Origin of the sequence: Bradyrhizobium sp. dw_78 (genome assembly GCF_018449525.1) — a bacterium.
Taxonomy (GTDB): Bacteria; Pseudomonadota; Alphaproteobacteria; order Rhizobiales; family Xanthobacteraceae; genus Bradyrhizobium.
In genome coordinates this window covers 802,909-1,241,169 of record NZ_JAAVUS010000001.1, presented here as the reverse complement: position 1 = coordinate 1,241,169, position 438,261 = coordinate 802,909, and the positions used below count along the sequence as shown (strand labels likewise).

434 protein-coding genes, 5 tRNA genes, 1 other RNA gene, 5 pseudogenes and 1 riboswitch are annotated in these 438,261 nt (G+C 62.6%); of the genes and pseudogenes, 202 read left to right on the top strand and 243 right to left on the bottom strand.

Translation table 11 applies throughout. The features are described from left to right. The first annotated feature begins 410 nt into the window (after nucleotides 1-410). The 4 genes and pseudogenes from HB630_RS05845 to HB630_RS28290 form a co-directional block, all read left to right on the top strand. Complete coding sequence (locus HB630_RS05845; RefSeq protein WP_213770644.1) at nucleotides 411-752, top strand: hypothetical protein; 342 nt, start codon at nucleotides 411-413, stop codon at nucleotides 750-752. 14 nt (nucleotides 753-766) lie between these two features. Further along, nucleotides 767-961, top strand: coding sequence for a hypothetical protein (locus HB630_RS05840; protein WP_213770643.1), 195 nt, complete (start codon nucleotides 767-769; stop codon nucleotides 959-961). 10 nt (nucleotides 962-971) lie between these two features. After that, nucleotides 972-1,358 carry a response regulator gene (locus tag HB630_RS28295; RefSeq protein ID WP_249780646.1) on the top strand — a complete coding sequence of 129 codons (387 nt, stop codon included), beginning with the start codon at nucleotides 972-974 and terminating at the stop codon, nucleotides 1,356-1,358. 24 nt (nucleotides 1,359-1,382) lie between these two features. Next, nucleotides 1,383-1,694 (top strand): annotated as a pseudogene (locus HB630_RS28290) (HWE histidine kinase domain-containing protein); the annotation flags it as partial. A 64-nt stretch (nucleotides 1,695-1,758) separates the two neighbouring features. Here the strand turns inward: HB630_RS28290 and HB630_RS05830 are convergent. Continuing rightward, nucleotides 1,759-1,914, bottom strand: a complete 156-nt coding sequence (locus HB630_RS05830) for a hypothetical protein (RefSeq protein WP_213770642.1) — start codon at nucleotides 1,912-1,914, stop codon at nucleotides 1,759-1,761. A gap of 635 nt (nucleotides 1,915-2,549) precedes the next feature. Here HB630_RS05830 and HB630_RS05825 point away from each other — a divergent pair. Further along, nucleotides 2,550-3,236 (top strand): Crp/Fnr family transcriptional regulator, encoded by a 687-nt coding sequence (locus HB630_RS05825; RefSeq protein ID WP_213770641.1) that lies wholly within the window; start codon nucleotides 2,550-2,552, stop codon nucleotides 3,234-3,236. Nucleotides 3,237-3,251: 15 nt separating this feature from the next. Here the strand turns inward: HB630_RS05825 and HB630_RS05820 are convergent, their stop codons facing one another. Both HB630_RS05820 and HB630_RS05815 read right to left on the bottom strand, forming a co-directional pair. Then, nucleotides 3,252-3,455, bottom strand: coding sequence for a hypothetical protein (locus tag HB630_RS05820; RefSeq protein WP_213770640.1), 204 nt, complete (start codon nucleotides 3,453-3,455; stop codon nucleotides 3,252-3,254). After that, nucleotides 3,442-3,618, bottom strand: a complete 177-nt coding sequence (locus tag HB630_RS05815) for a hypothetical protein (RefSeq protein WP_213770639.1) — start codon at nucleotides 3,616-3,618, stop codon at nucleotides 3,442-3,444. Before HB630_RS05815 ends, HB630_RS05820 begins: the two co-directional genes overlap by 14 nt. Nucleotides 3,619-3,907: 289 nt before the next feature. Between HB630_RS05815 and HB630_RS05810 the strand changes: the two genes are divergently transcribed. Further along, a tRNA-Gln gene (locus HB630_RS05810) sits at nucleotides 3,908-3,981 on the top strand. A gap of 70 nt (nucleotides 3,982-4,051) precedes the next feature. Here HB630_RS05810 and HB630_RS05805 read toward each other — a convergent pair. From HB630_RS05805 to HB630_RS05795, 3 genes are all read right to left on the bottom strand, one after another. After that, nucleotides 4,052-4,687: a class I SAM-dependent methyltransferase gene (locus HB630_RS05805; RefSeq protein ID WP_213770637.1), complete on the bottom strand. Its 636-nt coding sequence runs from the start codon at nucleotides 4,685-4,687 to the stop codon at nucleotides 4,052-4,054. Between the two features lie 226 nt (nucleotides 4,688-4,913). After that, nucleotides 4,914-5,111, bottom strand: a complete 198-nt coding sequence (locus tag HB630_RS05800) for a hypothetical protein (protein WP_213770635.1) — start codon at nucleotides 5,109-5,111, stop codon at nucleotides 4,914-4,916. 118 nt (nucleotides 5,112-5,229) lie between these two features. Then, nucleotides 5,230-5,556, bottom strand: a complete 327-nt coding sequence (locus HB630_RS05795; protein ID WP_213770633.1) for a hypothetical protein — start codon at nucleotides 5,554-5,556, stop codon at nucleotides 5,230-5,232. Between the two features lie 487 nt (nucleotides 5,557-6,043). On the opposite strand from HB630_RS05795, the gene HB630_RS05790 reads away from it, so the two are divergent. Further along, the gene (locus HB630_RS05790) at nucleotides 6,044-7,792 is read left to right on the top strand and encodes an ATP-binding protein (RefSeq protein WP_213770631.1); all 1,749 of its coding nucleotides are present in this window, start codon (nucleotides 6,044-6,046) and stop codon (nucleotides 7,790-7,792) included. A gap of 61 nt (nucleotides 7,793-7,853) precedes the next feature. Further along, nucleotides 7,854-8,441 (top strand): peroxidase-related enzyme, encoded by a 588-nt coding sequence (locus HB630_RS05785; protein ID WP_213770629.1) that lies wholly within the window; start codon nucleotides 7,854-7,856, stop codon nucleotides 8,439-8,441. A 50-nt stretch (nucleotides 8,442-8,491) separates the two neighbouring features. On the opposite strand, the gene HB630_RS05780 is transcribed toward HB630_RS05785, so the two are convergent. Next, nucleotides 8,492-9,118 carry a ParB-like protein gene (locus tag HB630_RS05780; protein WP_213770627.1) on the bottom strand — a complete coding sequence of 209 codons (627 nt, stop codon included), beginning with the start codon at nucleotides 9,116-9,118 and terminating at the stop codon, nucleotides 8,492-8,494. Nucleotides 9,119-9,244: 126 nt separating this feature from the next. On the opposite strand from HB630_RS05780, the gene HB630_RS05775 reads away from it, so the two are divergent. The 7 genes from HB630_RS05775 (at nucleotide 9,245) to HB630_RS05745 (ending at nucleotide 15,236) form a co-directional block, all read left to right on the top strand. Then, nucleotides 9,245-10,129, top strand: coding sequence for an ion channel (locus HB630_RS05775; RefSeq protein ID WP_213770626.1), 885 nt, complete (start codon nucleotides 9,245-9,247; stop codon nucleotides 10,127-10,129). Nucleotides 10,130-10,219: 90 nt separating this feature from the next. Next, entirely contained in the window at nucleotides 10,220-10,570 is a 351-nt protein-coding gene (locus HB630_RS05770; protein ID WP_213770625.1) for a hypothetical protein, read from the top strand. 331 nt (nucleotides 10,571-10,901) lie between these two features. Next, entirely contained in the window at nucleotides 10,902-11,189 is a 288-nt protein-coding gene (locus HB630_RS05765; protein ID WP_213770624.1) for an acyl carrier protein, read from the top strand. Between the two features lie 9 nt (nucleotides 11,190-11,198). Further along, nucleotides 11,199-11,672 (top strand): 3-hydroxyacyl-ACP dehydratase FabZ family protein, encoded by a 474-nt coding sequence (locus tag HB630_RS05760; RefSeq protein WP_213770623.1) that lies wholly within the window; start codon nucleotides 11,199-11,201, stop codon nucleotides 11,670-11,672. Further along, nucleotides 11,665-12,873: a beta-ketoacyl-ACP synthase gene (locus tag HB630_RS05755; protein ID WP_213770622.1), complete on the top strand. Its 1,209-nt coding sequence runs from the start codon at nucleotides 11,665-11,667 to the stop codon at nucleotides 12,871-12,873. The genes HB630_RS05760 and HB630_RS05755 overlap by 8 nt, the downstream gene beginning before the upstream one ends. Before the next feature lie 28 nt (nucleotides 12,874-12,901). Further along, entirely contained in the window at nucleotides 12,902-14,182 is a 1,281-nt protein-coding gene (locus HB630_RS05750; RefSeq protein WP_213770621.1) for a beta-ketoacyl-ACP synthase, read from the top strand. Nucleotides 14,183-14,303: 121 nt separating this feature from the next. Further along, nucleotides 14,304-15,236, top strand: coding sequence for a lipid A biosynthesis lauroyl acyltransferase (locus HB630_RS05745; protein ID WP_213770619.1), 933 nt, complete (start codon nucleotides 14,304-14,306; stop codon nucleotides 15,234-15,236). 57 nt (nucleotides 15,237-15,293) lie between these two features. On the opposite strand, the gene HB630_RS05740 is transcribed toward HB630_RS05745, so the two are convergent. The 11 genes from HB630_RS05740 to HB630_RS05690 all read right to left on the bottom strand — a co-directional run bounded on the left by HB630_RS05740 (nucleotide 15,294) and on the right by HB630_RS05690 (nucleotide 28,617). After that, nucleotides 15,294-16,358 (bottom strand): polyamine ABC transporter substrate-binding protein, encoded by a 1,065-nt coding sequence (locus HB630_RS05740; RefSeq protein WP_249780704.1) that lies wholly within the window; start codon nucleotides 16,356-16,358, stop codon nucleotides 15,294-15,296. 59 nt (nucleotides 16,359-16,417) lie between these two features. Continuing rightward, a complete protein-coding gene (locus tag HB630_RS05735; RefSeq protein WP_213770616.1) occupies nucleotides 16,418-17,581 on the bottom strand; it encodes an aminotransferase in 1,164 nt (387 codons plus the stop codon). A gap of 7 nt (nucleotides 17,582-17,588) precedes the next feature. After that, nucleotides 17,589-17,921 carry a rhodanese-like domain-containing protein gene (locus tag HB630_RS05730; RefSeq protein ID WP_213770615.1) on the bottom strand — a complete coding sequence of 111 codons (333 nt, stop codon included), beginning with the start codon at nucleotides 17,919-17,921 and terminating at the stop codon, nucleotides 17,589-17,591. 136 nt (nucleotides 17,922-18,057) lie between these two features. Next, the gene (locus HB630_RS05725; protein WP_213770614.1) at nucleotides 18,058-19,983 is read right to left on the bottom strand and encodes a potassium transporter Kup; all 1,926 of its coding nucleotides are present in this window, start codon (nucleotides 19,981-19,983) and stop codon (nucleotides 18,058-18,060) included. 123 nt (nucleotides 19,984-20,106) lie between these two features. Further along, a complete protein-coding gene (locus HB630_RS05720; RefSeq protein WP_213770613.1) occupies nucleotides 20,107-22,005 on the bottom strand; it encodes a potassium transporter Kup in 1,899 nt (632 codons plus the stop codon). 209 nt (nucleotides 22,006-22,214) lie between these two features. Further along, on the bottom strand, nucleotides 22,215-23,045 hold the full coding sequence (locus HB630_RS05715) for a flagellar motor protein MotB (protein ID WP_213770612.1): 831 nt from the start codon (nucleotides 23,043-23,045) through the stop codon (nucleotides 22,215-22,217). A 29-nt stretch (nucleotides 23,046-23,074) separates the two neighbouring features. Beyond that, on the bottom strand, nucleotides 23,075-23,848 hold the full coding sequence (locus HB630_RS05710; RefSeq protein WP_213770610.1) for a MotA/TolQ/ExbB proton channel family protein: 774 nt from the start codon (nucleotides 23,846-23,848) through the stop codon (nucleotides 23,075-23,077). Nucleotides 23,849-24,117: 269 nt separating this feature from the next. Then, nucleotides 24,118-24,837, bottom strand: coding sequence for an RraA family protein (locus HB630_RS05705; RefSeq protein WP_213770608.1), 720 nt, complete (start codon nucleotides 24,835-24,837; stop codon nucleotides 24,118-24,120). A 115-nt stretch (nucleotides 24,838-24,952) separates the two neighbouring features. Further along, a complete protein-coding gene (locus HB630_RS05700; protein ID WP_213770606.1) occupies nucleotides 24,953-25,837 on the bottom strand; it encodes a phosphatidylcholine/phosphatidylserine synthase in 885 nt (294 codons plus the stop codon). 76 nt (nucleotides 25,838-25,913) lie between these two features. After that, the gene (locus HB630_RS05695) at nucleotides 25,914-26,612 is read right to left on the bottom strand and encodes a phosphatidylserine decarboxylase (protein WP_213770604.1); all 699 of its coding nucleotides are present in this window, start codon (nucleotides 26,610-26,612) and stop codon (nucleotides 25,914-25,916) included. A gap of 58 nt (nucleotides 26,613-26,670) precedes the next feature. Beyond that, a complete protein-coding gene (locus tag HB630_RS05690) occupies nucleotides 26,671-28,617 on the bottom strand; it encodes an ABC transporter ATP-binding protein/permease (protein ID WP_213770603.1) in 1,947 nt (648 codons plus the stop codon). A gap of 215 nt (nucleotides 28,618-28,832) precedes the next feature. On the opposite strand from HB630_RS05690, the gene HB630_RS05685 reads away from it, so the two are divergent. Beyond that, the gene (locus HB630_RS05685) at nucleotides 28,833-29,435 is read left to right on the top strand and encodes a TIGR00730 family Rossman fold protein (protein ID WP_213770602.1); all 603 of its coding nucleotides are present in this window, start codon (nucleotides 28,833-28,835) and stop codon (nucleotides 29,433-29,435) included. Nucleotides 29,436-29,443: 8 nt separating this feature from the next. Here HB630_RS05685 and HB630_RS05680 read toward each other — a convergent pair whose 3' ends face one another. From HB630_RS05680 to cysS, 4 genes are all read right to left on the bottom strand, one after another. Continuing rightward, a complete protein-coding gene (locus HB630_RS05680; RefSeq protein ID WP_213770601.1) occupies nucleotides 29,444-29,821 on the bottom strand; it encodes a VOC family protein in 378 nt (125 codons plus the stop codon). Between the two features lie 214 nt (nucleotides 29,822-30,035). After that, nucleotides 30,036-31,634, bottom strand: a complete 1,599-nt coding sequence (cimA, locus tag HB630_RS05675) for a citramalate synthase (RefSeq protein ID WP_213770600.1) — start codon at nucleotides 31,632-31,634, stop codon at nucleotides 30,036-30,038. Continuing rightward, nucleotides 31,631-32,143, bottom strand: coding sequence for a GNAT family N-acetyltransferase (locus HB630_RS05670; protein WP_213770599.1), 513 nt, complete (start codon nucleotides 32,141-32,143; stop codon nucleotides 31,631-31,633). The genes cimA and HB630_RS05670 overlap by 4 nt, the downstream gene beginning before the upstream one ends. Nucleotides 32,144-32,194: 51 nt before the next feature. Further along, nucleotides 32,195-33,634, bottom strand: a complete 1,440-nt coding sequence (gene cysS / locus HB630_RS05665; RefSeq protein WP_213770598.1) for a cysteine--tRNA ligase — start codon at nucleotides 33,632-33,634, stop codon at nucleotides 32,195-32,197. Between the two features lie 293 nt (nucleotides 33,635-33,927). Between cysS and HB630_RS28285 the strand changes: the two genes are divergently transcribed. Next, the gene (locus tag HB630_RS28285) at nucleotides 33,928-34,236 is read left to right on the top strand and encodes a hypothetical protein (RefSeq protein ID WP_249780644.1); all 309 of its coding nucleotides are present in this window, start codon (nucleotides 33,928-33,930) and stop codon (nucleotides 34,234-34,236) included. Between the two features lie 151 nt (nucleotides 34,237-34,387). Then, nucleotides 34,388-35,572 (top strand): DUF2865 domain-containing protein, encoded by a 1,185-nt coding sequence (locus HB630_RS05655; RefSeq protein WP_249780643.1) that lies wholly within the window; start codon nucleotides 34,388-34,390, stop codon nucleotides 35,570-35,572. A 20-nt stretch (nucleotides 35,573-35,592) separates the two neighbouring features. On the opposite strand, the gene HB630_RS05650 is transcribed toward HB630_RS05655, so the two are convergent. From HB630_RS05650 to HB630_RS05635, 4 genes are all read right to left on the bottom strand, one after another. After that, complete coding sequence (locus HB630_RS05650; RefSeq protein ID WP_213770594.1) at nucleotides 35,593-37,350, bottom strand: NAD+ synthase; 1,758 nt, start codon at nucleotides 37,348-37,350, stop codon at nucleotides 35,593-35,595. Between the two features lie 44 nt (nucleotides 37,351-37,394). Next, on the bottom strand, nucleotides 37,395-37,748 hold the full coding sequence (locus HB630_RS05645) for a diacylglycerol kinase (protein ID WP_213770592.1): 354 nt from the start codon (nucleotides 37,746-37,748) through the stop codon (nucleotides 37,395-37,397). A gap of 1 nt (nucleotide 37,749) precedes the next feature. Then, a complete protein-coding gene (locus HB630_RS05640) occupies nucleotides 37,750-39,138 on the bottom strand; it encodes a 3-deoxy-7-phosphoheptulonate synthase class II (protein WP_213770591.1) in 1,389 nt (462 codons plus the stop codon). A gap of 834 nt (nucleotides 39,139-39,972) precedes the next feature. Continuing rightward, nucleotides 39,973-40,896, bottom strand: coding sequence for a hypothetical protein (locus HB630_RS05635; protein ID WP_213770589.1), 924 nt, complete (start codon nucleotides 40,894-40,896; stop codon nucleotides 39,973-39,975). 549 nt (nucleotides 40,897-41,445) lie between these two features. Between HB630_RS05635 and HB630_RS05630 the strand changes: the two genes are divergently transcribed. After that, nucleotides 41,446-42,369 (top strand): hypothetical protein, encoded by a 924-nt coding sequence (locus HB630_RS05630; protein ID WP_213770587.1) that lies wholly within the window; start codon nucleotides 41,446-41,448, stop codon nucleotides 42,367-42,369. Between the two features lie 53 nt (nucleotides 42,370-42,422). On the opposite strand, the gene HB630_RS05625 is transcribed toward HB630_RS05630, so the two are convergent. Both HB630_RS05625 and HB630_RS05620 read right to left on the bottom strand, forming a co-directional pair. Beyond that, a complete protein-coding gene (locus HB630_RS05625) occupies nucleotides 42,423-43,481 on the bottom strand; it encodes a phosphotransferase (protein ID WP_213770585.1) in 1,059 nt (352 codons plus the stop codon). A 196-nt stretch (nucleotides 43,482-43,677) separates the two neighbouring features. Further along, on the bottom strand, nucleotides 43,678-44,913 hold the full coding sequence (locus tag HB630_RS05620; RefSeq protein WP_213770583.1) for an acyl-CoA dehydrogenase family protein: 1,236 nt from the start codon (nucleotides 44,911-44,913) through the stop codon (nucleotides 43,678-43,680). A gap of 355 nt (nucleotides 44,914-45,268) precedes the next feature. Between HB630_RS05620 and HB630_RS05615 the strand changes: the two genes are divergently transcribed. After that, entirely contained in the window at nucleotides 45,269-45,943 is a 675-nt protein-coding gene (locus HB630_RS05615) for a TetR/AcrR family transcriptional regulator (RefSeq protein ID WP_213770581.1), read from the top strand. A 47-nt stretch (nucleotides 45,944-45,990) separates the two neighbouring features. On the opposite strand, the gene HB630_RS05610 is transcribed toward HB630_RS05615, so the two are convergent. The 6 genes from HB630_RS05610 to HB630_RS05585 all read right to left on the bottom strand — a co-directional run bounded on the left by HB630_RS05610 (nucleotide 45,991) and on the right by HB630_RS05585 (nucleotide 52,026). Beyond that, complete coding sequence (locus HB630_RS05610) at nucleotides 45,991-46,488, bottom strand: DUF2059 domain-containing protein (RefSeq protein ID WP_213770579.1); 498 nt, start codon at nucleotides 46,486-46,488, stop codon at nucleotides 45,991-45,993. A 95-nt stretch (nucleotides 46,489-46,583) separates the two neighbouring features. Beyond that, the gene (locus HB630_RS05605) at nucleotides 46,584-47,813 is read right to left on the bottom strand and encodes a CaiB/BaiF CoA-transferase family protein (protein ID WP_213770577.1); all 1,230 of its coding nucleotides are present in this window, start codon (nucleotides 47,811-47,813) and stop codon (nucleotides 46,584-46,586) included. Between the two features lie 163 nt (nucleotides 47,814-47,976). Further along, a complete protein-coding gene (locus HB630_RS05600) occupies nucleotides 47,977-48,864 on the bottom strand; it encodes a 3-keto-5-aminohexanoate cleavage protein (protein ID WP_213770575.1) in 888 nt (295 codons plus the stop codon). A gap of 29 nt (nucleotides 48,865-48,893) precedes the next feature. Continuing rightward, nucleotides 48,894-49,919 (bottom strand): UDP-3-O-(3-hydroxymyristoyl)glucosamine N-acyltransferase, encoded by a 1,026-nt coding sequence (gene lpxD / locus HB630_RS05595; protein WP_213770573.1) that lies wholly within the window; start codon nucleotides 49,917-49,919, stop codon nucleotides 48,894-48,896. Nucleotides 49,920-50,351: 432 nt separating this feature from the next. Next, nucleotides 50,352-51,551: an ABC transporter substrate-binding protein gene (locus HB630_RS05590; protein ID WP_213770571.1), complete on the bottom strand. Its 1,200-nt coding sequence runs from the start codon at nucleotides 51,549-51,551 to the stop codon at nucleotides 50,352-50,354. A gap of 160 nt (nucleotides 51,552-51,711) precedes the next feature. Beyond that, nucleotides 51,712-52,026, bottom strand: coding sequence for a hypothetical protein (locus tag HB630_RS05585; RefSeq protein WP_213770570.1), 315 nt, complete (start codon nucleotides 52,024-52,026; stop codon nucleotides 51,712-51,714). 254 nt (nucleotides 52,027-52,280) lie between these two features. Between HB630_RS05585 and HB630_RS05580 the strand changes: the two genes are divergently transcribed. Together HB630_RS05580 and HB630_RS05575 are read left to right on the top strand one after the other, a co-directional pair. Next, nucleotides 52,281-54,632, top strand: coding sequence for a TonB-dependent siderophore receptor (locus tag HB630_RS05580; RefSeq protein WP_346656038.1), 2,352 nt, complete (start codon nucleotides 52,281-52,283; stop codon nucleotides 54,630-54,632). A 522-nt stretch (nucleotides 54,633-55,154) separates the two neighbouring features. Beyond that, nucleotides 55,155-56,561 (top strand): PAS domain-containing protein, encoded by a 1,407-nt coding sequence (locus tag HB630_RS05575; protein ID WP_346656037.1) that lies wholly within the window; start codon nucleotides 55,155-55,157, stop codon nucleotides 56,559-56,561. A gap of 42 nt (nucleotides 56,562-56,603) precedes the next feature. Here the strand turns inward: HB630_RS05575 and HB630_RS05570 are convergent, their stop codons facing one another. Beyond that, nucleotides 56,604-56,927 (bottom strand): hypothetical protein, encoded by a 324-nt coding sequence (locus tag HB630_RS05570; protein ID WP_213770568.1) that lies wholly within the window; start codon nucleotides 56,925-56,927, stop codon nucleotides 56,604-56,606. Nucleotides 56,928-57,093: 166 nt separating this feature from the next. Between HB630_RS05570 and HB630_RS05565 the strand changes: the two genes are divergently transcribed. Together HB630_RS05565 and HB630_RS28280 are read left to right on the top strand one after the other, a co-directional pair. Beyond that, entirely contained in the window at nucleotides 57,094-57,381 is a 288-nt protein-coding gene (locus HB630_RS05565; RefSeq protein ID WP_213770567.1) for a BA14K family protein, read from the top strand. Between the two features lie 53 nt (nucleotides 57,382-57,434). After that, the gene (locus HB630_RS28280; RefSeq protein ID WP_249780642.1) at nucleotides 57,435-57,743 is read left to right on the top strand and encodes a hypothetical protein; all 309 of its coding nucleotides are present in this window, start codon (nucleotides 57,435-57,437) and stop codon (nucleotides 57,741-57,743) included. Here HB630_RS28280 and HB630_RS05555 read toward each other — a convergent pair. The 6 genes from HB630_RS05555 to HB630_RS05530 form a co-directional block, all read right to left on the bottom strand. Then, nucleotides 57,716-58,174, bottom strand: coding sequence for a hypothetical protein (locus HB630_RS05555; protein WP_213770566.1), 459 nt, complete (start codon nucleotides 58,172-58,174; stop codon nucleotides 57,716-57,718). The genes HB630_RS28280 and HB630_RS05555 overlap by 28 nt on opposite strands. A gap of 71 nt (nucleotides 58,175-58,245) precedes the next feature. Continuing rightward, nucleotides 58,246-58,319: transfer RNA gene (locus tag HB630_RS05550), tRNA-Gly, on the bottom strand. Nucleotides 58,320-58,849: 530 nt separating this feature from the next. After that, nucleotides 58,850-59,095: a transcriptional regulator gene (locus HB630_RS05545; protein WP_213770564.1), complete on the bottom strand. Its 246-nt coding sequence runs from the start codon at nucleotides 59,093-59,095 to the stop codon at nucleotides 58,850-58,852. Nucleotides 59,096-59,195: 100 nt separating this feature from the next. Next, nucleotides 59,196-59,405, bottom strand: coding sequence for a cold-shock protein (locus HB630_RS05540; protein WP_213770779.1), 210 nt, complete (start codon nucleotides 59,403-59,405; stop codon nucleotides 59,196-59,198). 372 nt (nucleotides 59,406-59,777) lie between these two features. Then, nucleotides 59,778-60,986: an ABC transporter substrate-binding protein gene (locus HB630_RS05535; RefSeq protein WP_213770563.1), complete on the bottom strand. Its 1,209-nt coding sequence runs from the start codon at nucleotides 60,984-60,986 to the stop codon at nucleotides 59,778-59,780. Between the two features lie 264 nt (nucleotides 60,987-61,250). After that, nucleotides 61,251-62,246 carry a tripartite tricarboxylate transporter substrate binding protein gene (locus tag HB630_RS05530; RefSeq protein WP_213770562.1) on the bottom strand — a complete coding sequence of 332 codons (996 nt, stop codon included), beginning with the start codon at nucleotides 62,244-62,246 and terminating at the stop codon, nucleotides 61,251-61,253. 963 nt (nucleotides 62,247-63,209) lie between these two features. Between HB630_RS05530 and HB630_RS05525 the strand changes: the two genes are divergently transcribed. From HB630_RS05525 to rlmB, 3 genes are all read left to right on the top strand, one after another. After that, nucleotides 63,210-63,295, top strand: a tRNA-Tyr gene (locus HB630_RS05525). Nucleotides 63,296-63,421: 126 nt separating this feature from the next. Then, complete coding sequence (locus HB630_RS05520; RefSeq protein WP_213770561.1) at nucleotides 63,422-63,559, top strand: hypothetical protein; 138 nt, start codon at nucleotides 63,422-63,424, stop codon at nucleotides 63,557-63,559. 14 nt (nucleotides 63,560-63,573) lie between these two features. Beyond that, nucleotides 63,574-64,410, top strand: a complete 837-nt coding sequence (gene rlmB / locus HB630_RS05515) for a 23S rRNA (guanosine(2251)-2'-O)-methyltransferase RlmB (RefSeq protein WP_213770560.1) — start codon at nucleotides 63,574-63,576, stop codon at nucleotides 64,408-64,410. Between the two features lie 163 nt (nucleotides 64,411-64,573). On the opposite strand, the gene HB630_RS05510 is transcribed toward rlmB, so the two are convergent. Beyond that, nucleotides 64,574-65,137, bottom strand: a complete 564-nt coding sequence (locus HB630_RS05510; protein ID WP_213770559.1) for a hypothetical protein — start codon at nucleotides 65,135-65,137, stop codon at nucleotides 64,574-64,576. Nucleotides 65,138-65,154: 17 nt separating this feature from the next. Next, on the bottom strand, nucleotides 65,155-65,688 hold the full coding sequence (locus tag HB630_RS05505) for a hypothetical protein (protein WP_249780641.1): 534 nt from the start codon (nucleotides 65,686-65,688) through the stop codon (nucleotides 65,155-65,157). Between the two features lie 483 nt (nucleotides 65,689-66,171). Between HB630_RS05505 and HB630_RS05500 the strand changes: the two genes are divergently transcribed. Further along, entirely contained in the window at nucleotides 66,172-66,774 is a 603-nt protein-coding gene (locus HB630_RS05500) for a hypothetical protein (protein ID WP_213770558.1), read from the top strand. Between the two features lie 101 nt (nucleotides 66,775-66,875). Here HB630_RS05500 and HB630_RS05495 read toward each other — a convergent pair whose 3' ends face one another. Then, nucleotides 66,876-67,163: a hypothetical protein gene (locus tag HB630_RS05495; protein WP_213770556.1), complete on the bottom strand. Its 288-nt coding sequence runs from the start codon at nucleotides 67,161-67,163 to the stop codon at nucleotides 66,876-66,878. A gap of 208 nt (nucleotides 67,164-67,371) precedes the next feature. On the opposite strand from HB630_RS05495, the gene HB630_RS05490 reads away from it, so the two are divergent. The 10 genes from HB630_RS05490 (at nucleotide 67,372) to fabI (ending at nucleotide 81,221) form a co-directional block, all read left to right on the top strand. Beyond that, a tRNA-Thr gene (locus HB630_RS05490) sits at nucleotides 67,372-67,446 on the top strand. Between the two features lie 231 nt (nucleotides 67,447-67,677). Further along, entirely contained in the window at nucleotides 67,678-68,151 is a 474-nt protein-coding gene (locus HB630_RS05485) for a hypothetical protein (RefSeq protein ID WP_249780640.1), read from the top strand. A gap of 263 nt (nucleotides 68,152-68,414) precedes the next feature. After that, the gene (locus HB630_RS05480) at nucleotides 68,415-69,422 is read left to right on the top strand and encodes an HlyD family efflux transporter periplasmic adaptor subunit (RefSeq protein ID WP_346656036.1); all 1,008 of its coding nucleotides are present in this window, start codon (nucleotides 68,415-68,417) and stop codon (nucleotides 69,420-69,422) included. Further along, nucleotides 69,419-72,178: a ribosome-associated ATPase/putative transporter RbbA gene (gene rbbA, locus HB630_RS05475; protein ID WP_213770554.1), complete on the top strand. Its 2,760-nt coding sequence runs from the start codon at nucleotides 69,419-69,421 to the stop codon at nucleotides 72,176-72,178. The genes HB630_RS05480 and rbbA overlap by 4 nt, the downstream gene beginning before the upstream one ends. A 5-nt stretch (nucleotides 72,179-72,183) precedes the next feature. Continuing rightward, nucleotides 72,184-73,308 carry an ABC transporter permease gene (locus HB630_RS05470; protein WP_213770775.1) on the top strand — a complete coding sequence of 375 codons (1,125 nt, stop codon included), beginning with the start codon at nucleotides 72,184-72,186 and terminating at the stop codon, nucleotides 73,306-73,308. Between the two features lie 14 nt (nucleotides 73,309-73,322). Beyond that, nucleotides 73,323-75,704 (top strand): HAD-IC family P-type ATPase, encoded by a 2,382-nt coding sequence (locus HB630_RS05465; protein ID WP_346656035.1) that lies wholly within the window; start codon nucleotides 73,323-73,325, stop codon nucleotides 75,702-75,704. Nucleotides 75,705-75,891: 187 nt separating this feature from the next. Beyond that, nucleotides 75,892-77,709: an alpha/beta fold hydrolase gene (locus HB630_RS05460; RefSeq protein ID WP_276571582.1), complete on the top strand. Its 1,818-nt coding sequence runs from the start codon at nucleotides 75,892-75,894 to the stop codon at nucleotides 77,707-77,709. Between the two features lie 13 nt (nucleotides 77,710-77,722). After that, nucleotides 77,723-79,156 (top strand): bifunctional enoyl-CoA hydratase/phosphate acetyltransferase, encoded by a 1,434-nt coding sequence (locus tag HB630_RS05455; RefSeq protein WP_213770552.1) that lies wholly within the window; start codon nucleotides 77,723-77,725, stop codon nucleotides 79,154-79,156. A gap of 2 nt (nucleotides 79,157-79,158) precedes the next feature. Then, on the top strand, nucleotides 79,159-80,355 hold the full coding sequence (locus HB630_RS05450) for an acetate/propionate family kinase (RefSeq protein ID WP_346656034.1): 1,197 nt from the start codon (nucleotides 79,159-79,161) through the stop codon (nucleotides 80,353-80,355). A gap of 65 nt (nucleotides 80,356-80,420) precedes the next feature. Beyond that, nucleotides 80,421-81,221: an enoyl-ACP reductase FabI gene (fabI, locus tag HB630_RS05445; RefSeq protein WP_213770550.1), complete on the top strand. Its 801-nt coding sequence runs from the start codon at nucleotides 80,421-80,423 to the stop codon at nucleotides 81,219-81,221. Nucleotides 81,222-81,353: 132 nt separating this feature from the next. Here fabI and HB630_RS05440 read toward each other — a convergent pair whose 3' ends face one another. Beyond that, the gene (locus HB630_RS05440; protein ID WP_213770549.1) at nucleotides 81,354-81,614 is read right to left on the bottom strand and encodes a hypothetical protein; all 261 of its coding nucleotides are present in this window, start codon (nucleotides 81,612-81,614) and stop codon (nucleotides 81,354-81,356) included. A 249-nt stretch (nucleotides 81,615-81,863) separates the two neighbouring features. Here HB630_RS05440 and HB630_RS05435 point away from each other — a divergent pair, with 249 nt between their 5' ends. Both HB630_RS05435 and HB630_RS05430 read left to right on the top strand, forming a co-directional pair. Further along, nucleotides 81,864-82,241, top strand: coding sequence for a hypothetical protein (locus HB630_RS05435; RefSeq protein WP_213770548.1), 378 nt, complete (start codon nucleotides 81,864-81,866; stop codon nucleotides 82,239-82,241). Between the two features lie 76 nt (nucleotides 82,242-82,317). Beyond that, complete coding sequence (locus HB630_RS05430; protein WP_213770547.1) at nucleotides 82,318-82,521, top strand: hypothetical protein; 204 nt, start codon at nucleotides 82,318-82,320, stop codon at nucleotides 82,519-82,521. Here the strand turns inward: HB630_RS05430 and HB630_RS05425 are convergent. After that, nucleotides 82,518-82,679 carry a hypothetical protein gene (locus HB630_RS05425; RefSeq protein ID WP_213770545.1) on the bottom strand — a complete coding sequence of 54 codons (162 nt, stop codon included), beginning with the start codon at nucleotides 82,677-82,679 and terminating at the stop codon, nucleotides 82,518-82,520. The two genes, HB630_RS05430 and HB630_RS05425, sit on opposite strands and share 4 nt — an antisense overlap. Nucleotides 82,680-82,837: 158 nt before the next feature. Between HB630_RS05425 and HB630_RS05420 the strand changes: the two genes are divergently transcribed. After that, complete coding sequence (locus tag HB630_RS05420; RefSeq protein ID WP_213770543.1) at nucleotides 82,838-84,328, top strand: PAS domain S-box protein; 1,491 nt, start codon at nucleotides 82,838-82,840, stop codon at nucleotides 84,326-84,328. Then, the gene (gene fixJ, locus HB630_RS05415) at nucleotides 84,315-84,920 is read left to right on the top strand and encodes a response regulator FixJ (RefSeq protein ID WP_213770542.1); all 606 of its coding nucleotides are present in this window, start codon (nucleotides 84,315-84,317) and stop codon (nucleotides 84,918-84,920) included. The genes HB630_RS05420 and fixJ overlap by 14 nt, the downstream gene beginning before the upstream one ends. An 18-nt stretch (nucleotides 84,921-84,938) precedes the next feature. On the opposite strand, the gene HB630_RS05410 is transcribed toward fixJ, so the two are convergent. The 5 genes from HB630_RS05410 to HB630_RS05390 all read right to left on the bottom strand — a co-directional run bounded on the left by HB630_RS05410 (nucleotide 84,939) and on the right by HB630_RS05390 (nucleotide 90,976). After that, a complete protein-coding gene (locus tag HB630_RS05410) occupies nucleotides 84,939-86,048 on the bottom strand; it encodes an MlaD family protein (protein ID WP_213770541.1) in 1,110 nt (369 codons plus the stop codon). A gap of 8 nt (nucleotides 86,049-86,056) precedes the next feature. Further along, on the bottom strand, nucleotides 86,057-86,815 hold the full coding sequence (locus HB630_RS05405) for an ATP-binding cassette domain-containing protein (protein ID WP_213770540.1): 759 nt from the start codon (nucleotides 86,813-86,815) through the stop codon (nucleotides 86,057-86,059). Further along, nucleotides 86,815-87,948: an ABC transporter permease gene (locus tag HB630_RS05400; protein ID WP_346656033.1), complete on the bottom strand. Its 1,134-nt coding sequence runs from the start codon at nucleotides 87,946-87,948 to the stop codon at nucleotides 86,815-86,817. The genes HB630_RS05405 and HB630_RS05400 overlap by 1 nt, the downstream gene beginning before the upstream one ends. 113 nt (nucleotides 87,949-88,061) lie before the next feature. After that, entirely contained in the window at nucleotides 88,062-90,515 is a 2,454-nt protein-coding gene (locus HB630_RS05395; RefSeq protein WP_213770539.1) for a GNAT family N-acetyltransferase, read from the bottom strand. Further along, complete coding sequence (locus tag HB630_RS05390) at nucleotides 90,497-90,976, bottom strand: CBS domain-containing protein (protein WP_213770538.1); 480 nt, start codon at nucleotides 90,974-90,976, stop codon at nucleotides 90,497-90,499. The genes HB630_RS05395 and HB630_RS05390 overlap by 19 nt, the downstream gene beginning before the upstream one ends. Before the next feature lie 267 nt (nucleotides 90,977-91,243). Between HB630_RS05390 and HB630_RS05385 the strand changes: the two genes are divergently transcribed. The 4 genes from HB630_RS05385 (at nucleotide 91,244) to HB630_RS05370 (ending at nucleotide 94,558) form a co-directional block, all read left to right on the top strand. Then, nucleotides 91,244-91,498, top strand: coding sequence for a hypothetical protein (locus HB630_RS05385; protein ID WP_213770537.1), 255 nt, complete (start codon nucleotides 91,244-91,246; stop codon nucleotides 91,496-91,498). Between the two features lie 142 nt (nucleotides 91,499-91,640). Further along, entirely contained in the window at nucleotides 91,641-92,474 is an 834-nt protein-coding gene (locus HB630_RS05380; protein ID WP_213770535.1) for a universal stress protein, read from the top strand. Between the two features lie 11 nt (nucleotides 92,475-92,485). Further along, a complete protein-coding gene (locus tag HB630_RS05375) occupies nucleotides 92,486-93,715 on the top strand; it encodes an ion transporter (RefSeq protein ID WP_213770534.1) in 1,230 nt (409 codons plus the stop codon). A 114-nt stretch (nucleotides 93,716-93,829) separates the two neighbouring features. Next, on the top strand, nucleotides 93,830-94,558 hold the full coding sequence (locus tag HB630_RS05370) for a CBS domain-containing protein (RefSeq protein WP_213770533.1): 729 nt from the start codon (nucleotides 93,830-93,832) through the stop codon (nucleotides 94,556-94,558). A 38-nt stretch (nucleotides 94,559-94,596) separates the two neighbouring features. On the opposite strand, the gene HB630_RS05365 is transcribed toward HB630_RS05370, so the two are convergent. From HB630_RS05365 to atpD, 9 genes are read right to left on the bottom strand one after another with little or no spacing between them, the layout of a single operon-like run. Continuing rightward, nucleotides 94,597-95,442 (bottom strand): F0F1 ATP synthase subunit gamma, encoded by an 846-nt coding sequence (locus HB630_RS05365; protein WP_213770532.1) that lies wholly within the window; start codon nucleotides 95,440-95,442, stop codon nucleotides 94,597-94,599. Then, nucleotides 95,439-96,986, bottom strand: a complete 1,548-nt coding sequence (locus HB630_RS05360) for a F0F1 ATP synthase subunit alpha (protein WP_213770531.1) — start codon at nucleotides 96,984-96,986, stop codon at nucleotides 95,439-95,441. Before HB630_RS05360 ends, HB630_RS05365 begins: the two co-directional genes overlap by 4 nt. After that, the gene (locus tag HB630_RS05355) at nucleotides 96,970-97,713 is read right to left on the bottom strand and encodes an ATPase (RefSeq protein WP_213770530.1); all 744 of its coding nucleotides are present in this window, start codon (nucleotides 97,711-97,713) and stop codon (nucleotides 96,970-96,972) included. The genes HB630_RS05360 and HB630_RS05355 overlap by 17 nt, the downstream gene beginning before the upstream one ends. A 4-nt stretch (nucleotides 97,714-97,717) precedes the next feature. Beyond that, nucleotides 97,718-97,963, bottom strand: a complete 246-nt coding sequence (locus HB630_RS05350) for a F0F1 ATP synthase subunit C (RefSeq protein ID WP_213770529.1) — start codon at nucleotides 97,961-97,963, stop codon at nucleotides 97,718-97,720. Continuing rightward, a complete protein-coding gene (locus HB630_RS05345) occupies nucleotides 97,960-98,673 on the bottom strand; it encodes a F0F1 ATP synthase subunit A (protein WP_213770528.1) in 714 nt (237 codons plus the stop codon). Before HB630_RS05345 ends, HB630_RS05350 begins: the two co-directional genes overlap by 4 nt. Next, the gene (locus tag HB630_RS05340) at nucleotides 98,670-98,969 is read right to left on the bottom strand and encodes an ATP synthase subunit I (RefSeq protein ID WP_213770527.1); all 300 of its coding nucleotides are present in this window, start codon (nucleotides 98,967-98,969) and stop codon (nucleotides 98,670-98,672) included. Before HB630_RS05340 ends, HB630_RS05345 begins: the two co-directional genes overlap by 4 nt. Continuing rightward, nucleotides 98,966-99,259 (bottom strand): AtpZ/AtpI family protein, encoded by a 294-nt coding sequence (locus HB630_RS05335; RefSeq protein ID WP_213770526.1) that lies wholly within the window; start codon nucleotides 99,257-99,259, stop codon nucleotides 98,966-98,968. Before HB630_RS05335 ends, HB630_RS05340 begins: the two co-directional genes overlap by 4 nt. Continuing rightward, entirely contained in the window at nucleotides 99,256-99,678 is a 423-nt protein-coding gene (locus HB630_RS05330) for a F0F1 ATP synthase subunit epsilon (protein ID WP_213770525.1), read from the bottom strand. The genes HB630_RS05335 and HB630_RS05330 overlap by 4 nt, the downstream gene beginning before the upstream one ends. After that, on the bottom strand, nucleotides 99,675-101,099 hold the full coding sequence (gene atpD / locus HB630_RS05325) for a F0F1 ATP synthase subunit beta (RefSeq protein ID WP_213770524.1): 1,425 nt from the start codon (nucleotides 101,097-101,099) through the stop codon (nucleotides 99,675-99,677). Before atpD ends, HB630_RS05330 begins: the two co-directional genes overlap by 4 nt. A 247-nt stretch (nucleotides 101,100-101,346) precedes the next feature. Here atpD and HB630_RS05320 point away from each other — a divergent pair, with 247 nt between their 5' ends. Continuing rightward, nucleotides 101,347-101,541: a hypothetical protein gene (locus HB630_RS05320; protein WP_213770523.1), complete on the top strand. Its 195-nt coding sequence runs from the start codon at nucleotides 101,347-101,349 to the stop codon at nucleotides 101,539-101,541. A gap of 36 nt (nucleotides 101,542-101,577) precedes the next feature. Here the strand turns inward: HB630_RS05320 and HB630_RS05315 are convergent, their stop codons facing one another. Next, complete coding sequence (locus tag HB630_RS05315; protein WP_249780698.1) at nucleotides 101,578-103,905, bottom strand: phosphoketolase family protein; 2,328 nt, start codon at nucleotides 103,903-103,905, stop codon at nucleotides 101,578-101,580. A 322-nt stretch (nucleotides 103,906-104,227) separates the two neighbouring features. Here HB630_RS05315 and HB630_RS05310 point away from each other — a divergent pair, with 322 nt between their 5' ends. Genes HB630_RS05310 through HB630_RS05290 form a run of 5 tightly spaced genes read left to right on the top strand, consistent with a single transcriptional unit; the run spans nucleotide 104,228 to nucleotide 106,282 of the window. After that, the gene (locus HB630_RS05310) at nucleotides 104,228-104,902 is read left to right on the top strand and encodes a CBS domain-containing protein (protein ID WP_213770520.1); all 675 of its coding nucleotides are present in this window, start codon (nucleotides 104,228-104,230) and stop codon (nucleotides 104,900-104,902) included. A 25-nt stretch (nucleotides 104,903-104,927) separates the two neighbouring features. After that, nucleotides 104,928-105,065, top strand: a complete 138-nt coding sequence (locus HB630_RS05305) for a hypothetical protein (protein ID WP_213770518.1) — start codon at nucleotides 104,928-104,930, stop codon at nucleotides 105,063-105,065. A 17-nt stretch (nucleotides 105,066-105,082) separates the two neighbouring features. Next, nucleotides 105,083-105,367, top strand: coding sequence for a hypothetical protein (locus HB630_RS05300; protein WP_213770516.1), 285 nt, complete (start codon nucleotides 105,083-105,085; stop codon nucleotides 105,365-105,367). Beyond that, a complete protein-coding gene (locus tag HB630_RS05295; protein WP_213770514.1) occupies nucleotides 105,364-105,831 on the top strand; it encodes a phage holin family protein in 468 nt (155 codons plus the stop codon). The genes HB630_RS05300 and HB630_RS05295 overlap by 4 nt, the downstream gene beginning before the upstream one ends. A gap of 40 nt (nucleotides 105,832-105,871) precedes the next feature. After that, nucleotides 105,872-106,282 (top strand): hypothetical protein, encoded by a 411-nt coding sequence (locus tag HB630_RS05290; protein ID WP_213770512.1) that lies wholly within the window; start codon nucleotides 105,872-105,874, stop codon nucleotides 106,280-106,282. Nucleotides 106,283-106,504: 222 nt separating this feature from the next. On the opposite strand, the gene HB630_RS05285 is transcribed toward HB630_RS05290, so the two are convergent. Next, entirely contained in the window at nucleotides 106,505-106,978 is a 474-nt protein-coding gene (locus HB630_RS05285; protein WP_213770510.1) for an Hsp20/alpha crystallin family protein, read from the bottom strand. A gap of 127 nt (nucleotides 106,979-107,105) precedes the next feature. Here HB630_RS05285 and HB630_RS05280 point away from each other — a divergent pair, with 127 nt between their 5' ends. From HB630_RS05280 to ccoS, 15 genes are all read left to right on the top strand, one after another. Beyond that, nucleotides 107,106-108,089, top strand: coding sequence for a zinc-dependent alcohol dehydrogenase family protein (locus HB630_RS05280; RefSeq protein ID WP_213770771.1), 984 nt, complete (start codon nucleotides 107,106-107,108; stop codon nucleotides 108,087-108,089). Next, entirely contained in the window at nucleotides 108,089-109,648 is a 1,560-nt protein-coding gene (locus tag HB630_RS05275; protein WP_213770508.1) for a bifunctional aminoglycoside phosphotransferase/ATP-binding protein, read from the top strand. Before HB630_RS05280 ends, HB630_RS05275 begins: the two co-directional genes overlap by 1 nt. Beyond that, the gene (locus HB630_RS05270) at nucleotides 109,645-110,517 is read left to right on the top strand and encodes a CHAD domain-containing protein (RefSeq protein WP_213770506.1); all 873 of its coding nucleotides are present in this window, start codon (nucleotides 109,645-109,647) and stop codon (nucleotides 110,515-110,517) included. The genes HB630_RS05275 and HB630_RS05270 overlap by 4 nt, the downstream gene beginning before the upstream one ends. Nucleotides 110,518-110,601: 84 nt before the next feature. Continuing rightward, nucleotides 110,602-110,856: a hypothetical protein gene (locus tag HB630_RS05265; RefSeq protein WP_213770504.1), complete on the top strand. Its 255-nt coding sequence runs from the start codon at nucleotides 110,602-110,604 to the stop codon at nucleotides 110,854-110,856. 420 nt (nucleotides 110,857-111,276) lie between these two features. Beyond that, the gene (locus HB630_RS05260; RefSeq protein ID WP_213770502.1) at nucleotides 111,277-111,537 is read left to right on the top strand and encodes a hypothetical protein; all 261 of its coding nucleotides are present in this window, start codon (nucleotides 111,277-111,279) and stop codon (nucleotides 111,535-111,537) included. Between the two features lie 89 nt (nucleotides 111,538-111,626). Next, nucleotides 111,627-112,958 carry an oxygen-independent coproporphyrinogen III oxidase gene (gene hemN, locus HB630_RS05255; protein ID WP_346656032.1) on the top strand — a complete coding sequence of 444 codons (1,332 nt, stop codon included), beginning with the start codon at nucleotides 111,627-111,629 and terminating at the stop codon, nucleotides 112,956-112,958. A 188-nt stretch (nucleotides 112,959-113,146) separates the two neighbouring features. Beyond that, on the top strand, nucleotides 113,147-113,536 hold the full coding sequence (locus tag HB630_RS05250) for a DUF6455 family protein (protein WP_213770498.1): 390 nt from the start codon (nucleotides 113,147-113,149) through the stop codon (nucleotides 113,534-113,536). Nucleotides 113,537-113,672: 136 nt separating this feature from the next. Then, entirely contained in the window at nucleotides 113,673-115,298 is a 1,626-nt protein-coding gene (ccoN, locus tag HB630_RS05245) for a cytochrome-c oxidase, cbb3-type subunit I (protein WP_213770770.1), read from the top strand. Between the two features lie 8 nt (nucleotides 115,299-115,306). Further along, entirely contained in the window at nucleotides 115,307-116,041 is a 735-nt protein-coding gene (ccoO, locus tag HB630_RS05240) for a cytochrome-c oxidase, cbb3-type subunit II (RefSeq protein ID WP_213770496.1), read from the top strand. Between the two features lie 13 nt (nucleotides 116,042-116,054). Continuing rightward, on the top strand, nucleotides 116,055-116,219 hold the full coding sequence (locus HB630_RS05235; protein ID WP_213770494.1) for a cbb3-type cytochrome c oxidase subunit 3: 165 nt from the start codon (nucleotides 116,055-116,057) through the stop codon (nucleotides 116,217-116,219). A 6-nt stretch (nucleotides 116,220-116,225) separates the two neighbouring features. Next, the gene (gene ccoP / locus HB630_RS05230; RefSeq protein ID WP_213770493.1) at nucleotides 116,226-117,098 is read left to right on the top strand and encodes a cytochrome-c oxidase, cbb3-type subunit III; all 873 of its coding nucleotides are present in this window, start codon (nucleotides 116,226-116,228) and stop codon (nucleotides 117,096-117,098) included. A 107-nt stretch (nucleotides 117,099-117,205) separates the two neighbouring features. Further along, a complete protein-coding gene (ccoG, locus tag HB630_RS05225) occupies nucleotides 117,206-118,660 on the top strand; it encodes a cytochrome c oxidase accessory protein CcoG (protein ID WP_213770492.1) in 1,455 nt (484 codons plus the stop codon). A gap of 21 nt (nucleotides 118,661-118,681) precedes the next feature. Continuing rightward, complete coding sequence (locus HB630_RS05220) at nucleotides 118,682-119,182, top strand: FixH family protein (RefSeq protein ID WP_213770491.1); 501 nt, start codon at nucleotides 118,682-118,684, stop codon at nucleotides 119,180-119,182. 11 nt (nucleotides 119,183-119,193) lie between these two features. Beyond that, the gene (locus HB630_RS05215) at nucleotides 119,194-121,386 is read left to right on the top strand and encodes a heavy metal translocating P-type ATPase (protein ID WP_213770490.1); all 2,193 of its coding nucleotides are present in this window, start codon (nucleotides 119,194-119,196) and stop codon (nucleotides 121,384-121,386) included. Then, on the top strand, nucleotides 121,386-121,538 hold the full coding sequence (ccoS, locus tag HB630_RS05210) for a cbb3-type cytochrome oxidase assembly protein CcoS (protein WP_213770489.1): 153 nt from the start codon (nucleotides 121,386-121,388) through the stop codon (nucleotides 121,536-121,538). Before HB630_RS05215 ends, ccoS begins: the two co-directional genes overlap by 1 nt. A 13-nt stretch (nucleotides 121,539-121,551) precedes the next feature. Here the strand turns inward: ccoS and HB630_RS05205 are convergent, their stop codons facing one another. Next, on the bottom strand, nucleotides 121,552-121,782 hold the full coding sequence (locus tag HB630_RS05205) for a hypothetical protein (RefSeq protein WP_213770488.1): 231 nt from the start codon (nucleotides 121,780-121,782) through the stop codon (nucleotides 121,552-121,554). Nucleotides 121,783-122,030: 248 nt separating this feature from the next. Here HB630_RS05205 and HB630_RS05200 point away from each other — a divergent pair, with 248 nt between their 5' ends. Next, on the top strand, nucleotides 122,031-122,708 hold the full coding sequence (locus tag HB630_RS05200) for a helix-turn-helix domain-containing protein (RefSeq protein WP_213770487.1): 678 nt from the start codon (nucleotides 122,031-122,033) through the stop codon (nucleotides 122,706-122,708). Nucleotides 122,709-122,951: 243 nt separating this feature from the next. Here HB630_RS05200 and ftsH read toward each other — a convergent pair whose 3' ends face one another. Further along, nucleotides 122,952-124,796 carry an ATP-dependent zinc metalloprotease FtsH gene (gene ftsH / locus HB630_RS05195; protein ID WP_213770485.1) on the bottom strand — a complete coding sequence of 615 codons (1,845 nt, stop codon included), beginning with the start codon at nucleotides 124,794-124,796 and terminating at the stop codon, nucleotides 122,952-122,954. A gap of 255 nt (nucleotides 124,797-125,051) precedes the next feature. On the opposite strand from ftsH, the gene HB630_RS05190 reads away from it, so the two are divergent. Then, a complete protein-coding gene (locus tag HB630_RS05190) occupies nucleotides 125,052-125,270 on the top strand; it encodes a ChaB family protein (RefSeq protein ID WP_213770483.1) in 219 nt (72 codons plus the stop codon). A 163-nt stretch (nucleotides 125,271-125,433) separates the two neighbouring features. On the opposite strand, the gene minE is transcribed toward HB630_RS05190, so the two are convergent. The 3 genes from minE to minC are packed head-to-tail and all read right to left on the bottom strand — an operon-like array spanning nucleotide 125,434 to nucleotide 127,241. Further along, entirely contained in the window at nucleotides 125,434-125,727 is a 294-nt protein-coding gene (gene minE / locus HB630_RS05185) for a cell division topological specificity factor MinE (RefSeq protein ID WP_213770481.1), read from the bottom strand. Further along, nucleotides 125,724-126,539: a septum site-determining protein MinD gene (gene minD / locus HB630_RS05180; protein ID WP_213770479.1), complete on the bottom strand. Its 816-nt coding sequence runs from the start codon at nucleotides 126,537-126,539 to the stop codon at nucleotides 125,724-125,726. Before minD ends, minE begins: the two co-directional genes overlap by 4 nt. An 18-nt stretch (nucleotides 126,540-126,557) precedes the next feature. Beyond that, complete coding sequence (minC, locus tag HB630_RS05175; RefSeq protein ID WP_213770477.1) at nucleotides 126,558-127,241, bottom strand: septum site-determining protein MinC; 684 nt, start codon at nucleotides 127,239-127,241, stop codon at nucleotides 126,558-126,560. Nucleotides 127,242-127,979: 738 nt separating this feature from the next. Between minC and HB630_RS05170 the strand changes: the two are divergent. Then, nucleotides 127,980-128,213 (top strand): annotated as a pseudogene (locus tag HB630_RS05170) (hypothetical protein); the annotation flags it as partial. Nucleotides 128,214-128,326: 113 nt separating this feature from the next. Here the strand turns inward: HB630_RS05170 and HB630_RS05165 are convergent. From HB630_RS05165 to HB630_RS05150, 4 genes are all read right to left on the bottom strand, one after another. Next, nucleotides 128,327-128,566 (bottom strand): DUF6719 family protein, encoded by a 240-nt coding sequence (locus tag HB630_RS05165; RefSeq protein WP_213770475.1) that lies wholly within the window; start codon nucleotides 128,564-128,566, stop codon nucleotides 128,327-128,329. Between the two features lie 167 nt (nucleotides 128,567-128,733). Next, a complete protein-coding gene (locus HB630_RS05160) occupies nucleotides 128,734-129,447 on the bottom strand; it encodes an outer membrane protein (RefSeq protein ID WP_213770473.1) in 714 nt (237 codons plus the stop codon). A 253-nt stretch (nucleotides 129,448-129,700) separates the two neighbouring features. Next, a complete protein-coding gene (locus HB630_RS05155; protein WP_213770768.1) occupies nucleotides 129,701-130,075 on the bottom strand; it encodes a hypothetical protein in 375 nt (124 codons plus the stop codon). Nucleotides 130,076-130,432: 357 nt separating this feature from the next. Further along, entirely contained in the window at nucleotides 130,433-130,711 is a 279-nt protein-coding gene (locus HB630_RS05150; RefSeq protein WP_213770471.1) for a hypothetical protein, read from the bottom strand. A gap of 279 nt (nucleotides 130,712-130,990) precedes the next feature. Here HB630_RS05150 and HB630_RS05145 point away from each other — a divergent pair, with 279 nt between their 5' ends. Continuing rightward, entirely contained in the window at nucleotides 130,991-131,539 is a 549-nt protein-coding gene (locus tag HB630_RS05145; RefSeq protein ID WP_213770469.1) for a tetratricopeptide repeat protein, read from the top strand. Between the two features lie 89 nt (nucleotides 131,540-131,628). Here HB630_RS05145 and HB630_RS05140 read toward each other — a convergent pair whose 3' ends face one another. Continuing rightward, the gene (locus HB630_RS05140) at nucleotides 131,629-133,134 is read right to left on the bottom strand and encodes a peptidase S10 (protein WP_249780696.1); all 1,506 of its coding nucleotides are present in this window, start codon (nucleotides 133,132-133,134) and stop codon (nucleotides 131,629-131,631) included. A gap of 441 nt (nucleotides 133,135-133,575) precedes the next feature. On the opposite strand from HB630_RS05140, the gene HB630_RS05135 reads away from it, so the two are divergent. The 3 genes from HB630_RS05135 to HB630_RS05125 all read left to right on the top strand — a co-directional run bounded on the left by HB630_RS05135 (nucleotide 133,576) and on the right by HB630_RS05125 (nucleotide 135,633). Beyond that, complete coding sequence (locus tag HB630_RS05135; protein WP_213770468.1) at nucleotides 133,576-134,355, top strand: NAD kinase; 780 nt, start codon at nucleotides 133,576-133,578, stop codon at nucleotides 134,353-134,355. A gap of 135 nt (nucleotides 134,356-134,490) precedes the next feature. Then, entirely contained in the window at nucleotides 134,491-135,033 is a 543-nt protein-coding gene (locus HB630_RS05130; RefSeq protein ID WP_213770466.1) for a response regulator, read from the top strand. A 21-nt stretch (nucleotides 135,034-135,054) separates the two neighbouring features. Then, entirely contained in the window at nucleotides 135,055-135,633 is a 579-nt protein-coding gene (locus tag HB630_RS05125) for an Hpt domain-containing protein (protein ID WP_213770464.1), read from the top strand. Nucleotides 135,634-135,692: 59 nt separating this feature from the next. On the opposite strand, the gene HB630_RS05120 is transcribed toward HB630_RS05125, so the two are convergent. The 5 genes from HB630_RS05120 to folE all read right to left on the bottom strand — a co-directional run bounded on the left by HB630_RS05120 (nucleotide 135,693) and on the right by folE (nucleotide 141,763). Continuing rightward, nucleotides 135,693-136,868, bottom strand: coding sequence for a DUF2336 domain-containing protein (locus tag HB630_RS05120; protein WP_213770463.1), 1,176 nt, complete (start codon nucleotides 136,866-136,868; stop codon nucleotides 135,693-135,695). 188 nt (nucleotides 136,869-137,056) lie between these two features. After that, complete coding sequence (locus HB630_RS05115; RefSeq protein WP_213770462.1) at nucleotides 137,057-139,126, bottom strand: phospholipase D-like domain-containing protein; 2,070 nt, start codon at nucleotides 139,124-139,126, stop codon at nucleotides 137,057-137,059. 208 nt (nucleotides 139,127-139,334) lie between these two features. Continuing rightward, on the bottom strand, nucleotides 139,335-140,336 hold the full coding sequence (locus HB630_RS05110; protein WP_213770461.1) for a transglycosylase SLT domain-containing protein: 1,002 nt from the start codon (nucleotides 140,334-140,336) through the stop codon (nucleotides 139,335-139,337). Nucleotides 140,337-140,572: 236 nt separating this feature from the next. Then, entirely contained in the window at nucleotides 140,573-141,001 is a 429-nt protein-coding gene (hisI, locus tag HB630_RS05105; RefSeq protein ID WP_213770460.1) for a phosphoribosyl-AMP cyclohydrolase, read from the bottom strand. A 36-nt stretch (nucleotides 141,002-141,037) separates the two neighbouring features. Continuing rightward, nucleotides 141,038-141,763, bottom strand: a complete 726-nt coding sequence (gene folE, locus HB630_RS05100) for a GTP cyclohydrolase I FolE (protein WP_213770459.1) — start codon at nucleotides 141,761-141,763, stop codon at nucleotides 141,038-141,040. A gap of 262 nt (nucleotides 141,764-142,025) precedes the next feature. Between folE and HB630_RS05095 the strand changes: the two genes are divergently transcribed. Next, entirely contained in the window at nucleotides 142,026-142,523 is a 498-nt protein-coding gene (locus HB630_RS05095) for an iron-sulfur cluster assembly scaffold protein (RefSeq protein ID WP_213770458.1), read from the top strand. Between the two features lie 145 nt (nucleotides 142,524-142,668). On the opposite strand, the gene HB630_RS05090 is transcribed toward HB630_RS05095, so the two are convergent. After that, nucleotides 142,669-143,580 carry a hypothetical protein gene (locus HB630_RS05090; RefSeq protein WP_213770456.1) on the bottom strand — a complete coding sequence of 304 codons (912 nt, stop codon included), beginning with the start codon at nucleotides 143,578-143,580 and terminating at the stop codon, nucleotides 142,669-142,671. Nucleotides 143,581-143,821: 241 nt separating this feature from the next. On the opposite strand from HB630_RS05090, the gene yidD reads away from it, so the two are divergent. Further along, nucleotides 143,822-144,181, top strand: a complete 360-nt coding sequence (gene yidD, locus HB630_RS05085) for a membrane protein insertion efficiency factor YidD (RefSeq protein WP_213770455.1) — start codon at nucleotides 143,822-143,824, stop codon at nucleotides 144,179-144,181. Between the two features lie 154 nt (nucleotides 144,182-144,335). Beyond that, a complete protein-coding gene (locus HB630_RS05080; protein ID WP_213770453.1) occupies nucleotides 144,336-144,503 on the top strand; it encodes a hypothetical protein in 168 nt (55 codons plus the stop codon). 54 nt (nucleotides 144,504-144,557) lie between these two features. Here HB630_RS05080 and HB630_RS05075 read toward each other — a convergent pair whose 3' ends face one another. Then, nucleotides 144,558-144,899, bottom strand: a complete 342-nt coding sequence (locus tag HB630_RS05075) for a hypothetical protein (RefSeq protein WP_213770451.1) — start codon at nucleotides 144,897-144,899, stop codon at nucleotides 144,558-144,560. Further along, complete coding sequence (locus HB630_RS05070; protein ID WP_249780639.1) at nucleotides 144,896-146,077, bottom strand: MFS transporter; 1,182 nt, start codon at nucleotides 146,075-146,077, stop codon at nucleotides 144,896-144,898. The genes HB630_RS05075 and HB630_RS05070 overlap by 4 nt, the downstream gene beginning before the upstream one ends. 159 nt (nucleotides 146,078-146,236) lie before the next feature. Here HB630_RS05070 and thrS point away from each other — a divergent pair, with 159 nt between their 5' ends. Both thrS and HB630_RS05060 read left to right on the top strand, forming a co-directional pair. Then, on the top strand, nucleotides 146,237-148,285 hold the full coding sequence (gene thrS / locus HB630_RS05065; RefSeq protein ID WP_213770449.1) for a threonine--tRNA ligase: 2,049 nt from the start codon (nucleotides 146,237-146,239) through the stop codon (nucleotides 148,283-148,285). Between the two features lie 94 nt (nucleotides 148,286-148,379). Beyond that, entirely contained in the window at nucleotides 148,380-148,943 is a 564-nt protein-coding gene (locus HB630_RS05060; protein WP_213770765.1) for a nitroreductase family protein, read from the top strand. A gap of 99 nt (nucleotides 148,944-149,042) precedes the next feature. Here HB630_RS05060 and HB630_RS05055 read toward each other — a convergent pair whose 3' ends face one another. Then, nucleotides 149,043-151,529 carry an EAL domain-containing protein gene (locus tag HB630_RS05055; protein WP_213770764.1) on the bottom strand — a complete coding sequence of 829 codons (2,487 nt, stop codon included), beginning with the start codon at nucleotides 151,527-151,529 and terminating at the stop codon, nucleotides 149,043-149,045. Between the two features lie 600 nt (nucleotides 151,530-152,129). Next, nucleotides 152,130-153,173: a hypothetical protein gene (locus HB630_RS05050; protein ID WP_213770447.1), complete on the bottom strand. Its 1,044-nt coding sequence runs from the start codon at nucleotides 153,171-153,173 to the stop codon at nucleotides 152,130-152,132. A 236-nt stretch (nucleotides 153,174-153,409) separates the two neighbouring features. Here HB630_RS05050 and HB630_RS05045 point away from each other — a divergent pair, with 236 nt between their 5' ends. Further along, the gene (locus tag HB630_RS05045; protein ID WP_213770444.1) at nucleotides 153,410-154,462 is read left to right on the top strand and encodes a patatin-like phospholipase family protein; all 1,053 of its coding nucleotides are present in this window, start codon (nucleotides 153,410-153,412) and stop codon (nucleotides 154,460-154,462) included. Nucleotide 154,463: 1 nt separating this feature from the next. Here the strand turns inward: HB630_RS05045 and HB630_RS05040 are convergent, their stop codons facing one another. The 3 genes from HB630_RS05040 to HB630_RS28275 all read right to left on the bottom strand — a co-directional run bounded on the left by HB630_RS05040 (nucleotide 154,464) and on the right by HB630_RS28275 (nucleotide 156,373). Next, nucleotides 154,464-154,892 carry a CBS domain-containing protein gene (locus HB630_RS05040; protein WP_213770443.1) on the bottom strand — a complete coding sequence of 143 codons (429 nt, stop codon included), beginning with the start codon at nucleotides 154,890-154,892 and terminating at the stop codon, nucleotides 154,464-154,466. Between the two features lie 202 nt (nucleotides 154,893-155,094). Beyond that, nucleotides 155,095-155,904, bottom strand: a complete 810-nt coding sequence (locus HB630_RS05035) for a rhomboid family intramembrane serine protease (RefSeq protein ID WP_213770442.1) — start codon at nucleotides 155,902-155,904, stop codon at nucleotides 155,095-155,097. Between the two features lie 289 nt (nucleotides 155,905-156,193). Then, nucleotides 156,194-156,373, bottom strand: coding sequence for a hypothetical protein (locus HB630_RS28275; protein WP_249780638.1), 180 nt, complete (start codon nucleotides 156,371-156,373; stop codon nucleotides 156,194-156,196). A gap of 538 nt (nucleotides 156,374-156,911) precedes the next feature. Here HB630_RS28275 and HB630_RS05025 point away from each other — a divergent pair. Continuing rightward, nucleotides 156,912-157,469, top strand: a complete 558-nt coding sequence (locus HB630_RS05025) for a PAS domain-containing protein (RefSeq protein ID WP_213770440.1) — start codon at nucleotides 156,912-156,914, stop codon at nucleotides 157,467-157,469. 208 nt (nucleotides 157,470-157,677) lie between these two features. Here the strand turns inward: HB630_RS05025 and HB630_RS05020 are convergent, their stop codons facing one another. Further along, entirely contained in the window at nucleotides 157,678-157,914 is a 237-nt protein-coding gene (locus HB630_RS05020; protein WP_213770439.1) for a hypothetical protein, read from the bottom strand. 155 nt (nucleotides 157,915-158,069) lie between these two features. After that, entirely contained in the window at nucleotides 158,070-158,876 is an 807-nt protein-coding gene (locus tag HB630_RS05015) for a transglutaminase family protein (RefSeq protein ID WP_213770438.1), read from the bottom strand. 358 nt (nucleotides 158,877-159,234) lie between these two features. On the opposite strand from HB630_RS05015, the gene HB630_RS05010 reads away from it, so the two are divergent. From HB630_RS05010 to HB630_RS04995, 4 genes are all read left to right on the top strand, one after another. Continuing rightward, nucleotides 159,235-159,504, top strand: coding sequence for a hypothetical protein (locus HB630_RS05010; protein WP_213770436.1), 270 nt, complete (start codon nucleotides 159,235-159,237; stop codon nucleotides 159,502-159,504). Continuing rightward, entirely contained in the window at nucleotides 159,497-159,793 is a 297-nt protein-coding gene (locus HB630_RS05005; RefSeq protein WP_213770434.1) for a hypothetical protein, read from the top strand. The genes HB630_RS05010 and HB630_RS05005 overlap by 8 nt, the downstream gene beginning before the upstream one ends. A gap of 83 nt (nucleotides 159,794-159,876) precedes the next feature. Then, nucleotides 159,877-160,071 carry a hypothetical protein gene (locus HB630_RS05000; RefSeq protein WP_213770763.1) on the top strand — a complete coding sequence of 65 codons (195 nt, stop codon included), beginning with the start codon at nucleotides 159,877-159,879 and terminating at the stop codon, nucleotides 160,069-160,071. Between the two features lie 84 nt (nucleotides 160,072-160,155). Further along, on the top strand, nucleotides 160,156-160,440 hold the full coding sequence (locus tag HB630_RS04995) for a DUF1488 family protein (RefSeq protein WP_213770431.1): 285 nt from the start codon (nucleotides 160,156-160,158) through the stop codon (nucleotides 160,438-160,440). A 192-nt stretch (nucleotides 160,441-160,632) separates the two neighbouring features. Here HB630_RS04995 and HB630_RS28605 read toward each other — a convergent pair whose 3' ends face one another. The 3 genes from HB630_RS28605 to HB630_RS04985 form a co-directional block, all read right to left on the bottom strand. After that, the gene (locus tag HB630_RS28605; protein ID WP_276571581.1) at nucleotides 160,633-160,767 is read right to left on the bottom strand and encodes a hypothetical protein; all 135 of its coding nucleotides are present in this window, start codon (nucleotides 160,765-160,767) and stop codon (nucleotides 160,633-160,635) included. Between the two features lie 332 nt (nucleotides 160,768-161,099). Then, nucleotides 161,100-161,300, bottom strand: a complete 201-nt coding sequence (locus HB630_RS04990; RefSeq protein ID WP_213770762.1) for a hypothetical protein — start codon at nucleotides 161,298-161,300, stop codon at nucleotides 161,100-161,102. 163 nt (nucleotides 161,301-161,463) lie between these two features. Continuing rightward, the gene (locus HB630_RS04985) at nucleotides 161,464-162,444 is read right to left on the bottom strand and encodes a tripartite tricarboxylate transporter substrate binding protein (RefSeq protein ID WP_213770429.1); all 981 of its coding nucleotides are present in this window, start codon (nucleotides 162,442-162,444) and stop codon (nucleotides 161,464-161,466) included. A gap of 268 nt (nucleotides 162,445-162,712) precedes the next feature. Here HB630_RS04985 and HB630_RS04980 point away from each other — a divergent pair, with 268 nt between their 5' ends. The 4 genes from HB630_RS04980 to HB630_RS04965 all read left to right on the top strand — a co-directional run bounded on the left by HB630_RS04980 (nucleotide 162,713) and on the right by HB630_RS04965 (nucleotide 165,632). Further along, on the top strand, nucleotides 162,713-163,327 hold the full coding sequence (locus tag HB630_RS04980; RefSeq protein ID WP_213770428.1) for a PilZ domain-containing protein: 615 nt from the start codon (nucleotides 162,713-162,715) through the stop codon (nucleotides 163,325-163,327). Nucleotides 163,328-163,657: 330 nt separating this feature from the next. After that, on the top strand, nucleotides 163,658-164,278 hold the full coding sequence (locus HB630_RS04975) for a transglutaminase-like cysteine peptidase (RefSeq protein ID WP_213770427.1): 621 nt from the start codon (nucleotides 163,658-163,660) through the stop codon (nucleotides 164,276-164,278). 373 nt (nucleotides 164,279-164,651) lie between these two features. Next, a complete protein-coding gene (locus HB630_RS04970) occupies nucleotides 164,652-164,954 on the top strand; it encodes a hypothetical protein (RefSeq protein WP_213770426.1) in 303 nt (100 codons plus the stop codon). Between the two features lie 231 nt (nucleotides 164,955-165,185). Then, a complete protein-coding gene (locus tag HB630_RS04965) occupies nucleotides 165,186-165,632 on the top strand; it encodes a hypothetical protein (protein WP_346656031.1) in 447 nt (148 codons plus the stop codon). Between the two features lie 259 nt (nucleotides 165,633-165,891). Here HB630_RS04965 and HB630_RS04960 read toward each other — a convergent pair whose 3' ends face one another. The 3 genes and pseudogenes from HB630_RS04960 to HB630_RS04950 all read right to left on the bottom strand — a co-directional run. Next, the gene (locus HB630_RS04960) at nucleotides 165,892-167,451 is read right to left on the bottom strand and encodes a sulfatase-like hydrolase/transferase (protein ID WP_213770424.1); all 1,560 of its coding nucleotides are present in this window, start codon (nucleotides 167,449-167,451) and stop codon (nucleotides 165,892-165,894) included. Then, nucleotides 167,444-168,841 carry a class I SAM-dependent methyltransferase gene (locus HB630_RS04955; protein ID WP_249780637.1) on the bottom strand — a complete coding sequence of 466 codons (1,398 nt, stop codon included), beginning with the start codon at nucleotides 168,839-168,841 and terminating at the stop codon, nucleotides 167,444-167,446. The genes HB630_RS04960 and HB630_RS04955 overlap by 8 nt, the downstream gene beginning before the upstream one ends. Next, nucleotides 168,841-169,032 (bottom strand): annotated as a pseudogene (locus HB630_RS04950) (dienelactone hydrolase family protein); the annotation flags it as partial. The gene HB630_RS04955 and the pseudogene HB630_RS04950, both read right to left, overlap by 1 nt. Nucleotides 169,033-169,351: 319 nt before the next feature. On the opposite strand from HB630_RS04950, the gene HB630_RS04945 reads away from it, so the two are divergent. Next, nucleotides 169,352-169,588, top strand: coding sequence for a hypothetical protein (locus HB630_RS04945; protein WP_213770421.1), 237 nt, complete (start codon nucleotides 169,352-169,354; stop codon nucleotides 169,586-169,588). 162 nt (nucleotides 169,589-169,750) lie between these two features. Here the strand turns inward: HB630_RS04945 and HB630_RS04940 are convergent, their stop codons facing one another. Continuing rightward, the gene (locus tag HB630_RS04940; protein ID WP_213770420.1) at nucleotides 169,751-170,089 is read right to left on the bottom strand and encodes a hypothetical protein; all 339 of its coding nucleotides are present in this window, start codon (nucleotides 170,087-170,089) and stop codon (nucleotides 169,751-169,753) included. Between the two features lie 320 nt (nucleotides 170,090-170,409). On the opposite strand from HB630_RS04940, the gene HB630_RS04935 reads away from it, so the two are divergent. Continuing rightward, entirely contained in the window at nucleotides 170,410-170,640 is a 231-nt protein-coding gene (locus HB630_RS04935; RefSeq protein WP_213770419.1) for a hypothetical protein, read from the top strand. A 46-nt stretch (nucleotides 170,641-170,686) separates the two neighbouring features. On the opposite strand, the gene HB630_RS04930 is transcribed toward HB630_RS04935, so the two are convergent. Together HB630_RS04930 and HB630_RS04925 are read right to left on the bottom strand one after the other, a co-directional pair. Next, the gene (locus tag HB630_RS04930; RefSeq protein WP_213770418.1) at nucleotides 170,687-171,217 is read right to left on the bottom strand and encodes a gamma carbonic anhydrase family protein; all 531 of its coding nucleotides are present in this window, start codon (nucleotides 171,215-171,217) and stop codon (nucleotides 170,687-170,689) included. A 118-nt stretch (nucleotides 171,218-171,335) separates the two neighbouring features. After that, nucleotides 171,336-171,665, bottom strand: coding sequence for a hypothetical protein (locus HB630_RS04925; protein ID WP_213770417.1), 330 nt, complete (start codon nucleotides 171,663-171,665; stop codon nucleotides 171,336-171,338). Between the two features lie 222 nt (nucleotides 171,666-171,887). Here HB630_RS04925 and HB630_RS04920 point away from each other — a divergent pair, with 222 nt between their 5' ends. Then, nucleotides 171,888-172,610 (top strand): hypothetical protein, encoded by a 723-nt coding sequence (locus tag HB630_RS04920; RefSeq protein ID WP_213770415.1) that lies wholly within the window; start codon nucleotides 171,888-171,890, stop codon nucleotides 172,608-172,610. A 44-nt stretch (nucleotides 172,611-172,654) separates the two neighbouring features. Here HB630_RS04920 and HB630_RS04915 read toward each other — a convergent pair whose 3' ends face one another. Both HB630_RS04915 and cysE read right to left on the bottom strand, forming a co-directional pair. Beyond that, nucleotides 172,655-172,873, bottom strand: coding sequence for a DUF3126 family protein (locus HB630_RS04915; RefSeq protein WP_213770413.1), 219 nt, complete (start codon nucleotides 172,871-172,873; stop codon nucleotides 172,655-172,657). A gap of 282 nt (nucleotides 172,874-173,155) precedes the next feature. After that, nucleotides 173,156-173,983, bottom strand: coding sequence for a serine O-acetyltransferase (gene cysE, locus HB630_RS04910; RefSeq protein ID WP_213770411.1), 828 nt, complete (start codon nucleotides 173,981-173,983; stop codon nucleotides 173,156-173,158). A gap of 324 nt (nucleotides 173,984-174,307) precedes the next feature. On the opposite strand from cysE, the gene HB630_RS04905 reads away from it, so the two are divergent. Next, nucleotides 174,308-175,639: a hypothetical protein gene (locus HB630_RS04905; RefSeq protein WP_346656041.1), complete on the top strand. Its 1,332-nt coding sequence runs from the start codon at nucleotides 174,308-174,310 to the stop codon at nucleotides 175,637-175,639. Here the strand turns inward: HB630_RS04905 and HB630_RS04900 are convergent. Both HB630_RS04900 and HB630_RS04895 read right to left on the bottom strand, forming a co-directional pair. After that, nucleotides 175,625-176,377, bottom strand: coding sequence for an alpha/beta hydrolase (locus HB630_RS04900; protein ID WP_213770410.1), 753 nt, complete (start codon nucleotides 176,375-176,377; stop codon nucleotides 175,625-175,627). The two genes, HB630_RS04905 and HB630_RS04900, sit on opposite strands and share 15 nt — an antisense overlap. A 61-nt stretch (nucleotides 176,378-176,438) precedes the next feature. Next, on the bottom strand, nucleotides 176,439-177,587 hold the full coding sequence (locus HB630_RS04895; RefSeq protein WP_213770409.1) for a hypothetical protein: 1,149 nt from the start codon (nucleotides 177,585-177,587) through the stop codon (nucleotides 176,439-176,441). Between the two features lie 246 nt (nucleotides 177,588-177,833). Here HB630_RS04895 and HB630_RS04890 point away from each other — a divergent pair, with 246 nt between their 5' ends. Then, on the top strand, nucleotides 177,834-178,079 hold the full coding sequence (locus tag HB630_RS04890) for a zinc-finger domain-containing protein (RefSeq protein WP_213770408.1): 246 nt from the start codon (nucleotides 177,834-177,836) through the stop codon (nucleotides 178,077-178,079). Nucleotides 178,080-178,086: 7 nt separating this feature from the next. Then, nucleotides 178,087-179,289 carry an FAD-dependent monooxygenase gene (locus HB630_RS04885; RefSeq protein WP_213770407.1) on the top strand — a complete coding sequence of 401 codons (1,203 nt, stop codon included), beginning with the start codon at nucleotides 178,087-178,089 and terminating at the stop codon, nucleotides 179,287-179,289. 31 nt (nucleotides 179,290-179,320) lie between these two features. On the opposite strand, the gene HB630_RS04880 is transcribed toward HB630_RS04885, so the two are convergent. Further along, the gene (locus HB630_RS04880) at nucleotides 179,321-179,773 is read right to left on the bottom strand and encodes a twin-arginine translocation pathway signal (protein ID WP_213770406.1); all 453 of its coding nucleotides are present in this window, start codon (nucleotides 179,771-179,773) and stop codon (nucleotides 179,321-179,323) included. A 182-nt stretch (nucleotides 179,774-179,955) separates the two neighbouring features. Between HB630_RS04880 and HB630_RS04875 the strand changes: the two genes are divergently transcribed. From HB630_RS04875 to HB630_RS04865, 3 genes are all read left to right on the top strand, one after another. Then, a tRNA-Leu gene (locus HB630_RS04875) sits at nucleotides 179,956-180,042 on the top strand. 194 nt (nucleotides 180,043-180,236) lie between these two features. Next, complete coding sequence (locus HB630_RS04870; protein WP_213770405.1) at nucleotides 180,237-180,650, top strand: hypothetical protein; 414 nt, start codon at nucleotides 180,237-180,239, stop codon at nucleotides 180,648-180,650. Nucleotides 180,651-180,914: 264 nt separating this feature from the next. Continuing rightward, a complete protein-coding gene (locus tag HB630_RS04865) occupies nucleotides 180,915-181,778 on the top strand; it encodes an alpha/beta hydrolase (RefSeq protein WP_213770403.1) in 864 nt (287 codons plus the stop codon). A 240-nt stretch (nucleotides 181,779-182,018) separates the two neighbouring features. Here the strand turns inward: HB630_RS04865 and HB630_RS04860 are convergent, their stop codons facing one another. Continuing rightward, on the bottom strand, nucleotides 182,019-183,614 hold the full coding sequence (locus HB630_RS04860) for an ABC transporter substrate-binding protein (protein ID WP_213770401.1): 1,596 nt from the start codon (nucleotides 183,612-183,614) through the stop codon (nucleotides 182,019-182,021). Nucleotides 183,615-183,872: 258 nt separating this feature from the next. Here HB630_RS04860 and HB630_RS04855 point away from each other — a divergent pair, with 258 nt between their 5' ends. From HB630_RS04855 to HB630_RS04820, 8 genes are all read left to right on the top strand, one after another. Then, nucleotides 183,873-185,003 carry a M20/M25/M40 family metallo-hydrolase gene (locus HB630_RS04855; RefSeq protein ID WP_213770400.1) on the top strand — a complete coding sequence of 377 codons (1,131 nt, stop codon included), beginning with the start codon at nucleotides 183,873-183,875 and terminating at the stop codon, nucleotides 185,001-185,003. 193 nt (nucleotides 185,004-185,196) lie between these two features. Beyond that, nucleotides 185,197-186,138, top strand: coding sequence for an ABC transporter permease (locus HB630_RS04850; protein WP_213770399.1), 942 nt, complete (start codon nucleotides 185,197-185,199; stop codon nucleotides 186,136-186,138). 12 nt (nucleotides 186,139-186,150) lie between these two features. Next, nucleotides 186,151-187,041 carry an ABC transporter permease gene (locus HB630_RS04845; protein WP_213770398.1) on the top strand — a complete coding sequence of 297 codons (891 nt, stop codon included), beginning with the start codon at nucleotides 186,151-186,153 and terminating at the stop codon, nucleotides 187,039-187,041. Between the two features lie 115 nt (nucleotides 187,042-187,156). Next, nucleotides 187,157-188,806: an ABC transporter ATP-binding protein gene (locus HB630_RS04840; protein ID WP_213770397.1), complete on the top strand. Its 1,650-nt coding sequence runs from the start codon at nucleotides 187,157-187,159 to the stop codon at nucleotides 188,804-188,806. Between the two features lie 163 nt (nucleotides 188,807-188,969). Continuing rightward, nucleotides 188,970-190,511 carry a M81 family metallopeptidase gene (locus tag HB630_RS04835; RefSeq protein WP_213770396.1) on the top strand — a complete coding sequence of 514 codons (1,542 nt, stop codon included), beginning with the start codon at nucleotides 188,970-188,972 and terminating at the stop codon, nucleotides 190,509-190,511. Nucleotides 190,512-190,516: 5 nt separating this feature from the next. After that, a complete protein-coding gene (locus HB630_RS04830; protein ID WP_213770394.1) occupies nucleotides 190,517-191,689 on the top strand; it encodes a M20 aminoacylase family protein in 1,173 nt (390 codons plus the stop codon). Then, nucleotides 191,682-193,103, top strand: coding sequence for an amidase (locus HB630_RS04825; RefSeq protein WP_213770392.1), 1,422 nt, complete (start codon nucleotides 191,682-191,684; stop codon nucleotides 193,101-193,103). The genes HB630_RS04830 and HB630_RS04825 overlap by 8 nt, the downstream gene beginning before the upstream one ends. 119 nt (nucleotides 193,104-193,222) lie before the next feature. Further along, on the top strand, nucleotides 193,223-194,113 hold the full coding sequence (locus HB630_RS04820) for a crotonase/enoyl-CoA hydratase family protein (protein WP_213770390.1): 891 nt from the start codon (nucleotides 193,223-193,225) through the stop codon (nucleotides 194,111-194,113). 134 nt (nucleotides 194,114-194,247) lie between these two features. On the opposite strand, the gene HB630_RS04815 is transcribed toward HB630_RS04820, so the two are convergent. Next, the gene (locus tag HB630_RS04815; protein ID WP_213770388.1) at nucleotides 194,248-194,856 is read right to left on the bottom strand and encodes a 2-hydroxychromene-2-carboxylate isomerase; all 609 of its coding nucleotides are present in this window, start codon (nucleotides 194,854-194,856) and stop codon (nucleotides 194,248-194,250) included. Nucleotides 194,857-195,028: 172 nt separating this feature from the next. After that, nucleotides 195,029-195,736 carry a glutathione binding-like protein gene (locus HB630_RS04810; RefSeq protein WP_213770386.1) on the bottom strand — a complete coding sequence of 236 codons (708 nt, stop codon included), beginning with the start codon at nucleotides 195,734-195,736 and terminating at the stop codon, nucleotides 195,029-195,031. 126 nt (nucleotides 195,737-195,862) lie between these two features. Here HB630_RS04810 and HB630_RS04805 point away from each other — a divergent pair, with 126 nt between their 5' ends. Further along, entirely contained in the window at nucleotides 195,863-196,885 is a 1,023-nt protein-coding gene (locus HB630_RS04805; RefSeq protein ID WP_213770384.1) for a methionine synthase, read from the top strand. Between the two features lie 47 nt (nucleotides 196,886-196,932). Here the strand turns inward: HB630_RS04805 and HB630_RS04800 are convergent, their stop codons facing one another. From HB630_RS04800 to HB630_RS04790, 3 genes are all read right to left on the bottom strand, one after another. Continuing rightward, nucleotides 196,933-197,577, bottom strand: a complete 645-nt coding sequence (locus tag HB630_RS04800; RefSeq protein ID WP_213770381.1) for a hypothetical protein — start codon at nucleotides 197,575-197,577, stop codon at nucleotides 196,933-196,935. A 245-nt stretch (nucleotides 197,578-197,822) separates the two neighbouring features. After that, entirely contained in the window at nucleotides 197,823-198,350 is a 528-nt protein-coding gene (gpt, locus tag HB630_RS04795; RefSeq protein WP_213770379.1) for a xanthine phosphoribosyltransferase, read from the bottom strand. A gap of 43 nt (nucleotides 198,351-198,393) precedes the next feature. After that, the gene (locus tag HB630_RS04790) at nucleotides 198,394-199,131 is read right to left on the bottom strand and encodes a molybdopterin-binding protein (RefSeq protein ID WP_213770378.1); all 738 of its coding nucleotides are present in this window, start codon (nucleotides 199,129-199,131) and stop codon (nucleotides 198,394-198,396) included. A gap of 264 nt (nucleotides 199,132-199,395) precedes the next feature. Here HB630_RS04790 and HB630_RS04785 point away from each other — a divergent pair, with 264 nt between their 5' ends. The 5 genes from HB630_RS04785 to HB630_RS04765 all read left to right on the top strand — a co-directional run bounded on the left by HB630_RS04785 (nucleotide 199,396) and on the right by HB630_RS04765 (nucleotide 204,557). Next, nucleotides 199,396-200,814: a circularly permuted type 2 ATP-grasp protein gene (locus HB630_RS04785; protein ID WP_213770376.1), complete on the top strand. Its 1,419-nt coding sequence runs from the start codon at nucleotides 199,396-199,398 to the stop codon at nucleotides 200,812-200,814. 16 nt (nucleotides 200,815-200,830) lie between these two features. Beyond that, nucleotides 200,831-201,775: an alpha-E domain-containing protein gene (locus HB630_RS04780; RefSeq protein ID WP_213770374.1), complete on the top strand. Its 945-nt coding sequence runs from the start codon at nucleotides 200,831-200,833 to the stop codon at nucleotides 201,773-201,775. 101 nt (nucleotides 201,776-201,876) lie between these two features. Further along, nucleotides 201,877-202,710, top strand: coding sequence for a transglutaminase family protein (locus HB630_RS04775; RefSeq protein ID WP_213770373.1), 834 nt, complete (start codon nucleotides 201,877-201,879; stop codon nucleotides 202,708-202,710). A 316-nt stretch (nucleotides 202,711-203,026) separates the two neighbouring features. Then, entirely contained in the window at nucleotides 203,027-203,785 is a 759-nt protein-coding gene (locus HB630_RS04770) for a proteasome-type protease (RefSeq protein ID WP_213770372.1), read from the top strand. A gap of 13 nt (nucleotides 203,786-203,798) precedes the next feature. After that, entirely contained in the window at nucleotides 203,799-204,557 is a 759-nt protein-coding gene (locus tag HB630_RS04765; protein ID WP_213770371.1) for an SDR family oxidoreductase, read from the top strand. 155 nt (nucleotides 204,558-204,712) lie between these two features. On the opposite strand, the gene HB630_RS04760 is transcribed toward HB630_RS04765, so the two are convergent. Further along, nucleotides 204,713-205,951 carry an MFS transporter gene (locus HB630_RS04760; RefSeq protein ID WP_213770370.1) on the bottom strand — a complete coding sequence of 413 codons (1,239 nt, stop codon included), beginning with the start codon at nucleotides 205,949-205,951 and terminating at the stop codon, nucleotides 204,713-204,715. A 192-nt stretch (nucleotides 205,952-206,143) separates the two neighbouring features. Here HB630_RS04760 and HB630_RS04755 point away from each other — a divergent pair, with 192 nt between their 5' ends. After that, nucleotides 206,144-207,436, top strand: a complete 1,293-nt coding sequence (locus HB630_RS04755; protein ID WP_213770369.1) for a nucleoside transporter C-terminal domain-containing protein — start codon at nucleotides 206,144-206,146, stop codon at nucleotides 207,434-207,436. 120 nt (nucleotides 207,437-207,556) lie between these two features. On the opposite strand, the gene HB630_RS04750 is transcribed toward HB630_RS04755, so the two are convergent. Next, nucleotides 207,557-208,102 (bottom strand): cupin domain-containing protein, encoded by a 546-nt coding sequence (locus tag HB630_RS04750; protein ID WP_213770367.1) that lies wholly within the window; start codon nucleotides 208,100-208,102, stop codon nucleotides 207,557-207,559. Nucleotides 208,103-208,316: 214 nt separating this feature from the next. Further along, a complete protein-coding gene (locus HB630_RS04745) occupies nucleotides 208,317-208,601 on the bottom strand; it encodes an usg protein (RefSeq protein WP_213770365.1) in 285 nt (94 codons plus the stop codon). Between the two features lie 379 nt (nucleotides 208,602-208,980). On the opposite strand from HB630_RS04745, the gene HB630_RS04740 reads away from it, so the two are divergent. Further along, complete coding sequence (locus tag HB630_RS04740) at nucleotides 208,981-209,295, top strand: co-chaperone GroES (RefSeq protein WP_213770363.1); 315 nt, start codon at nucleotides 208,981-208,983, stop codon at nucleotides 209,293-209,295. Between the two features lie 36 nt (nucleotides 209,296-209,331). Beyond that, on the top strand, nucleotides 209,332-210,978 hold the full coding sequence (groL, locus tag HB630_RS04735) for a chaperonin GroEL (RefSeq protein ID WP_213770362.1): 1,647 nt from the start codon (nucleotides 209,332-209,334) through the stop codon (nucleotides 210,976-210,978). Nucleotides 210,979-211,706: 728 nt separating this feature from the next. Here groL and HB630_RS04730 read toward each other — a convergent pair. The 4 genes from HB630_RS04730 to HB630_RS28740 form a co-directional block, all read right to left on the bottom strand. Beyond that, complete coding sequence (locus HB630_RS04730) at nucleotides 211,707-212,804, bottom strand: DUF2778 domain-containing protein (RefSeq protein WP_213770361.1); 1,098 nt, start codon at nucleotides 212,802-212,804, stop codon at nucleotides 211,707-211,709. A gap of 466 nt (nucleotides 212,805-213,270) precedes the next feature. Next, entirely contained in the window at nucleotides 213,271-214,785 is a 1,515-nt protein-coding gene (locus HB630_RS04725; protein WP_213770360.1) for a glycosyltransferase family 39 protein, read from the bottom strand. Continuing rightward, entirely contained in the window at nucleotides 214,782-215,915 is a 1,134-nt protein-coding gene (locus HB630_RS04720) for a glycosyltransferase family 2 protein (RefSeq protein ID WP_213770359.1), read from the bottom strand. The genes HB630_RS04725 and HB630_RS04720 overlap by 4 nt, the downstream gene beginning before the upstream one ends. A gap of 276 nt (nucleotides 215,916-216,191) precedes the next feature. Further along, a complete protein-coding gene (locus HB630_RS28740; RefSeq protein ID WP_346656030.1) occupies nucleotides 216,192-216,749 on the bottom strand; it encodes a hypothetical protein in 558 nt (185 codons plus the stop codon). 63 nt (nucleotides 216,750-216,812) lie between these two features. Between HB630_RS28740 and HB630_RS04710 the strand changes: the two genes are divergently transcribed. After that, a complete protein-coding gene (locus HB630_RS04710) occupies nucleotides 216,813-216,992 on the top strand; it encodes a hypothetical protein (protein WP_213770358.1) in 180 nt (59 codons plus the stop codon). A gap of 32 nt (nucleotides 216,993-217,024) precedes the next feature. On the opposite strand, the gene HB630_RS04705 is transcribed toward HB630_RS04710, so the two are convergent. The 3 genes from HB630_RS04705 to HB630_RS04695 all read right to left on the bottom strand — a co-directional run bounded on the left by HB630_RS04705 (nucleotide 217,025) and on the right by HB630_RS04695 (nucleotide 218,262). Beyond that, nucleotides 217,025-217,261 (bottom strand): hypothetical protein, encoded by a 237-nt coding sequence (locus HB630_RS04705; RefSeq protein ID WP_213770357.1) that lies wholly within the window; start codon nucleotides 217,259-217,261, stop codon nucleotides 217,025-217,027. A gap of 136 nt (nucleotides 217,262-217,397) precedes the next feature. Further along, on the bottom strand, nucleotides 217,398-217,844 hold the full coding sequence (locus tag HB630_RS04700) for a DUF2214 family protein (protein ID WP_213770355.1): 447 nt from the start codon (nucleotides 217,842-217,844) through the stop codon (nucleotides 217,398-217,400). 238 nt (nucleotides 217,845-218,082) lie between these two features. Further along, nucleotides 218,083-218,262: a DUF2934 domain-containing protein gene (locus HB630_RS04695; protein WP_213770353.1), complete on the bottom strand. Its 180-nt coding sequence runs from the start codon at nucleotides 218,260-218,262 to the stop codon at nucleotides 218,083-218,085. 219 nt (nucleotides 218,263-218,481) lie between these two features. Here HB630_RS04695 and HB630_RS04690 point away from each other — a divergent pair, with 219 nt between their 5' ends. Then, nucleotides 218,482-219,303, top strand: a complete 822-nt coding sequence (locus tag HB630_RS04690) for a DUF72 domain-containing protein (protein WP_213770352.1) — start codon at nucleotides 218,482-218,484, stop codon at nucleotides 219,301-219,303. Between the two features lie 167 nt (nucleotides 219,304-219,470). On the opposite strand, the gene HB630_RS04685 is transcribed toward HB630_RS04690, so the two are convergent. The 11 genes from HB630_RS04685 to HB630_RS04635 form a co-directional block, all read right to left on the bottom strand. Beyond that, nucleotides 219,471-220,385 carry a PhzF family phenazine biosynthesis protein gene (locus tag HB630_RS04685; protein ID WP_213770351.1) on the bottom strand — a complete coding sequence of 305 codons (915 nt, stop codon included), beginning with the start codon at nucleotides 220,383-220,385 and terminating at the stop codon, nucleotides 219,471-219,473. Nucleotides 220,386-220,431: 46 nt separating this feature from the next. Next, on the bottom strand, nucleotides 220,432-220,842 hold the full coding sequence (locus tag HB630_RS04680; RefSeq protein ID WP_213770350.1) for a DUF2000 family protein: 411 nt from the start codon (nucleotides 220,840-220,842) through the stop codon (nucleotides 220,432-220,434). Nucleotides 220,843-220,914: 72 nt separating this feature from the next. Continuing rightward, a complete protein-coding gene (locus HB630_RS04675) occupies nucleotides 220,915-221,325 on the bottom strand; it encodes a DUF4189 domain-containing protein (protein ID WP_213770349.1) in 411 nt (136 codons plus the stop codon). 210 nt (nucleotides 221,326-221,535) lie between these two features. Beyond that, nucleotides 221,536-223,164, bottom strand: coding sequence for a molybdopterin-binding/glycosyltransferase family 2 protein (locus HB630_RS04670; RefSeq protein WP_213770348.1), 1,629 nt, complete (start codon nucleotides 223,162-223,164; stop codon nucleotides 221,536-221,538). Next, entirely contained in the window at nucleotides 223,161-223,865 is a 705-nt protein-coding gene (locus HB630_RS04665; protein WP_213770346.1) for an XdhC family protein, read from the bottom strand. The genes HB630_RS04670 and HB630_RS04665 overlap by 4 nt, the downstream gene beginning before the upstream one ends. Nucleotides 223,866-223,867: 2 nt before the next feature. Then, on the bottom strand, nucleotides 223,868-224,203 hold the full coding sequence (locus tag HB630_RS04660) for an XdhC family protein (RefSeq protein WP_213770345.1): 336 nt from the start codon (nucleotides 224,201-224,203) through the stop codon (nucleotides 223,868-223,870). Between the two features lie 18 nt (nucleotides 224,204-224,221). Then, on the bottom strand, nucleotides 224,222-225,418 hold the full coding sequence (locus HB630_RS04655) for a VWA domain-containing protein (protein ID WP_213770344.1): 1,197 nt from the start codon (nucleotides 225,416-225,418) through the stop codon (nucleotides 224,222-224,224). Nucleotides 225,419-225,527: 109 nt separating this feature from the next. Next, a complete protein-coding gene (locus tag HB630_RS04650; protein WP_213770343.1) occupies nucleotides 225,528-226,436 on the bottom strand; it encodes a MoxR family ATPase in 909 nt (302 codons plus the stop codon). Between the two features lie 37 nt (nucleotides 226,437-226,473). Next, nucleotides 226,474-227,280: a xanthine dehydrogenase family protein subunit M gene (locus tag HB630_RS04645; protein WP_213770342.1), complete on the bottom strand. Its 807-nt coding sequence runs from the start codon at nucleotides 227,278-227,280 to the stop codon at nucleotides 226,474-226,476. Between the two features lie 68 nt (nucleotides 227,281-227,348). Beyond that, complete coding sequence (locus HB630_RS04640; RefSeq protein ID WP_213770341.1) at nucleotides 227,349-227,834, bottom strand: (2Fe-2S)-binding protein; 486 nt, start codon at nucleotides 227,832-227,834, stop codon at nucleotides 227,349-227,351. A 190-nt stretch (nucleotides 227,835-228,024) separates the two neighbouring features. Further along, a complete protein-coding gene (locus HB630_RS04635; RefSeq protein WP_213770340.1) occupies nucleotides 228,025-228,471 on the bottom strand; it encodes a carbon monoxide dehydrogenase subunit G in 447 nt (148 codons plus the stop codon). 159 nt (nucleotides 228,472-228,630) lie between these two features. Here HB630_RS04635 and HB630_RS04630 point away from each other — a divergent pair, with 159 nt between their 5' ends. The 3 genes from HB630_RS04630 (at nucleotide 228,631) to HB630_RS04620 (ending at nucleotide 231,516) form a co-directional block, all read left to right on the top strand. Continuing rightward, nucleotides 228,631-230,001: a 3-carboxy-cis,cis-muconate cycloisomerase gene (locus HB630_RS04630; protein ID WP_213770339.1), complete on the top strand. Its 1,371-nt coding sequence runs from the start codon at nucleotides 228,631-228,633 to the stop codon at nucleotides 229,999-230,001. Nucleotides 230,002-230,202: 201 nt separating this feature from the next. Continuing rightward, on the top strand, nucleotides 230,203-230,985 hold the full coding sequence (gene pcaD / locus HB630_RS04625) for a 3-oxoadipate enol-lactonase (protein WP_213770338.1): 783 nt from the start codon (nucleotides 230,203-230,205) through the stop codon (nucleotides 230,983-230,985). 144 nt (nucleotides 230,986-231,129) lie between these two features. After that, complete coding sequence (locus tag HB630_RS04620) at nucleotides 231,130-231,516, top strand: carboxymuconolactone decarboxylase family protein (protein WP_213770337.1); 387 nt, start codon at nucleotides 231,130-231,132, stop codon at nucleotides 231,514-231,516. Here HB630_RS04620 and HB630_RS04615 read toward each other — a convergent pair. Together HB630_RS04615 and HB630_RS04610 are read right to left on the bottom strand one after the other, a co-directional pair. Further along, a complete protein-coding gene (locus tag HB630_RS04615; RefSeq protein WP_213770336.1) occupies nucleotides 231,484-231,993 on the bottom strand; it encodes a hypothetical protein in 510 nt (169 codons plus the stop codon). The two genes, HB630_RS04620 and HB630_RS04615, sit on opposite strands and share 33 nt — an antisense overlap. Nucleotides 231,994-232,211: 218 nt before the next feature. Next, nucleotides 232,212-232,349: a hypothetical protein gene (locus tag HB630_RS04610; protein ID WP_213770334.1), complete on the bottom strand. Its 138-nt coding sequence runs from the start codon at nucleotides 232,347-232,349 to the stop codon at nucleotides 232,212-232,214. A gap of 313 nt (nucleotides 232,350-232,662) precedes the next feature. Here HB630_RS04610 and HB630_RS04605 point away from each other — a divergent pair, with 313 nt between their 5' ends. Genes HB630_RS04605 through HB630_RS04590 form a run of 4 tightly spaced genes read left to right on the top strand, consistent with a single transcriptional unit; the run spans nucleotide 232,663 to nucleotide 236,490 of the window. Then, the gene (locus tag HB630_RS04605) at nucleotides 232,663-233,577 is read left to right on the top strand and encodes a branched-chain amino acid ABC transporter permease LivH (RefSeq protein ID WP_213770333.1); all 915 of its coding nucleotides are present in this window, start codon (nucleotides 232,663-232,665) and stop codon (nucleotides 233,575-233,577) included. A gap of 11 nt (nucleotides 233,578-233,588) precedes the next feature. Continuing rightward, nucleotides 233,589-234,917: a high-affinity branched-chain amino acid ABC transporter permease LivM gene (gene livM, locus HB630_RS04600; protein ID WP_213770332.1), complete on the top strand. Its 1,329-nt coding sequence runs from the start codon at nucleotides 233,589-233,591 to the stop codon at nucleotides 234,915-234,917. After that, entirely contained in the window at nucleotides 234,914-235,747 is an 834-nt protein-coding gene (locus HB630_RS04595) for an ATP-binding cassette domain-containing protein (RefSeq protein ID WP_213770331.1), read from the top strand. Before livM ends, HB630_RS04595 begins: the two co-directional genes overlap by 4 nt. After that, nucleotides 235,744-236,490: an ATP-binding cassette domain-containing protein gene (locus HB630_RS04590; protein WP_213770330.1), complete on the top strand. Its 747-nt coding sequence runs from the start codon at nucleotides 235,744-235,746 to the stop codon at nucleotides 236,488-236,490. Before HB630_RS04595 ends, HB630_RS04590 begins: the two co-directional genes overlap by 4 nt. 16 nt (nucleotides 236,491-236,506) lie before the next feature. On the opposite strand, the gene HB630_RS04585 is transcribed toward HB630_RS04590, so the two are convergent. Beyond that, a complete protein-coding gene (locus HB630_RS04585) occupies nucleotides 236,507-236,755 on the bottom strand; it encodes a hypothetical protein (RefSeq protein ID WP_213770329.1) in 249 nt (82 codons plus the stop codon). A 14-nt stretch (nucleotides 236,756-236,769) separates the two neighbouring features. Between HB630_RS04585 and HB630_RS04580 the strand changes: the two genes are divergently transcribed. After that, on the top strand, nucleotides 236,770-237,888 hold the full coding sequence (locus tag HB630_RS04580; RefSeq protein WP_213770327.1) for a branched-chain amino acid ABC transporter substrate-binding protein: 1,119 nt from the start codon (nucleotides 236,770-236,772) through the stop codon (nucleotides 237,886-237,888). Between the two features lie 51 nt (nucleotides 237,889-237,939). Here HB630_RS04580 and HB630_RS04575 read toward each other — a convergent pair whose 3' ends face one another. Next, nucleotides 237,940-238,326: a response regulator gene (locus tag HB630_RS04575; RefSeq protein ID WP_213770325.1), complete on the bottom strand. Its 387-nt coding sequence runs from the start codon at nucleotides 238,324-238,326 to the stop codon at nucleotides 237,940-237,942. Nucleotides 238,327-238,676: 350 nt separating this feature from the next. Here HB630_RS04575 and HB630_RS04570 point away from each other — a divergent pair, with 350 nt between their 5' ends. Both HB630_RS04570 and HB630_RS04565 read left to right on the top strand, forming a co-directional pair. After that, nucleotides 238,677-241,412 (top strand): PAS domain S-box protein, encoded by a 2,736-nt coding sequence (locus HB630_RS04570; RefSeq protein WP_249780693.1) that lies wholly within the window; start codon nucleotides 238,677-238,679, stop codon nucleotides 241,410-241,412. A 79-nt stretch (nucleotides 241,413-241,491) separates the two neighbouring features. Next, nucleotides 241,492-242,487 (top strand): P1 family peptidase, encoded by a 996-nt coding sequence (locus tag HB630_RS04565; protein ID WP_213770321.1) that lies wholly within the window; start codon nucleotides 241,492-241,494, stop codon nucleotides 242,485-242,487. Between the two features lie 39 nt (nucleotides 242,488-242,526). Here the strand turns inward: HB630_RS04565 and HB630_RS04560 are convergent, their stop codons facing one another. Continuing rightward, nucleotides 242,527-243,276 (bottom strand): EF-hand domain-containing protein, encoded by a 750-nt coding sequence (locus HB630_RS04560; protein ID WP_213770319.1) that lies wholly within the window; start codon nucleotides 243,274-243,276, stop codon nucleotides 242,527-242,529. A gap of 335 nt (nucleotides 243,277-243,611) precedes the next feature. On the opposite strand from HB630_RS04560, the gene rpe reads away from it, so the two are divergent. Continuing rightward, nucleotides 243,612-244,313, top strand: a complete 702-nt coding sequence (rpe, locus tag HB630_RS04555; protein WP_213770318.1) for a ribulose-phosphate 3-epimerase — start codon at nucleotides 243,612-243,614, stop codon at nucleotides 244,311-244,313. 67 nt (nucleotides 244,314-244,380) lie between these two features. Here rpe and HB630_RS04550 read toward each other — a convergent pair whose 3' ends face one another. Further along, the gene (locus HB630_RS04550) at nucleotides 244,381-244,977 is read right to left on the bottom strand and encodes a TetR family transcriptional regulator (protein ID WP_213770316.1); all 597 of its coding nucleotides are present in this window, start codon (nucleotides 244,975-244,977) and stop codon (nucleotides 244,381-244,383) included. Between the two features lie 490 nt (nucleotides 244,978-245,467). Here HB630_RS04550 and purB point away from each other — a divergent pair, with 490 nt between their 5' ends. After that, a complete protein-coding gene (purB, locus tag HB630_RS04545; RefSeq protein ID WP_213770314.1) occupies nucleotides 245,468-246,775 on the top strand; it encodes an adenylosuccinate lyase in 1,308 nt (435 codons plus the stop codon). A gap of 21 nt (nucleotides 246,776-246,796) precedes the next feature. On the opposite strand, the gene HB630_RS04540 is transcribed toward purB, so the two are convergent. Then, nucleotides 246,797-249,226: a DUF2235 domain-containing protein gene (locus tag HB630_RS04540; RefSeq protein ID WP_249780636.1), complete on the bottom strand. Its 2,430-nt coding sequence runs from the start codon at nucleotides 249,224-249,226 to the stop codon at nucleotides 246,797-246,799. 155 nt (nucleotides 249,227-249,381) lie between these two features. Between HB630_RS04540 and murI the strand changes: the two genes are divergently transcribed. Beyond that, complete coding sequence (murI, locus tag HB630_RS04535) at nucleotides 249,382-250,176, top strand: glutamate racemase (RefSeq protein ID WP_213770310.1); 795 nt, start codon at nucleotides 249,382-249,384, stop codon at nucleotides 250,174-250,176. Nucleotides 250,177-250,282: 106 nt separating this feature from the next. Then, the gene (locus HB630_RS04530; RefSeq protein ID WP_213770309.1) at nucleotides 250,283-250,669 is read left to right on the top strand and encodes a cupin domain-containing protein; all 387 of its coding nucleotides are present in this window, start codon (nucleotides 250,283-250,285) and stop codon (nucleotides 250,667-250,669) included. Between the two features lie 90 nt (nucleotides 250,670-250,759). Here HB630_RS04530 and HB630_RS04525 read toward each other — a convergent pair whose 3' ends face one another. Next, on the bottom strand, nucleotides 250,760-251,665 hold the full coding sequence (locus HB630_RS04525; RefSeq protein ID WP_213770308.1) for a LysR family transcriptional regulator: 906 nt from the start codon (nucleotides 251,663-251,665) through the stop codon (nucleotides 250,760-250,762). Nucleotides 251,666-251,763: 98 nt separating this feature from the next. Between HB630_RS04525 and HB630_RS04520 the strand changes: the two genes are divergently transcribed. Continuing rightward, entirely contained in the window at nucleotides 251,764-252,972 is a 1,209-nt protein-coding gene (locus HB630_RS04520) for an MFS transporter (RefSeq protein ID WP_213770307.1), read from the top strand. 109 nt (nucleotides 252,973-253,081) lie between these two features. Here the strand turns inward: HB630_RS04520 and HB630_RS04515 are convergent, their stop codons facing one another. Beyond that, the gene (locus tag HB630_RS04515; protein WP_213770306.1) at nucleotides 253,082-253,318 is read right to left on the bottom strand and encodes a hypothetical protein; all 237 of its coding nucleotides are present in this window, start codon (nucleotides 253,316-253,318) and stop codon (nucleotides 253,082-253,084) included. A gap of 167 nt (nucleotides 253,319-253,485) precedes the next feature. After that, nucleotides 253,486-253,846: a transfer-messenger RNA gene (gene ssrA, locus HB630_RS04510) on the bottom strand. A gap of 260 nt (nucleotides 253,847-254,106) precedes the next feature. On the opposite strand from ssrA, the gene HB630_RS04505 reads away from it, so the two are divergent. The 3 genes from HB630_RS04505 (at nucleotide 254,107) to HB630_RS04495 (ending at nucleotide 257,077) form a co-directional block, all read left to right on the top strand. Continuing rightward, nucleotides 254,107-254,880 carry an acyltransferase gene (locus HB630_RS04505; RefSeq protein ID WP_213770305.1) on the top strand — a complete coding sequence of 258 codons (774 nt, stop codon included), beginning with the start codon at nucleotides 254,107-254,109 and terminating at the stop codon, nucleotides 254,878-254,880. A gap of 243 nt (nucleotides 254,881-255,123) precedes the next feature. After that, nucleotides 255,124-255,741, top strand: a complete 618-nt coding sequence (rpsD, locus tag HB630_RS04500; protein ID WP_213770304.1) for a 30S ribosomal protein S4 — start codon at nucleotides 255,124-255,126, stop codon at nucleotides 255,739-255,741. 268 nt (nucleotides 255,742-256,009) lie between these two features. Further along, nucleotides 256,010-257,077, top strand: a complete 1,068-nt coding sequence (locus HB630_RS04495) for a threonine aldolase family protein (RefSeq protein WP_213770302.1) — start codon at nucleotides 256,010-256,012, stop codon at nucleotides 257,075-257,077. Here HB630_RS04495 and HB630_RS04490 read toward each other — a convergent pair. From HB630_RS04490 to grxD, 4 genes and pseudogenes are all read right to left on the bottom strand, one after another. Beyond that, nucleotides 257,048-258,340, bottom strand: coding sequence for a serine hydrolase domain-containing protein (locus HB630_RS04490; RefSeq protein ID WP_213770301.1), 1,293 nt, complete (start codon nucleotides 258,338-258,340; stop codon nucleotides 257,048-257,050). The two genes, HB630_RS04495 and HB630_RS04490, sit on opposite strands and share 30 nt — an antisense overlap. 22 nt (nucleotides 258,341-258,362) lie before the next feature. Further along, nucleotides 258,363-259,649 (bottom strand): serine hydrolase domain-containing protein, encoded by a 1,287-nt coding sequence (locus HB630_RS04485; RefSeq protein WP_213770299.1) that lies wholly within the window; start codon nucleotides 259,647-259,649, stop codon nucleotides 258,363-258,365. A gap of 42 nt (nucleotides 259,650-259,691) precedes the next feature. After that, nucleotides 259,692-259,997: pseudogene (locus HB630_RS04480) on the bottom strand (macro domain-containing protein). Further along, complete coding sequence (gene grxD, locus HB630_RS04475) at nucleotides 259,998-260,336, bottom strand: Grx4 family monothiol glutaredoxin (protein WP_213770297.1); 339 nt, start codon at nucleotides 260,334-260,336, stop codon at nucleotides 259,998-260,000. Between the two features lie 311 nt (nucleotides 260,337-260,647). Between grxD and egtB the strand changes: the two genes are divergently transcribed. Beyond that, nucleotides 260,648-261,901 (top strand): ergothioneine biosynthesis protein EgtB, encoded by a 1,254-nt coding sequence (egtB, locus tag HB630_RS04470; protein ID WP_213770296.1) that lies wholly within the window; start codon nucleotides 260,648-260,650, stop codon nucleotides 261,899-261,901. A 48-nt stretch (nucleotides 261,902-261,949) separates the two neighbouring features. Further along, nucleotides 261,950-262,921 carry an L-histidine N(alpha)-methyltransferase gene (gene egtD, locus HB630_RS04465; RefSeq protein ID WP_213770295.1) on the top strand — a complete coding sequence of 324 codons (972 nt, stop codon included), beginning with the start codon at nucleotides 261,950-261,952 and terminating at the stop codon, nucleotides 262,919-262,921. Here egtD and HB630_RS04460 read toward each other — a convergent pair. Both HB630_RS04460 and HB630_RS04455 read right to left on the bottom strand, forming a co-directional pair. Then, entirely contained in the window at nucleotides 262,897-264,102 is a 1,206-nt protein-coding gene (locus HB630_RS04460) for a low temperature requirement protein A (RefSeq protein ID WP_213770294.1), read from the bottom strand. The genes egtD and HB630_RS04460 overlap by 25 nt on opposite strands. Before the next feature lie 17 nt (nucleotides 264,103-264,119). Further along, entirely contained in the window at nucleotides 264,120-264,356 is a 237-nt protein-coding gene (locus HB630_RS04455; RefSeq protein ID WP_213770293.1) for a BolA family transcriptional regulator, read from the bottom strand. A gap of 233 nt (nucleotides 264,357-264,589) precedes the next feature. On the opposite strand from HB630_RS04455, the gene HB630_RS04450 reads away from it, so the two are divergent. Then, entirely contained in the window at nucleotides 264,590-264,949 is a 360-nt protein-coding gene (locus HB630_RS04450) for a DUF427 domain-containing protein (protein ID WP_213770292.1), read from the top strand. A 115-nt stretch (nucleotides 264,950-265,064) separates the two neighbouring features. On the opposite strand, the gene HB630_RS04445 is transcribed toward HB630_RS04450, so the two are convergent. Beyond that, nucleotides 265,065-265,238 carry a DUF1328 domain-containing protein gene (locus HB630_RS04445; RefSeq protein WP_213770754.1) on the bottom strand — a complete coding sequence of 58 codons (174 nt, stop codon included), beginning with the start codon at nucleotides 265,236-265,238 and terminating at the stop codon, nucleotides 265,065-265,067. A gap of 204 nt (nucleotides 265,239-265,442) precedes the next feature. On the opposite strand from HB630_RS04445, the gene HB630_RS04440 reads away from it, so the two are divergent. Next, nucleotides 265,443-266,603, top strand: coding sequence for an acyltransferase (locus HB630_RS04440; protein WP_249780691.1), 1,161 nt, complete (start codon nucleotides 265,443-265,445; stop codon nucleotides 266,601-266,603). Nucleotides 266,604-267,084: 481 nt separating this feature from the next. On the opposite strand, the gene HB630_RS04435 is transcribed toward HB630_RS04440, so the two are convergent. The 3 genes from HB630_RS04435 to HB630_RS04425 all read right to left on the bottom strand — a co-directional run bounded on the left by HB630_RS04435 (nucleotide 267,085) and on the right by HB630_RS04425 (nucleotide 269,384). Next, nucleotides 267,085-267,753: a siderophore-interacting protein gene (locus HB630_RS04435; RefSeq protein ID WP_213770289.1), complete on the bottom strand. Its 669-nt coding sequence runs from the start codon at nucleotides 267,751-267,753 to the stop codon at nucleotides 267,085-267,087. Between the two features lie 83 nt (nucleotides 267,754-267,836). Next, nucleotides 267,837-268,577: a class I SAM-dependent methyltransferase gene (locus HB630_RS04430; RefSeq protein ID WP_213770287.1), complete on the bottom strand. Its 741-nt coding sequence runs from the start codon at nucleotides 268,575-268,577 to the stop codon at nucleotides 267,837-267,839. A 177-nt stretch (nucleotides 268,578-268,754) separates the two neighbouring features. Further along, on the bottom strand, nucleotides 268,755-269,384 hold the full coding sequence (locus HB630_RS04425; protein ID WP_213770286.1) for a TetR/AcrR family transcriptional regulator: 630 nt from the start codon (nucleotides 269,382-269,384) through the stop codon (nucleotides 268,755-268,757). Between the two features lie 89 nt (nucleotides 269,385-269,473). Here HB630_RS04425 and HB630_RS04420 point away from each other — a divergent pair, with 89 nt between their 5' ends. The 3 genes and pseudogenes from HB630_RS04420 to HB630_RS04410 all read left to right on the top strand — a co-directional run bounded on the left by HB630_RS04420 (nucleotide 269,474) and on the right by HB630_RS04410 (nucleotide 272,817). Continuing rightward, the gene (locus HB630_RS04420; RefSeq protein WP_213770285.1) at nucleotides 269,474-270,619 is read left to right on the top strand and encodes an FAD-dependent monooxygenase; all 1,146 of its coding nucleotides are present in this window, start codon (nucleotides 269,474-269,476) and stop codon (nucleotides 270,617-270,619) included. Nucleotides 270,620-270,623: 4 nt separating this feature from the next. Beyond that, nucleotides 270,624-271,568, top strand: a pseudogene (locus HB630_RS28735) (NADP-dependent oxidoreductase). Between the two features lie 55 nt (nucleotides 271,569-271,623). Beyond that, nucleotides 271,624-272,817 carry a TCR/Tet family MFS transporter gene (locus HB630_RS04410; RefSeq protein WP_213770283.1) on the top strand — a complete coding sequence of 398 codons (1,194 nt, stop codon included), beginning with the start codon at nucleotides 271,624-271,626 and terminating at the stop codon, nucleotides 272,815-272,817. A 90-nt stretch (nucleotides 272,818-272,907) separates the two neighbouring features. On the opposite strand, the gene HB630_RS04405 is transcribed toward HB630_RS04410, so the two are convergent. The 3 genes from HB630_RS04405 to HB630_RS04395 form a co-directional block, all read right to left on the bottom strand. Next, nucleotides 272,908-273,723, bottom strand: coding sequence for a helix-turn-helix transcriptional regulator (locus HB630_RS04405; protein WP_213770282.1), 816 nt, complete (start codon nucleotides 273,721-273,723; stop codon nucleotides 272,908-272,910). A 179-nt stretch (nucleotides 273,724-273,902) separates the two neighbouring features. After that, the gene (locus HB630_RS04400; RefSeq protein WP_213770281.1) at nucleotides 273,903-274,223 is read right to left on the bottom strand and encodes a DoxX family protein; all 321 of its coding nucleotides are present in this window, start codon (nucleotides 274,221-274,223) and stop codon (nucleotides 273,903-273,905) included. A gap of 1 nt (nucleotide 274,224) precedes the next feature. Beyond that, nucleotides 274,225-274,605: a DUF4267 domain-containing protein gene (locus HB630_RS04395; RefSeq protein WP_213770280.1), complete on the bottom strand. Its 381-nt coding sequence runs from the start codon at nucleotides 274,603-274,605 to the stop codon at nucleotides 274,225-274,227. 127 nt (nucleotides 274,606-274,732) lie between these two features. Here HB630_RS04395 and HB630_RS04390 point away from each other — a divergent pair, with 127 nt between their 5' ends. Further along, a complete protein-coding gene (locus HB630_RS04390) occupies nucleotides 274,733-275,344 on the top strand; it encodes a TetR/AcrR family transcriptional regulator (RefSeq protein ID WP_213770279.1) in 612 nt (203 codons plus the stop codon). Between the two features lie 130 nt (nucleotides 275,345-275,474). On the opposite strand, the gene purL is transcribed toward HB630_RS04390, so the two are convergent. After that, the gene (gene purL, locus HB630_RS04385) at nucleotides 275,475-277,694 is read right to left on the bottom strand and encodes a phosphoribosylformylglycinamidine synthase subunit PurL (RefSeq protein WP_249780632.1); all 2,220 of its coding nucleotides are present in this window, start codon (nucleotides 277,692-277,694) and stop codon (nucleotides 275,475-275,477) included. Between the two features lie 179 nt (nucleotides 277,695-277,873). Between purL and HB630_RS04380 the strand changes: the two genes are divergently transcribed. Then, complete coding sequence (locus HB630_RS04380) at nucleotides 277,874-278,353, top strand: PaaI family thioesterase (protein ID WP_213770277.1); 480 nt, start codon at nucleotides 277,874-277,876, stop codon at nucleotides 278,351-278,353. A 32-nt stretch (nucleotides 278,354-278,385) separates the two neighbouring features. Here HB630_RS04380 and HB630_RS04375 read toward each other — a convergent pair whose 3' ends face one another. The 4 genes from HB630_RS04375 to purC form a co-directional block, all read right to left on the bottom strand. Beyond that, the gene (locus HB630_RS04375; RefSeq protein ID WP_213770275.1) at nucleotides 278,386-279,990 is read right to left on the bottom strand and encodes an ABC transporter substrate-binding protein; all 1,605 of its coding nucleotides are present in this window, start codon (nucleotides 279,988-279,990) and stop codon (nucleotides 278,386-278,388) included. 195 nt (nucleotides 279,991-280,185) lie between these two features. Further along, nucleotides 280,186-280,887 (bottom strand): phosphoribosylformylglycinamidine synthase subunit PurQ, encoded by a 702-nt coding sequence (purQ, locus tag HB630_RS04370; protein WP_213770273.1) that lies wholly within the window; start codon nucleotides 280,885-280,887, stop codon nucleotides 280,186-280,188. Between the two features lie 3 nt (nucleotides 280,888-280,890). Beyond that, nucleotides 280,891-281,133, bottom strand: coding sequence for a phosphoribosylformylglycinamidine synthase subunit PurS (gene purS, locus HB630_RS04365; protein ID WP_213770271.1), 243 nt, complete (start codon nucleotides 281,131-281,133; stop codon nucleotides 280,891-280,893). 7 nt (nucleotides 281,134-281,140) lie between these two features. Further along, nucleotides 281,141-281,908: a phosphoribosylaminoimidazolesuccinocarboxamide synthase gene (gene purC / locus HB630_RS04360; RefSeq protein WP_008974302.1), complete on the bottom strand. Its 768-nt coding sequence runs from the start codon at nucleotides 281,906-281,908 to the stop codon at nucleotides 281,141-281,143. A 329-nt stretch (nucleotides 281,909-282,237) separates the two neighbouring features. Here purC and HB630_RS04355 point away from each other — a divergent pair, with 329 nt between their 5' ends. Continuing rightward, on the top strand, nucleotides 282,238-282,561 hold the full coding sequence (locus HB630_RS04355) for a DUF1476 domain-containing protein (protein WP_213770269.1): 324 nt from the start codon (nucleotides 282,238-282,240) through the stop codon (nucleotides 282,559-282,561). Nucleotides 282,562-282,599: 38 nt separating this feature from the next. Here HB630_RS04355 and HB630_RS28210 read toward each other — a convergent pair whose 3' ends face one another. The 3 genes from HB630_RS28210 to HB630_RS04340 all read right to left on the bottom strand — a co-directional run bounded on the left by HB630_RS28210 (nucleotide 282,600) and on the right by HB630_RS04340 (nucleotide 284,964). Continuing rightward, nucleotides 282,600-282,986: a hypothetical protein gene (locus tag HB630_RS28210; protein ID WP_218625994.1), complete on the bottom strand. Its 387-nt coding sequence runs from the start codon at nucleotides 282,984-282,986 to the stop codon at nucleotides 282,600-282,602. A gap of 223 nt (nucleotides 282,987-283,209) precedes the next feature. After that, the gene (gene cynS, locus HB630_RS04345; RefSeq protein ID WP_213770267.1) at nucleotides 283,210-283,692 is read right to left on the bottom strand and encodes a cyanase; all 483 of its coding nucleotides are present in this window, start codon (nucleotides 283,690-283,692) and stop codon (nucleotides 283,210-283,212) included. A 75-nt stretch (nucleotides 283,693-283,767) separates the two neighbouring features. After that, nucleotides 283,768-284,964, bottom strand: a complete 1,197-nt coding sequence (locus HB630_RS04340) for a TrmJ/YjtD family RNA methyltransferase (protein WP_213770266.1) — start codon at nucleotides 284,962-284,964, stop codon at nucleotides 283,768-283,770. 378 nt (nucleotides 284,965-285,342) lie between these two features. On the opposite strand from HB630_RS04340, the gene HB630_RS04335 reads away from it, so the two are divergent. Next, the gene (locus tag HB630_RS04335; protein ID WP_213770265.1) at nucleotides 285,343-286,557 is read left to right on the top strand and encodes an NADP-dependent isocitrate dehydrogenase; all 1,215 of its coding nucleotides are present in this window, start codon (nucleotides 285,343-285,345) and stop codon (nucleotides 286,555-286,557) included. Between the two features lie 223 nt (nucleotides 286,558-286,780). Further along, complete coding sequence (locus tag HB630_RS04330; protein WP_213770750.1) at nucleotides 286,781-287,281, top strand: DUF3455 domain-containing protein; 501 nt, start codon at nucleotides 286,781-286,783, stop codon at nucleotides 287,279-287,281. A gap of 71 nt (nucleotides 287,282-287,352) precedes the next feature. Here the strand turns inward: HB630_RS04330 and alaS are convergent, their stop codons facing one another. Then, the gene (gene alaS, locus HB630_RS04325) at nucleotides 287,353-290,031 is read right to left on the bottom strand and encodes an alanine--tRNA ligase (RefSeq protein ID WP_213770264.1); all 2,679 of its coding nucleotides are present in this window, start codon (nucleotides 290,029-290,031) and stop codon (nucleotides 287,353-287,355) included. Nucleotides 290,032-290,232: 201 nt separating this feature from the next. After that, a riboswitch (glycine riboswitch) is annotated at nucleotides 290,233-290,320 on the top strand. A 144-nt stretch (nucleotides 290,321-290,464) separates the two neighbouring features. Between alaS and gcvT the strand changes: the two genes are divergently transcribed. From gcvT to gcvP, 3 genes are read left to right on the top strand one after another with little or no spacing between them, the layout of a single operon-like run. Then, a complete protein-coding gene (gene gcvT / locus HB630_RS04320; protein WP_213770263.1) occupies nucleotides 290,465-291,613 on the top strand; it encodes a glycine cleavage system aminomethyltransferase GcvT in 1,149 nt (382 codons plus the stop codon). 17 nt (nucleotides 291,614-291,630) lie between these two features. Continuing rightward, nucleotides 291,631-291,996 (top strand): glycine cleavage system protein GcvH, encoded by a 366-nt coding sequence (gene gcvH / locus HB630_RS04315; protein ID WP_213770262.1) that lies wholly within the window; start codon nucleotides 291,631-291,633, stop codon nucleotides 291,994-291,996. A 10-nt stretch (nucleotides 291,997-292,006) separates the two neighbouring features. Then, on the top strand, nucleotides 292,007-294,880 hold the full coding sequence (gene gcvP / locus HB630_RS04310; RefSeq protein ID WP_213770261.1) for an aminomethyl-transferring glycine dehydrogenase: 2,874 nt from the start codon (nucleotides 292,007-292,009) through the stop codon (nucleotides 294,878-294,880). A gap of 147 nt (nucleotides 294,881-295,027) precedes the next feature. Here gcvP and HB630_RS04305 read toward each other — a convergent pair whose 3' ends face one another. The 3 genes from HB630_RS04305 to HB630_RS04295 all read right to left on the bottom strand — a co-directional run bounded on the left by HB630_RS04305 (nucleotide 295,028) and on the right by HB630_RS04295 (nucleotide 298,092). Continuing rightward, nucleotides 295,028-296,014 (bottom strand): DUF1835 domain-containing protein, encoded by a 987-nt coding sequence (locus HB630_RS04305; RefSeq protein WP_213770260.1) that lies wholly within the window; start codon nucleotides 296,012-296,014, stop codon nucleotides 295,028-295,030. A 123-nt stretch (nucleotides 296,015-296,137) separates the two neighbouring features. Then, nucleotides 296,138-297,226 carry a recombinase RecA gene (gene recA, locus HB630_RS04300; RefSeq protein ID WP_213770258.1) on the bottom strand — a complete coding sequence of 363 codons (1,089 nt, stop codon included), beginning with the start codon at nucleotides 297,224-297,226 and terminating at the stop codon, nucleotides 296,138-296,140. A gap of 194 nt (nucleotides 297,227-297,420) precedes the next feature. After that, entirely contained in the window at nucleotides 297,421-298,092 is a 672-nt protein-coding gene (locus tag HB630_RS04295; protein WP_213770256.1) for a hypothetical protein, read from the bottom strand. A 112-nt stretch (nucleotides 298,093-298,204) separates the two neighbouring features. Here HB630_RS04295 and HB630_RS04290 point away from each other — a divergent pair, with 112 nt between their 5' ends. Then, the gene (locus HB630_RS04290; protein ID WP_213770255.1) at nucleotides 298,205-298,459 is read left to right on the top strand and encodes a hypothetical protein; all 255 of its coding nucleotides are present in this window, start codon (nucleotides 298,205-298,207) and stop codon (nucleotides 298,457-298,459) included. An 8-nt stretch (nucleotides 298,460-298,467) separates the two neighbouring features. Here HB630_RS04290 and HB630_RS04285 read toward each other — a convergent pair whose 3' ends face one another. Beyond that, nucleotides 298,468-299,322 (bottom strand): hypothetical protein, encoded by an 855-nt coding sequence (locus HB630_RS04285; protein ID WP_213770254.1) that lies wholly within the window; start codon nucleotides 299,320-299,322, stop codon nucleotides 298,468-298,470. Between the two features lie 501 nt (nucleotides 299,323-299,823). Between HB630_RS04285 and HB630_RS28260 the strand changes: the two genes are divergently transcribed. Further along, complete coding sequence (locus HB630_RS28260; protein ID WP_249780631.1) at nucleotides 299,824-300,294, top strand: hypothetical protein; 471 nt, start codon at nucleotides 299,824-299,826, stop codon at nucleotides 300,292-300,294. 497 nt (nucleotides 300,295-300,791) lie between these two features. After that, nucleotides 300,792-301,388: a hypothetical protein gene (locus HB630_RS04275; RefSeq protein WP_213770253.1), complete on the top strand. Its 597-nt coding sequence runs from the start codon at nucleotides 300,792-300,794 to the stop codon at nucleotides 301,386-301,388. Here the strand turns inward: HB630_RS04275 and HB630_RS04270 are convergent. The 3 genes from HB630_RS04270 to HB630_RS04260 form a co-directional block, all read right to left on the bottom strand. Beyond that, the gene (locus HB630_RS04270; protein WP_213770252.1) at nucleotides 301,385-301,702 is read right to left on the bottom strand and encodes a hypothetical protein; all 318 of its coding nucleotides are present in this window, start codon (nucleotides 301,700-301,702) and stop codon (nucleotides 301,385-301,387) included. The two genes, HB630_RS04275 and HB630_RS04270, sit on opposite strands and share 4 nt — an antisense overlap. Before the next feature lie 721 nt (nucleotides 301,703-302,423). Beyond that, nucleotides 302,424-302,603: a hypothetical protein gene (locus HB630_RS04265; protein ID WP_213770251.1), complete on the bottom strand. Its 180-nt coding sequence runs from the start codon at nucleotides 302,601-302,603 to the stop codon at nucleotides 302,424-302,426. Between the two features lie 159 nt (nucleotides 302,604-302,762). Continuing rightward, nucleotides 302,763-303,047 carry a PilZ domain-containing protein gene (locus HB630_RS04260; protein ID WP_213770250.1) on the bottom strand — a complete coding sequence of 95 codons (285 nt, stop codon included), beginning with the start codon at nucleotides 303,045-303,047 and terminating at the stop codon, nucleotides 302,763-302,765. A gap of 98 nt (nucleotides 303,048-303,145) precedes the next feature. Between HB630_RS04260 and HB630_RS28600 the strand changes: the two genes are divergently transcribed. Beyond that, entirely contained in the window at nucleotides 303,146-303,271 is a 126-nt protein-coding gene (locus HB630_RS28600) for a hypothetical protein (RefSeq protein ID WP_276571580.1), read from the top strand. A gap of 184 nt (nucleotides 303,272-303,455) precedes the next feature. Here HB630_RS28600 and HB630_RS04255 read toward each other — a convergent pair whose 3' ends face one another. The 4 genes from HB630_RS04255 to HB630_RS04240 all read right to left on the bottom strand — a co-directional run bounded on the left by HB630_RS04255 (nucleotide 303,456) and on the right by HB630_RS04240 (nucleotide 304,798). Beyond that, entirely contained in the window at nucleotides 303,456-303,686 is a 231-nt protein-coding gene (locus HB630_RS04255) for a hypothetical protein (RefSeq protein WP_213770249.1), read from the bottom strand. A gap of 162 nt (nucleotides 303,687-303,848) precedes the next feature. After that, nucleotides 303,849-304,157 (bottom strand): hypothetical protein, encoded by a 309-nt coding sequence (locus HB630_RS04250; RefSeq protein WP_213770248.1) that lies wholly within the window; start codon nucleotides 304,155-304,157, stop codon nucleotides 303,849-303,851. Between the two features lie 71 nt (nucleotides 304,158-304,228). Continuing rightward, on the bottom strand, nucleotides 304,229-304,357 hold the full coding sequence (locus HB630_RS04245; RefSeq protein ID WP_249780630.1) for a peptidylprolyl isomerase: 129 nt from the start codon (nucleotides 304,355-304,357) through the stop codon (nucleotides 304,229-304,231). Between the two features lie 210 nt (nucleotides 304,358-304,567). After that, nucleotides 304,568-304,798 (bottom strand): hypothetical protein, encoded by a 231-nt coding sequence (locus HB630_RS04240; protein WP_213770746.1) that lies wholly within the window; start codon nucleotides 304,796-304,798, stop codon nucleotides 304,568-304,570. Between the two features lie 209 nt (nucleotides 304,799-305,007). On the opposite strand from HB630_RS04240, the gene HB630_RS04235 reads away from it, so the two are divergent. Then, nucleotides 305,008-305,415, top strand: a complete 408-nt coding sequence (locus HB630_RS04235) for a hypothetical protein (protein WP_213770247.1) — start codon at nucleotides 305,008-305,010, stop codon at nucleotides 305,413-305,415. 40 nt (nucleotides 305,416-305,455) lie between these two features. Here the strand turns inward: HB630_RS04235 and HB630_RS04230 are convergent, their stop codons facing one another. Next, entirely contained in the window at nucleotides 305,456-306,823 is a 1,368-nt protein-coding gene (locus HB630_RS04230) for a globin-coupled sensor protein (protein WP_276571579.1), read from the bottom strand. Between the two features lie 172 nt (nucleotides 306,824-306,995). On the opposite strand from HB630_RS04230, the gene HB630_RS04225 reads away from it, so the two are divergent. After that, nucleotides 306,996-307,199 (top strand): hypothetical protein, encoded by a 204-nt coding sequence (locus HB630_RS04225; protein WP_213770246.1) that lies wholly within the window; start codon nucleotides 306,996-306,998, stop codon nucleotides 307,197-307,199. Nucleotides 307,200-307,219: 20 nt separating this feature from the next. Beyond that, the gene (locus HB630_RS04220; RefSeq protein ID WP_249780629.1) at nucleotides 307,220-307,954 is read left to right on the top strand and encodes a Crp/Fnr family transcriptional regulator; all 735 of its coding nucleotides are present in this window, start codon (nucleotides 307,220-307,222) and stop codon (nucleotides 307,952-307,954) included. A gap of 85 nt (nucleotides 307,955-308,039) precedes the next feature. Here HB630_RS04220 and HB630_RS04215 read toward each other — a convergent pair whose 3' ends face one another. Further along, the gene (locus HB630_RS04215; protein ID WP_213770244.1) at nucleotides 308,040-310,295 is read right to left on the bottom strand and encodes an EAL domain-containing protein; all 2,256 of its coding nucleotides are present in this window, start codon (nucleotides 310,293-310,295) and stop codon (nucleotides 308,040-308,042) included. A 337-nt stretch (nucleotides 310,296-310,632) separates the two neighbouring features. Between HB630_RS04215 and HB630_RS04210 the strand changes: the two genes are divergently transcribed. From HB630_RS04210 to HB630_RS04190, 5 genes are all read left to right on the top strand, one after another. Beyond that, the gene (locus HB630_RS04210) at nucleotides 310,633-312,183 is read left to right on the top strand and encodes an ABC transporter substrate-binding protein (protein ID WP_213770243.1); all 1,551 of its coding nucleotides are present in this window, start codon (nucleotides 310,633-310,635) and stop codon (nucleotides 312,181-312,183) included. Nucleotides 312,184-312,236: 53 nt separating this feature from the next. Then, a complete protein-coding gene (locus HB630_RS04205; RefSeq protein ID WP_213770242.1) occupies nucleotides 312,237-313,208 on the top strand; it encodes an ABC transporter permease in 972 nt (323 codons plus the stop codon). Further along, a complete protein-coding gene (locus tag HB630_RS04200) occupies nucleotides 313,205-314,044 on the top strand; it encodes an ABC transporter permease (protein WP_213770241.1) in 840 nt (279 codons plus the stop codon). Before HB630_RS04205 ends, HB630_RS04200 begins: the two co-directional genes overlap by 4 nt. 2 nt (nucleotides 314,045-314,046) lie before the next feature. Then, nucleotides 314,047-315,681: an ABC transporter ATP-binding protein gene (locus tag HB630_RS04195; protein WP_249780628.1), complete on the top strand. Its 1,635-nt coding sequence runs from the start codon at nucleotides 314,047-314,049 to the stop codon at nucleotides 315,679-315,681. 211 nt (nucleotides 315,682-315,892) lie between these two features. Then, a complete protein-coding gene (locus HB630_RS04190) occupies nucleotides 315,893-317,077 on the top strand; it encodes a GNAT family N-acetyltransferase (protein WP_346656029.1) in 1,185 nt (394 codons plus the stop codon). A 5-nt stretch (nucleotides 317,078-317,082) separates the two neighbouring features. Here HB630_RS04190 and HB630_RS04185 read toward each other — a convergent pair whose 3' ends face one another. Then, the gene (locus HB630_RS04185; RefSeq protein WP_213770239.1) at nucleotides 317,083-317,748 is read right to left on the bottom strand and encodes a DsbA family oxidoreductase; all 666 of its coding nucleotides are present in this window, start codon (nucleotides 317,746-317,748) and stop codon (nucleotides 317,083-317,085) included. 91 nt (nucleotides 317,749-317,839) lie between these two features. Next, nucleotides 317,840-318,574 (bottom strand): SET domain-containing protein, encoded by a 735-nt coding sequence (locus tag HB630_RS04180; protein WP_213770238.1) that lies wholly within the window; start codon nucleotides 318,572-318,574, stop codon nucleotides 317,840-317,842. 328 nt (nucleotides 318,575-318,902) lie between these two features. On the opposite strand from HB630_RS04180, the gene HB630_RS04175 reads away from it, so the two are divergent. After that, nucleotides 318,903-319,199, top strand: a complete 297-nt coding sequence (locus tag HB630_RS04175; RefSeq protein ID WP_213770236.1) for a hypothetical protein — start codon at nucleotides 318,903-318,905, stop codon at nucleotides 319,197-319,199. A 143-nt stretch (nucleotides 319,200-319,342) separates the two neighbouring features. On the opposite strand, the gene HB630_RS04170 is transcribed toward HB630_RS04175, so the two are convergent. Further along, nucleotides 319,343-320,998, bottom strand: a complete 1,656-nt coding sequence (locus tag HB630_RS04170) for a fumarate hydratase (protein WP_213770235.1) — start codon at nucleotides 320,996-320,998, stop codon at nucleotides 319,343-319,345. Between the two features lie 268 nt (nucleotides 320,999-321,266). Here HB630_RS04170 and HB630_RS04165 point away from each other — a divergent pair, with 268 nt between their 5' ends. Then, nucleotides 321,267-321,761, top strand: coding sequence for a hypothetical protein (locus HB630_RS04165; protein WP_249780627.1), 495 nt, complete (start codon nucleotides 321,267-321,269; stop codon nucleotides 321,759-321,761). 177 nt (nucleotides 321,762-321,938) lie between these two features. Next, nucleotides 321,939-322,121, top strand: a complete 183-nt coding sequence (locus tag HB630_RS04160) for a hypothetical protein (protein ID WP_213770233.1) — start codon at nucleotides 321,939-321,941, stop codon at nucleotides 322,119-322,121. A gap of 157 nt (nucleotides 322,122-322,278) precedes the next feature. Here the strand turns inward: HB630_RS04160 and HB630_RS04155 are convergent, their stop codons facing one another. The 9 genes from HB630_RS04155 to flgB all read right to left on the bottom strand — a co-directional run bounded on the left by HB630_RS04155 (nucleotide 322,279) and on the right by flgB (nucleotide 330,444). Next, complete coding sequence (locus HB630_RS04155) at nucleotides 322,279-322,983, bottom strand: glutathione S-transferase (protein WP_213770231.1); 705 nt, start codon at nucleotides 322,981-322,983, stop codon at nucleotides 322,279-322,281. A 157-nt stretch (nucleotides 322,984-323,140) separates the two neighbouring features. After that, on the bottom strand, nucleotides 323,141-324,091 hold the full coding sequence (locus HB630_RS04150) for a Tim44-like domain-containing protein (RefSeq protein WP_213770229.1): 951 nt from the start codon (nucleotides 324,089-324,091) through the stop codon (nucleotides 323,141-323,143). A gap of 192 nt (nucleotides 324,092-324,283) precedes the next feature. Then, nucleotides 324,284-326,842, bottom strand: coding sequence for a PAS domain-containing protein (locus HB630_RS04145; RefSeq protein ID WP_213770227.1), 2,559 nt, complete (start codon nucleotides 326,840-326,842; stop codon nucleotides 324,284-324,286). 156 nt (nucleotides 326,843-326,998) lie between these two features. Further along, nucleotides 326,999-328,069, bottom strand: a complete 1,071-nt coding sequence (flhB, locus tag HB630_RS04140; RefSeq protein WP_213770225.1) for a flagellar biosynthesis protein FlhB — start codon at nucleotides 328,067-328,069, stop codon at nucleotides 326,999-327,001. Nucleotides 328,070-328,082: 13 nt separating this feature from the next. Continuing rightward, complete coding sequence (fliR, locus tag HB630_RS04135; RefSeq protein WP_213770224.1) at nucleotides 328,083-328,853, bottom strand: flagellar biosynthetic protein FliR; 771 nt, start codon at nucleotides 328,851-328,853, stop codon at nucleotides 328,083-328,085. Nucleotides 328,854-328,870: 17 nt separating this feature from the next. Beyond that, nucleotides 328,871-329,134 (bottom strand): flagellar biosynthesis protein FliQ, encoded by a 264-nt coding sequence (fliQ, locus tag HB630_RS04130; protein ID WP_213770223.1) that lies wholly within the window; start codon nucleotides 329,132-329,134, stop codon nucleotides 328,871-328,873. A gap of 117 nt (nucleotides 329,135-329,251) precedes the next feature. Beyond that, a complete protein-coding gene (fliE, locus tag HB630_RS04125; protein WP_213770222.1) occupies nucleotides 329,252-329,572 on the bottom strand; it encodes a flagellar hook-basal body complex protein FliE in 321 nt (106 codons plus the stop codon). Between the two features lie 17 nt (nucleotides 329,573-329,589). After that, complete coding sequence (gene flgC, locus HB630_RS04120) at nucleotides 329,590-330,021, bottom strand: flagellar basal body rod protein FlgC (protein ID WP_213770221.1); 432 nt, start codon at nucleotides 330,019-330,021, stop codon at nucleotides 329,590-329,592. 24 nt (nucleotides 330,022-330,045) lie between these two features. After that, nucleotides 330,046-330,444, bottom strand: coding sequence for a flagellar basal body rod protein FlgB (flgB, locus tag HB630_RS04115; protein ID WP_213770220.1), 399 nt, complete (start codon nucleotides 330,442-330,444; stop codon nucleotides 330,046-330,048). Between the two features lie 410 nt (nucleotides 330,445-330,854). On the opposite strand from flgB, the gene HB630_RS04110 reads away from it, so the two are divergent. Then, entirely contained in the window at nucleotides 330,855-331,820 is a 966-nt protein-coding gene (locus HB630_RS04110; protein WP_213770219.1) for a flagellar biosynthetic protein FliO, read from the top strand. Then, nucleotides 331,817-332,572: a flagellar type III secretion system pore protein FliP gene (fliP, locus tag HB630_RS04105; RefSeq protein WP_213770218.1), complete on the top strand. Its 756-nt coding sequence runs from the start codon at nucleotides 331,817-331,819 to the stop codon at nucleotides 332,570-332,572. The genes HB630_RS04110 and fliP overlap by 4 nt, the downstream gene beginning before the upstream one ends. Before the next feature lie 50 nt (nucleotides 332,573-332,622). Here the strand turns inward: fliP and HB630_RS04100 are convergent, their stop codons facing one another. The 6 genes from HB630_RS04100 to fliL form a co-directional block, all read right to left on the bottom strand. After that, entirely contained in the window at nucleotides 332,623-332,859 is a 237-nt protein-coding gene (locus HB630_RS04100; protein WP_213770217.1) for a hypothetical protein, read from the bottom strand. A 95-nt stretch (nucleotides 332,860-332,954) separates the two neighbouring features. Continuing rightward, a complete protein-coding gene (locus tag HB630_RS04095; protein ID WP_213770216.1) occupies nucleotides 332,955-336,728 on the bottom strand; it encodes a tetratricopeptide repeat protein in 3,774 nt (1,257 codons plus the stop codon). A 104-nt stretch (nucleotides 336,729-336,832) separates the two neighbouring features. After that, a complete protein-coding gene (locus HB630_RS04090) occupies nucleotides 336,833-337,609 on the bottom strand; it encodes a flagellar protein FlbB (protein WP_213770215.1) in 777 nt (258 codons plus the stop codon). After that, nucleotides 337,606-338,094 (bottom strand): DUF6468 domain-containing protein, encoded by a 489-nt coding sequence (locus HB630_RS04085; protein ID WP_213770214.1) that lies wholly within the window; start codon nucleotides 338,092-338,094, stop codon nucleotides 337,606-337,608. Before HB630_RS04085 ends, HB630_RS04090 begins: the two co-directional genes overlap by 4 nt. Beyond that, nucleotides 338,091-339,287, bottom strand: coding sequence for a flagellar motor switch protein FliM (gene fliM, locus HB630_RS04080; RefSeq protein WP_213770212.1), 1,197 nt, complete (start codon nucleotides 339,285-339,287; stop codon nucleotides 338,091-338,093). Before fliM ends, HB630_RS04085 begins: the two co-directional genes overlap by 4 nt. Before the next feature lie 18 nt (nucleotides 339,288-339,305). Beyond that, entirely contained in the window at nucleotides 339,306-339,809 is a 504-nt protein-coding gene (gene fliL, locus HB630_RS04075; RefSeq protein WP_213770210.1) for a flagellar basal body-associated protein FliL, read from the bottom strand. 368 nt (nucleotides 339,810-340,177) lie between these two features. Here fliL and flgF point away from each other — a divergent pair, with 368 nt between their 5' ends. From flgF to flgH, 4 genes are read left to right on the top strand one after another with little or no spacing between them, the layout of a single operon-like run. Continuing rightward, complete coding sequence (gene flgF, locus HB630_RS04070) at nucleotides 340,178-340,939, top strand: flagellar basal-body rod protein FlgF (RefSeq protein WP_213770208.1); 762 nt, start codon at nucleotides 340,178-340,180, stop codon at nucleotides 340,937-340,939. A gap of 25 nt (nucleotides 340,940-340,964) precedes the next feature. Next, nucleotides 340,965-341,753 carry a flagellar basal-body rod protein FlgG gene (gene flgG / locus HB630_RS04065; protein WP_213770207.1) on the top strand — a complete coding sequence of 263 codons (789 nt, stop codon included), beginning with the start codon at nucleotides 340,965-340,967 and terminating at the stop codon, nucleotides 341,751-341,753. 11 nt (nucleotides 341,754-341,764) lie between these two features. After that, nucleotides 341,765-342,829, top strand: coding sequence for a flagellar basal body P-ring formation chaperone FlgA (gene flgA / locus HB630_RS04060; RefSeq protein ID WP_213770206.1), 1,065 nt, complete (start codon nucleotides 341,765-341,767; stop codon nucleotides 342,827-342,829). A gap of 47 nt (nucleotides 342,830-342,876) precedes the next feature. After that, entirely contained in the window at nucleotides 342,877-343,587 is a 711-nt protein-coding gene (flgH, locus tag HB630_RS04055) for a flagellar basal body L-ring protein FlgH (protein ID WP_249780626.1), read from the top strand. A gap of 685 nt (nucleotides 343,588-344,272) precedes the next feature. Here flgH and HB630_RS04050 read toward each other — a convergent pair. Continuing rightward, nucleotides 344,273-345,475, bottom strand: a complete 1,203-nt coding sequence (locus tag HB630_RS04050; protein WP_213770204.1) for an MFS transporter — start codon at nucleotides 345,473-345,475, stop codon at nucleotides 344,273-344,275. A gap of 381 nt (nucleotides 345,476-345,856) precedes the next feature. Here HB630_RS04050 and HB630_RS04045 point away from each other — a divergent pair, with 381 nt between their 5' ends. Next, nucleotides 345,857-346,312, top strand: coding sequence for a hypothetical protein (locus HB630_RS04045; RefSeq protein ID WP_213770203.1), 456 nt, complete (start codon nucleotides 345,857-345,859; stop codon nucleotides 346,310-346,312). Between the two features lie 558 nt (nucleotides 346,313-346,870). After that, nucleotides 346,871-347,158 carry a hypothetical protein gene (locus HB630_RS04040; RefSeq protein ID WP_213770202.1) on the top strand — a complete coding sequence of 96 codons (288 nt, stop codon included), beginning with the start codon at nucleotides 346,871-346,873 and terminating at the stop codon, nucleotides 347,156-347,158. Between the two features lie 47 nt (nucleotides 347,159-347,205). Here the strand turns inward: HB630_RS04040 and HB630_RS04035 are convergent, their stop codons facing one another. Together HB630_RS04035 and HB630_RS04030 are read right to left on the bottom strand one after the other, a co-directional pair. After that, nucleotides 347,206-348,324 carry a 2OG-Fe(II) oxygenase gene (locus HB630_RS04035; protein WP_213770200.1) on the bottom strand — a complete coding sequence of 373 codons (1,119 nt, stop codon included), beginning with the start codon at nucleotides 348,322-348,324 and terminating at the stop codon, nucleotides 347,206-347,208. A 205-nt stretch (nucleotides 348,325-348,529) separates the two neighbouring features. Beyond that, nucleotides 348,530-349,315 carry a fumarylacetoacetate hydrolase family protein gene (locus tag HB630_RS04030; protein ID WP_213770199.1) on the bottom strand — a complete coding sequence of 262 codons (786 nt, stop codon included), beginning with the start codon at nucleotides 349,313-349,315 and terminating at the stop codon, nucleotides 348,530-348,532. Between the two features lie 270 nt (nucleotides 349,316-349,585). Between HB630_RS04030 and HB630_RS04025 the strand changes: the two genes are divergently transcribed. Together HB630_RS04025 and HB630_RS04020 are read left to right on the top strand one after the other, a co-directional pair. Continuing rightward, a complete protein-coding gene (locus tag HB630_RS04025; RefSeq protein ID WP_249780625.1) occupies nucleotides 349,586-349,825 on the top strand; it encodes a hypothetical protein in 240 nt (79 codons plus the stop codon). Between the two features lie 18 nt (nucleotides 349,826-349,843). Beyond that, complete coding sequence (locus HB630_RS04020) at nucleotides 349,844-350,077, top strand: DUF2933 domain-containing protein (protein ID WP_213770198.1); 234 nt, start codon at nucleotides 349,844-349,846, stop codon at nucleotides 350,075-350,077. A gap of 55 nt (nucleotides 350,078-350,132) precedes the next feature. On the opposite strand, the gene dksA is transcribed toward HB630_RS04020, so the two are convergent. Both dksA and HB630_RS04010 read right to left on the bottom strand, forming a co-directional pair. After that, the gene (dksA, locus tag HB630_RS04015) at nucleotides 350,133-350,498 is read right to left on the bottom strand and encodes an RNA polymerase-binding protein DksA (RefSeq protein ID WP_213770197.1); all 366 of its coding nucleotides are present in this window, start codon (nucleotides 350,496-350,498) and stop codon (nucleotides 350,133-350,135) included. Between the two features lie 211 nt (nucleotides 350,499-350,709). Then, nucleotides 350,710-351,321: an NAD(P)-dependent oxidoreductase gene (locus HB630_RS04010; RefSeq protein ID WP_213770196.1), complete on the bottom strand. Its 612-nt coding sequence runs from the start codon at nucleotides 351,319-351,321 to the stop codon at nucleotides 350,710-350,712. Nucleotides 351,322-351,429: 108 nt separating this feature from the next. Between HB630_RS04010 and HB630_RS04005 the strand changes: the two genes are divergently transcribed. Then, nucleotides 351,430-351,804, top strand: coding sequence for a winged helix-turn-helix transcriptional regulator (locus tag HB630_RS04005; protein ID WP_213770195.1), 375 nt, complete (start codon nucleotides 351,430-351,432; stop codon nucleotides 351,802-351,804). Nucleotides 351,805-351,900: 96 nt separating this feature from the next. On the opposite strand, the gene HB630_RS04000 is transcribed toward HB630_RS04005, so the two are convergent. Then, the gene (locus HB630_RS04000; protein WP_213770194.1) at nucleotides 351,901-352,314 is read right to left on the bottom strand and encodes a flagellar assembly protein FliX; all 414 of its coding nucleotides are present in this window, start codon (nucleotides 352,312-352,314) and stop codon (nucleotides 351,901-351,903) included. Nucleotides 352,315-352,575: 261 nt separating this feature from the next. On the opposite strand from HB630_RS04000, the gene HB630_RS03995 reads away from it, so the two are divergent. From HB630_RS03995 to HB630_RS03985, 3 genes are read left to right on the top strand one after another with little or no spacing between them, the layout of a single operon-like run. Next, nucleotides 352,576-353,709: a flagellar basal body P-ring protein FlgI gene (locus tag HB630_RS03995; protein WP_213770193.1), complete on the top strand. Its 1,134-nt coding sequence runs from the start codon at nucleotides 352,576-352,578 to the stop codon at nucleotides 353,707-353,709. Further along, nucleotides 353,709-354,074 carry a flagellar assembly peptidoglycan hydrolase FlgJ gene (gene flgJ, locus HB630_RS03990; RefSeq protein WP_213770191.1) on the top strand — a complete coding sequence of 122 codons (366 nt, stop codon included), beginning with the start codon at nucleotides 353,709-353,711 and terminating at the stop codon, nucleotides 354,072-354,074. Before HB630_RS03995 ends, flgJ begins: the two co-directional genes overlap by 1 nt. Nucleotides 354,075-354,106: 32 nt before the next feature. Continuing rightward, nucleotides 354,107-354,598 carry a hypothetical protein gene (locus tag HB630_RS03985; RefSeq protein WP_213770189.1) on the top strand — a complete coding sequence of 164 codons (492 nt, stop codon included), beginning with the start codon at nucleotides 354,107-354,109 and terminating at the stop codon, nucleotides 354,596-354,598. A gap of 68 nt (nucleotides 354,599-354,666) precedes the next feature. Here the strand turns inward: HB630_RS03985 and HB630_RS03980 are convergent, their stop codons facing one another. After that, nucleotides 354,667-356,703 (bottom strand): TonB-dependent receptor, encoded by a 2,037-nt coding sequence (locus tag HB630_RS03980; RefSeq protein ID WP_249780686.1) that lies wholly within the window; start codon nucleotides 356,701-356,703, stop codon nucleotides 354,667-354,669. A gap of 506 nt (nucleotides 356,704-357,209) precedes the next feature. Here HB630_RS03980 and nikR point away from each other — a divergent pair. Continuing rightward, a complete protein-coding gene (gene nikR, locus HB630_RS03975) occupies nucleotides 357,210-357,668 on the top strand; it encodes a nickel-responsive transcriptional regulator NikR (RefSeq protein ID WP_213770185.1) in 459 nt (152 codons plus the stop codon). 25 nt (nucleotides 357,669-357,693) lie between these two features. Here nikR and HB630_RS03970 read toward each other — a convergent pair whose 3' ends face one another. Continuing rightward, entirely contained in the window at nucleotides 357,694-357,843 is a 150-nt protein-coding gene (locus HB630_RS03970; RefSeq protein WP_213770184.1) for a hypothetical protein, read from the bottom strand. A gap of 89 nt (nucleotides 357,844-357,932) precedes the next feature. Between HB630_RS03970 and HB630_RS03965 the strand changes: the two genes are divergently transcribed. After that, nucleotides 357,933-358,298, top strand: coding sequence for a hypothetical protein (locus tag HB630_RS03965; protein ID WP_213770183.1), 366 nt, complete (start codon nucleotides 357,933-357,935; stop codon nucleotides 358,296-358,298). A gap of 37 nt (nucleotides 358,299-358,335) precedes the next feature. On the opposite strand, the gene flaF is transcribed toward HB630_RS03965, so the two are convergent. From flaF to HB630_RS03950, 3 genes are all read right to left on the bottom strand, one after another. After that, nucleotides 358,336-358,704 (bottom strand): flagellar biosynthesis regulator FlaF, encoded by a 369-nt coding sequence (flaF, locus tag HB630_RS03960; protein ID WP_213770182.1) that lies wholly within the window; start codon nucleotides 358,702-358,704, stop codon nucleotides 358,336-358,338. A 263-nt stretch (nucleotides 358,705-358,967) separates the two neighbouring features. Continuing rightward, nucleotides 358,968-361,694, bottom strand: a complete 2,727-nt coding sequence (locus tag HB630_RS03955) for a DUF1522 domain-containing protein (RefSeq protein WP_213770181.1) — start codon at nucleotides 361,692-361,694, stop codon at nucleotides 358,968-358,970. A gap of 202 nt (nucleotides 361,695-361,896) precedes the next feature. Then, complete coding sequence (locus tag HB630_RS03950) at nucleotides 361,897-364,611, bottom strand: DUF1522 domain-containing protein (protein WP_213770180.1); 2,715 nt, start codon at nucleotides 364,609-364,611, stop codon at nucleotides 361,897-361,899. Nucleotides 364,612-364,973: 362 nt separating this feature from the next. Between HB630_RS03950 and flbT the strand changes: the two genes are divergently transcribed. Next, entirely contained in the window at nucleotides 364,974-365,387 is a 414-nt protein-coding gene (gene flbT, locus HB630_RS03945; RefSeq protein WP_213770737.1) for a flagellar biosynthesis repressor FlbT, read from the top strand. Nucleotides 365,388-365,491: 104 nt separating this feature from the next. Here flbT and HB630_RS03940 read toward each other — a convergent pair whose 3' ends face one another. From HB630_RS03940 to HB630_RS03895, 10 genes are all read right to left on the bottom strand, one after another. After that, nucleotides 365,492-367,003 carry an aspartate aminotransferase family protein gene (locus HB630_RS03940; protein WP_213770178.1) on the bottom strand — a complete coding sequence of 504 codons (1,512 nt, stop codon included), beginning with the start codon at nucleotides 367,001-367,003 and terminating at the stop codon, nucleotides 365,492-365,494. After that, entirely contained in the window at nucleotides 367,000-368,262 is a 1,263-nt protein-coding gene (locus HB630_RS03935; protein WP_213770177.1) for a hypothetical protein, read from the bottom strand. Before HB630_RS03935 ends, HB630_RS03940 begins: the two co-directional genes overlap by 4 nt. Further along, nucleotides 368,252-369,025, bottom strand: coding sequence for a hypothetical protein (locus tag HB630_RS03930; RefSeq protein ID WP_213770175.1), 774 nt, complete (start codon nucleotides 369,023-369,025; stop codon nucleotides 368,252-368,254). Before HB630_RS03930 ends, HB630_RS03935 begins: the two co-directional genes overlap by 11 nt. Nucleotides 369,026-369,106: 81 nt before the next feature. Then, entirely contained in the window at nucleotides 369,107-370,651 is a 1,545-nt protein-coding gene (locus HB630_RS03925; RefSeq protein WP_213770174.1) for a tetratricopeptide repeat-containing glycosyltransferase family protein, read from the bottom strand. Between the two features lie 156 nt (nucleotides 370,652-370,807). Further along, a complete protein-coding gene (locus HB630_RS03920) occupies nucleotides 370,808-372,055 on the bottom strand; it encodes a hypothetical protein (protein ID WP_213770736.1) in 1,248 nt (415 codons plus the stop codon). A gap of 45 nt (nucleotides 372,056-372,100) precedes the next feature. Continuing rightward, nucleotides 372,101-374,428 (bottom strand): flagellar hook associated protein, encoded by a 2,328-nt coding sequence (locus HB630_RS03915; RefSeq protein WP_213770172.1) that lies wholly within the window; start codon nucleotides 374,426-374,428, stop codon nucleotides 372,101-372,103. Nucleotides 374,429-374,438: 10 nt separating this feature from the next. After that, a complete protein-coding gene (gene flgK, locus HB630_RS03910; RefSeq protein WP_213770170.1) occupies nucleotides 374,439-376,301 on the bottom strand; it encodes a flagellar hook-associated protein FlgK in 1,863 nt (620 codons plus the stop codon). A 49-nt stretch (nucleotides 376,302-376,350) separates the two neighbouring features. Continuing rightward, nucleotides 376,351-378,972, bottom strand: coding sequence for a flagellar hook-basal body complex protein (locus tag HB630_RS03905; RefSeq protein ID WP_213770168.1), 2,622 nt, complete (start codon nucleotides 378,970-378,972; stop codon nucleotides 376,351-376,353). A gap of 204 nt (nucleotides 378,973-379,176) precedes the next feature. After that, nucleotides 379,177-379,695 (bottom strand): peptide-methionine (R)-S-oxide reductase MsrB, encoded by a 519-nt coding sequence (gene msrB / locus HB630_RS03900; RefSeq protein WP_213770166.1) that lies wholly within the window; start codon nucleotides 379,693-379,695, stop codon nucleotides 379,177-379,179. 115 nt (nucleotides 379,696-379,810) lie between these two features. Further along, nucleotides 379,811-381,226: an FAD-binding oxidoreductase gene (locus HB630_RS03895; RefSeq protein WP_213770164.1), complete on the bottom strand. Its 1,416-nt coding sequence runs from the start codon at nucleotides 381,224-381,226 to the stop codon at nucleotides 379,811-379,813. A 97-nt stretch (nucleotides 381,227-381,323) separates the two neighbouring features. Between HB630_RS03895 and HB630_RS03890 the strand changes: the two genes are divergently transcribed. The 3 genes from HB630_RS03890 (at nucleotide 381,324) to HB630_RS03880 (ending at nucleotide 383,276) form a co-directional block, all read left to right on the top strand. Next, a complete protein-coding gene (locus tag HB630_RS03890; RefSeq protein ID WP_213770163.1) occupies nucleotides 381,324-381,866 on the top strand; it encodes a histidine phosphatase family protein in 543 nt (180 codons plus the stop codon). Nucleotides 381,867-382,065: 199 nt separating this feature from the next. Further along, a complete protein-coding gene (locus HB630_RS03885) occupies nucleotides 382,066-382,491 on the top strand; it encodes a universal stress protein (protein WP_213770162.1) in 426 nt (141 codons plus the stop codon). A 224-nt stretch (nucleotides 382,492-382,715) separates the two neighbouring features. Continuing rightward, entirely contained in the window at nucleotides 382,716-383,276 is a 561-nt protein-coding gene (locus HB630_RS03880; protein ID WP_213770161.1) for a carboxymuconolactone decarboxylase family protein, read from the top strand. A gap of 45 nt (nucleotides 383,277-383,321) precedes the next feature. Here the strand turns inward: HB630_RS03880 and HB630_RS03875 are convergent, their stop codons facing one another. After that, nucleotides 383,322-383,978 carry a hypothetical protein gene (locus HB630_RS03875; RefSeq protein WP_249780624.1) on the bottom strand — a complete coding sequence of 219 codons (657 nt, stop codon included), beginning with the start codon at nucleotides 383,976-383,978 and terminating at the stop codon, nucleotides 383,322-383,324. Between the two features lie 30 nt (nucleotides 383,979-384,008). On the opposite strand from HB630_RS03875, the gene HB630_RS03870 reads away from it, so the two are divergent. Further along, the gene (locus tag HB630_RS03870; RefSeq protein ID WP_213770160.1) at nucleotides 384,009-384,443 is read left to right on the top strand and encodes a hypothetical protein; all 435 of its coding nucleotides are present in this window, start codon (nucleotides 384,009-384,011) and stop codon (nucleotides 384,441-384,443) included. A gap of 80 nt (nucleotides 384,444-384,523) precedes the next feature. Here the strand turns inward: HB630_RS03870 and HB630_RS03865 are convergent, their stop codons facing one another. After that, the gene (locus tag HB630_RS03865) at nucleotides 384,524-385,468 is read right to left on the bottom strand and encodes a fatty acid desaturase (protein ID WP_213770159.1); all 945 of its coding nucleotides are present in this window, start codon (nucleotides 385,466-385,468) and stop codon (nucleotides 384,524-384,526) included. Nucleotides 385,469-385,537: 69 nt separating this feature from the next. On the opposite strand from HB630_RS03865, the gene HB630_RS03860 reads away from it, so the two are divergent. Further along, nucleotides 385,538-385,705: a hypothetical protein gene (locus HB630_RS03860; protein ID WP_213770157.1), complete on the top strand. Its 168-nt coding sequence runs from the start codon at nucleotides 385,538-385,540 to the stop codon at nucleotides 385,703-385,705. Between the two features lie 26 nt (nucleotides 385,706-385,731). Here the strand turns inward: HB630_RS03860 and HB630_RS03855 are convergent, their stop codons facing one another. Further along, nucleotides 385,732-386,238, bottom strand: a complete 507-nt coding sequence (locus HB630_RS03855; RefSeq protein WP_213770734.1) for a ferritin-like domain-containing protein — start codon at nucleotides 386,236-386,238, stop codon at nucleotides 385,732-385,734. Nucleotides 386,239-386,644: 406 nt separating this feature from the next. Between HB630_RS03855 and HB630_RS03850 the strand changes: the two genes are divergently transcribed. Beyond that, complete coding sequence (locus HB630_RS03850) at nucleotides 386,645-387,745, top strand: YbhN family protein (RefSeq protein WP_213770156.1); 1,101 nt, start codon at nucleotides 386,645-386,647, stop codon at nucleotides 387,743-387,745. Between the two features lie 223 nt (nucleotides 387,746-387,968). Beyond that, nucleotides 387,969-389,942, top strand: a complete 1,974-nt coding sequence (locus tag HB630_RS03845) for a hypothetical protein (RefSeq protein WP_213770155.1) — start codon at nucleotides 387,969-387,971, stop codon at nucleotides 389,940-389,942. A 64-nt stretch (nucleotides 389,943-390,006) separates the two neighbouring features. Here the strand turns inward: HB630_RS03845 and HB630_RS03840 are convergent, their stop codons facing one another. Further along, on the bottom strand, nucleotides 390,007-390,573 hold the full coding sequence (locus tag HB630_RS03840) for a DUF2147 domain-containing protein (protein ID WP_213770154.1): 567 nt from the start codon (nucleotides 390,571-390,573) through the stop codon (nucleotides 390,007-390,009). Nucleotides 390,574-390,753: 180 nt separating this feature from the next. After that, entirely contained in the window at nucleotides 390,754-391,782 is a 1,029-nt protein-coding gene (locus tag HB630_RS03835) for an NAD(P)/FAD-dependent oxidoreductase (RefSeq protein WP_213770153.1), read from the bottom strand. Nucleotides 391,783-392,008: 226 nt separating this feature from the next. Here HB630_RS03835 and HB630_RS03830 point away from each other — a divergent pair, with 226 nt between their 5' ends. Further along, complete coding sequence (locus tag HB630_RS03830) at nucleotides 392,009-392,476, top strand: thioesterase family protein (protein WP_213770152.1); 468 nt, start codon at nucleotides 392,009-392,011, stop codon at nucleotides 392,474-392,476. Between the two features lie 40 nt (nucleotides 392,477-392,516). Here the strand turns inward: HB630_RS03830 and HB630_RS03825 are convergent, their stop codons facing one another. Both HB630_RS03825 and HB630_RS03820 read right to left on the bottom strand, forming a co-directional pair. After that, entirely contained in the window at nucleotides 392,517-392,837 is a 321-nt protein-coding gene (locus tag HB630_RS03825) for a 2Fe-2S iron-sulfur cluster-binding protein (RefSeq protein ID WP_213770151.1), read from the bottom strand. Nucleotides 392,838-392,980: 143 nt separating this feature from the next. Further along, nucleotides 392,981-393,358, bottom strand: a complete 378-nt coding sequence (locus tag HB630_RS03820) for an Hpt domain-containing protein (RefSeq protein ID WP_213770149.1) — start codon at nucleotides 393,356-393,358, stop codon at nucleotides 392,981-392,983. Between the two features lie 406 nt (nucleotides 393,359-393,764). Here HB630_RS03820 and HB630_RS03815 point away from each other — a divergent pair, with 406 nt between their 5' ends. Then, entirely contained in the window at nucleotides 393,765-398,780 is a 5,016-nt protein-coding gene (locus HB630_RS03815; RefSeq protein WP_213770148.1) for a hypothetical protein, read from the top strand. A 515-nt stretch (nucleotides 398,781-399,295) separates the two neighbouring features. Here HB630_RS03815 and HB630_RS03810 read toward each other — a convergent pair. The 4 genes from HB630_RS03810 to HB630_RS03795 all read right to left on the bottom strand — a co-directional run bounded on the left by HB630_RS03810 (nucleotide 399,296) and on the right by HB630_RS03795 (nucleotide 402,556). Then, nucleotides 399,296-399,553, bottom strand: coding sequence for a c-type cytochrome (locus HB630_RS03810; RefSeq protein ID WP_249780684.1), 258 nt, complete (start codon nucleotides 399,551-399,553; stop codon nucleotides 399,296-399,298). Between the two features lie 197 nt (nucleotides 399,554-399,750). After that, nucleotides 399,751-400,626: an MlaD family protein gene (locus HB630_RS03805; protein WP_213770144.1), complete on the bottom strand. Its 876-nt coding sequence runs from the start codon at nucleotides 400,624-400,626 to the stop codon at nucleotides 399,751-399,753. A gap of 23 nt (nucleotides 400,627-400,649) precedes the next feature. Next, nucleotides 400,650-401,420: an ABC transporter ATP-binding protein gene (locus HB630_RS03800; RefSeq protein WP_213770142.1), complete on the bottom strand. Its 771-nt coding sequence runs from the start codon at nucleotides 401,418-401,420 to the stop codon at nucleotides 400,650-400,652. A gap of 2 nt (nucleotides 401,421-401,422) precedes the next feature. After that, the gene (locus tag HB630_RS03795) at nucleotides 401,423-402,556 is read right to left on the bottom strand and encodes an MlaE family lipid ABC transporter permease subunit (RefSeq protein ID WP_213770140.1); all 1,134 of its coding nucleotides are present in this window, start codon (nucleotides 402,554-402,556) and stop codon (nucleotides 401,423-401,425) included. A gap of 149 nt (nucleotides 402,557-402,705) precedes the next feature. Between HB630_RS03795 and dgcA the strand changes: the two genes are divergently transcribed. Next, nucleotides 402,706-403,701 (top strand): N-acetyl-D-Glu racemase DgcA, encoded by a 996-nt coding sequence (gene dgcA / locus HB630_RS03790; RefSeq protein WP_213770139.1) that lies wholly within the window; start codon nucleotides 402,706-402,708, stop codon nucleotides 403,699-403,701. Here dgcA and HB630_RS03785 read toward each other — a convergent pair. Further along, nucleotides 403,671-404,864, bottom strand: a complete 1,194-nt coding sequence (locus HB630_RS03785; protein ID WP_213770138.1) for an MFS transporter — start codon at nucleotides 404,862-404,864, stop codon at nucleotides 403,671-403,673. The two genes, dgcA and HB630_RS03785, sit on opposite strands and share 31 nt — an antisense overlap. Nucleotides 404,865-404,940: 76 nt before the next feature. Between HB630_RS03785 and HB630_RS03780 the strand changes: the two genes are divergently transcribed. Continuing rightward, nucleotides 404,941-406,143 (top strand): hypothetical protein, encoded by a 1,203-nt coding sequence (locus HB630_RS03780; RefSeq protein WP_213770137.1) that lies wholly within the window; start codon nucleotides 404,941-404,943, stop codon nucleotides 406,141-406,143. Between the two features lie 14 nt (nucleotides 406,144-406,157). Here the strand turns inward: HB630_RS03780 and HB630_RS03775 are convergent, their stop codons facing one another. The 4 genes from HB630_RS03775 to thiD all read right to left on the bottom strand — a co-directional run bounded on the left by HB630_RS03775 (nucleotide 406,158) and on the right by thiD (nucleotide 410,222). Continuing rightward, a complete protein-coding gene (locus HB630_RS03775; protein WP_213770136.1) occupies nucleotides 406,158-407,147 on the bottom strand; it encodes a threonine/serine dehydratase in 990 nt (329 codons plus the stop codon). A 44-nt stretch (nucleotides 407,148-407,191) separates the two neighbouring features. Continuing rightward, nucleotides 407,192-408,244 carry a glycosyltransferase family 1 protein gene (locus HB630_RS03770; protein WP_213770135.1) on the bottom strand — a complete coding sequence of 351 codons (1,053 nt, stop codon included), beginning with the start codon at nucleotides 408,242-408,244 and terminating at the stop codon, nucleotides 407,192-407,194. Continuing rightward, nucleotides 408,244-409,059 (bottom strand): UDP-2,3-diacylglucosamine diphosphatase, encoded by an 816-nt coding sequence (locus HB630_RS03765; protein ID WP_213770732.1) that lies wholly within the window; start codon nucleotides 409,057-409,059, stop codon nucleotides 408,244-408,246. The genes HB630_RS03770 and HB630_RS03765 overlap by 1 nt, the downstream gene beginning before the upstream one ends. Nucleotides 409,060-409,421: 362 nt before the next feature. Continuing rightward, the gene (gene thiD / locus HB630_RS03760; protein WP_213770133.1) at nucleotides 409,422-410,222 is read right to left on the bottom strand and encodes a bifunctional hydroxymethylpyrimidine kinase/phosphomethylpyrimidine kinase; all 801 of its coding nucleotides are present in this window, start codon (nucleotides 410,220-410,222) and stop codon (nucleotides 409,422-409,424) included. Between the two features lie 242 nt (nucleotides 410,223-410,464). Here thiD and HB630_RS03755 point away from each other — a divergent pair, with 242 nt between their 5' ends. Continuing rightward, a complete protein-coding gene (locus HB630_RS03755) occupies nucleotides 410,465-410,710 on the top strand; it encodes an Lrp/AsnC ligand binding domain-containing protein (protein WP_213770132.1) in 246 nt (81 codons plus the stop codon). A 26-nt stretch (nucleotides 410,711-410,736) separates the two neighbouring features. Here the strand turns inward: HB630_RS03755 and HB630_RS03750 are convergent, their stop codons facing one another. After that, nucleotides 410,737-411,678, bottom strand: coding sequence for a cytochrome c (locus HB630_RS03750; protein WP_213770130.1), 942 nt, complete (start codon nucleotides 411,676-411,678; stop codon nucleotides 410,737-410,739). A 186-nt stretch (nucleotides 411,679-411,864) separates the two neighbouring features. Here HB630_RS03750 and HB630_RS03745 point away from each other — a divergent pair, with 186 nt between their 5' ends. Further along, nucleotides 411,865-412,290: a CHRD domain-containing protein gene (locus HB630_RS03745; RefSeq protein ID WP_213770128.1), complete on the top strand. Its 426-nt coding sequence runs from the start codon at nucleotides 411,865-411,867 to the stop codon at nucleotides 412,288-412,290. 154 nt (nucleotides 412,291-412,444) lie between these two features. On the opposite strand, the gene HB630_RS03740 is transcribed toward HB630_RS03745, so the two are convergent. The 7 genes from HB630_RS03740 to HB630_RS03710 all read right to left on the bottom strand — a co-directional run bounded on the left by HB630_RS03740 (nucleotide 412,445) and on the right by HB630_RS03710 (nucleotide 421,914). Next, nucleotides 412,445-412,891, bottom strand: a complete 447-nt coding sequence (locus HB630_RS03740) for a cytochrome c (protein ID WP_213770126.1) — start codon at nucleotides 412,889-412,891, stop codon at nucleotides 412,445-412,447. 101 nt (nucleotides 412,892-412,992) lie between these two features. Further along, entirely contained in the window at nucleotides 412,993-415,302 is a 2,310-nt protein-coding gene (locus tag HB630_RS03735) for a xanthine dehydrogenase family protein molybdopterin-binding subunit (RefSeq protein ID WP_213770124.1), read from the bottom strand. Nucleotides 415,303-415,388: 86 nt separating this feature from the next. After that, nucleotides 415,389-416,918, bottom strand: coding sequence for a murein biosynthesis integral membrane protein MurJ (gene murJ / locus HB630_RS03730; protein WP_213770122.1), 1,530 nt, complete (start codon nucleotides 416,916-416,918; stop codon nucleotides 415,389-415,391). A gap of 201 nt (nucleotides 416,919-417,119) precedes the next feature. Continuing rightward, the gene (locus tag HB630_RS03725; protein WP_213770120.1) at nucleotides 417,120-418,271 is read right to left on the bottom strand and encodes a DegT/DnrJ/EryC1/StrS aminotransferase family protein; all 1,152 of its coding nucleotides are present in this window, start codon (nucleotides 418,269-418,271) and stop codon (nucleotides 417,120-417,122) included. A 24-nt stretch (nucleotides 418,272-418,295) separates the two neighbouring features. Next, complete coding sequence (locus HB630_RS03720) at nucleotides 418,296-419,306, bottom strand: Gfo/Idh/MocA family oxidoreductase (protein WP_213770118.1); 1,011 nt, start codon at nucleotides 419,304-419,306, stop codon at nucleotides 418,296-418,298. 200 nt (nucleotides 419,307-419,506) lie between these two features. After that, nucleotides 419,507-420,919 (bottom strand): mannose-1-phosphate guanylyltransferase/mannose-6-phosphate isomerase, encoded by a 1,413-nt coding sequence (locus HB630_RS03715; RefSeq protein ID WP_213770117.1) that lies wholly within the window; start codon nucleotides 420,917-420,919, stop codon nucleotides 419,507-419,509. Between the two features lie 5 nt (nucleotides 420,920-420,924). After that, nucleotides 420,925-421,914 carry an NAD-dependent epimerase gene (locus tag HB630_RS03710; RefSeq protein WP_213770116.1) on the bottom strand — a complete coding sequence of 330 codons (990 nt, stop codon included), beginning with the start codon at nucleotides 421,912-421,914 and terminating at the stop codon, nucleotides 420,925-420,927. A gap of 215 nt (nucleotides 421,915-422,129) precedes the next feature. On the opposite strand from HB630_RS03710, the gene HB630_RS03705 reads away from it, so the two are divergent. Both HB630_RS03705 and HB630_RS03700 read left to right on the top strand, forming a co-directional pair. Beyond that, the gene (locus HB630_RS03705) at nucleotides 422,130-423,089 is read left to right on the top strand and encodes a lysylphosphatidylglycerol synthase transmembrane domain-containing protein (protein ID WP_213770114.1); all 960 of its coding nucleotides are present in this window, start codon (nucleotides 422,130-422,132) and stop codon (nucleotides 423,087-423,089) included. A gap of 17 nt (nucleotides 423,090-423,106) precedes the next feature. After that, nucleotides 423,107-424,123, top strand: coding sequence for a glycosyltransferase family 4 protein (locus HB630_RS03700; protein WP_213770113.1), 1,017 nt, complete (start codon nucleotides 423,107-423,109; stop codon nucleotides 424,121-424,123). Nucleotides 424,124-424,130: 7 nt separating this feature from the next. On the opposite strand, the gene HB630_RS03695 is transcribed toward HB630_RS03700, so the two are convergent. From HB630_RS03695 to rfaD, 5 genes are all read right to left on the bottom strand, one after another. Further along, on the bottom strand, nucleotides 424,131-425,330 hold the full coding sequence (locus tag HB630_RS03695) for a glycosyltransferase family 4 protein (protein WP_213770112.1): 1,200 nt from the start codon (nucleotides 425,328-425,330) through the stop codon (nucleotides 424,131-424,133). Between the two features lie 27 nt (nucleotides 425,331-425,357). Further along, on the bottom strand, nucleotides 425,358-427,274 hold the full coding sequence (locus HB630_RS03690; protein ID WP_213770111.1) for an SDR family NAD(P)-dependent oxidoreductase: 1,917 nt from the start codon (nucleotides 427,272-427,274) through the stop codon (nucleotides 425,358-425,360). Nucleotides 427,275-427,347: 73 nt separating this feature from the next. After that, on the bottom strand, nucleotides 427,348-428,604 hold the full coding sequence (locus HB630_RS03685; RefSeq protein WP_213770730.1) for an O-antigen ligase family protein: 1,257 nt from the start codon (nucleotides 428,602-428,604) through the stop codon (nucleotides 427,348-427,350). Between the two features lie 32 nt (nucleotides 428,605-428,636). Further along, nucleotides 428,637-430,109 (bottom strand): D-glycero-beta-D-manno-heptose-7-phosphate kinase, encoded by a 1,473-nt coding sequence (rfaE1, locus tag HB630_RS03680; RefSeq protein ID WP_213770110.1) that lies wholly within the window; start codon nucleotides 430,107-430,109, stop codon nucleotides 428,637-428,639. A 22-nt stretch (nucleotides 430,110-430,131) separates the two neighbouring features. Further along, nucleotides 430,132-431,112: an ADP-glyceromanno-heptose 6-epimerase gene (rfaD, locus tag HB630_RS03675; RefSeq protein WP_213770109.1), complete on the bottom strand. Its 981-nt coding sequence runs from the start codon at nucleotides 431,110-431,112 to the stop codon at nucleotides 430,132-430,134. Between the two features lie 165 nt (nucleotides 431,113-431,277). Here rfaD and waaF point away from each other — a divergent pair, with 165 nt between their 5' ends. Continuing rightward, entirely contained in the window at nucleotides 431,278-432,339 is a 1,062-nt protein-coding gene (waaF, locus tag HB630_RS03670; RefSeq protein WP_213770108.1) for a lipopolysaccharide heptosyltransferase II, read from the top strand. A 116-nt stretch (nucleotides 432,340-432,455) separates the two neighbouring features. Here the strand turns inward: waaF and HB630_RS03665 are convergent, their stop codons facing one another. Further along, nucleotides 432,456-433,565: a glycosyltransferase family 4 protein gene (locus HB630_RS03665; RefSeq protein WP_346656028.1), complete on the bottom strand. Its 1,110-nt coding sequence runs from the start codon at nucleotides 433,563-433,565 to the stop codon at nucleotides 432,456-432,458. 130 nt (nucleotides 433,566-433,695) lie between these two features. On the opposite strand from HB630_RS03665, the gene galE reads away from it, so the two are divergent. The 4 genes from galE to HB630_RS03645 all read left to right on the top strand — a co-directional run bounded on the left by galE (nucleotide 433,696) and on the right by HB630_RS03645 (nucleotide 437,742). After that, nucleotides 433,696-434,709: a UDP-glucose 4-epimerase GalE gene (gene galE, locus HB630_RS03660; RefSeq protein WP_213770107.1), complete on the top strand. Its 1,014-nt coding sequence runs from the start codon at nucleotides 433,696-433,698 to the stop codon at nucleotides 434,707-434,709. Nucleotides 434,710-434,829: 120 nt separating this feature from the next. Next, entirely contained in the window at nucleotides 434,830-436,638 is a 1,809-nt protein-coding gene (locus HB630_RS03655) for an ABC transporter ATP-binding protein (RefSeq protein WP_213770105.1), read from the top strand. A gap of 46 nt (nucleotides 436,639-436,684) precedes the next feature. Then, the gene (locus tag HB630_RS03650; protein ID WP_213770104.1) at nucleotides 436,685-437,389 is read left to right on the top strand and encodes a fumarylacetoacetate hydrolase family protein; all 705 of its coding nucleotides are present in this window, start codon (nucleotides 436,685-436,687) and stop codon (nucleotides 437,387-437,389) included. 59 nt (nucleotides 437,390-437,448) lie between these two features. Beyond that, nucleotides 437,449-437,742, top strand: coding sequence for a hypothetical protein (locus HB630_RS03645; protein ID WP_213770102.1), 294 nt, complete (start codon nucleotides 437,449-437,451; stop codon nucleotides 437,740-437,742). 8 nt (nucleotides 437,743-437,750) lie between these two features. Here the strand turns inward: HB630_RS03645 and HB630_RS03640 are convergent, their stop codons facing one another. Next, on the bottom strand, nucleotides 437,751-438,080 hold the full coding sequence (locus tag HB630_RS03640; RefSeq protein ID WP_213770101.1) for a hypothetical protein: 330 nt from the start codon (nucleotides 438,078-438,080) through the stop codon (nucleotides 437,751-437,753). Nucleotides 438,081-438,261 lie beyond the last annotated feature (181 nt).

Sequence of the window (438,261 nt, the reverse complement as noted above, 5' to 3'; positions counted from 1 at the left end):
TCTAGACGTCAATAAATCGACGTCAATAGGATCAGGTCTAAATATAGATCGCATTTGAGGAACTTCGTATCGCGGCCGTTGTTGTCAATTGATCCCCGAGCGTAGCGGGATCGGCGACCCGCCACAGTCAGCATCCCAAATGATCAAATCTCTCACGGCCCTAGCGATATTCTCGCTTTTGGGAACGGCAGTTATTGCTTTGCCAGCCTTGGCTCCTCAAGCGAAAGCCAGCGAAACAGCCGCGTTGCCGAAAGGGGACCGGCTGGCCGTTCGCCCCGTCGTCCGAAATTGCACGAGCCAGGTCTGGCCCGACTTTGACGCGTCCTGCCTCCGCGATAGCGGTTCAGGGGCCTCGGTCCAACAAGCGCGTTTGGTACACTAATCAATAATTACCGGAGAAAGATAAAAATATGCAGATACGAAAAATGTTCGCTTTCAGCTTCGTCGCGGCCGCGCTCCTGGCAGGACCGGCAGTTGCACAGACGCCTTACGATGGTCTCTGGAACGTGAAAATTCAGACCAGGACCGGCAGTTGCGAGCCTTCCAGCCAGTATCCGCTCACTGTTCTCGACGGCAGGGTTTCCGGCGCCGGAGATGTGATGGGTAAAATCGGGCGTGAGGGCATCGTGAAGGTATCGATCCAGGGCGTCTATGCCAGCGGCCAGCTCAACGGCAACGCCGGCTCGGGCAGGTGGAATGGCGCCTCCCTTGGAATTGCATGCAGCGGCCGCTGGGAAGCGGCCCGTGATTGACAAAGGGATTTGCCATGTCTCGCCACAACACGATGCCGCCCGTTCCAGCCGCTAATCGCAGCCACAAGGGGACCGGAGACGATGTCGAGGTGACCAAGGACACCCCGGCCAACAAAGCAAACATTAATGCAGCGGAACAGGGCGAAACTGCCAACATCAGGCAGAACACCACCAACGCCGGCTTCTTCGGCGGAAGACGTATCAAGTGAGGCCGCTGTGATGACGCTTATCGATCGCTCCGCAACCGCGCGAGCTGTTCTCGTCGTTGAAGACGAGTTTCTCTTGCGCATGCAGGCGGTCGATATGGTGGAAGATGCCGGCTACACGTCGATCGAGGCCGTGGACGCCGACGAAGCTTTTGCGATACTCGAGTCCAGATCCGATATTGCCTTGCTGTTCACCGATATCCAGATGCCCGGCAGCATGGACGGGCTCCGGCTTGCCCATGTCGTCCACAAGCGGTGGCCGCCCATCAAGATCATTCTGGTTTCGGGGCAATTGAGGCCGTCTGGAGGCGATATTCCGCGCCTAAGCCGGTTTTTCGGAAAGCCGCTCGTATCCGGCGAAATGGTTCTGGAAATGCGGAATATGATGGACCACGCCTGATCGCCCGCTGCACCGAGCGCAGAACATGTTCAGCACGCGATTGCAGGCCGATTGCTCGCTCTTGGACGAGCTCATGACCTCCTGCTGCAGGCACGGTGGACCGGTACGGACTTGCAAACCCTCATCCGAGGCGCGACCGAGCCATTCGATGATCCGGATGCAGCGAAGTTCTCAATTCAAGGATCCGACATCCAGATCGCATCCGAAGCCGTCATTGCGATCGCCATAACACTCGACGAACTTTGCACCAATACGACAAAATTCGGTGCTCTGTCGGCGCCTGCCGGCCAGGTCGAGATTACGCGGGTCACGGATGAACCGGCATTGAAAAGCTAAAATGGAAACGACCAGACGCTGGAGCAATTCCTTTCTGATCTGGAACTGAGGCAGCCTTTCACGTTCAGTGCTTCATATCCCTGACGACGCCGGCCAAGTGGTCGATAAAGTTCTTAACCCAAAGGTTTTCGCTCTCGATTGCTTCTAATCTCAGCTTCAACTCCTCGTCGCCCGTTAATGGCACAGGCGGCGGCTCAATTTTCTCCATAAAAATCATCATGAGTTGATACCCTTCCTGATGAACCAAGTGTATCCAGGGTAGATGGTTCCTTGAAGAGCGAAACGCTTAAAGCAAGCGGTCGATAAAGGCGATGTTTGAAAAAATGGAAATCTCAGATCGTTGGGTTGAAAACTTCAAATGTCGCCAGTGTGGCAGGGCTGGGACCGCCAACCTTGCGCGCCACAATGGGCTTGAGATAACGCTTGTTCATGGCGAATTCTTAATCACCGTCGATAGCCTACCCGAAGGCTTTATGGTCTCAGGTGCCCCTCAGGACATCGACGTGATTTGTATAAAGTGTGGGGTCTCTGCATGGCCCTGAAGAATCGCGGACTGCGGATGACAGCTCCCGGCAGAGCGCGTATTCGAAGACCGGTGCTCCCCAAAAGGACCAATAACCATCTTCAGGATGGAAGGGAGTCAGTATCTAAATCGACAAGAGCGCGGCATGCGGCACGCCCCGTGCTCGCGGAAACCAGGCGCCGCCTTGAACGCATTGGCGTGGTCGCTGGTGCTATCTGAAGACTAATGGAACATTGCTCCGCTTGCGGTATTACCCCCTTATCACCCGTCCACCTTCGGTATCTACCGGTGACTGAGAGTGTCTTGCTCCCGCCCAATGACGGAGCAGCACTATGTCCAAATCTCCACAAGGTCCAAAAGAGTTCAATCCGCTCGCTTTTCTTGGCAGGGTTGGGGCAGGCAAGACGATCAAGCGATACCGGAAAAATCAGAAGATCTACAGCCAGGGAGACACCGCCGACGCGGTCTTTTTCATTCGCAACGGCAAGGTCAAGCTCACCGTCATATCCGAACACGGGAAGGAAGCGGTCATCGGGTTATTGAAAGAGGGGCAGTTCTTCGGCGAAGGATGTCTCGACGGAGCCGAATTACGCGGCGCTACGAGCCATGCTGTGGAAGGGTGTCAGATCACCTGCATCACAAAGACCGCAATGTTGGCGGCCTTAGCCAAAGAACCGAAGTTCTCAGCATTCTTCCTGGCCTATCTGTTGTCCCGAAACACCCGAATAGAAGATGACTTGATCGACCAGTTGTTCAATTCCAGCGAGAGGCGCCTCGCTCGTCTTCTATTGCTTCTGGCGAATTTCGGGGAGGAGGACGGCCCAGTTCCGATCCCGGTAACCCTCAGTCAGGAGACACTGGCGGAAATGATAGGCACCACTCGCTCGCGGGTTAGCTTCTTCATGAACAAATTTAGAAAACGGGGATTCATCAATTACAATGGAAAAATCGAGGTTCATCGTTCCTTGCTAGACGCTGTGCTGCGCGACAAGCCTCAAATCAGAGAGGACGACGAGTAGTGGGACGGAAACGCCTCAATCCTGCCCCTGGTACTGCCTGACCTGCGCGCGGCATAGCGCCATCGCAAGCATCATCACCAAGCCGCCGATCTGCGGCAGAAAGACCATACCAGCGATGCGCGCCGTGGCGACGTCATCCGGCGTGATCGGCAGAAAGCCCCCGGTGAGCCAGCGGGCGAGTTGCGCAGCGGCGTCGGCCTGGGGATCAGCCTCGGTCACCGCCGATCTCCATCGCAAGGTCATGCAGTTCGGCGTCGATAGCAGCTCCCGCTGGCTCAACGATACGGCAGAAGGTCGCATCATCTGCCGCCGATGGAAGGAATGGGTTGCCGCCCAGGTCAAGAAGTACGAATGGGACATTGATCCCGATGATGCCGACCATCCCACCATCCACGGGCTGCGCGGGACCGTATCCTCGCCTGTGCCGAACAGGGATATGAGGTCGACCAGATCGCCAACGACATCGGCATGTCGCGGCAGAACGTGGAGCACTACATGCGCTTCAAGGATCAGATGAAGGTCGGTGCCGACGGCCAGAAGCGGCTGAGGGTGGTGAGCAACGAGGACTAGACCACGAACGCCGACACCGCTATATCACCCCTACAAATCGTCGGGTTTGGAAAAATCCTCGCGGCGATTAGAAAAAAGAATTGATAATTCAATCGCTTAATTGGGGAATGGTGTAACGGTAGCACAACAGACTCTGACTCTGTTTGTCTAGGTTCGAATCCTAGTTCCCCAGCCAACCCAGCGGCATCGTGGAAAGCCCGATCATACGGGCCTTCTCGAAGGCCCAAAACGCCCCACCACACGCTTCAACCGCACCTCACAACGTAGGCCCGATGGCACATGAACCGCTCGGGCCACAGCGCCACCACCGCGTCCCGCACCAGCGGTACACGGGCGGCGACTGAGGCCGCCAAGCCCCCAACGCCGGGCCTGCGATAGGCGTAGACGTTGCGCCAGTTGATCAGTCCCAGGCCGTAGCGATTGAAGGTCTCCAAGAGTTCCTCATGCGTGAAATACTTCCCGCCGATGATCGGGGCAGACATGATGAACGTGCCCCTGTGCTCCTTCGCGAGCTTGCGGAAGAATGCCTCGCGCTCCTCCAGTGACAAATAGTAGATGCATTCGAGCGCGGCGATCACGTCCCGGCCCTCGAAGCTCATGCCCATGAAGTCCTGATCGACGAACGTCGCGTTCGGCAAGCGGCGCTCCGAGGCGCGGAGGATCGCCACGGCGCTGATATCGACGCCCGTGACCCAACTCGCTTTGCTGAATATGGTCGCCGTCAGATGGCCCTCGCCGCAGCCAAGCTCCAGCACGGTCTTGCCCTCGACGTGAGGCGGGATGACCTTCGCAAGCCCCCTGTCGCGCCGCGTGGCCCTGTCAGTCCCCCACGGGTCACGGCGCTCCAGATAGAGCCTGTTGAAGTCCGCCGCGCTCCTCATCCCGCTCTCCGCATGACCGCCGCCACGGCCGTATATCTTCGTCTTTAAGGTGGATGTAGGGACGCGTCGCCCTGAAGTCGTTATGGCCGGCGAATTCTGCGCGTTGTCCACACAAGGCACACTGTCCGCACAGGAGATCTTGCGAAATCCATTACGGCGCTCACTGCCGGCATATAGCGATTGATGATTGATCGTCTTGCCGGCAGAACGTCCCCGTAAGCGGCGCCTATTTGCCGGTGTCGAGCGCTTCCCGGGCCGCCACCAGTTTCTCGAGTTCGCTCGTTTGCTCTGCGATACGATCGGAAACCCTCGCCTCATCGCCCGCTCCCGATTGCGCGGCGGCCTGCTCGACAAGCTGACGGATATTGTCGCGCAACATCGCGATCCGATCGTCCAATTCGGAAGCTGAAAAAATATCTGACATCACGAACTCCCGATCCGGTTACGGCGACATCCGGGACTCTCCCGCAGCGTTCGCCCCGTTCGAGCGGAAGCTTCCCAAGGCGGCATGCCGACGTCAACCATTCCGACGCCGATGCGTTTCAATTCCCTGGCTTTTTGTCACTCGGCTTATTGTCGCTTGGCTTTTTGGCCTTTGACTTTCCCGGCGTTTTATCATCTTGCGCTTTCTCAGGCCGAAGATTTTCCTTCAGGCGCTCGCGCACGGTGGGCAGCCGGTCAGTGCCGCCAGCGGCCTTCCACCGGCCGACAAGCGCCACCATTTCGGTCCGCATCTTCAACAGCCGGAATGAGGAATCCGCATAGTCCAGATCTTGCTTGATCCGATCACGGATCGCAGCTTCAGCCGCCAGCATCTCTGCCCGCAAGGCACTGATCTTACGCCGCGTTTCATTAATTCTGTTGTCCATATTGTATCGGAACAAAAATAGAACACATAGTCAAGTCACGAATTCAGGAATTAAGGCGGCCCCTCGATCTTGGTGGTGTCCAATTACCTTAAATTGCCGCCGCGCCAAGCCCCTCCGACCGATCGGCGAAAAGCGGAGACGCTTCGCGCCCGAAGCCGCGCCGCGTTCGATCTGCCTGATATCAGGCCATCGGGAAACCAGTGGGTCAGGCTTTCGCCCGAAACGCGATAGACGGCTCTCCTTAGCCAATGGTGAACCAGAAATTAAAGCGCCATCTACGCCCGCAATAAACGCGCGGACGCTAAAGATCAGGATTCTCCAGCCATATTCAGCAATATGCGCCGGGATGACGGCATGGGACCATGCGAAGCTCCGGCCAAGTGCGGCAGATTTTACAAAGCTCCGGCCTTGCCGGTTTAACCGTTTATGCAACCACGGTCTGCATAGTTCATCACCATAGCGCGTGCGGGCGCGCCTTTCTCATGTGATGGGCTTGACCACTGTGACATCCTTCGGACGTGTGATTACGGTGCGCGGGTCGCTTGCCCGGGTCGGACTTTTGGCGACAAGCCAAATGGGTACCTCGGAGATACGGGCCACGGTCGGTCGTTTCGTCTGCCTCCGGGGCGCGGTCTCCACCATCGTCGCCATGATCACCGAAGTATCCAGCGAAAATTTGCCGGTCTCGGACAATTACATCGCCAGCGCCTCGGTGGATTTGCTGGGCGAAATCCTCGGGCCGGCTGATCGGCCCAAATTTCAGCGCGGCGTCACCAACTATCCGACGATTGGCGATACCGTCGATCTGATCACCCATCAGGAACTGCGCACGGTCTACGCGCCTTCCGGATCGGACCAGATCGATGTCGGCACCCTGCAGCAGGATCCCTCCATCACCGCCTATGTCGATGTCGAGGAAATGCTCTCCAAGCACTTCGCGGTGCTCGGCTCGACCGGCGTCGGCAAGTCCACCGGCGTGTCGCTGCTTCTCAACGAAATTCTCAAGTCCCGGCCGAACCTGCGCATCTTCCTGCTCGACGTTCATAACGAATACGGCCGCTGCTTCGGCAGCCGCGCGCAGGTTCTCAATCCACGCAACCTCAAGCTCCCGTTCTGGCTGTTCAACTTCGAGGAAATCGTCGATGTGCTGTTTGGCGGCCGCCCCGGCGTCCCCGACGAACTCGACGTTCTCGCCGAAGTCATTCCGGCGGCAAAGGGCCTCTATACCCAATACCAGAATTCCGATCGCCTTGGATTGAAGCGCGCCGATTCCAGGACAGTCAGCTATACCGCCGATACGCCGGTCCCCTATCGCCTGGTCGATCTGATCTCGCTGATCGACGAGCGCATGGGCAAGCTCGAGAACCGCTCGTCGCGCATCGTCTATCACAAGCTGATTTCGCGCATCGAGACCGTGCGCAACGATCCGCGCTATACGTTCATGTTCGACAGCGCCAATGTCGGCGGCGACACCATGGCGGAAGTCATCAGCCATCTGTTCCGCCTGCCGTCCAACGGCCGGCCGATGACCGTCATGCAGCTGGCCGGCTTCCCCGCCGAAGTGATCGATTCCGTGGTCTCGGTGCTGTGCCGCATGGCGTTCGATTTCGGTCTGTGGAGCGACGGCGTCTCGCCGCTGCTGTTCGTCTGCGAAGAAGCCCATCGCTACGCTTCCGCCGACCGCAGCATCGGTTTCGGCCCGACGCGCAAGGCGATCTCACGGATCGCCAAGGAAGGCCGCAAATACGGCGTCTATCTCGGCCTCGTCACCCAGCGGCCCGCCGAACTCGACGCCACCATCATCTCCCAGTGCAACACCCTCTTCACCATGCGCCTTGCCAACGAGCGCGACCAGTCGCTGTTGCGCTCGGCGGTCTCCGACGCCGCGGCCAACCTATTGTCCTTTGTGCCTTCGCTTGGCACCCGCGAAGTGCTCGCCTTCGGCGAAGGCGTGGCGCTGCCGACCCGGCTGCGGTTCAAGGAAGTTCCCGCGCATCAATTGCCGCGCAGCGAGGCCACGATCGCGACGTCGCCGTCGGTCACTGCCGGTCACGATCTGCATTTCGTCGGCGCCGTGCTCGAACGCTGGCGCGGCGCCACGTCGAATCGCGACGTTTCCGGCGATTCCGGCTTCAGCGAGCGGCCGGTGTCGCGCGCGGTGGAAGCCCCGATGCTGCAACCGTCGATGGGTCTCGATCCCGACCGCTTTTCGCTGTTGAAAAAGCCGCTGCGCTGATCGCGATCTTCGACTATGGTTCGGGCTGCCGCACGATGCGGCTCGAGCCGGAATCCATCGCATGACGCCTATCGCGACACCCGCCGCCAAGCGCTTTCCCGTCCCCGCCATCGACGCGCTGCCGGAGGATATCCGTACCCGCATCCTCGCGGTGCAAGAAAAATCCGGCTTCGTCCCGAACGTCTTTTTGACGCTGGCCTGTCGTCCCGACGAATTCCGCGCGTTCTTTGCCTATCACGATGCGCTGATGGAGAAGGATAGCGGGCTGACCAAGGCCGAGCGCGAGATGATCGTGGTGGCGACCAGCGCCGCCAACCAGTGTCATTATTGCGTGATCGCGCACGGCGCGATCCTGCGCATCCGGGCGAAGAATCCCGTGATCGCCGATCAGGTCGCCGTCAACTACCGCAAGGCCGACATCACGCCGCGCCAGCGCGCGATGCTCGACTTCGCCATGAAGGTCAGTACGGAAGCGAACAAGATTTCCGAACAGGATTTTGCCGATATCGCCGGCCACGGCTTCAGCGACGACGACATCTGGGACATCGCCGCGATCTCGGCTTTCTTTGCGCTGTCGAACCGCATGGCCAACGTGACCTCCATGCGCCCGAACGACGAATTTTACATGATGGGGCGCTTGCCGAAGTAAGACGCCCGTTCCGGAAGCCCGGCTCCAATTCAATCAGAACCGATCAGGCCTTAATCATCCGACGCCGGCCCGCACCAGCCCGGCAAATAGATGGCGTCCTTGCTTTTCCCGAACAGCAGCGCCTTCTCGATCGATTTTTCGAAATTGTCCTCTATGCCTTTGCGCGACATCTTCCGGCGCAGGAAATCCGCCCACAGGAACTCGCTGAACGGAGTGGTATCCTTGGCAAAGCCGCCGACGCGCCGCAGTTCGCCGGCCAGGCTGCGGAACGGATCGTCCTTGAGGTCCGTCACCGACTTCGGAAGATCGCGGAAGTGCCGGCGCTCGCCCTTGGCGTCATAGGGATAGACCCATCTCTTGTTGTCCATCACGCCCCAGAACGCCTCGCGCTCGACCATGGTGAGATCGCCGATGACGGTGACCAGAATATCCTTCACGCCCTCGTCGTGCAGCGCGCGCGCCAGATGATGATGGTCGACCACATAATAATTCTTGTCCGGTCCGAGAACGACAGGGATCATGTGCTTCCCCAGCAGCTCGGCCTGCTTTTTCTTTGATTTGTGCTCACGCCAGCGCTTGCGCTTTTCCTTGACCTCTCTCATTCCGACAGTCATCTGGGTCGGGCGGAGGGAAAGGATCGGCACCGGCTCCAGAAGTGGTTCACGCGTGTTGGCCATGACTGGTACCCTCGTGTTTCGGCGGCAAAAAAGCCTCTTAAATCGCTGTGATTATGCCATGATGGCAACGTCATTCACAACGTCAATCAAATCTCCTTAGCTCAAGGACGTCTCCAGATTCTGAACATGAACAAAAGCCGGAGCGAGCACAGATCGAGGACGCGGATCGTTCAGCTTGGCCGCCGCGAGATCGTCGCCGAGGGCCTTCACCTCAACTTCTGGGCCGATATCAGCCATCGCTGCATGACCGCCTCCTGGCCTTCCTTCATCGGCGGCGCCGCGCTGGTGTTCATCCTGTTCAACGCAATTTTCGCCTTGTTTTACTGGATCGGCGATCAGCCGATCTCAAACGTGCCTGGCGGCGCCTATATCGACTATCTCTATTTCAGCATCGAAACGCTTTCGACCGCCGGCTACGGCGACATGCATCCGCAAACCCATTACGGGCATTTCATCGCGGCGGTGGAGCTGTTCACGGGCATCTTCTCGATGTCGTTGATGACCGGGCTGGTCTTTGCCCGCTTCTCGCGGCCAAGTGCGCGGCTGTTGTTCGCCGACAATCCGGTGATTTCAACGCATGACGGCAAGCCGACCCTGATGGTTCGCCTCGCCAACGAGCGCCACAACATCATCGGCAACGCCACGGCCAAGATGTGGTTGCTCAAGGATGTCGTGAGTTGCGAGGGACGGTCGTTCCGGAGATTTTACCAGCTGCCGCTGGTGCGGAACGAGCACCCTGCTCTGGCGCTGAGCTGGACGCTCTATCATGTGATCGATGAAGACAGCCCGCTCTATGGACAAACGGCCGATGACCTCGCTGAATCCAGCGTCGGTCTTGTCGTGGTGGTGTCCGGGTATGATGTTGTTGCAGCGCAAACCGTCCATGGACGACGGTCGTATGATTACGGCGATATTTTATTCGGGCATCGCTACGCGGATATTCTCGGCGAGATGGACGACGGCCGCCTTCGAATCGATTACGGCAGGTTCCACGACACCGTGCCGGGATAGATCGCGGCCATCCCAGCCGTCTCAACATTTTCTGGGACACGCGTCGCGGCCGTGCTAATTTGAATTCAAGATGTCGCGGAGCTGACAACGGTGAAAACCCAGCGGCCCATTGTGGCGGAGGAAGAAGAGCACCGCGTGCTTCAATTCCGGCCGCGCAAGCCGGTGCTGACGCCGGGCTGGCGGAGAGACCTGAACGCGCAAGGCGGGCGGGAGGACAATCCGCCGGAACCGAACGATCTGTCCCGCTATGAACGGCCCCGCGAGGTGCCGGATGATTTCCGCCAGCGCATGCTGACCAACATCGCCGGCTTCGCCTTCGTCGTCGCGCTGACAGCCATCGGGATATGGCTCGTCATGAGCATTGCCGACCTGCGGCGGACTCAGGATTGCGTGCTGCTGGGACGGCGTGACTGCGTTCAAATCACGACTCCCTCGATCTAGCGCATGATCCGGAAAAGCATGCCCTCGGACTACGACCCGATGGGTGGACACCGGCTTTTACGAAAAGATCATGCTCGAACAGAAAGTTAGAGCTGGATGACGATTCGAGGAAAAGCCATCCCGCGCTAACGTTTTCAAAGCCAGGGGGGCTGGGCTTGGTGGCCTTGAATTCGATCCTGCCGGGACCCTGCGAGCCTCCATTGAACTCGGGGCGGCGCTCCGATATACGGGCAGTCGACTCTGGGCGACGGATCGGGCATTCGGGGGGGCGCGATGCCCGGTCGTCACGCTGTCGCCGAAAAATTATCACCAATGTATCAAAGGCTTAGTGATGTCATCCACATTCGATCAGGTCGCCACGATTATCGCCGAGACCTGCGACATACCGCGTGACACGATCACGCCGGAGAGCCACGCCATCGACGATCTGGGGATCGATAGCCTCGATTTTCTTGACATCGCGTTTGCCATCGACAAGGCATTCGGGATCAAATTGCCGCTGGAAAAATGGACCCAGGAGGTCAACGACGGCAAGGCGACCACCGAACAATATTTCGTCCTGAAAAACCTCTGCGCGCGCATCGACGAATTGGTCGCGGCCAAGAATGCGGGCACCTAACCGCCTGCCATGCACCTCGAATATTTCCAGCTGATCGACCGGATCGTCGACATCAACATCGGCGCAAAGACCATTACGGTCGAAGCGCAGGTCCCTCAGCACAACACCATCTTCGAGGGACACTTTCCGGGCTATCCGATCATGCCCGGCGTGTTGCTGATTGAAGCGATGGCGCAGACCTCCGGCTGGCTGTTGATCTCGCTGATGAAGTTCGAGCGCATGCCGTTTCTCGCCGCGGTCAAGGAAGCCAAGATGCGCGGCTTCGTTGCTCCCGGGGAACTGCTGACGATCGACGCCAGCATGGTTTACGAAGGCTCCGGCTATGCGATAACAGAAGCCAAGATCAAAGTCGGCGGCAAGCTGAGGACCAACGCGACGCTTACCTTCAGCCACATCCCCTTCCCCAACGCGGATTTGCGCGGACACATGGACGCCGTAGCCAAGCGCATCGGCTTTCCGCAACAGGCCATTACGAATGACTGAGACTACATCTGCGACGTCGGGACCGGCGGAAGTCTGGATCACCGGGATCGGTCTTGCCACTTCGCTTGGCGAAGGGCCGGACGCGAACTGGAATGCGCTCGAGCAACGTCGCATCAATGTCGACGAAAAGAACTTTGCGCCCTACGTCGTTCATCCCTGGGCACCGGTCAATCTCGATACGCAGATCCCCAAGAAAGGCGATCAGCGTCAGATGGAAGCCTGGCAGCGCATCGGGACTTATGCCGCGGGGCTGGCGCTGGATTCCGCCGGCGTCAAAGGCAACAAGGAAATCCTCGGACGGATGGACATGATCGTCGCCGCCGGCGGCGGCGAGCGCGATCTCAAGGTCGACTCCGGAGTTCTGACGGCGGAAGCCCAGGGTAATTCCGATCCCGGCCTTCTGAACGAGCGCCTGATGAGCGATCTGCGTCCGACCCTGTTCCTGGCGCAGCTTTCCAACCTGCTGGCCGGCAACATCGCCATCGTGCATGGCGTGTCCGGCACGTCGCGCACCTTCATGGGCGAGGAAGTCGCTGGCGTGGACGCGGCGCGGATTGCGCTGGCGCGGATCGCCTCCGGCCAAAGCGACATCGCGCTGATCGGCGGCTCGCATAATGGCGAGCGCAGGGATCTTTTGCTGCTCTATGAATTCGGCGACTACAATCTCAAAGACAAGTTCGCACCGGTTTGGTCACGCCACGAGCACTCGGGCTTTGCGTTGGGCTCGGCGGGAGCTTTCCTCGTGATCGAATCCAGGGCGCATGCCGAAGCGCGGGGCGCCAAGCCCTACGCGCGCCTGACCAACGTGGTCGCCGACATGTCGCGGCGCAAGCAGCCGGGCGACATGAAGACCACGCTTGAAAAGCTGTGGTCGCAGCTCGGCAAGCTCGACGGCGGCGAAGCGATCGTGACCGGGGCGACCGGCGCGGAGCCGGCCACATCGGAGGAACGGGCGTTTCTGTCGGAGCATCCGGATTATGCGGTACGCGCGACCGGCACCGTGTTCGGCCACACGATGGAAGCCCAGTTTCCGCTGGGACTTGCCGTGGCGGCTCTCTCGATTTCACGCGGCGCGTTGTTTCCGCCGACCGATTCCTCCGGCGTGGAGATTGAAATGTCCAAGCCGCCTGCCCAGATTGTAGTAATCGGGGCCAGTCACTGGCGGGGTGAAGGCATGGCCCTGGTCGAGGCGATCAAGTGAGCATAGCGGCCTGACCGGTAGGGGAACCATGACAGCATCACGCGACAAATTTGGAAGGCCGATCGTCGTCGTCACCGGCATGGGCGTCGTGACATCGCTCGGCGCCGGCAAAACCGATAATTGGGCGAAACTGACCGCGGGCGAGTCCGGGATCCGGACCATCACGCGTTTCCCGATCGAAGGCTTGAAGACCACGATGGCGGGAACGGTCGATTTCGTCACCGTCGATCCGTTCTTCTGCTCGCCCGGACTTTCGCAGCGCCTGGCCGAAATGGCCGCCGAAGAAGCGCTCGAGCAGTCCGGCCGCGGCAGCAAGGGCGACTTCCCGGGACCGTTGTTTCTGGCGGTGCCGCCGGTCGAGCTCGAATGGCCTCAACGGCGGGAATTGAGTCACGACACCGGAAAGCAGGAATTGGACTACAACGATCTGCTCCGCGTGTGCGGCGGCGGAAAGTACAACTCCTATCATCGCCGTTTTACGTTCGGATCGGTGGCGAGCTATCTGGCCGAAACATTCGGCACCAAGGGATCTCCGATTTCGCTGTCGACCGCCTGCGCCTCCGGCGCGACCTCGATCCAGCTCGGCGTCGAAGCCATCCGCCGCGGCGAGACGGATGCCGCGTTGTGCGTGGCGACCGACGGTTCGGTCAATCCGGAGGCGGTAGTCCGGTTTTCTCTTTTGTCGGCCCTCTCCACCCAGAACAACCCGCCCCAGGGCGCGTCCAAGCCGTTCTCGAAGAACCGCGACGGCTTCGTCATGGCGGAAGGCGCTGGCGCGCTGGTGCTCGAAAGCTACGATGCCGCCATCGCGCGCGGCGCGCCGATCCTCGGCGTTCTGGCCGGCTGCGGCGAGCTGACCGACTCCTTCCATCGCACCCGCTCCAGCCCCGACGGCAAGCCGATCATCGGCTGCGTGCGCAAGACGCTGGCCGACGCCGGCATGACGGCGGAGCAGATCGATCATATCAATGCCCACGGCACCGCGACCCCGGAAAACGACAAGATGGAATATCTGGCGATTTCCACGGTGTTCGGCGAACATGCCGGGAAAATCCCGGTGTCCTCGAACAAGTCGATGGTCGGTCACACCATCTCGGCGGCGGGCGCGGTCGAGGCGGTATTCTCGTTGCTGACGCTTGAACATCAGCGGATTCCTCCGACGATCAACTATGAAACGCCGGATCCGACGATTCTGTTCGATGTCGTCGCCAACAAGGCCCGCGACGCCCGCGTCACCGCCGTGATGTCGAATTCGTTCGGCTTCGGCGGCCAGAATGCCTCGCTGATCTTGACGCGCGAACCGATCTGACCGCAGGCAGTCCGATGCCGGCGGTCGATAGGATGCCACCAAGCGGCGATGCGCATGCTGCCGGCGCATTGAAGCGGATGGAAGACCGGGAACTTCACGGCAAAACCGGCGCCGGTTTTTGATGGCTCCCGTTCTCGCTCGCAGCAAGGCCCGTATTCGCGCGGCCACCAAGCCGCTCGGGGAAGCCGCGGTCGGCGCGCTGACGGTCGGCATGCTGCGCACCACGCGCTATTTCGACCCCATCAAGACGGCAAACCTGTTCAGCCGCGTCACCCGTTTCATCGGCCCTGCGCTTCGTGAACAAAGAATCGGCCGCGCCAACCTGACGGCTGCGTTCCCGGAAAAATCCCCCGAAGAGATCGAGGCGATCCTGGCCGGAGTTTGGGACAATCTTGGCCGTGTCGGCGCCGAATTCGCGCATCTCGATCGGGTCTGGGATTTCGACGAGGCCCATCCGGAGGCAAGCCGTATCGAAGTCTCGCCGCGCAGCCTTGAGCTGTTTCATCAATTGCGGCTCGACGGCAAGCCGGCGCTGATCTTTGCCAGCCATCTCGGCAATTGGGAATTGCCCGCGGTTGCCGCCGTCGCGCACGGGCTTGATGCCGCGATCCTGTATCGCCGGCCGAACAGCGCTTCCGCCGATCGCATCATCCAGGAGATGCGCGCGGTTAAAATGGGAACATTGATTCCGGCCGGCCGCGACGCACCGCTCAGGCTCGCGGACGCGCTGCAGAAAGGCCAGCACGTCGCCATGCTGGTCGACCAGTATCTGACCGGTGGCGTCGAGGTCACCTTTTTCGGCCGCAAAACCAGGGCCAATCCGATGCTGGCCCGGCTGCTGCGGCAGGTCGAGTGCCCGATCCACGGCGTCCGGATTATCCGCCTGCCCGGACATCGTTTCCGCATCGAAGTCACCGAGGAGGTGAAGCCGGTACGCGATGCTTCGGGCAAGATCGATGTTCAGGGAACGACGCAGACGATCACCTCGGTGATCGAGGGCTGGATCCGCGAATATCCGGAACAGTGGCTCTGGCTGCACCGCCGCTGGCGATAATCACACCGGAAAGTCATTCCGAGGCGATGCTTCGCACCGAAACCGGAACGGCGATTGTCACCTGCCCGTTTTCACCCTGGTCCAGAGACGGTTGATGATGCGCTGGGTCGCCGGATCGCGCGCACTGATGACAAAGAGCTTCTTCAGCATCGTTTCGTCCGGATAGATGTTCCTGTCGTTGAGGATTTTCGGGTCAACCAGCTTCTGGCTCGCCAGGTTGCCGTTGGCGTAGGACAGGAAATCGGAATTCCTGGCGGCGACGTCAGGCCGGTACAGATAATTGATCAGCTCATAAGCTTCCGCGACATGGCTGGCGTCGGCCGGGATCGCCAGATTGTCGAAGAACATCTGCGCGCCCTCTTTCGGGATCGCATATCCGATCTCGACGTCGCTTTTGGCTTCCGCGGCGCGGCTGCGCGCCTGCATGATGTCGCCGGACCAGCCCACCACGAGGCAAATCTCGCCGGTGGCCAAGGCGTTCAGATATTCGGATGAATGAAACTTGCGGACATAGGGCCGGATCTTGAGCACGACATCGGCGGCTTTTTCCAGGTCGGCCTGTTTGGTCGAATTGGGATCGAGCCCGAGATAGTTCAGCGCCGCCGGAAAGATGTCATCGGCGGAATCCAGCATGTGGACGCCGCAATCCCTGAACTTGGCCAGGTTCTCCGGCTTGAACACGATGTCCCAGCTATCGATCGTGGCGCCGGGACCGAGAATTTTCTGCACCGCCTTGACGTTGTAGCCGATGCCGGTCGTGCCCCACATGTAATTGGCGGCATAGGCGTTGCCGGGATCGTAAGTGGCAAGCCGCTGCGTGACCTCCGGCCACGCATTGACCAGATTAGGCAATTTCGACGCGTCGAGTTTTTGAAAGACATGCGCGGTGATCTGGCGCTGCAGGAAATAGCCGGTGGGAACGACGACGTCGTAGCCCGATTTTCCCGCCAGCAGCCTTGTCTCCAGTGTCTCGTTGGCATCGAACGTGTCGTAGACCACTTTGATGCCGGTTTCCCTGGTGAAGTTCTCGAGCACCTCCGGCGCGATATAGCTCGACCAGTTGTAGAAATTGACGACGCGCTCCTGCGCCCTCGCCGGTAACGCGATGGCCGTCAGCATCATGGCGATCGCGGCCACACGCCGGATACGGCAGCAAGGCGATCGGCGCATGATATCCCCTCCTATCGGCGATGGATCGCATCCGACAAGCGCTCCAGCGCCGTGTCGAGGGTGGCATCCTTCTTGGCAAAGCAAAATCGCACCACCGAGGTCACGGCATCCTGCTCGTAAAAAGCCGATACCGGAATAGCCGCCACCTTGTAGTCGGTCACGATACGCCGGCAGAAGGCTTCATCGGTCTCGTTGAGACCAAGCGGCGACAGATCGACGGTGAGGAAATAAGTGCCCTGCGACGGCAGCACGGGGAAGCCGAGGCTCTCCAGCCCCTTGGTGAGGCGGTCACGGCTGCGCGCCAGATCCTTGCGCATGTCGTGGAAATATTCCGCCGGCTTGCCGAGGCCATAGGCGACCGCCACCTGGAGATTCGGCGCGGTCGTGAAGGTGAGAAACTGGTGTACTTTCGCCGCCACCCGCAACAGCGGCGGCGCGGCGCAGACAAAGCCGATCTTCCAGCCCGTCAGCGAGAAGATCTTGCCCGCCGACCCCACCTTGATGGTGCGGTCGCGCATTCCCGGAATCGTAATCAGTGGAATGTGCTCGCGGCCGTCGAAGATCACGTGTTCCCAGACCTCGTCGCAGATCGCGACCGCATCGAACTCCTGACAAAACCGTGCCAGCAATTCCAGATCCTCGCGCGGATAGACCACCGCGGCAGGATTGAGCGGATTGTTGAACAGAACTGCCTTGGTCTTGTGGTTGAAGGCGCCGCGCAGCATCTCTTCGGAAAGCCGCCAATGCGGCGGCTCGAGGCGCAACAGCCGCGGGATGCCGCCGGCCTGGCGGATGATCGGAAGGTAAGAATCATAGACCGGCTGGAACACGATGACCTCGTCGCCCGGCTCGACCACGGCGAGGATTGCCGAGGTCAGCGCTTCGGTGCCGCCCGAGGTCACCATCACCTCGGTCATCGGATCGAGATCGAGCCCGTGCCAGCGCCCGTAATGCGAGGCGACGGCCTGCCGCAATTCGGGAATCCCCAGCATCGAGGGATACTGGTTATTGCCGTCCAGCACTGCATCCGCCGCCGCGCGGCGAATGTCCGCCGGCCCCGGATCGTCCGGAAAACCCTGGCCGAGATTGATGGCATTGTTGTCGCGCGCAAGCTGCGACATGGCTTCGAAAATGGTGACAGGAAGGTCTGCGAAGACCTTGTTCATCGAAATCATGGATCGATCAGCCGCCGGTCTTGATCGGCAGCCCGGCGGCCTTCCAGCCCAACATGCCTCCCGCAAGGTGCTTGTCGTAAGGCAGCCCCGCGGCCTGCGCCGCCAGCGACGCCGTCACCGACCGCTTGCCGGAGCGGCAGGCGAACACCACCTGTTTGCCCTGCGGATCGGGAATATTTTTCGGATCGAAGCTCGACAACGGAACAACCACGCCGTCCGGATAGGCTTCGACAGCAACCTCATTCGGCTCGCGGACGTCGACCAGGAGATAGCGTCCCTCCGCTATGCCGTCCGACACGTCCTGCGGGGTTAGATCTTGTACCTGGTTCGCCACGCTCATCCTCCCGACGATTCAATTTGAAGGGCAAATCCGGCGCTGCCGATGCCCTTCGGCCGGGGGCCAAAGTCGCCTCTTGCGCGGAAAAAATCAAGCGCCGCGAACGGTTTATGAGGCGAGCTCAATCCAGACGGTGAATCTAGACAGTGACCTGGGTTCCGACCTCGACCACACGTCCCGTCGGGATCTGGAAATAGTCGGTCGCGTCATTGGCGGTGCGGCTCAGCGCGATGAACAGATGATCCTGCCAGCGCGGCATGCCGGAATGCGCCGCCGGCTTCAGCGCACGCCGCGACAGGAAGAACGAGGTCGACATGATGTCGAAATGCCAGCCAAGCTTGCGGGCGATCGCCAGCGTCTTCGGCACGTTTGGCGATTCCATGAAGCCGAACCGCAGCGTCACCTTGGAGAAGGTCTGGCTGATCTCCTCCAGCCGTACCCGTTCGGAGGGATTGATCCGCGGCGTCGGCGCGGTCTCGATGGTGAGAATGACGTTCTTCTCGTGCAGCACCTTGTAGTGCTTCAGGCTGTGCATCAGGGCGGTCGGCGCGCTGACGGGATCGCTGGTCAGGAATACCGCGGTGCCGGGGACGCGCTGCGGCGGCCGCTTCTCCAGCATCGCCACCAGGTCGGCGAGCGGAAATTCCAGCTTGCGCGATTTCTCGAACAACAGCCGGCTGCCGCGCCGCCACGTATACATCAGCAGCATCACCACCGCGCCCAGCGCCAGCGGCACCCACCCGCCTTCAAGCACTTTCAAAAGATTTGCGGCGAGAAAAGTAAGATCGAGGAACAAGAACGGCGCGATCAGCGCTGCGGCCGCGACCGCCGACCATTTCCACACTTTCCAGATGACGACGAAACCCATCATGCCCGTCACCACCATGGTGCCGGTCACGGAGATTCCGTAGGCCGACGCCAGCGCGCTCGACGAGCGGAACATCAGCACCAGCAGCGTCACGGCGACCAGCAGCAGCATGTTGATGCGCGGAATGTAGATCTGGCCGGAATGGGATTCGGAGGTGTGGCGGATTTCAAATCGCGGCAAAAGCCCGAGTTGAATGGCCTGGCGGGTCAGCGAATAGGCGCCGGTAATCACCGCCTGGCTCGCGATCACGGTCGCAATGGTGGCAAGCGAAACCATCGGCAGCAACGCCCAATCCGGAAACATCAGGAAGAACGGGTTTTCGACGGCCTGCGGATTTGCAATCAGCAATGCGCCCTGGCCGAGATAATTCAGCGCCAGCGACGGCAGCACGATCAACAGCCACGCGGTCTGGATCGGGCGTTTGCCGAAATGTCCGAGATCGGCATAGAGCGCCTCGGCGCCGGTGACGGCCAGGAACACCGCGCCCAGCGTCACAAATCCGATGATGCCGTGATGAAGCATGAACCAGACAGCGTGAAACGGATTGAGCGCAAACAGCACCTCGGGATGCCGCATGATCGGGGTGATCGCCGCGATCGCGATGACGGCGAACCAGATCGCCATGATCGGACCGAAGAAGGCCGCGACGCGCGCCGTGCCGCGCGACTGAACCGCAAACAGCACGAGCAGGATGACGATCGTGACCGGCACGACATAGGGATCGAACGCCGCGGTGACGAGCTTGACGCCTTCGATCGCGGAAAGCACCGACAGCGCCGGCGTGATCACCGCGTCGCCATAGAACAACGCGCCGCTGATGATGCCGAGCAGCACGATCGTGCCGGCGGCACGCGTCACCGCACGTTGCGCCAGCGCCATCAGCGCCAGCGTTCCGCCCTCGCCGTTGTTATCCGCCCGCAGCAGGATCACCACGTATTTCAGGGTCACCACGACGATCAGCGCCCACAGGATGAGCGACAAAACACCGAGCACCGCCTGCGGCGAGATACTGCCGGCGCCACCGCTGGCGGCAATGACGGCTTCGCGCAGCGCGTAGAGCGGGCTGGTGCCGATGTCGCCATAGACGACGCCGATGCTGCCCAGCATCAATGCCTTGAAGCCGGCCGTGGAATGCGCGTCGCCATGACCGTTTGCCGCCGGCATTTCCGCGGCGGTCGCTACAACATCACTCGTCATGAGAATGGACGCCTCGAAAATGCTTCACTGCACGATAGTAAAGCGACGCGGCTTATAGTCCTGCGTCCGGAGCATAGCATAGCCCGATTTCGGGCCAGCGTCATGCAAAAAATGCATGGCTTGTTAGATAGTCACCTGGGTCCCGACTTCAACCACCCGGCCGGTCGGAATCTGGAAATAATCCGTGGCGTCGTTCGCCGAGCGGCTCATCGCGATGAACAGGTGGTCCTGCCATTTCGGCATTCCGGACTGCGCCGACGGTTTCAGCGAGCGCCGCGACACGAAGAACGACGTCGACATGATGTCGAACTGCCAGCCAAGCTTTCGCGCGATCACCAGCGCCTTCGGGACATTCGGCGATTCCATGAAGCCGAAGCGCAGCCGGACGACGGCGAATTTATCGCTGACCGTTTCCATGCGGACGCGTTCGGCCGGAACGACCCGCGGCGTTTGTGCCGTCTCGATCGTCAGGATCACGTTGTGTTCGTGCAGCACCTTGTTGTGCTTGAGATTGTGCAGCAGCGCGGTCGGAACGAAATTGGGATCGCTGGTGAGAAAAACCGCGGTCCCCCTGACGATGTGGGGTGGGCGCTTTTCGAGGCTTGCGATCAGCTCCTTGAGCGGCACTTCAGTGCGCCGGGTCTTGGCGAGCAGGATCGCGGTGCCCCTGCGCCAGGTCCAGATCATGATCGCCAGAACAAGGCCGAACAACAGCGGCACCCATGCGCCTTCGAACAGTTTCAAAAGGTTCGCGCAGAAGAATGTCATATCGACGACGACGAAGGGAATGATCAATGCCGCGGCGCTCGCCGCACGCCAATTCCACAGCTTCCAGATCACCACGAAGCCCATGATGCCGTCGGCAACCATGGTCGTGGAAACGGCGATGCCGTAGGCGGAGGCCAATCCGCTGGAGGTGCGGAACAGTAGCACGAGCAGCAACACGCCGATCAGCAGCAGCCGGTTGACGCGCGGCAGATAAATCTGGCCGGCATGGGTCTCGGAGGTGTAACGGACCTCGAAACGCGGCAACAGGCCGAGCTGCACGGCCTGGCGGGTCAGCGAATAGGCGCCCGTGATCACCGCCTGGCTTGCGATCACCGTGGCGACGGTCGCCAGCACGACCAGCGGCAACAGCAATATTTCCGGCACCATCCGGTAAAAGGAATTCTCGATCGCGGCGGGATTGGAAAGTACCAGCGCGCCCTGACCGAAATAATTGATCAGGAGCGACGGCAGCACGAAATAGAGCCATCCGCCCTGGATCGGCTTGCGGCCGAAATGCCCGAGATCCGCATAAAGCGCCTCGCCGCCGGTGACCGCGAGAAACACCGCCCCCAGCGTCACCATTCCGACGGTTCCGTGCGACAGCAGGAAATCGATCCCGTACCACGGGTTGATCGCGGCCAACACCGAGGGATCGTCATTGATGTTGACCAGGCCCATCGCCGCGAGGCAACCGAACCAGACCACCATCACCGGCCCGAAAGCCGATGCAACCCGCGCCGTGCCGCCTCTCTGGACCGCGAACAGCAGGACCAGAATAAAGATCGTCAGCGGCACCACATAATGTTCCAGCGCCGGGGTCGCGAGCTTGAGGCCTTCGACGGCCGAAAGCACCGAAATGGCCGGCGTGATCATGGAATCGCCGATGAACATCGACGCGCCGATCACACCCAGCGTCAGCAGCAGCAGACTTCGCCGCCCGATCGCGCGCTGGCCCAGCGCCATCAGCGACAACGTGCCGCCCTCGCCATTATTGTCGGCGCGCAACAGCAGCAGAACGTATTTGGCGGTGACGACGATCAGAAGCGCCCACAGGATGAGCGACAGAACCCCGAGCACGATGGTCCGGGTAATCGGATGTCCTTGCGCGGCCCCGGCGACGGCTTCGCGAAACGCATAGAGCGGCGACGTTCCGATATCGCCGAAAACCACGCCGATGCTTCCGAGCGTCAAGGCCCAAAAGCCCGCCGTGACCGGCCCCTCCTCGGCTTCGGTGGATGTGACGCTGAGAGCCATTGCGCGGGAAAATGCTCGGTCGATTGATTTGGTCCGGGTCGGCTATCGACGCTTCCGGAAAGGCTGTCAACCGATCAACCGTGGCAGGACATGATGCCGGACCGGCCAGACGGCGCCCCGAATCCGGACTTTGCGACAGCCGGCGGGTCCAGATCATGCTCCCGGCAACGCCCAAAACTGAATTTACGGTAATATAATAAGGTAACGGACTACGGCTTCAGACCGGGCGGAATCGCCGGATCTTCGCGCATCAGCGTGATGGTGACGCGGCGATTCGCGGACATCGAGGGATCGTCGGGGAACAGCGGCTGGGTGTCGGCCTTGCCGGAGACGGCATAGATATGAGCCGCTGGCACCCCTTCCCGCGCCAGAATCTGGCGCACCGCGTTGGCCCGATCGGCCGACAGGTCGAAGGCGTCATAGTCGCTTTGCGTCGGCACGAAACCCGAGGCGGTATGACCGACGATCGAGATGCGCAGCGGCGTCGCCTTGAGCGGACCGGCAAGCTTCTCGATCAGCCGGCGGGTGCGGTCGTAGGGCACCTTGGAGCCGTCGGCGAACATCGAACGGCCGTCCTGATCGACGATCTCGAGATTCAGCCCCTCCTTGGTCTCCTCGAACATGATGTGCTTCGAGATCTCGGTCAGTTCCGGCATGTCCTGCAACGCCTGCCGCAGCGACGCCGAAGCCAGCGCGAACTCGCGGTCCTTGTCGAGCCGTTCGCCCTCGGTGAGGCTGTTGTCATGCTGATCGGGCGTCGGCGTGTTGGAGGCCTCCTCAGGATTGATGTGCTCAACGTGCTTGAGTTTCGGCTTGGTGGGCACGCCGTCGGATTCGAGAATGCCGGAAAAGCGGCTTTCGGATTGCACGCCGAAAGCATCCCGCATCGAGCCGGCGACGATCTTGAGCTTGTTGTTGTCGGTGGTGGAGAACGCGACGAGCATCACGAAGAAGCTCATCATCAGGCCCATGAGGTCGGCGAAGGTCACGAACCAGCCGTGCCCTCCTCCATGCGCATCGCCCCGTTTTTTCTTGGCCATTGCGGTTGTTCCGGACCGGGATCGGCCAACTAGGCCGGGACCGGTTCACCCTCTTCGTGGCGGTGTTTTTCCGGCAGATAGGCCAGCAACATCTCCCGGACCAGCGCCGGGCTCTTGGAGTCCCGGATCATCAGAATGCCGTCGATGATCAGCGTGCGGTTGGTCTCCTCGTCCAGCAGCTTGCCATGCAGCTTGTCGGCGATCGGCAGGCAGAACAGATTGGCGACCAGCGCGCCGTACAGCGTCGCGAGCAATGCGGTCGCCATGAACGGGCCGAGCTTGGAAGGGTCGGTCATGTTGGCGAACATCTGCACCATGCCGATCAGGGTGCCGATCATGCCGAAGGCCGGCGCGCAATCGCCGACCGCACGGTAGATCTTGCTGCCCTCGTCGAGATGCATCAGGAAATTGTCGCGGTCGCGCTCGAGATTGTCGCGGATGAATTCGAGATCGTAGCCGTCGGCGACATAACGGATTCCCTTGGCCAGAAAGGGCTCGTTGGTTTCGACCTTTTCCAGTCCGACCGGCCCCTGCTTGCGTGCGATCTCGGCGATGCGGGCCAGTTCGTCGACCAGTTCGTGCGCCGACAGCCGGCTCATGGTGAAGGCGAATTTTGCGCCGAGCGGCAAGCCGTGAACGAGCGCGCTGAGCGGAAACCGGATCATGGTGGCGGCGATCGATCCGCCGAAGATGATGATCACGGCATGCTCGCTGACGAACAGGCTGAGATCGCCGCCCAGCAGCATCATCGTCGCAATGACGATTATACCGCACACGAGCCCAATGCCCGTCATGATATCCATGAGGAACTCCAACGCGGTCGCGAATGTCCGGCCATCCTGGACGGAGGCGCGGCCCACCTCGAACCGCACCACCAAACCCTAGGTGGCTGCAATTAAAGACGCGTTACCGAATTTGGTAGGCATAATAATTGGTAAACAATTTAAGCTGCCGCAGGCTCGAAAATGCAGGAATTACCGCCACGGCTGCCAGCCTGTCGGTCCCTTGAGCGCGGAGGCGGCGAGTATGCCGCCCGCGCTTCGCGGATTCTCATGCCTATCCGTTTTCGCGGCTAATGGATTTCGGCCGAGCGCTTCAACGCCTCTTTCAGTTTTTCGAGCGTGAAGTCGGGGCTGCGCGCGATATCCAGGATCGGCGTCTCGCGGCGTCCACAGAGTTCGGCGGCATCGGGCAGTTTGGCGGCGAGATCGTGCGGAATCACGATGGCGCCGTGGCAATCGGCATGAATGAGATCATCCGACCGCACCGTCATGCCGGCCACCCGCACTTCGCCGCCGAAGCTTTCGGCATGGACCCAGGCGTGCGAGGGGCCGATCGAACCGGCCAGCGCCTGAAAACCCTCCGCCCATTGCGGAATGTCGCGGATCGATCCATCGGTGATTACGCCGAGACAGCCGAGCGCCTTGTGGACGTTGCTTTGAACCTCGCCCCAGAACGCGCCATAACCGACATCGGCGCCGTCGATATCCTGGATCACGGCGATACGCGGACCGTGTCCGGTCCCGACATATTCGTAATATTCGATCCGCCGCATGGCCTGTTCGGCGGCGGGCAGCCCAGACTGGAGCACCGAGCGGATCGTCACCGTCCGCGCATAACCGACCATCGGCGGCAAATCAGGAAACGGACACACCAGCGGCTTGGTGGTGTAACCGATCAGCCGGCGCTCCGGCGCCACGATCTCCATCGCATTGCAGATCGTCGGCGTGTCATAGCGCGCCAGGGCTTCAAGCACGGAAGCGGGCAGCGGCGCGGATGCGGATGTCGTCACGGCGTTCTCTCCTGATCTTTTGATTATATGCGATCAGGCTATAGCCGAGATCGGGAGCGAACCCAACCGGCCGATCCATCATGCCAGATATTTGAAGAACGCCCTACGGGCGGGATCAGTTCAGCCGGGTCGGCCGATCGTCCGGCGCGGATTCGGAGACCGGCGACGGATAGGGCGACGACGGCGTTGAAGGCGCGGCGGCGGCCGGCATTGGCGTTTGCGCCGCGGCCCTGCGGGCGTGGTCGCGGTAGGACTTCCAGCCTGCCGGCAGGCTCAGGAGATAGATCACCGCACCCACGGAGAGGATATGCCAGGGATAACCGATCAGGAGCGCGATGAAGAGAACGACGGAAACGAAAAGCGGCAACACCATTTCCGGCGGCACCCGCATGCGCACGGTCTTGCCGGAAAATACCGGCAAGCGCGAGACCATCAGGAACGCAATCAGCAGCGTGTAAAGCGCCGTCAGCATCGCCGGAGGTTTTGGCACGCCGAGGAATGCCAGATAGATCGGGAGCAGCACCGTGATCGCGCCGGCAGGCGCCGGTACACCGGTGAAATAATTCGCGGCAAATACCGGCTTGTTGGGATCGTCGATGCTCGCGTTGAAACGCGCGAGCCGCAGGCCGCCGCTGATCGCAAACACCATCGCGGCGATCCAGCCGCCGTTATTCAGGTCGTGGAGCTGCCAGAAATAAAGGATCAATCCCGGTGCCACGCCAAAATTGACGAAGTCGGCGAGGCTGTCGAGTTCGGCGCCGAATTTCGACTGGCCCTTGATCATGCGGGCCACCCGGCCGTCGATACCATCGAGGATGGCCGCGAACACGATCGCCGCCACCGCCAATTCGGTCCGCCCCTCGGTGGATAGCCGGATCGCCGTCAGCCCCGCGCAGATCGCGAGCAGCGTGATGACGTTCGGCACCAACATGCGCACCGGAATCGGACGAAACCGGCGGCGACGCATTTCGGCATAGTTGGGATCGAAATTTATCGGCATGGCCTAATAGATATAGCAAGCGTAGCGTCGCTCCGCCATCGCTACGGCGGGCCGATCTTCCGGCAGACCGGACAGGTTAATCGGTCCGGTAGGTCCGGGTGGGATCGCCCGACCTGAAATCGGCCAGAATCGTCTCTCCGGCGATCGCCGTCTGGCCTTCGGAGACCAGCGCCCCGGTTCCCTCGGGCAGGTAAACGTCGAGGCGCGATCCGAAGCGGATCAGCCCAAACCGCTCGCCGGCGCCGATCGACTGCCCTTCGCGCACAAACGACACGATCCGGCGCGCGACCAGTCCCGCAATCTGGACCACGCCGATCCGGCCGTTCGGTGTCGAGATCACGAGCGAATTGCGCTCATTGTCTTCGCTTGCCTTGTCGAGTTCGGCGTTGATGAAGGCGCCGGGCCGGTACGCAATCCGGTCGATCTGACCCGCCACCGGACTGCGGTTCACATGGCAATTGAACACGCTCATGAAGATGGAGATGCGCAGCAGCGGCCGGTCGCCAAGCCCGAGTTCGGCGGGCGGCAAGACCGGCGCGATCATCGAAACGCGGCCGTCGGCCGGCGCCACGACGAGCCCTTCCCGGACCGGCGTAACCCTGACCGGATCGCGAAAGAACAGCGCGCACCAGATCGTCAGCACCGTGCCGATCCAGCCGAGCGGCGACCAGAGCCAGAACAGGATCAGGCTGGCCAGCGCAAAGCCGCCGATAAACGGATAGCCTTCGGGATGGATCGGCGGAATCTGCGCGCGGATGGACTTGGCTATCGACATCAAAACTATCCTTGAGAACTATCCTTGCCCTTTCCCTCGCGGGGACGGGTCATTGCAATCATTCAGCGGCGGCCAGCGCGTCATCGATCGGCGGCGGCAACCGGCCGGGCGCCTCGTCGTCACCGGTCCGCGCCAGCCTTTCGCGAGCTTCCTCGGCCTCGCGCTGCCTGTTCCACATACTGGCATAGAGGCCGCCGGTTGCCAAAAGCTGGGAATGCGTCCCGCGCTCGGCGATCCGGCCCTGGTCCAGTACGATGATCTCGTCAGCGCCCACGATCGTCGATAGCCGATGCGCGATCACAAGAGAAGTGCGGTTGTGCGACACCCGTTCGAGCGCCCCCTGAATTTCATGTTCGGTGTGGCTGTCAAGTGCGGACGTCGCTTCGTCGAGCACCAGGATCGGGGGCGCCTTCAGCACGGTGCGCGCAATCGCCACGCGCTGCTTTTCGCCGCCCGACAGTTTCAGGCCGCGTTCGCCGACCTGGGTTTCATAGCCCTTCGGCGACATCCGGATGAAGTTGTCGATCTGGGCCAGTTGCGCGGCCTGCTCCACCTCGTCGTCGGTCGCATCCCAGCGGCCGTAACGGATATTGTAGCGGATGGTGTCGTTGAACAGCACGGTATCCTGCGGCACCATGCCGATCGACGCGCGCAGCGAGGATTGCGTGACATTGCGGATGTCCTGACCGTCGATCAGGATCTTGCCGCCGGAAACATCATAAAGCCGGAACAGCAGCCGTGAAATCGTCGATTTGCCGGCTCCGGAGGGACCGACGATCGCGACCGTCTTGCCGGCCGGCACCTCGAAACTGAGACCCTTGAGGATCGGGCGATCAGGATCGTAGGCGAACCGCACATTGTCGAAGCGGACATGGCCCGAGGTCACGACCAGCGGCATGGCGCCCGGAATATCCTTCACCTCCGGCTTCTGCGACAGCACCGCGAACATCTTCTCGATATCGATGATCGCCTGCTTGATCTCGCGATAGACCATGCCCATGAAATTCAGCGGCTGGTAAAGCTGGATCATCATGGCGTTGATCATGACGAAATCGCCCACCGTGTTACGGCCGCTGCGCACGCCCATGGCGCACATCAGCATGGTCGCCGTCAGGCCCGCGGTGAAGATGATCGCCTGCCCGGTATTGAGCACTGCCAGCGAGGTGTAGGTTTTCACGCTGGCGCGTTCGTAACGCTCCATCGAGTGGTCGTAGCGCGTGGCCTCGCGCTCCTCGGCGCTGAAATATTTGACCGTCTCATAATTGAGGAGCGAGTCGATAGCCTTGGTATTCGCCTCGGTGTCGGAATCGTTCATCTTGCGGCGAATCTCGATCCGCCATTCGGTCGCGATATAGGTGTAGTACATGAAGATCACGACCATGATCATCGTGCCGATCACATAGCGCCAGTCGAACTTCCACAGCAGCACGCCCATCAAAAGCGTGACCTCGACGATGGTCGGCACCAGTTGCAGGATCACCATCCGCACGATGGTCTCGATGCCGGTGCGGCCGCGTTCGAGCACGCGCGTCAGCCCGCCGGTCTTGCGCTCCAGATGAAAGCGCAGCGACAATTCATGCATGTGGACGAAGGTGAGATAGGCCAGCTTGCGCACCGCGTGCATGGCCACCTGGGCGAAGATGCCGTCGCGCCATTGCGTCAGCACCGCCATCAGCACGCGCAAGCCGCCGTAGCTCGCGGTCATGATCAGGGGCGATGCCACCACCCACATCATCCAGTTCGACGCCTGGACGGGAGCGGTATCGGCTCCGGTCAGCGCATCGGTCGCCCATTTGAAGGTAAAGGGCACCACCAGCGTCGCGAACTTCGCTACCAGCAGAAGCACTACCGACCAGACCACCCGCATCCGCAGATCGGCACGGTCGCCGGGCCAGATATAGGGCCAAAGATGCACCAGCGTCCCGGTCAGGGTCGCCTGCTCAAAGGACTTGTCGGAAACAGGCAGCGGCCTGCCGGCGCCCCGGCGCGAATCTGTGTGGGCCATCAGTGAGAATCCGCAGGCGAAACCGCGCGCCGCTTCGGGGGCGCCTGTATTTTTTCGTTCATGTACATTCGCTACGTCATATAGGACGTTTCGACCGCCTGCACAGGCTTGCGGGGTAATTCTTTCGTAACTTCCGGCGTTTAGGGGGGCATTTCTATTAGTGTTACCGATTCGCACGCCTTGACGCTTTTACGTTGCAGTGCCACATGGCAGTCATGAACAAAATCAAAACCGTCTGTGTCTATTGCGGATCCGGGCCCGGTACCAATCCCCTCTTTGTCAAAACCGCCACCGAATTCGGAAAGATCCTTGCAGAGAACGATGTCCGCCTCGTCTACGGCGGCGGGTCGTTCGGATTGATGGGCGCCGTCGCTAAATCCGTGCTGGATCATGGCGGCTTGGTCACCGGTATCATTCCCGATTTCCTCAAGGCGCGTGAGCACGCCTTGACGCGGGTCCAGGAAATGATCGTCACGCCCGACATGCATGAGCGCAAGCGGCTGATGTTCGAGCATTCCGACGCCTTCGTCGCGCTGCCCGGCGGGATCGGAACCCTTGAGGAACTGGTGGAGCAATTGACCTGGCAGCAACTCGGCCGGCACTCGAAGCCGATCCTGATTGCGAACATCGGCGGCTTCTGGGAACCGCTGCTGGCGCTGCTCGCGCATATGCGCGCAACGGAGTTCATCCGGCCTTCCCTGGCGGTCGATATTCTCAAGGCCGAACGGGTCGAAGATATCCTGCCGAACCTTCGCGCCGCAGCGGCGCAAGCGCCCAGCAACAAGCAGATGCCGCCCGAGATCGCCGACCGGCTGTAGTCCCGCGATCATTCGTCCGGAAACGTCACCGCCTCGATGCGGTTGCCGTCGGGATCGATGATGAAGGCCGCATAATAGCGCACGCGATCATGCGGACGCAGCGACGGCGCGCTTTCCGAGGTTGCGCCGGCGGCAAGCGCCGCGGCATGAAAAGCATCGACCTCGGCCGTCGACCTGGCGCGGAGACAGACGTGGACGCCGTTATCCGGTGCAAGGCGTTGCATTCCGCTGCGCAGATTGATCCAGACTTCCGGATAGCTCTTGCCGAAACCGACCATGGCGGGACGGGTCACGAGCCTTGAGATCCCGAGCGCGGCGAACGTTCGTTCGTAGAACGGAACCGCGCGCTCCAGGTCACTGACGGCCAGCGAGACGTGGTCGATCATCTGACGGCTTTCTCAACCCAATATGGCAAACAGCCATAGCCGTACCTTTCTCCGTCATTGCGAGGAGCCACCGGATCGGCGCGAAGCGCCGCCCGATGACAGGCTCCGCGACGAAGCAATCCAGAAGTTGAGCATCGCATTCGGCGCATGGATTGCTTCGCTCCGCTCGCAATGACGACGTAGATCTCCTCGGTGAGTATCTTTAGGTCAGTCGTCACGCCGGCGCGCCGGATTTCACCAGCTTGTAGATCACCGAATCCATCAGCGCCTGGAACGATGCGTCGATGATGTTGGGCGACACGCCGACCGTGGTCCAGCGCTCGCCCGCCTCGTCCTCGCTCTCGATCAGCACCCGCGTAACAGCCTCGGTGCCGCCATTGAGGATACGCACGCGGTAATCGATCAGCTTCAGGCCTTCGATATAGCGCTGGTACTGGCCGAGATCCTTGCGCAGCGCCACGTCGAGCGCGTTGACCGGACCGTTGCCTTCGGCGGCCGATATCAGCTTCTCGCCGGCGACATCGACCTTCACCACCGCCATCGCCACGGTGAGGCGCTGGCCGTTGGAATTGTAGCGCTGCTCGACATTGACATCGAATTGCTCGACCTGGAAATATTCCGGCACGCGCCCAAGCGTTCGCCGCGCCAGCAGTTCGAACGATGCGTCCGCCGACTCATAGGCATAGCCGGCGGCCTCGCGCTCCTTCAGTTCCTCGACCAGGCGCGCCAGTTTCGGATCGTTCCTGTCATAGGAGATGCCGATGCGATCGAGTTCGGCGATGACGTTGGAGCGGCCGGCCTGATCGGAAACCAGCACCTTGCGATGATTGCCGACCGATTCCGGCGGCACATGCTCATAAGTGTGCGGGTCCTTCAGGACGGCGGAAGCATGAATGCCGGTCTTGGTGACGAAGGCGCTTTCACCGACGTAAGCCGCATGCCGGTTCGAGGCGCGGTTGAGCATATTGTCCAGCGTCCGCGATACCTTCATCAGCGTCGCCATCCTGTCCACCGACACCCCGATCTCGAAGGCGTCGGAAAACTCGCGCTTCAGCAGCAAGGTCGGGATCAGCGAGCACAGATTGGCGTTGCCGCAGCGTTCGCCCAAGCCGTTCAGCGTGCCCTGGATCTGCCGCGCGCCGGCACGCACCGCCGCCAGCGAGTTGGCGACGGCCTGCTCGGTATCGTTGTGGGCATGGATGCCGACATGGTCGCCGGGGATGTGCCTGACCACCTCGCCGACGATGGTCTCGATCTCGTGCGGCATGGAGCCGCCATTGGTGTCGCACAACACCACCCAGCGCGCCCCGGAATCATAGGCCGCCTTCGCGCAGGCGAGCGCAAACTCCGGATTCTCCTTGTAGCCGTCAAAGAAATGCTCGCAATCCAGCATCACCTCGCGGCCCGCGGCCTTAGCGGCCATGACGCTATCGCGGATCGAGGCCAGATTCTCCTCATTGGTGGTCTCGAGCGCCACCCGCACCTGATAGGCCGAGGATTTCGCGACAAAGCAGATCGCGTCGGCCTTGGCCTCCAGCAGTGCCGCCAGCCCCGGATCGTTCGAGGCCGAGCGGCCCGGACGCCTTGTCATGCCGAACGCAGTGAAGCGCGCATGATCGAATTTTGGTTTCGCCGCGAAGAATTCGCTGTCGGTCGGATTGGCGCCGGGATAGCCGCCCTCGACATAGTCGATGCCGAGATCGTCGAGCATCTGCGCGATCAGCCGCTTGTCCTGCAGCGTAAAATCGACGCCGTTGGTCTGCGCACCGTCGCGCAGCGTGGTGTCGAACAGATAGAGGCGTTCGCGGCTCATGGCTGCATTCCGGGTGCAGCGTCATCGGCCAAGGTCTTCTGCATGGTGGTGTTGGCCAGCCATTCACCATTGACCGTGACGCTGTTGCGCTGTTTGGCGACATAGCCGCGCCTGGCAAAGAAACCTTGCGCATTGTCACTGGCATCGACCGTGAGGCTTTTGGCGCCGCGGGCGCCGGCAAGCCTTTCCAGCGCCTCGCACAGCGCCGAGCCGACGCCCTGCCCGGCCACACTCGGATGCACGTAGAGCATGTCGATGTGATCGGCGCCCTTGAGCGCGGCAAAACCGACCGGCGAATTTTGCAGCGTGGCGATCAAGGTGAGTTCGCCGGCGAGACGCTTGCCGAATTGCTCTTCATCGTCGGCGGACGCCGCCCACGCGGCCTGCTGGACCTCGCTGTAATCCTCGCCGGTCAACTCCTCGATGGCGGCAACGAAGATCGCGGCCAGGACAGGCGTATCCGCCGGCAGGAACGGCCGCAATGCGGGTTTTGGTAAGGCTTGTCCCATCGCGTCAAAACACTCCGAACAATCTCAAGGCAGCCATGAGTTCAGATGCGATCATCGCGCGACCTCCCAGGTGGTGCCTTCCTTGGAATCCTTGATGACAACCCCCATCGCCGCAAGTTCATCGCGGATGCGATCGGACTCCTTGAAATCTTTTCGGGCGCGCGCGGCTTGGCGGTCAGCAATCAGCTTTTCAACATCAGCGGCCTCAATAGCTCCGCTCGAGGCTCGCGCCGTTGAAACTCCATCAGACGTTCCTGTGGCAACAGCTACACGACCGATTTTATTGCGGTCGCCGGAAAATCCCAACAGGCGAAGCGCGGCTCGCAACTCGCGCTTCTTGCCTGACCGGTGCAGGCCATGCATGGCTGCGATCATCTGCGGCGTATTCAGGTCATCGCATAGCGACGCAACGATATCGGCAGGCAGTTCAGAAAGCGGCTCGACAGACGCCAGGCCCTCATACCATGTCCACAAGGTCTTGTGAGCCTCATCCAGTCCTTCGAGCGTCCAGTCGATCGGCTGGCGGTAATGCGTACGCAGCATGTTCAGGCGCAAAGCTTCGCCCGGCCAGCCATAGCCTTGCCAACCACCAAGCAATTCCCTGATCGTGACGAAGTTGCCAAGGCTCTTCGACATCTTCTCGCCTTCGACCTGCAGGAAGCCGTTATGCATCCAGATATTGGCCATGCGGCCTTCGTGAAAGGCGCAGCAGCTTTGCGCGAGTTCGTTCTCGTGATGCGGAAATACCAGGTCGATGCCGCCGCCATGAATGTCGAACTGCTCGCCGAGATGTTTCCACGCCATCGCCGAGCATTCGATGTGCCAGCCCGGACGGCCCTCCACCTTGATGCCGGCCGGCGACGGCCATGACGGCTCGCCGGGCTTGGAAGGCTTCCACAGCACGAAATCGGTGGCGTCGCGCTTGTACGGCGCGACATCGACGCGGGCGCCTGCGATCATCTCGTCGAGGCTGCGGTTGGCGAGCGCGCCGTAACGCGGCAGCACCGAATTGGCGGCATTCATCGCCTGCGGCGAGAACAGCACGTGATCTTCGGCGACATAGGCAAACCCGCCCGCCACCAGCTTCTCGATGATGGCGCGCATCTCGACGATGTGCTCGGTCGCGCGCGGCTCGACCGTCGGCCGCAGGCAGCCCAGCGCATCGACATCTTCATGAAATTGCTTCTCGGTCTTTTCCGTGACTTTCCGGATCGCCTCGTTCAGCGGCAGGCCGGGAAAGTCCCGCGCGGCGCGGTCGTTGATCTTGTCATCGACGTCGGTGATGTTGCGGACATAGGTGACGTGATCGGCACCATAGAGATGGCGCAGCAGCCGGAACAGCACGTCGAACACGATGACGGGACGCGCATTGCCGATATGGGCGAAGTCGTAAACCGTCGGCCCACAGACATACATGCGCACATTGTTGGGATCGAGCGGCACGAAGGTGCGCTTCTCCCTGGTCAACGTATCGTGAAGGTGCAGTTTCATGGATACCCCATCCCTTGCGGCCGGGCGTCCAGTGATCTCTTTTGAGAAAAGACGGCCTCAGCCAGCGAATCGCTAGCGCGTAATCTCGCGGCAAATGCCGCAAATGGCGAGGAGACCGTACATCCGAGTTACCTATGGGGCAGTGCGGGGGACCGCGTCAAGGGCCATCCGGCCGCCCGATTTCGGCCATCAAGCCCGGGCAACCCATTAGCACCCTGTCCATGGTTAATCATTGTTAACCTTTTGGACCTATCGAGGTGGGAAGCAACATTCCCCTCATTCTCCGGTGCAGTATGCGATCCATTTCAGCGTTTTTGGCCGGCGCTCTCGTTTGTGCCGCGTCGGCCGCCATGGCGGACAGCCGCGTTTTCATCATCGAAAATCAGGCGGACGGCTATGGGGTCGACCAGTGCCTCGCCAAAGGCGAGAAATGTGGCGAACATGCCGCATTATCCTATTGCAGATCGCGGGATTTCGCCCAAGCTTCGTCTTACCGGAGCGTCGATCCGGACGAGATAACGGGATCGCTTCCCAAGGCGGCGGCCGCCAATTGCTCCCGGGCGGCTTGCGGGGAGTATATCGCGATTACCTGTCAGCGCTGATCCACCGGCCCGCCGCAGCGTCAAGTGACCCGCCCGCCACACCGGCGCCGCGGAAACGACGTGACGATGCCCAGAGAAGCGGCTATGTGATGCCGCGTCGTCCGCGCTTTTGAGGTTTCCACGCCGCGCGGAATCGCCCTGTTGGCCGGATATGCCCGAAACCCTGATTCCCCCCTTCCCCACACCGACCTTGAAATGGATCCTGGCCTGCATGGCGTTGCTCGGCGTTGTTGCGCCGGGCGCTGATGCGTTGGCGCAAACGAGTCCGAATTCCCCGCCGCCACCGTCACAGAGCGCGCCAGCCTCGAACCCGATGTGCGTACGGCTGGAAGCACAGCTCGCAACGATCGATCATGGCGGCACCGGCGATCCCGCGAGGGACGACCAGATCCGCCGCTATCAGGATGCCGCGGCCAAGCAGCAAAGCGAACTCGATCGCGTGACGGCGCAGGCCAAACGGATGGGCTGCGAGAGCTCCGGATTTTTCTCGCTGTTCAGCGGCCAGTCGGCGCAATGCGGCCCGGTCAACACCCAGATCCAGCAGATGCGGTCCAATCTCGATCAGATCACGGGCAGCCTTGAGCGGCTGCGTGGCGGCGGCGGTTACGGCGACGACCGCGACAATCAGCGCCGTTCGGTGCTGACGGCGCTGGCGCAGAATAATTGCGGGCCGCAATACGCCAACGCGCTGAACAATAGCGGCGGCGGCCCGGGCAATTTCCTGAGCAATCTGTTCGGCAACAACAATCCCAATCCCGGCTCGGCTGTGCCCGGTGCCCCCGATAATGGGGCGCAATCCGGAACGTATCGGACGGTCTGCGTCCGCTCCTGCGACGGCTTCTATTTCCCGATCTCGTTCGCCACCGTTCCGGCGCGTTTCCCCGACGACGAAAAAACCTGCAAGGCGCTGTGCCCGGCGGCGGACGCCACGCTCTTCACCTATCGCAATCCCGGTGAAGACATGAACGCGGCGGTCTCGATCAGCGGCCAGTCCTACACCTCCACCCCGAATGCATTCCATTATCGCCAGGAATTTAATCCGTCCTGTTCCTGCAAGGCCGCCGGACAGACCTGGGCCGACGCACTGAAGAATATCGACGACAAGGCCACCGCCGAACAGCAAGGCGACATCATCGTCACCGAGGAGAGCGCGAAGAAGATGTCGCGGGTGCCGACCAAGCCGGTTCAGGCCTCGGCCCGGAAAGGCGGCGCGCCCGACAGCACGGCGCCGGCGGCGGCCGACGATCCGGCCAACGCCGCGGCGGCACCCTCCACCCCCACGACCGACAGCAAATCGGTGCGGACGGTCGGACCGACCTTCATCCCCGCGCGCTGAATTTTCCCTCAAACGCTTCTTTATCCCTCGAACGCCTCTGCCGATCCGCGGCTTGCCCGCGACACCAGCGTGTCGTCGGGTTCGGGCAGCGGCTTGCCGGCATCGCGGAAGCGGTTGGTGATGGGATAGCGGCGGTCGCGCCCGAAATTCCGCCGTGTCACCTTGACGCCGGGCGCCGCCTGCCGCCGCTTGTATTCGGCGATATTGAGCAGCCGGTCGACCCGCGCCACCACCTCGCGATCGAATCCGGCCGCAACGATCGAGGCCAGCGGCTCCTCTCGTTCGACCAGGCGTTCCAGGATCGCATCGAGCATGTCGTAAGGCGGCAGCGAATCCTGGTCGGTCTGGTTTTCGCGCAGTTCCGCGGTCGGCGGCTTGGTGATGATGTTCGGCGGGATCACTTCGCCGGACGGGCCGAGCGCGCCGTCCGGCTTCCACGCATTGCGCAAATCGGACAGCCGGAACACCTCGGTCTTGTAGAGATCCTTGATCGGGTTGAAGCCGCCGTTCATGTCGCCATAAAGCGTGGCGTAACCGACCGACATCTCCGACTTGTTGCCGGTCGTGACCACCATCGCGCCGGTCTTGTTGGAGATCGCCATCAACAGCGTGCCGCGCGTGCGCGCCTGCAAATTTTCTTCGGTGATGTCGCGCGGCAGCCCGGCAAAGGGGCCGGACAGGATTTCCTCGAACCCGGTCACGGCCTTGGCGATCGGCAATATCTCGTAGCGGATGCCGAGCGCGGCGGCGAGCTTGGCCGCGTCATCGAGCGATGCCTGCGCGGTGAAGCGAAACGGCAGCATCACCCCGCGGACGCGGTCCGCGCCCAGCGCATCGACCGCGATCGCCGCGCATAGCGCGGAGTCGATGCCGCCGGAGATGCCGAGCAGCACGCCGGGAAAACCGTTCTTGCCGACATAGTCACGCAGCCCGAGCACGCAGGCCGCATAATCGCCCTTGTCGCCCTCGGGCAGCGCGACAATCGGGCCGGTGCAGCGCCAGCCGGTGTCGGTCCTGTTCCAGCGCAGGGTCGTGATGTTTTCCTCGAACGCCGGAAGCTGCGCCGCCACCGAAAGATCGGCATTCAGGGCGAACGAGGCGCCGTCGAACACCAGTTCATCCTGGCCGCCGACTTCATTGAGGTAGATCAGCGGCAGCCCGCTCGTGGTGACCCGCGCCACAGCGACCGAGAGCCGGATATCGTTCTTGTTGCGCGCATAGGGCGAGCCGTTCGGCACCACGATGATCTCGGCGCCGGTTTCCGCCTGACACTCGACGACGTCTTCGTAGTCTTCCGATTCCTCGAGCCAGATGTCCTCGCAGATGGGAACGCCGACCCGGACGCCGCGGACGGTTACCGGCCCAGCGGCAGGTCCGCGCGCGAACAGGCGTTTTTCATCGAACACGCCGTAGTTCGGCAGATTGGCCTTGAAGCGAAGGGCACTGATGCGGCCATCGTCCAACAGGGCGCAGGCATTGTAGAGCTTGCCGTCCTCGACCCAGGGCGTACCGATCAGCATCGCCGGGCCGCCGTCGGCGGTATCCCGCGCCAGCTCCTCGATGGCGGCGCGGCAGGCCGACTGGAAGGCCGGCTTCAGCACCAGATCCTCCGGCGGATAGCCGGCGATGAAAAGCTCGGAAAACACCACCAGGTCGGCGCCATCGGCGCGCGCCTTGACGCGCGCGGCGCGCGCCTTGACGGCGTTGCCGGTGACGTCACCGACCGTCGGGTTCAACTGGGCCAGCGTGATCGAAAATTGAGCAGCAGGTTCGGTCATTGCCGGATGGTGCCTCGCGCGGGCGGAAACTGCAATCGCATGCTTTATATCGCGCCCATGCGTTCGGCGATGGCGAACAGCCAGAACGCGCCGGTCATCAAAAGCGAGACGCCGACCGCCGCCGAGCCCATGTCCTTGACCCGGCCGATCTGCGCGTCGTGGTCGGTGGTGAGCCGGTCGGCGAGCTTCTCAATCGCCGTGTTGAGCAGCTCGACGACCAGAACCAGCGCGACGGCCGCAACCAGTTCGACCCGGCGCATGATGGTGGCCCCGACCACCCACGCCAGCGGCACGGAGAGCAAGAGGACAAACAGTTCCTCGCGCACGGCCTGTTCGGATCGAATCGCGAAAGCCAGGCCGTTGCGCGAATTGATCGTGGCCCGCCACAGCCTCAGCAACTCAAAGTCCCGCTACGGCCGGCATCGACTTGAGCTTGTTGCCGCGGTCCTGCTTGAGCAATTCCGCGATCAGGAAAGCCATGTCGATCGACTGCTCGGCGTTGAGACGGGGGTCGCAAACCGTGTGATAGCGGTCGTTGAGATCCTCGTCCGTGATGGCGCGCGCGCCGCCGATGCATTCGGTGACATCCTGCCCAGTCATCTCCAGATGGACGCCGCCGGCATGGGTGCCCTCCGCGGCGTGGATGGCGAAGAACGACTTCACCTCCGACAGCACGCGGTCGAACGGGCGGGTCTTGTAGCCGTTGCTCGAAGTGATGGTATTGCCATGCATCGGATCGCACGACCACACCACCGCATGACCCTCGCGCTGCACGGCGCGGATCAGGGACGGCAGATGATCGCCGATCTTGTCCGAGCCGAAGCGGTTGATCAGCGTCAGCCGTCCGGGCTCGTTGTCCGGATTGAGCACGTCGATCAGCCGTAGCAATTCATCGGCTTTGAGCGACGGGCCGCATTTCAACCCGATCGGATTCTTGATGCCGCGGAAATATTCCACATGGCCGTGATCGAGCTGACGGGTACGATCGCCGATCCAGATCATGTGGCCGGAAGTCGCGTACCAATCGCCGGTCGTCGAATCGACCCGCGTGAAGGCCTGCTCATAGCCGAGCAGCAGCGCCTCGTGGCTGGTGTAGATGTCGGTGGCGCGCAGTTCCGGATGGCTCTCGAGATTGAGGCCGCAGGCGCGCATGAAATTGAGCGCGTCCGAGATCCGGTCGGCCAGCTCCTTGTAGCGGCGCGACTGCTGCGAATCCTTGATGAAGCCGAGCATCCATTGATGCACGCTGCCGAGATTGGCGAAGCCGCCGGTGGCAAAGGCGCGCAACAGGTTCAGCGTCGCCGCCGACTGGCGATACGCCATCAACTGCCGCTGCGGATCGGGCGTGCGCGCCTCGGCCGTGAACGCGATGTCGTTGACGATGTCGCCGCGATAGCTCGGCAGTTCGACGCCGTTGATCTTTTCGGTCGGCGAGGAGCGCGGCTTGGCGAATTGTCCGGCGATGCGGCCGACCTTCACCACCGGCAGCGCGCCGGCATAGGTCAGCACCACCGCCATCTGCAGCAGCACGCGGAAGAAGTCGCGAATATTGTTGGCGCCGTGCTCGGCGAAGCTCTCGGCGCAATCGCCGCCCTGAAGCAGAAAAGCCTCGCCGGCCGCGACCCGTCCGAGCGCCCGCTTCAGATTGCGCGCCTCGCCTGCAAAAACCAGCGGGGGAAACGTGGCCAATTGCGCCTCGACCTCGGCCAGCGCCTTCGCGTTGGGATAATCGGGGATCTGCACCACCGGCTTGGCGCGCCAGCTGTCTGGTGTCCACCGCTCGGACATGACGTCAACTCCTGAGCAAAAACCGCCACTTACGCGAAGCAGCGAAGGGCCGGTTTATACACAGGCCCGTGGCGGACCGCCATCGGATTTCTAGCTTCGGGCGCAAGCCCTTGCGGCCGCTGTCGAATTCAGCCTCGCCGGGAACCTGCGAAAGAAATAGCCCAGAACTCGGTCATTCCGGGGGCGCCCCCGCAAGGCTGAACCCAAAAATCCATGGTCCAGCAGAAAATGCAGCACAATGGATTCCGGTCATGGATCGGCTGACAGCACACCGAGACAAAACTTCGCATCCCCGCGACGCAGAGTGCGTCCGAGCTTTTGCAAGAATCCTTCTCCCTCTGAAAACAGAGGGCGCAGGCGACCCTCAAGAGAGGGCGCAGGGAAAGCCGGGTGCCGGTTGCACCCGCAGCCTCGCGTGCAAAATAGATAAGCACACGAGTTCGTCACCACAGGTACACCGGGACAACCCGGCCTTCCCTGCGCAATGGTTTTAACGGCTTACTCCGCGCTCTCCCCGGTGACCGGGCTTTATTGTCACCGTCATCCGCGAGACGCGGCAACGCGTCTTCGCGAGCTTGACGCCAGCGTCGGGGCGTCAGGACCACACGGCTTCGCCGTCCGCGTTCACCGGCGTTCGTCTCTCGCCGCTGCCGCGTCCACCGCTTCCCGCATCCAACGTCCGTGACGATCGCGATACGCCCCTCTTGCGGGTGCGGGATAACGCGGGACATAGAGGTGTTTCTACCGGGCTGAGAAGCGGAATATTTTTAAGAAGAGGGCTGGACAGGCAAATCACCTGTCAGCCCGCCGGGCACATCACCCCGGAACGGCGCGTCATCGCCAGATGTGAGGCTTGCCAATCAGCGCCACCGCGTCCGACGCCCCGCTTACGACCGCCGCTTCGGTGCGATGGCGCGGGAGATGGTCCTCGACCGAATAGAAAACGCACAGCGCAAGGCTGGCCCAGACCGCCGCGCTGAAATAAAGCGTCATCCAGGCGATCTCTTCCTTCCATTCAGCAAGGTCGTGCGTCACGACCCAGCGCGTGCTTACGTCACGGAGCCCTTCGAGAGGCCGCAGAAGCGTGCCGCCGTCGGTGACCCGCCATCGGCCCAGATACATCGGCACGTCGACGGTCATCAGAAACACCAGATAGAAGGCGATCCCCGTGATCGCGACAGCGAGGACCACGCGAACCAGACCGTCGAACGCCGGCAATAAGCGGCAAAGGCCAATCCCGACGACGCCAAAGGCAACGGCCCATATCGAATTTTCGATGGCGTTGCCCAAATAATTGGTGGTCAGCACCGCATACCAGGAGAAGCATTCGGCGATGAGGATCAACGGCACGATCACCCATGCGGCGTTCAAGGTGGCGTCGGCTTCCGAGATCCTGCCCAGCTGATGCAGCATAATCGCCCACTGCGCCGCGAAGCAGACCTCCGCCACGGTTGCGACCGAGCGGCCGACCACAACACTCGACAGCCAGGTATCGAACAAACAGATCCGCTGAACGTCGGCACGCGGAAGCAACGACCGGAATGCGCAGCCAAAAACATAGGCCGCGCAAAGCAGCAGCATCGGCTCGATGCTGGAGGTGCGGCCAAGACTGCCGACCTCCGGTTCGTGGAGCTGGCCGTACAGCAGGAACCAACCTGCGATATTTACGCCGCTGACCAGGGTCAACAGACCCCACCACCAGGCCAGCGGATTTGACCAAGCCAGGGAACTTGACCGCGCCCGCCATTCCAGACTCATGGACTGCTCCACCTGTAACAGGCCCGACATTTGACTGTAGTAGTTTTGTCATAAATCAGGCCCCGTCACGACAAAAAACCGTGTGCGGGAGCTTGCGGGATGGCGGTGTGATGGCGCGCCGCCCTATCCGGCGCCTTGGACGAGTCAATTTTTCTCTTCCACCGTGTCATTCCGGGACGACGCGTCAGCGTCGGGCCCGGAATCCATAACCACCATTGTAAGAATGGATTCCGGGTTCGCGCGATCCAAGTCGAGTAGCCAAACTCGGGTAAACCCGAGTTTGGGCGACGCGCCCCGGAATGACGGTGGGATTGGAAGCGACGTAAAATTGAAAAAGGCGTGCCCCAGAGATCACGCCCTGGATTGTTACACCGCCCCGGCCTTCTGCGCGTATTCCAGTATGCCTTCGACAGCAGCACTACGCCACGAACAACATCAAGGTTGTGCAGTTGCTCGGCCCCTAATTCATTGCTACAAAATTGCCGCAATCTCTGGTCGTTTTTCAATCCACATTAAACTCCGATCGTATTGCGAAACAACGCGCATGGCGTGCGCGAGGATGAAATTCCAGTTGCGAACCGGAAAACTTTTATGAGCATAGCTTGCGAGCCTCAACCGAAGCTGCCGTTCTGGGAAACCGTCAGTCTTTCTTATTCAACCTATTTCAGTCATTTCATCGACTCATTGCGCGCATCCTGGTTATGGCTCATCGTGGTTGCCACGTTCACGGGTTTCGTAAGCTGGCAGCAACGGTCCTGGACGGCCACAGCCGTGACGAACCTGAAGCCCGGCCAAGCGCCCCAGGCGCCAAAGCCCGGAATGACGGCGCTCTTGGAAATCGACAACATTCTTTTGCTGCTTGCCGGGGTAAGCATCGCTGTCGCGTGGCACCGGCTTATGATTCTGAACCAACGTCCGGGCTTGAGCGGCAGCAACGTTGCGACAAAGGACCTGTGGCGCTACATCGTCGTGGCCATTGCGCTGTTTCTGACTCTGTTGCTGTCGATAGCAGTGGTCATGCTTCCGACATTCTATTTTCTGCTTCCAGCACCGGGAGTTCGAACCTCGCTGCCTCCGGTATTTTTGCCATTAATCCTGATGCTCCTTGTGGCCTACGTGGTGGGTACAGCCGTTACGCTTCGCCTGACCCTGCTACTCCCGGCACGGGCGATCGGGAACACCAACCTGACCTTCAAGCAAACGTGGAATCGCACCCGCGGAAATATCTGGCGGCTTTTTTGGGGCATTGTGGTCACGACAATACCGCCTTGGTTGATTGCGGAGATCGGTTTCCTATTAATAATCGGATTCCCTCGTCCTGCTAACTTGGCGAGCGATGATTTCGTGGCGCAAATGACCGTTTCAAGCACAGTCTTTACAGTTTATTATCTGCTCATCGTGCCGATCGGGATCGGCTTTCTCTCTCACGCCTATCGGCATTTCTTCCAGGCGCCGATAGAACCCGCGGAATAGAACGAAAGTAGCAAACTAAAAAGGCGCGACCTATGAGATCACGCCCTGGATTGTTACACCGCCCCGGCCTTCTGCGCGTATTCCCAGGACGCCTTCGACAGCGGCACGGTGCGCTTGGCCGATTCCATGGCCTTGGCGCTCGCCGCGGTGCCGTCGCGAATCCGGCCGGCGATACCCTGGGTGATGCCGGCGAGCCGGAACAAATTGTAGGAAAAATACCAGTTCAAATCCGGAACGGCGGTGCCGGTGACGTTGCAATAGATCTGCGCGGCCTCGGCCATGTTCGGAATGTTGAGCGTCTTCAGATCCGCGTCGGCGAGGCCGGGCATGGTCCATTGCATCAACAGATAGGTGAAGTCGGCCATGGGATCGCCCAACGTCGACAACTCCCAATCCAGCACCGCGATCACGCGCGGCTCCTTGAAGTCGAAGATCATGTTGTCGAGGCGGTAATCGCCGTGAACGATGGAGACGCGCTCCTGCTTCGGCAGCGTGCGCGGCAGCCATTCGATCAGCTTTTCCATTTCCGGAATATGCTGTGTCTCCGACGCACGGTATTGCTTGGTCCAGCGATCGACCTGACGCGCGAAATAATTTCCCGGCTTGCCGAAATCGCCAAGTCCGATCGCCTCCGGATCGAACTTGTGCAGCCGTGCCAGCGTCTCGATCTTGCTGGTGAAAATTTTCCAGCGCGTCTCCGGCGGCTCGGCCGGCAGTGTCGGATCCCAGAACACGCGGCCTTCCACCATCGACATGATGTAGAAGGCCGAACCGATCACGGCGTCGTCGGAACACAGCGCATAGGCCTTCGCCACCGGAAAATCCTGTTTGCCGAGCGCGGCGATGACGCGGAATTCGCGATCGACCGCATGCGCCGACGGCAGCAATTTGCCGAACGGCTTGCGCCGCATCACGTAGGAGCGTCCTGGGGTATCGAGCCGGTAGGTCGGGTTGGACTGGCCGCCCTTGAATTGCAGGACGGTCAGCGGCCCCCGATAATCTTCGACGTGATCGCGCATCCAGGCGTCGAGGCGCAGCTCATCGATGCGATGCCGCTCCTCGACCGGCTTGGTGCCCGAAAACTCCTCGTCGGTCTTGACGCCTTCGGCCACGATGACGCTCCCTTACTTCTACTTCTTATATTCTAATTGCTCGTCATTCCGGGACGATGCAAAGCATCGAACTTCGACGTGCGATTGCACATCGGAGAATCTCGAGATTCCCGATGCGCAATTGCGCATCTGCGGTCTGGTCCTTCGGACCATCCCAGAATGACAGCATGAGAGTGCCGCGACCGCGCTCCCTTATCTACTTCGCAGGAGAATTTGCATACTTCCGAAGTTCAAGTCTGGCAATGGCGCGGTTGTGAACCTCGTCCGGACCGTCCGCCAGGCGCATGGTGCGCATGGAGGCATAGTCCCGCGCCAGACCGGCATCGTCGGAAACGCCGGCCCCGCCGAACGCCTGGATCGCGTTATCGATGATCTTCAGCGCCATGTTGGGTGCGGCGACCTTGATCATGGCGATCTCGAGCTGCGCGGTCTTGTTGCCGACCTTGTCCATCATGTCGGCGGCCTTGAGGCACAACAGACGGTTCATCTCGATATCTGTACGGGCCTCGGCGATGCGCTGTTCCCAGATCGAATGCTCGATGATCTTCTTGCCGAAGGCGGTGCGTGACGAGAGCCGCTTCACCATCTTCTCCAGCGCCTCCTCGGCCTTGCCGATAGTGCGCATGCAGTGATGGATGCGGCCGGGACCGAGACGGCCCTGCGCGATCTCGAACCCCCTGCCCTCGCCGAGGAGGATGTTGCTGGCGGGAACGCGGACGTTCTCCAGCAGCACCTGGGCGTGGCCGTGCGGCGCATCGTCGAAGCCGAACACCGGCAGCATCTTCTCGACGGTGATGCCGGGGGTATCGAGCGGCACCAGGATCTGCGACTGCTGCTGGTGACGCGCGGCGCCGGGATCGGTCTTGCCCATCAGGATCGCGATCTTGCAGCGGGGGTCGCCGACGCCGGACGACCACCATTTGCGGCCGTTGATGACGTAATGATCGCCGTCCCGCTCGATCCGGGTCTCGATATTGGTGGCGTCGGAGGACGCGACCGCAGGCTCGGTCATCAGGAAGGCGGAGCGGATCTCGCCGTCCATCAGCGGGCGCAGCCATTTGCGCTTCTGCTCCCTGGTGCCGTACCGCATGAACACTTCCATGTTGCCGGTATCCGGCGCGGAGCAGTTGAACACTTCGGAAGCCCAGCTGATATGGCCCATCTCCTCGGCCAGCAGCGCGTATTCCAGATTGGTCAATCCCGCGCCGCGGAATTCGTCGTCTTCATGCGCGTTCGGCGGCATGAACATGTTCCAGAGGCCTTCGGCCTTGGCCTTCTTCTTCAGTTCTTCCAGGACCGGGATCACCTTCCAGCGCGGCCCCTCGGCGTCCTGCTGCTTGTAGATCGGCACCGCGGGCCGGACATGGTTTTGCATGAAGGCCTGAACGCGGTTGAGCCATTCCTTCTGGCGGTCTGACATCGTGAAATCCATGGGACACTCCTCCACCTTCGTTTTTCAAACCGTTGCGCCGCACTGTCGTCCCGCCGCCGATCCGTCGCAAGACCGCCGAGCGCGCCGGCCGGCAGGACAACAAACGGGCAGGACCGTAAGCGAGGCAGACCGGCCGAACCGCCCATGCCCAGCGCATTGACTTTCCGGCCTTCAAACCATAGTTTCATACAAATGTTTGAATTGCAACTCGGCTGCATTCTCGTCATTCCGGGGCAGCCCGTCAGGGCTGAACGGAATCCAGAGGTGTGGCGGCGCCAGATTCCCCGATGCGCCATTGCGCAGCTGAGGCTCGCGACTTCGTCGCGTCCCGGAATGATGGAAAAGGCTGAAGGCCATGGCGACGGATCAGACGCGAACGGCCATCCTGAACGCCGCCGAGCGGCTTTACGCCGACCGCGGTTTCGGCGACGTGACGCTGCGCGACATCGTCGCCGCGGCGGACGTCAATCTCGCGGCGGTGAATTATCATTTCGGCTCCAAGGACGAACTGATCGCCGAATTGTTCGTCACCCGCAGCATCGCCACCAACCGCGCACGGCTCAATGAATTGAAGGCCGCCGAAGAAGCCGGCGGCGGCCGCGCCGATATCGATGCCGTCCTGCGCGCGCTGGTCGGCCCGACCTTGCGCGGTTGCCTCGGCCCCGAGCGCGAACGCTCGACCGCGGCACGCTTCATGATCCGCGCCTCGATCGAGGCGGTGCCGCCGATCCGCCGCATCAGAAACCGCGAGATCGATCATTTGCGCAAATTCATCGCCGCGATGCGGCGCTCGCTGCCCGGCCGCAGCGACGTCGATCTCTATTGGGGGCTGCATTTCGCGCTGGCGATGGCGCACCAGACCATCCGCGACAGCGAGCGGCTGACCAAATTGTCGGAAGGACTGTGCGACCTCGATGACGTCCAGGGCGTCATCGACCGCGTGGTGGCGGTCGCGGCGATGGCGCTGACGGAAGGCGAAACCGCAAGGAAGGCGCCTGCCAAACTCGTAGCCCAGGACGCGCGGCGATAGTCCGGAGCGAAATCGCAAGACAATCAGGTTCCTCGCCGGCCACGCTCTCAGATCGAATGGCCCCTGTTGCGAAGCTCATCCACCATCTGTTTTTGCGCTTCCGCGCCGGCGATCTGCCCGAATTTCGCGCCGGCCGCCATCGTCTGCTGGGTGACGAGCGGCGTTTTCTCCAGCAGCTTCTGCCCGAGCGGCGTCTTGTAGAAGGCGATCAACGCGCGCAGCTCATCGGCGGTGAAGTTGTCGGCATAGATCAGGACGATGGACTGTTCGAGTTCGCCAAAGCGCGCGTTCATTTTCTGCATCAGCAGCGGCACCAGCGCGTCGAAATCGCGCTCGACATCGGGACGATTCTGGACGATCGCCGGCTTCAAATTCTTGAAAATCATCGGCAACAGAGCCTTGAACCGATCCGCCAGCTTGATGGTGTCGACCAATTCCTTCGCCGCCACCTCGGCGTCGGATTTTGGCGATTGCGCCCGGACCGGCGCGGCAAGCAGCAACGTGACACTAAAAAGAAATGCTATTCGGGCAAACGACGCGCGCATCAAATCCTCCTGCACCGGCGGGTACGGGTTGTATCAGAAAAGGATGCATCCGGTGCAGCGAAAATGCACAGGCGATCATCGCCTGGATGGTCGCCTCAGATGATGCCCTGCTTCTTCAGCGCATCGAGCCTGGCCTCGTCATAGCCGAGCTTCGAGGTCAGCACCTCCCTGGTGTTGGCGCCGAGCAGCGGCGGCGCGCGATAATCCTTGACCGGCGTGCCCGAGAACGTCAGCGGATTGCGGATCAGCGACAGCTGCGGTTCGAACGGATGGTCGACCTTCACTTCCATGCCGCGCTCGCGCACATGCGGATCGGCGAACACCTGGGCGAAGTCGTTGACCGGCCCGCACGGCACGCCCGCCTTCTCCAACCCTTCCAGCCAATGGGCCACCGGCTGCTTCAGGAACAGTCCGGCGAAGATCGCCATGATCTCCTTGCCGTGACGGACGCGGTCGTTGTTCTTGACGAACTTCGGATCGTCCGCGAGCCCCGGCTCCCCGAGCACGGCGCAGGTCCGCGCGAATTGCGCGTCGTTGCCGACCACCAGCATCAGCTCGCCGTCGGTGCAGCGGAATACGCCGGCCGGCATGCCGCCATTGCCCCAGGTGCCGCGCCGCGGCGGCGTCTGGCCGTTGACGAGATAGATCTGCGCATAGTGCGACAGCGAGGCAATCACGGTATCGAGCAGGCAGACGTCGATATGCTGGCCCTCGCCGCCATTGGCATCGCGATGGTAAAGCGCGGCCAGGATGCCGATCGAGGTATTCATGCCGGTCATGTAATCGACGATCGAAGGGCCGACCTTCATCGGTCCCGCGCCCGGCTCGCCGTCGATATGGCCGGTGACGCTCATCAACCCGCCCATCGCCTGGAAGATCGCGTCATAGCCGGCGCGCGGCGCGTAAGGGCCGGTCTGGCCGAAACCGGTCACCGAGCAATAGATGATTCCGGGATTGATGGCGCGGATCGATTCGTAATCGAGCCCGTAGCGCTTGAGATCGCCGACCTTGTAATTCTCCATGAAGATATCGGCGTCCTTTGCCAGTTCGCGGACGACCTGCTGCCCCTCGGGCCTGGCGATATTGAGGGTGACGGATTTCTTGCCGCGGTTGGCGCAGAGATAGAACGAGTTGTTGTTGTTCTCCTTGCCCTCGGGATCGACCAGATAGGGCGGACCGAAGGCGCGCGCATCGTCGCCGGTGCCGGGCCGTTCGATCTTGATCACCTCGGCGCCAAGATCGGAAAGCATCTGCGCCGACAGCGGCCCCGCCAGTACGCGCGTCAGATCAAGGATTTTGATGCCCGAAAGCGGCAAAGCCGACATGAATGTTTCCTCAGTGGTTTATGATCTTGGGGCACGGGAACGATCCCGGCCCTGCATAACCTAGCGGATACACCATTTTGCGGCGTCCAGCCCTGCGTCTATGGCATGAAGCCATCCCGCTGCGTTCTGCGCCGGCGGGAACGCACGCGGACGACAGCGGGCGCTACGACAGTCCGAGCATCGCGCGGGCGTCGGCCGCGGAGGCGATCGTAGCCCCCACGCTGCGCAGGATGTCCGCGGCGTGTACGACCAGTTCGGCATTGGACTTGGCCAGCACGCCCTTCGACATATAGAGGTTGTCCTCCATGCCGACGCGGACATGGCCGCCCAGCAGATAGGCCTGCGCCACCATCGGGAATTCGGAACGGCCGATGCCGAAGCCGGTCCAGATCGCGCCCGGCGGCAGCAAATCGCGGCCATAGATCATGGTTTCCGGCGAGGCGTTGAAACCGTATTTGACGCCGAGCACCAGCGAGAACAGCCCTGGCCCCTTCAAGGAGCCGTCCGCGAACATGTCGCGCGCCAGATGGCAATCGCCGCTGTCGAACAGTTCGATCTCGGGCAGCACGCCCACCGCCTTGATGCGCTCGGCCATCTTGCGGACGTTGCGCGGCGTGTTGATCACGACCTCGCCGCCGGAATTCATGGTGTTGAGATCGAGCGTGCAGATATCGGGGCGCAGGATCTCGACATGCTCGACCCGCTTCTCCGGCGCCATCAGGGTGGTGCCGGGCGCGGCGACCTTCGGATCATCCTCCGAGGGCACGAAGCGGCCGCCGGGTCCCGTCGTCAGGTTGATGACCAGTTGTGCGTTGCGGGCGCGGATGCGGTCCACCACGTCGCGGTACAGGTCGAGCGACATCGAGGGACGGCCGGTTTCGGGATCGCGCACATGGATATGGGCGATCGCGGCCCCCGCCTCCGCCGCTTCCAGCGCGCTGTCGGCGATCTGCTGCGGGGTGATCGGCAGATAAGGCGACTGCTCCGGCTTGGTCAGGTTGCCGGTGACCGCGCAGGTGATGATGACCTTCTGCTGGGGATTGGATGCCATCGGGAATGCCTTCCGCCTTCACATCTACTTTATCCTTCGCCCTTTACCATCTTCTTGAGGGTGGCGATTTGCCGGAAGAATTTCTTTTTTGGCTGAGCAGGGCTTCCAAGCACGGTCTCACCTGGAGCGATATCCGAAATGACTCCGGCCTGCCCTCCGATCTTCGCACCCTGACCGATCCGAAGATGCCCGGCCATCGCCGCCTGCCCCCCGACGCGGACGAAATCCTCCAGCACGGTCGACCCCGAAATACCGACCTGCGCAACGATGACACAACACCGGCCGAGGATAACATTGTGTCCGATCTGCACGAGGTTATCGAGACGGGAACCGGCACCGATCACCGTGTCTCGCGATGACCCCCGATCGATCGTGCTATTGGCGCCGACCTCGACATCGTCTTCCAGGATGACCCGCCCAAGCTGGGGGACCGATAGAAATCCGTCCTTGGTGGAGGCGAATCCAAAGCCTTCCTGTCCGATCCGCGCGCCGGGATAGACATAGACGCGCGCGCCCAAAAGCGCGTGGCTCAAGCTCGCATGCGCACCAATCCGGCAGTCCCGGCCGACAATCACGCCGCTTCCGATAACCGCGCCAGATCCGATCCGGCAGCCAGGACCGATCTCTGCTCCGGTCTCGATCACACACAGCGGTCCGACCTCCGCCGACGGATCGACCAGCGCCCCTTCAGCGATAATCGCCGACGGGTGAATACCTGGAGAGACCGGCGGTGCGGGATAGAACAGCGCCGCAACGCGGGCCCAGCCGGCATAGGGTTCGCGCGTCAGGATCGCCGCCGTCCCGGTGGGCACCCGCGCCGCCATATCGGGATGCACGATCACGGCGCCGGCCAACGTCTGATCGAGCGCCGATGCATAACGCCGGTTGTCCAGAAAACTCACCTCATTCGGGCCGGCCGTTTGCAGGGGGGCCAATCCTTCGAGCAGCAGATCGAACTCATCCGCAATCCCGCGTGCGGCTCCCGCGACAATCGCCAGAGTATACGGTCCGCTTCGGCTAAAGAACCTTGGATTGCCTGTAGTTGATTTGACCATTTTTGTTCCCGGCTAGCGAACCGAATCCAGCTAGCATTTCGATAACGGTGCGCCGTGAGCGAAAAATCCGGAAGCGGGATGCCTGCTCAACCACCCGTGACTAATGGTCAGATTTTCCAAGCTGCGTCCATTCCCCCGGCCTGCGCTGCATATCGAAAGATTATGTTAATTCAGCTCACCGACATAGCCGCTGTTTGTTTCCGGCCATTTCTCACGATGAGGCGCTCGACATGAGGAAACACAAGCGCGCTCCAGGCCTCAGATCACCGAAAATAATCGACCATCGACGGAAGCGGTGAAGACCTCCTGCGCCTCCCAGGCCGGACGAAGAGTTCAACAAGCTCAACCGCGGATGCGGGAGGAGAGAGTTGAAGCGGTTTGTCCCGCCCGACGCGGCGCATCGCAACGACGCGCCGGCCGCGGACGGATCGGTCACTGAGTCATCTTGCATTCTGTCCCGGCCGTGAACGCGGTCGCCGCGGGTACGGTCGCCAGCACGTCGTACCAGGCATGCGGCTCCGGCAGCTCCGCCGGCGTTCTGACCTTCACGACATAGAGATCATGCACGACCATATGGTCGCCCGCGCGAAACTCGCCATTATGGGCGAAAAGATCGTTGAACTTGTGGCCGTCCAGCGCCTTGATGACCGCATCGGCATCCGTGGTTCCGGCGGCGCGCACCGCATTCAGCCATTGTGTTGTCGCCGAATAGTCCGCGGCTTGCGTTTCGGTCGGCCGGTTGCCGTTATGCGCAGCGGCGAACCGGTCGGACCACGCCCGGGCCGCGGCGTCGAGATTCCAGTACCAAGGCACTGCCGCTTCCACGCCGGCATAGCCCGTTTGCACCCGATCAACGTCGGAGAGATAGAGCAGCGACATTGTCGTAATCGCCGGAAGCCCTGCCCCGGTCACGGCTGACACGCCGTCATCGCCCTTCGCGCCGGCATTGATGACCGCCACCACGCCGGGGTTCAGGCCGCGTATTTCGTCAAGGATGGGTGCGTAATCGCTCGTGGCCGGCGGCGTAAGATAGGACTTGATAACCTGCCCGCCATGCGCGGCGATGAACGGCGTCATGGTCGCAAGGCCGCTGCGGCCGAAACCGCTATCGTCCGAAATGAATACCCAGCGCTTGCCCTGCGCTGTCTGCGCCAGGTAGTCGGCGGTCGTGGTCTGAATCGCCGGAAGGTCAAACGAGTAATGGTAGACGTAGCGGCTACAGGCGCCCCGGGTAAGGCCGGGAGCGGCCGAGCCGGTGCTGATCGCCAATTTGTGCCGTTCGTTCGCCACCTTGGCGATGGCCAGCGCAATCGGCGAGTTCTGCACATCCATCAGCAGGTCGGCCCCCGCATCATAGGCCTGCGTCGCAAGCCCCGGCGCTTCCGCAGGCTTGTTATGATCGTTCAGGGCATCGACAATCACCGGCCGGCCCAGAACCGTACCGCCGAAATCGGCGACAGCCATCCGGGTTGCGTCCACGCCTCCACGGCCAGATCGAGCATCGTAAAGATCGTCATCCAGATCCGAGATGACCGTGATGTGGACCGGCGCCTGGTCGGCGGCATGCGCAACGCCAACGGAGCCGGCAAAACTGCATGTGGCGAGCAGCACGACCCTTAATCTAGCGAGCATGAAATTGCCTTTCCGGTAATGACCAAGCATCTGGGTAAGCAACCACTGGCGGGTAAGCAACCACTGGATGGTGTAGCGCTGATGACGCCTTTTCACCGTGTACGGATCGGCACGGCGCCTGCTGTTCACGCCCTCGCGGCGCGTCCCTGATCTTGGATGCTCACACCGCGTTCATGCAAGAAAATATGCTCATTGACAGGTTAAACATATTTAATAGAGCGTTTTCGAGCGAAGTGGGCGCCGGTTCGCGTGAAGAAAACGCGTCAATATAACAGTCAGCGGGTGACGCATGAACACCTTGCCGATTCACATCGCCGATGTCCGGGAATGGATCATTCGCGTCGATTCCCCCTGTTGACGACCAGCGTGTCCTGAACGGCGTCTCTTGAGTCTTGTCTTGAGTCTTGCCGTCCGATTGTTCCCTGGCGATCTCCAGTGCTGCCACGGATATGTTTTGAATCATTCCAGATGACATCAGAACAATCTCGCCGCTGGCCCGAATTCATCCTGCGATCGCTGTGCGCGCCTGTGATGCACGTTGAACGTGCCGTTTGATTCATTCCAGATTTGAACCGTTCGAAAGAGAGATGACATCTTAGCAACACCCGTCAACGCAATGCCTCGTTTTAATAGCTTCTAAATGCGGAACGATGTGTAACGAAATGGATTCGCGTTAGAGCGCCCTCACGCAGTTTTCTCGCTGCTAAGAATCTTTGAGGGCTTTTCGAAGTGAATTTGATCTGGAAGAAAAACAGGGTCCGCGCTCTCTATGTCATCAGCTGTATCGCGTTAAGCATCTGTCTGATCCAGGAAGCGTTCGCGCAAACCGACGCACCGGGTCGAGCTTCTGAACCGACCGCGCTGCCGCCGGTCGTCGTGCAAAGCCCGGCGGCGAAACGGGCCAAGCCCAAAGTCTCGCAACGCGCCAACCGCTCGCGCGCGGCGTCCGAAACCTCCCGCAGCACCGGCCGCGGTAACGGCTCATCGGAGACGGCAAGCGGCGCCGGCGCAGGCACGCGGCGAACCGAATCCGCCTGGGGACATGTTGACGGCTATGTCGCGTCCCAGAGCGCCACCGGCACCAAGACCGATACGCCGCTGGTCGAGACGCCGGCCGCGATTTCCGTCGTCACGCAGGACCAGATCCAGGCACAGGCGGCGCAAAACATTCCGCAGGCGGTGCGATATACCTCCGGCACGAGAGGAGAGGTCGCGGGCGCCGACGGTCGCTTTGACTATGTTTATGTGCGCGGGTTTCAGGCCGACCTGTACCTCGACGGCATGAAGCTATTCACGACCGGTTTCTCATCGCCGATCGTCGAGCCGTTCAACCTCGAGCGCATCGAGGTGCTGCACGGTCCGGCTTCGGTGCTCTATGGCCAGGCCTCACCCGGCGGCGTGGTCGACATGGTCAGCAAGCGCCCGACCGAAGATCCGTATCACGAGATGTTCCTCTCGACTGGAAGCTATGGCCGCATCCAGGGTGGCGTCGATCTTTCCGGTCCGATCGACAAGGACAAGCAATGGCTCTATCGCTTCACCGCATCGGGCTTTGATGTCGGCAGCCAAGTCGACTTCACCCGGTATGAGCGAGTCTCGATCGCACCGTCGCTGACCTGGCGGCCCGACACCGATACGACGGTCACGTTCCTCGGCACCTACCAGAACGATCCGAAGGCCGGCTTCTACAATCAATTGCCTTCGAAAGGGTACGGCACGCTATTTCCGCTGGCGAATGGCCAGTTCATTCCGACAAGCTTCTATCCCGGTTCGCCAGGCAGCGATCAGATGAGTCGCGAACTCGGACAGGTCGGCTATCTGGCCGAGCATCGCTTCGACAATGTCTGGACGGTCAGGCAAAATCTTCGTTACAGCGATATCAGCAGCGAGATTTCGACGATTTATCCGACCGGCACTTCCCCAACCGATCCCAACAGCCTGGCGCGGGCGGGATTCTTCGAGAACGACAAGCTACGCACCTTCGATATCGACAACCAGGCCGAGGCCAAATTCGCGACCGGCCCCTTCAGCCATACCGTGCTGTTCGGTGTCGACTATCAAACCGGCACTTTCAGCTATGGAGCCGGATCTCCTCCGCCAGGCTCCACGGTGCCTCCCATCAGCGTCGTCGATCCCAACTACAACATCCCGATTCCGCTGGTGACGTCATCGACGAACAACCAGAGCTTCAATCAGGTCGGGCTCTATGCGCAGGACCAGATCAAACTCGATCACTGGGTCGCGCTGCTCGGGGTCCGCTGGGATGACGCGGATTCCAGCTCGCAAACCCAGGCATTCGCGACCGGAGCGACGACGACAACGCACCAGTCGAACCAGGCCACGACCAAACGCGGCGCCCTGCTCTACAAATTCGACAACGGCATCGCGCCCTATATCCAGTACACGGAATCGTTCCAGCCGCAGACGACCGGCGTAGCCTATGGCGGCGGTCTGTTCCGGCCGACCACCGGCCAGCAGGAAGAGGCCGGCATCAAATACCAGCCGAACGCCAAGTCGCTCTACACCATCGCGGCCTTCAACCTGTTGCAGCAGAACGTGTTGACGCCCGACCCGGATCCCACACATGTCAATGACAGCGTACAAACCGGCGAAATTCGTTCACGCGGCATCGAGGTCGAAGGCAAGACCGAAATCGATCGCAGCCTGTCGCTGCTTGCCTCCTATACCTATCTCGACGACGTCGTAACCCGAAGCAACACGCCCTACGAAACCGGCCGCCGTTATATCGGCATGCCGATGAATTCGGCCTCGCTATGGGCGGATTACACGTTCCATGGCGGCAAGCTGGACGGCTTCGGTATTGGCGGCGGCGTCCGCTATCTCGGCGATACGCCCGGCAACCTCGCGGGGCCGACGGTGCTCGACGTGCCGGCAGTAACGTTGTTCGACGCGGCCGTGCATTATGATTTTTCTGCGCTTGGCCCGCAGTTCAAGGGCTACACGCTCCAGCTCAACGCGTCGAACCTGTTCGACAAGACCTATGTGGCGCTCTGTCAGGATAACGGCTGCTATTACGGCCTGCGCCGTCAGGTGATGGCGACCTTGCGCTACAAGTGGTGAGCCGAACCGGCAGCTTGACCGCTCGCACGCGGTCAGGTTGCCCGCCTTCATCCACGGGTAGCGGCGTTCATCCCCGGCGGAAGCGCCGCAGCATCCGTTATTCCGCCACGCGGCACTGACATTGCGTGGCCTGCGGGCCCGCCCGATCCGTTCCAACTTTTCAGACGATTGAGATCGCTGTGGAATTTCTTTCGGCAGGACGGCGGGCAAGCGAACCGGTTCGATCTCGGATCAATTTTATCGACCTGCCATACTTCCGATTGCCTATATTGATATTCGAGATGTCGGGGATAGGGGGTTTTCGCTATCCTTCCAGCACTCCGGGGCCAGGGATTCCCACGTTTACGGCAATAACCGCCACCGCATGGACCGCCTTCGCTAACGATCAAGATCAAACCGCTCCATCGCGTCCGGCTCCAAAAGTCCTTGGCACCTGATTGAAAACAAGGTGTAGGCTCGATCAATGCATCGATGGGTGGGTTGCAGATCATAGACCGTGAATCGCCGGAGGGGCCCTTGTTCGTGAACGAGGCAGACAGCGACGTGAGCCCGGCTCAGCCGATCTCCCTGCCCGGATTGCCGTTTGCCGAACAGCCGGCGCTGCAACTCATCTACGACACCGCACCGATCGGGCTCGCCTTCCTCTCGCCCGACTGCCGCTACGTCCATATCAATCAGCGCCTCACCGAAATATGCGGCATTCCCATCGAGGGGCATCTGGGGCGAACGGTGCGGGAATGCGTGCCGGGGCTGGCCGATACGGTCGAGGCCATCGTTCGCTCGATCATGGCAACCGGCGAGCCGGTCACCGGAATCGAAGTATCCGGCCAGCGCCCCGGCCACAACGAAGACCGCGCCTGGATCACCTACTGGCATCCGCTTCGGGGGCCGGATGGCAGGATTGCGGGCGTCAACGTCGCTGCCGAGGAGATCACCGAACGCAACCGCACCGAAGCGGCGCTTCGGGCCAGCGAACGGCAATTTCACATCCTGGCCGATTCCATCCCGCAACTGGTCTGGATGGCCGAGGCCGACGGCCGGATCTTCTGGTTCAACAGCCATTGGTACGACTACACGGGCGTCGCGCCCGGTGGCGACACCACTTCGCATGACTGGCAGGCCATTCTCGCCCCGGCTTCGCTGGCGAAGGCCCGCCGGCGCTGGGTACAGTCGCTGCAAACCGGCACGGCGCTGGAAATGGAATTGTCGCTGCTCGGCAAGGACGGGCAGTATCATCCGTTCCTGACCCGGGTGATTCCGCTGCGCGACGCGACCTCGACGATCTACCGCTGGATCGGAACCCATGTCGATATCAGCGAGCAGAAGCGCCGCGAAAAGCATATCCGCTTCATCATCGACGAGCTCTCCCACCGCACCAAGAACCTGCTCGCGGTCGTCATGGCCGTCGCCAACCAGACCGCGCAGCACGCCAGCGACGTAAAGCAGTACCAGACGCGCTTCGCGGAGCGGTTGCAGGCGCTCGCGCATTGCCATGATCTGCTGGTCAAGGACAGCTGGCACGGCGCCTCGCTGCACGATCTGGTGTCGGCGCAAATGCGGCCGTTCAGCGAAGCCAATGCCGGCAGGATCGACGCGTCCGGGCCATGCGTGATCCTCAATCCCGATGCCGTCCAGCATCTCGGCCTGGCCTTGCACGAACTGGCGACCAATGCCTCGAAGCACGGCGCGTTGTCGGGACCCTACGGCACGGTGTCGATTCGCTGGCAGGTCGAGGAAGCCGACAACAGGGTCCGGATCGATTGGTGCGAAAAGAATGGCCCGGCAGTTGCGCCGCCGCGACGGCGCGGTTTCGGCCACGTCGTGATCGAGCAGATCGTGCCTCGCGCTCTCAACGGAAGCGGCGTATTGGATTTCTCGCCCGAGGGCGTGAACTGGACGTTTGAATTCAGCCAGCGCCCTTGCGAGTGACGGGCGCGGCAGCGGCGCTATTTACCCGTCAGCCCGTTTTCATCAGTTCTTTTGCTTTTTGACGGGCTTCTTTGCCGGCTTTACCGGCACCGGCTTTGCCGGCGCTTCTTCCACCGCTTTCCTGATCGACCGCGCATAGCTGTCGGCGGCGTTCTCCGCCGTGACCTGCAGCCGCCTCACCGCCGCCCCCGCCAGCAGCAGCGTGTTCTTGGCAATGTGCTTGTAGCGCGCCTTGGTCTCTTTATCCTTCGCCTTGGCGGCCAAGCCCATCAACCGCCCGTGCCGTTTCTTCGCGGCGTCCGTCAGGCCCTTGATCTGCTTTTTCGCCATCGACCGGATGACAACGTCCAGATCGGCTTCGGCCATTTTTATTTCCCGCGATTCGACATAATCAGGTCTGATACACTGCTTGTCTGCCTCAATCAATTTGCAGGCCGGCTTGCAGGGAAAATCGGCGACCGTTTGAGGCAGATCAAGGCCGGAATATCCATCCAGAGGAAAGTTTGCGCCTCTTCAATGGAGAAAACCGACAATGAAAAAATCAACTCTACTGGGTACGATGGCCATCGTCGCGGCCGCGATCACGTCGCCGGCGCTGGCTCAGAATGGTGGAATGCCCGGGCCGGGAAGCAGCTACGGCCTGGAGCCTGCCCCGACCTACAACCAGAACGATGAAGATCGCTTCGCACCGTCGCTGAACGGCAATGGTTCCTATGCCAGGATGCCGAACGAGAGCTTCTGCGCCCAGCGCTACCGGTCTTACGACCCGCGCTCAAGGACGTTCCTGGGACGTGACGGGCAACGACATCCCTGTGAATGACAATGCGACATGAATAACGGTACAAAGGGCGGCTTCCGGAGCCGCCCTTTTTGTTGAGCGAAGCATCCCGCGCGGATCGCATTTACCCGCCCGGCCACGGTCTCGGCGATCATGGCCTCTATATCATTCGTCTGCACCAGATCGCATCGCACGGTCATGACGCGTCCGCCAGCCGCCTCGATCTGTTGGGCGACACGTTCCGCGCCATCTCGATCGCGGGCATAGGCGACCGCCACATGCGCGCCGGCTTCGCCAAATGCTTCGGCGACACTGGCGCCGATCGAAGCTCCGGTGACGAGAGTGACCTTGCCTGCAAGCCGTCCACGAGGCGGCTTTATTCATTCGAGCGAAGCGCCCGATAAGCGACCGGCTCAATCTTCGGAATGACTGCATCAAGAAACGCGAACAACGTCTCCTTCGCCGGGAAAGTCTTCGAGCCGGTCACGCGGTACTCAATCTCTTTCACCTGATAGTGGTGGTTAAGCAGATCGATAGCAGCCAAGTATTCTTCGACAATCGGCGAAACGGAATTTGACCCGGCCGCAATTACCGGGCGCGCTGTCCTTGCGAGGTTGTGACCCAGTTTCTTTTTTAGCGTTCCGGGGCTGGCCCCGTTCGCCAGCAGAAACGACTTCAGCGCCACTTCTATCGAATGCCCCAGCAAGTAGTGGGTCGGCCGCTGAACCTTCCGAACCTTCGAATCATGCAACGGCTTTGCCGCCGCCAACATCTCTTTGGCGTCCGTAAGGAGGCCCATCGCGGACGTTCGGTCCGCGTCGGATATTTCATTCATGAGACTTCCGGCAGGACAATTGCCACTACAGTTACCACCAGACAGACTCGTGGCTAAGTAGCTGATTTTAGTGGAGCGGGTGAAGGGAATCGAACCCTCGTATTCAGCTTGGAAGGCTGCTGCTCTACCATTGAGCTACACCCGCATCTCAACCGATCCCCTATCATGTCACGCGGGCGGCCTCAACCATCCCCACACGCCGCCTTGTGGCCGGTCCAAGGCCCCCGTTTCCAGGGATCAGAAAGGCCGCTGTTGCGGCCGCCTTCGCGGCGGGGCCCTTAACATGCGGTGATTCCCTACCTATACTTGGGTTTCCATCAACAATGAAAGGAGGTGATCCAGTGTCTTATACCAAGCGCTGTCACCTCGCTGGGATCGCCCGCTAAGCTTGTTCAAGCTTCGCAACGGGGCGCTCTCAGCCCTGGACCAGCGAGTGCAACAATCGGGGCGCGACGGGGAAACCCGCCGCGCCTTCTTGTTTTTTCCAGAGCCTGATCGGTTCTGATTGAATCAGAACCGGGCTCACCTGCTTTGTTTTGTCGTGACGCGTTTTCTTCACGCGAACCGGAGTCCACGTCGCTTGAAAACGCTATAATTTGTCTGGAATTGTCGATATTTGCTCCGGCAAGGCGCCCGCGGGAAGCGAGCCGGGAGCCCTTCGGTTCTGAACGCGATCTACCGGGAAACGCGCTTCTTTCGTTTCGCGCCGGTGGTCGTGTTGGCCGTCGCGATGCTGTTTCGAACCGCTTCGGCCTCCGCAGCCTGTCTTAAGCTGCGCAGACGCTCCATGTTCTTGCGTACCGCAACAGCCTGTTTCTCAAGCTCGGCCATCGCCTGCACGCCTTCCTGCGCAGCGATGCGCTGCCGGTTCGCGCGAGCGACGGTTTCGGGAGAAGGATCGCTCAATTTCTTGCCAGCCATAGGCCCTCCCTCCAATCCGGAAAACAACGATGCCCGCCCGACCCGGAAGGTCGAACGGGCAGCAACACCATCTCAGTACATCCGTGAAATGGGTAGCGGCTTAGCCGAGCGAAAGATTTTCCGCACTGGTCTTGCCACGCTTCTTGTCGTCCTTGATCTCGAAATTGACCTTCTGGCCTTCAGCCAGGCCGGAAAGACCCGCCCGCTCGACCGCGCTGATATGCACAAACACATCGTTGCCGCCGTCGTTGGGCTGAATGAATCCAAAACCTTTTTGACCGTTGAACCACTTGACCGTACCTGTCGCCATATCTCTTCTCCAAAGCGCATCTGCGCTGTTCGCATGAACACCATGCGATTCAATCCAATTCAACGATGTCTTCGGAAAAAGAGCCCGTAGGCGCAGTCAACAAGGCAAAGCGGCAATCGAACGGACACAACATATAGATTTGCCGCAGTATTACAAGTCTCCGCGCCCAACTAAATGCCAGGATGGACCAAGACTGCATAGGCTAGGTTAATGGGCGCCAAGTCAAGGCAGACCAAGTCAACCTGACAACTGGTCCGTCCACGGGAGATTCCGGCCAGACGACCGGGGCGCGACGGGAACCCGCCCGCCTGCTGCGCAACGAAGGCGGGTTCCGCCGCGATCCCCAAGACCACAGCGGCATTCCTTCCCGGCCTATTTGCTGGCCAGATAGGGGCACCCTCCCTCGGCCATCGGCCGGAACGCCTCGTCGCCCGGTACGGTCGAGAGATATTCGTAGAGATCCCATTTCTGCTTCGACTCCTCGGGCTTCTTGATGCGCATCAGGTACATGTCATGGACCATGCGGCCGTCCTCGCGGACCTTGCCGCCCTGCGCGAAGAAATCATTGACGGGAGTCTTGCGCATCTGCGCGATCACGGTTTCCGGATCGACCGAATTGGTCGCGGCGACGGCCTTGAAATAATGCCGCAGCGATGAATTGACGCCGGCCTGGTAGGCGGTCGGCATCGCGTCATGCCGCTTGAAGAATTCATTGCTGAATGCCCGCGTCTCCGGCGTGCGGTCCCAATAAAAGGAATCGGTGAACAGCAGATCATGCGCATGCGCCAGGCCGAGCGCGGGCACGTCGGTCAGCGTCACCTGCAGCGCGACCACCTGCATGCTCTGGCGGATGTTGAATTCATCGGCCTGCGCGACCGCGTTGCGAAAATCCGCACCGGCATTGGCGAGCGCGAGAATTTTGGCGCCGGACGACTGCGCCTGCAGCAGGAACGAGGAAAAATCCGCGGTGTTGAAGGGATGGCGGACCTCGCCGGTCACTTGTCCGCCGGCGGCCACGACGGACCTGGACGCATCACGCTCCAGCGCCTGACCGAAGGCATAATCGGCGGTGAGGAAAAACCACGGCGTGCCGCCGCGCGCCACCACCGCCTTCGCCGTTGCGTTGGAGGACGCATAGGTATCGTAAGTCCATTGCACGCTGGTCGGCGAACATTGCTTGCCGGTCAGATCGGACGAACCGGAGCCTGAGATCAGAAACAGCTTTTTTCGCTCGCGCGTCAGATTCTGGATGGCGAGCGCCACGGCGGAATTGACGCCTTCGGCGATGACGTCGACGCTCTTGTTGTCGATCCAGTTGCGCACGATGCCGACGGCGACATCCGGCTTGTCCTGGTGATCGGCGGAGATAATTTCGATGCGGCGGCCGGCGACCGTTCCGCCGATTTCATCCGCCGCCATTTGCGCCGCAACGACGGAGCCGGTTCCATTGCCGTCGGCATATTGGCCGCTCATGTCGGTGATGATGCCGACGCGCAACACGCCTTCCTCGGCACACGCCCAATTCGAAGCGCCCAGCGCCACCAGGCCACATGCAATGGCCTTGACCCTGCCAAACTTCATCGCGATTCCTCCCTGCCCTCGTTTAAGGCTTCTTTTGCTTGAGGTCCGGCCGGTATGCTGCCCGCCGCGACCCGAACGATGCCGTCTACAAACTACCGGGCGGCTTAGCAATGCTCCTGCGGCTCATGGCCGAAGGCCGCGCAGCCGGCCCAGCGAACCAGCAACGCCGGAACAGTAATCTAGGATCGAGGCGATCGAGAGATCTGCGTTGCCATCATAGATGCTTCAGCCAGGCCACGAGGACGGCAACGCAAAAGAACATTGTCATTGCACCGTTGCGCCGGATATTTCGACCAGCTTTTTCCATTTGATCAGTTCGCTGTCGAGAAATGCGTCAAACTCCGCAGGCGTTCCACCGACCGGTTCGCTACCTTGTTCGGCGAGCTTTTCCTGCACTTCCTTGGAGTGAAGCGCATCGTCCGTGGCGCGGTTGAGGCGCGCGATGATGTCCGGAGGCGTAGCCGCCGGGGCGAGCATGCCATTCCAGGCTGTTATTTCGTAGCCTGGCAGTGTTTCCGCGATCGTCGGAACGTCGGGCAGAAGCGAGGATCTTTTGACTGTGGTAACGCCGAGCGCTTTAACCGTCTCCGCGCGTACTTGCTGGATCACTTCGGCCAAGGGCTCGAACATGACCTGGATCTGGCCGCCGAGCAAATCAGTGAGGGCCACGGCGCCGCCGCGATAGGGAACATGGGTCATGTTCACGCCGGCGAGCACATTGAACAACTCACCGGCGATATGAGGCGAGGTGCCGTTGCCGGATGATCCGAAATTCAGCTTGCCGGGATTGGCCTTTGCGTAAGCGATGAAGTCCGCGACATTATTGCCGGGCACAGACGGATTGACGACGAGAACGTTCGGAATGCGGGCCGTTAACGCGATCGGCGCGAAATCCTTCTTCACGTCGAAGGCCAGCGTTTTGTAGAGGCTCGGATTGACCGCTAACGTGCCGTTCGTCGTCAATAACAACGTATAGCCATCAGGGTCGGCCTTAGCCACGGCTTCCGCCCCGATGTTGCCACCGGCCCCCGGTCGGTTCTCGACGAAGACTTGTTGCCCCAGACGCTCGGACAATGCCTGAGCGACAACCCGGGCCGTCACATCGGTGCTTCCGCCTGCCGCAAAGGGGACGATGATCCTGATGGGTCTCGTCGGCCATTTTGTTTCGGATTTTGCGGTCTCGGCGCTTTTAGTTTCAGTTCCCGCCGCAACAAAAAAAACCACGCTCAACGCGACTGCGAGCAACCATCCACGGCGCATTATTCATCCCCCCATTATTTCGGGTGTCTTAGGCGCCCTTGCAACACGGCGTCAAGGCGGCTCTGCGCTCGGTCACCCCCTTCGATCGGAGCAGACAGCAGTCAGTTACGACGTCGACGGCGCGCCGGGATAGCCCGACAACTCCCATTTAGGAGAACGACGAGTCGAGTCATGTCGCAACAGCAAACCGAAACTTGCGGACGGCGTGATCGTCAACATAAGCCGAGAACGATAAAAGAGCGGAGCGGTGTGACGCCCTCTCGGTTCGTTCGTCTCAGGACGAGGCCCAACGCCATCGTCGTGACTCAAAGCGGCCCCGGAGCGGAGTAGTCAGGCAGCATCCAATCGACGGAGCGGAGCAGAAAGCTTTCCGGGAGGGAGTTTCGCGGGCTTCGAGACTGACTCCATCTTCTCGATGCGATCGCACGTCACACAATGGAACACGTGCAAGATGACGATTGGATATTTCTCGATCAGTTCTGAGCGTACCCACGTCATCGGAACGTTGCAGGCGGAACAGATCGGTGACTCAAATCCTTCAAGCGAGTCCTTTAACCTGTCAACCATGCGAGTTTTCATGACCAGATTACGAGGATACCATTGGTAGATTAGGGCACTGCCAAAATCAAACTTGGACAGCCCCTCAAATTCTCATGCCACCTCCCCGAACGCGCCGCGCTGAAATGCACCGAAGCCCGCAATAGCCGCGCGCGGTGTGCATCCAGATCGCTCTCGGCCGCGCGGAAGGGGCGTCGACCGTAGTCCCGCCTTCTCGCCGAGGTCGGCGCAAGCGTAATGCCTCGCCCTGATTGTCTATTTTACGCTTTCCCTTGGTTGACTTTGCCATGGCCCTTCGCCCATAAACCGCCGGACCGCGAGCCCCGTGATCGGGTTTCGCGGTCTTCACGTCTCCACGGCTCGTCCCATCGCTGTTCCAGCGGATGGAGTTGGACGCCGTCGAGCGGGGGAGTGTCCCGAGTGGCAAAGGGAGCTGACTGTAAATCAGCCGCCTCATGGCTTCGAAGGTTCGAGTCCTTCCTCCCCCACCAATTTGATTTTGTTGATGAATTTTGATTGGCGAAGGCCCATCCGGCCAAAGTAATTCGACATCTTTCGACACGTTTTGTTCTCTGGGGTCTGTTCTGTTATTGTTCTCTCCCCAAGGGGGACCCATCATGACCAGCAAATATGCCAGGGGATACCGTCGGCAACAGCGTGCCGAAGCGGCCAAGCAGATCTCGAGCCTCGACCGAGAAATGCTGGACCTGATGGGTAGTTGCGGCTCCCAAATTGCCATTCTCCGGAACCCGTGAGACAAGCTCGCTCCATGGGTGATCGCGACCGAAAGCAGCAGTTCCGCCGTGGAGGCGGCAAACCGGGGGGAAAACGCCAGGAATCCGGCCATCAATCCGGCCGTCCGGCGTGGCGTGACCGCGGAGAGGCCGGTGACGGGCCGGTCATCCTCTATGGTTGGCATACCGTGACGGCGGCGCTCGCCAACCCGCAGCGGCAGATCCGCAAGCTGTGGCTGTCGGAAAACGCGGCGCGGCGCCTCGCCGACGAGCAGATCGACAGCCGCGTGACGCCGGACATCGTCCGGCCGTCGCTGATCGACCAGCGCCTCGGCCCCGACGCGGTACACCAGGGCCTGCTGGCCGAAGCCGATCCCCTGCCCTCGCCGGATATCGATACGCTGCCGACCGACGGCATCGTGCTGGTGCTCGACCAGATCACCGACCCGCACAATGTCGGCGCGATCATGCGTTCGGCCGCGGCCTTCGCGGTCAAGGCCATCATCACCACCGCGCGGCACAGCCCGGAGGCGACCGGCGTGCTGGCGAAATCAGCCTCCGGCGCGCTGGAACTGGTGCCGCTGGTCACGGTGCAGAATCTGGCGCGCGCGCTCAACGAGATGAACGAGCGCGGCTTCATGACCGTCGGGCTCGACAGCCAGGGCAGCGAAAATCTGGCCGCGGTGAATTTGCAACAGCCGCTGGCGCTGGCGCTGGGCGCCGAAGGCAAAGGCCTGCGGCAATTGACGCGCGAGACCTGCAGCGTGGTGGCGCGGCTCGACATGCCCGGCGAGATCAAAAGCCTGAACGTCTCGAACGCCGCGGTGCTGGCGCTCTATATCGGCGCCAGCCGGCTCGGCCTAATGCGCTAAGGCGTTTTTCAAGCGAAGTGGATTGCGGTTCGGGTGAAGAAAACGCGTCGAAATGAGAATCTGGAACTTCGATCCTGATTCAATCAGAACCGAAGCTCTGGAAAAGCCGCGTCCACCCACGCATTCGGCGCGAGCGGACGCCAATGACGGGTAAGCCCGCGCGTCAGCGATAGACGTGATAGCGATGCCGCATGGCGTGGTAGCCAGCATGCGACGCATAGCGGTGATGGGCGAAGTAGCCGTAACGGATGCTGCGATGTCCCCAATGGCGATAGCCATAATGGCTGCGCCAGGGGCGAACGCGATGATAGCCGCGATAGGTGTAGATCACCGGGCCCTGGACGTATGGCGCGCCATCATAATAATGGTTGGTGGCATTGGCATAACGGCCACCGTCATAGCCGTAATAATAAGGCGCCTGCCGATACGCGTTCCAGCCGGAAACCGCGCTCTCCTGATAGGTCGGATACGGCGCGAAATCGCCGGGGCCGGTATAGGTCGGGCCCTGGTTGACATAGTAATATTGCGGCGTCGCCACCGGATAGCGATGATATTGCTGCACCGGATCGGGCAGCCGCTCATAGCCCCAGCCGCAACTATAGCAGCCTGAATAGACCGGCGTGTAGCTCTGTACGCACGGGCTTGCAAACCCGCACGCCATCGCCGGCACGGCGCTCGCAGCCATCATGGCCACGGCAATGGCCAATCCTGAAATCGTCTGACGCATTACGCTCTCCTGTCGAACTATTTTCTTGTTGTGGTGGATCTCGTTCCGCGGGCTTGCGATGTCCTTGAAGACAAAGGTCGTGGCGTGGCCCGGGGCGGTCTGCGGTTCTGTTCCGAGCTCTGGTCCTGATAATTCGACTGCGGCGCGACCACCACCGCCGGCGGATAAGGCGACACCAGAGGCTGCTGCGCCTGCGGCGGCGCGGATTGCGCGGACCAGGATTGATGATAGCTCTCGGCCGGCTTTGGCAGGACACGGTTCGGCGGCGGCTCGATTTCCAGACGTCCATAGCCGGGCGCGTGGCCAAGCGTCGGATAATAATGGCCGACCGGCGGCTCCGGCTCGACCGGATGGCCGCCATAGACCGTGACCGGTGGCTGATAGTTTTTGCCCAGCCCCCATTCGCCTTCGACGACGGCGTAGGAAGCATCGACCCCGTTGATGATGATCGGCACGCCGGGGCGGCCGGGAATCACGATTTCAAAACCTTCGGCCGCGACGGCCGGCAGCGCCGTTCCGATCAAAAAGGCCAGTGCCAACCCAGCGCGCATCTGCTCGAAGCCCCGATTCGCGCGAACCCTAGCCGAAGGTTCGAACCGAAGGGTTAAGGTCGCGGCCCGAACCGCGGGTAAGCCTAACACGCAAGCCTTCGCATTCGCTCAATTGCCGGTGATCGCGCTATCGAAACGTTAACGACGGCGCGAATGATGCGCGTGGCCGCGCCGATGCCGATGACCCGGACGGCGGTCGCGATAAGGCAGCGATGCTGTGCGGAATCGCGATTTTGCCCGCGATCGGCGCCGGATTCCCGGCCTTTATAGCCCGGCTTTCCGCACCGTCGCCGGAACCGGCCCTCACATCGGTTTGAAAACATACACGCGATCGTTTCGGAACATCCGTTGCCGGAAACGGTTCTGACCGCGCGACCTTTTCGCCGCAACGCGCCGGCTGGAGTCCGCACGCAATCGGCGGACATCCCAAAATGTCATTCCAACCCGCGCATCTCATATCTCTCAGCACAACGGAGACGACATATGACGAAATTCAAGCTTCTTGGCGCAACCGCCGTGGTTCTTGCATCGACGCTGGCGGGCCCGGTGATGGCGCAGCAGGTGATCGACAATCCCGGCCGCTGCGCGCAATTTTATCCAAGCGCCAATTGCCTGAATAAAGGACCCGGCAATCCCTATACGGGCAACGGCTATCGGCACCGCGTCGCCTACAGGGACAGGGCCTATCAAAATACCGCCGCGCGCAACGATGGCTGGAACAACGACAACTGGAACAGCGGCTGGCATGACACGTGGAATGACAATCAGTGGGACCGCCACGATTCGGGCTTCTGGCCCGGCGATGTCGCGGCCGGCGTGGTCGGCGGCGCAGTGGGTGTAGCCGGCGCGGCGGTGGGCACGGCCGGCGCGATCGCCGCGGCGCCCTTCCATCGCGATTCCTATGCCCGCGATTCCTACGCCTATTATGATCCCAATATGCAAGCCAACGCTGGCTATAATGGCGGCTGGAACGGCTGGTACGGCTACAATGGGGACATCCACACCTATGCCGAGCGTAACGGCATCGTCTGCATCCCCGGCACCTGGTTCAAGGGCGCCGATGGCTTCCGGCACATTTGCCAGTAAGCCATCGCCCCCCTGCGCTTGCGGCGCAGGAACGGAGGAAGGCGGCTTCGGCCGCCTTTTTCTTGTCCTCATGTTCCTGTCCGCTACCCGCGGTTTCGGGATCACCGGCCGGCGCAGGCCGTCAGATCATGGCTGCGCGCATCCCTCTCGGCGCCGGCCGCGTCAGCGGACACGCCGAGACACCATTCGTAATGGACCGAAAACTCCGCCGACCAGCGCATGCCCTGCAATCCCGCGCCACAGCGCGGATTTTCCAGCGCTTTGCGCACCTCGGCCAGCGCCGCCCGGGCATATTGTTTGCAGAAAGCCGGATCTGCGGCACGGGCGCCGGTCGGTTCCGAGATCAAGGCCAGCGACAGCACCGCAACGGAAAGCGCCCTGCCGGTCATATCGCGCGCTCCCGCTGCCCCGATTCCGCCCGCTGGAATGTAACATCCCGCGCTGGCCGGGTGTTCACAAAGCGCGTGTTCGCGCCTGTAGCCCTTGGCAACCAACTCTGGTATTTGACGGCGCATCTCCCGGCTACCCCCGCCGGTCGCGGGGAGAAAAATGACAAAACGGCTTTGGATATCGATCGATATCGGAACGGTTTTGTCGGCCGGTTTAGCTCAGCGGTAGAGCAGCGGTTTTGTAAACCGAAGGTCGGGAGTTCAATCCTCTCAACCGGCACCAGCAATCTGGCCGGCATTTTCAATCCGGCGCCGCGATCTGATGGATTTTCGATTTGCCCCGAATCCAGAACGACCACAAAAACGACGATGTCAGTTTGAAGCGGCTGTCCTGTTCGCTTTGGGTATACGGTCTGCAAATCGGCCATGTCACCAAGCTTGATCCACATCAACCTGTTGCTTCGGCAAGCTCTCGATAAATAAACTGGATGATCGCAGCCGTGAGGAGATGAAGATGCCGCGTTTTGCCTGTCTGGCTGTGCTTGTGGTGCTGGGGATTTCCCTTCCAAATCTGGCCTGGCCCCAGGCTCCCAACGTGCTGACGGAACAGAGGGGTTATGTGCCCCATCTTTCCGAGATCATGTCCACGCTGCAATCACGCCACATCAAGCTCTGGTTCGCGGGCAAGTCCCGGAATTGGGAGCTGGCCACCTACGAACTGCAGCAGATCGATCAGAGCTTCTCCGATGCGGGCTCGTTCTATCCCGGCATTCCGGTCGCGGACATGACGCCGCTGACCGAACCGGCGCGCGAAATCGGCGAGGCGATCGGAGCCAAGGATTCCGCCAAGTTTGCGGCGGCCTTCAACCATCTCACCACCGCCTGCAATGGCTGCCATCAGGCGATCGGCCGCGGGTTCATCGTGGTGCAGGTGCCGGCCGCCTCGCCATTCAGCGACCAATCGTTCGCGCCGAAGGCCGGACACTGAAGCAAATATCGGAAAACCCGCCGCGAAAATAACCGCCACGCGGGACAGAGCGTTCAATCCCGACACTTAGTCGTGAGGCGGCAATTGAGGTGCCTCAATAGGCCGGTCGTGCTACCGTGCAACGTTCATTCGTCGCTACGTTTTGACGGAGAAATACGGTGGATGTGCAGGAGCTCGGGAAGCAGGAGAAGCCGGACGGCAACGCTTCGCCTCATGACCAAGTGAGTCAACCGGGCCCCGGCCATGATCCAAGCCGGTTACCGGTGCCTGTACCCGCCGGAAAACGCGTGCGGAATCGTCGCAAATGGATCGGCATCGCGCTTGTTCTCGCAGTAGCTGCGGCCGGCGGCGGCGGCGCCTATTGGTGGAAATATTATCATTCGCGGCTGCCGGACGGCATCGCGTTCGGCAACGGCCGGATCGAATCGGACGAGGTCGACATCGACACCAAATTCGCCGGCCGGATTTCCGAATTGCGGGTGGACATCGGAGATATGGTGACGACGGGACAGCTGGTCGCGCGCATGGACACGCGGGATTTGCAGCAGTCGCTGGAACGGGCTCAGTCACAAACCCGCCAGGCCGAGCGGGCGATCGCCGAAGCCACAGCCAATGTCGAACAGCAGCAGACCCAGCAGACCCTCGCCACGCAGGAGATGGACCGTGCGAAAGAACTGCTCAAGAACGGCTGGACCACGCAGGAGGTGTTCGATCAGAGGAAGCAGCAGCTCGATGCCGCCAATGCCGCGCTGATCGCCGCCAAGGCCAGGGTGGAGGAAAACGAGCATGCGCGGCAGGCGGCCGAACATGACGCCCAACTCTATACCGTCAACATCAACGACAACGACCTGATCGCACCGAAGGACGGCCGCATCCAGTACCGGGTCGCCAATATCGGCGAGGTGCTGCCGGCTGGCGGCAAGGTCTTCACGATGCTCGATTTCGACTATGTCTACATGGACATCTATCTGCCGACGATGGAGGCCGGCAGAATCAAGATCGGATCGGATGCGCGCATCGTGCTCGACGCCTATCCGGATCGCGCTATCCCCGCAAAAGTCTCGTTCGTCGCCAGCCAGGCGCAGTTCACGCCGAAGACGGTTGAAACCCAGACCGAGCGCGAAAAGCTGATGTTCCGGATCCGGGTCAAGATCGACCCGGAACGGCTGCACGAGCACCGGGACGCGATCAGAAGCGGGTTGCCGGGCCTGACCTATGTCCGCTGGGATCCCGCCACCGCCTGGCCGGACGCCTTGCGGGGCGAGCCATGACCGGGCAAGCGCCCGCGCTTGCCTCTCTCCGCGAAGTCACGCAGCGCTACGGGAAAGTCACAGCCCTCGACCGGATGACGATCGAGATTCCCGGCAATTGCATGGTCGGGCTGATCGGTCCCGACGGCGTCGGAAAATCGTCGCTGCTCGGCATCATCGCCGGCGCGCGCCGCTGCCAGTCGGGCGGCGTGACGGTCCTCGGCGGCGACGTGTCGGACGCGGCGCACCGGGCGTCGGTGTGTCCGCGCATCGCCTACATGCCGCAGGGACTGGGAAAGAACCTCTATCCGGATCTCAGCGTGCGCGAGAACATCGAATTCTTCGCGCGGGTGTTCGGCCAATCGCACCAGGAGCGTGAGCGGCGCATCGCCGAATTGCTCGACAGCACGGCGCTCGCACCGTTCGCGGACCGGCCGGCGAAGAAATTGTCGGGCGGCATGCGCCAGAAGCTCGGCCTGTGCTGCTCGCTCATTCACGACCCGGACCTCTTGATCCTCGACGAGCCGACCACCGGGGTCGATCCGCTGTCACGCCGGCAGTTCTGGGAATTGATCGACCGCATCCGGGCCCGCCGCGAGGGCATGAGCGTGCTGGTGGCAACCGCCTATATGGAAGAGGCCGCGCAGTTCGACTGGCTGCTCGCGCTGAATGCGGGAAGCATCCTCGCCACCGGCTCGCCGCAGCAGCTTCAATCGCAGACCGGAACGTCGAACATCGAGGATGCCTTCGTCAGCCTGATGCCGGGATCGCCCGGAAAGGAGAAAAGGGACGCAAGCACATCGGCGGTGCCTCCGCGCGTCGTGTCCGACGAGCCGCCGGTGATTGTGGCGAAAGACCTGACCTGCCGGTTCGGAGACTTCACCGCCGTCGACCGCGTCAATTTTGAAATCGGCCGCGGCGAGATCTTCGGATTCGTCGGCTCCAACGGCTCGGGCAAGACCACGACCATGAAGATGCTGACAGGCCTTTTGCCGGCGACCGCCGGACAGGCCTATCTGTTCGGCAAGCCGGTCGACGCCGGCAGCATGGAGACGCGCAAGCTGGTCGGCTACATGTCGCAGTCGTTTTCGCTCTACAGCGAACTGACCGTGCGGCAAAATCTCGAGCTTCACGCCCGGCTGTTCCATCTGCCCTCCGCCGTCGCGAAAGCGCGGATCGCCGAACTGGTCGAGACCTGCGGCCTGTCGGCTCATATCGACGATGACGCCGCCGAATTGCCACTGGGTATCCGGCAGCGGCTGTCGCTTGCCGTGGCGATCGTCCATAAGCCGCAACTGCTGATTCTGGATGAGCCGACCTCCGGCGTCGATCCGGTGGCGCGCGACCAGTTCTGGTCGCTGCTGATCGACCTGTCGCGGAATCAGGGCGTCACCATCTTCGTCTCGACCCATTTCATGAACGAGGCCGCCCGGTGCGACCGTCTCTCGCTGATGCATGAGGGGCACGTCCTTGCCACCGACACGCCCGAAGGGCTGGTCAGGGCGCAGGGAGCGCCAACGCTGGAAAGCGCGTTCATCCGCTATCTCGAACACGCAACCAACCTGTCCGGCTCCGCTTCGCAGCCACCGCCCGCGCCGCCGCTCCCGGCATCCCTGCTGGCTCCGGACAAGCGTCGGGACTCGCGCCGGTCCTATTTCAGCCCACAGCGCCTTCTCGCCTGCACCATTCGCGAAAGCCTCGAACTGACGCGGGATCCGATCCGGCTGATGTTCGCGCTGTTCGGGACCGCGTTCCTGATGATCGTTTTCGGCTTCGGCATCTCGACCGATGTCAACAACCTGTCCTTTGCGGTGCTCGATCGCGACCAGACCCCGGAAAGCCGCGCCTATCTGGAGGAGCTGCGAGGCTCGCCCTATTTTTCCGAAAAACCGCCGCTCGCGGATTATGCCGAGCTCGAGCGGCGTCTCCAGGCCGGCGACATCAAGGCCAGCATCGAAATCCCCCCGAACTTCGGCTTGAACATCAAACGCGGCCGGCCCGCCTGGGCTTCGGCCTGGATCGACGGGGCGATGCCGTTCCGGGCGGAAACGATCCGCGGCTATCTTCAGGGCATGCACCAGCTCTACCTCGCGGACCCCGCGGTCAAGACCACGGTGCCGACGACAGGCCCGCCCGCGGACGTCGAGATCCGGTTCAAATATAATCAGGATTTCGACAGCATTTACGCCATGGTGCCGTCGACGATCGCGATGCTGCTGGCGCTTTTCCCGGCGATCCTGATGGCGCTCGCGATCGTGCGCGAGAAGGAGCTCGGCTCGATCACCAATCTCTACGTAACGCCGGTGACGCGGCTCGAATTCCTGATCGGCAAGCAGCTTCCCTATGTCGGCGTCGCCATGATCAACTTCACGATCATGTTCGCGATGGCGCTGTTCCTGTTCGATGTGCCTCTCAAGGGAAGTTTCCTCACGCTGTTGATCGGCGTCATCATCTACGTGATCACGACGACCGGATACGGCATGTTCATCTCGACCTTCTGCCGGACCCAGATCGCGGCGCTGTTCGGCACGGCGATCCTGACCATCCTGCCGGCGTCGCAATTTTCGGGAATGCTGACTCCGGTATCGTCGCTGTCCGGATTCGGGCAGTTGATCGGACGCGCCTTTCCCATGACCTATTTCCGGCCGATCAGCGTCGGCACCTTCACCAAGGGCCTCGGCTTTACCGATCTCGCAACCAGCCTGCTGGCGCTGGCGGTCTTCATCCCGGTCCTCACCGCCGGGAGCCTGCTGCTGCTTCGCAAGCAGGAGGCGTGAAGCTGATGTGGTCGCTGTCGAACATCTTCTGGCTGGGCACGAAGGAACTGCGCAGCTTCATCCGCGATTATGTCCTGCTCGGCCTGGTCGTCTACTCGTTCTCGCTGGCGGTGATCAGCCAGGCGCAGAGCAACTCGCAGGAACTGCACAACGCATCGATCGCCTATGTCGATGAGGATCACTCGGAACTCTCGCGCCGCATCGCCCGGGCATTCCTGCCGCCCTACTTCAAGCCTCCGGTCCCGATCAGCGAACACGACATCGACCACCTCATGAACAACGGCCAGTATACGTTCGTGATCGACATTCCTCCCAATTTCGAGCGCGACGTGCTCGGCGGCCGCCAGCCGGCGCTTCAGGTCGATGTCGATGCGACGGCCATGGTGCAGGCCGGGCTGGGGTCCGGCTACGCGTTGCAGATCATCGACACCGAGGTTGCGGATTTCCTGTCGCGATCGGAGGGTTCACCGCCTCCGCCCGTCAACCTCGCGATCCGGATCGCGTTCAACCCGAATGTCGATACCGCCTGGTTCACAAGCGTCATGGGCATCATCAACAACGTCACCATGCTTGCGATCATCCTGGCCGGCGCTGCGATCGTCCGGGAACGCGAGCACGGAACGATGGATCACCTTCTTGTCATGCCGCTGACGCCGTTCCAGATTGCGATGTCCAAGATCTGGGCAAACGGGCTCATTATCGCGATTGCCGTGGCTCTTTCGCTGTATCTGGTGGTACGGTTGCTTCTCGGAATACCGATCGCGGGCTCGATCCCCCTGTTCATGGTCGGCGTCGTCATCTATCTCTTCTTCGCGACTGCGATCGGCATTTTCCTCGGCACGGTTGCCCAATCGATGCCCCAACTCGGTCTGCTCTATATGCTGATTGCCGTGCCGATGAACCAGTTATCGGGAAGCGCGACGCCGCTCGAAAGCATGCCGGTGTGGCTGGCGACCGCGATGCAGGCGTCCCCCTCGACGCATTTCGTCTCGTTCGCGCAGTCGATCCTTTATCGCGGCGCCGGCATCGATGTCGTCTGGCCGCAGTTCCTCGCGGTCGCGACGATCGGCGCCGGGTTTCTCGGCCTGTCGATCTGGCGCTTTCGAGCCGTCGTCGCGCAGTCCTCATGATGGGGGATCCGGACGTGACGAAGCAGGCTGCAAATATCGAAGCGGCCGACCCTTCATCGGCCGGTCGTCCGGTTGTCGGCGACGCGCATGACGCCGACGGATTGAGCAGCGTTGAGGCGACGTCGCGGATTCAGCGTTTCGGCCCCAATGCCACCCCGGACGCCGACCGGAATCCGCTGCGTCAAATCCTCGGCAAGTTCATCGCGCCGGTACCCTGCCTGCTCGAAGCGGCAATCGTGCTGCAACTGGTGCTCGGCGAATATATCGAAGCCTCGATCATCGCCCTGCTTCTGGTGTTCAACGCGGCGCTCGGGCTGTTTCAGGAAGGCCGCGCCCAGGCGACGATCACGGCCCTGAAGTCGCGGCTGGCGCTGAACGCCTCGGTTCGCCGCGACGGCGCCTGGACGATCCTGCCCGCCACCGCGCTGGTGCCGGGCGACATCGTCAAGCTGACGCTCGGCAGCGTCGTGCCGGCGGACGTCCATCTGCTTGAGGGAAACGTCCTGCTCGATCATTCGATGCTGACCGGCGAATCGATGCCGATCGAGGCCACCGGCGGCGCCGAGACCTATGCGGGCGCGCTGGTGCGGCGGGGCGAGGCCGTCGCAACCGTCACCGCGACCGGCGTACGGACAAAGTTCGGACGGACCGCCGAACTCGTGCGCACGGCGCATGTGGCGAGTTCCGAGCAGAAAGCCGTATTCCGGGTCGTGATCTACCTTGCCGCGATCAATGGCGCGATCACGGCCTGCCTGATCGGCTATGCCGTTTTCATCCATATGCCGATCACCGAAGTCATTCCGCTGGCGCTGGTCGCCGTGCTCGGCTCCGTCCCGGTCGCGCTGCCTGCGACCTTCACGCTGGCGACCGCGATCGGCGCCAGGCTGCTCGCCCGGCAAGGCGTTCTGCCCACGCGCCTGTCGGCGGTCGACGAAGCGGCCACGGTGAACGTGCTTTGCGTGGACAAGACCGGGACCTTGACGCGCAACGAACTGGCCGTTTCCGCCATCGTCCCGATGCCCGGCCATGACGAAGCGCAGCTTTTGATGCTGGCGCGGCTGGCCAGTTCCGACGCCGGTCAGGATCCGGTCGACGCGGCGGTTCGTGTGGCCGCGATCGCGGCTTCCGCCGACGATGCGCCGAAGCTGACAAAATTCGTCCCGTTCGATCCCGCCACCAAGATGGCAGAGGCCTTGGCGACGGATTCGGCTGGTGCGGCGCTCAGGATCGTCAAGGGCGCCTTTGCGATCGTCGCGAGTCTTTCGCAGGCCCCGGCCGAAGCTACAGCAAAGGCGAACGAATTGGAGACGCAGGGCTTCCGGGTTCTCGGCGTTGCTTCCGGCACCGGCACGTCTTTGAAATTCGCCGGCTTACTGGCGCTCAGCGATCCGCCGCGCGCGGACTCCGCGGGCTGTATCGCCGATCTGCGCCAGCTCGGCGTGTCCGTCGTGATGGCGACGGGTGACGCGGCAACGACCGCCGCCGTGGTGGCCCATGCCGTCGGGCTCGACGGTCCCATCGCCCCTGCCCGATCGATTCCGGACCGCCTCAATCCGGATGATTTCGCCGTCTTCGCCGGGGTGCTGCCCGAGGACAAATACGCGCTGGTCAAGGCGTTCCAGAAAGCCGGAAACACGGTGGGAATGTGCGGCGACGGCGCCAACGACGCGCCCGCACTCCGGCAGGCGCAATTCGGCATTGCAGTGTCGACGGCAACCGACGTCGCCAAGTCGGCTGCCGGCATCGTCCTGACGGAAGCCGGGCTTTCGGGAATTCGAACGGCCGTATTGGCTGGACGCGTGGCGTTCCAGCGCATCCTGACCTACACGCTGCGATCGATCGTGCATAAGGTCCGCCAGGTGCTGTTTCTGGCTGTCGGCCTGGTGATCACGGGTCACGCGATCCTGACGCCGATGCTGATGGTGATCTCGATGGTCACCGGCGATTTCCTTGCGATGTCGTCGACCACGGACAATGTGCGTCCGTCTCCCAGACCGAACAGCTGGCGGATCGGCCGGCTGACACGGGCGGGCGCGGTCATGGGCGTCGTCGATCTCGCGTTTTGCGTCAGCGTGCTGGCGATCGGAAAATACCGGCTGCAATTCGATATCGATACGCTGCGAACCCTGACGCTGGTCACGCTGGTCTTCAGCGGACAGGCCCTGTTCTACGTCGTGCGCGAGCGCGAGCATTTGTGGTCGTCGAGGCCGAGCGCGATCGTCGTGCTGTGCTCGATGGCCGACCTGCTGATCATCCCGTCGCTTGCCGTTAACGGGATTTTGATGGCGCCGCTGCCGATTGCCGTCGTGCTCTCGATATTCGGCGCGGCGATCATGTTTGCCTTCGTCCTCGACGCGGTCAAATCAGTGACCTTCCGGCTGTTCAAGGTGACGTGATGACGGCAGTCCTGGCAAAGGGTCAAATACAAGCTATTGGCCGAAAATAACTTTCATCATCCGGTGATATATCGCGGCAAGCGTGTGCCGAACCTGGCCGCCCTATTTCGTTGACAAGGATCAAGCAGATTCTGCTACGGCCGGCTTATTGAGCATCAAGGCCCCGATGCTTCGCCCAGGTGATTTCATGCTCCAGACAAGTGACGCTGTCCTACCCCACGATGCCACCGCCGACAGCAACAAGCACGCTGAACTGGTCCCCGCGGCGCCGCGATCCGTCGTTCCGCTCGGACCTGTGCCCCGCCATCCGGCCGGCATGGCCGATGGCAGGTCGTTCGACCGGCTGCTGCACGCCTGGCAGGCCAAGGCAACCGGATCGCTCTCGCCCATTTCATTGATGCTTGCCTATCTCGACTGGTCCCTGCACCTCGCCGACGCGCCCGAACGGCGGCTCGGGCTCGCGGTCAAGGCCGCCAAGCAAGCGCAGCGCCTGCTGTCCGCTGCCGACTGGACACAGCCCGAGCCTGAAGACCACCGCTTTCGCGACGAAGCCTGGTCGCAGCCGCCTTTCAATACGATCGCGCAGGCCTTCCTGTTGACGGAAGAATGGTGGAAGGAAGCGACCACCGGACTTCCGGGCGTCACCAAGTCGCACAGCGACGTCGTCACGTTCGACGCCAGACAGCTTCTCGACATCTTCTCGCCGTCGAATATTCCCTGGCTCAACCCGGAGGTATTGCGCGCCACCGTGCAGCAGTCCGGCGGCAATTTCGTCAAGGGATTTATGAATTACGCCGAGGATATGCGGCGGATCGCGAGCGGACGCCTTATCGACGACGTGGAAGGCTTCGCTGTCGGAGAGAACCTCGCGGTGACGCCGGGAAAGGTCGTCTTCCGCAACGACCTGATGGAGCTGATCCAGTATGAGCCGGTGACTCCCACCGTTCGTCCCGAGCCGATCCTGGTCGTGCCGGCGTGGATCATGAAATACTATATTCTGGATCTGTCGCCGGGAAACTCCTTCATTCGCTATCTGGTGTCGCAGGGCTTCACCGTGTTTTGCATTTCATGGCGAAATCCGGGGCCGGAGCTGCGCGAGATGTCCTTTGACGACTACCGCCAGCTCGGGGTGATGGCGGCCATCGACGCGGTTCGCGCGATTTGCGGCGACGAGAAAATTCACGCCTGCGGCTACTGCCTGGGCGGCACGCTATTGTCGATCGCCGCGGCGACGATGGCCCGCGAGGGCGACGACCGCCTTGCGACCGTCACGATGCTCGCCGCCCAGACCGACTTCACCGAGGCCGGCGAGTTGCAGCTTTTCACCGACGAAGGCCAACTCGCACTGCTGGACGACGTGATGTGGCGTCAGGGTTATCTCGACAGCACGCAGATGTCGGGCGCGTTCCAGATGCTGCGCTCCAACGATCTGGTCTGGTCCCGCATGATCAAGAGCTACCTGCTCGGCGAGCGCGACCACCCCAACGATCTCATGGCGTGGAACGCGGACGCGACCCGGATGCCGTACCGGATGCATTCGCAATATCTGCACGCGATGTTCCTCAACAACGACCTCGCCGAAGGCCGCTTTCAGGTGGACGGACGGCCGATCGCGATCCAGGAAATTCACGTGCCGCTGTTTGCGGTGGGGACCGAGACCGATCACGTCGCGCCGTGGCGATCGGTCTATAAAATTCACCTGCTGAACAATGGCGACATCACGTTTGTCCTCACCTCGGGCGGGCATAATGCCGGCATCGTCAGCGAACCCGGCCACCGCCATCGTCATTACCGTTTGGCGCATCGGCCGCGCCGGGGCCTGTATCTTGCTCCGGAAGAATGGATGTCGGCCGCAGCTCCGCAAGAGGGGTCCTGGTGGCCGGAATTGGTCAAATGGCTGGCCGGTTATTCCGGCGCGCCGGTGATGCCGCCACCGCTCTCCTCTCCGGAGATGGGCTATCCCGCCGTCTGTGATGCGCCCGGCAGCTATGTCCGGGAAAGCTGAAGGAGCGCTCGATATGGACGCCGTAATATCCACGACCAGCGAATTCATCGAGAACCGGACCTATGACGAGGTCGCGGTCGGCGATCAGGCCAGTCTTTCCAAGACCATCAGCCAGCAGGACATCGATCTGTTCGCGGTGGTTTCCGGCGACGTCAATCCGGCCCATATGGACCCGGCCTATGCGCGGACCGACATGTTCCACCGCATCATCGCCCACGGCATGCTCAGCGCCGGGCTGATCTCCAGCGTGCTCGGCACCAGATTGCCCGGACCCGGCACGATCTATCTGGGCCAGGATCTTCGCTTCCTGCGGCCGGTCGATATCGGCGACACCATCACCGCCAGCGTTATCGTCAAGGAAAAGCATCCCGAGAAGGGCGATCTGGTTCTGGAGTGTCGCTGCGTCAATCAAAGCGGCGAAGTGGTCGTAACCGGGACCGCGCATGTGCGGGCGCCGACCGAAAAAGTGCGCCGGCCTCGCATCGAACTGCCGAGCGTCCGCCTCAGCCGCCACGAACGATTCCATGCCGTGATCGGCGAGGCGACCGCCGGCAGCGGCCCACCCGTCCCGACCGCAATCGCCCATCCTTGCGATCCCGAATCCGTCGGCGCCGCGGTCGAGGCCGCCTCCGCCGGGCTGATCGAACCGATCCTCGTCGGCCCGAAGGCGACGATCCTTGCAGCGGCGAACACGGCGAAACTCGACATTTCCGCATTCCGGCTGGTCGATACCGCCCCCCATGAAGCGGCGGCCGCAGCGGTCGGTCTCGTCCGCAAAGGCGAAGCCGCGCTGCTGATGAAGGGCTCCCTGCACACAGACGAGCTGCTTCACGCGGTGCTGGAGCCCGGCAGCGGATTGTCCATCGGTCGCCGGCTAAGCCACGTCTATCTGATCGACGTGCCCGGATATCCGCGGCCGCTGCTGATCACCGACGCCGCCGTCAATATCGCGCCCGACCTCGATCAGAAGCGCGACATCGTGCAAAACGCCATCGACCTCGCCCATGTCATGGGAATCCAGTTGCCGCGCGTGGCGCTGCTGTCGGCGGTCGAGACGGTCAACCCGAAGATCCGCTCCACGCTCGATGCGGCGGCGCTCTGCAAGATGGCCGATCGAGGCCAGATCACCGGAGCCCTGGTCGACGGTCCGCTGGCGTTCGACAACGCGATCAGCCCGGCCGCGGCAAAGGAAAAAGGGATCGTCTCCGAGGTCGCGGGCCGCGCCGATATCCTGGTCGTTCCGGATCTCGAGGCCGGCAACATGCTGGCGAAGCAATTGACATTCCTGGCCGGCGCCGACGCCGCTGGCGTCGTGCTTGGCGCGCGCATCCCGATCATCCTCACCAGCCGGGCCGATGCCGAGCGCACGCGGCTCGCCTCATGCGCCGTTGCGGTCCTGATCGCGCGCAATCGCGCCGCCGCGGCGCAAAAAGCGGCAGGAGTCTAGAGGTGACGCAAGCAATCCTCACGCTCAACGCCGGCTCCTCGAGCATCAAGTTCTCGCTGTTCGAAATTGGGGCCGGAGACACGATGACGCTTGTCTCCAAGGGCGAGGTCGAAAGCATCGGCAGCGCCCCGCATTTCATCGCACGCGATATGCAGGGAAAGATCCTGGCCGAACGCCGCTGGGCGAAGGCCGATGAGGACTTCGGCCCGCTGCTCGAGGAGATGATCGCGTGGATCGAAAAGGATCTGGGAGGCGATACGCTGATGGCGGTCGGCCACCGCATCGTCCACGGCGGCCCGGATCACGATCGGCCCGAACGCGTGACCCCAGACCTGTTGAAATTGCTTGAGCGGCTGACTCCGCTGGCGCCGCTGCACGAACCGCACAGCCTGGCGCCGATCTACGCCATCGGCAAGATCCGGCCCCAATTGCCGCAGGTCGCCTGCTACGACACCGCATTCCATCACGCCCTGCCGAAGGTGGCGACGCGCTTCGCGCTGCCGCGCGAGTTCGAGGCCGAAGGCGTGCGGCGCTACGGCTTTCACGGCCTGTCCTACGAATATATTTCCCGTCAATTGCGCAAGCTTGCCCCGGATCTCGCGAATGGCAAGGTCATCGCCGCCCATCTCGGCAACGGCGCCAGCCTGTGCGCCATGCAGGGAGGCCGGAGCATCGATACGACCATGGGCTTCACTGCGCTGGACGGGTTGATGATGGGAACGCGGTGCGGGTCGCTCGATCCCGGCGTCGTCCTCTATCTGGAGCAGGAGAAAAAGATGACCGCCAAGCAGGTCGAAGATCTGCTTTATCGCAAATCCGGCCTGCTCGGGGTTTCGGGAGGCCTTGCGAGCGACATGCGCACGCTGCTCGCAAGCCAGGACGTTCACGCCAGGGAAGCCCTCGAACTCTTTGTCTATCGCATAGCCCGCGAGGTCGGCGCCCTGACCAGTTCGCTTGGCGGGCTGGACGGCATCGTCTTTACCGCCGGGATCGGCGAGCACGCGCCGCCGATCCGGGCGTGGGTGTGCGAGCGGCTGCGCTGGCTCGGCGTGATCCTCGACGAGAAGGCCAATGCCGACGGAGCCGATGTGATCAGTTCCCCGCAGAGCCGCATCGCCGTTCGCGTGATCCCGACAGACGAAGAAGCGATGATCGCCCGCCACACCCTCGATATCGTGCGCGGAGTGTCTCCAGCCTAGAGCACGATCTTTTCGAAAACGCTTCCCATGTTCAGGATCATGCTCCGGTCATAAGGACTATCTCGATGGCAAACGCCGATGTCACGCCGCTGGCCACTCCCCTTGTCGATCTGCGCGGCAAGAAGGGTCTCGTGATCGGGATCGCCAATGAGCACAGCATCGCGGCCGGATGCGCCGAGGCTTTTGCCCGCAGCGGCGCCCGTTTGGCCGCAACCTACCTGAACGACAAAGCCGAGCCCTTTGTCCGCCCGGTCACCGACCGGCTCGGTTGCGAATTGCTGCTGCCCTGCGATGTCCGGATTCCCGGCCAACTGGAAGACGTGTTCTCCCGCGTCCAGGCCGCCTGGGGCGGCCTCGACTTCCTGCTGCATTCGATTGCCTTCGCGCCCCGTGATGACCTGCATGGCCGGGTGACCGACTGTTCCGTCGCGGGCTTCGATATCGCGATGGAGGTCTCGTGCCACTCCTTCATCCGGATGGCGCATCTCGCCGAACCCCTGATGGCGGGCGGCGGCTGTCTTCTGGCCGTGACCTTTTACGGCTCCGAACATGTGGTCAAGAACTACAACCTGATGGGGCCGGTGAAGGCCGCGCTCGAGAGCAGCATGCGCTATGTGGCCGCCGAACTCGGGCCCAAGGGCATTCGTGCCCACGCGATATCGCCTGGCCCGATCAAAACCCGCGCCGCCAGCGGCATCGACCAGTTCGACGAGTTGCTGGAAGCCGCCGCCTTGCTCGCGCCGGAGCATCATCTGGTGGAAATCAGCGACGTCGGAAATCTGGCGGCGTTCCTCGTCAGCGATGCCGCCCGCCGCATTACCGGCACGGTGATTCCGGTCGATGGCGGCGCCCACATCACCGCGTAATTCGCAAAATCTGCCTATCGGGTCTTCGGACGAAAGCCTGCCCCATGCCCGGATGGCGGAGTGGCTTCCGGTTTGCACAACAAACACGGGCCGGAACGCCCGACCCGATCCAAGGCAACCATCGAACTAAAGTTACGTGTTGTTTTTCCGCATACGGCGCGCATCGCGTGCCATTTCGAGGCAGATCTTCAGTTCGACATAGCTGGGCGTGCCGTCCATGCCGGTTTCCTGCAGGCACTCGCGCTGGTCGTGGGCGATGAAACCCGACCATTCCGGCTGCAATGCGTCGCGCGCCGTCTGTTCGTCGGACACGCATTGCTGCAGCGACTCGGAGACGCCGGAAATGGTCGATATCTCGGCGCGGCAATTGGCAGTGATGTCGAATTGGGGCATCGCAGCGGCCGCCCCGGCCGCAGGGTGGGCCGCAATCATAAGATGCGAAGTGGCAAGCAGTACCGCGAAGGTAGGAAACACATTGCTCTCCTGTCGTTTGGCTGTGAGCAATATTGGACCACGACCAGCCCCGCCTTTTGACCAGCATCAATTGGGCCGCCGACTTTCTCCGCTTGAATGTTGATTTAGCTCAATATCGCCGCTTCGCGGAGCGCCTAGCGTTTAAACAAAGTAGCACAGGAGACGAGCATGTCCGAGCAGGAGAATGTGACGAGCTTAACGCCAGCTTTCGCTGCTGCGCTGCACCAACGTTCGGCCCAAGCCATGAATATCCAGGCCGAATTCGGCAGGAAACTGGTCGAGGTGAACAGGCACTGGTTTGAACAGATTCAGATCGAATCCAGCCAGTGCTGGGATGTGCTCTGGAAAGCCAGCGCCGCCACCTCGTTGACCGACAAGGCGAAGATATTTCAGGACTATTTGCGGGACTTCACCAAACGCGCGACCGACGACGCAAGCTACATGATGGAGAACGCTCGGGCGCTCGGGGAGATCGAGACCCGGATTTTCGCGCCTTCGGGACGGGCAGCAAGCGATGCCGCGGCCACGCCCGCCGAGCCGTCATGACGTCAGCCTGGATGTGAATCCGCCGGGCCAAGCAGAGCCCGTAGCTTAACGCCTCATGAAAGGGTGGGAATTTGTAATGGATACCAATCGGCGCTGGCAGGCGATCACGACAGCGCCGTTCGGGCGAGATCTTGAACTTGCGGTCATTGAAGGCGACGATGTTCACCGGCTGGTATTTCCATGTCGGCGGATACTCAGCGGATGGACAAACACGATCACGCAGGCTCCGGTCCACGTCAATCCGACGCATTGGCGGCCGTGGGAGGAGAAGACCGACTAGGCAGGCTTCTGGAGGCCATCAGTTGCCAGCGGACCTGCAACCTTCGCCTCTTCTTCGGCAAGCAGCCGTTCAATAATACCCCGTTTCTTAGGGTCGGTTTCGGCTTCCAATAGTTTCTTGAAATGCTCAATGTTCAGGCTAGCGACGGTCCTGTCCATTGGGATGTCTCCTTGCAGACCCTGCCCGTGAAACATTGCACGACGTTCCGGAGGGAACAAGGGATGATAGATGAGGATTCGGATAGGCTAGTGACGGCCCGTTACAGACAGGATACCCAATAGCTGTCTTTCCTTTCCGTTCCATGTCACGATGTCCGATGAAAGCCTCCAATAACGCATCCCGTCCCCCGTCCAAGCCGGGTTCGGCCGGGCAGGGTCGCGTCTTGTATCGATACGGCACGGCGGCAGCCGTGGTCGCGCTGGCGCTGGCTTTCCGTTTTCTGCTGCGGGCCGATTTCGAAGGCCGTGCTTTCACAGCCATGTACGTGCCGGTGGTCATTTTCTCGACATTTGCTGGGGGCCGCGGGCCTGCCATTTTTGCAACGGTTCTATGCATCGCGATCAGCATCGGCTTTCTCGGACCTGTCCAGTCCCTGGAAACCGCCAATCTCATCGACATCACGTTCTTCGCGGTGCTGGGCCCGGTTATCGGCGTGATCGGCGACCGGCTGCTGCGCGAGTCCGAAGATGCAAGCTACCGGCAGGCGCAGCTTCAGTCGATTCTCGACACCGTTCCGGAGGCGATGATTCTCATCGACGATCGCGGCAACATGCGCTCTTTCAGCGCGGCTGCCGTGAGGCTGTTCGGCTGGTCTCCCGACGAAGTAATCGGCCGCAACGTGTCGCTGCTGATGCCCTCGCCCTACCGCCAGGAGCACGACCATTATCTCAAGCGCTACAGGGATACGGGTGAGAAGCGCATTATCGGCATCGGCCGTATCGTGGTCGGCGAACGACGGGACGGCTCAACCTTTCCGATGGAATTGGCCGTCGGCGAAGCCGAAGTCCGCGGCGAGCGATTTTTCACCGGATTCATTCGCGACCTGACCGAGCGCCGGACGCAGGAGCGGCGGATGCAGGAATTGCAGTCCGAACTCGGGCACGTCTCGCGCCTGACGGCCATGGGCGAGATGGCCTCCTCCATCGCCCATGAACTCAATCAGCCGCTCTCGGCCATCACAAACTACGTCCGGGGCGCCGCCGTCCTCCTGAACGCCTCGCCCCCGGATACGCACCGGCTGCGCGATGCGCTGGACCGCACCGCCGTCCAGGCGTTGCGCGCCGGCGACATCATCAAGCGTTTGCGAGAGTTCGTCGCCAAGGGCGAGACGCAGCATACGCTGGAGAATCCCGCGACCCTGATGGAAGAAGCCGCCGCGCTCGCGCTGGTCGGCGCCAAGGAGCAGAACGTCCGCGTCGCCTTGCAGTTCGACAGCGAATTGCCGGCCATCGCCGTCGACAAAATTCAAATTCAGCAGGTCGCGCTCAACCTCATCCGCAATGCGATCGAAGCGATGGAGACGACCGAACGGCGCGAGCTGACCCTGACTGTGGCCCGCGACGAGAACATGATATTATTTTCGGTCGCCGACACGGGAATGGGGATCAATCCGGCCGTCGCTGAGCAGCTTTTTCAGCCATTCCTGACAACAAAAGCGAGCGGAATGGGCGTCGGACTCTCGATCTGCCGCTCCATCATCGAAGCCCACGGCGGACGGATCTGGACCGAACCCGGCGAGGCCGGCGGCACGCGTTTCCAGTTCACGGTGCCATTTGTGGAGACAGAAGCCGGTCATGACGACGCATAAGCCCACGATCCACGTCATCGACGACGATCCCGCCATGCGGGATTCACTTGCCTTTCTGCTCGACGTCCACGGCTTCGACGTGAAGGTTCACGATTCCGCCAATGCCTTCCTCGATCAGGTGCCGGGCGCCAGCCTCGACTGCGTCATCTCCGACGTCCGCATGCCCGGGATGAGCGGCCTGGAGCTGGTGCGCAAGCTGAAAGCCGACGGCATCGCCTGCCCGGTCGTCATCATCACCGGCCACGGCGACGTCGCGTTGGCGGTCGAGGCGATGAAGGTCGGCGCCGTCGACTTCATCGAAAAGCCGTTTGACGACGACATCCTTCTCAGCGCGGTGCGCAGCGCGCTCACCGTCCGCGCGCCGAATGACGACGGACAGCGCCGGGCCGCCGAAGCCCGCCTCGCCGAACTATCGCCGCGCGAGCGCGACGTGTTGAGCGGCCTCGTCGCCGGCAAGATCAACAAGGTGATCGCGCACGATCTCGGCATCAGTCCCCGCACCGTGGAAGTCTACCGCGCCAATCTGATGGCCAAGACCGGCGCGCGCAGCATGTCCGAACTGATGCGGCTGGCCCTGGCGGCAGGGCTATAACGAACGCCCCGCCCGCCACTACAATTGGTGCGCGGTCCAGCTCACGAGATCCTTTGCCGCATTTCCGAATGCACTGTTGAAGGCGAGAGCCGCCGACGCTGGATCGAGTGCGGCGATCGCGCTGTCGCCCTGGAAGACGCGCGCAGCCTTGACCACGTTGGCGCTGTCGACCAGCTTGGCGGAAAAGCTGACCACGGCATGCGGCGACGGCTCCATCTGGACTTCGAACTGGCGCAGATCGAGAACCAGCCGGTTCCCGGAATCCGCCCCCGGTTCGGAGCGGAGCGGCGCATGGGCGATGTCATAGTTCTCGAAGCTTTGCAGCACGCGCGCCTGAAGCAGGATCGGAAGGCTGTCGCTCCACTGGGCGTCGTCAAATCCGGAATGGTCCGCATCGGGCGAGAACAGGAAGCGCTGCGTTTGCAGCCGCGCCACCGCGCTGGGCTCGGAGACCGAGAACTCCGCCTTCAGCGGTATCCGCGGCTCGTCGAATTTGCCGACCGCCGACAAATCATAGGTGGTTTTGCGCGCGGCCGCCGGACCGCCGCCGGTCATGCGTTCGAGACCTGTCATGATGCCGTCGAGCTGCGGCGTATTCCGCGCCAGGCCGTCGGCGAAGGTGCTGAGATTGGCAATGGTGTTGTGGAGGTTGTCGGCGTTGTCGCCGAGGATCGTATCGACACGCTGAAGCGCATTGCGCGCCGCCTGTGTCATGCTGGTCCCGGCGCCCTTTTCGGCCACCAGCGTACCACCTTCATCAAGCGCTGCGGTGCCGGCATTGCCACCTTCGAGCGCGACCACCGGAACGCCGGTCAGCCCCTGAAAATCGAGCCCGACCTTGGTGTCCTTGCGCACCGGCGTATGCTGCTCCACCGCGATCGTCGCGCGAACGGCGCGGGGCTGATCCGGCACCAGGCCGAGATCAGTCACCTCGCCGACGCGAATGCCGTTGAAGAGAACCGCCGCGCCGGTGAGAAGGCCGGGCACGGGCTCCTCGAACGCGATATGATAGCTATCCCGCTTTCCCACGCCTCCGGAATTATTCAGCCAGTAGACGAAGCCGAACACGGCTCCGATCGCGATGATCACAAAGGCGCCGACGATGACGAATGGTGCACGAGTTTCCATGATGGTCTCTAGGGTTGGTGGGGGGCGTGAATCATCTCGGCCCGGGCGCCGTGGAAGTAGGCTTTGACCCAGGGATGATCCGAAGCGCGGACTTCGGGAAGCGGCCCGAGGGCGACGATCCGGCCGTCAGCCAGCGCGGCGACACGGTCGCAGATCGTGGCAAGACTTGAGAGATCGTGCGTCGCCATCAGGACCGTGAGGCCGAGCGTTCGTTGCAGGATGTTGATCAGCGTATCGAATTCGCCGGCCGCGATCGGATCGAGGCCGGAGGTCGGCTCGTCGAGAAAAAGAATCGCCGGATCCAGCGCCAGCGCGCGCGCCAGCGCCACGCGCTTGGTCATGCCGCCCGAAAGCTCTGACGGCATCTTGTCGCCGTCTTCGCGCGAAAGCCCGACCATCTCCAGCTTGGCGGTCGCGATCTCGTCCAGTAATTGCTCCGACAAAGAAAAGCTTTCCCGCAGCGGCACCTGGATGTTCTGCCGCGCATTCAGCGACGAGAACAACGCGCCCTGCTGAAACAGCACGCCCCAGCGCCCGGCGGCCGGCCGCCCCTCGGCCGGCGCCACCGCGATGGTGCCGCTTCGCTTCGGCAACAGCCCGATGATCGTCCGCATCAGCACGGACTTGCCGCCCCCGGATGCGCCCACCAGACCCATGATCTCGCCGCTCATGACATCGAGCGACAAATGGTCGATCACGGTATGGCGGCCGAATCCAACCACCAGATCCTGCACATGGATCGCTACTTCGTCTGTCCCGTCCGTCATCACATTCCAATCGATGCAAAGAAGACCGCGAACAGGCCGTCGAGGACGATCACCAGAAAGATCGATTTGACGACCGAGGACGTGGTCTGGCGGCCGAGCGACTCGGCGCTGCCCTCGACACGAAGACCCTCCATGGCCGCGACAAGACCGATCACCAGCGCCATGAACGGCGCCTTGATGATGCCGACCTCGAATTGCGTCACCGAGACCGCTTCGTGCAGACGCGCGATGAAGATCGCGGGACTCATGCCGCCATAAAGCCACGCAACAAGCCCGCCGCCATAGAGCGCAGCCAGCGAGCCGATGAAGGTCAGGATCGGGAGCGCGATCACGAGGGCGATGATGCGCGGAACGATCAGCACCTCCATGGGATCGAGCCCCATGGTCTTGAGCGCGTCGATCTCCTCGCGCATCTTCATCGACCCGATTTCGGCCGTGTAGGCGCTGCCGGAACGCCCGGCGACCATGATCGCGACGATCAGCACCCCGATTTCGCGCAGCACCAGGATCCCGACCATGTCGACGACATAGGATTCCGCGCCAAAGCGGCGGAAGTGGAAAATGCCCTGCTGCGCAATGATGGCGCCGATCAGGAATGTGATCAGGGCCATGATCGGAACCGCCTGCCAGCCGACCAGCGAGAGCTGGTACACGGTCGAGGTGAGCCGGAACGAACGCGGATGGCGCAGCAGGCGCCACAGCGCCGCGCTGAACGCCCCCAATATGTCGAGAAATTCGATGACATCGATTCGGGAGGCCCAGACCGTGCGGCCCAGCATTTCCAGCCATGCCACCACCCGATGACCGGAGGAGACCGCAGCCGGACGGCTTCGATTCAGGCCGTGCATCTCCTGCATCAGGCCGGCCATCGGCGCCGCCAGATTGGTCACCGCGGCAGCCTGATCGGCTCCGGTGAACCGCGTCATCTTTTCGATCAGCCATGCGCCGACGGTATCGAGCTGGCTCACCGCCGAAACATCGATGCGGAAGCGGCGGGTGCGTTCGAGCAGCCCTGCATTCCGGTCGAACAGGGATTCAAGCGCTTCGGCATGGACCGCCGTCCACGCTCCGCTGGCGCGCAGGATCAGCGGGTCGCCCTCGACGGCGCGCAAATCTGGTACTTCATCCGTCACGATATTCCTCGCGCAAGTTGCGGCTACGTCAATAACGGTCGCGCAGCCCCTGTTGTTGACCCATCGCAATCCCGGACGCGAAGCAGCGCCGGCATCTTCTCCTGCCCACCACCCTAACCTTGCGTCAGCTCCAGCGTCACATTGACCAGGCCGCCGTCCTCGGCATCGGTCTTGGCCGAAAAGCCCAATTCGCGGCACATCGCCAGCATGGGGGAGTTTTCCTGCAGGACCTGGCCGGTCAGCCGCTTCAGCCCCTCGCTGCGCGCATAGCGAATCAAAAGCTCCATCAGGCCCCAGCCAAGACCTTTGCCCTTCAGGTCCGAGCGCAGCAGGATCGCATATTCGGCGGCCTCATACAGGGAATCGGAGTGCAGCCGCGCGACACCGATGACGTCCCGGCCTGCTTTGTCAAATGCGACAAAGGCCATGGCCCGCGCGTAGTCGAGCTGGACCAGCCGCGCCAGAAAAGCGTGCGGAAATTCCTTGATCGCGTCCAGGAAACGCAGCCTCAAATCGCTCAGATCCACCCGTCCGAGGAAACCGCGGATATCCGGTTCGTCTTCGGGCCGGATCGGCCGGACGAAAACCCGCCAATCGTCGTTCAAGGTCAGATCGGTCTCCCACTCCACCGGATAGGGACGAACGGCAAGACGCGTGTTGCCGGCGAACAAAACCGCCGGTTTTCCCACGCCGATCGCGGCATCGAAAGCGAACAGGCCGCCGTCCGCGAAACGAAGATCGATGCCGAGTTCACGAAGCGCGGGAAAATCGCCGATCATCTGGGACAATTTGACGACGGCAATGGCTGCCTCGTCGATCGCGACGGACGGCGGATCGGCGCAAGACAGCGCGATCGCTCCCTGAACGAAATCGCGCGCCAGACTCATGTCCATCGGCGGCAGGGCGAACGACCGGCCGTCTCGCCGCGCCACAGCGCGTCCATCGCGATCCAGCGTCATGACCGGACCAAAGACCGGATCATCGAACATCCCGATCAAGAACCCGCCATCAGCGCGAACGGCGTCGCCTGCCTTCGTCGGTAACGACGCTATCTCGTAGGCCGCCAGCAGTTCGGCGACTTCGCCGGAATCGAGCCGAGAACGGCCCTCGGCCATGGCGGCTGCGATGATCCGTTCGGCAGCGGCGCGATTTGCCTTGAATTCACCCGAAACACTCGGCGGCGTCACCGTCAGGAGGTCCATCGTTTCACGGTGGCGCACCAGATGCATGAAAGCGCGTATGGCCTCGTCTTCGACGGCGAAATGCGGGACGCCGGCCTGGTCGAGAATCGCCGTCGCCGCGGCATCGGCCCCGACAAACGAGGCGAGCACGGGCTTGGCCGAGGCGTGCCACAGCCGGCGATTCGCGGCGATGCATTCGCTCACCGCCGTGGCAATGGCGGCGGTGTCCGTTACGGCGGTGGCAACATGGATCACGACGACGCCATCGACCGCGGACTCAGACAGGAGAATGTCCAGCGCGGCCGCATACTCCGCCGGCTCCGCATCGCTTGCGATATCGACCGGGTTTGACGCCGGACCGCCAGCCGGCAGCGCGTCCTCGAGCCGGCGCTGTGTCTCGGGCATCAGCTCCGCCCGAACGCCGCCAAGCTCCTGCAGTTCGTTGATGGCGAGCACGCCGAGCGCGGCGCCATCGGTTAGAACGGCAAGACGTTTGCCCGCGGGCAACGGAGCCCGCCCCAGCACTTCGGCGCTGCAGAACATCTCGCCAAGACCAGCCATCCGCAGCAGTCCGGCCCGGCGAAACGCCGCGTCATAGACGGCATCGGACCCGATCGAGGCCTCGCCGTCCCTGCCCTCAGCCCCGTCGTTTTGCGCCACACATCCGGATCTGACGACCACGACCGGCTTCAATCGCGCCGCCGCACGCGCCGCCGACATGAACTTGCGGGCGTCCCTGACGGATTCCAGATGGAGCAGGATCGCGCGCGTCTTCTGGTCGAGCGCGAAATAATCGAGGCAATCGGCGATATCGACATCGAGTTCGTCGCCAACCGACACCAGGCCCGAGAAGCCGATCTGCCGTTCCGCCGCGCATCCGATCGCGGCCGCGGCGATATCGGCCGATTGCGAGATGAAGGCGAGATTGCCGCTTCGGGGCGAATGCGCGCCGAGGCTGGCGTTGAGTTTTGCACCCGGCATCGCGATGCCCAGGCTATTCGGGCCGACGATCCGCATGCCGGTCTTGCGCGCCGCCTGCCTGACCTGTTCCCACCGCGCGCCTTCGCCGCGATCAAAGCCCGAACTCAGGATCACGGCCCCCGCCACGCCGCGCGCGCCGGCCTCGGCCAGGATCGCCGGAACCAGCGCTGCGGGCGCCGTAACCACGATCAGGCCCGGAACGAATCCAAGCGCGGATAGTTTCGGCTGCGCCGCCAACCCGCCCACTTCCGCACGGTGAGGATTGACGACCCCGATTTGTCCGCCAAAGCCCGCGTCAAGAATATTGCGGATTACGGCCCGGCCGGGCGAGCGAAGGCACTCGCTTCCGCCTACCAGCGCGAGCGAGCGCGGCGCAAATAACCGGTCTAGGCGATATATAGACACTGCAAGGGTTCTGGCGCTCCAGGCTGCTGTCGGTCACGCTGCTCGCTACAACGATCGAGCGCGCGGAGGACATCGCTTCGTGCGATAATGCCGACGAGACACCCGGCCTTGTCAAGGACCGGAACGCTTTTCAACCGCTGTGTCACCATCATCTGCAACACGCGCTGGAGCTTCGTCTCCACATCGACGAAAACAACGTTGCGGCTCATGATCTCGTCCACCGTCGTTCCCACCAGATCATCATAATGCGGCAGGATGCAATCCGGCGTAAACGCAAACGGCTTCATCGCGTCGAATTTTGACACCAATCCGACGACGACATCATCACGCAAAACCGGATAAGCATCGAACTCGTCGACGGCGAACAGCCGATGAAGATCACCCACGGTCGTTTCCGGTGCGACGCACTTCACATGCCTCGTCATATTGTCCGCGACCGTCTCCTGAAGGAACTCGTACATGCCGGAGTCTCCTGTTCAATGGGCATGAACCATGCATTGAACTTTAGGACAGACATACCGATCAGCCTTGACAAGGATCAAGCCTCCACCTCCAGGCATGGGCCTATCGAACAATGCGGAACCATCGAAGACGCCCGCACCGGTGAAAGAAGCGGGCTCCCTTAACCATTGTTAAGAATCGTCTCGATCGAGATTCCTACCTAAGGAAAACACCTGAATAGCGAGTCACAGCGAAAGCAGTCATCGTCGCGCCGCATGGATACGATCATGACAAAACGATTGTTCTTTTTCGCGCTGGTGAGCGGGCTTTGCTGCGCGCTGTTGCTCGTCCTGTATCATGTCGCCTTTTCGGACCTCGGCTCCGGAATTGCGGCACAGCCGCGGGGATGTCGGGAGCTGGCTTTCGTTGTGGCCGTGGCCGCCTATGTCTGCGGTACGGCATCGTTCCTGTCCGCGCTCGGATTTGTCACCCTGATCGGGCGTGCGGCTGCAAGGAAGCACGACAACATTTCCGCGGCCTGATCGGGACTCGAAAATACGTCCGTGCTGAATCGGGCCACGTCCGGAGAACCTCTTGCGGTTGTGAGCTAAATCAAATCCGGATAGTGGCATTCCGGCTAAATTTTATCGTATGACTTGCTCAACCGGCAGGAGGAAAACCGAGATGCTGAAAAATATTCTTGTCCATATTCCCTCAGAACGAGCGGCGCGACCGGTCATTGAGGGCGCGATCTCGATCGCAACCAGCCGAAACGCCCAACTGGACGCCCTCTCCATCGGCTATGAACTCACCAGCGTCGCCTTTGTGGCCGACGGCGCGGCGGCGATGGCGGCCGTTTACGATATCGAACGCGAACGCGCCATGGAGCGCGCCAACAGCGCGATGGCCGAATTCAACACCGCCGCCGCCAAGGCCGGAATTTCCTACAGCTGCCGCGCATTGACGGCTTCTCCAAACGAGGCCTGGACCATCGCCGGCGGAGCCGCCCGCCTTCATGACCTGACCATCGTGCTTCAGCCGGACCCGGAATCCGCGTCCAACGACAATGCGATGGCGCAGGAAATCCTGTTCCAATCGGGCGGACCGGTGCTTGTCCTGCCCTACACGCATAAGGGTCCGTGTACCCCGAAACGGATCGGCATCGCCTGGGACGGAAGCCGGGCTGCGGCCCGCGCGCTGCGGGATGCCACGCCGTTCCTGAAAGAAGCCGACACGATCACGATCATCAGCGCCAACGACGATGAAGCGGCCAGCGAAGTGAACGCGGAGGCCGCGAAAACCTGTCTCGCGCGTCACGGCCTTACGGCGGTCGTGGAACGACTGACGGCCGGTCATGCCGACATCCAGCCCATGCTTCTCTCCACCGCCGCTGATCTCAGCCTCGATCTGCTGGTAATGGGCGGCTATGGCCACTCCCGTTTGCAGGAGGGCCTTCTCGGCGGCGTGACCAGGGCGATGTTCCAGTCGATGACGGTTCCGACCCTGATGTCGCATTGACGGTGCAGCCCGTGAGCCGGCAGCTTCTACGGGCGCGGTGGAAAGCGTGGCGGCGCCGGCTCTATGCGATCCTCGAACAGGACTCCAGCAATGACGGCGCCAGTCTCGCCGTCAACGGGCTGCTTGTTTTCCTGGTCGTCATCACGCTTACTGCAACGGTGCTGGAGTCAGTACCGCGGCTCGCGATCACCTATGCTGAGCCGTTCCGCGGCATTGAAATCGTCGCCACTGCCGTTTTTACGCTCGAATACCTTGCGCGTCTCTGGTGCGCGCCCGAACATCCGCCGTTCCGGCGCTACGGGCCGTTGCTGTCGCGGCTCCGCTACGTCACCGGCCTCTCGGGCCTGATCGATCTGGGCGCGCTGCTGCCGCTCTGGCTCGGCTTCTTCATCGCGGCCGATTTCAAGACGCTGCTCGTCCTGCGGCTGGTGCGCTATTTCAAGCTCACCCGCTATTCTCCCGCGATACGTTCGCTCCTGGAAGCGCTGTATTCCGAACGCCATGCGCTGACGGGATGCTTCGTCATCCTGTTCGGAGCGGCGTTGATCGCCGCCGCCGGCATGCATCTGGCCGAACGCGATGCCCAGCCGGCCGTATTCGGAACGATCCCCGACGCCTTATGGTGGGCGGTCGTGACGCTTGGGACGGTCGGCTATGGCGATGCCGTTCCGGTCACGCCGATCGGGCGGATGCTGGCCGGCTTGACCATCTTCGCGGGACTATTGATGATGGCGCTGCCGATCGGCATCGTCGCCAGCGCCTTCGCCGACGAGGTCCACCGCAGGGACTTTGTCATCACATGGGGCCTTGTGGCGCGAATCCCGCTGTTCAGCGAATTGAGCGCGGCGGAGATCGCCGAGGTGATGAAGGTCTTGCGGGCCCAGAAACTGGAGAGCGGCGCGGTCATCGCCCGCCGCGGCGAGCAGGCCCGCGCGATGTATCTGATCGCCGATGGCGAGGTGGAAGTCCGGCTCCGCCACAAGCGCTTCCGGCTCGGAACCGGACAGTTTTTCGGCGAGATTGCCGCCTTGCGGCGCACGCGCCGATCCTCGACAATCGTGACGGTCGCGCCCACACGGCTGCTCGTACTGGATACGCTGGACCTCCATGCGTTGATGGACCGGCAGCCCGAACTCGCCCGGCGGATCGAAAGCGCCGCTCGGGAAAAGTTGGGGCGGGACCTGGAAGAACCGGACCTGGATATCGCCGAGAGCGAACTCGCCGGTTCGCCCGCCCCTTGATTCCGTCCTCCAATTCCTTGGGGAGAACTTCGGCGGCCGGTCCCGGTTGCGATAGGTCAAAATGCAATGGCAGGCGCCTGCTACTAACTTAACATCCAAGCAAGGGAGATTTTCATGCGCGCCCATCAGGTCATGACGCAGAACGTAATTACGGTGACACCCGAGACGCCGATCGTGGAAGCCGCGAACAAGATGCTGCAAAATCACATCAGCGGCCTGCCCGTTGTCGACAAATCGGGAAAACTGGTCGGCATCGTCTCCGAGGGTGATTTCCTGCGCCGCTCCGAGATCGGCACACAGCGCAAGCGGCCGCGCTGGCTTCAATTCCTGATGAGTCCGGGACGCGATGCCGACGAATTCACCCGTGAGAGCGGCCGCAAGATCGAAGACGTGATGACCTGCGATCCCGTCACCGTCGACGAGGAAACGCCGCTCGAAGAACTGGTGAAGTTGATGGAGAAAAAGGGCATCAAGCGGCTTCCGGTGCTGCGGGGCAATGACATGGTCGGCATTGTGACCCGGTCCAATTTGCTTCAGGCCGTCGCCAGTCTGGCGCGCGATGTTCCGGATCCGACCGCCGATGACGACCATATCCGCGACCGGATCACGCGGGCGATCGAGAAAGCCGATTGGCATCCGCTCGGCCTCCAGGTCACGGTGCGCAACGGCGTCGTCCATCTCCACGGCATCGTCATCGACGAACGCTCCCGTCAGGCCAGCATCGTCGCCGCCGAGAATGTGGAGGGCGTCAAGGAAGTCCACGATCATTTGTGCTTCGTGGATACCTATTCAGGTTTCTACATCGAATCGCCGGAAGACGAAAAAGCGGCGCGGCGGGCATAAAGGATCCAACAGGATCACTGGAATATTCCACCGGCCGCTTATCTGCGGCTGGCGCTTTCTCCGGCCGCCAGTTCGATGATCTCCGCGGTGATTTCGTCCTGGCGGACCAGTTGCTCCCGCGCTTGCAGCGCGGTGAGCTGGCGCTCGATATGGCTGCGCGCCGAGGCCATTGCCTCCATACGGGCCTCGTTTTCCGCGGCGAATGCATGCAGCGCCGCATGACAAAGCCGGGCGTAGATGTAATCCGCCGTAAGCGCCCCCAGTAACGCGTCCGGCTCAAGGTTGACCAGCGGAGCGTCGGCGGCAACCGCCGTCGCGAAAGCCTTGCGGTCGAGCGGAAAAAGATTGATGCGCTCGACGGCAAAGCCGCGGCCTGGTTGCCAGCGCGTGAACATTGTATCGAGCCGGGTCACCTCGTGGGCGGCGACGCGGTCGTACACGGCCGAGGCAATCCGGTCGGCGAGTTTGGGAATCCCGAGCGAATTGGGCGGCATCGCATCGTTCCAGCCGACGGCGAGATTCCGTTCCGCCGCGACCGCACGACCGCGGGTTCCGACCAGGAACAGGTCGGAAGAGCCGGCGTCGTTGCCGATCGCGTTCAGCACCCGCTCGCTGAAGGCCCCGGCAAATCCCTGCTCGGCGCAAAAAACCACGATACCGAGGCGGCCGGATCCCTCGCCCGCCGGCTCGCGGGCGGACGGAACCAGCGCCAGACTCCTGCCTATCGCGGCCGCCACCGTCGCCGCAAAGCCGTCGACGGCGACAAGCTGGCCCCGCGCCTGCTGGACTCGCGCCGCGGCCATGCTGCGCATGGCGTTCACCACCGCATCGAGCTGGCGCACCCCCCCGATCCGGGCGCGAATATCGGCGAGACGTTCGGTCATGACGCCGCCGCTCCCGGTGGCCCGTTGCCGGGCTGCAAGGCCGCAGCATATTTTTGCAGCGCCTCGATCAACCCGGCCCTGCCGGACTGGTCGAGCGAGCCGGCCCGGTTGATGGCCCGCACGATGGCAGGAACATCCCGGTCGAGCATCGCGGACAGCCCGGCGCGGAAGGCGGCCAATGCCGCTGGGGCCAGCCCGTCGAGGATTCCGCTCTGGACCGCTGTCACCAGCGCAACCTCATCGGCGAGTTGCAGCGGCTGGTGCTGTCCCTGGGCGAGAGCCGTGCGAATACTCGCGCCGCGGCTCAATTGCTGACGCACGCGCGCATCCGGCATGCCGCCGAACCGGGTGAACATCTCCAGCTCCAGGAACTGGGTGTAATCGAGACGCAAGGTCGCTGCGGCCTCGCGAAGCGCCTTCGCCTGCGTCTTGCCCCCGACCCGGCTGACACTGGTGCCGACATCGACCGCGGGTTTCTGCCCCTCGTGAAAGAGCTTGGTGTCGAGCACGATCTGGCCGTCGGTGATCGAGATCAGGTTTGTCGGAATATAGGCGCTGAGATTGCCCGCGTCGGTCTCGGCGATCGGCAACGCCGTCAGCGATCCGCCGCCCTTCTCTGCGGACAGCTTCGCGGCCCGCTCCAACAGCCTCGAATGCACATAGAACACGTCGCCCGGATAGGCCTCGCGGCCCGGCGACTGACGGGTGAGCAGCGCGATCTCGCGGTGGCAGGCGGCGTGCTTGGTGAGATCGTCGACGACGATCAGCGCATGCTGGCCGCGGTCGCGGAAATATTCGGCCATCGTGAAACCGGCAAAGGGCGCGATCCACTGCAAGCCCGCCGGGTTGGCGGCGCCGGCGACGACGACGATGCAGCGATCGAAGGCGCCGCCGGACTGGATCGCATCGATGGCGCGCTTGACGTTGGAGCTTTTCTGCCCGATCGCGACATAGACGCAGATGATATCGCTGGTCTTCTGGTTGATGATGGTGTCGACCGCGATCGTCGTCTTGCCGGTCGAACGGTCGCCGATGATCAATTCACGCTGGCCACGGCCGAGCGCAAACAGCGTATCGACGACAACGAGGCCGGTCTGGACCGGCTGGCTGACCAGATCTCGGTCGATGATGCCGGGCGCCGGGCACTCGATCGGCTCGCGTTCGCCGGCGATCGGCTCCTTGCCGTCGAGCGGACGGCCGAGCGGATCGACGATGCGGCCGAGCAGCGCCGGCCCCACCGGCACCCGCACCACGTCGCCCGTGCCCCGCACCATGTCGCCGGCTTCGACCGTATCGCTGCCGTCGAGCAGCACGCAGCCGACGGTATCGGTCTCGAGCACCTGGACAAAGCCGAACTGGCCGTTGTCGAAACGCAGGAGCTCGTCGAGCCGCGCGCTTGGCAGCCCGGAGATCAGCGCGATGCCATCTTCGATCCGGACGACCTTCCCTACTTCCTCCACATGCGGCCCGAGCTGCGCGCGCTCCAGCTTCGACCGGGCGCGGTCGAGCCAGAGATCCGCCGGTGCGTCACGATCGGCTGTCATTCGTGATATCCGCCAGGATGTGCGACAGGTCGGCCTGCCAGCTGTTACGCATGATGATGCTTGGCCCGCGCAGCTCGAGGCCGGCAATCAGCGCGGGATCGGCGGTGAAATCAAGCTGCACGGTGGCGTTCAAGGCCTGGCCGATCCGGACGCCGCAACGCGCCTGATCGTCGGCACTGAGCGGGGCCGCGCTCGCCAGGACGAGCGTGACGCCCGGAGCGGTCAGCCCCTCGCGGACCGCGATCGGCAATTTGCCGATATCGGCAATGAGCCAATCGAGGAACGCCGTTTGCACAGCGGCGCCGTCGAGACGCGCGGCCAGCCGCTGCGCAATCTCTATCGCCAACCGGCCGGCGCGCTCGGTCCAGGCCTTGTCGGCGGCCTTCTTGCCCTGGTCGATCGTCGCTTGCGCCGCCGCACGCAACGCCGCGGCCTCGTTCTCGCCCTGGGCAACGCGCTCATGGCGCAGCTTTTCGGCCGCCTCCTCGGCGGAAGCGAGGATCGCCTGGCGTTCGCCGTCGAAACTCATGCGCGTCCGCTTGATATCGGCCAAAGCGGCGTCGGCCTCGCCGCGCTTCGCCTCGGCCTCGGCCAGCGTTTGCTGCACGGCCTTGCGCCGCTCCTCGATCATGGCCGCCACCGGCCGCCAGAAGAAGCGCGCCAATAGCCAGACCAGAACAAGGACATTGACGGTCTGAAGCCCAAGGGTCCACCAATCGATGGTCATGCGATCATTTCAGCAAGGGATTGGCGAACAGCAGCAGCAGCGCGATCACCAGGCAGTAGATCGCCATGGTCTCGATCATCGCGAGGCCGACGAACAGCGTCCGCGAGATGGTGTTCGCGGCCTCGGGCTGACGGGCGATCGCATCCATGGCGGCGGCGACCGCCCGGCCTTCGGCGAGCGCCGGGCCGATGGCGCCGAACGATACCGCCATCGCGGCCGATACGATGCTTGCGAGTGCTAGCCAGTTCATGGATGTGTCCCCGGAATTAGTGAATCTGGATTTGATGATTCTGGATCTTCCTTGCCTTCGCTGACCGTGCCGGCGATGAAAACCATGGCCAGGACCGCGAAGATATAGGCCTGAACCGCGCCGGTCAGCAGATCGAGCGCCATCAGCGGAATCGGAACCAGAAGTCCCGCCAGCGACAGCACGATACCGATCACGAAGACGCCGCTCATGACATTGCCGAACAGCCGGACCAGCAGCGAGAACGTGCGCGTGATGCTCTCAAGGAAGTTGAGCGGGATCATCAGCGGGCTCGGCGTGGCGAACGTCGCGAGATAACCGCGCACGCCGCCGGCCCGGATGCCGAACCAGATCACGGCGAGGAAGACGATCAACGCCAATGCGGCGTCGGTCTCGAGATGGGCGGTCGGCGGCTCGACACCAGGGATCAGCGAGGACCAGTTCGCGACGAAGATAAAGGCGAACAATGTCCCGATGAACGCACGGTAAGGCGCCGGCCCGACCCGCATCGTATCGCGTATCTGGGCATCCACGGTCTCGACGACCAGTTCGAAGACCGCCTGGGTGGCCGAAGGGACCAACTTCAGACAACGAGACAATGCGATCGCGCCCAACACCAGCGCGGCCATGATGACCCAGGTCACGGCCACCGCCGAACTGATCGGGACGGGCCCGATATGAAACAGCGGAATCGACGAGAGCGGCGAGTTCATGCGACCGCCTCGCGGGCTCGGCGCAGGACAAGCCGGCGGGCGATCTCGAAACTGGCGGCGAGCGTCAACAATGGCAGCGCGCCTTCGCGCGCGGCCAGGACGAACAACACCGCGACAAGCCCGAAACGCCCCGCCGTCAGCGCCAGCGACAACACCACGCGCCCCCCGCCCACCAGCAGCCCCACATTGCGGCGCAGGGCATGGAAATACAGAAGGCCGAGGCCGATCCCCGCGAGCAGGTGCAGAGCGAGGACCAGCGCCGTCATCCATGACGGGTTGAATGAAAAAATGCTCATGCGGTGTTCACCCATCGCCAGGCCGACCAGCAGCCGAGCCCGAGCCCGAGCATCAACAACGGCGCGGTGTAGAAAATGCCGGTATTGAAGGCGCCATCGAGCCACCGGCCGGCGAAGATGCCGACCAGCATCGGCACCACGACAATCCAGCCCAGCACGCCGATCTGCGCCAGCCGCCGGGCGACCGACGACTCGCCCTCGCGCAGCCAGTGCTGATGCCGCTGGTTGCGCAACCGTGCGCCGCGCACCAGTTCGTCGCCCTCATCCGGATCGACCTGCGGCGCGGTCATGGAAACATATTCCCTGCTCCACGGTGGTCGGGACGGAGATGCTGCATGATATAGCGAATGGCGTTGACCTGAAGCCGCATGCTGTCGACCCGGCTTTTGCGCTGCTCTTCCAGATCCTCGCGGAAGCGGCGAAGCACCTCCTGATCGAGCGCGGCCAGATCGTCGCCGGCGATCGCTTCCCGCGACGCGATAGCGACCTCCTGGCCATGATTGACCGTAAGAATGCCGCCGCGGACCGCGCAATAGGAGCGCCGTCCGTCATGGCGCTGCCAGCTCACGACCGACGTCGCGAGGCTGGTCAGGAAATCGGCGTGGCCCGGCATGATGCCGAAGCTGCCGCTGGCGTCTTCGGCCCTGACGGCGCGAACCGCGTCCTCATCGACGACAAGCGATATGGGCGTGGTGATGCGCAATCTCATGCCGGCGCCCTCGCCTTGGCCGCGGCCGCTTCCTTCTGGCGCGCTTCATCGATGGTTCCGACCATGTAGAGCGAACTCTCCGCCCAGTCGTCGGTTTCGCCGGCGAGAATGGCGCGGCAGCCGGCAAGGGTTTCCTCGCGCCGGACACTTCGGCCCGGCGTGCCCGTGAAAGCCTCGGTCACCGCGAACGGCTGGGCCAAAAAGCGCTGCAAACGCCGCGCCCGCCTGACGAGCACGCGATCGGCCGCCCCTAACTCCTCCACACCGAGAAGGGCAATGATGTCCTGAAGCTCCTTGAGCCGCGCCAGCGTCTCGCGCGTCTGCTCGGCGATCCGGTAATGCTCCTCGCCGACCACCAGCGGATCGAGCAGCGCCGAGGACGACGCCAGCGGATCGACGGCGGGATAGAAACCTTCGGCGGCGAGCTCGCGCGACAGCATGATGGTGCTGTCCATATGGCTGGAGATCGCGCTCACCGCCGGATCGGTGAAATCGTCGGCCGGCACGTAAACGGCCTGGATCGCCGTCACCGACGCGCCTGCCACCGAGGCGATCCGCTCCTGCAGCGAAGCCACTTCGGTGGCGAGCGTCGGCTGATATCCGACGCGCGAAGGCAGCCGGCCCAGCAGGCTCGAGACCTCGCTGCCAGCCTGCACGAAACGGAATACGTTATCCATCAACAGCAGCACGTTCTGATGCTTCTGGTCGCGGAAATATTCCGCAATGGTCAGCGCCGTCATCGGCACCCGCCAACGGGCGCCGGGCGGCTCGTTCATCTGGCCATAGACCAGGACGGTCCGCTCCAACACGCCGGAGCTCTGCATGTCGGTCAGCAGTTCATGACCTTCGCGGGAACGCTCGCCGACGCCTGCAAAGACGGAGATACCTTCGTATTTCTCGACCATGGCGTGGATGAGTTCCATCACCAACACTGTCTTGCCGACGCCCGCTCCGCCAAACATCGCGGCCTTGCCGCCTTGCGCCAGCGGCGCCAGCAGGTCGATCACCTTGATGCCGGTTTCGAAGATCGACCGGGTCGCGGTCTCCTCCGCCAGCGCCGGCGGCGCGTGATGGATGGAGCGCCGCGGGGTCGACGCGGGAAACGCCTCGCCCCGATCGCAGACCTGGCCGAGCACATCGAGCAGCCGCCCCAATACGGCCTCGCCGACCGGGACCGCAATCGGGCCATCCTGGACATCGACGTCAACACCGCGCGCCAGCCCGGACGTGCTTTGAAGCGCGATCGCGCGAATCCGCGATCCGTCGAGATGGGCATGAACTTCAAGCACAAGGGTTTCCGGACGGTCCCAGCGCACGCTCAGCGCCGTATTGATCGGAGGAAGCCTGCCCCCGGCGAAGCCGACATCGACGACCGCCCCGCGAACGGAAATAACGGTGCCTTTTCGTGCAACTTCATCCATCCTCAAACCATGCGCAAAGGAAGTCCCGACTCAGTTCACGAAAGCTAATCGTAGGCGATGAACCCGTCTTGATGCGGATCAATGCGATTCAAATCACTGTTACGATAAATGGTTTTGGTCTATTCGGATCGTCGGGATTCAAAGCGAACCGGCAAGATAGCCCGCTCACATGTGCAGTTCGGACATCTTCAGTTCAGGCATCGCGCACAAGTGACCGATCGGGAGGCCACAGCACGGGAGCATCCAAATGGCCAATTATCGCGTAAAATTCTTCAAAATAGCCCCCGGCTCGACCGGCCATAAACATCTTCAGCAACAATTCGACGTCGTATCGGAAAGCCCATCCGGCGCGCTGGTTCTGGCGGAAGCGCAGGTAAAGGACGCAGCCGACCTGCTCGACTGCATCGAGGTGGAACGGCTTTCCGACCACCCCGCCCGCTAATGCTTCGGTTCTGATTGAATCAGAACCGACAAGGCTCTATGCCCTGCGCTGCCATTTCCAGCCCGAGATTTCCGGCATGTCCTCGCCATGCGCGCGGATATAGCGCTCATGCTCCACGAGCTTGTCGCGGATCATCTGCTTGACGTAGACGGCTCTCGGTCCCAGCGACGGCACCCGGTCGACGACGTCGGCGACGAGATGGAAACGATCGAGACGGTTTCTCACGACCATATCGAACGGCGTCGTCGTCGAACCTTCCTCCTGATAGCCGCGAACATGCATGTTGTGGTGGTTGGTGCGCTTGTAAGCCAGGCGATGGATCAGCCAGGGATAGCCGTGATAGGCGAAGATCACCGGCCGGGCCGTGGTGAAAAGCGCATCGAAATCATTGTCGCTCAAGCCATGCGGATGCTGCGACTTCGGTTGCAGCGTCATGAGATCGACCACGTTGACGACGCGGACTTTCAGCTCGGGCAAATACTGGTGCAGCAACTCGACCGCGGCCAGCGTTTCCAGGGTCGGAATATCCCCCGCGCAGGCCATCACGACATCGGGCTCGCTGCCGCGGTCGTTGCTGGCCCATTCCCAGATCCCGATACCTTGCGTGCAGTGCTTGATCGCTGCATCCATGTCGAGCCATTGCAGTTGCGGCTGCTTTCCCGCGACGATGACATTGATCCGGTTCCAGCTGCGAAGGCAGTGATCGACGACATAAAGCAGCGTGTTGGCATCCGGCGGGAAATAGACCCGGACCGTATCGGCCTTCTTGTTGACGACATGATCGACAAAGCCCGGATCCTGATGGCTGAAGCCGTTGTGATCCTGACGCCAGACATGGGAGGTGAGCAGATAATTCAGCGAGGCAATCGGCCGCCGCCACGCCACCTCGCGCGAGGTCTTGAGCCATTTGGCGTGCTGGTTGAACATCGAATCCACGATGTGGATGAACGCTTCATAGCAGGAGAAGAAACCGTGCCGGCCGGTCAGCAGATAGCCCTCCAGCCAGCCCTGGCAGGTGTGCTCGCTCAGGATCTCCATCACCCGGCCGTCCGGCGCCAGATGATCGTCATCCGGGATGGTTTCGGCATCCCAGGCGCGGTTGGTGGCTTCGAAGATCGCCTGAAGCCGGTTTGACGCGGTTTCGTCCGGGCCCCAAACCCGGAAATTACGATTTGTCTCATTCTCGCGCATGACGTCGCGCAGGAATTTGCCGGCGATATAGGTCGCCTCCGCTTCCGACTGGCCCGGATCCGTTACCGGCACGGCGTAGGCTTCAAACTCGGGCAGCCGCAGCGGACGCATCAACGCACCGCCATTGGCGTGCGGATTGGCGCTCATCCGCCGGTTTCCAACGGGCGCGAGCGCGGCGATCTCGGCGCGCAGCCGGCCGCTGCCGTCGAACAGCTCCTCCGGAACATAGCTGCGCATCCAATGGTCAAGCAGCTCCAGATGGCCGGGCTTCTTCATGTCGCTGAACGGCACCTGGTGCGAACGCCAGGACCCCTCCGCCTTCAACCCGTCGACGGTCTTCGGGCCGGTCCAGCCTTTCGGCGACCGCAGCACGATCATCGGCCACAGCGCGCGCGTCTTGGTCTTGCCCTCCCGCGCAGCCTTCTGAATGGCATCGATCCGGGAGAACGCCGTGTCGAGCGCCGCCGCCATCTTCTGATGCATCGGCATCGGATCGTCGCCCTCGACGAAAATCGGGTCATAGCCGTAACCACGCATCAGGCTTTCAAGCTCGGCCGGACTGATCCGGGCCAATACCGTGGGATTGGCGATCTTGTAGCCGTTGAGATGCAGGATCGGCAGCACGGCGCCGTCGCTGGCCGGATTGAGAAACTTGTTGCCGTGCCATGAGGTCGCGAGCGGGCCGGTTTCGGCTTCGCCGTCGCCGACGACACACGCCACGATCAGATCCGGATTGTCGAACACCGCGCCATAGGCGTGCGACAAGGAATAGCCCAGTTCACCGCCCTCGTGAATCGATCCCGGCGTTTCCGGCGCGGCATGGCTCGGTATTCCGCCCGGAAACGAAAATTGGCGAAACAGCCGGCATATGCCGGCCTCATCCTGCGACACATCGGGATAGAGCTCGCTGTAAGTCCCCTCGAGCCAGGTATTGGCGACGACGCCGGGGGCGCCGTGTCCCGGCCCGGCAATGAACAGAATGTTCCTGTCCTGCGCCTTGATGATGCGGTTGAGATGAACATAGATGAAGTTGAGACCGGGCGTGGTGCCCCAATGGCCGAGCAGGCGCGGCTTGACATGCTCCAGTGTCAGCGGCTCGCGCAGCAATGGATTGTTCAGCAGGTAAACCTGCCCCACCGAAAGATAATTCGCCGCGCGCCACCACGCATGCATCAAACTCACGTCTTTCGAAGACAACGAGTCTTTTGGGGATAAAGACCCCGCCTGAGGAACCACCCGCCCGCTGATCTCTGCCGCCATGCTCGTTCTCCTGTCGGAAGCAACCATACTTCGTGAGTTCGCATGTAGTTCATGATGTGCGTCAACGTTTGCCGCCTCAATTGGTGCCGCGGTGGGCAGGTGGCCGAACGATCATCCGTAGAATCCCCTAAGGGAAAATTCCGGGCGTCTCGCGACAAGGCGCGATAACAGCGTGTCATAAAAGACTGACATGATCGACTCCAATTGTCTGAACATACCTCGAAGGGACAAGGCCATGAAAGCGATCGATGTGATGACCCGTGAAGTTGTCACGGTGAGTCCTGATGTGTCCGTCGTGGATGCCGCCAAATTACTGACGGAATATGACGTCAGTGCCCTGCCGGTGGTCGATGACGAGCTTCACGTCGTCGGCATTTTAAGCGAAGCCGACCTGATGCGCCGCGAGGAGATCGGCACCGAGCGGCAGCGCCCGTGGTGGCTGGAGGCCATGACGATGCCCGATACGCTAGCGAAGGAGTTCGCGGCATCGCATGGCGCAAAGGTATCCGAACTCATGTCGTCCTCGGTGGTCTCGGCATCGGAGGATACCTCTCTCGAAGAGATCGCAACGCTTTTCGAGCGCCACCGGATCAAGCGCGTTCCCATCCTGCGCGACGGAAAGCTGGTGGGCATCGTGAGCCGGGCGAATTTGATTCAAGCCCTCGCTTCCGCAAACATCGCGTCGAAATCGAATCCGGATCCCGATCGGGCGATTCGGCGCGACATCCTCGACAGGCTGCAACAGCAGTCCTGGACGGATTTCGGCAAGCGCAACATCATCGTCAACGACGGCTCCGTCCACATCTGGGGGCTTGTGAACTCCGAGCAGGAGCGAAAGGCGCTGCTGACGCTGGCTGAAAGCGTACCCAACGTCAAAAGCGTGATCGACGAAATGATTCCCGCCTATTGAACAGACGCTGCGGCGAATTCACGTCATGTTCACGCCGGTTCGCCGTGGCAGCGGCGATCCGGCGGGCAATCTGGATCATTTTGACGGATTCCAATACACCGGGCAGTGCTCAGCCGCTGAATTTTTGACGCAGATCAAGATTGCCAGTGACTGCTGGCCATAGCCTCCATTGAGAGGAGTATGGCGATGACTCACGGCAGCGAGATTGTGGACGAGCTTCATCTGCTCAGGCAGGAAGCCAGTCGGCTGCTCGGCGCGGGGGCTGACGAATGGCGGGAATTTTCGGCCCAAAAGGCCAAGACGCTCGCAAACGACGTTAAAGCCTTCCTTACCGATTTGCGTACCTCTGTTGAAATGGACGAGCGAGAAATCGAGCACGCGATCGCCGGAAAAACGGCGACCGCGCTGGTCACCGCGCTCACGCTCGGCATCGTTATCGGTTGGGCCATGAGGAAAAAACCATGAACGTCAGCCGTCTTGTCGACCACGCGCGCGTGCTGTGGCGAACCGACCGGATCATTGCCGAGCTTCGCTTGAAGCGGCTTTTGAGCGGATTGGGCCTTCAGGCGCTGGCGGCGTTGATCGCGTCCTTTGGTCTGCTGCTGTTCGAGCTCGCCGCCTATTTCGCCCTGGTGCAGGTGTGGAATGCGATCTGGTCCGCCGCCGCGCTCGGGCTTATCAATATTCTGATCGCGGGTCTTTTGGCCCTGTTCGCGTTGCGCCGGCCGGTCGGCCATGAACTCGCGCTTGCGACCGAAGTGCATCATCAGGCAATCGCCGCGCTGGAAGCGGAAATCAAGAACCAGGAAAGCGGAGCCGCCTCGCTGGCATCAGCCCTTGCCAGCACGGCGATCCCGCTGCTGCTGCCGCTCATTCCGCTGCTGGTCCAGCGCCTCCGCTCGCGCAAGGCCGACATGGATCCTGTCTGACCCTCCTGAACTTCACGTCCCCCCCCCCCCGGAATTTTCGATGAATCGTCACGCCTTCAAACGGTTCCGCAACATCGCCCTTCCCCGCGCATTCCGGCAAATCCGGCTGGAGCGGGCGCGGGATCACGATCATCCCAAAGGCGATTCCGAAATCGCCTACGTGATCACGGCGCCGCTTGACGCAGCCTCGCGGGTCGATGCCGACCTGTGGAAGCTTCACAAGGAAGCCTGCCGGGTTGCGCGGCAGCGGCCGGTCGGAAACGACCAGCTCGGCCATATCATGCATGGGCCCGGCGGCAACTGGCGCTTTCACTACGACGTAGCCGGCGACTTGCCCGATGAAGCCGGCCACCATCTTGGCGACGAGCGCTTCGAGCCGGGCGAATATGTTTCCATCCACGAGGCCGACGGCATGCATCCCTATCTCGTCGTGGCCGTCACGCCGCTCTGAAGTGCGCCAAGCCTGAATCGCTTCAGTTCAGATCAGACCCGATGCTTCGCGTATCAAGCTTCGCTCGTCAGCCAAAACCAATGCTGAGCGCGCGAATATACCGTGCAACCCCCGTGTCAGCACAGACGAAGAGCGCGACAGCGGCTCGACCTACCGCCCTCGCGCTCCTGATCGGCAAAAGCTCGACTGACGCGGCATCTTGCCGGCGACGCCTTTGGAAGGTCAGGCCGCGGCCTTGATCTCGATCTGCTTGCTCTGCTTCGGCGCCGGCTTCTTGACGGTCACCTTGAGCACGCCCTTTGCGATTTCAGCGGTGATATCTTCCGACTTGACGCCTTCCGGCAACTGGACCGAACGGGCGAACGAGCCGAAGCTGCGCTCGACCAGATGATAATCCTTGTTCTTTTCCTCGCGCTCGTTCTTCTTCTCACCACGAACGGTCAGGACATTGTCCGCAAGGTTAAGCTGAACGTCCTTGGTTTCAAGTCCGGGCAGTTCGGCAGTGATTTCGATCACCTTGTCGGTCTCGCCCACATCCATGCGCGGCAGCGCCGCTCCGCTGGTGGTGAAGGCCGGGAAATTGCGGCTAAAGCCGTCGAACAGCCTGTCGATTTCCTGTTGCAGGAACGCAAAGGGATTGGCTTCCTGGCGCGCCACGCTACGTTCGGTACCAACGGGAATTACAGATTTGGTCATGTTTGCCTCCTGGTTAAGTTAGCATAATTACGTTTAAGGAAGTCACACGACTTCGGCGTTGACCAAGATCAAACCGCCCGGCGACTTCGCCGCCAAAGTGAATGTCAACTGTGAGGAACATTTTGCCATGCATGCGATGGTGCTTGCGGCGCCCGGCGCGCCGCTGACATGGGTGGAACGTCCGGACCCGGTTCCCGCTGCCGGCGAGGTCCGCGTCAAGGTAAGCGCCTGCGGCGTCTGCCGTACCGATCTCCATGTCGTCGACGGCGAACTTCCCGACATCGCCTATCCGATCATCCCCGGACATGAAGTTGTCGGCCGGGTTGACGCGCTGGGTCCCGGCGTCAGCGGCCTGAAGCTCGGCATGCGGGTCGGGATTCCCTGGCTCGGTTCGACCTGCGGCGTCTGTCGATATTGTCGAAACGATGAGGAAAATCTTTGCGATCATCCGCAGTTCACCGGCTATACGCGCGACGGCGGGTTCGCCAGCCATTTGATCGCCGACGCACGCTATTGTTTCCCGCTCGGCGAAACCGGCGAGGACACCGCGATGGCGCCGCTGCTCTGCGCCGGACTGATCGGCTGGCGGTCGCTGACGAAGGCAGGCGACGGCAAGGATCTCGGCATTTACGGCTTCGGCGCGGCCGGACACATCATCGCCCAGGTCGCGCGCTGGCAGGGGCGCAATATTTACGCGTTCACGCGCAAGGGCGACGAGGACGCGCAGCTTCTCGCGCGCTCGCTCGGGGCACGCTGGACCGGGGCGTCGGAGGATGCGCCACCCGTTGAACTCGATGCCGCCATCATCTATGCGCCGGTCGGCCCGCTGGTGCCGCAGGCGCTGCGCGCGGTCCGCAAGGGAGGCCGGGTGGTGTGCGCCGGCATCCACATGTCGGATGTTCCTTCGTTTCCCTACAGCATCCTTTGGGGTGAACGGCAGATCGTCTCGGTCGCCAATCTGACCCGCCACGACGGCACCGAATTCCTGAAAACCGCCTCCGAGGCGGGCGTTCACACCCACACCACGGTTTTCCCGCTTGAGCAGGCCAACGAAGCGCTGGCCCGGCTGCGCGAAGGTCGGCTCGTCGGCGCCGCCGTGTTGCAGCCGTGATGCGGTCGACCAAGCCCGAGAACCCGCCCGAGACAGCCGGTCAGAACGCGGTGCTCGATTTTCTCGCCGGGCGCCATCGCAACGGAGCGGTGAAACGCATCGATACCCACGCGTCGATCGTCTTCCTCGAACCCGATCGGGTGTTGAAGATCAAGCGGGCCGTCTGCCTGCCCTTCCTGGATTATTCGACCCTCGAAAAGCGCAAGCGCGCTTGCGAGGAGGAACTTGCGGTCAACCAACGCTACGCCCCGGCGCTCTATCGGCGCGTCCTGCCGATCACGCGCGGAGCCGCGGGGCCGGAGATCGGCGGCACCGGCCCGCCGATCGAATGGGCGGTCGAGATGGCGCGGTTCGACGAGCGGCAGACGCTCGATCATCTGGCGGCCATCGATGAGGTCGCGCCAGAACTGGCCGACGCGCTGGCCGAGGTGATGCGCGCGTCCCATGCGGACGCGCCGGTCGCGGACCGCTCCGAATGGCCCGCTTCAGTCGCCGGCATCATCGACCGCAACACCAAGAAGTTTCGCGGCCAGACGGCCCTCGCGGGTGAAGCCGTCGAACGGCTTCACGCCCTGAGCCATCGACAGCTTGCCGAGCATCTCCCGTTGATGAAACAGCGTGCGGAAGCGGGCTTAGTGCGCCACTGCCACGGCGATGCCCATCTCGGCAATATCGTCCTGGTCGGCGGCAAGCCCGTGCTGTTCGATGCGATCGAGTTCGATCCCGCGATCGCGACCACCGACGTGCTGTATGACCTCGCCTTTCCGATCATGGATCTCATCCATTTCGGCAGGTATGTCGCCGCCAACCGGCTGTTCAACGACTATCTGCAACCGGCCTGGCGCGAACATGCCGATGCGCTCGGGCTGCTGCCGCTATTCCTCTCGATACGGGCCGCGATCCGCGCCCATGTGCTGTTCACGACATGCGAGCAGTCCCACAACGATGCCGCGCCGATCGCGCAAGCGAAATCCTATTTCGATCTGGCGCTTGAACTGATTGCGCCCGGCGCACCTTCGCTGATCGCGATCGGAGGCCGGTCGGGAACCGGCAAGACGGCGCTGGCCCGCAGCCTCGCCGGCCTGGTTACGCCTTTACCCGGCGCGGTGATCCTGCGTTCGGACGTGATCCGAAAGGAACTGTTCGGCGTCGATGCGCTCGTGGCCCTGCCGGCGACGGCCTATAATTCCGAGACATCCGCGCGCGTCTACCGGACGATGGCCGAACGCGCCAGGGCGATCATCGGCCAGGGACTTTCCGTCATCCTGGACGCCGCGTTCCTGCGCGAAGCCGAGCGGAACGCGCTTGCGCTCGCCGCCCATGAAACCGGCACGGCCTTCCGCCCGGTTTTTCTTAGCCTCGACTGCGATGAGCGCCTGAAGCGCGTCGCCTCGCGACGGCGCGACGCCTCCGACGCCACGCGGGATGTCGCCCTTCAGCAGGAAAGCATCGACATTGGCCGGATGGACTGGCCACAGGTCGATGCCTCCGGCTCGCCCAAGGAGACGATCGAACGGAGCGTCCCGCATCTGGGACCGGCAATCAGGGGACCGCGATGAGAAATCAGCCCCCGATCCGCGGCGGCCACGCCACCCCTCCGGCGCAGCTGCCGGAGCTGACGTCAACGCCGCTGGATTGCCAGACCGCGTTCCAGCACATCGCCGATCACGCCATCCGGGATATCCGCAGGCATCACCCGGCGGCATGCCAGCGTGACGCTGAGGCGATTCACGGGATGAGGATTGCACTCACGCAATTGCGGGCGGCGGTCGCGTTTTTCGCGCCGATCACGCACGACCGGGTATGGCCATTGCTCAAGCGCGAGCTGGCCTGGCTGAATTCGGAGCTTGGGAAGGCGCGCGACTGTCACGTCACGTTGATCTACGCGGCACAGCTTGATCCCGATTGGGTGCAAAGCGGCAATTGTTCGCTGGTGCAGGCAAGCGCCGAATGCGACCGGCTGGCCGCCCAGGCGTTGTGCTCAAGCCGCTACCAGCGCTGGATCGCCGCGGTCAGCCGCTGGATCGTGAACGGCCCGTGGATTCAGGAAGCTTTGCCGGGTCACCGGATGGAATCCGCCGCGTCCTATGGCGAGCGCCGGTTCCGGCACTGGAAAAAGACCTTGCTGCGAAACGGCAGGGAGCTCCGGGCATTAAGCTCCGGACAGATGCACCGGCTGAGAATCAAGGCCAAGCGCTTTCGGTACATGGCCGATGCATTCGAGAAATTGGGCATGCTGTCTCCGGCCTGGACCGGCACGGCCTATGACGGCGCCAAACGTATCCATCGCGCCCTCGGCGACCTTCGCGATTTGAAGCGTCTGCGCAAGGCGGGGCGTGGCCGCCCGCCCGGTTACGGCAAGCGAAAGCGGGCGCTCTTGAAAGAAGCCGCCGATGCGCTGCGGCGATCGGCACCACGGGGCAAATAAATCGCCGCGCGATTCTACGGAAAGATACGGAATAGCGCGCAGCCGACCGCCGTGGCACGGTTGCCTCGGAACATGGAGGTAGCGATGGCAAGGCGGTTTATCTTCATCATCGTTGCGGGCGCGTTGTTGTCGGCGGCGCTGGCTCTTTTCTGTCGGTTTGTGTTTCCTGATGTCCTGCCTTACGCGGTTGGCGAGAACGCCAGAATGGCTTGGCAACGACAGGAAGCCTTCCTGGTTACGACGATCGCATGGCTGGCGGCAGAGGTTTCGGCGGCCTTTGCGATCGGACTGGTGGCCTTGCTCTGGAGCAACCGGTCCGCCAAGATTCGCCAATCCTAAAATCCGATGATCGGGAGATCCGTATATCTTACAAATGGATCACGGACCGGCCGGTTGCACCACAGTAGTCCGAAATACCGTTAGCGTGAGCCGTGGCGGGCATCCGTATTCGAACGGACCGGAGCCGTCGAATTGGGTGTCGATAATTGGGCCCATGCCATGGTGATGGCGAAAGCCGCGAACATCGCGCAGACGATTGCGAGCACAATGATGGTCGAGATGGGCATTGCTGGGGCTCCCTCCTATCGGCTTTGTGATCGCATCAGACTGCCAATGTGAAGCTCCGGCGCGTTGACCTGCATCAACCGATACGCGCCGACGGACTCTCCGATAGCCGACGACGCCACCGCATTTTTGACCTTCGTCAAAGCGACGAAGCCGGAAACATGTCAGGCAATCATTTGAAGACGGGAGATCGTCATGCGGTCATTCTACGTTCGGTTCTTGAAGACCATCTGTGACCATTCAGGTCACGAACATCATACGTGTCAGGGCAGCTTCCTGATTCAGGCCGGCACGCTGGCGGAGGCCATCCAGCAGGCGGAGAAAGATTTCTGCCTTCAGAAGCAGGTCAAGGACTGGACGATGTTTGCCGACACCGTGGAGCTTTGCGGTCCGTCGGATTCGGCCGCAGGCGCGGCGGCGCACAAGCGGCACGCGGACCATATCCACGCGATCTGAACATTGGACATAGCCCAGCCATCACGACCATGACCGCTATTCTGACGGCATCATCAGCCCCATCCCATGAGGCACATGACAGCGCTTCCGTGGAGGGAATTATCCATCGCTATGCGCATCTGAACGTCCCGCGCTACACCTCCTACCCGACAGCGGCGGATTTCGGCCCGGTGACGGCAAATGAGCACACAGCCTGGCTTCGCCACCTCGAGGCTCAAACGAGCGTTTCGATCTATCTGCATGTGCCGTATTGTCGCGAGATTTGCCTCTATTGCGGCTGCAATACCAAGATGGCGGTTCGCGATGACGTCGTCGCCAGCTACCGCCGCGCGCTCGAAGCCGAGATCGCTCTCGTCGGGGGCCTGATCGAAAACCGTGTTACGATCGGACGCCTGCACTGGGGCGGCGGGACGCCGAGCATCCTTGGGGTGGCGGGATTGCATTCGGTCCTCGAGACACTTCGGGATCGATTTTCAATCGAGCCTGACTTCGAACATGCGATCGAACTGGATCCCCGGCATGTGACGGCTGAACTGGCGGACGGTCTTGCGGCGCTCGGCGTTACCCGCGCCAGTCTCGGAGTCCAGGACATCAATCCACTGGTGCAGGCCGCCATCGGGCGGCTGCAACCGCTGGACATGGTCGAAACCGCGGCCCGCCGGCTGCGGTCCGCCGGCATCCGCAATTTGAGTTTTGATCTGATGTATGGGCTGCCGATGCAGACGATCGACTCGATCCGCAAGACCTGCGCGTCGGTCACATCGATCTCGCCCGATCGGATCTCATGCTTCGGCTACGCCCACCTTCCCCGCCTCAAGGCCAACCAGCGCCGCATCGACGAAGCAAGGCTTCCCTCGCAGGACCAGCGCATCGATCAGGCCAATGTCATCGCCGAGGAGCTTGCGCGCAGCGGCTATCGGAAGATCGGTATCGATCACTTCGCCAAACCGGCCGATGCACTGGCGCAGGCGGCGGCGGCCGGGCGGCTGCATCGCAATTTCCAGGGCTATACCGACGACGACCGCCAGGTGCTGCTCGGCTTTGGCGCCTCCTCGATTTCAACGCTCCCTGAAGGAATTGTTCAAAACGTAACGGACGTGCCGACCTATGTTCGCACCATCGCGGCCGGTTCTCTCGCCTCCGCCCGCGGCTTTCGGCTCACGCCTCAGGATCGGCAGCGCGCCCGGATCATCGAAAGACTGATGTGCGATTTCGAGGTCGATCTGGAACAGATCGGCCCTGGCCTCGATTTTACCGAAGAACTCACCATTCTCGCCCCGATGCAGAAAGAAGGCCTCGTCACCATCGACGGGAGAAAGCTTTCCGTCACAGCGGCCGGCCGGTCCGTCGTCAGGGTGATTGCCGCCGCCTTCGACGTTTTCAGGCGCTCCCCGGCGGCTCAATTCAGCACCGCCGTTTAATCACCTCGTCCGTTGGCTGCCGCACGGCATTTCTTCGGTTCTGATCGCATCAGGACCGAAGCTTCATGTTCCTTGCATTGACGCGTTCTCTTCCCGCGAACCGGAAGCCACTTCGCCCGGTTTGATCTGGATCAACCGCGCGCCCCTCCCGCCGCGTTATGTGAACTTAAAAAAGGGGCAAGCGAGCGATGTTTTGGGATTTGCTGAGGCGGGCGCGGCAAGCGATTTCTCATCGGGATGAAATTGGCCATCTAAGTCTGGACGAAATCGAGGGCATTGCGCGCGACGTGCATGTCTCGACTCCGGAATTTGTTTCCCTCGCCACAGGAGCATCCGTCTCCACCGCACTCCTCGATCGCCGCCTCGCGCGATCCGGCCTGTCCGAGAGCATCTCGGCCGCCCGGCGCGGCGAGGTGTTGCGCGATCTACAGCGCGTTTGCGGGCAATGCCGCGCCAGGAACCGCTGCACCGCCGATCTTGCCAGCGGCGGGCAGTTGAAAGAGCAACCTGAATATTGCCCCAACGCGCTCACCTTGCGGGCGCTGATGCGCGAATCGACGCGGCATTCGGCGGCCTGATCGTGCGTTTTCAACACCAGTGCATTCCGAAACTTGATTTCAGTCAAATTGTCTACGTTACGCATGTGCTTCCCTCGAACCGTCAGCCCGGAAAGAAAGTCGAGCTATGATAAACGCCTCCCCTGCATCGAAGTCGATGACGATCGGCGAAGCTGGCCTCTCCTCGATTTTCGTCGTGTTGTCGTTCCTGTGCCTGATGGGAGCGGCGATGGCGCTCGACAGCGCCTTCGCCTTCCACGCTTCGCTGGGCGCTGCGGCCAGCCTCGCGGCGGCGTTCGCCATCATCAACCGTTACTATGACCGGCCGGCCGAACTTCCGCCGCAGGAAATCAATGGCCGGCCGAACTACAATTTCGGCCCCATCAAGCTCGCAACGGTGCTGGCGGTGTTTTGGGGCATCGCCGGTTTTTCCGTGGGGCTGCTGATCGCGTCGCAACTAGCGTGGCCGTCGTTGAATTTCGATCTGCCCTGGACGACCTTCGGCCGGTTGCGGCCGCTGCATACTTCGGCGGTGATCTTCGCCTTTGGCGGCAACGTCCTGATTGCGACCTCGTTCTACGTGGTGCAAAAGACCAGCCGTGTGCGCCTCGCGGGCGATCTGGCGCCCTGGTTCATCGTGCTCGGCTATAATTTCTTCATCGTGATCGCGGGGACCGGCTATCTGCTCGGCGTCACCCAGTCGAAGGAATATGCTGAGCCGGAATGGTATGCGGACCTCTGGCTGACGATCGTGTGGGTGACCTATCTTCTGGTGTTCCTGATGACGCTGATCAAGCGCAAGGAGCCCCACATCTACGTGGCGAACTGGTTCTACCTTGCCTTCATCATCACGATCGCCGTGCTGCATCTCGGCAACAACCCCGCGATACCGATTTCGCTCGTCAGCTCGAAATCATATGTCGTCTGGGGCGGCGTGCAGGATGCCATGTTCGAATGGTGGTATGGGCATAATGCGGTCGGCTTCTTCCTGACCGCCGGATTCCTTGCGATCATGTATTATTTCATTCCGAAGCGCGCGGAGCGGCCGGTCTATTCCTATCGGCTTTCGATCATCCATTTCTGGGCGCTGATCTTCCTCTACATCTGGGCCGGCCCGCATCATCTGCACTACACGGCGCTGCCGGACTGGGCGCAGACGCTGGGCATGACGTTCTCCATCATGCTCTGGATGCCGTCATGGGGCGGCATGATCAACGGCCTGATGACCCTGTCGGGTGCCTGGGACAAGCTGCGCACCGATCCGGTGCTGCGGATGCTGGTGGTTTCGGTCGCCTTCTATGGCATGGCGACATTCGAAGGGCCGATGATGGCGGTCAAGGTGGTCAATTCGCTCAGCCATTACACCGACTGGACCATCGGCCACGTGCATTCCGGCGCGCTCGGCTGGGTGGGCTTCGTGTCGTTCGGCGCCTTGTATTGCCTGGTACCCTGGCTCTGGGAGCGCAAGGGCCTCTACAGCCTCAGGCTGGTCAGCTGGCACTTCTGGATCGCGACCATCGGCATCGTGCTCTACATTTCCGCGATGTGGGTATCCGGCATCCTGCAGGGACTGATGTGGCGCTCCTACACATCGCTCGGCTTCCTCGAATATTCCTTCATCGAATCTGTCGAGGCCATGCATCCCTTCTACATCATCCGCGCCGCCGGCGGCGCCCTGTACCTGATCGGCGCGCTGATCATGGCCTACAATCTCTGGATGACGGTCAATGCCGGCGAAGCCGAGGAAACCCAGGACGCTAGTTTGCTCCAGCCTGCCGAATAGGTCATCGCATGTCCCTCTGGAACCGACACGCTATCTTCGAGAAAAATTCGATCTTCCTGATCGCGGGAATCCTCGTGGTCATCGCCATCGGCGGGCTGGTCGAGATCACCCCGCTGTTCTATCTGAAAAGCACGATCGAGGTGGTGGACGGCATGCGCCCGTATACACCGCTCGAACTGACTGGCAGGAACATCTACATCCGCGAAGGCTGCTATCTCTGCCATTCGCAGATGATCCGCCCGCTGCGCGACGAGGTCGAGCGCTACGGACATTATTCACTCGCCGCCGAGAGCATGTACGACCATCCGTTCCAATGGGGCTCGAAGCGCACCGGTCCGGATCTCGCCCGCGTCGGCGCCAAATATTCGGATGACTGGCACGTTCGTCACTTGACCGATCCGAGATCAATCGTGCCCCAATCGGTCATGCCCGGATATCCGGCACTGGCGGAAACCGAGGTCGATATCGACGATATCGCGGCTCATCTTCGGACCAACCGGGTCGTCGGCGTGCCGTATACGGACGAGCAGATCGCCAATGCCAAGGCCGATCTGAGGGCCCAGGTCGATCCCGACAGCGCGGACGCGGATGCCTTTCAGAAGCGCTACCCGAAGGCCGTGGTTCGTAATTTCGACGGCAAGCCCGGCAACCCCACCGAACTCGATGCGCTGATCGCCTATTTGCAGATGCTGGGCACGCTCGTCGACTTCAAGCTTTACGACGAAAAAGCCAATTTACGCTGAAGGAGGGATCGATATGAACGCGATCGTTTCTATTGAGAATCTGGCGTCGCATCTTGTCCTGACCTTCTGGACGCCGATTTTCGTCGCCATCTTCCTGGCCATTGTTTTTTATGCGCTGCGGCCCCGTAACAAGGCGATTTTTGACGATGCGGCAAGAATGCCGCTGCGGGAGGACTGACCGCTGATGACCGAGCACAACGACATCGATCATGTTTCAGGACGTTCGACCACCGGCCATGAGTGGGATGGCATCCGGGAACTGAACACGCCGCTGCCGCGCTGGTGGATCCTGACCTTCTACGCCACCATCATCTGGGCGATCGGATACTGGGTCGTCTATCCGGCCTGGCCGCTGGTTCACGGATACACCACGGGAATCCTGCACTATTCGTCCCGCGCGACTGTCGACAGCGAACTCTCCGATCTCGAGAAGCTGCGCGGCGAGAAAATGGCGGTGCTCGGCGCCGCCTCGCTGGCGGATATCGAGAAGGATCCGGCGCTGCTGTCGCTGGCGCGGGCGCGAGGCCGGACCGTATTCGCGGACAATTGCGCCCCGTGTCACGGCAGCGGCGGCGCGGGCGCCAAGGGATTCCCGAATCTAAATGACGACGATTGGCTGTGGGGCGGCTCGCTCGACCAGATCATGCAGACGATCCAGTTCGGTGCGAGGTCAGGCAATCCCAACGCCCATGAGGGACAGATGCTGGCGTTCGGCCGCGACGGAATGCTGAAGAAGGACGAGATCGTCACGGTCGCGAACTATGTCCGCTCGCTCTCGGGACTTCCGACCGCGCCCGGCTTTAATGCCGCCGCGGGGGCGAAAATCTTCTCGGACAATTGCGTCACCTGCCACGGCGAAGGCGGCAAGGGAAACCAGGAAGTCGGAGCGCCCAACCTGACCGATCAGATCTGGCTGTACGGTTCGGACGAGGCAACCATCGAGGAGACCATCACCAACGGCCGCGCCGGGGTGATGCCGACATGGTCCGGACGCCTGGATCCCATCACCATCAAGGCATTGACGGTTTACGTGCATTCGCTGGGCGGCGGCAAATAGGGAAAAGCCCGTAGACTGCACGGCGGCTGGCGCGGCGGTTGATCTGGCTCAACCGCCGCCGCGCCGCCGAAATGTAGGTTCAGCCAGGGACGCATCGGGCCTCGGGTATGAACAAACCTGTTTCACCAAACGAATTGCTGGACGCTGAAGGGCCGCTCTATGCGGCCCAGAAGAAGATTTATCCGCAAAGCGTCTCGGGTACATTCCGCAGGATCAAATGGGGGCTGATGGCGGCTTGCCTCGGCGTCTATTACCTGTTGCCTTTCCTGCGCTGGAATCGCGGCCTCGGCGCGCCGGACCAGGCGGTGCTGATCGACTTTCCGAACCGGCGCTTCTATTTTTTCTTCATCGAGCTATGGCCACAGGAAGTCTATTATTTCACGGGCCTGCTGATCCTGGCCGCGCTCGCGCTGTTCCTGATGAATGCGCTGGGAGGCCGGATCTGGTGCGGCTATCTGTGCCCGCAGACGGTCTGGACCGATCTGTTTTACGCGGTCGAGCGCTGGGTGGAAGGCGACCGGCGCGAGCGGATCAGGGCCGATGCCGCCGGCATGAACCTGAAACGGGCCGCCAGGCTGGCGTTGAAACATGCGATCTGGCTCGCGATCGCGTGGTGGACCGGCGGCGCCTGGGTTCTCTATTTCTCCGACGCCCCTACCCTCGTTAAAGAGCTCATCACGTTTCAGGCTCCCGCGCTCGCCTATATCTGGATCGCGATCCTGACTTTCACGACCTATCTGCTGGCCGGCTTCATGCGCGAGCAGGTCTGCGTCTACATGTGTCCGTGGCCGCGGATTCAGGCCGCCCTGACCGACGAATGGGCGCTGAATGTCACCTATAAATATGATCGAGGCGAGAAGCGTTGCTCGTTGAAAAAGGCGATCGAGCTTCGTGCGCTGGGCGAGAAGATCGGCGACTGCATCGACTGCAACCAGTGCGTGGCGGTCTGCCCCACCGGAATCGATATCCGCAACGGGCCGCAGCTCGGCTGCATCCAGTGCGGGCTTTGCATCGACGCCTGCGATACCGTGATGACGAAGATCGGCCGCCAAACCCGGCTGATCGGCTACGACAACGATATCAATATCCAGCACCGGATCGCCGGCCAGCCGGAGGTTTTCAAGCCGGTGCGGGCGCGAACCGTCGTTTACGCCGTCCTGATCGCCGGCGTCTGCGCTGTGATGCTTTACACGCTGCTGACGCGGACTCTGCTCGACGTCAATGTGCTGCACGACCGCAACCCGGTCGCGGTCATGCTCAGCGATGGCTCGATCCGCAACGGCTACACGCTGCGCTTCCTGAACAAGCGCGGCTTCGACCGCGTGATCGCGATCGACATCGACGGCCCGCCTGACGCGCAGGTCCACATCGTCGGCGCGGATTCCGTGACGCCGGAACGGCCGACGATCATCCTTGGCCGCGACCAGACCACCGAATTGCGCGTGCTGGTGACCGTTCCCTCCAGCGAAATAACGGAAAAATCGGTACCGCTGAAATTCCGCGTCACCGACATCGGTCTCGGCGAGGCCGCCTCCGCCACCGACAATTTCGTAACACCATAACTAACGCCGACGAGGGTCTCCATGACGGCATCCGCTCCTACTGCCCGGCCATTGACCGGCCGCTTCGTACTCATCGCGATCGTCGCGTTCTTCGCGGTCGTCATCGGCGTCAATGTACTGATGATGCAACTTGCGATCACGACACTGCCCGGCACCGAGGTCGACAGCGCCTATAGCGCCAGCCTCGCTTACGAGGGGGAAATCCAGGCGGCCCGGCAGCAGGATCTGCGCAAATGGCAGGTCGATGAACATATCGAGCGCCGGCCCGACGGCACCGCGACCTTGACCGTTCACGCCAAGGACGCGAACGGCACTAGCCTTGCCGGGCTGAATTTCTCCGGAAGGCTCGAGCGACCGACCGACCGGCGCGCCGATCAGGCCATCGACATGGTGGACAGCGGCAACGGGACCTACCGCGGCACGGCGCAGGACATCGCAGCGGGGCTATGGGATCTGGTGATCGAGGCCGACACCAAGGGCCAGCGCATGTTCCTGTCGCGAAACCGGGTCGTCCTGAACTGACGAGGTGGCACATGCAGACCGCTCTGGATTTTTCGCATTATCTGAAGAGCGCCGGACCCGGCGTGCTCCATCTCGATCTGGCGGTCGAGGGCATCAGCTGCGCCGGATGCATGGCCAAGATCGAGCGCAACCTGTCGAAAATTCCCGACGTGACCAAGGCGCGGGTCAATCTCACCGATCACCGTCTGGCGGTCGAATGGAAGGCTGGAGCGATCGACCCGGCGGTGTTTGTCGATCGCCTCGCCGAGCTCGGCTACAAGGCCTACCCGTTCGAGCGGGCCGGCGCCGAAACGCAGGAATCCGAACGCGCCAAATCGCTGTTGCGCCGTCTCGGCGTCGCCGCGTTCGCCGCGATGAACGTCATGATGCTGTCGGTGCCGGTCTGGTCGGGAAATGTCAGCGATATGCTTCCCGAGCAGCGCGATTTCTTTCACTGGCTGTCGGCGCTGATCGTGCTGCCGGCCGCGGCCTATTCCGCGCAGCCGTTCTTTTCGTCGGCGTTCGGCGCGCTTCGGGCGCGCAGCGTCAACATGGACGTTCCGATCAGCATCGGGATTTTCCTGGCGCTGGCGATGTCGCTGGTCGAGACGGCCTCGCACGCCGAGCACACTTATTTCGATGCCGCCATCATGCTGATCGCCTTCCTGCTCGCCGGCCGCTATCTGGACCAGAACATGCGGCGGCGGACGCGCGCCTTCGCCGGCAATCTCGCGGCGCTCAAGGCGGAAACGGCGACGAAATTCGTCAGCGCCGATGAAATCCGCACCGTGCCCGTGGCTGCGATCGAGCCCGGAGATATTGTCCTGCTGCGCCCCGGCGAGCGTTCCGCGGTCGACGGCAACGTCATCAACGGGCGATCCGAGATCGACCAAAGCCTGATCACGGGCGAAACCATGCCGATCACGGCGGTCCCCGGAACCGCCGTTTTCGCCGGCACGCTGGTTCGGTCGGGCACGCTGCGCGTCCGCGTCGCCGCCGCTTCGGAAGACACCTTGCTGGCCGAAATCTCCCGCCTGCTCGAGAATGCCTTGCAGTCGCGTTCCCGATACCTCCGGCTGGCCGAGCGCGCATCGCGGCTCTATGCGCCGGTCGTGCATGCGACCGCGCTTCTGACCATGCTGGGCTGGCTCGCCTATGGCGCGAGCCTCCACGACTCGATCATCATCGCCATCGCCGTCCTCATCATCACCTGTCCTTGCGCGCTGGGACTGGCGATTCCCGCGGTCCAGACCGTCGCATCCGGCGCCTTGTTCAATTCGGGCGTGCTGCTGAATTCCGGCGATGCGATCGAGCGCATCGCCCAGATCGACCGGGTCATCTTCGACAAGACCGGGACTTTGACCTTGCCCGAGCTGGATGTCGCCAACGCCTCCAGCATTCCCGCGGAAGTCGTCAGTCTGGCCGGACGGCTCGCGCTTTCCAGCCGTCATCCGGTGGCGGCCGCCGTGGCGCGGGCCGCCGGCGCCAAATCTCCGTTGCCGGGAATCGAGGAAGAGCCGGGACAGGGCGTGAGAGGCCAGTTCGAGGGTCAGGAAATCAGACTCGGCAGGCCATCTTATTGCGGCGCCGACGAACTCGCCCATGAAATTCTCGGTCACGATCCCGAAGCCTCGGTGGTCGCGTTCCGGCACGGCGAGACCCGCCACGTCCTTGCGGTACGGCAGCGCCTGCGCCCCGATGCCGCCGCCGTCGTCTCGCAGCTCCAGCAATATGGCATCGGCGTCGAAATCGTTTCCGGCGACCGCGAAGCGGCCGTGAAAGCCGCCGCACAGTCGCTGGGCATTCACGAGTGGCGCGCCGAGGTGACGCCCGTCGACAAGATCGCGCGCATCGACGATCTCACCCGCCACGGCTTCAAGGTGCTGATGGTCGGAGACGGCCTGAACGATGCCCCCGCCCTCGCCGCGGCCTACGCGTCGATGTCGCCGATCACCGCAACGCATATGAGCCAGACCGTCGCCGATGCGGTCTTTCTCGGCAACCGCCTGGCCCCGGTCAGCGCCGCCGTCGCGATTTCACGGAAAGCGCTGTCGCTGATGCGGCAGAACCTTTGGCTCGCCGTCGTCTATAACGCGGTGGCCGTGCCGATCGCGATTGTGGGGCTGGTCACGCCGCTGATCGCCGCGGCGGCGATGTCCGGCTCCTCGCTGCTGGTCATGCTCAATGCGCTGCGAGCACGCAACCGCACGAGGAAAGCAGCCTGATGGAAATCCTGATCTACCTTGTGCCGCTCGCCTTGACGCTCGGATTTGTCGGCCTGCTCGGTTTCCTGTGGGCGATGAAGAGCGGCCAATACGACGATCTCGACGGCGCGGCCTGGCGGGCCATCGCCGACGACGATCCGCCGGGCGAGTAAACTATATTCCCGATCAGCAGCAGGCGCGGAAATTGAGGTCGGGATTCCAGTAGCGCCAATGTGTCGCCCGGATCTGCACCGGCCGCATGGTCGTCGCATCGATCCAGCCGTCGGCGTTGCGGATACAGGGCGCTTCGGCCGCATGGACGCCGCTGTCAATCACCGCCAGTTCAAGCGTGCGGCGGTGCGGTGCGGTGGAAATATCGCGCCACTCATTGCCAAACAGCCTCGCGAGAATCCGCATCCACCGCATCGGTCGCCCACTGCCAAACCAGCGAATGCAGCTTCGCAGCGCCCTGAAATAAGACCTTGATTTACATCAATAATCTGCGCGCTCTTGCGTGAGATGGTAGGAGTGGTGGCCGGTTCGCGGTTGGGCCGGCCGGCTGGCAATTCCGGGATACTACTTAGGGGAAATATCCAAATTTTCGCGGCTGCTCAGGCAAGGCATCGTGGGTTCCATCGAAGGTCAAGCCCCACGGAGCTCCTCCCATGCTGAACGCAGCGCTTTCCACTTCCACCTCGCGCCACCCCGTCCCCGCCTCGATCAAATGCGGCAGCCCCGAGCCCAGGAGCCCCCTTTCGCTGATGGGCGCGCCGATGCGCTACCCCCGGAATACCGAAATTTTCGGCGAAGACGAGCCAGCGGAATATCTCTATCAGGTCGTCAGCGGCGCGGTCAGAACCTACAAAATGCTCGACGACGGCCGCCGCCAGGTCAGCGCCTTCTACCTGCCCGGCGACGTGTTCGGATTTGAAGCCGGCGAAACTCATGCCACCTCGGCCGAAGCCATCAGCGACTCCCAGATTTTGGTCATCAAGCGCAGCGCCCTGATGGCCCGCGCCGACCACGAAAAGGATCTCGCCCAGCAACTCTGGACCCTCACCGCCCGCGAGCTTGAACGCACGCAACGGCATGTCCTGCTTCTGATCAAGCGCGCGGAAGAACGCGTCGCGGGCTTCCTGCTTGACATGGAACGGCGTGCCGCGAAGGCGAAGGCGGTCGAACTGGCCATGTCGCGTCAGGACATCGCGGATTATCTCGGCCTCACCATCGAGACCGTTTCCCGCACCCTCACCCAGCTCCAGCAGACCGGCGTGATCTCGCTGTCGTCGTCCCGCTGCGTGGAATTGCGTAACCGTACCGCGCTGGCCCAGCTCAACGCCTGAATGAACGTGGCGGGGAAACCCGCCGCCGATCGGCTCCGGATATGACGATCGAGTTTCATATCCGGATGGGAGCCAGATGTTGAAAGCAAGACTTGGTGCCAGCTCAGTCTTGACGACGGCCAAGTCCGCGTCCTGGCACGCTGTCCTGCCAAGTCCCACTCAAGTCCTTGGCCACTCAAGTCCTGGCTTCTGTCGATCCCCTTACATCCAAACAACCCCTCACCTGTCGCAAGCTTCCAGAAATCAGGCCGCCGCCTGTTCGTCTCCGGCGGCGCCCGAGGATCGCAGCGGCGCGAACTGCTCGGCGGTCAGGGTCTCGTTGGCGAGCAGCAGCTCGACACCGGCCTCAAGATCAGCCCGCCGCTTTTCCAGGATCTGCCGCGCGCGCACATCGCCTGCATCGATCAGATCTCTCACCGCAAGATCGATCTCGCGGCCCGTCGCCTCCGCGGCGCTCACGATCGTATCCTGCGCCGCCGGAATGAAGGTCTGGGGTTTCGGCGCGTAAGTCCGCTGGCCAACCTTGGCGTCCATGCCGTATTTCGTCACCATTTCGATCGCGATCTCGGTCGCGCGCTGAAGATCGTCGGCGGCTCCGGTCGATACATCGCCATCGAAGATAAGCTGCTCGGAGGCTCGGCCGCCCATCAGCACCGCGATACGGTTCTTGAGCTCGGTGATGGTCAACAGGAACCTGTCCTGGGTCGGCCGCTGCATGGTGTAGCCGAGCGCGCCGATTCCGCGCGGGATGATGGAGACCTTCTGCACCGGATCGACGCCGGTGAGGCTCGAAGCGACGAGCGCATGGCCCATTTCATGATACGCCACCCTGCGGCGCTCGTCCTTGCTCAGCACCCGGCTCTTCTTCTCGATTCCTGCGACAATGCGTTCAATGGCGACGGTGAAGTCGGAGAAACTGACTTCCTCGGCGTTGCGCCGGGTCGCAGCGATCGCGGCCTCGTTGATGAGGTTGGCGAGATCGGCCCCGGTGAAGCCGGTGGTGAGGCCCGCGACCTTGTCGAGATCGACATCGTTGCCGACCCGGATCTTGCGCACATGCACCTTGAGGATGGCGATGCGGCCGGCCTTGTCGGGCCGGTCGACCAGAACCTGGCGGTCAAACCGGCCGGCGCGCAACAGCGCGGGATCCAGGATTTCGGGCCGGTTGGTCGCCGCCAGCAGGATGACGCCGGAGCTCGGGTCGAAGCCATCGAGCTCGGCAAGAAGCTGGTTCAGGGTCTGCTCCTTTTCATCATAGCCGCCGAAAGCGCCGGGCGAGCGGCTGCGCCCCAGCGCGTCAAGTTCGTCGATGAAGATGATGCAAGGCGCCGCCTTGCGCGCCTGTTCGAAGAGATCGCGGACGCGAGCCGCGCCGACGCCCACGAACATCTCGACGAATTCGGAGCCCGAAATGGAGAAGAATGCGACGCCGGCCTCCCCGGCCACGGCGCGGGCGAGCAATGTTTTTCCTGTGCCCGGCGGTCCGACCAGCAGGATGCCCTTGGGCACGTGGGCCCCGAGCCGGCCATAGCTTTTCGGATCCTTCAGGAAGGAAACCACTTCCTGCAATTCGAACTTGGCTTCCTCGACGCCGGCCACGTCGGCGAAAGTGACCTTGGTGTCTTTTTCCACATAGACCTTGGCGCGCGACTTGCCGATCGACATCAGGCCGCCGAACCCTTGCCGGTCGGCGAGACGGCGTCCCAGGAATATCCAGATCAGATAGAAGAAGAACATGGGCACGACCCAGGACAGAATGGTCTGCAACAATCCGCCCGAGGGAACGCCGGTGACCGCCACGCCCTTGGCCTCCAGCTTCTCGGCCAGAGCCATGTCGACCCGCGCGGTCACGAAGGCCGACTTGCCGCTCGGCAGTTTATCCTTGAGCTTGCCCTGAATGACGTCCTGCCCCACCGACACCTCGGTCACCTTGTCCTGCGCGACCAGTTGCTCGAATTCGCTGTAGGGAATGGTGTCCACGGTGTTGTAGGTGGTGAACAGCCATTGCAACAGCAGCACGCCCATCGCTGCGGCAAAGATGTAACCGACCGCAATGCTCTGCTTTCGGGATGAAGGGTCGGTGTTCATTGCGCTCTCCGGTTAATATCCATGCCGCCGCAGTCGGCCTGCCAATGGCTTGAAAGCTTAGAGGGCCCGGATGGTCAGGGTTTGCGGAGGATCAATTGAGCGGCTCGCGGATCTGCTTGGATGACAGCATGATCCGGAAAAGTGGGTACCGGTTTTCCTCGCGACAAACCCGGAACGCATTTGCGCGGAGATCATGCTCAGGGGATGCAATGCTGGCCGCATCGCTGAGTTCCGCTTCCATCCGAAGAGACGCCATTGCCTTACGCATCCACCGAGGACCTGCCACCGTCCATTCGCAACCATCTGCCGGTACACGCCCAGGAGATCTACCTGGGCGCATTCAATCATGCCTGGATCGAGTATGGTGAACGCGAGCCGGCGCGGGTCGAGGAAATCGCCCATCGGGTGGCATGGGCGGCCGTGAAACGCCGATACGAGAAGTTCGGCGACCGCTGGATCGAACGCGATTCCTGACCGCCGGCCGTGGCCGACGATCCATTTCGCTCGAAAACACCGTCAATATTGGGGCTCGCCGGCGACGGCGCTTGAGACACAGGATGAACAAACGCCGGTAGAGGCCGCCGGGATCAAGCTTATCCTTGTCCCATTTTCAGGCCAAACGGCCCTGCCTGTCAGGTCACGCCAGCTGATTGGCCGGCAGCCGGGTCCGCTGCTCGAATCCGTGCGGCAGTTCGATATCGACTTCGAGCGTCGATACGCTTTTGCCGCGATCCATTTTGACCAGCACCTTATCCGGGTCGAGCGTGACATGCCGAGAGACCACGGCCAGGATCTCTTCCCGCAAGATCCCCACCAGATCCGGCTGGCCGCGCATCCCTCGCTCATGCGCGAGCAGGATCTGCAACCTTTCCCGGGCAACCGGCGCGCTGCCGGTGCGGCGCCCGAGCAGCCGCATCAAGCTCAAGCTCATGCCGCCCTCCGTCCCAGCAACCGGTTCATGAAGCCCCTGCGCTCGACCGGCACCGTCATGGCGACATCCTCGCCATTCAGACGCCGCGCCGCGTCGAAATAGGCGCGCGCCGGCGCGCTGGCCGCGTTGTTGAGGGTAACGGGCGATCCGATATTCGACGCCCGCAGCACGTCCTGGCTCTCGGGGATGATGCCCAGAAGCGGCGTCGCGAGGATGTCGAGAATATCGTCGATGCCGAGCATCTCGCCGCGCATCGCGCGCGCGGAATCATAACGGGTGATCAGCACGTGCTTGGTCACCCGCTCACCCCGCTCGGCCCTTGCGGTCTTGGAGTCGAGCATGCCGATGATACGGTCGGAATCCCGCACCGACGACACTTCGGGATTGGTCACAATCACGGCTTCGTCCGCGTAACGCATTGCAAGCGTCGCCCCGCGCTCGATACCCGCGGGACTGTCGCAGATCACCCAGTCGAACTTGGTTCGCAGGTCGGCAATGATGCGCCGGACACCGTCGTCGGTCAGGGCATCCTTGTCCCGGGTTTGCGACGCCGGAAGCAGCCACAGATTTTCCAGGCGCTTGTCGCGGATCAGCGCCTGCGACAGCTTCGCGACGCCCTGCACCACATTGATGAGATCGAACACCACCCGCCGTTCCGCGCCCATGACCAGGTCGAGATTGCGCAGGCCGACGTCGAAGTCCACGACAACGACCCGCTCGCCGTTTTGCGCCAGCGCCGCGCCAAGCGCGGCTGTCGATGTGGTCTTTCCAACGCCGCCTTTGCCTGACGTCACGACCAATACCTTGGCCATCCTTAACTCCTCCCTCACTCAGTTCAGCGGTGTGATTCTCATGATATTGCCGTCAAGCCACGCTTGAGCCGGCTTGTTCCTTAGCCTGCCGTCGATCTCGTCCGCGGTCTGGTAATAACCGTCGATCGCGAGCAGTTCGGCTTCGATCTTCTGGCAGTAGATCCGCGCCGACGAATTGCCATTGACGCCGGCCATCGCGCGGCCGCGCAGCGTCCCGTAGACATGGATGGAGCCGCCGGCGACGATCTCCGCGCCAGAGCCGACCGAACCCAGCACCGTCACGTCGCCTTCCGTGAACACGATCGACTGTCCCGATCGCACCGGCGTCTCAAGCAGCAGTGAGCCGGACGGCGCCTTGGTTTTCGGCCTGGCGTCCTCGACCGAACACTGACGGCCGCCGGTCAGCACCGGCGGCATGCCCGAACCGAGCTGGGCTTCGTCGACGCCCTCGATTCCGAGGACGCGGATACTGCGTTCCTGAAGGCTCGCGATGAGGTGGGCAATGGCGGATTGGCTGAGTTCGAGCGCCGAGAGATCGAGCACCACCGGCCGTCCGGCGAAAAACCCCGGCGAGCGCGCCAGCGTGGCGTCCAGCTCTTCGAGCCAGCCCATGATCGGGACGACCGGAGAAAACACGAAGGCGACAAAAGACCGGCCGCGAAAGCGTAATAGCTGACGTTGTGGCTCCGCCGTGGCGCTCATGACTGCTCGACTCGCTTCCCGATCGTTAATTTCGTTAAGGATTGGGCGATCTTGGTTAACGGAGGGTTAATGATTTCAGTTTGGTGACGATCGGTACGACGGCCCCGGCACGGGCCTGGGAAGCCGATGAAGGCGCGGAAGCGATCGGGATGTCCGAGCAAAGGCGACGACGCGGCAGCGGGAGGTCGCGTGACCGGGGAATAACGGCCGGGCCAACGGGCGCCTAAATCACGCTCCGACTCAATCTGATCGGATCACGATCTCCTCGCAAGCGCGTTCCGCGTTTGTCGCGAGGGAAAGCCGGTTCCCACTTTTCCGGGTCATACTCTATAGCCAGGCGCATATCAGCGCCAGATTGGCCGCGCAGGCTCCCAGCAGCACCACCGCGAGGGCGACGTGCAGGCGTTCACAGGAGGTCTGGAGGATCGTTCCCGTCATGCCGAAAACATCCGGCGATTCTAGTCCGGGAGTCTCGGATGATATTTTTTGCGGGATTCAGGACTCGTTTACGACTCAGGGACTCCCGGCCAGCCGGCCGCCGCGACTCGCTTGGATATGAAATGTCACCCCGGCGTGAACCATTATCTCCGCCAGCGCCGAAACCCGATCTGCCTCCAAGGCGTTGAGCCGGTTTATGGCGCTTTCAAGCGAAGCCGCCTCGGGCCTGGATAGCGGGGCGGATTCCGATTCACGGCAAGAAAACGCATCAAAACAAAAAGAGAGCCCGGAGCTTGTCCGATGCCCTACGCGCTGTTCTGCAATGAGGCCAGGCTAAGCAAGGCCTATCCGACCGAAGCGGATGTCTGGAAGCTCGCGCGGCGGAGCGGGCTCGTGGTTGACACGGTCTCGGAGGGGGAAAAGCCTCTCCGGCCGGTGCTCGACAATGGCTACGAGATCAGGCCCTGCTCACTCGATCCGCAGGAAGATCCCGCCAAGAACCAGGCCGAAGCCGAGCGCGAGGCCCCGCTGGAATTTCGGCTCCGTTCCCAAATGCGAGATTCCCCGTTGCGAGCTTCCCAAGTGCGAGATTCCGCTGCGCTGACCCACCCCACCCGGTCCCCTGAGGCAACGCCGAAAAAGCAGGCCTAAGGCGTCGCCACCGCAAGCGACGCCTGTTCAGCGGCGAGCGCGACGCAGGCCTTCCTGCGGTGAAGCCCCCGGATCGCGCCGGTGACCTTGAGGACCTTCCCGGACGGACAGGACGCGTCCTGCACGAAGGCGACCTCATAGGGCGCGAGGGCGAGAGGTTCGGATTTCAGGATAGTCTGGGCAAGACACGGCAGGGCAACCGCCGAGAAAATCAGCCCTAACGCCAAAGCACGCATGTTCGTTGTCCACCAACCGGCGGACAGCACCATAATCGATCTCGTGTAAAATTTTCACCGATGGCGAAAATTATTTTTTACCAAAGCGGCCCGCCCGCGCCCTCCGGCCAAAAAACAAGGCCGGCGGGAAAGCCGACCTTGTTTCGGGTGAAATGGCGGCCTCCCGGTCAGTACCGGGCGGCAACCGGGCCGCCCCAGCCGAAGCGATAGTTCAGGCCGGCCTTGACGGTGTGCTCGTCGTCCCGGAAGCGGGATCCGACAATCTCTGCGGGTCCACCGGTGAAGGTCGTATTGCCGAAGTTGTAATATTGGTACTCGATCTTGGCCGACCAGTTCGGGGCGAACATGTATTCGAGCCCGGCGCCGACGGTGTAGCCGTCCTTATGGTTGCCGTCGGTGGTGAAATCCACCGGCGTACCCGCGAAGGCGACGCCGACATTGGGGTTGTCGCGCCAAGCATAACCGCCCTTGGCATAGACCAGCGCCGGGCCCCAAGTATAACCGATCCGGCCGGTGGCCGAGCCGAGCTGGTCGCTATTGCCGGTTATGACCGTGCCGGCCGGAAACGCGACGCCCGAACCGCTGTTATTCGCAAGCCAGCTATATTGGGCTTCAGCGCCGATCACCCAGTTGGGGGCGAACTGATAATCGAAGCCGCCCTGCACGCCGCCGAAAAAGCGGCCGTCGCTGCCTTCCAGGGCATCGTTGCCAGCGAAAGCGCCGCCGACATGGCCACCGATATAGAAGCCGGTCCAGTTATAGACCGCCTCCGGCGGCGTATAGGCAGGCGCCTTCGTATAGGTGCGCGCGGGCAAGTCGGCCGCGAATGCCGGAGCCGCCAACACAAAGACAGCGGCCGTTCCGAGCAGAATTCTTTTCATGAGCAGATCCCCATTATGGTCGTCATATCCGACCCTCATTAAACAACGTGGCCTCAATTTGGTTGCTTCGCGGCAACGCCAGTGCGCCAACGTTCCATAACCATAGCGCCCCGCTGCCAAACCGTTTTGATCCCGCTCAACACAGCTATAAGCGGTGTCGGGCGGTTAAAGTTCCGGTTCAACGCCTCGCCGAAAAGTGATTGATTGTTGCGGCAAAACGGCGCGCGGCCGTCCATGATCTCAAGAGCCGATCTCAGCGCGTCAGCTTTTCCAGCTCCGGAAACGGCGCATAGACCGCGCCCGCACAGACGTCTGCGGCCTTGTCGACGATATGATCCAGCCGGCCATCGACATAGACCACGGCACGCTCGCGCGGCTCGCGGTAGCTGCCGTCGGTGTCCTGCGCCGAAAACCGCAGGCAACTGACATAGCGCTGCCGCCCGCCGACGGTGCGCTGCACCGGCTCGGCCATGACGGCATCATGCACACCGACCGGATTGTTGAGATAGGTCCGCAGAAACGCCAGCAATTCGACGCGGTAGTTGGCGGGAAAGGGCTGGACAGCGTTATCGCGGTCGCCGCTATAGCTGAAGCTGCCGCCCTCGCCGCTTGCGCAGGCAGTCAGCATCACCGGCAACAACAGGATCGCCGCGCATTTCGCCGATGTCTTCACACGCAACCTGTCGTCCCCGATTTGCCGCTTGCGAATGCTTGAGACCTTGCGGTTCTGATGGAATTAGAACCGAAGCTCATGTTTTGTTTTAACGCGTTTTCTTCGCGCCAACCGCAAAGCCACCCCGCTACCCAAGTCCGGGGCAGGCCTTCGTTCGAAAACGCTATAGACCGTCCCCCGGCGAAATGGAATTCGTCTCTCGGTGATTAAAAAGCCGGCCCGCGACCATTGGGGAAGCAATGGCGCGGGCCGTCTTGATACCGCAGGCGGCGGCGGGGCAACGTGAAACAACCGCGCGCCCGCGGTTCAACATCAGCCGCGCTTGACGGGAAGCGTCACATGCTTGGCGGTGACCTTGGAGAATTCATGCGTCTTCAACGCACCGATCTTCTTGTGGAAACGATGATGCCGGTAGTGCTTGCGATGATGCCGCTCCATTTTGGCATTGGCGTTCAGCACGCTCGGCTTCATTTGTCCGGTCCTGACCGCTGGCGCATGCGTGGTCTTGACGGTGGCAGCCGCGGCGGGCGAGACGGCAGGCGCGGCGAGAACGGCAACGGCCAGCAGCGCGGCCGAAATGGTCTTCAACATGATGATCTCCTGGTGGTGATCGCGGGGGTGACGGCCGGATGGCCGGGCTCGCCGATCGTATCGGGCGACCCTACCCGCCCCGCGCTGAACCCATCCTGAAGCGCAACAGCAGGCTTCGTTCATCTGCATGACGGTTTCGTCACGTTGCGGCGGCCGGCCGAACCTGGCCGGCAGGCTGAACAAATTGTGACGCTCGCTCGGGAATGTCTCCACCCGCGAGGGGTTCACACCCATAGGCTTCGGTGTAGGATCGTTGCATTGGAAATTCGGGAGAGATGCATGCGCAAATCCGCGATCAGGTTTTTGATGTTGGCCCTTGTCTCAACAACGCTGGTTGCCGTGCCGGCGATCACAGCGGCCTATGCCGCAGGCGACGACAATCCGTCGCCGCCGGCGTCGAGCAGCAAGAAGGGCAAGAAGAAGAGCGACGACAAGAGTTCAAGCCTGAACGATCCGCGTTTCGTCTCGGGCTATCATACCGCCTACACCACCATCTACGATCGCCATGACTACACGTCCGCCATCGATCAGTTGAAAGCGCTCGGTCACGACGACAACGCCGCCGTCGCCAACCTGATTGGCTACTCCTATCGCAAGCTCGGCGACTACAAGCTCTCGCAGGTCTGGTACGAGCGCGCACTCCAGGCCGATCCGAACCACCTCAAGACCTGGCAGTATTACGGCCTGTGGCAGCTCGAACAGGGCAATCGCGAACAGGCGCAATATCACCTGAACAAGATCGCTTCCCTGGCCGGCACCGACAGCCCGGAATACCGCTCGCTGGCCGAAGCCATGGCAAACCCCCCCGGCACCGGCCTCGTTTACTGATCGCAACGGAATCGAACAAACCGGCGCAGTCCTTGGGGCTGCGCCGGTTTTATTTTGGGCTGCCATGAAATCGGGCATCCCGTTCAGCTTCATTTCATCAGCGCTTCGACCTCGGTCCGAAACGCCCGGCGCGAGGCGTCACGCGAATAGAACATGTGCCCGCCGGGATAGACCACGAGCTTCACCCGCTCCGGTGATGCGTAGGCCGGCAATTGATCGAGCAGGATCTGCGAACCGAAATAGGGTGTCGCGAGATCGAACAGCCCATGCCCGACCAGCAGCTTCAGCTTGGGATCGAGCGCAAGAATCTGGCGCAACTGCGAGATCGACTCCACGGGATTGATGCCGCGGCCGTAATTCCAATCCTTGTTGACCTCCAGGTTGAGCAAGCGATAGGAGCCATCCGGCCGCCAGTTGAGCTTGCGCGTGGTGAGATCGACTACCGCGCTGGTCAGCGGCGCGATCAGGGGTTCGCCGGACGGATCCTCGAAATTAAAGGAGCTCGAATCCGGATCGGGATCGAAGCCCAATACCGACGCGTCGTAGCGTCCCGTCACCTTGCCTGCGCGCCGGTCGAATTCGCGGCGGAATTCGTCGACATCGAAACGCCCGGCGAGCCTGCGGCTCACCGCCTGATCGATCCCGGTCAATGCGGCCACGCGGTCGGCAAGGCGCGTCGTAGCGTCGGTATCCGCCTCGCCCTTGACCAGATCGTTCAGGAAATCGCCGCGCGCATAGTGCTCGACGTCGGCCATATCGGTCCGGGTCACCGGCCCCTTGGCTTCTCGCGCCACCGCAGCCATCGTCGGCAGGCTCGCGACATATTGCAGCAGGCTGGAGCCGGAGAATTCGCGGAAGTCGAGCACAGGAGATATCAGGATGAGGCCCTTCACCCCGACCCCCTGATGCACTTGCAGCTCGCGCACCACCCGCGGCCCGCGGATGCCGCCATAGCTTTCACCGGCGACGAATTTCGGAGACAGCAAGCGGTTCGATTTTTCCAGCCAGCGGCGGATCGTCAGCGCAATCGAACTGACATCGCCTTGGGTCGAGAAAAAGCGCTTGCGTGCGTCTTCATCGGTCACAATGAAACGGCTGTAGCCGGTGCCAACGGGATCGATGAAGACGAGATCGGTGAAATCGAGCCAGGTCTCGGCGTTGGACTCGAGACCGGGCGAGGCGGAGGAGACCGCGGCAGCGCCGGTGATCGGCAGCCGCCACGGCCCGGCATTGCCGAGCTGCTGATAGGCGGAGGCCGCGCCCGGCCCGCCATTGAAAATGAAAGTCACCGGCCGGGTCGCCGGATCGGCGCCATCCAGTTGATAGGCGGTGTAAGCGATGTCGGCCTGCGGCTCGCCCTTGTCGTTGAACAGGCGGATCGAGCCTGCGGTCGCCGAGAAATCCAGCGTGCGCCCCGGAAGCACCACGGTCTGCTTGGTCGTGGAATCCGGCGGCAGGCGATGTTGCTCGGCCGCGGCCAGCGAAGCGGAAACATTGGCGCGCTCGCCTCTTCCCTCAGGCCTCTGGGCCGAAGGCGCCGCGGCGGATGAGGATTCGGACGGCTGCGGCGCATCCTGCGCGCGAGCATTCGCCATAAAAGAAAATGCCACAAGCGCGAGCGCGAAGCGGGTGCTACGGGTAACAATGAAGGCGGCAGCCATATTCATTCCTCTTTCATTCCTCTCCTCGGCCCCGCCCTTTGGCCAGTCCCTTTGGCCAAGTATCAAGCATGGCGGCTTTTAACCGGTTATTCTGCTCAAAATTGCGACAACCGGACGTGACCGGCAAACCCGCAATTTGCGTTAACGCCGATATCGAGGGCCCGCTTGATTCCGATCAAACCGGGCTCCGATCTTCTGTTTTGACGCATTTTCTTCACGCGAAGCGGTAACCACCCCGCTCGAAAGCCCATTCAGGACATTGTACAAACGGTGACATTCTTCTGGCAGGCTGGCTATCTCGACAGGTACAGCCCGGGCCTATAGACGACCCCGGCGCAACCGCCTCCATCCGCGCTAACATGAGCTTGCGATCCCATGACCACGTCCCAGCGATATGACCGGATCGCCTTTGTCGCGAGCGGCAGCGTGGAAGCCCAGCAGGCGCTTGCGGAACTGGAGAAAATCTACGGCAATCATGATTCCGCCGACGCCGACGTCGTGGTGGCGCTCGGCGGCGATGGATTGATGCTGCAAACGCTGCACCGCTACATGCGTTCGGACAAGCCGATCTACGGCATGCATCGCGGCACCGTCGGCTTCCTGATGAACGAGTACAGCACCCACGACCTCCACGCGCGCCTGGCTGCGGCGCGGGAATCGGTGATCCATCCGCTCTTGATGCGCGCCACCGATGTTCACGACCAGGTACACCTGCATCACGCCATCAACGAAGTCGCGCTGTTCCGCCAGACCTATCAGGCGGCGCGCCTGAAGATCCTGATCGATGAGCGCGAACGCATGTCGGAATTGATCGCCGACGGCGTCCTGGTGTCGACGCCCGCGGGGTCGACCGCTTACAATCTCTCTGCGCAGGGGCCGATCCTGCCGATCAACGCGGCGCTGCTGGCGCTGACCCCGATCAGCGCCTTCCGCCCGCGGCGCTGGCGCGGCGCGCTGCTCCCCGACACCGCCTTCGTCGTCATCGAGGTGCTCGAAGGCGACAAACGGCCGGTCGCCGCCGTCGCCGACCACGACGAGGTCCGCGATGTCCGCCGGGTCGAGGTGCTTTCCGACAAGACCATTTCGATGCGGATGCTGTTCGATCCCGGCCACAGCCTGGAAGAGCGGATCCTGAGCGAACAATTCGGCTACTGAACGCCCGCGCTCCCGCTTCTCTCCACTTCAACGCGGCGAGCAAAAAAGACCGATCGCAACCCTTCGTTAACGGTGCGCGGCATATGGTTAACTCGGGGTATATCGGGACGTCCGATACCGGTTTAGAGCCGTGCCATGTTCCGCATCGATTTCAACAAGCTCCGATTTCTCGTGTGCGACGACAATCCGCACATGCGGCGCATTTTGCGCACGCTGCTGCATTCCTTCGGCGCACGCGAGGTCTATGAGGCAGAGGACGGCGCGACCGCGCTCGAAATGTACACCCATTACATTCCCGACATCGTCATCACCGACTGGTCGATGCCGATTTTCGACGGCCTCGAACTTTCGCAGATGATCCGGCAACCGGAGTCCAAGGGCAATCCGTTTGCGCCGATCATCATGCTCACCGCCCATTCCGAGAAGCGCCGCGTCACGGTGGCACGCGATGCCGGCGTGACGGAATTCCTCGCCAAGCCGATCTCGGCCAAGGCGCTCTATCAGCGCATCATGAACGTCGTCGCCAACCCGCGTCCGTTCATCAAGACCAAAACCTATTTCGGCCCGGACCGCCGCCGCAACACCGCCGCCTATATCGGCCCCGAGCGCCGCGTCGGCGGCGAAATGGAAGTGTTGCAGCAGCCGTCATTGCTCGACAAGGCACGTTCCGCGATCTAACGCAGCGCCGAGGAAATTCTGATGGCCAAAAACAAGCCCGCGCCGATCGAGATCAAGGCCTTCGCCGATCATCACGTGATCACTCAGCCCAATCCCCTGCGCAAGGTGCTGCGCCGCATGGCCGAGACCGATCTCGACGATCCGGTCGCGCGCGCGGAAAAGGCCCTGGCCGGGCTCTCCGGCGAGTTCAAGACGTGGATGATCGTCGAAACCGACCGGCTCGCCGCCGCTCACGCCGCGGCCCTCAAGGAGGGCTTTACCAAGGCCACCAGCGAGGAACTGTTTCGCGCGGCTCACGATATCAAGGGCGACGCCGCGACGTTCGGCTACCCGTCCGCCGGCATTGCCGCCGAAAGCCTGTGCCGGATCATCGAGCATGCCCCCGATCTCGGCAAGGTTCCGGCCGAGCTGATCAACCATCACATCAACGCCATCGAGGCGATCGTGCGCGAACGCACCAAGCTCGACACCGTAGCAACCTCCAACGCGTTGAGCCGGAGATTGCGCGGCATCACGGACGAATATCTCACGCACGCCAACCGCGACCGCCCCGAACATCTCGAAGCGATCCTAGCCCCGAGCATCGTGCCGACGGAGTGAGACTGGCGGCGTTTCTCGCCGTTCTCGCTTTCGCAACGACGACGACGAGCGCGTGGAAATCAAGCCGCGATCAAATCATACGGTATCGGCGCAATGGCGTCGTCCGCGACCAGTTCGTCGCAGAACATGCGCGCTTCTTCCCGCGCCGATTCCGTGGCGAAGCGCCGCAACAGGATCAATAACGGCCCGGCCGCCTGCCCGTCGCTCTCGCAATGCGTCAGCACGCGTTCGACCATCTGGCGGCGCAACCTTGCCGCCCCATCGACGGTGTCGACGAAACCGATTTCATGGCTCGCTTCGAGCGCCACGCGGAACGCGGCGAAGGTCGATTCCGGCAAGCCGGCGCGCGACAGCAGCGCCTGCAGGCTGGCACCACTGCGGTCGTGGAGCAGCGCGGAGACGCGGGCCGGCGGCAAGCCGGACAGTTCGGCGAGCGCGTGATCGAACAATTCGAGATTGCCGGACAGCAGCGCCCGCAGGATCCATCCCGCGGTAAGCTGGCCGGTGACGCGCAGATGCTGCACCAGCCCCTGCATGTCGTCGCCGCGCGAAGACGCCGCGATATTCACCGTCGAGCGGTCGCGCGCTTCACTTGCGATCCGGCCCGCCCGGTCGGGGCTCAGCCAATTGCGGGCAACGACGAATTGCGCCAGCGTGTCCGAGAGTTTGGCGACCAGCGCTGCCCGCGTCGCCGCGGGTAGATCTTCCAGCACCAGCATGGCTTCCCTGATCGCGGCGAGTTGGCCGTGACGCTCGACGATGCGGTCCCAGGAAAACGGCGCGAGTTCAGCGTGGGGGTTTTCGATCAGTTCAAGCGCCGCCGAGGCGCTGCCGACTTCCGCAATCGCCGCACCGACCGAGGCCGGAAGATTGATGCGGCGCGCGATCGCGCATTGCATCGCGCTATCGCCGGTCGCGACGATGTCCACCAGATCGGCGTCGATCAGCAGCGGCGAATGTTCGAGGACCGGAATCGCCACCGACGGCTGGTCGGTCGATAGCGCCCGGACGATCGCCGCCGGCGCATCCATGCTGCGCGCGAACACTTCGGCCATCGCCTGACGCACCAGCGGCGAGGTGTCGTCGAGCAGCATCAGCAGCGCGCCTTCGGCGGCGGCCCGATCCTCGGAGGTCAAATCCGAAATGAGCCAGGCCCGGGCCAAGGCCCGTGTAGCCTCGGACCGCTCCCCTGCCGGAGCCGTCCTTACCCAGCTGATAAATTGCCGAACGATCATGCCCCTGCCGGCTTACGCGACTTCAAAAGCGCCGTGATGCAGGCGCCACCGTCAGATAAAATAAACCATGACGCTTAACAAAGCGTTCACCATAACCGGCTGGTTTTATTGACGTTTTATTAAGGGTGCGAGGACGTTTCGAACGGCTTGAACAGGCTCGCCTGCCCTGTATGCCGGATGGCCGGACATCACCGCCTGTTCGATTTCTTTGCCTTCTTCGCTTTCGCGGCGCGCTTGTTTTTTGTCGCAGCCTTCTTCTTTTTCGCAGGCGCCTTCCGTTTGGCCGGCGCTTTCTTTCTCGCCGCGGCTTTCTTCACCGGCTTCTTTTTGACTGACGCCTTCTTTCTCGCCCCCGTCGTTTTCTTCGCCGACGAAGTCTTCCCCGGCGCTGGCCCTCCATCGTCTGCAACAGGTGTTGTGTGTACCGGCACACCAGCTACGGACGACGCAACTGTCATGCCCGCAGCCGGCTGATGCAATCCAAGCCAAAACCGGATTTCGGCCAGATCCTCGCCGGCAAGAAAGCTGTCCTGCCAGGAGTCATTGTCCACGAGGCCGTGCCAGACCTTCGGATCCTGCCGGTGCGCCTCGACATAGGCGTTCCAGCGATAGGCTTGGTAGATCGCGATGATGTTGACCGCATACGCCGCCGCAAGCGGCGCATTGCCTTCGATGATCATCAGGTTGTCGTCATTGGCGGTCGAGGCCTTGTAGCCGAGATTATGCGATCCGGTCATCACCACCGGCTTGTCGCCGAAAGGATCGAGCACGATGACCTTGCTGTGAATGTGAACACCGGCGCCCAGGATTTCCGTGGCCCAGTTGTGAAAGACGTCCTTGATGTTCTTGGGCACCATCGACTCGTAGCCGAGGTGCTGCGGCGGCTGCTTGCCGCCTTTGAACAGCGTGACCGGGGTGCCGGATGACGGATCGAGCGCCGCGTGCGTCGATGGCCCGGCTTTGCCTTTCGACTCCGTGGTGAGATTGGCGATCTCCTGGTTCACGACGCCGCGGATATAAAGCCCGTCGTCGAAATTGGCGGTGCCCTGATGATGCCGGAACAGGATGTTTTGCAGCAGCGTCCATTTCTCTTCCGGCTTTCCCGGCGCGACGAACGCGCCCGGATTGAAGAACAGGAACAGGATGCCCTGTTTCGCGGCGTTGATCAGCTGGCGCGCATAATCGAGATCTTCCCCGACCCTGGTCGGCGCGAACCATTGGGTAATGGCGCCGCCATCGATCTGGAACGTTTTCGCTTTCGAGTTGGCCGCAGCGAGGCTCGGCGGATAGGCATTTCCGGCATCCTTCAACAGATTCCATTCGGCGAGGAAATCCGCCGCCAGATCCGGATCGTCGACGATGATGCCGTTATTGGCCTGCGTGCAGAGCCCGGTCATGGTCCAGTTGGTGCTGCCGGAAAGGACCCGCTGCGGCTTTCCTTTCGCATCGCAGCAGACGACGAATTTGTTGTGCGCAAAATGCCTGCCCGTCACCAGACGGTTATGCAGGTCGACAACACCCTTCAGCTGCGCGCGAACCTGCTTGTTCTCGTCATTGGCTGGCGGCCTGAAGGCGCCGTTCGCCAGTATCAGGTGGCATTTCTGGCCGAGCGCCTTGAGGCGATCCAACAATTCGGGATCGTTGAGTTCATACAGAGCCGCGTAGATCTCGCCATTATTGCTCTTCACCTCGTCGAGCATCGCGAGCAACTGCAGACGCAGAAGCCCGCTCAATTCGTTTCTCAGCGCGTTACCCGGAAGCCCGTCATGCGGAGGCCGGGTATCGGCAATCAGGTCGGCAATCTTTGGATTCTTGCCGAGCGCCCCAAGCGCCCGCGAGACCCACTGCGCCGCCACGATCCCCTTGTTGAAGTAGGCCGACACGTTTGATGTCGCGCGGCCAGAAACCGTCATCGGCGGCGTCAAGGCGCTCGCCGCGGCCGTCGACAATTGCAGATGATCCTTGTCCGGCCCCACCACCGGCACCACCGAATACTGCACGACGTCGCCGGGCGACACGCCGTAGTCCCACCACATGTAGCGCTGGAGCGCGAACTTCCACGGCGCCGCGGCATCGAGCGTGTCGTCGTCGGAAAATCCGACAAAACCGTGCAAATAGTTTTCGGTGCTCTTGGCGTCGTTTTTCAACAGGCGGTGGATCGTGAAGCCCCGGCATTGCGGAATCGGCTTGCCGTCAACGGGCAACCACACAACGCATGTATGATCGCCGTTGTCGTAGACTTTTACATCCATGGACATGGCCAACTCCTGCCGCAGCAGACACAAGCTTGGCCGCGAACCTAGCTATCTATTCAAGGTTGTACAATATTTTGAATACACGCAGCTGTCATAAAGCGGTCTTGAACGGCCGGCTGCGTGTACGGTTCCGATGGAATCAGAACCGTGTCTTTGTCCTTTGTCTTGATGGGTTTTCTTGATGCGAACCGGCGATCGCGAAGGCGGCCGCTTAGCTGCTGAACGTGCCGTTGCGATCGCTGAAGAGATCAAGCGGCTGCGGCGCGCCGACATCGGATGCCGAGGACGAATCGTCGGTCGACGCCGTGGCGCCCCACAATTTCTGAATGGTCGGCGAGACCGGCTGGGTCCGTTCGTCGACCTGGAACAGCGAACGGAAACTCATCCCCGCTGACGAGGAAACATTGGTTGATGCCGATGCGCTCGTGACGGGCGCAGCGGCGTTTGGAAAACTCGACAGATAGGCGGCGTTGTCGATCGCCGCCGCTGGCGGAGCCGCACTGGCGACTGCCGTACTGCCGGGCGTATCGCCGACCGCCGCCATCGCGCTGCGCGTCGTCGACGAATTGGCGGCGGCGGCGTAGCGTGACGTCAGCACCGAATAGACTTCGGAGACGGTGCGCGCGCGCCCGGAGCTGTCGTAAAAGATCGAGCGGTTTGCAGCGGCGGCGTTCGGAAACAATTGCGCGCCCGAAGCCTGCGGGTCGTCTTCCGCACTCGATATCAGCTTCGCGGCGCCGCCGGCGCCCATGAAATGCGCCATATAAAGTTCGGCATCGGTCGGGCGGCGGCCGATCATGCCGGTGAGCTTGAAACTGTTGGATTGCGTCAGGACGCCTGCCATCGCCGAACTGGCGACGGGATCGTCGCGCAGCTTCATGATCTCGTTTCGCGCGGAGGGGTCGCTGACCGAATAGTCGCCGGAGGAGGATTTGTTGATGGCGTCGGCATATTTGCCGTAGCCGAGCAGCGAACCCGCTTCCTTCACGGTGCCGAGCCAGGTCTGCTGGATGAATTGGAACAATCCGCTCGCCGACGAGGTCGAAGCGCTCGCCTGCGGATTGAAGTCGGATTCCATTTTCGCGGTGGTGAGCAGATATTGGAAGCTGGTGCCGGTGGTGTTGGCGGCCTGCTTGATCGCACCGGCAACCCGCGTGCGCGACGGATCGGCCGCAGCCATTGCCGCAGCGTTTGAAGTATCGACAACAGTCATCGGTTGGTGCCCCGCTCCCCGCGAAACGCCCGTGTGTGTTTTGCGAATATGAGGCGCCCTTCTCCCAAAAGGCGCTCACTCCACCGTCACATTGCGGCGATTATGGTTAATGGCAGGTTAATGGGCTTCCTCGCAGATCATTCCGGGAAGCGCCTGTTGGCGCAAGCCAGGAATCCGGAGGTTATGGCGCGAGATTCCGGGTCTGGCGCCGACGCGTCGTCCCGGAATGACGACTGCTATTTGCGATAAACCGTCTTGGGATCGAACAGCCGGTTCGAATCGACGAACGACAATTTCACGCCGCCCTCGCCGTCCGCGACCGCACGGTAGAAACAGGAGCGGCGGCCGGTGTGGCAGGCAGCACCGGTCTGCTCGACGCGGATCCAGACGGCGTCCTGATCGCAATCCATCCGCATCTCGACCACGCGCTGGGTGTGGCCGGAGGTTTCGCCTTTACGCCACAGCGCGTTGCGCGAGCGGCTGAAATACCAGGCGTCGCCGCTTTCGATGGTCTTGCGCAGGGCTTCGTCGTTCATGTGGGCGACCATCAGCACGTCGCCGCTGGCGGCGTCGGTGGCGACGCAGGTCACAAGCCCGGCGGCGTCGAAACGGGGCCGGAACGCCAGCCCCTCTTCGAGGTCATGGATATCGGTCGATGTGGACACGGCAACGGCCTCTCGTAGCGTCAAGCGAGGGGCCGGTCAGCGCTGCGCCGCTCGCACCATGGACAGGAAACGCGACTGCTCCGCCGGATTGTCGCGGAACATGCCGGTAAAGCGGCTGGTGAAGGTCAGTGCCCCGTGCTTGGCAACGCCGCGCACCGACATGCAAGTATGCTCCGCCTCGATCATCACGGCAACGCCGCGGGGCTTCAGGATCTCGTCGATCGCCGCCGCGATCTGGGCGGTGAGATGTTCCTGGGTCTGCAAGCGGCGCGCGAAGATGTCGGTCAGGCGCGCCAGCTTCGACAAGCCCACCACCCGCTCCACCGGCGTATAGGCGATATGCGCCTTGCCATAGAACGGCATCATGTGATGCTCGCATTGCGAGGTGAATTCGATGTCGCGGATCAGCACGAAATCGTCATAGCCCGCTGTCTCGCCAAAGGTGCGGTTGAGAACCTCGGCCGGCGACTGATGATAGCCCTGATAAAGCTCGTCGAAGGCCTCCACCACCCGGCGCGGCGTGTCGAGCAGGCCCTCGCGGCCGGGGTTTTCGCCGATATAGTTCAGCAACGTATGGACGGCCTGTTCGGCTTCCGCGCGCGACGGCCGCGGCTGGTCCGCACGCACGGCGGCGGCGAGGAACTCGGACGGGTCGAGCTCCCCGGGACGACCTTCGGGAATTTTCGATTCCGGCGTCCTCGGATCGGCAGATTTGCCATCCGAAAGCTTGTTGGGGCGGATGGATTTAATCAAAGCGTCCATGTCAACTCCGTTCGACCGGCCTTTGGGACCGGAGTGTCACCGGCAGACGGGGCGGCTTGCCGCCGGACGCCTGAGTACCAAGATATCAAGACCGCAGCGGACCGGCTGGTTTCCATCTCTCAGGCCACTTCGGAAAACGGCCGACTGTATTTTGGCCATTTCCGTCCCTATATAGGACGGCAGGCCGCGCCCGCCAAGGGTGATCGCAGGGGGGCAGCGACCCGCGGCTCCGAGATCCCCCGCGGCTTCGAGACCCAAACTCATGCTGAACGACATCTATAACAAACGCATCATCGAGCTGGCCGGCAATATCCCGCGGCTGGGACGGCTCGCCACCCCCGACGCCAGCGCCACTGCCCATTCCAAACTGTGCGGCTCGACCGTCAAGATCGACCTCAAGATGGACGGGCCCGTCGTCACCGACTTCGCCCATGACGTGAAGGCCTGCGCACTTGGCCAGGCTTCATCGTCGATCATGGCAAGCCATGTCGTCGGCTCGACCGCGAGCGAATTGCGCGAGTTACGCGAGACCGTTCGCAAGATGCTGAAGGAAAACGGCGCGCCGCCGCAAGGCAAATGGGCCGACATCGCCTTTCTGGAACCGGTGCGCGACTACAAGGCGCGGCACGCCTCGACCATGCTGACCTTCGATGCCGTGGTCGATGCGATCGGCCAGATCGAAGCCAAAAATGGGAATAAGGGTGGGGATAAGGGCGCAGACAAGGCCGAAGCGAAACAGCCGGCCGCCGCCCAAGGCTAAAAAGAAGGCGGCTGAGAAGGTGCCATCATTCCGGGGCGCGCGTTCGCGCGAACCCGGTGTCCCTCGGCATCCTCTCTGGATTCCGGGTTTGCTCGCGCTGGCGAGCTCCCGGAATGACGAGTTCATATTCTACGGCTGACCGCCGCTACTTCGCCGGGCCCGCCGCCGCGACGCCGCCGGTCGGCACGATCGCTTCCGCCGTCTTGGTTGACTTCACGGCAGACGAAACACTCTCGGCCTGCGCCGCACCGCCGGCGAAGCGATCCTGGACCTGCTTGGCTGAAAGCTCGGCGACGGGCGCCGTGACTTCGGCTGGCGGCAGCACCTCGGCCACCGCGTCGGTGGTGACGAGATTGGTCAGCCGCAATTCTTCCGGCGACAATTCATGCAGATCTTCCCACGGCGGCACGCTGAGCGCCAGCGACAGCAGATCGCCTGCTCCGCCCATATCGAAAGTGTATTTGGCGAGCCGGCCGACGTCACGTTCGACGATCATCAAATCCTGCGCGGAATAGCTCGCCGCCTTGGCGTCGTCGGCGCGGTCGCCCATCCAGATCTGATGCACCCTGACATGCGCCCCCTCGGGCACGTAGCGCGTCTTGCCCGACAGCAGCAGGAACACGCACATCGACTCGCAATAGGCGTCGGGCATGATGCTTCCACGCTCGCCTTGGGCGGTGTGATCGAGAACGCTGGTTCCGACCGTCGTCAACAGGCCGAGACCGCGCCAGCGCCGCCCAAGCGCGATGGCATCGTTGACCGAACCGCCGCTGGAATCCAGCACCAGCGTCGCGCCGGCAAGATGGCGTCCACGCGCGAAGTCGTCGAACTCCTTGGGACTGTCCTGGGTCACGATGCCGACCGCGCTGATCCAGCCGCGGCAATGGGGCTCGCAGGCGACCCAGCTAAAACGCATCGGCAGCTTTCGCTCCTCGGGCGCAACGCCGGCTTGCGCGGAATGACCTGGTGTCGCGGCAACACCGTACAGTGCGATCGAAAGCGCCATGGCGCCGAACAGCGCCCAGCCTCGAATGTTAAGCGACCTCACGAGCGTCAATTTGGTTCCTTTCCGCAAACCCCTATATCGGGGTGGCGACGGTCCCGCTCACGCCAGCTTATTTCGTCACGCTGACGTCATTAAAAACGTATCGGGACGATTCCTGATCGTCCATAGGGACTTGCTGCAACGCCGCGTAAAACATGCGATTTTCCTTAAAATGTGGCGTAAAAACATAATCCTGCCGGTTCCGTGATTGGGAACCACGCACATCCCTGTGTACAATTTCGGCAAGCCGCGCATGAAGCACGCATTCTTTCATTCGTCCCGCCGTTCTTCCTGCGACTGCGCCAACACAGCGCGGCGGCTGCCGCGCAATGGCGGACGCGCGCTGATCTGGATCTACCGGCACAGCCTGTCGCCGCTGGTCGGCTACAATTGCCGTCATCTGCCGACCTGCTCGGTCTATGCCGACGAGGCGATCGCGCGCTTCGGCTTGTGGGGCGGCGGATGGATGACGCTGGCGCGGCTGCTGCGCTGCCAGCCCTGGGGCACCTCGGGCATCGACAACGTGCCGTCGGCAAGGCCTGACGGCGCAAGATGGTATCTGCCCTGGCGGTTCGGACGCTGGTGCGGCGTCAACGCGCCCGATTCCGATTGAATTAGAATCCTTTGGTCATTTGTCTTGAAGCGCTTTCTTGAAGCGGCGCGGCATGCACCGCAATAGCTGCGCTTAAGCTAAATCCGTGGCGACGCCGGGAACTACCGTTTGCGTTTCGCATTGATCCCGCGCTTCCATTCGGGAGGGCCAAACAATGCGCTGGAAAATCAGCCGCCACGGTCATGATCCCCGCCAGATCGACCTGATCGCCATCTGCGTCCTGATCGTCGTCATCGTCGCCGCGTACCGGTTTTACGTCCGCGATCCCGAGCCGCCGAACCATGCGGATTTCATCGTCCCGAGCCAAAGCGTTCGCTGGTAAGGCGGATTGGCCCGACCGTACCGGTTCTGATTCAATCAGAACCGATTCCTGCTCTTAGAATTTCGGTATCTTCTCCGCGAAGCCGTTGTAGCAGGCCAGCCGCTCGTCTTCCTCCTTGGTGAAACGGCAATCCGCGACACGGTCCGCGGCCTTTGCCTTCGGGTTCGGCCTGGGCGCGAAAACCGCATCGTAGCAATCCAGGCGGCCCTTCGTCCCGTCGTCAATCTCGAGACAGGCCTGAAGCTTGCCCGCAATCGACGTCGGTTTGGCCGGCGCAGGCGCGCCGTGCGGCTTCACCTGGACCAGCGGCTTTCCCCCGATCGTCGGCGGCGGGCTGTTCTGGGCCATGGCAGTGGCCGAATAGAGGACCGCGACAAGCGCCAGCATTCGTCTCATGTAATCTCACCCCATTGTTGTCCGGCATGCGACCTTGTTCGCATCACCGTCAAAAGCGCCAGCGCGACAAACCCCATCGCCACATAGCCGGCGCCATATAACAAACCGCGCGCGTATAACACACCGCCGATGGCCGAACCAATGGCCTGCCCGATATAGAGCACCGACGTGTTGAGCGCGACGGAAGCCGACGCCAGCGGCGGCGCCGCGGCGACTAGACGGGCCTGCTGCATCGAGTTTGTGGAGGCAAAACCCAATCCCCAGACCGCGACCGATCCGGCCATCAGCGGATAGATACCCGCGCTGAGCGCCCACCCGGTCAGGCCTGTCAGCAGCAGGGCCGTGAACAGCAGCGAGGTTTTGTAAGTCCCCCAGGAATCGACGATCCGGGTCGCGACCGCCATTCCGATGAAGCCGAACACGCCATAGAGCGCGAACACCAGCCCGATCGCGTCAGGGCCAGCCTGCGTCAGCCTGCCCAGCAGCGGCCCCATGAACGTGAACACCACGAACTGACCGGCCATCTGTAAGGTCGTGATCAGCAGCAACAGCACGATCAGCTGGTTGCGCCCGATATCGGTCCACGTCTTCAGGTCCACGGGCGCGCCGAGCAGCCCCCGCGGCAGACGCCAGGCCAGAACGAGGCAACTTAAACAGCCGACCAGGCCAATGCCGCCATAGGCCGCGCGAAAGCCGTAGCGGCTGGCGATGAACGTAACCAGGGGCAGACAGAGCGCGACCGCGATCGACCATCCGAGAAAGACATAGGCGATGGTGCTGCCGCGCTTTTGCGCGGGCACGATCAGGGCGGCGGCGCCGGCCGCCTGCGGCGTATACAACGCGCCGATCGCCAGCATGACCAGGCGGATCACCAAGAGCGCCGTGAAATCGGGCGCGAAGGCCGAGGCGATGTTGCCGAGCGCGAACACCGCGAGCGTTCCCGCAAGCAGCGTGCGGCGCTCGATGCGGCTGGTCAGCCACGCCGTCAGCGGCGAGCCGATGCACAGAACCACGGCGCCGAAGGTCAGGAGCAGCGCCGCGACGCGGACGCTGACGTCGAGGCCCGCCGACAATTCGTTCAGCATTCCCGCCGGCGCGAAAACTGACGTGCCGGTGACGATATTCCCGAACATCAGGGCGGTGGGGGCGTAGCCGCGGGCAACGGAGACCTTTTCCATGCAAATGCATCTATAGCAACCCCGCACCGAAGGAAAGGTCCGGCGGCACGGCCCCCGATTTTGTCGGGACAGGTTGATTGCGTTGCCCGAATCGCCTGCTATATCCCTGCTTTCCGCTTACCTGCGCTCGTTCGCAGGAGTGAGCTTCAGGAGACACGCATGACCGACGACCACAAATCCGAATCCGGATTCCAATACAGCATCACCAATTTGAGACCAGCCGAGACGCCGCTGAAAATCACCCTCACCTTTCCGGACGGCGCCAGCCGCGAATACGCCAGGGACATCACCGGGCTCGATATCGCCAAGGGCATCTCGCCCTCGCTCGCCAAGCGCACCGTGGCGATGGCGCTGGACGGCGTCGTCGCGGACCTCGGCGATCCCATCACCCATGACGCCAAAATCGAGTTCATCAACCGCGACGACGCCCGTGCGCTGGAATTGATCCGCCATGACGCGGCCCATGTGTTGGCCGAAGCGGTGCAGTCGCTGTGGCCGGGCACCCAGGTCACGATCGGCCCCGTGATCGAGAACGGCTTCTATTACGATTTCTTCCGCAACGAGCCGTTCACGCCGGAAGACTTCGCTGCGATCGAAAAGAAGATGCGCGAGATCATTGCGCGCGATAAGCCGTTTACCAAGGAAGTCTGGAGCCGCGAACAGACCAAACAGGTGTTCCGCGACAAGGGCGAGAACTTCAAGGTCGAACTGGTCGACGCCATTCCCGGCGACGAGCCGATCAAGATCTATTTCCAGGGCGACTGGTTCGATCTGTGCCGCGGCCCGCACATGACCTCGACCGGCAAGATCGGCAACGCGTTCAAGCTGATGAAGGTGGCGGGCGCCTATTGGCGCGGCGACAGCAACAATCCGATGCTGACGCGCATTTACGGCACCGCCTTCGCCAAGCAGGAAGAGCTCGACGCCTACCTGAAGCAGATCGAGGAGGCCGAGAAGCGCGACCACCGCAAGCTCGGCCGCGAGCTCGACCTGTTTCATTTCCAGGAGGAAGGCCCCGGCGTGGTGTTCTGGCACCCCAAGGGCTGGACCATCTTCCAGGCGCTGATCGCCTATATGCGCCGCCGACTGTCGGGCGATTACAGCGAGGTCAACGCGCCGCAGATCCTCGACAAGGTGCTGTGGGAGACCTCGGGCCATTGGGACTGGTACCGCGAGAACATGTTCGCGGCGCAATCCGCCGGCGACGAGGCCGAGGACAAGCGCTGGTTCGCGCTAAAACCGATGAACTGCCCGGGCCACGTCCAGATCTTCAAGCACGGTCTGAAGAGCTATCGCGATCTGCCGCTGCGGCTGGCGGAATTCGGCGTCGTCCACCGCTACGAGCCGTCCGGCGCGATGCATGGCCTGATGCGCGTGCGCGGCTTCACCCAGGACGACGCCCATGTGTTCTGCACCGAGGCGCAGCTCGCCGAGGAATGCCTGAAGATCAACGAGCTGATCCTGTCGACCTATGCCGATTTCGGCTTTACCGGCGATCTCACGGTGAAGCTGTCGACCCGGCCCGAAAAGCGCGTCGGTACCGACGAGATGTGGGACCATGCCGAGCGCGTGATGGCGACGGTGCTGTCGCAGATCGAGGCGCAAGGCGATGGCCACCGCATCAAGACCGCAATCAATCCGGGCGAAGGCGCATTCTACGGGCCGAAGTTCGAATATGTGCTGCGCGACGCCATCGGCCGCGACTGGCAATGCGGCACCACGCAGGTCGACTTCAATTTACCGGAGCGGTTCGGCGCGTTCTACATCGATGCCGACGGCTCGAAAAAGGCGCCGGTCATGGTGCATCGCGCGATCTGCGGCTCGATGGAGCGCTTCATCGGCATCCTGATCGAGCACTTCGCCGGCAATTTCCCGCTCTGGCTGGCGCCGGTGCAGGCCGTCGTCACCACCATCACCTCGGAAGGCGACGAATACGCCAAGGTGGTCGCGGCCGCGGCGCGGCGCGCGGGCTTGCGCGTCGAACTCGACCTGCGCAACGAGAAGATCAACTACAAGGTCCGCGAGCATTCGCTGGCGAAGATCCCGGCGCTTCTGGTGGTCGGCAAGAAGGAGGCCGAGACGCATTCGGTCTCGGTGCGCCGGCTCGGCAGCGATGGCCAAAAGGTGATGTCGACCGAGGCCGCGCTGGCGGCACTGGTCGAGGAAGCCACGCCGCCGGATGTGAAGCGGGCTCAGGCGGCGGACTGACCATTCATAATCGGTCTAAACCGGCTTCCGATCGCCCGTTCGCGCCCTATCTGCTTTGGCAGGCTGCTTGGCAGCATGATGTAGGAAAATGACCGTGCCCGATGCCATCGAACTCCTTAAAGCCCGCCGCTCCGTCAAGCCGCGCGAGATGAGCGGCCCCGGCCCCTCGCCCGCCGAACTCGAAACCATTCTCACCATCGGCGCGCGGGTGCCGGACCACGGCAAACTGACGCCGTGGCGCTTCATCGTGTTCGAAGGCGACGCCCGGGCCCGCGCCGGCGAAATCATCGCCAAGGTGTTCGCGCGGAAAAATCCGGGCGCGCCGACCGCGGATGTCGAAGCCGAAAAGCGCCGGTTGATGGAGGCGCCGCTGGTGATCGGCGTGGTCAGTTTCACCAGGCCGCACCCCAAGGTGCCGGCGTGGGAACAGGAATTATCCGCCGGCGCCAGCGCGATGAACATCGTCACCGCAGCGACCGCGCTCGGCTACGGCGCCAACTGGCTGACCGGCTGGTTCGCCTTCGACCGCGACGTGCTGGACGGGCTGGGATTGAAGGCGGACGAAAAGCTGGCGGGCCTCATCCATATCGGAACGCCTTCAAAACCGAGCGAGGACCGTCCCCGCCCTGATCTCACCGATATCGTGACGCGGTTTTGAGAGTTCTCAGTCGCTGCCATTGCCGGGCTTGACCCGACAATCCATCAAAAAAATCTTTCAAGATCGATGCCGGATCAAATCCGGGCATGACGAAGCGCGTCACGCGGCCTGCGACGCACGCCGGCCGAATTTGAACAGCAGTTGCTGGATTTCGCTCGCCGGCCTGGCGGCGCTGAACAGATAGCCCTGCACCTGGTTGCAGCCCTCGGCTCGCAGCCAGTCGAGCTGGTCGATGGTTTCGACGCCTTCGGCTGTCGTCGTGATGTTGAGGCTGCGGCCGAGGCCCGAAATCGCCCGCACGATCGCAACGCAATCGGGACGCTGCACCAGATCCTTCACGAACGAACGGTCGATCTTGATCTTGTCGAACGGAAAGCTTCTGAGATAGCTGAGGCTGGAATAGCCGGTGCCGAAATCGTCCAGTGAGATGCTGATGCCGAGTTGGCGCAATTGATGCAAGATGGCGAGATTGGCCTCGGTCTCCGCCAGGAAGATCGACTCGGTGATTTCGAGCTCGAGCCGCGTCGGCGACAGGCCCGATTGCGCCAGCGCCGAGATCACCATCTGCACGAGGTTGCGGCTGCGGAACTGGACCGGCGACAGATTGACGGCGATCTTGATGTCCGCGGGCCACTTCGCGGCCTCGGCGCAGGCTTCCCGCAACACCCATTCGCCGAGCGCCACGATCAGCCCGATATCCTCGGCGACGGGCACGAATTCCGCCGGCGAGATCATGCCCTTCTCGGGATGGCGCCAGCGCAACAACGCTTCAAATCCGTTGATCCGGTCGGAGGCGATATCCACCAGCGGCTGGTAATGCAGCTCGAACTCGCCATTGGCGAAAGCGCGGCGCAGGTCCAGTTCCAGGTCGCGGCGCTTCTGCGCCTGCAAATCCATTTCCTTTTCGAAGAAGCGATGAACGCCGCCGCCCTCCTCCTTGGCGCTGTACAGCGCCATATCGGCGTTGCGCATCAGTTCCTCGCTGGTGTCGCCGTCATCGGGTGAAAGCGCGACGCCGATGCTGGCGCCGATCACCACTTCCATCTCGTCGATGCCGTAGGCCGCGCTCAGGACCTTGATCAACCTGACTGCATAGTCGCCGGTCTCGCTCATCGTCATGTCCGACGCCAGGATGACGGCGAATTCGTCGCCGCCGAGCCGCGCAACCAGATTGTCGTCACGCGCCTCCGACCGCAGCCGGTCCGCCACCATCGTCAGCAGGCGGTCGCCTATGGGATGGCCGAATGAATCGTTGACGTTCTTGAACAGATCGAGATCGACATACAGCACCGCCACATGCTTGTTGCCGGACCCGGCCTGCTCCAGCGCCTTCTTCAGATGCTCCTGAAATAGCGCCCGGTTCGGCAGATTGGTCAGACCGTCATGATGCGCCATGTGGGCGATCCGGGCCTCGGCCCGGCGCCGCTCGGTGATGTCGACAACGGCGACCAGAAAAGCCTCGCGGCCGCCGAACGCGACGCGGCGCCCATAGGTCAGCACCTCGATCTCGCTGCCATTGGCCTTGATGTGTCGCCAATTGCGGCTGTTGTAGTGCGTATCGCCAATCTGCTGCACCGCCTGGGAATGGCTCGACCATTCATCCTGCGGCCAGATCTCCCGCAGCGTCATCGACAGGAATTTATCGCGGCTGTATCCGTAGTGCTGAACTGCGGCGTCATTGACGTTGAGGAAGCGCATCGTTTCGGCGTCGAACACCCACATCGGCATCGGATTGTTGTCGAACAACAGGCGAAACGAAGCCTCGCGCTGCTTGAGCGCGGTGACATCGGTGACGGTCAGCGACAGGATGTCGCCGAACGCGGTCACCCCGAGCTTCAGGTTGCGGTCGTCGCTGTCGACCTCGAACTGATCGCCATTTCCGTTTTCGACGACGCCGAGCAGCCTCCCGGTCACTTCCGGCAGGCACAGAAGATTGCCGCCGTCGCTGAGCCTGCGCCAGAGCAGTCCGGCAGCCGGCACCTTGAGCAGACGGCAGGCACCCTGATTGTGGTGAACAATCTGGAAGTCGAACGGCCGCCCGCCCGCATCGCGGAGCGTCGCAAGCGAAAGCACGCCGTCATCCGTTTGCGCGAAAATCGCGTCCAGCAGATTGTACTGGGCGCTGCGCTCGTTGACATAGGCGCCGATCAGCGTGCCGCCCCAGCGCGAAGAGGTCGGCAAGGCCAGGATATCGTAGGCCTGCACGATGCCGTCGCGCACGCAATGCGCCACGGCGAGATGGGGACGGCGCTTCTCCAGGGCGTTGGCCGCGGCCTCGCCGAGCGCGGTCGCGCAATCCGGCGACAGCGCCGTCAGGGGAATGTCCCAGCGGTCGTCGTTCAGCCATTTCTGGGCGTAGCGTCCGGTGCGCGACACCCCGAATGTTTTATTATCAAGTGTTTCGTTGTCGTGCTTCAAAAGGACGATGTGGTCCGCCAGCCGGCCAAGGCTCCCGAGCATCACATCTTCGTAGCTGGGCAATCTTCCGTCCGGCCGCAATGCGGCCTGCCATTTGCGCTGCAGGATCGAAATATCATTGAACATTTCGGAACTGACTTTTCCGGATGTTTCCTTGGCCGCAATCATGACGCCCCGCAACGCGTACACCAGATCATGATCCGGCTGGATTGAATCGGATCGTGATCTCGTCTCTCTGGTTCGATCATGATCTTTCGGAAAGCCGCTTTGCGCCTTGCGCTGGCGCGGCCCTCAAGGTCCGGATCATGTTCCAGTCCCCGCTTTATCCAACGCAGGCGGGCTTAATGCGGTGTAAAAATCACAGGTCTCGCAGGATGAAGCGGTGATTATGACAGTTTTAAGCCGCCGGATGGTTAGCGGGCGTTAGTGACTGTGACATTACCCCCAAGGATACTTCCGAATATGCCTGTATGCGACCGGAATGACAGCAAAGCATAGTAAATCGACCGCAAATTTTGGTACGATCAACTTCCGATCATCTTAACGAACATCCCGATATCGACAGAAACCGCCCGACCGGCAACTCCTGTTTCCACCAGGTCTCTTGCTGGACTTTCAGGGCCGCATTTTGCGGGGCTTTTTCTTCTTGCAGGAGTCCGGCGGCGAAAGCGGCGCGGCGGTCAATGGCCTTCCGCATCGGCCAATGGCCGAGCCATCCTGCAATCTGGAATATTGAAATGAAAAAGCGCGCGTCGCCGGCGTCGGCAATTAACGCGCAATGACCTCGACTTCACTGTCGACGCCGTTGACGACGTTGAAGGGGCGTTCGTAGACCTTGCCCTCGTTCTTGGCGATGGCGCGATATTCGCCTTCGGACAGGATGACGCGGGGAAATGCGCCGATCGATTCCTTGATGACGTCGCCGCCCGGCGTGATTACCGACCACGCGGTGTTGGCCAGCGCTTCGCCGCCCTTGTCGCCGACCAGTTTTAGCGTGATCACGGCTGCGCGGTGGGTAATGGTCACCTCGGTCAGCTTGCTGGCCTGCACGCGGATATCCGAGCGCACCACGGAATTGGCGTCGCCGTAATTGGAAACGATGTAGTAGGTCCCTTCCGGCAGCAGCACGAGATCGCCCGGAAAGACATTCGGCACCAGCGCCGCGCGTTCGCCGGTTTCGAACTGGCTACCCTTGAAGATCGAGAACGCAATCTGATTCGACGGAATCTTGCTGGTGCCGACCCGGCCCTCGATGCGCAGGCCGCCGGCCGGGAGCACGAAGGCCTCGCGGTCGGTCTCGGCTCTCACGGTCACCGGCCGAACCGCGCTCACAAGGCCCAGCGCGACATGAACCACATAGCTGCCGGGCGGAAGCACGATGTTGGGCGTCGCGCCGTGATCCTCACGAATCAGTTTGAACGCGCCGGTTTCGTCCGGCCGGTCCGCAAACACCCGCCACACCAGTCCGCTGCCGATGACCGGCAGATCCTTGCCGTAACGCGCCGTCAGGGAAAGCACCGCCTGGCCAGCCGTCGCCGTGCCCGGCGAAGCAACCGGCGGGATCGAGGCGATGGGTGGCTGCGTCAGCGGCGCCGGCAGGCTCGGAATCGACGCCGCAGGCCCGGATGGGGCCAGGTTCAATGCCGCATCCGGCGCTTCCGGAACCGCCCCGGGAGGGACCGGCGGCGGACTCTCGGTGAACATCTGCGCCGATCCGGCAGCCGGAATCAGCACAGCCAGCGCAGCCGCGAAAGCAAACGCCATCGCGGAGCGCCGGCCCGATCCGCCGATACCGTTACCCCCGAAAATCATGACAAATGCTTTTCACCGAAAACGCGGCAAATTCAAGCCGTCCAGCCGATTCACGCCGCTCGTCTGCCGGATGTGCGAAAAAGCACGCTACCCTCCGGGCCGCGTTCCAGTCACATTTCCTGCCTAACCCGGATCCCTGCCCAGGCCGGCCTGCACCACAGCATAAAACATGCGCGTGGTAGGGTTCTGGCAAGGACGGGCTATTACGAATAGGCTTGCCTTCAAGGAGAAGCGCAGTGCTGGAGAATCTGATCAGGCGCGGCCATGCGGCGGCGAATGGAAACGGAAAAATAGGGCTCGGCAGCGTCAGGCGGCCAGTGATCGGCCTTGCTTTGGGCGGCGGCGCGGCGCGCGGTTTTGCCCATATCGGTATCCTCAGAACGCTGCTTGCCCACGGCATCGTGCCCAATGTCGTGGTCGGAACTTCGATCGGCGCGGTGGTCGGCGGCGCCTATGCCGCGGGGCATCTCGATACGCTGGAGGAATGGGCGCGCGGCCTGCAACCGCGGAATATCCTCAGCTATCTCGACATTCGCCTCAACGGCTCAGGCCTGATCGGCGGCACCAAGCTGGCGGCCCAGCTCGAAGCCGCGATGGGCTCGACCCTGATCGAGGACATGCCGATCAAGTTCGCGACGGTGGCGACCGAAGTCCGCACCGGCCATGAGATCTGGCTGACCCGCGGCCGCATCGTCGACGCCATGCGCGCCTCCTATGCCCTGCCGGGAATATTCGCTCCGGTTCTGGTGGATGACCGCTGGCTCGTCGACGGCGCGCTGGTGAACCCGGTGCCGGTATCCGCGGCGCGCGCTTTCGGCGCTGAGATCGTGATCGCCGCCAATCTTTCCAGCGACGTGTTCGCCCACAGCACCACGATTTATGCCCACGGCACCGCCGAGGTCACGGTCGCGTCGACGCCCGAGGTGCTGGACCCTGCCCCGCCGCCGAAACGCGGATTCAGCAGGCTGTTCTCGCCCGAACGCACCGTGAAGCGCGAGTTTTTCGGCGGCGGCGGCCGGCCGGGCATCTCCACCGTCATGGTCGACGCCTTCAATATCATGCAGGACCGCATCACCCGCGCGCGTTTGGCCGGCGATCCGCCGGATCTCCTGATCTCGCCGCGCGTCGGCCAGATCGGCTGGTTCGATTTCCATCGCGCCGACGACCTGATCGCCCACGGCACGCGCGCCGCCGAGCGCGCCATCGATTCCATTCAAGAAGCGATCGATATTCTGGTGCCGGCACCGGCCAGGACAGCCGCGACGCCCGACAAGACCGAGAAAGAATAGATCAGGCGGTCTTGATGTAGTCGCGCAGCGCTTCCTGCTCGCGCTCATATTCCTGCACGCGCTGCTTGACGATGTCGCCGATCGAAATCAGGCCCACCACCCTGCCGTCCTCGACGACGGGCAGATGCCGGAACTTGCCGACCGTCATCATCTCCATGATCGCGCTGACGGTGTCCGATGGCTTGCAGCTGACCACCTTCCGCGTCATCACCGCGCTGACGGGTTGGTCGAGCACGCCGGCGCCGCATTCGCCGAGCACGCGCACGATATCGCGCTCCGACAGGATGCCTTCGATGCGCCCCTCCTTCATCACCAGCAGCGCGCCGATCTTTCGCTCGCCGAGCGTCCTGATCGCAACCGAGAGATTGACCTCCGGCCCGGCGCTCTGGATCTGATGGCCTTTGGAATCGAGAATTGCACGTACCGTCATTGCCGCCTCCCTGACACCGATCGCGCCCTTGAGCGAGCGCGGTCTTTGTTCATTCGAGTTTTCAATCAACAGTTCAGCGCCGGTTTCGTTGCAGGCGCATTCGGCAAACGCGGCGATCAGACGCCGCCTGTTTACGGGCTTGATGCCTAGCCTCGTAAGAGACCCGATGATGAATCAAATCGGGCTGTGCCGCAAGCGACCTTCAGTCGTGCGGCGATGCGTCCGGCCATGACGCATCTGCAGCATGGGGCGGCAGGTGCGGAACCGGATCGAACAGCGAAAACAAGAAAAGCCCTGCGAAGAACCCGCCGATATGCGCCTGCCAGGCGACGGTGGCGCCCTCCGTGCCGATCGCGATCGATCCGATGCCGAAGATGATGTTGACGCCGAACCAGACCGCGAGAAAACCCAGTACGCGGCCATTGCTCAGCGCACGCAGCAGCGACAACGCCGGCACCCGCGCTGCAGCATCGGCGTCGCCGCGGCTGAACGACAGGAAACTGCCCTGCACGAAAGCAAAGCGGATCGCGGCCGCCATCGCGCCGGACACCGACGCCGACGCGCCGATCATCGGCGCGATCCCATGCTCGTGGGTGACGAGATGCGCCAGCGCGCCGGCCGCGGCCGTCATCGCCATGAACAGATAGAACCGGAGCGCGCCGAAACGGCGCGCCAGCGCGCTGCCGAACGGCAACAGCCACAGCACGTTGAATCCGATGTGACTGAGATTGGCGTGCAGCAGCGAATAGGTCACGAAACTCCAGACCTTGGCGCCGGCACCGCCGGGAAACGCGACGTCAAGCAACGTCGAATCGTAACGCTTGGGAATGAAACCGAAGATCTGGATAATGAGGTCGTCGATATCGTCCGGCAGCAGCATCCGCACGCCGTGGATCACGGCAAGCAGCAAGATATAGGAGGTCAGGGCGCGCGGCAGCGTCAGCAGCGGCTCGCGCGGCTCAGGCAGCAATTCCGGCCGTGATTCAAACGGGGCTTCCGGTGGAGATTCCAAGGAGTCGAGCACCTTAGGCAACGGCTCAGACGAGCGACTGCGCCCCAATAGGCGGCTTGGCCGCGCTGTGCAAGTACACAACGCGCAAAGCCTTGTCCTGGAGACGAACCGGAGAAGAGGCGAACCGGTGAAAGAAAAACCTGGGAAGTTTTTCCTGATCTCCGACCGTACCGACGGAACCTGGGCCACGATCCGATCAGGCTTTAATCGGGTCGCGATCTCATTTCCTCATCCGGGCGTGATCTTTTCGGCCCCGCATTGTGATGGCGCGGCCGTCAGGGTCACGCAGCTAATGCATCGTCAGACCGCAGCACGGCTGACCGAGACGAGCGACCAACGTATGAAGCTGATGCAGCTCGGTCTCCAGGTGCTCGTTCACCAGCAGGAGGGCCTCAAGGGCGCCCCGCATGTCGCCCTCGCATGCCTCGATGATTTCCTCGATAGCGACCTCGGTACTTTTGGAACTCATTTGCGATACCCTGCCAACTACTAAATGCCGCGCCCGGACAGTATCCGTCGGCAATTAAGGCAGAATTCCGCATCTAATCGATGACCCACCAATTTCTTATGCCCTCATTCACAGTAAAAAATGAGGAGCCGCGCCGGCAAGGCGGGCACAGGGAAGGTCACCCCCCAAAGAGCCGAAGAAAAAGGGAGGGCCTGAGAAGCCCTCCCTTGTCCGTCCTGATCTTTTCCGCGCGGGGCGATATCCCCACCCCTCCCCGCGCGTCGACCAAACTGTTTGAACCAGCCCTGTTTTAATTCGTATCCGCAACAGCCCTGGAGAAAACCGCGGCGGCAACACGCGCACCTTACCCGTCTCGCGTGCGCTGCCAACCGCATAGTTAACTTAACCTTAACGGCTGAAAACCCCCGCCAGACCGGCAGAAGTCCGCCTATGGCATGGACGCTGCACCGCCCCTTGGGCAAAACGAACACGGGAATGCGCATGCGCGAAAGCGGGACAGATCTGTCCCGCCAAGCCCGGCGCAGGGGCGGGTCAGAGTATGAAACATCCTTCGAATCGCGAGTTTTTCGCATATTGGGACGGCAAGCGCGGCGGCGAGCGGGCGCCGGACCGCAGCGACATCGAACCCGGCGCGGTGCGCGAACTGCTCGGCGATATCTTCGTGCTGTCCTACAATGGCGATGCCGGCTATCCCTTTCGGGTTGCAGGAACGCGGGTTTGCGCCCTGGTCGGGCGCGACCTCAAGGATAAAAGCTTCTCCGCGCTGTTTGCCGCGGAAAGCCGCCAGGAGATCGAGGAAATCGTCGCCGTCGTCGCCGACGAACTGCTGGGCGCGGTCGCCGGCATCACCGCGACATCGCAGGATGGCACGCCGGCGCATCTGGAATTGCTGCTGCTGCCGTTCAGCACCCGCGCGCACACGCCGATCAGCCTGACCGGGCTGCTGGCGCCGTTCGGCGACATGCAAGGCGTGCTCTCCGAATTCAAGCTGACATCGTGGCGCTACCTCGCCCACCCGCCGCAGCGCTTCGTGCCCCGCGTGCTGAAGAAGCTCGCCATCGCGCGCGGCCTGATGGTGTATGAGGGACTGCGCTAGAGCATGATCCGGAAAAGTGGAAACCGGTTTTCCGAAAAGATCATGCTCAAATAAGGACCTAGAGCGGAATGACGATTCGAAGAAAAGTCGTCCCGCTCTAAGGCGCGGGATCTGAGGCCCGCCCGGCGATCCAGCGGGTGCGCCTGTGGCGAAAGCGGCCATCCCTTCCCGGACGCCAGAAATCCCGCCAGCGGGCTATGTCTTCAGGCTATTTCTTCTTGGCCCCTACCCTCGAAATGCTTTTTATCTCAAGCGGCGCCCGACCGGACTTTTCAGCGATTTCCCGATCCTGCTGCATGATATAATCACGTGCTGGCTCGTCCTTGTCCAACCCGTCGAGCAGCTCGGCCGGAACGCGCCGGTTGGAGCGTTGCGAACCATCCTCGTAGAGGACATTGAAAAAGGCGAATTCGCCTTTCGGATTTGTTCCGGGTTTTTTCGCCATGGCCAAGCTTTTGGCCGATACGTCCGACGATGTCAAAGCCAACTTATCCGTGATCCGGCGCTTCCATTGCGGGCGAATCGCTGCATCAAACCGGCATCGATATCGTCAATCGGCCGCTTCAACCGCGCTCAGGAAATCGATGTAGCGCCGAACATCTACGCGATCTCGTCCGTCCAGACTTTGAAGCTGACCAGCGTGTTCGGCCCGAAAGTTTGGGTAATCGGAACGTCCGCGGCATCGCGACCTTGAGCGATCAGGACACGGCCGATCCGCGGGATATTGTTGCGGGCATCGAAGGTGTACCATTTGTTGCCGATAAAGGCCTCGAACCATCCTGCGAAATCTCCCGCGGCATAGGGCGGAGGCATTCCGATATCACCGAGATAGCCGGTGCAATATCGCGCCGGAATGTTCATGCAACGGCAGAACGCGATGGCAAGATGGGCGTAGTCGCGGCAAACGCCTTTGCGTTCGTTGAACACTTCCCATGCCGTCATGGTCGCGCGCGCATATTCGTAACCAAACGCGATGTGGTTGTGAACGAAATCGCATATCGCCTGGACCCGCGCCCAACCCGGCGGCGTTTGCTGGAATAATTTCCATGCCGTGTCGGAGAGCCGGTCGGTCTCGCAGTAACGGCTGCCGAGCAGATAGACGATGGTCTCCGCCGGCAATTCCTCAATGGCGTGTTGTGCGGCCGAGGGAACAATCACATCGGGCAGACCGCTATCGCGCACCGTGCCGTCTGCCGAGAGCCGCATGCGGCCGGCCGGCGCGACCATCCGGCTGCACCAGTTGCCGAAGCCGTCGCGATACGCCGTGATCGGCACCGAAGGACTGGTGGTCAAATAATCCGGCACGATGATATCGGACGCCCGCGTGAAATGCGTGCCCAGCACTGCGATCAACGGAGTCGGTTGCGGGAAATCGTAAATCATCTCGAACCCGACACGAATCTTCATATGAAACACCCAATCCGGTCGGAGTCATCTGAGTCGGAGTCATCTAAGAAAGGCATGCCACCTTCACCGAGCCATATCGAAATGGCTTCGAAGCAAATCTTGAAATGAAGTTTGCAGGCATGACCAACAGCGCCGGCCGGTCGCGTGACCCATCCGACCCGATAATACAAAATCGTTCCGGCGCACTGCGAAGATGGCGACGAAGGCCGCATAGTACAAGGCGTGGCCGGGGTTATTCGCCCGCGGCCATCAATAATCCCGCAAGAAAGAGATAGCTAATTGGGTCGAAAGAGCGCAGGGTCAACATCATGCACAATTATGGCGCGGGGGCGGAGCTGTCTGCGAAAGGCAATCACGCATGACCATGCGCTCGCGACGGGAAACCATCACCTTCAAACACCCTTTCCAGATGCGGGGCATCGATCGACTGCTGCCCGCCGGGAATTATGAGGTCATCACGGATGAAGAGATGATCGAAGGACTTTCCTTCGCGTCATTCCGCCGTGTTGCGACCATGATTATGGTGCCTGGGGCCGCACCGCGCAGTTCAACGGTGGAGATGGTGTCGATCGGCTCGGTCGATCTGGCGGATGCGCAGCGGATCGACGCCAGCGCGCCCAATGACTGACAAACCGCTCGATCTCGACAAGCATCGCGGCGTGGCCGCTCAGAAAGCGACCGGCATCCGGCGTGCCCTGGCGGAGATCGAGAACAACGCAAGGGAGCTGCGGGATCGGCAGGCGATCCTCGAAAGCCAGCTTCTGTCGGCTTCAGCGGCCTCCTGGCCGGAGGCGGCAGCCAAGGCGCGTTACATCCTGAATTTATACGCCGCGGGACTGGCGCCGGACGACACCCATCATCGCGATCTCGTTGCGGCCGTACTTGAGGACTTTGCCCGGCTCTCCAACGAAACCTGAACCAATGGTTGTTCGCCGAACAACCGGGAAGCTCACCCTTTGCGCTCGATGAGGATCGACGCCGACCTGAAAGCAGATACTCCATGCAAAATCTTTCGCCACGCCATGTCAAAACCGAAGAATCCCTTCGGCTCGGTGTCATTTCAGGCTGGTACAGCACCAAGGTGAGCGGAACGTTCGTTTCGGGGCCACATGATTCCGAAGCCGATTGCCTGCGCAAGATCGCAGAGATCGACCCGCCGCCGCCAAAAGACGCAAAACGCAAGCGCGCCGTATAACGGATCCGACAGGCCAAGGACGTCTCGCGCGATCGAGACGTCCCGCTCTCGAAGAAAAGCAGCCTCCCTGAAGGAGTCGATCAAATGGCACTTACACGCGGTAGCTTTCTCGGCTACGAATTCGACCGAATGGTCATCTTGTTTTCGATGGTCGACGGCCAGCGAGAGGTACGGTGTGCGATCTCCACCTCCGCCATGGATGATCTGGAAAACCTGACGCGAACCAAGGCAGACGAGCGCGAGGCTCAGTTCATGCGACTGCGCGATCGGATTGAAAATTGCGCCGCCAACAAATTCCAGGCGAAGGAATTCGAAGGCACGCCTCCGGGCATCATCTTGCGCGGCATCGATTTTCGCAAGAGCACCTGAGCCTTATTGGTTCTGATTGAATCAGAACCGGCTCTCATATTTTTTGACGCATTTTCTTCGCGCGAACCGCAAGCCACTTCGCTTGAAAACGCGATAGAACTCCGCGCCATTGCTAGTCCCGTCGCGCCCGCGGGAATCCCTTTTCGCAGATTGTTTAAACACTGCGCCGGGGATCAAATACGCCAGCCATCGCTATTTCTTTTTCCCGGAGGACAAGCCCGGCTGCCATCCGGAAGCCTTCTGGCTTGGCGCGGCTGCAATTGTCTTGATCTTCTCTTTTTTGGGCTTCTTGGCTTCCCGATTACCTTTTTGCTCGCCTTTGGCCATGATGATCTCCGTTGGTTTGGTGATGATGAAATCGTTGAATCAGGGCGTCACATCGCGGCTCGACCGCCCGAACGCACAGCGCCGGAAACAAGCTTCTCTGCGCGACACAAGAACCTGCATGTCGAGACTGTGCGCTCATTGTCTCCGAATAGCTACGGATTAGTTGGCGCGCATTTCGGCTATCCCAGACGTGGAAACCGTCGAAGCTTTTTCGGTTCGCCCGGTCGGGCGTTACGCGTCCGATATCTATCTTGTTTGAGCATGATCTCCGCGCAAACGCGTTCCGCGTTTGCCGCGAGGGAAAACCGGTGCCCACTTTTCCGGATCATGCTCTAGCTTTTTGACAGGACGCTTTCCTCGCCGCTGATGGCGCGGTCCAGCGCGTCGATCAGCCCTTGAATCTCGATGAATTTGTTGCGCGCCCGCTCCGCCTTGTCCCGGTCAAAAGGAGCCGCCAGCACCTTCGCATGCACATCCCTGTCTTCGATCATACGCTCGCGGGCTTTCTTCAGCGTCTCAAGTCGCTCGCTCATGGAGGCTCCATTGCTTGAAGGGCGTGTGGCAAATGATCCGGTCATTCGCCTTCCCATGTGTAGACGAATCCGATGGCGTTGAGCGCCTTTTTAAGGGACGCTCTGCGACCTCTCGTCCCGCTGCGCTTGACGAGCGTCTGCCTCAGATCATTACCGGTTCCGATTAGATCGGTTGAATTCCCGCGAACTTGACCACCCTGGCCCACTTCGCGGTCTCCTCCGCGACGAGTTGCGCCATCGCCGATGGCGGGCCTCCGATCACCGCGCCGCCGAAATCGGATAGCCGAGCCTTGAACGCCGGGTCCGCGAGCACCGCGTTGGTTTCCGCGTTGAGCCTGTCAATGATCGCGGCGGGCGTCTTGTTCGGCGCGCCGATGCCGTACCAGGTGCTCATCTCGTAGCCCGGCACGAAATCGGCCATCACGGGAACCTCGGGCAGCGCCTCCGAGCGGGTCGCGCCGGTCACCGCGAGCGCACGCAACCTGCCGCTTTTGACATACCCGATTGACGAAGACAGGCTCCCGAACACGACCTGAAGCTGACCGGCCAGCAAGTCGGTGATCGCAAGCGCCTCGCCGCGATAGGGCACATGCACCAGATTGACGCCGGCCATCATCTTGAACAACTCGCCCGCCATGTGGACCGGCCCGCCATTGCCGCCGGAGCCCATGTTGACAGTGCCCGGATTGGCCCTGGCATAGGCGATGAACGCCGTGACGGAACTGGCGGCCGGGAATGAAGGATTGATCAGCATGACGTTGGGCGCGCGGAGAAGCGCCGCGACCGGCGCGATGTCGCGGATGAAATCGAAATTGAGCCTGTTGTAGAGCGAGACGTTGACCGTGTTGGCGGTGTTCGCCAGCAGCAGGGTGTAACCATCTGCCGGCGCATTCACCACCGCCTCGGTGGCAATGTTGCTGCCGGCCCCGGTGCGGTTCTCGACCACGAAGGACTGACCGAACCGCTCGGACAGCCACTGGCCCGTCAAGCGCGCGACAACATCCGTTCCGCCGCCGGCGGCGAAGCCGACCACCACGCGAACCGGCCGCGACGGATAGGTTCCCGCGCGCGCTACGCGCGAGGCTGCTGAAAGCACCGCGGCACCGGCCCCGAGACACAGAAAGTGACGGCGCTGCACCTTCATGACGACGCCCTCGAAATTGCGAAAGACTATCCCACGCTCTTCTCTTCCTGCGGAACAGGTCTACACGGTCATCGATGATCTCTGATCCATGGACGTTCCCTCTTTTGCTTTTTTGGCTTTTGCTTTTCCTGTTGCCGTTCACGACGGATCCCCGGCGGCGGCAAAGACGGCGCGATCTTAATTCACGCCGCGCGCGCTAACCACCCATTAACCCTGTCGGCCGTAGGGTCTTGAACGACGGCCGAAGGCCGGCTGTCGGGTGGCGATGATGGCGTTAACGCACAAGAAATCTATCCTTCCGGCCGCCGAGGAGCGACGACGCTTTCAACGCGTGAAGGTTCACCTGCTCGGCCGTTACATGCTGCCGGACCGCCGCGAATTTCCCTGCCAGATCGTCAATATGTCGCCGGGCGGACTGGCGCTGCTGGCGCCGGGGATCGGCAATGTCGGTGATCGCGTGATCGCCTATCTCGACCATATCGGCCGGGTCGAGGGCAGGATCACCCGCATCATCGACAACGGCTTTGCCATGACCATCGGCGCCACCGCGCGCAAGCGCGACAAGCTGGCGGCGCAGCTGACCTGGCTCGCCAACCGCGACATCCTCAACTTGCCGGAAGATCGCCGCCACGATCGCATCATACCGCGCAACCCGATCGCGGTGCTGACGCTCGAGGACGGCACCAAGATGACCTGTCGGGTCATCGACATGTCGCTGTCCGGCGCGGCCATTGCCGCAGAGAACCGCCCGCCGCTGAAATCCATCGTGATGCTCGGCCGGGTCCAGTCCCGGGTGGTGCGCAATCTCGAGGAAGGCTTCGCCCTCGAGTTCCTGCACGAGCAGCTCGTCGAAACGCTCGAAGACAGCGTTACCGCGCGGTAAAGCGCGAAAGACCCCACCTTCCCCTTTGAGCGGTTTTCGAGGCGGCCTTCCCGGCGCTCCATGCCGCCTTTGCACCCTCCGGCATGTGCCGCGGCCGGTTAACGGCGCCGGCTGCGATCGCCCAAAGCGCTGCGCTGGCACTGCAGCGCGGGTTAATGCATAAATTTTGAATCAATTGCAGTTATTTCAAATTTTACGCAAATTATATTCAAGTATAGATCGAATTCGCCGCAGCTTTTACTTTCATTCGCGTCAAATGTACTTGCTTGATTTAGCGGCGGCGCAAAACCTTTGTGCGAAACGTGGTCCCAACAAGAAACGGGGGCCACAATGTTTGGTTTCAGGGGACAGGGGACAGGGTTGGCGATCGTCGCCGTCCTGTTGGCAATGAGCACGTCGGCGCGAGCCGGCGGTGAACGGGTTCTATATGCGAGCATTGGCGACACCACGCGCGCGCCGATCGGTTGGGTCGAATTCTGCGGCGACAACCCCGGGGAATGTCCGCGCGGCACGTCGCAACCACGCGATATCGTGATGTCGCAGACGGCATGGCGGGATCTGGTGCGGGTCAATCGCTGGGTCAACGAGACCGTCAAGCCGATGACCGACATGGAGCATTGGGGCGTGGTCGAGAAATGGTCGTTGCCGACGGACGGTTACGGCGACTGTGAGGACTACGTGCTGCTGAAACGCAAGATGTTGATCGACGCCGGCTGGCCGCGCGAAGCGCTGCTGATCACGGTGGTGCGCGACAGGAACGACGAAGGTCACGCGGTACTGACGGTGAAGACGGACAAGGGCGAGTACATCCTCGACAACCAGAACGAAAACGTCGTGGCCTGGACCGAGACCGGCTACCACTTCATCAAACGCCAGTCGCAGAGCGATCCGAATGCGTGGGTTGCGCTTGGCGACAGCCATCCTGCGGTCGCTACCGCCAGCGCCCGCTGACGAAAGAACAGGAAAGAACAGGACGGAACACGCGACCCGGTCACATCCCCACCCCTCCCCGTCCCAGACCGGATCGCGCGCGGCCGAGCCTCCCCCAAGGCTCGGCCGCACCTTTTTTAACTGGAGCTCTTAACTGAAGCGTTTTTGAGCGAAGTGGATACCGGTTCGCGCGAAGAAACGCGTCAAAACAAGAAGCTCGAGCTTCGGTTCTGATTCGATCAGAACCCATCATGCTCTAATGTTATTGGGCACTTCGGTGCCCAAGCGGAACGGGTCCGCGCCTGGTTTGACCTGATCTGCATCACCATCGGGCCTGCAGGGACCGCCTTCGGGCGGTCTTTCTGTTTCGGCGGCGTGTTCGTATAAGCGGCCGATGGAAAAGCTGTTACTTATCGCAGCGCTCGCATGCCAACCGGGCGAACGCACCCTCGATTTGGCTGGCAAGGTCCCGCGCGGCCTAAAACATATGGATGTCGTCGTTTCCGTGGAGCCGTACTACACGCGTCTGTATCTCTATCCGCTTGGATATCCCGACCAATTCCAACAATGCTGCAGTGGTAAACCGACCTCGGTCCTGACGGTGCCGATCGGGAATGGCCAGTTTTGTGTCCGGCAAAGTCAACCGCAGATGAAATGGCACGTCCGACTCATTCTGCGACCTGATGTCGAGATGTGATGTCCGCCCTGTTCTTCCGCCGCCAAGTCCTTAACCGCTGTTTTTCCAAAACACCGAGATATCCCCAGCCGATCTAAAGCCCGCGGAAGTTCATTCCGCGCCGCCGGAACTTTCGCGGCGCGCCGCGCTTTTAGTTCCATGATCGATCTCCATCCGGACGCAAGGGCGAACGGCTTGGCGCCGGCCGGAGCGCAACCGATCGCTCTCGCCGCGGTTGCGCTCGGAATCGTGGTGGCCGGCGCCGCATCGATCGTGCTGTGGCGCGCCTATACCGGCCAATCGCCCGAACAGGACCGCTCCGCCATGGCCGCCCGCCAGATCGAGGCCCGCACAATTCAGGTGTCCGAGCAACTTGTCGAGAAAACCACGGCCCTCGGTCAGTCGCAGCAGGATTCGATCGATCAATTGCAAGTGCTTCAGGATCAAGTGCAGACCGTAAAGCACCTGCTGGCGGAGCAGCAGAACGACTCCAAGCGGTTGTCGGATCAGGTTGGAAGCCTGACTGCGGCCATCGAGAACCTCAAGCAGTCGTTTGCGAGCGCCCAAGCCGCCGAGACGCCCAGCCAGCCTTCCGTTCAACAGGCAGCGAGCCGGCCAAAACCCCACACGGCCAGAGCCGCGCCGCGAACCAGAACCGTGCCAAGAACCGCGCAGGGGCATGGTAAATCAAAAAGCTGATGGCCAAAACAACGGCCTGCGGGACAGACGGTCTGGTCGCCTCGCTTCAAGAGCCATTCGGCTTTTTTGGACCGTTTGTGAAATGGATCACATCCGTCCGGATGGGAACCGGGCATGATGTTTGGACCGGGTGGCGCAAGCCGATTTTAATATCCGGGCAGGGCAAGGCCGACCAGGCGTCAATATTCCGCCGGCGGCCTTGTTTTTTCCAGGCTCTCTTCAGATCCGTCTTTCGGAAACCCCTGCGCTCGAAAACGCTTCAGTCGGAATCCATCCTGTACTCGTGAACGCTCGCCATATCGGCATGCGACACGACAAACTGCCGGGACGCCCGGTCCGGCAGATTGCCGTCCGAAATGCAGTTCAGGACCCGGACGAACGTATTGACGAGATCGACGGTCCCCAGCGTATCCTTCGAACAGGCCGCGGGCACGCGAAGCGCGTTCAAGGCGCCGAATCTTTCCTTTAGATCCAATTGGTCCCAGGCATCGAACGGCTTGTGGAACTGGCCGCGAAACGCCGTGCCGTGATCGGACTGAACTACGACGATCGCCTGGGGGTCTTTTTGCACAACGGCCTTCAGAAGCACCATCGCCTCGTTGTTCACGCAAATCAGCTGATCCACGAATGCGGATTTTTCCGTTGCATCCCATTCCACCAGATTGGGCGGGACAAGCCTGTCCGAGCAGTCGCGCCTGAACCGCACTGGCGGATGCGGCGCCAGAATGTGGGCATACAGGAAGAAGGGCGCACCATGTTCGGATACCCTGGAAAGGTCGTCGGTCAGGTCATGAACCGCGCCCCTCATGAAGGGCGAGGTTTCCCCGGACCGCTCAAGCAACGTCATCAGATCGATGACCGGCGTTCTCGACAGAATGGCGAGGTTGAACTCGTCGAGCGGAATCGCGCTATCGTCGGACTGGACATTCCCCTTGATGCAAATGGAACCTTCGATCGGGCATCGGGTCAGATTGTCATATCCGTTCTCGAAATGAACATAGCGATAGCCCAGCGCTCGCACGGTATTGACGACAACGTTCTGGCCGCGAACGTCGCGGTATAATTCAGCAAGCGGCGGCAGCCTGGCCGAGGTCCCGGCACCGCTGACCAGAAACCCCATCGAAGTCGTGCTTGATATCGAAAAGATCGTCTCCGGATAACTTGCGAGTGCGCGGTCATAGACGGTGAAGTCGAGCGCTTTCAGGCCCTCCACGAAAGACCCGTTGTCGAAATCAAAGAATTGCTGAAGAACGTCCTGGCGTGGATAGCCGTCCAGTACAATCCAGTACACATTGGGATCGCGGCGCGCCACCAAGGCAAGCGCTTTAGGATCGTTCACGACGACCGGATGCGAACGTGCATCGATCAGGCTGATCGCAGCGGGTACGATGTAGACGATCCCGACCAGTGCCATGGTCGGCAGCAACACCGCACTCCCTGACAAGACGCCCACCAGCACGGCCGCCAGCACGATCGCAACCACCCAGCAGCCGATCGCGAATGGCACGAGATTATGGCCACCGACCAGGGCCCTTATCTCATCGTGGGAGAGCAGCAGTTTTATCTCATCGTAAGAAAACGCCATGAAGGATATGGCGGCTGCGATCAGAAATATCCTGGCGATCGGAAACGACCGAAAAACCACCTTGGCCGCCAGCGAGATCGCGACCGCGACCGCAAGCACCACAAAATACCAATGAAGGACGCGCGACGGCCCATCGAGGCTGTCGAGATTTATCCGGTAAAAATTGAGAAAGGCGACGCCCGAGAACAGCGCCAGCATGACAACGGACAGCAGCAGATCGAATGCCTTACGCATGCGAGGCGCTTTTCGCGTAGATGTAGAGTGTCCGGCCCGATGAGGAGATCACTTCCTTTTTCTCGATGGCCGCGCGTTTCGTCAGTTCGCCTTCGAATTCGGCCTGCGAGTAGTGATCGAAGATGTCCGGCCGGATGCTTAGCATGCGCTGGATCGTCGGATCTTCCTTCGGCACGAACTCCACAACACCGCAATCCGCCAAGCCGGTCATCCAGTCCATCAGCATGGGAAGCGGAACATTGTGAGCGATCGCGATATGGTGCTCGATCGCCAATGCCAGGAGGGCGTTCGGCTTGCCCCGCGACGTCAGGCCGGATCGCTCTTTCTGATTCCATCCCTGGTCCGGGCTGGGGTTGCACGCATCCATCAAAAGCGGCAGGAATTTAAGGTTGCCCTGAACCGCGCGCCGGATGGCAAGATTGAGCGCGCCGTGATCGCTGTCGAAGCCGACGACATATTGCGCGCCGGCCCGCAGAGCCGTCTCGCTGTAAAGGCCGGTGTTGCAGCCGACATCCCAGACGGTTTGCGGCCGCAGGCGCTGGACGAAATCCGACACGAAGGCCTGTTTGCGCCTGCCCTCTTCCGGCAGATAGGAATTTTCGATCTCATAGCTGCTCCAGGCCGTCTGTTCCCTTGCAAAGGGATCGCGCATACCCGCGATCCATGACCTGAGATTGCGCAAGATGAATTGAAAGGCACTCATCGGCAATTTTCGTTGCTTTGCCGCCACGGCTTTTGAAGGATCGTATCGCGCTGACCGTTGCAGCCGGACCGGAATCAAAACCTCCGACCAGATTCGCCACGACAATTTGTGCTTCGGGCGGAGCGCGCGCGCGAGATCGCCGGACGGAATCCCCTCGAGCGAGCCGCGATACCAGGCGTTGAACGGAATCTTCAGCAGCGAGGTGAACAAAAGCGGATTGAGAAATTGTTCGCAGAACTGGCGCTGGCCAAACCAGAACTGGCCTTCGCTGTACGACACCAGCGACAGCGGATCGATGAAGATCGGCTTGGCGCCGATGAATTGGACGTTGTAGGCGCTGGCATCAGTCAGCGTGAAGCCGGAGTCGAGCGCCAGCAGATGAAGGTCCAGATGAAACAGCGCCGCGCGCTTCAGGAGCTCGAACGGCCACTCATAGGGGTAGGATATGAAATCGATCGGCCGGTGCTCTAGGACGCGTTGCGACAACCCCTGGACGGCCGGCTCCGAAGACACGTCGGTCGGCACAAGCCATTTATTCGCGACCAGCTCGGCCAGGAAGCCGGACGATTTCAGCCATTCAAACGAGCTGAACGCATCCTCCCGCAATATCCTGAAGATCCTGTCGCCATAATGCGCAACGTAGCCTGACGGATCGCGAAACGATCCATGGTCACGCACGATCATCATCAGCCAAGCACTTTGTAGGTCTTGAACCAGGCCTGCATCTGCTTCCGCGCATCCCCGGCCGCTTCCTTGCGATAGCTCGCGCGGTAATTGGCATGGAAGCCGTGCGGGGCGCCTGGATAGATCTTGAATTCGGCATTGTTGGCCTTTGCGAGCACCGCTTTCAACGCCTCGACGGCCGCAACGGGAATGCCCGCTTTCGTCAGTCCAATCACATCGGATGTCGAGAGTTCGGCGCCCATTGCGGCTTCCTTGATGTCGTTTCCTTGGAGGCCGTTTCGGCAGGTTTGCTGCAAGACGCCTTCAGCAAAGTCGCTTCGTTGGGCGCAAATCACCACGAGCAAACGACGCGGCTAGTTCTTGAACAAACGCCTCCGGCGCGCCGGTCGCTACGCGTGCCCCCATAAGAAGAGAACGTCTCAATCCAGCACCGAAATCAAATTAAATAAAGTTCATCTCTGAAGATGAAAAGCTTCATTGACGGTGTGCGTCGCAGCACTGATAGTCCGCGAGATGAACAAAAAAACAAAATACGTCTTGCTGTGTTTCGGGCTCTTGAATTTTACGATTGCAGGCGTGACGGATGCCGCCGCCTATCTGGATCCTGGAACCGGAAGCATTATTTTTCAGGGCATTATCGCGGTTGTGGCTTCCGGTGTAGCCATTTTTGTTACGGCCTGGAAAAGTGTGCTGCAATTTTTCAACGGATTCTTCAACGGCAATACCAAGAAACAATCCGACAAAGAGTAATCGACGCTTAGCGTTTTCGAACGAAAGCCTGCCGGGACTTGGAAAGCGGACTGGATTCCGTTTCGCGTGAAGAAAATGCATCAGAACAATAATCTAATCTAGAGGAAGGACTGCAATTCCGAAGCACGGAATATTGCAGTCCCTCTTCAGGCCGGCGCCTGCTCAGTCGCAGATTTCGACGGGCCTGATCCGCCAGCCACGCGGCGTATGGACGCGTCGCCGAACGACGTAGCAGCCGCCGCCATCGTAACCATCGTCGTAATACGGAGAGCCGTAATAGCCATACGGTCCATAGAGTCCGTAGCCCAACGCCGCACCCGCTCCGAGCGCGCCAAGACCCCAGCCCCAACCGCGGCCACCGCGCCAGCCGCCGCCATGCCAGCCACCGAAGCCGCCATGAAAGCCTCCTCCATGGAAGCCACCGCGGGCCAGCGCGGCATCTGGCGCTATCACGCCGATCGAGGCGATCGCGGCCAGCACGAAAAAGGTCTTACGCAACATTATCGTCCCTCCATGGGTCATCAGATACGAACTTCCGAGATCGTGATGCTCGGAGCCGGGACAATGTCGCAAATTCAATGCGTTTCGAGGAAATAAAATCGCTCAATTCTGCGCGACCGAATGCAGTGGATTGCTATCCCGTTGCAAGGGTTAACAACCGCTGCAACGCCGCAATGCGATTTGCTTCGTCGCCGACACTGATTGTAATGCCTGTTGTCGTGCGACGGCCTGCAGGCAGACACCAATCCCTCGCCGGAACGATTTTCCTCGATGGCGATTGGATGAACGTCCTTATCTCTTGCGGGGAATCGGAGCGAGGCATGCGTAAGCTGATCGCATTCGACGACGACACGTTCGACAAGCTGAAGCAGCTTGGACACGACCGCATGGCGACGCTTCAGGAATTGGCCGATGAAGCCTTTGCCGATCTTTTGAAGAAGCACGGCATTCCCGTCGACCTCAAGGACGCGCTGCGCAAGAGCGCGGCGCTTCCAAAAGAAGGGGCTCGCGCCAAAACGGGATTCACCCATTCACGAAAGTCGGGCTCTTGAAACAAGAGCTTCGGTTCTGATTCCAGTAGACACCAAGAGCCTCTAGCTAGCCGATCTTCTTCAGGCCGTTTTTGAAACGGGGCCCGTTCGACTGATAGGACTTCGCAGCACTTCCCATCGCTTCGACCTGCGCGGGCTCGAGCGTGCGGATCACCCGCGCCGGCGCGCCGATGATCAGGGAGTGTTCGGGAAACTGCTTTCCCTCGGTAATGACGGAGCCCGCGCCGACGATGGAGCCGCGGCCGATTCTGGCGCCGTTCATCACGATCGAGCCCATCCCGACCAACGCGCCCTCTTCGAGCGTGCAGCCGTGCAGGATGACGTTGTGACCGACCGTGCAATTCCTTCCGATCGTCAGCGGAAAGCCGCGATCGGTGTGGCAGGTCGAATTGTCCTGCACATTGGCGCCTTCACCGACCTCGATCCATTCATTGTCGCCGCGCAACACCGCGCCGAACCAGACACTGGCGGCATTCAGCAGGCGCACCTTGCCGATCACGGCCGCCGTTTCAGCGATAAAATAGTTTCCGTCCGCGGGAAGGTCAGGCCCCTGCCCGTCAAGTTCGTAGATCGCCATGCTCTGTCAATCTCCTGTTTCGAGAAGACCTTGGCATGGCGACAGCAATGATTTCAAGGAAGGCCCGCCTGCGACCGGACTTCAGGCCGGACAAACCGCATCAGGTAGGGCTGAAGGTTCAGGCCAGCAGACCGGCCAGGCGCAACGTCATCAGGAAAAACGTGCCGGACATCAGGCTCCAGAAGCCAGCCAGCACGGTGGCCATCATCACGAATTCGAAGCGGCGGCGCTCGATCCGCGCGCCGCGCAACGTGTTCCGCATGATGATAAAGGGCGCGGCGAAGACCAGAAATGGCACCGCGGCGAAGGTGCTGGGAGCCACGCCTTCCTGCAGCAAGCCAAATCCGGCCGGGCGCTCCGCCAACAACTGATACCCGCTGGTCAGCGCGCCTGCGAGCGCAAAGCCGAGGCAAAGGGAAAACAGCGAATTCAACGCATCAGGCGACATCGGGGATTTTCCACTACGCAACAACGCCCTGCCTGTTTCGCAAACTTGGCCGCCGACCGCCAGACTATACTTAAGGAAAGGTTAATGCAGCCGGCCGGAACCGCGCTTGCCACATGGCTCGCTCCCTGTGGGTCTTGCAACGCGTTGCGAAAAATCGCCTTTCACATGGCATATTCCGGAAGCTGATTCGTCCCCTCCCGATGTTTCCAAGATGCAGCGTTCATGACGTCCTTCTCCGCCGCCCGGCACTCCCCCCGCAGACCGCGCCGGCATCGCCGCGGACACATGCTTCCGATCATCGCGGCAGGCGCGATCGCTACGGCTGCGATTACGGTGGTCGCCTATCTGCTGTGGCCCACCTGGGGAGCGCAGGCCTCGATCGGCCCGGACCGGCTGCCGGTCAGCGTCGGAGCCACCCTCTTCAATGTGCCGCCCAAGGCGATCCGCATGAAGATCCAGCGGCATTCGGGGCCGCAGGAGCGGATCGATCTAAGCTTCGCCTATCCCTCGCTTGACGTCCCCGAGGCGCCCAAACGCGTCAGCGCCGAGACCGTGGAACAACAGGCCATGCAGCCCATCGACCGGATCTTCCTGTCGATTGCCGCGCACCATGATTCAATGGCGCCGGATACGCTCGTGAATACCATCTATCCGCGCTATCTCGAACAGACCTCAAGCGCCGCGCAGGACGGATTGAGCATGCGCCGGTTTCGCGACGGCACGCCCTACAATGGCGAGGATCTGTTTTTTGCGGATGCGCCAAACCTCGATCTCAGCGCGCGCTGCACGCGCGACGCAGCGACACCGGGCATGTGTCTGAGCGAGCGCCGCGTCGACGGCGCCGATCTGACCTTTCGCTTTCCGCGAAGCTGGCTCACGCAATGGCGGGACGTAGCCAATGCGATGGACCGGCTGACGGCGCGGTTGCATGGATCGAGAGGATGACCGTCGCGCGATGACGCCGGTTCGGGACGGCGCAGGATTGCGCTTCAGTCCTGCTCCACCAGATCGTCCTCGAGGATCGCCATCTGGAACTGGAACGAGCGGTCGTCATCTTCATCGTCAACGAACAGCACGCCGATGAATTCCTCGCCGATATAGACCTCGGCGGAATCATCCTTTTTCGGCCTCGGCACCACGCGGATCCTGGGATTGCCGAATACACGCTTGAGATATGCGTCGAGCTTCCTGACTTCCTGAACGTCCACGGCGGTCTCCCACTGAGATTGCGATTTGGAGAAGTTTCTAGGACGAGACGAAGCTGAGCGCCAGCCATATCCTCGAAACAACACATATCCTCAAAACGACACATGCGATTCATGCGGCCGGAATTCCGGCGAAATGACGGTTCAGACCTTATCGATTCTGATGCCATCAGAACCGGTCTGCAATTTTTCGTTTTGACGCGTTTTCTTGCCGCCAACCACATCCACCCGCGCTATCCAAACGCGGGGCAGCTTCGTTCGAAACCGCGATAGGCGCCTTAAAAATCAGATTCCGATCGCGTTGAGCATCTGATCCATGGTGCGCGACGGCTCGGCGCATCCGGCCTCACCGACGATCTTGGCGGGCACGCCGGCCACCGTCACATTGTGCGGCACCGGCTTCACCACCACCGATCCGGCCGCGATGCGGGCGCAATGGCCCACCTCGATATTGCCGAGAATCTTCGCGCCCGCCCCGATCAACACGCCATGACGAATTTTGGGATGGCGATCCTCGTTCTCCTTGCCGGTGCCGCCGAGGGTGACATCGTGCAGGATCGAGACGTCGTCTTCGATCACAGCGGTCTCGCCGCACACGAAGCCGGTGGCATGATCGAGGAAGATGCCGCGTCCGATTCGGGCCGCGGGATTGATGTCGGTCTGGAACACCGAAGAGGACCGGCTTTGCAGATAATATGCAAAGTCCTTGCGGCCCTTTTTATAGAGCCAGTGCGCCAGACGATGGGTCTGGATCGCATGGAAGCCCTTGAAATAGAGCAATGGGTCGATGAAGCGCGACGTCGCGGGATCACGGTCGTAGACTGCCACCAAGTCGGCGCGGAAGGCATTGCCGATGTCGGGATCGTCGCGCAGCGCTTCGTCAAAGGTCTGGCGGATCAAATCGCCCGACAGCGCCGAATGATCGAGACGCTCCGCGATCCGATGAACCACGGAATCTCCCAGACGCTCGTGATGCAGCACGGTCGAATAGATGAAGGAAGCGAGTTCGGGCTCGCGCCGAACGATATCTTCCGCCTCCTGCCGGACGCGATCCCAGATCGGATCGAGCGCCGCCAGCTTCGTACCCTGCGGATTGACCTGATGCACTGCCATTTGCTGATCTCGAAAATTCGATTACTGGATGTAATTATAACACAACGCGGCAACTTCTGTCTCAGGCCGGATGCCGCTGATGGTGAATGTCACGTCTACCCAACAGACACTCTAAGCCATTGAAGTGACATATTTTCTTCACTGAGACCAAAATCCGCCGGCGCTGGCAGGGTTGCCTCAAAGTGGTCGGGAATTCCGGGAAATCAAGCAGCAAGACATCCAACTATTTACCGATTCCGGCCCGCGGCCGGGGCAGGCAAAGTAACTCAAACGGGGAGAAGCAGCATCACCACAGAGACTTTAACGGCGCGCCGGACCGGTTCGATCTGGGTCTGGGCGTCAGCGCTGGCCATTCCGCTGATGTTGGTCATGCCGGCGATCTGGAATCGATACCCGCTGCTCGAGTGGGATACCGGCGGCTATCTGGCAAGGTGGTACGAAGGCTATCTGGTTCCCAGCCGTTCCACCGTATACGGTCTCTATCTGCATCTCGGCGAGCCTTCCGGCTTCTGGGTCAATCTCGGAATTCAGGCGCTGGCGACGCTCTGGATCCTGCAATTGACGCTGCGCGTGTTCGGCATGGCGCGCCCGGCGCGGCTGATGGCCGTCGGCATCGCCCTGGTCCTGACCACGGCGCTGCCGTGGCTCGCAAGCCTGCTGCTGACCGACATCTTCGCCGGCCTGTCGGTGCTGTCGCTCTTTATCCTGGTCCTGCACGGCGACAAGACTTCCACGGCTGAAAAAATCCTGTTGTTTGCATTCACCGCCTTCGCCGGCGCCACCCACAGCGCGACGCTGGCCGTGCTTCTCGGATTATGCTGCGTGGGCTGGCTGGCGCGACCGTTGCTGCGGAAACGAATTGCCGTTTCCGGACTCGTGCAAGGCAGCCTCACCATTGTGGCCGGCGCCTTGATGCTGCTTGCCGCGAATTTCGCATTGTCTGGACAATTGGCGTGGACGCCCGGCGGTTACGGCGTCGCATTCGGCCGGATGATGCAGGACGGCATCGTCGCACGCTATCTGCGCGAACATTGTCCCCAGCAACAGCTTAAACTCTGCCCCTACGCCAACGAGTTGCCGGCGACCGCGGATGAATTTCTATGGGGCCATAGCATGTTCGACAAGCTCGGCCGGTTTCAGGGCTTGAATGACGAGATGGGCTTCATTGTCCTGCATTCGCTGGCCGACTATCCGGCCTGGCAGGCCGAAGCGGCGATCGCCGCCACCGCGCAGCAACTGGTTCATGTCGCCACCGGCGAGGGCAGCGACACCTGGCTTCCTCATACTTACGGCATCATCGAACGCTACATTCCGAAACAGGCCAAGCCCATGCACGCCGCGCGTCAGCAGCGCCGGGAGATCAATTTCACTCCGGTCAACTGGGTCCACGTTCCGGTCGCGCTGGCCTCGATGCTGGCGATCGTCGCCCTCCTGACATCCGCGATCTGGCGGCAGCAGCTTGACGATCTCACGCTGCTCGCGGCGACAGTCGGTCTTGCCCTGCTCGGCAATGCCGTGGTCTGCGGCGTGATATCCGGGCCGCATGACCGTTATGGCGCACGGATGGTGTGGATCGCGACCCTGACGGTGTTGATCGCCGCGATCAGGCACTTCGCCGACGGCGACAAGACCGGCGACGAGTCACTTTCGCTGTGAGAGAAATTCCAGCACACCGGTTTTGTAGACTTTGTCGCCGACCGCGCGCATGTGGTCGCGGTTGGGGATATCGAGCACCTTCGAGCCGGGAATGATCTTTCCGAGCGCCGGCGCCGATCCCGCGATCTCGTCTGCGGTCCCCACCGCGACCAGCACGGGAACGCTGATGGCGGCGGCTTCCTCCCTCGTCATCAGCCGGCGCGAACCGCGCAGGCAGGCCGCGAGCGCGCGGCGATCGGAACGGGTCTGATCGGCGAAAGCGCGGAACGTCCGCCCCACCGGATCGGTCACGTCATCGAGCGAATCCGCCTCCAGTGCTTTCGCCACGTTTTCGCCGGGGCCGCCGCCCTCGATCAATCCCATCGCGATGCCGCCGAGGATCGCCGAGCGCAGCCGCTGCGGCTCCCGGTGCGCGAGCCAGGCCGTCATCCGGCCGCCGAGCGAATAACCCATGATGTCGGCGCGCTCGATCTTCAGATGATCCATCAGCGCGGTGATGTCGCTGGCCATGATGCCGATGTGATATTGCTCGGGATCGTAAAGCTTCGTGGAATCGCCATGGCCGCGATTGTCGTGCGCGATGACGCGGTAGCCATGCTTCTTCAGTTCCGAGACCCAGGTCGGATAGACCCAGTTCACCGTCTTGCTCGACGCAAAGCCATGAACGAGCATGATCGGATCGCCCTCCCCTTCATCGAGATAGGCAATTTCAACATCGCCGTGGTGAAAGCTCGGCATCGGTCATTCCGTGTTTTGGGGAGGGGTTGGACTTGAAGGCTTATAAGTGGCCTTGGCTAACTTAGCCTTGGGCGGCGACGCCTGCCAGCGGCGGGTCAGGCGCCAAGGCCACGGCTGCCATCTGTTTTCGCAACCGTCGCGCCTTCCTGTGATTCAGCCACGACCATGTCAGGCGTTCGGTGGTGGCCTTGATCGATGACAACAGGCCAAACAGCGCCAGCACCGCGCCAAACACCCACAGCGTGAGATCGAACGCGCCCGCCGCCAGCAGTAACGCGCCGCGGCCGAGCATCTTGAGGATCGCGCGGGTCTGCCCGCCCTTGGATTCCGCCAACCGCGCGGCGCGGGCGACATCCTCGGGGCCTTCGGCGATTTTCAGCGTATCGAACGCACCGCGCAGGCCGGCTTTCTCACCGACGCGTCCGACATCCTTGCCGAGCCGAACCAGCCCGGCCGCCTGTTCGGGACGAAACGCCGCCTTGATGGCCGTGGCGGTTTGACCGGGCCGCAGCACTGAGGCGGACTCAACCGCGTTCTCCAGCATCGGCATATCGACGATGTCGCGGGCGGAACGGCCGGCCCACAGCGTCAGCCCCTCTCCCATCCGCCCGGCCTTGCCGGCATCCTTGACCAGCGTGAGGCCCGCGCGCACCGGCGCCGCGCCACCGGCGGAGACGTAGGTTGCCGCGGTGATCGCCAGGCCCGCGGCGGCAAGGCCCAGCACCAGCCGATCAGTCTCCTCGCCCATCGCCAGATGCTTGCCCTCGCGCACCACATCCCTGATATCGCCGAACACGAAAAGATCGCCGGCAACGGTGCCCGACATGCTGGCGACATCATCGGCATTTCCGGTCAGCAGACCGCTGGCAAAACCCTTCGCGACATGCGGCGCCGAATTCTGTTCGTCCACGGCATCGCCGACCCGCCGCAATAATCGATCGTCGAGGCGAATATGTTTCGCCTGCGCCAGATCGACAAAACTGTTGGCGAGATCGGCGTCATGCGCGGCCAGCGCCGCCTCGATATTTCCGGTTATAACGAAATCGTTATTTCTCAAGGCGGAGGTGATCTGGATATCCGAAAGCGCGCCCGGATCGTCCTGTGCGGCAAGCAGGGCAGCCGCGTCGCGCGCGTGCGGCCACGACAGCATGCACGCGACCGCGCACACTGCCGTACCGATAATCGCCGAACCGAGCCACAACCGCTTCATCCAGGAAACCTTCACCCCGGAAACCCTGATATGTTCGCCGCCCTGAAATGGTGTGCCGCTTTTAAGACACAACAGCCCCGACGAAAGAAGGGCTTCTCTTGACGACAAGATTGTGTCGAATTTGCATGAGCAAAACAGCGGCCGGGGCCTAGGAATCAACCCTACCCGTCAGTATGGTGCGCGGCATTTCAATGCTGCTCCGTGTGTTGATCGCGTCCGCCTGCATTGCTATCCAAGGTGAATATTATGTCCGACCATGTCGTTCCGCACTTTCACAATGACGCCGGCGTTCCGGTGATTGAAATCGGATCGAAGGAATTCATGTGCGTTGGCGCCAACCCGCCATTCGATCATCCCCATGTTTTCCTCGATCTCGGCAACGACAACGAAATCATCTGTCCCTATTGCTCGACCCTCTATCGCTATGCGCCGGACCTCGCTCCCGGCGAAGCGCGGCCACCCGAATGCGTGCTGAAGGATAAGGTCGCCTGATCGGCCGGTGGCGGTTTCACGCACTATTTTTATCGCCGGCGCCGGAATCGGAGGACTGACAGCAGCTCTGGCGCTGGCTCAACGTGGTTTTCGCGTCGTTGTGCTCGAGAAGGCCGAACGCCTCGAGGAAGCCGGAGCCGGCTTACAATTGTCACCCAACGCCAGCCAGGTATTGATCAACCTGGGATTGCAGTCACGATTAAACTCGCGCGCCATCATTCCCGACGCCGTCAGCATCATGAGCGCCCGCGCCGGCGGCGAAATCGCCCGCCTGCCGCTCGGTGAAGCCGTCTCCTCTCGCGCCGGCGCACCCTATTGGGTGATGCACCGCGCCGATCTGCAGGCTGCGTTGCAGGCCGAGGTCAGCGACAATCCCGACATCGAATTGCGGCTCGGATGCCAGTTCGAGGACGCCGCTCCGCACGCCAAGGGGCTGACCGTGGTCCAGCGCAGCGGCACGGCACGCCGGCAGGATGTCGCGCTGGCGCTGGTCGGCGCCGACGGGGTCTGGTCGACGGTCCGCAGTCATTTATTTCCACAGGCGCAGCCGCAATTCTCCGGACTGATCGCCTGGCGCGGCACGTTCGAAGCCACACAGCTGCCGCGCGAATATACTTCGCGCCGGGTACAGCTCTGGATGGGCCCCGGCGCGCATCTGGTCGCCTATCCGATCTCGGGCGGGCGCAGGATCAATGTCGTGGCCGTGGTGCCGGGAACATGGAACAGGCCCGGCTGGAGCGAGCCCGGCGAGGTCGCCGAGATCAAGAACGCGTTCGCGCCCTCGCAATGGCCGCCGGCCGCGCGGATGCTGATCGGCGCCGTCGATGAATGGCGAAAATGGGCCTTGTTCGCGGTCACCGGCCTCGGTGCGTGGAGCAACGGAGCCGTCGCCCTGCTCGGCGATGCCGCGCATGCGATGCTGCCGTTCGCCGCGCAGGGCGCCGGAATGGCAATCGAGGACGCGGCCGTGCTGGCCAAATGCCTCGGCGAGTCCCGGCATGACGAGGCGTCGGCAATAGCAGCCGCGATGCAGCGCTATGCGCGCCTGCGCCGGCCGCGGGTGGCACGGGTTCAGCGCGCCGCGCGGCAGGCGGGACGGATTTATCACCTCACGGGAGCGGCGGCTTACGCGCGCGACCTTGCGATCAAGGCGATGGGCCCCCAGCGCATGCTCGCGCGCCAGGACTGGATCTACGACTGGCGCGCGTGAGCGGGCCCGGCGCGGCGTTGACCGCTTTTCATCAATTAACAGCGGCGCCGGATCGCGCCGGCGGACGCGCGCCTTTCTGCTTCGCGGACGACGCGGAAGCTGGCACGGGCACAGCGCTTGCGGCAGACGGCGGCGATTCGTGGCACTTGTTGCGCTGCCAGTTCTCATCCGCCAGCTTGGCTTGGGCGCGGACCGCGATGTAATCGTTGCGATAAACGACCTCGCCCACGACCGAGCCGCCGACGCCGGTATTGGCCTTCGCGATCAGCCCCTGCAACTCCGCCGAGCGGGTAGCAAGCTTCTTGCGCTCGTCCTCCAGCTGCTTGCAATCGTAATAATCATATCTGGCGGGATCGACGAACGCACCGGAGGCAAAACTATCCCCCAGATTCGCGCAGCCGGACAGGCCCGCACCGGACACGAGCAGCGCCAGCGCTGCGGCGGACCGCCGGAGCGGTTTGAAACAGGTAATGGAAGCGGTCATGGGGCCTTGGTAACCAGACAAACTTGCGCTTGCGTAAAGCAGGCGCTGGTGTCGGCATTGAGGCTTTGCCTTGCACCGCGCGCCGCGCTGTGGAAAGGAGGTTCAGCTTGAACCTATCCCATTTCCCGTTCGCCGGGAAACACGCTAGATGAACGCGCTAAGCCTCTGATCTCATAACCAAAGCGGACGTGGCGGAACTGGTAGACGCAAGGGACTTAAAATCCCTCGATGGCAACGTCGTGTGGGTTCGAGTCCCACCGCCCGCACCAGAACTGACCCACATCAGGACTGACCCGCCGCGGCCATTCCAATCAGCAGCCATTCCAATCAATGACAAGCCTGGTTTTCACCACGGCGGGCTTTCATAAAACGTTAACTTCATCACGCGGCAACGGCAACCGCTAGCTGTATTTTTGACTACACTCGCACCACTTATTAGCTCTTTCCGTGCGAGGGCTGTCTCATGCTCGAAGATGGCGAATATGCTGCGTGGTTCAAAAACCCTCGGGGCGAGGGCACCGGCATCGTATTTCTTGCAAATGGCGTGATCACCGGCGGCGACAGCGTGCTGACCTATTCCGGCTCATATAAAGTCGACCAGGATTGTTTTACCGCCGTGCTGTTCACCAAACGGCATACCGCTGGGCATGTCTCCCTGTTCGGTATCGACGAGATCGAATTGAAGCTCACAGGGAAGTCGACCGGAACGACAGCTTCCTGCTCCGGGATCGCCAGGCAAGCGCCGGAATTACCGTTTCAGGCAACGCTCATTCGCGTTCAGGCCCCTCCGCTCGTGTCATCCGCCGGCAAACCAAGATTGGCCGGCTCGACGGCCGCTCCGCGAAAGCCGTTCGTGCTGCGCTCGGCGAGCAAATAGCGCAGAGACAAGCGACGGCGGCGTTCATTCGCCTGTTTCCTCCGTGTCGGCAAGACATGTCGGCACCAGCGTTCCCTGCGCGCCGACGCTGCGTTTCGCGAGCAATGGTAATTTATTACTAATACGCCCATCGATGCGTTTTCGTCGTCCGTGCGGATGGACATGCGGGGTCTAACTCCGCTCAATGCGAAGTTGTACGGGTCCGAGTCGGACCGCCCGCATCAGTGGCCGCGCCAATGCGTCCCCGCATCGGAAATCACGTCCATGATGTCTCAGCTCGAAAAAATCGCGATCGCCCCTCACCTCGTCTTCGACGCGCTTACTTGCGGCGAGCGAGGCGCGCCGCTGGTACTGCTGCTGCACGGTTTTGCGGGATCCATGAATTGCTGGCGGGCGCAGACCACGTTGCTTGCAGCCGCGGGCTGTCGCGCGGTGGCGCCGAACCAACGCGGCTACTCGCAAGGCGCGCGGCCGGACGCCGGCGATAGCTCGAATTATCAGATCGAGCGCATGATGGACGATGCGCTGGCGATCGTCGCGGCCTGCGGCTATGGCGACGCCCGCTTTCATCTCGTCGGGCACGACTGGGGCGGCAGCGTCGCCTGGGCGTTGGCCGACCGCCATCCGCAACGGCTGGCGTCGCTCGCGGTGCTGTCACGGCCGCATCCCAATGCCTTCAATCGTGCGCTGCAAATATCCGACGGCGATCAGGCGCGCCGGTCGCGGCACCACGCGGCTTTCCTCGAACCCGACGCCGCCGACATGGTTCTTGCCGATGACGCCAAATGGCTCCGCGAGCGGTGGGCCGCCGCTAGCGTCCCGCCCGCCGCCATGCAGGAGCACCTCTCCGTGATCGGCAACAAGGAGACGATGGAGGCCGCCTTGGCCTGGTATCGCGCCCGCGGCGCGGTCCGCGGCCCGCTCGGTCCGATTCGCGTGCCGACGCTCTATGTCTGGGGCGATGCCGACGACACCGTCGGACGGGACGCCGCCGAGGGAACGGAAGACTTCGTCGCCGCCCCCTATCGCTTCGAGGTTCTTCCCGGCGTCGGCCATTTCGCGGCGGACCAGACGCCCGAACGGGTCGGCGAATTGTTGCTTCAGCACGTCGCGGCCTTCCCGGCCTGACGCGATTTATCCGCGAGGCCGGAACTTCGTATCCGCAAAAACGTTGTCATGCAGCAAAACGGAGCATGACGTCATGGCCGGAGACAATACCGATCGCACAAGCGATGAACGCGAAAAGCGCGTCGGTGCTCGCCCGGGCTCGCGGTTGCCGCAGCAAAACGGCCCACCGCTTTTCAGCGACGGGCCGGAATTGCTCCGCGACAATCATTGCTGATCGCGCCAGGCGCGAATTCGTTTCGCCTACTCTGATTTGTCGATATTCCAGAAGATCGGCGTCGCCGGGCCATCGAGCACGCCGGTCAGCGATTTCCGCCACACGCTCGGGGCCAGATACTGGCCGAGCGGGATGTAGATCACCTGATCATAGACTTCCTTCTGGATATCGGCCGCAATCTTCTTCTGTTCGTCGGGCGAAGTGGACCGCGCGAAGGCGTCGCGCATCGCTTCCAGCTTGGCATCTTCCGCCCAGCCGAACCAGCCGCCTTTCAGGCCCCGGCCGCTCACCGACGCGTTGACGACGGGGTTCACGATATCGGCGCCGACCCAGTTGGTGAAGAACATATCCCAGCCGCCTTCGCTGTCGGGCTTCTGGCTGGCGCGGCGCGAGACCACGGTCTGCCAGTCGGTCGCCTGCAGGTCGACCTTGAAGCCGGCCTCGCGCAGCAACTGGGCGGCGACGATCGGCTGCGCCTTCAGGGTACTGACATCGCCAGGCGCCATGATCACGACCGGCGTGCCGTCATAGCCTGACGCGGCGAGTTCTTTTTTCGCTTCGGCCATGCCGTTGCCCTTGATCAGCGATTCCGCGCCGACATCGCTCTCCATTGGCGTGCCGCAGCCAAACACCGCGCCGCAGATCTTATAATATTCGGGATTGCCGACCAGTGCGTCCAGCACGTTCTTCTGGTTCAGCGCCAGGAAGGCGGCGCGGCGCACCTTTACGTTGTCGAACGGCGGATGGATGAAGTTCATCCGCCCGAGCGTCTGGGCGCCGAGCTTGTTCAACACGTCGATCTTCAGATCGGGGTTGGAAGCAAGCACCGGAAGCAGGTCAAACGACGGGTTCTCCAGGAAATCGATGTCGCCGGACTCCAGCGCGTTGATGGCGGTCTGGGCATCCGGCATCGTCACCCATTCCACACGGTCGACCTTCACCACCTTGCCGCCGGCGGTCCAGCTCGACGGCTCCTTGCGCGGCACGTAGTCGGTATTCTTCACGAACACCGCCTTCACGCCGGGCTGGAATTCCTCCTTCACGAACTTGAACGGACCCGAACCGATCTGCTCGGTGATCGATTTGTCCGGCGGCGTCTCGGCAATGCGCTTCGGCATCATGAAGGGCACCACCGACGAAGGCTTGCCGATCGATTCCAGCACCAGCCCGTAGGGCTCCTTCAGTTTCAGCGTAATGGTCTTGGCGTCGGTGGCCTCAAGACTCGCGGTGAAATCCATCAGCTTCTGGCCCATGCCGTCGCGCGCGCCCCAGCGCTTCAGCGACGCCACGCAATCCTCCGCCGTGACCGGCGTACCGTCATGCCACTTCAAGCCATCGCGCAGCGTGAAGGTGTAGGTCAGCTTGTCGTCGGAAACCTTGTAGTCCGCCATCTGCGGCTGGACCTTGAAATTGGAATCCATCGCCAGCAGCGTGTCATAAACCATGTAGCCATAGTCGCGCTGGATGTAGGCGGTGGTGATGATCGGGTCGAGCAAGCGCAAGTCGGAATGCATGACCGCGGTAATCGTCTTGGCGGCGGCCAGCGACGGCGTTGCCAGCGCAGCGGAAAGCACGATAGCCGACGCTAGGGTGGCACGCTTCCAACGCGAGATGTGGAACATTCGATCTCTCCTGACGTAAAACTGGTCAAACACCGATCATAGTTTATGCAAGTGGTCCGCTATTTAGGCGCTCTAACGCGCTGTAAAAACGGAACATTTAAGAGTTGCATCAAGCATGCCACGCGTCAATCGCGTTTTGACTTATCGCCGCGCCATCAAACCGCGCCGACCGCTTATCGATGTTTTACTTTACAAATTGATCGCGATCATTCTCGTAGGCGCCGTGCAACGTCCCGTTCAAAACCCGATGAGATGCCCATGAACCCCGCCAACCTTCCCTTCGATTCCGAAACCATGCTGCAAGGCTTGCGCAAGTGGGTGGAATGCGAAAGCCCGACCTGGGATGCGAACGCCGTCAACCGCATGCTCGACCTCGCGGCGCGCGACATGGCGCTCATGGGAGCCTCGATCGAACGCATCGCCGGACAGCAAGGCTTCGGCGGCGTCGTTCGCGCCCGCTTTCCGCATCCCAAGCAAGGCGAGCCCGGAATTCTGATCGCCGGCCATTTCGACACCGTTCATCCCGTCGGCACGCTGGAGAAGCTGCCGTTCCGGCGTGAAGGCAACAAATGTTATGGTCCCGGCATCTACGACATGAAGGGCGGCAATTACCTGACGCTGGAAGCGATCCGGCAATTGGCACGAGCCGCGTTCACCACGCCGCTGCCGATCACCGTGCTCTTCACTCCGGATGAGGAAGTCGGCACGCCGTCGACCCGCGACATCATCGAGGCCGAGGCCGCGCGCAACAAATATGTGCTGGTGCCGGAGCCCGGCCGTCCGAACAACGGCGTCGTCACCGGGCGCTATGCGATTGCGCGCTTTAATCTCGAAGCGACCGGCAAGCCGAGCCACGCCGGCGCCACCCTCTCCTCCGGACGTTCCGCGATCCGCGAGATGGCGCGTCAGATCGTCGCCATCGATGGCATGACCACCGACGACTGCACGTTCAGCGTCGGCATCGTGCATGGCGGCCAATGGGTCAACTGCGTCGCAACGACCTGCACCGGCGAAGCGCTGAGCATGGCCAAGCGCCAGGACGATCTCGATCGCGGCATCGAGCGGATGCTGGCGCTGTCCGGCACCGCCAATGACGTCACCTTCAAAGTCACCCGCGGCGTCACCCGTCCGGTCTGGGAGCCTGATGCCGGGACCATGGCGCTGTATGAGAAGGCCCGCGGCGTCGCCAAACAATTGGGCGTCGAGCTTTCCCATGTCAGCGCCGGCGGCGGCTCCGACGGCAATTTCACCGGCGCAATGGGCATCCCGACCCTCGACGGACTCGGTGTTCGCGGCGCCGATGCCCATACGCTCAACGAGCATATCGAAGTCGACAGTCTTCCGGAGCGCGGCCGTCTTATGGCGGGCCTACTGGCGACATTGGACTAGCAACCGCGGCAGCTATCATCTTTCGCGCGGGTTGAACCACAGGGATTGTGACAAGGTTTGTCGTGTCACAATCCCTTTTGACGGTTGCCCGCAGAGGTCTAATGGCACAGGATTTGCTCGCTCGCTGTCTACGGGCGGGAACAAAGTCCGCGCTGGCCGGGGCCGCCGGTTAACGCTTGTGTGATGGGTAACGATGCTCGGATATCTGCTTCGCCGTGTGCTGGCCGCCATTCCCGTCATGGGCGTGGTAGCATTGTTCGTGTTTCTGCTGCTGCGGCTGACGCCGGGCGACCCCGCCGCGATTCTGGCCGGCGACAACGCTACGCCCGCGCAGCTCGAACGCATCCGCACCTCGCTCGGGTTGAATGAGCCGCTTTATGTCCAGTTCATCACCTGGATCGGCAAGCTTCTGCATGGCGATCTCGGCGTTTCCCTGATTTCCAACGTGCCGGTGCTGCAAATGGTCGGCCAGCGCATCGAGCCGTCGATCAGCATTGCCTTGTCAACGATCATCCTCAGCATCCTTGTCGCGGTGCCGCTCGGCGTGATCGCAGCATGGAAGCACGGCACCTGGATCGACCGCTTCGTGATGGGTCTCTCGGTGCTCGGCTTCTCGGTCCCGGTGTTCGTGATCGGTTACGTGCTGATCCAGATCTTTGCCCTCGATCTGCGCTGGGTGCCGGTGCAGGGATTCCGCAGCATCACCTCGGGCCTTGGACCGTTCTTCGAACGGATCATCCTGCCGACCATCTCACTATCCTTTATCTATATCGCGCTGATCGCCCGCATGACCCGTGCGGCGATGCTGGATGTGCTGGGCGAGGATTACGTGCGCACCGCGCGCGCCAAGGGGATCAACGAATCGGGGGTGCTGATGCGGCACGCGCTGCGCAATGCCGCCGTGCCGGTGATCACCGTGATCGGGACCGGATTCACGCTGCTGATCTCGGGCGTCGTCGTCACCGAGAGCGTGTTCAACCTGCCGGGGATCGGACGCCTCACCGTCGATGCCGTGCTGGCGCGCGATTATCCCGTGATCCAGGGCATGATCCTGTTGACCTCGTTCGTCTATGTTCTGGTCAACCTGATGATCGATCTCGCCTATACTCTGCTCGATCCCAGAATCCGCTACTAAAGGCCGATATTTATGGCGATCGAAACCCTTCCCGAGCCGTCCATCCCGATCACCACGCCGCTGCGGCCGCGGTTCGGATTCCTGACTTCAACGCCGATCATCGCCGCCGCCACGGTCTGTCTCGGGCTGATCATCGCCTCTGCGATCCTGGCGCCGTTACTGGCGCCGCACGATCCGCTGCTGCTCGCGCCGGCGCAACGGCTGAAGCCGTCCAACGCGCAATTCTGGCTCGGCACCGACGCTTACGGCCGCGACGTGCTGTCACGGACGCTCTATGGCGGACGAATTTCGCTGGTGATCGGTCTGGGCGCCGCCATCTTCTCCATCATCATCGGCCTTGCCGTCGGTCTCGTCTCCGGCTTCTTCAAATGGGTCGACGCGGTGATGATGCGCATCATGGACGGCCTGATGGCGATGCCCAGCATCCTGCTCGCCATCGCCGTAGTCTCGTTGTCGGGCGCAAGCCCAGCGACGGTGCTGATCGCCATTACCATCCCCGAAATTCCGCGGGTGGCGCGGCTGGTCCGCGCCGTGGTGCTGTCGGCGCGCGAGGAACCCTATGTCGAAGCCGCGATCTCCGTCGGCTCCAGCCTGCCCAAGATTATGTGGCGGCACCTGATGCCGAACACGATCGCGCCGCTGATCGTGCAAGGCACTTACGTCTGCGCCTCCGCCATCCTCACCGAAGCGATCCTGTCGTTCCTCGGCGCCGGCATCAACCCGGAGACGCCGACCTGGGGCAACATGATGGCGGAAGGCCGCGCCTATTTTCAGATCAAGCCGTCACTGATCTTCTGGCCGGGCTTGATGCTGTCGATTGCGATCCTCAGCATCAATCTGATCGGCGACGCCGCGCGCGACGCGCTGGATCCCCGCATGAAACAGCGCGAGGGCGGCAAATGAATTTGGTGGAAATAGCCACGTCATTGCGAGCGCAGCGAAGCAATCCATCGCGCGGCGAGCGGAAGCAATGGATTGCTCCGTCGCTGACGCTCCTCGCAATGACAAGAGTAATCGCATGACCGACACCGTTCTCGACATCAACAATCTCGTCGTCGGCCTCGGCAAGGCCCCGCAGGCGCAACGCATCATCGACGGTCTCTCTTTGACGGTGAACAAAGGCGAGACGCTGTGCCTGGTCGGCGAAAGCGGATCGGGCAAATCCGTCACCTCGCTCACGGTGATGGGACTGCTGCAAAAGGGTTCGCTGGCGCCGTCCAGCGGCAGCATCAAGCTGGTCGGCGAAGAGCTTCTTGCCGCCAGCGACCGGCGGCTGCGCCAATTGCGCGCCACCACCATGGCGATGATTTTCCAGGAGCCGATGACGGCGCTCAATCCGGTGGTGCCGGTCGGGCGCCAGATCGACGAAGTGCTGCGCGCCCATACCTCGCTCGATGCGCGCGCCCGACGCAAGCGCATTCTGGCGATGATGGAGCAGGTGCGCCTGCCCGACGTCGCGCGCATCTTCGCGTCCTACCCGCATCGCCTCTCCGGCGGCCAGCGCCAGCGCATCATGATCGCGATGGCGCTGGTGCTGGAGCCGAAGCTTTTGATCGCGGACGAGCCGACCACGGCGCTCGACGTCACCACGCAGAAGCAGATCCTGACGCTGATCCGCGACCTGCAACGCGATCACGGCACCGCCGTGCTGTTCATCACCCACGACATGGGCGTGGTGGCGGAGATCGCCGATCGCGTCGCGGTGATGCGGCATGGCAAGCTGGTCGAAACCGGCACGCTCGACAACATCCTGCGCACGCCCACGATGGAATATACCCGCAAGCTGCTCTCCGCGGTGCCGAGCCTGGTGCCGCGCACGCCGCGCCCGGAATCGAAAGAGCCGATTGTGCTGGAGGCTTACGAACTCGGCAAGGTCTATCGCGAGCGCTCGCTGTTCGGCAAACCGCGCGAGGTCGCCGCGGCGCAGGACGTCACGCTCACCTTGCGCAAGGGCCGCACGCTCGGCATCGTCGGCGAAAGCGGATCGGGCAAATCGACGGTAGCGCGTTGCATCGTGCGGCTGATCGATCCGACCTCCGGAAGCATCCGTCTGGTCGGCCGCGAAATCTCCGAATTGTCGCGCCGGCTGTTGCAACCGCATCGCAAACGCATCCAGATCGTGTTCCAGGATCCCTATCGCTCACTCAACCCGCGCGTCACCATCGGCGAGACCATCGCCGAGGGGCCGATCAATTATGGCATGCCGCGCAAGGAGGCGCTGGCCAAAGCACGTGAACTGCTGGAACTGGTCGGCCTGCCCGCTGATGCCGTCTCGCGCTATCCGCACCAGTTCTCCGGCGGCCAGCGCCAGCGCATCGCCATCGCGCGCGCACTGGCGCTCGACCCCGATGTGCTGGTGGCGGACGAAGCGGTCTCCGCGCTCGACGTTTCGGTGCAGGCGCAGGTGCTGGAACTGCTCGACGAAATCCAGACCCGGCTCGGCATCGCGCTGTTATTCATCACCCACGACCTGCGGGTGGCGGCGCAGATCTGCGACGACGTCGCCGTGATGCAGCATGGCCGCGTCGTCGAACAGGGACCGGCGGCGCAGGTCCTGACCAATCCGAAACAAGCCTATACCCGCGCACTGCTCGATGCCGCGCCCGGACGGCAATGGGATTTCGCCAACTTTCGGCCCGTTTCTTCCGACGCCGTGGCGACCGCCTGACGCACCTTGATGGCGGGTGGCGGCGCGCACGAATGCGCCCGAGGGCTCCGCACAGCAATCCGAAAATGGTTCGAGGCCATGCGGGGGCGGATTGCCTGGCAGCTTGCGCGGCCCTCGATGACGGGGCTAACGTCGCGCAATTTCACGGACCGAGACTGACGTCATGACCCGGATCGCCATTGGCGGTTTCCTGCACGAGACCAACACCTTCGCGCCGACGAAGGCGACCTATGAGGCTTTCGTGCATGGCGGCGGCTGGCCGGCGATGGCGCGCGGCCCCGACGTGCTGAAGGTGATGCGGCATATCAATGTCGGGCTGGCGGGTTTCGTCGAGGCTGCGGACGCCAATGGCTGGGAACTGGTGCCGACCATCTCATGCGGCGCCAGTCCTTCGGCGTATGTCACCGAAGATGCGTTCGAGCGCATTGTGAACGTGATGGTCGATGGCATCAGGAGCGCAGGACCGCCGCTCGATGCCGTCTATCTTGATCTGCACGGCGCCATGGTCACGGAACATTTCGACGACGGCGAAGGCGAAATTCTGGCGCGCGTGCGCAACGTGATCGGCAAGGATCTGCCGCTGGTGGTCAGCCTCGACCTGCACGCCAATGTTACGCCGGCCATGATCGAACACGCCGACGCGCTGATCGCCTACCGCACCTATCCGCATGTCGACATGGCCGACACCGGCCGCGCCGCCGCGCGGCATCTTTTGCTGTTGCTGCAATCCAAACAGAAATTCGCAAAAGCATTCCGGCAATTGCCGTTCCTGATTCCGATCAGTTGGCAATGCACCAACGACCAGCCCACCAAGGGCATCTATCAAAAATTGGCGGCGCTGGAGAGCGAGGCGGTGCCGACGCTGTCCTTTGCGCCAGGCTTTCCAGCCGCCGACTTTCGAGATTGCGGACCGAGCGTGTTCGCCTATGGCCGGACCCAGGCCGATGCCGACGCCGCGGCCGATGCGATCACGAACATCATTGTCGGCCACGAAAACGATTTCGACGGCCGGATCTATTCGCCCGATGACGGCGTGCGCCACGCGATGGAATTGGCGAAGACGGCGCGGAAGCCGATCATCATCGCCGATACCCAGGACAATCCCGGCGCCGGCGGCGACTCCGACACCACCGGCATGCTGCGGGCGCTGGTGCGCAACAAGGCAACCAAAGCCGCGATCGGCGTGATCTACGATCCCGAAGCCGCCAGGGCGGTTCATGCCGCAGGCGTCGGCGCCACCGTGACGCTCGCGCTCGGCGGCAAGTCGGGCATTCCCGGCGACGCGCCTTACGAGGAAAGATTTTTCGTCGAAAAACTGTCCGACGGACAATTCATCGCACCGGGCCCTTATTATGGCGGCCGCGACATGGACATGGGACCGTCGGCGGCGTTGCGGATCGGCGATGTCCGGGTGGTCGTGAGCTCGCACAAGGCCCAGCTCGCGGATCAATCGATGTACCGTTATGTCGGAATCGAACCGACCGAGCAATCGATCCTCGTCAACAAGAGTTCGGTGCATTTCCGCGCCGATTTCGAGCCGATCGCCGAACGGCTCTTGATCTGCGCCGCGCCCGGCGCGATGCCGGCCGATACTGCGGCGCTGCCCTGGCAACGTTTGCGTCCGGGCATTCGCATTAAGCCCAATGGTGCCCCCTTTACGCCTGCGACAAAATCAGCTTCACCCTCCTCCTCCGCCATCGGATAACAGACATGCCCAATATCGACCGCATCGAAGGCTTTGCCGACGAACTCACCGCAATCCGCAGGGATCTGCATGCGCATCCGGAGATCGGCTTCGAGGAAGTCCGCACCTCCGGCATCGTTGCCGACAAGCTGACGCAATGGGGCATCGAGGTGCATCGCGGCCTCGGCGGCACCGGCGTCGTCGGCGTACTCAGGGGCAAGGGCGATAGCGGCAGGCGCATCGGGCTGCGTGCCGACATGGACGCGCTGCCGATGGAAGAAAACACCAATCTGAAATGGCGTTCGACCATTCCCGGCCGTTTCCACGGCTGCGGCCATGACGGCCACACCACCATCCTGCTCGGCACCGCGCGCTATCTCGCCGAAACCCGGAATTTCGACGGCACCGTGCATTTCATCTTCCAGCCGGCGGAAGAAGGCCTCGGCGGCGCGCGGGCCATGATCAAGGACGGGCTGTTCGACAAGTTTCCCTGCGACGAGATCTACGGGCTTCACAACGCCCCAGATCTCAATCACGGTGAGCTTGCGGTAATGCCGGGACCGGCGATGGCCGGCGCGGACTTCTTCGACATCGTCATCCACGGCTATGGCGCGCATGGCGCGATGCCGGAGCGGTCGAAAGACGCAGTCGTGATCGCGATGACGGTCGGTCAGGCGTTGCAGACCATCGTCAGCCGCAACGTCGATCCCCTGCAGTCGGCGGTGCTGTCGATCACGCAGATCCACTCGGGCTCCGCCTACAATGTAATTCCCGGCGAGGCCAGGCTGTGCGGCACGGTGCGCGCGTTTTCCGACGAGGTGCGCACGCTGATCCGCGAGCGGATGCGGGCGATCTGCGCCGGCATCGCCAGCGCCTTCCAGGTCGAGATATCGGTCGACATCCGCGACATCTTCAGCGTGCTGGTCAACCAGGAAGAACATTCCGGCGTGGTCGAAAACGTCGCGCGCACGATCGTGGATCCCGCCAAGGTCATCACGCGGTCGCATCCCAAGATGGGCAGCGAGGATTTCGCGGACATGTTGCACGCGGTGCCCGGCGCCTATTTCTGGATTGGCCATGAAGGTTCGGTGCCGGTGCATAATCCCGGCTACGTGTTCGACGACAAGGTGATCCCGATCGGCGCCAGCATGTTCGCGCGCATCGTCGAAACCCGCTTGCCGGTGGCCGCCCATGCATAAACCAACATCGGAGGACGCGGTAACGCCGCTGTACGATCTTTCCGCCGTCGATCTGCTGGCAGGATATCGCAGCAAACAATTTTCGCCGTCCGATGTGCTGGAGGACGTACTGGCCCATGTCGCGGAGTGGGAACCGCACATCAAGGCGCTATATGCGTTCGATCCGGAAGGCGCCATCGCCGCTGCGAAAGCATCGACCGAGCGCTGGCAGAACGGCGCGCCATCCGGTTCGCTCGACGGCATTCCCGTCACCATCAAGGAGAATATCGCGACCAAGGGCGTGCCCATTCCGCTCGGAGCGGCCAGCAACAAACTGGTCCCGGCGGCGGTGGATGCGCCGCCTGCGGCGCGGTTGCGCGAAGCCGGCACCATCATCTTCTCCAAGACCACGATGCCGGATTACGGCATGCTGTCGTCCGGCCTGTCGAGCTTCCATCCCCTCACCCGCAATCCCTGGGACCTAGCCAAGAATCCGGGCGGATCGAGTTCCGGCGCCGGTGCGGCGGCCGCGGCCGGCTATGGCCCGCTGCATCTCGGCACCGACATCGGCGGCTCGGTGCGGCTGCCAGCGTGCTGGTGCGGCCTGGTCGGCCTGAAACCCAGCCTTGGGCGGGTTCCGATCGATCCGCCCTATGTCGGCCGCGTCGCTGGCCCGATAACCCGCACCGTCGACGACGCTGCACTGATGATGGCCGTGCTGTCGAAACCCGACCGCCGCGACGGCATGAGCCTGCCCGCGCATGACATCAATTGGAAGGCGCTCGAAAAATCGCCGCGCAAGCTGCGGCTCGGGCTGATGCTCAATCTCGCGGTCGGACAAAAGCTGGAAAAGGAAGTCCGCGAGGTCGCCGTCAAAGCAGCCAAAGCGTTCGAATCGGCAGGCGCCGTGGTCACCGAAGTCGAAGGCATATTGACGCGCGAGATGCTCGAAGGGCTGGACAATTTCTGGCGCGCCCGGATGTGGGATGATTTGTCGAAGCTCGCGCCGGAAGAGCGTGCCAGGACGCTGCCCTATATCTCTCAATGGGCGGAGCGAGGCGCGAAGTTGTCGGGCGTCGAGGTGGTTCGCGGCTTCAATGCCACAATGGCGATCCGGTCCGCCGCCGCCAAGCTGTTCACCGACCTCGACTATGTGATCTCGCCGGTATCGCCGGTGGTGAACTTCGCCGCCGAACTCGCCGCCCCGATCAACGATCCCGAAAAGCCGTTCGAACACATCTGCTACACGGTGCCGTGGAACATGTCGGAAAATCCGGCGCTGTCGATCAATGGCGGCTACGACAAGAAGGGGTTTCCGATCGGCGTGCAGATCATCGGCCGCCGCTTCGACGACATCGGCGTGCTCGGCATGGCCAAGGCGTTCGAGGCGCTGCGGGGGCCGCAAAAGCCGTGGCCGAAGCCGCCGAAGAAGTAACGGACGCGGCAGGCTCGCCTGTCATGCGCGGGCCCGACCCGCGCATCCATCTTCTTCACAACGATGGATTGCCGGGTCAAGCCCGGCAATGACGAGAAGAATAACAGAGGAAACACCCGATGGCATATGAGACCATCACCTATGAGGTCGCGGACCGGATCCTGACCATCACGCTGAACCGGCCCGACAAGCTCAACGCCTTCAACGCCACCATGCAGAAGGAATTGATCGACGCCTTCGACGCGGCCGATAAGGACGACGACGTTCGCGCCATCATCGTCACCGGCGCCGGCCGCGGCTTCTGTGCCGGCGCCGATCTTTCCTCCGGCGCCGACACCTTCGACCGCGACGTCAAACGCGGACCGGTGAAGCGGCTCGCCGACGGCAAGGTCGACTACAGCGATCCCAAGGTGCGCGACGGCGGCGGCCAGGTCACCTTGCGCATCTTCAAATGCCTGAAGCCGGTGATCGCGGCGGTCAATGGCCCGGCGGTCGGCATCGGCGTCACCATGCAGCTTGCGATGGACATCCGGATCGCCAGCGAGGCTGCGCGGTTCGGCTTCGTGTTCTCGCAGCGCGGCATCGTGCCCGAAGCCGCATCGAGCTGGTTCTTGCCGCGCATCGTCGGCATCTCGCAGGCGCTGGAATGGTGCTACACCGGCCGGGTGTTTCCGGCGCAGGAAGCACTCGCCGGCCGCCTCGTCAGCAAGGTGGTGCCGCCGGATGAATTGCTGCCGGCCGCCCGCGCACTGGCGCGCGAGATCGCCGACAAGACCGCGCCGGTATCGGTGGCGCTGATCAGGCAGATGATGTGGCGCATGCTGGGCGCCGACGATCCGATGGAAGCGCACAAGATCGACAGCCGCGGGATCTATACCCGCGGCCGCTCCGACGACGTCAAGGAAGGTGTGTTGTCATTCCTGGAAAAGCGGCCGCCGGTTTTCAAGGACAAGGTGTCGGCCGACCTGCCCGACTATTTCCCGTGGTGGGACGAGCGGGAGTATGAGTAGATAAAGTCGTCATCCGCATCGTAGGGTGGGCAAAGCAAAGCGTGCCCACCGTTCAAACCAAGGCTTCGCGGATAGGTGGTGGGCACGGCGCAGATGCGCCTTTACTCACCTACGGCGTCATCACCCACTCACATCTAGGCCGCGCGTTCTTTACGGCGCTGCAACGCTTCGCGGATCAACGGCAGACGGTCATTGCCGAAATACATATCGGTCTTGTCGAGGAAGATGGTCGGCGAGCCGAACCCGCCGCGCGCCATCACTTCATCGGTGTTGGCCTTGAGCTGGTCCTTGATCGCCTGCTGGCTGATCCCTGCGAAGAATTTTTCGGGATCCACGCCGGCGCGCTGGCAGACTTCCATCAACACCGCGTCCTGTGAGATATCCTTGTCCTCGCCCCAATAGATCTCGAACACCGCGCGCGCAAACGGCAGTATCTCCTCAGCCAGCCAGATACAGCCGCGCATCGCCTTGACGCTGTTCACCGGAAACACCGTCGGCGGCATCTTGATCGCAAGCCCCGCCGAGCGCGCCCAATCGGCAAGATCCTTCAGCATGTAACGCGCCTTCAACGGCACCGGCTTCTCGCGCGAGGCATAGACGCTTGGATTCGCCGTGTTGAAGATGCCGCCCACGAGAATGGGCCGCCACGAAATCTCCGCGCCGAACTCCTTCGCCAATGGCTGGATGTTGTGGAAGGCGAGATAGGTCCAGGGACTGGAGCAGTCGAAGAAGAATTCGATCATGGCGTTTCCTTTCGTATTCTTTCTGATTGCGTTCTTGCTGATTGTGTTCTTGCGGTCTTCGTCCTGAGGAGCGCGCTTTTTGCGCGCGTCTCGAAAGATGGGCGGCGCCGGCTCTGTTGCATCCGGCCTCATGGTTCGAGACGGCGCAAGAGCGCCTCCTCACCATGAAGAACTAGGATTTTCTCCCCGCCACTTCCTTCGCTTTCTGCCCGAACATATTTTTTCGTGCCTCTTCATCGAAAGGTTCCTTCACGAATTTGCCGATCGCAAGCCCCGCCTGCACCTGAGGCCGGGCGCGGATCGCCGCGTACCAGCGCTTGATGCCGGGATAATCGTCGAGCGAAAAACCCTGCGCCTTGTGGGTCATGGTCCAGGGAAAGCAGGCGATGTCGGCGATCGTGTAATCGTCGCCGGCGATAAAGCTTCCGGTCTTGCCCAGTTGGGTATCGAGCACGCGGTAAAGCCGTGCCGCCTCGTCGCGGTAGCGCTCGACGGCGTAAGGGATTTTCTCCTGCGCATAGAGCGCGAAATGCCCGTGCTGGCCGAGCATCGGCCCGAGCCCGCCCATCTGCCACATCAGCCATTGCATCACATTGGACCGCGTCCGGATCTCCGTGGGCAGGAAACGGCCGGTCTTGTCGGCCAGATAGATCAGGATCGCGCCGGTTTCGAACACCGAAAAAGGCGGTCCGCCATCGGCCGGCGCGTGATCGACGATCGCCGGAATGCGGTTGTTCGGGCTGATCGCCAGGAACTCCGGCCTGAACTGCTCGCCGGCCCGGATGTTGACCGGAATGACCCAATAGGGAAGGCCCAGTTCCTCCAGCATGATCGAGATTTTCCAGCCATTCGGCGTCGGCGCGTAATGCAGGTCGATCATGGCTTCCCTCGCCGTCACCCCGAACGGCGTCCGGATATTCCCGGCGCCGGCGACGTTTGTTGTTCTGTACCTGGATCATAAGTCATGGCACACAGGCGCTCAATCACAACCGACCGGGAGGCTTTCATGCTGTTTCCAACCACCATCGCCGGCTCCCTGCCGAAACCGGAATGGCTCGCCGAGCCCAACACGCTATGGGCGCCCTGGAAGTCGTCCGGCGAGGAACTGGCGCGCGCCAAGCGCGACGCCACGGTGCTGGCGGTGAAGCTGCAGGAAGATGCCGGCGTCGACATCGTCACCGAGGGCGAGCAGGCGCGCCAGCACTTCGTCCACGGCTTCCTCGAGAAGGTCGAGGGCATCGATTTCGCGCACAAAGTCGAGATGGGAATCCGCAACGACCGCTACAAGGCGATGGTGCCGCAGGTGGTGGCGCCCCTGCGCCTCAAGAGCCGCGTCCACGCCGAAGAGGCGCGCGTCGCCCGCACCCACACCACGCGCAAGCTGAAATTCACCCTACCCGGCCCGATGACCATCATCGACACCGTCGCCGACCGCCATTATGGCGACCGCGTCAAGATGGCATTCGCCTTCGCCGAACTGCTCAACGAGGAGGCCAAGGCGTTGCAGGCCGATGGCGTCGACGTCATCCAGTTCGATGAACCCGCCTTCAACGTCTATATGAGCGAGGTCAGCGACTGGGGCATCGAGGCGCTGGAACGCGCCGCAGAAGGGCTGACCTGCACCACCGCGGTTCACATCTGCTACGGCTACGGCATCAAGGCCAATACCGACTGGAAAGAGACGCTGGGCAGCGAGTGGCGGCAATATGAGGATATCTTTCCGGCGATCGCCAACAGCCCGATCCAGCAGGTCGCGATCGAATGCCGCAACTCGAAAGCGCCGCTGGATTTGCTGGCGCTGCTCAAGGGCAAGGTCGTGCAGGCCGGCGTGATCGATGTCGCCAGCGACACCGTCGAGACCGCGGAAGACGTCGCCAAGGTGATCGACGCGGTTTCGAAATTCGTGCCCAAGAGCAACATCGTCGCCACCACCAATTGCGGCATGGCGCCGATGCGCCGCGACATCGCCGAAGCCAAGCTGATGGCGCTCGGCGCCGGCGCGAAGCTGGCGCGGGAGCGGATGGGGTGAGTGTTTTTGATCCAACCTCGCTCAACACGAGGCGATGAGCCCTCTTCCTAACCCTCCCCCACAAGGGGGGAGGAAACGTTGCGCACGCTCGGATGCAGCAGCGGCCGATAGCCGGCGGCCAGCGCACGCAGTGTCGAGGGTGGCGTCAGCAACATCACCTCCCCGACCGGCTCGCTTGCCGCACGATAACCGGCCGGCGACCATTTGAACGCCCTGCCCTGCGCGATCAGACAGCTTTCGTCGCCGCTCAGCACCATCGCGCCGTCGGGCAGTTTCTCAAGCCGCAGCGGCAACGGGTACAAGCGCTTGTTCCGGCCGGACAGCCGCTCGCGATGCAGCACCGCATCGATGTCGCGCACAAGCATGGGGCCGACCCCATTGCCTTCCTGCCATGCCGCGCGAAACCGGTTGGCGTCGTCACGGCGACAGAAGAAGCACGGCCGGTGTCCGGCCGCGAACGCGGTAGCCTCATCAAGAAAGAACAGTTCGGTCCAGCTCCGGCCGCCCATCACCTCGCGCCGACGTCCCCTGAATTCGCAGACACAGGTCAGCCAGGCCGGGCTCGACCAGCGCCTGTTCAGCAGGGTTTTGGTGGCGGGGTCGTGGATGATGCCGCGATTGCCGGTGAACATCCCGCGATGCGGGGTCGTGATGATATCGCCTTGCGGCGTAACGCGGTTTTGCAGCGGCATGGCGAACCACTTGACTATCAATCGCAAGCGTCACGCGAGAAGCGTGAACGACATATGGCGTTTCTTCGTCATTCCGGGGCATCGCGTAGCGATGAACCCGGTATCCATTCCGCCACGCTTTCTGCTGAACGATGGATTCCAGGCTCGTTATCCAAGTCGGCCATTGCCGACTTGGATAATTATATTGCCGACCTCGGGTAAACCCGAGGTCGGTTCGTCGCGCCCCGGAATGACGAAAAATAATATCACGCCACGCTATCGCGGATCGGCGGCTGGAAAGAGAGCGCGGTGTCCCAGGGAAAGAAAATCCAGGTGTCCTGCGACACTTCGGTGATGAAGGTGTCGACCAGCGGCCGCCCTTTCGGCTTGGCATAGACGGTGGCGAAATGTGCCTCCGGCATCATCTCGCGCACCATTCGTCCGGTCTTGCCGGTGTCGACGAGGTCGTCGACGATCAGCAATCCCTTGCCGGTGCCACCGCCGAGTTTCGCGGTGTCATCTGAAATGCCCTTCAACACCTGCAAATCGCCCTGCTTGGTGTGATCGTAGCTGGCGATGCAGACGGTATCGATGACGCGCACGCCGAGTTCGCGGGCCACGATCGCCGCCGGCACCAGGCCGCCGCGGGTGATCGCGATCACCGCGTGAAACGGCCCGACTTCGTTGAGCCGCCAGGTCAGCGCCCGGCAATCCCGGTGAAACTGGTCCCAGGACACCGGGAAGGCTTTGCCTGCCCGCTCCTGCGCGATGAGTGTCGAATCTTTTTCAACCATGCTGTTTCCGCTTCGATCCAATCAATCTGCTACCGGCAATCTGCTACCGGGCCGCGTGCAAGCTCGCCAGCATTTCCTTCACCGCGGCCATCGCGGCATTGAGCTTTTCCGGGTCGCGGGAACGCACCACCAGATTGGTGTTCGGCTTCTTGTCCTCGTCCGTGAACGGATAGCTGCCGATGATGGTGTCGGGATGCGCCAAGGCAATGCTGCGAAGCGGGCCGCCGATGTCGCCTTCGCGCGCATCGGCGCGGACCGATTCCGACAGCATCCGCACGCCCGACTTCAGCTTCGGCGCCACGATGTCCATCATCGCCTGCATGATCGCGGGAATACCGGCCATGACAATGACGTTGCCGAGCTTGAAGCCAGGCGCCAGGATGGTCGCGCTCTGGATCAGTTCGGCGCCGTCGGGAACGCGGGCCATGCGCAGCCGCGCCTCGTTCAGATCCTGCTCACCCCAGCGTTCGCGAAATCGCGCCACCACTTCCGGGTGATGGTCGATGCCGACGCCGAACGCCTTCGCAACGCTGTCGGCGGTGATATCGTCATGGGTCGGCCCGATCCCGCCGGTGGTGAAGATGTAGGTGTAGCGGTGGCGCAGCGCATTCAGCGCCGCGACGATCTCGGCCTCCTCATCCGGCACGACCCGGACTTCCTTGAGGTCGATCCCGATATTGGTCAGGTATTCCGCGATGAAGCCGATGTTCTTGTCCTTGGTGCGCCCGGAAAGGATCTCATCGCCGATCACCAGAATTCCCGCCGTAACGATATCGCTCATGACCTCTCCTTGCCGTCGCCACCCGTCCCGGCAAACTAGCCGGAAAACACACAGGACGTCCCCACTCAACACAACATTTCGGCGTCACCGGCGTCCCCGCATCATGCCGCCGAAATAATCACTGCACAGCCCCTTTTTCGGGCAGATCCTGGAACATCCCTAGCAAATGCGTTTTACCAATGCATATCGCTCTGGCCCGGCCCTTGCTACCGTCCCCTATAGTCATGCACTGTTGCATGGGACGTCGGAGAGCAATCAGGATACATGGCCGTTGCGTTCGATGAAATGAGTGGGCCCGGCGGCGACCTCCGCCCGGCCTACCAGGAGCTCTCCCGCTGGCTCAAGGAAACGCCGCCGGAAGCCCTGGAATATCGCCGTCAGGAGGCGGAGCTGCTGTTCCGCCGGATCGGGATCACCTTTGCCGTCTACGGCGATTCCGAGGCCCAGGAGCGGCTGATCCCGTTCGACGTGATCCCGCGGATCATCTCGGCCAAGGAATGGACCGTGCTGGAAAAGGGCCTGAAGCAGCGGGTCCGCGCGCTGAACATGTTCCTGCGCGATATCTACCACGGCCGCGACATCCTGCGCGCCGGAATCATCCCCGACGACCTGATCTTCCAGAACCCGGTGTTCCGCCCGGAGATGAACGGCCAGGATGTGCCGCACGACGTCTATGTCCACATCGCCGGGATCGACATCGTCCGGGTCGACGCGGAAAACTTCATCGTGCTGGAGGACAATGCCCGCACGCCGTCCGGCGTCTCCTACATGCTGGAAAATCGCGAAATCATGATGCGGCTGTTTCCGGACCTGTTCGCCCGGCACCGCGTCGCGCCGGTGGAGCGGTATCCGGACGAATTGCTGGCGGCGCTGCGCTCGGTCGCGCCGCTCAGCGCTTCCGCCGAACCGACGGTGGCGCTGATGACGCCCGGCGTCTACAATTCCGCCTATTACGAGCATTCATTCCTCGCCGACAAGCTCGGCATCGAACTGGTCGAAGGCCGCGACCTCATCGTCAAGAACGACGAGGTGTTCATGCGCACCACCGAAGGCCTCAAGCGCGTCGACGTCATCTACCGCCGGGTCGATGACGATTACCTCGATCCCCTGACCTTCCGCCCCGATTCCGCGCTCGGCGTCCCCGGCCTGATGTCGGCCTACGCGGCCGGAAACATCACGCTGGCCAACGCGGTCGGCACCGGCATCGCCGACGACAAGGCGATCTATTCCTACATGCCGGACGTCGTGAAATTCTATCTCGGCGAAGAACCGATCCTGAAGAACGTGCCGACCTGGCGCTGCCGCGAGCCGAAGGATCTGTCCTACGTTCTCGACAATCTCGACGAACTGGTGGTGAAAGAGGTTCACGGCTCCGGCGGCTACGGCATGCTGATCGGACCCGCCGCCACCAAAGCCACGATCGAAGCCTTTCGCGATAAATTGAAGCGCGAACCGGAGGGCTTCATCGCCCAGCCGACGCTGGCGCTGTCGACCTGCCCGACCTGCACCGCCTCCGGGCTCGCGCCGCGCCATGTCGACCTCCGGCCGTTCGTTCTGACCGGCAGCAAGAGCGTTACCATCGTGCCCGGCGGTCTGACCCGCGTCGCGCTCAAGGAAGGCTCGCTGGTGGTGAATTCGAGCCAGGGCGGCGGTACCAAGGACACCTGGATTCTGGACGAGTAGAGAGCAAAATACCCGCATGCTGTCGCGTACCGCCGAAAACCTGTACTGGCTGGCCCGCTATGTCGAGCGCGCGGAATATCTCGCGCGCACCATCGACGCGACCCTGCGCGTCACCGCCCTTCCCGCCGCCTATATCGGCAAGACCAATGAATGGGATTCGGCGCTGCTGACCGCCGGGATCAGCGCCAGCTTCTACGAAACCTATCAGGAAGCCAACGAACAGAACGTCGTCGAATATCTGTCGTTCTCGCCGAACAACCCCTCCTCGATCAGGAACTGCATCGAGGCCGCGCGGCTCAATGCCCGTTCGGTGCGGACGGCGCTGACCGGCGAGATGTGGGACACCATCAACAGCGCCTGGCTCGAGCTTCAGCAGGTCTGGAGCAAGGGCGCCAAAAGCCGCGAGGAATTGGCCAAATTCCTGCGCTTCGTGCAGGAGACCTCGCTGCGCTTCGACGGCTCGGCCTACCGGACCATGCTGCGCAACGACGCCTATTGGTTCTCGCGGTTGGGGGTACACCTGGAGCGCGCCGACAACACCGCGCGGATTCTCGACGTGAAGTATCACGTGCTGTTGCCCGAGGAAGAGCATGTCGGCGGCCCGCTGGACTTTTATCAGTGGACCTCGATCCTGCGCTCGGTCTCGGCGCTGACCGCCTATCACTGGGTCTATCGCGAGACGCTGAAGCCGTGGCTGATCGCGGATCTCTTGATCCTCAACGATACGCTGCCGCGGTCGCTGGCGAGTTGTTACGGCAATCTGGTGCGCAATCTCGACCAGATCGGTGTCGCCTATGGCCGCCAGGGGCCCTCGCAGCGCCACGCCCGCGGCATCCGCAATCGGCTGGAACACAGCCACATGGACGATATTTTCCAGCATGGCGTGCATGAGTTCATCCAGGAGTTCATCGCGGATAATTCGCGGCTGGGCGAAATCATCACCAAACAATATTTGCTCTGAGGTTAGGATAAACGCATTGACGATGCGATCCGGACGCTTTGATCCTCTCCGCTAGCCGGTCCCGTTCCGCCATGCCGCTCCGATCTGACTGGAATTCTTCCATGCGCCTGCGCATCGCCCATTCCACCACCTATCGCTACGATCCGCCGGCCTCCGGCGTGATCCAGATCCTGCGGATGACGCCGGGCAGCCATGACGGCCAATACGTGGCCGACTGGCAGATCGACATCTCGACCGACTCGCGGCTCGACATGCATGAGGATGCCTTCGGCAACATCACGCACCTGCTGACCCACGGACCGATCGCCGACCTAACCATCAATGTCGAAGGCCTGATCGAGACCCACGACACCGGCGGCGTGCTCAAGGGCAGCAATGAGCGCTTTCCGCCGGGCCTGTTCCTGCGCTCGACGCCGCTGACCGAAGTCAATCCGGCGATGGCGAATTTCGTCCGCGAGCTCCGGGCGGAAGCCGACACCGACGTGCTCGGATTTCTCCACGCGCTGATGATGCAGATCAGCGAACACATGACCTTCGACGAGGACCCCACCAACAGCGGCACCTCGGCGGTGGAGGCGTTCGGCCTCAAGCGCGGCGTCTGCCAGGACTACGCGCATATCTTCATTGCCTGCGCGCGCAATGGCGGCGTGCCCGCGCGTTTCGTGTCCGGGCATTTCCTGCGCTCCGACGGCATGGTCAACCAGCAGGCCGGTCACGCCTGGGCGGAGGCGTTCGTGCCCAACCTCGGCTGGGTCGGCTTCGATCCGGCCAACGCCATCTGCACCACCGACGCCTTTGCCCGGGTCGCGATCGGGCTGGATTATCTCGGCGCGGCGCCGGTGCGCGGCACCCGTTACGGCGGCGGCGACGAAACCCTGACGGTCTCGGTCAAGGTCGATCAGGCCGGCCGGCAAGGCCAATGGCAGTCGCAATGAGGCCGTGCGACGCGGCTTGAGGACAGCTGAATCTCCTGGTTGGGTGTTTTGTCGAAGGCCCGGCCGATGATCCGCCGCGGCGTCGATCTGTCAAGCCGCGTGCCGGTCCGATTGAAAGCGCTGGGCGGGGATGGTGGATTCGTCGCCCCAAGCCCGGGAAGCGCCGAATGGGGTTGGAGGCCTCCCGGAAATTGGCTATAGCGTTTTCAAGCGAAGTGGCTTCCGGGTCGCGTGAAGAAAACGCGTCAAAACAAAAACATAGAGCCTCGGTTCTGATAATTTTGCAGTTCGATAATCTGCTGCTCGGGGAACGGAAATGACCTATTGCTGCGGAGTGCTGGTTCGGGACGGGCTGGTCATGATCGCGGACACCAGGACCAATGCCGGCCTCGACAATGTCTCGACCTTCCGCAAGCTCCACATTTTCAGCCAGCCGGGCGAACGCATCATGGCGATCGCGAGCGCCGGCAACCTCGCGATCAGCCAATCGGTGCTCTCCACCCTGACCGAGGGGCTCGAGGATCCCGACACCGGCGAGATCGAAACGCTGATGAACGCGCCGACCATGTTCCAGGCCGCGCAGCGGATCGGCCGCGCCATCCGCAGCGTGCATGCGATGGAAGGTGATGCCTTGAAGTCGGAAGACGTCAGCTTCGACGTGTCGTTCCTGTTCGGCGGCCAGATCAAGGGCTCGCGGATGCGGCTGTTCATGGTCTATACCGCCGGCAACTTCATCGAATGCACCACCGACACCCCCTATTTGCAGATCGGCGAGCACAAATACGGCAAGCCGGTGCTCGACCGCGCCATGCATTACGACGTCGAACTGTATGAAGCGCTCAAGACCAGCCTGATCTCGATGGACTCGACCATGCGCTCCAATATCGGCGTCGGCCTGCCGATCGACGTGCTGGTGGTGCGCACCGACGCCTGCGAGGCCGATCTCAACCACCGCATCGAGGCCGGCGAGCCCTATTTCCACGACCTGCGCTCGCGCTGGTCGGCGGCGCTGCGCGCGGCGCACCAGAATATTCCACGACCACCCTACAAGAACGAAACCAAGCCAAAAACCTGAAGGCAGGAAGCAAATGACGGAAACAAACAACAGAATTGCGCTGGTAACGGGCGCCGGCACCGGCGTCGGACGCGCCGCCTCGCTCGCGCTGATGGGCGCCGGCTTCAAGGTGGTGCTGGCCGGACGGCGGCTGGACAAGCTCGAGGAAACCAAGAAGCTCGGCGAGACTATCGGCGAGAGCCTGGCGGTTTCCGCCGACATGACCGACCCCGGATCGATCGCGGCGCTGTTCGCCAAGGTGATCGATGTCTACGGCCGGCTCGATGTGCTCTTCAACAATGCCGGCATGGGCGCGCCGCCGGTGCCGTTCGAGGATCTCGGCCTCGCGCAGTGGCAGGCGGTGGTCGCGACCAACCTCACCGCGCCGTTTTTGTGTACCCAGCACGCGTTCCGGATCATGAAGGACCAGAGCCCGCGCGGCGGCCGCATCATCAACAACGGCTCGATCTCGGCGCATGCGCCGCGGCCGTTCTCGTCCGCCTATACCTCGACCAAGCACGCCATCACCGGCCTGACCAAGGCCACCAATCTCGACGGCCGCGCCTATGACATCGCGGTCGGCCAGATCGACATCGGCAACGCCGCGACCCCGATGACCGACCGCATGGTCGACGGCGTGTTGCAGCCCGATGGCCGCAAGATTCCCGAGCCGCGCATGGACGCCAAGGCGGTCGGCGACGCCGTCGCCTATATGGCGGGCCTGCCGCTCGATGCCAACGTGCTGTTCATGACGGTGATGGCGAGCAAGATGCCGTTCGTCGGACGGGGATAGGCGTCGACCTATTCCGCGATCCAGGCCGTCATTCCGGGGCGATGCAAAGCATCGAACCCGGAATCCATTCCACCACTTGCGCCTGCCGCTCAATGGATTCCGGGCTCGCGCTACCGCGCGCCCCGGAATGACGGCCGAGACGGGCTCTCGGCTCCCTACTCCAGCTTCTCCACATTGCGCAGCGTCGGAAACAGCTTCATCCACAACAGCGCGATCGCGACCGTGGCGACGCCGCCGATCACGGCCGCGGGCATCACGCCGAACAGAGCGGCGGTGACGCCGCTCTCGAACTGGCCGAGCTGGTTGGAGGCGTTGATGAACAGGAAGTTGACGGCGCCGACGCGGCCGCGCATCTCGTCGGGCGTGGCCAACTGGACCAGTGAAAACCGGATCACCACGCTGACCGTATCGGCGGCACCCAGAATCGCCAGCGCCAGGACGGAAAGCCACATCCAGTAGGAAACCGCGAAGACCGTCGTCGCCACCCCGAACACGATCACGGACTGGAACATGCGCATGCCGACGCGGCGCTCGATGCTGCGGCGCGCCAGGATGGCGGTCATCAGCAGGGCGCCGACCGCGGGCGCCGCGCGAAGGATCCCGAGCCCCAGCGGACCGGTCTGCAGAATGTCATGCGCGTAGATCGGCAGCAGCGCGGTGACGCCGCCGAACAGCACGGCGAACAGGTCGAGCGAGATCGTCCCCAGGATCGCGGAATTGCTCCTGATGAAGCGGACGCCGGCGAACAGATCGTCCGGCGTCGCGGAATCCCTGGGTGCGATATCCTTGGGCGTCTGCGGTTGCAGGAGGCGGATGGCGCCGGCGAAGATCATTCCGAGCAGCCAAAACACGACCATCGTGCCGTAGGGCAGACCGGGCGAGACGGCATAGGCGAAACCACCGAGCGCGGGGCCCGCGATGGTCGCGACCTGGGCGGCGCCGCTCGACAGCGCGGTCGCGCGCTGCAGCGATCCCTGCGCCGTGACCAGCGGCAGCAGCGCCGCCGTCGCCGGGCTTTCGAAGGCGCCGGCCGTCCCCAACACCGCGGTCGCCAGGAAGATATGCAGTTCGGTGAGCCAGCCGGCCCAGGAGCCCCAGGCGAGAAACAGCGCCGTCAGGGCTTCCACAAGCTGGCAAAGCTGCAATACCCGCTTGCGCTCATAGCGGTCGGCGGCATGTCCGGCGACAAAGACCAAGAGCGCGGTGGGCAGAAACTGCACCAACCCCACCATCCCCAGATCGAACGCGCTGCCGGTGAGATCATAGATCTGCCAACCGATCGCAACCGCCCCGACCTGGCTGGAAAAACGTGAGAGGCTTCGCGACAGCAGAAAGAAGATCAGCGATCGCTGCTTGAGAAGGGTGCCGGCGCCCGCTGGCATCGTGGAGGACATTATCGGCCGGTTCCTGAATTCTCCATCCGTGGGAGCGCTCGCCGCCCCACGCCTTTATCGTTGGCTGTGCCGTGACTGACGGCGGCTTCGATGTCAATGGCAAGATTGTCAATGGCCCCGTTGCCGGCGCATGCGCCATTGCGCCTTGAAGCAGGCCGCGGCGATCATCAGAATGGGATTTTTGGGGGACGCATGCTTCAACTGCAATCGGCGTTCGGCGTCATCGCATTGCTTGCGATCGCCTGGGCGTTCGGCGAGAATCGCCGCGCGGTGTCACCGAGACAGACGGCGATCGGGCTTGCCGTGACGGTCCTGACCGCGATCGTGCTGACCAAGCTGCCCTTTGTCACCCACGCGTTCGGCGCCGTCAACGACGCCGTCGGCGCCATCGCCGAAGCCTCGCGCGCCGGCACCTCCTTCGTGTTCGGCTATCTCGGCGGCGGCGCGCTGCCGTTCGACCTGAAAGCACCGGGCGCGGATTTCATCCTGGCGTTCCAGGCGCTGCCGATCGTCCTCCTGATGAGCGTGCTGACCACGCTGTTGTTCTATTGGCGCGTGCTGCCGCCGGTCGTGCGCGGCATGGCGTGGCTGTTGGAGCGTACGCTCGGCGTCGGTGGCGCGGTGGGCTTGTCGACCGCCGCCAACATCTTTCTCGGCATGGTGGAAGCCCCCTTGTTCATCCGGCCCTATCTGGCGCAGCTGACGCGCAGCGAATTGTTTCTGGTGATGACCGGCGGCATGGCGGGAATCGCCGGCACCGTGCTGGTGCTTTACGCCACGCTGCTGGCGCCGCTGATCCCGGACGCGGCGGCGCATTTCGTCATCGCCTCGGTGCTGGGCGCGCCGGCTGCGATTCTCGTCAGCCTGATCATGGTGCCGGAAACCGTGGACCGCCGCACCGGCGGCTCGCTCGTCGATCCCCGGGGCGCGCTGCGCGATCCGGGAGTCGCACTGCGCGATCCCGATATGCACGTGTCCAGCACCATGGATGCGATCGTCAAGGGTACGTCGGCCGGGCTCGAGCTCCTGCTCAACATCGTCGCGATGCTGATCGTGCTGGTGGCGCTGGTGCATCTGATCAACACCGTTCTCGGACTGCTGCCCGGGATCGGCGGCGGGCCGGTTTCGTTGCAGCGGCTGCTCGGCTACGCGATGGCGCCGATATGCTGGCTGATGGGCCTGCCCTGGCCGCAGGCGATCACGGCGGGAAGCCTGATGGGCACCAAGACCGTGCTGAACGAACTGATCGCCTATGTCGACTTTTCGAAACTCGCGCCTGACGCGCTCGATTCCCGTTCGCGCCTGATCATGCTGTATGCGATGTGCGGCTTCGCCAATTTCGGCAGCCTCGGCATCATGATTGGCGGGCTCGGCACCATGGCGCCGGACCGCCGCGAGGAGATCAATGCGCTCGGGCTGAAGTCGATCGTCTCGGGCACGCTGACGACCTGCCTGATGGGCGCGATCATGGGAGTGCTGACGTAGCCGTCATTCCGGGATGCGTGCGCAAGCACACAGGCCCGGAATCCATTCCACCAGGTGCGATTGCGGCCCGATGGATTCCGGGCTCGACACTTCGTGTCGCCCCGGAATGACGAACCTGAATTACGCCGTCAACTCCACCGTCCTGAATTCCGCCGGCAGGATCACTTCGAGCAGTTCGACGTCGTCGGAATAGTCCAGGATCATGTGCTTGATCTTCGGCGGCTGGGTCCAGGAACTGCCCTGCTGCATCAGGGTTTCGCCCTGCCCTTCCATGTAGGTTTTCACCCACCCCTTCAGCACATAGACCATCTGGAAGTCGACATGATGGAAATGCAGTTTTGAAACCTGGTCCGGATTGCACGGCCCGATCAGCCGGATCACATGCGCCTGCGCCAGACCATGGCTCGCGGCGGCGACGCCGAGATCGCGATAATGCGCATAGGCGCGCAGGCCGTCGGCCTTGAAATCCTCGTCGCGGTAATGGCTGACGGCGATGCGCTGTTTCGGACGCGCCCGCTTGGCCGGTGCCGGCGTGCGCCCCTTGCCCTTGATCGGCTTTCGCGCGCTCGACTTGGCGGCGGCCTTGCGGGCCGGCGACTTTTTCCGGGCGGCGGTGCGGGCCGCAGCACGCGAGATCGGCTTCTTTGTGGGCTTCTTTCCGGCCATCGACGTTCTCCCTTTCCGTTATCTGGAAAGGTTAGCACGGATCGCGTGGTTCAGGGATCGGTTGCGAAGGCTCCGTCGTCATTCCGGGAGGGTCCGAAGGACCAGACCTCAGATGCGCAATTGCGCATCGGGGAATCTCGAGATTCCGGATCGCCGCTTCGCGTCGTCCGGAATGACGACAGTGCTTAATGCGCTACGAAGTTAGCCAGGATCGCTAATGCAGCTGGAGCACGCCGTCGACAGCGCGGAGTTCGGCGGGCTTGATCAGCTTGGAGTGCGCCACCGTGACCGAGAACAACGGCCCTTCCAGCTTTTCCTGCCAGAAGGCGAGGAAATCGTTCAGCGCCGGGAATTTCGGAAACAGATCGTAGTTCTGCCAGACATAGGTTTGCAGCAGCGCGGGATGATCGGGCAGTCGATAAAGAATTTGCGCCGTCGTCAGCCCATAACCTAGCACCTGCTTCCGGAAATCCTCGGAAACCCCAACCCGCGAGACCATGCCAACCTCCATTGAAGGAGCGCATTCACGTGGTGGCCGACCAGCCGGAGCCACCCCGGCGGAGATGCGCTCACATGAGAGAAATGTGACGCACACGACCCGCCTATCACAAGCCTAAATGTTTAATGAATTGTTGAAATTTGCTGCATTGGCAGCAGCTTACCGCAAGTGCTAATGGACAGCGACAGGCCGTCCTCCGGCCATTAATGATGATGGATAAATTCGGCAGACCGCGATTTTGACCGCCAATTTTTCTGCTAGAAGCCCTTGTCCCCCGCATGGCCTTCCACTATCTCAGCATTGCGTCCGCTGGCACTCGCCGGCGTAGACTGCTAACCCATAAAACTTAATAGCATCTTCAATATCTTAGGAGGACTGCATGAAATTCCGTCCGCTTCACGACCGCGTCGTGGTCAAGCGCATCGACGCCGAAGAGAAGACCGCAGGCGGCATCATCATCCCGGACAGTGCCAAGGAAAAGCCCTCGCAGGGTGAAGTCACTGCCGTCGGCCCCGGAGGCCGCGACGAGAGCGGCAAGCTGATCCCTATCGACCTCAAGGTCGGCGACCGCGTGCTGTTCGGCAAATGGTCGGGCACCGAAGTCAAGATCGACGGCCAGGAGCTGTTGATCATGAAGGAAAGCGACATCATGGGCGTGCTCGACGAGCCCGCCACCAAGAAGAAGGCTGCTTAAGCGCCTTTTCCCTCCCCCCTTGCAAGGAAGCAAAATATGTCAGCTAAAGAAGTGAAATTCGGCGTCGACGCGCGCGACCGCATGCTGCGCGGCGTCGATATTCTGGCCAACGCGGTCAAGGTGACGCTCGGCCCCAAGGGCCGCAACGTCGTGCTCGACAAGTCGTTCGGCGCTCCCCGCATCACCAAGGACGGCGTCACCGTCGCCAAGGAGATCGAGCTCGACGACAAGTTCGAGAACATGGGCGCGCAGATGGTGCGCGAAGTCGCCTCCAAGTCCGCTGACGCGGCCGGCGACGGCACCACCACCGCTACCGTGCTGGCGCAGGCGATCGTCCGCGAAGGCGCCAAGTCGGTTGCCGCCGGCATGAACCCGATGGACCTGAAGCGCGGCATCGACATGGCGGTGGAAGCCGTCGTCGCCGACCTGCAGAAGAACTCCAAGAAGGTCACCTCCAACGAGGAAATCGCCCAGGTCGGCACCATCTCGGCCAATGGCGATGCCGAAATCGGCAAGTTCCTCTCCGACGCCATGAAGAAGGTCGGCAACGAGGGCGTCATCACGGTCGAGGAAGCCAAGTCGCTCGAGACCGAACTCGACGTCGTCGAGGGCATGCAGTTCGACCGCGGCTACATCTCGCCCTACTTCGTCACCAACGCCGACAAGATGCGCGTTGAAATGGACGACGCCTACATCCTGATCAACGAGAAGAAGCTCTCCTCGCTGAACGAATTGCTGCCGCTGCTTGAAGCCGTGGTGCAGACCGGCAAGCCGCTCGTCATCGTCGCCGAAGACGTCGAAGGCGAGGCTTTGGCCACGCTGGTCGTCAACCGCCTGCGCGGCGGCCTCAAGGTCGCGGCCGTCAAGGCTCCGGGCTTCGGCGATCGCCGCAAGGCTATGCTGCAGGACATCGCGATCCTGACCGGCGGCCAGGCGATTTCGGAAGACCTCGGCATCAAGCTCGAGAACGTTACGCTCGCCATGCTCGGTCGCGCCAAGAAGGTGATGATCGACAAGGAGAACACCACGATCGTCAACGGCGCCGGCAAGAAGGCCGACATCGAGGCGCGCGTGGCGCAGATCAAGGCGCAGATCGAGGAGACCACCTCGGACTACGACCGTGAGAAGCTGCAGGAGCGTCTGGCCAAGCTCGCAGGCGGCGTCGCGGTGATCCGCGTCGGCGGCGCGACCGAGGTCGAGGTCAAGGAGCGCAAGGATCGCGTCGATGACGCGATGCATGCGACCCGCGCGGCGGTCGAGGAAGGCATCGTTCCGGGCGGCGGCGTCGCCCTGCTCCGTGCTTCCGAGCAGCTCAAGGGTCTGCGCACCAAGAACGACGACCAGAAGACCGGCGTCGAGATCGTTCGCCGCGCGCTGTCGGCCCCGGCTCGCCAGATCGCGATCAACGCGGGCGAAGACGGCTCCGTCATCGTCGGCAAGATCCTCGAAAACAAGTCGTATGCCTACGGCTTCGATTCGCAGAGCGGCGAGTACGGCAACCTGGTCACCAAGGGCATCATCGACCCGACCAAGGTGGTCCGTGCGGCAATCCAGAACGCAGCCTCGGTTGCGGCTCTGTTGATCACGACCGAAGCCATGGTGGCCGAACTGCCGAAGAAGAACGGCGGCGCTGGCGCCGGCGGCATGCCTCCGGGCGGCGGCATGGGCGGCATGGACTTCTAAGAAGCCCTGCCCGCTTCGGCGATTATCCGAGAGATGCAAAACCCCGGCAGCGATGCCGGGGTTTTTTGTTTCCAGAGCATGATCGCTTCTAATTGAATCAGAACCGAAGCTCTGGATTGTTGTTTTGACGCGTTTTCTTCACGCCGACCGGTATCCGCTTCGCTCGAAAACGCTCTAACAATTCGAAATATCAATGGACCATCAAACCCATGCGCTCGGTACGAAACCTTGATCCGACGCCGGCCGGATCGCGGCCGATCGAAAAGAAGATCATTCCCGCACGGCCAATGATACTGGAATATTGAAAGGCTGGAACAGAAACGAACGAACCAGAACCGGAAGGGACAACATAAGAACCATCAGGATAAAGCTGAGAACGACGAGTGCTCCGGTCGCCCACGCGATTCTGATTGGGCCACCTGAACTTACGTCATGACTTCGTTCCCCACATGCGGCCCGGTAAAAATGAGCGAAGACCGAACCAAGCGCAATCTCGAATTAAACATCTCCCTGTCTGAGGCAGGACATCCATATCCGGTAAGGGCAGGACAATCGAAGAGCCGCCCTTGGGTGCCTCTTCTCCTCGCGGCAGCAACAAACCGGCGCGACGCCGGGGTTTTTGTTTGCTTCATTCACCCCCCGTCATTGCGGGGCGGAGCGTCGAGCCCGGAATGACGGCGGTGGCGGGCGCGGCGCAGATACGCCCTGCCCCCATCTGTACGCGCAGATCAGAGACGCGCGACCACCGCAAGCCGCCTGATCTCGCCGCTGCGATAGGCTTCGAGGAAGCGGTTATAGTCCCTGAACGAGACGCAGCCGTTGGAATCGCCGTTCGGGCCGAGCATGTAGGTGTGGGCGAGCAGGCCCGACCGCCCGTAGATCGCGCTCTCGCCGCCGACCGGATTGAGCCGCAGCGCCGGCACGCCATGAAACAGCGCCTCGCGCGGCTTGAGATCGTAGAGATGCGGCGGCGTCACGCCGCGCATTCTGACGTTGGCGGAGCCTGGATCGTCGAGCTTGGAGCCGAGACCCGAATGTGCCTCCAGCCTGGTGCCGTCGGGCAGATAAACCATATGCGCGGAGATGTCGTAGACCGCGGTCTGGCGATCATACATCGGCATCGTGCCGGCCGTGCCGATGTTCTGGCTTGAACCGAGCGAGGACGTGCTGCTGGCGTCCGCGGAGGCATAGGCCAGCGCCGACGATCCGGTCGATTGCAGCTTACCGAACAGCCGCTCGAAGATCGTCGGCGGCTTCTCGGCGGCAGCGACCGATATCGCCTTGGCGCGCTGCGCCAAATCGCGAACGGAAGCGCCGGGATGTTTTTCGGAGCGCGCTTCGGCGGGGCGCGGCGATGGCATCGGCGTCATAGCGGCCTGACGCTCCGGCGCCGATAGTGGCGCGAGCGCGGCCACCTGCCGATCCGGCTTCGGCGGCGCGGCCGGCAGCGGTTGCGGCGCGATGGATTGCGGAGCCGCCGCGGCAAAGCGATCCTCGAACGACAGCGATGGAGATTTTGACGTTGTCGCGGACGAAACCATCGCCGGCGCGGCGGAGACCGGCGCCGATTCAACCGCCACCGAGTTGTCGACAGCGGCCAGTCTGCTGCGGCCAGGCGCGCGCTTGACGACGACGGCATTGAAATCGCCGCCGCCCACCGACGGATACATGCCGGCAGCGAAAATATTCGAATAGACTGTCCACGAACATCCCGCGACGAGGCAGGCGATCGCAGCGCCGCTCAGGAAATTGCGGGGAAGGACAGCTTTCCGGGAATTCTTTCTGGAAGTGTGGGCCGCAAAACCATAATACGCACTCGTACTCATACGCCTTGCATCCAGACTGGTACCACCATCTTCCCCTTCCAGGCTGTGTTCGATCTGCGAACCCAAGGGCTTCCCCAAAGGCTGCTTCGAACGCCAGCCTGCGTACGAAACGCTACCGTCAAAAAAATGGCAGAAAGCATTTCGCAGAAGGGCGGAGCGTCATTAAGGCGAGTTTTAGTTAAATGCGGATTAAGTCGGGGCGGTTGTTCGACATGGTTAATTCTGTTCCGCAATGAGACAGATTGCGGAATTTTGGCGCGGCCAAACCCTTCAACGGGTTCGGTAATTCAGCTTTCATGCCGCGCCCCTTCCGGAGTGACATCCAAAGCCGTCCAAATCGCCCGTCACATCGGGTGCGCCACGCGGATCCTATCCATGATCGGCTGAAGCTTGATTCAGCTCGTCGCCCCAGAAATGCCTGATTATGACACCGTGCGTGCCGCTCCGCCGTTCCCGTCCTCCTCCGCTATTCCAGTTCCGGCGGCGGGGAATGGTCGAGCACGTCGCCCCTGGCGCCGTCGAGCAGATCGAGCTCGTAAGTCTCGATCGTGAGCGGCCCGCGCTTGCGCGGCAGTTCCGCAACCCGTTCGACATGCGCGAAGTTATCATTGAGATCAGGACGGCCTCCGGCGCGCACCTCATCGACATACAGCAGCTTGCCGGCCAGCAGCGCCGGATCAGGCTCGGGCATGTTGATCCAGCGGATGCGCTGCGTCGGCTGCACGACGCAAGTTCCCTTGGGCAGATAGAAGGCGAGCCAACTGACGGTGCCGTAATCGGGCGCCAGGACGCAGTTGGCGCCGACGCGTACACGAACCGCCTCGATCTCGCCGGCGAGCTCGCGCCAGCCGACGCCAACGCTGCGCACGGTGGTATCGCGGCGGTAGCCCGACAAGATTCCGGTATCGGCCTGCACGATCAGCAGCACGAACATCGCGATGCCGGACGGCGCCGCCCAGCGCAGGCAAAAATCGGCGACGCGCCGCCAGCGTGGGTCCCATCGTGTCAGATGCGCGGCCACGGCGGCGGCGACGGCCAGGGCGGGATAGACCGGCGCGAACCAGTTGGCCTCGACGCGGGCGTGCAGCGAATGCCAGACGAAATAAAGCGTGATGACCCAGAACATCACGTTGACCAGCATCCGCGCGGCCGGCGTACCGCCGCTCCGCCGCGCCAGCGCGTACAGGCCCATCGCGCCGAGCATCCAGACCAGCGGGGTTGCGAACGCAATCTGGGTCGGAATCAGCTCGGCGATGTAAGCGGGCCGGAAATCCTCGATCCGGGCGCGGCCGAACTGCTTGATGAAGGAGACCCAGTGGTGATCGGCGTTCCAGAGGATGACCGGCGCGAAGATCGCAAACGCCACGACGCCGCCGAGATAAGGCCAGGGCGAAACCAGCCAGCGCCGCAATTTAGGTACAGCGACGAGCCAGATCAGGATCGCGGCGCCGAAAAACAAGGCGGTATATTTGGACAGCAAGGCGACGCCGACCGCGGCGCCGACGGCGAGCCACCACGCGCCCCGTCCGGTCTGTAGCACCTTCGCGAGAAAAAACAGCACGAAGCTCGAGGCGACCAGCAACGGCGCGTCCGGCGTGACGATCAGGGTGCCGACCGCCGCCATCAGCGTGATGTTGAGCAGGATCGCCGCGGTCGCCGCGACGCGCCGGTCGCCGAACAGGATCTCGGCGGCGCGATAGACCGCAAAGCTCATCGGCAGCGCCAGCAGGATCGACACCAGCCGCACGCCGAATTCGGTGTCGCCCGCGAGCATCGTGCCCAGGCGGATGACGACCGCGACCATCGGCGGGTGATCGTAATAACCGCCCGCCAGATGTTTCGACCACATCCAGTAATAGGCTTCGTCGAAAGTGATCGGCGTGAACGCCGCCGCGACCAGCCGCATCGCCACCAGCGCCACAATCGCAAGCGCGGTGTTGCGGGCGAGCCGCGCCTCCTGTGGGCTTGCGGCTGGTGTCATCGCTTGCGCCAGACGAACAGCCCGGACATCGCGTAATTCCACACCACGCCCATCAGCGCGCCGGCCGCGCCGGCGAGCCACCAGATCGGCTCCTGCGCATAGACCGAGAACGCGACGCCGACATTGGCAGCAAGCCCGACGCCACACACGAGGTAGAAGATCACGAGCCCGCGCAGGATCGCCCAGCCTTTCAGGCGCTGGTCGCGGTAAGTGAGAAAATTATTCAGGATGAAATTGCTGGTCATGGCGGAAACCGCGCCAAAGCCCTGGGCCACCGCGAACGGCAGATCGAAGCCGCGCAGCGCGATGAACAGTCCGGCGAAATGCACGAACACGCCGATCGATCCGACCATCGCGAACATTAGAAAACGCAGCGACACCGCGTCGTTGGTCAGCTTGGCCAGCACCAGCCCTAAGAAATCCAGCACCACCATCGAATCGAGCTTGCTCTCGCCATGCAGCCGCGAGCCGAAACTGTAAGGAATTTCCTTGATGCGCAGCCCGCCGCGCGCGGTGGCGACAATATCGAGCAGGATCTTGAACCCCTGCGTCGAGAGCTGTGGCGCCAATTGCTCGAAACGATCGCGGCGGATCATGAAAAAGCCGCTCATGGGATCGGCGATCCTGACCCGCAGCACGCGCCTGGCGATCTCGGTTGCGAACGCGCTGGCGCCGGCGCGCTGCTTGTTGAAACTGTCGGCGCTGCCGCCTTCGACGTAGCGGCTGCCGACCACGAGGTCGAATTCACTGCCTTGCAGCAGCGCCAGCATCTTCGGCAGCTGGGTTTCGTCATGCTGGAGGTCGGCATCGATCACCGCGGCGCAGGGTGCGCTCGAGGCCAATATGCCTTCGATGCAGGCGCCGGACAGGCCCCGCCGTCCGATCCTGCGGATACAGCGGACCCGGATATCCTGGCGCGCCAACCCCCGCACCACGTCCCAGGTGCCGTCGGGGGAATTGTCGTCGACAAAGATGACTTCCCAGGCCACGCCCGCGAGCGCCGTTTCCAGCCGCCGCAACAGGGTGACGACGTTGTCGCACTCGTTGAAGGTGGGCACGACGACCGAAAGCTGAGGCGGACTCACAGCCTGCAACGATGTCTCCGCGCCCGGTCTGATGGCTTCATTCATGGCCGCCAGCGTATATCCGCAGCCCCTGGGGAAGCCAAGGCGTGCAGTTCCGATAGCGGGGGGAAAGGAACCAGGGGAGCCGAAAACGGCCCCAAAATGCCAACGACCACGAACAACAGGCGCGCGTACATCCGGCGCAACCGAGCTATTTCGTGGTCGTCCCAGCGCCGGAGCTATCAAGCATCAACGTCGCCGTTGGATACAAGATGGGGACGATGCCGGCATTCCGCAAGGGCCTCCCTTTAACCCACCGACCAACCGGTCTGCCAGGGACCGCTATTTCGACGCGGCCTTGCGATGGAGGAAGGCCGTCACGACGTCCTTCTGCGCCAGCGCGATGGCATCGTTGGCGGTCGTCATATGCGACCCCGCATCGTCGCCGGGGGATTGCACCGCCAGATAATCGACCAGCGCGGCCCGGAAATATTGCCGCTCCGACGGGCATATATCGGCGACATGCCGGGTAAAATCTTCTCCCGACATGGCTTTGTTGCTGTCCTGCACATACTCTTGGGCGAGGCAGGTCCAGTAGATGTCGCGTCCCTGCAACGCCAGCCGATGGGCGTCGTCGATTTCGTCGGCCATCGCGCCCGACGCCGCCAGCACCAGCGCCGCCACAACCATCCATCGCATTCCGGTGGTCTTTTTCCGCAATCTCATCTCTTTGTTTATCTTTGTTTGAGTATGATCTCCGGGCAGACGCTTCGCGCTTGTCCAGAAGGAAAGCCGGCTCCCGCTTTTTTGGATCATGCTCTTGAACGTCCGGGCCGCGCAAGCCGCCCTGCCCGGTTCCGTCCGCATGTCCGGGAACCCGAGCGCAATATTGACGAACATTTCATCCGCGCGGGCGGTTGGTTCGATCCGCCTTGCTGCTTAGCTCCAGCACAGGAGGCCATTATGAAACAGTCCGATCATTTCCGCGAAAATGCTGAAAATTGCGCGCAGTTCGCGGAGCGGGCGACCGATCATCCGACTTATCTCCGTTACAAGCGCATGGAAGCCGCCTGGCGCTCGCTGGCGGCCGAACAGGACTGGCTCGACGGAGAGACGCCGCCGGTCGCCATCGCGGTGACCTGACGCACGGGCCGCGTTGCGGTTGGGAGCAGGCTTTATCGAGGCGGGCGGTAGTCAAGGCGCGCTATAGGCTCGACCTGCCTTGATACACGCGGCTTGCTGGCACGGCTGGAAAACAACGACATCAGCGACAGCCTCGCCGCCATGACGGCCGGATTGTCCATCCTGATCTGCCAAAGCTGGCCATGAACCGCGCTGCCCACGCTCCACAGAATGGTGGGCGCCGACTTCCAGAGCAGGCAAAGCTGGAGGTTGTGCAGGTCCACCATCATGTGGAACGCCATCCGGCTCGAGGGGTGCTCGCATCATCCGACCCCGAGACAATACACGCGGTTGCCTTCGGTTGCGGTCACTAGCCGGTGTCACATCTTCACGTTTGACGGAGCTCGCGTCACGCGCCTGTAACAATCAAAGCTCGCCATGCGCCATCCAGGTGGCGAAGAACGGTGCGAGAAGCAGCAAAGTCATCTCGACACGAATGATCATTTGAATCGTCTTGAATCGGTCGCGGGCCAATTGTTGCCCCTTGCCCGCGCGCGTATCGGACCGCCAGCGCAGATACACGATGGTCGGATAGATCGACAGCAGCGCTGCGATGATGAACAGCCCGAACAGGATATGAAATCCGATATGGTGATTGTAGTAGGCAAGGCCCTTTTCCAGGAACATGCGCATGACCCCGGTGATCAGGACGACAGTCGCCGAGCCGCCATAGACGAGATCAAGCCGCTGAATGGTCCTGGCCTCGGCGGCCGCTAGTTCCGGCTTCAGCAACAGATGCTCGCCGAGCAGGCTCGCAATCATCAGCATGATCGAGACGTAATGAATCCAGGCAACGATGATAGGCCACGCCATAGATCGTCCTCTTGGCAACGCGCCCGGCTGTTTAGAGCATGATCCGGAAAAGCGGGCACCGGTTTTCCCTCGCGACAAACGCGGAACGCGTTTGCGCAGGAAGATCATGCTCAAACAAGAAGATGGACCACGAGCATGATTCAACTCACGCTGTAGCGCAAAGCCGTGACCGCGCAAAGACGAAGCCTATCGCGGTTTCGAGCGAAGTGGATTCCGGCTGGCGGGAAGAAAACGCGAACTATCCGGGCAGCACGCCCGGCGTTTCGAGCGCGCCGGGAACGAGCCCCTGCCCGCTCTCCTGCTGCAACTCCCGTTCAGCCTGATGCCAAAATTCCTCGTCCCTGCCATCCGGCCGGTGATGGCGCTCCCAGATTTCATGGGCGCGTTGACGGATCTGATCTTCGGTCGGTTTTTCCATGGTGCGCCTCTGGCACTGGGCTTTGAAGAGCACGGCCCCGCCGTGGGGGCTGGGGGTTCTGTAGACGGGGCCGTGCAGGCCATGCTTCCAAACCTGGCCCAGCGATCAATTCTGAAATCCGTGACTTGTTCCTGCCTGCGGCCAAGTGGCCAACTGGCCAATGGCGGCTGATTTGATTAGGCTCGCGCCCGCAACATTTCCTCTCGCAGAGAACCGCACGTGACCCAAGCTCCGACGGCCTCGCAAAAATCCGGCAATATCTATATCGGCATCGGTGGCTGGACATTCGAGCCGTGGCGCGGGGTGTTCTATCCGGAGAAGCTCACGCAGGCGAAGGAACTGGCCTACGCCGCCTCGAAGCTGACCTCGATCGAGATCAACGGCACCTATTACGGCTCGCAGAAGCCGGAAAGCTTTCGCAAATGGGCGCGCGAGGTGCCCGACGGATTTATATTTTCGCTGAAGGGACCACGCTTCGCGACCAATCGCCGCGTGCTGGCGGAAGCCGGCGATTCCGTGAAACGGTTCTATGATTCCGGGGTGCTGGAACTGGGCGACCGGCTCGGCCCGGTGCTGTGGCAATTCGCGCCGACCAAGAAATTCGACGAAGCCGATTTCGGAAAATTCCTCGAATTGCTGCCGCGCCAGCTGGAAGGCCGCGCGTTGCGCCACGTGGTCGAAGTCCGCCACGACAGCTTTTGCACGCCCGCCTTCATCGCGCTGTTGCGCCGGTTCGAGACGCCGGTCGTGTTCGCCGAACACCACACCTACCCTGCGATCGCGGACGTCGTCGCCGATTTTGTCTATGCGCGGCTGCAGAAGGGCAATGACGAGATCAAGACCTGCTACCCGCCGAAACAGCTCGATGCCTGGGCCCGGCGGTTTCAGCTTTGGGCCGCGGGCGGCGAGCCCGACGACCTGCCGCGCGTGGACGAGACGAAGCTGAAAAAAACGCCGCGCGACGTGTTCGCCTATGTCATCCACGAAGGCAAGGTGCGCGCGCCCGCCGGCGCGATGGAACTGATAGAGCGCGTGAAATAATCAGGGCGGCGGGTGGCCAAGCTCGGGCAATGGCGATATCCGCAACCGGCATCGCATCACCTTGGAGCCTTTATCGGTTTTGATTGAATCAGAACATGGCTCTAACATTTTGTTTTGACTCGTTTTCTTCACGCCAACCGGAATCCACTTCGCTCGAAAACACTATATTATTCGGCACCCGCCAATCGAAACGTGCCTTCCATCATCTGCACGCAGCGGCCGCCAACATGGCTGGCCATAACGGCGGCGTTCTCCTTGCGCACGCGCGTCAGCAGCAGGCTCGGACGGCCCATATCGACACCCTGCCCGATCCGCAGCGACAGCTCGGCGTTTTGCGTGCCGTCGAGGTCGGCGAGCAGCGCCGCGGCCGCCGCCGTCGCGCTGCCGGTCGCGGGATCTTCGCTGACGCCGCTGGCGCCCGGATGAAACATCCGCGCCTGCAAGTCATTGGGCTTTTCCTGCAGCGGCACATCGCTTGTATAGAGATAGACCGCATCGCTTTCATCGCGCGGAAAAACATGGGCAGACGCCGCAGGGTCGGGCCGCGCCCGCCGCAGCGCCTCCCGCGTGGCCAGTTCCACCACCAGAAACGGCAGCCCCACCGAGACGATCTGCGGCGGATGCCGATCGATCCGGACATCGGCCGGTGACAGCGAGACGCAGGCCGCCGCCTGCTCCGCGCTCATTTGGCTCAACCGCCGCAAGGGTTGCGGCGCGGTGAGTTCGGCCCCGATGACCTCGCCGCCCTGTTTCAGGATCTCGACCGGCACTAGACCGGCCTTTTCCTCAAACAGCAGCCGCGCGGACATCTTGGCGGCTTGCGTTGCCAGCACGAAGGCGGTGCCGACATTGGGATGGCCCGCGAACGGAACCTCGGAACGCACGGTAAAGATGCGAACCTGCGCGTCATGGGCGGCATCGCGCGGCGGCAGCACGAAGCTCGTCTCCGAATAATTGAATTCTGTGGCGATGGCCTGCATCTGCGCGGTCGAAAGCCCGCCGGCATCCAGCACCACCGCGAGCGGATTGCCGCCGAAGGGCCGATCGGTGAAAACGTCCACGGTGATGTAACGCCGCTGCATCCGGCCCTCCTCGCTTGCGTCTGATTCAGTGGAATTGAATCCGACTTTAGCTGTGAAACTTGAGCCCATCGACGATCTTGTCGATCACCTTGCGCTCGGCACGCATAGCGAGCCCGACCAGATTGAGTTCGGCGCGGATCACGGCCTTGACCGCCTCGCGGTTGGCGGCGTCATGCGTGGTCTTGAACATGTCCTCGGTGTAGATCGCGGGCTTCACGTTGCGCGCCAGCGCCCGTTCCAGCGCACGGGTGAGCGCCGGCCGGTCGGCGCCGTAGATCAGGACCGGCTGGCCGATCAGCGACAGGTATTTGGTACCGGAACCGTCCTCATAAGCCTCGCCGACGCATTCGGGAAACGCCGCGGCGATGCCGCTGGCGAGGAACGCTGAAACATTGAGCTTCTGCCACACTTCCAGGTCGGTCCGGATGACGACCGCGATCTTGGTATCGAATTGCATGATCTGCTCAATTCATCGGTGTCATTTCCGGATGGTGCGCCGGCACCAGACCCGAAATGACGATCGTAAAAACTAGCCCTTGGCGTCGCAGGCCCAGGCGCGGATCACGCATTCCTTGCCGCCGAATTCGTAACATTTGCGCGTCGCCGCATTGAGCGAACTCGAAATCCGCGGCTCGACCGCATAGCCGTGGGCGCCGCAGGGATTGGTCAGGTCGATCGACAATGCGGCACAGGCCCGCTTCATGGTCACGGCCGTGCAGTCGCCCTTGCATTGCTTGAGCGCCGCGGCCCGCGCACCCGCCTCCGCGGCAAAATCAAAGGCTTCGCCATAGGCACCGCATTTGCCGACGGCGAACGCGCCGGCTGCCCAGGCTTCCGTGACGAATCGCGTTCCCGCCAGCGTCAGGGTCAGCGCCAAGATGAACACCGCGCGGCGCTGCAAAGCAGTCAAAGACTTCAAGGCCCATCCCCCCAAAGGCATGGTTCGGACCCGGAAGGCCGCGTTAGCGCAAAGTGGGCACCGATTCCGAAAGATCATGCTCAAACAAAAAGATGAGATCATGATCCGATTCAGCTTGGTCGGATCGTGATCTCAATCGTCGGGCGAAAATCTAGCTCAGGGGTCTTTCAACTTGGTGAACGCCAGGTTGAAAATGGACGAAGCGGACGCGCGTGTCGCCGTCCTTGCGGGTTACGACAGCCGCTCCGGCTGCCGCCTGTCCTGCCGCGCGGCCGCAAGCGCCTCCGGCGTATCGATATCGAGAAATGCGCCGTGCCCCTCGACCGCGACTTCGGCCACGGCCTCGCTGTGTTTGGCGATCAGGTGGCGCGCGCCGATATCGCCGTCCAGCTTCGTCAATTCGTCGAAGAACCGGCGCGACCACAGCACCGGATTGCCGCGCCTGTTGTCGCTGACCGGCACCACGATCAGGTTGCCGCTATCCGGCGCAAACGCTTCGATCAGCCGGTCGATCAGCCGCGCCTCGATCAGCGGCATATCGCCGAGGCACACCACCGCACCGTCGGCATTGCCCGGCACGGCCGCGATGCCCGCTTTGACGGAGCTCGCCAGCCCGGCGACGAAATCCGGATTGCGCACGAATTTCACCTTGAGCCCGGCCAGCGCCTTCTCGACCTCGGCCGCCTGGTGTCCGGTCACCACGATGACATCGGAGGCTTTGGAAGCGAGCACCTGTTCGGTCACGATCCGGACCAACGGCTTGCCGCCCAGTTCGGCCAGCAATTTATTGGGACCGCCCATGCGCGTGGAACGCCCGGCGGCGAGGATCACGGCCGCGATCGCGTGATTACCTTCGGCCCCCGCAGGCTTCCGCAGCTGCGGCCGGGTGACGATCTCCATCAGCAGGCCGCCGACGCCCATGCCGGTCAGGTCCGCGCGCGTCACCTTGATGCCCGCCAACAGGCGCATCAGCACCCAGTCGAAACCGTTTTCCACCGGCGAGCGCGCACAACCCGGCGCGCCCAGCACCGGCACGCCGCCGGCATTGCCGATCAGCAGGAGATTGCCGGGATCGACCGGCATGCCGAAATGCTCGATGGTGCCGCCGACCCGTTGAAGCGCCGCCGGAATCACATCGCGCCGGTCGGCGATCGCGGACGCGCCGAAGACGATCACCAGTTCCGAGCCGAGGCCAAGCAATTCCTTGATAGCCGCCGTCAGCGCGGCCTCCTCGTGCCGCACGCGGCGCTCGGCGATGATGGTGGCGCCGGCCGGCTCCAGGCGATCAGCGGTCACCCGCAGGGTCTTTTCGATCACTTTCGGCGCCAGCCCCGGCAACAAGGTCGAGACGATGCCGACGCGCTTGATCTTGTAGGGCGCGACCCGCATCGGGCCGGTCCTTGCCGCCGCCACCGCCCGTTCGCATAAGTTAGCTTCGATACCGAACGGCACGATCTTGACGGTCGCGATCATCTCGCCGGGCACCACCGCCTTGAACGGCGGCAGCGTCGCGAAGGTGATCGCTTCATCGACGCGGTTGATGTTGTCGACCGCCTTGCGATCGACCACCAGCACGCCGGCCTGCGCCGCGAACAGATTGGACCTTCCGGTGAAAGCGCGCTCGACATCGACGCCCTCGCCGGCGATGGCGCGCGCGATGCCGCCGGCGGCAATATCCTCGGAGATATCGCCCTCTTCGAGCCGGACCACGACGATTTCCTTGACACCGGCCTTGTCGAGCGCCTCGACTTCAGAGGGGCCGATCGTGGTGCCTTTCTTCAGCACCAGCGCACCCTGGCGCAGGGTGTGAACGGTGACGCCGCCAATCGCGTCTCCCGGACTGGCGGGACCGAATTTCATGCCGCTTCTTCTTTTTCTTTCGGCGGCAGCCGCAACTGCGCCGTGATCTCGGCCATGATCGCGACCGCGATCTCGGACGGCGAGACCGCGCCGATGTTCAACCCGATCGGTGCGTGGATACGTGCAATATCGGAATCCTTGGCGCCCTGCGCCCTCAGGCGCTCGGCGCGCTTGGCATGGGTCTTTCGCGAGCCCAGCGCGCCGATATAGAAGCAGTCACGCTCGAATGCGTGCAACAGCGCCGGATCGTCGATCTTGGGATCGTGCGTCACCGCGACGAACGCCGTGTAGTGATCGACGTTGAGCGTCGGCAGCGCCACATCGGGCCATTCGGCGATCAGCGGCACGTCCGGAAACCGCTCGGGGCTGGCGAACGCGGTGCGCGGATCCACCACCGTGACATCATAATCCAGCGCGCGCGCCAGCGGCGCCAGCGCCTGGCTGATATGGACCGCGCCGATGACGACGAGGCGCGCGGTGGGTGCGTAGACATTGAGGAACAGTTTCCTGCCGTCGGCGGCTTCGATCATGCCGCTCTTGCCCATGCGCAACTGCTTTGACAGTTCGGCGCGCAACGGATCCGCGACGATGTCGCTGGCCTTGACCAGCCGCTGCGCGCCATTGGCGGTGTCGGTGACCAGGATCACCGGCCGCCGCGCGGCGCGCTCGGCGTTGAGTTCTGCAAGCGTCTCGGTTTTCACGGCTAGCCACCGACCTTCTCGACGAACACCCGGATGGTGCCGCCGCAGGACAGGCCGACATTCCACGCGGTCTCGTCGGCGACGCCGAATTCGAGCATTTTCGGCTGGCCGTTGGCGATCACGTCCAGCGCCTCGGTGACGACCGCGCCCTCGACGCAGCCGCCGGAAACCGAGCCCAGGAAGGTGCCGTCATCATTGATGACGAGGCTCGAGCCCGCCGGCCGCGGCGCCGAGCCCCAGGTCTCGACCACGGTGGCAAGCGCAACGCCGTGACCGGCCTTTTGCCAGTCCTGAGCCGCCTGCAGGATGTCTTCATCGCGATTGAGCGTGGCGGGCATGGGCACCTCTTTCAGGTTTCAGGCTGCGGGGCGGATCAGGCTGCGATGATGTGGCGGGATGGAAGAAAGCGCCGCGATCAGTCCCTGGATTGAACTCAAATTATGCACCGGACGGAATTCGTCAACGTGCGGCAGCATCATTTTGATGCCCTGCGCCTTGGCCTCGAAGCCGCCATAGCGCAACAGCGGATTGAGCCAGATCAGGCGGCGGCAGGACCGGTGCAGCCGGTCCATCTCGAAGGCGAGCTTGTCATCCGCCTCGCGCTCCAGCCCGTCGGAGATCAGGAGCACGATCGCGCCCTGCCCCAGCACCCGGCGGCCCCATAATTTGTTGAACGCATGCAGCGAGGTGGCGATCCGCGTGCCGCCGGCCCAGTCCTCCACCCTTGAGGTGCAGCTTGCCAGCGCCTCATCAGGATCGCGCGCCCTTAGGCTGCGCGTCACATTGGTCAGCCGCGTGCCGAACAGGAACACCGAGACGCGCTTGCGGGCATCGGTGATGGCGTGCAGGAAATGCAGGAACAGGCGGGTATATTCGCTCATCGAGCCGGAGATATCGAGCAGCGCCACGATCGGCGCCGGTTTGTCGATCAGGCCAAGCCGATGGATATCGATGACGTCGCCGCCGGTGCGCAGGGAGCCGCGGAGCGTGCGGCGCATGTCGAGCCGCAGGCCTCGCGCGTCCGGCTTGTAGCGGCGGGTGCGAAGCTCGGCCTGCGGCAGCTTCATCTGCGCGATGGCGCGCGTCACTTCCGCGATCTCGGCCGCGCTCATCTGTGCGAAGTCTTTCTTTTGCAGCACTTCCTTGTCGGACACCGACAGCCGGACTTCCTGATCCTGCGCCTGCGGCGCCTCGCTGACCGGCGGCTGCGCCATCGCTTCCTGGACCCGGCGCGAGGCCGGCGGCGGCTTCTTCCGGGCTTCGTCCGGCAGCGGCACCGAATCCAGCATCTGCTTCCAGTCCTCGGCGGCGCGGAAGAACAGCGCGAAGGCCTGCTCGAAAATCAGCGCATGTTCATGACGCTTGACGAAGATCGCTTCCAGCGTGGCATAGACGTCGGCACGGTTGCCGATCTCGATCACCTGAAGCGCATTCATCGCATCGATCACGGCGCCGGGTCCGACCGGAAGCCCGGCCGCACGCAACGCGCGGGCAAAGCCGACAACGTTATCGGCGATTTGACCGGTGACGGGCATGGTGGTCGGCGTGGTCATTCTTGCCCTCGTCATTCCGGTCCGCGCGAAGTGTGGACCCGGAATCCAGAGATTGCGGTGCGAGATTCCGGGTTCGCGACTTCGTCGCGCCCCCGGAATGACAAATTGGTCAATTCTCGCTCGTCGCTTCCTTGAGCACGTTCTGCAAGGTGTCGCCCTGCATCCGCGCGATGTCGTCCTGATACTTCAAGATCGCGCCGAGCGTGTCGCCGACCAGTTGCGGCGTCAGCGAGCGGGCATCGAGTTCGGTGAGCGCGGTCGCCCAGTCGATGGTCTCGGCGACGCCGGGCGATTTGTAGAAATCCTGATCGCGCAGCGCCTGCACGAATTTGACGACCTGCTGCGACAGCTTTGCCGAAATGCCGGGGACGCGGGATTTGACGATCGCAAGCTCGCGTTCGGCCGAGGGATAATCGACCCAGTGGTAGAGGCAGCGGCGCTTCAGCGCGTCATGAATCTCGCGGGTGCGGTTAGACGTGACGATGACGATCGGCGGCTGCGGCGCCTTCACCGTGCCGAATTCCGGGATCGTGACCTGGAAGTCCGAGAGGATCTCCAGCAGATACGCCTCGAACGCCTCATCGGCGCGGTCGAGTTCGTCGATCAGCAGCACCGGCGCGCCGGTGACGTCCGGCTCCAGCGCCTGCAGCAGCGGGCGCTTGATCAGATAGCGGTCGGCGAAGATGTCGCTGGAGAGTTGGTCGCGGTCGGTATCGCCGGTGGCTTCCGCCAGGCGGATCGCGATCATCTGGGCGGCGGTGTTCCACTCATAGACCGCGGAGGCGACATCCAGGCCTTCGTAACATTGCAGCCGGATCAGCCTCCGGCCCAGCGCCGCCGACAGCACTTTCGCGATCTCGGTCTTGCCGACGCCGGCCTCGCCTTCCAGAAACAACGGCCGGCCCATGCGCAGCGACAGGTAGGTCACGGTCGCGAGCGACCGCTCCGCGAGATAGCCGCGCGAGGTCAAGAGCTCGAGCATCGCATCGACGGATTTCGGTAACACCGATGCGCTCATGGGCAAGCCAGTCCCGATCGAGGAAAACGAAGCAACGTTACTCTTTTGCGTTTGCGGTTTCGACGGCGCGGCGCGCCAGCACGCCGATCAGATGTGCGCGATATTCGGCGCTGCCATGCAGGTCGCTGTTCAGGCCCTCCGCCGGCACCGTCAAACCGTCCAGCGCCTTGGGCGAAAAGCGCTTCTTCAGCGCCTCTTCGAATGCGGTGACGCGGAACACGCCATCGGCGCCGGCGCCGGTGACGGTCACGCGCACATCCGACGGCCGCCTGGCGACGAACACGCCGACCAGCGCATAGCGCGACGCCTGGTTGCGGAATTTGACATAGGCGGCCTTCTTCGGCAGCGGGAACATCACCTTGGTGATGATCTCGTCGCTCTCCAGCGCGGTCGTGAACAGCCCCTGGAAGAACTCTTCCGCCTTGAGGCGGCGCTTGTTGGTGACGATGGTGGCGCCAAGCGCGAGCACAGCGGCGGGATAATCCGCGGTCGGATCGTTGTTGGCGATCGAACCGCCGATCGTGCCTTTATGGCGCACGGCGGGATCGCCGATCATTCCGGCGAGGTCGGCCAGCGCGGGGATCGCCTCGCCGACGGTCGGCGACGTCGCGACATCGGCGTGCTTGGCGGTAGCGCCGATCACCAGTGAACGGCCCTTGACCTCGATGCCGTCGAGCCCCTCGATATGGGAGAGATCGACCAGATGCGGCGGGCTCGCCAGCCGCTGCTTCATCACCGGCACCAGCGTATGCCCGCCAGCGATCAGCTTGGCGTCTTCATTCTTGACCAAGAGGTTGGTGGCCTGCCGCACGGTCGCCGGACGATGATATTTGAATTCGTACATGAGAAATTCCTGATCGCGGTCGCGATGACTTCAACTAAGCGAGATCGAAAACCAAGCGAGATCAGCAGCTAAGCCAGATCAGACTTGGCCATCGCCTTGGCGCCCGCCGCGATCGACAGAACGATGTTCTGGTAGCCGGTGCAGCGGCACAGATTGCCCTCGAGTTCTTCACGAATCGTGTGTTCGTCGAGATCGTGGCCCTTGCGGTGAACCAGATCGACCGCGGTCATGATCATGCCGGGCGTGCAGAAGCCGCACTGTAAGCCGTGGTTCTCCCGGAAAGCCTCCTGCATCGGATGCAGCGGCGCGCCATCCGGCGCCAGCCCCTCGATCGTCCTGACCTCGTGCCCATCGGCCATCACCGCAAGCGTGGTGCAGGATTTGACGGCCTTGCCGTCGAGATGCACGACGCAGGCGCCGCATTGCGAGGTATCACAGCCGACATGGGTACCCGTCAGCCGCAGATTCTCGCGCAGAAACTGGACCAGCAGGGTACGGGGGTCGATATTGGCGTTCACGGGGTTGCCGTTCACGATCATGGAAATCTTGGCCATCGGCACTCTCTTCAACTGCACTGCCGCATATCGGCAGAAGCAGGCGTTTAAAATCATTCCAACAGCCATAATATGAGCCATCCCGGTCATGAGCAACCTCACCTGGGGGATAGCCTGATATGACTTGCGGGGGAGCAGCTCTGGCGACCGGCCTTCCGGCTTGGCCTTTTCCTTAGGCTTGCACAGCCATTCAGCCTTGCACAGCCTTGGCGAAATTACTGAAAAATTCGTCCGCCAGTTTCTTGGCCGAACCGTTGACCAACCGCTGCCCAAGCTGGGCGAGCTTGCCGCCGATCTGTGCCTCGACGTTATAGGTGAGCAGCGTGCCGCCGTCCTTGTCGGCCAGCGCCACCGTCGCACCGCCCTTGGCGAAGCCCGCGACGCCGCCCTCGCCCTCGCCCGTGATCTTGTAGCTGTTGGGCGGATCGAAATCGCTCAGCGTGACCCGTCCCTTGAAGCGAGCCGAGACCGGTCCGACCTTCATTTTGGCGACCGCGCGAAAGCCGTTTTCCTCGGTCGCTTCCAGTTCCTCGCAGCCGGGAATGCAGGCCTTCAACACTTCCGGATCGTTTAATTTCGCCCACACGGCCTCGCGCGGCGCTGGAAGCTGGACTTCGCCGGTCATCGTCATGGCCATGTGATTCGTCTCCTTGTAATGCCTGTACAGACCCTCAAGTAAAGCACGGAAAGCCCGAAGGAAAGGGTCCCGTCGGCCTGATAGCGATGCATATTCGCAAGCGCAACCAACGAAAGGATTTGGCAGGGACCCGGCTGTAATGCTTAGGTCGCGGGCATCATGAGCACCGCCCTTTCGCCCCTGCTCGCGCCGATGCTGTCGAGCGCCGCCATGCGCGCCATCTGCGACGATATGGCCTATCTCCAGCACATGCTGGATTTTGAAGCCGCGCTTGCGCGCGCGGAAGCCACGACCGGCGTTATCCCCGCAGAAGCGGCCGGCCCGATCGAGCGGGCCTGTCAGGCGAAGGCCTTCGACATCGCCGCGCTGGCGGAAGCCGCGACCAGATCCGGCAATCTCGCGATCCCGATGGTCAAGGCGCTCACCGCCGCGGTCGCCAAGTCCGAGACCAAGTCCGAGACCGGCGCGGGCGCCGCGCGCTATGTGCATTGGGGCGCCACCAGCCAGGATGTGATCGATACCGCCACCATGCTGACGGTTCGCGCCGCCATCGATACGCTGCTTGCCGATATCGGTCGCGGCATCGCCGGATTTGCCGGGCTGGCACGCCGGCATCGCGCGACGCCCGTGGTCGGCCGCACATGGTTGCAGCACGCGCTGCCGATGCCGTTCGGGTTGAAGCTTGCGGAATATGCCGCGGCGCTCCATCGCTCAAAACTGCGGCTCCTGCGCCTGCGCGCGGAAGCGCCGGCGCTGCAATTCGGCGGCGCTTCGGGCACGCTGGCCGCGCTCGGCGACAAGGGATTGCTGGTTGCAGAGGAACTCGCGCGCGAGCTTGGGCTGCCGCTGCCCGACGCGCCCTGGCACACCCATCGCGACCGCATCGCCGACACGGCCGCGGTGCTCGCCATCGTGGCGGGCACCTGCGGCAAGATCGCCCGCGACGTCTCCCTGATGATGCAGACCGATGTGGCGGAAGCGTTCGAACCGGCCGGCGAAGGCCGCGGCGGCTCATCGACCATGCCACACAAGCGCAATCCGGTCGCGGCCGCCACCGCGCTCGCCGCCGCCACCATGACGCCGAATCTGGCGGCGACGATTTTCGCGGCGCAAGTGCAGGATCACGAGCGCAGCGCCGGACCCTGGCATGCGGAATGGCCGACTTTGCCTAGCCTGCTGCTCGTCACCTCAGGTGCGCTCGCGGCCATTGTCGACATCGCGGAAGGCCTGGAAGTGGACGCCGCGCGGATGCGGGCCAACCTCAACGCGACGCATGGGCTCATCATGGCCGAGGCCGTGAGCTTTGCGCTCGCCGGGACGATCGGCAAGGGCGGCGCGCATCTCGTTGTCGAGGCCGCAAGCAAGAAGGCGGTCGCCGAGAACAGAGATTTGCAGGATGTGCTGGCCGAAGACGCAATGGTCGCGGCGCATCTCGATCGCAAAAGGCTGGCGAAGTTGTTCGATCCGATGGCCTATCAGGGCTCCTCGCAAGCCCTGATCGACCGGCTGCTCGCCTCACTCGACAAGTAGAGGTTGCGGCCGGTCCCGTCAAAAAGTCGTTGCCTGGCTTGACCCGGCCATCCATCATCGCTGAATAGACTTTTTTCGATGGATGCGCGGATCATCTGGTGTAAGACGCGCTTCGCGCTTTCCTGGTGTAAGACGCATCTCACGCTTTCGTGGTGTAAGGCGCAGTTCGCGCCTTTGCCCGCACACGACAAGGAACATGCCATGCCGATGATCGACGCCGACGGTTGCCTGCTCAACGTATCGGTCGAAGGCCGCGAAAGCGGACCGACCCTGATGCTGTCCAATTCGCTCGGCTGCGACATGCAGATGTGGGAACCGCAGATGAAGGCGTTTACGCAGCTTTTTCGCGTGATCCGCTACGACTGCCGCGGCCACGGCAAATCCAGCGTCCCGCCCGGCCCCTATTCCATCGAACGCTTCGGCCGCGACGTACTGGCCATCCTGGACGATCTCAATATCGGGAAGGTGCATTGGTGCGGGCTGTCGATGGGCGGTATGATCGGCCAATGGCTGGGAGCCAACGCGCCGGAACGCTTCGACCGGATCATCCTTTCCAACACCAGTTCCTATTATCCCGATCCCACCAACTGGCTGAATCGCATCAAGGCGGTGAAGGAAGGCGGCCTTGCCGCGGTCGCCGACACCGTCCTCCCGGGCTGGCTGACGGCGGACTTCCGCGAGCGCGAGCCGCAAATTACCGAGAAGATGAAGGCTATACTGCTCGCCACGCCGGTACAGGGCTATATCGCCACCTGCGAGGCGCTGAGCACGCTCGATCAGCGCGCGCTGCTGCCGAAGATCAAGAGCCCGACGCTGGTGATCGCCGGGCGCAACGATATGTCAACGCCGCTGGCGGCAGGCGAGTTCATCCGCAGCCAGATCCCGGGCGCCAGCCTCACCATTCTCGATGCCGCTCATATCTCCAATGTCGAGCAGCCGCACGCCTTTGCCGACGCCGTGATCGGTTTCCTGACGCAGCGCTGATTCCCATAATGTCATTGCGAGGAGCGTAAGCGACGAAGCAATCAAGACTGCTTTCCGGGGTGAGTTTTCTGGGTTGCTTCGCGGAGTCTGTCATCGGGCGCGCGTTCGCGCGACCCGTTGGGTCGCAATCACGGGGAGGTTTAAATGGAAGATCAAAAGCGCCGGGACGACGGCATGGTTCAGCGCCGCAAGGTGCTCGGCGATGCCTGGGTCGACAAATCAATCGCCAACCGCAATGCCTTCAGCGCCGATTTCCAGGATCTGATCACGCGCTATGCCTGGGGCGAGATATGGACCCGGCCGCATTTCGATGAACGCACGCGGCGGGTGCTGGTGATCGGCACCATGGTCGCGCTCGGCCAGTGGGACGAGTTTCGCCTGCATGTGCGCGCAGCCCTCACCGAGGGCGGCTTCACGCCTGACGATATCAAGGAAATCCTGTTGCAGCAGGCGATCTATTGCGGCGTGCCGGCGGCCAACCACGCCGTCAAGGAGGCGTCAGCGATCGTGCAGGAGCTGGGACTGGGATAGCTGAACCTGCGGTGCGGCGGCCTGGGCCGGACGTTCGCACAGCATCACGATCGCAGTGCCGAGCAGCATCAGCAGTTCCGTCGCATGCAGCCGCAGCGCCGCCGCCTCGCCGACCTCCGAGGCCATCATCATGCTGGCAAAACTGATGACGCTGCCAATGGTCAGCGCGATCGCCAGCGCCTCGTCGCTTCCGCCGGTCTTGCGGACGGAGGCGCGGGCGATGAAGACGAGAAAGATCGCAAAGAACGCAACCACCGTGAGCTTGCCGAGCGCCAGCAGCCACGCCACCCGCACCGTCGCCACCGTGGCAAGTTGCAGATAATCGCTGACGAACAGCGCGACCGAAACGTTCGGCTGCTCGAAAAGGCCGTGGATCGGCGAGACCATGATCCGGAAGGCGACGACGGTCCAGGTCGGAATGAAATAGGCCGCCAGCAGCGCGCCGCTGAATGAACTGATCCGCCAGTCCCTGAACATGTCGCTTCCCACTTCTCGCAACACCCCGAATGAGGTCTCGAACGAGACGGAGGCGCCGTCAGTGAGGTAACGCGCTTAAAGTGCGACGGGCAATTTAAACCATTTATTTACCTTAACGGCGGCGGAGCCGGATCGCTGCGCACCTTCGGCCGACCGTCTCAATGCGGAAAATCCCGCCTCGCGGCGGGACTTTCCTGCTTTCGCATGATCCGAACGGACTAGCGATCCTTGTTGGGGTTCTGGCCCTGGCGGCTCGGCTCCTGCTGTTGCTGGCCGGGCTTGTGCCCACCGCCCTGCTGTTGCTGCTGGCCGGGTTTCTGACTGGGGTTCTGATTTGGCTGGTTCTGGTTGGACATCAGAGTCTCCCTTGTTGAACGCTAACCGAGGGTAATTCAGAGAGCTCTCCAATGGTTGCATTAAAACTGCGGGTTCCAGTTTGATCTTCGCGTGGCATTGCCGCGGCGCCGGAACTCTAGCCAAAACTACCTATGCACAAAGCCTGCCCGCCGCGGCGCGCGCTGTTGCCGCCCCCGGTTCCCACTGTTAGAAAACGGGACGGCGCGCCGTTCCGGCTGCCGGGGCCATCGCCGCGGAAGTTGTTAAAGCGCCCATCTCCTTCACGGCAAACCGGACCGCTTTGCCGGAAAATACTCCAACCGGCGGCAACGCATGGACTATTTCGCCCAGCAAGTCATCAACGGCATCGTGCTCGGCTCGATCTATGGCCTGATCGCCATCGGCTATACGATGGTCTACGGCATCGTCGGCATGATCAATTTCGCCCACGGCGATATTTTCATGATCGGCGGCTTTATCGCGCTGATTTCGTTCCTGGTGCTGGTTTCGATCGGCCTCACCGCGATTCCCCTGATCCTGCTGATCGTGCTTCTGGTATCGATGGCGATCACCGCGCTCTATGGCTGGACCGTGGAGCGCATCGCCTACCGGCCGCTGCGGCATTCGTTCCGGCTGGCGCCGATGCTGTCGGCGATCGGCATGTCGTTCGTGCTGTCGAACTTCTCGCAAGTGGCGCAAGGCGCCCGGGTCAAGCCGGTGCCGCCGATCATCACCGGCGGCTACACCCTGCTGGAACAGAACGGCTTCGCGGTGCGGCTCTCCAACGCACAGATCGTCGTCGTCGTCACCACCATCGTGCTGCTGGCGATTTTCACCTGGCTGGTGTCGCGGACGCGGCTTGGCCGCGACATGCGCGCCTGCGAACAGGACCAGACCATGGCGGCGCTGCTGGGCGTCGATGTCGACCGCACCATCTCGATGACCTTCGTGATCGGCGCCGCGCTCGCGGCCGTCGCCGGCATGATGTACCTGCTCTATTACGGCCTGGTCGATTTCTTCATGGGCTTCGTCGCCGGCATCAAGGCCTTCACCGCGGCCGTGCTCGGCGGCATCGGCTCGCTGCCCGGAGCGATGCTGGGCGGGCTTGCGATCGGGCTGATCGAGACGCTGTGGTCGGCCTATTTCTCGGTCGAGTACAAGGATGTCGCGGCGTTCTCGATACTGATCATCGTGCTGATCTTCCTGCCCACGGGCCTGTTGGGCCGGCCTGAAGTCGAAAAAGTTTGACGGACAACGGCGTGACAGCATCCGCGCCCGAGAGAACGTCAACGTCGCGCGCGACTGGCGCAGCCTTCATCTTCAAGAAAGCCCTGATCAGCGCCTTGGTCGCGCTGGTGCTGTTCTCGCTGATGATCGGAATCCGCACCGAGGCCGGCCCCACCGGGCAATTGATCTACTGGACGCGGTTCGGCGATCTGGCTTCGATGGTCGCCATCGTGTTCGGCGGCAGCATCGTGGTGGAATTGCTGCGGCAATGGTGGGGCGCGGCCGGCACCACCATCAGGGTCATTCCGCCGCCCGTGCAAACCACGCTTGCGGTCGCCGGACGCCTGGTGGCGCCGGCGCTTCTGATCTTCGCGCTGTTGGTGCCGGTGATCTTCTACCACCAGCGCTACATTCTCGATCTCGGCATCCTGGTGCTGACCTATGTGATGCTCGGCTGGGGATTGAACATCGTGGTCGGCCTCGCCGGCCTGCTCGATCTCGGTTACGTCGCGTTCTACTCGGTCGGCGCCTATTCCTACGCGCTGCTGTCGACCAATTTCGACCTGTCGTTCTGGGTCTGCCTGCCGCTGGCCGGCATCCTCGCCGCGTTCTGGGGCGTGCTGCTGGGCTTTCCGGTGCTGCGGCTGCGCGGCGATTACCTCGCGATCGTGACGCTGGCCTTCGGCGAAATCATCCGTCTCGTCATCATCAACTGGCAAAGCCTGACCGGCGGTCCCAACGGGATCAGCGGCATTCCGCGCCCGACATTTTTTGGCATTCCGCTCACTGCCAGCGACAACGGCCTTGCCGCGAAACTCGGCATTCCCTTCTCGCCGACCCATCGCATCGTGTTCCTGTTCTATCTGATCCTGGCGCTGGCATTGCTCACCAACTGGGTGACGATCCGGCTGCGCCGCCTTCCGATCGGGCGCGCCTGGGAAGCGCTGCGCGAAGACGAAGTCGCCTGCCGCGCGCTCGGCATCAACACCACGACAACGAAGCTGACGGCGTTCGCGACCGGCGCGATGTTCGGCGGCTTCGCCGGCGCGTTCTTCGCGACGCGGCAGGGCTTCATCAGCCCGGAATCCTTCACCTTCCAGGAATCGGCTTTGGTGCTGGCGATCGTCGTGCTCGGCGGCATGGGCTCGCAGCTCGGCGTCGCGCTCGCCGCACTTGCCATGATCGGCGGCTTCGAACTGTTTCGCGGTCTCGAGCAATTCCGCATGCTGGTGTTCGGCCTTGCGATGGTGCTGTTGATGATCTGGCGGCCGCGCGGGCTGATCGGCCACCGCGCGCCGACGGTTTTCCTCAAGCAGTCGCAGGCGATCTCGTCCGACCTCGTCAAGGAGGGGCATGGATGAGCGGCGGCGACATTCTCAGCGTCGATCACCTCACCATGCGGTTCGGCGGCATCGTCGCCGTCAACGACCTGTCGTTCGCCGCCGGGCGGGGTGAGATCACGGCGCTCATCGGGCCGAACGGCGCCGGCAAGACCACCGTGTTCAACTGCGTCACCGGCTTCTACAAGCCAACCTCCGGCGCCATTCGCCTGACGCCCGCCAACGGTACGGCTATCCAGCTTGAACGGCTGAACGATTTCCGGATCGCAAGACAGGCCAAGGTCGCCCGCACCTTCCAGAACATCCGGCTGTTTCCCGGCATGACGGCGCTGGAAAACCTGATGGTCGCGCAGCACAACGCGCTGATGCGCGCCTCCGGCCTGACCTTTCTCGGCCTGATCGGCGCGCCGTCCTGGCGCAGTGCCGAGAAGCACGCGATCGATCAGGCCAAACTCTGGCTCGACCGCATCGGCCTGCTCGACCGCGCCGACGACGCCGCCGGCAATCTGCCCTATGGCGATCAGCGCCGCCTCGAGATCGCGCGCGCGATGTGTACTGGACCGGTGCTGCTTTGCCTCGACGAGCCGGCCGCCGGACTGAACGCGCGCGAAAGCGCCGGCTTGAGCGAATTGCTGCTGTCGATCCGCGCCGATTACGGCACCTCGATCCTGTTGATCGAACACGATATGTCGGTGGTGATGGAAATTTCCGACCGCATCGTGGTGATGGACTACGGCGTCAAGATCGCCGAAGGCGCGCCGCGCGAGGTGCGCGACGATCCGAAGGTGATCGCCGCCTATCTCGGCGCCGACGAAGAAGAAGCCATCGCGGTGATGGAGAGCGGCACGTGACCGCTCCGTCCGTCAAGCCCCTGCTCGAGATCCGGGGCCTGCGCGCAGCCTATGGCAAGATCGAAGCGCTGAAGGGCGTCGATCTCGACATCAACCCGGGCGAGATCGTGGCCCTGATCGGCGCCAACGGCGCGGGCAAGTCGACGCTGATGATGACGATCTTCGGCCGGCCGCGCGCCCGCGCCGGACAGATCCGGTTCGATGGACGCGACATCACCGGCATGGCGACGCATGAGATTGCCCGATTGCGCATCGCGCAATCGCCCGAGGGCCGGCGGATTTTCCCGCGCATGAGCGTGGCGGAAAATTTGCAGATGGGCGCCGACGCCACCGAGTGCAGCGAGGCCGATCGCGCCACCGGGCTGGAGCGCGTCGTCACGCTGTTTCCACGGCTCAAGGAACGCATGGCCCAGCGCGGCGGTACCCTGTCCGGCGGCGAGCAGCAGATGCTGGCGATCGGCCGCGCGCTGATGAGCCGCCCTCGCCTGTTGATGCTGGACGAGCCTTCGCTGGGGCTGGCGCCGCTGGTCGCACGCCAGATCTTCGACGCCATCCGCACCTTGAACCGGCAGGACGGCCTCACCGTGCTGATCGTCGAGCAGAACGCCAATCACGCGCTCAAGCTCGCCCATCGCGGCTATGTCATGGTCAACGGCCTGATCACGCTGAGCGGAACCGGCAACGAATTGCTGCAACGTCCGGAAGTCCGCTCCGCCTATCTGGAAGGCGGCCGGCGCGGGTAATTCACTTATGAACCTGCTACCGTCCTTCCAGGGTGATGCGCAGCATCGAACCCGGAATCCATTCCGCCGCCTGCGCATGTGGCCCGATGGATTCCGGGCTCGCGCCAAGAGGCGCGCCCCGGAATGACGTTGATGAATGACGAAGTGGCCGCTCTACCCCGAAAATTGCCGATGACTTCACCGCAAAGCTGCCCGAAATTTGCCGATGACTTGGCGGTAAATTCAGCCGACAATGGCGGAAATCTTCAGCCGCATGGCGATCCACCGCGAGGACTCCTGATGACACCATTGAAGCTGATCGGCCTGGCATTCGGCGCATCGCTGCTGTTTTCGACAACGGCGCTGGCGCAGGACATCACCGTGGCGGTGGCGGGCCCGATGACGGGCGGCGAATCCGCATTCGGCCGGCAGATGAGGAATGGCGCCGAACAGGCGGTGGCCGACTTCAACGCCGCCGGCGGCCTGCTGGGCAAGAAACTCGCACTCGATGTCGAGGACGACGCCTGCGATCCCAAGCAGGCGCTCTCGGTCGCGGAAAAAATCGGAAGCGCGAGAATTCCGTTCGTGGCCGGCCACTATTGTTCTTCATCCTCGATTCCGGCGTCGGAAGCCTATGAAGACGGCAATGTATTGCAGATCACGCCGGCTTCCACGGCGACGAAATTCACCGACGGCAAGCTCTGGAATGTCGCACGCGTCTGCGGCCGCGACGATCAGCAAGGTCCGGCCGCCGCCGCCTACATCATCAAGGCATTCGCCGGCAAGAACGTCGCGATCCTCAACGACAAGACCAGCTACGGCAAGGGTCTCGCCGACGAAACCAAGAAGGCGCTGAACGCTGCCGGCTTCACCGAGAAGATGTTCGAATCCTACAACAAGGGCGACAAGGATTTTAACGCCATCGTATCGCGCCTGAAACTTGAAAATATCGATCTGGTCTATGTCGGCGGTTACCACCAGGAGGCCGGGTTGATCCTGCGCCAGATGCGCGACCAGGGCCTTAAGACCGTGATGATGGCGGGCGACGCCCTCAACGACAAGGAATTCGCGTCGATCACCGGTCCTGCCGCGGAAGGCACGCTGTTCACCTTCGGTCCCGATCCACGCAACAACCCCGCCGCCAAGGCGATCGTCGAGGAGTTCAAGGCCAAGAACATCGATCCCGAAGGCTACACGCTCTACACTTACGCCGCGATGCAGGTGTGGTCGCAGGCGGCAGCGAAGGCCGGCTCGACCGATGCCCAGAAGGTGATGAACGTGATCAAGGCCGGCACGTGGGATACCGTCATCGGCAATTTGTCGTTCGACGCCAAGGGCGACATCAAGCAGAACGCCTATGTGGTCTGGAAGTGGGACGCCAACGGCAACGCCGCCGAGATCAATCCGAAGGGATCGTAAGGCTTTCAACGCTGTCGCGACGTTCAACGTCCCGGTTCGCCGGGGCGTTTGTCAAAGGCCTGTCGCAACCTGGGATCGGCACTGCCCTTGCGCGGCTTCGATCGCGCGAACCAGATCGTTGGGACGAAACGGCTTCTGCAAACACACGATGTCGGACAATTCGGGCGACGCGGAAACGAAGTCGAACGTCGTCATGCCCGAAATGGCGATCACCGGCAGGTCCGGAATGCGTTCGCGCATCATCTGGATCAATTCGAAGCCGTTCGTTCCATGCAGGAAGATGTCGACGATCGCGAGATCGAAGTTCGAATCCTCGAACGCCTGCAATGCCGCGGCCGCGGTCGCAGCCTCCACGATCTCGAAACGCTGGACTCGGAGCACGATGGAAATCATCGCGCGCACGTCGGATTGGTCGTCTATTACTAAAATGCGGGGCATGGGCGCTCCGGGACCGGCCTTACACCAGCCTATATCGCCTTCCCGGCATTGATCAGACCTTCGCGACATTATTGAGCCGGTGAGTAAAGACCCGGTTACTCTTAACGGTCGAACTCGGCCCGGATTAACAAATACATAACCTTGGGTTGCCACGACCTGGAGCAGGACTCACGGGAGCGATCGCGCCGGCCAACGCCGTGTCAAGGCAAGGCCCTGCAAAATCGTCCCCGGCTGATATGGCATATCGGCTAAATGGGCGGTTTCAACGGGCGCGCTAACATGCCATGCGATGCCGGTTGCAGGAGGCGACGGTGCAGTCGGACGACGACCACAAGCTCTTCCTCTCGACCATGCCGGCGACACGCCGCGAACATGCGACGGCGCTCGCCGTCGTCGGCGTCTCCGCGATCCTGTTCGCATGCGTGGTGCCCTTTGCCGGCATGCAGCTCACACCGATCCCGTCATTTGTCGCCAGCTATCAGTCCGCGCTCGCGGTCAACGATCTCATCACCGCGCTGCTTCTGTTTTCGCAATTCAACATCTCGCGCTCATGGTCGCTGCTGCTGCTCGCCAGCGGATATCTGTTCACCGCGGCCGCCGCGGTCGCCCACGCCCTGACGTTTCCGGGTGTGTTCGCGCCCACCGGCCTCTTCAACACCGGCCCGCAGAGCACGGTCTGGCTCTACATGGCCTGGCACGGCGTCTTCCCGCTGCTGGTGCTGGGTTATGCGTTGCTCAAGGACAGGCAGGCCCGGGTACGGGGACCGGCCGTCCGGGCGATCCTGGCGAGCGCCGTCGCCGTCGGCGTTGCGACCGCCGCATTGGTCTGGGTCGTCACCAGCAGGCACGATATCCTGCCCACGCTGTTGAGCGAGGGCCACCACACCACCGTCATGGTCGGCGTCGTGACCGCGATATTGCTGTGCTGCTTCGCGGCGCTGCTGGCGCTGCTGCTTCGGCGGCCGCACAGCCTGATCGACATCTGGCTCGTCGTCGTATTATGCGCGTGGCTGTTCGACATCGCATTGTCCACGATGGTCAATGTCGGGCGGTTCGACCTCGGTTTTTATGCCGGTCGCCTCTACGGGCTCAGCGCCGCGAGTTTCGTGCTGGCGGTGCTGCTGTTCGACAATGTTGCGGTTCAGGCCCAGCTGTCTCGCCTGCTGCAGACCCTGCGCCGACAACAGGCGTCGGAAAGGGACCGGCATGGCGAACGCGAACGGCTGTTCAGCGCGGTCGTGGAATCGTCCAACGACGCCATCATCACCCAGGCATCCGACGCCACCATCACCGGCTGGAACCGCTCCGCCGAGCGCCTGTTCGGATTTACCGCCGCCGAGGCCGTCGGCAGCCGCATCGACATCATCGTGCCGCCCGACCGGCGAGCCGAACTGGACGGGATTTTCGATCAGATCGGCCAGGGCGAAACCGTCGAGCAGCACGAGACGGTGCGTCTGCACAAGGATGGACGGCAGGTCGAGGTCTCTCTGACCATCGCTCCGATCCGGTCGGCGAGCGGCGAGATCATCGGCATTTCCAAGACCGCGCGCGACATCGGCGAGCGCAAACGGACACAAAGGGCGCTCAACCGCGAGATCGAGGAGCGCCAGCGCATTTTCGAAACGTCGCAGGATCTCATCCTGGTGACGGATTCGGCCGGAAATTTCGTTCAGGTCAGTCCCAGTTCGCTTGCCATCCTGGGTTACCAACCTTCGGAAATGATCGGACACAGCGCGGTCGAATTCATCCATCCCGGCGATCTCGAAGAGGCGCGTAACGAGATGCGCGCGGCGCGGCGCGGCGCGCAGCTGCGCAATTTCGAGACGCGCTACATCCACAAGGACGGCCGCGAGGTGGTGCTGAACTGGATGGGCACATGGTCGGAGCCGGCCCGGCGCCACTTCGTCATCGGCCGGGATCTCACCGAAAAGCGGGCGGCGGAAGCGCAACTGCGCCAGGTCCAAAAGATGGAGGCGGTCGGCCAGTTGACCGGCGGCGTCGCCCACGACTTCAACAACATCCTGACCGTCATCACCGGCACCATCGGAATCCTGGCCGAGGCGGTCACCGATCGCCCGGAACTCGCGGCCATCGCCAAGATGATCGACGATGCCGCCGAACGCGGCGGCCAACTGACCAAGCATCTGCTCGCCTTTGCCCGCAAGCAGCCGTTGCGGCCGCGCGAGATCGATGTCAACGCGCTCCTGGTCGAAACCGTGAAACTGCTGCGCCCGACGCTGGGAGAGCATATCCAGATCGAATCGTTGCTGGCCGAGGACGCCTGGACCGCGCTGGTCGATCCGAGCCAGCTCACCACCGCCGTCCTCAACCTCGCGCTCAACGCGCGCGACGCCATGCCAGGCGGCGGCAGTCTCGCGATCGAGACCAAGAACACCTATCTTGATCAGGCCTATGCCGACATGAATATCGAGGTCGCGCCGGGTCATTACGTCATGATCGCCGTCAGCGACACCGGCTCCGGAATTGCCGCCAAAGACCTCGATCGGGTTTTCGACCCCTTCTTCACCACCAAGGAAGTCGGCAAGGGCACCGGCCTTGGCCTCAGCATGGTCTATGGCCTCGTCAAGCAATCCAACGGCCACATCAAGATCTACAGCGAGCAAGGACACGGCACTTCCGTCAAACTGTATTTGCCGCGGGCGTTCGGACTGGATCAGGACTCAGGCGAAGTGTTGTCGTCCTCGTCCCCGCAGGGGGGACACGAGGCGATCCTGGTCGTCGAGGACGATACGCTGGTGCGCAAATATGTGATTACCCAGATCCACAGCCTCGGCTACTCCACGCTGGAGGCGGGCAACGCCAAGGAGGCGCTGGCGCTGATCGACAGCGACGCGGCGATCGATCTGTTGTTCACCGACGTCATCATGCCGGGCACGATGAACGGCCGCCGGCTCGCCGACGAGGCGCTGAAGCGGCGGCCCTCGCTCAAGGTCCTGTTCACATCGGGATATACCGAAAACGCGATCGTCCATCACGGGCGTCTCGACGCCGGCGTGCTGTTGCTCGCCAAGCCCTATCGCAAGCCGGAGCTGGCGAAGCTGATCCGGATGGCCCTCGACAATTGAAGCTTTTTTCGCGACTGTCGGATCGCGACGACGAACGATCGAGGGGCATGACCGGATCATGCTTCGATGGAATGGCTCCGTGAAAAACCTTCTCACCGATATTGCAGGCGTTCGCGTCGGCCATGCCGACGATGCCGCACTCGGATCCGGCGTTACCGCGGTGATTTTCGACACCTCCGCCGTCGCCTCGATGGATGTGCGCGGCGGTGGTCCCGGCACCCGCGAAGGTTCGCTGCTCGATCCCGTCAGCACCGTCGAGCGGATCGACGCCATCGCGCTCTCGGGCGGCTCGGCCTTCGGGCTGGAATCCGGCGGCGGCGTTCAGGCCTGGCTCGCCGAACAGGACCGGGGCTTCCGGATCCGCGAAGCCGTGATTCCGATCGTGCCCGGCGCGATCTGCTTCGATCTGTTGAACGGCGGCAACAAGGCCTGGGGCCGCTTTTCGCCGTACCGCGATCTGGGTTATGCGGCTGCCGCCGCGGCAGCGACGGATTTCGCGCTCGGCAGCGTCGGCGCCGGCCTCGGCGCCACCGTGGCCAACTTAAAGGGCGGTCTTGGCTCGGCCTCGGCGACAACACAGAGCGGCATCAAGGTCGCCGCACTTGCGGTGGTCAACGCCGTCGGCAGCGTCACGGTCGGGGACGGACCGTGGTTCTGGGCCGCGCCGTTCGAGATCGGCGGCGAATATGGCGGGCGTGGACTGCCGGCCTCGTTCACGCCCGACATGCTAGCGCCGCGCCTCAAGGGCGGCCCGGCGGCGACCGCCGTGGAGAACACGACGCTGGCGGTGGTCGTGACCGATGCCGTGCTCACAAAAACCCAGGCCAAGCGGCTCGCCATGATCGCGCAGACCGGCTTTGCCCGTGCGATCTATCCGGTGCATGCGCCGCTCGACGGCGACGTGGTGTTCGCCGCCGCCACCTGCGAAAAACCGATCGATCCGCTGTACGGCCTCACCGAACTCGGCATGGTCGCCGCCAACGTCACGGCCCGCGCCATCGCGCGCGGCGTTTATGCCGCGACCGCACTGCCCTTCCCCGGCGCGTTGCCGGCCTGGAAGGATCGCTTCGGATAGCCGGAATTTTTCCGGCTCTGATTGAATCAGAACCCGAACTCAGGCGTGGAGCGCCAACATCGGGGATCCGCGTTGAAACATCTGCTCGGCCGCATTGTAGGACATGGTCGCAGCGCCGGACGCGCCCAACGATACCGGCGTCAGCGACGAGGTATTAGCCGGGATCAGCGACGCCGAACTCAATGAATTGTCGTTCGATGCCGCGGCAGACGAGGCCTGAAGCGCCTGAAGAAACGGATCGGTGCTCGGATCGGTACTGCTGGAGCTGGACCCGCCGGCATGATGTCCGTGGCCGCCGCCTTTGCCGGATCCCTTCAGCGCCTGCGACAATTCGCTGAGGTCCACCGAACCGTCGCCATTCGCGTCGAGCTTGCTGAACACATCATCGGCCTGCGCGAGGTTGGTGCCACCGGCGCCCAGCGCGCTCTCGAATTCCGATTTGGTGATCTGGCCATCGCCATTGCCGTCGATCTGCGAAAACAGATCCTGCAACGACGCTTTCGGGCTTTCCGAAGCCGAGGTCGTTGTCGACGACTGGCCCTGGGCCGCCAGCAGCGCCTGCATCGTCGCCGGCGCGATCTGCGACGTGGAGGTCGTAGAGAAACCGGTCGCCTTGGGCGCGGCCGTCTGCGGCGAGGCTGCCTGAGGTGAAGCGGAACCGGACATTTCGAACGGGTCCGCCCCGCTCGCAAAAAAGCCGGTGGACTGGGTCGAAGACGACGCCGACGAGGAGGCCAGCTTCTGAATCGTATCCCACGCGGCCGACGCGGCGCCCAAGGCCATCAGCATGATCAAGCTCCGATACAAGCCGCAAAAATACGGCCAAGGCTTTCATCACCGATATGTCAGCAAGCGCCGTGCCATGCTGAAAAGCCCGGTAAAACCTCGGGTTTTTGGATTCCGGGTGGAGCGAGAGCCCGGCAATTGATGCCACCACGGCAGAATTTTCCGCCTCCATGCGAAGGTCTTGCCAGGCGTGGTCTTTTGCCGGGCCTCTCGCCACGCAATCCCGGTCACATTGCCCCCGGGCTTTGCGCATGTTACGCGAGGGCCGTTCCGCATGTTCTTGAAGTCGAAGTGGTTTTGAAGTCCGGATGGTTTCGGAACCCAAAGGGAAAACGCACATGTCCCAGCAATTTGCGTCACGCCCCCTGATCATCGCCCCCTCGATCCTGGCGTCGGACTTCTCGAAACTGGGCGAAGAGGTCCGTGCCGTCGATTCGGCCGGCGCCGACTGGATTCATCTCGACGTGATGGACGGGCATTTCGTCCCCAACATTTCCTACGGCCCCGACGTCATCAAGGCGATGCGGCCGCACACCAAGAAGACCTTCGACGCGCATCTGATGATTGCGCCTGCCGATCCCTATCTCGAGGCGTTTGCGAAAGCCGGCTGCGACCACATCACGGTGCATGCCGAAGCCGGTCCACATCTGCACCGCTCGCTGCAGGCGATCCGCGCGCTCGGCAAGAAGGCCGGCGTCTCGCTCAATCCGGCCACGGCGATCTCGGCCATCGAATATGTGATCGACATGATCGATCTGGTGCTGGTGATGTCGGTCAATCCCGGCTTCGGCGGCCAGGCCTTTATTCGTTCGGCCGTGGGCAAGGTCGGCGATCTCAGGGCGATGACCGCGGGACGGCCGATCGATATCGTGGTCGATGGCGGTGTCGGGGCCGATGTTGCCGGCCCGCTCGCCGCCGCCGGCGCCAATGCGTTCGTGGCGGGCTCCGCCGTGTTCAGGGGCGGCACCCTGGAAAGCTATAGGGCGAACATCTCCGCGATCCGCAATGCGGCCGCCTCAGCGCGCGGCGAGATGGTTTAAAGCGCATCGAAAGAGGCGGATACCGGTTCGCGTTCAGAAAACGCTTCACCATCCCGCCGAACAACGATCAAGGCTTCTTCCGCGCTTCCAGTCCCCTCAACAACAGCGTCAGCAAGGTATCGATCTTTGCCGTGAGTTCCGGGTCGGTCCATTCATCGGCGTGAGCCGGATGGTGGTAGCGGCTGGTGGCGTCGAAAAGCGCGCGTGCCGAGGTTTTTACGTCGGCGACCTCGAACAAGCCCTGCTCGACGCCGTCCGACAAGATATGCGCGATCTGGTCGACCAGACTGTCCTTGTACGCCCTCACCACCTTGCAGGCCTCGCGGGCCAGCGTCAGATAGGTCGCGAACATCTCGGGATCTTCGGTGACCTTTTTGCACTTGATCGCAATCATCGTGCGCAGCCAGTTCTCAAGCCGGTCTGGCGCCGGTCCCGAACTTTCCGCGATTTTTTGCAACGGCGCATTGGTCCGGTCGAGCCATCGCTTGGCCACCGCCTCGCGCAACGAGGCCTTGCTTGGAAAGTGCCGGTAGACGCTGCCGTGACTCACATCGAGCGCACGGGCGACGTCCACCACCGTGGCTTTCGCCAGACCGTAGCGGCGCAGAACGTCTTCCGTGACTTCGAGAATGCGCTCGGGGGTCAGAGTAACGACTTCGTTCATAGGCACCCCATTTGTTTCTGGCGGTCCGGCACGATCTAGAGCGTTTTCGAGCGAAGTGGACACCGGTTCGCGTGAAGAAAACGCGTCAAAACAAGAATCTAGGGCTTCGGTTCTGATTGAATCAGAACCGATCATGCCCTAGCGCGCCAGCTTCGCCGCCTGGTCCGCCAGATGGCGGGCGACGCGTTCGTTGAGCCAGCGTTGGAATTGTGTGGTCAAATTCAGAATTTCAGTTGTCATTGCAGTATGTCCCAGCAGATTTTCTTGGCTTGGTCCCCGCGCCTTCGCGGTGGCTGCGACATTTATAGAGATCGCGCTGACAGATTTCAATATCTGTCAGTCAATAAACCGTGACTTTACCCGGCCGGACGCCCTCGGATCCGGCCATCCCGGCCCACTGCGGCTGGCGTTTGTCTGACCGGGGCGGCTCTGCTAAAGGCCGGACGAGTCCCCATATTTGCGCCATATCCATTGGAGCCATGAGCCGTCGATGATCCCCCGCTACACCCGCCCGGAAATGGCCTCGATCTGGGAACCCCAGACCCGCTTCAAGATCTGGTTCGAGATCGAAGCCCATGCGGCGGATGCGCTGGCGGAACTCGGCGTGATCCCCAAGGAGGCCGCCAGGACGATCTGGGCCAAGGCCAGGGATGTCACCTTCGACGTCGCCCGAATCGATGAAATCGAGCGCGAGACCAAGCACGACGTCATCGCCTTCCTGACCCATCTGGCGGAAATCGTCGGCCCCGAAGCCCGCTTCGTACACCAGGGCATGACGTCGTCCGACGTGCTCGACACCTGCCTCAACGTGCAGCTGACCCGCGCCGCGGATCTCCTGATATCCGACGTGGACAAGGTGCTGGCGGCGCTGAAAAAGCGCGCCTTCGAGCACAAGATGACACCGGCGATCGGCCGCTCCCACGGCATTCATGCCGAGCCGGTGACGTTCGGGCTGAAGCTCGCCTATGCCTTTGCTGAATTTTCCCGCGCCCGCGAACGCCTGGTCAATGCGCGCAAGGAAGTCGCGACCTGCGCGATCTCAGGCGCGGTCGGCACCTTCGCCCAGATCGATCCGCGCGTCGAAGAACATGTCGCCAAGGCGATGGGCCTGGTGCCGGAGCCGATCTCGACCCAGGTGATCCCGCGCGACCGCCATGCGATGTATTTCGCCACGTTAGGGGTGATCGCCTCCTCGATCGAGCGGCTGGCCACCGAAATCCGCCACATGCAGCGCACCGAAGTGCTGGAAGCCGAGGAGTTCTTCTCGGAGGGCCAGAAGGGCTCGTCGGCGATGCCGCACAAGCGCAATCCGGTGCTGTCGGAGAATCTCACCGGCCTCTCGCGCATGGTGCGCGCCTATGTGACGCCGGCGCTGGAAAATGTCGTGCTGTGGCACGAACGCGATATCTCGCATTCCTCGGCCGAGCGCATGATCGGCCCCGACGCCACGGTAACGCTGGACTTCGCGCTCAACCGCCTCGCCGGCCTGATCGACAAGCTGCTGATCTATCCTGCGAACATGCAGAAGAATCTCGACCGGCTCGGCGGCCTTGTGCATTCGCAGCGGCTGCTGATCGCGCTGACGCAGAAGGGTGCGAGCCGCGAGGACGCCTATAAACTGGTCCAGCGCAACGCGATGCCGGTATGGCGCGGCGAAGGCGACTTCCAGACGCTGCTGAAAAAAGACGCCGACGTGAAGAAATATCTCAGCGATGCCGAGATCGAGGAACAGTTCGACCTCGGTTATCACCTCAAGCACGTCGACACGATCTTCAAGCGCGTGTTCGGCGAAGCGTGACGCGGCGCGGGCTTGACCCGATCAAGGCGCGCCGGTGTCCAGTTTCTCGAGTTTGACCTCGGCCGTGCCGTGGTTATTCCGGTAGAACAGATCGTAGATCCAGGGCAGACCGATCACGGCGTCATTGACGTATAGAAACACCTCGCCGCTGCTTCGCGGCACGAAGCTCGTGCTCCACGCACCATCTTTCTGCTCAAGCTGCAACCGGTGCTCCTCGAAACCGGGACCGCCGACGCGCAGGATAGTGACGAACCAGTTCGACCAGATCAAACGCCGGTAAAACGCGCCCGGCGACTGCCACCACGGCGCCTGACCCCAGCCGAAGCCGTTGGGATCCGTCGCGGTCTTGTCGTCGAACCAGGGTTCCCTGATCGTGAGCGTGATCCGGTAGGTCTTGCCTTCCGTCACCCGCATGGCGGTCGCATTGCACGCGTTCGCAGTGTCCATCAGGACGGGCTTCACGCCGGCTTGAGCCGCGCCCGTTCCCTGCCCTGACGCGCTTACTTCGACGCCTCCGGTTCCTTTGCAGACCAGACCGAGCGTATTGGCCGTCCCAAAGGCGAGCCACCAGAACAGCCAGAACATGATGCCGGTCGGCAGGATCCAGTGCGACAGGGCGTAGAAAAACGCCTGATAGACCCTGAGCCGGCGCAGCCGGTAAATCCACTCGCGCCATCCGGTCAGTTTCCTGTGGCTGGCGGGCGAATGCCAGGCGACGCGCGCGACGTCATGGATCGTCTCCTGCAGCCTCGCGCCCCAGGCCATCAAGGCCAGCGCCGCGGCCGCGCCGATCAGGACAAAACCCGGGCCATCACGGAACGCGACCCACCACGGCTCCAGGAATCCGGGCAGGAACGACGCTGCGGCATTGACGATCGGATTGACGAAGCCGCCGACTTGGTCCTTGCCGAAGCCCGGCGCGTAGATCACCCAGACCGGAATCGCGGCAACGAAGGAGGTGGCAAAGGCCGTCAGGAAATAGACGACGCGGCGCAGCCAGATCCAGTTCCAGACATCGTCCTGGACACGCGACCGCGCATGGCCGGGATCGGCGGGATGCAAGGCGTCCGTGATCGTTCCGGCCTTGGTCGTGTAGGTATAGGCTGCCGGCATGACCACCGGCACGTAGCGATCGGTGCCGGACTGCACACGCCTGAAAACGGAATCATGCATGGTCGCCCGTGGCGGCGGCAGCACCACCCGCGACATGCCGGGATAGAGATCGTCGAGGATTTTCGTCTGCGGATCGGGCGTTCCGCGCAACATGCGCCATATGCGGGCGATATCCTCGCGAAACGACGGCTTGTAGGGCGGCGCGTCGTAGAGATCGAGGATATTGCGCGGCTTGTAGCGGTAATAAGCGGCGAGTCCCTTGCGGGAATCGTTGAGCTTGTCGTCCGGATTGATCTGCGGATCGATCTGCTGCGCGCGCTGGCCGGGGAAATATCGGAGACCGTAGGCTTCCGCGCGGTCCAGCATCCAGTCGAGCGTCACATAGGAAAGACCGTTCTGTGGATAGCCGCCGCCGACATCGGCATGGACCCCGACGAACCAGACCTGGCTGATCCTTTGCTGATCGATGGCCGGAAGCTGCGTCCGCAGATGCGGCGCCGGCTCGGCCAGTTTCGCGGCTTCGCTGCGCGGGTCGTAATCGATATCGAACAGCCAGTCGGTCTTGCCGTGCCCCGGCACGTTGGCCGTCGCGCGGACATAGCGCTGATCCCAGATCACCGGGCTGAACGCGTCACGCTCATCCTCTAGCGACATCGCATGGCACGCCTTGAGGACTTTCGCGCTCATGAACTGATCCGGCATCGACAGCGGCCAGATCCAGTAGTCGATCGCCCGCGTCATCTCCTGGATCGGCCCGCCATAGGCGTCTACCGTGTCCCAGATGCCGACGAAATGGATGCTCTCGACTTCCACCGCCGGCGGCGCGCCCACCGGCTGGCCGGAGAGCCTGCGCCATTGCCGGATGGTGAAATCGCGCATAGCGCGCAGATCGATGTGAGCCTTGCCGAGATATTTCAGGATGCCGCCATTGAACCGCCGCCGGTAACGGCGATAGGCGTCGGCGGCGAAGCGCGCGAGGTCGGATTCGTTGTCGTTGTAAGCGACCAGCCCTTGCGAAGCGATCATCGCCGCCACGACCCGGATCGTGAACGAACCGCGGCTGAAGCCGAAACAATAGATGCGGTCTCCGGGCCGGTAATTGCGGCAGCAGAAACTGTAGATCGCAATCACGTTGCGCTTCAGGCCGAAACCGAAGACGCCGCCGAGAATGGCGAACAGCTTGAACGACGACGTGCCGATGCCATCGTCGTAAAAGGCGACCTGGCGTTGCGGATCGCCGAGATCGAGAATCTGATACAGTCGCCAGACATTGGTTTTGAACAGGCTTGCCGCGCTGTTGCCGGTCCCGTCCGAAAGCAAGACAATATTTTTCGGCATCGACGCCCCCGCCTCACGATGCTGCCAGATGCTCATGCTCGCCGGAAATTGCAGGAATCACAAGGCGCAATCAAAGCGGGAGCCACATCTTTGCCTACCCGCACCGATATGCGCTAACAACCCAATGGTAACCCCGGACCGTGTAAAATAACCGCGTGCCAGTTTCTCCCACCATTCTCGTGTTCGATTCCGGCCTTGGCGGCCTCACGGTGCTGCGTGAAATCGTGAAGGCGCGACCGGACGCGCATTATGTCTATGTCGCGGATGACGCGTTCTTTCCCTATGGCCACCACAGCGAAGACGCGCTCATCGCGCGCGTGGTGCCGCTGATCGGCGAATTGATATCGACGCATCGGCCCGACATCGTGGTGATCGCCTGCAATACCGCGTCCACGCTGGTGCTGTCGCATCTGCGCGCCGCCTATAAAGTGCCGTTCGTCGGAACTGTGCCTGCGATCAAGCCGGCCTGCGCCGGTTCGAAAACCAGGCGCGTCTCGGTGCTCGGCACCAGCGGCACGGTCCAACGCGAATATACCCGCGCGCTGATCCGCGATTTCGCGCAAGGCTGCGACGTGACGCTGGTGGGCTCGGCCGATCTTGCCTCGCTGGCCGAAGCCGCGCTGAACGGCCGGACGGTAAGCGATTCCGTACTCTCCGCCGAACTTGCACCCTGCTTTGTCGGCAACCGCGAGGATGCTGCCACCCGCACCGATACCGTGGTGCTGGCCTGCACCCACTATCCCCTGCTGCTGGACCGCTTGATCCGGCTGGCGCCGTGGCCGGTGGACTGGATCGATCCCGCGCCCGCGATTGCACGGCGGGTGGTGGATTTAATCGGTCCGGCCGCGGGAGACGCCGATCAGGGCGCCGAGATGATCTTCACGTCCGGACGGCCGCACACGCTGAACCGCGCGCTGATGCCGTTTTTCGGCGGCCGCGTTCCAGCCTGACGGTGGCGCAGCCGCCGGCCCTCGCCAACGCGCGCCCATCCATGCAGCCCGCGCGCTTTCCCGTTGTGCCTGGCACTGTTACTGTCCCGGCACAGGAAGGAAAACCATGATCAAGAAAACTCTGCTCGCACTCACCGTCGCTCTGGCCTTTACGGGTAGCGCCCTCGCCCAGCAAAGCGGTATCAAACGTACGCCGCTGCAAAAGACCGAATTTCCGGATGGCTATCTGACCATTACCGGCATCGCCGAAGTTCCTGCGGGCGGCAGCGCCGGACGCCATACCCATCCTGGTCTCGAAACCGGTTATGTGCTGGACGGCGAAGCCGACCTCGTCGTCGAAGGCAAGCCGACCCAGCACCTCAAACCCGGCGATTCCTATTCGATTCCGGCCGGCGCCGTGCATGACGTCAAGGTTACAGGCGATAAGCCCGTCAAACTGCTCGGCATCTACGTTGTGGACAAAACCAAGCCGCTGGCCACGCCTGCGCCGTAGCCGCCGCCAACCGTCTTCCCTCAAGCAAATTGGTTCGTGCTAGGCGGATCGAAAATCGATCCGCCCGATCCGCCCTCATGGATATCCGAGCTAGCCAGTCGCAAGGCCCAATTGCGTGATCATGTCGAAGACACGACGGGCGCCCGGCGACAGGTCGTGGCCTCTCATGTGGCCGATACCGATATCCAGCGTCGGCGCTGCATCCGACAGGGGTTTCCGGCGGATACGGCCGCCGTCATGCGACCAGGCCCGGTAGAGGAAGTCGGAAAGGATCGTAATTCCGATCCCCTGGCCCACGAGGTTGCGGATACATTCCAGAGATTTGCTGCGGAATGCAACTTTCGGCGCGAAACCCTGCGCGGCCCAATATTGCTGGATCATGGACACATGATCATCGGTTTCGAGGAGAACGAAGGCATAGTCGGTGAGATCGGCGAGGCCGACGGTCTCCCGGTCGAGCAGCGGATGGTCGACGCAGGTCCAGATATGGCGCGGCGAGCGCAGCAGGATGTCGTAGGCGATGAGCGTCCTGTCGGACAGATGGTTGACGATCGTCATGGCGAGATCGAGTTCGCCCTTCAGGATTTTCTCTTCAGCCGCCTCGCGCCCCAACTCCTCGATCTCGATCGCCATGAACGGCAGGGTTCGCGCCGCCTGCTGCAGCAGCGACGGCACGAGAAAGCCGCTAATGGTCTCCGCGACGGCAATCCTGACCGCCCCCGCTGTCTGATCGGGTTCGGTCCGCATGTCCTCGACGGCCTCGCGCTCTACCGAGAGCAGGTGCCGGGCGTGGCGCAGGAACCGCTCGCCGTCAGCGGTCAGGCGCAGCCCGCGCGGCTCGCGGATGAAGAGCGTCACAGCCAGGGTTGCTTCGAGGTTCCGCAAGGAAGTGGAAAGCGAGGGCTGCGCGATGTTGCAGCGCTCCGCTGCGCGCGACATGCGTCCATCCTCGGCGATGGCTACGAAGTGTCGAAGCTGCGTCAGCGTGAAACCCATAGACTTTACCTATCGATTTTCATTGCCAATCGATATTAGCTCTCGATCCTCGGCCATGATAGTGCCCGAGCCTCTCCTGCAAGTCTGGATGGCTGGTTTTGCTCAAGTTCCGCGTCTTTGGTCTTTTCGCGCTCGGCTATTTCATCTCCTACCTGCTGCGCGGCCTTAATATCGGCTTCGCGCCGTTCCTGATGCGGGAACTGCACCTCTCGGCCATTGATCTCGGCACCCTGACGAGCTTCCACTTTTTGGGATTTGCCATCGCCCAGATACCGGGCGGGCTGCTGCTCGACCGCTACGGCCCGCGACGGGTCAATGCCGCCCTGCTGTTGCTCGGGGCGCTCGGTGTTCTGATTTTCGGATTGGCGCCGAACTTCCCCGTGATGCTGGCCGGCCGCTTCCTGATCGGGGTCGGCGTCTCCGCCACCTTGGGCGGTGCGTTCAAGGCGCTCGCCCAGCATTTTCCGCTGCAGCAATTGCCGCTGCTCAACGGCATGACGATGGCGGTCGGAGGCCTCGGCGGCGTAGCGGTCGGCTCGCCGCTCACCTGGCTGCTCGGCCTGACGGATTGGCGGTCGATCTGCGTCGCCCTCGCAATGGCGGTGGCCGTCGCGGCCATTGGATTGTGGTTCGGCGTGACCGACATCGAGCATCCGCATCGGCCGGGTAGCATCGTCGAGCAACTCACCGGCATGCGGCATATTCTGGGAAGCGCCGTGTTCTGGAAGATCGCTTCCTTCTCAGGGCTGACCCAAGGCGTCTTCTATGGAATGCAGTCGCTGTGGGCGGGCGCGTTCATGCGCGACGTTTCCGGCTTCGACGCCGGCAACGCTGCGGCCCTCGTGTCCATCCTCGGCCTTGCGATGATGGCGGGCAGCGTTGGCTTCGGCGCGCTGGCGCGCCGTCTCGACCATCACAGCGTCTCGCTGCACAGCTTCTGCGGCGCGGGGATGGCAGTCTTCCTTCTCGACCAGATCCTGATCCTGCTGCGGGTGCCGCTGCCGGCGACGTTGTTATGGACCCTCTATGGCGCTTTCGGCGGCATTGGTTTCCTGAGCTTTGCCGACATGGCGCGACACTTCTCCCTGCATCTGATCGGGCGGGCCAACGCGGCGTTCAATCTCGTGATCTTCCTGCTGGTTTTTGCCGCGCAGATCGGAGTCGGCGCCGTGCTGAATCTTTGGCCTGCGGCGGCAGGTCACTATCCCGCACAAGCCCACCTCATCGCCTGGAGCGGGCTGGTGCTGCTGCAATTGCTCGGTTCGGTCTGGTATTTCTGGCCGGGAAAGCCGATCGCGACCAGCTAGCTCTTTTGTTTTGACGCGTTTTAGTCACGCCAACCGGAAGCACCTTCGCTAAAAAACGCGATAGACCACTCTCACGACGCTCGCCTACGCGGCAGATGTCTTACGACCGCTACTCAGCGGGTAGCGCCCTCGAACCGCCGGACTTGGAGGCATCTCTGTAGCCGGGGGTGTCATCATAGATCGGCGACCGGGGCCGCTCGTAGCTCCAGCCCGGAACGGCGGCAAAGCTCGAGGCGACGCCGGGAGGAATGAAAACATGATGGCGGGTGCGCGCGTGATGCAGGGTTGCGGCATCAGCCGAAGCACCCAGTGCGATCAACAATCCCAAAGCCAAAACAGAACGCATCGCATTTGCTCCAATGGGCCAAGGCGCGAACGGCCCGTTAATAACGATGTGCGATCGGGCAACCATTGCTCCAAGGGATAGCGGCTTCACGATGGTTCACGTCTGCGAGAATGCCGTCATCAGGCCCCTGAATGCAAAAAGCCGCGCCACTCCCGAAGGAATGACGCGGCGATGGCCGTTCTGTTGCCAGGTGGACCTACCCCGAACAGTTACGCCGCGAGGCGCACTTCGTTCAATGCAACGTTATCGTTTGCATTTAGGTTTTTGACCCGATAACGGCGGTATCATGCCGGGCACAATTCAGAGCTTCTTCGCGGCCATCGATCCTAGTTCGCCCCCGCCTTAGCAGCCTTGGAATTCGGCCTTGCGGCAAAATCGATCTCACCGCGATGAGACCTTTAAGCTCAAGCTGCTAAGGTGGAGGCGCCGGGTACTGCCCCCGGGTCTGCCCGCAGTCCGCTGTGAGTTTCAGCGCCATCGTCTTGCGACGTAATCTCTGTACGCGCGATCCATGAAGAAAGATAGGCTCGCTCAAATATTCCTGGTTCCAAACCTGTTTTGATCGCGGCCGGCACCGCCAATGCCATGTTTCTGACAGGTCAGCGTGACGAGGAAAGCCGCCATCGCCGCCCTCACATTCCCCGTCCCGCTCGCGATGGGATGCGACAGGATGCGCCGGGAGGATTTGAGATATATACTGGCCTCAAGCAAGCTGGTTCGTGCTAGACGGATCGGGCGGATCGACAATCCATCCGCCCGATCCGCTGTCGTGGAGATCCGAGCGAAAGATGCGCGGGACGATTCGAAAAATCTCAATTCCGCGCCGCCTGATCGACGACATGATGCATGCCTCGATCGGCGTTCCCTTCGTCTCGCTGCGGCGAAATCTCGATATCTCCCGATTGCTGGAGGCCCGCGCGCTGGCCGCGCAGCCGCCTGGCTGGGCTGCGATCTTCGTCAAGGCGTTCGGGCTGGTGGCGCAGGAACAGCCGGTGCTGCGGACGCTCTATGCCAGATGGCCGTGGCCCCATTTCTATGAATTACCGCGCAGCATCGGCATGGTGGCGATCGCCCGCGTCGAGAACGGCGAGGATTGCGTCCTGCCGCAGAAAGTCAGCCTGGATGACCCGCCGCAGTCCCTGGCGGAGATCGACCGGCTGATCCGGTTCGCCAAGGACGCGCCGGTCAGCGAGGTCGGGGCGTTTTGCAAGATGTTGCGGGCCGCCGCCCTGCCGCTGCCATTACGCCGCCTGGTCTGGCTGTTCGGGCTCAACGTCGCCCGCCAGCGCGCCAATTATTTCGGCAGTTTCGGGGTCACTTCCGTGGCCGCCTACGGGCCCGGCGAACTCCACGCGCTGAGTCCGGGACCGTATATCCTCAGTTACGGCACCGTGACGCCCGACCGGACCATCGACGTCCTGATCCGCTGGGATCACCGGGTTACGGATGGCGCCCTGATCGCCAAGGCCTTGACCCGGCTGGAACAGGTGCTGAACACCGAAATCGCCGCCGAATTGCGCAGTCAGAGACCGCTGGCGCAGGTCCGGGCGGTCGCAACCTGACAGCCTCCAGCGGAATGACGGCTTTTGGCCCGATTCACCTGAAAAATTCCGGCGATTCATTTGACAGGACGGGCGTTTTTACCTAGAAACCGCCTGCTCGCGGGCCGGTTTCGGCCCGCGTTGCGTTTCGCGACCCGTGGCCTGCCGCTTCAAGCTTGAGAGGCGGGCCTGTCGGTGCCGGGAGTTCCCGGCACACAGGAGGGCGCGTTTCCTCAAAACCCAACCTTTTACAACGAGGACGCGATGACTAAGCGCAGTGAGGCGAAATACAAGATCGATCGCCGGATGGGCCAGAACATCTGGGGCCGCCCGAAGAGCCCCGTGAACCGCCGCGAATACGGCCCCGGCCAGCACGGCCAGCGCCGCAAGGGCAAGCTCTCCGACTTCGGCGTGCAGCTCCGCGCCAAGCAGAAACTGAAGGGCTATTACGCCAACATTTCCGAACGCCAGTTCCACGGCTTTTATGTCGAGGCCAGCCGCCTGAAGGGCGACACCGGTGAAAACCTGATCGGCCTGCTCGAACGCCGCCTCGACACCGTGGTCTACCGCGCCAAATTCGTGTCCACGATGTTCGCCGCGCGCCAGTTCATCAATCACGGCCACGTCAAGGTGAACGGCCGCCGCGTCAATATCGGCAGCTACATGCTGAAGGTCGGCGACGTCATCGAGGTCAAGGAGTCCTCCAAGCAGCTCGCCCACGTCCTGGAAGCGACCCAGCTGCCCGAGCGCGACGTGCCCGACTTCATCGAGGCCGATCATTCCAAGATGACGGCGACGTTCATCCGTATTCCGGCACTGGCGGATGTCCCGTTTGCCGTGCAGATGGAACCGCATCTGATCGTCGAATTCTATTCACGCTGATTGCTGCCAGCGTTTACCGAGATCAAAAGGCCCCGGTTTTGCCGGGGCCTTTTTGTTTGAGTAAGATCGGCCAATTGCTCAGACGGTGTCATCCCGGGGCGCGTCGAAGACGCGAATCCGGAATCTCGAGATTCCTCGATGTGCAATTGTACATCTGAGGTCTGGTCCTTCGGACCATCCCGGAATGACGGTTTGCAATTCCACTCCTGAGAACGCGATGATGATGATTGAGTCAATCCAACTCAAAAGACTCTCAGAGAACGCAGTCATGACCTACACCCCTGCCCCGCGCGATCCGAAGGCGCCGCCCATTCGCATCAATTTGCTGTCGGACACCCAGACCCGCCCGACACCGGCGATGCGGGAGGCGATGGCGCGCGCCGAAGTCGGCGACGAGCAGATCGGCGACGATCCGACGGTGAATCTCCTGTGCGAGCGCGTGGCCGATTTGCTCGGCAAGGAGGCGGCCGTGTTCATGCCCTCCGGCACCATGTGCAACGTCGCGGCGACGCTGGTGCATTGCCGGCCGGGCGACGAGATCCTGGCGCATGAAAGCGCGCATGTCATCGCCCGCGAGGGCGGCGCCCATGCCGCCCTCGGCGGCTTCCAGATCACGGCGCTGACCGGCGCCGACGGCCAGTTCACGCCGGAAACGTTTCGCAAGGCGCTGCACCCGCGCACGCGCTACCAGGCGCCGCAGACCGTGGTCAGCGTCGAGCAGACCGCCAATATCGGCGGCGGCACGATCTGGAAGAAAGCCGCGCTCGACGACATCGTGCAGATCGCCAGGGTAAACAATCTTGCCACCCATATGGATGGCGCCCGCCTGCTCAACGCCTGCGTCGCCACCGGGATCGCCGCCCGCGACATGGCCGCGGGATGGGATTCGGCCTGGATCGATTTTTCGAAAGGGCTCGGTGCGCCGATCGGCGGCGTGATCGCCGGCACCCGCGATTTCATCGACGAGGTTTGGCGCTGGAAACAGCGTCTCGGCGGCTCGATGCGCCAAGCCGGCATCTGCGCCGCGGCGTGCATCTACGCGCTCGATCACCATGTCGCGCGGCTCGCCGACGACCACGCCAATGCCCGGGCGCTGGCGCGCGGGCTGTCGCAGATCGAAGGCATCGCTGTGCAGCAGCCCGAAACCAATCTGGTTTTCTTCAGCCCCGATGGCGCCGGCATCTCCGGCGACGACATGGTCGAGGCGCTGCGAAAGCGCGGCGTCCTGCTCGCGATGATGGATGGCCGGATCAGGGCCTGCACCCATCTCGACGTGACCTACGGGATGATCGAGGAGACGATTGGTCTAGTGCGCGAGATCGTGCGAGATGCGTAGATCCGTTTCCAGCGCCCCGTAAACCATCGTCTTCATCTCGTTCTCGATCCGCCAGCGCTGTGATGGCGACTGCATCATGCAGATCATGAACATGTCGTCCTTGGGATCGACGAAGAAGAACGTACCGCCGACGCCGTCCCAGCGATATTCGCCGACCGGAAATCGCGTATTGGGCGGCTGCGTGGTGCGGACCGCGAAACCGAAGCCAAACCCGCTGTCCGCGCCCGGAAAATAAAAGCCGTCATGCGAGATCTTCGTTCCCGGCCCGATATGGTCCGATGTCATCAATGCGACGGTCTCGGGCTTGAGGTAGCGTTTACCGTCGAACGTGCCGCCGTTGAGCAACATCTGTAAAAACCGCGCATAATCGCTCATCGAACTGACCATACCGGCACCGCCGCCTTGCCAACGCCGCAGCTGCATCGGGTCGCTCAGTCCCGTGACCGGACCGGTCGAGCGGTCGTCAGGCATCGGCTCGGCGATCAGCGGCCGCTTGGCCTGATCCGTCACATAAAACGCCGTATCGTTCATCCCGAGCGGATCGAACAGACGCTGTTTTTCAAACTCGTAGAGCGATTTTCCCGACACCACCTCGATGACGCGCCCGAGCACGTCGATGGAATGACCGTAATCAAACCCCGTTCCGGGCTGTTCCATCAGGGGCAGTTTCGCCAGGCGATCGGCGAACTCCGCATTGTCGAAATCGCCAAGGTACAGATTGGAGCTCAGATAGAGTTTTCGCACCGCATCCTTGCCATAAAAGCCGTAAGTCAGGCCGGAGGTGTGACGCAGCAGGTCCTCAATCGTGATCGGATGCCGGGCGGGCTCCAGCGCCAGCGTGACGTTGCCGCCTTCGTCGCGCTTTTCGACGCCGACTTTCACGTTGGCAAAGGCGGGAATGTATTTTGACAAGGGATCGTCGAGCGCGAGCTTGCCGTCGTCGACCAGCATCATCGCTGCGACCGAGGTGATCGCCTTCGACATCGAATAGAGACGAAAGATCGCGTCCTCCGTCATCGGATGCCCGCTCTCGACATCGATGAAGCCGAATTTTTCCAGATAGACCGGCTTGCCGTGCTGCTGGATCAGAACGATCGCTCCCGGAATCTTGCCGGTCGTGACCTCGTTGCGCATGTAGTCGCTGATGCGATCGAGCCTGGCATGCGAAAAGCCGGCGGCGTGAGAGACCGGCGGCTCGGCGCGGCCTGTGCTCGGCGAGCCCCATGCGACCGCCGCGGCCAGAAGCCCAAGCGCTACCGCCATCCCTCTGCTGCTCACGGCGCCGTCAATTCTCCATCGCTTCATAGATCATCCTTTTGACCGTGGGCTGGATCTTCTGGCGTTCCGAGGGCGTCTGCTCCAGCAGCACGAAAAACATATCCTGCTTGCGGTCGACCACGAAATAGCAGCCGCTGGCGCCGTCCCATTTCAATTCGCCGAGCGAGCCCGGCGGCGACGGCTTGGCGTTGCCTGGATCGGTGCGGACGCCGAGACCAAGCCCGAAGCCGAAACCATCGCCGGGGAAATAGAAATAGTCGCGCTGAACGCCCGAGTTCGGCCCGATATGATCCGTGGCCATCATCTCGAACGTCTTGGGGCTGAGATATTGCCTGCCGTCGAGGCTGCCGCCATTGAGCAGCATCTGCGAGAAGCGCGCAAAATCGGCCAGGGTGGTGACCATGCCGCCGCCGCCGGATTCCCATTTCATGGCGACATCCGCGCTGCTTTCGAAACCGACCCGGAAATCATGGTCGGCCGGCGCCGGCAGCGCAATCCGCTTCTGCTTAGCAGGATCGGTGACATAAAAAGCGGTGTCGGTCATGCCGAGCGGATCGAGCAGTTTTTCCTTTTCGAACTGCAACAGCGATTTTCCCGACACGATCTCGATGATGCGCCCGAGAATATCGGTCGAGTGGCCGTAGTCCCACAGCGTGCCCGGCTGCTCCTGAAGCGGCAGCTTCGCGATGCGCTCGGCGAACTCGGCATTGTCGAAATCGCCATCATAGATCCTGGCGCCGGCATAGGCCTTGCGGACCATGCTGCCGCCGTAAAAGCCGTAGGTGATCCCCGAGGTCTGCGTCATCAGGTCGAACACCGTGATCGGCCGGTCCACCGGCACGAGATCGAGGGCCTTTTCGCCGTTTTCGGCTTTCCGTTCGACCCCCACTTTGAGCTTGGCGAAGGACGGGATGTATTTGGCGACGGGATCGTCGAGCTTCAGCCTGCCTTCGTCGATCAGCATCATCGCTGCGACCGATGTGATTGGCTTGGTCATCGAGAAGATGCGGAAGATCGTCTCGTCGGTCATCGGCTTGTTCGAGACCGCGTCCTGCACGCCGAAGAACCGGTGATAGACCGGCTTGCCGTGTTGCGAGATCAGGAGGACCGCGCCGGGAATCTTGCCGTTCGCGATCTGGTCGCGGAAATAGTCGCCGATGCGCTCGAGCTTTTGCGGGCTGAAATGCGCGCCTGCGGGCCTGTCGAAAGCGTCTTCCGCGCGGGCTGCGGAGAGTGCCGCAAGTGTGAGCAGCGCTCCCGAGACCAGCGACCGCGCCGCACGCCGTCCGTTCATTGAACTCTCCCCGACCGACGGGTGGGGAGTGTAGCGGCCGATTCAACCGGCACAAGGGCTGCCGAATTCGGCCAGCACCGCGGCATGCAGCCGGGCAATGTCATTGGAAAAGCAGCAGAAAATGCCGTGATTCACCGAGACTGACGCCTTCAACGCGTCAACGGTCGTCACAACAACCAAGGGGACAGCACCCGGCCAACAGTTCCGGCCCGGCCGCCCGACGGATCGCGCCATCGATGCCGCCGTCACCGAGCAAAACGCACCAGCGGCGTTGACGATGGCGTCAACGCGCAACGTCGTGATGTCGGCGACAATAACTTCCAGCCGCGGATTGGCGCGCCCGAAAATTCAGGCGGAGGCCGCCGCGCTGACCGCAACGCCCTTATCGGCAAACAGCTGCTGCAACTCGCCGGCCTGGAACATCTCGCGGATGATGTCGCAACCGCCGACGAACTCGCCCTTGACGTAAAGCTGCGGAATGGTCGGCCAGTTGGAATAGGTCTTGATGCCGTTGCGAAGCTCGGCGGATTCCAGAACGTTCAGTCCCTTAAAGCCGACGCCGATATGGTCGAGGATCTGGACCACCTGACCGGAAAACCCGCACTGCGGAAACTGCGGCGTGCCCTTCATGAACAGCACGACGTCGTTCGACTTCACTTCGTTGGCGATGAATTGCTCGATGCTCATATTTTCTCTTCCTTCCGGGGCAAGGCCCCTTGCGGCATGGCTTCTCGGACCGGCCAGCCGGTGTAGCCCGACATTGCCCATATATGTAGCCCAAACCGTTGTGCATCCAAAGTAAAATGCCGCGGATTTGACTGGCATCGGCCGATCCACGGGGACCGGGGCCGCCGGCGTGGCCGGGTTCATTGGCTGACGATGACAATATCATCGTCGCCGGAGGCTTTCATCCTGAGAGCGAGCACCTATTTAGGACGGACCGCCCGCCGGGAACCAGTTCGACAGTCCAACGTTCTCTCCCCCGACCGGAGACCATCGTGACGAAATCAGCATCCGCTGCGGCCGCCCCCACCCCTGCCTATCCGTCGCTTTTCTCCGATTCCGGCCCCCTCGGCCAGAATCTGGTGGAAGCCTATCTCGCCGTCCGGAACGAGACCGAGCGTCGCGCCGCGCCGCTGACGCCGGAAGACCAGTTGATCCAGTCCATGCCAGACGCCAGCCCGGCGAAGTGGCACCGCGCCCACACCACCTGGTTTTTCGAGCAATTCCTGCTCGGCGAACATTGCCGGGGCTACAAGCCGTTTCATCCCGACTATGCCTATCTGTTCAATTCCTATTACGTCAGCGCCGGACCGCGGCACGCCCGCCACCAGCGCGGCCACCTGACGCGGCCCGGCGCCGACGAAATCACCGCCTATCGCCGCCACGTCGACGCGGCCGTGGTGCAGTTCTTCCAGACCACCGGGGCGGAAAATTTGGCAAAACTCGTGCCGCTGGTCGAAGTCGGGCTCAATCATGAGCAGCAGCACCAGGAATTGATGTGGACCGATATCCTGCACGCCTTCGCGCAGAACCCGATTCCACCGGCCTACGATCCGGCCTGGCGCTTCCCCGCATCAAAACCGTCCAGCGATGAATGGCTCGCCCTCAACGAGGGCATCCATACTGTCGGGCATCCCGACGACAGCTTCCATTTCGACAATGAGAAGCCGGCCCACCGCGCGCTGGTCGGTCCGGTCAATCTCGGCCGCAATCTCGTCACCAACGGCGAGTGGCTCGCCTTCATGGCCGATGGCGGCTACCGCACGGCAACGCTGTGGCTGATGGATGGCTTTGCCACCGTGACCAACGAAGCATGGCAGGCGCCCGGCCACTGGCGGCAGAGCGACGGCGAATGGCAGGTCATGACGCTCGGCGGTCTGCGGCCAGTGGATCCGAAGGCCCCGGTCTGCCATATCAGCTATTACGAGGCCGATGCCTTTGCGCGCTGGAGCGGCAAGCATCTGCCGACCGAAATGGAATGGGAAGTCGCCGCCCGCGCGGGTGGGCTCAACGATGCTTTCGGCATCGTCTGGCAGTGGACGCGCAGCGCCTATTCTCCCTATCCCGGCTACCGCGCGGTCGAGGGCGCACTCGGGGAATATAACGGCAAGTTCATGGTCAACCAGCTGGTGCTGCGCGGCTCCTCGCTTGCGACGCCGGAAGGCCACAGCCGCATCACCTATCGCAACTTCTTCTACCCGCATCACCGCTGGCAATTTACGGGGCTGCGCCTCGCCGATTACGCCTGACTTTCCACTTGAATCATTGCGCGCCGGAAGCGCGTTCAGGAGACCATCATGAATGTGCATGCCACCGCTTTGGCCGACGCGCATCTTCCCGATGAACAGACCTCGGTGTTCGCCCGCGATGCGATCGGCGATTTGTCGCAACGTCCCAAACGGCTGTCGCCGAAATATTTCTACGACACCACCGGCTCGGAGCTGTTCGAAGCGATCACGCGGCTGCCGGAATATTATCCGACCCGCACCGAGCTTTCGATCCTGAGAGATCGCGGCGACGAGATCGCGGCCTTTGTCCCGAACGAGACCGCGCTGGTCGAATTCGGCGCCGGCGCCACCACGAAGGTCCGGCTGCTGCTGGAGAACTGCGCCATCGGCGCCTATGTGCCGGTCGATATTTCCGGCGACTTCCTGAAAGGCCAGGCCGAGACTCTGCGGCAGGATTTCCCGCGACTGGCCGTCTATCCGGTCGCGGCGGATTTCACCGCCCCGTTCCCGCTTCCCCCGGCCATCGCCGGCCTGCCGAAGGTCGGATTCTTTCCGGGCTCGACGCTCGGGAATTTCGAACCGCATGAGGCCTGCGCCTTCCTGCGCAGCGCCCGCGATATCCTGGGCGCAGGCGGACGGATGGTGATCGGCGTCGACCTCGAAAAAGATGAGCGCGTCTTGCACGATGCTTATAATGACGCCGCCGGCGTCACCGCGCGCTTCAATCTCAACGTCCTGGTTCGCATCAACCGCGAGCTCGGCGGCAATTTCGACCTTTCGGCCTTTACCCATCGCGCGATCTATAACCGCGAGCGGCACCGCATCGAGATGCATCTGATCAGCCGGAAATCGCAGACCGTGCGGATGCTCGGCACCAGCTTTTCATTCCGCGCCGGCGAAAGCATCCATACCGAGAACAGCTACAAATACAGCCTTGAACGCTTCGCGGCGCTGGCGCGCGGTTCGGGCTGGACGCCGCTTAAATCCTGGACCGACGCGGCCGGGCTGTTTTCGGTTCACGTATTGGCGGCTTCGGACTGAGCATCCCCGGCCGGCGACGTCAGCGAGACCGTTTCCCACACCGCGACGACGAGCAGGATCATGGTGGTCACGATCGACAGCACCAGAGGCGACAGCTCGCTTGCAAACCATGCGAGAACCGCCAAGGCGACGATGCCGACGATGTGCGACAATTGCAGCCAGCCGCGAATGGCAAGCTTGAACAGGATCGTTCCGATCAGGAACAATAATGGCCCGCCGATCGCGCTGAGCACCGCCCTGGAATCGGAATGGCCGGCCGGATGCGTCAGCACCAGCTCATCGGCCACCGCGGCAACGATGATGCCGGCCACGATCGGCATGTGCAAATAGGTGTAAGCCAGCCGCGCCAGCCGGCCCGGCTCGCTGGATTTCGAGATCCGTTCGGAGCCGGCTTCGGCGCCCTTGTGGAAATAGATCCACCACATCGCGATGCTGCCGACCAGCGCCGACAGAAAGGCCAGGACGTTATCCGCCGTCCAGGTCAATTCGGCGAATGTCGCGCCGGTCACCACGATGGATTCGCCGAGCGCGATGATGATGAATCCGGCGCAGCGTTCGGCCATGTGGCCGCCCTCGATGTCCCAGTCTTCCAACGAGGACATGCCGAGTTTCGGCACCCAGAAGCGCGCCGCCGGCGACAGATATTCGATGGTCAGGGCGATGATCCAAAGCTCCAGCTGCAACCGGCCTTCCGCGAAGCCGCCGGCGATCCAGAACAATGCCGCCGTCGAGAGCCAGACCAGGATGCGGAGCGCATTCAGCCGGGTCGAAACCTGCGTCGGCGGGATCGACACCAGCAGAAAGGTCGTCCGGCCGACCTGCATGGCGGCATAAGCGGCGGCGAACCAGATTCCCCTGCCTTCAAAGGCTTGCGGAATCGAGGTCGAGATCACGAGCCCGCCGAGCATCAGCAGGAACAACAGGATCCGGACCGGCGTCCGTTCGGGATCGAGCCAGTTGGTGATCCAGGTGGTGAAGACCCACACCCACCACACCGCGAGAAACAGCAGCGTGACTTGCAACACGCCGAGCGGGGTGAAGCGGCCGAGCAGCGTGTGCGAGATCTGCGTGACCGCGAAGACAAAGACCAGGTCGAAGAACAATTCGGCGTTGGTGACGCGGCTATGCTGGTTCGGACCCCAGGGACGAAACAGCCCGCCGCGTTGCCCCTCCCCCGCCATGACGCTCCGTCCCGGGCCTAACCCTCGGGCACCCCGGTTTGCAGGGCCAGCGCATGGAGCACGCCGCCCATCTGGCCCTGCAGCGACTGATAGACGATCTGGTGCTGCTGGACGCGCGATTTGCCGCGGAACGACTCCGAGATCACGGTTGCCGCATAGTGGTCGCCATCGCCCGCGAGGTCCCGGATCGTCACCTCGGCATCGGGGATCGCTGCCTTGATCATCGATTCGATATCGTGGGCATCCATCGGCATCCAGTCGTCTCCAGTTCGGCTTCAACGCTTCACATTCGTCGCGAGGAAAAACCGGTTTCCACTCTTCCGGATCAAACCCCAAGGGATCACGGCTCTCGCGTCCATAACGCCAAACCTAGCGCGGGCGCCCTTCCAGGTCACGCGTTCTGACACTATATTTTTGTATCGACCGTTTGAAATCCGCCGGATCGGCCTATACCGATCACAACCGACCGAAAAAAGGGCTGACAACCATGAAACTCCCCGGTCCCGACCACCCCATCACCATTACGGCAAACCCGAGGCGCGTCCGCGTCACCGCCGATGGCATCGTCATCGCCGACACCACCCACGCCCTGACGCTCAAGGAAGCCAGCTACCCGGCAGTCCAATATGTGCCGCGCAGCGACGCCAATATGGCTCTGCTGAAACGCACCGACCGGACCACCCACTGCCCCTACAAAGGGGACGCGAATTATTTCAGCATCACGGGCAATGGCGGCACGATCGAGAACGCGATCTGGACCTATGAGACACCGTTCCCGGCCATGGCGGAAATCGCCGGGCACCTCGCGTTCTATCCGGACAAGGTCAAGATCGAGGAAGTGGCCTGAGGGTTCGATCCGCTACACGGTTTAACAACAGCGTTGCAGGGAAATGGTTTGGAGATGACGGAGGCGATCTGTCATCTCGTTGCAACGATGTTGACGCAAAATACACGCTGATCCTCTAGACCCTGAATATCGTAAGCCCGAGGATGAGCAGGATCAGGAAGATCACCACGAAGACGTAGAACAGGAAGCGGGCCACGTCGGCCGATGCCGCCGAGATGCCGGTGAATCCAAAGATGCCGGCAATAATCGACACCACAAAAAAGAACAGTGCCCATTTCAGAAGCGTCATTGCCCATTCCTCCAGCCGCCGCGCGACAGCCGCATCTCCGCGCGCCACCGACTTCAACTTCGGACGCGCGGACTGGTTCCTTCGGAGTTCACCGCAGGCGGCATTTGATCGTCCGCCAGTTTGGACTTGCTGAATCGGGTTGCTGGCGGCAACATTCATAATTGCAACCTGGCCGGGACGTACATGACTTCCATTTCCCAACCAATGGCGCCCGCGCAAGCTCGGGTGGCGCCCCATATCGGCACGCGTAACGCAGCGCTGGATCACGCACGCAGCTTCCTGACGCTCGTCGTGGTGCTTCACCACGCGGTCATTCCGTACACGCATTTCGGCCACACCGATGCCAAGTCGTGGATCGGCTTTGATTTCGTCGTTGCCGCCACCGACAGCTTCTTCATGGCGATGTTCTTTTTCCTGTCGGGGCTGTTCGTTTGGCCTAGCCTTTCGCACAAGACGCTGGCGACCCACATTCACGATCGCTTGCTGCGCCTGGCACTCCCATTTGCGATCGCGGCGGTCACCGTCATCCCGATTGCCTATTACGCTATCGCGCTGCGCCACGATCCCGATCTGACCTTCGCGGCCTTCTGGTGGAAAACGGTAACGGTCGGACCCTGGCCAAGCGGCCCGCTCTGGTTCGTCTGGGTGTTGCTCGGTTTTGATCTGTTGGCGAGCCTACTGCATCGGCTGTCGCCCCACCTGCTCGATCCCATGAATCGCCTGTCGCAGGAAAGCTTCGACCAGCCGGCCAAGTTCTACGCGTTCCTGCTGGCGGTCACGGCCGCCGTCTATATTCCGGCGCTGATCTATTTCGGACCGAATCGCTGGTTCGAATTCGGACCGTTCTCGGTTCAGGCCAGCCGTGTACTGCTATATGCGGCCTATTTCTTCATCGGTGCTGGCATCGGCGCTGCGCATTTCAGCGAAGGCGTCCTGAGCTCGGACGGACGGCTCGCAAAGAGCAGTTGGGGCTGGTTGATCGCAACCCTCGTGCCCTACTGCCTGATGTGGGTTCTGATCTACATCAAGCGCGCAATATTGGGTAATCTCGATCCGCAGCCCATATGGTATCTCGCGAGCTACGGCCTTTTCTTTGTCGTCTTCAGCGCCTCCATTCTGTTCACCATCCTCGGGTTTTTTCTGGGCTCAAAACGTCCCTGGTATTTGCTCGATCGCATGCAGGGCGACGCCTACGGCATCTTCCTCGTGCATTATCCAATCGTACTCTGGCTGCAATACTGGCTGTTCGATTACGATCTGCCTGCGATCGTGAAGGCGACCATTGCATTCGTGCTGACCGTCGCCTTCAGCTGGGCGTTGACGGCAGCCTTGCGAAAAATCCCGGGCGCGACCCACGTGCTTTAGGATGTGTTAACAACAGCCCACGAAACGAAATTTTAAATCGAATTCCAGCTGATCATCGACATGCCCTTTTCATGAAAACGATCGAGATTGGCATCAAATCTGCATCAGCTGGGCCAGGGAGGTGTGTCCAAGGCCAAATCAGAAAAGGACACTTCCAATGGGATTATCGGCTATCTTGATCGCTACCGCACTCAGCATCACCATGCTCGTCGCCGTATCGGACCTCCCCTGACCTCACGGCTTGAACGGCTCTTCATGTCCAGCCAGTTCGCGCGAGGAAAACGCGTCAAGAAAAAGCGTTAGATCCCGGTCCTGATTCAATCAGAACCGATAAGGATCTAGCGACGACCCGGATATCGCGAAGCCTGTCATCGGGCGGCGCTTCGCGCCGGCCCGTTGGCCCGTTCAGGCCGGGCTTGGATCGATCTTCAGGACTCCTGAACGAGCTGATCGCTGACTCAGCAGGCTCCGTCGATCAAACCTAATCCAGCCCGATCTTGCCCTGCGCCCAATAGGCCTTGGTCTTCACCCGCGAGGATACGACGCCGACTGCTTTCAGCGCCCGGCTGACGTGCTGGATCGACGATGCCTTGCCTGTCAGAACGAAATGCGCGCCGCTTGCGGCTAGGCGCGACAGCTCGGCTTCGGCCGTGGCGAGATGGGCGTCGCCGGTGATGCGCTCGATCAGCGTCGTCTGGCCGAGGCCGATCGCTTCCGCTACCTGCCGCGACTCCGCGACATTCGAGGCCTCGAACACATGGACTGCACCATCAGCCTGCGGGCATGCACGAAGCGCCGCCGCCAGGCCGAACGAGGTTTCATCGCCGAACAGGACCATTGGCGATTCAAGGCCGGACAGATCGAGCGAGCGTCGCGGACCGAAGAACCGGCAGGTATCGCCTTCGCTTAACTCCCTTGCCCATCGGCTGCCGGGACCGTCGCCATGCGCGAAGGTGAGCATTTGTGTCCTACCGCTGTTGGCGTCCCACGACATCGGTGTATAGGTCCGCGCGCTCAGGCCGGAGCCCATCGATATCTGGACCTTTTGCCCAGTTGTCCATGCGACGTTCCTGAGCGCTTTGCCTTCCAGGTCCACCAGCCGAAAATGCGGCGAGAGCGTCTCGACTGCGGCAACGCGCGCAGGGCGCATCAGCCATCGCAGCAACGTCCGCGTGATTCGACCCGGCGGGGCGAGCGGCGGCGCAGAATTTTGTCGCCGGTCGGCGGCTTGGGTCAAAGGCTCGCTCCCTCCACCGAGATTTCGACTCGCAGCCGCCGGGGTCCTTTCGTCCTGACCGTGAGTTCGTTGCCGCGCCCCGGATTGAACGACAGTGGCAATGAGAGATAGCCGTTCTCGGAATCGCGGACGTAGTCGATGTAGCCGCCCGCCTCCGCGAACGCATTCTCGCCGATGATGATCGCACCGGGTTTTAGATGGGGCTCCAGCAGCTTGAGGATGGGAAGATAGAGAGTGAAGGCGCCGTCGAGCATCACCATGTCGATATCGCCGCCGACGCCGGGTCTGAGGGTTTCCCGCGCATCGCCGACCCGAAACTCGACGAGGTCGGCCAGCCCGGCGGCGGCGGCGTTCGCCCGCGCGCGCTCGACCTTGCCGGGTTCGAACTCGGTGCCGATCAGGCGGCCGCCGCCCATGTCGCGCAGCGCCGCCGCCAGATAGATCGCGGAAATCCCCATCGACGAACCGAACTCGACGATGCGCTGGGCCTTGCAGCCACGGGCGCACATGTAGAGGAAGCGGCCGAACTCCGGCGAGACATTCAGGAAATTGCCGGCGAGGCCGTGATAAAGCCCTTCCAGGTCCCTGGTCTCGGCGTCGATGAACTGCGTGATTATCTGTTCGTGGCTGGTCGCCTCGCTCGCATAGGTTTGCGCCAGCCGTGCATCGGCCGCTTCCGCTTCCTGATGCAGGCGTTTGAGGACTTCCGCGACCGGGCCGCTGCTGAGTGAATCCACGTTTCCGTTTCCTTTGGGAAATGCGCCCGCCGCCACGTTTGGCGTCAGCGTCAGAACCAGGATACGGAATCGCCCGTCTGACCGCATTCCGCAAACGGGACAATATATTGCGATTTCCGGTCACGGCCTTGGCGACCGAAGATATGCGCCAAGCATCATGAAGCCGGCGGTGATTGCTCAGGCGTAAGGTGTACCCGCCATTGCGGCCTTCAGGCCGATGCTTCCCTTATCGACGATAGCGAGAAAGGCGGCTCTCGCTTCCTCCGTATCTCGCGTCTGTCGAAAGGTCCGGTGAGCCTGGATGAAGGCCACGGTCCACGTCGCCAGGAGCAGACCCGCCGCCAGATAGGCGTCGGGATCGGCAGGTTCTCGCCCAACACATTCGGATAGCGCCACCGCTACGACTTGCGTGAGTTCGTCACGTATCGCCCTGGCCCGAGCCTTGAGGGTTTCGCTGGCCGCGATCGTCTCGATGAAGCCTTGGCTCCTGGCGGAAAATTCGACGGCAGGGCTCCGTCCCGCAATCAGCCGATGAGCGAGCAGACGGTACGTCTCGATTGGAGCGACGTCGGGATCACGCTGCCGCAAGGCTTCGCGCAGCATCTCGCGGCCTTCTTCGTCGCGGTCGAAGAACATGTCCTCCTTGCGGGGGAAGTGATTGAACACCGTCATCCGTCCGACGTCGGCGGCGGCCGCGATCTCGTCCACCGTCACATGATCGAAGCCCCGCTCGATGAAGAGGCGCGTGGCGGCGTCGGAGATACCTTGTCGCGTGGCGAGGCGCTTACGGGTCCGGCGATCCGACATTGACAAGCTCCCAAAACCTCCATTAATGTACTGAGTACATAAAATGATTAAGTATATATATAGTGTGCATACATGATGGGATGGGGTAAATGGAAAAGCAAGCCGAGGAAGCTGCAGCGGTAACTACGCCAAACAGAGGTGTACTCGTTTCGGGGGCAAGTTTTGCCGGACTGGCAACCGCGTATTGGCTGAACAGACTCGGCTACAAAGTGACGGTTGTCGAGATTGCGAAAGACCTCAAGAAGGGCGGTACGCCCGTAAACATAGGTGAGGAAACCAAGGACATCCTGAAGCGCATGGGCCTGTTTGAGCAGGTTCAAGCAAACCGCTTGAAGATGGAAGGAATCGAATTCAAGAACTCCGATGATGTCACGGAAGGGACGATGCGGCCGCAGGCGGATGCCGCACGCGCTGACGATGGCTGGGAAATCGAACGCGATACACTTCTGGATATGATGTTCGATTCCGTAAAAGACGATGCGGAGTTCGTTTTCAACAACAGCATCGCAGCTTTGGACGAAACCGCAAACGACATCCATGTTTCCTTCAAAGACGGCTCGAAGCGTTCGTTTGCTTTGGTATTCGGCTGCGACGGCAACCATTCGCTTGTCCGAAAATTGCGATTCGGAGACGAAGCTGAATATACGCATTTTCTGGGTCAGTATTTCTCTATAACGATCGTCGACAAGCTGTTGATCAAGGAAAACACGACGCAGATGTATAATCTGCCAGGCAAAGCCGTGATGCTTAATGCCTACAATAACAAAACAGACATCGTTCTTTGCTTCTCCTCGGAAAAAGAGATTCCTTACGACTATCGCGACCAGGAGCAACAACGAAAGATCATTTCCGAGCAGTTCGCCGGACAGGGCTGGAGAACGCAGGAATTATTGAAAGAAGTAAGTAACTCGAAGACGTTCTATTTCGACAAAATCAATCAGATAAAAATGCCATCATGGACAAAAGGCCGGGTGGTGCTTGTCGGCGATGCCGCTTACTGCGCCTCTCCGGCTGCAGGCATGGGCGGGTCGTTGGCAATCATTGGCGCTGCCGCGTTGGCCGATGCGTTTGAAAAAAACCACGGCAACTTCGAACTGGCCTTCCAGGATTACAACGAAAGTTTCCGTCCATTTATCGAAGAAGTTCAAGCGAACGCCGTAAATACCCTGGACGTGCTTATTCCGAAAACGAACGAAGCCATTCGCAAGCGGAACACTCAGCCGAACCCCTGGTAAGCTCATGAAAGCAGCGCAATTCAGCCGGTTCGGAGGTCCCGAGGTTCTCGAGATCGTGGATCTTCCCGATCCGCATCCCGGTCCCGGACAGATCCGGATCGCCGTGCATGCGGCCGGCATCAATGCCACCGAGTGGAAGCTGCGCAAGGGTGTGCTGAGTTTCGGCGCGGGGCTGCCGCAGACGACGGGCCGCGACGTGGCGGGCGTCGTCGACGAGGTCGGGAAAGGCGTTACAGATGTCGCTGTCGGCGACCGGGTATTCGGCGTCTCCGACGATGGCGCCGGAGCGGCCGAACTGGCGCTGCTGACCTATCGGGCGCCGATCCCACCGTCGCTCGGTTTCGTCGATGCCGCCGGCCTCCCCGTCGCGCTCGAAACGGCCACGCGCAGCCTGGACGCACTCGGCGTCGGTCGCGGAATCAGCCTGCTCATCAACGGCGCCGCAGGCGGGATCGGCAGCACCGCCGTTCAGCTCGCTGTCGCCCGCGGCGCGCGCGTGATCGGCACAGCCAGTACCGCCAACCACGGCTACCTTCGGCTGCTCGGCGCAGAGCCCGTAACGTACGGCTAAAGCATGGCCGAACGAGTCCGCACCCTCGCGCCCAATGGCGTCAACGCCGCCCTCGACGTCGCCGGAAGTGACGTGCTGCCCGAGTTGATCGATCTCGCCGGCGGTCCGAAGAACGTGGTGACGCTCGCCGATATCGACGGAGCAAAACAGCACGGGGTGCGCTTCAGCAACGGCTTCCAAAGCCACGCCTTTCACGCGCTTACCGAAATAGGAGTACTCATCGAACCTGGGCGCTTCTGGCTTCCCGTCGAGCGAACCTACCCCCTCGACGGGATCTCGGAAGCGCACCGCGTCAGCGAGTCCGGGCACGTTCGAGGCAGGCTGGTGCCGGTGATCGACCAAAGGCCGCGGTCGCTGCGTCATCCCGGCGCCGGATGACGGGTCTGTGCTGCGATCCGAACGATGATCCTTTCCGCCACAGTCCGAGTTCGCGATGAACAGAGCGCTTGTCGTTATCTTCACTGCCATTGTCCTTGATGCCGTTGGCATCGGCCTCATCTTTCCGATTCTGCCTTCGCTGCTGCAGGACGTAACCCACGCTGAAAACGTGGCGCCCTATATCGGCATCATGATTGCCCTCTACGCGGTCATGCAGTTCATTTTCGCACCGGTGCTCGGTTCGCTGAGCGACCGGCTCGGTCGACGCCCCGTGCTCCTGATCTCGCTCGCCGGCGCGGCCATCAACTACCTGTTCCTGGCCTTTGCGCCCAATCTCTGGATGTTGCTGCTCGGCCGCGCCATTGCCGGACTGACCAGCGCCAACACTTCTGTGGCGACCGCCTACATCACCGACATTTCCCCTGAGGATAAGCGCGCGCGCCGCTTTGGCCTTTTGAACGCCATGTTCGGCACCGGCTTCATCATCGGCCCCGTCCTCGGCGGCGCCCTCGGTGACTATTGGCTGCGACTGCCCTTTATTGCAGCGGCGGTGCTGAATGCCTGTAATCTCCTGCTGGCGTTCTTCATGCTGCCGGAGTCGCGTATACCTGCCCGGGAGAAAATCGAGCTGGCGGCGCTGAACCCGCTGCGGCCGCTGCGCTGGGTGTTCTCGATGACGAGCCTGCTGCCTATCACCATCATCTTCTTCATCTTCAGCGCCACCGGCGAGGTCTACGGCACCTGCTGGGCTCTCTGGGGGAGCGACACCTTCCAGTGGAACGGGCTTTGGATCGGCCTTTCGCTCGGCACCTTTGGTGTCTGCCAGACGCTTTCCCAGGCATTCCTGACCGGCCCTGCCGTGAAGCTGCTCGGCGAACGCGCGACCATTCTGACGGGCATCGCCGGCGCCTGCATCGCTCTGATCGTCATGGCCTTCGCCACCCGGAGCTGGATGATCTTCGCGATCATGCCGGTTTTCGCCCTCGGCGGCATTGGCGCGCCGGCTCTGCAGTCTCTGGCGACGCGACAGGTCGATGAGAGCCAGCAGGGCCAGTTTCAGGGCGTGCTCGCATCGGCCGTGAGCCTGGCCTCGATCGTCTGCCCACTTGCGTTCTCGAGCTTCTATTTCGTCGTCAGAGAGCAATGGCCCGGCGCGATCTGGCTGTCGGCCGTCGTCGTATACGCGATCATCGTGCCCCTCGTGCTCGGCTTACGCTTTAAGAAACCGGCAGCGGCCCCAACAATATAGAGCTTCGTTTCCTGAACATGGATTGTCGGCAACGTCGTAGGGGCCCGACTTGGCGATCAGCGCGATCGCGATCCGCAAGGCGGACAGCGATCAGGCGGCGATGCGGCGTTGCGCCAGATAGCGGGCGGGCGGCTTGCCCAGGGCCTTGCGGAACATGGTGACGAAGGCGCTAGCGCCCTCATAGCCGAGATCGAGCGCCACGGTCTGGACCGACGCCCCTTGGTCGAGTCGCTGCAACGCAATGAGGATGTGGAGCTGCTGGCGCCAGCGGCCGAAGCTCATGCCGGTTTCGCGCTTGAGGGCGCGGGTCAAGGTCCGCGGAGCGATCGCCATGCGCCGGCCCCACTCGTCGATGGTCGCGCGATCGGAGGGATCGGCCATCATCGCGGCAGCGATCTTGCGCAGCTTAGCGTCGGCCGGCATCGGGAAGTTCAGATTCTCGACGGGCGCCACAGACAGTTGGTCGAGCAGCACCGTGGCGATCCGGCCGTCGGCGCCGTCGAGATCGTACAGCATCGGCATCCGGGTAACGTGCAGCAGCAAACGCTCCAGCAACGGCGAGACCGACAGCGTGCAGCATTGCCTGGGCAGCGCCGTCGCCGCATCCGGTTCGACGAACAGGATATACATCTCGACATTTCCGGCGACGGTCACGCCGTGGGAAACATTGCCGGGTATCCAAAGCGCACAGCGCGGCGGCACGATCCACACGCCTTGGTCGGCTTCGCACCTGACGACGCCCCGCAGGGTCAGGACCAGCTCAGCCTTCCGATGCTCGTGCATAGCCAGCTCCATGCCCTTGGTGACCATGGTACCGCCGAAAGCGGCAAGGGCGCGCGGCACATCCTCGGGATCGAAATCATCATCGGGACGGAGATCGTCTTCGTTGAGCTGGTAGAACGGCATGGCGGGTGACGATCGATCCTTATCGATTCTGATTCAATCAGAATCGATAAGACTCTAGGTAGATTCTAAGGCGTGAGCCGATAAACGGTAACGACCGAATTGGCTGGAAAGCAGGAATGTCCGGTTTCCTGACAACTCGGCAGAACAGCGGACATGAAGTCTGATTGGCGATGTCGGCCTCAAGACGAGATCTCTGCAAGCGCAATCAAGGCGACAAAGACACTAAGCGGCACAAGGTGCGAAAAATCGCGGTGGCGTAGAACAGTCAAAATCGCAGCCGCAATGATTACCGCCCCAAGCGCCAGGCCAACAACGCGACTAACAGGAAGCGCAATCAGAACGGCGCTTATTATCTCCAGTCCACCCGTAAAAATGCTCCACCAGCGCGGATAACCCCACCGAGCGAAATCGCTCTGCGTCCCGGGCTTGCTGATCGTGTTGAAGACGCCGGCGCCAAAGAAGCCGGCAACGAGCAGCCAGATTGAAAGAGCATGGACCATCTCAGGGCGTCCCCGTCATCATGGGGAAGGCTGCCAAAACCATAAGCACCGCCGTGAGGCCGTGAATGCCGAAGGCGCTTTTAGTGGAGCCTTTCGCCGCAAGAATGAGCAGCATGTCGCCGAGGGGGATGATGGCTTCAACAAGCAGGACGATGCCGACCCCGCGCGGGGCGCCCCACGCCACGAACGCCAGTACGGTCAATCCCGATACAATGTCGCGCACCCCCTTGAGGCGAAGCCACCATGCGATGTTGGTGCCGTTTTCAGGGAGCGGCAGGCCGAAACTGCGTGTCGCGGTCGTCGGGCTCGCGACATATCCGGTGCCGATCGCGATAATTGCGAAAGCCAGGAGCAACGCCGTTCCGAGCGCAAGCCAATGCATCAGATCGCCCTATTCTATCAAAATAATATAAACTATCGTTGCTACGTTTACTAATCTATCGTTGCTAGATTGTCAAGCATAGGTATAATCCGAGGCATGTGGCCTTCTAGGTCTGGGAGATCGAGGATTGGGTATCGCCGAGCGGAAAAGCAGGGAGCGGGCTGAGCGCGAGTATCGCATTGTCGCGGCCGCGCGCGTGATCGCAGAGCGCGAAGGATGGGATGCCGTTACAATCCGCCGCCTGGCCGAAGAAATCGAATATAGCCAACCGGTCCTCTATTCGCATTTCGAGAACAGGGATGCGATTGTTGCAGCCGTTGCAGTCGAGGGTTTTCAGGAAATCACAGCGGCTCTTCGGGAAGCGGCAAGCGGATCGAGCGGACCACGAAACGCCCTCGAGAATGTCGCTATGGCCTATCTCGCCTTTGCGCTAAGTCGTCCTGCACTCTACGCGGCCATGTTTATCCTCCCGACGGATTTGCGGTTCGCCGAAGCTGGAACCAGACCGGAACTACGGGCCGCTTTCGAAGCACTTGCCGCAGTCGTAACGCCGTTTTGCGTCGATGTAGCTGTCGTGACCGAGACTTTTTGGGCCGCCCTTCATGGGCTCGCTGAACTCGAACGTTCAGGCCGAATTAGGCCCAGCATGCGCGGCGAACGCATCACACTCGTTGTTCGGGCGATCGTACTTTCCGGAAGCAGCTCGCCTGCTCGCGGCTCACATCATTCAGTCGAATGACTGCTTTGGCGCATCATGACGCGCTCCAGGCTGAACCACTTTCGCCGTATATCACCGCACGCTACGACAAGTTCGCCGTCAACTTCCTTGCCATGGTTCAACTCGCCTCAATGCGGCTGTGGCTGCGCGCTTATGAGTCTACAGCCTGGTTCGCACCGCTCATGTAAGCGGGTAGCCAGCGTTCAAAGGCCGCGCCAAGCGACGTCACCGCGACCGCCGGCTCGCCCGCAACGGCGATCGCCTCACCTCCGGTGGTGCCGATCCGCACGCAGGCTACGCCGGCGCCCTTCATTTTCGCCAGCACCAGACCGGCTTCCTGCGCCGGCACCGTGACGACGTAGCGCGCCTGGTCTTCGCCGAACCAATACGCATGCGGCACGATCGACGCCGGCGCTGCAAGCAATTGCGCGCCGATGCCGCCCGCGATCGCCATCTCCGCCAGGGTAACCAAAAGCCCGCCATCGGAAACGTCATGCACGGCGGTGGCGGTGCCGGCGTGGATCATGCCGCGCACCACGCAGCCGTTGCGTTTTTCGGCCGCGAGATCGACCGGCGGCGGCGCGCCCTCTTCGCGGCCGCAGACGTCGCGCAGATAGACGGACTGCCCGAGCCAGCCTTGCGTCTCGCCGACCAGCAGGATCGCCTCGCCCGCGGCCTTGAAGGCGAGCGTCGCGGATTTGGTGAAATCGTCGAGCAGGCCGACGCCGCCAATCGAGGGAGTCGGCAGGATGCCGCGGCCGTTGGTCTCGTTGTAAAGCGAGACGTTGCCGGACACGACCGGGAAGTCGAGCGCGCGGCAGGCTTCCGAAATACCCTTCAGGCAGCCGACGAACTGGCCCATGATCTCGGGCCGTTCCGGGTTGCCGAAATTGAGATTGTCGGTGATCGCGAGCGGCCGGCCGCCGACCGCGGTGATGTTGCGCCAGGCTTCGGCCACCGCCTGCTTGCCGCCCTCGAACGGGTCCGCCTCGCAGTAGCGCGGCGTGACGTCGACGGTCAGCGCCAGTCCCTTCGGGCCGTCCTGTACGCGCACCACCGCAGCATCGCCACCGGGACGCTGCACGGTGTTGCCGAGGATGACGTGATCGTACTGCTCCCAGACCCAGCGTTTTGAGCATAGTTCGGGCGTGCCAATCAGTTTTTCCAGCGCGGTCGCGATGCCGATCGGCGGCTTCACGTCCTGTGCGCGGATCGTGGGCTGCCGCGGCGATGGCACATGCGGCCGGTCATAGAGTGGCGCCTCGTCGCCCAATTCCTTGATCGGCAGGTCGGCCATGACGTCGCCGCCATGCTTCACCACGAAGCGCTTGCTCGGCGTGGTGTAGCCGACCACGGCGAAATCCAGCCCCCATTTGCGGAAGATCGCTTCGGCTTCTTTCTCTTTCTCGGGCTTGAGCACCATGAGCATCCGCTCCTGGCTTTCCGACAGCATCATCTCATAGGCGCTCATGCCGGTTTCGCGGGTCGGGACGCGATCGAGATTGAGGTCGACGCCGAGATCGCCCTTGGCGCCCATCTCCACCGCCGAACAGGTCAGCCCCGCCGCACCCATGTCCTGGATCGCGATCACGCAATCGGCAGCCATGATTTCGAGGCAGGCTTCCAGCAGCAGCTTTTCCGCGAAGGGATCGCCGACCTGCACGGTCGGGCGTTTCTCGGCAGAATCATCGTCGAATTCGGCCGACGCCATCGAGGCGCCGTGAATGCCGTCGCGGCCGGTCTTGGAGCCGAGATAGACGATCGGCATGTTCACGCCGGACGCGGCCGCATAGAAGATCTTGTCGGCGTCGGCCAATCCCACCGCCATCGCATTGACCAGGATGTTGCCGTCATAGCGGGTGTGGAAACGCACCTGCCCGCCCACGGTCGGCACGCCGAACGAATTGCCATAACCGCCGACACCGGCGACCACGCCCGAGACGAGGTGCCGCGTCCTGGGATGCTCCGGCGCCCCAAAACTCAGCGCGTTGAGGCAGGCGATCGGCCGCGCGCCCATGGTGAAGACGTCGCGCAGGATGCCGCCGACGCCGGTGGTCGCGCCCTGATAGGGCTCGATATAGCTCGGATGGTTGTGGCTCTCCATCTTGAACACCACCGCCTGGCCGTCGCCGATGTCGATGACGCCGGCGTTCTCGCCCGGCCCCTGGATCACCCACGGCGCCGTGGTCGGCAGCCCCTTGAGATGGATGCGCGAGGACTTATACGAGCAATGCTCGTTCCACATCGCCGAGAAAATCCCGAGCTCGGTGAAGCTCGGCACCCGGCCGATCAGCTCGAGGATGCGCTGATATTCGTCCGGCTTCAGCCCATGGCTGGCGACGAGTTCCGAGGTGATTTGCGGTTCGTTCATGAGGCGATCTGGGGCCATTAAAATCCCTTATTAGGGAGATCGGACCAGCGGGAAAAGGCCTTTTTGGCGCAATTTCACGCTGTCCAGAGTTTTACGGGCGCAACCCGCAACAGGCCGGTTTGCGCATCGCGGACAGATCGGATTTAAGGACTGAAACCCTCAAACCAAGGCCCTGTCGCGTGGATGATCTGATCCCAACCGCATATCGCAACCGGCCCGACCCGCATGTCGAAACATCGGGCGAATTCGCCGGCTGGCGAACCTGGCGCCGCGACAGCTTTGAATCCCACAATGGGCCGTTCTGGCACCGGATGGGCGACGACGGCCGCGTGTACTGCGCCTTCCGGGTCGAAAAGAAACATCTCAACGGCATGGGCAACGTCCACGGCGGCTGCTTCATGACCTTCGCGGACTACTGCCTGTTCGCTATCGCCTCGCCCCTGCTCGAGGGGCCCGGCGTGACGGTGTCGTTTTCCAGCGAATTTCTCGATGCCGCGCGCGAAGGCGAACTGATCGAATGTGACGGAGAAGTCACCCGCGCCGGCGGCTCGCTGATCTTCCTGCGCGGGGTGTTGAGGTCGGGCCAGCGCCCGCTCCTTACCTTCTCCGCGACCATCAAGCGGGTGAAGCGCCGCAACGCGGGCGCGGCTTCCGCATAAGCCGCGCGCCGCCTCGATCGTCCTGTTTCGCTTTATTGCATGCTGACCAGGGTCAGGTCGACGAACCACGACTGCGGCGAGATGAAACCCTTGACCTTCGGGCTCATCGCACGCGGATTGAGGTCGTGGACGATATAGAGCCAGGGCGGATTGTCGACGAGGCGTTCATGCGCCTTGCGATAGGCCGCGGAGATCGCTTTCGGGTCGGTGGAGACTTCGATCGTTTTCAGGGCGGTATCGAACTCGTCGTCCTTCCACTGCTCGAAATTGAAACCGTTCGGCGAAAAATTGGCGGATGAGAAATAGCGCGCCATAAGGCTGCCGTCGGACGACGGCGAACTGATGTTGAGCGCCATCGCGCCTTGCAGGCTCGGGCTGTCCGGCGTGGCGCGCGCGGCCGTCAGAAGCACCTGCCATTCGACCACGCCGAAATCCACATTGACCCCGCAGGCCTCTTTCAGGTTCTGCTGCAGGAACTCGTTCATCGGCAAGGGCAGCATCTGCCCCGAGCCGGAATTCGAAATCAGCACCTTGAATGACAAGGGCTTCGCCGCGGTATAGCCGGCCTCCGCCAGCAGCGCCTTGCCCTTGGCGGCATCGAACTTGTAGTGGTTCACCGGCGATCCGAAATCGGGATCGCTCGCCTTGAGCCAGCCAACGGAAGGCTCCGCCGTTCCATTGAGCAAGGCGACCAGCCCTTCGCGATCGATGCAATAGTTCAGGGCCTGCCGGACCCTGACATCCTTGAACGGGCTGTTGGCCGCGCCGATGTTGTAGAACCATGGCCAGACATGCGGATAGGAGCCGGTCGTGATGGTGTAGCCGGCCGCTTTCAGCGAATCGATGCCGTCAGCCGGCGGCACTTCGATCCAGTCGACCTGGCCGGAGCGCAGCGCCGCCAGCCGCGAATTCGCTTCCGGGATCGGCATCAGCACGACGTTGTCGACCTTCGCCATCTTGGCCTTGTCCCAATACTGGTCCCAGCGCGCGAGATCGGCCTCCTGCCGCGGCACGATCTTGGTGATGCGGAACGGCCCGGTGCCGGCCGCCGGCAGGGTCGCGACCTTGGCCCAATCGTGCCCCGCCTTTTCGAACGAGGCCGGCGAGGTGAACAGAACATAGACCATCATGTAGGGGAAATAGGAGGCCGGCCGCGTCGTCGTGATGGCGACGGTGTAGTCGTCGATCTTCTTGTAGCTCTCCATCAACGGGACGCGGGCGCGCGTCATCGCCGAACTCGGCGGCTCGAATTGCGGACTCGCATTATTGAAATAGCGGTCGAGATTCCAGATCACGGCATCGGCGTTGAAATCCGTGCCGTCATGGAATTTCACCCCATGACGCAGATGGAAGATCCAGGTCTTGGTGTCGGCCGGATCCTGCTCCATTTTCTCCGCAAGTCCGGGACGCAACCCCGCCAATTGGTCGGTTCGGGTCAAATCCCACAACACCAGCCCTTCAAAAATCGGGTAGCCGAGGAAGCGCATTCCTTCAAAGCCGTTGTTGGGCAGCCCGGTTGCCGTCGGGATATCGGCGGCCGTCATCGCGATGCGCAGCGTCGTTTCGGCCACCGCAGCTCTGCCGCTCAACAAAGCGGCTGCGAGCGCGAGGGTGCCGCAAACCTTACGAAAAAGCATGATAACTCCTGTCCAATCCGCATTCGGCGAATGGCAGTTCAGGAGCAAGTTTCAGGCCAGCCGGAGCCGTCGAGGCCCGGCATTCGCGGGCCATTGTCGCGCGGGCAACATGACGTTTGCATGTCGGGACGCCTGCGCGCCGCGGGTACTTGCACGCGGATATTTGCGCGTCGGGGCGGGAGGCGTCCGGAAACGCTATGCCGCTTTTTCCAGATGCGCGACCAGGCCTGCAAACAGGCCGCGGCCGTCGGTGCAGCCCATGATGTCTTCGACGTGGTTTTCCGGATGCGGCATCATACCCAGCACATTGCCGCGCTCGCTGACGATGCCGGCGATCGCATGCGCGGCGCCGTTGATGTTGGAGCCTTCGTCGACGACGCCCTCGGGCGAGCAATAGCGATAGAGCACCCTGCCCTCGCCCTCGATCCGCTTCAGCGTTTCTTCATCGGCCTCGTAATTGCCCTCGCCATGCGCGACCGGGACGCGGATCACCTGGCCGGCATTGTAGCCGCGCGTGAACGGCGTGTCCGAACGCTCGACCCGCAGATGCACGTCGTGGCAGATGAATTTCAGCCCCGCATTGCGCATGAGCACGCCGGGCAACAGACCGGACTCGCACAGGATCTGAAAACCGTTGCAAACGCCGAGCACGAGGCCGCCACCGGCGGCAAACGCGCGCACCGCATCCATGACCGGCGAACGCGCGGCGATCGCGCCGCAACGCAGATAATCGCCGTAGGAGAAGCCGCCGGGCACCACCACGAGATCGGTCCCCTTGGGCAGCGACGTCTCGGCGTGCCAGACCATCGCCGGCTCATGGCCGGAGATCAGTTTCAACGCGCGCGCCATGTCGCGCTCGCGATTGATGCCGGGAAAGACAAGGACGGCGGATTTCATCGGTTAGCCCAAAACCTCGACCCGGTAATTCTCGATCACCGTATTGGCGAGCAGCTTGTCGGCGGCCTGCTTCAGCGCCGCCTCGGCCTTGGCCTTGTCGGAGCCGGAGAGCTCGATGTCGAACACCTTGCCCTGACGCACGCTGGCGACGCCATCGACGCCGAGCGATTTCAGCGCTCCTTCGATGGCCTTGCCTTGCGGATCGAGGATGCCGGTCTTGAGGGTAACAGTGACACGCGCTTTCACGGGGCCCTCAGCTCTTCACCAGCACCGGTCCAGAGCCGGCGGGGCGTTCGTTTTCCATCAGAATGCCCAGCCGCTTGGCGACTTCGGTGTAGGCCTCCAGGAGGCCGCCGAGGTCGCGGCGGAAGCGGTCCTTGTCCAGCTTCTCGTTCGACTTGATATCCCACAGCCGGCACGAATCGGGGGAAATCTCGTCGGCCACGATGATCCGCATCATCTCGTTCTCGAATAGCCGCCCGCATTCCATCTTGAAATCGACAAGGCGGATGCCGATGCCGAGAAACAGCCCGGTCAGGAAGTCGTTGACGCGGATCGCCAGCGCCATGATGTCGTCGATTTCCTGCGGCGTGGCCCAGCCGAACGCGGTGATGTGCTCTTCGGACACCATGGGGTCGTTGAGCTGGTCGTTCTTGTAGTAGAATTCGATGATCGAGCGCGGCAACTGGGTACCTTCCTCGATGCCGAGCCGCTGCGACAACGATCCCGCCGCCACATTCCGCACCACCACCTCCAGCGGCACGATCTCAACCTCGCGAATCAGTTGCTCACGCATGTTGAGACGGCGGATGAAGTGGGTCGGCACCCCGATGTCGTTGAGGTGCTGAAACAGGTACTCCGAAATCCGGTTGTTGAGGACGCCCTTGCCCTCGATCACCTGGTGTTTCTTGGCATTGAACGCGGTCGCGTCGTCCTTGAAGTGCTGGATCAGGGTTCCCGGCTCCGGTCCTTCATAGAGAACCTTGGCCTTGCCTTCATAAATGCGGCGTCGACGGCTCATTGGGATGTACCGTGTTTTGTTGAAATCCATGCGATTGGTGTGCTCCGGATGACAAGGTTTACGACCCACGACGGAGCTGCCGTGAAGGCCCGGGACAGGAAACAGAACAAGAACCGAACCTGCTTGGCAACCTATCCGATTGGCCCATGCAGCACAATCGATCCGGCCCTTCTGGGCCAACTTATACCGCCCCGCCGTCCTGGCTCCCTGACGCTTTACCTGCGGCCTTACGGCGCTTTATCTTAACGGTTCAGACAGGTTATCTAGGCATCAGAGCGAGCTGCCGCAATGAGGCCGCGCTCGCCTCGATTGAGCATCGGAACCCGGCCATGACCACATTCGACAGGCGCGAAGAAGGCTTCGAGCAGAAGTTTGCGCACGACGAGGAACTGAAATTCAAGGCCGAGGCCCGCCGCAACAGCCTGCTCGGACTGTGGGTGGCCGGACAGCTTGGCCTGTCCAGCGACGCGGCCACATCCTACACGAAAGAAGTCGTCGCGGCCGATTTCCAGGAAGCCGGCGACCACGACGTGGTCCACAAGGTCACGGCCGACCTCGCCGCCAAGGGCATTGCCGTTTCGGAACAGCAGATTCGCGCCAAAATGGACGAGCTGATGGCGCTGGCCGTCGCACAGGTGAAGGCGGGCAAGTAGCGCGCCGCCGTCGCGAACTTGCGCCTGCTTTCCCGCGCTTACTTCAGCGTGATCTGCAAATTCATCGATCCGTTGACAGTGTAGCCTTCCGGCTGCTGCAAGCCGAACTGCCGGCCGATATTGTCGTTGATCGATTCGAGATGGCAATCCTTGGCGAGGGTTTCGCGCAGCAGATCACATTCATGGGCCGCCATTTGATAGATCACGCGGCGCGCATTATCGCGTGACTTTTGCGCCTCCTCACTCTCTCCGGTGGGGCCGGCGACAAAGAAATTGATGCTGGTCTGGACCCGGACCAATCCCTCCTGGCGGAATGGCGACGAAGGCTGCTCGATGACGATGCGCTGCCCCGGCGTCTGGGCGGCGGCAGGCACCAGCAAGGACGACAGGACGGCGATGGTCAGGAGCGAAAGCTTGGACGTCATGAGAAAAACTCTCCGGCTGAAACGATGGCCTGCACTCTATCGATCTCAGGTTGCAGTTTTGCAAAGCCTCACCTGGAAAAGCCGTCCCGCCGTTTCATGCCGCATTAACTAGAGCCTCATCGGTTCTGATTGAATCAGAACCGAAGCTCTATTTTTTGTTTTGATGCGTTTTCTTCAACGCGAACCGGAATCGAGCTCGCTCGAAAATGCTATAGCGGCGCGATCATTCCTCCTTGAAGCCGTATTCCGGCACGTTGCCGCTGGCACCGTAATATTTGTACGGCAGGAATTTGCCGGACATGGTGATCTTGACCCGATCGCCTTTCGGATTGGGCAAACGCTCCATTGCCATGTCGAAATCGATCGCCGACATGATGCCGTCGCCGAACTCCTCCTCGATCAGCGCCTTCCAGGCCGGGCCGTTGACCATCACCAGTTCGTAGAAACGGTAGATCAGCGGATCGGTCGGCGGCATCGGCATGCCGCGCATCGGCACTTCGTTGAGCATCGCGATCTCGGATTTGGAAAGGCCGAACAACTCGCCGGCATTGGCGGCCTGCGGTTTTGTCAATTTCATCTGGCCGAGAACGGCGCCGACGATCAGGACTTCGGAACTGCCGCCGATCGTCTCGCAGATATATTTCCAGCTCCAGCCTTTCTCGCGCTTGATATCGAGCAGTTTTTCAGTGAGGTCGGATCGTTGCATGGGCATTCTCCCTGGCGCTTGACGCAAGGCTTTCGCACGCAAGGAGTATGCCAGGACAGCAGGAAACGAAGACCGTCAGCGGCCATCCTCGAGGCTTGATTGCAGCCGCTCGAGCTCTCCGGCGAGATCGCGCTCGACAGCGGCAGCCTCGATGTCGAGCACACGATAGCCGCGCTGTTCCAGCCAGACCTGCCGCATCGCGCGGTCCTTGACGATCATTTCGGTTTCACCGGGGTTGACCAGCTCGATCGCGATCCGCTGCACGAAGGAGACGAAATCCGGGATGTGCCGCCCGACCGGGGTCTGGCGCTTGAATTGTCCGGCGAAGCGGCGATCCTTTGTCAGCGCCTGCCATAAAATCCGTTCGGCATCGGTCGGGTTACGCCGCAGCAGCCGCGCCAGCCCGCGCACGGTGCTGCTTTCCGAGGGGGCGGTGCCCTGCCCGTGCTCGGCCAGCAGCGCGCGCAGCCGTGTCGCCTGTTCGCCATCGAGCACGCCGCCCTTGGCCGGACCTTTGCGTCCCTCGGCGATCGCCATTACCACGCCGTGCAGCGTGTGCATGTCCTGCTTGGTCGGATCCATTCGGGTGAAGATGTTGCGCAGATTGACCAGCATGGTGTCGCGCTTCTCGGCCGGCCGCAGGAATTCGACCTTGTCGAGTTCGCGCACCAGATTGTCGAAGAACGCCTGCATCTGGTACTGCGAGGCGGGTTCGGAGCGTTCCGGCATCGCGAATGGCAGGCCGCCCCCGGTCGAAAGCTTGAACCATTCATAGCCGATCAGCAGCACCGCCTGCGCCAGGTTGAGCGAGGCGAAGCCGGGATTGACCGGGAAGGTGATGATACGGTTGGCGAGCGCGACCTCCTCGTTCTGCAATCCGTAGCGCTCGCGGCCGAACAGGATGCCGGCGCCGCCACCGGCCGCGACATGCCCCGCGATCTCCCGCGCGGCGGCGTCCGGCGCGGCCACCGGCTTGGCCTGGTCGTGGGCGCGGGCGGTGGTGGCGAACAGCAGCGTGAGATCGGCAACGGCCTGCTCGACGGTGTCGAACAGCTCGGCCCGATCCAGAATGTGATCGGCGCCGGAAGCCGCGCGCTGGGCGGCGATATTCGGCCAGCCGTCGCGGGGCTTGACCAGCCGCAGCCGCGTCAGGGCAAAATTACCCATCGCCCGCGCGGCCATGCCGATATTCTCGCCAAGCTGCGGCTCGACCAGGATGACCACGGGACCGATGAGATCGACGCCCGTCTTGGTCTTGTCGGTACCCGACATCTCGCTCCATTTCCTTAATCAATTTTGAAGGCGCGGCAGCCGATTCCGACGAGCCGGATTTCCGCCGCTTGTTTCGCTGCTACCCGATTGCCTGAGCGGTGGGATTTCTCAAGCGGAATAATCGGTTTAGCGGCCTTTTTGGAAGCACGCTCAAAACCCCGGAAAATGGCTCGGGGTCCGGCATATAGCGGCTCCGGCGCCCGCGGCCGGACCAACCCGGTCGCGGTTTTCGCGGAGGCACATCAAATCGGCGGCACTGACCCAAAAGATGGGCGGAAACTGCATAACGGCTTGGCTTCCGCCCGGCCGATTGCGGTGCTATAGCGCGGATTATCTTCACCCTCCCTCCACGCGTTATTCGATAAAGGCCCGATCTCCATGGCAAAAATCAAGGTGACCAACCCCATCGTCGACCTCGATGGCGACGAGATGACCCGGATCATCTGGCAATACATCAAGGACAAGCTGATCACCCCGTTCCTTGACGTCGACCTGATGTATTTCGACCTCGGGATGGAATACCGCGACAAGACCAACGACCAGGTCACCATCGACGCGGCCGAGGCCATCAAGAAGGTCGGCGTCGGCGTCAAATGCGCCACCATCACCCCGGACGAGGCCCGGGTGAAGGAATTCGGGCTGAAGCAGATGTGGAAGTCGCCGAACGGCACCATCCGCAACATCCTCGGCGGCGTCGTGTTCCGCGAGCCGATCATCTGCAAGAACGTGCCGCGGCTGGTGCCGGGCTGGACCAAGCCGATCATCATCGGCCGCCACGCCTTCGGCGACCAGTACCGCGCCACCGACATCAAATTCCCGGGCAAGGGCACGCTGACGATGAAATTCGTCGGCGACGACGGCACGGTGATCGAGCGCGAAGTCTACAAGGCACCGAGCGCCGGCGTGGCGCTGTCGATGTACAACCTCGACGATTCCATCGCCGATTTCGCCCGCGCCTCCTTCAACATGGGCCTGACCAAGGGATATTCGGTCTATCTCTCGACCAAGAACACCATTCTCAAGGTCTATGACGGACGCTTCAAGGACATCTTCCAGGACATCTTCGACAAGGAATTCAAGTCGAAATTCGACGCCAAGAAGATCACCTACGAGCATCGCCTGATCGACGACATGGTCGCCGCCGCGATGAAGTGGTCCGGCGGCTATGTCTGGGCCTGCAAGAACTACGACGGCGACGTGCAGTCCGACACCATCGCGCAGGGCTACGGCTCGCTCGGCCTGATGACCTCGGTGCTGATGACGCCGGACGGCAAGACGGTCGAAGCCGAAGCCGCCCACGGCACGGTGACCCGGCACTTCCGCGAGCACGAGAAGGGCAAGGAGACCTCGACCAACTCGATCGCGTCGATCTTCGCCTGGACCCGCGGCCTGTCGCACCGCGCCAAGCTCGACAACAATGCCGAGTTGGCGAAGTTCGCCGCCACGCTGGAGAAGGTCTGCGTCGACACCGTCGAGGCCGGCTATATGACCAAGGACCTCGCGCTGCTGGTCGGCGCCGACCAGCGCTGGCTCTCCACCACCGGCTTCCTCGACAAGATCGCGGAGAACCTGACCAAGGCGGTGGCTGCGTAAGCGGCCACCCGCCCTCTAACGACGAACGTCATTCCGGGATGGTCAGAAGGACCAGACCCGGAATTTCGTCCGACAACTTCTGGATTCCGGGTTCATCGCTGCGCGATGCCCCGGAATGACTGGAGCGAGGTTGCTGCGCCGCCGAGTTTATCAATCGGTCCCGTCACAGACGATATCCTCTGGCTTCTTGCAATGACGAAACACAGGATGGAAGCGCATGGCCATGCACGGGAAATCTGCACTCGCTTTATCGCTGCTGGCGGCCTTCCTCGGGCCGGCATCCGCCGAAACACCGTTCCCCGCCGCCATCGCAGCGCCGGGTGAAACGCCGGTAATCACCGCGCACGCCATCGGCACGCAGGTCTATGAATGCAAGGCCGGCGCTGATGGCAAGCTCGCCTGGACGTTCCGCGAACCGGCCGCGACGCTGACGGCCGGCGACAAGATCGTCGCCCGTCATTACGCTGGTCCGACCTGGGAATTCAGCGACGGCAGTGCGGTGGTCGGTAAAGCCATCGGCAATGCGCCCGGCACGACCGCCAACGATATCGCCTGGCTCAAGCTCGATGTGGTCTCCCACCGCGGCAGCGGCACTGTCTCCGACGTCGACATGGTGCAGCGGATCAACACGGTCGGCGGCGTGCTCGCGGGCGAATGCGACAAGCCCGGCACCACCCGCGCGATGCCTTATTCGGCCGATTACGTGTTCCTGCGCAAGGGTTAGATCTCTATTTCTGACGCGTTTTCTTCACGCGAACCGGTATCCACTTCGCTCGAAAACGCTATCGGGGCGCCTCACACGCCCGCCATCGCCTTTTCGATCGCCGACAGCGCGGCGTCAGCCTTGGCGCCATCCGGGCCGCCGGCCTGCGCCATGTCGGGCCGTCCGCCACCGCCCTTGCCGCCAAGCGCTTCGGACGCCACCCGCACCAGATCGACCGCGTTGTAGCGCGAGGTGAGATCTGAGGTGACGCCGACCACGACGCCGGCCTTGCCGTCCGCGGTAACGCCGACAATCGCGACCACGCCGGAACCAAGTTGTTTCTTGCCGTCGTCGACCAGGCTCTTGAGGTCCTTGGTCTCGACACCTTCGACCGCGCGCGCCATCAGCTTGACGTTGCCGATCTCGCGCACGGCATTGCCGCCCCCCGCCGCGCCGTTTGCCGAACCGCCGCCCATCGCGAGCTTCTTGCGCACGTCCGACAGGTCGCGCTCCAGCTTCTTGCGTTCTTCCATCAGCGCGGTAATGCGCGACGGCATGTCCTCAAGCGTGGTGCGCAATTCGGACGCCGCGGTCTTGGCCAGCGCGACGGTGTCGTTGGCGTGATGCCGCGCATGACGCCCGGTCAGCGCCTCGATGCGGCGCACGCCGGAGGCGACGGCGCTCTCGCCGGTCACCGAGATCAGGCCGATATCGCCGGTGCGGCGAACATGGGTGCCTCCGCATAATTCCACCGACCAGCCGAGCGCGTTCTGGCCGTGCTCGCGCGCGGTCTTGCCCATCGAGACCACGCGGACCTCGTCGCCGTATTTTTCACCGAACAGCGCCCGGGCGCCGGCGTCGCGGGCCTCGTCCACGCCCATCAGCCGCGTCGTAACCTCGTCATTCTCCAGCACCACCTCGTTGGCGATATCCTCGACGCGGGCGAGTTCTTCCGGCGTGATCGGCTTCGGATGCACGAAGTCAAAGCGCAGCCGGTCCGGCGCCACCAGCGAACCGCGCTGGGCGATGTGATCGCCGAGCACCTGGCGCAGCGCCTCGTGCAAGAGATGCGTCGCCGAGTGATTGGCGCGGATCGAGGTGCGCCTGACATGATCGACTTCGAGCGACAGCGCCGTGCCCGGCTTCAGCGTGCCCTGCTCCACGGTGCCCAGATGCACGAACAGGTCGCCGGCCTTCTTCTGGGTATCGGTGACGCGGAAGCGCACCCCGTCGCCGGTCATCAGGCCGGTGTCGCCAACCTGGCCGCCGGACTCCGCATAAAACGGCGTCTGGTTCAGGACGATGGCGCCGGCCTCGCCGGCCTTGAGGCTGTCGGCCTCCTTGCCATCCTTCACCAATGCGCCGACCACGCCTTCGGCGGTCTCGGTGCCGTAACCCAGAAATTCCGTGGCGCCGAGCTTCTCGCGCAGCGGAAACCAGACATTCTCGGCCGCCGCCTCGCCCGAGCCCGCCCAGGCCGCGCGCGCCTTGGCACGCTGCCGGTCCATGGCATCGGTGAAGGAGGCGATATCGACGCCGATGCCGCGGTTGCGCAGCGCATCCTGGGTGAGGTCGAGCGGAAAACCATAGGTGTCGTACAGCGTAAAGGCCGTATCGCCGTCGAACATGTCGCCCTTTTTGAGCGAGCTGCTTTTCTCATCCAGGATGGTCAGGCCGCGCTCCAGCGTCTTGCGGAAGCGCGTCTCTTCCAGCCGCAGCGTTTCCTCGATCAGCTTTTCGGCGCGCACCAGTTCGGGATAGGCCTGCCCCATCTCGCGCACCAGCGCCCACACCAGACGATGCATCAGGGGCTCGCGCGCACCGAGCAATTGCGCATGGCGCATGGCGCGGCGCATGATCCGGCGCAGCACATAGCCGCGGCCTTCGTTCGACGGCAGCACGCCGTCGGCGATCAGGAACGACGAGGCGCGCAGATGGTCGGCGATGACGCGCAGCGAGGCCTTGTGCGGCCCTTGCGGATCGGCGCCGGTCAGATCCGAAATCGCGCGGATCAGGGCAACGAACAGGTCGATGTCGTAATTGTCGTGCTTGCCCTGCAGCACGGCGGCGACGCGCTCCAGGCCGGCGCCGGTGTCGATCGAGGGCCTCGGCAAGGGATTGCGGACGCCGCCTTCGAGCTGCTCGTATTGCATGAACACGAGATTCCAGATCTCGATGAAGCGGTCGCCGTCCGCCTCCGCCGAGCCCGGCGGTCCGCCCCAGACCTTGTCGCCGTGATCGTAGAAGATCTCCGAACAGGGGCCGCAGGGACCGGTATCGCCCATCTGCCAGAAATTGTCGGAGCCGGCGATGCGGATGATCCGCGACTCGGGGAGGCCCGCGATCTTCTTCCAGAGGTTATAGGCCTCGTCGTCGTCGATATAGACGGTCGCGGTCAGCTTGTCCTTCGGCAGGCCGAATTCCTGGGTGACGAGTTTCCAGGCCAGTTCGATCGCGCGATCCTTGAAGTAATCGCCGAACGAGAAATTGCCGAGCATCTCGAAAAAAGTGTGATGCCGCGCGGTGTAGCCGACATTGTCGAGGTCGTTGTGCTTGCCGCCGGCGCGCACGCATTTCTGCGAGGTGGTGGCGCGCTGATACGGGCGCTTCTCGACCCCGGTGAAGACATTCTTGAACTGCACCATGCCGGCATTGGTGAACATCAAGGTCGGGTCGTTGCGCGGCACCAGCGGCGACGACGGCACGATCTCGTGACCGTTCCCGGCAAAGAAGTTCAGAAATGTCGACCTGATCTCGTTGACGCCGCTCATGTTCATCCAATCGCAAAACGGCCGGGAACCTGCCGCAAACAGCTAAACATTATTTCGCAACGCTTTTAGACAAGGGGACCCGCGGTGTCCAGAAACTGTGCAAGCGGATCATGGGCTTGCCGCATTGTACTAAACCTCGTTGATAGATGCGGCGGCTGCGTTGACAGGATCGGGGTCGCCGTGGTTTCTTCGCACCCGTTGACAGTCGCGTCGGGAGAGACCGGCCTAGCGTCGGCGCCGAAGGAGCAACCGCCCCGGAAACTCTCAGGCAAAAGAACCGCGTGACTTGCTAGCATCTGGAAAGAGACGCCAAAGGGCTTGGTCCCGGAAGCGTCCGCCGACGGGATAATACTCTCAGGCACAGCGACAGATGGGGCTTTCTGTGGGTTTTTACGAGGAATGGTCCTCGCAAAAACCAGGAGAGGCCCCGACGATGCTCGCACGCGACGACCAAGTTTCCTTGAAACATACCCCGCTCCACGCCCTGCATGTGGCCCTGGGCGGCAAGATGGTGCCGTTCGCCGGCTATGACATGCCGGTGCAATATGCAACCGGCGTGCTGAAGGAACATCTGCACACCCGCGGCAATGCCGGCCTGTTCGACGTGTCCCATATGGGCCAGATCGCGCTCCGTCCGAAATCGGGCAAGGTCGAGGACGCCGCGACGGCGCTGGAACGGCTGGTGCCGCAGGACATCTTGGCGCTCGCGCCCGGCCGCCAGCGTTACGCTCAATTCACCAACGAAGCCGGCGGCATTTTAGATGATTTGATGGTGGCCAATTTCGGCGACCATCTGTTTCTGGTCGTCAACGCCGCCTGCAAGGCCGAGGACGAGGCGCATCTGCGCGCCCATCTGTCGGACGTTTGCGTGATCGAGCCGCTGCCCGAGCGGGCGCTGATCGCCTTGCAGGGGCCGAAGGCCGAAACGATACTGGCGAAATTTTGTGCAGACGTGGCGGCGATGCGGTTCATGGATTCCGGGCCGCGCCGCGTCGACGGCATCGACTGCTTCGTCTCGCGCTCCGGCTACACCGGCGAGGACGGTTTCGAGATCTCGGTTCCCGCTGAAAGGGCCGAGGCGTTCGCCCGGAGCCTGCTTTCGACCGCCGACGTGCTGCCGATCGGGTTAGGGGCGCGTGACAGTCTCCGGCTGGAGGCCGGGCTTTGCCTCTATGGCCACGACATCGACACCACGACGACGCCGGTCGAAGGCGCGCTGGAATGGTCGATCCAGAAAAGCCGCCGCACCGGTGGCGCGCGCGCCGGCGGCTTCCCCGGCGCCGGGGTGATTCTTCCGCAGTTCGAGAAGGGCGCTTCGCGCCGCCGTGTCGGTCTGCGTCCCGAAGGCCGCGCGCCGGTGCGCGAGGGCGCGGCGCTGTATGCGGACGCCACCTCATCCGAGCCGATCGGCATGGTCACCTCGGGCGGGTTCGGCCCGAGCCTGAATGCGCCGGTGGCGATGGGCTACCTGCCCTCGTCCCTCGCCGCCACCGGTTCGTCCGTGTTTGCCGAAGTCCGCGGCCAGCGCCTGCCGATGCGGGTTTCGCCGATGCCGTTCGTTCCCAACACCTACAAACGTTAAACGCCAGAGGTTCCATCATGACCACGCTGTTCACCCCCGATCACGAATGGCTCCGCATCGAGGGCGATATCGCCACCGTCGGCGTCACCGATTACGCCCAGTCGCAGCTCGGCGACGTGGTGTTCGTCGAACTGCCGAAGATCGGCCGCAGCCTCAAGAAGGCCGAGGCCGCGGCCGTCGTCGAATCCGTCAAAGCCGCCTCCGACGTCTATGCGCCGATCTCGGGCGAGGTGATCGAGGTCAATGATGCGCTCACCGCCGAGCCCGCTCTGGTCAATTCCGATGCCGGCGGCAAGGCCTGGTTCTTCAAACTGAAGATCGCCGACAAGAGCGAACTCGACGGCCTGATGGACGAGGCCGCCTACGCCAAGCACATCGCGTGAGGGAATCATCATGAACGCGCCGTTCAAACCTGCCAGCGAAGCCGCCGCCACGTTCGCGCGGCGTCACATCGGCCCCTCGCCCCGCGACATCGCCGCGATGCTGGAAACCGTTGGCGCCGGGAATCTCGACGCGCTGATGGCCGAGACGCTGCCCGCCTCGATCCGGCAGAAGACGCCGCTGGATCTTGGCGCGGCCCTGAGCGAAACCGAAGCACTGGCGCATATGCGCAAGCTGGCGTCGCAGAACCGGATCTTCACCTCGCTGATCGGCCAAGGCTATTCCGGCACGATTTTGCCGGCGGTGATCCAGCGCAACATCCTGGAGAACCCGGCCTGGTACACGGCCTATACACCCTATCAGCCGGAGATCAGCCAGGGCCGGCTCGAGGCGCTGTTCAATTTCCAGACCATGATCTGCGACCTCACCGGCCTCGATGTCGCCAACGCTTCGCTGCTCGATGAGGCTACAGCCGCGGCGGAGGCGATGGCGCTGGCCGAACGCGCCGCGCAGGCGAAAACAAAATCGTTCTTCGTCGATGCGGGCGTGCATCCGCAGACCCTGGCGGTGCTGCGCACCCGGGCCGAGCCATTGGGCTGGAATCTGATCGTCGGCGATCCGGCTCACGATCTCGACCGTGCGGACGTGTTCGGCGGCCTGCTGCAATATCCTGATACGACGGGCGCGGTGCGCGACCTCAAGCCCGCGATCGCATCCCTCCATGCCAAGGGCGCGCTGGCGATCGTCGCAGCCGACCTGCTGGCCCTGACGCTGCTCGCCTCCCCCGGCGAACTCGGCGCGGATGTCGCGATCGGGTCGGCGCAGCGCTTCGGCGTGCCGATGGGTTATGGCGGTCCGCACGCCGCCTACATGGCGGTGCGCGATGCGCTCAAGCGCTCCCTGCCCGGGCGTATCGTCGGGCTTTCGGTGGATTCGCGGGGACAACCCGCCTACCGGCTGGCGCTGCAAACCCGCGAGCAGCATATCCGCCGCGAAAAGGCGACCTCGAACATCTGCACGGCGCAGGTATTGCTCGCGGTGATCGCCTCGATGTACGCGGTCTATCACGGTCCGGAAGGACTGACCGAGATCGCACGCAGTATCCATCGCCGCACAGCGGTGCTGGCGGCCGGACTGCGCAAGCTCGGCTTTGCGCCAAAATCGGAAAGCTTCTTCGACACGGTGACGGTGGAGGCCGGCGCAGGCCGCGACGGGATCATTGCCCGCGCGCTTGCCGAGAAGATCAACCTGCGGATCGGGGAAAGCACGCTCGGCATCGCGCTGGACGAGACGACGACCGCCGCCACCGTCGAGGCGGTATGGCGCGCCTTCGGCGGCACGCTCGCCTATGCCGACGTCGAAACAGGCGCGCGCGAGACGCTGCCGGCCGAATTGAAGCGCAGCAGCGCCTTCCTCACCCATCCGGTGTTCCACGCGTATCGCTCCGAGACCGAGCTGTTGCGCTACATGCGCAAGCTCAGCGACCGCGACCTCGCGCTCGACCGCGCGATGATTCCGCTCGGCTCCTGCACCATGAAGCTCAACGCGACCTCCGAGATGATCCCGCTGACCTGGCCGGAATTCGGCGACCTGCATCCGTTCACGCCGCGCGACCAGGCCGCGGGCTATCACGCGCTGTTTGCGCAATTGGAAAAATGGCTGTGCGACATCACCGGCTACGACGCGGTCTCGCTGCAGCCGAATTCCGGCGCGCAGGGCGAATATGCCGGCCTGCTCGCGATCCGCGGCTATCACGCCGCGCGCGGCGAGCCGCACCGCAACATCTGCCTGATCCCCTCCTCGGCGCACGGCACCAATCCGGCTTCGGCCAGCATGGCCGGCATGACGGTGGTGGTGGTCGCCTGCGACAAGCGCGGCGATGTCGATGTCAATGATCTGCGCGCCAAGGCCGAACAGCATTCGAAAAACCTCGCCGCCGTGATGATCACCTATCCCTCGACCCACGGCGTGTTCGAGGAGCATGTCCGCGAGATCTGCGACATCGTGCATGGCCATGGCGGCCAAGTTTACCTCGACGGCGCCAACATGAATGCGCAGGTCGGGCTGTCGCAGCCCGGCGATTACGGCTCCGACGTCAGCCATCTCAATCTGCACAAGACGTTCTGCATCCCACATGGCGGCGGCGGTCCGGGCGTGGGGCCGATCGGCGTCAAGGCCCATCTGGCGCCGTTCCTACCCGGTCATCCCGCCACCGATGGCGCTACGCCACACGCGGCCGGACCGGTGTCGGCGGCGCCGTTCGGATCGGCGTCGATCCTGACGATCTCCTACGTCTACATCCTGATGATGTCGGGCGAAGGACTGACGCGCGCCACCGAGATCGCGATCCTCAACGCCAACTACATCGCGGCGCGGCTGGATGCGCATTTCCCGGTGCTGTACCGCAATGCGCGCGGACGCGTGGCGCATGAATGCATCGTCGATCCGCGGCCGCTGAAGAATTCGAGCGGCGTCACCGTCGACGACATCGCCAAGCGGCTGATCGACTACGGCTTCCACGCGCCGACCATGAGCTTCCCGGTGCCGGGTACGCTGATGATCGAGCCGACCGAATCCGAATCGAAGGCGGAGCTGGATCGTTTCTGCGACGCCATGATCGCGATCCGCCGCGAGATCGGAGAGATCGAGCAAGGCCGCTGGAAGGTCGAGGCCTCGCCGCTGCGCCATGCGCCGCACACCGTACACGACATCGCCGACGATACATGGGCGCGCGCCTATGGCCGCGCCGAGGGCTGCTTCCCGGCAGGCAGCTCCCGCACCGACAAATACTGGTGCCCGGTCGGGCGGGTCGACAATGTCTATGGCGACCGCAACCTGGTCTGCTCCTGCCCGCCGGTTGAGGCGTACGCGCAGGCGGCGGAATAAAACGACGATATCCTACAATTCGTCATGGCCGGGTTTGTCCCGGCCATTCACGTTCCTACTGCAATGACGGCGGATAACACATCAGCAAAACAGGCGCCGGGACGTCGGCTACTCAACGTCCCCAGCGCCCCGTCCAGCGGTTAGGCATCAGGGTGCGATCAGGACCGGATCCCAGCGCCAAAGGTGATCATTGGTTAGCCTAGTGCCGCCCCACCAGCGATCGATCGGGTTATGCCGGCTGAAATCCTCAGCCTGTATCAAAATTGCCTTACCGAGCGCCGTGAGCGAAAGGCTGCTTGCTTTGTATCGCTCGTAGCGCTCACGCAACTCGTGCATTTCAATCCTGAACGGCCATTCCGCCAGGCCGGAGATCGCGGGCACCGGAGCCAACGCAAGCCCCTCCAGCAGGGTACCGGCCTCCCAATATCCAAACACGCGACGCTGAAAGCGCTGTCTGTAATGAGGAAACACGTCGAACGGATGTCCATAGCCCGCCGAGATCAGCTCCAGAATCCGCATTTCTGATGCACCAAGTCCGGTCGCGCGCCCAGGCAATTCCTCGAGCATTTCCACGACGCAGCGCCGGAGTTGCGGGAGGATGCTCAAATCCCTGGTCAGCAGGTTGAACCAGGATTGAGGCGTTGACGCTCGATAAGCCTGCCAGGCAAGATGTGCGATCTCGAGATGATCGTGCGTGATTTCGACGCCCGCAAACTTCCATTTGGCAAGTTGCTCTGGTGCGGCCTCGCGAAGGGAGGCATCCACGTAACGCAGAACCAAGTTTGTCACGGCCTTTGGGTGAGCATGCAGGTGGTCCAACAGCCAAATCAATACCAGTTGATCGTTCGGCTCCGTTTCCATCCACAATTCGACCGTCTCACAACGTCGGCACAGCTCGATCAATCCGAGATCGTCTGCGCCGATCTTCTTCACAATCGGCTGGGAGACATAATCGAGCCAATGCCCGCGTGGCTTTTGTGTCGTCCGCGCGGCCAACATCGCGGTGAGTTCCGCGTCTGACGGTAACGGCCCCCACACAAGCCGAGGCTCAACCGGAATTACGATGTCCGCCAGACCGGCCCCTTTGAGGCCGCCTGCGCTGGAGCTATGAGCCGTCAGGATCAGACGTGTCATGTTTCTTGCCGGCCGCACAAAACAAACGGGCGCCGGGACGTCAGCTATTCACCGTCCCCAGCGCCCGCGTATCGAAACCCAAGCCGCTCAAATCAAGCCGCTCAGCTCAAGTCCGGAAACCCCTCACTCCTCCGCCGGCTCCTCGCCGTCGGCGTCGCGCTCGGCCGGGCCGGCCAGGATCTGTTCGGCGATCAGGCCGGAATTCTGGCGGATAGCCACCTCGATCTTCGCGGTCATGTCGGGGTTGGCCTTGAGGAACGCTTTTGAATTCTCGCGGCCCTGCCCCAGCCGCTGGCTGTCATAGGAGAACCAGGCGCCGGACTTCTCGACGATGCCGGCCTTGACGCCGAGATCGAGAATTTCGCCCATCTTGGAGACGCCCTCGCCATACATGATGTCGAATTCGACCTGCTTGAACGGCGGCGCCAGCTTGTTCTTCACCACCTTGACGCGGGTGGTGTTGCCGACCACCTCGTCGCGCTCCTTGATCGCACCGATGCGGCGGATGTCGAGGCGGACGGAGGCGTAGAATTTCAGCGCATTGCCGCCGGTGGTGGTTTCCGGCGAGCCGTACATCACGCCGATCTTCATGCGGATCTGGTTGATGAAGATCACCATGGTATTGGATTTGTTGATCGAGGCGGTGAGCTTGCGCAGCGCCTGGCTCATCAGCCGCGCCTGCAGACCGGGCAGCGCATCGCCCATCTCGCCCTCGAGTTCGGCCTTCGGCACCAGCGCCGCCACCGAATCGACCACCAGCACATCGACCGCGCCGGAGCGCACCAGGGTGTCGCAGATTTCCAGCGCCTGCTCGCCGGTGTCGGGCTGCGAGATCAGGAGTTCGTCGATATTGACCCCGAGCTTGCGGGCATAGACCGGATCGAGCGCATGTTCGGCGTCGATGAAGGCGCAGATGCCGCCCTTCTTCTGGCCTTCCGCCACCGTGTGCAGCGCCAGCGTGGTCTTGCCCGAGGATTCCGGCCCGTAGATCTCGACCACCCGTCCCCGCGGCAGGCCGCCGACGCCGAGCGCGATATCGAGCCCGAGCGACCCCGAGGAGATGGTCTCGATGTCCATCGAGCGGTCGTTCTTGCCCAGCTTCATCACCGAGCCCTTGCCGAACTGACGCTCGATCTGGGAAAGCGCGGCGGACAGGGCCTTGGTCTTGTCCATGGAAGATCCTTCGACGATACGCAGGGCGGTGGCGGACATTGTGGTGCTCCTTATGGCGAGGATTCGCTAGCGGGACAAACGGCGGTGTGGATCGAGGGCGTCTGGATCGAGCAATTGGTTCAGCTTAGGGAACCTTGTACCACGTTTGTTCCATGTTCGCAATATGTTCTTTCGAATTGGGGTATTGGCCCCTTTCCATCCCGCTGTTCACGGAGTGGTCCCTTTTGAAAATGCTACGGCTTTTTGAACAACGCTGGCTTGGGCTGCACTGCCTCCCAAAGGCCGACGATTTGCCTGCATGCGCTCCGGATGTCGCGAAGGCGAATGGCATGATCTGGAGCGGGGCCAATCCTCTCTCCAAGGCGCACGTCAGCCACGAAACACAGGTCACGGTCGGGAATCCCGAGCGCGCCCTTTTGGGCTTCCAGCAGAAGCTGCTGCATTGCGACTATGTAGCGCGCCATTTCTCGCCGAATTTCCCCGCGCCTTGTCCGGGTTTCCGGCATCTTGCCTCCGGCAGGATCAGGTGCCTTGGCCACGCGCACGATACCGGCGCCGACCCGGTTCTTGCCTCCGCCGCCGACGATGAAATCGGGACGAATCGAGACCATGACCCCTTCGATTTCGATTGCTTCAAAGTTCGGCGGGGCGCTCAACGCCATCGATCGGAGTCCGAGAGCGTTTTCGTTTCGCTCGAACAGATCAATGATTTCGAGGCAACGCAGGGCTTCGTCTTTGGCTTTCGGGGTTATATCGGCCGCCGCGCTCTTTATGGTTAACTCATCCTTAACCCGAAGCAGAGTGTCCTGTGAGCGTCGCGGGTCTTGGTTATACGCCCGCAATGCCCTCATTGCTGCGCCATTGGCGGTTACAATCGTGGATGTGGAGTACTTGCTGTCATGCAAGATGTTCTGTTGCCCATCTGGGCGAAGAATCAAATATTTGGCTAGGGCAGCCGCAGACAGACGAGGTTCGCGCCGTTCGCGGACCGAGGGATGAAGAGCAGGAGACGAAGCCATGGATGAAGACCTATCGGTTGCAATCGACAATCACAAAACACTGTGGCTTACAGAGATTTCGCGCGTCACCTTTGAGGACCAGGCCCTTGATGATCTTGGGGGAGATGGCGGTGTATTCGTCGTTTTGGAAGATGTCGCCGAAGGCACGTTTGAAGTACTTGCAAAGGCCACTTCAATCTGGGCAGGCGAATCACTGCTAAACATTATTGCCAGCACTCTTCGAAAACCGCCACATTTAACGCTCGTTTCTTGAGTCCTCGATCATTTCCCCTGCGAATCCCCATACGGCGGAGGCGGCAAGCCTTGTGCCTTACGATATTCCGCATCACCCGGAGGCGGAGGAATCTTGTTCGTTGGCGCATCTTTGTAAATCAGCTTGAAGCTTCCTTCCAAAAGCTGAAGCCATAGCTTGCGGTCGGCTTCAGGCCAAACGTCGCCGGTCTTAGGAAGGCGCTTTAACAGGCCGTCGATGATTGGATCGATTGAAGGCGGGTTTTCATCTCCGCCTCCGCCGCCCGATCGCATACGGTCGTTGTCAGCAGGCTTATCCTGCTGGCGCTGCCCCTCATCCTTTTGCGCGATCCCGGGCTTCACAAAGCGACCAGTGCTCGTATCAATAAATCCGGCGTACTGAGCGGATTTCATGAAAGTCTGGCGTGCGCGCTCCTTTTGCTTAGGTGAGACCCCAAGCTGTTCCATCTGCCGTTCAATCGCAGGCGGCGGCGGCAATGCATTGCCCTTGTACTGATCGTACATGACGCGGAATAGTTCGACATTGAGAAACGCCGCAATGCGGGCAATCCGTTCATTCCCTGAGTTGTCGATCACATCACGCCCGGGCTGAGTCAGAGTGACCCTTCCTTGGCCGGTTTCAATCAAGCCGAACATGCGTGCTGCACCAATACGCGTTCGGAACGTCCCGCCCGTAGCGGTTTGCCCCATCCATGCAGCAAGTTCCTCAAGCTCACAGGAGCTACCGGCTTTCGTATGGATGGTTTGCGCGATATCTACCGCGCTTTCTAAATCCGCATACGGAAACTCAATTTCCGACCGAAAACGCTTCTTTTCATCGGCCTTAGCGGCCTCCGCAGTGCCCGCATTATCGTTGCCTGCCATTGGTCTCTCCTGACCGTTTCAAGTCTGTCCGTATACCTCTTCTCACGGAACGGCTATTTCGTCAATTTTTTTCTTGTTTCTATTTTTCGTCATTGACGATGACAAGAAAATCCGTATTACTCGTTGTCAGGAGATTGACCATGACAAGAGTTTGAGTCCTCCGAAGCGCTGGCCGAGCGTCGAAGGGCACGGAAAAAGGAAGGGCCGCTGCGATCTCCCCTCGAAAAGGAACGCAACGGCCCTGCAATCGGCTTCAAAACTGCCCCTTGGTCTAACGGTAGGACGCTCGCTTTTACAGGCTGGGAGGTCCGGGTCCGAATCCCGGCGGGGCCGCCAAGATACGAATTAGTGGGACCGCCGTGGTTGCAGCCGCAACGGCCCCGATCAACCGCCCCGGGGATGAGCCCGAAGCGAATGACTATCTAGCAAATATATGCCTTGCAGGGCTGATTTGCTAGAGTCTCGCCGAAAGCCATCCCTTCAACCCGAAGGATGAGCTTCGTGAACAATCTTTCCCGCGAAAAGCAGATTGAAGTCATTGCCGCCCTCTGTGAAGGCGTTGGCATCCGCACCGCCGCGCGCCTGACTAGCGTCAACCGCGGTACCGTCGGTAGCCTCGCCTTCTGCGTCGGCATGGGCTGCATGGAGCTGCACGACCGCATGATGGTCGGCATCCGCACGGAGCGCCTGGAATTGGATGAGGCGTGGTCATTCGTCGGCAAGAAGCAAAAGAACGTCCAGCGCCACGAAGTCCACGCCAAGGGCGATCAGTATGTGTTCATCGGCATGGCCGGGACGCAGAAGGCCATCATTAGCTGGGGCGTCGGCAAGCGAAACACGGAGTCCACGATGGACTTCCTGCATGACCTTCGCAGCCGGGTTATCAGCAGCCTGAGATTTCAACAGACGGCTTTAAGCCCTATCTCAGCGCCGTCCGTGATGCCTTTGGCGACAGCGCCTCGCATGGAGTGATCGTAAAGACCTACAGCGTAACCCACCTCGTAAAGGAAGCTCAGGGTCGATACTCGCCTGCCGCCGTAGTAGCAGTAAGCAAAGAGGTAGTATCAGGCGACGCGGATCAGTACATTTCAACCAGCTACGTTGAACGTCAGAACCTTTCGCTGCGCATGGGCCAGCGCCGGTTTACCCGGCTCACCAATGGCTTTTCAAAGAAACTGGATAACCACGTTGCGGCGGTCGCGCTGTACGTGGCACATTACAATCTCTGCCGCGTCCACGAAGCCCTCAAGGCGAGGCGAAGGCGTGGGCGTGGTGGACCGTACTTGGGCCATTGGGCGAGCTTATCGATGCTGCGCTCGCTACACAGCCAATTACGCCGATCCCGAGCGCAGAGCGGCGCAAGCTTTTCACGGTAATCGACGGCGGAAAAGGGTGAGTCAAAGTGACTCACCGAAAAGCCTTGCTGAATCAATGATTCTGCTAGTGTGGTAACTAGCAGGGAGATTCGGATGGCAGACGCGACCTACAATCTAAACGGCGGCTTCAAGCCCACAATGAAAAGGTTCGCTGATCTCAGCGGACCTGATTTTTTTCCCACGCCTCGCTGGGCAACGTTCGCGCTGATTGAAAACGAAAAGTTCAATGGCGAAATTTGGGAAAGCGCCTGTGGTGACGGCACCATGTCACGCGTCCTCGAAGAAACAGGCCAGCCGGTACGTAGCTCTGATCTTTACGACCGCGGTTATGGCGAAACGGGATTTGATTTCCTCACACCGCAATGGTCCGCCGATAACATCGTAACGAACCCGCCCTACAACTGCGCCGAAGGTTTTGTTGAAAACGGCGTGAAGCATTCAAATCGGAAATTTGCGCTGCTCTTGCGGCTGGCCTTTCTCGAAGGGGCCAATCGCGCGAATACGATCTTTTCCAAAATCCCGCCAGCACGCGTGTGGGTTTTTAGCGAGCGGATTACCTTCTACCCACATGGCGTTGAACCAAAGGGTAGTGGCACGACCGCGTATGCTTGGTTCGTCTGGGACAAAGATGCGCCGGGCCAAACCGAATTGAAATGGTTCAAGCCCGGCTACAAGGCGAAGTTTGCCTAAGCGACGTCTTCCTTGCAGGGAAGTGCAAGGCCGCCTTGGATAGCGATAAGCCTGCCTTCGTAGATTGCGTTGCCGGGAGACGCTTTGTGCGAGGTGATGTTGCGCACTTGTTGCTCCCAAACCGCCTCGTTCTGCCTGGTTCCTGATTGCTTCAAATCCTCAGCGGATAACTTGAGGTGATTTGGAATTTCCGCAACTAGCTCTTTGATCGTGGCACGTCCGCTAGGGCGTCCTTTCAGGACGTCTTCAACCGCTTTTGCGACTTCATCCTCTGTTACTCTTGGCATTCCCTGCTCCATTTTGGGTAGAGCCAATCAAATGGAGTTCCCGGTTGTATCTTTTAAGTCAGGTATACTGACATAACGCTATTTTCTTCGATGGCCCCTTTTTGCCAGACTGAGTGGCCCCTTCGGCTCAGACGGAGCATAAGGGTCCAGTACTATTAAAGAACGCCGCCGCTCTTTCATCCCCAAGCTAACCCGCTAGTTATCTTCGGCTTTCAATTCAGACGCCGTGTTTAATTCCGCCGTTCTCCCGGCGAACGGATGTCCGTTTTGTGCGGGGGTCCCAATTCCGCCGCGACTCACGCCGACGCATGGAACATCCTTGCGGGGGAGAAGTGCGATGCGGCCGCCTGTCTATGATGTCTACCGGATGAAGGCCGACCGCTTGCCTGACGGCGCCGGGGAAGCATGGCTCAGAACGTGGCCCGGCGAACGACCGGACCCGGATGACTGGGCCTTCTTCGGAAGGGAGCGGCATCCAAGCAGATGGACGATCGCGGAAATGAACAAAAACGGCTTCTGCTATCGCGAGATCCCGAGTTGGATCCGAAGTGCGAAATGGCACGGCCGCAAATGAACCGCGGCCTCGCTTCATCCCGGCGATAGAAAAGCGATGGCCAGCACCATGAGCCAGCCCACCATCACCAGAGACGCTGCCGCGCCGGCGGTGATCTTGAGTTTCTGCCGGATGGTATAGGGCCTCATCGATATCCGTGGGGCGGCGCGCGGGGCACCCGCCAACAGACTTGTGCTAATGTGCGGTGGTGTTTTCGCCGGACTGGCTGTCGCGCTGCCAATCCTCGATGTCGGCAAGCCGTGTCCAGTATTCGGCGATGCTCATCAGGCGGTGAGCCTCGCTGGCGTTCCGCTCCTTGCCGGCTTGGCCGGCTACCCTGGCGGCCCACTTCCTGAAATCCGGTGACTCGGACATGCCGTCCCTCCAAATTCCGACCTACTCATTACGACTCAAGAACGGCCCTTAGGTTCAATCACGTTTCCTCAACGAACGATGAATAGGCCGGCCGTTCAGCGGCGGCCTGCCCGGAAAACACGGCATGCGCGCGGCAATGTGTTCGCCGCTTTTTCAAAACTACTGATCGGCCTCCGTCGTCGTCCTGCCTTGCCGCAGTTCGCTGGCGGTCACGAAGCGCGCGCCGAGCCGCTCGCCCCGGCGCCAGACCACCGTACACAGCCGGCGCACCTCGCCGTCCGCGGTGAATGCAAGTCCGAACATCTTCGACACCGCCAAGGCGCCGACATCCAGACAAACGCCATGATCGGAAACATCGACGACAATGCATTCGATCCATGCCGCATCCGGCGCAGGAATCAGAAATCCCGTTTTGCGCAGGCCGACCCGGACACCCCTGCGCATGCCGAGATCTTTGGGGTTTCTCGCCATCGGTAAGCCGCGAACCTATAGCGTTTTCGCGCGAAAGCCTGCCGTACCTGGAAGGGCGGGAAGCGGGTCGCATGAAGAAACGCGTCAAAAAAGGACTGGAACCTGGTTCCGATGCGATCGGAACCAAAGCGGCTTTAGGCGAAAAGCTTCAACACCTGCTGGCCAGAACCACTAACAATCCTGCGAAATTTTACTGAAAATCCGCAATTGCGCGCCAGCGCCCAAGAGCCGACGCCTATTGGTTGAATCGAAATCTATGTTCAACTTTCCGTCGCTTCTTCATAGCGTTTTCGAGCGAAGTGGATTCCGGTTGGCGTGAAGAAAACGCATCAAAACAAAAGAGGTGAGCCCGGTTCTGATTCAATCAGAACCGATAAGGCTCTAATCGGCGCTCCGCAGCCGCCGCATCGTGAACTCGATGTCGCCGCCGGGCAGTTCGCGCCAGCTTTCCACGCCGCTCATATAGGCGGCCTTCGGGTAGCGGGAGAGGAAATCGCGCGCCCTGGTCCGGGCCGCCTCGCGCGGCAAGATGAAGGTCTCACGCAGATAACCATCGTCCGGCTTGCGCCGGCCGGCCATTCGGCTTGCGAGATCGCGTGGGGATGAGGCCATGTCGTAAACTCCGACACATCACGACCGGCTCAATATAGTGCGCGCAAACGCTCATCCGAGTCCGCCAGACGCTGCCCCATCGACAAAAGGGCATTTGCAAACCCGAACCGCGCCGCGAGGCATCGGCCTTCGCGCTCGCGTGTCGGGCATCCCAGCCCGCGCCTAGTTTGCGTTGCTACCGGTTTTGATACGCGGCTTGGCCGGGGTCTTGGGGGCCGCAGCCTTCGCCGAGGCCTGCGGCGTGTCACTGCGGACCGCGCCCCAGGGATCGGCGGAGGTCTTGGCGTCCGGAATTTTCCTCAGCGAATCCTGGTAGGCCTTGTCCCGCACCTTGTCGGCCTCGATTTCCTCGGGCGTCTGGGATTTCATTTCCGGAATCAGGTTGATGTTCGGCATTTGCGCATAGGCTGCCCCCGTCAACAGCGCGCCGGTCAGCAACGCGATGAACGCCGCTGCGCATAAAACTCTCATGGGATGCTCCTCATATTGATCGGAAATATACCATCACGCCGGGGGCGAGGCCAAGCACGCAGGTTGGCGCATCACAAGTGGTCCGCCTTGCATGATTTCGGCATCCAATCGTCCCAGATCGGGCCGCATTTGGTACAACCGTTGAGCAGCAGGCCCATCGCGATCACGCCTGAAATCAACACCGATCGCCTGAACATCATCCACCACTCCCGGCCAATTCAATTATACGATCCGAGATCCGGCATTTTCAAGCCGAAGGGCCGCTGGCGCTTGCGGGCGAATGCCGCTCCGCGACAGGCAGAAACATATGGACAAGGAGGAACCAGCATGCAGCGAGAACCCTCGCCTGGAGGGTTCTCGCCGGTGCATTCGTGTTGCACAGCGGGATATCCGCGCGATTCTCAAGGAGCCTATTTCGGCTTCTTCACCGCATCCGGGGGCCGTGCCACGCCCCATGGATCGTATTTTTCCTTGGGCTCGGGTATTTTATCGAGCGCAGCCTTGTAGGCCTTTTCATCGACCTTCGGCTTTTGCGCATCGGTCTTTTTGTCATCGCTTTGATGCCGCTTGCCGCCCATCTGGGCATGAGCAGGCATCGCGATCAGCGCCACCATAGCCGTCGCCATCACGAAGGATTTCATTGCCCAACTCTCCTCGCTGTTTCTTCCTGCCGCCGCTTTTGCCCCGGCAGGCTGCCTGCAACCCGATGATGGTAAACAGGGGACCGGCACATGAGCCAAGCATAACCGTTCGCGCCGCCAGTTTCAGCATCTGGCGTGGGTCGTTACCGAAAATTAAATTGACCGGCGGACGCCGGGTGATGTTAAGCGGCGCGAGGCAGAGGCTGCGAATGGAACGGATCCTTTTTCATATCGTGTTGATCGCAGCCGCAGCGCTCCCGCTGGCGGGATGCGGCTTCGCCGACAGCCATGCGCCGCTGCCGGAGTTCATGCGCACCAAGGACAGCGATCCTCCACCGCTGGAGCCGCCGCCCAATGTCAAGCAGATCGTGCGTGAACATCTGGATTCGGTATTTGTCGCGCAATCGGCTCCGAGCAATGTGCAGGTCTCGGCGGCGCGCCACGATCTTCGCGGCCCGGGCTGGACGGCTTGCGTCAAGGCCGAACTGACGTCAGCCACCGGCAAGCCGCTCGGCGTCGAGACCTATCGCATCACCATCAATGACGGGCTGATCTACGACCGTCGGCGCGCCGAGGACGCAGACAATTGCGTATCGGAGAGTTACGAGCCGATTTAGATTCTTGTTTTGATGCTTCGCGCAAAAACGCGATGGAGCGTCAGGAGGCCCGGATGGCGGCGAAGAAACCTTCGACGCTGTTACTGAGCGTCCCGGATTGCAGCATCAGTTCGCTGGCGGACGACAGCAGTTGAGCGGCGGTCCGGCCGGTTTCGCCGGCGGCCAGACTGACGCCGCTGATGTTGCTCGAAACCTCCTGAGTGCCCCGCGCCGCTTCCTGGATGTTGCGCGCGATCTCGGCCGTGGCCATCCCCTGTTCCTCCACCGCGGCGGCGATGGCCGTGGCGATCTCATTGACCGAGGCGATCGTCACGCCGATTTCCTGGATCGATCCGGCGGATTCCCTGGTCGCTTCCTGGATAGCCAGGATCTGCTGGCCGATCTCGCCGGTCGCCTTCGCGGTCTGTTCCGCCAAGGCCTTTACTTCGGAAGCCACCACGGCAAACCCCCTGCCCGCCTCGCCGGCGCGCGCCGCTTCGATGGTGGCATTCAAGGCCAGCAGATTGGTCTGTCCGGCGATGTCGTTGATGAGATCGACGACGGCGCCGATCCTCTGCGCCGTTTCCGCAAGCGCCTGCATCGCGGTGCTGGATCGGCCGGCCTGCTCCACCGCCATCCCGGTAATTCGAGTGGACTCGGTGACCTGACGGCCGATTTCCGCGACCGACGACGTTAACTCCTCCGAGGCGGACGCCACCATCTGCACATTGGCGGACGCCTCTTCCGAGGCCTCCGCGACCGCGGTCGATTGCCTAGTCGATTCTTCCGCATTGGCGGTCAGGACATCGGCCGCTTTTTGCAAATCGGCCGCCGAGCGGCCGAACGTATTCAGCACGGTCTTTATCTGGCCGTCAAAACCCTGGATTGCAGCAGCCATTTTCTCCTGCCGCTTCTGACGATCCGTCAGCATCGCTTCCTGATAGACCGAGATCGCGATGTCCATGTCCAGCATCACCGCGCAATTCACCGCCGTAAGTACGTCCGACAACCGGCGCGTTCTCCAGCGGTAATGACGAATGGCAATCGTTGTGAGCTGGCTGAGCACAAAATTATAGCCGCCGATATACCACCGCGGCTCCAGCCCGATCTTGTTGTGGATGAGACCGATCGCACGCACGCCCTGCATGTATTCGTGATCGAAACGGCCATTGAACAGCCGGCTCCAATGAGAGCCCTGCGCCGCCTTGAGGCGTGGAATGTCGTTGCCGACCAGCCGCGCAAGGTGAGGCTCCCCGGCGACATGCCGATAGAAGCCCTCGAGAAGCTCGGGCAGCGCCGGTTGCACCACCTTCCAATATTCGCGCAACAGTTCGCCGGTCCCGGCGTCGATGCGCATGAAACGCATCCGTGTTTCGCGATCCTGAGCGGCGTCGGCGGCAATCGGTCCTGCCATGAACCTGTCCTTCATGAACCCCTGATCCTTTGACTGAAGGAAATTTTGACGGGAGGAAATTTCATCGGACGGATTTCGTCCCGAAAACGCAGAGCCCGTTGAGGCGCACACGAATGCGATATGCTAGCAGCGGAAGGTTAAATCGATTCTGTGTTAAATTCCGAGCGCCATAACTTGATTTAGGTTGTTGATCTACATCAAGGCAAACCTGCCGACGCCGATCTTGTTCAAGCTGCGCTCGCTGCATACGATCGATGGAGCGGAATCGAGAGAACGAATGGCGACTTGGATTTTAATTTGCGCCACTTTTAATTTGAGCCGCGATCCAATTCTGATAGAGGCAGTTGCAATTTCCGGCATGCGCCGGAAAAATTTCAGTCACTTTGCGTAGAAACCCTTTAGCGAGCCAAGTTGGCAAAGTACCCCGAAATACAATTTGCATCACTCTGCGTAACCTGCCCCAACCGCATATCCGGCTTTTGCGGCGCCCTGCTCGGACCGCCTCCGGAAGACCGGACGGCAGACCAGAAGCCCGGTTGGCAGAATTTCGTTTCGGCCCGGGCGGGCAAACAGCTCGCCGACCGGAATCAGGCTTCCGGCGACGTGTTCGTGCTCTGCTCGGGCTGGGCTTTCCGATATTTCCAGCTTGCCGATGGCCGCCGGCAAATCCTGAAATTCCTGCTGCCCGGAGATCTGTTTTCGCCTGTCGCCATCTTCGAAAAAACATTCCTTTTCTCGGTCAAGGCATTGACCGAAGTGGGGGTGAGCGGATTCGCGCGTTCTGCGATCCATGCGAAATGCACCGCCAGTCCAGACGTTCAGTCGGCCATCGTGAATTCGTGCATCGCCGAGGCTCGCGACACCACCGAGCTTCTTACCGCATTGGGCCAACGTTCGGCCGAAGAACGCATCGCCCATCTGCTGCTGCATTTGATGCCGCGCATCGCGGCCCGCAACGTGATCCGGGACCAACGCTATCCCTTTCCATTGCGCCAGCAGCACATCGCCGACGCGGTCGGACTGACTCCGGTGCATGTCAGCCGGATATTCAGACTGCTCCGCGACCGCCACCTTCTGGAATTATCGGAAGGCGTGCTGAAGATTCTCGACCTTCCGGAACTGGAGAGAATCGGGGCGCTGAAATGATGGCGATCGGGTCATAGCGTTTTCGAGCGAAAGCCCGCCCGCATTTGGATAGCTGGCCGATGCCGGCCCGGACGCCCGGATTCGTTTACGCAGCCTCGTCCGCCCGCGCGACCAGTTCCAGCGCAGCAAAGTCGATCTCCGCCAGCGGGCGCGGCCGACCGTAAAGATATCCCTGCACGTAATTCACGCCATGGGCCCGCAGCAGATCAAACTGCGCGTTGGTTTCCACGCCTTCGGCGGTCACGGCAATCTGCAGTTCCTGGGCGAGCGTCAGGATCGACGCCACCACGGCCGTACAATCGGCCCGCGTCAGCAACCCCTGCGTAAACGACTTATCGATTTTTATTTTGTCGAATGGAAACAACAATAGGTAGCTGAGCGATGCGTAGCCCGTTCCGAAATCGTCGAGGACGATGGTTATGCCGCGGTTCTTGAGCTCTTGAATGACCAGGACGTTGCTTTCCTGGTCTTTCAGCAGCAACGATTCGGTGATCTCCAGTTCCAACCGCCCCGGCGCCAGCCCGGTTTCCACCAGCACGCGCCGGATCATTTCGAATAGCGTGCCGGTGCGGAATTGCGCGGCCGACAGATTGACCGCCACCTTGACGCTGTCAGGCCAGGAAACCGCGTCCGCGCATGCTCTTTGCAGGATCCATTGCCCCAGTGGCTCCATGAGCCCGGTTTCTTCAGCGATGCCGATGAAACGGTCTGGCGCCAGCAGGCCCTCGACCGGATGGCGCCACCTGACCAGCGTTTCCATTCCGTGCAGCCGCAACGTCCTGGTATCGAACAGCGGCTGGTAATGCAGTTCAAATTCGTTGCGCGACAGCGCTCCCCGCATGTCGTTGACAAGCTGAAGCCGCGCGATGGCCTTTTCGCCCAGATCCTCGTCGAAGAAGCTGAAGCCGTTGCGTCCCTCGGACTTCACCCGGTACATCGCGAGGTCGGCCTTTTTGAGCAGTTCCTCGACATCGGTGCCGTTCACCGGAGCGAGCGCGATGCCGATGCTGGCTCCGACACCAACATCCCGCCCTTCCAGATGAAACGGCCTCGCGACCGTTTCCAGGATCCCGACCGCCAGTTCGATCGCATCATCCCTCTGATCCGTTACCTCCGTTTGAATGATCGCGAATTCATCGCCGCCGAGCCGCGCCACGATGTCCGTTTCACGGAGCGATGATTTCAGGCGGCACGCCAGCTCTGTGAGCAGGTGATCTCCGGCGGCATGGCCCAGTGTGTCGTTAACATGCTTGAAGCCGTCGAGATCGAGCAGACAAACGGTCATGCCGCGCCGCCGCATATCGACCAGCGCTCCGTTGGCTCTTTCCAGCAGCGAGGTCCTGTTCGCAAGTCCGGTCAACGCATCGTGGCTGGCAGCATAGGAAATCTGGGCTTCGGCGCATTTCCGCGCCGTGATATCGATCCGGATCGCCATATAGGAAACAGGCTTGCCGTTGACCCCGAGTTGCGGCGTGATGACCGTGTCGACCCAATAGAACGAGCCGTTCTTGGCCCTGTTGCACAATTCACCGCGCCAGACATTGCCGCGCGCGATGCATTGGTACATCGCGCGGAAGAAGGCCGTCGAATGCGCGCCGGAATTCAGAATGCGGTGGTTCTGCCCCAGCAATTCGGTGCGGGAATATCCGCTGATCTTGCAGAAATTCTCGTTGGCATAGGTGATGTTGCCGCGCAGGTCCGTCACCGCGACGATGACGGCTTGATCGATGGCATATTGTTTTTCGATCAGCTCCTGCCTGGCCGCCTGGGCGCGGGCTTCCGCCAGCCACGGATCGGTGATGTCCTTGTGAACCTCGATCAACCCGCCATCGCGCATGGGATGGCGGGTGACGGCGAATATATTTCCATTCCTGAGTTCGTCGGTCGTATCGAGCGCCTCCCGGGAAAGGGCATTGCCGAGGCAATCGGCGATATACGACTCCGCATTCAGCGGACCGCAGGACGACGCCACGCGGCTTTCGAGAATTTCGCGCAGCGATGTCCCAGGCCGGGTCTGGGCCGGCGTCAGTCCATACATTTCGGCGAACTGGCCGTTACTGACCACGACCCTGAGGTCCGCGTCGAAAATGCATAATCCGTTCGGCGTGCTTTCGATCGCCGCATACAACGATGCCGTGCGCGCATCGATCGAACGTTGCCTGATGCAGATGCTGCCTGCGAACACGCCCGCCAGCATCAGCGGGACCATGCAGAGTCCCGATATCCCGGTCGTCATTTGAAACGCCACGGCCGTCAGGCCGACGACGACCACCGTAACCGGTCCTGGCAGGCGGACTTCAGGAATCGTCCGCTCTTTTAAATATTGGCTCAACAACTTCATCGAGAGTTCTTCCGATGAATCCCGCCCCAGGCTTTGCCTAACGGCGTGTTTAAGTGCGGCGGCCGGAAACGGCCCGCGCCAGGATGTGTAGGATGTCCGGGTTAATCCTTCAGCGTGCCGACTTGATCTGCGTCGTTAACCTGGATCAACTCGCGCAGTGCTGTCCATTTTTTAATCGCCTGCTGTCGAGAGTTTCGTCTTGCGGGCAGGATTGACGTTATGGGAGCATCTTCGTCAAAGCGGATATCAATTGGCCTGAAGCCATTGTTTTCCTGTACAAAAGCGATCTTCGCCGTTCCCGCATTTGATAGGTCGAACCAGCAGAAAGACGTCAGTAATGCTGAAGAAAATCGTGATGAGTATCGCCCTGGCCTGTTTTCTGGGCACAGCGGCCAGCGCGCAAGAGCCGAAGACGGGCGGCACCATCAATGTGGTGATCCAACCCGAGCCACCCGGCCTGAATGTCGCGATGCTCCAGAACGGCCCGACCCAGATGGTGTCGGGCAACATCTTCGAGGGCCTGCTGCGCTACAGCCCGAAGCTGGAACCGCTGCCTGGATTGGCCGAAAGCTGGACCGTCAGCGACGACGCCAAGGTCTACACCTTCAAACTCAAGCCGGGCGTCACCTGGCACGACGGCAAGCCGTTCACCTCGGCCGACGTGCTGTTCACGGTCGACATGCTGAAGCAGACCCATGCGCGGGCGCGCGGCAACCTGGCGCAGATCGACAAGGTCGAGGCGCCCGACGATCTTACCGTGGTGTTCACGCTGAAGCAGCCGTTCGGGCCGTTCATCAACATTTTCGAGGTCGGCTCGTTTCCGATCATGCCGAAGCACCTCTATGAGGGCACGGACTACAAGACCAATCCCTACAACAACGCGCCGATCGGTACCGGTCCGTTCATGTTCAAGGAGTGGCAGAAGGGTTCGTTCATTCACCTGGTCAAGAACCCGAGCTACCATGAAAAGGGTAAGCCCTACATCGACGACATCTACTGGCAGGTGATTCCCGATGCGGCCGCGCGGTCGGCGGCCTTCGAGACCGGCAAGATCGACGTATTGCCCGGCGGCTCGGTCGAGAATTTCGACGTGCCACGCCTGAGCAAGCTGAAGGATGTCTGTGTCACCGGCGACGGCTGGGAATTCTTCAGCCCGCTGGCGTGGCTGTGGCTCAATAACCGCTCCGGCCCGACCGCGAACAAGAAGATCCGCCAGGCGATCATGTATGCGATCGACCGCGACTTCGCCAAGGACGTGATCTGGAACGGCCTCGGCAAGGTCGCGACCGGCCCGTCATCCTCGGCCATCAAGTTCTATACCGACGACGTGCCGAAATATCCCTACGATCCGGCCAAGGCCAAGGCACTGCTCAAGGAAGCCGGCTACAATGGCGAAAAGATCCGCCTGATGCCGCTGCCCTATGGCGAGACCTGGCAGCGCTGGGGCGAAGCCGTGAAGCAAAACCTTCAGGATGTCGGCCTCAACATCGAAACCGTCGCCACCGACGTGCCCGGCTCGAACCAGAAGATCGGCGATTGGGATTACGACCTGGCCTTCAGCTATCTCTATCAATATGGCGATCCCGCGCTCGGCGTGGCCCGCAATTACATCTCGAGCCAGATCGCCAAGGGCCAGGTGTTCAACAATGTCGAGGGCTATTCCAATCCGGAGATCGACCAATTATTCGCTGAAGGCGCGGTCGCCACGCCGGACTCGAAGCGCAAGGAAATCTACGACAAGATCCAGAAGATCCTGGTCGACGACGTTCCGATCGCCTGGCTGCTCGAGCTTCAGTTTCCGACCATCACGCATTGCAAGATCAAGAACCTCGTCACCACCGCAATCGGCGTCAATGACGGCTTCCGCGACGCATGGATCGACAAATGAGGCTCCCGACCGGCGCGCCATTCATCATGAGACGGCGGCGATAGAGGCGCTCCATGCTGTCCTTTGTCGCCCAGCGGATCGTGAAAGGCGTGATCGTTCTGCTTGCGATCATTGTGCTGAACTTCTTCCTGATCCGGTTGGCGCCGGGCGACCCGGCCTCGGTGATGGCCGGCGAAGCCGGCGCCAGCGACCAGATGTTCGTCCAGCAATTGCGCGAAAAATTCGGTCTCGATAAGCCGCTGCCGGAACAACTCCTGATCTACGTCAAGGGCGTGCTCAGCTTCGACCTCGGCTATTCCTTCCGCCAGCAGGCGCCGGTTTCACAACTCATCATGGAACGTCTGCCGGCGACATTGCTGCTGACGATGACGGCCTTCGCGATCTCACTGATAGCAGGCGTGTTCTTCGGCACCCTGGCCGCGCGTTTTGCCGGGACATGGGCCGATACCGCCATCACGGTCGTGGCCCTGGTCTTCTACGCCACGCCGCTATTCTGGATCGCGCTGATCGCAATCCTCCTGTTCTCCGTGGAATGGGACTGGCTGCCGAGCTTCGGCTACGAAACCGTGGGCGCGAACTATACCGGCATGGCGCATGTACTGGATGTCGGCGCGCATCTGATCATGCCGGCGGCGACGATCGGCCTGTTCTTCATGGCGACCTATACCCGCATGACCCGCGCCTCGATGCTCGAAGTCAAGCGGCTCGACTTCGTCAAGACGGCGCGCGCGAAAGGACTTAAGGCCAGCGTGATCCAGCGCCGCCACGTGCTGCGCAACGCATTGCTGCCGGTGGTCACGCTGGCCGGCCTGCACACCGGCACGCTGATCGGCGGCGCGGTGCTGACCGAAACGGTGTTCGCCTGGCCGGGCATCGGCCGGCTGATGTACGACGCGCTGCTGCAGCGCGACTACAATTTGCTGCTCGGCGTATTCGTGGTCTGTTCGGCGATGGTACTGATCTTCAACCTGGTCACCGATCTGGTCTACCGCATCGTCGACCCGCGCATCGAATTCGCGTCATGAAACAGTTCGCAAAACAATTGCTGCGCAATCCGAGCGGGCTGGTCGGCCTGATCATCCTCGTGATCGCCGTTGCGATCGCCATATTCGGCCCGATGATCTTTCCGAATTCACCGTGGCGCATGGTGCAACGGCCATTCCTGCCGCCGTTCACCCTGTCGAAGGTGCCGCTCGGCACCGACGCGCTGGGCCGTGATGTCTTTGCCGGTATCATCTTCGGCGCGCGGGTATCGCTGCTGGTCGGCCTGGTCTCGACGCTGGTGGCGCTCGCGGTCGGCGTTCCCCTCGGCGCCATCGCGGGTTATTTCGGCGGCCGGATCGACGACGCACTGATGCGCTTCACGGAATTCTTCCAGACCATCCCGAGTTTTGCGCTGGCGATCGTGCTGGTCGCGATCCTGCAACCGTCGATCTATTCGATCGTCGCCTCGATTGCGATCGTGAGCTGGCCGCCGGTGGCGCGGCTGGTGCGCGGCGAAGTGCTGTCGCTGCGCACCCGCGAATACGTCCAGGCCGCCATCGTCACCGGCCAGACCAACAGCTGGATCATCTGGCGCGAGATTTTGCCGAACGCGCTGTCGCCGGTGATCGTGCTGGCGTCGCTGATGGTGGCGACCGCGATCCTGCTGGAATCGTCGCTGTCGTTCCTCGGCCTCGGCGATCCCAACCTGATCTCATGGGGATACATGGTCGGCGCCGGCCGCACGGTGATCCGGCAGGCGTGGTGGATTACGGTATTTCCGGGGATCGCGATCCTGCTTTCGGTGCTGGGCCTGAACCTGATCGGCGAAGGCCTCAACGACGCACTTAATCCGCGGCTTGCACGGGAGGGGCGCTGACCATGCCCGCCACGCCCGCCGTCACGATCAAGGATTTGCGAATTGCGCTGCCGTCCGGCGGCGAACGGACTTACGCGGTCGACGGGGTTTCGTTCGATCTGATCGCCGGCGAAATCGTTTGCGTGGTCGGCGAATCCGGCTCCGGCAAGTCGATGTGCGCGCACGCGCTGATGGGATTGTTGCCGGAGCGTGTGCGCACCGAAAGCGGCGAGATCGATTTCGAGGGCAACAACCTGCTGACGCTTGACGAGGATGGCTGGCGCGACCTGCGCGGCCGCCGCATCGCGATGGTGTTTCAGGAACCGATGACGGCGCTCAATCCCTTGATGCGGATCGGCGACCAGATGACGGAGATGTTCGAGGCGCACGGCCTGCTGTCGCCCCGCGAGCGCCGGCAGAAGGTGCTGGCGCTGGCGCGCGAAGTCGGCTTACCCGACCCCGCGCGCATCGTGCGCGCCTATCCGCATCAATTGTCCGGCGGGCAGCGTCAGCGCGCCATGATCGCGATGGCGCTGGCGCTCGAACCCACGGTGCTGGTGGCGGACGAGCCCACCACCGCGCTCGACGTCACCACCCAGGCGCAGATCCTCAAGCTCATTCGCGACCTGCAACGCAGCCGCAACATGGCGGTGATGTTCATCACCCATGATTTCGGCGTCGTCGCCGACATCGCCGATCGCGTCGTGGTGCTGCGGCACGGACAGGTGGTGGAACAAGGCAGCGCGGAAGCGGTGCTGACGCGCCCCGAACATCCCTATACCAAGACCCTGCTCGCCGCCGTCCCCTCGATCACGCCGCCGCCGCGGGCGCCCCTCACCGACCGCAACCGGGTGGTCGACGTGATTGGCCTCGACAAGACCTATGTGACATCGGGCGGCTGGTTCAAGCCGGATCGCAAGGTCGATGCGGCGAAAGGCGTCAGCTTCTCGATCTTTCATGGCGAGACGCTTGGCCTGGTCGGCGAATCCGGCTCCGGCAAATCCTCTGTGGCGCGGCTGGTGATGCGGCTGATCGAACCCGATCGCGGCACGGTCCGGCTGGGCGATGTCGATCTCACGCAGCTCGACCGCAAGACGCTGCGCGACCAGCGCCACCGCATCCAGATGATTTTCCAGGATCCGTTTGCTTCGCTCAATCCGCGCCGCAAGGTCGGGCAGATCATCTGCGACGGGCCGATCGCGCATGGCGCCATCCCCAAGCAGGCCCAGAGTCGCGCCCGGGACCTGCTCGGGATGGTCGGCCTCGATGCCGGCGCTCTGGAGCGTTATCCGCATGAATTTTCCGGCGGCCAGCGCCAGCGCATCGGGATCGCCCGCGCGCTGGCTCTCGACCCTGAAGTCATCGTCGCCGACGAGGCGGTTTCGGCGCTCGATGTCTCGGTGCAGGCGCAGGTGCTCAACTTGCTGGAAGACCTCAAGACCCGGCTCGGTCTTTCGATGCTGTTCATCACCCACGACCTGCGCGTGGCGGCGCAAATCTGCGACCGGATCGCGGTGATGCAGCGGGGCGAGATCGTCGAACTCAAGCCGACGGCCGATCTGTTCGCCGCGCCCGAGCATCCCTATACGCGCGAGTTGCTGGCGGCGGTGCCCGGCCGGAAAAACCCGGATTCCGTGCCGATCAGCGGCGCGGCATGATGAACGGCCGGTTAATATGACCGGTCAAATTGCATCCCGCCGCCAACCGTATTTTCCAATCTTTCCGCTCTAGCGTTTTCGAGCGAAGTGGCTTCCGGTTCGCGTGAAGAAAACGCGTTAGAACAAAAGCCTTTCGCCGATGACGCGGTGGCAAGCGGCACCGGAGGGGGCGCCGTCCATCTTCCACTCGCGAAGCAGGGATCAAGGGGACGTGGCCGAGATCGCGGACGCAGTGCTGGTTCGCCGTGCATCGAACAAGGATGCCACGGATACGCGCACGCATGGCGGCGCGCCGGTGCCGCTCGCCAGCATCGCGCCAAGCCCGTGGCACGAGCTGGCCGATCGCGCCACCGAGCCGAACGGCTACTACCTGCCCGAATGGGAACTGGCGGTGAACGCCTTTGCGCCCGGCCACACCGGTGCCGCCGCGCTCGCGGTCTGGAACGAGGCCCGGCTGATCGGACTGCTGCCGGTCGTCTCGCTGTGGCGCGCCTGCAGGATTCCGCTGTCCGCCTTCGTCAGCGCCCATCCCTATGGCACGCTGTGTACGCCGCTGCTCGATCGCGATTTTGCCGATGACGCCGTCCGTCAATTGATGCAACAGGCCCGACAAGCGGGCGCCCATGCGCTGATCCTGCGCGACATGTCGCTGGATGGCGTGGCCATGCAGACATTCGTGGGCGCGCTGGAGCGAGACGGCCTGCGGCCGCGCCTGCTGCACTCCAGTTTGCGCGCCTGCCTCGACGCAACCCGCGACGCCGACGGGTTGCTGCACGACGCGCTCGGCGCCAAGAAGCTCAAGGAACTGCGGCGCCAGCGCCACCGCCTGGCCGAACAGGGCGCCGTCCATTTCGACGTCGCGCGCACGCCGGACGATGTCGCCTCTGCGATCGAAATCTTCCTGAAGCTGGAAGCCAGCGGCTGGAAAGGCGCACGCGGCACCGCGCTGCTACAGAACGAGGGCGATGCCCGCTTCATCCGCCGCGCGGCGGTCGCGCTGGCCATGACCGGCCAATGCGAAATCGTGACGCTGCGCACAGGCGGCACCCCGATTGCCGCCGGCATCGTGCTGCGGCACCAGGACCGCGCGTTTTTCTTCAAGCTTGGCATCGACGAGCGTTTTGCAAAGTTCTCGCCCGGCGTTCAGCTCACGCTCGATCTGACCCGCCATCTCTGCGCCGATCCGACCATCGCATCGGCCGATTCCACCGCCAGCCCCGATCACCCGATGATCAACCCGATCTGGCGCGGGCGCTTTGCAATCGGCAACGTGCTGATCCCACTGCGGCCGAACGACCCGGTGGTGTCGCTGATCCATGCCGCGCTGGTTTCACGCCAGTCTGTTCTGGACGCGGCACGTCGCGCCGTGCGCTTCATCCGCGCCAGGCAACGCTGAACTGTTTACTCCGCGGCCTGCGCGTTGATTTCCGCCGACACCTGCCGGATGGCGTTGGCAAGCTGTTCGGCCGGCTGCGCGCCGGACACCGCGTATTTCTGCGCGAACACGTAAGTCGGAACGCCGGAAATGCCCTTGTCGGAGGCTTCCTGCGCCTGCGCCGAAATCAGAGCCACGTCCTCGTCGGTCGAAAGGCGCTTGCGCACGTCGTCGGCATCGAGCCCGCAATCGGCCGCCGCCTGCACCAGCACATCGATGTCGGTCAGATCGCCGCCGTCGCGGAAATACAATTCCATCAGCCGCTGCTTCATGTCGGCCGCCTTGCCCTTGGCTTCCGCCCAATGGATCAGGCGGTGGCAATCGATCGTGTTGGGCTGGCGCTTGACCTGATCGGGCCGGTAGCTGAGCCCCTCCTCGCCGGCGGCCGCGACCACGCGTCCGGCCATGCTCTTATAGGCCTCGGGCGAGCCGAATTTCGCGGTGAGATATTCGTCGCGGCCGATGCCTTCGCGCGGCACCCAAGGATTAAGGAAAAACGGCCGCCATTGCACTTCGACCGGCACGTCGGGCACCAGCGCCAGCGCATTCTCGATACGGCGCTTACCGACATAGCACCAGGGGCAGACCACGTCGGAAACGATATCGATCTTCAGCGGCTTCAGGGCGCTCATCAGCGTATCCTCGCGAATTTACACCGGCTTGAAGATAGACCGATCCTGCCGCGAGGCAAGCGCCACTCAGCCCGCCGGGGCGCGCCGCCAACTAGGCCGAAGCCTGGTTTTCTCCCGCCTGCCCGTCCCTGGGCGGCGCCGAAATCCCGGATGTCACGCCAATCGTTTGGCCCGCGATCGATTTTCCGCGATGTCCGTTCAGCCGTTTGCCGTTCAACGGTTTACTGTTCGGCCGTGGGCTGTTCAGTCCTGCCCCGTTCGCTTTTACGCCATTCGGCTTTTTCTTCTTTGCCTTCAGCGTCGGTTTGGCCTGCGCACGCTTCTCGGCCTCCTTTTGCACCTTACGCTCCGCCTTCCTCAGTTCCCTGGCCTTGAGCAGCAGCCGCTCTGCCCTCGCCTCGGCGCGCTTCTTCTTGCGCTTCTTTTCGCAGGCATCGCATTTGCAGCCGATCGGCTTCAGATAGGCCTTGAAGTAATCGGTGCCGTAATCGTAGTTGATCTCCTCGCCCGGCTCGATGTTCTTGATGGCGCGGATGAAGACCTTGCGCTTGCGGGGCTTGACGTCGGATTCCGCATTCGGCTTGCAGGCATGGTTGATGTAACGGGCCACGTTCTTGCGCACCGAGCCATCGATGGTCCAGCGGTCGTTGAGCTCGAACAGATATTTGTTCTCGATCGCGTCGTCTTTCTTCTTCCTGGAATCCAGCAGGGGTCCGAAATAACGGATGATCTTGGCGCCCTTCTTGATCGGCTTGGTGGCAAAGAGACCAAGCCCGGTGCGGGAACGGCCGATGCGATATGGCTTGTTCGAAGAAATGGTCGGCATGATGGACTGGGACAGACGCTCATGAAGGATCGCGAAGCCGCCCTTTTATGACGATTCCGCGCCCGTGTCAGGCTTTTCGCACGGCTGCCGCGAACCTTCCCCAGCTTGTGCAGGTTCCTGTATGAGGTGACCGGCGCTATAGGCCGCTGATCGTGGCCGGGACCATTCCGGAATATGTCACCCTCGCAGGCTATGGCTGGGCGCCGCGCGCCTGACCGCCGCATCCCGGACAAAGCGTTTGAGGCGGCGCGGCGAGATGGGCTATACCGCCGCCGGAGGCCCGTCCGGAACCATTCCGGTTTCGTGAGGGAAGCGCGGGAGATTTGCGATGGCGGCCGACGGAAACTGGAACATCACCATGAGTACGCCGATGGGCGAACGCAAGGCGACGCTTTCGCTGAAGACGTCCGGCGGCACGCTGACAGGCGTCCAGGGCGCCGAGGGCAATTCGGCCGAGATCTTCGACGGCACCGCCAATGGCGACGACCTCACCTGGAAAGTCTCCATCACCAACCCGATGCCGCTGACGCTGGAGTTCACCGGCAAGGTTTCGGGCGACAGCATCAGCGGCGAAATGGGCATCGGCCCGATGGGCAGCTTCCCGTTCACGGGAACACGGGCGTAAGCAGCGGCCCAGGCGACAAGCGCGTCAACGCATGCGCTTGTCATACGCGGGCTTGCCCCGCGTATCCATCTTTCCTGAAAAACGATTTCACTGAAAACGATGGATTGCCGGGTCAGGTCCGGCAATGACGAAAGGACAGCCCCTCACCCCAGATTCAATTCCTTGAAGAAGTCGTTGCCCTTGTCGTCGATGATGATGAAAGCTGGGAAATCCACCACCTCGATGCGCCAGATCGCTTCCATGCCGAGTTCGGGATATTCGACCACCTCGACCTTCTTGATGCAGTGTTCGGCGAGATTTGCCGCTGCACCGCCGATCGAGCCGAGATAGAAGCCGCCGTGCTTCTTGCAGGCCTCGCGCACCGCGGGCGCGCGGTTGCCCTTGGCCACCATCACCATCGAGCCGCCGGCCGCCTGGAATTGATCGACGAAGGAATCCATCCGTCCCGCGGTGGTCGGCCCGAACGCGCCGGAGGCGTAGCCATCGGGCGTCTTGGCGGGGCCGGCGTAATACACCGGATGGTTCTTGAAATAATCCGGCAACGGCTCGCCCTTGTCGAGCCGCTCGCGCAGCTTGGCGTGGGCCGCGTCGCGCGCGACGATCATGGTGCCGGTCAGCGACAGCCGGGTCTTGGTCGGGTAGTTCGAAAGCGTCGCCAAAATCTCCTTCATCGGCCGGTTGAGGTCGATCTTGAGGACCTCGCCGCCCAGCGACTGCTCCACCGCCGGCAAATATTGCGCGGGATTATGTTCGAGCTCTTCGAGATAGACGCCGTCCTTGGTGATCTTGCCGAGCACCTGGCGATCCGCCGAACAGGACACGCCGAGACCGATGGGAAGCGAGGCGCCGTGACGCGGCAGGCGGATCACCCGCACGTCGTGGCAAAAATATTTGCCGCCGAACTGCGCGCCGACGCCGAGCGACTGCGTCATCTTGAGGATTTCCTGCTCCATCTCGAGATCGCGGAAGGCGTTGCCGTCAGCCGAACCCTGGGTCGGCAATGCATCGAGATAACGTGCCGACGCCAGCTTCACCGTCTTCATGCAGAGTTCGGCCGAAGTGCCGCCGATCACGATCGCCAGATGGTAAGGCGGACAGGCCGCGGTGCCCAGCGTCAGCACCTTCTCCTTCAGGAAGGCCAGCAGGCGGTCCCTGGTCAACACCGACGGCGTCGCCTGGAACAGGAAGCTCTTGTTGGCGCTGCCGCCGCCCTTGGCCATGAACATGAACTTGTAGGCGTCATCGCCTTCGGCGTAGATCTCGCACTGCGCCGGCATGTTGTTGGCGGTGTTCTTCTCCTCATACATCGACAACGGCGCAACCTGCGAATAGCGCAGATTGCGGCGCAGATAGGCGTCGCGCGCGCCTTCCGAAAGCGCGGCCTCATCGTCGCCGTCGGTGATGACGTTGCAGCCCTTCTTGCCCATGATGATCGCGGTACCGGTGTCCTGGCACATCGGCAGCACGCCGCCGGCGGCGATATTGGCGTTCTTCAGGAAGTCGAAGGCGACGAACTTGTCGTTGTCGCTGGCCTCCTTGTCGTCGAGGATGTTGCGGAGCTGCTTCAGATGCCCCGGCCGCAGGTAATGATTGATATCGCCAAAGGCCGCCTCCGACAGCGCCCGCAGCGCATCGCGCGACACCACCAGCATGTCCTTGCCCAGGACCTTCTCGACCCGCACGCCTTCGGCTGTGATCTTCTTGTAGGGCGTCGTATCCGGCCCCAGCGGAAACAGCGGGGTGTGCTTATAGGGCGGAACGGGCTTTTTCTGGTCGGGAAAGGCGGTGGGGGCGTTCATGGGCGGGCTCGTGGGGTTGGGGCCGGAAGCGTCCGTTTCCAGACGCCGAATATAAAACCGTTCTAAGCGCTTTTGGCGGAAAAGGAAGTCAGCCGGGCCGCACGGCAGATCGCACCGCCCGTCATGCCCGCCTCTGTCGCCGGCATCCATGCCCAGGACTCGCTTCGGGCTTTCTGTCCGATCCTGAGGACAAGGAAATCATGAAAACAAGCCTGCTCTTGCGTTAAGCGGATGCGGTCGCTTCAATGGCGCAAAGGGGCATTTTCAAATGATATTGAAATCGAAATTTACTGGAGCCAGATCTCCTGGAGCGATTACGCTCGCCGCTACGCTGGCATCCCTCACGATATTTGCCGCCTCACCTGCCCGCGCCGACCGCTGCGATGACATCGCATCTCAGCTCAAGAACCAGATCGATGGCCTTGAGGTGGGTAAGACCGCGGCCAACGTGACCTACCTGTCGCACCCGCAAGCCAAGGCGCTCTCGCTCGGCTGCGCCGGCCGCAGCTATTCCAGCCAATTATTCGCCAAGGCGGCCAGCCGCAAGCCACCACCGGCCTTCCTCAACCTGGTCGCCAGCGCCGCCGCCATCATCTTCACTCTGCCGAAGGACGACATGCTGCGAGGGGTGACCCGCTGCATCAAGCGGATGGGCCTGATCCACGGCGACGACGTCTCGACACGCTACCGGCGCCTGGACATGCGCTGTGTCAGAACCCAGACCGACGCATCGATCTCGGTCTCGCGCAGCCTCGACCAATAAGCGCCCGCCCCGGTCCAATCCCGCCCAATCCGATCCGTCACTTTCGGCGGAAACCGGAGGCTGCCATTCACCATCCGGACCGGGACCGGATCAAATGTCGGGCTTTTTAACGAATGGATTCATCCGGCGTTGGGTTCCCGCCGTCACAGTCCGGCGCGGGGAAACAAGGATCTGATCATGAGTGTCTCGAGCGTTTCTACCTCGGTTCCGGCGCAGCCGCCCTATCCGACCAGCCAGTCCAATCCCAACCCGCCCGATCCCAGCAACGATAACGATTCCAACGATGCGAGCGCGGCCCAGCCGCCCGCTCCGGCCCCGCTTCCGCCCGGACAGGGCACGCGGATCGATCAGCTGATCTGACCACGCGGCATTCGCCGCCACTTCGTCGGGAAATAACGCGACCGTCGTTCCTGGGCCGCGCTCGCGGCGCGAGCAAACCCGGAATCTCGAGATTCTCAGATGCGCAATGCGCATCTGAGGTCTAGTGCCAACGCACCATCCCGAAAATGACGGGCTCCTAAGCGTCCAGCTCCTTGTAATGCCGGAAGATGCCGTCCTCGTTGAAGGCGATACGGCGATCGCTGGTGAGATAGGCCTTGATGTTCGGCCGCGCCGCGACGCGATCATGCAGGCCGATCAGGCCGGGAATGTTCCACTCAAAGCCTTTCATCCGTTTCGGAAAGGCGTAGCGCAGACCCTCGACGATCTGGAACAGCGACAGGTCGACATAGGTCAGCCTGCGGCCGGTGAGCCAGGAGCCGCCGCTATCGCCCAGCAGCCGTTCGAAATAGCCGAGATATTTCGGCACCCGCTCATTCCAGAATTCTTCGGTGCGCTTTTTCGCTGGGCCGCGCTGATCCTCGTAATAAAGCGTCGGGCCGAGCGGATGATGGGTGTCGTGAATTTCCAGCACCAGATCCGTGATCGTGAGCTGCAATTGATGCACCCATAGGCCACCCGCTTCCGTCTTAGGCGCAAGGCCGTGGCGCGATCCGAGATAGAACAGGATATTGGCGGTCTGTCCGATCACGAGCTTGCCCGCTTTCAGAAAAGGCGGCGCGAAGGGCGGCGTGCCTTTCGCCTCCATCATCGTCATCATCGCGGCCATCCCTCGAGCGCCGCGCGCAACATCGGTATAATCGGCTCCAGCATCTTCCAGCGCGAGACGGACATATTCGCCGCGCCCCTGAATGCCCGGCCAGTAATAGAGTTCGTAACGCATCTTTCCCTCATCCGTGTCCCGCAGCGCCACAGCGCCCGGCGGCAACGATCGATGAAATCGTTCGTTCGACTGTAGGGTGGGCCGCGCGGATTGACAAAACAAAAGGCGCCGCGGAATCAACCGCGGCGCCTTGATCCTTGTCTCTATCGCCGGCCGGTCAGGTCTGCTGGATCGCCGACAATTCCCAGTTGCTGCCGCGTGGCCGCACGAAGGTCCAGACTTCCGTCACCTCGGCCGGCTGATCGCCGCCCTCGACCAATCTTCCGGTGGCGCGATCGACGGTTTTATCGACCAGGGCATAGCGCATCGCCACGCTGGCATAATCGGCGCTGCCTTCACGCCAGGCTTCCGCGAGGTCGCCCTGCAACAGCCGGGTGCCGGAGACCTTGTTGACGACGTTGCGCGCCTTGTTGGCCTCGAGATCCCGCGAGAAATAAGACACCATTTCGGGGGTCGCGAGCGTATGCAGCCGCGCGATATCCTCGTTCGACCATGCGTCCTGGATCTCGCCGAGCAGGCGCTCGAAGGCCTCATAATCCGACCCGACGATCTCCAGCGGCGCGCTCGTCGATCCCAATCCGAAACCGCTTCCGGCGCCGAAGCCCGGCGGCCCGCCAAAACTTCCGGCTCCCGCGCCGGCATAGGCCGATGCCAGCGCAGTGCGGCGCTGCCACCACGACATCGCCAACCGGACCACCAGGACCAGCAGGCCGATCTGCAGGATCAGGCCGAACAACGACGACAAGCCGCCGAGGCCGCCGAACAATCCGCCGCCGAATAGCATGCCGAGCAGGCCGGCGCCGAGGAAGCCCGCGGCGAAGCCCTGGAGCATGCCGCCGCCGGGCCGGTTGAAGAAGCCGCCGGCGGCCGAATTGCCATAGCCGGAAGCGCCCGGCTGGCTGAAGGTGCGGTTGAACGGCTGCGCGGTGCCGGGCGCGGTCGATGTGGCCGGCGGCATCGAAAAGCTCCGCGTTCCCCTCGATCCCGAACTGAAACCACCGCCGACCCGGGCGTCGGCCGACGGCATCGCCGCGACCAGCGGTAGCGCCAGAGCCAAGGCGACGGCGATCGCCTGAACGAGGCCGCGTGTACGCTGCGTGAAACTCATCTTCTTTCCTCCATCCCCGGCAGGGGGAAGCGCCACCCGATCATGATCCGACCGGATATAACAGGCTCTAACATGGGCAGCGGCACCCGAATGTGAAGCCGCTATCGGGAGCCGGCTCTGCGGCCCTCGGTCGCGGGGATGCGGCAACTGGGCAAGCTTTCCGGGCGCGTCCTTCTATGAGGGCAGCATTTTCTACGAAGGCGCCATGGTTTCCTTGACCTTCGCCACCAGCGCGCTAAGCGCGAATGGCTTGGCCAGGAAATCGAACTTCTCGTTCTCGCCAAGGCTCTTTGCAAACGCGTCCTCCGCGTAGCCCGAGACGAAGACGATCTTGAGCTCCGGGTTAACCGCGCGCAGCTTTCTGAGCAGCGTCGGTCCGTCCATTTCCGGCATCACCACGTCGGACACCACGAGATCGATCGCGCCTTCTTTCTCTTCCATGGCTTCCAGCGCCTCGATGCCGTTCGAGGCCTCGATCACCGTGTAGCCGCGCGAGCGCAGGCCGCGCGCATTGAGCGAGCGCAGGCCTTCTTCGTCCTCGACCAGAAGGATCGTTCCCTGCCCCGTCAGGTCCACCTTCGGCTTCGGCTCGGCCGCGTCCCTGGCCGCGCCGTTCACCGCCTGCGGCTCAGGCTGGGCTTCCTTCTCGGCAATATGCCGCGGCAGGAAGATACGGAAGGTAGTGCCTTTGCCCTGCTCGGAATCGACATAGACGAAACCGCCGGTCTGCTTGACGATTCCATAGACCGTCGACAGGCCAAGCCCGGTGCCCTTGCCGACTTCCTTGGTCGAGAAGAACGGCTCGAAAATCTTGTCGACGATATCAGGGGGAATGCCGGTGCCGGTATCGGAGACATCGATCCGCACATAATCCGCCGGCGGCATGCCCTTGTAGGACAGCTTTTCGGCCTCCTGCGCCGTGACATTAGCAGTCTTGATCGTCAGCCTGCCGCCGTCGGGCATCGCGTCACGCGCGTTGACCGCGAGGTTGACGATCACCTGCTCGAACTGCGAGACGTCGACCTTCACCGGCCAGAGATCGCGGCCGTGTACCATATCGAACTTGACCTTCTCACCGATCAGCCGGCGCAGCAGCATGGTCAGGTCGGACAGCGCGTCGCCGAGATCGAGCACCTGCGGCCGCAGGGTCTGCTTGCGCGAGAACGCCAGTAATTGCCGCACCAGGGTCGCGGCGCGGGTCGCGTTCTGCTTGATCTGCATGATGTCCTGGAACGACGGATCGGTCGGCTTGTGCGCGTTCAGCAGGAAGTCGTTCGCCATCATGATGGCGGAGAGCACGTTGTTGAAATCATGGGCGATGCCGCCGGCAAGCTGGCCGACCATGTCCATCTTCTGGGTCTGGTTGATCTGGTTCTCCAGCGTGCGCCGCTCGGTGGTCTCCAGCATATAGACGATGGCGGCCTCGGTCTCGCGCTCGTCGGCCTCGACGGCGGTGACGAAAAACTGTCCCCAGCGCTCTTTGGCGCCGTCGAGCATCGCCTCGACCGGCGCGATGTCGCCCTGGCCTTCCGCTGCCTGGTTGATCGCCGAGATCAATGCGCTGCGGTCGCGGGCATTGACCGTCCGGAAGATCGACTTGTTGGCGGTCGCTTCCAGACCAAGGCTTTGCGCGAGCTTGGCGAACCGCGCATTGGCGCGCACCACCGCGCCGGCGCGATCCACGGTCGCGATCGCCATCGGGGTGTGATCGAAGAAGCGCATGAAGCGCACCTCGGCCGCGCGCTGCGGATCGGAACGCTCGTCGCGCGCCCGGCTGATCACCAGCGTGCGCGAGGCGCCGGGCGCGCCGTCCGCCCCGAAGGCCAGCTTGTGATAGAGCCGCGCCGGCATGGTCTTGCCGCCGCGCATGCGCAGGTCGATGTCGAACACTTCGGTTTTGACTTCGCCCGGCGCCGCCGCGATCGAGGTCAAGAGCGACGCGCCGTCGCCGGACACGATGTCGGTCAGCTTCAGGCCTCCCGATCCGATCTCGGCCAGATCGTAATCAAGCCAGTTCGCGAGCGTGGCGTTGACATAGACGATGTCGCCGGCGGGATCGACCGAGAAGAAGCCGCACGGCGCGTGATCGAGATATTCGATCGCGTGCTGCAGCTCCTGAAACACATCCTCCTGCCGCTCGCGGTCGCGCGTGATATCGGCGATCGACCACACCGTATATCTGGCGTCCCGCTTGGCGTCGCCGAGCGGCCGGACCCGCATCCGCAGCCAGCGGCCATGGGTCCCGCCGGCTGCGGCGACGCGGACTTCCTCCTGCAACCGCTTGCCCTCGCGCGCGGCCTTGAGCAGGCGGAATACCGCTTCCGACACGTCCGGATTGCCGATGAAGACCCGCTCCACCGGCCGCACGTCCTGCGGGCCGGTCGCGCCCGTGAGCCCAAGATAGGCCGCGTTGGAGTAGACCACATGGCCGCGCGCATCGGTGACCGCGATGCCATCAAAGGCCTGATCGGAGATCCGGCTCATCACCGGGTCGTCGGCGGTACGATCGGCGAATCGGATGATTCCGGCGGCAAAAGCGAACAGGTTGAACAATCCGACCATCGCGAGCAGCGCCAGCAGCCCGAGGATGTAGGGCTGCGCCTGCGCCCGGCCGATCGTCATCAACGCCACCGCGACCGCGACGATGCCGGCCGCCACCAGCAGCACCAGCACAATGCTACCGCCACGCCGCACCGGCTCCTGGGCGGTCATCGTTGGGCGGGTCGGATCACGGTCGATATCGACGGTCATAACAATGTGCGCGGCCTGTCAGCATGGACATGACGCGCCTGTCGCGCGCAGGTTCCTGAGTGCCTGAATCGGACCGGCCTGCGCAAGTGCATCAGACGGCTATTTCGTGCCTTGCGGCCGTTTCCCGCACGTTTTCTGCCCGGTTTCGTTCCTGATTCATAGCGGGCGGCCGGAAAGCCCGCGCTTGAGGCCCATGACGTAGCCGATGACTTCGGCGACCGCATGATAATGTTCCACCGGGATTTCGTCATCGATTTCGACGCTCGCATGCAGCGCGCGGGCCAACGCCACGTTCTCCACGATCGGAATGTCGTGTGCCTTGGCAATTTCCTTGATCTTTTGCGCGATCAAATCGACGCCCTTGGCCACGCAGATCGGCGCCGTCATGCCGCGTTCATAGGAAAGCGCCACCGCGTAGTGGGTCGGGTTGGTGATGATCACGGAAGCCTTGGGAACCGCCGTCATCATGCGCTTCTTCATCTTCGCATTGCGCAATTGCCTGATCCGGCCCTTGACGTGCGGATCTCCTTCGGCCTGCTTGAACTCCTCCTTCATCTCCTGCAGCGACATCTTCTGCCGCTCGAACCATTGCCGGTACTGGAAGAAATAATCGGCAATCGCGACCATCGCGAGCATCGCGACCACGGATCCCAACAGGCGCATCGTCAGAGTCGAGATGACGCCGATCATCGTCTGCGGATCGAATTGCAGCATCGATTCCAGACGAAGGCGCTCCCGCCACAGGATCACGCCCATCACGATTCCGAGCGCAACCAGCTTGAAGATGCCCTTGGCGAAATTGGCGGCCGCCTGCTTGCCGAAAATCCGCTTGGCGCCGGAGGCGGGAGAGATCTTGCTGAAACTGGGTTTCAGCGATTCGGCGGACCATACCAGCCGGTGCTGCAACAGGTTGCCCGCGAGCGCTGCGATCACCAGCATCAGGAACGGCACGCCGAGCGCCGAAATCAGCATGTATTCGAGGCGGTGCCCCAGCGCCAGCAGTCCGGGCCCGTCGACATGGATCACTCCCGAATTGGCGATCAGGTTGCGCAGCGGCATCTGGATGCTGCCGATCGATCCGGAAAACGACGACAGCACCAGCGTGGCGCCGGCGATCATGAACCAGGTGTTGACCTCCTGGCTCTTGGCGACGTCGCCGCGTTCGAGCGCCTCATCGAGACGTTTTTGCGTCGGGTCCTCTGTTTTATCGTCGCTGTCGTCGGCCATCGATCGGCTTTCATCAATTCAACGGCATCAATTCATGCATGACGCCGTCGAAGTAGTTCAGGAACGTTCCCATCATCGCCACCAGCACAAACGAGAAGATCAGGAAACCGATCAGAATCGACAGCGGCACGCCGACGAAATAGACCTGCATCTGCGGCATCAGCCGCGCCAGCACGCCGAGCCCGATGTTGAAGACCAGACCGAACACCAGAAACGGCGCCGACAGCTGGATCCCGATCCTGAACGCGGCAGTGAAGGCGCGGGTGGCAAGCGCCGCGATGTCGCCGCTCGGCGTCAACTCGCCCGGCGAAAAGATCGCATAGCTGTCGTTGAGCGCGGCGATGACGAGATAGTGACTGTCGGTCGCAAACAGCAGCGTCACACCGAGCATGGTGAGGAAGTTTCCGACCAGAACCCCCTGCTGGCCCTGGGTCGGATCGACCGAGGTGACGAAGCCGAGCCCCATTTGCTGGGCAATCACCGCTCCCCCCACCTGCAACGCCGAAAGCGTCACCCGCGCGGTGGCGCCAAGCACGACGCCGACGATGATCTCGTGAATCATCAGCACCAGCACCGGATTCATCGACTGCAGATCGATTCGGTAGGCCGAACGGTGCAGCGGCAGGATGATCAGCGTCAGCAGCACCGCGATCGCGATCTTGATGCGAACCGGAATATTGGTCTCGCCCAGCCCCGGCATCAGCATCACCATGGAGCCGATGCGGGCAAATACCAGCATGAAAGTCGCGGCAAGCGCGGGCAGCAATGAAACGTCGATATGCATCGCCCGCGCATAGTGCCTCAACCACCTATGATTCGCGACGATATCCGCATCATCTGGCTATGCATCGCATCCGCCATGAACGGCAGCGCCAGCAGCAGCGTGACGAAGATCGCCAGGATCTTCGGCACGAATGCCAGCGTCTGTTCCTGGATTTGCGTGAGCGCCTGAAACAGCGACACCACGACGCCGACGACAAGGCCGACCACCATCATCGGCGATGACACCAGGACGATGGTCCAGATCGCATCGCGCGCCACGTCGAGAGTTTCGGCACCGGTCATTTGTTTCTCTTTCCCCTCGTGGTGAGCAGCGCGTTCCGCGCGCGTCTCGAACCGTGAGGCCCAAGCTTTTTCTCATCCTTCGAGACGCCGGCTGCGCCGGCTCCTCAGGATGAAGGGTCAGATCGCCATCTTCATGATGTCTTCGTAGGCCGAGATGACCTTGTCGCGTACCGACACCAGCGTCGATATCTTGACATCGGTCTCCGCTACCGCCGTGACGACATCCATCACATTGGCCTTGCCCGTCGTCATCGCGGCCGTCTGCTGGTCGGCCTGCTTTCCGCCATCAACGATACTGCCCATCGCGTCCTTGAGCAGTTCGCCGAACGATGGGCCGCCCGCACTTGCGCCGGAATCGGGACTCTTGCCGGCGCCGCCCTGATCCAATATCCGGGCGAGGTTGGCGTAGGCGCTGGCGGCAACTGTCGGTGTAGCCATGATTCAGCCTTTCCGGTTCAGGATTTGAGGATGTCGAGCGTGCGCTGGATCATCGTGCGCGTGGCGTGGATGATGTTGAGGTTCGCCTCGTAGGATCGCTGCGCGTCGCGCATGTCGGTCATTTCGACCAGCGAATTGACGTTGGGATATTTGACGTTGCCGGCGGCGTCCGCCGCCGGGTTGCCGGGCTCGTGCTTGACGCGGAAGTCCGACGTGTCGGGCATCACCCGGCCCAGCGTGACGACGTTTGCGTCCAGCGTGCGGTCGAGTTCGGAAGAGAAGGTCGGCACCTTGCGGCGATACGGATCACCGCCGGGGGTCGTGGAGGCAGAGTCCGCGTTGGCGATGTTTTCCGAAATCACGCGCATACGCCCTGCCTGTGCGCGCAGGCCCGATGTCGCGATCCCCATCGACCTGGCGAAATCCGCGATAACTTGACGATCCGGCATGTTGTCCTCTTCCTGCTACGGCCCTTAGGCCTTGCCGATGGCGGTCTTCAGAAGATGCAGGCTGCGGCTGTAGAGCGAGGTCACCGCGGCGTAGTCCATCTGATTGGTGGAAACTTTCAGCATCTCGTCTTCGAGATTGACGGAGTTGCCGGCGGGCCTGGTTTCGAAGCCGACCCTGCGATTTTGGCCGAAGCTGTCAGGAGCGCCCGACGGGTTCAGGTGGCCGGAACTGGTGCGCGCCAGCGCCAACGGCCCATCGGCGGCCGCGCCCGACGCGTCGAATTTCGGTTCCACCAGATCGCGCGGCTTGAAATTCGGCGTATCGGAATTGGCGACGTTTTCGGCCAGCACGCGCTGTCGCTCCTGATGCCACTGCATTCGGGTGCGAATCGCCGCCAGAATCGGCAGATCGTTGGTGGACATTGCAAGCGCGCTCCCGCTCTTCCCAAGCCGGACGCCCAGACCATCGGTTAAGATCGGTTAAGCATCAGGTAGGCAGAATTTGCCGCCCGTATGGTTAACAACGGGTTAAGACGCGCCGCGCGGACCACGAAGAGTTTCCGAGATGATCGTGCGCCCGGTAGCCGAATGAGCGCATTTTCGCCACGAAAGCTCCGTTAACCAGCCCTGTTGCCAAAGCGACGGCGACACGAGAAGTCATTTTGGCCCAGCCGATTCATAGGTTATTAGGATGTCGGGACGGCAGTTCTTGCCTTGGGAAATTAAGAGATTGGGCTAGTTTTGGGCTCATTCGCTATTTGTCGTGTCGTTTCCGATCAGCCTCGGACGAGCGGGAAGTGTGAAGAAGGGGCTATTTGGCGGGGACCAGGGTTATGCAGGCACTGCAATTTATCTTCGCGTTCGTGGCGGTTCTGGCGCTGATGGGCGCTGCCACCTGGGCGGTTCGCCGATTCGCAGGCAACCGCCTCGGCGCCAACACCAATCGCAGCCGGATGCCGCGACTGGCGGTGATCGATGCGGCCGCCGTCGACGGCCGCAGGCGGCTGGTGCTGGTGCGGCGTGACAATGTCGAACATTTGCTGATGATCGGTGGTCCGACCGATATCGTCGTGGAGCCCAATATCGTACGCGCCGGGCCCGCACGGGATCAGACATCGCAACGGCCCATCGCTGGCTCCGAACCGCCGCCGCGAATCGCGCCGCTGCCCGATACCAGCTGGATGGAGAGCGAGGCCTCGCGGCCCGAGCTCTTCGATCACCCCGAGCCGCCGCCGCAAATGCCCGAGCCGCCGCCGCGGCCAGCCCGTCCTCCCTTTGCCGACGAGGTACGCCGTCCCTCGCCCGCGGCCCCGGAACGGCGCAGCGATCCCTTGACGGGCTTCGCGCCGGAGCCGTTGAGCAGCCGTCCGGAGCCACGGTCAGAACCGATTCCGCCACGGGTACCGCGCAGCGAACAACCGGCGATGCCGCGCCCCTCCCGGCCAAGCGAAGCGCCCAAAGAGACGTTCAAGGCACCGCCGCCGATCCGCGCCGAACGCCCCGCCGCACCGACGCCGCCGTCGGCAACGAGCCCGCAATCGCTGGCGCAGGCCGATCAAAATCTCGCCGAGATGGCGCAGCGACTAGAAGCGGCGTTGCGCCGGCCGGTCGGCGAAGCCGGCGAACCCCGCATCGGCGCGCCTCCGGTGGCGCCGGAGCCGCAACCGGGCCGGACCACAGCCCAGCGCACCGAGCCGTCGGGCGCGCCGCCTGCCGCCGCGCCGTCGCCGAAGACCGGCTTTGAGAATCTGGAGGACGAGATGGCGTCGCTGCTCGGTCGTCCAAAGACGCCTTCGTGAGGCCCGCGCCCCTCCCGCGTAGAGTTTTATTTTTTGCCACGCTGATAGCCGCCGCCGGATTGCTGGTCGATCCGGCGTCCGCGCAGGATATCAGCATCAATCTCGGCCAGGGCAATGGCGGCGTCACCGAGCGCTCGCTGCAATTGATCGCGCTATTGACGGTGCTGTCGGTCGCACCGTCGATCCTGATCATGATGACGTCGTTCACGCGGATCGTCGTCGTGCTGTCCCTGCTGCGCACCGCGATGGGCACCGCGACCGCGCCGCCGAACTATGTGATGATCTCGCTCGCGGTATTCCTCACCGCGTTCGTGATGGGACCGGTTTTGCAGAAATCCTATGACGATGGCATCAGGCCGCTGGTCGCCAACCAGATCAGCGTCGAGGAGGCGTTGCAGCGCGCCTCGGTGCCGCTGCGCGGTTTCATGCTGAAGAATGTGCGCGAAAAGGATTTGAAACTGTTCATGGACCTGTCGGGCGAGCCGCCGCCGGCGACGGCCGACGACACCTCGCTGCGGATTCTGATACCGGCCTTCATGATCTCCGAACTGAAACGCGCCTTCGAGATCGGCTTCCTGTTGTTCCTGCCCTTCCTGATCATCGACCTCGTGGTGGCGTCGGTCTTGATGTCGATGGGCATGATGATGCTGCCGCCGGCCGTGGTGTCGTTGCCGTTCAAGCTGATTTTCTTCGTGCTGGTCGATGGCTGGTCGCTGGTCGCCGGGAGCCTGGTGCAGAGCTACGGCAACTGAATTCGCCAGACCTCAAGGCGGGAAACCAAACGACAAGGAGCCGGCGCTCCCTACCCTTTCACGTCATATTGCTTGCCGAGGTGATCGCCGATCTGCACCAGCATCGCGACACATTCGGGATAGCCGGGTCTTGCGGCGGTGGCTTCGTCCGCCGCGGCGCGGAATTCCCAGGAATCGCCCGAGCGCAGCACGGAGATGACGATTCCATCCGGGCAGTCAGCATGGGCTTTCAGCTCGGCGCGCGCCATCGCAACGAGTTCGGCTTCGGTCCTGGTCGGCTTGCTCATGGCGGCGGACCTCCTCTGCAAGGGTCATCACAGGCTTTGCGCGGTGCAGGTTGCCGTTTCCTGGCGCGCCTGTCGAGAGGATGGAAGCGGCGGGTTTATCTGGCCGCGCGCACCTGTTTCAGCCCGATGATCTCCGGCAGTGAGCCGGTCGGGGACGGGTCAGCCTGTCTTGTATCATCCGGCAGCGTGCTCTTCGCAGCGTCGGGAAAACGCGCTTTCATTTCGCGCAGGAATCCGTCGAGCGTGTCGACGCTTGCCGCCATCTTCGCGATCGCCGCGAATTCGGTGCTCGAGGCCGCGGTCGGCTTGCTCGCGGTCTCGAAGGCGGCCCGGTCGGCGTCATCGCTCATCAATGGCGCATATTTCTCCCGGAAACGCGCCATGCCAATGGCATCCTCCGCCAGCGCGTATCCGACCACGGCGCGGATGATATCGCCCTTTTCCGCGGGGTTCAGCGGCTTGAAGTCGCGCCAGCGCTCGCCGTAGTACAACTCGATCTGCTCGGCCGACTCGCGCCAGCGCCGCGACGCCCAGTAGATATCTGAGCGCAGCCGGATTGCCTCGCGGCCGCCGATGTTCGAGATGATGTCGAGCGCGAGATCGTGGCGGCCGACGTCGCTTTCGGCGCGCGCCTCAAGCAGGAGCCGCTGCTGGCGCAATTCGCCCGAGAGATCGGCGATGCGTGTGGTGCGAAGCGCCGCGAGCGCGCGGTCGGGCTTGCGGTTGGTGAGATAAACCATCGCAAGACGCGCCGCGACCTGCGCGCGCGCCGCGCCCTCGAGCCGATGATCGACCTGATATTGCAACAGCTCGCTCGCCTGATCGAGCAGATCCACCCCGACCAGCCGGTCTGCCAGCCGGCGGATCATTTCATCGCCGCTCCGCCCGATCGGCGTGAATTCGTGGAATTCATAAAACAGTCCGAGCGCATCGACCGGGGGCAGCTTGTCGCCCTTCGATCCCAGGAAAATGTCCGAAAACAGCGCGGCTGCCGCATCCTGGCCCTGACGCGACGGTCCGGAATTGGGATCGATCCTGTTCGCGAGCCGAACCGCCGCCAGCGATTCGCGGTAGCGCCCGGTGTCGGAATAGATCCGCGCCATCATTTCCAGCGCCCTGACTTCGAGATCGTCGCCGCGCCACGTCACTTCAAGCGTCTCGAGTTCGCGCAAGGCATCGGCGCGGCTGATTTCGTTGCGCTTCTGGAGCAGCGTGATCTCGTCCAGCCTGCCTTCCGTCGCCGCGGCACGATCAGGGGACTCGATCGCCATCCTGTAGTCGCTCAAGGCGTCCTGTTCATGCCCGAACGCTTCGGCGAGGCGGCCGCGCATCACCAGAATCGCAGGCTTCATCTCAGGCGGAATGCCGATGACATCCAGATCGGTGGCGCGCTTGTCGGCGTCGGAATAATCCTTGACCTCGAGCGAGGCGCGCATCTGATCCGCAATCACGATCCGCTGCAGATCGAGTGGCAGCGCGGTGATCGCGAACCCGGCGTTCTTGAATTTCTCACGCGCCTCCGCCCATTTGCCCAGCCCCGCATAGGCCAGCGCCTTCCACAATTCGGAATCATATTTGGTGCCGACCACGGGACTGGAGATATCCTGGATGCCGAGCGCCGGCCGGCCCATCAGGGTGTTTGCGACCGAATGCACCACGAGCGCCAGCGGATCCTCGGCGCCTGGCTTGACGCCGGCCAGCGCCACGTCAAGAACGGCCTTGGCCTCCGGATACAGTCCGTGCGCCATATAGAAACGGGCGAGATCGACGCGCGCCGGCGTGCGTTGATCGGCTTCGGCGTCCGCCTCGGCCCGGATCAGCGCATTTTCCCCGTCGCTGAAGTCTCCGTCCCGATTCTTGCGCCACTCCTCGACATCGAAAATGGGCCTGACCGCGGTCGGTGCGCGCTCGGCCTTGATGTCGACCGGCGACAGCGTCAGCCCGCCGGGTCTGCTGAGGATGACTTTGTCGGGTGAGATATCGGCCGTGATATCGTCCGCGTTGGGACGAATGGCGATGCCATGAATCGATTCGAGCAGCGACATGTCGACGAAATCCTGCCGCTTGATGAAGCCGCGAACCGGCGGCGTCGCCGTGATCACCATCAGCGTGTCGCCGGCTTCCGGATCGACGATCCGGTGCAGGCGGCCCGGCTTGGACAAAGCCACCGTGACATTGGCATGCGCGGGATCGAAAACGCTTCGCATCACCGTCAATGGCTGGGTCGGCGTTTGCATCGTATCCGAGAAAGTGAGCGTCCAGTTCGCCGCGCCGTCGCGGTCATCGCTGGTCAATGACGGCATTTGCGGGCGGTTGAGCCGGATCCGGATCGCTTGGCCGTTTTGCAGCGGCACCAGCCTGACCTGGGCGATCATGACACCGTTGTCGTTCTGGATCGGCGCGACGTCGATCGGCCTGGTGGAATCGAAAACCAGCCACACCGTGTCGGCGCGGCGAAACAGGGCCGCCGGCGTCGCGGCCGCAAAGGAAAACGTCACATGCAGGCCAGCGCTGTCGCGGATGGCGCTCACGGAAGCCGTACGGTCACCGGTCGCGGTTTCCGGCGGAGGCGTTGGCGCAACAGCCGCGGCCTGCGGCGTCACCGGCAACGGCGTTTCGCTTGCCGACGGCATCGCACCCGGCGTCCCGGCGGCGGCCGGATCTGTCTTCGGCGACGCCGGCGCCGGCGGGGTCTCGGCCGGAGCTGCGGCGTTTTGCGCGGCCGGTGCAGGAGACGCCGCCGGTGCGGGGGATGCCTCCGGCGCGGCGTCGGGCTTGATCTCGATCCCCGCTTGCTTGGCAAATTTTTCCGAGGTCAACGGCCCGGCCTCGCTGGACTGCTGTGGCGGAACGGCTTTATCGGCCGGCTTTTCGGACGCAGCCGGTGCGGCCGCTGACGGTCCCGCTGGCACGGCGGATACCGGCGCAGCCGCGGCAACGGCTGATGGCGCAGAGGCGGCCGGCACGGAAGCGGGAGCGGCGGCCGCCGCCGGCAACAGCGCAGACGGTTTCTCGGCGGACTGGAACGCCACATCGACGATGTAGTTCTTGTCCTCGCGGAAGGAATGCACGTCGACATCGCCGATCAGTGCGATTTCCACTGCGGATGTATCGCCCTGGACTTTCTGGTTGATCGAGGCGACGTTCGGCGGCGCCGCCACCTTGGCGTCGGCGAGATCGAAATTAAGCACGGCATTGAACTTCAGCGTAAGATCCTGGTCGTTCAGGACCGACGAGACGCTGACGCCGTCGGGCATCTCGAATATGAAGCGGACGAAGGTCGGCTGCATCGACGCGCGAACGCGAACGGGAGGACGCTTCTTCGCAGCATCCGACGCGCGCTGCGCCCGCAACGCCCGCTCGGCCGCCCGCGCCCGCTCGGCCAGTTCGCGGATCACCTCGGGAGGAAGGTTCGGCGGCGCACCGGCCCATGTATCGGGCAACAGATCAATAAAGGTCCTTTCGCCCGCCGACATCGTGTTGACGGTGACCTTGCGCACCAATGACAGCCGGATCGCCATGCCATCCGGATCGCGCCGGGCGGAGGCGACATAATCGGGCACGGCATCGGCAATCGTATCGACGGCAATATCAACCGGCCGCTTGAAGCGGATCACGAGAATGGTGCCGGCCATGGTGACGTCGGAATCGACGTCGTCAGCCATTTTCAGAACCAGCCGGGCGTAGCCGTCGTCGGCTGAAAACGTCGCCTCCCCCTTGACCGGATCGGTCTGGCAGAAGCCTGGACCGATCGATCCCCACAGCAGCAGAACAGCCGCAAGCCATGACGGCCCGCTCAGGCAACGCCGGACGCTCCGCGCAGATGCGCGGATGAGCGACCAGAATCCAGCGGCAGCCATTCGCGCCATTTCCGAAGGGTCTCTCGGTTCACCGACCTGACCGGCAGCGGGAATGCCCTCGCCCGCGCTGCCGAATCTAGAATTGGCGATATAAGGATTTGTTAAATAACCGGCTAATTGGGCCTTTGCGGCAGGGCCTTGCCCTCGATTTTGGGAAGATCGCCGTCGGAAGCGGATTGCTCGCCGCCGGCGCGGCGGGCCATTTCGGTGGTCAGCCGCTCGGCCGCTTCCGGCGACATCAGGCCGAGAATATCGGACATCTTGCGCGGCGCGATCTTCGAGGCGATCTCGAACAGCACGGGCATCTCGAGCCGGTCGAACACCTTGGCGGCATCCTTCGGCTTCATGTTCTCGTACATGGTGACGATCCCCTTGAAACGCGCTGCATCGGCTTCGCTTTTCTGCTCGGTCGCCGTGGCAATCCGGGACTCGGTGGCCTTCAAATCCTCGACGCGCGATTCGACGCGCTTTTCGGCAGCCTTGAGCAGGCTTTCACGGATATCGATTTCGCGCGCGCGCGCGTCCAGTTCCTGCCGCCGCGATTGCAGCCGTTCGAGGATCGCGCGCTCCGAGGCCGATACCGGTTGTCCCTGCGCCGGAGCCGGATCGTCGGAATTGGCCGCTTCGGCCTGGGGAGCCGCCGGCTTGGGCGGATCGCCCTTCGGATTTTCATCCTTCTTTTCGTCGACTGAGCCGGTGACATCGGCGGGGTCAGGCTTGGAGCCTGGAAAATTGAGATTTTCCTGCGCCCAGGAGCGCTGGGTCGATTGCGGGTCATAGTCGAACACATACCCGCCATTGATCACGATGCCGGCGATCTTCACGACGGCAAAGCCGAAGATGGCAATCATGACCACCGGAATGACGCGAATGTCACGAAAGGATTTCATGCGGCGAGGCCATCAGACCTTCTGCGGTCGGAAAATGCCTGGGCCGCCGCCGCGAGGGCCTTGGCGCTCGACATATTGGCATTCGACACCTTCACGCCCGATCCGTCGGCGTTCGACATATTCGACGCCGCCTCCGCAGGCTCCGCTTCAGGCGAAGGCCGCGCGGCGAGCGCGATCTTGGAAAGCCTGCGCACCACATTGTCGCCTTCGGCAAGCTGCTTCTTCAGTTGCAGCGACATCTGGGTCGCCGCGGTGAGCTGATTGCCGAGATTCTCGTTGACGTCGCGAACCGTATGTTTGAGGCCGCCGATGGCGCGCTCGGCGATTTCGGTCGCCGTGATCAGTTCGGCAATCGTCGCCTTCAGCGAGCTCTCATCCGCCTTCAGGCGCATCAATCGCTTGTTCAGCAGCATGCAATACCCGATCGTGAGCATCAGCAACGCAGCCACAAGGCTCTCGATTGCTATTCCTAAGGAGTGACTCATTGGGCCTCCATCATCTTGGTTTGCTCATCGGCCTTCTCGAACATGGCGAAGGTGGTCTTCGGTTTGCGCAACTGCTTGGTGACGCGGATGGCGACGCGGTCGCCGACCCGGCCCATCCGCCCCTCCGTCAAAGTAACGTCGCCGCAGCGTACCGCCACCAGCGCGTCGGCGCGCATTTCAAGCGGCAGGGTATCGCCGACTTTCAGCTTCATGAGTTCCTTGAGCGGAATATCGGCCTCGTAAAGCACGGCGTCGACCGAGATCTCCGCTTGCGCGACTTCGGTCGCGAAATGACCTTCCCAGATCGGGTCACGGCCGAATTTTTCGCCCATGAACATCTGCAACAGAACGCTGCGAATCGGTTCGATGGTCGCATAGGGCAATAACAGCTCGATATTGCCGCCGCGATCTTCCATGTCGATGCGCAGCCGCACCAGGATGGCGGCGTTGGCGGGCCGGCTGATCGCGGCAAAGCGCGGATTGGTCTCCAGCCGGTCGATTTTGAAGGTCACCGGCGACAGCGGCCGGAACGCCTGCTCGGCGTCGGCCAGCACGACTTCGATCAACCGCTTGACGAGGTTGGTCTCGATGGTCGTGTACGGGCGGCCTTCGATGCGCAGCGAGGTTTGCCCACGCCGGCCGCCGAGCAGAACATCGATCATCGAGTAGATCAGGTTCGAATCGACCGTCGCCAAGCCAAAATTTTCCCATTCCTCGGCCTTGAACACGCTGAGCACGGCCGGCAGCGGGATCGAATTCATGTAGTCGCCGAACCGCACCGAGGTGATGCGGTCGAGCGAGACTTCGACGTTGTCCGAGGTGAAATTGCGCAGCGAGGTCGTCATCAGCCGCACCAGCCGGTCGAAGACGATTTCGAGCATCGGCAGGCGCTCGTAGGAGACCATCGCCGAGTCGATAATCGCGCGGATGCCGGAATTTTCGTCGACATTGACGTCGCCGACGCTGAAGCCCAGCAGATTGTCGATTTCCTCCTGGGAAAGGACCCGCTCGCCATTCTTGTTGTTGCCGAACTCGCGTCCGCCGTCCTCGACCATCGCGGCCCATTGCAGCGCCATGGTTTCGGAAAGTTCATTGGCGCTGGCCGCCGCCGCGGCTTCCGCGGGATCCTCCGAATCCAGCGACGCTTCCCATTGGGCTGCGATGGCATCCTGGTCGACATCGTTTTCCGCCATGATCCTAGCTCCGCCCCGTCACTGAACGACGATTTCCTTGAAAAGCACCGCGCTGACCTCATTCGGCGCCAGCACCAGATTGACCCGCCGGGTCAGTTCCTCTTTCAGCCGGAACAGGCCGGCCGAGCCGCTCAGATCGCTCGGCCGCAGCTCGCGCAGATAGGTCTGGAAAATATCGGTGACGCGCGGCAATTTCAGTTTGATTGGTTCGGCTTGCTTCTCTTCCTTCACCTCGAGCGTCAACTTCACCTTGAGGAACTGGACGCGGTCGCCGGGATTGCCCGCCAGGTTGACCAGCATGTCCGGCAGCTCGATGAACGCCGGCGGCTTGGGCGGAGGTCCGGCTTCAGCGCGCGTCTCCTCGCCGTGATGACGGAAAAAGAAGAACCAGCCGGCACCGCCGCCGATGACGGCAAGCACGCCCACCGCCGCGATGATCATCTTGAGCCTGGCTTTGGGCTTCGCAGCAGCATTGGCTTCGGCCTCGATGCCGCCGCCGTCTGCCTGTTCGGTCTCTGCCATTGCCCCGCCCGGTCCCGTTTCGCAAATGAAGTCGATGCCGCCGGACAGACTTGGGACGCGATACAATGCCGCCAGCGCAAATGCGCTCTCACGATGCGGACGCTAAGATAATAATGGTTAACGGAACCTTTCGTTTGTCCGGCCGGTAGGAAAAAACTGCCGAGTAAATATGGTCAACAAGACCTTTCTGCCGCCCTGCGGCGCCCCCTGCGTAGCACTTAACCCATTATAAAACATACGTTTTCAGAACTGGCACGGGTTTCGCTGTGTCTGTTAGCGAACCGCGGCTTGGGAGAGCCTGTGGTTCGCAACATTCGCAGACCGGCCTGGGAGGGCCGCCTGCGGGTCACTTGAGGGGAGAACCATCGATGGAGAACGCGCTTCTCATCGGACTTTCGCGGCAGACGGTGCTCGAGCGGCAGCTCGATGTCGTCGCCAACAACATCGCCAACGTCAACACTGCAGGTTTCAAGGCCGATCAGTCGCTGTTCCAGGAATATCTGATGCCGGTCGCGCATGAAGACAATTTCATCGGCCGCGACCGCCGGCTCAGCTATGTCCAGGACAACGGCACCTATCGCGATCTGTCGCAAGGCGCCACCGAGCAAACCAAGAATCCGCTCGATGTCGCCATCGACGGCAACGGCTTCCTGGTGGTGCAGACGGCGGCCGGCGAGCGCTATACCCGCGACGGCGGGCTCCAACTCAACAACCAGGGCCAGCTTGTGACGGCCAACGGCGATCAGGTGCTCGGCACCTCCGGGCCGATCGTCTTTCAGGCGACCGATCACGACATCAACATCGCACCCGACGGCACCGTCAGCGTGGTGGAAGGCACCAGCCGGACCGATTCGCTGCGCGGGAAACTTCGCCTCGTGAGCTTCGCCGACGCCCAGCGGCTGTTGAAGGAGGGCTCGAACCTCTATTCGGCCGGCGAAGGCGCAGCCCAGGCCGATACCAGGTCGCTGGTGCAACAGGGTTACATCGAAAAGTCCAACGTCAATGCGGTCGCGGAGATGAGTCGCATGATCGAAGTGACGCGGGCCTACACGCAGGTCGCGACGCTGCTGCAACAGGAAAGCGACCTGCACAAATCGGCGATCGAAAAACTCGCGGACGTTCCGTCCTAACTAAAGGCCATTCGGGAGATACACCATGCAAGCGCTTCAAACTGCTGCGACCGGGATGGCGGCCCAGGAACTCAGCGTCCAGGTCATCGCGAACAACATCGCGAACATGCAGACCACCGGCTACAAGAAACAGACCGCCGCGTTTCAGGATCTGATCTACCAGCACGTCCGCCGGGTCGGCGCGCAATCTTCCGATCAGGGCACCATCCTGCCGATCGGCATCGATATCGGCGGCGGCGTCAAGACCGTCGGCACGCCGAGGTCGATGACACAGGGCACGCTGTCGCAAACCGGCAACGATCTCGATCTCGCGGTCACCGGCGAAGGCTTCTTCAAGATCCTGATGCCGGACGGCACGTTTCAATATACCAGAGACGGCACGTTCCAGATGGACAACCAGGGCCGCATCGTCAATGCCCAGGGTAATCTGGTGCAGCCTCAGATCACGATCCCGCAAAACTCCTCGGGCCTGACGGTCAGCCCCCAAGGCCAGGTGTCGGTGACGCAGCCGGGATCAACCACTTCGACGATCATCGGTACGCTCGACCTCACCCGCTTCGTCAACAAGGCCGGCCTGCTGCCGGTCGGCAACAACCTGTTCCAGGAGACGCCAGCGTCGGGGCCGCCGCAGGACGGCCTCGCCAACGCCGAAGGCTACGGCTCCATCACCCAGGGCAGCCTCGAACAGGCCAATGTCGACGTGGTCTCCGAAATGTCCAACATGATCGCGGCACAGCGCGCCTACGAGATGAACTCCAAGGTGATCAGCGCGGCCGACGAGATGCTGCAAACCACCGCAGCGCTGTTCCGGTAAAGGAGCTGATCATGATCGTCCGCCGCCTTCTGCTCGCAACCGCCCTGCTCGCGGCCGCCTCGGCAAGCGCATTCGCCCAGAGCAGCGGGGACACCATCGCAGCTCCGGTGCTGCGCGCCGACGTCACCGTGACCAGCGACGTCGTGCGGATCGGCGACGTCATCGACAACGCCGGCCCGGCCGCGCAGATCGCGATCTATCGCGCGCCCGACCTCGGCACCACCGGCTCGCTGCCGACCGTGCAGGTGCTTACCGCGTTGCAGGCGCATCAAGTGATCGGCGTCGAGACCAGGGACATCAAGGCGGTCTCCGTGACCCGGCTGTCACGCGCGATCGAGGCCAAGGACATCCAGTTGCAGGTCGCCCACGCGCTGGAACATCGCAGCGGCCTCGGCGATGCCGCCAACCTGACACTGACATTCGACCGCGACCTGCAAGATATCCAGCTTGAAGCCTCCTACACCGGCACCCTGCAGCCGGTCGGGACCCGGTTCGAACCACGCAGCGGCCGCTTCGATGTCAGTTTCGAGATCGGCAGCGAGAACAATTCCCCGTCAGAAAAATTGCGGTTTACCGGTATCGCGATTGAAACCATCGATGCCGCCGTGCTGACGCGCAATGTCGAGCGCAACGAGCTGTTGAAATCCTCCGACGTGACGATCGAACGCCGCCCGAAAGCCGAGGTCGGCAGCGACGCCGCCACACGCACCGCCGCGATCGGCATGCAGATGCGGCGGCCGCTGCGTGCCGGCCAGGCCTTGCGGACCGCCGACCTCGCCAAGCCGGACCTGGTGCAGCGCGACGACAATGTCACCCTGATCTACCAGACCAGCGGTCTCTATTTGACCATTCGCGGCAAGGCTCTGGAGAACGGCACCGAGGGCGACGTGGTCAGCGTGCTCAACCTGCAATCCCAGCGCACGATCTCCGGCACCGTGGTCGGCCGCGATCAGGTCGCGGTTTCGATCGCGGCGCCCCGTCTTCCGGATACCTCCACCACCGTCGGATCGATGGAGACCGCACCGGTCTCGGTCGCCGCCAGCAATAGTTCGCCAGCCGCTGCAAACGCCGAGTAAGGTTCATGTACTTTTCAAGTATCCGTCGGGCCGCGCTTACGAGCACCATGCTGAGCATCGTCAGCTTCGCGGGCGGCTGTTCGTCGATCGACCGTCTTTCGCAAATCGGCGAACAGCCGAAACTCTCGGCGATCGAAAACCCGACGGCACAACCCGGCTACAAGCCGGTGCAGATGCCGATGCCGAAGCCGGAAGCGGTTTCCTACAACGCCAACTCGCTGTGGCGGAACGGGTCGCGGTCGTTCTTCAAGGACCAGCGCGCGCACCAGATCGGCGACCTCCTGACCGTCACCGTCAACATCACCGACCAGGCCAATTTCGCCAACGAGACCCAGCGCAGCCGTACCGTCACCGAAGATTCCGGCATTACCAATTTTCTGGGAGCCAACCTCCTGGCCGGGAAGAACACGGCCCTGCCCGGACGCCTGCTGACCGCCGACGCCACCTCCACCAGCGACGGCAAGGGAACGATCCAGCGCCAGGAAAGCCTCACCACAAACATCGCCGCCGTTGTCACCCAGATCCTGCCGAACGGCAACATGGTGGTCGAAGGCAAGCAGGAGATTCGCGTCAATTTCGAAATGCGCGAACTGATCGTCGCCGGCATCGTTCGCCCCGAGGACATCCAAAGCGACAACACCATCGACTCCAGCAAGATCGCGCAGGCGCGGATCGCCTATGGCGGTCACGGCCAGATTACCGACATTCAGCAGCAGCGTTACGGCCAGCAGGTAATGGACGTGCTGCTGCCGTTCTAGCCGGCATGATGCAAAAGACAGGAACCGGTTTCGAGATCATGACCGAATAAGCAGATACGCACCGAGCTCCCACATCTCGCCCGCGAACCTAGGCGCAGTGAGATGTTCTACGCGGCCTCCGTTAGCTCCCCTGACGGAGGCCGTGACTTTTTTGAAGAACATGGCGATCCCGCCAATGTTTGCGAGGATGGGGGCGAGGGCCTAGAACCGAAAGAAGCCGCAGCGGGAAGCCGAGGCGCACCGAAGAAGCTGCACGGCATCGTCTCACGCGCCTGAACACGCCGGTATCATGTTAAACATCGCGAAGGAATTGCACCGCGAATGAGCGGCTGTGCCGCCAGAATGGGCTGGGAATTGTTGAGACAATTGAGGAAGCTTTGTCGTTGCCAAATTGCAGAACGGCGGTCTGTACAATGTCTGGCACTCTCGCAGTTTTCCTGATCGGGCTTGCTGGCGGCATTGCTGTCGGCTTCGGCTGGCGATCCCATATTTCCAGGCGGCGCAGGGTCAGATACTTGCTGAGACTGGCGTCGCAAGGTCCCTACGATCCCGTTAGACACCAGGGCCGGCTGTTCTAGAGTTTTTTCGGTTCTGATTGGATCAGAACCGAAGCTCTGTATTCTTTGTTTGACGCGTTTTCCTCACGCGAACCGGTATCTACTTCGCTTGAAACCGCTATAGCTGTTCATGCATCCGCGGATCGCGGCGCGCTTCGATCACTTTTGTTGTCGGCAGCGACCGCCAGCAGCCATATTGCAAATCCCGCCAGGGCCAGGCCGCAGCCGACCCATCCCGTCGATGTCCATCCATAGCCGGCAGAGATAGCGAGGCCGCCGAGCCAGGGTCCAAGCGCATTTGCGGCGTTGAAAGCCGAATGGTTGAGCGCAGCCGGAAGGGCCTGGGCTTTGCCGGACACATCCATCAGCCGCGTCTGCAGCACGGTCGCGAGAGCTCCGCTCAAACCGATAAGAAAGGCATCGACCGTCACGGTCCAGATGTTCAACGCTGCCCACGGGAACAAGGCCAACGCGGCTGCAGTCCAGATCAGCAGGCCGCCCGCCGTCGGCATGATGGCGCGATCGGCGACCCGCGGCACGACAATATTGCCGATGGTCAGGCCGAGTCCGAACGCTGACAACACCAGCGGTACGAAGGTGGGCGAAACATGCGTCACCTCCATCAGCGTCGTCGCCGTGTAGGTGTAAACCGCAAACAGGCCACCAAAGCCGACAGCGCCGATCGCGAGCGTGAACCAGACCTGGCTCCGCGTCAGGGCGTCCAGTTCACCCAATGGGCTTGCCTTCGGGGCTGGTTGATCGACGGGTGCGAACCACGCCACCATCGAAAAAGCAGCGATGGCAAGCGCTGCGACGACGCCGAAGCTCCAGCGCCAGCCGACCGCCTGTCCCAGCCAGTTCGCGAGCGGAACACCGATCACGGTCGCAACCGTCAGGCCAAGGAACACCTTGCCGATCGCCTGGGTCCGCTTGTGGAGCGGCACCAGCGACGCCGCCATCATTGCCGCCGTGCCAAAATAGGCACCGTGCGGAAAGCCGCTCAGGAAACGGAACACCAGCATCCAGTGGTAGCTGGGCGCGAATGCGCTCAGTGCGTTGCCAACGGCGAACATGGCCATCAGCAAAAGCAGGACATTGCGGCGCGCCAGGCGCGCCGTCAGCACGGCCAGCACCGGCGCACCGATCACCACGCCCAGCGCATACATGCTGATGACGTTTCCGGCGGTCGGCTGATCAATCCGCAGATCGGGCGCAAAATAGGGTAACAGGCTCATGGTTGCGAATTCAGTGGTGCCGATCGCAAAGCCGCCCATGGCCAACGCGAACAGGACAAGGCCGATCCCATCAGGGGCGGCATTCTGCTTTTCCATATCTTTCCCGAGTTCTTGGATTGCCGATTTCGAGCGTGCCAAGTCCTGATCGAATGAATGGCTTGATCGAATGAACGGCTCGATCGGATGACGGTGGCTCGATCATGAACAGTCGCCGCCCATGATCTGCGCGAGAAAAGTGTGCCGACACTTCAGGCGATTAATGTTCGCTGCTCCGATAGCGGATTTATGCCGATGTTCAGAGAGCACACGACGCATGTGTTCTATGCGTCTGGCGCTGCTTGAGCATTCGTCATTCATCGGAGGTTGAGACCTAACGGATAGAAGCACCTGGGGTAAGCGCGGACACATTGAATTCCGCGACTTCCGTCAGATAGCCATACACACCGGCAAATTCCAATAATGCCTGCGTGATGTTCCATGACGTCCCGGCTAGGCGTTTTCTTCACGCAAACCGGTTCAACCCCGCTCGAAACCGCGCCGGCCGCCGCAGCTTGGCGGGACATTCCAGTTGGGGCCGCCTGTCCTTGGATTCCGCCTGTCTTCGTCCTGATCGACGATCACGCAGCGTCTCTGCCGCCGGCAGGAGCTATCGCATGTGCCAAAGTCACGATATTCTTGGCGGGGCAGGATCGAAAACAGCCAAAACCGCGGCGCGATCCAACGCCAGGCAGTTGCGCGATGGACCCACTTGCTTTTCGGCTCAGGCATGTTTTTGCGATATTAATCGCGGCCGTGGTGGCGGCGGCCATCCTTCGGCATATCGTCCACATCTATGGCGGGATATCCCGCGAAGATATTCGGTTCGATGCCCTGTTGGGCGCCGGGCTTGTCGCAATCGCGGCGATTATTTTCCTGAGAAAACGCCGCGGGTGAGAATTGCGTTTCGCGGTGGTCTCGGAGTTCGCGCATCCATCCAGAGCAGTCTCCTGCCGCTCTCTCACGCCTCCGTCAGCCACGCTGGCGTCCTTCTGTGTCGCAGCGCAATTCGGGCAGATATAAACCATGGTCGTTCCCGACCATCTAAATTTCACGGTCAGGATCTCGCGCAACCGCCCGCAGCGAGGGCATTCACTTGACGATTCGGGCACCCCTGCCATTGCAACACACCAATCCGGACGCACTTTCGGTGATGATCCGCAGCGTCGTATATGATCGTATCTCAGACGGCATACGACCATACAGCCCAGGCGGGCGGCGATATGTGAGCGATTTCACACATGTGAATTGAGCACGATGACTATGCTGTGATGAGCGGCTCGCAAACAATGTTCCGCCCGACGCGACACCCACCCAATTCCGCGGGCCACACATATCTCCGTGCCGTTCCACGCACCGGATTCGGAACCATGATGGCCCCGATTGAATTATCGCTTCATAGAAGTGGAGCGGAACATGGCCCAACAAAAATTCGCATACTTGATCATCGCTCTCATGACCGTCGCACCCCCTGCCCTTGCCCAAACGGCTGGCGTCGGCGTTTCCACCGGACCGGCTTCCAGCGACGCGCATCAAGGGACCGGCGGTACGACGGCGACCGATAGCCGTTCCGTCACGACCGGATCAGCCGCGCATTCCCGCGACCTGCAACGAGGCGTTAACTCCGATGGCAGCATCGGCCAAACCGGAAAAGTCGGCACATCGCTTAACGGAAGGCCGATCGGCTTTCCCGGTTCAGGCCTGGGATCGCGCGAAGATTCGCTCGGCATCATCACGCGGTAGACAGGGTCCGGCCGGCTTTCGCTCGAAAACGCCGTAACCGGCTCCGGTCATGCAACCGCGGTCAGATCCTGCGGCGCGTCTTCGGAAAACAGCCGGTCCCGTCCGGGGATATATTGCTGCTCGGTGATATGCAGCCGCGCATTATTGGCTTCGCGTTTTTGGGCGTCTTCCTCGCCATAAAGAAACGCCAGGAACGCGTAGCGCCGACCTTTGGTCGCCGGTGTCACCTGATGCAGCGCGCCGCATGAAAACACCAGCGCACCGCCTTCCGACGGCCGGTACACCCTGCGGCCGAATTCCGGAAACATCAGGTCGCAGCCTTCGAAATCATTGTTGAGGTTGATCGAGAGCGCAAAGCGGCGGTGCTGTGCGCCGGCATTGACGTTGTCGCGATGGCGGAAGAAATGGCCGCCGGTCTCGCTGTCGTAACAGGCGACGATGTAGCGGTCCATGCGCGTGGCTTGAAACTGGAAATAACGCTCGATCTGCGGAATCACGCGGCGCACGATCTGGGTGCGGATGAGTTCGCGGACCTCGGGCACGTTGACGGGCACATCCTTGCGGCGTTTGAGCCGGTGATTGGACAGCGTCGTGGTCTTACCGCCGACGTCGTATTGAAAGCCGGAATCGACGCCGCCCTGCTGGTCGTGGAACTGCACGAGAAAATCGCAGAGATCGAAACTGAAGACCCGCGGCACCATCAGCGCCGGCGCGAACATCGGGACGCCGGCGGAGTCATCGACATCGGGAAGATTGCGCAGAACGCCGCGAACGGTTTCAGAATGGCCTTGCGGAATGTCCCAGGGAATATCGGCGATCGATCTCAGCATGGGATCAAGCACGATCGTACGCGGCATCCCCTCGGCGCCGAACATCCGGCTGATGGCGCCGTCATAGTCGGCGAGGAAGAACAGTCTGCTGCTGCTGATCGCGGCAAGACTGTCGATATCGGGTTGGCCGGACAAAACGCAGCCGATGACGACATGCTGCTCGCTCAATGCTGCGCTCTCGCGCACCAGTTCGCCGATCTCGGAGATCGTCCGCGGATTTCCCGGCTCGCCGAGAAAGCTCAGGACCACCCAGCGGCCTGCGCTGACATGCAGATCGAAAGAACCGCCGGTGATCACCGGCGCGCTAAACCAGGGTACGGGATCACCGAGAACCATGCGGCACCACGCTTTAGAAGAGTTGATCGTGACAGAGCCGCCCCCGGAGCCATCTTCAAAAAGCTTGCCGGGTCATGGTTAATCAATATTTAAACTGCATGTTACGCGATATTGCATCCGGCTGCGCCGTACATATCCGGCAACAAACGGGCGCAAAAAATACGATTTCTGGATCGCTCCCGGTCCGATCGAACACAGGATCGCTTCAGGAAAACGCGGCTTCCACCGTGCCGAGCCCGGACAGATCCATCGTCACCCTGTCGCCGGCGTTGAGCCATATCGTTTTCACCAGGCTGCCGGTCAGCACGATCTGCCCCCCGCGCAGACCCTCGCCCTCGTCGGCAAGATGATTGGCCAGCCAGGCGAGCGGATTGTGCGGATGGCCGAGCACGTCGGCGCCGGTGCCGCGGCTCACTTCGCTGCCATTGACGATTGCGCGTCCGGCCACATCGAGCAAATCGGGTGCGGCCGATCGCGCCACCGGTTTTCCCAGCACACAGCCGGCCGCATAGAAATCATCCGCCACCAGCGTCGGCGCGCCGATGGTCTGCCAATCGACATAGCGCTCATCTACGATTTCGATCGAGGGATGATAGGCCTCGACGGCTTTGGCGACGGTCTCCGCCGTGAACGGCGCCTGCGACGGCGACAGATCCTGTCCAAGCCGCACCGCAATCTCGCATTCGACACCGACGCGAACGAAATCGCCGTGCCGCAGCGCAACGCCGCTGTCATGAACGCCGCTGGCGAATACGCCACCGCCGCACGGATGGGGAATGCCGAGATATTGCTGCATCACCGCGCTGGTGCAGCCGATCTTGTACCCCACCAAGGCGCCGACCTGCGGCAGCAGCAGGTCGTGGACGGCGCGCTGAATGCGGTATCCCTCGGCCTCGTCCCCTGGCGCGATGTCAGCGGGCAACGGGCCGAGCGGCGTGCGATTGCGGCGGGCGGCGGCGATAATCTGTGCGGCCGCGCGTATCTTGTCCATCAGCCGCCCTCCCATTGCAGGTTTCGAGTTGACGATAATTGATCACCATGCCCGGCGTTTTACAAGCGCATCAGGCCGCGGCGCCCGATGGACTTCGACCGTTATGGAAAACAAGACCAGCCAGCCTTTCGATCTAGCCGCTTGCGATCAAGCGGCTAGATCAAGCGCTCCCGGTCTGTCCGCCATGCGCGGATTTTGCGGATGACGGTTCATGCTTGACTTGCGTCAAATCGATCGGAACCGGCCCGCATATCGTCAGTCATGGAGGGTATGACCATGATGTATGAATATGGCTGGTCCAGTACGGGCTTTGGTGCGGGACATTGGCTCTGGTTTGCGCTTATCGTCGCCATCGTGGTGATCCCGGTCGGGCGCATCCTCCGCCGCGTCGGATTCTCTGCGCTCTGGTCGGTGCTTATCTTCATTCCCGTGGTGAATCTGATCGCGCTTTGGCTGTTCGCCTATGCGGATTGGCCCAGATCCGAATTCCAGCCTGAATCCAAAAGCTGAAATGCGGGAAAGGCCGGGATGGGCGCGTTTTGCTATTTTCTGGGATCAAAGGCCGGATTTGCCGCGACCATGTTTGCAGCGGTGCTCGGCATTTACCTGTTAGCGACGCACACCGGCCATGTTCTCGGCGCCCTGCCTTATCTCCTGTTGCTGGCCTGCCCGCTGATGCATCTGTTCGGGCACCACCACGGGCATCATCATGAACCCGCGCCGGGGACAGCAGAAAGCGAACGCAATCAACCCACGAAGTAACGATCCGTCCGGCGCTCAAGCGCCGGGCACCGCAATCTGAGCCCGCGGCGGTGTCCTACTCGTCGCGATAGACCTTCTCGCGCTTCTCGTGGCGTTCCTGCGCTTCCACCGAAAGCGTGGCGATCGGCCGGGCTTCGAGCCGCTTCAGCGAAATCGGCTCGCCGGTCTCTTCGCAATAACCGTAGGTGTTGTCCTCGATGCGCTGCAACGCCGCATCGATCTTGGAGATCAGCTTGCGCTGGCGGTCACGCGCCCGCAATTCGATCGCGCGATCGGTTTCGGAGGACGCCCGGTCGGCAAGATCAGGATGATTGACGTTTTCTTCCTGGAGCGTCTGCAGCGTGAGACGCGATTCCCGCAGGATTTCGTCCTTCCACGCCAGCAGCTTGGCGCGAAAATACTCGCGCTGGCGCTCGTTCATGAAAGGCTCTTTTTCGGAGGGTCGGTAGTTTTTCAACTTTTCCAAGGCCAGCCCATCTGTACGTGCGAGGCGGCGGAAAAGTATCCGTCCGCGCCGCGCCTTATATAGCGGCGTCATGTGACAGACAATATCGACCCTTTGGGAAACAGGACCGTCCCCAAGGGCTTAACCGGGAGCCCGAGCCCGGCCGGATCGGGACGGCCCTGCCCGATTAATAGCCAACCGTGAAACGCTGGCGGATATGGGCCGGATGCTCGATTTCGTCGGCGAGCGCGACCGCGAAATCCTCGAAGGAAATCCAGCTTTTCCCATCCGCAGCGGTCAAAAGCTGATCGATCCCGAGCCGGAACTTGCCGGTTCGCTGGCCGGCGATGAACAGGGCGGACGGCGACAGGAAGGTCCAGTTCAGCTCCTTTTGCTGCCGGAGCAGGTCGAGAAAGGCTCCGCCCTTCTCGGCCTCCGCCTTGTATGCCACGGGGAAGTCCGGAATCGTCACCAGCGCGACGCCGGGGGCCACCTCAAGACTGCCGGCGCCGCCGACGACGAGATAGCGACCCACCTTCGAATCGCGGACAGCCCCGATCAGTTTCGCCGGATCGCTGTCGAGGAAATGGATAGAACTGATGGCGACGTCGTGGCCGGCCAATAGCTGCGCCAGCGAGCCCTGGTCCATCGCATCGCCCCGCTTCGCCACGACATTCGGCTGCGGGACGATCTTTTCCGGATGACGGGCAATGGCCGTGACGGCGTGTCCACGGCCGGCAAGTTCGGTGACGATACGCGAGCCGGCATTCCCCGAAGCTCCGACAACTGCGATTTTCATGACAACTCTCTTTCAGTTTTCTGGTATGTAATAGTTACTAGATATCAAAAAGGCTGTAAGTGTTAAGAGAGCACTTTGAGGTCACCTGATTACGCCGGAGTAACCCCCGTGAAAGCGCCCAATGCCTATTCGGCCGACTGCCCCACCCGACAGATCCTGGATCGCGTCGGCGACAAATGGGCGGTGCTCATCCTGCTGCTGTTGCGGGAGCAGCCGATACGCTTCAATCAATTGCGCCGGATGATCGAGGGCATCTCGCAGAAGATGCTGTCACAGGTGCTCAAGAGTCTCGAGCGCGACGGCCTGATCCGGCGCCGTGCCATCGCGACCGTCCCGGTGACGGTGGAATATTCGATCACGCCGCTCGGCGCGACGCTGGCAAAGGCGGTCGATCCCTTGCGCGATTGGGCCGAAACTCACTTGAAGGAAGTGCTGGCCGCGCAACGCCGCTACGATGGCCAGCACAAGGCGATGGCGGCGTAAAACGCCGTATTTCAACAGATTCAGTCTCCGGAAGCGCCGCTCCGGAGCGCGATGCCATCGCGCCCCCTAGACTTGGCCGTCCTAGACTTAGACGTCCTAGACTTGGCCCGCCTTGGCGAGTTCGACTTCGACCCGCAATTCGATCTCGGACAACACCGCATCCAGGCCCGGATCGCCGGAGGAGGATTTGAGGTTGGCGGCGGCGTCGCGCAGCCGGCTCACTGTCGAAGCGGTGAGATTGCCCGAGAGCAGACCGAGCTTGAGGTCGTCGAGCACGTCGAGCGCGCCCTTGCCGCGCTGCACCGAACGCTTGCGCCGTTCGGTCGGATCCTCGACCCCTTGCAGGGCCAGCAGCGCGTCGATGTTGGCGGTCGCCTTGGGCGCGCTGGTCGCGCGGCTTTCCGAAGCCGACGCCGTTTCTTCCGGTAACGCAAAACCGCTCGAACTGGTTCGTTTTGTGCTGGGAGCCGGAGCGCCCAGGGTGGTGCCGTTCGGTCCGTAGATGCGCATGGTCGTTCTCGCTGTGTGCCGCAAGCTTCGCTTGGTCGTGGTTAACGAAGCGTAAATGACCCGGCAAAATTTGCCGCGCGGGGCAGTTTCGTCATGGCGACAGCTAATGGAGCGTGACCAGATCTCTAATTTTTATCCAGCAAAATCAAACCATTAATCCGAAAATGCGCGCTGGCACGGCGCTCGCATAGTTAATGCCGGATCGCCGTCATGGGAGTGGCGCGCGCCGCCAAGCGTCAAGACCTCAGCGGGGAGCAGAGGATGCCAAGCGTGTTTTCGGCAAGCGTGTTTCGGGTGGCCTGTGCCGCATTGCTGGCGCTTGCGCTCGCGCTGCCGGCAACGCCTGCCCGCGCGACGTCCCGGATCAAGGATCTCGCCAATATCGAGGGCGTGCGGCAGAACCAGCTGGTCGGCTATGGCCTCGTCGTCGGCCTCAACGGCACCGGCGACACCTTGAACAACGCGCCCTTCACCAAGCAATCCTTGCAGGCGATGCTCGAGCGCATGGGCGTCAAGATCGCGCCTGGCGTCACCATGCGCACCGGCAACGTCGCCGCGGTGATGGTGACCGGCAATCTGCCGCCGTTCGGAACCCAGGGCACGCGGATGGACGTCACGGTGTCCTCGCTCGGCGACGCCAAGAATTTGCAGGGCGGTACCCTGCTCGTCACCCCCCTGCTCGGCGCCGACGGCAACGTCTACGCAGTGGCTCAGGGTTCGGTCGCGATCAACGGTTTCCAGGCCGAAGGCGAAGCCGCCAAGATCGTTCGCGGCGTGCCGACGGTCGGCCGTATCGCCAACGGCGCCATCATCGAACGCGAAATCGAATTCGCGCTCAACCGCCTGCCCAATGTGCGGCTCGCACTGCGCAACTCGGACTTCACCACCGCCAAGCGCATCGCCGCCGCGGTTAACGACTACCTCGGCGTCAAGACCGCCGAGCCGATCGATCCTTCGACCGTGCAGCTTTCGATCCCGCCGGAGTTCAAGGGCAATGTCGTCGCCTTCCTGACCGAGATCGAGCAGTTGCAGGTCGAGCCGGACCTTCCCGCCAAGATCGTCATCGACGAGCGTTCCGGCATCATCGTGATGGGCCGCGATGTCCGTGTCGCCACCGTCGCGGTGGCGCAGGGCAACCTCACCGTCACGATCTCCGAAAGCCCGCAGGTGAGCCAGCCCAATGCTTTCTCGCGCGGGCGAACCGTGGTGACGCCGAACACGCGCGTGGGCGTCACTGAAGACGGCAAGAAACTTGCCGTCATGAAAGACGGCGTCTCGCTGCAACAGCTTGTCGACGGCCTCAACGGTCTCGGCATCGGTCCGCGCGACCTGATCGGCATCCTGCAGGCGATCAAGGCCGCAGGCGCCATCGAAGCCGATATCGAGGTAATGTGATGCAGACCAATGTGAACAATACCTTCGCAAGCCACGCGGCGACCGCCGGGATTCCGAACTTCGCCGGCCATCCGGATTACGATCTCGCGAACGCGCTGAACAAGGTGTCGCCGCAAGCGCAGGCCAAGACGAAAACGATCGCGACCAATTTCGAGGCGATGTTCATCAACTCGATGTTTTCGCAGATGACCAGCGGCCTGCAGGGCGACGGCCCGTTCGGCAACACGCCGGGCACCGGCGTCTGGCGCTCGATGATGACCGACCAGTATTCGAAATCTTTTGCCAAGGCCGGCGGCATCGGCATCTCGCATGAAGTCTATCGCACGCTGATCCTGCAGCAGGCCCGCGCCGGCAGCAACAGCTAACCCTCCCAAGGAAATCCGCAAGGAAACCAGACATGCAGCAATCCCCCCAGCGCCAGCCGGCCCCACCGCCGATCCCCGCGGCCGCGACACCGGCCGAGGCGCGCAAGCTCGCCGAGGGCATGATCGAGGTGATGACCACATTGCTTGGCGTGATCGAGCGCGAAACCGAACTGGTCCGCGCCGGCAAGATCCGCGAGGCGATGGCATTCGAGCCGAAAAAGACCGAGCTGTCGCGCCGTTACGTCAACCTGCTGACGCTTCTGAAGGCGAGCCATAAATATCTGCAGCAATCGATGCCGGAGCTTGTGACCACGCTGCATCGTCACCACGACGTGTTCCGCTCGATGCTGAAGATCAACCTCACGGTGCTCGCCACGGCGCACGCGGTCTCCGAAAGCATCGTGCGCGGCGTCAATGCGGAGATGCAGCGCCGCACCATTCCCAACACCTATACTGCAGCGGGCCGGCGCACCGCGCCGGGACCGCGCAACATCGCGCCGCTATCGGTCAGCCGCTCGCTTTGACATGGCGCTTTCGGGCGAAGCCCGCTCCCGGACTTGGATAGCGGTGTGGCTTCCGGTTCGCGTGAAGCTCAAAACACGCCGGCGACCGTCAGCCGGACGGCCAAGGGTTCGATCGGGTGCAGGACATAATCCATGACGCCGGTCTGGCAGACGGCCGTGGGCGCCCTCTGCACCGGGTAGCAGAGGTTATAGAGGCTGTCGGTCTTGATCAGCGACCCGTAGGCGTAAGTGATCTGGTCCGCGCTGGCGTCGAACAGATTGAGTGCGTCGAGCTGGATCCGCCAGCCGTTCTCGAACCGGTAACCGATGCTGCCGTTGAAGACGCTAGTGGCGGAGGAACGGAACGCGTTGTCTTCCGTCAGCGGACTGGCGCCCAGATAACGCCAGCGCAAGGTTTCGAACCAGCCGATCTTCTCGCCGATCGTGATTCCGGCGGACGCCACGATCTCCGGCGCATTGGGGATATAATTGCCGGGCGCGTTGCCGATCTGCGCCTGCGGATAGCCGGCCAGCGAGGCGTAGAGATCGGCCTGCGCGCTGTCGAAACCGACAAACCGCGCATGCGACACTGCGAGATCGCCGTCCAGCGTCAGCCAGGACGCCGGCTGATATGTGTTGGTCCATTCCACGCCGTAGCGGCGGCTCGGCCGGCTCGCCGAGGTGTCGCCCGCGTCGCCCTCGAATACGATTTCCGACGCCTGGTCGAGCATGAACAGGCTGACCGACGAATCCAGTCCCGGAATGATTTTGCTGCGAATGCCGACTTCCGCGCCCTTGGTCTGGACCAGCAGCGGCGACGCGCCGAGCGGAATCGAGGCCGCACCCGGATTTTGAACCCTGTCGACCGGCTCTTCGGTAATCGTCGCGCCACGCGCGTCGTTGCTGTGCATGCCGTAGCCGGCGCCAAGGAAAAATTCGGTCTTGTCGAACGGGCCCAGCACCAGGCTGAATTTGGGACTGCTGATCCCGGCGCTCACCTTGCCGGAATTGTTGGCGTCGAACAGGGAATCGACGCTGGCGTCATAATAATCGCCGCGCCAGCCCACGATGGTCCTGAGCCAGCCGATCCAGTGGACCGTATTCTGGATATAGACCCCGACGCTGCCTTCTCCCACCTTGTCGCTGCGAACGTTTGACAGGAAGGCGCGCTGATAGGTGTCGGTCAAACCGAGATCGATGTCGTCATACCGGGTTTGAACGCCGAAAGTGGTTTCCATCGGCCGGCCGGCGAACGCTCCGTTGAGCGTCCTGGACGCATTCGCGCCCGTCATCACCCGGTCGTCATGCTGATGAAACTGATCGCCTTGGGTCGGATTGCTCAGAAAATAGGTGAAGTCGTTGAACAGATCGAGTTCGCTTTTGACCACATAGGCGTTGGCCTTCCATGACCCGGCATCGTCGGTTCCGGCCATGCGCGCCGACAGCGCAAACCGGTCGGTGTTGCCGCCATCGGTCGGGTCCTCCTCGCCATACAATCCGATCTGGCCCGAGGTGATGGCGCGCAGCGGCACCTGGTCGGTCGAATTCCATCTGTTCGAATAGGCCATGCCGGTGACGGAAAAGCCGTCCGACGCCGTTCCCTCGGTGTAGCGCAGCAGACCATTGATCTTGCGCATGTCGTCCGGATTGACCCAGGGGCCGTTATAGGCGCCGGCCTCGCCCGCAAACAGCAGATTGCCGTCGCCGACCCTGGCAGAGCCCATGCCGAAGATTCGCTCATAGCCGAAGCTGCCGACGGTCATCTCCGCGACGTTGCTGCTGACGCTGTCGATCAGGCCGATGTGGAGATTGCCGGCCGAAGCGAAATCGCCCTCGTCGGCGAAATAAGGCCCCTTACGGATCTCAAGCGTGTTGACCGTTTCGGGCATCAGCCAGTTCAGGTCCGAATAGCCCTGCCCGTGCGCATGCGTGCGCAGATTGATCGGCACGTCGTCGACCCAGATCGCCATGTCGGTGCCGTGATCGAGATTGTAGCCGCGCAGAAAATACTGGTTGGCTTTGCCTTCCCCGCTGTGCTGGGTCACGATCAATCCGGGCGCCGCCTCGAGTATTTCTCCCGGCCGCGTGACCGGACGCGCGTTGAGTTCTACGCCGGTTGCCGTCATCTGGCTGGCGAGGCTTGGCGGGACAACCGGGCCGCTGCCGACATTCGAAGCGCCGGATCCCGTGGCCTGGGGCGTCGTCGCGCTGGCGCCCGAAGCGATCACGGCGGCGGGTTTCTTGCGGCGTAGCCCGGCAGAGCGCGTCTGCTGCGGCCGCAACTTCGGCTGCGCACGAACCGTGATGGTCGGAAGCGGGGTCGGATTCGTCGGTGTTTCCGTCTCGGCCGGCGCCGGCTGGCAAAACAGCGGCGCAAATGCCAAGGTGGATACCAGACGATACGAGAATTTTGACACGCCGCAGCCGATCAAATCCGGAGCGGAAACAAGCACAACTATTCGCAGCGACCGGCTTCGCGGCAACCGGCGCGAAGTGCGATCGGTGCAGCGCCCCATCCTGCCCTGATCGACAGCGCGAGGGTATGAACGAGCCAGTATGATGTCAATTAGAAAAGATCATACTCCGGGCCGGAAGATCCGGGGCGACAGAGATGGACGAAAGGAGACGGCAGGTGCAGCGTTTGACCATCACGATCGATGACGATCTCGTCGCCTCGGTCGACGACTTCATAGCGGCGCGGGGTTACGCGAACCGGTCGGAAGCAATCCGCGACCTCGTTCGCAGCGGCCTTCAGCAGTCGAGCCTTGAAGTGGCCGAGGGGCGCGATTGCATCGCCACCTTGAGCTATGTCTACGATCACGAGGCCCGCGAACTGCCCAAACGCCTGACGCAGGAATTTCACGATCATCATCATCTGGCGCAGGCGACGCTCCATGTTCACATCGACCACGACAGCTGCCTGGAGGTGACGGTGCTCAAGGGACGCAGCGCCGAAGTAAAGGCGTTTGCCGACCACGTGATCGCCGAGCGCGGCGTGCGCCACGGCCACGTCGTGTTCATGCCGTCCGATGTCGATGCCGGCGTACACCGGCACGACCACCCCCATCGCGCCGGCAAGAAGCGGATCTAAAGCCTCAACGGCGCTCTCCAATACTTTATTTTAATTCGTTTTCTTGACGCGGAGCGAAGCCGCTCGCGTTTTCCGGATGCGAGGCAGGCCTGCCGCCTGGAAACGCCATCGCGCCGGCGCCAGAACCTCGACAGATTTCATCAAATTTATCAGCCGGTAACAGCACGATATTCAACACGTTCTCTAACCTCGTGTTGAGAGGTGATTGTCATATTGCGTTTGGAGGGTGTTGGGATTTGACTCGAGGAGAGCCAGGAGGCTGCCATGAGTACGGATTTCAGCGTCAAGCCGGTCGGGGCACCGGCTACAATTGCTGTTGGTCAGCCTGTCAGCGAGGCGGCCGGCAACGCGGTGTCGACTCAACTGCCCGCCAGCCAGGCGGTCACCGCCACCGATCCGGGCGGCGACATCCGCAACGATCCGCAGGCTGCGGGCGAATATATTTCGCATCAGGCGTTTTTCGATCAGTCCGCGGCCGCGATCGTCTATCAGGTCGTCGACAGCAACAACGGCGAGGTCGTGGAACAATATCCCGATGACGCGACGCTGCGGCGCCGGGCCTATTTTCACGCGCTCGATCTGAGTAAAGACCAGCCTGCCAGGCCGATCGCGACCGACCTGAAGGCCTGAACTTCGGCATTCTGGCGATAGCCTCGCAACCAGGGCTTTACGCCCTGCCCGACAAGCCAGCGGCAATGTTCGAGTTGATGTCGATCAGCGACTGCAGCTTTTCCGGGCTCGGATCGGTCTGCAGCTCGATCGTCCGCTGCATCACGAATATCGCGATGTTGAGGATGTTTTGCCGAACCTCGAGCGGCTGGGGATTGTCGTTGCTTTCCGCCTCGCTCATGAAAATGGTCCACAGCCGGCGATTGAACAGCAACGCGGCGTGCATCCGCCTGTCGCCGGCGCCCTTCCAGTCCTGTTGAATTTCGACCAGCTTTCTTGCCGCCATCAGCAGCGTCTGCGCTTCGATATCACGAGGGGACGAGGATACCTGGGCCGTGCGAGCATAGGCCTTGGCTGCATTGGACATTCATGACCTCAAACGGGGGAGCTGCGCAGTCTGCTGGTTTTGTGGTTTTGACTGCCTATGTTTTGTACTTCGCTGCTTTTAAAATAAGGTTAGCGATAGCATTCCAAATGCGATGAAACATCATCGTACGCATTCACCCTGACTGTTCGCGGCGTCATCCCTCGCAAAAGATATTGAGACAGCGCAAACGCCCCGCGATGCCGCCACAGCCAAAGATGGCGGGGTTTCCCCCGCCGTTTCAATCTGTTTCTGGCGAACTGCGATCAGCGCAGCAGCTGCAGCACGCTCTGCTGCGACTGGTTGGCGAGCGCGAGCGCGGAGACCGCGATCGACTGGCGGGTCGACAGCGCCTGGCTGTTGGCCGCTTCCTCGTTCGGATCGGCGACCGTCAGGTTCGAGGCGCCGGTTTGCAGCACGTTGATCAGGCTCTTGTTGAAATCCTGGCGGATCTGCACCACCGACAGGTTCGAACCAAGACTCGATGCCGCCGTGCGCAGCGTGGTGCTGGCCTGGTTCAATGTCGCCAGCACGGTGTTGGCGGAGTTGGAATCCACGAAGTCGGTGCCGGCGGTCAAGTCCGAAAGGCCAAGACCGGCGTCGTCGAAGGTGAAGCCCTGAATCGCCAGCTTCGAGGCGCCGGTTTCGTCGAACGTCAAGTTCAGGGTATCGCCGTTCAGCAGGTTGATGCCGTTGAACGAGGAGTCCTGCGCCGTGGTGTTGATCTGCGCCATGACGTTGTTGTACTGCGCCACCAGGCTGGCGCGGGCCGCCTGCGAAGTCGGGTCGAGCACAGGATCCGGCCCGCCTATCCCGGCAAAGGCAGCGAAGGGAGAGCCTGCACCGGTCGCCGTGCCGCCGATCGTGCCGATCGTCGCCGAAGCCGCGTTGTTGGTGGTCGTGATCGTGATCACGCCGCTGGCGTCGATGCTGGCCTGCAGGTCGTTGCCCGCCAACGCCGTGTTGAGCTGGTTGAGGGTCGAGACCTGCCCGGCGCCAGTGCCGAAGGTGATGGTGCTCCCGGTGCCGGTGCCGGTGGCCGCGAAGGTCAGCGTCTGGCCCTGAAGGGACGAATCGGCCGTGGTGCCGGCGGTCAGTCCGAGCGCCGCGAGCGCATTGCCCGGATTGTTGCCCGGCCCTACGGCAATCGTCAGATTCTGCGCGGTGCCGGTGTTGATGTTGAGCTTGCCGTTCGCGTCGAGCGAGGAAACGGTATCGCCTGGCGTGGTCGACAGGGTCGCCGCATGGGCGGGGGTGATGCTGGCGGTCTGAACCCCGGTGGCGAGATCGATCGCGTCGAGGACGTCCTGCATGGTGCCGGTTGACAGCGAGACGATGGAATTACCGTTGCCATCGGTCTGGATGTTTCCGGACGGGGATACACCGGAACCGGCCGGCGTGTTGACCGGCAGCGTGTTGGCGAAAGTGATGGTCTTGCCATCGACGGTAAGCGACGAACCGGCGCTGATCAGCGAGCCGAGGCCTGTGGTGGACGCGGTGCGAGCCGCGGTGAACGTAGCACCTCCGGTAGGCGTGGTGGAGGTGGCGGTCAGTCCCAGTGACGTCAGATCCGCGGCATTGCTGGCGGTGATGTTGAGGTCGGAGCCGGTCGAACTCTGCAGCGTTACCTCACCGGCGGGAGCCGTGGTGGAAATCGAAGAAGCGGTCTGGCCGGGCGCAACGCTCGCCGTAGCCGTGGCAGTCGCACCCGTGCCGGTGACGCTGTAGGTCTGAACGCCGCTGGCAAGATCGATCGCGGCCATGACGTCGCCGACTGTGGTTGTTGACGAGGCGACAATTTGCACGGAGCCATCGGCGCCGACGTAAACGTTACCCGAGGGGGTCCCATCGGCGGCATCCCCAGCGGTAACCTTGGTGTAGCCCGTGGTCGGAGGGGTGCTGACAAAGGAGACGGTATTGCCGTTGACGTTAAGGGTGTCGCCGGCTGCAAAGGTGGAGGGGTCGCTCGACAGCGCACCAGTTGCGCCAGTAAGCTTCGTGGCAGAGGTGATGGCGGTACTCGCCGTTGTGCTGGCGGCGACGGCGCTCAGCCCGAGCGCCGCGAGCGCCGTGCCTCCGGCGCCGATCGTCAGAGCCGTGCTGCCGATGCCACCGATGGTGATCGCACCGGTACCGCTGATCGAGGCGGTAGGCTTGCCAGCCACGGTCGACAGGGTCGCCGTATGGGAGGTGGTGTCGATGCTCGCGGTCTGAGCGCCGGTGGCGAGGTTGATCGCATCGAGGACGTCCTGGACAGTACCGCCTACGGAGACGGTGACATTACCGTTGGCGGCGACCTGCACGTTTCCATCGGCGGTGTTACCAGCGCTGCCTGTGGCGGGGCTCAGGGGTGAGGCCGCGAAGGTGATGGTCTTGCCATCGACGAGCAGCGAATTACCGGCGGCAGGCGGCGTGGTGAGACCTGAGAGCGCCGTGGCCCCAGTCACCGTGCCAGCAGCGAGAGCAGTTCCCGTGACGGAGACGTTCGCATCGACCGCGGTACCGCTCAATGTACCCGCGGTTCCTCCGAGCGGTGTGGTCGCTGTCGCCGCGGTGGGGGTGGCATTGCCGGTCATGATCGCGGCTTCAAGCGCGGTGGCGTTGGCTCCGGTGGTGCCGAGCAGATTGTCGGCGGTCGCGCCGGTGATGGCGGTGGCGGTGACGCTGGACTTGGTCGAATAGCCGGTGGGCGCCTGCAGCACCTGGTTGGCGATCGACTGCGCGGTAGAAATGTAGCTCTGCAGCGAGGTGATGCCGGTATTGGCCGCCTGCAGCACCTGCACGCCGTTGCCGATCCCGTCCAATAGGTTGTTGATGTCGCTGGCGCGGTTGCTGAGGCCCTGCGCGGTGAAAAACTCGGTCGGGTTATCCAGCGCCGAGTTGACCTTGTTGCCGGTCGCCAGATCGTTTTGCGTGGTGGCGAGCAAGGCGGCGGTTGACTGCAACGAGAGCAGGTTCTGGCGAACCGAAGCCGAGAGAACGATACCGGACATGTGTCAGACCTTCCTGATTTAGGCAGCCCGGTTCTATCGGCTCTCCTTTAAATTATGGTTAACGGCAATTTAAGTTTCATGATTAACGTTTTGCTACTACGAATGATGGCTGTAACACCTTCAAAGAGTTCGCATTTTCACCGCACAACGAAAAACGGCGGGGTTTCCCCCGCCGTTTCAATCTGTTTCTCGCGAACTGCGATCAGCGCAGCAGCTGCAGCACGCTCTGCTGCGACTGGTTGGCGAGCGCGAGCGCGGAGACCGCGATCGACTGGCGGGTCGACAGCGCCTGGCTGTTGGCCGCTTCCTCGTTCGGATCGGCCAGCGTCAGGTTCGAAGCGCCGGTCTGCAGCACGTTGATCAGGTTCTTGTTGAAGTCCTGACGGATCTGCACCACCGACAGGTTCGAACCCAGCGAGGACGCTTCCGTGCGCAGCGTGGTGCTGGCCTGGGTCAACGTCGACAACACGGTGTTGGCGGAGTCGGAGTCCAGGAAGTCGGTGCCGACGGTCAGGTTCGAAAGGCCAAGGCCCGCCGTATTGAACGTCACACCGGTGATCGACAGCTTCGAGGCGCCGGTTTCGTCGAACGTCAGGTTCAGGGTATCGCCGTTCAGCAGGTTGATGCCGTTGAACGAGGAGTCCTGCGCCGTGGTGTTGATCTGCTCCATCACCTGGTTGTACTGATTCACCAGGCTGGCGCGGGTCGCCTGCGAGTTCGGATCGACGACCGGAGCCGCCGCGACCAGGTTGGCGAACGCCATACCTGTTGACGTAGCCGTGCCGGTGAGCGCGCCGATCGTCTGCGAAGCCGCGTTGTTGGAGGTCGTGATCGTGATCGCGCCGGTGGAGTCGATGCTGGCCTGCAGGTTATTGGCCGCCAGCGCCGTGTTGAGGTCGTTGAGGCTCGAGACCTGCCCGGTCTCGGTGCCGAAGGTGATGCTGGTCGCGGTGCCGTTGCCGGTGGCCGCGATGGCCAGCGTCTGACCCTGGAGGGCCGAGTCAGCCGTGGTGCCGGCGGTCAGTCCGAGCGCCGCGAGCGCATTGCCCGGAGTTGCGCCCGATCCGGCGGCGATCACCAGGCTCTGCGCCGTGCCGGTGTTGAGGTTGAGCTTGCCCTTCGCATCGAGCGTGGAAGCGGTATCGCCTGACGTGGTCGACAGCGTCGCCACCTTGGAGGTGTCGATGCTGGCGGTCTGAACCCCGGTGGCGAGATCGATCGCATCGAGGACATCCTGGAGGGTGCCGCTTGACAGCGAGACGATGGAATTACCGTTGCCATCGGTCTGGATGGTTTTGGACGCGTTCACACCGGAACCGGTCGGCGTGTTGATCGGCAGCGTGTTGGCGAAAGTGATGGTCTTGCCGTCGACGGTCAGGGTCGAACCGGCGCTGATCAGCGAACCGAGGCTTGTGCTGGACTCGGTGCGAGCCGCGGAGAACACGGAATCTCCGGCAGGCGTGGTGGAGGTGGAGGTCAGCCCGAGTGCCGTCAAATCCGCGTCGTTGGAGGCGGTGATGGTGAGGTCGGAGCCGGTCGAACTCTCCAGCGTTACCGCACCGGCGCCTGTACCGGTGGAAATGGAAGAGGCGGTCTGGCCGGTCGCAACGGTCGAAGTAGCCACGGCGGAAGTACCCGTGCCGCTGACGGTGTAGGTCTGAACGCCGCTGGCAAGATCGATTGCGTTCAGGACGTCGCCGACTGAGGCGGCGGTTGTTTGTCCGAGGAGAACTTGCACGGAGCCATCGTCACCGACGTAAATGTTACCCGAGGTGCTGGTCCCACCATTAACCTTGGTGTAGCCCGTGGTCGGAGCGCTGCTCACAAAGGAGACAGTATTGCCATTGACGTTAAGGGTGTCGCCGGCTGCAAAGGCGGTTGGGTCGCTCGACAGCGAGCCAGTTGCGCCAGTAAGCGTCGTGGCAGCGGTGATGGCGGTACTCGCCGTGGTGCTGGCGGCGACGGCGCTCAGCCCGAGCGCCCCGAGCGCACTGGTCGTTCCAGCGGCAATCGTCAGAGCCGTGCTGCCGATGCCACCGATGGTGATCAGACCGCCAGAGGCGAGCGAGGCAGTAGGCTGGCCACCCACGCTCGACAAGGTCGCCACACCGCTCGCGACCGTAGCTTTCTCAGCGCCAGTGGCGAGATTGATTGCATCGAGGACGTCCTGGACGGTACCGGATGTGGAGACGGTGATACTACCATCGGCAGCGATCTGCACGTTTCCATCGGTGGTGTTAGCATCGCCCGTCGGAGGGGTGGTGGGCACCGAGGCCGCGAAGGTGATGGTCTTGCCATCGACTTTCAGCGACGAACCGGCTGCAGGCGGCGTGGTGAGGGATGAGATCACCGTGGACGTAGTCGCCGTGCCAGAAGCAAGAGCAAGAGCAGTGCCAGAGACGGAGGTGGTCGCATTGACCGCAGTGCCGGTCAATGTACCCGCGGTGCCGCCGAGCGTCGTGGCCGTGGTCACTATGGCGGGGACGGTACCGCCGGTCAGCAGCGCGCCTTCGGTGGCGGTGGCGTTGGCTCCGGTGGTGCCGAGCAGATTGTCGGCGGTCGCGCCGGTGATGGCGGCGGAGGTGACGTTGGACTTGGTCGAATAGCCGGTGGGCGCCTGCAGCACCTGGTTGGCGATCGACTGCGCGCTGGAGATGTAGCCCTGCAGCGAGGTGATGCCGGTATTGGCCGCCTGCAGCACCTGCACGCCGTTGGCAATGCCGTCCAGCAGGTTGTTGATGTCGCCGGCGCGGTTGTTGAGGCCCTGCGCGGTGAAGAATTCGGTGGGGTTATCCAGCGCCGAGTTGACCTTGTTGCCGGTCGCGAGATCGTTCTGCGTGGTGGCAAGGAGGGCAGCGGTTGACTGCAGCGAAAGCAGGTTCTGGCGAACCGAGGCGGAAAGAACGATACCGGACATTGTTCATACCTTTCTGGTGTGAAACTCAAACTACGTGGCTCCGACCGGTCTGATCGAAGATGCGGCACGTTGGAACCAAGCCTCTAACAAAACATGAATCGGCATCGCCCGGCGGCGCCTTTGGGTCGCGCCGGCACCGCGCCAGCTTGCGCTTGCGGCGCCGCGCGATTGGAAATGACGCTGATATCATTGCAGATTTTCCTGATGCCCTGTCCCGTTTACAGAGTATTAACCATGTTCGGGAAGGATTGCGGCCGCATCGGCTAAAAAGCATTTTCCGCCTTGCTGGCGCACGAAAGACGACGTTCGTTCAAATTCAATGTGGCAACGATGCGCGTATCAACCGCGAACGGAGAACAGGCATGTCCCTCAAGGTCGAGCTCAAGCCGAATGAGCGGATCATCATCGGCAATTGCGTCGTCACCAATACGGATCAGCGCGCGCGCCTGTTGATCGACGGCGACAACGTTCCGATCCTGCGCGAGAAGGACATCATGACGCCGGAGAACGCCGACACGCCGGCGAAGCTGGTCTATCTGGCGGTGCAGCTGATGTACATTTCGCCGGACCCGCAGGCCCAGCACAGCACCTACTTCCATCTGGTGAGCGAGATCATGACCGCCGCGCCCAGCGCCTGGCCGATCATCGAAGGCATCAACAACAGCATTCTGAGCGGCGACCTCTATCGCGCGCTGAAGGAGGCCCGCAAGCTCGTGGCCCATGAGAAGAAGCTGCTCGAGCAAATCGACGCGACAGTCGGCAAGCACGCCGCCTAGAGCAGAATGAGTTTGGGTTGCATCGGTTTGGCCGCATGCTCCGTTCACCTCTCCCCGATGGGAGAGGTGAACTTCCGATACCGCCCTATAAGGGAAGCGGCCGCCTACATCGCCAAAGGCGGCGACGGCTCGACATTCACCACGGAGCCGGACTTCGATCGCTGCGCTCCGAATTCCAGCACCGCCGATATCAGCGCATCGATATCGACGGTATCGGTGCGATGATTGACGATCGCCGCCCGGATCGCGAGCTGCCCGTCGAGAACGGTCGTTGACGGCGCCGCGATGCCGGACTCCTGAACATCGACGACGATATTGCCGTTGACCTTGTTGGCGTCGGCGGCGCGATAGCGGAAACAGACGATATTGAGCTGAACCGGCGCCAGCAGTTCGAGCCGCGGTTCGGCCGATATCCTCGCTTCCAGATATCCGGCGAGCGCGCAGGTGCGGGCGATGACCGCTCCCAGCCTTTCGGTACCGAAGGTTTTCAGGGTGAACCATGTCTTCAGCGCGCGGAAGCCGCGCGACAGATCGGGGCCGAGATCGCAGGGCCATGACGATCCCGCGGCAAGGCCTCTGGTTTCCCGGCGCAAATACGCGGCCGGCGCGGCAAAGGCGTCGCGGTGCTGTTTTCCGTCGCGAACCAGCAGGAATCCGGCGTCGTAAGGCACCTGCCCCCATTTGTGAAAATCGAGCGCGATCGAATCGGCGTTCTCGATTCCGGCAAGCCGCGGCGCAAGCACCGGCGAGAGGATTCCGAGAGCGCCATAGGCGCCATCGACATGAAACCAGAGTTTTTCTTCCCGGCACAGCGCGCTCAGCGCGGCGAGATCGTCGATCGCCCCGATATCGACCGTGCCCGCGGAAGCGACGACGAGGAACGGCTTCAGGCCGGCCTCGCGATCCGCCGCGATCTGCGCACGCAGCGCCGCAACGTCGATGCGGTGACATGGATCGGTCGCGATCGAACGCAGCGCATCGCTGCCGAAGCCCGCGATATCCATCGCCCTGGTGATGCAGCCATGCGCCGCCTTCGATGTGTACGCCGTCAGCAGCGCGCCTTCGATGCCGATGCCGTGCTGCCGGACCGACGGCCCCAGCGCCGCGGTTCGCGCCACCAGCACCGCCAGCAGATTCGCCATCGACGTGCCGGTGACGAAAATCCCGCTCGCCTCCTCCGGAAAACCGAACATCGATCGCGTCCATGCGACGATCTGGCGCTCGACCTCGATCGGCATGTGATCGCGGCCACCGAGATTGGCGTTCAGTCCGGCGGCCAGCATCTCCGCCAGCATGCCGACGGCGCTGCCGCCGCCATGCACCCAGCCCATGAAGCCGGGATGAACATTGCCGGTCGCATAGGGCACGACATGGTCGGCGAACTCCCGATAGACCGCGCCGAGATCGGAAGGCTGGCGCGGAAGCTCATCGCGAAATCGCCCACGCACATCATCTGGGATCGGCGACCAGACCGGACGCTCGCGGATGTTGGCGATATAATCGAACATGTCATCGAGCATGCGATGACCCTGCGCCCGGATCTCGTCCCAGTTCTGCGGATCGAGCGTCTCGCCCGGTTCGGACTTGAGCGGTTCCTTGCGCAAAGCGATCGTCATGCCGCACACTCCTGATTTTCCCGGCTGCGGCGTTGGATCATCGCGGCGAACGCGCCGAAGATGCTGCGCATTTGGGGTGGCTTGTAAGGAAAGATGTCGGGCGGATCCATGTCATGCACGATCGCGGTGTTGTCCGCCTCGAACACCAGCAGCGATCCGTTCTTGGTCTCGGCGCAATCGACGATGAAATAATCGAGGCCGACCCGCGCGGCGATGCCGGAAAGCGCGGTCGCATGGCGGCACGCGAAGCCGATGTCGAAGCTGCGCATGAAGGTTTCTTCTTCGAGGCGTTTGCTCGCGCTTTGCGACATTGCGGCGTTGAGATACCAGATGTCCCAGCGATCGGCGATCGCCATGTGGCACGGATAGGGCCGGCCGTCGACGAATACGATCCGGTACTTGCGGAACAGGCCGTCTGCACCGGAGTAGTCGACAAAACGCGAGATGAAAAAATCCTGCTCCTGCCTGTCGGCGAGATAACGCGCCAACGCGGCGCGATCATCGAGCTTCGCAAGCCCCGCCCCGGCATGCGATCCGCGCGGCCGTACGATGACGGGAAAGGCAAGATCGGCTGCGACATCGCACAACGCGAGAGCGGAGCGGGATATGTCCGATAGCTGCGTGCGCGAGACGGCCGCGGTTTCCGGAATTTCCAGTCCTGTCATTCCGTCAAGCAGACGATACAGCTTGTCGCGATCGAGATGACGGACGAGATGCGGCGCGTTGAGCAGTGGCCGTGGCCAGCGCGCCGCGACCTGATCGATTTTTTGCAGCGCGTCGCGGCAGTCCTCCGAGTCGGAGGCGATCACGATGGCGACGTCATGATCGGGCAGCGGCGCCGGCAGGTCGAAATCCGGCATGACATAGAGCGTCGTTAGTTCAAAGCCGGATCCTTCCAGCAGGAACTCGATCGGGGTGTTGCCGCCCATATCGGTCGCGGCCGCAAGCGCGAGCACGCGCAGCCCCCGCATCTTTGAAGCGCATGGCGAACGGAACAATTGATGGGAGGCGAGGATCTCATGCTGGATCGCAAGTCCGGTGTTTTTGTCGCCGAGCAGTTGCGCGATCAGCGACAGGTCGAGCCCCTCGCCCGGCGCGATGGTGCCGCCGATCAGTTTGGCGATCAGCGTCCGCCACAGCGGATGCAGATCGGCACCGCTGGCCGACATCCGCGCCAGCCGGGCCACCCCGAGGCGATCCGCAGCTGACCCGGCCGCGACGGCTTGCGCCTTCGGCACCGAAGCCACCTCACGCCGCATCGGATACCGGCTCCGCCGCCGCGAATTGCGAAGAGACATCGCCGTGAAACACCGACGGGCCGACGTGATCGAGCCTGCTTTCGAGATCCGCCCAGATTTCGCCGCCGATATCGGTCCAGCGTTTGCAGAACGCGAAATCCTCGCTGAGATAGGTTCCGCTGCCGGGATCGATCATGCATTCGAACAGCGCAAACCGGTTCGGGCTTCCGGCGAGGTCGTCGAGCGAATGCTCGCGGAAGAATTGCAGCGACGCATAGGCGGTACACATCTTCTCGAAGACCTGACGCCGGATCATCAGGAATCCGGTTCCGGCGTAGCGCACCCGCGTGAAGCCGTTGACGACGGCGACATGATCGGGATTGTCCAGTTCGAGCACGTAATCGAGCGCCGCCGGCGCGATGTTGGGCCGCTTGTTCTCGACCGCCCGCCTCGCCTTGTCCCAATTGACGCGCTTGATCGGATAGACGGCCGCCACCACGTCGGCGCCGGATTCGATCAGGCGGAAGACCTGCTCCGGCTGGAAGCCGATATCCGCGTCCACGAACAGGAAATGCGTCGCCTCGGGATCGTCGAGGAACTGCGTCATCAGATTGGCGCGCGCCCGCGTGATCAGCGCGTCGCCGTCCCGCAGCAGCACCTTCATGTCGATGTTGGATTTGGAGCGGATAGCGCCCTGAAGCGCGAAAATGGACTTGGCGTAGATGCTGGACACCTGACTGCCAAAACACGGCGTGGCCACCACCAGGTGAATTCGGTCGGTCATGAACGGCTCCGAATGCGGAAAGCAACGGCCCGCAATCCTCACCAAACAGTAAACAGACGTGGTTAATGAAATCCTAACGGCTCACGCGCCGCCCTGCCCCAACCGTCGAAGTTCGTCGCCCAGCCGGGCGATCACGCTATCCCAATCGCCCGGGGCCGGTTGCCGGAGCAATTTCGCGGCCGGATACCACGGCGTGTCCTCGCGGTCCCTCATCCAGCGGAAGTCGGCCGCATAGGGAAGCAGGATCACCACCGGCTTGCCCAGCGCTCCGGCCAGATGCGCCACCGCGGTATCGACCGAAACAACGATATCGAGCAGCGAGATGATGGCGGCCGTATCGGTGAAATCGCCGATCTCGCCGCCGAGGTGAATCAGTTTCGGCAGATCGCGCAACACCTCGCTGTCCGCGCTGCGCAATTCGGTCTGAAGGCTGAAACATTGCAGCGGCGGATCTTCGAACAGCGCAGCCAGACGCGAAAGCGCGATCGACCGGCTGCTGTCGCTTTTGTGAATCGATGAACCGGACCAGACGAAGCCGGCGCGCGGACGTCCCGCCGGCAGACGATGCCGCCAGCGGGCCTGACGCTCCGCCGGCGCGACGAGATAAGGAACCGCGGCCGGAATGGTCCCGACCTGCGTCTTGAAGGCGCGCGGCAGGCTGAGCAGCGGGCAATGCAGGTCGAATGCCGGAAGCGGCTCGCCGGAAGCGATCACCTTGACGCCTTCGAACTGCGACAACAGCGGCTGCAGTTCCGCCTGAACCTCGCAAACGACGTTTGCCCCCTGCAGCGCCAGCAGCGGCGCATAGCGGATGAACTGGATGGTGTCGCCGAATCCCTGTTCGGCATGAAGCAAAACGGTCTTGCCGGAAACCGGCTCGCCGCCCTGCCACAACGGTGCCGGAAACGAGCGGCGGCGCTGCGCAAATGCACCGGTCTTCCAGCGCCACTCATAGGCCTGCCAGCCCGCATCGAAATCGCCGAGCAGCAAATGCGTCATCGCCGCTTCGAAATGGGCTTCGGCAAATTCAGGCGCCGCGGCAAGCGCCGCCCTGAAATCGGCGAGCGCTTCGACCGGCCGGCCGAGCCGGCGCAACGCATGGCCGCGATTGGTCAGGATCTGCGAATGACCCGGCATCACGGCAAGCGCCGCGTCATAACTCGAAAGCGCCTCGCCGGGCTCGTTCAACCGCAGCAGCGTGTTGCCCTTGTTGACCAGCGCGCCGGCATGACCGGGCTCGCGGGCCAGCGCGGCATCGTAGCTCGAAAGCGCCTCGGGCAGACGGCCGAGTTCGAGACTGGAATTACCGAGATTGTAGAGTATTTCGGGATGATCCGGCGCAAGCTGCAAGGCGTGGCGATACCACAGGACCGCTTCCTCGTAGCGGCCCACGGTATGAAGCGCGAGCCCCAGATTCGACATCGTGTCCGACGAATCGGGATTGGCCTTCAGCGCGGCGGCGAGAAAGCGGAGCGCTTCCACCATGCGGCGGCGCTGGAAATGGAGCATCCCGAGCAGATGCAGCGCATCGAAATCGTCGGGCCGGTGCTGCAGAATCCCGCTGCACAGCCTTTCGGCCTTGTCGAGATCGCCGTCGTGAAAGGAACCATAGGCCTGCCGCTGCATGCGGGACAGGTTCGGTATCCGCCCAGATGTTTTCCAGCTTGCCGGCAAACGACTTTCTTCCCGGAGAACGCATCAGCCATCAGCCGATCCGGAAGCCGCAGCGTCCGAATCAGCCTTGCATGATTGAGGCTAGCATTTTCCGAAGTCGCCGGCTCGTCAGGCTGCGCGCTCGCGGCCGTCGCGGGCGCGGCGCAACAGCATCGCTGCGAACGCCTCGAAGACGTTGCGCATTTGCGGCCCCTTGTAGGGATACAGTTCCGGGGAATCCATATTATGCACGACGGCGGTGTTGTCGGCCTCGAAGATCAGCAGTTCGCCGCGCTTGTTTTCCGCACAATCGACCGTGAAGTAATCGAGACCGATGCGGGCAGCCATCGCCGCCAGCGCGTGCCGATGGCGGACAGCGAAGCCGTGATCGAAGCTCCGCATGAACTCGGCCTCTTCATTGCGCTTGCTCTCGCTGAAGGCCATTCCCGCATTGAGGTACCAGATGTCCCAGCGGTCGGCGATCGCCATGTGGCAGGCATAGGGACGGCCGTCGACAAAGGCGATCCGGTATTTGCGGAACAGGCCGTCGGCGTTGGCATAATCGACGAAGCGCGAGACAAAGAATTCCGGCTCCGGCCGCTCCATAAGATACCGGTCGAGCGCGGCCCGATCGTCGATCTTCGCAAGCCCCATGCCGGCATGCGAACCGCGCGGCCGCACGATCAGGGGAAATCTCGCGCCGGCGCCCGAGAACTGGCCGTTCACGCGAGACGGATCGGACAATTGCGCGCGCGTCACGCACAGGGTCGCCGGGATATCCAGTCCCTCGACGCCATGAAGCAGACGGTGCAGCTTGTCGCGATCGAGGCGGGCGACGCGGTCGGGCGGATTGAGCAGCGGCCGCGGCCAGCGCGGCGCGGCGCGCTCGATCTTACCCAGCGCATCGCGGCACTCCTCCGAGTCGGAGGCGATCACGATCGCTATGTCATGATCCGGCAGCGGCGCCGGCAATTCGACGCCCGCGACGACATACAGCGTCAACAATTCGATCCCGGAATGCTCCAGCAGAAACTCGATCGGCGTGTTGCCGCCCATGTCCATTTCGGCCGCGAGCGCGAGAACCCGCAGCTTCGGCTGCTCCGCCGAACAGGGCGAACGAAACAATTGATGAAAGGCCAGCACTTCGGCCTGCACCGCAAGCCCTGCCTGCTTCTCACCGAGCAATTGCACGATCAATGACAGATCGAGCGCCTCGCCCGCGCTGGCCGAACCATCGGCGATCTTCGACATGATCTCGTCGCGCAGCGGACGAAGATCGGCACCGCGAAACGCCATGTCCGTGAGCCTGGCAAAACCAATCCGGTCCGCGCAGGCGCTGGAAGCACGATCGGCGCTGTCGGCGCAGACAATCCCCATGTCAGTTCTCCGCATGGCAGTTCTCCGTTCGATTTGCTTCGCGGATTAACCGGCCGGCAGATACTTGACCAAGGAGAGTTGAGAAAGCATTGAAGTCGCTTGATAAGATGCTTGCAAACTGTTCTGAACCGCGAGCAATTCGCTGGCTACCTGATCGGTGGAAACATCCTCGGTCTGGTCGATCATGTTCTGCATCATGGTCTGGGTCTGGGTTTGCCGGGCCGTCGCGGCCTGGATTTCGGTCTGCGCATTGGCGAAGTCGGTCTGCATTTCGGCAAGGCTTTGTTGACCAGCTTGCGGCGTCAGATTGGTCGAGATGCGCTGGCTCAGCGCATTGATCTGCGCTGCCGAATTGGTCCCCGTCGGCGACGCCGTGAAGGCGGCAAACACCGCGATGTTTTGCATCTGGATGCGGATCGCCTGCTCGTTGGCCTGCGCGCCGAAATTGATCGTCTCCGACGTATCGATGCGCGCGCTCGACGATGCCCGTGCCGAACCCGGCCCGGAATTGCCGGTGTACCACTGCACCGTGTTCGAGGTACCGTTGACGAGCGTGGTCGCCGAACCCGGCGGCGTGCCGCCGACCCGCAGCGGCGGCTGTATCGCGGTGACGGTGCCGCCGCTGAAACCAAGCCCGGCCAGCGCGGCGGAATCCGAACTGGTGATCTTCAGGCTGGAGGCATCGTCGGTATGGATCGTGATCACGCCGCCGTCGATGGTCGACGGGGTCGTGGTGCCGGTGATCGAATCGATATCACCCAAGAGGTCGCCGACGGTCGCGGTCGCGAGATCAACATAGGTGGTGCCGGACGTGGTGCCGGCAGCGGTCGGGGGCGTGGTGCCGGAGTTATAGAACTGGATGGTCGAACCGTTGACCGTGAGGGTGTCGCCGGCCGCAAAACTGCCTCCCCCCAGCGAATCCGTGCCGGCGGCACCGGACAACGCCGTCGCACCCGTGATCGGCAGCGGCGTCGGAGTCGTGGCCTGGCTGTTGACCACGGTGCCGGCGGCGGTTGCGCCGGTGACGGTGCCGCTGAAGCCGAGCGCGGTGAAAGCGTTCGTGTTCGAGCTCGTGACCGACAGGCTCCCGGCGTCGTCGTTCAGCGTGATCACGCCGCCGCTGACGGTCGAGGGAGTCGTCGTGCCCGTAATCGTGTCGATGTCGCCCAGGAGGCCGCCGACGGTCGTGGTCGCCAGATCGACATAGCTGGTACCGGTTACGCTGCCGGGAGTGCCGGGCGGCGTGGTGCTGGAGTTATAGAACTGGATCGTCGTGCCGTTGACCGTGAGGGTGTCGCCGGCCGCAAAACCGGGAGAGGGCAGCGAATCTGAGCCGGCCGCGCCGGATAACAAGGCCGTCGTGCCCGAGACCGGCACCGGAGTCGTGTTCTGGTTGGTCGCGACGCCGCCGATGGCGATGCTGTCGGTGTTGAAGAAATTGTCGCCCGCGACCACGGCCGATGCCGCCACCAGCGAGGTATTGGCAAGCGTGCTGATCGATGAGGTCAGGGCCGTGTTCAGGTTCGACGCCGTGTCGGCCGGCGTGGCGCCGATGGTGAAACTGCCGGTGGGCGCCGGCGAGGTGCTCGTCGCCGTCAACTGGACGGTTTGGCTGCTGCCGTCGGGAAGATTGAAGGTGAAGCTGACCTGATCGCCCGGATTCGGATTGGTGGCGCCGAGAGCGACCGAGATCGCGGCCGGCGAGCCGGACGGGCCGGTGACCGTGGCGCCCGTCAACGAGGACGTGACCGAATTCAGTTTGAGACCGAACGGCGAACCGGCGGCATCTTCGCCGACCTGCACCGAGGTCGTCGTCGGCTGCGAAACGACCAGCCGTCCCATGCCGTCGGTGCCGAGATCGGCCTGCTCCCGCTCGGCCATCACCTGTTTCAATCCGGCCTGGGTGCTGGTGCCGTTCATGATGGCATCGGTGGAGGCCACCGCCGGCGTGGTGATCGCGCTGCCGGAAAAAATATAGCGGTCGCCGACCTGGGTATTCAGAATGCCGACCATCGAGGAAAGTTGCGTCGCCGCGTTCTCCTGGGCGACGGACTGCCCGGTGCTGTCCAGACTTTGCGGCGACGAGGACGCGCTGCTCTGCACGGACCCGCTGATATCCGACAGCGATTGCAGCCCGGTGTTGGCTGCGGCAATGATCGTATTGACGTTGGTCATCGTCGTGCCGAAGGCGGTGAGGTTCGAGAGCTGCGCGCGCGCGGCGACCGCGAATCCTTCGTTGACGCCCATCCCGGCGTAGTTGGTGGATTTCAACCCGGTCGAAAGCTGCGTCGACAGCGTCGTGAGCTGGTTGTTGAGGTTTTGTACCGACTGGCCAAGGACAGAAGAACCATAATTTATGCTACTTATCGACATCTTCAGCGTCCTACGTTTGAGCCTGTAGCAGGCTGTTCATCATGCTTTGAATCACCGACATGACGTGAGCGTTGGCGGCATAGGCATTCTGCAACTGAATCAGGTTCGACATTTCGGTGTCGATATTGACGCCGGAGGTCGAGTTGAATTTCTCCTGCAACGTGCTGACCACGACGTCCTGGCCCTGCTGCAATTGCGTCGCCTGCGTGGCCGCATTGCCCTGCTGGCTGATGAATTGCTGCAGGTAATCCGTGATCGTGCCGTTGAAAGGCGCCGCCGTGGATCCCAGTCCGGTTTGCGTCGAATAGTTGAACGTGGCGTTGGTGAGCTGCGAAAACAGATAGTCGGACCGCGTAGTGTCGCCGGCAGCGGTCGGCGGGGATGTGCTGTAGACGCTGAGCGCCGATGGATTGTTCAGCAGCGCCGGATTGACGGTGATGCGTCCCGCATAGCCGGTCATTTGCGAGCCGCCCGCGGTGATCGCGCCGGTGTACGATGTGCCGCCGTCGGTAAACAGCGGGAGAGCGGCGCTTCCATCTTGCAGCGACGATGCCGTCGTCGTCGCCGAGAGGGCACTGACGGTCGCAGAAGCGTATCCGGCCACGCTCAAGGTGTTTCCGGACGGATTCGAGAACTGAATGCCGGTGCCGCCGAGCGCCGCGTTCAATTGCGAGACGACCGACGACATTCCGTTGGAGAAATTGACTCCGATCACCTTTGGATTGGCATTCGGCGCGTTCGGCAGCGGCAGCACCGACGAATCGGCGACGTTGACGATCGATATCTGTTGCTGGGTGCTGGTCCCGGCGGGCGTATAGGTCAGGTTGACCGTGTTGCCTGCCACCATGCCCGAGGTGTCGACGCTGAAACCTGCCGGCGGTCCGGCGACCGCGGTGCCGGCCGTGGTCGTGTCGGACAGCGAGCTCGAAAGCGTCGCCGCGAGCTGATCGACCTGGGTTTGCGCCTGTACCAGGGTCTGGTCGCGCAGCGTCAGATCGGCGGCGATCTGGCCCGAGCTGACCGCGTTGGTCGCGACCATGTCGGTGCTGGCGCCGTTCGGGAGCTGGATCGTGAGCGACCCGACGCCGGATTGAGCGGGGTTGGTGTTGTACAGCGAGTTGGCCGTCAGCGTTCCCGGCGAACTGAACGACATCGTCGACGCAAGGCCGCCGCTGACGAGCTGAACGCCGGCATTGGTAAAGACGCTGACCTCGCCGGACGAACTGGTGACCGTGCGCGTGTCCATCAGGCTTGACAGCGTGTTGATGGCGCTATCGCGCTGATCTTCCAGCGTCGCTGCGGCGGGATCGGTCGGGCTCAATCCCTGAAGCTGGGTATTGATGTTGGCGATCGCGGTCATCGCCGCGTTGGCCTGACTGACGCAATTGCCGAGATCCTGATTGACGTTCGAACGCAGCGCCTGGATGCTCTGCGTCGTCGAATTCAGCGACTGCGCCAGGTTTTGCGCGGCCGTCAATGCAACGGACTGCGAGGACGCGCTGCCCGAGCCCGTCGATATCGCCTGCAACGCCGAGGTGAAGCTGCTGAGCGCGTTTTCGAGCGTGCCCGCACCGCCGGGAGTACCGTAGACGCTCTGCAACTGGCCCAGGATATTGGACATCTGGTCGGCATAGGCGCCGCCGGCGGTTTCCGTGCGCAACTGACTCTGGACGTAGGTATCGAGTTCGCGATTGACGCCGGTGACCTCGACAGACGAGCCGATACCACCGCTGGCAACTTCGACCTGATTGACGCTTTGCGTGACGTAGCCAGGCGTTTGCGCGTTCGCGACATTCGACGACGTAATCGAGAGCGCCGCCTGGTTGGCGCGCAGACCGGACATTGCGGTTGCAAGGGCTGAACTCAAACCCATGTTTATGGCCCGCCTTGGTTCACATCACACAAAAGGCAATCAACGCGGGTCAGCGCAGCACGTTCAGGAGATCCTGAACCATGTCGTTGGCCGTGGTGATCACCTTGGTATTTGCCGAATAGGCCTGCTGGGTCACGATCAGCTTGGTGAATTCGTCGGCGATGTCGGTATTCGATCCTTCGAGCGACGAACCGCTGATCGTACCTGATGCGCCGGAGATGGCAGGCCCGGACTGTGACGTCACGGCATACGCTTCGCCGCTGAGAGACTGCAGGTAATTGGTGCCGTTGAAATGCGACAGCGTGACCTGGGCCAGATCGAGGTTCTGCCCGTTGGAGAAGGTTCCGACCACGAGGCCGTTATTGTTGATGGCGACTGACTGAAGCTGGCCGGCGGCATAGCCGTTCTGGGTAAAGGTGTTGACGGTCGCAGCGCCGCTGGTGCTGGCGTATTGCGTCAAAGCACCTTGTCCGACGTTCAACGTCAGATCGCCGAGCGCTTGGTTGTTCACGCTCACTCCGGGAATGGTGACGGCCGAACTGGACGGACTCGACAACGACCCGTTGGCATTGAAGACGAAGTTCGTGCCGGCATTGACCCATGCGACCTGCGTGCCGGTCGCGCTGGTATCGGTTTGATAAAACAAATTCCAGGTGTCTTGACCGCCCGCATTGGAGGTCAGGGCCCATCGCACTTGCAGGTTAACCGGTGTTCCCGCCGAGTTGTAAGCCGTTACCGCGCCGCCACTGATGCTTTCATTGGTGAAAGCCGTGAGGTCGTTGCCGATGACGACGCCGGTGCCGGCCGTGCCGCCGCCGGTGCGGGCTGCCGTCATCGGGTCTGTGAAGCCAAGTGCCCCGAACGCCGATGTATTGCTGCTGGAGACGCTGAGATCGGCTGCCGTGCCGCTATTCAGCGTGATCGCGCCGGTGCTGCTAATCGTGGCAGCCGGGCCGCCGGTGGCGGTAGCAATAGCGCTCAAGAGATCGCCGACCGTTGCAGTCGCCAGATCGAGGTAGGTGGTACCGGCTACGCCGCCGGGAGAGCCAGGGGGCGTGGCGCTGGAGTTATAGAATGAGATCGTCTTTCCATCGACCGTGACGGTGTCGTTGGCCGAAAAGCTCGCGGACAGCGCGCTTGGGGTGGTGATGGTACTGGCGCTGAAGCCGAGAGCGCCGAGAGCAGACGAGTTCGAGCTCGTGATCGATAGACTGCCCGCATTATCATTCAGCGTGATCGCGCCGCTGGCGCTGATGGTTGACGGGGTCGTCGTGCCCGAGATCTTGTCGATCGCATCGAGGACGTCCTGAACCGATCCGGTGCCCAGATTGATGACGGCGCCAGTGGCGGTGATGCTGGTGGAGGCGGTGGTACTGAAACTGATCGTCTTGCCGTTGACGGTGATGGTGTCGCTGGCCGTAAAACCGGAGGCCAGCGAGTACGTGCCCGCGGCGCCGGACAACAGCGTCGCGCCCGAGACCGGCACGGGAGTCGCGGTCTGGTTATCGACGAGGGTTCCGGTGGCAGTTCCGCCCGTAGTGGTGACGGTACCGGTACTGCCGAAGCCAAGCGCACTAAAAGCCGTTGTGTTCGAACTCGTGACCGTCACTTCGGGAGGGGCAGCACTATCGCTCAGCGTGATCTTGCCGCCGCTGATGGTCGACGGGGTCGAGGTAGCCGTGATCTGGTCGATTGCAGTGAGGACGTCCTGAACCGTTCCGGTGCCCAGGTTGATAACGCCGCCATTGGCGTCGGTGCTGGTGGCCGCCGTGGTGCTGAAGGTGATCGTCTTGGTGCCAACGGTGATGGTATCGCCGTTCGCAAAACCGTGGGCCAGCGAAGCCGTGCCCGCAGCGCCGGACAACAATGTCGCGCCGCTGATCGGCACGGCAGACGTGGTCTGGTTGTCGACGGCGGTTCCGGTCGTGCTGCCCAGCGCCGTGCTGGAAAGCAACGTTCCGGTGGTGACCGCTCCCGACGTTGACGCCGCGGCGGAACCGGTGACCGTATTATTGCCGTAAGGCGTGGCAGGCGTGCCCTGTACCATCGGGTTCTGGCCGAAGTCACCCGGGTTGAGGCCTCCCGCGGCCGTTATCGTTCCGGCGGATGCCGTCGTGCTCGCCGTCGTCGCAGGCTTGGTCGGAAGGTTGGCGGCGTATTGAATCGCGCTGGTCGCCTGCGCCGGCACGAAATTGTTCTCAAACTGGAGAACCTGCGAAACGCTGCCGAGCGGGTTTCCTGTTTTTGGATCGACCGAAACGCCCATCAGATAATATCCGGCGCCATTGACGAGAAAGCCGTTGGCATTGAGCTGGAAATCGCCGGCGCGGGTATAGTCGGTGGTACCGCTGAAGACCGGCTGACCATCGACGGTGCCGGTGGTGCCCTGCACCGAGAAGAAGCCGTCGCCGTTGATCGCCATATTGGTCGCAACGGTCGATGCTGAGACAGTACCTGATGTCGTTATCGTCTGTTGCGAGTAGGCAGCGACGCCTCCTGCGACCTGCCCGGTCGGCGACGACGCATCTGCAACAAGATCCTCGAAAGTCGTGTCGATGCCTTTGTAACCGATCGTCGAGGAGTTCGCGATGTTGCCGGAAATGTTCTGCAGGGCGAAAGATTGAGCCTGCAAGCCCGCCACCGCGGTATTAAGCGCATCGAAGATACCCATAACATTGTCTCCACCACGTTCGATCCGTGCGGCCCGCGGGCCACGCCGCGCCGAAAGCCGTCATCGAACAGAGACATCGCAAACGCCATGCCAAATAAAAAAATGCGCTTTATCAGCCACTTAAATAAAAACACCCCGGTCCAGGGACCGGGGTACAATTGCCGGGCGGGCAACAATTGCCGGGCTTAAACCGGTCCGTCGGCTTCAGGTCGACGACGGCGCCGCCGCCGGATGAAACGACAGCGCGAAGCCGTCCATGCAGTAGCGCAGGCCGGTCGGCTTCGGCCCGTCGTCGAACACATGGCCGACATGTCCGCCGCAACGGCGGCAATGCACCTCGGTCCGCAACATGCCGAAAGTGCGGTCTTCGCGCTTGGCGACCGCGTTGGCGAGCGGCTGATAAAAACTCGGCCAGCCAGTGCCGCTTTCGAACTTGGTCTCCGAGGAAAACAGCGGCAGGTCGCAGCCGGCGCAGGCGAAGGTGCCCTTGCGATGCTCCTTCAGCAGCGGGCTCGACCACGGGCGCTCGGTGCCCTCCTGGCGCAGGATTTCATATTGCTGCGGCGTCAACTGCGCGCGCCATTCCGCATCGGTCTTTTCGATCTCGAACTTCTCCGCGATCCGGGCCTCCGCGGATTGGGCCGGCGTGGCGCGCAGCCAACGAAACGCGGAAAGGCCGAACAGGCCGGCGAGAGATGTGAGGAGAATGCGGCGGTCCAACATGGCGATCTCCGTGCTTTGAGCGAAGCCCAAGTGTTCACCGTGTGATACGGCGCCAAGTCCAGGAAGTTACGCCCGATCGACCGGAACTTCCTCACTTTCCTGCGAGAGCCTCTTTTTACACACCCTCATTTTTGCCGCGCTCCGCTCCAGCCGGCGGCCGGCGCGTTTGCGGCCTGGTTCCGGCCTGGAGATTGGCCTTGAGCCGGCGCGCGTCGCGAATATCGTCCTGGGCGCGCGCGCGTTCCCGGTAACGGGCCAAAGCGCCGGCCGCGGCGGAAGCTCCCCGTCCCCACAGGCCGACCAGCTGGCCGGCGATCCGGCCGGTCGGGCCGCCGGCCCAGACCAGTTCGAATGGCGAAAACAGCCGCCAGCGGTCGTCGCCCACCAGGATGCTGCGCACGATCAACTGGCCTGACATCGCCGAGGTATTGAGTCCCTGACGGCCGAAGCCGCTCGTCACCCACAGGCCTCGGCGCAACTGCCCGATCTGCGGCATGCCATGCACGGTTTGCCCGGTGGCGCCGCCGAAGACCTCGGCAATCTCGACATCGCCGAGGTCCGGAAAAATCGTGCGGATCCTGCGCGCGATGGCGCCGGCAAAACGCTGCGGCCGCGCCGCCCAGGTGGTCTCCGGCGACGCCCACATCAAACGGTCGCCATTCACGATCCGGAAATGATCGACGCCGTCGCTGTCCATCACCGAGCCCTGAAACCTGATCGCCTCCTTGAGGCGCTCGCCGAGCGGCGCGGTCACCGTCGCGTAGCGCCACACCGGCAGCAGCGTTTCCGACAACCGCTGGAGCGGCGCACCGAGATGGACATTGCCGGCCAGCACGACATGGGAGGCGCGCAACCGCGCCGACGGCGTGACGATGCGCTTGCGAACGCCCGACGAGTCGATGCTGACGACCGGCGTATCCTCGAAGATCCGCGCGCCCGCCCGCCGCGCCAGCGCGGCAAGGCCGTGGACATATTTGCGGCCGTCGATCTGAAACGCCCTGGGGTAATAGACGCCGTGGAAATAGTGTCCGGTCCTGACCTCGTCGCGCACGCGCTCGACCTGCCAGCCCTCCACTTCGGTCTCAAAATCCTCGCTCAACATCTGGAGCCGGCTGATCAATTGATCACCGGCGTCGACGTTGGACACTTCGAGCACGCCTTCGCTCAACGCAATGCCCGGAATCAACTGTTCGGTGGCGTTGCTCCGCACGTATTCGGCGCCCTGCCGCGACAGCGCCCAGATCTCGCGCGCGTCCTCGAAACCGACACGCGCGATAAGATCGCCGATCGGAAGATTATACCCTGGCATCACGGTGCCGAGCTGATGGCCGGACGCGCCCCAGCCGACATGCCGGCCTTCGAGCACGGCGACGCTGGCGCCAAGCCGGGCAGCCTCGAGGGCGACGGTCAGTCCGGCGACCCCGGCGCCGACCACGCAAATGTCGGCGTCCAGATCGAACGAAAGGCGCTGGCGCTCGCGAATGATGGCGGAATCAGGCCGGGTGGTGGCGCTCGGAAACGTCTCGCTCATGAGCGTTTCTTACGGACCGGCGAGGCGCTTGTCACCTTGCCCTGAACCTCAGTCTGTACATTAATCCGCAGGCCCTTGAACGAATCGAGATTGCGCCATGCGCCGCTTGATGCTGCTGCGTCACGCCAAGACCGAGACCGACGCGCCGAGCGGCCGCGATCGGGATCGCCGTCTCGACGACCGTGGCCACAAAGACGCCGCCGAGATCGGCCAGTGGATCGCAACCCACCCGCCATTCCCCGATGCCGTGTTGGTTTCGCCGGCGGTCCGGGCGCATCAGACCTGGGAGGGCGTCTGGGCGGCGATCAAGGACGTCGCCCCCTCGCCGCATCTGGAATTGCTGCCGGAACTCTATGGCGCGGACTCCCCGCAATTGCTGCAAACCATCCGCGAAGCATCGGTGCATGATCCGCGCCGGCTGATGCTGGTCGGGCATAATCCAGGCATGCACGAACTGGCGCTGGCGCTGGCCGGAAGCGGCGACGCCGCCGGGCGCACGCGGCTTGCCGACAACCTGCCGACGTCGGGCCTGGTCATCTACGACTTCGCGATCGACGACTGGAATGATGTGGCGTTCCGCCGCGGACGGCTGGTGCAGTTCATCAGCCCGAAATTGCTAAAACAAGCGCTGGACGATTAGGCTTGGACGACTGGCCTCGGACGATTGAAATAGCCGCATCAGGCATCGGCCTTACGCCTTTGCATTTTCGAGTGAATAGCGGATTACGTTGAGGCCGCGTGTCAGGACAAGAGCGTGTCAACACAAGACCGCCGTTCGGGTTCTGGTTTAACCTGAACCGGAACGATTCCGGGGTTCGATGACCGACAGGGAGGCGCAGATGTTCAAATCCATCCTGGTGCCGATCGATCTCGCCGACGCCGATCTGGCCAAGCCCGCGATCATGACGGCGGCGACGCTGTCGCAGACCTGGGGCGGCGCGGTGCGGCTGTTGAACGTGCTGCCGATGACGCCGGTGATGCTGGCAGAATATGTGCCCGCCGATTTCGACAGCCAGCAGCGCGAGACGTCCGAAGAGGCGCTCGCCATCGTGGCGCGCGAATCCGGCATCGAGGCCTCATGTGTTTCCAGCGTGGTGCGCCAGGGCGGCATCTATCACGAGATCCTCGAGGAAGCCGCTTCCATGAAGGCCGACCTGATCGTCATGACATCGCACCGGCCGGCGATGCGGACCTATTTTCTCGGCTCCAACGCCGGGCATGTGGTGCGCTACGCCAAATGCTCGGTGCTGGTGGTGCGGCATTAGCCGAGTTTTCTGCGATCAAAAAACGGGCAGCCGCGGCAGCATCGTCACCGCCAATTCATTTGCCATCGCATCCACCGTCCCCGACAATCTTCTCTCGTCCCACGAGAGCCTTTTCAGAGCCTTTGAATCAGAACTGGGCTCTACCTCTTTGTTTTGACGCGTTTTCTTCACGCGAACCGGAATCCACTTCGCTCGAAAACACTATAGAAATAGAGGAGTTCATCATGCGCCTGCCGATCATCCCGCCCGCGGAATTGAGTGCTGAGCAGAAGCCGCTTTATGAGGACATGAAGCAGGGCATCGCCGCCAGCTTCCAGGGGTTCGTCAACATTCGAAACGACGGCGCCCTGCTCGGCCCGTGGAATCCCTGGATCCACGAACCGAAATTCGGCAAGCCGGTCTGGGAACTGGTGAAAGCGATCGCCTCGAAACCGTCGCTTCCCGCTCCGGTGCGCGAGGTCGCGATCCTTGTCACCGGTTCGCATTTCCGGTCGGCCTACGAACTCTATGCGCATGTGATCGTCGCCGAAAGCCGCGGCCTGTCGGACGACAAGCTGGCGACGATCGTCGCGGGCCAGCGCCCGGTCGACCTCACCCGGCCGGAAGCCGTGGCTTTCGATTTCGCCTTCGCGCTGGTCAATGGCGGCGTGCTGCCCGAACTCACCTACCGCGCAGCAGTGCAGGAATTCGGCGAGCATGGCGCGGCCGAGCTCTCCACCCTCGTGGCGGTCTACTGCCTGGTCTCGGTGACGCTGAACACGTTCGACGTGCCGGTGCCCGATTGAGGAGACCTCGCTGCATGTCTCAAGGGTGTCTTAAGACAGCCACCCTCACGGCAGCAACGCGTCCGGCAAGTGATCGAACGGATAGACCTGCGGCCGGTTGCGGCGGACGAAGCCGCCGACCTGCCAGGCAAACAATGCGGCGAAACCGGCCAGAAACAACAGGCCCGCGAATTCGCCGGTCATGGCCGCACGCACGAAAAGTCCCGCCATCGCCAGCGCCACCAGCGCCAGCAAGGCAACGGCCGCCGTGTAGACCCTCACCGTGAGGCCGCCGGAGAGAACGGCGCGGCTTCCAGCCTGCGCCATCCGCCGGTGCAGCTCCACGATGAAGGCGCGATAGTCGCGGTCCTGCGGCGCCATCAAGACCGCGGTCTGCCAGCTGGTCGACAGCAGCACGAGGCGTCCACGGCCGACGCCGGTAATGTCGGCGCGAAACCGCCGCGCCTGCATTGACACCGGACGATAGGACAGGCGGATGGCGGAAATGGCGTCGTAAGGCCAGACTCCGGATCGCCCGCCGATCCGCCAGGCCAGGCCTTCATCGGTCAGATCGAACCGATGCGCCGCGCCGATCAGCGACGCCTTGTAGGCGTAACCGGTGGCAGGCGGGCTCGGCGCCGCTATGATCCCGGCTTCTATTGTGGCCTCGTCTCTTGTGACCTGGTCTTGCAGTGGCTTGGTCCCGCTGGCGCCGGCTTGCATGGCCGGCGCGCTTTATCCTACAAGCACGGCATGGCCGAAACGATTTATTTTCCGCGCCACCTGATCCTGGCCGCAGCCGTGATTTCGGGCGTGCTGTTTGCGCTCGCCGTACACATGCTCGGCGCATGGTTTGGTCTTGACCTCGGCGGCCTGTGGCGATCGGATACACAGGAAATCATGCCCGCGGGCGCCGCGATCGCATGGTGGCTGATCGCAACCGTCGGCTTCTGCGGCGGCTATTTCACGGCATCGCTGCTGCACAGCGCAGCGTCGGGACAAATTCCGCACCGGATGCGGCAGTTCCTGATCGCGGTCGGCGTGCTCCTGCTGGCGGGCGCGGGTCAGGCGGCTTCCGCGCCAAGCCCCATCCCCTGGATCTCCGGCGTGCTGGCGGGACTTGCCGCATTATGTCTTGGCGCGGTGATGGCGTTTTGCGGCGCGAACTTCGCGCTGCGCAAGGCGTAGCAGCCCCTGCTTCGCTTTGGCTGATGCTTCCTGGCTGATACTTCGGTCACGATCGAAGCGGTGTAGCCATCCCGGCACCATCAGGTGCGCGGCGGCGGGCGCTTCGGCATCTGCACATCCCACGCCAGGCCCAACAGCACCAGCCCGCGCAGCAGCAAAAAGGTCAGGTCGATCTCCCACCAGCGGTGCTGGTTGGAGGCGGAACTGGGATCGGCATGGTGATTATTGTGCCAGCCCTCGCCGCTGGTGAGAATGGCAACCCAGGCGTTGTTGCGGCTGTTGTCGCCGGTTTCGTAATTGCGGTAGCCGAACAGGTGCGGAAAGGAATTTCCGCACCAGGTGACATGCCACACCAGAACGGTGCGGACGACCACGCCCCAGAGCCAGACGCTGGCGCCGAATTGCAGCGCCCGGCCGAGCGTTTCCCCCAGGCACAGGCCGGCGAGAAAACCCACGATGAAATACGCCGCCGACTGGGCCAGCGCGATCCACACGATGCCGCGCTCGAGCCGGCGATAGAACTTGTCGCGCAGGATGTCGCGCGCATAGCGGTCGTAGGCCACCGAGCGGTTCAAATCCCGGTTCTCGACGAACAGCCAGCCGATATAGCTCCAGAACAGGCTGACCAGAGGACTGTGGGGATCGGGCTGATCGTCGGCGCGATGATGATGCAGGCGATGCGTGGCGACCCATCGGGCCGGCGTGTCCTCGACGCAGCAGACCGCGATCACGGCAAAGCTGTGTTCGAGCCATAGCGGGCAACTGAAGCTGCGGTGGCTGAGCAGCCGGTGGTAGCAAAGGTTGATCCCGGCAGCGCCGAAGACGTAAACCCCGATCACGGCAAGCGCGACGCCGGTCTTGCTGAAGAACCAGGGATCGAACGCCAACAATGCGAGGAGATGATAGCTTCCGACCGCGAACGCATAGCGCCAGTTGACCCGCTTGGGGATCGTCGCGGCAGGACATGACAGGGACCGGGCTTGAAAAGCCGCGAGGTGCGTGCCGACGCGGCTAACCTGATCCATCAACCGCGCACCTCCGCACCGCAATATAATATGCAGCGGACTTGTACATGATTTCAGCCCGGCGCACCGATGAATCTTGCCGCACCGGACAAATTAATTGTTTCAGATCCTTTCCTGCCGCATTCCGCCGCAAGACAAACCGCCGGGAACAATCTGCCAAAGGACAAACCGCCAAAGCCGGGCCACCATGACAAAACGTCGCGCAGGGGCTTCCTGCGCGACGTTTTGTCTCAATGAATATTTATCTCAGCCCGATGACGGGATCAGCTTGCGGCCCGCAGGTTGACCTTGCCTTCCGCCAGCGTGGTGAGCTTCCTGTCGGTCGCCTTTTCTTCATCGAGCGTCTTTTGCAGGACACCGGCGGCATCGTTGCGGCCAAACTGCCTCGCCCAGGCAATCAGACTGCCATAGCGGGCGATTTCGTAATGTTCCGCGGCCTGTGCGGCGTTGATCAGCGCCGCATCCAACACCTTCTTGTCCTCGACCTCGCCGGCCGTGTCGTTGGCTTCCTTGATGATGCCGTCGATGGCCGGACAGTCCACCGACTTCACCTCCGCCCCCACCATCCCGAACACCTGCTCGAGGCGCTGCACATGGGTTCTGGTTTCGTCGAGATGGGTCAGAAAGCCCTGTTTTAGCTGCGGTTCGGTAGCCTTCTCGGCCATTTTCGGCAATGCTTTCACAAGCTGCTTCTCGGCGTAGTAAATGTCCTGCAGCTGATGCACGAACAGATCATTCATGGTTTTGATGTCTTTGGAAAAGAGACCCATTGCACGGCTCCTTGGTTGATGGAACGCGGGCGGCGTGGACCGATCTTTCGGGACCGCCGGCATGTCCGGTTGCTGATCGGAGCCAACCGGCTTGCGGCCTGGATGTTCCTGACCGGACGTTCTTGGTGCTCTCGAAACGCCGTGATGGAACAAAGGATTATCGCAACAAGTGGAACGTCTGTCCGAGCTCGCTGAGGCGGAATTTCAAGACTCGAATCTGGCGGGGACAGGACATATGTAAGGCATATGACAGCTTGCCCCGCCGGAGACCGAAGCTCTTGTTGTCAAGGGCTGCACACGGGCTCCTTTTTGCCCTATGGGTCTTCACATCGGAGCGATTTGGCCGCCATGCGGCGCCATCGCCTTGAAAAGACTTTCACTTGCTGCCGCCCTGCCGGGAGGATGAATGCATCGACTGCTGACCGCGCTGGGGCGCGGTTTCAAGGAACGGATCGGCTGGAAACGGCTCGGAATCGCCGCGAGCCTCCTCATCATCGCGCTTGCGATCACGACGCTGGTTCGCACCCTCAAGGGCGTCGATGCCGCCGTGATCCTGACCGCGCTCGCCGACACCAAGCCTCATTACGTGACGCTCGCCGCGCTCTGCGTGGTCGGGGCGTTTTGCACGCTGACCTTCTATGATTTCTTTGCGCTGCGGACCATCGGCAAGAACCAGGTGCCCTATCGCATCGCGGCGATGTCGGCCTTCACCAGCTACACGATCGGCCACAATATCGGGGCTACCGTATTCACCGGCGGCGCCATTCGTTTCCGGATCTATTCGGATTTCGGGCTGAGCGCGATCGATGTCGCCAAGATCTGCTTTCTCTCCGGACTGACGTTCTGGCTCGGCAATCTGCTCGTGCTCGGCTTCGGCCTGACATGGCACCCGTCGGCCGCCGGCGCCATGGACCTGTTGCCGCCGGCGGTCAATCGCCTGATCGCGCTCGGCTGCCTCGCCGGCATTGCGGCCTATTTCGTCTGGCTGGTGCTGGGCAAGGAGCGCCGCGAACTCGGCCAGAACGGCTGGAAGGTGGTGCTGCCATCGGCGAAGCTGACGCTGCTGCAGATGCTGATCGGCGTGGTCGATCTCGGCTTCTGCGCGCTGGCGATGTATCTGTTGATGCCGCAGCAGCCGCATATCGACTTCATCTCGCTGGCGGTGGTGTTCATCCTGGCGACGCTGCTCGGTTTCGCCAGTCACGCGCCGGGCAGCCTCGGCGTGTTCGACGCCGCGATGCTGGTGGCATTGCCCGAATTCGGCCGCGAGCAATTGGTCGCCACGCTGGTGGTGTTTCGCATCCTGTATTTCGTCATTCCCTTCGGCATCGCGATCTCGATCATGGGCACCCGCGAGCTGTGGCTCAATGTGGTGAAGCCCTGGCAGGAACGCCGCCGGCTGAATGAAGGCTTTACCGGTTCCAGGACCGTGCGCCGGCCGGAGCCGGTTGCGCCCCCTGCCGGCGCCGCACCCCAGCCGGTCAAGCGCCTGAAGTCGCAAGGCTGAGGCGTCGTGAATTTAGGTTGAAAGTGGCTGGCATCGGACGTTCACGTTATCCCCGCCGGGGCGAGCTGAACGGAGCACGGCCAAATCGATGCAACCCAAACTCATCCTGCCAGCCGTGGTCTTTCGCGATAAGCGGAAGCCGCGTCCCTTCTGGCCGCTCGCGGCCGTCCCCGAAAACGCTGACCGCTCTTATTTCCGCCCTACCCGTAACGTCAAACACGCCATGATCCGAATTCATCTCCGCTCGATCATCCTGTACGCGTTGCTGGTGGCCGCGTTGGGCACGCTACCCGCCGAATGGGCAGCCGCGCAGGGCGCGGACGCACCGATGCAGATCTCGTGGGAAGTCCGCAACCGCTTCCGCCTGTTCCGTGAAGAACGCGATTTCCTGCTGCATACTGACAGCGACCGCGCCGGCAGCATCCTCGCCTCGGAACAGGCCCTGGAGCTGCAGAGCGACGGCCGCGGCTGGGCCCGCAACGCCGTCAATCGCCTGTGTATCGACACGACCGGCCATATCAGCGAGCCCTGCACACGCGACAACGTCAAGGAAAGCTACCTGACGCCGATCGATCATCCCATCACCGTTCGCGTCGCCGGACAGGTTCCGGTCGGCGCGATCTGCGCCTGGTCGTTCGACGTCGGCGACGGTCCGCCGCAGCAATCGACGCTCGATTGCGCCGAACAGATCAATCTCCGCGTCGCCTACGGCCGCGCCACCAACGTCACCGTTGATGTCAGCAGCGGATCGGACGCGCCGCAGCGCCTGACCACTGCGATCGAGGTGCGCGACATCTTCATCGCCGGGCTTGGCGACAGCGTCGCTTCCGGTGAAGGCAATCCGGACCGGCCGGTCGCGCTCGCCGACGAGGGCTTCTGCTTCCGCTCCTATCTGGGGTCGGCGAGCGCCCAATATTACCGTCCGAGCCGCGCCGGCTATAAGGGAGGGCGCGCCTGCGAAGCGCCGGACCTCCTACAAGTCTGGCAACGCCAGAGCGCGCTCTGGTTCAACTCGCCCTGCCATCGCTCGCTGTACAGCTACCAGACACGCACCGCACTGGCGCTTGCCGTGCGATATCCGCATGTCGCCGTGACCTATCTGCCGCTGGCCTGCACCGGCGCCACCATTTCCGACGGGTTGTTCGGCTCGCAGCGCGCTCGCGAATGCCCGCCGGCGAAGTCCGGCGCGAGCTGCCGCGGCACGGTAAACGCGCAACTTCCGGAATTGCGCGCGGCGATCTCCGCCGCGCATCGCCCGCTCGACCTGGTGCTGCTGTCGATCGGCGCCAATGACATCAATTTTTCCGGTCTGGTCGCCGATACGATCGTCGATGCGCCGACCGAGCGCGAGCTGTTTACGCGCGTCGGCGTGATCGGCTCGGTCGACGATTCGCGCATCGAGCTGCAGCGCGACCTGCCGCGAGGCTTCGCCCGGCTTCGAGAGGCGCTGAAGCCGATGGTCGGCGACCTCTCGCATGTCGTCTATGTATCCTATGCCAATCCGGCGCTCGCCGACGGCGCGCCCTGCCCCGGCGGACCCGCGGGCTTCGATATCCATCCGTCGTTCAATGTCGACCCGGCGCGCCTCGCCCATGTGTCCGGCTTCGTGCAGAACGAATTCCTGCCGGCACTGAAGGCGCTGGCGCTGTGCCAGTCGGGCATCCTGTGCCGCAATCCCGCCGGCGATCGCATGACGTTCGTCGACGCCCATCAGCCGGTCTTCGCCAATCACGGATTCTGCGCGCGCGCCGAGAGCGATCCGGAATTCGACCGGGCGTGCTTCTCGGACAAGGGCAACAGCTTCGTCTCCGACATCGTCGCGGCGGCGAGCCAGCCGCTGGTCTGCGGCCGTAGCGCGGGCGAATACCGCACCTATCTTCCCCGCGCGCGCTGGATCCGCGACGCCAATGACAGCTACTTCGCCGCGATGACGTACCCGCAAGGCCTGCCGTCGGCGCTGCAACCTTCCGATATCCACGACGCGACATGGGGCGTACTGTCGGCGGTCTATGGCGGCGCGGTGCATCCCAGCGCCGAGGGTCACGCCGCCATGGCGGACGCGGCATTGCCGGCGGTGACTTCGGTGCTTCGCCTCGATGCCGCGCCGCCGCCCGAGGTGACATCGGAGCCGGCGTCGCCGATGTCGGCCGCGCCCGTTCCGGCTTCACCCGTGGTCGGAACGCCTAACGCGCAATAAACGAAATCCGCGCCGGCAGCGCACGCCGGCGCGGACGTGCGTTTGTTGCTTAATGTTTCTTTGCTTAGTGTTTCTTGGCGGCCACCGGCGCCGGCGCTGGCGGCTTCATGGCCACAGCCTGGGTCGGGAAATATTTGGCAACAATATTGGGATCGAGCTGCGCCATCGCCGTGTCCGGCAGCCGGTACCAGACCTCGTTCTTGCCGAGCAGCGATATGCCCCAATAGCCGCGCATGGTGAGTTCCTGACCGTCGGCGCTGACGCTCATCTTGGCATGATAGATCTTGCCGTCGCGCGGATCGAGCACGTTGCCGTCCTCATACTTCAATCCGTCGCGCTTCATGTCGCGGATGAACGAGATTCCGAGCACCGGCGCATTCTTGCGGTCGTCGGTGCATTTCGAGCAGATATCGTTGGGATCATCCGGAAAGGTCCTGGCGATCACGCCTTCATAGATGCCGTCATGATGATCCACGACGAGAACCCACACCACCGGCTTGCCGTCCTCGACCTTCTGCCATAGCCCCGCGGCGGATGGCTCCTCGGCCTTTGCCGGAACGACAAAGGCCAGCGCCACCGCGAAAACGGCGGCGCCCGAAAATACCAATCGAAGTCTGGATAAAGCAGTCATCTTCGTTCACCCGGCCAATGCATCACGTGACGTAATGGCCACAGACTAAGGCCATTTCGCGGACGATTCCACTATTGACTTATTACATCACGTTGCGCGGCCCACCGCCTGCGTCACAGGCCCGTCGCAACGACAAATCTTCGCCACGTAATCGCCGCAACCGCTAACGGCGGTCCGCCGTCAGTTAACTCCGAGCTTCTTCTGCAAGTTCGACGAGGATGTCGTGTACTGAAACACCAGCCGCTTGTCCGGATAGACGTAACGGTGCGCCTTCTGCGCCATCAGCGCGCCTTCATGGAATCCGGACAGGATCAGCTTCAGCTTGCCGGGATAGGTGTTGATATCGCCGATCGCGAAAATGCCGGGCACGCTGGTTTCGAACGACGCGGTCTCGACCGGCACCAGGTTGTTCTCAAGCGCGATGCCCCAGTTCGCGACCGGCCCGAGCTTCATGGTGAGTCCGAAGAACGGCAGCAGGGTATCGCAGCTGACTTTCGTTGTCGCGTTGTCGTTGCCTTTGACATGCGCGGCGCTCAGCCGGCCGGCCTCGCCTTCAAGACCCGTCACCTGGCCGATCTTCAAATCCATTTTTCCGGCGGCCACCAGCGCGCGCATCTGCTCGACGCTATGCGGCGCGGCGCGGAAATCGTCGCGCCGGTGCAGCAGCGTCACGCGCCTGGCGATGGGATGCAGGTTGAGCGTCCAGTCCAGCGCGGAATCGCCGCCGCCGACGATCAGGATCTCCTTGTCGCGGAACTGGTCCATCTTGCGCACGGCGTAAAACACCGACGTGCCTTCATAGGCCTCGATACCCGGCACCGGCGGCCGCTTCGGCTGGAATGAGCCGCCGCCGGCGGAGACCACCACCACCTTGCATTCGAATATCTTGCCGGCATCGGTGGTGACGCGAAAGGCGGGATCGCCGATCTTCTCGATCGTCTCCACCATTTCGTTGAGGTGGAAGGTCGGATTGAACGGCTTGATCTGCTCCATCAGCGCGTCGGTCAGGCCCTGACCCGTGACCAGGGGAATGCCGGGAATGTCGTAGATCGGCTTTTCCGGATAGAGCTCCGCGCATTGACCGCCGATCTTGTCGAGGATGTCGACAAGATGCACTTTCATGTCGAGCAGGCCCAGTTCGAAAACGGCAAACAGTCCGCAAGGGCCCGCGCCAATCATCAGCACATCGGTCTTGATCGCTTCGCTCATGTCAGCTTCTTTCCGGTTGGACCTCGCCGGCAACACCAAATGACGCCGGCAAATATCCTGGGAAAATATCCTTGGGAGTTATCCTTCGGCGTATTTCGGAATTTCGCTTGTCTAGCTCAAGACAACGGCGTGAGGAAAGCCATAAATCGGTGGCCTGCGATGCCGGCAAGCCCTTGCCGGCGTTCGCGAACTCGGCTTCAAGAATTGCAAACCCGGAGACCGTCCCGTGAATTCAGAAGCCCGCCCCAATATGGCCCCCCGGCTCGAGGATTTTCCCTATCGGCTGACCGACAATGTACGCTTCGGCGATCTCGACCCCAATCAGCACGTCAATAACGCGGTTTATGCGACCTATTTCGAAACCGGCCGCGTGACGCTGATGAAGGACCGCAGCTACGGCCTGACGCCGCCGGAGCTGGCCTGGGTCATGGTGCGCCTCGACATGCATTTCCGCGCCGAACTGCGCTGGCCGGGCACGATCGAACTGGGACTCGGGGTGGCAAAGTTCGGCCGGACCTCCGTGACATTCGACCAGGTGGTGTTCTCGGAAGGGAAATGCGTCGCATCGGCGCAGGCCGCGACCGTGCTGATCGACGCGAAGACGCGGAAGCCGACGCCGCTGACGCCGGAGATCATCCGCAATTTCCAGCCCTGGCTGCGCCGCGGGATCGACGTCGCGCAGCCCGCGCTTTAAAGCGTTCAGGCCTTTTATAAGGGCTCGTTATTATGAAGGCTTAGGCCTGCCGCTCCGGCGTCGTCACCACCAGACCGTCGAGTTCGCCGGTCACCTTGATCTGGCAGGACAGCCGCGAGTTCGGCCGCACATCGAAGCCGAAATCCAGCATATCCTCTTCCATCGGCGACGGCGCGCCGACCTTTTCGCGCCAGGCTTCATCGACGTAAACATGGCAGGTCGCGCAGGCGCAGGCCCCGCCGCATTCCGCTTCGATCCCCGGGATCGCGTTGCGGATCGCCGCTTCCATCACGGTCGCACCGTTTTCGGCTTCAATGGTGCGGGACGCACCGGAATGGTCGACAAAGGTGATCTTGGCCATGATTGCTCGTAGCTAGCGAGGATAAGATAAGGGATGGGTAACCTGCTTCAGGATGACCTGTCCTATAACGGGTCGGTCCGGCCTAGACCAGCGGATATGGAGAAAACCTGCGAGGGTCCCCTTTGACCGACGGGCGGCCGGAATCAGGACCGGCGCAGCAGCGCGTCGATCGCCGCCCGCGCCTCGGCGACGGCGTCCTCCAGTTCGGCAAGCGCTCCGGACCAATCGGAGCCTTTGCGCAGCACGATTTCGAGGGATTCGGCGGCATCGGCCACGCGGCAGGCGCCGATGGCGCGCGCCGACCCCTTCAGCGTATGCGCCAATGCGGTCGCTTCGGAAGGCATCGCAGCAAGGCTGGTGATCAGGCTGACGGACTGGGCCGAGAACATGGCCAATACTTCGCGTTCGAGGTTCGGGTCACCCAACGTCATCCGTTGCAGATGTCCGATATCGATCGGGCCGTCATCCGGCACCAGCGGCGGCGATGGCATCCATTCAATCCGTTCAAGATGAAGCGGCATGGCGATAACCCGGTTCCCCTGCCGACCGGTTTGGGCAGCAGGGCGTTTTCACCAGCCAACCACGGAAATGGTTAACAGAACGTTGCGTGTACCTGCCGCAAGTTTGCCCTCTTTTTGACGGAAAATCGTCATCTTCGGACGAAAGCGATCGGAAATTTTGTGGACTTTTAATATCTTACAGCACACGGCTGTTAACGATGATTAAGATTGTATTAATCGCAGCCATTTCATTCGCACCGGTCAACCAATAGGATGTTGGAGAATGTGGCAAACAAGCCGACTGACGGCTACGCCTGCGTTTCGCGGGGCGTGAGCGGCTGCGCGAGCTTGAACGGCGGAGCGAGCTTGCGAAAGCAGTGCGGTATCAGCCGGATGCGTAAAGAATACAACGAGGGCTAGACTGAACATGGCGAACAATCCCAAAAAGGTCAAAGACCCTACCGAAGTCGCGCTTTCTGCCATCCAGGAAGCCCTGAACATCGACTCGCCTGCCGCCGACCGAGATCCGGCCCGCGACAATACCAGCAACAATTCGGATTCGTCCGCGTTCGGTATCCCCGCGTTCGACGCCAGGCCGGGTAGCGACCGGGCGATGTTCGAGCCGATCGGAGAACCGCGCCCCGCCCATCGCGCCGCCAATGACGACCGCGAGACCATCGGCCAGATTCTGCAAGCCATCCAGAAGGGACACCCGGCCCGCGGCGTCTACGCGATGGCTACGCTGTTTGCCGCGGTCTGGGGCGTCGGAGCTGCGGTGCTGATCATCGGCTTCCTCCCCTCGCTGAGGGCCGTGGTCGGTCAGGGCGGAGGCGGCGTGCTGGCGCTGGCCGGCCTTGCCGCGCTGTTCGTGGCGCCGATCCTGCTGATCTATTTCCTGGCGAGCATTTCCTGGCGCGGCCAGGAGTTGCGGATGATCGCGCAGTCGATGGCGCAGGTCGCGATCCGCTTTTCGGAGCCCGAGGGCGCGGCCAGCGATTCCATGGTGACGGTCGGCCAGGCGATCCGCCGCGAAGTCGCGGCGATGGGCGACGGCGTCGAACGCGCCATCGCGCGCGCCGGCGAACTCGAGACCCTGGTCGCCAACGAGGTCGCGGCGCTGGAGCGCGCCTATAGCGACAATGAAGTGCGGATCCGCGCGCTGTTGCAGGACATCGCCCACCAGCGCGACAATCTCGTCGGACAGGCCGAACAGGTTCGCAGCGCCATTTCCGGCGTGCAGATCGACCTTCGCCACGACATCGCGCTGATCTCGGACGCCATCGCCTCCCGCGTCGACGAAGTCGCCAAGAGCATCACCGGCGCGCTGGAAGAACGCGGTGCCCACATCACCAGCGCGCTCAGCAACGCCGGCGACAACATGATCCTGGCGCTCGGCGAGCGCGGCGGCGACCTGCTCGACCGCCTCGAGGAAGCCAGTTCCGAAACCACGCGCGCGGTGCTCGACGCCAGCGAGCGGCTGACCACCAGCCTCAATTTCAAGACTGGGCACGTCCATGACGAGTTCGTCGATCTCGCAGACCGCGTCCACGACATATTGAACGAACGGATCGACCGCATCATCGGCGAATTCGAACAGCGTTCTTCCAATATCGTCGACGGCATTTCCGACCGCACCGAGCAGGTCCACGACTCCCTGAAGAATTCCGGCGACTCCCTGCTGCTCGAACTCGAATTGCGCAGCGGCGATCTCGTCGGCAAGATCGACGAGGCGGGCAACCGTCTCGCGAGCCACATCCTCACCAGCGGCGACAAGGCCAGCAGCGCGCTCGACGCCACCGTGAATTCGCTGGTGGCGAAGGTCGTCGGCCAGACCGCAACCGTCCACGACACGCTTGCGCTGCGGATCAACGCCTTCGACGAACTGGTGAAGAACCAGGGTGGCGACCTTGCGGAGAGATTCGCACGCGACAGCGGCACGCTTGGCGCGCTGATCACCCGCCACATCTCCGAATTCGACCGCACCGTCCGAACCTTCGGCGGCGAGATCGTCGAGCGCATGGGCCAGCGCACGCAGGATATCGCGGACAGCTTGAAGACCTATGTCGACACCTTCGACAACCGCCTGGCCCAGAACGGCGGCGAGATCACCGCCTCGCTCGACCAGCGCCTGATCCAGTTCGAGACCACGCTCGGAACCAGCGTGGCCCACCTCGACGCCTCGCTCGACACCCGGATCAACGCGTTCGACGAATCCATCGACGGCCGCCTCAAATCGCTCGAACAGACCTTCGACACCCGCGCCAGATCGGTGACCGAGACCATCGACCACCATCTGGGCACGCTGACGTCGTCACTCACCGACGGCGCGACCCAGGCGATCCAGTCGATCGACGTCCGGCTCACCCGGCTCACCACCTCGCTGACGGACGGCACCGCGCAGGCGGTGGAAGCCGTCGACCGCCGCATCTCCAACGTCATGGACACCATCGACAGCCGCAGCGCCGTCCTGAGCGACACCATCACGGCGCGGTTCCAGGAAGTCCATCAGGGCATCGAAAGCAAGGTCGGCGCGGTCGCCAACGACATCGACATGCGCGTCGCACAGTTCGAGGATCTTCTCGGCTCGCGGGTCGAGGCCGCCGCCGGCCGCGTCGAGAGCAGCGGACGGCTGGCCAGCGAGGGCCTGATGGCGCGCGCCGAGGAATTGTCCTCCGGCATCAAGGCGCATGTCGAGGACGCCGAGCGCTCGCTGACCAACCTCGTGGTCAATACCAGCGAAACTATCCAGACCGGCGCGCGCGCGGCCCAGCAGTCGCTGCTGTCGGTCTCCTCCGATGTCGGCGCACAATTGAAGCTGACGTCGTCGGAAGTCGAAGCCGCCCTCGCCGCCGTCGGCATCGGCGCCGCGAGTTCGATCCTGGGCAGCGCCCGCGACGCTCACGCCACCTTGATAGCCACGTCCACGGATACGACAGGGCAGATCAAATCGCTGGCCGCCGACGTCGAGCGCACGCTCTCCGCCGCGGGTACCTCCACGGCCGGTACGGTCGTCGCCGGCGCGCGCGAAGCGCAGGGCATCCTGGTGACGGCATCGGCAGACGCGGCCAGCCAGGTCAAGTCGCTGGCGGCCGATATACAGCGTTCGCTGTCGATCGCCGGCACCTCGACCGCCGAGTCGATCACGGCGGGCGCGCGCGAAGCGCAAAGCACGCTGGTCAACGCCTCGTCGGAGGCCGCCACCCATGTCAGGTCGCTGGCGGCCGACGTGGAACGCACATTGACAGCGGTCGGCACCGATACCGCCGCCTCGATCCTGAACAGCGCGCGGGAGGCGCAGAATTCGCTGATTGCGAGTTCGTCCGACGCCGCCAGCCAGATCAAAGTGATCTCGGTCGATATCGAACGCTCGCTCGGCACGATCGCCGCCAGCACCACCGACAACATCCAGACCGTGGCGCTCACCGCGCAAAGCGTGCTCGCGGCCGCCTCGAACGAGATCAGCTCGAAGATCAAGTCGACGTCGGCGGATATCGAGCGTTCGGTGCTCGCCGCCAGCGGCACTTTCGGCTCCAGCATGACCGGCAAAACCGACGAGATCGTCAGCTACGTCCAGCAGCAGACCGAACGGCTCGGCCAGATCATCGACGGCAGGCGCGGCACACTGGTCGAGGCCCTCGCCAACAGGACCAGTCAGCTCACGGCCGATATCGACCGCGTTACCTCGGAAGCGCTGAAGTCGATCGAAACCCGCGGACAGGCGTTCTCGCAATCGATGATGACCAACGGATCCGAGGTCGCGCGGACGATCACCTCGGCCGGCGAGTTCGCCACCGGCGCGGTCAGCAAGTCGATCAAGGACCTCGAGCAGTCGTCGCGGGCGGCCATCGACCAGTCGCGCCAAGTATCGATCGCGGCGGTAACCGAGATGCAGGAAACCAGCAAGATCCTGCGCACCGACACGGTCGCGCTGTTCGAGCGGCTGCGCGAAGGCAATATCCTGCTGCAGGAAGTGCTGACCGGCGCGCACGACAACCTCAACTCGCTCGAGCGCGCGCTCGTCACCCGCGTCGCCGATTTCGTGACCGCCATGAACGACGTGACCTCGCGCAACGGCGTTGCGACGCAGGAGCTGGAAGACCAGTTGAACGTCTTCAACACCAAGACCTCGGGCGTGCTGGAAAACCTCGGCTCGCTGTCCAGCCAGTTCGATACGCATGGCCGGGCTCTGGTCGATGCGGCGGCGGCGGTCGAGCAAAGCAACAACAGCACCATCGCTTCCGTCGCCGAGCGCCAGGCGACGCTGGAATCGCTGGTCGCCACCATCGATCTGCGGACCGCCGATCTCGATGAGCGGCTGTCGCGGTTCACGGGCCTGCTGGACGAATCGCTTGCAGCCGCGGAAGAGCGCGCGCGCGATATCGCGCGCGTGGTGGCGGAAACCGCGGGCGCGGGCTCCGCGGCGATCACCCAGCAGTTCGAGGCGGTCCGCCAGGCCGCCGAGGAGGAACGCCGGCTGACCGCCGACACCATGAGCCAGCTCTATCATCAGGGCACGCAGGAAGCCGACGCGATGTTCAAGCAGTCGGCCGACAAGTTCGCCAGCGTCGTCGCCAGCATGAAGCAGATGGCCTCCGAGATGCAGCGCGAACTGGAAGCCACCCGCACCGAGTTGCGCCGTGGCGTGCTGGAAATGCCGCAGGAAGCGGCCGAGAGCACTTCGCAGATGCGCAAGGTCATCGTCGACCAGATCGAGGCGCTGGCCGAGCTCAACCGGATCGTGGCCCGCCACGGCCGCGGCCTGGACGTGGTCAGCGGCAGCAGCGGCGGCCGTTCAACCCCGCAACGGGAGGAAGAGCCCTTGCTGGCAACCGTCGGCGGCCGCAACGAGGCCCCGGCGGCGCGTTCGGCCCCGGCACCAACCCCACCCCCGCCTCGCGCGCGCGACAACAACACCAGCGCGTCGACCCTGCCGCCGCCCGATCTCGGCCTGACCGGCCCCCGCCGCACCGAAGCGCCGCCGGTCAGTCCCGCCAGTTCGGACCAAGCCAATGATGGATGGCTCACCGGACTCCTGAACCGCGCCGATGGCGGCGGCAACCTGGAGATTCCGCGCGGCCGTTCGCAGCAACCGGCGGCCGGCAACGGCAATCCGCTGGAATCCCTGACGCACGACATTGCGCGGCTGATCGACCGCAACCTCGCAGCCGAAATGTGGGATCGCTATCAGCGCGGTGAGAGCAAGGCCTTCACCAAGCGGCTCTACACGCCGGCCGGCCAGAAAGCGTTCGACGAAGTCGCCCGCAAATATCGCAGCGACCGCAGCTTCAAGCAGACCGTCGACCGCTACATCACCGAGTTCGAGCGCCTGCTCGACGAGGTGGCGCGCGACGACCGCGGACCGCAGGTGCTGCGCGGCCACCTCACCTCCGAGACCGGGCTGGTCTACACCCTGCTCGCGCATGCCGCGGGGCGGCTGGGGTAAGGCGGCGAACAGCGAGCAGCGAATGGAAACGGAGGCAGCAATGCCTCCGTTTTTGTTTCGACGATCGCAGCAGCTCGTAGGGTAGGTGGAGCGCAGCGATACCCATCACCTCGGCGCATCATCATGATCATGCGACATCACCGCATGATCAATTATCATCGAACTTCATTGTACCGGGGCGGCCTCTTTCCAGCGAACGATCACGCGGCCAAGTGATGGGTTTCGCAGGGGCTCAACCATCCCACGGGCTCTGCCTTTTGTTGATCGCCATAAACAACGCGTGGGATCTCGCGGGTTTGGCTAGCTCACCCCGTCCGAAAACAGAGACGTCGGGTTGCGGCTGACAGCAACGACATTCAGACGACCAGATAGGCGCTGAAGCCGGGATCCAGAAAAACACGAGTACCAACCTTGTGGGCCGTATCGAGAAAGCTCGAATATCGCCCTCTCCAGGCGTTTCCGCTGTCGCCGTAATCCTATTCGAGCGTTTTCAAATAGGACAGCAGGTCATGAATCTAATCAGGATCGAGCTGGAACGCCGGCATCGTCGGATGACCGGTGTCAATGCCTTCGGCCAAGGCCTCGGCTAGATCCTGCACGGGATAGCGCAGGTGCAGGGTTCGGAACGGCGGTGCGACCTTAAGTGGACTTTGAGTTACCCGATCGATGGAATGGCATTGCGCGCAATTGTTCAGCGCAAATGTCTTGCCGCGCTGTTCCGAAGGCGATGCGGCCATCGCCGGACTGACGATCATGAGAATCGCGAAACTCATCTGGTGCAGATGAACCTTCATCAGCGAATCCTCAATTCACCTATGTCCTTAGTTTCCGTAGCCGAACCGTAACCTTGGGATATTGACCTGCATCAAGCGAACTTTGGCTCAACCGCTGAAATCAACGGCCGCTACTTGTAATGCTGCCGCGAGATGGCGGTGACAAGAAGGGCCGATCGCTATTGCGCTTGGCGACTCTACGGTCGCTTTCGCACGGTCGCCGTCGACGCCGGAGCGGCCGGTGGCGGCGGCGACGCAGCACTGGCGTTGGACGGGCCGAAGATCAGGCGCGTCGGGTTGCGGTCGAGATTGTTCACGGCGCGGCTGATGTCGCCGAGCGTCTTGCGGCCGTCGATCATCAGCGCGCCCGAGCGCTTGTCGAAATCCTCGGCCAGTTCGCGGATCGATTTCACGGTCAGGAACAATTCGCCGCCGTCCTTGCCGCCGGCCAGCGTATCGAGGCCGAGCATGAGGTCGTCCGCCTTCCCCATCACGCCGTCGACCTTCAGCATCAGGCCGTCGAGTTTTTCCGAATTGCGCGCCAGCGCGTCGGTGAAGGTCTGGAGGTTATGCAGCGAGTTCTTGACCGATTCCTGGTTGTCCGCGACCACCCGGTTGATGTTCTGCAACGTGCCGCGGATCGCCTCGGTGACGTCCTGCAGCGAGTTCGGATCGGCGGTCAGCACCGGCACGCCGTCCTCGTCCACGGGAACCGGCGGCGCGGCTTCCTCCCCGCCCTTCAGCGAAATCGCGGCGACACCGGTCAGGCCCTGGAATTCGAGGCCGACCTTGGTGTCCTTGCGGATCGGGGCGTTGTTCTCGATCATGGCGAGTGCGACGACGCGACGCGGGTTATCGAGTTTGACCGAGACCACCTCGCCCACCCTGATACCATTGAAGTTCACACTGCCGCCATTGCGCAGGCCCGAGGCCGGGCCTTCGAAGATGACGCGCAGCGGCGCGCGCGTCTTGGTGGTGTGCAGGCTCTGAAACCACAGCACGAAGCCGACCGCTGCGGCGATCACCGCCAGCGTGAAGGTTCCGATCAGGACGTAGTTCGCCCGCGTTTCCATCAAATCGGCTCCGGCATTGAATGTTAGCTCATGACCGCGCGGGCGCGCTTGCCGTGGAAATAGGCCCGCAACCAGGGATGCTCGGAGGCCTGCATGTCGGCCATCGATCCTGCGGCAATGATCTTACCGTTCCCTAAAACGGCAATGCGGTCGCAAGCGGTATAAAGACTGTCCAGATCGTGGGTTACCATGAAAACCGTCAGCCCCAAAGTACGCTGCAGGGTCCGCACCAGCTCGTCGAAATCGCCGGCGCCGATCGGATCGAGGCCGGAGGTCGGCTCATCGAGGAACACCAGTTCCGGATCGAGCGCGAGCGCGCGGGCCAGCGCCACGCGCTTGATCATGCCGCCAGAAAGTTCCGACGGGTAACGATCGGCGACCTCGGGACGCAGCCCCACCATGCCGAGCTTGGCGACCACGATCTCGTCGAGCAGCCGCTGCGAGAGGTGCAGATATTCGCGCACCGGGAACTGGATGTTTTGCCGTACGGTCAGCGAGGAAAACAACGCGCCCTGCTGAAACAGGATGCCCCAGCGCCGCTCGACGCCGCGCCGCGCCCTCGCGTCGGCGCGGTCGAGATCGATCCCGAACACCTCGATCTGCCCGGCGACCTTGGGCACCAGGCCGATGATGGTGCGCGTCAGCACCGATTTACCCGCCCCCGACGGCCCGACAAAGCCCAGGATCTCGCCGCGCTTGACGTCGAGATTAAGCCCGTCGAGCACCCGCGTGGCGCCGAACTGCACGGTGATGTCGCGCACCCGGATGATGGCGTCGGAGATGTCAGGCGCCATCGTCACATCCCGATCGAGGCGAAGAAGATCGCAAATACGCCGTCCATGACGATCACGAAGAAGATCCCCTTCACGACCGAGGACGTGGTGTGCTGGCCGAGCGATTCCGCGCTGCCCTCGACCGCCAGCCCCTCGACGCAGGCGACAATGCCGATCACCGCCGCCATGACGGGCGCCTTGACCATGCCGACGATGAAATGATCGATCGAGATCGCATCGCGCAGGCGCAGCAGGAACGCCTCGGGCTCGACCCCGCCGTAAAGCCAAGCCACCAGCCCGCCGCCGTACAGCGCCGCCATCGCCCCCAGGAACGCCAGGATCGGCAGCGCGATGATCAGCGCCAGCAGCCTTGGGAGAACCAGAACCTCGATCGGGTCGAATCCCATGGTGCGCAGCGCGTCGATCTCCTCGCGCATCTTCATGGAGCCGAGTTCGGCGGTATAAGCGCTGCCGGAGCGGCCCGCCACCATGATCGCCACCAGCAGCACGCCGATCTCGCGCAGCACCAACACGCCGAGCATGTCGACCACGAAGATGTCGGCGCCGAAGCGGCGGAAGTGAAAGAGGCCCTGCTGGGAAATGATGCAGCCGATCAGGAAGGTGATGAGGCCGACGATCGGCACCGCCCGCCAGGCGACCTGTTCGAGATGATGCACCGTCGAGGCGAAGCGGAAGGTGGTCGGGCGGATGATGACCCTGCCGGCGGCGGCGAGCACGGCGCCCAGCATGTCGACCAGTTGCACGATCGTGGCGCCGAAGCCGGCCACGCTGCGCCCGATCTGGTCCAGCATCCCCGTGATCGTCAGCGGCGGCGAGACGTCGGCCGGCGCCGCCTTCACCCGTCGCACCTCGTCGACCAGGCTGGCATAATTCGCCGAAAGCCCCGCGATCTTCGCCTCGGCATCGCCGACCGTCAGGCTGCGGCGAAGCCGCTCGATCAGCCACGCCCCGAAAGTGTCGAGCCGGGAGACCTGCGACGCATCGATGAAGATGTCGGGGCGGCTGCCTTTCAGCTTTTCAGCGTCGGCCACGATGCGCTCCAGCACCGCCGCGAAGGGCGCAGTCCACGACCCGGCGGCGCGCAGCGCAAGGCCATCGCCCTGCGCCACCCGCTCCAATGTCGGGTCGCCGCTCACGCGGCCCGCTCCTGCGCCAATTCCCTGCCGTTCATGAAAAAGAAGGTTCCCACTGCGCCGCCTTGTCGAAACGGCCCCCAACCAGCCATACTTGGTTCCCCAAGCCTCGCCGGACAAGCTTAAGGGATAGAGATTTGCCAGATCTTAAAATGACTTCCAGCCGGATCATAAAGCTCTCTGTCCGCATCGAGCGCTGGCCGATCGCAGGCGCCTTCACCATCAGCCGCGGCGCCAAGACAGAAGCCGCGACGGTTGTGGCGGAAGTAAGCTCGGGCGGCCTGACCGGGCGCGGCGAATGCGTTCCCTACCCGCGTTATGGCGAGACGCCAGAGGCCACGCTGGCCATTCTGAAGCCAATGCGGGATCTGCTGCGGCGCGGCCTCGACCGGCAGGCCCTGCAAGACGCGATGCCCGCCGGCGCCGCCCGCAACGCGCTGGATTGCGCGCTATGGGACCTGGAAGCCAAAAGCAAGGGACAGCGGGTCTGGGACCTGATCGGACGTCCCGCGCCGCGGCCCTGCACCACCGCCTATACGATTTCGCTGGGAACGCCGGAGGCGATGGCGGCGGCAACCGCCAAGGCCGCGCATCGGCCGCTGCTCAAGATCAAGCTCGGCGGCGACGGCGATGGCGAGCGGATCGCGGCGGTGCGCAAGGCCGCGCCCGAATCCGAACTGATCGTCGACGCCAACGAGGCATGGACGGCCGACAACCTTGAGCAGAACCTCGCGGCCTGCGCCGCGGCCGGCGTCACCCTAGTCGAGCAGCCGCTTCCGGCCGGCAAGGACGAGGCGCTGGCGCGCATCAGGCGGCCGCTGGCGGTCTGCGCCGACGAAAGCGTTCACGACCGCGCCTCGCTCGCGGGGCTGCGCGAGCGCTACGACGCCGTCAACATCAAGCTCGACAAGACCGGCGGCCTGACCGAGGCTCTGGCGATGGCGGATGCCGCCGGCGCGCTCGGCTTCGAGTTGATGATCGGCTGCATGGTCGCGACCTCGCTGGCGATGGCGCCGGCCATGCTGCTGGCCCAACAGGCGCGCTATGTCGATCTCGACGGCCCCTTGCTGCTGGCGCGCGACCGCGAGAATGGGCTGCGCTACGACGGCAGCTTGGTCTATCCGCCGGAGGCCGCGCTCTGGGGCTGAAGCCTGTGCCGCGCCAGCCACATCACGAGCGCGCCCGAGAACGCCATCGCGGCCATCAGGTCATAGACGCCCTGCCCGTGGCGCGCATAGACCACGCCCGACAGGACCGAGGCGCCGCAATAGACCATGCCGCTGCAAGCGGCGAGATAGCCTTGGCCGCGCGCCATCACATGGCCGGGAACGCGATGGACCAGAAGGCTCATGGTGCCGACCTGAGTCAACCCGAAGCTCAGCCCGTGCGCTAATTGGATCAGCGCGAGAAGCGCGAGCGGCGGCTCTTGCGCGGTCAGCGTCCAGCGCACGACCGCGCTGAGCGCGCCGATCACCACCAGGATCGCCGGCGGCAGCGTAAATCGCGGCGACAGCGCGAACACCACGATTTCGGCGATTACGCCGAGCGCCCACAACCCCGCAATGGTCACGCCGCCAAGACCGGCGGCCTGCCAGGTGATGGAGCCGAAGGCGTAATAGGCGGCGTGGCTGCCCTGAATCAGCGCCGAGGCCAGGATGATCGCGAAAAAGCCGGGATCGCACAGCAGCGCGCCTGCCGGGTGAAGCCCTGCCGGCGCGGCCTTCGGGCGATCGAGCGGCTGCAAGCCAAGCCCGATGACCGCGCCAAGGCTCGCCATGCCGGCGATGGCCCAGATCAGGTGCCGCGCCGCGATGATATCGACCAGCACGCCGCAGGCCAGCGCGCCCAGGATGAAGGCCACCGAACCCCACAGCCGCAATGGGCCGTAATCGAGGCCATAGCGCGCGACGCCGCGCAGGGCATAGGCGTCCGTCAGCGGCACCATCGGCGTCCAGACGCAGGCGGTGGCCGCGAACAGCAGGAACACCGGCAGCGGCAGATGCTGGGTTCCGACGGCCCCAAACCCGACCGCGGTCGCAAATGCCGCGGCGATCATCGCACCGCGCACCGCCCGCCGCCGCTCCGCAAGGCCGGTGATGAAGGGCAGCACCGTAAAGCGCGTGACCGACGGCACCGCAGCAATCGTCCCGATCCAGGATGGATCGATCCCGACCGCCTTCAGCCATACCGGAAAGAACGGCAGGTAAGTTCCGCCGAGGCCGAAGGTCGTGCCGTAAAACAGGCTGAGCCAGGTTGCGAATCGCCGACGCTTGTCGTGCGGTGAGATGGGGATTGGTGCCTGGCCAGTCATCAATTCAATTGCGATTCGCTTGAGATCGTGGTGATCGTTAACGTATCGCGCGATGATTTGCGCGGAAGAGTTTGACATGGCCAACGATGCATTCGCCCTATCGCCGATCTCCGCCCGCGCCGCCCAGCCGAGCGACGAAGACTATGAGGCGATCAGCGAAGCCTTCATGGAGACGTCGCGGGGCCGCTGGTTTCTCGGCGAATATGCCAAACGCAACCGCAACGCCGACACCGGCATGGTGCTCGATGCGGTGGTGCGGATCGAACAGTCTCTCGCCGCGCAAAAACAACAAGGCGCCGACAGCAAGCTCGCGGATGCCTTGTCGGCGATCAGGGCCGCGCTCGACGGGGCGCGGGCGGCCGCTTCGGCCTCGTTCGACAGCTTCGCACTGGAGCAAAACCTGGCGCCGGTGCGCAAGGGCGCGCGGGTGATCAAGGAAATCTCCTGGCGCTGGCGCGAAATCGGCGCCGATAGCCGGATCTGCGACCTGATCGATTCACAAATCGCCGCCATCGAGGCAAGCTGCCTATATCTGTCTTCCATCGAGCCCAAGGCGGCGCTGAATGCGGCGTTCGATCTGGTCGATCGGCGGCTGACGGCGTTTGATGGGCGCACCGGCGCACCGCCCGAAGCGGCCAAGCACGGGAAAGCGACCGCGGAGGCTGCACCACCGCCTTCCTCAGCCCCATCGCCGGTCGCCACGGGCGAAGCGAGTGCCGAGGCCGAAGCGTCCGTTGCAGCGGCCGAGACCGTTTCCGGAACGCCCCTCGAAACCGCTGAAATCGGTGAAAGCGCCGTTGCAGCCACTGACTCAGCAGCCGCTGCCGAGCCGGTCACCGAGAGCGTTGAGGTATCGGCCGAGGCGGCAGACGCCGATGACGAGGCGTTGCTCGACATGATCGCCCTGGAAATGTCCGTGGTCGATGCTTCGGACGATGAGGAAGAACAATCCGCGGAGACGCCGGCTGCGTATCCCTCGCCTGCCGATCACTCGCCTACCATGTCGGAAGTGATCGCATACGCGGCTGAATTGCCGACGATACAGGAGATGACGGCGGCCATGGAGCCATCGCCGCCGCCGCTACAGCCGGCTCTGGAGCCTGTTGGCGAACGCACTCCCGAATTCCAGGTCCAGGCGGCTGCTCACCCTTCGCCCGAACCTTCTCTCGGCGCGGCGCTCGTCGCCAGCGGAATCGTGCGCAAGCCGATTTCGGCCACCGACCCTCTGGCGCCGCTCCGGCGCATGAGCCAGGCCGAAAAGATCGCCCTCTTTTCTTGATCAGAATCCCGCGGTCAGCCGATCAGCTTCGCGAACAGATCCGCATCGACATTACCGCCCGACAGCACGATGACGACGTTCTTGCCCTTCGCATCGATATGACCGGCGAGCAACGCCGCGAGGCCGACCGCGCCGCCCGGCTCGACCACGAGCTTCAGCTCGCGGAATGCGAATCCGACGGCCTCGCCTACTTCCGCATCGGACGCGGTGACACCCTGCGTGAGCAGGCGGGAATTGATGGCGAAGGTGATTTCGCCGGGAATTAGCGCCATCAGCGCGTCGCAGATGGTGCGGCCTCCGGCGCGATGCGGCTCGCGCCGGCCGGCGCGCAGCGAAAGCGCGTGGTCGTCGAAGCCTTCAGGCTCCGCCGACATCAGCATCACCTGCGGATAACGCGCCTTCACGGCGGTAGCGATGCCCGCGATCAGGCCGCCACCCGAGGCCGGCGCGACCACGATATCGGGCGCAAGACCAAGCGCCGCCATGTCCTCGGCGATTTCACGTCCCACCGTGCCTTGGCCCGCGATCACCAAGGGATCGTCGTAAGGCGGCACCAGCGTCGCGCCGCGTTTGCCGGCGATGTCGCGGGCAATGGCTTCACGGTCCTCGCGGTCGCGATCATAGAGCACGACTTCCGCGCCATAGGCCTTGGTGCGTTCCCGTTTGGACAGTGGCGCATCGGCCGGCATCACGATGGTCGCCTGCATCTTCAAAATCTGCGACGCCGCGGCCACGCCCTGGGCATGGTTGCCGGACGAGAACGCCACGACGCCGCCGCCGCGCTGGTCACGCGGGATCGACGACAGCTTGTTGAAGGCGCCGCGAAACTTGAACGAGCCGGTGCGCTGCAACAGTTCCGGCTTCAGAAACACCCTCGTTCCGATGCGTTCGCTGAGCACGGGCGGCGAGAGCAAAGGCGTCCGCACCGCGAACGGCGCGATGGTCCGCGCGGCGGCATCGATGTCGGCGGCGGTGACGGGCAAGGTCGGAGATGGGTCGGTCATCCCCGTCTTCTATCTCGCGCTCTGGCGCACCGGCAAGGCGTCAGTCAGACGAAACGCGGATGTTCGACCTCGAATTCGAGCGGATCGCTGGCGGCGCCGGCATAGCGGATCGCCACATTGTGGTCGACAAACGCGCGGGCCGATGCTTCCCAGGTGTGCTCTTTCGCGAACGCGACACAGGTCTCCCGCGATATCGAAAGCGCCGAGAAGCACGCGGCCCGCAGATCATCGTTCAGGACCCCGACCGGCGCCGCGCCGATCACGTCGCGCGGGCCGGTGACGGGAAACGCGGCGACCGGCAGACCGCTGGCAAGCGCCTCCAGCAGGACGAGGCCGAACGTATCCGTCCTGCTCGGAAACACGAAGACGTCGGCGGCAGCATAGGCCTGCGCCAGCTCCTCGCCTTGCCGCGCGCCGAGAAACACGGCTTGCGGATATTTCCGGGCCAGCGCCGACCGGGCCGGCCCATCGCCGACGATCAGCTTGGTGCCGGGCAGATCGAGATCGAGAAAGGCCTCGAGATTCTTTTCGACCGCGACGCGGCCGACGCAGGCAAAGATCGGGCGCTTCAGGCCGAGATCCACGTGGCGCGGATGGAAAAGCGCAGTGTCGACGCCGCGCGGCCATAGCACCACGTTGCGGAAGCCGCGCGCGCGCAATTCGGTCGCCAGCGCCGGCGTCGCCGCCATCACCGCACGGCTCGGACCATGAAACCGGCGCAGCGCGGCCCAAATCCAGGATTCAGGGATCGGCAGCCGCGCCGAAACATATTCGGGAAAGCGGGTGTGGAAACCCGTTGTGAACGGCAGCCCGCGTTTGCGGCAATAGCGCCGCACCAGGAATCCGATCGGACCTTCGGTGGCGATGTGGATGGCATCCGGCCGGGCCGCCTCGATCAGGTCCGCCGTCTTGGCCGGGCTCGGCAAGGCCAGCCGCAGATCGGGATAGCTCGGCATCGCAAAGGTGCGGAAAGATTGCGGCGTGAGAAAGCTGATCTCGACGCCGAACGTCCTTGCCGCTTCCGCCATCATGGTCAGCGTGCGTACCACCCCGTTGACCTGCGGGTGCCACGCATCGGTCGCGACCAGGATTCGCATCAGGCCGCGCGGGCCGTCATCGAGGCAGCGACCGGCGCCACCTTCCGCAGCGGTTCGGTCCAGGTGATGATTTCAAACTTGCCGTCTTCGTGCTCGACCAGCGCGGTGCAGCTTTCGACCCAGTCGCCGCAATTCATGTAGCGGATGCCGTGCTCGTCGCGGATGGTGGCGTAGTGGATGTGGCCGCAGATCACGCCGTCGGCGCCGTGACGGCGCGCTTCGGCGGCCAGCGTGGCTTCGAAGGCGCCGATGTAATTTACGGCGTTCTTCACCTTCAGCTTGGCCCATTGCGACAGCGACCAATAGGGCGCGCCGAACCAGCGCCGGAACATGTTGACGAAACGGTTGATGCGGATGGCGAGATCGTAAGCGGTATCGCCGAGATGGGCGAGCCAGCGCGCGTTCTGCACCACGAGGTCGAAGATATCGCCGTGGATCACCAGATAGCGCTTACCGTCGGCGCCCTCATGGATGATGTTTTCCACCACGTCGATGCCGCCGAAATGGGTGCCGTAATAGTTGCGCAGGAATTCGTCGTGATTGCCCGGCACGTAAACGACCTTGGCGCCCTTGCGCGCCTTGCGCAGCATCTTCTGCACAAAGTCGTTGTGCGATTGCGGCCAGTACCAGTTGGACTTCAGCGCCCATCCGTCGACGATATCGCCGACGAGATAGATGGTGTCGGCATCGTGATCGCGAAGGAAATCCAGCAATCGCTCGGCCTGCGAACCGCGCGCTCCGAGGTGAACGTCGGAGATAAATAAAGTGCGAAAGCGCCGCTCCGGGCTCTCTTCACTTGTGGAGTCACTTCCCATGGATGAGTTCATACTACAATCCCGTGACAGCGCGATGACGAAGCGTGCGTCAAATGGACCAGCCGTTCAGGGCTGCCGAACGGAGCACCCCTGCGACATCCGGCAAGTCGGGGTCCATCCACCGCCGACATCCGAACCGAATCGGACGTATGTTTTCCTTAAAACGGCGATAACAGCGCTCTACGACAATCAAGCGACAGGGATCGGGGCGATGGCGGGATTACGGCTCCGGGAACGGCTGGAATCCCCGATTCCAGGCGATTTGAGCCGGAGCCGGGCGTCTTGACCCGCTTCTTGGTTAGGACAGCCGGGCGCATGACCCCGGCGTCCTCGCAACGGGCGTCGGCGGCTTTCGCTCCGCCTCAATAAAACCTGTGAAAATGATGCACCGGGCCGTGGCCATGACCGACGCCGAGCCGGTCGGCCTCCGATATCGCCGCGCTGATCCAGCCCTTGGCCTGACGGACGGCGGTTTCCAGATCCTCGCCCTTGGCGAGCCCGGCGGCGATCGCCGACGACAGCGAGCAGCCGGTGCCGTGGGTGTTGGCCGTCGCGATCCGCGGCGCGGCCAGCGCCATCGTGCCGCGCGGCGTGAACAGATAATCGATGCTCTCGGCGCCCTGCCCGTGGCCGCCCTTGACCAGCACGGCGCCACACCCCATCGCGAGCAGCTTCCGGCCCTGGCTTTCGATCGCGGCCTCGTCCGCAGCAAGCGGTTCTCCCAGCAGCGCCGCCGCTTCCGGCAGATTGGGAGTCAGGAGGGAAGCGCGCGGAATCAGCCCGCTCCGCAAGGCCTCGACCGCATCCCGCGCCAGCAGGTGATCGCCCGATGTGGCCACCATCACCGGGTCGAGCACGACATGCTTCGGCGACCATTTCGCCAGACCGGCGGCGACAGCCTCGATCGTCGCCTGTTGCCCCACCATCCCAATCTTGACGGCCCTGATGTCAAGGTCGCCGAACACCGCGTCGATCTGCGCGGTGACGAATTCCGCGGGCACCAGGTGAATCCCGCTCACGCCGGTCGTGTTCTGCGCGGTCAGCGCCGTGATCACCGACGCGCCGTAGACGCCGAGCGCGGCGAATGTCTTGAGGTCCGCCTGAATGCCGGCGCCGCCCGACGAATCCGAACCGGCGACCGTGAGCGCGATTGGTATCGTCATCGCGGTGCCCGCAGGGATGGATGCAGCCGCCGAAAGGTCATGTGGTGTCCTAGCGCGTTTTCGAGCGAAGTGGGGACCGGTTCGCATGAAGAAAACGCGTCAAAACAAGAATCTAGAGTTTCGGTTCTGATTCAGTCAGAACCGATCATGCTCTAGCGCGACGATCCATCCCCGGCAAGTTTGCTTGCCACGCCGGGCCTTTTTTGGCTCTATTGCCGGAACGCGTTTCGGAGACGACAGCGATGGTTCCCTTTTTCGTCCAGATCAAATGCAAGCTCGGGCAATCCTATGCCGTCGCCAATGCGCTCGCGGAGGCCGAGATCGCCTCGGAGATCTATTCCACCGCGGGCGATTACGACCTGCTGGTCAAGTTCTATGTCGATAACGACATGGATATCGGGCATTTCGTCAACGAAAAGGTGCAGGTCATTCCCGGCATCCAGGACACCCGCACCATCATCACCTTCAAGGCGTTCGGCACGAGCTAAAAACCGTCCCACCGCCGATCGTCCGATCAGGACTTGCCGCTATCGCTTGCCGCCTTCCCGGGCCGCGAGGGGCCGTCGACCGGCGGCAGCGATTTCAGATATTCGGCGATCGCGTCGCGGTCATCGGCGCTCAATTGCGACATATTCCCGATCACGCTCGTCATCGAACCGCCGATGGTGTCGCCGTCGGGCGTTTGCCCGGTTTCGAGGAAATACGAGATATCCTTGGCGCTCCAGTCGCTCAGCCCCTTTTGCGTGATGTTAGGCACCCAGCCCTTGCCGTCCGGATCGGGTCCGCCGGCGAAGCGCTGCGAGGCGACGATGCCGCCGAGGAAATTGCGCGGGCTATGACACTCCGCGCAATGACCAAGACTGTTCACGAGATACGCGCCGCGATTCCACTGCGCCGGGCGCAACGCATCCGGCGCAAACGGCTTGTCGTCCATGAACAGCCATTTCCAGATCCCGATATTGCGGCGGATGTTGAATGGAAACGGCACATCATGGTCGCGCACCCGGCCGGAAACCGGCGGCAGCGTTTTCAGATAGGCGAAGAGGTCGCGGATGTCGTCGCGCTTCGCATGCGCGTAGGAGTCGTAGGGAAGCGCCGGGAAATAATGGAAGCCCGACGGCGAGACCCCGCGCATCACGGCGTCGACGAACTGCGCCTCGGTCCATCGGCCGATGCCGTCAACCGGATCGGGCGAGATGTTCGGCACGTAGAAGGTCCCGAACGGCGAAGGCAGTGCCAGGCCGCCGCCGAGCCGGGTGCGGTCAGGCTGGCCGGGCACGGCGTGGCAGGAGGAACATCCGCCGGCGTTGAATGTTGTCTGACCGTTCGCGAGGTTCGGCGTGTAAGCGGCATCTGTCGCGACGGCGCTGGTGAGCCATGTCGCCGTCAGCGACCAATAGACGCCGAAAGCAACGACGCCGGCCAGGAGCAAGCCAAGGATAATTCGTCGCAACATTCACCGATCCGTCATCAGCCGCCCCGCATTTAGCGGCTAGTATGGTTTCACTTCCGGCACAGGCTGCCCGAAAGATTCAGGCAGCTGACCCGCGGCGGGAATAAAGCTGAAATCTCATTGTTTTGAGGAAATGTCATTGGTTTGTTTGCGACCGCACGAACACTTGACGTCAACAGGGAGAGCATCATGTCGAAAACCAGAATCGCACTTGTTACGCTGGCACTGGGCGCGTCCGTCGCCTTTGCCGGCTCAGCCTTTGCCGAGAAAATGAAGGCAACCCTGGACGGCAAGTCCGAAAACCCGCCCACCACCAGCGCCGGCAAGGGCGAAGCGGACATCGATTACGATGCCGCCACCAAGAAACTGACCTGGAAGCTGACCTATTCCGGACTGACCGGTCCCGCGACCGCGGCCCATTTCCACGGGCCGGCCGAAGTCGGCAAGAACGCGGGTGTCGCGGTCGCGATCCCCGGCGTCACTTCCAACCCCGTCGAAGGCAGCGCCACGCTGACCGACGCGCAGGCCGCCGATCTCGAAGCCGGCAAATACTATGTCAACATCCATACCGCGGCCAATCCGGGCGGCGAAATCCGCGGCCAGGTGACCAAGTAAGGCCGTCGGTCGATCAATGAAGCGGGGCGAGCGCACCGGGCGCCCGCCCCTTTTCATGATCGAAGCAGCTTTTAATTTTGCACCGTCATTCCGGGTCTGCGCCAAATAGCGCATCCCGGAATGACAAAATTTTTGAATCCAAGATCAAGCCGTTCTAGCTGTTCTTGACGCGGTAGGTCTCGTGACAACCGCCGCATTGCTTGCCGATGACAGGCAGCGTCGCCTTCAGCGAGTCGATATCCTTGATCGCGACCTTGGCATCCGCCACGGCCTTGGCGAAGCTTGCAATGTGCTCGCTGAAACCGGCCTGGTCTTCCCAGATTTTCGGAGACGGGCTGTAATCGCCCTCTGCCTTGACGCCCTTGATGCTCTCGGGGAACAGCGTCGGAAGATTCTTGGCGGTGTCCTCGAACTGGGCGATCGCGGTATCGACGGTCGCCTGGTCATAGGGCTTGTCGCCCTTGATCATGGCCGCCAGCGCCCCGGCGTTCTTCCCATTGCCCTTCATAAAGCCCTGCGCATGCTTGACGGCGTCCTGCTGTGCCACCACCGCGCCGACGCCTAGCAACAACGTCGCCGCGACCACAACCGCTCGCATCATCATTCCAGTCCCCTTTATTTCCCGGCCGTGCGGTCCATCCGCACGCCCTGCCACGATCCTTGCAACACCGCCGCCGGTGTTTCATTCCCATCCAAAATATATCAGAGGCTATGCCGGCGCTGGTGCTCGCGGATCGCGATCCAGACCCGTTCCGGGGTTGCCGGCATGTCGATGTGGTCGATTTTGTATTCGCGCCACAGCCCCTCGATAATCGCATTGACGATAGCCGGGCAGGAGCCGATCGCACCGGCCTCGCCCGCGCCCTTTACCCCTAGCGGATTGGTCGTGCAGGGCACATTGTGGGTCTCGAACACAAAGGACGGGCCATCGGCGGCGCGCGGCAAGGCATAGTCCATGAATGTCCCGGTAACGAGCTGGCCGTCCTTGGGATCGTAGACCGCCTGCTCCATCAGCGCCTGGCCGATGCCCTGCATGGCACCGCCATGGACCTGGCCGGCAAGCAGCAGCGGATTCAACGTCACGCCGAAATCATCGACAATGACGTAGTTCACGATCCGGATGATGCCGGTGGCGGGATCGATCTCGACCTCGGCGACATGCGTGCCGTTGGGAAAGGTGCCGTCGGCACTCGAGAAGGTCGCGCTCGCCTTCAGCTTCGACGGATCGACACCCGGCCGCTTGGCGAGATCCGCGAAGCTGATCGTGCGATCGGTGCCGGCGACGCGAATGACGCCTTCGCTGATCTCCAGGTCGCCGGCGCTGGTCTCCAGCGCCTCGGCGGCGATCTCACGCAAATTCACGCCAAGCGTGTGCGTCGCCCGCTCGACGCTAACGCCGCCCGAGGGAATCGAAGCCGAACCGCCGGTGCCGAGACCGGTCGCGATCATGTCGGTGTCGCCCTGGAAGACGTGGACGCGCTCGGGCGCGACCCCGAACTGTTCGGAGACCAATTGCGCATAGGCCGTCTTGTGGCCCTGCCCGCTCGACTGGGTGCCGATCAGGACCGTGATGTCACCATTGGGATCGAGCGCGACATGGGCGGTCTCTTCACCCATGGTGCCGCACACCTCGACATAGGTCGACATGCCGATGCCGCGCACCAGGCCCTGCTTCTTCGCGGCCCGGGCGCGCCCGGGAAAATCCTTCCACGCCGCGACCTCCATCGCGCGCTTCATATGCGCGGTGAAATCGCCGGAATCATAGACCTTCCCGGTTGCGGTCGTGTACGGCATGGACTTCGGCGCGATGAAGTTCTTGCGCCGGATCGCATCCGGCGTCATGTCGAGCTTGCGCGCGGCGGCATCGACCAGCCGCTCCACCACATAGGCCGCTTCGGGACGGCCGGCGCCGCGATAGGCATCGACCGGCACGGTGTTGGTGAAGATCGTGCGTACGCGGCAATGGAAGACCTGGATGTCGTACAGGCCGGGCAGCATGCCGGCGCCGCCATGCGGGATGTAGGGACCGAAGGTCGAGAGATAGGCGCCCATATCGCCCATCAGATCGACATCCATCGCGAGGAACTTGCCATCCTCGGCCAGCGCCATCCGCGCCCTGGTGACGTTGTCGCGGCCCTGCGCGTCGCCCATGAAATGATCGGCGCGGTCGGCGGTCCATTTGATGGTTTTGCGCAGCTTGCGCGCGGCGACCGCAACCAGCGCATATTCGCGATAGGGAAACAGCTTGGTGCCGAACCCGCCGCCGACATCCGGGCAGATCACCCGCATTTTCTCGATCGGCATCTTCAGGACATTCTGGCACAGGATCTCGCGCAGTCGATGGCTGCCCTGGCTGCCGATGGTCAGCGTCAGATGATCCCGTTTGGCGTCGTATTCAGCGACCGCTGCGCGCGTCTCCATGAAATTGGTGATGACGCGCGGATTGACGATCGATACTTCGGCCACCGCATGGGCTTTCGCGAACGCGGCATCCGTCGCCTTCTTGTCGCCGATCGGCACGTCGAACAGCACATTGCCGGGATGATCGGGCCAGACCCGCGGCGCGCCCGGCTTCACGGCATTGGCGAGGCCGACCACGGCCGGCAACGGCGTCCAATCGACCTCGATGGCCTCGATGGCGTCGCGGGCCTGATCGACGGTTTCGGCGACGACAAAGGCGACGGCGTCGCCGACGTGGCGCACCTCGTCCTTGGCGAGGATCGGATAAAGCGGACCGGTAAAGGGATGGTCGTCCAGATTGAACAGACACGGCAACCCGCCGAGATCCTTCACATCCTCCGCGGTCAGAATCACGCCGACGCCCGGCAGATCACGGGCACGGGTGACATCGATGGTGAAGCTCGCATGCGCATGCGGTGAGCGCAGCACCAGCGCATGCATCGCCGCTTGCGGCACGTGGTCATCGGTGTAGCGGCCCTTGCCGCGGATCAGCGCATCGTCTTCCTTGCGCAAGACGCTTTGGCCGACGCCAAATTTAACCGGAGCAGCCATCAGATCTCCAATCGCAGTGTCGACTTGGCGGCATATTGCAGCACTTGGCGGCATATTGCAGCGGATCGCGCACAAGCGCAAAGGATTTAGCTGCGCAGCAGCGACCGCAGCCAGCCTGTGCCGAATAGAATCAGGATCGATCCGGCGTAAACGATCGCGCCGACGACGATCAGGGCCAGAAGCGCGGCCTCGTTACGAAACCCGGGCAAGTGTGCAAACTGCGCCGCAGCCAATTTTGCCGTACCCCAGAATACCACGGCGAGCACGGCGCCGGACGCGGCAAACTTCACCAGCGATCGTGTCAGCGCGCGATCGAAATGGAGATAGCCGGCCCGCACGGCAAAGCCGAGCACCAGCAACAGATTGATCCAGGCGCCGACCGCGGTGGCCATCGCCAGACCGACCTGCGCCAGCGGTCCCATCAGCAAGACCTTCAGGATGACGTTGACGGTCAGCCCGGTGAGCGATGCCTTCACCGGCGTCGCGGTGTCCTTGCGGGCGTAGAATGTCGCGACCGCACTGCGGATCATCACGAAGGGAATGAGTCCGATCGCGTAAGCGGCAAGCGTCACGGCCGCTGCCGCCGCATCTCCTCTGGTGAACGCGCCGCGCGCAAACATCGCGCGGGTGATGACGTCCGGCACGGTGAGGAACGCAGCCACGAACGGCACGGTGGCCAGTAAGGTGAATTCAAACGCGCGGCGCTGTGCCGCCGCAGCGCCCGCATCGTCGCCCGCCGTGATCAGCCGCGACATTTCCGGCAACAGGACGGTGCCGATGGCGATGCCGATCACCCCGATCGGCAGTTGATAGAGCCGGTCGGCATAATACAGCGCCGACAGCGCGCCGGCCGGCAGGAAGGTCGCGATGATGGTGTCGGCGAACATCGCGACTTGCGTGCCCATCGAGCCCAGCGTCGCCGGGCCGATCGCGCGGAAGAAGGCCCGCACATCCTCGTCGAGCTTCAACGGCGCGAAGCGCGGCAGGCCGCCGTGGCGCGAAAGATCGCCCGCCAGCAGAAAATATTGCAGGAAGCCCGAGATCAACACGCCCCACGCCGCGGCATGGCCGGCGGTCGGAAACACCGCGGCCAGCGCCAGCGTCATCATCATGGCGAGGTTGAGAAAGATCGAGGCCGCCGCCGCGCTGGCAAAACGGTGCATCACGTTGAGCATGCCGCCATACAGCGTCACCAGCGTGATCAGCAGGAGATAGGGAAAGGTGATGCGGGTCAGTTCGATCGCGAGCCGCCGCTGCTCGGGCTCGTCGGTGAAACCGGGCGCAAGCAGGCTCATGGCCTGCGGCATGAACAGCCAGGCGGCGACGAGCAGGACCACCTGCGACAGAAACAGCAGCGTAAAGATGCGATCGGCGAACAACCGCGCCGAGGTCTCCCCGCCCTTGCCGTGGACGTGGGCATAGGCCGGCACGAACGACGCATTGAAGGCGCCTTCGGCGAAGATCGCACGGAAATGATTGGGCAGCCGGAACGCCACGAAAAATGCGTCCGCGACCGGTCCTGCGCCCAGGATCGCAGCCAGCATGATATCGCGTGCAAAACCGGTCAGCCGCGAGAGCAGCGTATAGCCGCCGACGGTGAAGATACGTCCGAGCATGCGCCGCTTCTATCGCATATTCGGTTCTGATTGAATCAGAACCGAAGTGCTAGTTTCTGGTTGACGCGTTTTCTTCACGCGAACCGGTGCCCACTTCGCTCGAAAACGCGATGTCCATGCGGTGGCGCTTCAAAACGGCGAAATCAGCCCCCTTTTGTTTGGGCATGATCTTTCCCGAAAACCGGACGCCACTTTTCGGGATCATGCCCCCAGCGCGCCGCGCACAGCCCTGATGACGCGCTCCTGCGCCGGCTCGTCGAGATAGGCATGCATCGGCAGGCTGATCACGTCGGAGGACAGCCTCTCGCTCACCGGCAGACCGCCGTCGGCGACCGGAAAATCCCGGTACGCCGTCTGCTGATGCATCGACTTCGGATAATAGATCGCGGTCGGAATGCCCTGCACCTTCAGCGCCGCAGCAAATCCGTCGCGATCGGTCCCCTTCGGCAGCCGAATGGTGTATTGCGCCCAGACCGAGGTGCAACCGGCGGCGACTTGCGGCACGGTCACGACATTGCCGAGCCCGCGCGCATAGCGCTCCGCGACCTTGTTGCGGGCTGCGATCTCATCCTCGAAGATCTTCAGCTTCTCTATCAGGATCGCCGCCTGCATGGTGTCGAGGCGTCCCGTGATCCCTAAGCGAACGTTGTCGTATTTGTCCGAGCCCTGGCCGTGGACGCGGATGCTGCGCAGCGTCGCGGCAAGTTCGGCGTCATCGGTGAAGATCGCGCCGCCGTCGCCGAAACAGCCGAGCGGTTTGGCGGGGAAAAAGCTGGTCGCGGTGACGCGGCCGAAGGTGCCGAGACGGCGGCCCTTGTAGCTTGCGCCAAACCCCTGCGCGGCGTCGTCCAGGACGAAAAGACCCTCGGCCGCCGCGACCGCGCCGATGGCATCATGATCGGCGCTCTGCCCGAACAGATCGACCGGAATCACCGCCTTCGGCGTGAGGCCGCGCTTCTTCGCAGTGGCGATGCCGCGCTCCAGCGAGGCGGCATCCATGTTGAAAGTCGTCTCGTCGACATCGACGAACACCGGCGTCGCGCCGGTCAGCGCCACCGATTCGCCGGTCGCGCAGAACGTAAAGGACGGGCAGAACACCGCGTCGCCACGGCCGATGCCGTTGGCCATCAGCGCCATCAACAACGCGTCGGTGCCGCTGGCGCAGCTCACGACATGTTTCGCGCCGGAGAATTCGGCCAGCAGCGCCTCGAGCTGCGTCACCTCCGGGCCGTTGATGAACTGGCAGTGGGCGAGCACGCGGGCGACCGCCTCATCGATGGATTTGCCGAGCCGGCGGCGCTGCGCGCCGATATCGATAAAGGGCACGGGTTCTACGGGGATATGCTGGTTCATGGAGCCTTCAGCTGTCGAGAGTGGTTAGCCCGCGATGGCGCGCGGCCCCTTGCGGGCGGCGGCGGGTCGCGCAGGGGTTTCCAGGCAACGGGTGGCGATTTCGAGGCTGGCGACGCCTTCGCCGCCGGTCACCGCCGGCGTGCCGCCGGTGCGGACGGCGTGGAGGAAAGCGATCAGTTCGGCGCGCAGCGGCTCGTCATGGCCGACCGGCAGATGCCGCATCGAATAGCTGCCGTCCGGCTTGAAGCCGAAACATTCGGTGACCTGGCGGGTGAGAAGATCGCCCATGACATATTTGCCGCGGGTCGCCACCGTGACGTTGCGCGCCTTGAACGGCGTCAGCCAGTTGGTGTTGATGTGCGCGAGCACGCCCGACGCGGTGCGGAACTGCAACAGCGCGATGTCCTCGCGCTCGGCGACGGCGCTGGAGAGTTGCGGCTGCACTTCGACGATATCCGACTCGGTGAACCAGCGGATCAGGTCGATGTCGTGGACGGCGAGGTCGATCACGACGCCGACATTGGACATCCGCGGCGGAAACGGGCCGACGCGGGTGATGCCGATCGAAAGGATGTCCTCGCCCGAGATCGCCTGCTTGATGGCGGCCACCGCCGGGTTGAAACGTTCGACATGCCCCACCATTAGCGTCACGCCGGTGCGCGCGGCTGCCTCGACAAGCTCCCGCCCCTCCTCGACGGTGGATGCGATCGGCTTTTCGACCAGCACGTGGATATTGCGCGCCATGCAGGCGAGCGCGACCTCGTGATGCAAATGCGTCGGCGCGGCGATGGTCACGGCGTCCACGCCTTCGGCGATCAGTTCGTCGAGCGTTGCGAAGGCCTGGCACCCCGTCAATTCCGTGGCGCGGGTGCGGTTTGCCGGCAAGGGATCGACGATCCCGGCCAGCACCGTTCCCGGCAGCCCCGCCAGCACACGGGCATGATTGCTGCCCATGACGCCTGCGCCGACCACCCCGACGCGGAGCGAATTTTTCGCCTCGGCTTTCACATCCGATGCGGACCCTTTGGAACTCATCCCACCAACCTCGGTCATACCCTTGTCACGAACGCCCCGGTGCTCTCCTAGCACGTCGCCATAATTGTGGCGAATATCCTCCTGCCCTCCCACACACGTTTTAAGTCAAAAAGTTACACGGATTCGCGATCCGCTCCGGGGGCGTCAACCACGACGCGAAGAAGGCAGGCCGGGCGCTGCGGGCGATCCGGCCCGTTCGATCACGCGCGCCGGTAATCATCCTCGATGCGGATGATATCGTCCTCGCCGAGATAGCTTCCGGTCTGAACCTCGATCAGTTCCAGCAGGATCTTGCCGGGATTCGCCAACCGGTGAACGGCGCCGATCGGGATGTAGATCGATTCGTTCTCATGCACGGTCTTGACGGCTTCATTGACGGTCACCTCGGCCGTACCGCGCACCACGATCCAGTGTTCGGAACGGTGGTGATGCTTTTGCAGCGAAAGCCGCTCGCCGGGCTTGACAGTGATGCGCTTGACCTGATGCCGGTCGCCATTATCGACCGACTGATAGGACCCCCAGGGACGATGCACCCTGAGATGGCTTTGGGTCACCTCGGGCGCGACGCCCTTCACCCTGGCGACCAGCCGCTTCAACCCGTTGGCGTCCTTTTGGCGCGACACCAGCACCGCATCCTGGGTGGCGACGACCACGAGATCATCGACCCCTTCCAGCGCCACCAGCGCCTTGTCGGTCGAGACGTTGCAGTTCCGGGAATCCTCGAACACCGCCGCGCCCTGCGCCGCGTTGCCCTGGCCGTCCTTGTCGGACAATTCCCACACCGCATGCCAGGAACCGACGTCGGACCAGCCGCACGACACCGGCACCACCGAGGCGCGCGAGGTCTTTTCCATCACCGCGTAATCGATCGAGATCGCCTTGGCTTTCCCGAACGCGTCCGGATCGAGCGTGATAAAACCGAGATCGCGCCCGGCCTTGCCGATGGCATCGCTCACCACCTGCACGCTCTCGGCGTCGACCTTACGGTATTCGTCGAGCAGGGTGGAAGCGCGGAACATGAAATTGCCGCTGTTCCAGAGATAGCCCGACTTGATGTAGTCGGCGGCGGTGGCCTGATCCGGCTTTTCCACAAACTTGACGACGGAGCGGACTTCGCCCGTGATGATCTCGCCGGGGCTGATATAGCCGTACTCGGTTGCCGCACGCTCGGGCTGGACGCCGAAAGTGACGATGCGCCCGGCATCGGCCGCGACCAGCCCCTGCCGGCAGGCCGCGACGAACGCGCCGGTATCGCCGACCACGTGATCGGCCGCGAGCGCCAGAACGACCGCGTCGTTGTCGCGGGTTTGCGCGAACACCGCGCCGGCCGCGATCGCCGGACCGGAATCGCGCCGCATCGGCTCCAGCAGCACGTCGGCTTCGCATCCGATCTCGGCCAGTTGCTCGATCACCATGAAACGATAGGCCGCATTGGTGATAACGATCGGGCGTTCAAACAGCGCCGTGTCCGACACCCGCAGGATGGTGTCCTGGAAGGTCGAACGCGTGCCGAACAGCGGCAGAAACTGCTTGGGGCGAACCTCGCGCGAGGCCGGCCACAGCCGGGTTCCGGCGCCGCCGCACATGATCAGGGGAATAATTCGTCGGTCCATGGGCATCAAACCTTGTAATGGTCGCGATACCACGCGACAAAATCGCGAATGCCATCCTCGATCGAGGTCGAGGGACGAAAGCCGACATCGCGCATCAAATCCCCGACATCGGCGAAGGTCTCCGGCACGTCTCCGGGTTGCATCGGCAACATCTCCTTGACCGCCGCGCGGCCCAGCGCCTTCTCCAGAACTGTTACCACATGGGTAAGCTCTTCCGGGTGGTTATTGCCGATATTGTAAACCCGCGCCGGCGCACCGCCTGCGGGGCCCTTATCCGGCGGAACATGATCGATCAGGCGCAAGATCGTGCGGGTGACGTCGTCGATATAGGTAAAATCGCGCCGCATCCTGCCGTGGTTAAAAAGCCGGATCGGCGCGCCCTCGAGAATGGCTTTGGTAAACAGGAAAAGCGCCATGTCGGGCCGTCCCCACGGCCCATAGATGGTAAAGAACCGCATGCCGGTGACCGGAAGGCGGTAAAGATGGCTATAGGAATAAGCCATCAACTCGTTGGCCTTCTTGGTCGCGGCGTAGAAGCTGACGGGATGGTCGGTCTTGTCGTCGACCGAAAACGGCACCTTGGTATTGGCGCCATAGACCGACGAGGACGACGCGTAGAGCAGATGACCGCATTGATGGTGCCGGCATCCTTCCAGAACGTTGGCAAACCCCTCCAGATTGGCATCGACATAGGCGTGGGGCTGCTCGATCGAGTAGCGGACCCCGGCCTGGGCCGCCAGATGCAGCACCGTCCCGAAGCGATGTTTCGCAAACAGCGCGGCGATCGCCGGTCGATCAGCCAAATCGGCCTGCACGAAGCTGAACCGCGGCTCCTGCTGCAGCAGATCCAGCCGCGCCCGCTTCAGCGCCGGATCGTAATAGGCGTTGAGATTGTCCAGGCCGACCACCTGGAGGCCCTCGGCCAGCAGCCGCCGGGCGGCATGAAAGCCGATAAACCCCGCCGTACCCGTGACCAATATTGTCCGATCAGACATCATGTCTCCAAGGATACGGCCAAGGATATGCCAAAGACCCTGGCCCGGCTCGCCGCATAGTCCCTCGCTTGTTTACCTACCGTAACAAGGGTGCCGCAATACCCGTTACCCGTTTGTGCGGCTATTGCCAGATCACTCCCAAAACCATACCAAGGCGGCCGAAGTTCGGCGCGCGGCGCCGGGTTGCGTCTTTGACCTGCTCAAGCGCGGATACGATGCGCCAGATTCTATTTTCGGCTCTCAAGATTCTGATTTCCGCGGCGCTGCTTTATTTGGCGCTCCGCAAGGTCAACTTCTCCGACCTGGCCGCACGCATCGATCTAACCAGCCTGCTCTGGATCGGGCTGGCGATCGCCGTAAATTTCCTGCAGGTCTATGCTGGCGCGCTGCGCTGGCGCGAGGTCAGCGCGGATTGCGGCGCGCCGCTCACCGCGCGCAAGGCGATGCACTTCAACCTGATTGGAACCTTTTTCAACCAGACGCTGCCCTCCTCGATCGGCGGCGACGCCATGCGGCTCTGGCTGCTCGCGCGCGACGGCGCCGGATGGCGCGCGGCGACCTATTCCATTTTCGTCGATCGCGCCATCGGCTTGATCGCGCTGGCGGTCGTCATCGTCGCGAGCCTACCCTGGAGCTATCATTTGATCCGCGACCCGAGCGGCCGCTCGGCGCTGCTGTTCGTCGACTTCGCCGCGCTCGCCGCCGGCGTCGGATTTCTGGTGCTCGGCAGGCTGCCCTGGTCCTGGCTGAAACGCTGGTGGGGAACGCAACATTTTCATGCCTGTTCGGTGGTCGCCAATCAGGTGATTTTCGACCGGCGGCGCGGGCCGATGATCGCGATGCTGTCGATCCTGGTTCACGTGCTCACCGTCATCATTGCCTGGTGCGTGGTGAAATCGATCGCCGCGCCGGTGATGTTTAGCCAGACCTTCCAGCTCGTTCCACCGGTCATGCTGATCACCATGCTGCCGATCTCGATCGCCGGCTGGGGTGTGCGCGAGGCCACGATGGGGCTTGCATTCGGATATGCCGGGCTGGCGACGACCGAGGGCGTGAACGTGTCGCTGCTGTTCGGCGCGGTATCCTTCATCGTCGGCGCCTTCGGCGGGCTGGTCTGGATTCTGAGCGCCGAAAAAGCCGCCCAGGGCGCTAAGCCGATCGAGATTCCCGAATAACGGCCATATCGCACCGAATGACCATTTCCGGATCCCTTCTCGTGCCCGTCGCGCTGCTTGCCGCGGCCGTTATTTCGGCCGTTATCACCCGGGCGATCCGGCCGATGCTGCTGCGGCACGCGCTGGCGCGGCCCAATGCACGGTCGTCGCATCGTATTCCCACGCCGCAGGGCGCGGGCATCGCCGTGATCGCCGCGACGCTGCTGGTCGCCGGAACCATCATGGAATACGCCGGCATGACAGACATGAAATTGCCCGTTGCGGTGTTTGCCGCGGCGCTGTTCATCGCGATCGTCGGCTTCGTCGATGACGTCAAACCGATCGGCGTGCCGCCGCGGTTGTTGCTGCAGGCGATTGCCGTCGGCGCAATCGTCTTCACCGCATCCGGCGATGTCCGGATCGTCGCCGCCTGCCCGCTGTGGCTCGAACGCACCCTGTTGCTGCTGGCGGGACTCTGGTTCGTCAATCTCGTCAACTTCATGGACGGGCTCGACTGGATGACGGTGGCGGAAGTGGTGCCGATCACGGCCGCGCTGGTAATGCTCGGCTGGCTCGGCGAATTGCCGGTCTCCGCCACGCTCATAGCCGCGGCGCTGTGCGGCGCCATGCTTGGCTTTGCACCCTTCAACCGGCCGGTCGCGAAGATCTTTCTCGGCGACGTCGGAAGCCTGCCGATCGGCCTGTTGCTGGGCTGGTGTCTGTTGCAGCTCGCCTATGACAAGCAATTCGCCGCCACCTTGCTGCTGCCGCTGTATTATCTGGCCGACGCCACCGTCACCTTGCTGCGCCGGATGGCCAGGCGCGAGCCGTTCTGGGCGGCGCACCGTTCGCATTTTTATCAGCGCGCGACCGATAATGGCTACACGGTATGGCGCGTTATCGGTGAAGTGTTCATACTTAACATCGTGCTCGCGATTCTGGCGATCGGATCAATCATGGCGCCGTCGGCTGCGATCGAAATCTTGCTGCTCATCGCCGGAGGCGCCGCGACGGCGCTCGTGATGTACAGGTTCTCGCAACCGCGCGCGGCGTGAGGCTGCTTTAATTGCTGCGCAGCAGCTTTCGCATCAGCGCGGCGTAACCGCTCATGGCGTCGGAGAAGTTGAACCGCCGCGCGGCTAGAACCGCGCGCTCGCCGATCGATGCATCGTCCGACGATGCCGCGAGGCGGATCGCGCGCGCGAGTTCGGCGGCATCGCCCGGCTGAACCACCCAGCCGAGGCCGTGTTCGGTCACTGTCAACGCCGCCTCGGCGCCAGCCTCGGAAACCAGAATGACGGGCCGACCGATCGCGAGCAGGTTGTAGAACCGGCTGGGAACCGACACGCCGGCCAGATCCTTGCGGTAAGGGATCAGCCAGGCATTGGCCGCGGACAGAAATCGCTCAAGATCCTTTTCCGGAACCCGATCGACCAGCGTTACGTTCGGCAGCTTCGCGCTCGCCTGCATCTGCTTCATCTGCTCGAAGCCGATCCCCCAGCCCGACAGCAGAAAATGAATTTCCGGATCATCCCGCAACAGCCGCGCCGCTTCGAACACCACCACGGGATCATGGGTGAAACCCAGATTGCCGGACAGGCCGACAATGAAACGCGCGGCGATCGGACGGCGATACGGATTATCCGGCTCGATCGGACGCACGCCCGGCGCCAGCGTGGCCCAGTTCGGAATGAAGCAGATCTTGTCGCGCGTCAGCCCCTTGTAACGGAGCAGCAGCGGTTCGGTATCGCGCCCGATGATGACGACCGCGTGCAGCGCGCGGAACATCAGCGCGTTGGCGCCGCGGATCGCCCGGGCAACGATCGACGATGGTTTGAGGAGGCCGGCCATGACCAGCACGTCCGGAAACAGATCGTGCATGATCAGCACCGAACGGGCGCGCTTCAACCGGGCGGCGGCTGCCACCGCATAGGGCAGCATGAAGGGCGCGGTGACGGTGAGCGCCACGTCGCCCTTGCGCAAGCGTAAGAGCAGCGCCACGAAGGTGCGCAGCGTGAAAAGCATTTCGGCTGTCGCGCGCCGGATCAGGGCGGCTTTCTCCGGCAATCGGTTCTTGATTTCGATGACGGCCGGCTGATCCGAACCGGCCGCGCCGGAAGCTGAGCCGGGCATTCCCGACAGCACCACGACCGGCGCAATCGAGGTCAGATGACGCGCGATCGCCGCCATGATGGCCGCGGTCGTGCTGTGATCCGGCGGATAATGCTGGCTGACGACGACGATTTTTTCGGTTTGCTGCATCGATGCTTTCGGCATGGCCGCGCCGGATCACGCCGCCGTCGAACCAAACTCCGGCACCGCATCCTTCAGGATGGCCCTGATCGTCACCCGATCGTCGTTTGCGATAGCCTGCTCAAGCGCGCCGAGCCATTTCCGGATCGTCTGCATCGGCGGCTCGTTGGGTTTGGCCGCCATGACGCCGGCGACGCCGATCTCGACGGCGGGTTCCTCATTGGCAAACAGGATCTCGTGCAACCGCTCTCCGGGCCGCATGCCGCTGAATACGATCTCGATATCGATACCGGGCTCCAGGCCGGACAGGCGGATCATGCGCTCGGCCAGTTCGACGATCTTGACCGGATGGCCCATGTTGAGCACGTAGACCGAGACGTCGGCGCGCGCCGGCCCCGGCGTCAGGGCATGGGTCGCGGCGGTAAGCACGAGATCGCAGGCCTCGCGGATGGTCATGAAATACCGGACCATCTCGGGATGGGTCACCGTCACCGGCCCGCCCGCCTCGATCTGCGCCTTGAACTTCGGCACCACCGAGCCATTCGACGCCAGCACATTGCCGAACCGTACCGAGATGATGCGCATCCTTGGCCCGCTGCCGGCCTTGACCGCGAGATCGTGGTCAAGCGCCTGGCAATACATCTCGGCAAAGCGCTTGGTCAGGCCGAGCATCGAGACCGGCTCGATCGCCTTGTCGGTCGAAATCATCACCATTGCCTCGGCGCCCGCCGCGAGCGCCGCGTCGGCGACATTCACCGACCCGAAGATGTTGGTCTTGACGCCCTCGCTCCAGTCGCGTTCGAGGATCGGAACATGCTTCAGCGCAGCGGCGTGAAACACGATATCCGGCTTGAACTCCGCCATCAGCCGCATGATGCGTTCACGGTCGCGGATATCGGCAATCCGGCCCTCGATGGCAGCGCCGGTATCGCGCGCCGTCAGCGCTTCGGTCACCGCGTAAAGCGCGGGCTCGGAATGTTCGAGCACCAGCAGGCGCGCGGCGCCGAACGTCGCGACACGATCGCAGATTTCCGAGCCGATCGAACCGCCGCCGCCGGTGACGATGACCGCCCTGCCCTTCACCAGCGTTTCAAGCCGCGCGTAGTCGATCTCCACGCTGGAACGCAGCAACAGGTCCTCGACCGCGACCGTGGTCAGCCGCGGCGCGTCGCCGCCCTCCAGCGACGGCAGGCGGCTGACGGGCAACCCGAGCCGGCGCGCCCGCATCAATACGGATTCAGGATGCGCCTCCGGCTCGAACGCCGACGGGGTCATCACCACGCGTGTGATCGGCTTTTCACGCCGGGCGAAATCCCGGATCACGTCCTCGATGTCGTCGATGCCTCCGAGCACCGGAATATTGCGGATCGACTGGCCGCGATCGGCCGCCGAGGGCGACAATACGCCCACCGGCCATACCCGCGTGACGGCGCCGTTCTCGATCCCGCGCAACAGCACCTCGGCATCGGCGGCACGGCCGATCAGCAAGGCCGGCGAGGCGCCATCGGTACGGGCGTGGCGGCGGACACGGGTGTAGCGGAAATACCGGTACGCAAAACGCAGCGCGCTCAGGAACGATATTTCGAGGAACCAGAACAGAATGATCGTGACCTTGCCGGCGAAAAACGCGCCGTGAACGTTGGGCGCGACCAGAATGTAGTCGAGCACCAGCAGCGCCAGCGCCAGCACCGTGGCAGCGCGCAGGATGTTCAGTGCATCGGGCAACGAAATGAAACGCCATTTCGTGGTGGTCAGGTTGAAGACGTAGCAGACCACCATACCGAGCACGACGAAATAAGGCAGGATGCGCAGCAACAGCGGCACGCGGACATAGAAATAGTCGCCGCCGTCGAAACGCAGATAGAAACTGGCAAAAAGCGCAATCGCCGTCGCCAGCGCATCATGCAACGCAATCAGCGCGTTGCGCGAGGTCAGGTTTGAAAGACGCATCATTTCACTGGCCGGTGGCGGACGACATGCGGGTTATGACCTGCTGATAACTCATCTCTCGCGAGCATGCCAGCCGTCATGCCGCGCCGGAATTTCTCTGTGACGCGCCGCGCCGGCCCGATTGCAGCACCGTTCCGCCGGCGATGCCCACCCCGAGGACATACATCCAGCCCTCGTGAAAATCGAAGATGTGAGAGTTGAACAGCGAGGTGAAAATATTCTGCACCACCACCATCAACCCGATCCAGGCCACCAGCCCCTCGCCGCGGAACAACAAGAGATGCAACAGCCACATCGCGTACAGCACGACAATTCCGACCGTGCCCCATTGTACCGCGACGTTGAGCGTTTGATTATGCGGATTGCCAATCACTTCGGCGGCCGCGCCGGTCTGGCCGACGGCAGCCTGTTCGAACAGCCCACGCGTCGAGCCGGTGCCATGCCCCAAGATCGGAGCCTCGGCAAAAAACCGCAGCGATTTTTCCCAGAACTCGATCCGCAGGCCCATCGAGGTCGGGATGTTCTGCTCCTTATATAACCGATAGTCCCGCGAAAATGTCCCGACGGTCTTGCGCAATTGCGACGACGTTACCCAGGCCAGTCCCGCGAACGCGGCGACCAAGCACGAGATAATCACGATGCTGCGCCATCTCAGATGCATCAGCGCGAACACCGCGAGCATGATCGGCATCGTCACCAACGCCGTGCGCGACACCACGACGAAGGCCATGTTGACGACGAAACTCAACGCCAGCGCGCAGAGCAGCAACGCCGGCACGACTTTCCTTTCGCGGAACAGTGTGATCACCGGAAAGGCGAGCGTGACCGCGCAGAGCGCGAATTCCTGGCTCTGGTCGATATAGTTCTTGACGAAGATACCCGGCTCCATTGTGGAGATCGCCTTCGACTTGAGCGTGAGGCCCGGATCGAACAGCACGATCCACGACATCACCATCAGGAGCGCGCAAGAGACCAGGAACGCCTTGAATACCCAGGTGCCGCGCGCCGAGCGTTCGTAATGATAAAACAGCAGCGGCAGCACCAAGAGTTTCGCGGTCGGGCTGATGGCGTAGAGCCGCGCGCCCCAGGCCGCGTCCGACCACAGGGTTCCGACCACGGCCAGCGCGAACAACGCCAGCGGAAAGACACATATTGGACGCTTCAGCAGCGCCGCGAACGCTCCAGGGTCGATGGTCGGCACCACGGCGACGATCCAGGCCACCGCGAAGATGGCGACCAGCGAGGTCGACCACGGCAACGAGAGCGCGAGCAGAACGGCGGCGATGTCCGCCGCCGTGGCCCAGACCAGCGGATCGCGCCAGACCGGCTGCATCCGGCTGGCCGGCGAGGTTGCCGCCGCCACACTCACGCCCCGTTCCCCCGTGCGCGATTCACCAGCGAGGTGGTGCTGAAGCCCGGCAGGATATCAACTAGCCGCACTTCGCCGCCATGGGCTTCGACCACCTCGTGGCCCACCACCTGCTCGCGGGTGTAGTCCGAGCCCTTCACCAGCACGCTCGGCTTGATCCGCGTGATCAGATTGATCGGCGTGTCCTCTTCGAACAGCGCCACCAGGTCGACCGCTTCCAGTGCCGCCAGCACCTCGGCGCGCGCGCGCTCGTTCTGGACCGGGCGGCTTTCGCCCTTGAGCCGCCTCACCGAGGCGTCCGAGTTCAGGCCCACGATCAGCCGGTCGCAGGCGGCGCGTGCCGCCGTCAACAGCTTGACGTGGCCGGGATGCAGGATATCGAAGCAGCCATTGGTGAAGCCGATTTTCTGGCCCTGCTTGCGCCATTCCCGCAGCTGCGCATCGAGATCGCGGCCATCGGCGACGATTTTTTCCTCGGCCGCGAGGAAGGCATGCGGCAGTATCTTGCGCCGCAGCTCCGTCGGCGTCACCACCGCCGCGCCCTGCTTGCTGACGGCGACCGCGGCCGCCGCGTTCGCCATCCGCAGCGCGGTCTCCCAATCGGCGCCGGCCGCAAACGTCACCGCGAGCGCGGCGGCGACCGTGTCGCCCGCGCCGGAAACGTCGCGGACCTTGACCGGAATGCCGGCGACGTGGATCGGCTCACCCTGGCGCGGCACCAGCGTCATGCCATGCTCGCTTTGCGTCACCAGCACGGCGTCGCAATCCGCAAGCTGCATGATCTCCTGCGCCGCCTCCGCGATGCCCTTGTCGCCGCCGAAACGGCTGCGCGTGGCTTCGTTGAATTCCTTGCTGTTGGGCTTGAGCAGCGTCGCGCCGCGATAGACCGCCAGATTCGGATTCTTGGGATCCACGATCACCGGCTTGCCCAGCTTGCGCGCGGCATCGATGATGTTGCGGATGACGCGCGCCGTCAGCACGCCCTTGGCGTAATCGGACAGCAGCACGACGCCGACATTCGGCAAATGCGGCAGCACGGCATCGATCAGCTTCTGCTCGATATCGGCCGAGGCAGGCTTCGCCAGTTCCCAATCCGCGCGCAGCATGTGGGTGGAGAAATGCTCGGAAACAAAGCGCACCTTGCGTGTCGTCGGCCGGCCGGGATCGCACACCAGCATGCTTTCGATCAGGCTTTCCCGCTCCAGCGCCGCCTTGAGCCTGGCGCCGGCATCGTCCTCGCCGATCAGTCCGACAAAGATGCAGCGCGCGCCAAGCGAGGCGATGTTGCGCGCGACATTGCCAGCGCCGCCGACATCGGTCTCGCTGCGCTGAACCGCGATCACCGGCGCGGGCGCTTCGGGCGAAATCCTCGACACCTCGCCATAGACGAATTCGTCGAGCATGAGGTCGCCGACGCACAGCACGGTCTGGCGGGCGATCGCATTTGACAGGACGTCAAAATCGAACATTAGCTCTCGTCATCTGTTGCGGTCAGCGGAAACGATCGTCGCGATCGAGGAAGCCCTGGACGTAAGCGCTCACCGCATCTTCGAGCGCCGTGAAACCGCCATTGTACCCCGCGCGCAGCAACCGATCGACCTCGCTTTGCGTGAAATACTGGTAACTGCCGCGAATCTGCGCGGGCATATCGATATATTCGATATTCGGCGGCGCTCCGAGCGCGGCGTAGGCGGCGAGCATCAGATCCCTGAAGCTGCGCGCCTTGCCGGTTCCGACGTTGAACAGGCCGCTGACCGATGGCGTCGCCAGCAGCCACATCATCACCCGCACCACATCGTCGACGTAGATGAAATCGCGCCGCTGGTCGCCGTCGGCGATGCCGTCCCGGTGCGACTTGAACAGCTGCACCACGCGGCCCGCCCTGATGTCGTCGAAGCGCCGCGTCAGCACGCTCATCATCGGGCCCTTGTGGTATTCATTGGGCCCGAACACGTTGAAGAATTTCAAACCCACGCATTGCGGCGGCAATTTTTCGCCGCGCGCCGCCCGTTCGGCCACCGCCATGTCGAACAGATGCTTGCTCCAGCCGTACAAGTTCATCGGCCGCAACGTTTTCAGCGCCGGCAGCGACGGGTTGTCGTCAAACCCCTGCGCGCCGTCGCCATAGGTCGCCGCCGAGGAGGCATAGATGAACGGCGTGGCGTTGGCCGTACACCAGTCGAGCAGCCGCATCGACAGCCGGAAATTGGTCTCGATCACCAGATCGCCGTCGGTTGCGGTGGTCTCGGAAATGGCGCCGAGATGGACGACGGCGTCGAGCCGGCGGCCGTTCAGCCAAGCCATCAATTCGGCCGGCGGCAGGATGTCGGCGAGTTGGCGCTTGGCAAGATTGCGCCATTTGCCCTCGTGGCCGAGCACGTCGCAGACCGCCACGTCGGCGCGGCCGGCGTCATTAAGCGCGGCAACCACGTTCGATCCGATAAAACCGGCGCCCCCGGTCACCAGCAACATGAAAATCCCTGCCTTGAGTGTGCCGTGTCAGCTTTGCCCCACTCCTGGCCGGCAGGCAATGTGGGTCAGGGGACAAGACGACAGCTTTCCACCCACTTGCCTTTACCTCGTTGCCGGGAGCAGCTACCTGCGTGACCGGGCGAGCGTGGCAAATTCAGTATTTTTATGAATAAAGATTCACTTATTGGCGGCAATGTGGAGGAACGGGAAGATACCCGGCCGATCCTCATCATTCCCTATATGTGGATCGGCGATTTCGTCCGTGGCCATACCGTGGTGCGGGTGCTGAAACAGCGCTGGCCGAACCGGCCGGTCGATCTGCTGGTGACCTCGCTATGCACCCCGCTGGTCGATTACATGCCCGGCGTGCGCGCCGGGATCGTCTGGGACCTGCCGCGCGGCCGGCTGGCGCTTGCCAAGCAATGGGGGCTGGCCAAGCGCCTGCGCGCCAACCATTACGGCACCGCGCTGGTCCTGCCCCGCACCTGGAAATCCGCGATTGCGCCGGCGCTGGCCGGTATCCCCGAACGGGTAGGCTTTTTCGGCGAAGGCCGTTTTGGCCTGATCAATCAGTTGCGGTGGGGCGACAAAGCCCTGCCCCGTTTCATCGATACCAATGCGGTGCTTGCGCTGCCGGACGGAACGCCCTTGCCGCCAGAATGGCCGGTGCCGCAGCTTCGGGTTCCCCCGGAGCAAACCGCGCACTGGCGGCAGGCCAACGGGCTCGGCGCAGCTCCGGCGGTGGCGCTGGCGCCGGGCTCGGTCGGCGCATCCAAGCGCTGGACCTATTACCCGGAAGCGGCGCGGCTTCTGGCCGAACAGGGCCTGGATGTCTGGGTGGTCGGCGGCCCCGCCGAAAAAGCATTGGCCGCGGAGATCGTGGCCGCAGGCGGGCCGCGTGTCCGCGATCTCACCGGCACCGATCTGCGCAACGGCATCCTGGCGATGGCGGCGGCGAGCGTGGCGATCTCGAACGATTCCGGGTTGATGCATATCGCGGCGGCCCTCGGCACGCCGACCATGGGCATTTTCGGTCCCACCAGCCCCTATCACTGGGCCCCGCTCAACGGCCTGGCCGAGACGATCCAGACCAGGACCGTGGTGCCATGCCAGCCCTGCCACCGTCCGGTCTGCACCATGAACGACCATCGCTGCATGCGCGACATTCCGGCTTCCGATGTCGTTGCTGCCGCGCAGCGGGTGTTGGCGGAGTCCAAACTTCACTGATGGACCCGGCTGGAGTTCAGGCGGTGCGAAGCATCGTCTAGAGACGCCGCCACCTGCTCTCCCTCATCCTGAGGAGCCTGCGTCAGCATGCGTCACGAAGGATGGGCTACCGGGCCTCATGGTTCGAAACGTGCTTCGCGCTCCTCACCATGAGGGTTTTCCCCTTCCGCGAGGAAGGGCGGTAGCAGCGCGCGATAGACATCCGCGATCCGGTTCGCTTCCACATCCAGGCTGAACTTCTCAACCACGCGTGTTCGTCCGCGCATCCCCATCGCGGACGCCGACGAAGGCTCGCGCATCAGCGGCTCGAGTGCTGCGGCGAGCGCGCCGGCATCGCCCGGCGGGACCAGCACGCCGGTCACGCCATCCTCCACCACGAGCGCCGCCGCGCCCGCGCGCGCGGCCACCAGCGCGGCGCCCACCGACATCGCCTCGATCAGCGTCAATCCGAAACCCTCATTGCGCGAGGTGAAGGCGTAGATCGTGAGCCGCTGATACCAGCGCTGCACCTCCGCGATCGGCACCTCGCCGGTGATGACGATGCGCGATTGCAGATTCGCCGCCTCGATCCGCTTTTTGAGATCATTGGCGAAGGCGGTCTGCTCGACGGCGATGGCGCCGACGATGACCGCGGTGAAGTCGGGATAGCGCGGCAGCAATTTGCACATCGCCTCGACAAATAGGTCGGTGCCCTTTTGCGCCCGCACTCGGCCGAAACAGCCGATGGCGTAGCGGCCCGGCAATCCGGCTTCCGCGAATGCCGCGGCGCGATCGGCCGGCGGCGCGTAGCGGTCGGTGTCGACGCCATGCGGAATTACGATCGCCTCGCGCTTGAGAAACGACGCCGAGATGTCGCTGGTCGCGATGATCGCATCCATCCGCCGGATCAGCCAGCGCGTGATCCAGCTGTGGTGACGCTGCGCTGCGGATGTGAACACCAATTTCAGCGGCCAGCCCAGCGACCGCAGCACGACGCCGATGATCATCTCGTTGTTGCGGCGCGCGTGCCAGATCAGCGGCGTTCGCCGCCGCCACAGCTTCAAGAGATCCGCAGCGCCCATGCGCGCGATGCCGTCGGGCGCGTCCGAACCGAACCAAGCGGCGTGCAACAGTTTCGCGAGTTTCGGCGCGACCATGCGGTTGGTCGCGGTGACGCCGGAATAACGCCGGTGCAGATTGGGCACGATCAGTTGAAGACCGTCAGCAAAGCCATTTTCGATCGGCACATACAACTCCGCATTTTACGCAATCCCTATACGCAACATTAAGGATGGTCGCCAGTTCGGCGTTGCTGAAACCCGCTCTTCACCCGGCCACGGCTAGCATTGCCTCAACAAATAACAAACAGGTAGGCTTATGACCGTGCTCGTTACCGGCGGCGCCGGCTATATCGGAAGTCACATGGTTCGTGCGCTGGCGGATGCCGGCGAAAGCGCCGTCGTGATCGACAATCTTTCCACCGGCTTTTCCGCTTTCCTGCCGGAAGGCGTGCCGCTGTTCATCGGGGATGCCGCGGACGAAAATCTCGTCGAGGGCGTGATCGCGGCGCATGGCGTGGAGAGCATCGTTCATTTTGCCGGCTCCGTGGTGGTGCCGGATTCGATGCGCGACCCGCTCGCTTATTACCGCAACAACACCATGACGACACGCAGCCTGCTCAACGTCGCGGTGAAGTGCGGGATCAACCGTTTCATCTTTTCATCGACGGCAGCCGTGTACGGCAATCCGGATCGCGTGCCCGTTCCCGAGAACGCGCCGACGCGGCCATTGTCGCCCTACGGCTCCTCGAAGCTGATGACCGAGATCATGCTGCACGACGTCGCCTCCGCGCATGGCATGAACTATGTCGTGCTGCGCTATTTCAACGTCGCGGGCGCCGATCCGCTGGCGCGCATCGGTCTTGCGACCACCGGCGCCACACATCTGCTTAAAATCGCCGTCGAAGCCGCCACCGGGCAGCGGGCCAAGATCGATGTCTACGGCACCGACTACCCGACGCCGGACGGAAGCTGCATCCGCGACTTCATCCATGTCAGCGACCTCGCGCAGGCCCATCGCGCGGCGCTGGCGTTTTTACGCAACGGCGGCAGTTCGGTGACATTGAACTGCGGAGATGGCCGGGGTTATTCGGTGCTCGAGACCATCGAGGCGGTGCGGCGCGTCTCCGGGCGCAATTTCGCCGTTCAATATGCGCCGCGCCGGCCGGGCGATATCATGTCGATGGTCGCCGACACCAGCCGCATCCGCGCGATGCTGGATTGGACGCCGCAATACGACAATCTCGAAACCATCGCCAGGCACGCGCTGGCGTGGGAAGAGAAGCTGCTCCACGAACGGAACAGCGGCCTCCAGCACGCCGCGTCCGCTTAAAACGGGGCGAGCGCAAGCCCTGATTCGGCTTGAAAAACGCCGACATAGCAGGCAAGGAGTCATTCGCTAAGACCCTGACGCGCCGGCCGATATCCGGCCCGCGCCGTCAATGGAACACGAATGACCGAACTTCCGAAGAAAATCTCCGACGACCCCTATGGCGCGGCGATCCTGATCCGCCGGCTGGTCATGGAACAGGGAGCCGTCTATTGGCGGCGCTATCTGCTTGCGTTCGTGCTGATGGGCGTCTCGGCCGCGACCACCGCAGGTTCCGCCTATCTGCTCGGTCAGGTCATCAACAAGGCCTATGTCGACAAGAACATTCCGGGCATCGCCATCCTGTCGGCGGTGACGGTCGTGATCTTCATCATCAAGGGCGCGGCGACCTACGGCCATACCGTGATCCTATCGCAGATCAGCAACGCGATCCTGGCCAACAACCAGCGGCGGCTGTTCGCCAAGCTGATGAATGAAAGTATCGCCTTCTTCTCGACCCGGCACTCATCCGAATTTCTGGCACGGCTGACCGCGGGCGCGAACTCGGTCACCCAGGTGTTGAGCCTGCTGATCAACGCGGTCGGGCGCGATCTGTTGTCGCTGATCGCGCTTGTCGTCGTCATGGTGACGCAGGACCCGCTGATGTCGCTGCTCGGCTTCCTGGTCGCGCCGCCCGCCATGATCGTGCTGCGCAAGCTGGTGAAGCGGATCAAGGGGCTGGCGCACAACCAGTTCACCGGCACCGCCGACATCATGGAAACCATGCAGGAGTCCCTGCAGGGCATCCGCACGGTGAAGGCCTTCACGCTCGAACAGACCATGCGCGAACGCATCGATGTCAGCATCAGCGCGGTCGAGCGCAACGCCAACAAGATGGCGCATGTCACCAACCGCTCGAGCCCGCTGATGGAAACGCTGGGCGGCTTCGCGATCGCGGGCGGTCTGATGTATGGCGGCTATCGCGTGGTGGCGATGGGCTCGACGCCCGGCCAGTTCTTTTCATTCCTGACCGCGTTCCTGCTGGCCTATGAGCCGGCGAAGCGGCTGGCGCGGCTGAACATCGAGCTGAACAGCAATCTGATCGGCGCGCGCAAGCTATTGGAAATCGTCGACGGCCCGGCCAGCGAGCCTGCCGACGACGACAAGCCGGAATTGAAGCTGACCGAGGCGCGGATCGAATTGCGCGATGTCAGCTTCGGCTATCGCGCGAACGAGCCGGTGCTCAACCACATGAGTTTCGTCGCCGAGCCCGGCAAGGTCACCGCGCTGGTCGGCCCCTCCGGCGGCGGCAAATCGACGGTGCTGGCGCTGCTGCTGCGCTTCTACGACGTGACCAGCGGCGAGGTCCTGATCGACGGACAGGGCCTCTCGAAGGTGTCGCGCAAGTCGCTGCGCCGGCAGACCGGCTATGTCGGACAGGACGTCTACCTGTTCCGCGGCACCATCCGCGACAACATCGCCTTTGGCAAACCCGACGCCAGCGAGGCCGAGATCATCGCGGCCGCCAAGGCCGCCTGTGCCCACGAATTCATCACGGGCTTTCCGCAGGGCTATGACACACCGGTCGGCGAGCACGGCGCGCAGCTATCCGGCGGCCAGCGCCAGCGCATTGCCGTGGCGCGGGCGCTGATCAAGGATGCGCCGATCATCCTGCTCGACGAGGCCACCGCCGCGCTCGATTCCGAATCCGAACAGCAGGTGCAGGAAGCCATCGAGCATCTCTGCCAGAACCGCACCACCATCGTCATCGCCCACCGCCTGCACACCATCATGCATGCCGACGCCATCCTGGTGGTCGAGGGCGGCGAGATCGTCGAGCGCGGGCGGCACGACGATCTGCTGCGCCGTGGCGGGCGCTATGCCTCGTTCTTCCGTCTTCAACATCGCGAGAGCGGCCCCGTCACACTGGCGCCGGTCAGCGCAACCGCGTAAAGCTGGCACCCGAATTCCGTCCGTAAAAAACCTCCGAGACCCCTTCATGAACGCTGCATCCTTTGTCATTCCCGCCGCTCCGCAACCCGCGATCCCGGTCGCGGGCGAATCCAAATCGTTCCCGGTCCGGCGCATCTGGTGCGTCGGGCGCAACTATCTCGAGCACATCCGCGAGATGGGAAATGACGAGCGCGACCCGCCTTTCTTCTTCGCCAAGCATGCCGACATGATCGAGCCGGACGGCGCCACGATCCCCTACCCGCCGCTGACCAAGGACATGCACCACGAGGTCGAGCTGATCGTGGCGATGAAGAGCGGCGGCCTGAATATTCCCGTCGAAAAGGCGCTCGATCACGTCTACGGCTATGCGGTCGGCATCGACCTCACCCGCCGAGATCTGCAGCAGGCCGCGCGCAAGAAGGAACGGCCGTGGGAGATCGGCAAGTCCTTCGATCATTCCGCGCCCTGCTCGGCGCTACAGCCGGCCGCGAAAATCGGCCATCCCGCCAAGGGCAAGATCTGGCTTTCGGTCAACGGTACCGAGCGGCAGAAGGGCGACCTCACCGAGCTGATCTGGAGCGTCCCGGAGATCATCTGGAAGCTGTCGCAGCAGGTCGAGATCGGCGCCGGTGATATCATCCTGACGGGAACGCCGGCGGGCGTCGCCGCGCTCTCGCCCGGCGACAAAGTCGAATGCGGCGTCGACGGCGTCGGCACCCTGAAAGTCTCGATCGGCAAGCCCGCAGCGTAACGGCCGCGGTCTATCCCTGCAAAAAGCAAAGGCCCCGGACATTTTCGGGGCCTTTTTGCATGTTGATCCTATCGCGCCAGGGCTTGCAGGCCCTTGAAAGTCAGGCGTTTGGGATCCTTTACGCCGGACAGATAAAGCCGGCGGATGAAGGTCGTGACCATATCGCGATCACAGTCGGTCAAAGCCACCAGGGCATCGACGGCAATTCGCTGGGCGTCCATGGGCTCCTCGTGCTGACAGCAGCCTCAAGCCGCATAGCCTACACAGCATCGGTTAATCCGGTGTTAACCGTCTTCAAAATCACCGATTCGCGGCCAAACGCGTATACGCAAAACGACGCAGCACGCATGTGAATTCGGAATCAGACCGATACGTCGGTGATCAGGCCGGAGCGCTTGTCAGAACTGTCCTGAACCTGCTGCTTGACCATCTGCTGAATTTTTTCCTCGACCTTCTGCTGGTCGGCGGGGCTCATCGCGTTGAACTGGTCCTGGGTGAGACCCAGCTTGCCGAGCATGGAGGCGAACATGCGCTGGGCCGGCGTCATGTTGGCGTATTGCAGGAATTGCTGGACGATTGAATTGCCCTGAGCGGATTTCGGGGTCAGGCTCGATGACTGCTGGGCGCCGGAAGAAGAAGACGTGGCAGCCAGGCCCGAAGTCGGGGAAATTCCCGGAAATGAAATCGACATGGCAAACTCCGCAATGCCGTTCAGATCAAGCAACGGGCATGCCAGTCATCGAAAAATTAAAAGCCTCTCTTGTTCAAGGGATTAGAAGCACAGCGCCAGCGACAAAAATTGCCGGACAGGGCGCGACAGGAAAAACCTGCCGGGAAGAATATTCCGGCCTTTCGTCGCTGAGGCAGATGCC

Excerpts from the sequence above, each read along its gene's own strand:
- HB630_RS05520 (WP_213770561.1), top strand. The coding sequence starts at position 63,422 with ATGACCAGCAAATATGCCAGGGGATACCGTCGGCAACAGCGTGCCGAA.
- HB630_RS04820 (WP_213770390.1), top strand. The coding sequence starts at position 193,223 with ATGGCATATGAGACCATCACCTATGAGGTCGCGGACCGGATCCTGACC.
- HB630_RS04790 (WP_213770378.1), bottom strand. The coding sequence starts at position 199,131 with ATGAGCGATATCGTTACGGCGGGAATTCTGGTGATCGGCGATGAGATC.
- HB630_RS05145 (WP_213770469.1), top strand. The coding sequence starts at position 130,991 with ATGCGCAAATCCGCGATCAGGTTTTTGATGTTGGCCCTTGTCTCAACA.
- purL (WP_249780632.1), bottom strand. The coding sequence starts at position 277,694 with ATGAACGAACCGCAAATCACCTCGGAACTCGTCGCCAGCCATGGGCTG.
- HB630_RS05640 (WP_213770591.1), bottom strand. The coding sequence starts at position 39,138 with ATGTCCGAGCGGTGGACACCAGACAGCTGGCGCGCCAAGCCGGTGGTG.
- HB630_RS05795 (WP_213770633.1), bottom strand. The coding sequence starts at position 5,556 with ATGGACAACAGAATTAATGAAACGCGGCGTAAGATCAGTGCCTTGCGG.
- HB630_RS03745 (WP_213770128.1), top strand. The coding sequence starts at position 411,865 with ATGTCGAAAACCAGAATCGCACTTGTTACGCTGGCACTGGGCGCGTCC.
- HB630_RS04765 (WP_213770371.1), top strand. The coding sequence starts at position 203,799 with ATGACGGAAACAAACAACAGAATTGCGCTGGTAACGGGCGCCGGCACC.
- HB630_RS05750 (WP_213770621.1), top strand. The coding sequence starts at position 12,902 with ATGACAGCATCACGCGACAAATTTGGAAGGCCGATCGTCGTCGTCACC.
- HB630_RS04990 (WP_213770762.1), bottom strand. The coding sequence starts at position 161,300 with ATGAGCGAGCGACTTGAGACGCTGAAGAAAGCCCGCGAGCGTATGATC.
- HB630_RS05020 (WP_213770439.1), bottom strand. The coding sequence starts at position 157,914 with ATGGCGAAAAAACCCGGAACAAATCCGAAAGGCGAATTCGCCTTTTTC.
- HB630_RS05135 (WP_213770468.1), top strand. The coding sequence starts at position 133,576 with ATGACCACGTCCCAGCGATATGACCGGATCGCCTTTGTCGCGAGCGGC.
- HB630_RS03715 (WP_213770117.1), bottom strand. The coding sequence starts at position 420,919 with ATGGACCGACGAATTATTCCCCTGATCATGTGCGGCGGCGCCGGAACC.
- HB630_RS03870 (WP_213770160.1), top strand. The coding sequence starts at position 384,009 with ATGGCCGAAACGATTTATTTTCCGCGCCACCTGATCCTGGCCGCAGCC.
- HB630_RS05215 (WP_213770490.1), top strand. The coding sequence starts at position 119,194 with ATGCAGACCGCTCTGGATTTTTCGCATTATCTGAAGAGCGCCGGACCC.
- HB630_RS05690 (WP_213770603.1), bottom strand. The coding sequence starts at position 28,617 with ATGGCCCACACAGATTCGCGCCGGGGCGCCGGCAGGCCGCTGCCTGTT.
- HB630_RS05125 (WP_213770464.1), top strand. The coding sequence starts at position 135,055 with ATGGCCAAAAACAAGCCCGCGCCGATCGAGATCAAGGCCTTCGCCGAT.
- HB630_RS04730 (WP_213770361.1), bottom strand. The coding sequence starts at position 212,804 with ATGAGTACGAGTGCGTATTATGGTTTTGCGGCCCACACTTCCAGAAAG.
- HB630_RS04995 (WP_213770431.1), top strand. The coding sequence starts at position 160,156 with ATGGCACTTACACGCGGTAGCTTTCTCGGCTACGAATTCGACCGAATG.
- HB630_RS04945 (WP_213770421.1), top strand. The coding sequence starts at position 169,352 with ATGAACAAAAAAACAAAATACGTCTTGCTGTGTTTCGGGCTCTTGAAT.
- HB630_RS04260 (WP_213770250.1), bottom strand. The coding sequence starts at position 303,047 with ATGCGCAGGGGTGTCCGGGTCGGCCTGCGCAAAACGGGATTTCTGATT.
- HB630_RS03780 (WP_213770137.1), top strand. The coding sequence starts at position 404,941 with ATGGCCAACGATGCATTCGCCCTATCGCCGATCTCCGCCCGCGCCGCC.
- HB630_RS04205 (WP_213770242.1), top strand. The coding sequence starts at position 312,237 with ATGCTGTCCTTTGTCGCCCAGCGGATCGTGAAAGGCGTGATCGTTCTG.
- HB630_RS05425 (WP_213770545.1), bottom strand. The coding sequence starts at position 82,679 with ATGGACAGGACCGTCGCTAGCCTGAACATTGAGCATTTCAAGAAACTA.
- HB630_RS05370 (WP_213770533.1), top strand. The coding sequence starts at position 93,830 with ATGCGCGCCCATCAGGTCATGACGCAGAACGTAATTACGGTGACACCC.
- cysE (WP_213770411.1), bottom strand. The coding sequence starts at position 173,983 with ATGGCAGTGCATCAGGTCAATCCGCAGGGTACGAAGCTGGCGGCGCTC.
- HB630_RS04485 (WP_213770299.1), bottom strand. The coding sequence starts at position 259,649 with ATGAACGGACGGCGTGCGGCGCGGTCGCTGGTCTCGGGAGCGCTGCTC.
- ftsH (WP_213770485.1), bottom strand. The coding sequence starts at position 124,796 with ATGAACACCGACCCTTCATCCCGAAAGCAGAGCATTGCGGTCGGTTAC.
- flgG (WP_213770207.1), top strand. The coding sequence starts at position 340,965 with ATGCAAGCGCTTCAAACTGCTGCGACCGGGATGGCGGCCCAGGAACTC.
- flgK (WP_213770170.1), bottom strand. The coding sequence starts at position 376,301 with ATGGGTTTGAGTTCAGCCCTTGCAACCGCAATGTCCGGTCTGCGCGCC.
- HB630_RS05615 (WP_213770581.1), top strand. The coding sequence starts at position 45,269 with ATGGCGACGGATCAGACGCGAACGGCCATCCTGAACGCCGCCGAGCGG.
- HB630_RS05040 (WP_213770443.1), bottom strand. The coding sequence starts at position 154,892 with ATGACGGTACGTGCAATTCTCGATTCCAAAGGCCATCAGATCCAGAGC.
- HB630_RS05800 (WP_213770635.1), bottom strand. The coding sequence starts at position 5,111 with ATGTCAGATATTTTTTCAGCTTCCGAATTGGACGATCGGATCGCGATG.
- HB630_RS04170 (WP_213770235.1), bottom strand. The coding sequence starts at position 320,998 with ATGAACGCCCCCACCGCCTTTCCCGACCAGAAAAAGCCCGTTCCGCCC.
- HB630_RS05095 (WP_213770458.1), top strand. The coding sequence starts at position 142,026 with ATGCTGAACGACATCTATAACAAACGCATCATCGAGCTGGCCGGCAAT.
- HB630_RS04660 (WP_213770345.1), bottom strand. The coding sequence starts at position 224,203 with ATGCCCGCCACGCTCAATCGCGATGAAGACATCCTGCAGGCGGCTCAG.
- HB630_RS05460 (WP_276571582.1), top strand. The coding sequence starts at position 75,892 with ATGCTCCAGACAAGTGACGCTGTCCTACCCCACGATGCCACCGCCGAC.
- fliM (WP_213770212.1), bottom strand. The coding sequence starts at position 339,287 with ATGGCGGAAAACGATGTCGACCAGGATGCCATCGCAGCCCAATGGGAA.
- gpt (WP_213770379.1), bottom strand. The coding sequence starts at position 198,350 with ATGGTTGAAAAAGATTCGACACTCATCGCGCAGGAGCGGGCAGGCAAA.
- HB630_RS05455 (WP_213770552.1), top strand. The coding sequence starts at position 77,723 with ATGGACGCCGTAATATCCACGACCAGCGAATTCATCGAGAACCGGACC.
- gcvH (WP_213770262.1), top strand. The coding sequence starts at position 291,631 with ATGACCACGCTGTTCACCCCCGATCACGAATGGCTCCGCATCGAGGGC.
- HB630_RS05365 (WP_213770532.1), bottom strand. The coding sequence starts at position 95,442 with ATGACCGAACGTCTCGCCGATATTCGCGCCCGGATCGGGGGGGTGCGC.
- HB630_RS04495 (WP_213770302.1), top strand. The coding sequence starts at position 256,010 with ATGACCTACACCCCTGCCCCGCGCGATCCGAAGGCGCCGCCCATTCGC.
- HB630_RS04250 (WP_213770248.1), bottom strand. The coding sequence starts at position 304,157 with ATGAGAGTTTTATGCGCAGCGGCGTTCATCGCGTTGCTGACCGGCGCG.
- HB630_RS04675 (WP_213770349.1), bottom strand. The coding sequence starts at position 221,325 with ATGCCTTTGGGGGGATGGGCCTTGAAGTCTTTGACTGCTTTGCAGCGC.
- HB630_RS04110 (WP_213770219.1), top strand. The coding sequence starts at position 330,855 with ATGCAGGCACTGCAATTTATCTTCGCGTTCGTGGCGGTTCTGGCGCTG.
- HB630_RS03840 (WP_213770154.1), bottom strand. The coding sequence starts at position 390,573 with ATGACTGCTTTATCCAGACTTCGATTGGTATTTTCGGGCGCCGCCGTT.
- HB630_RS05715 (WP_213770612.1), bottom strand. The coding sequence starts at position 23,045 with ATGGCCAAGAAAAAACGGGGCGATGCGCATGGAGGAGGGCACGGCTGG.
- HB630_RS04930 (WP_213770418.1), bottom strand. The coding sequence starts at position 171,217 with ATGGCGATCTACGAACTTGACGGGCAGGGGCCTGACCTTCCCGCGGAC.
- HB630_RS05485 (WP_249780640.1), top strand. The coding sequence starts at position 67,678 with ATGCCGCGTTTTGCCTGTCTGGCTGTGCTTGTGGTGCTGGGGATTTCC.
- HB630_RS28600 (WP_276571580.1), top strand. The coding sequence starts at position 303,146 with ATGAAGAAACGCGTCAAAAAAGGACTGGAACCTGGTTCCGATGCGATC.
- HB630_RS05700 (WP_213770606.1), bottom strand. The coding sequence starts at position 25,837 with ATGCCGATAAATTTCGATCCCAACTATGCCGAAATGCGTCGCCGCCGG.
- HB630_RS05265 (WP_213770504.1), top strand. The coding sequence starts at position 110,602 with ATGGCAAGGCGGTTTATCTTCATCATCGTTGCGGGCGCGTTGTTGTCG.
- HB630_RS04570 (WP_249780693.1), top strand. The coding sequence starts at position 238,677 with ATGCCGGCGACACGCCGCGAACATGCGACGGCGCTCGCCGTCGTCGGC.
- HB630_RS03690 (WP_213770111.1), bottom strand. The coding sequence starts at position 427,274 with ATGATGCGTCTTTCAAACCTGACCTCGCGCAACGCGCTGATTGCGTTG.
- HB630_RS05565 (WP_213770567.1), top strand. The coding sequence starts at position 57,094 with ATGAAAAAATCAACTCTACTGGGTACGATGGCCATCGTCGCGGCCGCG.
- HB630_RS04050 (WP_213770204.1), bottom strand. The coding sequence starts at position 345,475 with ATGGAAAAGCAGAATGCCGCCCCTGATGGGATCGGCCTTGTCCTGTTC.
- HB630_RS28605 (WP_276571581.1), bottom strand. The coding sequence starts at position 160,767 with ATGGCCAAAGGCGAGCAAAAAGGTAATCGGGAAGCCAAGAAGCCCAAA.
- HB630_RS03885 (WP_213770162.1), top strand. The coding sequence starts at position 382,066 with ATGTTCAAATCCATCCTGGTGCCGATCGATCTCGCCGACGCCGATCTG.
- HB630_RS04810 (WP_213770386.1), bottom strand. The coding sequence starts at position 195,736 with ATGATCGACCTGCATTACGCGCCGACGCCGAATGGCTGGAAAATCTCG.
- HB630_RS05435 (WP_213770548.1), top strand. The coding sequence starts at position 81,864 with ATGTCCGAGCAGGAGAATGTGACGAGCTTAACGCCAGCTTTCGCTGCT.
- grxD (WP_213770297.1), bottom strand. The coding sequence starts at position 260,336 with ATGAGCATCGAGCAATTCATCGCCAACGAAGTGAAGTCGAACGACGTC.
- flhB (WP_213770225.1), bottom strand. The coding sequence starts at position 328,069 with ATGGCCGACGACAGCGACGATAAAACAGAGGACCCGACGCAAAAACGT.
- HB630_RS03695 (WP_213770112.1), bottom strand. The coding sequence starts at position 425,330 with ATGCAGCAAACCGAAAAAATCGTCGTCGTCAGCCAGCATTATCCGCCG.
- HB630_RS05385 (WP_213770537.1), top strand. The coding sequence starts at position 91,244 with ATGACAAAACGATTGTTCTTTTTCGCGCTGGTGAGCGGGCTTTGCTGC.
- HB630_RS03835 (WP_213770153.1), bottom strand. The coding sequence starts at position 391,782 with ATGAGCGAAGCGATCAAGACCGATGTGCTGATGATTGGCGCGGGCCCT.
- minD (WP_213770479.1), bottom strand. The coding sequence starts at position 126,539 with ATGGCCAAGGTATTGGTCGTGACGTCAGGCAAAGGCGGCGTTGGAAAG.
- HB630_RS05735 (WP_213770616.1), bottom strand. The coding sequence starts at position 17,581 with ATGATTTCGATGAACAAGGTCTTCGCAGACCTTCCTGTCACCATTTTC.
- HB630_RS03685 (WP_213770730.1), bottom strand. The coding sequence starts at position 428,604 with ATGCAGCCGGTCTGGCGCGATCCGCTGGTCTGGGCCACGGCGGCGGAC.
- HB630_RS04970 (WP_213770426.1), top strand. The coding sequence starts at position 164,652 with ATGGAAAAGCTGTTACTTATCGCAGCGCTCGCATGCCAACCGGGCGAA.
- HB630_RS04710 (WP_213770358.1), top strand. The coding sequence starts at position 216,813 with ATGAAACAGTCCGATCATTTCCGCGAAAATGCTGAAAATTGCGCGCAG.
- HB630_RS03915 (WP_213770172.1), bottom strand. The coding sequence starts at position 374,428 with ATGTCGATAAGTAGCATAAATTATGGTTCTTCTGTCCTTGGCCAGTCG.
- HB630_RS05680 (WP_213770601.1), bottom strand. The coding sequence starts at position 29,821 with ATGATCGACCACGTCTCGCTGGCCGTCAGTGACCTGGAGCGCGCGGTT.
- gcvP (WP_213770261.1), top strand. The coding sequence starts at position 292,007 with ATGAACGCGCCGTTCAAACCTGCCAGCGAAGCCGCCGCCACGTTCGCG.
- cimA (WP_213770600.1), bottom strand. The coding sequence starts at position 31,634 with ATGAGCCGCGAACGCCTCTATCTGTTCGACACCACGCTGCGCGACGGT.
- HB630_RS03985 (WP_213770189.1), top strand. The coding sequence starts at position 354,107 with ATGCAGCAATCCCCCCAGCGCCAGCCGGCCCCACCGCCGATCCCCGCG.
- HB630_RS05295 (WP_213770514.1), top strand. The coding sequence starts at position 105,364 with ATGAACGTCAGCCGTCTTGTCGACCACGCGCGCGTGCTGTGGCGAACC.
- HB630_RS03735 (WP_213770124.1), bottom strand. The coding sequence starts at position 415,302 with ATGGCTGCTCCGGTTAAATTTGGCGTCGGCCAAAGCGTCTTGCGCAAG.
- HB630_RS04920 (WP_213770415.1), top strand. The coding sequence starts at position 171,888 with ATGACGTCCTTCTCCGCCGCCCGGCACTCCCCCCGCAGACCGCGCCGG.
- HB630_RS05605 (WP_213770577.1), bottom strand. The coding sequence starts at position 47,813 with ATGTCGGCTTTGCCGCTTTCGGGCATCAAAATCCTTGATCTGACGCGC.
- HB630_RS04445 (WP_213770754.1), bottom strand. The coding sequence starts at position 265,238 with ATGACGCTTCTGAAATGGGCACTGTTCTTTTTTGTGGTGTCGATTATT.
- recA (WP_213770258.1), bottom strand. The coding sequence starts at position 297,226 with ATGTCCGCCACCGCCCTGCGTATCGTCGAAGGATCTTCCATGGACAAG.
- HB630_RS05350 (WP_213770529.1), bottom strand. The coding sequence starts at position 97,963 with ATGAACTGGCTAGCACTCGCAAGCATCGTATCGGCCGCGATGGCGGTA.
- HB630_RS03805 (WP_213770144.1), bottom strand. The coding sequence starts at position 400,626 with ATGGAAACGCGGGCGAACTACGTCCTGATCGGAACCTTCACGCTGGCG.
- HB630_RS05635 (WP_213770589.1), bottom strand. The coding sequence starts at position 40,896 with ATGAGTCTGGAATGGCGGGCGCGGTCAAGTTCCCTGGCTTGGTCAAAT.
- HB630_RS03825 (WP_213770151.1), bottom strand. The coding sequence starts at position 392,837 with ATGGCCAAGATCACCTTTGTCGACCATTCCGGTGCGTCCCGCACCATT.
- HB630_RS28285 (WP_249780644.1), top strand. The coding sequence starts at position 33,928 with ATGCGATCCATTTCAGCGTTTTTGGCCGGCGCTCTCGTTTGTGCCGCG.
- HB630_RS04180 (WP_213770238.1), bottom strand. The coding sequence starts at position 318,574 with ATGCCGACCATTTCTTCGAACAAGCCATATCGCATCGGCCGTTCCCGC.
- HB630_RS05305 (WP_213770518.1), top strand. The coding sequence starts at position 104,928 with ATGTTCACGCCGGTTCGCCGTGGCAGCGGCGATCCGGCGGGCAATCTG.
- HB630_RS03750 (WP_213770130.1), bottom strand. The coding sequence starts at position 411,678 with ATGTTGCGACGAATTATCCTTGGCTTGCTCCTGGCCGGCGTCGTTGCT.
- HB630_RS05650 (WP_213770594.1), bottom strand. The coding sequence starts at position 37,350 with ATGACCGAACCTGCTGCTCAATTTTCGATCACGCTGGCCCAGTTGAAC.
- HB630_RS04515 (WP_213770306.1), bottom strand. The coding sequence starts at position 253,318 with ATGCGTTCTGTTTTGGCTTTGGGATTGTTGATCGCACTGGGTGCTTCG.
- HB630_RS03815 (WP_213770148.1), top strand. The coding sequence starts at position 393,765 with ATGGCGAACAATCCCAAAAAGGTCAAAGACCCTACCGAAGTCGCGCTT.
- dksA (WP_213770197.1), bottom strand. The coding sequence starts at position 350,498 with ATGAACGAGCGCCAGCGCGAGTATTTTCGCGCCAAGCTGCTGGCGTGG.
- HB630_RS05250 (WP_213770498.1), top strand. The coding sequence starts at position 113,147 with ATGTTTTGGGATTTGCTGAGGCGGGCGCGGCAAGCGATTTCTCATCGG.
- HB630_RS05235 (WP_213770494.1), top strand. The coding sequence starts at position 116,055 with ATGAACGCGATCGTTTCTATTGAGAATCTGGCGTCGCATCTTGTCCTG.
- HB630_RS05150 (WP_213770471.1), bottom strand. The coding sequence starts at position 130,711 with ATGTTGAAGACCATTTCGGCCGCGCTGCTGGCCGTTGCCGTTCTCGCC.
- HB630_RS05205 (WP_213770488.1), bottom strand. The coding sequence starts at position 121,782 with ATGCGGATTCTCGCGAGGCTGTTTGGCAATGAGTGGCGCGATATTTCC.
- HB630_RS04685 (WP_213770351.1), bottom strand. The coding sequence starts at position 220,385 with ATGCAGCGGCGTTACATCACCGTGGACGTTTTCACCGATCGGCCCTTC.
- cysS (WP_213770598.1), bottom strand. The coding sequence starts at position 33,634 with ATGAAACTGCACCTTCACGATACGTTGACCAGGGAGAAGCGCACCTTC.
- HB630_RS04090 (WP_213770215.1), bottom strand. The coding sequence starts at position 337,609 with ATGAAATCCTTTCGTGACATTCGCGTCATTCCGGTGGTCATGATTGCC.
- HB630_RS05495 (WP_213770556.1), bottom strand. The coding sequence starts at position 67,163 with ATGACCGGCAGGGCGCTTTCCGTTGCGGTGCTGTCGCTGGCCTTGATC.
- atpD (WP_213770524.1), bottom strand. The coding sequence starts at position 101,099 with ATGGATGAAGTTGCACGAAAAGGCACCGTTATTTCCGTTCGCGGGGCG.
- HB630_RS03785 (WP_213770138.1), bottom strand. The coding sequence starts at position 404,864 with ATGACTGGCCAGGCACCAATCCCCATCTCACCGCACGACAAGCGTCGG.
- HB630_RS04925 (WP_213770417.1), bottom strand. The coding sequence starts at position 171,665 with ATGTCGCCTGATGCGTTGAATTCGCTGTTTTCCCTTTGCCTCGGCTTT.
- HB630_RS04245 (WP_249780630.1), bottom strand. The coding sequence starts at position 304,357 with ATGATGTTCAGGCGATCGGTGTTGATTTCAGGCGTGATCGCGATGGGC.
- HB630_RS05315 (WP_249780698.1), bottom strand. The coding sequence starts at position 103,905 with ATGCATGCGTGGTGGCGCGCGGCGAATTATCTTTCGGTGGGGCAGGTT.
- HB630_RS05600 (WP_213770575.1), bottom strand. The coding sequence starts at position 48,864 with ATGGCATCCAATCCCCAGCAGAAGGTCATCATCACCTGCGCGGTCACC.
- purB (WP_213770314.1), top strand. The coding sequence starts at position 245,468 with ATGATCCCCCGCTACACCCGCCCGGAAATGGCCTCGATCTGGGAACCC.
- HB630_RS03955 (WP_213770181.1), bottom strand. The coding sequence starts at position 361,694 with ATGTCCGGTATCGTTCTCTCGGCTTCGGTTCGCCAGAACCTGCTCTCG.
- HB630_RS05570 (WP_213770568.1), bottom strand. The coding sequence starts at position 56,927 with ATGGCCGAAGCCGATCTGGACGTTGTCATCCGGTCGATGGCGAAAAAG.
- rfaE1 (WP_213770110.1), bottom strand. The coding sequence starts at position 430,109 with ATGTTCGATTTTGACGTCCTGTCAAATGCGATCGCCCGCCAGACCGTG.
- HB630_RS04095 (WP_213770216.1), bottom strand. The coding sequence starts at position 336,728 with ATGGCGCGAATGGCTGCCGCTGGATTCTGGTCGCTCATCCGCGCATCT.
- HB630_RS04185 (WP_213770239.1), bottom strand. The coding sequence starts at position 317,748 with ATGAGCGCCCTGAAGCCGCTGAAGATCGATATCGTTTCCGACGTGGTC.
- flgB (WP_213770220.1), bottom strand. The coding sequence starts at position 330,444 with ATGTCCACCAACGATCTGCCGATTCTGGCGGCGATTCGCACCCGAATG.
- HB630_RS05540 (WP_213770779.1), bottom strand. The coding sequence starts at position 59,405 with ATGGCGACAGGTACGGTCAAGTGGTTCAACGGTCAAAAAGGTTTTGGA.
- HB630_RS03725 (WP_213770120.1), bottom strand. The coding sequence starts at position 418,271 with ATGAACCAGCATATCCCCGTAGAACCCGTGCCCTTTATCGATATCGGC.
- HB630_RS05510 (WP_213770559.1), bottom strand. The coding sequence starts at position 65,137 with ATGCGTCAGACGATTTCAGGATTGGCCATTGCCGTGGCCATGATGGCT.
- HB630_RS05790 (WP_213770631.1), top strand. The coding sequence starts at position 6,044 with ATGGGCTTGACCACTGTGACATCCTTCGGACGTGTGATTACGGTGCGC.
- alaS (WP_213770264.1), bottom strand. The coding sequence starts at position 290,031 with ATGAGCGGCGTCAACGAGATCAGGTCGACATTTCTGAACTTCTTTGCC.
- HB630_RS04285 (WP_213770254.1), bottom strand. The coding sequence starts at position 299,322 with ATGGCAGGCAACGATAATGCGGGCACTGCGGAGGCCGCTAAGGCCGAT.
- pcaD (WP_213770338.1), top strand. The coding sequence starts at position 230,203 with ATGCCGATGATCGACGCCGACGGTTGCCTGCTCAACGTATCGGTCGAA.
- HB630_RS05160 (WP_213770473.1), bottom strand. The coding sequence starts at position 129,447 with ATGAAAAGAATTCTGCTCGGAACGGCCGCTGTCTTTGTGTTGGCGGCT.
- HB630_RS05055 (WP_213770764.1), bottom strand. The coding sequence starts at position 151,529 with ATGATTGCGGCCAAGGAAACATCCGGAAAAGTCAGTTCCGAAATGTTC.
- msrB (WP_213770166.1), bottom strand. The coding sequence starts at position 379,695 with ATGTTGGACCGCCGCATTCTCCTCACATCTCTCGCCGGCCTGTTCGGC.
- HB630_RS04405 (WP_213770282.1), bottom strand. The coding sequence starts at position 273,723 with ATGCCGTTCTACCAGCTCAACGAAGACGATCTCCGTCCCGATGATGAT.
- HB630_RS04855 (WP_213770400.1), top strand. The coding sequence starts at position 183,873 with ATGAACCCCGCCAACCTTCCCTTCGATTCCGAAACCATGCTGCAAGGC.
- HB630_RS05545 (WP_213770564.1), bottom strand. The coding sequence starts at position 59,095 with ATGGCTGGCAAGAAATTGAGCGATCCTTCTCCCGAAACCGTCGCTCGC.
- HB630_RS03855 (WP_213770734.1), bottom strand. The coding sequence starts at position 386,238 with ATGGGTCTCTTTTCCAAAGACATCAAAACCATGAATGATCTGTTCGTG.
- HB630_RS04030 (WP_213770199.1), bottom strand. The coding sequence starts at position 349,315 with ATGGACAAGATACGCGCGGCCGCACAGATTATCGCCGCCGCCCGCCGC.
- murJ (WP_213770122.1), bottom strand. The coding sequence starts at position 416,918 with ATGCTCGGACGTATCTTCACCGTCGGCGGCTATACGCTGCTCTCGCGG.
- HB630_RS05620 (WP_213770583.1), bottom strand. The coding sequence starts at position 44,913 with ATGGATTTCACGATGTCAGACCGCCAGAAGGAATGGCTCAACCGCGTT.
- HB630_RS05015 (WP_213770438.1), bottom strand. The coding sequence starts at position 158,876 with ATGAAGATTCGTGTCGGGTTCGAGATGATTTACGATTTCCCGCAACCG.
- HB630_RS04610 (WP_213770334.1), bottom strand. The coding sequence starts at position 232,349 with ATGTCCAACCAGAACCAGCCAAATCAGAACCCCAGTCAGAAACCCGGC.
- flaF (WP_213770182.1), bottom strand. The coding sequence starts at position 358,704 with ATGTCCAATGCAGCCAAGGCCTATGCTCGCACGGCCCAGGTATCCTCG.
- HB630_RS04815 (WP_213770388.1), bottom strand. The coding sequence starts at position 194,856 with ATGATCGAATTCTTCTTCGACTGCTCCAGTCCCTGGACCTATCTCGCC.
- HB630_RS03720 (WP_213770118.1), bottom strand. The coding sequence starts at position 419,306 with ATGAGTTCCAAAGGGTCCGCATCGGATGTGAAAGCCGAGGCGAAAAAT.
- HB630_RS04605 (WP_213770333.1), top strand. The coding sequence starts at position 232,663 with ATGGACTATTTCGCCCAGCAAGTCATCAACGGCATCGTGCTCGGCTCG.
- HB630_RS03705 (WP_213770114.1), top strand. The coding sequence starts at position 422,130 with ATGCGCCAGATTCTATTTTCGGCTCTCAAGATTCTGATTTCCGCGGCG.
- HB630_RS03980 (WP_249780686.1), bottom strand. The coding sequence starts at position 356,703 with ATGACGGCAACCGGCGTAGAACTCAACGCGCGTCCGGTCACGCGGCCG.
- HB630_RS04670 (WP_213770348.1), bottom strand. The coding sequence starts at position 223,164 with ATGAAATTCGGTCCCGCCAGTCCGGGAGACGCGATTGGCGGCGTCACC.
- HB630_RS04550 (WP_213770316.1), bottom strand. The coding sequence starts at position 244,977 with ATGAACGAAGTCGTTACTCTGACCCCCGAGCGCATTCTCGAAGTCACG.
- HB630_RS04835 (WP_213770396.1), top strand. The coding sequence starts at position 188,970 with ATGACCCGGATCGCCATTGGCGGTTTCCTGCACGAGACCAACACCTTC.
- HB630_RS04175 (WP_213770236.1), top strand. The coding sequence starts at position 318,903 with ATGGCGGCCGACGGAAACTGGAACATCACCATGAGTACGCCGATGGGC.
- HB630_RS04235 (WP_213770247.1), top strand. The coding sequence starts at position 305,008 with ATGGAACGGATCCTTTTTCATATCGTGTTGATCGCAGCCGCAGCGCTC.
- HB630_RS04645 (WP_213770342.1), bottom strand. The coding sequence starts at position 227,280 with ATGTACGAATTCAAATATCATCGTCCGGCGACCGTGCGGCAGGCCACC.
- HB630_RS03925 (WP_213770174.1), bottom strand. The coding sequence starts at position 370,651 with ATGCAGCGGCAGGCCTATGGTTCCTTTCACGACGGCGATCTCGACAAG.
- HB630_RS04525 (WP_213770308.1), bottom strand. The coding sequence starts at position 251,665 with ATGGGTTTCACGCTGACGCAGCTTCGACACTTCGTAGCCATCGCCGAG.
- HB630_RS28295 (WP_249780646.1), top strand. The coding sequence starts at position 972 with ATGACGCTTATCGATCGCTCCGCAACCGCGCGAGCTGTTCTCGTCGTT.
- HB630_RS04640 (WP_213770341.1), bottom strand. The coding sequence starts at position 227,834 with ATGGCCAAGATTTCCATGATCGTGAACGGCAACCCCGTGAACGCCAAT.
- HB630_RS04780 (WP_213770374.1), top strand. The coding sequence starts at position 200,831 with ATGCTGTCGCGTACCGCCGAAAACCTGTACTGGCTGGCCCGCTATGTC.
- HB630_RS03640 (WP_213770101.1), bottom strand. The coding sequence starts at position 438,080 with ATGTCGATTTCATTTCCGGGAATTTCCCCGACTTCGGGCCTGGCTGCC.
- HB630_RS03930 (WP_213770175.1), bottom strand. The coding sequence starts at position 369,025 with ATGACCGACCGAATTCACCTGGTGGTGGCCACGCCGTGTTTTGGCAGT.
- HB630_RS04290 (WP_213770255.1), top strand. The coding sequence starts at position 298,205 with ATGGATGAAGACCTATCGGTTGCAATCGACAATCACAAAACACTGTGG.
- HB630_RS04725 (WP_213770360.1), bottom strand. The coding sequence starts at position 214,785 with ATGACACCAGCCGCAAGCCCACAGGAGGCGCGGCTCGCCCGCAACACC.
- HB630_RS04395 (WP_213770280.1), bottom strand. The coding sequence starts at position 274,605 with ATGCATTGGCTTGCGCTCGGAACGGCGTTGCTCCTGGCTTTCGCAATT.
- flgH (WP_249780626.1), top strand. The coding sequence starts at position 342,877 with ATGCTGAGCATCGTCAGCTTCGCGGGCGGCTGTTCGTCGATCGACCGT.
- waaF (WP_213770108.1), top strand. The coding sequence starts at position 431,278 with ATGAATAAAGATTCACTTATTGGCGGCAATGTGGAGGAACGGGAAGAT.
- HB630_RS04255 (WP_213770249.1), bottom strand. The coding sequence starts at position 303,686 with ATGGCCTCATCCCCACGCGATCTCGCAAGCCGAATGGCCGGCCGGCGC.
- fliL (WP_213770210.1), bottom strand. The coding sequence starts at position 339,809 with ATGGCAGAGACCGAACAGGCAGACGGCGGCGGCATCGAGGCCGAAGCC.
- HB630_RS05280 (WP_213770771.1), top strand. The coding sequence starts at position 107,106 with ATGCATGCGATGGTGCTTGCGGCGCCCGGCGCGCCGCTGACATGGGTG.
- HB630_RS03850 (WP_213770156.1), top strand. The coding sequence starts at position 386,645 with ATGCATCGACTGCTGACCGCGCTGGGGCGCGGTTTCAAGGAACGGATC.
- HB630_RS03775 (WP_213770136.1), bottom strand. The coding sequence starts at position 407,147 with ATGACCGACCCATCTCCGACCTTGCCCGTCACCGCCGCCGACATCGAT.
- HB630_RS03905 (WP_213770168.1), bottom strand. The coding sequence starts at position 378,972 with ATGGGTATCTTCGATGCGCTTAATACCGCGGTGGCGGGCTTGCAGGCT.
- HB630_RS03800 (WP_213770142.1), bottom strand. The coding sequence starts at position 401,420 with ATGGCGCCTGACATCTCCGACGCCATCATCCGGGTGCGCGACATCACC.
- HB630_RS04880 (WP_213770406.1), bottom strand. The coding sequence starts at position 179,773 with ATGACCGCTTCCATTACCTGTTTCAAACCGCTCCGGCGGTCCGCCGCA.
- HB630_RS03770 (WP_213770135.1), bottom strand. The coding sequence starts at position 408,244 with ATGCGAATCCTGGTCGCGACCGATGCGTGGCACCCGCAGGTCAACGGG.
- HB630_RS05275 (WP_213770508.1), top strand. The coding sequence starts at position 108,089 with ATGCGGTCGACCAAGCCCGAGAACCCGCCCGAGACAGCCGGTCAGAAC.
- cynS (WP_213770267.1), bottom strand. The coding sequence starts at position 283,692 with ATGCAACGATCCGACCTCACTGAAAAACTGCTCGATATCAAGCGCGAG.
- HB630_RS03645 (WP_213770102.1), top strand. The coding sequence starts at position 437,449 with ATGTTGATCCTATCGCGCCAGGGCTTGCAGGCCCTTGAAAGTCAGGCG.
- HB630_RS05780 (WP_213770627.1), bottom strand. The coding sequence starts at position 9,118 with ATGGCCAACACGCGTGAACCACTTCTGGAGCCGGTGCCGATCCTTTCC.
- HB630_RS04335 (WP_213770265.1), top strand. The coding sequence starts at position 285,343 with ATGGCAAAAATCAAGGTGACCAACCCCATCGTCGACCTCGATGGCGAC.
- HB630_RS05260 (WP_213770502.1), top strand. The coding sequence starts at position 111,277 with ATGCGGTCATTCTACGTTCGGTTCTTGAAGACCATCTGTGACCATTCA.
- HB630_RS04890 (WP_213770408.1), top strand. The coding sequence starts at position 177,834 with ATGTCCGACCATGTCGTTCCGCACTTTCACAATGACGCCGGCGTTCCG.
- HB630_RS04830 (WP_213770394.1), top strand. The coding sequence starts at position 190,517 with ATGCCCAATATCGACCGCATCGAAGGCTTTGCCGACGAACTCACCGCA.
- HB630_RS04575 (WP_213770325.1), bottom strand. The coding sequence starts at position 238,326 with ATGCCCCGCATTTTAGTAATAGACGACCAATCCGACGTGCGCGCGATG.
- HB630_RS05815 (WP_213770639.1), bottom strand. The coding sequence starts at position 3,618 with ATGGTCGGCATCATCGGGATCAATGTCCCATTCGTACTTCTTGACCTG.
- HB630_RS04040 (WP_213770202.1), top strand. The coding sequence starts at position 346,871 with ATGACCGTCGCACCCCCTGCCCTTGCCCAAACGGCTGGCGTCGGCGTT.
- HB630_RS04200 (WP_213770241.1), top strand. The coding sequence starts at position 313,205 with ATGAAACAGTTCGCAAAACAATTGCTGCGCAATCCGAGCGGGCTGGTC.
- HB630_RS05000 (WP_213770763.1), top strand. The coding sequence starts at position 159,877 with ATGCAAAATCTTTCGCCACGCCATGTCAAAACCGAAGAATCCCTTCGG.
- HB630_RS05390 (WP_213770538.1), bottom strand. The coding sequence starts at position 90,976 with ATGTACGAGTTCCTTCAGGAGACGGTCGCGGACAATATGACGAGGCAT.
- HB630_RS04775 (WP_213770373.1), top strand. The coding sequence starts at position 201,877 with ATGCGCCTGCGCATCGCCCATTCCACCACCTATCGCTACGATCCGCCG.
- HB630_RS04805 (WP_213770384.1), top strand. The coding sequence starts at position 195,863 with ATGCTGTTTCCAACCACCATCGCCGGCTCCCTGCCGAAACCGGAATGG.
- HB630_RS04275 (WP_213770253.1), top strand. The coding sequence starts at position 300,792 with ATGGCAGACGCGACCTACAATCTAAACGGCGGCTTCAAGCCCACAATG.
- rlmB (WP_213770560.1), top strand. The coding sequence starts at position 63,574 with ATGGGTGATCGCGACCGAAAGCAGCAGTTCCGCCGTGGAGGCGGCAAA.
- HB630_RS05070 (WP_249780639.1), bottom strand. The coding sequence starts at position 146,077 with ATGGAAAAGGTCTCCGTTGCCCGCGGCTACGCCCCCACCGCCCTGATG.
- groL (WP_213770362.1), top strand. The coding sequence starts at position 209,332 with ATGTCAGCTAAAGAAGTGAAATTCGGCGTCGACGCGCGCGACCGCATG.
- flgA (WP_213770206.1), top strand. The coding sequence starts at position 341,765 with ATGATCGTCCGCCGCCTTCTGCTCGCAACCGCCCTGCTCGCGGCCGCC.
- HB630_RS03965 (WP_213770183.1), top strand. The coding sequence starts at position 357,933 with ATGAGTACGGATTTCAGCGTCAAGCCGGTCGGGGCACCGGCTACAATT.
- HB630_RS04420 (WP_213770285.1), top strand. The coding sequence starts at position 269,474 with ATGGAAAAGCAAGCCGAGGAAGCTGCAGCGGTAACTACGCCAAACAGA.
- HB630_RS05830 (WP_213770642.1), bottom strand. The coding sequence starts at position 1,914 with ATGATGATTTTTATGGAGAAAATTGAGCCGCCGCCTGTGCCATTAACG.
- purC (WP_008974302.1), bottom strand. The coding sequence starts at position 281,908 with ATGAGCCGTCGACGCCGCATTTATGAAGGCAAGGCCAAGGTTCTCTAT.
- thrS (WP_213770449.1), top strand. The coding sequence starts at position 146,237 with ATGACCGACGACCACAAATCCGAATCCGGATTCCAATACAGCATCACC.
- HB630_RS03755 (WP_213770132.1), top strand. The coding sequence starts at position 410,465 with ATGGTTCCCTTTTTCGTCCAGATCAAATGCAAGCTCGGGCAATCCTAT.
- HB630_RS04560 (WP_213770319.1), bottom strand. The coding sequence starts at position 243,276 with ATGCTGATGGCCTTGGGCGCCGCGTCGGCCGCGTGGGATACGATTCAG.
- HB630_RS04455 (WP_213770293.1), bottom strand. The coding sequence starts at position 264,356 with ATGCCGATGGATGCCCACGATATCGAATCGATGATCAAGGCAGCGATC.
- HB630_RS05585 (WP_213770570.1), bottom strand. The coding sequence starts at position 52,026 with ATGTCATCTGGAATGATTCAAAACATATCCGTGGCAGCACTGGAGATC.
- HB630_RS05270 (WP_213770506.1), top strand. The coding sequence starts at position 109,645 with ATGAGAAATCAGCCCCCGATCCGCGGCGGCCACGCCACCCCTCCGGCG.
- HB630_RS05285 (WP_213770510.1), bottom strand. The coding sequence starts at position 106,978 with ATGACCAAATCTGTAATTCCCGTTGGTACCGAACGTAGCGTGGCGCGC.
- HB630_RS05115 (WP_213770462.1), bottom strand. The coding sequence starts at position 139,126 with ATGTCCATGGATGTAAAAGTCTACGACAACGGCGATCATACATGCGTT.
- HB630_RS04530 (WP_213770309.1), top strand. The coding sequence starts at position 250,283 with ATGATCAAGAAAACTCTGCTCGCACTCACCGTCGCTCTGGCCTTTACG.
- HB630_RS04635 (WP_213770340.1), bottom strand. The coding sequence starts at position 228,471 with ATGGCCATGACGATGACCGGCGAAGTCCAGCTTCCAGCGCCGCGCGAG.
- HB630_RS04145 (WP_213770227.1), bottom strand. The coding sequence starts at position 326,842 with ATGACCGTCGATATCGACCGTGATCCGACCCGCCCAACGATGACCGCC.
- HB630_RS05420 (WP_213770543.1), top strand. The coding sequence starts at position 82,838 with ATGAAAGCCTCCAATAACGCATCCCGTCCCCCGTCCAAGCCGGGTTCG.
- HB630_RS04400 (WP_213770281.1), bottom strand. The coding sequence starts at position 274,223 with ATGGTCCATGCTCTTTCAATCTGGCTGCTCGTTGCCGGCTTCTTTGGC.
- HB630_RS05840 (WP_213770643.1), top strand. The coding sequence starts at position 767 with ATGTCTCGCCACAACACGATGCCGCCCGTTCCAGCCGCTAATCGCAGC.
- HB630_RS05005 (WP_213770434.1), top strand. The coding sequence starts at position 159,497 with ATGACTGACAAACCGCTCGATCTCGACAAGCATCGCGGCGTGGCCGCT.
- HB630_RS04425 (WP_213770286.1), bottom strand. The coding sequence starts at position 269,384 with ATGTCGGATCGCCGGACCCGTAAGCGCCTCGCCACGCGACAAGGTATC.
- HB630_RS05730 (WP_213770615.1), bottom strand. The coding sequence starts at position 17,921 with ATGAGCGTGGCGAACCAGGTACAAGATCTAACCCCGCAGGACGTGTCG.
- HB630_RS04745 (WP_213770365.1), bottom strand. The coding sequence starts at position 208,601 with ATGGTCTCGCGGGTTGGGGTTTCCGAGGATTTCCGGAAGCAGGTGCTA.
- HB630_RS04165 (WP_249780627.1), top strand. The coding sequence starts at position 321,267 with ATGATATTGAAATCGAAATTTACTGGAGCCAGATCTCCTGGAGCGATT.
- minE (WP_213770481.1), bottom strand. The coding sequence starts at position 125,727 with ATGAGCTTGAGCTTGATGCGGCTGCTCGGGCGCCGCACCGGCAGCGCG.
- flgC (WP_213770221.1), bottom strand. The coding sequence starts at position 330,021 with ATGCCGGATCGTCAAGTTATCGCGGATTTCGCCAGGTCGATGGGGATC.
- HB630_RS03700 (WP_213770113.1), top strand. The coding sequence starts at position 423,107 with ATGACCATTTCCGGATCCCTTCTCGTGCCCGTCGCGCTGCTTGCCGCG.
- flgF (WP_213770208.1), top strand. The coding sequence starts at position 340,178 with ATGGAGAACGCGCTTCTCATCGGACTTTCGCGGCAGACGGTGCTCGAG.
- ccoO (WP_213770496.1), top strand. The coding sequence starts at position 115,307 with ATGTCCCTCTGGAACCGACACGCTATCTTCGAGAAAAATTCGATCTTC.
- HB630_RS05310 (WP_213770520.1), top strand. The coding sequence starts at position 104,228 with ATGAAAGCGATCGATGTGATGACCCGTGAAGTTGTCACGGTGAGTCCT.
- HB630_RS04195 (WP_249780628.1), top strand. The coding sequence starts at position 314,047 with ATGCCCGCCACGCCCGCCGTCACGATCAAGGATTTGCGAATTGCGCTG.
- rpsD (WP_213770304.1), top strand. The coding sequence starts at position 255,124 with ATGACTAAGCGCAGTGAGGCGAAATACAAGATCGATCGCCGGATGGGC.
- HB630_RS03860 (WP_213770157.1), top strand. The coding sequence starts at position 385,538 with ATGAATCTTGCCGCACCGGACAAATTAATTGTTTCAGATCCTTTCCTG.
- HB630_RS05050 (WP_213770447.1), bottom strand. The coding sequence starts at position 153,173 with ATGATTTTCGGGGGTAACGGTATCGGCGGATCGGGCCGGCGCTCCGCG.
- HB630_RS05165 (WP_213770475.1), bottom strand. The coding sequence starts at position 128,566 with ATGCGTGCTTTGGCGTTAGGGCTGATTTTCTCGGCGGTTGCCCTGCCG.
- HB630_RS04620 (WP_213770337.1), top strand. The coding sequence starts at position 231,130 with ATGGAAGATCAAAAGCGCCGGGACGACGGCATGGTTCAGCGCCGCAAG.
- HB630_RS04595 (WP_213770331.1), top strand. The coding sequence starts at position 234,914 with ATGAGCGGCGGCGACATTCTCAGCGTCGATCACCTCACCATGCGGTTC.
- HB630_RS04680 (WP_213770350.1), bottom strand. The coding sequence starts at position 220,842 with ATGCAATTCGATACCAAGATCGCGGTCGTCATCCGGACCGACCTGGAA.
- HB630_RS05200 (WP_213770487.1), top strand. The coding sequence starts at position 122,031 with ATGCTGAACGCAGCGCTTTCCACTTCCACCTCGCGCCACCCCGTCCCC.
- HB630_RS04355 (WP_213770269.1), top strand. The coding sequence starts at position 282,238 with ATGACCACATTCGACAGGCGCGAAGAAGGCTTCGAGCAGAAGTTTGCG.
- HB630_RS03935 (WP_213770177.1), bottom strand. The coding sequence starts at position 368,262 with ATGCGGCGTGAGGTGGCTTCGGTGCCGAAGGCGCAAGCCGTCGCGGCC.
- HB630_RS05405 (WP_213770540.1), bottom strand. The coding sequence starts at position 86,815 with ATGACGGACGGGACAGACGAAGTAGCGATCCATGTGCAGGATCTGGTG.
- HB630_RS04850 (WP_213770399.1), top strand. The coding sequence starts at position 185,197 with ATGCTCGGATATCTGCTTCGCCGTGTGCTGGCCGCCATTCCCGTCATG.
- rbbA (WP_213770554.1), top strand. The coding sequence starts at position 69,419 with ATGACCGGGCAAGCGCCCGCGCTTGCCTCTCTCCGCGAAGTCACGCAG.
- fliE (WP_213770222.1), bottom strand. The coding sequence starts at position 329,572 with ATGGCTACACCGACAGTTGCCGCCAGCGCCTACGCCAACCTCGCCCGG.
- HB630_RS04460 (WP_213770294.1), bottom strand. The coding sequence starts at position 264,102 with ATGGCGGGGGAGGGGCAACGCGGCGGGCTGTTTCGTCCCTGGGGTCCG.
- HB630_RS04240 (WP_213770746.1), bottom strand. The coding sequence starts at position 304,798 with ATGAAATCCTTCGTGATGGCGACGGCTATGGTGGCGCTGATCGCGATG.
- HB630_RS03920 (WP_213770736.1), bottom strand. The coding sequence starts at position 372,055 with ATGGGGATTGTCTGCGCCGACAGCGCCGATCGTGCTTCCAGCGCCTGC.
- HB630_RS05500 (WP_213770558.1), top strand. The coding sequence starts at position 66,172 with ATGACGAAATTCAAGCTTCTTGGCGCAACCGCCGTGGTTCTTGCATCG.
- fliR (WP_213770224.1), bottom strand. The coding sequence starts at position 328,853 with ATGCATATCGACGTTTCATTGCTGCCCGCGCTTGCCGCGACTTTCATG.
- HB630_RS05010 (WP_213770436.1), top strand. The coding sequence starts at position 159,235 with ATGACCATGCGCTCGCGACGGGAAACCATCACCTTCAAACACCCTTTC.
- HB630_RS05290 (WP_213770512.1), top strand. The coding sequence starts at position 105,872 with ATGAATCGTCACGCCTTCAAACGGTTCCGCAACATCGCCCTTCCCCGC.
- HB630_RS05825 (WP_213770641.1), top strand. The coding sequence starts at position 2,550 with ATGTCCAAATCTCCACAAGGTCCAAAAGAGTTCAATCCGCTCGCTTTT.
- HB630_RS04985 (WP_213770429.1), bottom strand. The coding sequence starts at position 162,444 with ATGAAGGTGCAGCGCCGTCACTTTCTGTGTCTCGGGGCCGGTGCCGCG.
- HB630_RS04045 (WP_213770203.1), top strand. The coding sequence starts at position 345,857 with ATGACGTCCCGGCTAGGCGTTTTCTTCACGCAAACCGGTTCAACCCCG.
- HB630_RS04505 (WP_213770305.1), top strand. The coding sequence starts at position 254,107 with ATGCGCGGGACGATTCGAAAAATCTCAATTCCGCGCCGCCTGATCGAC.
- HB630_RS05380 (WP_213770535.1), top strand. The coding sequence starts at position 91,641 with ATGCTGAAAAATATTCTTGTCCATATTCCCTCAGAACGAGCGGCGCGA.
- HB630_RS05655 (WP_249780643.1), top strand. The coding sequence starts at position 34,388 with ATGCCCGAAACCCTGATTCCCCCCTTCCCCACACCGACCTTGAAATGG.
- HB630_RS05345 (WP_213770528.1), bottom strand. The coding sequence starts at position 98,673 with ATGAACTCGCCGCTCTCGTCGATTCCGCTGTTTCATATCGGGCCCGTC.
- HB630_RS05725 (WP_213770614.1), bottom strand. The coding sequence starts at position 19,983 with ATGACGAGTGATGTTGTAGCGACCGCCGCGGAAATGCCGGCGGCAAAC.
- HB630_RS04940 (WP_213770420.1), bottom strand. The coding sequence starts at position 170,089 with ATGTTGCGTAAGACCTTTTTCGTGCTGGCCGCGATCGCCTCGATCGGC.
- HB630_RS04705 (WP_213770357.1), bottom strand. The coding sequence starts at position 217,261 with ATGATGGTGGACCTGCACAACCTCCAGCTTTGCCTGCTCTGGAAGTCG.
- HB630_RS05330 (WP_213770525.1), bottom strand. The coding sequence starts at position 99,678 with ATGAGATTGCGCATCACCACGCCCATATCGCTTGTCGTCGATGAGGAC.
- HB630_RS05120 (WP_213770463.1), bottom strand. The coding sequence starts at position 136,868 with ATGATCGTTCGGCAATTTATCAGCTGGGTAAGGACGGCTCCGGCAGGG.
- HB630_RS04085 (WP_213770214.1), bottom strand. The coding sequence starts at position 338,094 with ATGAGTCACTCCTTAGGAATAGCAATCGAGAGCCTTGTGGCTGCGTTG.
- HB630_RS03765 (WP_213770732.1), bottom strand. The coding sequence starts at position 409,059 with ATGGGAAGTGACTCCACAAGTGAAGAGAGCCCGGAGCGGCGCTTTCGC.
- HB630_RS04330 (WP_213770750.1), top strand. The coding sequence starts at position 286,781 with ATGCACGGGAAATCTGCACTCGCTTTATCGCTGCTGGCGGCCTTCCTC.
- HB630_RS04490 (WP_213770301.1), bottom strand. The coding sequence starts at position 258,340 with ATGGCGGTAGCGCTTGGGCTTCTGGCCGCGGCGGTCGCATGGGGCTCG.
- HB630_RS03940 (WP_213770178.1), bottom strand. The coding sequence starts at position 367,003 with ATGACGATCGCTTTGCGCAAGGAACCGCTCAAGTCCGAACCGGGCGAG.
- HB630_RS04000 (WP_213770194.1), bottom strand. The coding sequence starts at position 352,314 with ATGCGCATCTACGGACCGAACGGCACCACCCTGGGCGCTCCGGCTCCC.
- HB630_RS03865 (WP_213770159.1), bottom strand. The coding sequence starts at position 385,468 with ATGGATCAGGTTAGCCGCGTCGGCACGCACCTCGCGGCTTTTCAAGCC.
- HB630_RS04100 (WP_213770217.1), bottom strand. The coding sequence starts at position 332,859 with ATGAGCAAGCCGACCAGGACCGAAGCCGAACTCGTTGCGATGGCGCGC.
- HB630_RS05470 (WP_213770775.1), top strand. The coding sequence starts at position 72,184 with ATGTGGTCGCTGTCGAACATCTTCTGGCTGGGCACGAAGGAACTGCGC.
- HB630_RS03650 (WP_213770104.1), top strand. The coding sequence starts at position 436,685 with ATGAACGCTGCATCCTTTGTCATTCCCGCCGCTCCGCAACCCGCGATC.
- HB630_RS03875 (WP_249780624.1), bottom strand. The coding sequence starts at position 383,978 with ATGCAAGCCGGCGCCAGCGGGACCAAGCCACTGCAAGACCAGGTCACA.
- HB630_RS04435 (WP_213770289.1), bottom strand. The coding sequence starts at position 267,753 with ATGCGCCCTGCGCGCGTTGCCGCAGTCGAGACGCTCTCGCCGCATTTT.
- fabI (WP_213770550.1), top strand. The coding sequence starts at position 80,421 with ATGGCAAACGCCGATGTCACGCCGCTGGCCACTCCCCTTGTCGATCTG.
- ccoG (WP_213770492.1), top strand. The coding sequence starts at position 117,206 with ATGAACAAACCTGTTTCACCAAACGAATTGCTGGACGCTGAAGGGCCG.
- HB630_RS04955 (WP_249780637.1), bottom strand. The coding sequence starts at position 168,841 with ATGATGATCGTGCGTGACCATGGATCGTTTCGCGATCCGTCAGGCTAC.
- HB630_RS04305 (WP_213770260.1), bottom strand. The coding sequence starts at position 296,014 with ATGACACGTCTGATCCTGACGGCTCATAGCTCCAGCGCAGGCGGCCTC.
- flgJ (WP_213770191.1), top strand. The coding sequence starts at position 353,709 with ATGCAGACCAATGTGAACAATACCTTCGCAAGCCACGCGGCGACCGCC.
- HB630_RS04980 (WP_213770428.1), top strand. The coding sequence starts at position 162,713 with ATGGCGTTAACGCACAAGAAATCTATCCTTCCGGCCGCCGAGGAGCGA.
- HB630_RS05775 (WP_213770626.1), top strand. The coding sequence starts at position 9,245 with ATGAACAAAAGCCGGAGCGAGCACAGATCGAGGACGCGGATCGTTCAG.
- HB630_RS05300 (WP_213770516.1), top strand. The coding sequence starts at position 105,083 with ATGGCGATGACTCACGGCAGCGAGATTGTGGACGAGCTTCATCTGCTC.
- HB630_RS05785 (WP_213770629.1), top strand. The coding sequence starts at position 7,854 with ATGACGCCTATCGCGACACCCGCCGCCAAGCGCTTTCCCGTCCCCGCC.
- HB630_RS04215 (WP_213770244.1), bottom strand. The coding sequence starts at position 310,295 with ATGAAGTTGTTGAGCCAATATTTAAAAGAGCGGACGATTCCTGAAGTC.
- galE (WP_213770107.1), top strand. The coding sequence starts at position 433,696 with ATGACCGTGCTCGTTACCGGCGGCGCCGGCTATATCGGAAGTCACATG.
- HB630_RS04155 (WP_213770231.1), bottom strand. The coding sequence starts at position 322,983 with ATGCGTTACGAACTCTATTACTGGCCGGGCATTCAGGGGCGCGGCGAA.
- thiD (WP_213770133.1), bottom strand. The coding sequence starts at position 410,222 with ATGACGATACCAATCGCGCTCACGGTCGCCGGTTCGGATTCGTCGGGC.
- HB630_RS05765 (WP_213770624.1), top strand. The coding sequence starts at position 10,902 with ATGTCATCCACATTCGATCAGGTCGCCACGATTATCGCCGAGACCTGC.
- rpe (WP_213770318.1), top strand. The coding sequence starts at position 243,612 with ATGTCCCAGCAATTTGCGTCACGCCCCCTGATCATCGCCCCCTCGATC.
- HB630_RS05530 (WP_213770562.1), bottom strand. The coding sequence starts at position 62,246 with ATGCGCCGTGGATGGTTGCTCGCAGTCGCGTTGAGCGTGGTTTTTTTT.
- HB630_RS05535 (WP_213770563.1), bottom strand. The coding sequence starts at position 60,986 with ATGAAGTTTGGCAGGGTCAAGGCCATTGCATGTGGCCTGGTGGCGCTG.
- ccoS (WP_213770489.1), top strand. The coding sequence starts at position 121,386 with ATGGAAATCCTGATCTACCTTGTGCCGCTCGCCTTGACGCTCGGATTT.
- lpxD (WP_213770573.1), bottom strand. The coding sequence starts at position 49,919 with ATGGTCAAATCAACTACAGGCAATCCAAGGTTCTTTAGCCGAAGCGGA.
- HB630_RS03820 (WP_213770149.1), bottom strand. The coding sequence starts at position 393,358 with ATGCCGCTTCATCTTGAACGGATTGAATGGATGCCATCGCCGCCGCTG.
- HB630_RS05685 (WP_213770602.1), top strand. The coding sequence starts at position 28,833 with ATGAACAAAATCAAAACCGTCTGTGTCTATTGCGGATCCGGGCCCGGT.
- HB630_RS04440 (WP_249780691.1), top strand. The coding sequence starts at position 265,443 with ATGGCGCCCGCGCAAGCTCGGGTGGCGCCCCATATCGGCACGCGTAAC.
- HB630_RS03890 (WP_213770163.1), top strand. The coding sequence starts at position 381,324 with ATGCGCCGCTTGATGCTGCTGCGTCACGCCAAGACCGAGACCGACGCG.
- HB630_RS04035 (WP_213770200.1), bottom strand. The coding sequence starts at position 348,324 with ATGGTTCTCGGTGATCCCGTACCCTGGTTTAGCGCGCCGGTGATCACC.
- HB630_RS03740 (WP_213770126.1), bottom strand. The coding sequence starts at position 412,891 with ATGATGCGAGCGGTTGTGGTCGCGGCGACGTTGTTGCTAGGCGTCGGC.
- HB630_RS04540 (WP_249780636.1), bottom strand. The coding sequence starts at position 249,226 with ATGCCGAAAAATATTGTCTTGCTTTCGGACGGGACCGGCAACAGCGCG.
- HB630_RS04010 (WP_213770196.1), bottom strand. The coding sequence starts at position 351,321 with ATGAAAATCGCAGTTGTCGGAGCTTCGGGGAATGCCGGCTCGCGTATC.
- HB630_RS05745 (WP_213770619.1), top strand. The coding sequence starts at position 14,304 with ATGGCTCCCGTTCTCGCTCGCAGCAAGGCCCGTATTCGCGCGGCCACC.
- HB630_RS04770 (WP_213770372.1), top strand. The coding sequence starts at position 203,027 with ATGACCTATTGCTGCGGAGTGCTGGTTCGGGACGGGCTGGTCATGATC.
- dgcA (WP_213770139.1), top strand. The coding sequence starts at position 402,706 with ATGACTTCCAGCCGGATCATAAAGCTCTCTGTCCGCATCGAGCGCTGG.
- HB630_RS05080 (WP_213770453.1), top strand. The coding sequence starts at position 144,336 with ATGCGCTGGAAAATCAGCCGCCACGGTCATGATCCCCGCCAGATCGAC.
- HB630_RS05410 (WP_213770541.1), bottom strand. The coding sequence starts at position 86,048 with ATGGAAACTCGTGCACCATTCGTCATCGTCGGCGCCTTTGTGATCATC.
- HB630_RS05025 (WP_213770440.1), top strand. The coding sequence starts at position 156,912 with ATGAAACATCCTTCGAATCGCGAGTTTTTCGCATATTGGGACGGCAAG.
- flbT (WP_213770737.1), top strand. The coding sequence starts at position 364,974 with ATGTCCCTCAAGGTCGAGCTCAAGCCGAATGAGCGGATCATCATCGGC.
- fixJ (WP_213770542.1), top strand. The coding sequence starts at position 84,315 with ATGACGACGCATAAGCCCACGATCCACGTCATCGACGACGATCCCGCC.
- HB630_RS05110 (WP_213770461.1), bottom strand. The coding sequence starts at position 140,336 with ATGACTGTTGTCGATACTTCAAACGCTGCGGCAATGGCTGCGGCCGAT.
- HB630_RS04900 (WP_213770410.1), bottom strand. The coding sequence starts at position 176,377 with ATGCCGAGCTTTCACCACGGCGATGTTGAAATTGCCTATCTCGATGAA.
- HB630_RS04840 (WP_213770397.1), top strand. The coding sequence starts at position 187,157 with ATGACCGACACCGTTCTCGACATCAACAATCTCGTCGTCGGCCTCGGC.
- HB630_RS04695 (WP_213770353.1), bottom strand. The coding sequence starts at position 218,262 with ATGGAAAAACCGACCGAAGATCAGATCCGTCAACGCGCCCATGAAATC.
- HB630_RS05340 (WP_213770527.1), bottom strand. The coding sequence starts at position 98,969 with ATGAGCATTTTTTCATTCAACCCGTCATGGATGACGGCGCTGGTCCTC.
- HB630_RS04800 (WP_213770381.1), bottom strand. The coding sequence starts at position 197,577 with ATGCCGCTGCAAAACCGCGTTACGCCGCAAGGCGATATCATCACGACC.
- HB630_RS05610 (WP_213770579.1), bottom strand. The coding sequence starts at position 46,488 with ATGCGCGCGTCGTTTGCCCGAATAGCATTTCTTTTTAGTGTCACGTTG.
- purQ (WP_213770273.1), bottom strand. The coding sequence starts at position 280,887 with ATGAAATCCGCCGTCCTTGTCTTTCCCGGCATCAATCGCGAGCGCGAC.
- ccoN (WP_213770770.1), top strand. The coding sequence starts at position 113,673 with ATGACGATCGGCGAAGCTGGCCTCTCCTCGATTTTCGTCGTGTTGTCG.
- HB630_RS04785 (WP_213770376.1), top strand. The coding sequence starts at position 199,396 with ATGGCCGTTGCGTTCGATGAAATGAGTGGGCCCGGCGGCGACCTCCGC.
- HB630_RS04755 (WP_213770369.1), top strand. The coding sequence starts at position 206,144 with ATGCTTCAACTGCAATCGGCGTTCGGCGTCATCGCATTGCTTGCGATC.
- HB630_RS05335 (WP_213770526.1), bottom strand. The coding sequence starts at position 99,259 with ATGACCGCGCCGCAGGTCGATCCGGATGAGGGCGACGAACTGGTGCGC.
- HB630_RS04265 (WP_213770251.1), bottom strand. The coding sequence starts at position 302,603 with ATGTCCGAGTCACCGGATTTCAGGAAGTGGGCCGCCAGGGTAGCCGGC.
- HB630_RS04895 (WP_213770409.1), bottom strand. The coding sequence starts at position 177,587 with ATGAAGCGGTTGTGGCTCGGTTCGGCGATTATCGGTACGGCAGTGTGC.
- HB630_RS05155 (WP_213770768.1), bottom strand. The coding sequence starts at position 130,075 with ATGCTGACTGCCTGCGCAAGCGGCGAGGGCGGCAGCTTCAGCTATAGC.
- egtD (WP_213770295.1), top strand. The coding sequence starts at position 261,950 with ATGAATGTGCATGCCACCGCTTTGGCCGACGCGCATCTTCCCGATGAA.
- HB630_RS05430 (WP_213770547.1), top strand. The coding sequence starts at position 82,318 with ATGGATACCAATCGGCGCTGGCAGGCGATCACGACAGCGCCGTTCGGG.
- HB630_RS04700 (WP_213770355.1), bottom strand. The coding sequence starts at position 217,844 with ATGGCGTGGCCTATCATCGTTGCCTGGATTCATTACGTCTCGATCATG.
- HB630_RS03950 (WP_213770180.1), bottom strand. The coding sequence starts at position 364,611 with ATGTCCGGTATCGTTCTTTCCGCCTCGGTTCGCCAGAACCTGCTTTCG.
- HB630_RS05440 (WP_213770549.1), bottom strand. The coding sequence starts at position 81,614 with ATGCCCCAATTCGACATCACTGCCAATTGCCGCGCCGAGATATCGACC.
- HB630_RS03845 (WP_213770155.1), top strand. The coding sequence starts at position 387,969 with ATGATCCGAATTCATCTCCGCTCGATCATCCTGTACGCGTTGCTGGTG.
- HB630_RS04845 (WP_213770398.1), top strand. The coding sequence starts at position 186,151 with ATGGCGATCGAAACCCTTCCCGAGCCGTCCATCCCGATCACCACGCCG.
- HB630_RS04025 (WP_249780625.1), top strand. The coding sequence starts at position 349,586 with ATGACCATGATGTATGAATATGGCTGGTCCAGTACGGGCTTTGGTGCG.
- HB630_RS04975 (WP_213770427.1), top strand. The coding sequence starts at position 163,658 with ATGTTTGGTTTCAGGGGACAGGGGACAGGGTTGGCGATCGTCGCCGTC.
- HB630_RS05760 (WP_213770623.1), top strand. The coding sequence starts at position 11,199 with ATGCACCTCGAATATTTCCAGCTGATCGACCGGATCGTCGACATCAAC.
- HB630_RS04825 (WP_213770392.1), top strand. The coding sequence starts at position 191,682 with ATGCATAAACCAACATCGGAGGACGCGGTAACGCCGCTGTACGATCTT.
- folE (WP_213770459.1), bottom strand. The coding sequence starts at position 141,763 with ATGGACGCTTTGATTAAATCCATCCGCCCCAACAAGCTTTCGGATGGC.
- HB630_RS05710 (WP_213770610.1), bottom strand. The coding sequence starts at position 23,848 with ATGGATATCATGACGGGCATTGGGCTCGTGTGCGGTATAATCGTCATT.
- HB630_RS04760 (WP_213770370.1), bottom strand. The coding sequence starts at position 205,951 with ATGTCCTCCACGATGCCAGCGGGCGCCGGCACCCTTCTCAAGCAGCGA.
- HB630_RS28210 (WP_218625994.1), bottom strand. The coding sequence starts at position 282,986 with ATGACGTCCAAGCTTTCGCTCCTGACCATCGCCGTCCTGTCGTCCTTG.
- HB630_RS04375 (WP_213770275.1), bottom strand. The coding sequence starts at position 279,990 with ATGCTTTTTCGTAAGGTTTGCGGCACCCTCGCGCTCGCAGCCGCTTTG.
- HB630_RS04450 (WP_213770292.1), top strand. The coding sequence starts at position 264,590 with ATGAAACTCCCCGGTCCCGACCACCCCATCACCATTACGGCAAACCCG.
- HB630_RS04580 (WP_213770327.1), top strand. The coding sequence starts at position 236,770 with ATGACACCATTGAAGCTGATCGGCCTGGCATTCGGCGCATCGCTGCTG.
- fliQ (WP_213770223.1), bottom strand. The coding sequence starts at position 329,134 with ATGACCGGTGCCGAAACTCTCGACGTGGCGCGCGATGCGATCTGGACC.
- gcvT (WP_213770263.1), top strand. The coding sequence starts at position 290,465 with ATGCTCGCACGCGACGACCAAGTTTCCTTGAAACATACCCCGCTCCAC.
- HB630_RS05505 (WP_249780641.1), bottom strand. The coding sequence starts at position 65,688 with ATGCGCGCTGGGTTGGCACTGGCCTTTTTGATCGGAACGGCGCTGCCG.
- HB630_RS03810 (WP_249780684.1), bottom strand. The coding sequence starts at position 399,553 with ATGAGTTTCGCGATTCTCATGATCGTCAGTCCGGCGATGGCCGCATCG.
- ccoP (WP_213770493.1), top strand. The coding sequence starts at position 116,226 with ATGACCGAGCACAACGACATCGATCATGTTTCAGGACGTTCGACCACC.
- HB630_RS05075 (WP_213770451.1), bottom strand. The coding sequence starts at position 144,899 with ATGAGACGAATGCTGGCGCTTGTCGCGGTCCTCTATTCGGCCACTGCC.
- HB630_RS04615 (WP_213770336.1), bottom strand. The coding sequence starts at position 231,993 with ATGTTCAGGGACTGGCGGATCAGTTCATTCAGCGGCGCGCTGCTGGCG.
- HB630_RS05590 (WP_213770571.1), bottom strand. The coding sequence starts at position 51,551 with ATGCTCGCTAGATTAAGGGTCGTGCTGCTCGCCACATGCAGTTTTGCC.
- HB630_RS05720 (WP_213770613.1), bottom strand. The coding sequence starts at position 22,005 with ATGGCTCTCAGCGTCACATCCACCGAAGCCGAGGAGGGGCCGGTCACG.
- HB630_RS05355 (WP_213770530.1), bottom strand. The coding sequence starts at position 97,713 with ATGACCATCGATTGGTGGACCCTTGGGCTTCAGACCGTCAATGTCCTT.
- HB630_RS04960 (WP_213770424.1), bottom strand. The coding sequence starts at position 167,451 with ATGCGTAAGGCATTCGATCTGCTGCTGTCCGTTGTCATGCTGGCGCTG.
- HB630_RS28740 (WP_346656030.1), bottom strand. The coding sequence starts at position 216,749 with ATGTTCGTCAATATTGCGCTCGGGTTCCCGGACATGCGGACGGAACCG.
- HB630_RS28275 (WP_249780638.1), bottom strand. The coding sequence starts at position 156,373 with ATGAGTTCCAAAAGTACCGAGGTCGCTATCGAGGAAATCATCGAGGCA.
- HB630_RS04340 (WP_213770266.1), bottom strand. The coding sequence starts at position 284,964 with ATGTCGGGTACCGACAAGACCAAGACGGGCGTCGATCTCATCGGTCCC.
- HB630_RS03895 (WP_213770164.1), bottom strand. The coding sequence starts at position 381,226 with ATGAGCGAGACGTTTCCGAGCGCCACCACCCGGCCTGATTCCGCCATC.
- HB630_RS05805 (WP_213770637.1), bottom strand. The coding sequence starts at position 4,687 with ATGAGGAGCGCGGCGGACTTCAACAGGCTCTATCTGGAGCGCCGTGAC.
- HB630_RS05320 (WP_213770523.1), top strand. The coding sequence starts at position 101,347 with ATGGCCAATTATCGCGTAAAATTCTTCAAAATAGCCCCCGGCTCGACC.
- HB630_RS05220 (WP_213770491.1), top strand. The coding sequence starts at position 118,682 with ATGACGGCATCCGCTCCTACTGCCCGGCCATTGACCGGCCGCTTCGTA.
- HB630_RS04230 (WP_276571579.1), bottom strand. The coding sequence starts at position 306,823 with ATGAAGGACAGGTTCATGGCAGGACCGATTGCCGCCGACGCCGCTCAG.
- HB630_RS03655 (WP_213770105.1), top strand. The coding sequence starts at position 434,830 with ATGACCGAACTTCCGAAGAAAATCTCCGACGACCCCTATGGCGCGGCG.
- HB630_RS04410 (WP_213770283.1), top strand. The coding sequence starts at position 271,624 with ATGAACAGAGCGCTTGTCGTTATCTTCACTGCCATTGTCCTTGATGCC.
- HB630_RS04020 (WP_213770198.1), top strand. The coding sequence starts at position 349,844 with ATGGGCGCGTTTTGCTATTTTCTGGGATCAAAGGCCGGATTTGCCGCG.
- HB630_RS05845 (WP_213770644.1), top strand. The coding sequence starts at position 411 with ATGCAGATACGAAAAATGTTCGCTTTCAGCTTCGTCGCGGCCGCGCTC.
- minC (WP_213770477.1), bottom strand. The coding sequence starts at position 127,241 with ATGAGCGCCACGGCGGAGCCACAACGTCAGCTATTACGCTTTCGCGGC.
- rfaD (WP_213770109.1), bottom strand. The coding sequence starts at position 431,112 with ATGTTGCTGGTGACCGGGGGCGCCGGTTTTATCGGATCGAACGTGGTT.
- HB630_RS04160 (WP_213770233.1), top strand. The coding sequence starts at position 321,939 with ATGAGTGTCTCGAGCGTTTCTACCTCGGTTCCGGCGCAGCCGCCCTAT.
- HB630_RS03995 (WP_213770193.1), top strand. The coding sequence starts at position 352,576 with ATGCCAAGCGTGTTTTCGGCAAGCGTGTTTCGGGTGGCCTGTGCCGCA.
- HB630_RS05755 (WP_213770622.1), top strand. The coding sequence starts at position 11,665 with ATGACTGAGACTACATCTGCGACGTCGGGACCGGCGGAAGTCTGGATC.
- HB630_RS05670 (WP_213770599.1), bottom strand. The coding sequence starts at position 32,143 with ATGGGACAAGCCTTACCAAAACCCGCATTGCGGCCGTTCCTGCCGGCG.
- HB630_RS04750 (WP_213770367.1), bottom strand. The coding sequence starts at position 208,102 with ATGGCCGGAAAGAAGCCCACAAAGAAGCCGATCTCGCGTGCTGCGGCC.
- HB630_RS04740 (WP_213770363.1), top strand. The coding sequence starts at position 208,981 with ATGAAATTCCGTCCGCTTCACGACCGCGTCGTGGTCAAGCGCATCGAC.
- HB630_RS04655 (WP_213770344.1), bottom strand. The coding sequence starts at position 225,418 with ATGACCACGCCGACCACCATGCCCGTCACCGGTCAAATCGCCGATAAC.
- HB630_RS04935 (WP_213770419.1), top strand. The coding sequence starts at position 170,410 with ATGCGTAAGCTGATCGCATTCGACGACGACACGTTCGACAAGCTGAAG.
- HB630_RS04210 (WP_213770243.1), top strand. The coding sequence starts at position 310,633 with ATGCTGAAGAAAATCGTGATGAGTATCGCCCTGGCCTGTTTTCTGGGC.
- HB630_RS05140 (WP_249780696.1), bottom strand. The coding sequence starts at position 133,134 with ATGGCGAATGCTCGCGCGCAGGATGCGCCGCAGCCGTCCGAATCCTCA.
- HB630_RS04865 (WP_213770403.1), top strand. The coding sequence starts at position 180,915 with ATGATGTCTCAGCTCGAAAAAATCGCGATCGCCCCTCACCTCGTCTTC.
- HB630_RS04650 (WP_213770343.1), bottom strand. The coding sequence starts at position 226,436 with ATGAGCGCATCGGTGTTACCGAAATCCGTCGATGCGATGCTCGAGCTC.
- HB630_RS05360 (WP_213770531.1), bottom strand. The coding sequence starts at position 96,986 with ATGACAGCCGATCGTGACGCACCGGCGGATCTCTGGCTCGACCGCGCC.
- HB630_RS03710 (WP_213770116.1), bottom strand. The coding sequence starts at position 421,914 with ATGTCTGATCGGACAATATTGGTCACGGGTACGGCGGGGTTTATCGGC.
- HB630_RS05555 (WP_213770566.1), bottom strand. The coding sequence starts at position 58,174 with ATGAATGAAATATCCGACGCGGACCGAACGTCCGCGATGGGCCTCCTT.
- HB630_RS04860 (WP_213770401.1), bottom strand. The coding sequence starts at position 183,614 with ATGTTCCACATCTCGCGTTGGAAGCGTGCCACCCTAGCGTCGGCTATC.
- HB630_RS04630 (WP_213770339.1), top strand. The coding sequence starts at position 228,631 with ATGAGCACCGCCCTTTCGCCCCTGCTCGCGCCGATGCTGTCGAGCGCC.
- HB630_RS05695 (WP_213770604.1), bottom strand. The coding sequence starts at position 26,612 with ATGTCGATAGCCAAGTCCATCCGCGCGCAGATTCCGCCGATCCATCCC.
- HB630_RS04720 (WP_213770359.1), bottom strand. The coding sequence starts at position 215,915 with ATGAATGAAGCCATCAGACCGGGCGCGGAGACATCGTTGCAGGCTGTG.
- HB630_RS05740 (WP_249780704.1), bottom strand. The coding sequence starts at position 16,358 with ATGATGCTGACGGCCATCGCGTTACCGGCGAGGGCGCAGGAGCGCGTC.
- HB630_RS04150 (WP_213770229.1), bottom strand. The coding sequence starts at position 324,091 with ATGAGTTTCACGCAGCGTACACGCGGCCTCGTTCAGGCGATCGCCGTC.
- HB630_RS05130 (WP_213770466.1), top strand. The coding sequence starts at position 134,491 with ATGTTCCGCATCGATTTCAACAAGCTCCGATTTCTCGTGTGCGACGAC.
- HB630_RS03880 (WP_213770161.1), top strand. The coding sequence starts at position 382,716 with ATGCGCCTGCCGATCATCCCGCCCGCGGAATTGAGTGCTGAGCAGAAG.
- yidD (WP_213770455.1), top strand. The coding sequence starts at position 143,822 with ATGAAGCACGCATTCTTTCATTCGTCCCGCCGTTCTTCCTGCGACTGC.
- HB630_RS04870 (WP_213770405.1), top strand. The coding sequence starts at position 180,237 with ATGCTCGAAGATGGCGAATATGCTGCGTGGTTCAAAAACCCTCGGGGC.